411 protein-coding genes, 8 tRNA genes, 3 rRNA genes, 1 other RNA gene and 6 pseudogenes (2 of these 429 cut by a window edge) are annotated in these 461373 nt (G+C 71.1%); 136 read left to right on the top strand and 293 right to left on the bottom strand.

Annotated features, from left to right (window positions below; all coding sequences use genetic code 11):
• The 5 genes from KSED_RS05135 to KSED_RS05115 form a co-directional block, all read right to left on the bottom strand.
• Positions 1-905, bottom strand: the 5' portion of a protein-coding gene (locus KSED_RS05135) for a bifunctional 3'-5' exonuclease/DNA polymerase (RefSeq protein WP_015779042.1). 859 nt of this gene lie to the left of the window's left edge; the window shows 905 of its 1764 coding nt (coding positions 1-905); it begins with the start codon at positions 903-905; the stop codon falls past the left edge of the window.
• An 11-nt stretch (positions 906-916) separates the two neighbouring features.
• Positions 917-2686 (bottom strand): DEAD/DEAH box helicase, encoded by a 1770-nt coding sequence (locus tag KSED_RS05130; RefSeq protein ID WP_015779041.1) that lies wholly within the window; start codon positions 2684-2686, stop codon positions 917-919.
• A 12-nt stretch (positions 2687-2698) separates the two neighbouring features.
• Positions 2699-3091: a DUF3039 domain-containing protein gene (locus tag KSED_RS05125; RefSeq protein ID WP_015779040.1), complete on the bottom strand. Its 393-nt coding sequence runs from the start codon at positions 3089-3091 to the stop codon at positions 2699-2701.
• A 163-nt stretch (positions 3092-3254) separates the two neighbouring features.
• The gene (locus KSED_RS05120; protein WP_015779038.1) at positions 3255-5480 is read right to left on the bottom strand and encodes a DEAD/DEAH box helicase; all 2226 of its coding nucleotides are present in this window, start codon (positions 5478-5480) and stop codon (positions 3255-3257) included.
• On the bottom strand, positions 5480-6970 hold the full coding sequence (locus tag KSED_RS05115; protein ID WP_041290868.1) for an NAD-dependent malic enzyme: 1491 nt from the start codon (positions 6968-6970) through the stop codon (positions 5480-5482). Before KSED_RS05115 ends, KSED_RS05120 begins: the two co-directional genes overlap by 1 nt.
• 121 nt (positions 6971-7091) lie before the next feature.
• Here KSED_RS05115 and KSED_RS14870 point away from each other — a divergent pair, with 121 nt between their 5' ends.
• The gene (locus tag KSED_RS14870; RefSeq protein ID WP_015779036.1) at positions 7092-7478 is read left to right on the top strand and encodes a thioredoxin family protein; all 387 of its coding nucleotides are present in this window, start codon (positions 7092-7094) and stop codon (positions 7476-7478) included.
• Between the two features lie 125 nt (positions 7479-7603).
• Here KSED_RS14870 and ssrA read toward each other — a convergent pair.
• The 15 genes from ssrA to KSED_RS05040 form a co-directional block, all read right to left on the bottom strand.
• Positions 7604-7969: a transfer-messenger RNA gene (ssrA, locus tag KSED_RS14085) on the bottom strand.
• A 241-nt stretch (positions 7970-8210) separates the two neighbouring features.
• Complete coding sequence (gene smpB / locus KSED_RS05105; protein WP_015779035.1) at positions 8211-8714, bottom strand: SsrA-binding protein SmpB; 504 nt, start codon at positions 8712-8714, stop codon at positions 8211-8213.
• Positions 8715-8879: 165 nt separating this feature from the next.
• Positions 8880-11165, bottom strand: a complete 2286-nt coding sequence (locus KSED_RS05100; protein WP_143827350.1) for a hypothetical protein — start codon at positions 11163-11165, stop codon at positions 8880-8882.
• An 8-nt stretch (positions 11166-11173) separates the two neighbouring features.
• A complete protein-coding gene (locus KSED_RS05095) occupies positions 11174-11833 on the bottom strand; it encodes an ABC transporter ATP-binding protein (RefSeq protein ID WP_015779033.1) in 660 nt (219 codons plus the stop codon).
• A 69-nt stretch (positions 11834-11902) separates the two neighbouring features.
• Positions 11903-12232, bottom strand: a complete 330-nt coding sequence (locus KSED_RS05090; RefSeq protein WP_015779032.1) for a hypothetical protein — start codon at positions 12230-12232, stop codon at positions 11903-11905.
• Between the two features lie 145 nt (positions 12233-12377).
• The gene (gene prfB, locus KSED_RS05085) at positions 12378-13490 is read right to left on the bottom strand and encodes a peptide chain release factor 2 (protein WP_015779031.1); all 1113 of its coding nucleotides are present in this window, start codon (positions 13488-13490) and stop codon (positions 12378-12380) included.
• 97 nt (positions 13491-13587) lie between these two features.
• Positions 13588-14853, bottom strand: coding sequence for a serine hydrolase domain-containing protein (locus KSED_RS05080; protein WP_015779030.1), 1266 nt, complete (start codon positions 14851-14853; stop codon positions 13588-13590).
• A 155-nt stretch (positions 14854-15008) separates the two neighbouring features.
• Positions 15009-16289 carry a serine hydrolase domain-containing protein gene (locus tag KSED_RS05075; RefSeq protein WP_015779029.1) on the bottom strand — a complete coding sequence of 427 codons (1281 nt, stop codon included), beginning with the start codon at positions 16287-16289 and terminating at the stop codon, positions 15009-15011.
• A 140-nt stretch (positions 16290-16429) separates the two neighbouring features.
• Positions 16430-16939, bottom strand: a complete 510-nt coding sequence (locus KSED_RS13530; protein ID WP_049758346.1) for a pilus assembly protein TadG-related protein — start codon at positions 16937-16939, stop codon at positions 16430-16432.
• Positions 16936-17397, bottom strand: a complete 462-nt coding sequence (locus KSED_RS13525; RefSeq protein WP_015779027.1) for a hypothetical protein — start codon at positions 17395-17397, stop codon at positions 16936-16938. The genes KSED_RS13530 and KSED_RS13525 overlap by 4 nt, the downstream gene beginning before the upstream one ends.
• Positions 17394-17846: a TadE/TadG family type IV pilus assembly protein gene (locus tag KSED_RS05060; protein ID WP_331250597.1), complete on the bottom strand. Its 453-nt coding sequence runs from the start codon at positions 17844-17846 to the stop codon at positions 17394-17396. The genes KSED_RS13525 and KSED_RS05060 overlap by 4 nt, the downstream gene beginning before the upstream one ends.
• Complete coding sequence (locus KSED_RS05055; RefSeq protein ID WP_015779025.1) at positions 17777-17977, bottom strand: hypothetical protein; 201 nt, start codon at positions 17975-17977, stop codon at positions 17777-17779. Before KSED_RS05055 ends, KSED_RS05060 begins: the two co-directional genes overlap by 70 nt.
• Positions 17978-18202: 225 nt before the next feature.
• Entirely contained in the window at positions 18203-19132 is a 930-nt protein-coding gene (locus KSED_RS05050; protein ID WP_015779024.1) for a type II secretion system F family protein, read from the bottom strand.
• Positions 19129-19989 (bottom strand): type II secretion system F family protein, encoded by an 861-nt coding sequence (locus KSED_RS05045; protein WP_015779023.1) that lies wholly within the window; start codon positions 19987-19989, stop codon positions 19129-19131. Before KSED_RS05045 ends, KSED_RS05050 begins: the two co-directional genes overlap by 4 nt.
• A complete protein-coding gene (locus tag KSED_RS05040) occupies positions 19989-21281 on the bottom strand; it encodes a TadA family conjugal transfer-associated ATPase (RefSeq protein WP_015779022.1) in 1293 nt (430 codons plus the stop codon). Before KSED_RS05040 ends, KSED_RS05045 begins: the two co-directional genes overlap by 1 nt.
• 291 nt (positions 21282-21572) lie before the next feature.
• On the opposite strand from KSED_RS05040, the gene KSED_RS05035 reads away from it, so the two are divergent.
• Positions 21573-22364: a 3-hydroxybutyrate dehydrogenase gene (locus KSED_RS05035; protein ID WP_015779021.1), complete on the top strand. Its 792-nt coding sequence runs from the start codon at positions 21573-21575 to the stop codon at positions 22362-22364.
• Between the two features lie 36 nt (positions 22365-22400).
• Here KSED_RS05035 and KSED_RS05030 read toward each other — a convergent pair whose 3' ends face one another.
• Complete coding sequence (locus KSED_RS05030; RefSeq protein WP_143827348.1) at positions 22401-22931, bottom strand: hypothetical protein; 531 nt, start codon at positions 22929-22931, stop codon at positions 22401-22403.
• 230 nt (positions 22932-23161) lie between these two features.
• On the opposite strand from KSED_RS05030, the gene KSED_RS14865 reads away from it, so the two are divergent.
• The gene (locus KSED_RS14865; RefSeq protein ID WP_169307777.1) at positions 23162-23329 is read left to right on the top strand and encodes a hypothetical protein; all 168 of its coding nucleotides are present in this window, start codon (positions 23162-23164) and stop codon (positions 23327-23329) included.
• Between the two features lie 54 nt (positions 23330-23383).
• Here KSED_RS14865 and KSED_RS05020 read toward each other — a convergent pair whose 3' ends face one another.
• A complete protein-coding gene (locus KSED_RS05020) occupies positions 23384-23692 on the bottom strand; it encodes an SdpI family protein (RefSeq protein WP_169307776.1) in 309 nt (102 codons plus the stop codon).
• A 461-nt stretch (positions 23693-24153) separates the two neighbouring features.
• Between KSED_RS05020 and KSED_RS05015 the strand changes: the two genes are divergently transcribed.
• The 3 genes from KSED_RS05015 to KSED_RS05005 all read left to right on the top strand — a co-directional run bounded on the left by KSED_RS05015 (position 24154) and on the right by KSED_RS05005 (position 25507).
• Positions 24154-24420 carry a hypothetical protein gene (locus KSED_RS05015; RefSeq protein ID WP_237699567.1) on the top strand — a complete coding sequence of 89 codons (267 nt, stop codon included), beginning with the start codon at positions 24154-24156 and terminating at the stop codon, positions 24418-24420.
• A gap of 53 nt (positions 24421-24473) precedes the next feature.
• Entirely contained in the window at positions 24474-24701 is a 228-nt protein-coding gene (locus KSED_RS05010) for a hypothetical protein (RefSeq protein ID WP_015779015.1), read from the top strand.
• Between the two features lie 227 nt (positions 24702-24928).
• Positions 24929-25507, top strand: coding sequence for a TMEM165/GDT1 family protein (locus KSED_RS05005; protein ID WP_015779014.1), 579 nt, complete (start codon positions 24929-24931; stop codon positions 25505-25507).
• On the opposite strand, the gene KSED_RS05000 is transcribed toward KSED_RS05005, so the two are convergent.
• The 6 genes from KSED_RS05000 to KSED_RS04975 form a co-directional block, all read right to left on the bottom strand.
• Positions 25479-25868: a type II toxin-antitoxin system VapC family toxin gene (locus KSED_RS05000; RefSeq protein ID WP_015779013.1), complete on the bottom strand. Its 390-nt coding sequence runs from the start codon at positions 25866-25868 to the stop codon at positions 25479-25481. The two genes, KSED_RS05005 and KSED_RS05000, sit on opposite strands and share 29 nt — an antisense overlap.
• Entirely contained in the window at positions 25865-26131 is a 267-nt protein-coding gene (locus KSED_RS04995) for a hypothetical protein (protein ID WP_015779012.1), read from the bottom strand. The genes KSED_RS05000 and KSED_RS04995 overlap by 4 nt, the downstream gene beginning before the upstream one ends.
• Positions 26132-26538: 407 nt before the next feature.
• A complete protein-coding gene (locus KSED_RS14080; RefSeq protein WP_081439766.1) occupies positions 26539-26901 on the bottom strand; it encodes an SdpI family protein in 363 nt (120 codons plus the stop codon).
• 324 nt (positions 26902-27225) lie between these two features.
• The gene (locus tag KSED_RS04985; protein ID WP_015779011.1) at positions 27226-27471 is read right to left on the bottom strand and encodes an SdpI family protein; all 246 of its coding nucleotides are present in this window, start codon (positions 27469-27471) and stop codon (positions 27226-27228) included.
• 57 nt (positions 27472-27528) lie between these two features.
• The gene (locus KSED_RS04980; protein WP_015779010.1) at positions 27529-29010 is read right to left on the bottom strand and encodes an aldehyde dehydrogenase family protein; all 1482 of its coding nucleotides are present in this window, start codon (positions 29008-29010) and stop codon (positions 27529-27531) included.
• A 75-nt stretch (positions 29011-29085) separates the two neighbouring features.
• On the bottom strand, positions 29086-30495 hold the full coding sequence (locus tag KSED_RS04975; protein WP_015779009.1) for a GntP family permease: 1410 nt from the start codon (positions 30493-30495) through the stop codon (positions 29086-29088).
• A gap of 91 nt (positions 30496-30586) precedes the next feature.
• Here KSED_RS04975 and KSED_RS04970 point away from each other — a divergent pair, with 91 nt between their 5' ends.
• From KSED_RS04970 to KSED_RS04960, 3 genes are all read left to right on the top strand, one after another.
• Positions 30587-31762: a CaiB/BaiF CoA transferase family protein gene (locus KSED_RS04970; protein WP_015779008.1), complete on the top strand. Its 1176-nt coding sequence runs from the start codon at positions 30587-30589 to the stop codon at positions 31760-31762.
• 173 nt (positions 31763-31935) lie between these two features.
• A complete protein-coding gene (gene tdh / locus KSED_RS04965) occupies positions 31936-32982 on the top strand; it encodes an L-threonine 3-dehydrogenase (protein ID WP_015779007.1) in 1047 nt (348 codons plus the stop codon).
• Between the two features lie 94 nt (positions 32983-33076).
• Positions 33077-34000, top strand: a complete 924-nt coding sequence (locus KSED_RS04960; protein WP_015779006.1) for an exodeoxyribonuclease III — start codon at positions 33077-33079, stop codon at positions 33998-34000.
• Between the two features lie 116 nt (positions 34001-34116).
• On the opposite strand, the gene KSED_RS04955 is transcribed toward KSED_RS04960, so the two are convergent.
• Positions 34117-35553 carry a glyceraldehyde-3-phosphate dehydrogenase gene (locus tag KSED_RS04955; RefSeq protein ID WP_015779005.1) on the bottom strand — a complete coding sequence of 479 codons (1437 nt, stop codon included), beginning with the start codon at positions 35551-35553 and terminating at the stop codon, positions 34117-34119.
• A gap of 274 nt (positions 35554-35827) precedes the next feature.
• On the opposite strand from KSED_RS04955, the gene KSED_RS04950 reads away from it, so the two are divergent.
• The 10 genes from KSED_RS04950 to KSED_RS04905 all read left to right on the top strand — a co-directional run bounded on the left by KSED_RS04950 (position 35828) and on the right by KSED_RS04905 (position 44130).
• The gene (locus KSED_RS04950) at positions 35828-36148 is read left to right on the top strand and encodes a putative quinol monooxygenase (RefSeq protein ID WP_015779004.1); all 321 of its coding nucleotides are present in this window, start codon (positions 35828-35830) and stop codon (positions 36146-36148) included.
• 186 nt (positions 36149-36334) lie between these two features.
• Complete coding sequence (gene argF / locus KSED_RS04945) at positions 36335-37261, top strand: ornithine carbamoyltransferase (RefSeq protein ID WP_015779003.1); 927 nt, start codon at positions 36335-36337, stop codon at positions 37259-37261.
• The gene (locus KSED_RS04940; protein WP_015779002.1) at positions 37258-37824 is read left to right on the top strand and encodes an arginine repressor; all 567 of its coding nucleotides are present in this window, start codon (positions 37258-37260) and stop codon (positions 37822-37824) included. The genes argF and KSED_RS04940 overlap by 4 nt, the downstream gene beginning before the upstream one ends.
• Positions 37821-39254: an argininosuccinate synthase gene (gene argG, locus KSED_RS04935; RefSeq protein ID WP_015779001.1), complete on the top strand. Its 1434-nt coding sequence runs from the start codon at positions 37821-37823 to the stop codon at positions 39252-39254. Before KSED_RS04940 ends, argG begins: the two co-directional genes overlap by 4 nt.
• Positions 39254-40690, top strand: coding sequence for an argininosuccinate lyase (gene argH, locus KSED_RS04930; protein ID WP_015779000.1), 1437 nt, complete (start codon positions 39254-39256; stop codon positions 40688-40690). Before argG ends, argH begins: the two co-directional genes overlap by 1 nt.
• A gap of 13 nt (positions 40691-40703) precedes the next feature.
• Positions 40704-41024 carry a nucleotidyltransferase family protein gene (locus tag KSED_RS04925; RefSeq protein WP_015778999.1) on the top strand — a complete coding sequence of 107 codons (321 nt, stop codon included), beginning with the start codon at positions 40704-40706 and terminating at the stop codon, positions 41022-41024.
• Positions 41021-41350 (top strand): HepT-like ribonuclease domain-containing protein, encoded by a 330-nt coding sequence (locus KSED_RS14075; protein WP_081439765.1) that lies wholly within the window; start codon positions 41021-41023, stop codon positions 41348-41350. Before KSED_RS04925 ends, KSED_RS14075 begins: the two co-directional genes overlap by 4 nt.
• Positions 41337-41975, top strand: a complete 639-nt coding sequence (locus KSED_RS04915; RefSeq protein WP_015778997.1) for a nucleotidyltransferase domain-containing protein — start codon at positions 41337-41339, stop codon at positions 41973-41975. Before KSED_RS14075 ends, KSED_RS04915 begins: the two co-directional genes overlap by 14 nt.
• 127 nt (positions 41976-42102) lie before the next feature.
• Positions 42103-43302, top strand: coding sequence for a glycine C-acetyltransferase (locus KSED_RS04910; protein ID WP_015778996.1), 1200 nt, complete (start codon positions 42103-42105; stop codon positions 43300-43302).
• A 6-nt stretch (positions 43303-43308) separates the two neighbouring features.
• Positions 43309-44130: a protein phosphatase 2C domain-containing protein gene (locus KSED_RS04905; RefSeq protein WP_015778995.1), complete on the top strand. Its 822-nt coding sequence runs from the start codon at positions 43309-43311 to the stop codon at positions 44128-44130.
• A 167-nt stretch (positions 44131-44297) separates the two neighbouring features.
• Here the strand turns inward: KSED_RS04905 and KSED_RS04900 are convergent, their stop codons facing one another.
• Positions 44298-44579, bottom strand: coding sequence for a DUF3618 domain-containing protein (locus KSED_RS04900; protein WP_015778994.1), 282 nt, complete (start codon positions 44577-44579; stop codon positions 44298-44300).
• A 66-nt stretch (positions 44580-44645) separates the two neighbouring features.
• Here KSED_RS04900 and KSED_RS04895 point away from each other — a divergent pair, with 66 nt between their 5' ends.
• The 3 genes from KSED_RS04895 to KSED_RS04885 all read left to right on the top strand — a co-directional run bounded on the left by KSED_RS04895 (position 44646) and on the right by KSED_RS04885 (position 45697).
• A complete protein-coding gene (locus tag KSED_RS04895; protein WP_015778993.1) occupies positions 44646-45134 on the top strand; it encodes a peroxiredoxin in 489 nt (162 codons plus the stop codon).
• A gap of 7 nt (positions 45135-45141) precedes the next feature.
• Entirely contained in the window at positions 45142-45588 is a 447-nt protein-coding gene (locus KSED_RS04890; RefSeq protein ID WP_015778992.1) for an LSm family protein, read from the top strand.
• Positions 45589-45614: 26 nt separating this feature from the next.
• Positions 45615-45697 (top strand) — tRNA-Leu (locus KSED_RS04885).
• Between the two features lie 10 nt (positions 45698-45707).
• Here KSED_RS04885 and KSED_RS04880 read toward each other — a convergent pair.
• Positions 45708-46805: an endonuclease/exonuclease/phosphatase family protein gene (locus KSED_RS04880; protein WP_015778991.1), complete on the bottom strand. Its 1098-nt coding sequence runs from the start codon at positions 46803-46805 to the stop codon at positions 45708-45710.
• 207 nt (positions 46806-47012) lie between these two features.
• On the opposite strand from KSED_RS04880, the gene KSED_RS04875 reads away from it, so the two are divergent.
• Positions 47013-47456, top strand: a complete 444-nt coding sequence (locus KSED_RS04875; RefSeq protein ID WP_015778990.1) for a hypothetical protein — start codon at positions 47013-47015, stop codon at positions 47454-47456.
• Between the two features lie 17 nt (positions 47457-47473).
• On the opposite strand, the gene KSED_RS04870 is transcribed toward KSED_RS04875, so the two are convergent.
• Positions 47474-48637 carry an aminotransferase class I/II-fold pyridoxal phosphate-dependent enzyme gene (locus KSED_RS04870; protein ID WP_015778989.1) on the bottom strand — a complete coding sequence of 388 codons (1164 nt, stop codon included), beginning with the start codon at positions 48635-48637 and terminating at the stop codon, positions 47474-47476.
• 96 nt (positions 48638-48733) lie between these two features.
• On the opposite strand from KSED_RS04870, the gene KSED_RS04865 reads away from it, so the two are divergent.
• Positions 48734-49537, top strand: a complete 804-nt coding sequence (locus tag KSED_RS04865; RefSeq protein ID WP_015778988.1) for a TspO/MBR family protein — start codon at positions 48734-48736, stop codon at positions 49535-49537.
• 24 nt (positions 49538-49561) lie between these two features.
• Here KSED_RS04865 and KSED_RS15750 read toward each other — a convergent pair whose 3' ends face one another.
• The 6 genes from KSED_RS15750 to KSED_RS04835 form a co-directional block, all read right to left on the bottom strand.
• Positions 49562-50380, bottom strand: coding sequence for a non-canonical purine NTP pyrophosphatase (locus KSED_RS15750; RefSeq protein ID WP_015778987.1), 819 nt, complete (start codon positions 50378-50380; stop codon positions 49562-49564).
• Positions 50380-51246, bottom strand: coding sequence for a ribonuclease PH (gene rph, locus KSED_RS04855; RefSeq protein WP_015778986.1), 867 nt, complete (start codon positions 51244-51246; stop codon positions 50380-50382). The genes KSED_RS15750 and rph overlap by 1 nt, the downstream gene beginning before the upstream one ends.
• A gap of 10 nt (positions 51247-51256) precedes the next feature.
• Positions 51257-52582 (bottom strand): YeiH family protein, encoded by a 1326-nt coding sequence (locus KSED_RS04850; RefSeq protein WP_015778985.1) that lies wholly within the window; start codon positions 52580-52582, stop codon positions 51257-51259.
• A gap of 28 nt (positions 52583-52610) precedes the next feature.
• On the bottom strand, positions 52611-53408 hold the full coding sequence (locus KSED_RS04845; protein WP_041290862.1) for an MBL fold metallo-hydrolase: 798 nt from the start codon (positions 53406-53408) through the stop codon (positions 52611-52613).
• Positions 53405-54262: a glutamate racemase gene (gene murI / locus KSED_RS04840; RefSeq protein ID WP_015778983.1), complete on the bottom strand. Its 858-nt coding sequence runs from the start codon at positions 54260-54262 to the stop codon at positions 53405-53407. The genes KSED_RS04845 and murI overlap by 4 nt, the downstream gene beginning before the upstream one ends.
• A gap of 138 nt (positions 54263-54400) precedes the next feature.
• Positions 54401-55180: a fumarylacetoacetate hydrolase family protein gene (locus KSED_RS04835; RefSeq protein ID WP_015778982.1), complete on the bottom strand. Its 780-nt coding sequence runs from the start codon at positions 55178-55180 to the stop codon at positions 54401-54403.
• A gap of 62 nt (positions 55181-55242) precedes the next feature.
• On the opposite strand from KSED_RS04835, the gene KSED_RS04830 reads away from it, so the two are divergent.
• The gene (locus KSED_RS04830; protein ID WP_015778981.1) at positions 55243-56208 is read left to right on the top strand and encodes a hypothetical protein; all 966 of its coding nucleotides are present in this window, start codon (positions 55243-55245) and stop codon (positions 56206-56208) included.
• Positions 56209-56214: 6 nt separating this feature from the next.
• Here the strand turns inward: KSED_RS04830 and KSED_RS04825 are convergent, their stop codons facing one another.
• Genes KSED_RS04825 through KSED_RS14540 form a run of 5 tightly spaced genes read right to left on the bottom strand, consistent with a single transcriptional unit; the run spans position 56215 to position 60406 of the window.
• Complete coding sequence (locus KSED_RS04825; RefSeq protein ID WP_015778980.1) at positions 56215-57336, bottom strand: branched-chain amino acid aminotransferase; 1122 nt, start codon at positions 57334-57336, stop codon at positions 56215-56217.
• 40 nt (positions 57337-57376) lie between these two features.
• A complete protein-coding gene (locus tag KSED_RS04820; protein WP_015778979.1) occupies positions 57377-58333 on the bottom strand; it encodes a ketol-acid reductoisomerase in 957 nt (318 codons plus the stop codon).
• Positions 58330-59415 (bottom strand): 2-hydroxyacid dehydrogenase, encoded by a 1086-nt coding sequence (locus KSED_RS04815; protein ID WP_015778978.1) that lies wholly within the window; start codon positions 59413-59415, stop codon positions 58330-58332. The genes KSED_RS04820 and KSED_RS04815 overlap by 4 nt, the downstream gene beginning before the upstream one ends.
• A 47-nt stretch (positions 59416-59462) precedes the next feature.
• Positions 59463-59972 carry a SixA phosphatase family protein gene (locus KSED_RS04810; RefSeq protein WP_015778977.1) on the bottom strand — a complete coding sequence of 170 codons (510 nt, stop codon included), beginning with the start codon at positions 59970-59972 and terminating at the stop codon, positions 59463-59465.
• Positions 59972-60406: a class F sortase gene (locus KSED_RS14540; protein WP_015778976.1), complete on the bottom strand. Its 435-nt coding sequence runs from the start codon at positions 60404-60406 to the stop codon at positions 59972-59974. Before KSED_RS14540 ends, KSED_RS04810 begins: the two co-directional genes overlap by 1 nt.
• On the opposite strand from KSED_RS14540, the gene KSED_RS14535 reads away from it, so the two are divergent.
• Positions 60381-61106, top strand: coding sequence for a hypothetical protein (locus KSED_RS14535; RefSeq protein WP_143827347.1), 726 nt, complete (start codon positions 60381-60383; stop codon positions 61104-61106). The two genes, KSED_RS14540 and KSED_RS14535, sit on opposite strands and share 26 nt — an antisense overlap.
• A gap of 103 nt (positions 61107-61209) precedes the next feature.
• Here the strand turns inward: KSED_RS14535 and gatB are convergent, their stop codons facing one another.
• The 19 genes from gatB to KSED_RS04710 form a co-directional block, all read right to left on the bottom strand.
• The gene (gene gatB, locus KSED_RS04800) at positions 61210-62775 is read right to left on the bottom strand and encodes an Asp-tRNA(Asn)/Glu-tRNA(Gln) amidotransferase subunit GatB (RefSeq protein ID WP_015778974.1); all 1566 of its coding nucleotides are present in this window, start codon (positions 62773-62775) and stop codon (positions 61210-61212) included.
• A gap of 2 nt (positions 62776-62777) precedes the next feature.
• Positions 62778-64385, bottom strand: a complete 1608-nt coding sequence (gene gatA, locus KSED_RS04795; protein WP_015778973.1) for an Asp-tRNA(Asn)/Glu-tRNA(Gln) amidotransferase subunit GatA — start codon at positions 64383-64385, stop codon at positions 62778-62780.
• A gap of 8 nt (positions 64386-64393) precedes the next feature.
• Positions 64394-64690, bottom strand: coding sequence for an Asp-tRNA(Asn)/Glu-tRNA(Gln) amidotransferase subunit GatC (gatC, locus tag KSED_RS04790; protein ID WP_015778972.1), 297 nt, complete (start codon positions 64688-64690; stop codon positions 64394-64396).
• A gap of 9 nt (positions 64691-64699) precedes the next feature.
• The gene (locus KSED_RS04785) at positions 64700-65275 is read right to left on the bottom strand and encodes an AAA family ATPase (protein WP_015778971.1); all 576 of its coding nucleotides are present in this window, start codon (positions 65273-65275) and stop codon (positions 64700-64702) included.
• 229 nt (positions 65276-65504) lie between these two features.
• On the bottom strand, positions 65505-65933 hold the full coding sequence (locus KSED_RS15635) for a glutaredoxin domain-containing protein (RefSeq protein ID WP_015778970.1): 429 nt from the start codon (positions 65931-65933) through the stop codon (positions 65505-65507).
• 3 nt (positions 65934-65936) lie between these two features.
• A complete protein-coding gene (gene ligA / locus KSED_RS04775; RefSeq protein WP_015778969.1) occupies positions 65937-68249 on the bottom strand; it encodes an NAD-dependent DNA ligase LigA in 2313 nt (770 codons plus the stop codon).
• Positions 68250-68403: 154 nt separating this feature from the next.
• Positions 68404-69789, bottom strand: a complete 1386-nt coding sequence (locus tag KSED_RS04770; protein ID WP_015778968.1) for an NAD-dependent succinate-semialdehyde dehydrogenase — start codon at positions 69787-69789, stop codon at positions 68404-68406.
• 204 nt (positions 69790-69993) lie between these two features.
• Positions 69994-71202, bottom strand: coding sequence for a tRNA 2-thiouridine(34) synthase MnmA (mnmA, locus tag KSED_RS04765; protein ID WP_041291264.1), 1209 nt, complete (start codon positions 71200-71202; stop codon positions 69994-69996).
• Positions 71203-71240: 38 nt separating this feature from the next.
• On the bottom strand, positions 71241-72725 hold the full coding sequence (locus KSED_RS13510) for an HNH endonuclease signature motif containing protein (RefSeq protein ID WP_015778966.1): 1485 nt from the start codon (positions 72723-72725) through the stop codon (positions 71241-71243).
• A 234-nt stretch (positions 72726-72959) separates the two neighbouring features.
• A complete protein-coding gene (locus tag KSED_RS15545; RefSeq protein ID WP_015778965.1) occupies positions 72960-74216 on the bottom strand; it encodes a cysteine desulfurase family protein in 1257 nt (418 codons plus the stop codon).
• A gap of 42 nt (positions 74217-74258) precedes the next feature.
• A complete protein-coding gene (hisIE, locus tag KSED_RS04750; protein WP_015778964.1) occupies positions 74259-74993 on the bottom strand; it encodes a bifunctional phosphoribosyl-AMP cyclohydrolase/phosphoribosyl-ATP diphosphatase HisIE in 735 nt (244 codons plus the stop codon).
• The gene (gene hisF / locus KSED_RS04745; protein ID WP_237699566.1) at positions 74990-75820 is read right to left on the bottom strand and encodes an imidazole glycerol phosphate synthase subunit HisF; all 831 of its coding nucleotides are present in this window, start codon (positions 75818-75820) and stop codon (positions 74990-74992) included. Before hisF ends, hisIE begins: the two co-directional genes overlap by 4 nt.
• The gene (hisA, locus tag KSED_RS04740) at positions 75817-76599 is read right to left on the bottom strand and encodes a 1-(5-phosphoribosyl)-5-[(5-phosphoribosylamino)methylideneamino]imidazole-4-carboxamide isomerase (RefSeq protein ID WP_015778962.1); all 783 of its coding nucleotides are present in this window, start codon (positions 76597-76599) and stop codon (positions 75817-75819) included. Before hisA ends, hisF begins: the two co-directional genes overlap by 4 nt.
• Complete coding sequence (locus KSED_RS04735; RefSeq protein ID WP_015778961.1) at positions 76596-77351, bottom strand: imidazole glycerol phosphate synthase subunit HisH; 756 nt, start codon at positions 77349-77351, stop codon at positions 76596-76598. The genes hisA and KSED_RS04735 overlap by 4 nt, the downstream gene beginning before the upstream one ends.
• On the bottom strand, positions 77348-78430 hold the full coding sequence (gene hisB, locus KSED_RS04730; RefSeq protein WP_015778960.1) for a bifunctional histidinol-phosphatase/imidazoleglycerol-phosphate dehydratase HisB: 1083 nt from the start codon (positions 78428-78430) through the stop codon (positions 77348-77350). Before hisB ends, KSED_RS04735 begins: the two co-directional genes overlap by 4 nt.
• Complete coding sequence (locus KSED_RS04725; RefSeq protein ID WP_015778959.1) at positions 78427-79635, bottom strand: aminotransferase class I/II-fold pyridoxal phosphate-dependent enzyme; 1209 nt, start codon at positions 79633-79635, stop codon at positions 78427-78429. The genes hisB and KSED_RS04725 overlap by 4 nt, the downstream gene beginning before the upstream one ends.
• A complete protein-coding gene (gene hisD / locus KSED_RS04720; protein ID WP_015778958.1) occupies positions 79632-80951 on the bottom strand; it encodes a histidinol dehydrogenase in 1320 nt (439 codons plus the stop codon). Before hisD ends, KSED_RS04725 begins: the two co-directional genes overlap by 4 nt.
• Positions 80951-81868, bottom strand: coding sequence for an ATP phosphoribosyltransferase (hisG, locus tag KSED_RS04715; protein WP_012802426.1), 918 nt, complete (start codon positions 81866-81868; stop codon positions 80951-80953). Before hisG ends, hisD begins: the two co-directional genes overlap by 1 nt.
• A 135-nt stretch (positions 81869-82003) precedes the next feature.
• Positions 82004-82327 carry a YerC/YecD family TrpR-related protein gene (locus KSED_RS04710; protein WP_012802425.1) on the bottom strand — a complete coding sequence of 108 codons (324 nt, stop codon included), beginning with the start codon at positions 82325-82327 and terminating at the stop codon, positions 82004-82006.
• Positions 82328-82511: 184 nt separating this feature from the next.
• Between KSED_RS04710 and KSED_RS04705 the strand changes: the two genes are divergently transcribed.
• Positions 82512-84119: a catalase gene (locus tag KSED_RS04705; protein WP_012802424.1), complete on the top strand. Its 1608-nt coding sequence runs from the start codon at positions 82512-82514 to the stop codon at positions 84117-84119.
• 125 nt (positions 84120-84244) lie between these two features.
• Here KSED_RS04705 and hisS read toward each other — a convergent pair whose 3' ends face one another.
• From hisS to KSED_RS04675, 6 genes are all read right to left on the bottom strand, one after another.
• Complete coding sequence (gene hisS / locus KSED_RS04700) at positions 84245-85816, bottom strand: histidine--tRNA ligase (RefSeq protein WP_237699565.1); 1572 nt, start codon at positions 85814-85816, stop codon at positions 84245-84247.
• 214 nt (positions 85817-86030) lie between these two features.
• Positions 86031-86612, bottom strand: a complete 582-nt coding sequence (locus KSED_RS04695) for a type 1 glutamine amidotransferase domain-containing protein (RefSeq protein WP_012802422.1) — start codon at positions 86610-86612, stop codon at positions 86031-86033.
• Positions 86613-86785: 173 nt separating this feature from the next.
• The gene (locus tag KSED_RS04690; protein ID WP_012802421.1) at positions 86786-87739 is read right to left on the bottom strand and encodes an electron transfer flavoprotein subunit alpha/FixB family protein; all 954 of its coding nucleotides are present in this window, start codon (positions 87737-87739) and stop codon (positions 86786-86788) included.
• Between the two features lie 37 nt (positions 87740-87776).
• Positions 87777-88565 (bottom strand): electron transfer flavoprotein subunit beta/FixA family protein, encoded by a 789-nt coding sequence (locus tag KSED_RS04685; RefSeq protein WP_012802420.1) that lies wholly within the window; start codon positions 88563-88565, stop codon positions 87777-87779.
• 158 nt (positions 88566-88723) lie between these two features.
• Positions 88724-89530 (bottom strand): enoyl-CoA hydratase/isomerase family protein, encoded by an 807-nt coding sequence (locus KSED_RS04680; protein ID WP_012802419.1) that lies wholly within the window; start codon positions 89528-89530, stop codon positions 88724-88726.
• Positions 89527-90171 carry a hypothetical protein gene (locus KSED_RS04675; protein ID WP_012802418.1) on the bottom strand — a complete coding sequence of 215 codons (645 nt, stop codon included), beginning with the start codon at positions 90169-90171 and terminating at the stop codon, positions 89527-89529. Before KSED_RS04675 ends, KSED_RS04680 begins: the two co-directional genes overlap by 4 nt.
• Positions 90172-90253: 82 nt before the next feature.
• On the opposite strand from KSED_RS04675, the gene glgX reads away from it, so the two are divergent.
• Complete coding sequence (glgX, locus tag KSED_RS04670) at positions 90254-92452, top strand: glycogen debranching protein GlgX (protein WP_012802417.1); 2199 nt, start codon at positions 90254-90256, stop codon at positions 92450-92452.
• On the opposite strand, the gene KSED_RS04665 is transcribed toward glgX, so the two are convergent.
• Both KSED_RS04665 and KSED_RS13505 read right to left on the bottom strand, forming a co-directional pair.
• Complete coding sequence (locus KSED_RS04665) at positions 92427-92855, bottom strand: membrane protein (RefSeq protein ID WP_012802416.1); 429 nt, start codon at positions 92853-92855, stop codon at positions 92427-92429. The genes glgX and KSED_RS04665 overlap by 26 nt on opposite strands.
• 38 nt (positions 92856-92893) lie before the next feature.
• The gene (locus KSED_RS13505; protein WP_012802415.1) at positions 92894-93274 is read right to left on the bottom strand and encodes a hypothetical protein; all 381 of its coding nucleotides are present in this window, start codon (positions 93272-93274) and stop codon (positions 92894-92896) included.
• 80 nt (positions 93275-93354) lie between these two features.
• Between KSED_RS13505 and KSED_RS04655 the strand changes: the two genes are divergently transcribed.
• From KSED_RS04655 to glgB, 3 genes are read left to right on the top strand one after another with little or no spacing between them, the layout of a single operon-like run.
• Positions 93355-95502 (top strand): maltotransferase domain-containing protein, encoded by a 2148-nt coding sequence (locus tag KSED_RS04655; protein WP_012802414.1) that lies wholly within the window; start codon positions 93355-93357, stop codon positions 95500-95502.
• 14 nt (positions 95503-95516) lie between these two features.
• Entirely contained in the window at positions 95517-97349 is a 1833-nt protein-coding gene (gene treS, locus KSED_RS04650) for a maltose alpha-D-glucosyltransferase (RefSeq protein ID WP_041291254.1), read from the top strand.
• Positions 97346-101308 (top strand): 1,4-alpha-glucan branching protein GlgB, encoded by a 3963-nt coding sequence (glgB, locus tag KSED_RS13500; protein WP_012802412.1) that lies wholly within the window; start codon positions 97346-97348, stop codon positions 101306-101308. Before treS ends, glgB begins: the two co-directional genes overlap by 4 nt.
• 123 nt (positions 101309-101431) lie before the next feature.
• On the opposite strand, the gene KSED_RS13495 is transcribed toward glgB, so the two are convergent.
• The 9 genes from KSED_RS13495 to KSED_RS04600 all read right to left on the bottom strand — a co-directional run bounded on the left by KSED_RS13495 (position 101432) and on the right by KSED_RS04600 (position 111137).
• Positions 101432-102844, bottom strand: coding sequence for an HNH endonuclease signature motif containing protein (locus KSED_RS13495; protein WP_143827346.1), 1413 nt, complete (start codon positions 102842-102844; stop codon positions 101432-101434).
• 278 nt (positions 102845-103122) lie between these two features.
• Positions 103123-104163: a co-chaperone YbbN gene (locus KSED_RS04635; RefSeq protein ID WP_012802410.1), complete on the bottom strand. Its 1041-nt coding sequence runs from the start codon at positions 104161-104163 to the stop codon at positions 103123-103125.
• 182 nt (positions 104164-104345) lie between these two features.
• The gene (locus KSED_RS04630) at positions 104346-105404 is read right to left on the bottom strand and encodes an ABC transporter permease (protein WP_237699564.1); all 1059 of its coding nucleotides are present in this window, start codon (positions 105402-105404) and stop codon (positions 104346-104348) included.
• A 32-nt stretch (positions 105405-105436) separates the two neighbouring features.
• The gene (locus KSED_RS04625; RefSeq protein WP_012802408.1) at positions 105437-106102 is read right to left on the bottom strand and encodes an ABC transporter ATP-binding protein; all 666 of its coding nucleotides are present in this window, start codon (positions 106100-106102) and stop codon (positions 105437-105439) included.
• Positions 106099-107106: a peptidoglycan-binding domain-containing protein gene (locus KSED_RS04620; protein ID WP_012802407.1), complete on the bottom strand. Its 1008-nt coding sequence runs from the start codon at positions 107104-107106 to the stop codon at positions 106099-106101. Before KSED_RS04620 ends, KSED_RS04625 begins: the two co-directional genes overlap by 4 nt.
• Before the next feature lie 80 nt (positions 107107-107186).
• The gene (locus KSED_RS14855; protein ID WP_169307775.1) at positions 107187-107882 is read right to left on the bottom strand and encodes a hypothetical protein; all 696 of its coding nucleotides are present in this window, start codon (positions 107880-107882) and stop codon (positions 107187-107189) included.
• 142 nt (positions 107883-108024) lie between these two features.
• Positions 108025-108327 carry a thiamine-binding protein gene (locus KSED_RS04610; RefSeq protein ID WP_012802405.1) on the bottom strand — a complete coding sequence of 101 codons (303 nt, stop codon included), beginning with the start codon at positions 108325-108327 and terminating at the stop codon, positions 108025-108027.
• A 7-nt stretch (positions 108328-108334) separates the two neighbouring features.
• On the bottom strand, positions 108335-109537 hold the full coding sequence (locus tag KSED_RS04605) for an acetyl-CoA C-acetyltransferase (protein WP_012802404.1): 1203 nt from the start codon (positions 109535-109537) through the stop codon (positions 108335-108337).
• 79 nt (positions 109538-109616) lie between these two features.
• Positions 109617-111137, bottom strand: coding sequence for an amidohydrolase (locus tag KSED_RS04600; RefSeq protein ID WP_012802403.1), 1521 nt, complete (start codon positions 111135-111137; stop codon positions 109617-109619).
• Between the two features lie 104 nt (positions 111138-111241).
• On the opposite strand from KSED_RS04600, the gene KSED_RS04595 reads away from it, so the two are divergent.
• The 3 genes from KSED_RS04595 to KSED_RS04585 all read left to right on the top strand — a co-directional run bounded on the left by KSED_RS04595 (position 111242) and on the right by KSED_RS04585 (position 113726).
• Complete coding sequence (locus tag KSED_RS04595; protein ID WP_012802402.1) at positions 111242-112117, top strand: RNase H family protein; 876 nt, start codon at positions 111242-111244, stop codon at positions 112115-112117.
• Positions 112118-112198: 81 nt separating this feature from the next.
• A complete protein-coding gene (gene mce / locus KSED_RS04590) occupies positions 112199-112636 on the top strand; it encodes a methylmalonyl-CoA epimerase (protein ID WP_012802401.1) in 438 nt (145 codons plus the stop codon).
• A 16-nt stretch (positions 112637-112652) separates the two neighbouring features.
• The gene (locus KSED_RS04585) at positions 112653-113726 is read left to right on the top strand and encodes an AI-2E family transporter (RefSeq protein WP_012802400.1); all 1074 of its coding nucleotides are present in this window, start codon (positions 112653-112655) and stop codon (positions 113724-113726) included.
• Positions 113727-113877: 151 nt separating this feature from the next.
• On the opposite strand, the gene KSED_RS04580 is transcribed toward KSED_RS04585, so the two are convergent.
• Positions 113878-115560, bottom strand: coding sequence for a ribonuclease J (locus tag KSED_RS04580; protein WP_012802399.1), 1683 nt, complete (start codon positions 115558-115560; stop codon positions 113878-113880).
• A gap of 298 nt (positions 115561-115858) precedes the next feature.
• Here KSED_RS04580 and KSED_RS04575 point away from each other — a divergent pair, with 298 nt between their 5' ends.
• The gene (locus tag KSED_RS04575; protein ID WP_012802398.1) at positions 115859-116653 is read left to right on the top strand and encodes a thymidylate synthase; all 795 of its coding nucleotides are present in this window, start codon (positions 115859-115861) and stop codon (positions 116651-116653) included.
• Between the two features lie 31 nt (positions 116654-116684).
• Here KSED_RS04575 and KSED_RS04570 read toward each other — a convergent pair whose 3' ends face one another.
• Positions 116685-117449, bottom strand: a complete 765-nt coding sequence (locus KSED_RS04570; RefSeq protein WP_041290861.1) for a class I SAM-dependent methyltransferase — start codon at positions 117447-117449, stop codon at positions 116685-116687.
• An 82-nt stretch (positions 117450-117531) separates the two neighbouring features.
• Here KSED_RS04570 and KSED_RS04565 point away from each other — a divergent pair, with 82 nt between their 5' ends.
• On the top strand, positions 117532-117957 hold the full coding sequence (locus KSED_RS04565) for a VOC family protein (protein ID WP_012802396.1): 426 nt from the start codon (positions 117532-117534) through the stop codon (positions 117955-117957).
• Between the two features lie 12 nt (positions 117958-117969).
• Complete coding sequence (locus tag KSED_RS13490) at positions 117970-118983, top strand: dihydrofolate reductase (protein ID WP_012802395.1); 1014 nt, start codon at positions 117970-117972, stop codon at positions 118981-118983.
• Positions 118984-119046: 63 nt separating this feature from the next.
• Here KSED_RS13490 and KSED_RS04550 read toward each other — a convergent pair whose 3' ends face one another.
• The 6 genes from KSED_RS04550 to paaA form a co-directional block, all read right to left on the bottom strand.
• Positions 119047-120531, bottom strand: coding sequence for a DHA2 family efflux MFS transporter permease subunit (locus tag KSED_RS04550; RefSeq protein WP_012802394.1), 1485 nt, complete (start codon positions 120529-120531; stop codon positions 119047-119049).
• Positions 120531-121646, bottom strand: coding sequence for a 1,2-phenylacetyl-CoA epoxidase subunit PaaE (paaE, locus tag KSED_RS04545; protein WP_012802393.1), 1116 nt, complete (start codon positions 121644-121646; stop codon positions 120531-120533). Before paaE ends, KSED_RS04550 begins: the two co-directional genes overlap by 1 nt.
• Positions 121647-121712: 66 nt before the next feature.
• Entirely contained in the window at positions 121713-122237 is a 525-nt protein-coding gene (gene paaD, locus KSED_RS04540; protein WP_012802392.1) for a 1,2-phenylacetyl-CoA epoxidase subunit PaaD, read from the bottom strand.
• Entirely contained in the window at positions 122234-123175 is a 942-nt protein-coding gene (gene paaC / locus KSED_RS04535) for a 1,2-phenylacetyl-CoA epoxidase subunit PaaC (protein WP_012802391.1), read from the bottom strand. Before paaC ends, paaD begins: the two co-directional genes overlap by 4 nt.
• The gene (paaB, locus tag KSED_RS04530; RefSeq protein WP_012802390.1) at positions 123172-123459 is read right to left on the bottom strand and encodes a 1,2-phenylacetyl-CoA epoxidase subunit PaaB; all 288 of its coding nucleotides are present in this window, start codon (positions 123457-123459) and stop codon (positions 123172-123174) included. Before paaB ends, paaC begins: the two co-directional genes overlap by 4 nt.
• Positions 123456-124514, bottom strand: a complete 1059-nt coding sequence (gene paaA / locus KSED_RS04525; protein ID WP_012802389.1) for a 1,2-phenylacetyl-CoA epoxidase subunit PaaA — start codon at positions 124512-124514, stop codon at positions 123456-123458. The genes paaB and paaA overlap by 4 nt, the downstream gene beginning before the upstream one ends.
• 67 nt (positions 124515-124581) lie before the next feature.
• On the opposite strand from paaA, the gene KSED_RS13485 reads away from it, so the two are divergent.
• On the top strand, positions 124582-125523 hold the full coding sequence (locus tag KSED_RS13485; RefSeq protein WP_012802388.1) for a heparan-alpha-glucosaminide N-acetyltransferase domain-containing protein: 942 nt from the start codon (positions 124582-124584) through the stop codon (positions 125521-125523).
• On the opposite strand, the gene KSED_RS04515 is transcribed toward KSED_RS13485, so the two are convergent.
• Positions 125513-126760: an IS256 family transposase gene (locus KSED_RS04515; RefSeq protein ID WP_012802133.1), complete on the bottom strand. Its 1248-nt coding sequence runs from the start codon at positions 126758-126760 to the stop codon at positions 125513-125515. The genes KSED_RS13485 and KSED_RS04515 overlap by 11 nt on opposite strands.
• Before the next feature lie 133 nt (positions 126761-126893).
• Here KSED_RS04515 and KSED_RS04510 point away from each other — a divergent pair, with 133 nt between their 5' ends.
• Entirely contained in the window at positions 126894-127220 is a 327-nt protein-coding gene (locus KSED_RS04510; RefSeq protein ID WP_012802387.1) for a hypothetical protein, read from the top strand.
• Positions 127221-127347: 127 nt separating this feature from the next.
• On the opposite strand, the gene KSED_RS04505 is transcribed toward KSED_RS04510, so the two are convergent.
• The 12 genes from KSED_RS04505 to KSED_RS04450 all read right to left on the bottom strand — a co-directional run bounded on the left by KSED_RS04505 (position 127348) and on the right by KSED_RS04450 (position 144139).
• A complete protein-coding gene (locus KSED_RS04505; protein ID WP_012802386.1) occupies positions 127348-129876 on the bottom strand; it encodes a polyribonucleotide nucleotidyltransferase in 2529 nt (842 codons plus the stop codon).
• Between the two features lie 236 nt (positions 129877-130112).
• Positions 130113-130424 carry a 30S ribosomal protein S15 gene (rpsO, locus tag KSED_RS04500; RefSeq protein ID WP_049758339.1) on the bottom strand — a complete coding sequence of 104 codons (312 nt, stop codon included), beginning with the start codon at positions 130422-130424 and terminating at the stop codon, positions 130113-130115.
• 54 nt (positions 130425-130478) lie between these two features.
• On the bottom strand, positions 130479-132761 hold the full coding sequence (locus tag KSED_RS04495) for a peptidoglycan D,D-transpeptidase FtsI family protein (RefSeq protein WP_012802384.1): 2283 nt from the start codon (positions 132759-132761) through the stop codon (positions 130479-130481).
• Positions 132758-133246 (bottom strand): rod shape-determining protein MreD, encoded by a 489-nt coding sequence (mreD, locus tag KSED_RS13480; protein WP_012802383.1) that lies wholly within the window; start codon positions 133244-133246, stop codon positions 132758-132760. Before mreD ends, KSED_RS04495 begins: the two co-directional genes overlap by 4 nt.
• Positions 133246-134523, bottom strand: a complete 1278-nt coding sequence (gene mreC, locus KSED_RS13475) for a rod shape-determining protein MreC (RefSeq protein WP_012802382.1) — start codon at positions 134521-134523, stop codon at positions 133246-133248. The genes mreD and mreC overlap by 1 nt, the downstream gene beginning before the upstream one ends.
• Entirely contained in the window at positions 134523-135554 is a 1032-nt protein-coding gene (locus KSED_RS04480; RefSeq protein ID WP_012802381.1) for a rod shape-determining protein, read from the bottom strand. Before KSED_RS04480 ends, mreC begins: the two co-directional genes overlap by 1 nt.
• A 102-nt stretch (positions 135555-135656) precedes the next feature.
• Positions 135657-136115, bottom strand: coding sequence for a nucleoside-diphosphate kinase (gene ndk / locus KSED_RS04475; RefSeq protein ID WP_012802380.1), 459 nt, complete (start codon positions 136113-136115; stop codon positions 135657-135659).
• 23 nt (positions 136116-136138) lie between these two features.
• Complete coding sequence (locus KSED_RS04470) at positions 136139-136984, bottom strand: undecaprenyl-diphosphate phosphatase (protein ID WP_012802379.1); 846 nt, start codon at positions 136982-136984, stop codon at positions 136139-136141.
• The gene (locus tag KSED_RS04465) at positions 136984-137424 is read right to left on the bottom strand and encodes a DUF4233 domain-containing protein (protein WP_012802378.1); all 441 of its coding nucleotides are present in this window, start codon (positions 137422-137424) and stop codon (positions 136984-136986) included. Before KSED_RS04465 ends, KSED_RS04470 begins: the two co-directional genes overlap by 1 nt.
• 22 nt (positions 137425-137446) lie before the next feature.
• Entirely contained in the window at positions 137447-138841 is a 1395-nt protein-coding gene (locus KSED_RS04460) for a bifunctional folylpolyglutamate synthase/dihydrofolate synthase (RefSeq protein ID WP_012802377.1), read from the bottom strand.
• Positions 138838-142251, bottom strand: coding sequence for an isoleucine--tRNA ligase (ileS, locus tag KSED_RS04455; protein ID WP_012802376.1), 3414 nt, complete (start codon positions 142249-142251; stop codon positions 138838-138840). The genes KSED_RS04460 and ileS overlap by 4 nt, the downstream gene beginning before the upstream one ends.
• A gap of 316 nt (positions 142252-142567) precedes the next feature.
• Positions 142568-144139 carry an alanine/glycine:cation symporter family protein gene (locus tag KSED_RS04450; RefSeq protein ID WP_012802375.1) on the bottom strand — a complete coding sequence of 524 codons (1572 nt, stop codon included), beginning with the start codon at positions 144137-144139 and terminating at the stop codon, positions 142568-142570.
• Positions 144140-144331: 192 nt separating this feature from the next.
• On the opposite strand from KSED_RS04450, the gene valS reads away from it, so the two are divergent.
• Positions 144332-146989, top strand: a complete 2658-nt coding sequence (gene valS, locus KSED_RS04445; protein ID WP_012802374.1) for a valine--tRNA ligase — start codon at positions 144332-144334, stop codon at positions 146987-146989.
• Between the two features lie 165 nt (positions 146990-147154).
• Here the strand turns inward: valS and KSED_RS04440 are convergent, their stop codons facing one another.
• From KSED_RS04440 to KSED_RS04415, 6 genes are all read right to left on the bottom strand, one after another.
• Positions 147155-147742 carry a hypothetical protein gene (locus KSED_RS04440; protein WP_012802373.1) on the bottom strand — a complete coding sequence of 196 codons (588 nt, stop codon included), beginning with the start codon at positions 147740-147742 and terminating at the stop codon, positions 147155-147157.
• Between the two features lie 43 nt (positions 147743-147785).
• Positions 147786-149054 carry an ATP-dependent Clp protease ATP-binding subunit ClpX gene (clpX, locus tag KSED_RS04435; protein WP_012802372.1) on the bottom strand — a complete coding sequence of 423 codons (1269 nt, stop codon included), beginning with the start codon at positions 149052-149054 and terminating at the stop codon, positions 147786-147788.
• Positions 149055-149211: 157 nt separating this feature from the next.
• On the bottom strand, positions 149212-149883 hold the full coding sequence (locus KSED_RS04430) for an ATP-dependent Clp protease proteolytic subunit (protein WP_373419164.1): 672 nt from the start codon (positions 149881-149883) through the stop codon (positions 149212-149214).
• A gap of 47 nt (positions 149884-149930) precedes the next feature.
• Positions 149931-150608, bottom strand: a complete 678-nt coding sequence (locus tag KSED_RS04425) for an ATP-dependent Clp protease proteolytic subunit (RefSeq protein ID WP_012802370.1) — start codon at positions 150606-150608, stop codon at positions 149931-149933.
• Between the two features lie 191 nt (positions 150609-150799).
• A complete protein-coding gene (gene tig, locus KSED_RS04420) occupies positions 150800-152158 on the bottom strand; it encodes a trigger factor (protein WP_012802369.1) in 1359 nt (452 codons plus the stop codon).
• Positions 152159-152260: 102 nt separating this feature from the next.
• Positions 152261-152334, bottom strand: a tRNA-Pro gene (locus tag KSED_RS04415).
• A 79-nt stretch (positions 152335-152413) separates the two neighbouring features.
• Between KSED_RS04415 and KSED_RS04410 the strand changes: the two genes are divergently transcribed.
• Positions 152414-152487: transfer RNA gene (locus KSED_RS04410), tRNA-Gly, on the top strand.
• Positions 152488-152726: 239 nt separating this feature from the next.
• Positions 152727-152948, top strand: coding sequence for an antitoxin (locus KSED_RS04405; protein ID WP_169307774.1), 222 nt, complete (start codon positions 152727-152729; stop codon positions 152946-152948).
• A gap of 80 nt (positions 152949-153028) precedes the next feature.
• Here KSED_RS04405 and KSED_RS04400 read toward each other — a convergent pair whose 3' ends face one another.
• Both KSED_RS04400 and KSED_RS04395 read right to left on the bottom strand, forming a co-directional pair.
• Positions 153029-153490, bottom strand: coding sequence for a ribose-5-phosphate isomerase (locus KSED_RS04400; RefSeq protein ID WP_012802367.1), 462 nt, complete (start codon positions 153488-153490; stop codon positions 153029-153031).
• Between the two features lie 52 nt (positions 153491-153542).
• Positions 153543-154193: a DsbA family protein gene (locus KSED_RS04395; RefSeq protein ID WP_012802366.1), complete on the bottom strand. Its 651-nt coding sequence runs from the start codon at positions 154191-154193 to the stop codon at positions 153543-153545.
• A gap of 168 nt (positions 154194-154361) precedes the next feature.
• Here KSED_RS04395 and pepN point away from each other — a divergent pair, with 168 nt between their 5' ends.
• From pepN to KSED_RS04375, 4 genes are read left to right on the top strand one after another with little or no spacing between them, the layout of a single operon-like run.
• A complete protein-coding gene (gene pepN, locus KSED_RS04390) occupies positions 154362-156935 on the top strand; it encodes an aminopeptidase N (RefSeq protein ID WP_041290860.1) in 2574 nt (857 codons plus the stop codon).
• Positions 156932-157828, top strand: coding sequence for a mechanosensitive ion channel family protein (locus tag KSED_RS04385; RefSeq protein WP_012802364.1), 897 nt, complete (start codon positions 156932-156934; stop codon positions 157826-157828). The genes pepN and KSED_RS04385 overlap by 4 nt, the downstream gene beginning before the upstream one ends.
• The gene (locus tag KSED_RS04380) at positions 157812-158348 is read left to right on the top strand and encodes a globin (RefSeq protein WP_012802363.1); all 537 of its coding nucleotides are present in this window, start codon (positions 157812-157814) and stop codon (positions 158346-158348) included. The genes KSED_RS04385 and KSED_RS04380 overlap by 17 nt, the downstream gene beginning before the upstream one ends.
• Positions 158349-158386: 38 nt before the next feature.
• Positions 158387-160099, top strand: coding sequence for a glycoside hydrolase family 13 protein (locus KSED_RS04375; RefSeq protein ID WP_012802362.1), 1713 nt, complete (start codon positions 158387-158389; stop codon positions 160097-160099).
• An 18-nt stretch (positions 160100-160117) separates the two neighbouring features.
• Here the strand turns inward: KSED_RS04375 and KSED_RS04370 are convergent, their stop codons facing one another.
• From KSED_RS04370 to KSED_RS04355, 5 genes are all read right to left on the bottom strand, one after another.
• Complete coding sequence (locus tag KSED_RS04370) at positions 160118-161140, bottom strand: ATP-dependent 6-phosphofructokinase (protein WP_012802361.1); 1023 nt, start codon at positions 161138-161140, stop codon at positions 160118-160120.
• A gap of 25 nt (positions 161141-161165) precedes the next feature.
• Complete coding sequence (locus tag KSED_RS15255; protein ID WP_049758335.1) at positions 161166-161603, bottom strand: nucleoside transporter C-terminal domain-containing protein; 438 nt, start codon at positions 161601-161603, stop codon at positions 161166-161168.
• Positions 161528-162160, bottom strand: coding sequence for a nucleoside recognition domain-containing protein (locus tag KSED_RS15250; RefSeq protein WP_049758333.1), 633 nt, complete (start codon positions 162158-162160; stop codon positions 161528-161530). Before KSED_RS15250 ends, KSED_RS15255 begins: the two co-directional genes overlap by 76 nt.
• Before the next feature lie 113 nt (positions 162161-162273).
• On the bottom strand, positions 162274-162936 hold the full coding sequence (locus KSED_RS14525; RefSeq protein ID WP_012802360.1) for a DUF8185 domain-containing protein: 663 nt from the start codon (positions 162934-162936) through the stop codon (positions 162274-162276).
• The gene (locus KSED_RS04355; RefSeq protein ID WP_012802359.1) at positions 162933-163484 is read right to left on the bottom strand and encodes an acyl-CoA thioesterase; all 552 of its coding nucleotides are present in this window, start codon (positions 163482-163484) and stop codon (positions 162933-162935) included. The genes KSED_RS14525 and KSED_RS04355 overlap by 4 nt, the downstream gene beginning before the upstream one ends.
• Before the next feature lie 73 nt (positions 163485-163557).
• Between KSED_RS04355 and KSED_RS04350 the strand changes: the two genes are divergently transcribed.
• Together KSED_RS04350 and KSED_RS04345 are read left to right on the top strand one after the other, a co-directional pair.
• The gene (locus KSED_RS04350; RefSeq protein WP_012802358.1) at positions 163558-164529 is read left to right on the top strand and encodes an acyl-CoA thioesterase; all 972 of its coding nucleotides are present in this window, start codon (positions 163558-163560) and stop codon (positions 164527-164529) included.
• 6 nt (positions 164530-164535) lie between these two features.
• On the top strand, positions 164536-165906 hold the full coding sequence (locus tag KSED_RS04345) for a S41 family peptidase (RefSeq protein ID WP_012802357.1): 1371 nt from the start codon (positions 164536-164538) through the stop codon (positions 165904-165906).
• Between the two features lie 66 nt (positions 165907-165972).
• On the opposite strand, the gene KSED_RS04340 is transcribed toward KSED_RS04345, so the two are convergent.
• The 8 genes from KSED_RS04340 to KSED_RS04305 form a co-directional block, all read right to left on the bottom strand.
• The gene (locus KSED_RS04340) at positions 165973-166320 is read right to left on the bottom strand and encodes a VOC family protein (RefSeq protein WP_012802356.1); all 348 of its coding nucleotides are present in this window, start codon (positions 166318-166320) and stop codon (positions 165973-165975) included.
• 5 nt (positions 166321-166325) lie between these two features.
• Positions 166326-167276 (bottom strand): pseudouridine synthase, encoded by a 951-nt coding sequence (locus KSED_RS04335; RefSeq protein ID WP_012802355.1) that lies wholly within the window; start codon positions 167274-167276, stop codon positions 166326-166328.
• A 51-nt stretch (positions 167277-167327) separates the two neighbouring features.
• Positions 167328-169010 carry an energy-dependent translational throttle protein EttA gene (gene ettA / locus KSED_RS04330; RefSeq protein ID WP_012802354.1) on the bottom strand — a complete coding sequence of 561 codons (1683 nt, stop codon included), beginning with the start codon at positions 169008-169010 and terminating at the stop codon, positions 167328-167330.
• A 73-nt stretch (positions 169011-169083) separates the two neighbouring features.
• Entirely contained in the window at positions 169084-169620 is a 537-nt protein-coding gene (locus KSED_RS04325; protein WP_012802353.1) for a single-stranded DNA-binding protein, read from the bottom strand.
• A 108-nt stretch (positions 169621-169728) separates the two neighbouring features.
• Entirely contained in the window at positions 169729-171423 is a 1695-nt protein-coding gene (locus KSED_RS04320; RefSeq protein WP_012802352.1) for a GTPase, read from the bottom strand.
• Positions 171420-173132 (bottom strand): GTPase family protein, encoded by a 1713-nt coding sequence (locus tag KSED_RS04315; RefSeq protein ID WP_143827345.1) that lies wholly within the window; start codon positions 173130-173132, stop codon positions 171420-171422. The genes KSED_RS04320 and KSED_RS04315 overlap by 4 nt, the downstream gene beginning before the upstream one ends.
• 45 nt (positions 173133-173177) lie before the next feature.
• Positions 173178-173250 (bottom strand) — tRNA-Arg (locus tag KSED_RS04310).
• Between the two features lie 48 nt (positions 173251-173298).
• Entirely contained in the window at positions 173299-174471 is a 1173-nt protein-coding gene (locus KSED_RS04305) for a PrsW family intramembrane metalloprotease (protein WP_012802350.1), read from the bottom strand.
• Between the two features lie 54 nt (positions 174472-174525).
• Here KSED_RS04305 and orn point away from each other — a divergent pair, with 54 nt between their 5' ends.
• Positions 174526-175197 carry an oligoribonuclease gene (orn, locus tag KSED_RS04300; RefSeq protein WP_012802349.1) on the top strand — a complete coding sequence of 224 codons (672 nt, stop codon included), beginning with the start codon at positions 174526-174528 and terminating at the stop codon, positions 175195-175197.
• A gap of 90 nt (positions 175198-175287) precedes the next feature.
• Positions 175288-175363: transfer RNA gene (locus KSED_RS04295), tRNA-His, on the top strand.
• Positions 175364-175428: 65 nt separating this feature from the next.
• On the opposite strand, the pseudogene KSED_RS04290 reads toward KSED_RS04295, so the two are convergent.
• Positions 175429-175945, bottom strand: a pseudogene (locus KSED_RS04290) (PALP domain-containing protein); the annotation flags it as partial.
• Positions 175946-176040: 95 nt separating this feature from the next.
• Positions 176041-177294 (bottom strand): YihY/virulence factor BrkB family protein, encoded by a 1254-nt coding sequence (locus tag KSED_RS04285; RefSeq protein WP_012802348.1) that lies wholly within the window; start codon positions 177292-177294, stop codon positions 176041-176043.
• A 136-nt stretch (positions 177295-177430) separates the two neighbouring features.
• On the opposite strand from KSED_RS04285, the gene KSED_RS04280 reads away from it, so the two are divergent.
• Positions 177431-177506: transfer RNA gene (locus KSED_RS04280), tRNA-Lys, on the top strand.
• A gap of 312 nt (positions 177507-177818) precedes the next feature.
• The gene (locus KSED_RS04275; RefSeq protein ID WP_012802347.1) at positions 177819-178067 is read left to right on the top strand and encodes a WhiB family transcriptional regulator; all 249 of its coding nucleotides are present in this window, start codon (positions 177819-177821) and stop codon (positions 178065-178067) included.
• Between the two features lie 68 nt (positions 178068-178135).
• On the opposite strand, the gene KSED_RS04270 is transcribed toward KSED_RS04275, so the two are convergent.
• Both KSED_RS04270 and KSED_RS04265 read right to left on the bottom strand, forming a co-directional pair.
• The gene (locus tag KSED_RS04270; protein WP_258172032.1) at positions 178136-179623 is read right to left on the bottom strand and encodes a sensor histidine kinase; all 1488 of its coding nucleotides are present in this window, start codon (positions 179621-179623) and stop codon (positions 178136-178138) included.
• A gap of 20 nt (positions 179624-179643) precedes the next feature.
• Positions 179644-184536 carry an NAD-glutamate dehydrogenase gene (locus tag KSED_RS04265; protein ID WP_012802345.1) on the bottom strand — a complete coding sequence of 1631 codons (4893 nt, stop codon included), beginning with the start codon at positions 184534-184536 and terminating at the stop codon, positions 179644-179646.
• A 133-nt stretch (positions 184537-184669) separates the two neighbouring features.
• Here KSED_RS04265 and KSED_RS04260 point away from each other — a divergent pair, with 133 nt between their 5' ends.
• The gene (locus KSED_RS04260) at positions 184670-185179 is read left to right on the top strand and encodes a hypothetical protein (RefSeq protein WP_012802344.1); all 510 of its coding nucleotides are present in this window, start codon (positions 184670-184672) and stop codon (positions 185177-185179) included.
• A gap of 29 nt (positions 185180-185208) precedes the next feature.
• On the top strand, positions 185209-185703 hold the full coding sequence (locus tag KSED_RS04255; RefSeq protein ID WP_012802343.1) for a DUF2505 domain-containing protein: 495 nt from the start codon (positions 185209-185211) through the stop codon (positions 185701-185703).
• 80 nt (positions 185704-185783) lie between these two features.
• Here the strand turns inward: KSED_RS04255 and pruA are convergent, their stop codons facing one another.
• The 4 genes from pruA to KSED_RS04235 all read right to left on the bottom strand — a co-directional run bounded on the left by pruA (position 185784) and on the right by KSED_RS04235 (position 189878).
• Positions 185784-187412, bottom strand: a complete 1629-nt coding sequence (pruA, locus tag KSED_RS04250) for an L-glutamate gamma-semialdehyde dehydrogenase (RefSeq protein WP_012802342.1) — start codon at positions 187410-187412, stop codon at positions 185784-185786.
• 172 nt (positions 187413-187584) lie between these two features.
• Positions 187585-187977, bottom strand: a complete 393-nt coding sequence (locus KSED_RS04245; RefSeq protein WP_012802341.1) for a hypothetical protein — start codon at positions 187975-187977, stop codon at positions 187585-187587.
• 4 nt (positions 187978-187981) lie between these two features.
• On the bottom strand, positions 187982-188902 hold the full coding sequence (locus KSED_RS13460) for a CpaE/TadZ family protein (protein WP_143827344.1): 921 nt from the start codon (positions 188900-188902) through the stop codon (positions 187982-187984).
• Positions 188903-189218: 316 nt separating this feature from the next.
• Complete coding sequence (locus KSED_RS04235; RefSeq protein WP_012802340.1) at positions 189219-189878, bottom strand: RcpC/CpaB family pilus assembly protein; 660 nt, start codon at positions 189876-189878, stop codon at positions 189219-189221.
• A 210-nt stretch (positions 189879-190088) separates the two neighbouring features.
• Between KSED_RS04235 and KSED_RS04225 the strand changes: the two genes are divergently transcribed.
• Positions 190089-190319 (top strand): helix-turn-helix domain-containing protein, encoded by a 231-nt coding sequence (locus tag KSED_RS04225; RefSeq protein WP_012802339.1) that lies wholly within the window; start codon positions 190089-190091, stop codon positions 190317-190319.
• A 2-nt stretch (positions 190320-190321) separates the two neighbouring features.
• On the opposite strand, the gene KSED_RS04220 is transcribed toward KSED_RS04225, so the two are convergent.
• Positions 190322-190864, bottom strand: a complete 543-nt coding sequence (locus tag KSED_RS04220) for a hypothetical protein (RefSeq protein WP_012802338.1) — start codon at positions 190862-190864, stop codon at positions 190322-190324.
• A 127-nt stretch (positions 190865-190991) separates the two neighbouring features.
• On the opposite strand from KSED_RS04220, the gene KSED_RS04215 reads away from it, so the two are divergent.
• Positions 190992-191744 carry a LysM peptidoglycan-binding domain-containing protein gene (locus tag KSED_RS04215; RefSeq protein WP_143827343.1) on the top strand — a complete coding sequence of 251 codons (753 nt, stop codon included), beginning with the start codon at positions 190992-190994 and terminating at the stop codon, positions 191742-191744.
• Positions 191741-192127, top strand: coding sequence for an Rv3235 family protein (locus KSED_RS04210; RefSeq protein WP_012802336.1), 387 nt, complete (start codon positions 191741-191743; stop codon positions 192125-192127). Before KSED_RS04215 ends, KSED_RS04210 begins: the two co-directional genes overlap by 4 nt.
• An 86-nt stretch (positions 192128-192213) precedes the next feature.
• On the opposite strand, the gene secA is transcribed toward KSED_RS04210, so the two are convergent.
• The gene (gene secA / locus KSED_RS04205) at positions 192214-194919 is read right to left on the bottom strand and encodes a preprotein translocase subunit SecA (RefSeq protein WP_012802335.1); all 2706 of its coding nucleotides are present in this window, start codon (positions 194917-194919) and stop codon (positions 192214-192216) included.
• 201 nt (positions 194920-195120) lie between these two features.
• Here secA and KSED_RS04200 point away from each other — a divergent pair, with 201 nt between their 5' ends.
• On the top strand, positions 195121-197610 hold the full coding sequence (locus KSED_RS04200; protein WP_012802334.1) for a GNAT family N-acetyltransferase: 2490 nt from the start codon (positions 195121-195123) through the stop codon (positions 197608-197610).
• Positions 197611-197656: 46 nt separating this feature from the next.
• Here KSED_RS04200 and KSED_RS04195 read toward each other — a convergent pair whose 3' ends face one another.
• The 10 genes from KSED_RS04195 to KSED_RS04150 form a co-directional block, all read right to left on the bottom strand.
• On the bottom strand, positions 197657-198952 hold the full coding sequence (locus KSED_RS04195; RefSeq protein WP_041291222.1) for a winged helix-turn-helix domain-containing protein: 1296 nt from the start codon (positions 198950-198952) through the stop codon (positions 197657-197659).
• 45 nt (positions 198953-198997) lie between these two features.
• The gene (gene hpf / locus KSED_RS04190; protein ID WP_012802332.1) at positions 198998-199735 is read right to left on the bottom strand and encodes a ribosome hibernation-promoting factor, HPF/YfiA family; all 738 of its coding nucleotides are present in this window, start codon (positions 199733-199735) and stop codon (positions 198998-199000) included.
• A 226-nt stretch (positions 199736-199961) separates the two neighbouring features.
• Complete coding sequence (locus tag KSED_RS04185; RefSeq protein ID WP_012802331.1) at positions 199962-200699, bottom strand: ComF family protein; 738 nt, start codon at positions 200697-200699, stop codon at positions 199962-199964.
• Positions 200700-200771: 72 nt separating this feature from the next.
• The gene (locus KSED_RS04180; protein ID WP_012802330.1) at positions 200772-202553 is read right to left on the bottom strand and encodes an LpqB family beta-propeller domain-containing protein; all 1782 of its coding nucleotides are present in this window, start codon (positions 202551-202553) and stop codon (positions 200772-200774) included.
• Positions 202554-202555: 2 nt separating this feature from the next.
• Positions 202556-204172 (bottom strand): MtrAB system histidine kinase MtrB, encoded by a 1617-nt coding sequence (mtrB, locus tag KSED_RS04175; RefSeq protein ID WP_012802329.1) that lies wholly within the window; start codon positions 204170-204172, stop codon positions 202556-202558.
• A 5-nt stretch (positions 204173-204177) separates the two neighbouring features.
• Entirely contained in the window at positions 204178-204897 is a 720-nt protein-coding gene (gene mtrA / locus KSED_RS04170) for an MtrAB system response regulator MtrA (RefSeq protein ID WP_012802328.1), read from the bottom strand.
• Between the two features lie 56 nt (positions 204898-204953).
• Positions 204954-206357 (bottom strand): mycothione reductase, encoded by a 1404-nt coding sequence (locus KSED_RS04165; protein WP_012802327.1) that lies wholly within the window; start codon positions 206355-206357, stop codon positions 204954-204956.
• Between the two features lie 68 nt (positions 206358-206425).
• Positions 206426-207586 carry an SIS domain-containing protein gene (locus tag KSED_RS04160; RefSeq protein WP_012802326.1) on the bottom strand — a complete coding sequence of 387 codons (1161 nt, stop codon included), beginning with the start codon at positions 207584-207586 and terminating at the stop codon, positions 206426-206428.
• A gap of 1 nt (position 207587) precedes the next feature.
• Entirely contained in the window at positions 207588-209051 is a 1464-nt protein-coding gene (locus KSED_RS04155) for a phosphomannomutase/phosphoglucomutase (RefSeq protein ID WP_012802325.1), read from the bottom strand.
• A gap of 22 nt (positions 209052-209073) precedes the next feature.
• Positions 209074-209439, bottom strand: a complete 366-nt coding sequence (locus KSED_RS04150; RefSeq protein ID WP_041290856.1) for a DUF3499 domain-containing protein — start codon at positions 209437-209439, stop codon at positions 209074-209076.
• A gap of 23 nt (positions 209440-209462) precedes the next feature.
• Between KSED_RS04150 and KSED_RS14520 the strand changes: the two genes are divergently transcribed.
• On the top strand, positions 209463-209879 hold the full coding sequence (locus KSED_RS14520; protein ID WP_012802323.1) for a metallopeptidase family protein: 417 nt from the start codon (positions 209463-209465) through the stop codon (positions 209877-209879).
• Positions 209880-209888: 9 nt separating this feature from the next.
• On the opposite strand, the gene KSED_RS04140 is transcribed toward KSED_RS14520, so the two are convergent.
• Positions 209889-210155: a WhiB family transcriptional regulator gene (locus tag KSED_RS04140; RefSeq protein WP_012802322.1), complete on the bottom strand. Its 267-nt coding sequence runs from the start codon at positions 210153-210155 to the stop codon at positions 209889-209891.
• A gap of 143 nt (positions 210156-210298) precedes the next feature.
• Positions 210299-211312 carry a DNA-3-methyladenine glycosylase family protein gene (locus KSED_RS14850; protein ID WP_012802321.1) on the bottom strand — a complete coding sequence of 338 codons (1014 nt, stop codon included), beginning with the start codon at positions 211310-211312 and terminating at the stop codon, positions 210299-210301.
• A gap of 112 nt (positions 211313-211424) precedes the next feature.
• On the opposite strand from KSED_RS14850, the gene KSED_RS04130 reads away from it, so the two are divergent.
• The 3 genes from KSED_RS04130 to KSED_RS04120 are packed head-to-tail and all read left to right on the top strand — an operon-like array spanning position 211425 to position 213617.
• Positions 211425-212132, top strand: coding sequence for a TIGR03089 family protein (locus KSED_RS04130; protein WP_012802320.1), 708 nt, complete (start codon positions 211425-211427; stop codon positions 212130-212132).
• A 29-nt stretch (positions 212133-212161) separates the two neighbouring features.
• Positions 212162-212941, top strand: a complete 780-nt coding sequence (locus tag KSED_RS04125; RefSeq protein WP_012802319.1) for a CoA transferase subunit A — start codon at positions 212162-212164, stop codon at positions 212939-212941.
• Position 212942: 1 nt separating this feature from the next.
• Positions 212943-213617: a CoA transferase subunit B gene (locus tag KSED_RS04120; protein WP_012802318.1), complete on the top strand. Its 675-nt coding sequence runs from the start codon at positions 212943-212945 to the stop codon at positions 213615-213617.
• A 22-nt stretch (positions 213618-213639) separates the two neighbouring features.
• Here KSED_RS04120 and KSED_RS04115 read toward each other — a convergent pair whose 3' ends face one another.
• A complete protein-coding gene (locus tag KSED_RS04115; protein ID WP_012802317.1) occupies positions 213640-214614 on the bottom strand; it encodes a glycosyltransferase family 2 protein in 975 nt (324 codons plus the stop codon).
• A gap of 104 nt (positions 214615-214718) precedes the next feature.
• Here KSED_RS04115 and KSED_RS04110 point away from each other — a divergent pair, with 104 nt between their 5' ends.
• Genes KSED_RS04110 through KSED_RS04100 form a run of 3 tightly spaced genes read left to right on the top strand, consistent with a single transcriptional unit; the run spans position 214719 to position 216963 of the window.
• Positions 214719-215987: an LCP family protein gene (locus KSED_RS04110; protein WP_237699562.1), complete on the top strand. Its 1269-nt coding sequence runs from the start codon at positions 214719-214721 to the stop codon at positions 215985-215987.
• Entirely contained in the window at positions 215984-216658 is a 675-nt protein-coding gene (locus tag KSED_RS04105; protein WP_012802315.1) for an AzlC family ABC transporter permease, read from the top strand. Before KSED_RS04110 ends, KSED_RS04105 begins: the two co-directional genes overlap by 4 nt.
• The gene (locus KSED_RS04100; RefSeq protein WP_012802314.1) at positions 216655-216963 is read left to right on the top strand and encodes an AzlD domain-containing protein; all 309 of its coding nucleotides are present in this window, start codon (positions 216655-216657) and stop codon (positions 216961-216963) included. Before KSED_RS04105 ends, KSED_RS04100 begins: the two co-directional genes overlap by 4 nt.
• A 185-nt stretch (positions 216964-217148) precedes the next feature.
• Here the strand turns inward: KSED_RS04100 and KSED_RS04095 are convergent, their stop codons facing one another.
• From KSED_RS04095 to KSED_RS04080, 4 genes are all read right to left on the bottom strand, one after another.
• Positions 217149-218318: an acyl-CoA dehydrogenase family protein gene (locus tag KSED_RS04095; RefSeq protein WP_012802313.1), complete on the bottom strand. Its 1170-nt coding sequence runs from the start codon at positions 218316-218318 to the stop codon at positions 217149-217151.
• A 68-nt stretch (positions 218319-218386) separates the two neighbouring features.
• Positions 218387-218959: an NYN domain-containing protein gene (locus KSED_RS04090; protein ID WP_012802312.1), complete on the bottom strand. Its 573-nt coding sequence runs from the start codon at positions 218957-218959 to the stop codon at positions 218387-218389.
• Positions 218959-219498 (bottom strand): 5-(carboxyamino)imidazole ribonucleotide mutase, encoded by a 540-nt coding sequence (purE, locus tag KSED_RS04085; RefSeq protein WP_049758616.1) that lies wholly within the window; start codon positions 219496-219498, stop codon positions 218959-218961. The genes KSED_RS04090 and purE overlap by 1 nt, the downstream gene beginning before the upstream one ends.
• A 41-nt stretch (positions 219499-219539) precedes the next feature.
• Positions 219540-220748, bottom strand: a complete 1209-nt coding sequence (locus tag KSED_RS04080) for a 5-(carboxyamino)imidazole ribonucleotide synthase (protein ID WP_049758614.1) — start codon at positions 220746-220748, stop codon at positions 219540-219542.
• 88 nt (positions 220749-220836) lie between these two features.
• Between KSED_RS04080 and KSED_RS04075 the strand changes: the two genes are divergently transcribed.
• A complete protein-coding gene (locus KSED_RS04075) occupies positions 220837-221499 on the top strand; it encodes a GtrA family protein (protein WP_012802309.1) in 663 nt (220 codons plus the stop codon).
• A gap of 24 nt (positions 221500-221523) precedes the next feature.
• Here the strand turns inward: KSED_RS04075 and KSED_RS04070 are convergent, their stop codons facing one another.
• Genes KSED_RS04070 through KSED_RS13450 form a run of 5 tightly spaced genes read right to left on the bottom strand, consistent with a single transcriptional unit; the run spans position 221524 to position 226390 of the window.
• On the bottom strand, positions 221524-222561 hold the full coding sequence (locus KSED_RS04070) for a sensor histidine kinase (protein WP_012802308.1): 1038 nt from the start codon (positions 222559-222561) through the stop codon (positions 221524-221526).
• Positions 222562-223245 carry a response regulator transcription factor gene (locus tag KSED_RS04065; protein ID WP_041291216.1) on the bottom strand — a complete coding sequence of 228 codons (684 nt, stop codon included), beginning with the start codon at positions 223243-223245 and terminating at the stop codon, positions 222562-222564.
• A gap of 35 nt (positions 223246-223280) precedes the next feature.
• Positions 223281-224093: an enoyl-CoA hydratase/isomerase family protein gene (locus KSED_RS04060; RefSeq protein ID WP_012802306.1), complete on the bottom strand. Its 813-nt coding sequence runs from the start codon at positions 224091-224093 to the stop codon at positions 223281-223283.
• Positions 224090-225304 carry an adenylate/guanylate cyclase domain-containing protein gene (locus tag KSED_RS04055; RefSeq protein WP_012802305.1) on the bottom strand — a complete coding sequence of 405 codons (1215 nt, stop codon included), beginning with the start codon at positions 225302-225304 and terminating at the stop codon, positions 224090-224092. Before KSED_RS04055 ends, KSED_RS04060 begins: the two co-directional genes overlap by 4 nt.
• A 42-nt stretch (positions 225305-225346) precedes the next feature.
• The gene (locus tag KSED_RS13450; RefSeq protein ID WP_012802304.1) at positions 225347-226390 is read right to left on the bottom strand and encodes a biotin--[acetyl-CoA-carboxylase] ligase; all 1044 of its coding nucleotides are present in this window, start codon (positions 226388-226390) and stop codon (positions 225347-225349) included.
• A 23-nt stretch (positions 226391-226413) separates the two neighbouring features.
• On the opposite strand from KSED_RS13450, the gene KSED_RS04040 reads away from it, so the two are divergent.
• The gene (locus tag KSED_RS04040) at positions 226414-228027 is read left to right on the top strand and encodes an acyl-CoA carboxylase subunit beta (protein WP_012802303.1); all 1614 of its coding nucleotides are present in this window, start codon (positions 226414-226416) and stop codon (positions 228025-228027) included.
• 32 nt (positions 228028-228059) lie between these two features.
• Complete coding sequence (locus KSED_RS04035; RefSeq protein WP_012802302.1) at positions 228060-228296, top strand: acyl-CoA carboxylase epsilon subunit; 237 nt, start codon at positions 228060-228062, stop codon at positions 228294-228296.
• A gap of 31 nt (positions 228297-228327) precedes the next feature.
• Here KSED_RS04035 and KSED_RS04030 read toward each other — a convergent pair whose 3' ends face one another.
• Together KSED_RS04030 and KSED_RS04025 are read right to left on the bottom strand one after the other, a co-directional pair.
• Positions 228328-229191, bottom strand: a complete 864-nt coding sequence (locus KSED_RS04030; protein ID WP_041291212.1) for a DUF3626 domain-containing protein — start codon at positions 229189-229191, stop codon at positions 228328-228330.
• A 224-nt stretch (positions 229192-229415) separates the two neighbouring features.
• Positions 229416-230072: an MOSC domain-containing protein gene (locus KSED_RS04025; RefSeq protein ID WP_041290852.1), complete on the bottom strand. Its 657-nt coding sequence runs from the start codon at positions 230070-230072 to the stop codon at positions 229416-229418.
• A 146-nt stretch (positions 230073-230218) separates the two neighbouring features.
• Between KSED_RS04025 and KSED_RS04020 the strand changes: the two genes are divergently transcribed.
• The gene (locus KSED_RS04020; protein WP_012802299.1) at positions 230219-231925 is read left to right on the top strand and encodes a DUF885 domain-containing protein; all 1707 of its coding nucleotides are present in this window, start codon (positions 230219-230221) and stop codon (positions 231923-231925) included.
• An 18-nt stretch (positions 231926-231943) separates the two neighbouring features.
• On the opposite strand, the gene KSED_RS04015 is transcribed toward KSED_RS04020, so the two are convergent.
• Positions 231944-232576 (bottom strand): hypothetical protein, encoded by a 633-nt coding sequence (locus KSED_RS04015; RefSeq protein WP_012802298.1) that lies wholly within the window; start codon positions 232574-232576, stop codon positions 231944-231946.
• Between the two features lie 53 nt (positions 232577-232629).
• Here KSED_RS04015 and KSED_RS04010 point away from each other — a divergent pair, with 53 nt between their 5' ends.
• From KSED_RS04010 to KSED_RS03990, 5 genes are read left to right on the top strand one after another with little or no spacing between them, the layout of a single operon-like run.
• Positions 232630-234453: an ATP-binding cassette domain-containing protein gene (locus KSED_RS04010; protein WP_012802297.1), complete on the top strand. Its 1824-nt coding sequence runs from the start codon at positions 232630-232632 to the stop codon at positions 234451-234453.
• Positions 234443-236233: an ABC transporter ATP-binding protein gene (locus KSED_RS15630; RefSeq protein WP_012802296.1), complete on the top strand. Its 1791-nt coding sequence runs from the start codon at positions 234443-234445 to the stop codon at positions 236231-236233. The genes KSED_RS04010 and KSED_RS15630 overlap by 11 nt, the downstream gene beginning before the upstream one ends.
• Before the next feature lie 20 nt (positions 236234-236253).
• Positions 236254-236826, top strand: coding sequence for a Maf family protein (locus KSED_RS15625; protein ID WP_012802295.1), 573 nt, complete (start codon positions 236254-236256; stop codon positions 236824-236826).
• Positions 236827-236849: 23 nt separating this feature from the next.
• The gene (locus KSED_RS03995) at positions 236850-237191 is read left to right on the top strand and encodes a cupin domain-containing protein (RefSeq protein ID WP_012802294.1); all 342 of its coding nucleotides are present in this window, start codon (positions 236850-236852) and stop codon (positions 237189-237191) included.
• Positions 237188-237868: a Maf family protein gene (locus KSED_RS03990; RefSeq protein WP_012802293.1), complete on the top strand. Its 681-nt coding sequence runs from the start codon at positions 237188-237190 to the stop codon at positions 237866-237868. The genes KSED_RS03995 and KSED_RS03990 overlap by 4 nt, the downstream gene beginning before the upstream one ends.
• A 113-nt stretch (positions 237869-237981) precedes the next feature.
• On the opposite strand, the gene KSED_RS03985 is transcribed toward KSED_RS03990, so the two are convergent.
• The 4 genes from KSED_RS03985 to KSED_RS03970 form a co-directional block, all read right to left on the bottom strand.
• Positions 237982-238830 (bottom strand): siderophore-interacting protein, encoded by an 849-nt coding sequence (locus KSED_RS03985; RefSeq protein WP_012802292.1) that lies wholly within the window; start codon positions 238828-238830, stop codon positions 237982-237984.
• 72 nt (positions 238831-238902) lie between these two features.
• Positions 238903-240516 carry an acyl-CoA carboxylase subunit beta gene (locus KSED_RS03980; RefSeq protein WP_012802291.1) on the bottom strand — a complete coding sequence of 538 codons (1614 nt, stop codon included), beginning with the start codon at positions 240514-240516 and terminating at the stop codon, positions 238903-238905.
• 7 nt (positions 240517-240523) lie between these two features.
• Entirely contained in the window at positions 240524-241708 is a 1185-nt protein-coding gene (locus KSED_RS03975) for an acyl-CoA dehydrogenase family protein (RefSeq protein ID WP_012802290.1), read from the bottom strand.
• A 145-nt stretch (positions 241709-241853) separates the two neighbouring features.
• Positions 241854-242822 carry a PfkB family carbohydrate kinase gene (locus KSED_RS03970; RefSeq protein WP_012802289.1) on the bottom strand — a complete coding sequence of 323 codons (969 nt, stop codon included), beginning with the start codon at positions 242820-242822 and terminating at the stop codon, positions 241854-241856.
• A 122-nt stretch (positions 242823-242944) separates the two neighbouring features.
• Between KSED_RS03970 and KSED_RS03965 the strand changes: the two genes are divergently transcribed.
• Positions 242945-244735, top strand: coding sequence for an acetyl/propionyl/methylcrotonyl-CoA carboxylase subunit alpha (locus tag KSED_RS03965; RefSeq protein ID WP_041290851.1), 1791 nt, complete (start codon positions 242945-242947; stop codon positions 244733-244735).
• Positions 244736-244838: 103 nt separating this feature from the next.
• On the opposite strand, the gene KSED_RS03960 is transcribed toward KSED_RS03965, so the two are convergent.
• Positions 244839-246275, bottom strand: coding sequence for an NAD(P)H-quinone dehydrogenase (locus KSED_RS03960; protein ID WP_012802287.1), 1437 nt, complete (start codon positions 246273-246275; stop codon positions 244839-244841).
• Between the two features lie 52 nt (positions 246276-246327).
• Between KSED_RS03960 and KSED_RS03955 the strand changes: the two genes are divergently transcribed.
• Together KSED_RS03955 and KSED_RS03950 are read left to right on the top strand one after the other, a co-directional pair.
• Positions 246328-247173: a purine-nucleoside phosphorylase gene (locus KSED_RS03955; RefSeq protein WP_041291206.1), complete on the top strand. Its 846-nt coding sequence runs from the start codon at positions 246328-246330 to the stop codon at positions 247171-247173.
• Between the two features lie 90 nt (positions 247174-247263).
• The gene (locus KSED_RS03950) at positions 247264-248985 is read left to right on the top strand and encodes a phospho-sugar mutase (protein ID WP_012802285.1); all 1722 of its coding nucleotides are present in this window, start codon (positions 247264-247266) and stop codon (positions 248983-248985) included.
• Between the two features lie 39 nt (positions 248986-249024).
• On the opposite strand, the gene KSED_RS03945 is transcribed toward KSED_RS03950, so the two are convergent.
• Positions 249025-249705: a PH domain-containing protein gene (locus tag KSED_RS03945; RefSeq protein ID WP_012802284.1), complete on the bottom strand. Its 681-nt coding sequence runs from the start codon at positions 249703-249705 to the stop codon at positions 249025-249027.
• Positions 249706-249783: 78 nt separating this feature from the next.
• Here KSED_RS03945 and KSED_RS03940 point away from each other — a divergent pair, with 78 nt between their 5' ends.
• Together KSED_RS03940 and deoC are read left to right on the top strand one after the other, a co-directional pair.
• Positions 249784-250455: a uridine kinase family protein gene (locus KSED_RS03940; protein ID WP_012802283.1), complete on the top strand. Its 672-nt coding sequence runs from the start codon at positions 249784-249786 to the stop codon at positions 250453-250455.
• A 19-nt stretch (positions 250456-250474) separates the two neighbouring features.
• On the top strand, positions 250475-251284 hold the full coding sequence (deoC, locus tag KSED_RS03935; RefSeq protein ID WP_012802282.1) for a deoxyribose-phosphate aldolase: 810 nt from the start codon (positions 250475-250477) through the stop codon (positions 251282-251284).
• Between the two features lie 69 nt (positions 251285-251353).
• Here deoC and KSED_RS03930 read toward each other — a convergent pair whose 3' ends face one another.
• Both KSED_RS03930 and KSED_RS03925 read right to left on the bottom strand, forming a co-directional pair.
• A complete protein-coding gene (locus KSED_RS03930) occupies positions 251354-252655 on the bottom strand; it encodes a thymidine phosphorylase (RefSeq protein ID WP_012802281.1) in 1302 nt (433 codons plus the stop codon).
• 191 nt (positions 252656-252846) lie between these two features.
• A complete protein-coding gene (locus KSED_RS03925) occupies positions 252847-253464 on the bottom strand; it encodes a TetR/AcrR family transcriptional regulator (protein ID WP_049758322.1) in 618 nt (205 codons plus the stop codon).
• A gap of 119 nt (positions 253465-253583) precedes the next feature.
• Here KSED_RS03925 and KSED_RS03915 point away from each other — a divergent pair.
• A protein-coding gene (locus tag KSED_RS03915) for an IS3 family transposase (RefSeq protein ID WP_115306721.1) occupies positions 253584-254734 on the top strand; the annotation gives its coding sequence in 2 pieces (ribosomal slippage) (positions 253584-253854 and positions 253854-254734; 1152 coding nt in all).
• An 80-nt stretch (positions 254735-254814) separates the two neighbouring features.
• Entirely contained in the window at positions 254815-256011 is a 1197-nt protein-coding gene (locus tag KSED_RS03910) for an MFS transporter (protein ID WP_012802277.1), read from the top strand.
• A 137-nt stretch (positions 256012-256148) separates the two neighbouring features.
• Here KSED_RS03910 and KSED_RS03905 read toward each other — a convergent pair whose 3' ends face one another.
• Complete coding sequence (locus KSED_RS03905; protein ID WP_237699561.1) at positions 256149-256445, bottom strand: ArsR/SmtB family transcription factor; 297 nt, start codon at positions 256443-256445, stop codon at positions 256149-256151.
• 171 nt (positions 256446-256616) lie between these two features.
• On the opposite strand from KSED_RS03905, the gene KSED_RS03900 reads away from it, so the two are divergent.
• Positions 256617-257873: an MFS transporter gene (locus tag KSED_RS03900; protein ID WP_012802275.1), complete on the top strand. Its 1257-nt coding sequence runs from the start codon at positions 256617-256619 to the stop codon at positions 257871-257873.
• Between the two features lie 118 nt (positions 257874-257991).
• Here the strand turns inward: KSED_RS03900 and mobF (KSED_RS03895) are convergent, their stop codons facing one another.
• On the bottom strand, positions 257992-261441 hold the full coding sequence (gene mobF, locus KSED_RS03895) for a MobF family relaxase (RefSeq protein WP_237699560.1): 3450 nt from the start codon (positions 261439-261441) through the stop codon (positions 257992-257994).
• Positions 261442-261739: 298 nt separating this feature from the next.
• On the opposite strand from mobF (KSED_RS03895), the gene KSED_RS03890 reads away from it, so the two are divergent.
• Both KSED_RS03890 and KSED_RS03885 read left to right on the top strand, forming a co-directional pair.
• A complete protein-coding gene (locus KSED_RS03890) occupies positions 261740-262309 on the top strand; it encodes a TetR/AcrR family transcriptional regulator (protein ID WP_237699559.1) in 570 nt (189 codons plus the stop codon).
• A gap of 63 nt (positions 262310-262372) precedes the next feature.
• Positions 262373-263539, top strand: a complete 1167-nt coding sequence (locus tag KSED_RS03885; RefSeq protein WP_012802272.1) for an MFS transporter — start codon at positions 262373-262375, stop codon at positions 263537-263539.
• Between the two features lie 43 nt (positions 263540-263582).
• Here the strand turns inward: KSED_RS03885 and KSED_RS03880 are convergent, their stop codons facing one another.
• Positions 263583-263927, bottom strand: coding sequence for an ArsR/SmtB family transcription factor (locus KSED_RS03880; protein ID WP_012802271.1), 345 nt, complete (start codon positions 263925-263927; stop codon positions 263583-263585).
• 101 nt (positions 263928-264028) lie between these two features.
• Between KSED_RS03880 and KSED_RS03875 the strand changes: the two genes are divergently transcribed.
• Both KSED_RS03875 and KSED_RS03870 read left to right on the top strand, forming a co-directional pair.
• The gene (locus KSED_RS03875) at positions 264029-265213 is read left to right on the top strand and encodes an MFS transporter (RefSeq protein ID WP_012802270.1); all 1185 of its coding nucleotides are present in this window, start codon (positions 264029-264031) and stop codon (positions 265211-265213) included.
• A gap of 95 nt (positions 265214-265308) precedes the next feature.
• Positions 265309-266199 (top strand): helix-turn-helix domain-containing protein, encoded by an 891-nt coding sequence (locus KSED_RS03870; RefSeq protein WP_012802269.1) that lies wholly within the window; start codon positions 265309-265311, stop codon positions 266197-266199.
• 916 nt (positions 266200-267115) lie between these two features.
• Here the strand turns inward: KSED_RS03870 and KSED_RS03865 are convergent.
• The 8 genes from KSED_RS03865 to KSED_RS03835 all read right to left on the bottom strand — a co-directional run bounded on the left by KSED_RS03865 (position 267116) and on the right by KSED_RS03835 (position 275752).
• On the bottom strand, positions 267116-268705 hold the full coding sequence (locus KSED_RS03865) for a recombinase family protein (RefSeq protein ID WP_012802268.1): 1590 nt from the start codon (positions 268703-268705) through the stop codon (positions 267116-267118).
• A 118-nt stretch (positions 268706-268823) separates the two neighbouring features.
• Positions 268824-268928 carry a methionine/alanine import family NSS transporter small subunit gene (locus tag KSED_RS14050; protein ID WP_012802267.1) on the bottom strand — a complete coding sequence of 35 codons (105 nt, stop codon included), beginning with the start codon at positions 268926-268928 and terminating at the stop codon, positions 268824-268826.
• Positions 268925-270586, bottom strand: a complete 1662-nt coding sequence (locus tag KSED_RS03860; RefSeq protein ID WP_012802266.1) for a sodium-dependent transporter — start codon at positions 270584-270586, stop codon at positions 268925-268927. Before KSED_RS03860 ends, KSED_RS14050 begins: the two co-directional genes overlap by 4 nt.
• Positions 270587-270708: 122 nt before the next feature.
• Positions 270709-271113, bottom strand: a complete 405-nt coding sequence (locus KSED_RS03855) for a cytidine deaminase (protein ID WP_041291203.1) — start codon at positions 271111-271113, stop codon at positions 270709-270711.
• Positions 271114-271136: 23 nt separating this feature from the next.
• Entirely contained in the window at positions 271137-272471 is a 1335-nt protein-coding gene (locus KSED_RS03850; protein ID WP_012802264.1) for an ABC transporter permease, read from the bottom strand.
• A complete protein-coding gene (locus KSED_RS03845; protein ID WP_012802263.1) occupies positions 272468-273751 on the bottom strand; it encodes an ABC transporter permease in 1284 nt (427 codons plus the stop codon). Before KSED_RS03845 ends, KSED_RS03850 begins: the two co-directional genes overlap by 4 nt.
• On the bottom strand, positions 273748-275352 hold the full coding sequence (locus tag KSED_RS03840) for an ABC transporter ATP-binding protein (protein ID WP_012802262.1): 1605 nt from the start codon (positions 275350-275352) through the stop codon (positions 273748-273750). The genes KSED_RS03845 and KSED_RS03840 overlap by 4 nt, the downstream gene beginning before the upstream one ends.
• A 40-nt stretch (positions 275353-275392) precedes the next feature.
• Positions 275393-275752: a BMP family lipoprotein gene (locus KSED_RS03835; protein ID WP_049758320.1), complete on the bottom strand. Its 360-nt coding sequence runs from the start codon at positions 275750-275752 to the stop codon at positions 275393-275395.
• 170 nt (positions 275753-275922) lie between these two features.
• Here KSED_RS03835 and KSED_RS03830 point away from each other — a divergent pair.
• Positions 275923-277245: pseudogene (locus KSED_RS03830) on the top strand (ISL3 family transposase).
• Here the strand turns inward: KSED_RS03830 and KSED_RS03825 are convergent.
• From KSED_RS03825 to KSED_RS03810, 4 genes are all read right to left on the bottom strand, one after another.
• Positions 277236-278033 carry a BMP family ABC transporter substrate-binding protein gene (locus KSED_RS03825; protein ID WP_198479782.1) on the bottom strand — a complete coding sequence of 266 codons (798 nt, stop codon included), beginning with the start codon at positions 278031-278033 and terminating at the stop codon, positions 277236-277238. The pseudogene KSED_RS03830 and the gene KSED_RS03825 overlap by 10 nt on opposite strands.
• Before the next feature lie 70 nt (positions 278034-278103).
• Positions 278104-279744 carry a Na+/H+ antiporter NhaC family protein gene (locus KSED_RS03820; protein WP_012802261.1) on the bottom strand — a complete coding sequence of 547 codons (1641 nt, stop codon included), beginning with the start codon at positions 279742-279744 and terminating at the stop codon, positions 278104-278106.
• Between the two features lie 180 nt (positions 279745-279924).
• A complete protein-coding gene (locus tag KSED_RS03815; protein ID WP_012802260.1) occupies positions 279925-281082 on the bottom strand; it encodes a quinone-dependent dihydroorotate dehydrogenase in 1158 nt (385 codons plus the stop codon).
• Positions 281079-282227 (bottom strand): mannose-1-phosphate guanylyltransferase, encoded by a 1149-nt coding sequence (locus KSED_RS03810; protein WP_012802259.1) that lies wholly within the window; start codon positions 282225-282227, stop codon positions 281079-281081. Before KSED_RS03810 ends, KSED_RS03815 begins: the two co-directional genes overlap by 4 nt.
• A 65-nt stretch (positions 282228-282292) precedes the next feature.
• Here KSED_RS03810 and KSED_RS03805 point away from each other — a divergent pair, with 65 nt between their 5' ends.
• Positions 282293-283459, top strand: a complete 1167-nt coding sequence (locus tag KSED_RS03805) for a glycosyltransferase family 4 protein (protein ID WP_041290846.1) — start codon at positions 282293-282295, stop codon at positions 283457-283459.
• Between the two features lie 61 nt (positions 283460-283520).
• Here KSED_RS03805 and KSED_RS03800 read toward each other — a convergent pair whose 3' ends face one another.
• Positions 283521-284048 (bottom strand): 2'-5' RNA ligase family protein, encoded by a 528-nt coding sequence (locus KSED_RS03800; protein WP_041291196.1) that lies wholly within the window; start codon positions 284046-284048, stop codon positions 283521-283523.
• A gap of 21 nt (positions 284049-284069) precedes the next feature.
• Positions 284070-285113, bottom strand: a complete 1044-nt coding sequence (trpS, locus tag KSED_RS03795; protein ID WP_049758317.1) for a tryptophan--tRNA ligase — start codon at positions 285111-285113, stop codon at positions 284070-284072.
• A gap of 141 nt (positions 285114-285254) precedes the next feature.
• Here trpS and KSED_RS03790 point away from each other — a divergent pair, with 141 nt between their 5' ends.
• On the top strand, positions 285255-286247 hold the full coding sequence (locus tag KSED_RS03790; RefSeq protein ID WP_115306782.1) for a malate dehydrogenase: 993 nt from the start codon (positions 285255-285257) through the stop codon (positions 286245-286247).
• A gap of 94 nt (positions 286248-286341) precedes the next feature.
• Here the strand turns inward: KSED_RS03790 and KSED_RS03785 are convergent, their stop codons facing one another.
• The 4 genes from KSED_RS03785 to purN form a co-directional block, all read right to left on the bottom strand.
• Complete coding sequence (locus KSED_RS03785; protein ID WP_012802254.1) at positions 286342-286686, bottom strand: DUF3017 domain-containing protein; 345 nt, start codon at positions 286684-286686, stop codon at positions 286342-286344.
• Positions 286673-287521, bottom strand: coding sequence for a bifunctional methylenetetrahydrofolate dehydrogenase/methenyltetrahydrofolate cyclohydrolase (locus tag KSED_RS03780; RefSeq protein ID WP_012802253.1), 849 nt, complete (start codon positions 287519-287521; stop codon positions 286673-286675). Before KSED_RS03780 ends, KSED_RS03785 begins: the two co-directional genes overlap by 14 nt.
• Before the next feature lie 94 nt (positions 287522-287615).
• Positions 287616-289247: a bifunctional phosphoribosylaminoimidazolecarboxamide formyltransferase/IMP cyclohydrolase gene (purH, locus tag KSED_RS03775; RefSeq protein ID WP_012802252.1), complete on the bottom strand. Its 1632-nt coding sequence runs from the start codon at positions 289245-289247 to the stop codon at positions 287616-287618.
• Positions 289244-289873, bottom strand: a complete 630-nt coding sequence (gene purN / locus KSED_RS03770; protein WP_012802251.1) for a phosphoribosylglycinamide formyltransferase — start codon at positions 289871-289873, stop codon at positions 289244-289246. The genes purH and purN overlap by 4 nt, the downstream gene beginning before the upstream one ends.
• Positions 289874-289945: 72 nt before the next feature.
• Here purN and KSED_RS03765 point away from each other — a divergent pair, with 72 nt between their 5' ends.
• Positions 289946-290659 carry a prepilin peptidase gene (locus tag KSED_RS03765; RefSeq protein ID WP_143827341.1) on the top strand — a complete coding sequence of 238 codons (714 nt, stop codon included), beginning with the start codon at positions 289946-289948 and terminating at the stop codon, positions 290657-290659.
• A gap of 115 nt (positions 290660-290774) precedes the next feature.
• On the opposite strand, the gene KSED_RS03760 is transcribed toward KSED_RS03765, so the two are convergent.
• Entirely contained in the window at positions 290775-291626 is an 852-nt protein-coding gene (locus tag KSED_RS03760) for a DUF2382 domain-containing protein (protein ID WP_012802249.1), read from the bottom strand.
• Between the two features lie 302 nt (positions 291627-291928).
• Between KSED_RS03760 and KSED_RS03755 the strand changes: the two genes are divergently transcribed.
• Complete coding sequence (locus KSED_RS03755; protein WP_143827340.1) at positions 291929-292345, top strand: hypothetical protein; 417 nt, start codon at positions 291929-291931, stop codon at positions 292343-292345.
• On the opposite strand, the gene KSED_RS14845 is transcribed toward KSED_RS03755, so the two are convergent.
• From KSED_RS14845 to pcrA, 5 genes are all read right to left on the bottom strand, one after another.
• Positions 292329-293603 carry a cell division protein PerM gene (locus KSED_RS14845; protein WP_012802247.1) on the bottom strand — a complete coding sequence of 425 codons (1275 nt, stop codon included), beginning with the start codon at positions 293601-293603 and terminating at the stop codon, positions 292329-292331. The genes KSED_RS03755 and KSED_RS14845 overlap by 17 nt on opposite strands.
• 27 nt (positions 293604-293630) lie before the next feature.
• On the bottom strand, positions 293631-294782 hold the full coding sequence (locus KSED_RS03745; RefSeq protein ID WP_012802246.1) for an alcohol dehydrogenase catalytic domain-containing protein: 1152 nt from the start codon (positions 294780-294782) through the stop codon (positions 293631-293633).
• A 130-nt stretch (positions 294783-294912) separates the two neighbouring features.
• Positions 294913-295806 carry a succinate--CoA ligase subunit alpha gene (gene sucD, locus KSED_RS03740; RefSeq protein ID WP_012802245.1) on the bottom strand — a complete coding sequence of 298 codons (894 nt, stop codon included), beginning with the start codon at positions 295804-295806 and terminating at the stop codon, positions 294913-294915.
• A gap of 2 nt (positions 295807-295808) precedes the next feature.
• Positions 295809-296993: an ADP-forming succinate--CoA ligase subunit beta gene (gene sucC, locus KSED_RS03735; RefSeq protein ID WP_012802244.1), complete on the bottom strand. Its 1185-nt coding sequence runs from the start codon at positions 296991-296993 to the stop codon at positions 295809-295811.
• Between the two features lie 158 nt (positions 296994-297151).
• Positions 297152-299638 (bottom strand): DNA helicase PcrA, encoded by a 2487-nt coding sequence (gene pcrA / locus KSED_RS03730; protein ID WP_041291190.1) that lies wholly within the window; start codon positions 299636-299638, stop codon positions 297152-297154.
• A 59-nt stretch (positions 299639-299697) separates the two neighbouring features.
• Between pcrA and KSED_RS03725 the strand changes: the two genes are divergently transcribed.
• Positions 299698-300051: a hypothetical protein gene (locus KSED_RS03725; RefSeq protein ID WP_012802242.1), complete on the top strand. Its 354-nt coding sequence runs from the start codon at positions 299698-299700 to the stop codon at positions 300049-300051.
• A gap of 119 nt (positions 300052-300170) precedes the next feature.
• Here KSED_RS03725 and KSED_RS03720 read toward each other — a convergent pair whose 3' ends face one another.
• A complete protein-coding gene (locus tag KSED_RS03720; RefSeq protein ID WP_012802241.1) occupies positions 300171-300896 on the bottom strand; it encodes an NUDIX hydrolase in 726 nt (241 codons plus the stop codon).
• Positions 300897-300955: 59 nt separating this feature from the next.
• On the opposite strand from KSED_RS03720, the gene KSED_RS03715 reads away from it, so the two are divergent.
• Positions 300956-302062 carry a lysylphosphatidylglycerol synthase transmembrane domain-containing protein gene (locus KSED_RS03715; RefSeq protein WP_012802240.1) on the top strand — a complete coding sequence of 369 codons (1107 nt, stop codon included), beginning with the start codon at positions 300956-300958 and terminating at the stop codon, positions 302060-302062.
• 47 nt (positions 302063-302109) lie between these two features.
• On the opposite strand, the gene guaA is transcribed toward KSED_RS03715, so the two are convergent.
• The 4 genes from guaA to KSED_RS03695 are packed head-to-tail and all read right to left on the bottom strand — an operon-like array spanning position 302110 to position 306383.
• A complete protein-coding gene (gene guaA, locus KSED_RS03710) occupies positions 302110-303693 on the bottom strand; it encodes a glutamine-hydrolyzing GMP synthase (protein WP_012802239.1) in 1584 nt (527 codons plus the stop codon).
• A 28-nt stretch (positions 303694-303721) separates the two neighbouring features.
• Positions 303722-304105 (bottom strand): DUF3817 domain-containing protein, encoded by a 384-nt coding sequence (locus tag KSED_RS03705; RefSeq protein ID WP_012802238.1) that lies wholly within the window; start codon positions 304103-304105, stop codon positions 303722-303724.
• Between the two features lie 38 nt (positions 304106-304143).
• The gene (locus KSED_RS03700) at positions 304144-304998 is read right to left on the bottom strand and encodes an SURF1 family protein (RefSeq protein WP_012802237.1); all 855 of its coding nucleotides are present in this window, start codon (positions 304996-304998) and stop codon (positions 304144-304146) included.
• A complete protein-coding gene (locus KSED_RS03695) occupies positions 304998-306383 on the bottom strand; it encodes a cytochrome D1 domain-containing protein (protein WP_012802236.1) in 1386 nt (461 codons plus the stop codon). The genes KSED_RS03700 and KSED_RS03695 overlap by 1 nt, the downstream gene beginning before the upstream one ends.
• A gap of 210 nt (positions 306384-306593) precedes the next feature.
• On the opposite strand from KSED_RS03695, the gene KSED_RS03690 reads away from it, so the two are divergent.
• The 3 genes from KSED_RS03690 to KSED_RS03680 are packed head-to-tail and all read left to right on the top strand — an operon-like array spanning position 306594 to position 310548.
• Entirely contained in the window at positions 306594-308360 is a 1767-nt protein-coding gene (locus KSED_RS03690; RefSeq protein ID WP_012802235.1) for an ABC transporter transmembrane domain-containing protein, read from the top strand.
• Positions 308357-310162 (top strand): ABC transporter ATP-binding protein, encoded by a 1806-nt coding sequence (locus KSED_RS03685; protein WP_012802234.1) that lies wholly within the window; start codon positions 308357-308359, stop codon positions 310160-310162. Before KSED_RS03690 ends, KSED_RS03685 begins: the two co-directional genes overlap by 4 nt.
• On the top strand, positions 310159-310548 hold the full coding sequence (locus KSED_RS03680; protein WP_012802233.1) for a DoxX family protein: 390 nt from the start codon (positions 310159-310161) through the stop codon (positions 310546-310548). Before KSED_RS03685 ends, KSED_RS03680 begins: the two co-directional genes overlap by 4 nt.
• A 4-nt stretch (positions 310549-310552) precedes the next feature.
• Here KSED_RS03680 and KSED_RS03675 read toward each other — a convergent pair whose 3' ends face one another.
• Both KSED_RS03675 and guaB read right to left on the bottom strand, forming a co-directional pair.
• Positions 310553-311674: a GuaB3 family IMP dehydrogenase-related protein gene (locus tag KSED_RS03675; RefSeq protein ID WP_012802232.1), complete on the bottom strand. Its 1122-nt coding sequence runs from the start codon at positions 311672-311674 to the stop codon at positions 310553-310555.
• Positions 311675-311751: 77 nt separating this feature from the next.
• Positions 311752-313248: an IMP dehydrogenase gene (guaB, locus tag KSED_RS03670; RefSeq protein ID WP_012802231.1), complete on the bottom strand. Its 1497-nt coding sequence runs from the start codon at positions 313246-313248 to the stop codon at positions 311752-311754.
• Between the two features lie 142 nt (positions 313249-313390).
• Between guaB and KSED_RS03665 the strand changes: the two genes are divergently transcribed.
• Positions 313391-313690 carry a WhiB family transcriptional regulator gene (locus tag KSED_RS03665; protein WP_012802230.1) on the top strand — a complete coding sequence of 100 codons (300 nt, stop codon included), beginning with the start codon at positions 313391-313393 and terminating at the stop codon, positions 313688-313690.
• A gap of 7 nt (positions 313691-313697) precedes the next feature.
• On the opposite strand, the gene KSED_RS03660 is transcribed toward KSED_RS03665, so the two are convergent.
• The 4 genes from KSED_RS03660 to KSED_RS03645 form a co-directional block, all read right to left on the bottom strand.
• On the bottom strand, positions 313698-313928 hold the full coding sequence (locus KSED_RS03660) for an RNA-binding S4 domain-containing protein (protein WP_012802229.1): 231 nt from the start codon (positions 313926-313928) through the stop codon (positions 313698-313700).
• A 124-nt stretch (positions 313929-314052) separates the two neighbouring features.
• On the bottom strand, positions 314053-315669 hold the full coding sequence (gene groL, locus KSED_RS03655) for a chaperonin GroEL (RefSeq protein ID WP_012802228.1): 1617 nt from the start codon (positions 315667-315669) through the stop codon (positions 314053-314055).
• A gap of 175 nt (positions 315670-315844) precedes the next feature.
• A complete protein-coding gene (gene groES, locus KSED_RS03650; protein WP_012802227.1) occupies positions 315845-316141 on the bottom strand; it encodes a co-chaperone GroES in 297 nt (98 codons plus the stop codon).
• 187 nt (positions 316142-316328) lie between these two features.
• On the bottom strand, positions 316329-317561 hold the full coding sequence (locus KSED_RS03645; protein WP_012802226.1) for a phospholipase D-like domain-containing protein: 1233 nt from the start codon (positions 317559-317561) through the stop codon (positions 316329-316331).
• A 155-nt stretch (positions 317562-317716) separates the two neighbouring features.
• Between KSED_RS03645 and KSED_RS03640 the strand changes: the two genes are divergently transcribed.
• Both KSED_RS03640 and KSED_RS03635 read left to right on the top strand, forming a co-directional pair.
• The gene (locus tag KSED_RS03640) at positions 317717-319141 is read left to right on the top strand and encodes a THUMP-like domain-containing protein (protein WP_012802225.1); all 1425 of its coding nucleotides are present in this window, start codon (positions 317717-317719) and stop codon (positions 319139-319141) included.
• Between the two features lie 78 nt (positions 319142-319219).
• Positions 319220-322408 (top strand): efflux RND transporter permease subunit, encoded by a 3189-nt coding sequence (locus tag KSED_RS03635; RefSeq protein WP_012802224.1) that lies wholly within the window; start codon positions 319220-319222, stop codon positions 322406-322408.
• A 2-nt stretch (positions 322409-322410) separates the two neighbouring features.
• On the opposite strand, the gene KSED_RS03630 is transcribed toward KSED_RS03635, so the two are convergent.
• Complete coding sequence (locus tag KSED_RS03630; RefSeq protein WP_012802223.1) at positions 322411-323910, bottom strand: glycoside hydrolase family 3 protein; 1500 nt, start codon at positions 323908-323910, stop codon at positions 322411-322413.
• A 40-nt stretch (positions 323911-323950) separates the two neighbouring features.
• Here KSED_RS03630 and KSED_RS14840 point away from each other — a divergent pair, with 40 nt between their 5' ends.
• Positions 323951-324277, top strand: a complete 327-nt coding sequence (locus KSED_RS14840; RefSeq protein ID WP_012802222.1) for a hypothetical protein — start codon at positions 323951-323953, stop codon at positions 324275-324277.
• On the opposite strand, the gene tsaD is transcribed toward KSED_RS14840, so the two are convergent.
• From tsaD to alr, 6 genes are read right to left on the bottom strand one after another with little or no spacing between them, the layout of a single operon-like run.
• Positions 324258-325310, bottom strand: coding sequence for a tRNA (adenosine(37)-N6)-threonylcarbamoyltransferase complex transferase subunit TsaD (gene tsaD / locus KSED_RS03625; protein WP_012802221.1), 1053 nt, complete (start codon positions 325308-325310; stop codon positions 324258-324260). The two genes, KSED_RS14840 and tsaD, sit on opposite strands and share 20 nt — an antisense overlap.
• Positions 325307-325828, bottom strand: a complete 522-nt coding sequence (gene rimI / locus KSED_RS03620) for a ribosomal protein S18-alanine N-acetyltransferase (RefSeq protein ID WP_237699558.1) — start codon at positions 325826-325828, stop codon at positions 325307-325309. Before rimI ends, tsaD begins: the two co-directional genes overlap by 4 nt.
• A gap of 2 nt (positions 325829-325830) precedes the next feature.
• A complete protein-coding gene (gene tsaB / locus KSED_RS03615; protein WP_012802219.1) occupies positions 325831-326508 on the bottom strand; it encodes a tRNA (adenosine(37)-N6)-threonylcarbamoyltransferase complex dimerization subunit type 1 TsaB in 678 nt (225 codons plus the stop codon).
• A gap of 5 nt (positions 326509-326513) precedes the next feature.
• Positions 326514-327026: a tRNA (adenosine(37)-N6)-threonylcarbamoyltransferase complex ATPase subunit type 1 TsaE gene (gene tsaE / locus KSED_RS03610; protein ID WP_012802218.1), complete on the bottom strand. Its 513-nt coding sequence runs from the start codon at positions 327024-327026 to the stop codon at positions 326514-326516.
• Positions 327023-327925, bottom strand: coding sequence for an alpha/beta fold hydrolase (locus KSED_RS03605; RefSeq protein WP_012802217.1), 903 nt, complete (start codon positions 327923-327925; stop codon positions 327023-327025). Before KSED_RS03605 ends, tsaE begins: the two co-directional genes overlap by 4 nt.
• A complete protein-coding gene (alr, locus tag KSED_RS03600; RefSeq protein ID WP_012802216.1) occupies positions 327925-329100 on the bottom strand; it encodes an alanine racemase in 1176 nt (391 codons plus the stop codon). Before alr ends, KSED_RS03605 begins: the two co-directional genes overlap by 1 nt.
• 94 nt (positions 329101-329194) lie before the next feature.
• On the opposite strand from alr, the gene mptB reads away from it, so the two are divergent.
• The gene (gene mptB, locus KSED_RS03595) at positions 329195-330751 is read left to right on the top strand and encodes a polyprenol phosphomannose-dependent alpha 1,6 mannosyltransferase MptB (RefSeq protein ID WP_198479779.1); all 1557 of its coding nucleotides are present in this window, start codon (positions 329195-329197) and stop codon (positions 330749-330751) included.
• Between the two features lie 80 nt (positions 330752-330831).
• Here the strand turns inward: mptB and KSED_RS03590 are convergent, their stop codons facing one another.
• The 9 genes from KSED_RS03590 to glmS all read right to left on the bottom strand — a co-directional run bounded on the left by KSED_RS03590 (position 330832) and on the right by glmS (position 342696).
• Positions 330832-331656 carry an HAD-IIA family hydrolase gene (locus KSED_RS03590; protein ID WP_012802214.1) on the bottom strand — a complete coding sequence of 275 codons (825 nt, stop codon included), beginning with the start codon at positions 331654-331656 and terminating at the stop codon, positions 330832-330834.
• On the bottom strand, positions 331653-332477 hold the full coding sequence (locus tag KSED_RS03585) for a hypothetical protein (RefSeq protein ID WP_012802213.1): 825 nt from the start codon (positions 332475-332477) through the stop codon (positions 331653-331655). Before KSED_RS03585 ends, KSED_RS03590 begins: the two co-directional genes overlap by 4 nt.
• Positions 332474-332812: a hypothetical protein gene (locus tag KSED_RS14045; RefSeq protein WP_115306674.1), complete on the bottom strand. Its 339-nt coding sequence runs from the start codon at positions 332810-332812 to the stop codon at positions 332474-332476. Before KSED_RS14045 ends, KSED_RS03585 begins: the two co-directional genes overlap by 4 nt.
• A gap of 318 nt (positions 332813-333130) precedes the next feature.
• Positions 333131-333247, bottom strand: a 5S ribosomal RNA gene (gene rrf / locus KSED_RS03575).
• A gap of 156 nt (positions 333248-333403) precedes the next feature.
• A 23S ribosomal RNA gene (locus KSED_RS03570) occupies positions 333404-336488 on the bottom strand.
• Between the two features lie 387 nt (positions 336489-336875).
• A 16S ribosomal RNA gene (locus KSED_RS03565) occupies positions 336876-338399 on the bottom strand.
• The 16S, 23S and 5S rRNA genes sit together here, the layout of an rRNA operon.
• Positions 338400-338918: 519 nt before the next feature.
• Complete coding sequence (locus KSED_RS03560) at positions 338919-340421, bottom strand: bifunctional ADP-dependent NAD(P)H-hydrate dehydratase/NAD(P)H-hydrate epimerase (RefSeq protein WP_012802211.1); 1503 nt, start codon at positions 340419-340421, stop codon at positions 338919-338921.
• Position 340422: 1 nt separating this feature from the next.
• Positions 340423-340776 (bottom strand): holo-ACP synthase, encoded by a 354-nt coding sequence (locus KSED_RS03555; RefSeq protein ID WP_012802210.1) that lies wholly within the window; start codon positions 340774-340776, stop codon positions 340423-340425.
• A gap of 66 nt (positions 340777-340842) precedes the next feature.
• Positions 340843-342696 (bottom strand): glutamine--fructose-6-phosphate transaminase (isomerizing), encoded by a 1854-nt coding sequence (glmS, locus tag KSED_RS03550; RefSeq protein WP_041290845.1) that lies wholly within the window; start codon positions 342694-342696, stop codon positions 340843-340845.
• 91 nt (positions 342697-342787) lie between these two features.
• On the opposite strand from glmS, the gene coaA reads away from it, so the two are divergent.
• Together coaA and KSED_RS03540 are read left to right on the top strand one after the other, a co-directional pair.
• Complete coding sequence (gene coaA, locus KSED_RS03545) at positions 342788-343738, top strand: type I pantothenate kinase (protein WP_012802208.1); 951 nt, start codon at positions 342788-342790, stop codon at positions 343736-343738.
• A 48-nt stretch (positions 343739-343786) separates the two neighbouring features.
• Positions 343787-345178 (top strand): class II fumarate hydratase, encoded by a 1392-nt coding sequence (locus KSED_RS03540; RefSeq protein ID WP_012802207.1) that lies wholly within the window; start codon positions 343787-343789, stop codon positions 345176-345178.
• A 124-nt stretch (positions 345179-345302) separates the two neighbouring features.
• Here KSED_RS03540 and KSED_RS15015 read toward each other — a convergent pair whose 3' ends face one another.
• From KSED_RS15015 to mca, 5 genes are all read right to left on the bottom strand, one after another.
• A complete protein-coding gene (locus KSED_RS15015) occupies positions 345303-346700 on the bottom strand; it encodes an aggregation-promoting factor C-terminal-like domain-containing protein (protein WP_174260696.1) in 1398 nt (465 codons plus the stop codon).
• Between the two features lie 212 nt (positions 346701-346912).
• Positions 346913-348136: an RNA 5'-3' helicase PhoH2 gene (phoH2, locus tag KSED_RS03530; RefSeq protein ID WP_237699583.1), complete on the bottom strand. Its 1224-nt coding sequence runs from the start codon at positions 348134-348136 to the stop codon at positions 346913-346915.
• A 316-nt stretch (positions 348137-348452) separates the two neighbouring features.
• Complete coding sequence (locus tag KSED_RS03525; protein WP_012802204.1) at positions 348453-349241, bottom strand: isoprenyl transferase; 789 nt, start codon at positions 349239-349241, stop codon at positions 348453-348455.
• Positions 349234-349515, bottom strand: coding sequence for a hypothetical protein (locus KSED_RS14490; RefSeq protein WP_012802203.1), 282 nt, complete (start codon positions 349513-349515; stop codon positions 349234-349236). The genes KSED_RS03525 and KSED_RS14490 overlap by 8 nt, the downstream gene beginning before the upstream one ends.
• Positions 349515-350465 (bottom strand): mycothiol conjugate amidase Mca, encoded by a 951-nt coding sequence (gene mca / locus KSED_RS03515; protein WP_012802202.1) that lies wholly within the window; start codon positions 350463-350465, stop codon positions 349515-349517. Before mca ends, KSED_RS14490 begins: the two co-directional genes overlap by 1 nt.
• 144 nt (positions 350466-350609) lie before the next feature.
• On the opposite strand from mca, the gene KSED_RS03510 reads away from it, so the two are divergent.
• Together KSED_RS03510 and greA are read left to right on the top strand one after the other, a co-directional pair.
• On the top strand, positions 350610-350999 hold the full coding sequence (locus tag KSED_RS03510) for a DUF4307 domain-containing protein (protein WP_012802201.1): 390 nt from the start codon (positions 350610-350612) through the stop codon (positions 350997-350999).
• A 216-nt stretch (positions 351000-351215) separates the two neighbouring features.
• Positions 351216-351710 carry a transcription elongation factor GreA gene (greA, locus tag KSED_RS03505; RefSeq protein ID WP_012802200.1) on the top strand — a complete coding sequence of 165 codons (495 nt, stop codon included), beginning with the start codon at positions 351216-351218 and terminating at the stop codon, positions 351708-351710.
• A gap of 79 nt (positions 351711-351789) precedes the next feature.
• Here greA and KSED_RS03500 read toward each other — a convergent pair whose 3' ends face one another.
• The gene (locus KSED_RS03500; RefSeq protein WP_012802199.1) at positions 351790-352587 is read right to left on the bottom strand and encodes an ABC transporter permease; all 798 of its coding nucleotides are present in this window, start codon (positions 352585-352587) and stop codon (positions 351790-351792) included.
• The gene (locus KSED_RS03495; protein WP_012802198.1) at positions 352584-353582 is read right to left on the bottom strand and encodes a daunorubicin resistance protein DrrA family ABC transporter ATP-binding protein; all 999 of its coding nucleotides are present in this window, start codon (positions 353580-353582) and stop codon (positions 352584-352586) included. Before KSED_RS03495 ends, KSED_RS03500 begins: the two co-directional genes overlap by 4 nt.
• 116 nt (positions 353583-353698) lie before the next feature.
• On the opposite strand from KSED_RS03495, the gene msrA reads away from it, so the two are divergent.
• Positions 353699-354331 carry a peptide-methionine (S)-S-oxide reductase MsrA gene (gene msrA, locus KSED_RS03490; protein ID WP_012802197.1) on the top strand — a complete coding sequence of 211 codons (633 nt, stop codon included), beginning with the start codon at positions 353699-353701 and terminating at the stop codon, positions 354329-354331.
• An 18-nt stretch (positions 354332-354349) separates the two neighbouring features.
• On the opposite strand, the gene KSED_RS03485 is transcribed toward msrA, so the two are convergent.
• Both KSED_RS03485 and KSED_RS03480 read right to left on the bottom strand, forming a co-directional pair.
• Positions 354350-355030, bottom strand: coding sequence for a response regulator transcription factor (locus tag KSED_RS03485; RefSeq protein WP_012802196.1), 681 nt, complete (start codon positions 355028-355030; stop codon positions 354350-354352).
• Entirely contained in the window at positions 355027-355740 is a 714-nt protein-coding gene (locus tag KSED_RS03480) for a sensor histidine kinase (RefSeq protein ID WP_012802195.1), read from the bottom strand. The genes KSED_RS03485 and KSED_RS03480 overlap by 4 nt, the downstream gene beginning before the upstream one ends.
• A gap of 119 nt (positions 355741-355859) precedes the next feature.
• On the opposite strand from KSED_RS03480, the gene KSED_RS03475 reads away from it, so the two are divergent.
• The gene (locus KSED_RS03475; RefSeq protein ID WP_012802194.1) at positions 355860-356588 is read left to right on the top strand and encodes an ABC transporter ATP-binding protein; all 729 of its coding nucleotides are present in this window, start codon (positions 355860-355862) and stop codon (positions 356586-356588) included.
• A complete protein-coding gene (locus tag KSED_RS03470) occupies positions 356585-358006 on the top strand; it encodes an FtsX-like permease family protein (protein WP_012802193.1) in 1422 nt (473 codons plus the stop codon). The genes KSED_RS03475 and KSED_RS03470 overlap by 4 nt, the downstream gene beginning before the upstream one ends.
• 120 nt (positions 358007-358126) lie before the next feature.
• Here the strand turns inward: KSED_RS03470 and KSED_RS03465 are convergent, their stop codons facing one another.
• Together KSED_RS03465 and KSED_RS03460 are read right to left on the bottom strand one after the other, a co-directional pair.
• Positions 358127-359716 carry a hypothetical protein gene (locus KSED_RS03465; RefSeq protein WP_012802192.1) on the bottom strand — a complete coding sequence of 530 codons (1590 nt, stop codon included), beginning with the start codon at positions 359714-359716 and terminating at the stop codon, positions 358127-358129.
• Entirely contained in the window at positions 359698-360468 is a 771-nt protein-coding gene (locus KSED_RS03460; protein ID WP_012802191.1) for an ABC transporter ATP-binding protein, read from the bottom strand. The genes KSED_RS03465 and KSED_RS03460 overlap by 19 nt, the downstream gene beginning before the upstream one ends.
• 114 nt (positions 360469-360582) lie before the next feature.
• On the opposite strand from KSED_RS03460, the gene KSED_RS03455 reads away from it, so the two are divergent.
• The 5 genes from KSED_RS03455 to KSED_RS03435 are packed head-to-tail and all read left to right on the top strand — an operon-like array spanning position 360583 to position 367772.
• On the top strand, positions 360583-361605 hold the full coding sequence (locus tag KSED_RS03455) for a 3-oxoacyl-ACP synthase III (RefSeq protein ID WP_012802190.1): 1023 nt from the start codon (positions 360583-360585) through the stop codon (positions 361603-361605).
• A 31-nt stretch (positions 361606-361636) separates the two neighbouring features.
• A complete protein-coding gene (locus KSED_RS03450; protein ID WP_012802189.1) occupies positions 361637-364405 on the top strand; it encodes an alpha/beta fold hydrolase in 2769 nt (922 codons plus the stop codon).
• The gene (locus KSED_RS03445; protein ID WP_012802188.1) at positions 364402-365391 is read left to right on the top strand and encodes an NAD-dependent epimerase/dehydratase family protein; all 990 of its coding nucleotides are present in this window, start codon (positions 364402-364404) and stop codon (positions 365389-365391) included. Before KSED_RS03450 ends, KSED_RS03445 begins: the two co-directional genes overlap by 4 nt.
• Positions 365388-366494 (top strand): SGNH/GDSL hydrolase family protein, encoded by a 1107-nt coding sequence (locus KSED_RS03440; protein WP_012802187.1) that lies wholly within the window; start codon positions 365388-365390, stop codon positions 366492-366494. The genes KSED_RS03445 and KSED_RS03440 overlap by 4 nt, the downstream gene beginning before the upstream one ends.
• A gap of 54 nt (positions 366495-366548) precedes the next feature.
• On the top strand, positions 366549-367772 hold the full coding sequence (locus KSED_RS03435) for an acetyl-CoA C-acetyltransferase (RefSeq protein WP_012802186.1): 1224 nt from the start codon (positions 366549-366551) through the stop codon (positions 367770-367772).
• 12 nt (positions 367773-367784) lie between these two features.
• On the opposite strand, the gene KSED_RS03430 is transcribed toward KSED_RS03435, so the two are convergent.
• On the bottom strand, positions 367785-368153 hold the full coding sequence (locus KSED_RS03430) for a hypothetical protein (RefSeq protein ID WP_147287739.1): 369 nt from the start codon (positions 368151-368153) through the stop codon (positions 367785-367787).
• Between the two features lie 81 nt (positions 368154-368234).
• On the opposite strand from KSED_RS03430, the gene KSED_RS03425 reads away from it, so the two are divergent.
• Positions 368235-370028, top strand: coding sequence for a bifunctional metallophosphatase/5'-nucleotidase (locus KSED_RS03425; RefSeq protein WP_012802184.1), 1794 nt, complete (start codon positions 368235-368237; stop codon positions 370026-370028).
• 95 nt (positions 370029-370123) lie between these two features.
• On the opposite strand, the gene KSED_RS03420 is transcribed toward KSED_RS03425, so the two are convergent.
• The 8 genes from KSED_RS03420 to mfd all read right to left on the bottom strand — a co-directional run bounded on the left by KSED_RS03420 (position 370124) and on the right by mfd (position 378816).
• Complete coding sequence (locus KSED_RS03420) at positions 370124-370957, bottom strand: Bax inhibitor-1/YccA family protein (RefSeq protein ID WP_012802183.1); 834 nt, start codon at positions 370955-370957, stop codon at positions 370124-370126.
• A gap of 133 nt (positions 370958-371090) precedes the next feature.
• Positions 371091-371165, bottom strand: a tRNA-Leu gene (locus tag KSED_RS03415).
• Between the two features lie 4 nt (positions 371166-371169).
• A complete protein-coding gene (locus KSED_RS03410) occupies positions 371170-372156 on the bottom strand; it encodes a Ppx/GppA phosphatase family protein (RefSeq protein ID WP_012802182.1) in 987 nt (328 codons plus the stop codon).
• Positions 372153-372692, bottom strand: coding sequence for a DUF501 domain-containing protein (locus KSED_RS03405; protein ID WP_012802181.1), 540 nt, complete (start codon positions 372690-372692; stop codon positions 372153-372155). The genes KSED_RS03410 and KSED_RS03405 overlap by 4 nt, the downstream gene beginning before the upstream one ends.
• On the bottom strand, positions 372689-373342 hold the full coding sequence (locus KSED_RS03400) for an FtsB family cell division protein (RefSeq protein ID WP_169307772.1): 654 nt from the start codon (positions 373340-373342) through the stop codon (positions 372689-372691). The genes KSED_RS03405 and KSED_RS03400 overlap by 4 nt, the downstream gene beginning before the upstream one ends.
• A gap of 137 nt (positions 373343-373479) precedes the next feature.
• Positions 373480-374766 carry a phosphopyruvate hydratase gene (gene eno, locus KSED_RS03395; protein ID WP_012802179.1) on the bottom strand — a complete coding sequence of 429 codons (1287 nt, stop codon included), beginning with the start codon at positions 374764-374766 and terminating at the stop codon, positions 373480-373482.
• Between the two features lie 73 nt (positions 374767-374839).
• Positions 374840-375274 carry a MazG nucleotide pyrophosphohydrolase domain-containing protein gene (locus tag KSED_RS03390; protein ID WP_012802178.1) on the bottom strand — a complete coding sequence of 145 codons (435 nt, stop codon included), beginning with the start codon at positions 375272-375274 and terminating at the stop codon, positions 374840-374842.
• The gene (gene mfd / locus KSED_RS03385; RefSeq protein ID WP_115306786.1) at positions 375271-378816 is read right to left on the bottom strand and encodes a transcription-repair coupling factor; all 3546 of its coding nucleotides are present in this window, start codon (positions 378814-378816) and stop codon (positions 375271-375273) included. The genes KSED_RS03390 and mfd overlap by 4 nt, the downstream gene beginning before the upstream one ends.
• 204 nt (positions 378817-379020) lie before the next feature.
• Between mfd and KSED_RS15620 the strand changes: the two genes are divergently transcribed.
• The gene (locus tag KSED_RS15620) at positions 379021-381186 is read left to right on the top strand and encodes a TPM domain-containing protein (protein ID WP_143827337.1); all 2166 of its coding nucleotides are present in this window, start codon (positions 379021-379023) and stop codon (positions 381184-381186) included.
• A gap of 150 nt (positions 381187-381336) precedes the next feature.
• Positions 381337-382053 carry a PspA/IM30 family protein gene (locus KSED_RS03380; protein ID WP_012802175.1) on the top strand — a complete coding sequence of 239 codons (717 nt, stop codon included), beginning with the start codon at positions 381337-381339 and terminating at the stop codon, positions 382051-382053.
• Positions 382054-382135: 82 nt separating this feature from the next.
• Here KSED_RS03380 and KSED_RS03375 read toward each other — a convergent pair whose 3' ends face one another.
• The 15 genes from KSED_RS03375 to KSED_RS03305 all read right to left on the bottom strand — a co-directional run bounded on the left by KSED_RS03375 (position 382136) and on the right by KSED_RS03305 (position 401036).
• Positions 382136-382831: a hypothetical protein gene (locus tag KSED_RS03375; RefSeq protein ID WP_143827336.1), complete on the bottom strand. Its 696-nt coding sequence runs from the start codon at positions 382829-382831 to the stop codon at positions 382136-382138.
• Positions 382832-383168: 337 nt separating this feature from the next.
• The gene (locus KSED_RS03370) at positions 383169-384524 is read right to left on the bottom strand and encodes an ISL3 family transposase (RefSeq protein WP_373419163.1); all 1356 of its coding nucleotides are present in this window, start codon (positions 384522-384524) and stop codon (positions 383169-383171) included.
• 545 nt (positions 384525-385069) lie between these two features.
• Complete coding sequence (gene pstB / locus KSED_RS03365) at positions 385070-385849, bottom strand: phosphate ABC transporter ATP-binding protein PstB (protein WP_012802172.1); 780 nt, start codon at positions 385847-385849, stop codon at positions 385070-385072.
• 18 nt (positions 385850-385867) lie between these two features.
• Entirely contained in the window at positions 385868-387019 is a 1152-nt protein-coding gene (pstA, locus tag KSED_RS03360) for a phosphate ABC transporter permease PstA (protein WP_012802171.1), read from the bottom strand.
• Position 387020: 1 nt separating this feature from the next.
• Positions 387021-388001 (bottom strand): phosphate ABC transporter permease subunit PstC, encoded by a 981-nt coding sequence (gene pstC / locus KSED_RS03355; RefSeq protein ID WP_012802170.1) that lies wholly within the window; start codon positions 387999-388001, stop codon positions 387021-387023.
• Positions 388002-388082: 81 nt separating this feature from the next.
• A complete protein-coding gene (gene pstS, locus KSED_RS03350; RefSeq protein WP_012802169.1) occupies positions 388083-389393 on the bottom strand; it encodes a phosphate ABC transporter substrate-binding protein PstS in 1311 nt (436 codons plus the stop codon).
• Between the two features lie 369 nt (positions 389394-389762).
• Positions 389763-390398, bottom strand: a complete 636-nt coding sequence (locus tag KSED_RS03345) for a hypothetical protein (protein WP_012802168.1) — start codon at positions 390396-390398, stop codon at positions 389763-389765.
• Entirely contained in the window at positions 390395-393070 is a 2676-nt protein-coding gene (locus tag KSED_RS03340; RefSeq protein WP_012802167.1) for a DEAD/DEAH box helicase, read from the bottom strand. Before KSED_RS03340 ends, KSED_RS03345 begins: the two co-directional genes overlap by 4 nt.
• A gap of 76 nt (positions 393071-393146) precedes the next feature.
• On the bottom strand, positions 393147-393794 hold the full coding sequence (locus KSED_RS03335) for a cysteine hydrolase family protein (protein WP_012802166.1): 648 nt from the start codon (positions 393792-393794) through the stop codon (positions 393147-393149).
• Positions 393791-395242 (bottom strand): purine-cytosine permease family protein, encoded by a 1452-nt coding sequence (locus KSED_RS03330; protein ID WP_012802165.1) that lies wholly within the window; start codon positions 395240-395242, stop codon positions 393791-393793. The genes KSED_RS03335 and KSED_RS03330 overlap by 4 nt, the downstream gene beginning before the upstream one ends.
• 13 nt (positions 395243-395255) lie before the next feature.
• Positions 395256-395966: an ABC transporter permease gene (locus KSED_RS03325; protein WP_143827335.1), complete on the bottom strand. Its 711-nt coding sequence runs from the start codon at positions 395964-395966 to the stop codon at positions 395256-395258.
• A 5-nt stretch (positions 395967-395971) separates the two neighbouring features.
• Positions 395972-396895, bottom strand: coding sequence for an ABC transporter ATP-binding protein (locus KSED_RS03320; RefSeq protein ID WP_012802163.1), 924 nt, complete (start codon positions 396893-396895; stop codon positions 395972-395974).
• Entirely contained in the window at positions 396895-397824 is a 930-nt protein-coding gene (locus KSED_RS03315) for an ABC transporter permease (RefSeq protein ID WP_012802162.1), read from the bottom strand. Before KSED_RS03315 ends, KSED_RS03320 begins: the two co-directional genes overlap by 1 nt.
• Positions 397821-398792, bottom strand: coding sequence for an ABC transporter ATP-binding protein (locus tag KSED_RS03310; RefSeq protein WP_012802161.1), 972 nt, complete (start codon positions 398790-398792; stop codon positions 397821-397823). Before KSED_RS03310 ends, KSED_RS03315 begins: the two co-directional genes overlap by 4 nt.
• Before the next feature lie 102 nt (positions 398793-398894).
• Complete coding sequence (locus KSED_RS03305; RefSeq protein WP_012802160.1) at positions 398895-401036, bottom strand: RecQ family ATP-dependent DNA helicase; 2142 nt, start codon at positions 401034-401036, stop codon at positions 398895-398897.
• A gap of 110 nt (positions 401037-401146) precedes the next feature.
• On the opposite strand from KSED_RS03305, the gene KSED_RS03300 reads away from it, so the two are divergent.
• Positions 401147-401219: transfer RNA gene (locus KSED_RS03300), tRNA-Lys, on the top strand.
• Positions 401220-401832: 613 nt separating this feature from the next.
• Here the strand turns inward: KSED_RS03300 and KSED_RS14040 are convergent.
• The 14 genes and pseudogenes from KSED_RS14040 to KSED_RS03220 all read right to left on the bottom strand — a co-directional run.
• Positions 401833-402876, bottom strand: a pseudogene (locus KSED_RS14040) (recombinase family protein); the annotation flags it as partial.
• 183 nt (positions 402877-403059) lie between these two features.
• Positions 403060-403302, bottom strand: coding sequence for a hypothetical protein (locus tag KSED_RS03285; RefSeq protein ID WP_012802159.1), 243 nt, complete (start codon positions 403300-403302; stop codon positions 403060-403062).
• A complete protein-coding gene (locus KSED_RS03280; RefSeq protein WP_012802158.1) occupies positions 403302-403925 on the bottom strand; it encodes a hypothetical protein in 624 nt (207 codons plus the stop codon). The genes KSED_RS03285 and KSED_RS03280 overlap by 1 nt, the downstream gene beginning before the upstream one ends.
• Positions 403926-403944: 19 nt before the next feature.
• A complete protein-coding gene (locus tag KSED_RS03275) occupies positions 403945-404388 on the bottom strand; it encodes a single-stranded DNA-binding protein (protein ID WP_012802157.1) in 444 nt (147 codons plus the stop codon).
• Positions 404389-404477: 89 nt separating this feature from the next.
• Positions 404478-406262 (bottom strand): type IV secretory system conjugative DNA transfer family protein, encoded by a 1785-nt coding sequence (locus KSED_RS03270; protein WP_012802156.1) that lies wholly within the window; start codon positions 406260-406262, stop codon positions 404478-404480.
• Positions 406259-406837, bottom strand: coding sequence for a hypothetical protein (locus tag KSED_RS03265; RefSeq protein ID WP_041290842.1), 579 nt, complete (start codon positions 406835-406837; stop codon positions 406259-406261). Before KSED_RS03265 ends, KSED_RS03270 begins: the two co-directional genes overlap by 4 nt.
• Positions 406837-408324: a putative type IV secretion/conjugal transfer ATPase gene (locus KSED_RS03260; RefSeq protein WP_012802154.1), complete on the bottom strand. Its 1488-nt coding sequence runs from the start codon at positions 408322-408324 to the stop codon at positions 406837-406839. The genes KSED_RS03265 and KSED_RS03260 overlap by 1 nt, the downstream gene beginning before the upstream one ends.
• Positions 408321-409187 carry a hypothetical protein gene (locus tag KSED_RS03255; RefSeq protein ID WP_012802153.1) on the bottom strand — a complete coding sequence of 289 codons (867 nt, stop codon included), beginning with the start codon at positions 409185-409187 and terminating at the stop codon, positions 408321-408323. The genes KSED_RS03260 and KSED_RS03255 overlap by 4 nt, the downstream gene beginning before the upstream one ends.
• A gap of 100 nt (positions 409188-409287) precedes the next feature.
• Entirely contained in the window at positions 409288-410751 is a 1464-nt protein-coding gene (locus KSED_RS03250; protein WP_012802152.1) for an SCO6880 family protein, read from the bottom strand.
• Positions 410752-410758: 7 nt separating this feature from the next.
• Positions 410759-412246: a hypothetical protein gene (locus KSED_RS03245; protein ID WP_012802151.1), complete on the bottom strand. Its 1488-nt coding sequence runs from the start codon at positions 412244-412246 to the stop codon at positions 410759-410761.
• Positions 412247-412285: 39 nt separating this feature from the next.
• Positions 412286-412597 carry a DUF6112 family protein gene (locus KSED_RS03240; protein WP_012802150.1) on the bottom strand — a complete coding sequence of 104 codons (312 nt, stop codon included), beginning with the start codon at positions 412595-412597 and terminating at the stop codon, positions 412286-412288.
• Between the two features lie 122 nt (positions 412598-412719).
• A complete protein-coding gene (locus KSED_RS03235; protein ID WP_012802149.1) occupies positions 412720-412986 on the bottom strand; it encodes a DUF6112 family protein in 267 nt (88 codons plus the stop codon).
• A gap of 1006 nt (positions 412987-413992) precedes the next feature.
• Positions 413993-415642, bottom strand: a complete 1650-nt coding sequence (locus tag KSED_RS03225; RefSeq protein ID WP_041290841.1) for an ABC transporter permease — start codon at positions 415640-415642, stop codon at positions 413993-413995.
• The gene (locus KSED_RS03220; protein ID WP_049758307.1) at positions 415639-416613 is read right to left on the bottom strand and encodes an ABC transporter ATP-binding protein; all 975 of its coding nucleotides are present in this window, start codon (positions 416611-416613) and stop codon (positions 415639-415641) included. Before KSED_RS03220 ends, KSED_RS03225 begins: the two co-directional genes overlap by 4 nt.
• A 106-nt stretch (positions 416614-416719) precedes the next feature.
• Here KSED_RS03220 and KSED_RS03215 point away from each other — a divergent pair, with 106 nt between their 5' ends.
• Both KSED_RS03215 and KSED_RS03210 read left to right on the top strand, forming a co-directional pair.
• Positions 416720-417274, top strand: a complete 555-nt coding sequence (locus KSED_RS03215; protein ID WP_169307771.1) for a TetR/AcrR family transcriptional regulator — start codon at positions 416720-416722, stop codon at positions 417272-417274.
• 138 nt (positions 417275-417412) lie between these two features.
• The gene (locus tag KSED_RS03210; protein ID WP_012802144.1) at positions 417413-417907 is read left to right on the top strand and encodes a hypothetical protein; all 495 of its coding nucleotides are present in this window, start codon (positions 417413-417415) and stop codon (positions 417905-417907) included.
• Positions 417908-417977: 70 nt separating this feature from the next.
• Here the strand turns inward: KSED_RS03210 and KSED_RS03205 are convergent, their stop codons facing one another.
• The 23 genes and pseudogenes from KSED_RS03205 to KSED_RS03100 form a co-directional block, all read right to left on the bottom strand.
• Positions 417978-419642 (bottom strand): hypothetical protein, encoded by a 1665-nt coding sequence (locus KSED_RS03205; protein WP_012802143.1) that lies wholly within the window; start codon positions 419640-419642, stop codon positions 417978-417980.
• A gap of 9 nt (positions 419643-419651) precedes the next feature.
• Positions 419652-419990, bottom strand: a complete 339-nt coding sequence (locus KSED_RS03200; protein WP_012802142.1) for a helix-turn-helix domain-containing protein — start codon at positions 419988-419990, stop codon at positions 419652-419654.
• Between the two features lie 5 nt (positions 419991-419995).
• The gene (locus KSED_RS03195; RefSeq protein ID WP_012802141.1) at positions 419996-421117 is read right to left on the bottom strand and encodes a tyrosine-type recombinase/integrase; all 1122 of its coding nucleotides are present in this window, start codon (positions 421115-421117) and stop codon (positions 419996-419998) included.
• 172 nt (positions 421118-421289) lie between these two features.
• Positions 421290-422933: a M23 family metallopeptidase gene (locus KSED_RS03190; RefSeq protein ID WP_012802140.1), complete on the bottom strand. Its 1644-nt coding sequence runs from the start codon at positions 422931-422933 to the stop codon at positions 421290-421292.
• 14 nt (positions 422934-422947) lie between these two features.
• A complete protein-coding gene (locus KSED_RS03185; RefSeq protein WP_041290839.1) occupies positions 422948-423640 on the bottom strand; it encodes a hypothetical protein in 693 nt (230 codons plus the stop codon).
• 40 nt (positions 423641-423680) lie between these two features.
• Entirely contained in the window at positions 423681-424691 is a 1011-nt protein-coding gene (locus KSED_RS03180) for a ParB N-terminal domain-containing protein (RefSeq protein WP_012802138.1), read from the bottom strand.
• Positions 424688-425599 (bottom strand): hypothetical protein, encoded by a 912-nt coding sequence (locus tag KSED_RS03175; RefSeq protein WP_012802137.1) that lies wholly within the window; start codon positions 425597-425599, stop codon positions 424688-424690. Before KSED_RS03175 ends, KSED_RS03180 begins: the two co-directional genes overlap by 4 nt.
• Before the next feature lie 86 nt (positions 425600-425685).
• A complete protein-coding gene (locus KSED_RS03170; protein ID WP_041290838.1) occupies positions 425686-426102 on the bottom strand; it encodes a hypothetical protein in 417 nt (138 codons plus the stop codon).
• Positions 426099-426666, bottom strand: a pseudogene (locus KSED_RS03165) (DUF2637 domain-containing protein). Before KSED_RS03165 ends, KSED_RS03170 begins: the two are co-directional and overlap by 4 nt.
• A complete protein-coding gene (locus KSED_RS03160; RefSeq protein WP_012802135.1) occupies positions 426663-427616 on the bottom strand; it encodes a bifunctional DNA primase/polymerase in 954 nt (317 codons plus the stop codon). Before KSED_RS03160 ends, KSED_RS03165 begins: the two are co-directional and overlap by 4 nt.
• Positions 427613-428443 (bottom strand): annotated as a pseudogene (locus tag KSED_RS03155) (ImmA/IrrE family metallo-endopeptidase); the annotation flags it as partial. The gene KSED_RS03160 and the pseudogene KSED_RS03155, both read right to left, overlap by 4 nt.
• 57 nt (positions 428444-428500) lie before the next feature.
• On the bottom strand, positions 428501-429748 hold the full coding sequence (locus KSED_RS03150) for an IS256 family transposase (RefSeq protein WP_012802133.1): 1248 nt from the start codon (positions 429746-429748) through the stop codon (positions 428501-428503).
• 119 nt (positions 429749-429867) lie between these two features.
• Positions 429868-430002, bottom strand: a pseudogene (locus KSED_RS15225) (serine/arginine repetitive matrix protein 2); the annotation flags it as partial.
• Positions 430003-430252: 250 nt separating this feature from the next.
• Positions 430253-431089: an AraC family transcriptional regulator gene (locus KSED_RS03145; RefSeq protein WP_012802131.1), complete on the bottom strand. Its 837-nt coding sequence runs from the start codon at positions 431087-431089 to the stop codon at positions 430253-430255.
• 245 nt (positions 431090-431334) lie between these two features.
• Positions 431335-432195 (bottom strand): DNA-3-methyladenine glycosylase family protein, encoded by an 861-nt coding sequence (locus KSED_RS03140; protein WP_012802130.1) that lies wholly within the window; start codon positions 432193-432195, stop codon positions 431335-431337.
• Positions 432192-432827, bottom strand: a complete 636-nt coding sequence (locus KSED_RS03135; RefSeq protein WP_012802129.1) for a DNA-3-methyladenine glycosylase I — start codon at positions 432825-432827, stop codon at positions 432192-432194. Before KSED_RS03135 ends, KSED_RS03140 begins: the two co-directional genes overlap by 4 nt.
• A 48-nt stretch (positions 432828-432875) precedes the next feature.
• Positions 432876-433547, bottom strand: a complete 672-nt coding sequence (locus KSED_RS03130; protein WP_012802128.1) for an alpha-ketoglutarate-dependent dioxygenase AlkB family protein — start codon at positions 433545-433547, stop codon at positions 432876-432878.
• Positions 433544-434077, bottom strand: coding sequence for a type 1 periplasmic-binding domain-containing protein (locus tag KSED_RS03125; protein WP_012802127.1), 534 nt, complete (start codon positions 434075-434077; stop codon positions 433544-433546). Before KSED_RS03125 ends, KSED_RS03130 begins: the two co-directional genes overlap by 4 nt.
• Positions 434074-434346, bottom strand: a complete 273-nt coding sequence (locus KSED_RS03120) for an Ada metal-binding domain-containing protein (RefSeq protein ID WP_012802126.1) — start codon at positions 434344-434346, stop codon at positions 434074-434076. Before KSED_RS03120 ends, KSED_RS03125 begins: the two co-directional genes overlap by 4 nt.
• A gap of 7 nt (positions 434347-434353) precedes the next feature.
• Positions 434354-435082: a 2OG-Fe(II) oxygenase gene (locus KSED_RS03115; RefSeq protein ID WP_012802125.1), complete on the bottom strand. Its 729-nt coding sequence runs from the start codon at positions 435080-435082 to the stop codon at positions 434354-434356.
• Positions 435079-435723: a methylated-DNA--[protein]-cysteine S-methyltransferase gene (locus KSED_RS03110; RefSeq protein ID WP_012802124.1), complete on the bottom strand. Its 645-nt coding sequence runs from the start codon at positions 435721-435723 to the stop codon at positions 435079-435081. The genes KSED_RS03115 and KSED_RS03110 overlap by 4 nt, the downstream gene beginning before the upstream one ends.
• Complete coding sequence (locus KSED_RS03105) at positions 435720-436217, bottom strand: RNA polymerase sigma factor (RefSeq protein ID WP_012802123.1); 498 nt, start codon at positions 436215-436217, stop codon at positions 435720-435722. Before KSED_RS03105 ends, KSED_RS03110 begins: the two co-directional genes overlap by 4 nt.
• 162 nt (positions 436218-436379) lie before the next feature.
• Complete coding sequence (locus tag KSED_RS03100) at positions 436380-437102, bottom strand: SDR family NAD(P)-dependent oxidoreductase (RefSeq protein WP_012802122.1); 723 nt, start codon at positions 437100-437102, stop codon at positions 436380-436382.
• Positions 437103-437467: 365 nt separating this feature from the next.
• On the opposite strand from KSED_RS03100, the gene mobF (KSED_RS03095) reads away from it, so the two are divergent.
• The 3 genes from mobF (KSED_RS03095) (at position 437468) to KSED_RS14480 (ending at position 442190) form a co-directional block, all read left to right on the top strand.
• Positions 437468-441007 carry a MobF family relaxase gene (mobF, locus tag KSED_RS03095; protein ID WP_041291157.1) on the top strand — a complete coding sequence of 1180 codons (3540 nt, stop codon included), beginning with the start codon at positions 437468-437470 and terminating at the stop codon, positions 441005-441007.
• Between the two features lie 177 nt (positions 441008-441184).
• Positions 441185-441763 carry a sigma-70 family RNA polymerase sigma factor gene (locus KSED_RS15745; RefSeq protein WP_081439753.1) on the top strand — a complete coding sequence of 193 codons (579 nt, stop codon included), beginning with the start codon at positions 441185-441187 and terminating at the stop codon, positions 441761-441763.
• Positions 441756-442190, top strand: coding sequence for a hypothetical protein (locus tag KSED_RS14480; RefSeq protein ID WP_143827334.1), 435 nt, complete (start codon positions 441756-441758; stop codon positions 442188-442190). The genes KSED_RS15745 and KSED_RS14480 overlap by 8 nt, the downstream gene beginning before the upstream one ends.
• Here the strand turns inward: KSED_RS14480 and KSED_RS03090 are convergent.
• Positions 442162-443469: an ISL3 family transposase gene (locus tag KSED_RS03090; protein ID WP_012801976.1), complete on the bottom strand. Its 1308-nt coding sequence runs from the start codon at positions 443467-443469 to the stop codon at positions 442162-442164. The two genes, KSED_RS14480 and KSED_RS03090, sit on opposite strands and share 29 nt — an antisense overlap.
• Before the next feature lie 391 nt (positions 443470-443860).
• On the opposite strand from KSED_RS03090, the gene KSED_RS03085 reads away from it, so the two are divergent.
• From KSED_RS03085 to KSED_RS03030, 13 genes are all read left to right on the top strand, one after another.
• The gene (locus KSED_RS03085) at positions 443861-444211 is read left to right on the top strand and encodes an ImmA/IrrE family metallo-endopeptidase (protein ID WP_012802118.1); all 351 of its coding nucleotides are present in this window, start codon (positions 443861-443863) and stop codon (positions 444209-444211) included.
• A gap of 96 nt (positions 444212-444307) precedes the next feature.
• The gene (locus tag KSED_RS03080; RefSeq protein ID WP_012801582.1) at positions 444308-445588 is read left to right on the top strand and encodes an IS256 family transposase; all 1281 of its coding nucleotides are present in this window, start codon (positions 444308-444310) and stop codon (positions 445586-445588) included.
• Positions 445585-445989: a VOC family protein gene (locus KSED_RS03075; RefSeq protein WP_012801583.1), complete on the top strand. Its 405-nt coding sequence runs from the start codon at positions 445585-445587 to the stop codon at positions 445987-445989. Before KSED_RS03080 ends, KSED_RS03075 begins: the two co-directional genes overlap by 4 nt.
• Before the next feature lie 19 nt (positions 445990-446008).
• A complete protein-coding gene (locus tag KSED_RS03070) occupies positions 446009-446737 on the top strand; it encodes an FYVE zinc finger domain-containing protein (protein WP_143827333.1) in 729 nt (242 codons plus the stop codon).
• An 86-nt stretch (positions 446738-446823) separates the two neighbouring features.
• Positions 446824-446979, top strand: a complete 156-nt coding sequence (locus KSED_RS14835; protein WP_169307770.1) for a hypothetical protein — start codon at positions 446824-446826, stop codon at positions 446977-446979.
• 61 nt (positions 446980-447040) lie between these two features.
• Entirely contained in the window at positions 447041-447310 is a 270-nt protein-coding gene (locus tag KSED_RS03065; RefSeq protein ID WP_012802115.1) for a hypothetical protein, read from the top strand.
• Positions 447311-447475: 165 nt separating this feature from the next.
• On the top strand, positions 447476-448540 hold the full coding sequence (locus tag KSED_RS03060) for a CBASS cGAMP-activated phospholipase (protein ID WP_237699556.1): 1065 nt from the start codon (positions 447476-447478) through the stop codon (positions 448538-448540).
• Positions 448537-449529, top strand: coding sequence for an SMODS domain-containing nucleotidyltransferase (locus KSED_RS03055; RefSeq protein WP_012802113.1), 993 nt, complete (start codon positions 448537-448539; stop codon positions 449527-449529). The genes KSED_RS03060 and KSED_RS03055 overlap by 4 nt, the downstream gene beginning before the upstream one ends.
• Positions 449526-451280 carry a ThiF family adenylyltransferase gene (locus tag KSED_RS03050; protein WP_041290836.1) on the top strand — a complete coding sequence of 585 codons (1755 nt, stop codon included), beginning with the start codon at positions 449526-449528 and terminating at the stop codon, positions 451278-451280. Before KSED_RS03055 ends, KSED_RS03050 begins: the two co-directional genes overlap by 4 nt.
• Before the next feature lie 152 nt (positions 451281-451432).
• Positions 451433-451843: a sulfate permease gene (locus tag KSED_RS03045; RefSeq protein WP_237699555.1), complete on the top strand. Its 411-nt coding sequence runs from the start codon at positions 451433-451435 to the stop codon at positions 451841-451843.
• A 163-nt stretch (positions 451844-452006) separates the two neighbouring features.
• A complete protein-coding gene (locus KSED_RS03040) occupies positions 452007-454571 on the top strand; it encodes an AAA family ATPase (RefSeq protein ID WP_012802110.1) in 2565 nt (854 codons plus the stop codon).
• A 136-nt stretch (positions 454572-454707) separates the two neighbouring features.
• A complete protein-coding gene (locus tag KSED_RS03035; protein ID WP_012802109.1) occupies positions 454708-457842 on the top strand; it encodes a hypothetical protein in 3135 nt (1044 codons plus the stop codon).
• A gap of 139 nt (positions 457843-457981) precedes the next feature.
• Complete coding sequence (locus KSED_RS03030) at positions 457982-458980, top strand: hypothetical protein (protein WP_012802108.1); 999 nt, start codon at positions 457982-457984, stop codon at positions 458978-458980.
• Positions 458981-459025: 45 nt separating this feature from the next.
• Here the strand turns inward: KSED_RS03030 and KSED_RS03025 are convergent, their stop codons facing one another.
• A complete protein-coding gene (locus KSED_RS03025) occupies positions 459026-459391 on the bottom strand; it encodes a helix-turn-helix domain-containing protein (protein WP_012802107.1) in 366 nt (121 codons plus the stop codon).
• A 522-nt stretch (positions 459392-459913) separates the two neighbouring features.
• Here KSED_RS03025 and KSED_RS03020 point away from each other — a divergent pair.
• Positions 459914-460711 (top strand): formate/nitrite transporter family protein, encoded by a 798-nt coding sequence (locus KSED_RS03020; RefSeq protein WP_012802106.1) that lies wholly within the window; start codon positions 459914-459916, stop codon positions 460709-460711.
• Positions 460712-460730: 19 nt separating this feature from the next.
• Here the strand turns inward: KSED_RS03020 and KSED_RS03015 are convergent, their stop codons facing one another.
• Positions 460731-461373, bottom strand: partial view of a response regulator gene (locus KSED_RS03015; RefSeq protein WP_012802105.1) — the 3' portion only. Its footprint extends 44 nt past the window's final position; the window shows 643 of its 687 coding nt (coding positions 45-687); the start codon falls outside the window, past its right edge; it ends in the stop codon at positions 460731-460733.

The raw sequence follows: 461373 nt of genomic DNA, 5'->3' as shown, positions 1-461373 counted from the left end.
GGGCGGAACCGTCCGTCGCGCACCCAGTGCCGCATCCACGACCAGCCGTTGGCCGTGTACAGCCGCGCCAGGGCCTTGTACTCCAGCAACGGCTCGATGACCGGGTGGTCCAGGCCGCGCAGCTCCCACTTGCGGGTACTGGTGACCTCCAGACCCGCGCGGCGCAGGGCGGCGACGAGGGTGGGCGCCGAGTCCGGGTTGAGCCCGGGGGCGTCCAGGGTCTCGCGGATGCGGGCGACCAGCGCAGCCATCCGCGCCGGGCGGCCACCGTGACGGTCGGCCTCCCCCAGCGCGGTGGTGAGCTGGGCGTGGTGGACGGACGCGTCGAAGGGGACCCCGGCGTGGTTGAGCTCCTGCGCGATGAGGCCTCCGACGGACTCCGCGTGGCACAGCAGGGCCAACCGGCCCCCGTCGCGGGCCTCTGCCAGACAGGCCTGCTGGGCGCGGTGCTCGGCGAGGCAGGCCTCGAGGTCCGGGCCCGGGGCCGCGACGTCGAACAGGGCCACCTCGGTGTCCGCCGGCGGGGCGGGGGTCAGGGACGCCGCAGCCCGCACCTCGTCCCACACGGAGTCCGGCGCCCGGGCGTAGTCGGTGTGCGCCACCGCGGCCGCCGACCGCAGGATCGCGCGTTGCAGGCCGAGGTCCACCGCGCGCGGCACCCGCACGCCGGCCCGCAGCAGCGGGAGGTGGACCGATGCGGAGTCCGCCCACACCCAACGCACGCTCACCCCATTGGCCCCGGCACCGGCCACGGCATCGGCCCCGGTGCCGGCGCCTGTGGGCAGGCGCTCGGCGACCCACCCGGGGAACTCGTCCCACGGCACATCCCACCGCTGGCCCACCACGCCGTCCACGACCGCGGCGACCTCAGCGACCTCGCCCCTGCGCGCCACGACGAGGTCCATGCGCGTGACCGTCAGCGTCGCCCGACGAACCAGCGGCGGATGGTCTCGATCCGCTGGGTCACCTGCTCCTGCGTGGCCGTCTCCAGGGAGGGTCCCCCGCACTGGCGCCGCAGGTCCATGTGCACGGTCGCGTGCGGGGTGCCCTTCTTCTGCGCGTAGGCGCTCACCAGCTTGTTGAGCTCCTTGCGCGAGGCCTGCAGGGCGCGGTGGGCGGCGATCGGCTGCTCCCCACCCTGCGCGGCGGTCTTCTTGCCCCGTGAGACCTGCTTGGCCTGCCGCTCCCGGAGCAGCTCGGTCATCTGGTCGGGCTCCAGCAGTCCGGGCAGCCCCAAGTACTCGGCCTCGTCCTCGCTGGCGGGTTCGGTGCCCAGGCCCCACTGCTGGGCATCGAAGAGCACGTGGTCGAACTCGGCGGAGGACTCCAGCGCCTCGTACCCGGGGCCGAGCTCGTCGCTGAGCCGCTCACTGGCGTTGGCCCGCGCGAGCTCGTCCTCCTCCGGCGCCCAGATCGCGTCCTCACCGGTGGGCCCCGGACGGTCCAGCGCGTGGTCCCGCTCGGCCTCCAGCTCCGAGGCCAGCGCCAGCACCGGCGTCACCGAGGGCAGGAAGATCGATGCGGTCTCGCCCCGCCGGCGGGTGCGCACGAAGCGCCCCACGGCCTGGGCGAAGAACAGCGGCGTCTGGGTGGAGGTGGCGTAGACGCCCACGCACAGCCGGGGCACGTCGACCCCCTCGGACACCATCCGCACCGCCACCATCCACCGCGAGTCCCCCTCGGCGAAGGTCTCGATGCGGGCGGACGCCCCCGCATCGTCGGAGAGGACCACGGTCGGCTTCTCCCCCGTCACGGCCTCCAGGTGACGGGCGTAGGCGCGCGCGTTCTTCTGGTTCGACGCGATGACCAGGCCCCCCGCATCGGGCACGTGGCGACGCACCTCGGTGAGGCGCTTGTCGGCGGCGGTGAGCACGGCGGGCACCCACTCCCCCTCCGGGTCCAGCGCGGTGCGCCAGGCCTGGGCGGTGAGGTCCTTGGTGAGCGGCTCCCCGAGCCGGGCGGCCATCTCGTCGCCCGCCTTGGTGCGCCACTTCATCGCGCCGCCGTAGGCCATGAAGAGCACCGGGCGCACGACCCCGTCGGACAGGGCGTTGGCGTAGCCGTAGGCGTAGTCGCTGGCGGAGCGGCGGATGCCGTCCGCACCCTCCTCGTAGCGGACGAACGGGATGGGGTTGGAGTCCGAGCGGAAGGGTGTGCCGGTCAGCGACAGGCGCCGCGTGGCCGGCGTGAAGGCCTGGCGGATGGCGTCGCCCCAGCTGCGGGCGTCACCGCCGTGGTGGATCTCGTCGAGGATCACCAGGGTGCTGGCCTCACGGGTGCGCTGCTCGTGGAGGGTGGGGTCGGCGGCGATGCCCGCGTAGGTCATCGCGATGCCGTGGAAGTCCCGGCTGTGGGCCCGCTGGCTGTTCGTGAAGCGCGGGTCCAGGTGGATGCCCACCTTGGCGGCCGCATCGGCCCACTGGGTCTTGAGGTGCTCGGTGGGCGCCACCACGGTGATCTGGGTGACCACGCCCTCGGCCAGCAGGTCGGCGGCCACCTTCAGGGCGAAGGTCGTCTTGCCGGCGCCGGGCGTGGCGACGGCGAGGAAGTCCCGCCCGCCCGATGCGGCGAGGGACTGGTAGCGCTCCAGGGCCTCGGACTGCCAGGCGCGGAGCTTCGGCGCGGTGCCCCAGGCAGCGCGGTCGGGGTAGGCGGGTGAGAGGTGGTCGGCGGCGGAGGTGCTCATCTGCCGCCGGGCTCAGTTGCCGTCGCCCGAGCCGGAGTCCCCGCCGCCGTCCTGCGGGTCGCGGAGCCCTTCGTGGATCTCCTTGCACACCGGGCACACCGGGAAGCGGTCGGGATTGCGACCGGGCACCCAGATCTTGCCGCACAGTGCGGTGACGGGCTCGCCCGACATCGCGCTCTCGAGGATCTTCTCCTTGCGCACGTAGTGGCTGAAGCGCTCGTGGTCCCCGGGCTCGACCGGCTGGGTCTCGCGCTCGGTCCGCTCCAGCAGACCGGTGGAGGTCCCGGGGTCGGACAGGCCGCCCGGGTCACCGGGGCCACCCGGGTCCATCGGCTGGCTCATGACCGTGACCGCGCCGGCGTGGACAGGTGCGGTGCGGGTGGGGGTCCGGGTCGTGGAACGCATACCGAGCATTCTAGTGCCGACCACCGACAGCCACGCCCTGGCGGAGCCCACCGGCATCGAACACCGCACCGGTGCTGGTCTCGACTGGCGAGATCAGCACCGGTGCGGTGTTCACGGATGCGGGCAGCTCAGGCGTGCAGCTGCCTCACGGTGGTGACGCGGGTCAGTCGCCCTGCCGGCGCGGGCCACGCTTCGGGCCGCCCTGACCGCGGTAGCCGCCGCTCTGGCCACGGCGCTCGAAACCACCGGAGCGACCCTGGCCGCCGTAGCCACCCCTGCGGTCACCACCGCCCCCGCCGTCACGGCGCGGGCCACGGCTGTGGCCGCCCTCGCCCTCGCGGCGCGGGCCTCGGTCGGATCGCTGGCCACCGTGCCCGCCGTAGCCACCACGGCCACCCTGGCCGCCGGGGCGGCCACGTCCACCGGGCCCACCACGGCCGCCTCGGTAGGGCGGCTTGGGCGGCGCCAGCATCCGCCGGACGCGGGACTCGTCCACCGCCTCCCGCGGCTGCACGTCGGCGCCGGTGATGGCCACCAGCTCGTCGCTGTCGGGCTCCATCGTCTGCGGCTTCGCGTCCACACCCGCCTGGTCCAGCAGGCGCTGCATGGTGCGCTTCTGGTGCGGCAGCGCAAGCGTCACCACCACACCCTTGCCACCGGCCCGCGCCGTGCGGCCCGCGCGGTGCAGGTAGTCCTTGTGGTCCGCCGGCGGGTCCACCTGGAGCACCATCGAGACGTCGTCGACGTGGATGCCGCGGGCGGCCACGTCGGTCGCGACCAGCACCGGCAGGCCCCCGTCCTTGAAGGCGGCCAGCACGCGATTGCGCTGGGCCTGGTTGAGCCCGCCGTGGAGGGCCGCCGCGAACACGCCGGACTCCCGCAGCTGCTCGGCCACGCGGTCGGCGCCCAGCTTGGTCCGGACGAAGACCACCGTGCGGCCATCACGCGCGGCGATCTGGTTGGTGAGCGTCTTCTTGTGGTGCGGGTGCACCAGGAAGGCGCGGTGCTCCATTGTCGTCACCGATGCGGTGGCGTCGTCGGTGGAGTGCGTCACCGGGTCCACCAGGTAGTTCTCCACCAGCTGGTCGATCCCGTTGTCCAGGGTGGCGCTGAACAGCATCCGCTGCCCACCCGAGGGCATCAGGTCCATGATTTGCGTGACCTCGGGCAGGAAGCCCATCTCGGCCATGTGGTCGGCCTCGTCCAGCACGGCGATCTCCACGGCCGAGAGGTCGGCAGCGCCCTTCTCGATGAGGTCGATGAGGCGCCCCGGCGTCGCGATGAGGATGTCCAGACCCCGCTCCAGGGCGGAGATCTGGGGCGGGTAGGGCAGGCCGCCGGCCACGAGCTTGTGCTTCAGGCCGGCCACGTGGGCGAACGGCTGCAACGCGTCGGAGACCTGCATCGCGAGCTCGCGGGTGGGGGTCAGGATGACGGCGCGCGGCTTGTTGCGCTGTGCCCTGCCGCCCTCCAACCGGGCGATGGTGGGCAGCCCGAACGCGAGCGTCTTGCCCGAGCCCGTCCGGCCGCGGCCCAGCAGGTCACGGCCCGCCAGCGAGTCCGGCAGCGTCGCCGCCTGGATCGGGAAGGCGGTGCTGATGCCGTCGCGCGCCAGACGCTCGACGAGCACCTGGGGGACGCCCAGCTCGGCGAAGGTGGGCCCCTGGTGCTCGACCTTCTCCGACGGGGCGGCGGCGAGGGTCTGCTCGGGTGCCGTCTTCTCCACCTGGTCGGCGGGCGGCGCCACCGGTGCGGACGTCTCGGGCGCCGGGGGCTGGGTGCGTGCCTCGGGCGCCACCGGCTCCTGCCTGCGGTCGTCGCGGCGCTGCTCGACGCGGTCCTCCCACGGTCGGGCAGGGTTGTGGCGCGACGTGCGCTCGGCGTGCTGGTCGCGCAGCGGGCGGGCCCCGCGCTGCTGGTCGCGGCCCTTGAAGCCGCCACGGTCATCACGGCCCTTGAACCCGCCCCGGTCGTCACGGCGGTCGTCACGGCCCTTGAACCCGCCCCGGTCGTCGCGACGGTCGTCACGGCCCTTGAACCCGCCCCGGTCATCCCGGCGGTCGTCACGGCCCTTGAACCCGCCCCGGTCGTCACGGCGGTCGTCACGGCCCTTGAACCCGCCCCGGTCGTCACGGCGGTCGTCACGGCCCTTGAACCCGCCCCGGTCGTCACGGCGGTCACTGCCGGAACCCACGGCCGCCCGGCGCCCCTCACGCCACTCGGCCGCCTCGGCGTCACGCTTCGCGCGGTTGCGCTCGATCCTCTTCTTGGTGGCCTTCTTCGCCGCCTTCGCATCCTCCTTGACGATGCGGGCGCTCTTGGCCGACGCCTTCTGGGTGCTGCTCCAGCGCTGCTTCTTACCGATTCGGCGGGGTCCGTTGCTCGGCATCAGGCGTCGGCTCGCTGGGAGCCGGTGCGCTTCGTGGGAATGTTCATCAGGGCAATCGCTTCCGTCTTGGGTCCGGGTGCCTGGGCCTGCTCGTCACGCTCGACGGCGCGGCTGACGGCCCGGGCCACCACCGTGGAGACGTCCTTGTGGAAGACGCTCGGGATGATGTAGGTCGGGTTGAGCTCGTCGGGCGTCACCACGTCAGCGAGGGCGTGGGCCGCGGCGAGCATGAGGTCGTCGGTGACCGTCTCGCTGCGGGCATCCAGCAGCCCCCGGAAGACTCCGGGGAAGACGAGCACGTTGTTGATCTGGTTGGCGAAGTCACTGCGCCCGGTCGCCACGACGGTCGCGTGCTTCGCGGCCTCCTGCGGGTCGACCTCGGGCGTGGGGTTCGCCATCGCGAAGACGACGGCGTCAGTGTTCATGGTGGCAATGTCGTCACCGGTCAGGATATTCCCGGCAGAGACACCGATGAAGACGTCGGCCCCCCGCAGCGCGTCCTGGAGGGTGCCGCGGTGACGCTCGGGGTTGGTGTGGTCGGCGATCCACTTGAGCTGCTCGTCGTCACCGTTCTTGATGTCGTCGCGCTCCGGGTTCACGATGCCGTTGACGTCGGCCACCGTCACGTGGCGGGCGCCCGCCTTCATCAGCAGGCGCATGATCGCCGTGCCGGCCGCACCCGCCCCGGACTGCACGATCTGCACGTCCTCGAGCTTCTTGCCCACCACGCGCAGGGCGTTGGTCAGCGCGGCGACGGCGACGATGGCGGTGCCGTGCTGGTCGTCGTGGAAGACCGGGATGTCGAGCTCCTCACGCAGGCGACGCTCGATCTCGAAGCAGCGCGGCGCGGAGATGTCCTCGAGGTTGATGCCGGCGAAGGCCGGGGCGATCGCCTTCACGTGGGCCACGATGTCCTCGACGCCGTTGGCGTCCAGGCAGATCGGGAAGGCGTCCACGTCCGCGAAGCGCTTGAACAGGGCGGCCTTGCCCTCCATCACCGGCATGGCGGCCAGCGGGCCGATGTTGCCGAGCCCCAGCACCGCGGTGCCGTCGGTGACCACCGCGACGGTGTTGCGCTTGATGGTCAGGCGCCGGGCGTCCTCGGGGTTCTTCGCGATGGCCGCGCAGACCCGCGCGACACCCGGGGTGTAGATCAGCGAGAGGTCGTCACGGTTGCGGATGGGCATCTTCGGCTCGACCGTGATCTTGCCGCCGAGGTGCGCCAGGAAGGTGCGGTCCGAGATCCGCTCGATCTGCACGCCCTCGATGTCGTTCAGCGCCGCGACGATCTCCTCGTTGTGGTCGGCGCTCGTGCCGGCCACCGTGAGGTCGATCGTCATGGCCTGCGGCGTGGAGTCGCTGATGTCCAGGGCGGTCGTCATGCCGCCCGCGGCGGCGACGGCGCTGGTCAGCTCCCCGATGGTGGTCGCCCGGGCGGGCGCGGTCAGGCGGATGGTCAGGGCATTGGACGCCGAAGGCACAGCACTCATGTCCCCATTGTGGCGCATCGACGGCCCGGGACTCCGCGACCGGGCCGCTGCAGCCCAGAACGTCGCCGGGATCACTCCCCGCCCGCGGAATGACGCCGGATCCGTCCGCTACTGTTGCCGCATGCCGGTCACCACCCTCACGGATGACACCTTCGAGTCCGCTGTGACGTCCGCCGAGGCCGCGGTCGTCGTCCTCACCGATGCCCACTGCTCCACCTGCGGCCACTACACGACCGTGGTCGAGCGGGTCGCCGAGCAGATGGCCGACGAGGCCGAGTTCTACTTCGTGAGCCACGACTCCGCCCCCGAGGTCTACGCCTCCAGCGGCGTGCGTTCCGTGCCGACCACGGTCATCTTCCGACAGGGCATGCTCCTGCACCTGGACTCCGGTGCCCACACGGAGGAGAACCTGGCGCAGCTGGTCCACGTGTTCGCCGAGGCGGACGTCGAGGAGATGCGCCAGGCGGTCCAGGAGCAGGGGACGACCGTCATCGGCCAAGAGGACTGACCCCATCGGCCACGGGCGCCCCGAGCGGGCACCTGCGGCCCCACGCACACGACGAAGGCCGCCTCCGGATCTCTCCGGGGGCGGCCTTCGCGCTTCGCAACTGCGGGGCGATGACGTGACACTGGTGGTGGAGATGGCGGGAATCGAACCCGCGTCCGTCGTCACACGACCAGGGCTTCTCCGGGCGCAGTGCGCTGTGGATTTTCTCGGCCCCAGGACTCGCACGCACACGTCTCCTGACAGGCCCAGTCGAGTAAGAGTCCCACCCAGCACCTCGACGATGCTGGGCAGCAAGTTTCCTAGATGATGCCAGGCACTGAGTCGGAAACTAGCTCAGGCTGACAGACTTCGGGCTCGCTCAGGCGGCGAGGGCGAAGTCGGTGCGCTTGGAATTGGCACCTATTGGTTTGCAAGGAACGTTTACGAGATGACCTTGCCTTCTCGGCCCGCTTCCCCTGGGACAGTGATCGACGTCGAAACCGATCATCCCCATGGGGTCACGTCATCGCTGTGCAGTTGTGAAGGATCATGCCCGCCGCAGCGGGTGTCGTGCATCGTACTGGTCAACACCGGCGCTGGCCAGTGCATTCCCGCTGCCCTCAGTGCCCCTGCCCCCCGGGACGGGCCCGGTTCTGTCTTCTCCCCGTCCAAGCGACCCCGTTCACGCGGGGCAGTCTGGCCGGGGAGAAGGCAGTTTGCGCGGGGTGGGTGGTACGGGGGCGGGCAGCTCGCTCAGCGGCCCTGCTGCATCTGGTAGCGCAGGCTCATCTGCGCCTGCTTCTCCCGCTCGTCCTGCTTCTCGCGCAGGGCGTGGCGCTTGTCGTACTGCTTCTTGCCCTTGGCCAGCGCGATCTCGACCTTGACCCGCCCGTCCTTGAAGTACAGCCGCAGCGGCACGATGGTGTGGCCGGCCTCGTTCGACTTGCCGATGAGCTTGTCGAGCTCGTGACGGTGCAAGAGCATCTTCCGCTTGCGGCGCGCGGAGTGGTTGGTCCACGACCCGTTGAGGTACTCCGGGATGTGCACGTTCTCCAGGAAGAGCTCACCGTTGCGATCCGTGGCATACCCGTCCACCAACGAGGCCCGCCCCATCCGCAGTGACTTCACCTCGGTACCCGTGAGCGCGAGCCCGGCCTCGTAGGTGTCCTCGATGATGTAGTCGTGCCGCGCCTTGCGGTTGGTGGCGACGACCTTGTTGCGCGGGTCGTCCTTCGCCTGCTTCTTCTTCGTGGCCATCGCTCCTCCTTCCGTGGGCACAGACCTCCGTCAACCGGCCCGATCGTTCCTCCGATGCGGGGTGCACCCATCGAGGGGGGCGACGGTGAACCGTACCGGAGCAACGCCGCGGGGCGCACCCGGATTCCCGAGCGCGCCCCGGGGCGCTTGCTGGGTCGCGAGCGCTCAGGCGCGCCGCTCCCCCGCCCGCACCCGCCAGCTGGCCGCAGCGCCACCGAGCAGTGACCCGAGCAGGCCACCGACCGCCACCAGCGCGAGGGCGACCCAGGGCAGGCTTCCCACGACGATCGTGTTGTTCACCAACGGGTTGATCGTGAACAACGACAGGAGGATGCCCGCCAGACCACCCAGCGTCGCCATGGAACCCACCAACAAACTCACCTGCAGCACGGCCGATCGAAGCCACCGGGCGCCCAGGCCGCTGGCCTTGAGACCCGCCAGGAGCGGCACCAGGCTGCGCACCAATCCGCGCATGCCGACTGCGCACACCAACAGAGCCAGAAGAGTGAAGGCTGTCGCCGAGAGTTGAACACCCATGGAGATGGGGATGGGGTCGGTGACGCTCGTGGGCCACACCATGACGGGGTTGACGGAGTTCTCCTCGGCCCAACGAGCCGCCTGCCGGTCCTGCGCGGGGGTCAGACCGGAGTGCACCCACAGGGTGTCCACCCGTGCAGGTCTTCCCGGCTCCCCACGGCGAAGGGACTGGAGGTACTTCAGGTCCTCATGCACAACGAGTGCTGTCTCGGTTCCGCCTGGCTCAGTGGTCAACGGCAGCCCGCGGGGTGACGCCAACGCATGTTCCTGCTCGCCGGTGAGCTCGCCGAAGATGGCCTCGGCATCTGCCACGTCGCGAACAGCCCACCACGACTCGTAGTCGCCATCTTCCGTCGGCTGGTCGGCGTACCAGACCACCACTGGGTCCCCCAACCCCATGTCCTGCTGAAACTGGGCGTGGAGTTCACCGTCCGGCGGTTGTCCCGGGGCCGTCCCTTTGAACGCGACAAGCCCCGGCGGCATACCGGTGGAGGAGCTGGCGTTGAGGTGCGCGGTCAGACCGGCTGCCACCGCGAAGGTGGATCCGACAATGCTGCTGAGAAGGGCCACCACAACCACCAGGCCGGTCAGACCGCCGGCTTGGCGATTCACCAGGCGGCGAGCCAGCAGGCCGGGCCCCACCGCACCGTGGCTCGGCAACAGACTCATGGCTGCTCCAGCGATGAGAGCAGTGCCCAAGCAACTCGCGAGCATCGTCAGCAGGATGGCGGTGTACCCCCTGCCCTGAAATGCTCCCACGATGGCCAGCACACATAGCACGGCACCTGCGACCGCCATCACGCGCGGAGGAAGAGCGCGCCGTGACGCTGGACGCGGACGGGCCCCTGTGGGGAGCGCCGTCAGCAGCCCGACCACTGCGAGGCCCGTCAGAACACCGACCCCGATGGGAGACCCCCACCACTGGAAGGGCGGCAGCGGCCTATCGCCCGCGAGAAGGAATCGCCTCATGGCCGCCGTGGCTGCGAGTGACCCCAGCCACGCCCCGGCCAGTACCGCGGTTGCCGCACAGAGCGCTGCGAGGACTGCGGCACGATGCAGGTCACGCGTCGGCAGACCCACTCGTCGCAGGGGGACGGTGGTGCGCCGCAGGGCACGCAGCATCAGGGCTCCGGTCATGAGCGCCCCAAGCCACACCGCCAGCACGGCCGGGAGCCTCCGCTCCATCCACGCCTTCGCGCTGAAAGACGAAGCCTTCGCGCGAATCTCCTCGGCGGTGTAGGACGGGTCCAGCCCACCTGTCTCCACCTCCCGGTCCAGACGTGATGCCGCCGCAGCCGGATCTGGGCTGCTCCAGTAGACCTCGCGGTAGCTCGTGATGCCCGCTCGCTCAACGGCTGCGGGGGAGATCTGCCAAGTCCGCCAGGTCCCCGGCGCACCATGCACCACCTCCTGCGATGAGGCCCACACCGAGCTCACCACACCCACCACAGTGAGCTTCAACTCACCATGGACGGGCCGCAACTCGCTTCCGACACGCAGCCCGGTGGCCTCACTCACCGCCACCTCGCCGGGACGAGTGGGCCACCGCCCCGAAGCGAGTTCGAGGTCGCCCGCCACAGAGGGGTTCGGTAGGGGCTGTTCGTAGTACGACAAGCCCTTCGAGCCTGCAGTTGTCTGCACCTCCAGCGACGCGAGCAAGCGAACGGCATCGACCTCAACGCCGTCGAACAATCCGCCCGTGTCCGCGGGTGATCGGCCAGGTGGCACCGGCGCCGCCATGGTGGTCCCGCCGTCACTCCCACCCAGCACCGAGACGACCTGTTGCTCGGGACTCAAGTGCCGAGACTCGAGGCTGAGGTAGGACGTCCAGCCCAATGCCGCTGCCACGAGGAGCGGGAGCATTGCCAGTCGGAACGAACGCGTCCGGAGAAAGAGGGGCACCAGGGTCGACACGGACCCCTTCATCGCAGTTTCCCGTCCACAAGGTGGTACTCGCGGGACACGTGATCGCGCACCGAGAGGTCATGCGTGCACACGACGACAGCAGCGCCGTCCTGAGCCAGACTGGCCAGCAGCTCAAAGACTGCCTGCGTGGTCCTGCTGTCCAGGGACCCGGTCGGTTCATCGGCCAAGATGACCTGCTTGCCCCCAGAGATGGCTCGGGCAATGCCCACCCGCTGCGCCTGACCCCCTGAGATGCGCGCGGGGCGGCGCTCCGCAAGCTCTGCCACGTGTACGCGTTCCAGGGCGTCCATGGCTTGCTGGCGCGCTCTTCGCCCATCGGTCCCACGCGCTCGCAGCACCACCTCGATGTTCTCCAGCACCGTGAAGTCCGGGACCAGGTTGTGGTCCTGGAACACGAGTCCCACTTTCTCCAGCCGCATCTTGGCAAGTGCGGCGTCGGACGCCGCGGTCACGTTGACACCTGAGACGAGTGCGCTACCCGCATCCGCAGGCTCCAATCCCCCCAGGATGTTCAACAGGGTGCTCTTGCCCGAACCACTGGCCCCGGTCAGGGCCACGCATTCCCCGGCAGCCACCGCCATGCTCACGCCGTCCAACACCCGCACCGTCTCCCCCGGGGAGACGAACGACTTCTCGAGCCGCTCCACATCAATCATGATCGATCTCCTGGACATGCTGGTGGCGCCGCCGCGCGGGCGACGCCACCAGCGTGGGTGAAGGAACGGTCAGCAGCCGCGACCGAGGGAGTATGAGCTCACCTCGTCGTTGTCCCTCCACGAGAAGCTGGGGTCGTACGTCCGCGGGCCCGACGTCCAGCACTTGCCCCTCTCGTTGGCGTCATGGTGGAACGCCACGATCCAAGGCGTCTCGTTCTTCATCGAGCTGAGCTCGTCGTTGGCCACACCGGACATGTTCCACCATCCGGTGGTGTTGCGGCTGCCGAGGAACGTCTTGTAGTTCGCGTCCTTGTACAGCTTCAGGTCGGCCGAGGCAGCGACCGGGCCTGTGACGACGGCGGCGGCCACCACGGTGGCCGAGATGAGCTTCTTGAGCATGGGAGTACACGCCCCTTCTGTGTGTGCATGCCGGGGCGATCGCCCCGATCGCCCCGATCATGGCATGAATCACACCTCAGGGTGAGCCACTGCAGGTAAAGACTTGGTCAAGAATCTCGCCCGACCAGGCGGTTCTGCCCGGGCCTCAGTCGGCCTGCTTCTCCTGGCCGCGCTTCCAGCGGATGCCGGCCTCGATGAAGCCGTCGATGTCACCGTCGAAGACCGACTGGGTGTTGCCCACCTCGTGCTCGGTGCGCAGGTCCTTGACCATCTGGTACGGGTGCAGCACGTACGAGCGCATCTGGTCGCCCCAGCTGGCCTTGATGTCGCCGGCCAGCTCCTTGCGCTCGGCGGCCTCCTCGGCCTTGCGCTGCAGCAGCAGGCGCGACTGGAGCACGCGCAGCGCCGCGGCCCGGTTCTGGATCTGCGACTTCTCGTTCTGCATCGAGACCACGATGCCGGTGGGGATGTGCGTCATGCGCACGGCGGAGTCGGTGGTGTTCACCGACTGGCCACCGGGGCCCGAGGAGCGGAACACGTCCACCTTGATCTCGTTCTCCGGGATCTCGATGGAGTCGGTCTGCTCGATGACCGGCACCACCTCCACCGCCGCGAAGGAGGTCTGGCGCCGCCCCTGGTTGTCGTACGGCGAGATGCGCACCAGGCGGTGCGTTCCGCCCTCGACCACCAGGTTGCCGTAGGCGTAGGGCACGTTCACCTCGAAGGTGACCGACTTCAGCCCCGCCTCCTCCGCGTAGGAGGTGTCCAGCACCTTGGTCGGGTACTCGTGACGCTCAGCCCAGCGCAGGTACATGCGCATGAGCATTTCGGCGAAGTCCGCGGCATCGACACCACCGGCGCCGGCGCGGATGGTGATCACGGCCTCGCGCTCGTCGTACTCCCCCGAAAGCAGCGTGCGCACCTCGAGCTTCTCCACCGCGGCCTGGATGGCGGCCAGCTCCTTGGTGGCCTCCGCAAGGGTCTCCGCGTCGCCCTCCTCGGTGCCCATCTCGACCAACACCTCGAGGTCGTCGATGCGGGAATCCATGGACTCGATCCGCTCCACCTCACCACGGACACGGGACATGGCCGCGGAGACCTTCTGTCCGTTCTCCGGGTCGTCCCACAGGTCGGGTGCGCTGGACTGCTGCTCCAGGTCCGCCAGCTGCTCCTTCAGGCGGGGCAGGTCGATGACCTCCCTCACCGACTCCATGGTCGTGCGGAGCTCACGGATCTCTTGCACATAGTCGACAGCCACAGCCGTGCAGTCTACGCGGCGGCCGCGGCGGGGCCGCCCGGACACCACGAGGGCCCCGACGCCGCAGCGCCGAGGCCCTCGCAGTGGTGCTGTTCGATCAGCCGACGCGGAACTGCTTCTGGGCCAGGAACGGGATGGACTCGCGACGGGCAGCCGTACGGCTGTAGCCGGCCGGGCGACCGGAGCGGTTGGTGCTCACCGCGAAGCAGGAGTCCATGACCTTGAACTGGCCCTCCTGCAGCTGCTCGAAGCCCTCCTGGTGCCACGGGCGACCGGTCATCATGTAGGCCATGCGGCGCCAGCCGTCGCGGTTGGACAGCGACATGGCGGTGGAGCCGAAGCCGCCTCCGTCGTGGCCGTAGAGCTTGCCACCGGAACCGGTGAACACGTCGTCGATGACCATGACGCCGTAGCCGTAGTCCGCCTGCTTGGCTGCCCCGACCGGGGTGATCATCTGGTCCACGGAGCGCTTGGAGATCATCTGGTGGCGCAGCAGCACCGCCCAGAAGTCGGTGATGTCGGCCGAGGTCGCCTGGGCGCCGCCGGAACCGGAGAAGATGCTCATGTTGACGTTCTCGAGGCGCTCCTTGCGGCGGCCGTCGAGCGCGACGTCCTCGAGCTCCAGCTCCGGACGCTCCACCTTGGCGCTGTTGTACAAGCGCGTCTGGTTCATGCCCATCTTCGAGAAGACACGGTTGCGCAGCAGGGTGCCGATCTTCTGGCCGGTGGCCTTCTCCAGCATCATCGAGAGCACGACGTAGCCGGTGTTGGAGTAGGACCACCCGGTGCCCGGCGCGAACTTCCACGGCAGCTTCTTGGCCTCACGGATGATCTTCGCGTGCGACCACTGGTCGTTCGTGAAGTCCTCGATGACGTCGATGCCGAAGTTGGGGATGTTCGGCAGCACGTCGTTGATGTGGTCCGGCATGCCGGAGGTGTGGTTCATCAACTGCGCCACGGTGATCTTGCCGCGGCCGGTCCACAGACCCGGCAGCACGTCGTCGATGGTGGTCTTCAGCGTCCAGCGGCCGGCCTCGATCTGCTGGAAGACCGCGACGGCCACCATCGGCTTGGTGATGGAGGAGACGCGCGCACGGGCGTTGGCGCGAGCGGCCTCCTTGCGGGACAGGGAGAACTGGCCAGCAGCAATGTCCATGCGGCCGTAGCGACCGGAGACGGAGCACACGGCGCCGACGAGCGGCCTGTTGATCATGCCCTTGAGGGCAGCCTTCAGCGCCTCGGCGTTGGGCCCGGTGGCGATGGCGGCGTGGGACGCCGTCACACCGGTGGTGGTCAGCGCAGCGCCGGTGGCCGTGGCGGTGGCCAGGCCGGCGAACTGACGGCGGGACAGAGCTGTGGTCATCTCTTACTCCTCACGTTGAGTCCTGGGTCAACCCGGTTGGGGCATGTTCATCCTCTGTGGCCTCCCGGGGAACCGCCACCCACCCACAGGATGACGTGCGGCCGTCCACCGGGGCCCTCTGGGTCGTCCTCGGCGGGAGGCGAACCCTCCTGAGGTCACCCGAAGAGCGGTCCCACCTCGGCGTCGTACCGACGGGCGCCCTGGACCACCTGCGGGTCCAACGAGCTGATCGGCACGGTCCGGGGCAGCGCCGAGCGCGAGGTCGTGGCCCGCAGGGCGGCCTTGCGCAGGGCGTTGCGGTGGCGGTCGTTGCGGGCCTTGCCGTCCCACCAGTACGGACGCCCGGTGGAGATGTACGCCATCCGCTTGCGCCCGTCCCGGGTGGACAGTGCGTGGGCGACCGACCCCCATCCGGACCCGGTGTGGCCGTACAACGTGCCGGAGCCGTTCACGTCATCGGGGACGATGCGCATGCCCAGCCCGTAGGAGTGGTCCCTGGAGGCGTCCACGGGGGTGCACATGCGGTCCACCAAGTGCTGGCTCAGGAGCTTGCCGCGAAACAGGTTGTACAGGAAGTCGGTGACGTCGGCCGTCGTCGCCATCACCGCGCCCGCCGCAGAGAAGCTGCTGAGGTTGACCCGCTCCAGCCGGTAGCGCCCCACGGCCTCCACCAGGTAGTCGTACAGCTGCGGGGTGGGTGCGGTGTACCCACGCACCAGTGAGGTCTGCCCCATCCCGCCAGGGGTGAAGACGCGGTCACGCAGCAACTTCTCCAGACCCGTGCGGTGGGCCCTCTCCAGCATCATGCCCACCACCACGAACCCGGTGTTCGAGTAGTAGTAGCCCTCCCCCGGCCGGAAGCGCCAGGGCATGCCCCGGGCGATCCTGACGATCTGGTCGTCGGTGAACTGCTGGCTGCAGGTCCGCTCGAGCACCGCCGGCGAGAGCTCGTACATGTTGTTGCCCGGGGTGATCTCGTTGAGCGCGTCCGGCATGCCGGAGGTGTGGCTGAGCAGCTGCTGCAGCGTGACCCTCCCCCGCCCCGGCCACAGCCCGGGCAGGACGTCGTCGATGGTGGTGCGCAGCGTCCATCGCTTGGCCTGCACCTCCTGCAGAGCGGCGGTGGCCACCATCATCTTGCTGATGCTGGCGACGCGCCCCCGGCAGTTGACCCGCGCGCGCCCCGTGGAGAGCGAGGTGCGGCCCGCCGCGAGGTCGAGCCCACCATGGACCCCCCGGATGCTGACTACGGCACCCACGGCCGTGTTGCCGATGAGGGCGTCGAGCCACTGCCGGACCGCGCGGGCTGCGGGCGTGGTGAGCGCGGTCATGGTGGCCGACGTGCTCGCGGTGGCCGGGGCGTTCCCGACGGCGAGGCCTGACAGGGCTCCCGCTGAGACCCCCGCGAACTGACGGCGTGTGAGCTCGGTGTGCATGGTGTTCCCCCTCGTGGTCGTGTTCCGTCCGTCCATGGCACCACGCGGAGCGCGTGAGGTCCACCCCCCCTGGGTCGCGCGTGAGGTTCACTCCCCCGGTCGGGAGGGCCGCAGCAGGAGCACCCGCCGGCCCGCGGACCTCAGGGCGCCTGGCCACTCCCACCGCGCGCTGTCGACTCCACGGTGATCGTGGCACCGCCCGGCACGTAGCCACGCACGAGCCCGGTCACCGCGAAGCGCGGGCGACTCGTGACCCGGACCGTCGCCTGCTGCCCGCCCCCCGTGGGTGTGGCCCGGGTGACCTCCCAGGCCTCGATCCGGGACGAGGGCACCTGCCGCGCCAGGGACTGCCGGGCGGCGCGGTCGACCGCGCCGGGGTCGAGCAGAGTCTCCTGGTCGCCGTAGTAGCCGTCCTCGGAGAACTCGTCGGCCGCCCCCCGGGCGGCCGCGTCGGCGGCGTTCAGCGTCTCGATGCGGGCCAGGTACAGGCTGGTGGTGTCGATCCCGACCAGCAGCAGGCTGGTGAGGATGGCGACGAAGCCCATGAGCAGCAGGCCGATGCCGCCGCGCTCCCCGGTGCTTCTCCGCACCCCCTCGTCGTGGGGCGCACACCCGGGTGCCGGCTGGTCGCTGCTGGGGCTGTGCCTCATCGGGTCTCCCGGTAGGTGTCGAGGGGCTCGGTGTGGGTGGCGGTGAAGGTGAGGACCGACGGGCCGTCGACCCCGATGCGGTCGAGACCGGGGAGCTCCACCGTCACCTCCGTGGTGGCCGTGACTGCCCCCTCCGGGGTGGGCTCGTCGCAGCCGGCGCAGCGCAGCTCGGCCACGCTGGCGTCGTGGCCGAAGTCCTCGCCCGTCATCGCGGCCGCCGCCCGGGCCGAGGACTCGGGACCGGGCCGGCCCGCCGTCACCTCCGCCACGGCCACCCGGGCGGCCTCCCGCGCCGAGGCGGTGCTGGCGAAGGCGGCGGACTGGAGGCTGGCCAGCAGCACGATGAGGTAGATCATCGGCACCAGGACGAAGGCCACGATGACGGTGTACTCGACCATGGCGCCACCGTCCTCGGGGCCGACCGGGGTGGCGGGCGACTGCCCGGGTGATCGGTTCACTCGCCCTCCTGGAGCGCGCGGCCGCGGACGGTCAGGTCCTCCCCGATGCCCCACGGACCCAGCACCGGGAGGTCGGCCGTGACCTCCACGACGACCACCGACCGGCCGCCGACGGTGTCGCGCGACTGCCGGACGTCACTGACGGCGCGGCCCGCCGAGGCCCGCTCAGCGAGGTAGCGGGCGCGCTGCACGCCGTCGCCCGGCCCCGCATCGGACCGGGCGCCGTGGCGTGCGCCCTCGACGGCGAAGGCGGTCAGGGAGTTCTTGACGTGCAGGGCAAAGGCGAGCTGGAGGACGGCCATCACCGTGAAGATCGCCACCACGCTGGTGAGGACGAACTCCGCGGTGATGGCCCCCCGCTCGCGCGGGCCGGTGCGCCTCAGGGGCCGTGCACCCCGGAGACCGCCGAGGTGAACAGGTTGTTCAGCATCGGACCGGCCAGCGCCCACAGGGCGGTGACGATGCCCGCGGTCATCATGGTGATCAGGACCCAGCCGGGGACGTCGCCGCGCTCGGTGTCCTCGGCCATGCGCGCGTAGGCCGTCACCAGACGGGCGTAGATCGACTGCAGGGTGGTCATGCTCAGACTCCTTCTCTGGGGTGTGTGACAGGTGTGCGCCGGAGGGGGTCCCCCCGACGTGCCCCTCTCCGGGGGCGGGCGGGGAGCAGGTGCCCCCCTCGGCCACCGCAGAGGCGACCGGGTCTGTGGGGTGGTGGTGCGCGGCGCCGGCCTGCACCGGACGGCGCGCAGCACCGGGTGTGCCCACGGGCGGCGGGCAGGGCGGGGGCTGGGGCTGGTGGGTCGTCACAGGTTCACCTGCAGCGCGCCGAGACCGGGGTACATGGCGAAGACGACCGTGACGGGCAGCACGAAGAAGACGACCGGGATCATCATCAGGATCTCCCGCCGGCCGCCCTCGGCGATGACGTGCTGGCGCGCGGCCTCCCGGGCGTCGGTGGCCTGCGCACGCAGCACGTCCGCCAACGGGGTGCCGCGCTCGACGGCGATGATCACCCCATCGACGAAGCGGGCGACGCTGGGCACCTCGGTGCGCTCGGCGATGCCCTCCAGTGCGGTCGGGAGGCTGGCCCCGGTGCGGGCCTCCCCGAGGGCCTGGGTCAGCTCCCGCGAGAGCTCGCCGCGGCTGAGGCGCGCGACCCGCTCCAGGGCGGCCGTGGCCGACTCACCGGCAGCGACCGCGAGCGCCAGCAGCTCAGCGACGGCGGGGAATTCCTCGACGACGCGGCGTTCGCGCTGGGCCACCCGGCGGGCGAGCAGCTGGTCGCGCAGCATCACCCCTGCAATCCCACCCACTAGCGCCAGCGCAGGGGCCACCAGCGGCGCGGCCCTGCCACTGCCCCAGAGCAGCACCCCCAGCGCGGCTCCCGCGGCGGCGAGCACACACCCGAGAACGGCCTGCTGCGCCCGGTAGCCCTGGACGTCGGGCACCTGCCCGGCCCGGGCCAGGCGCCTCCCGAGGGTCTCCTCGCCGCCCAGCAGCTCCCCCAGCCGGGCCCCCAGCCGCCGGGTGACCGGGTCCACGAGGTGGTGGACGGTGAGCTGCTCGTGCGGCGCGAGGTTGAACAGGCGGGCGGGTGCCGGTTCGTCGCGCACGTAGGGGTCCACCCGCATCGCGAGGCTGGGGGTGCGCCAACGAGGCACCCCGTGGACGACGAGCAGCAGACCCAGGCCCACGAGCAGGCCGAGGGCAGCGCCGGGCCAGGACCAGGTCATCGCAGCACCCGCTCTGCCTGGGGGATGCGGCCCAGCCGCATCATGAGGAGGTAGGCGCCCACGGAGACCAGGCCCCCCAAGACCAGCACCAGGGCCCCGGTGGTCGAGTTGTAGGCGGCCAGTGAGTCACCGCGGGTGGCCAGCATCGCCAGCACGATCCACGGCGCGGCCAGGCCCAGCCGGGCCGCGTTGACGGTCCAGCTCTGGCGGGCCTCCATCTCCGAGCGGGTGTGGGCCTCCTCGCGCAGGAACGAGCTGAGGGTCCGCAGCACGACACCCAGGTCGCTGCCGCCGACCTCGCGGGCGATGCGGAGGGACTCCACCAGCCGGTCCGCGACCGGGTCGGAGAGGCGTTCCTTGAGGGCGTCCAGGGAGACGTGGAAGCGCCCGGTGGCCCGGTAGTCGTGGGCGAAGCCGGCGAAGGCCGGCCGCAGCTCCTCGGGGCCGCGGACCGCGAGCTGGGCGAGCGCCTCCGGCAGGGCCATACCCGCCCGCACGCCGGAGGCGACGTGGTCCACGCAGTCCGGCCACGCGTCGCGCAGCCGGCTGCGGCGGCGCCGCGAGGTGCCGGAGAGCACCGCCCACGGCAGGCCGGAGGCGATCAGGCCGAAGGCGGCCGCCACGGGCAGCACGCCGGTGAGGCCAGCGGTCAGCACGAAGGTCACGACTCCCAGTGCCGCCGTCGCCAGCACCAGGCCACCCGGGGTGACACCGGACCAGCGCGCCACCGCGAGGTCGTCGGACACCCGGTCCTGCCAGGTCGTCCGCGTGACGCGTGCGCGTGGGCGCCGGGGCCAGAACGAGTCCCAGACCAGCGCCAGGCCGAGCCCGAGGGTGGCGCCCAGCAGCATGCCCATCAGGACACCCCCAGCAGGTCGCGCACGTCGAAGCCGGCGCGGGCGAACCGCTCGACGTGGGGCGGGAACCCGTCGCCGCGGACCAGCTCCCCGTCCACGCGCGTGAACAGGTCGGCGATCTCGATGACGTCCCCCTCGGCACGACCCGGCAGGGCGGAGATCTGCTGCACCCGCCGCGTGCCGTCGCGCTCGAGCGCGCAGTGGACGACCACGTCGATGGCGTTGGCCACCGTCGGCACCACGAACGAGCTCGAGACGTTCGGTCCGGCCAACAGGGGCAGCGTGCACATCTTCAGCACGGCCTCGCGGGCACCGTTGGCGTGGATCGTCGCCATCCCGGGCAGGCCGGAGTTCAGGCCGATGAGGAGGTCCAGCGCCTCCTCCTGCCGCACCTCGCCGACGATGACCCGCGAGGGACGCATGCGCAGCGCCTCCTTCACCAGGCGGCGCAGCGTGATCTCACCTGTCCCCTCCAGGCTCGGCTGGCGGCACTGCATCGCCACGGTGTCGCGCAGCGGCACATGGAGCTCGAACACCTCCTCGGCCGTCACCACCCGCTCCTGCGGCGGGACGGCGGCGGCGAGGCAGTTCAGCAGTGTGGTCTTGCCGGCCTGGGTGCCCCCGGAGACCAGGATGTTGAGCCCGCTGGCCACCGCGGCCCGCAGGAAGGCGGCCGCGGGTGCGGTGAGGCTGCCCAGTCCCACGAGGTCCTCGAGATGCTGGGCACGGGCCACGAACTTGCGGATGTTGACCGCCCAGTGCCGCCGCGTGATGTCCGGGATGGCCACGTGGAGACGCTCGCCGCCCGGCAGGGAGGCATCCACGAAGGGAGAGCTGAGGTCGAGCCGTCGCCCGCTGCTGCGGAGCATCCGCTCCACCAGGTCCTGCACCTCCTGTTCGGTCAGGAGCACCGGCGTGAGCTCGGACCGGCCGCCGCGGGCGACGAAGACGTGGGAGGGTGAGTTCACCCAGATCTCCTCGACCTCCGGGTCGTCGAGGTACTGCTGCAGCTCCCCCAGGCCACTCACCGCATCGACCAGGCGCCGGCGCACCCCCTCCTCGTCGGCCAGGAGGCTCGAGCGCCCCGCACCCGCCGACTGCTGGTGGGCCTCCACCACCTCGGCGACCACCTCCCGCACGGCAGCGGGGTCCGCATCCGGGTCGAGCTCGCGGCGCCGGACCACCTCGCGCACGCGCTCCTCCAACAGCTGTTCGGTGACGCGGTCGTCGCGGGGCACGCTGCGGGACGCGCCCGCCGTGGGGGCATCCACCTCGACGCTCGTGGGGGGCATGGCATCTCCGGGTCGACCAACAGGTACATCCGGCACGGTAGGCATCTGGCGGACGCTCGTGGCGAGCGTTGTCCACAGGCCCCCGACAGCCGTTGGTGATCCCCTGACCGAATCGTTATCTCCCGTTCACCCACTGGCGCGGTCGATGTGCTCCCGCGACCGCTCCAGAGGCCGAGCCGCTCGACGCCAGTGCGCGGTGGTCAAGATTCGGTCAAGGAAACCTGGTCGGATCCTTGCCAAACCGTCACCGTGTCGCGACGTGCGGGCCGCACCCTTCGTAGACTCGCCCCCATGGACACCTCCCCCGCCTCCAGCCCGTCGCCGCACCTGCTAGCCGGCAAGCGCGCCCTGGTCACCGGCGGCGCCGGTGGGTTGGGCTCGGGCATCGCCACCGCCCTGGCCGGCGCCGGGGCGCACGTGGTGCTCGCCGACATCAACGGCGAGAAGCTCGCCGAGGTGGTCGCCCGCATCGAGGCCGATGGCGGCACCGCCGAGGCGTGGGAGCTGGACCTCTCCGACAGCGGTGCCCTGGCCGAGCTGTCCTTGGAGGTCGACGTGCTGGTGAACAACGCAGGCATCCAGCACGTCCAGCCGCTCCACGAGTTCGATGTGGCCAGGTGGGAGCTCATCCAGAAGCTCATGCTCACCGCGCCCTTCCTGCTCACCCGCGCGGCACTGCCCCACATGTACGACGCCGGGTGGGGCCGCATCATCAACATCTCCAGCGCCCACGGCCTCCGGGCGAGTGAGTACAAGAGCGCCTACGTCTCGGCCAAGCACGGCCTGGAGGGCCTGAGCAAGGTGACCGCCCTGGAGGGCGCGCCGCACGGCGTGACGAGCAACTGCATCAACCCCGGCTACGTGTGGACCCCGCTGGTGGAGCAGCAGATCAAGGACCAAGCCGCCAGCCACGACATGACCGAGGACGAGGTGGCCGAGAAGGTGCTGCTCAAGAAGCAGGCCCTCAAGGAGTTCGCCTCCGTGGAGGCCATCGCCAACGCCGCCCTGTTCCTCTGCGGCCCCCACTCCTCCTCGATGACCGGCGCGAACCTCGTCATCGACGGCGGCTGGTCCGCCCAGTGAGCGCGACGTCCGGCTGAGCACGCGCCTCCGGACGGGTCAATCCTCGCCCGCCTCGACCCCGGGGCACCCCTCGACAAGCAGCTCGAGCCCCGCGGTGTCCGCGAACACACGCGCGCGCCCCCCGGAGGAGAGGATGACCGTGGGTGTCACTCTCTCCGGACACTCCACCTCCCCCGTGAGCCGGGCCGCGACCGTCAGGTCCGACTCCCTGCCAGCGGGCACGATGCGGTCGGCGTCCGGCGGCGGCGGAGTCTCCTCGAGGGAGCCGGCGCCGATGCGCCAACCCGGGTCCTCCGTAGCCCAGAAGTCGACCACCTCCACACCCGAACCGGCTGGGTAGGTGAGGTCCACGACCTCGACGGGTGCCGTGGACCGGTTGTGCAGCGTGCCCACCCCGTCCAGGACAGTGCGGTCCCGGTCCCGGTCCCGGTCCATGAAGAAGCCGGTCGTCGACCCGGGGTGGGACGCCAGGTGGACCTGCGGGTCCGGCAGCGCCGCCGACCCCCATGCCAGCGCGAGGGCGAGACCCGCCCCGACCCCGAGCCCCATCACCTGCTGTGCGGACACGGCCACCCCTCTCACGGCATCGCGGTGACGATCGCCACCCATTGGGAGCGTACTGCCACGAAGCCACACCACACCATGGCCCGGCCGCACGGTGGGGACTACTCCCTCTCGGTGAACCGGAGCCTGACATGCACGGTGGGGCTGCACGAGGTGGGTCGCTTCTCGATGATGGCGACCGTCCTGGACACCGAAGAGGTCGCCGCCCTCACCGAGGCGCAGGAAGCTCGGCTGTGGGAGATGCGCGCCCGTGGTGGTGGAACCTGGGCATGCTCGTGGTGTGGCTGATCCTGTTCATGGGACCGCTCTCCCACCTGGGGTTCCTCTGGTTCTGCGTCTCGTTCGTGGTGGTCTCCCTCATCGGTTTGGTCGTCATCGTGCGCATCCGCGGGTGGGACTGACGCCCACCGGCTTCAGCCGCACCTTGCAGACACGATGCCAGTGCCGCAACACCACTACGCCTGAGAGTCGGGCGGCGATGCGACATCTCCGCCGGCGAGGTTCGCCTGCCGTGCAGCCCGGTGCGCCATCACCCCTGCCAGGACCGTCAACACGCCGACGAGCCCACCTGTGGCGAGCACCGCCGCCTCGGTGAAGCCGTCGAGACCCCGCACCAGGGCGAGCGCGAGGGCAGCCACCGCGAGCAGGGGCACTGCCCACGCTGCCCCGCGCGTCACGGGCAGCGCCGCACGGTGGCCCACCTCCCAGGCGTGGTCGCTCGCCATCGTGGCCCGAGTCCTCAGGCCCACGGCCGAGTTCCGCATCACTTTCCCCTCCGCCGCCGAACGGCACATGACATGGACGAACGGCCCCGCCGCACCCAGAGCGACCGTGCACACCGCCATCACAATCGCGTCAGTAGAAACTTCAACCACGAGCCACAACTCCTCCACAATTTATGTTGCGAGATACAACACCGCCATCAGTCGTGACCACCAGCAGCCACAACAAAAAGGCATCCGATCATGATAATTGAGAAAATTGCGATCTCCACAAAGATTGCAATGAAAACATGGAATGCCCCCCAACACGAGTGCCACCCTGCGGGCAGACCTTCCCCATAGAATAGGGAAAGGCAAGGTCAACTCCAGCAGGATGGGCCCCCACGTCATGAGGATTCCGGCAGCGCCGCCGACCCCCATGCCAGCGCGAGGGCGAGACCCGCCCCGACCCCGAGCCCCATCACCTGCTGTGCGGACACGGCCACCCCTCTCACGGCATTGCGGTGACGATCGCCACCCATTGGGAGCGTACTGCCACGAAGCCACACCACACCATGGCCCGGCCGCACGGTGGGGACTACTCCCTCTCGGTGAAGTGGAGCCTGACATGCACGGTGGGGCTGCACGAGGTGAGTCGTTTCTCGATGATGGCGACCGTCCTGGACACCGAAGAGGTCGCCGCCCTCACCGAGGCGCAGGAAGCGCGGCTGTGGGAGATGGGCACCGAAGGCCTGTGGGAACAGCGGACCGGTCTCAACCGTGAGACCTAGCAGGGGCCGGGATACTGTCCTGATACTCGGCAGCCTGATCAACGAGGAGAAGCGTGTACGGCACCGGATGGCACGACCACAACACCGCGCTGACGGGCAGCAGCCCGGGCGGGCCGCCGCCGGGGCCCCCGTGGTGGTGGAACCTGGGCATGCTCGTGGTGTGGCTGATCCTGTTCATGGGACCGCTCTCCCACCTGGGGTTCCTCTGGTTCTGCGTCTCGTTCGTGGTGGTCTACCTCATCGGCTTGGTCGTCATCGTGCGCATCCGCGGGTGGGACTGAGCTCGCCACCATGGGCCCGGCCGCACTGTTAGGCTCTACCCCACCGAGAGGGAGTAGTCCCCAACACCCGTGTCGACATACTGGCCAGCACCACCGGCCCGGCGCAGGAGGCCACGTTTCGTGGCGGACGAGACTTTCGACCACCGCACGGACCCTTCGTACCCGTGCCTGGTCGAGGCGTCCGGGATGAGAGTCCTTCCGCTGCGACCAGGCGGAAAGAGACCCCCATGGAAGCCTTCTGGCTGAGCACAGCCGTCATCTTCATCGCCGAGCTCGGTGACAAGAGCCAGCTCATGGCCATGACCTTTGCCGCCCGGTACCGGGCCCGCGACGTGCTCATCGGCATCACCCTCGCCACCGCGATCGTCCACCTGGCCAGCGTCGGCATCGGCTGGTGGATCGGCGACGCGTTCGCCAACTACCAGGGCGCCATCGCCATCGTGGCCGGCATCGCGTTCCTAGGGTTCGCCCTGTGGACGCTGCGCGGCGACGAGCTCACCGATGAGGAGGCCGCCAAGGCCCGGAACTCCACCGGGCGGGCCATCGTCGCCGTCGGCGTGGCCTTCTTCCTCGCCGAGCTGGGCGACAAGACCATGCTGGCCACCATCACCCTGGCCACCCGCGAGGGTTGGCTGGGCACCTGGATCGGCAGCACGCTGGGCATGGTCGCCGCCGACGCCCTGGCCATTGTGGTCGGCGCCGTCCTGGGGCGGAAGCTGCCCGAAAAGGTCATCACCTATGGCGCTGCCGCGCTGTTCGCGCTCTTCGGCCTCATCCTTATCCTCGAGGGCGCGGGAGTGCTCTGAGACCGCGCTCCAGGCCCGCCCGCGCGAGGCGCTCGTCCATCGTGGCGAGCGCCTCGCCGCGTGTCAGGGCGTGGTGCAGGACGATGCAGTCCGGCATCCGCAACCCCGACTCCGCACGGACTCTCGCCAGTTCGAGTGGGTCCTCCTGCGACTCGATGACGCTGAGGCCCAGATCTTCGAGCACCTCCAGCGCTCGCTCACCGGTGCCGGCGCGCACGTGCCACACGAGCGCCTCGCCAAGGGTCACGGCGGGGATGTGCAGGTCCTCCTCAGGGACCTCCACCAACAGCCCCGCCGCCCGGCTGTGGTGTGCATCCTCGGGGTTGAGCAGGGCGATGACCACGTTCGCGTCGAGGATCACGCCGGCCACTCCTCGTCACGGGCGGCCCTGACGGCCTCGACGGAGCCGATGCCGGCGAATTCGTCCCTGGCGGACTCTAGGATGCGCCGCCGCCGGGCCGACTCCTCCGCTGCATGCTCGCGGTGGAGCCGCTCCCCCTCCAGAGCCAAGCGCACCACCAGCCGGGACCGGCTCAGCCCCGGCCAACGGCGGTGGGCACTGTCCAGCGCGGCGGCCAGTTCATCGGACTCGGTGACGAGGTGGCGGGGACGTGTGGTGGGCATAGCTCAAGTGTATCTCCGGAGGGAGCCGGTGTAACACCCCCTTGACTGCATCAGCCGTTCCCTACTGAGCACCACCTCGCCAGCGCGCGCCGCTGACGCCCCTGCCCTACTGTCAGGACCAGGAGCTCCTGAACCATGAAGGACCTCGCCGCGCAGCTCAGGGAGCTGGACTACGGCATGCTGACCACCACCACGAGCCGCGGGCACCTGGCCAGCCACCCCATGAGCAACAACCGCGAGGGGGACTACGACGGCTCGTCCACGTCCTTCCAGGTGATGACGCTCAGCAGCGGCCCGAAGGCCTCCTCCCGCGCCACCCGCCACGACTGCCCCGTACGATCCTCATCGTGCGAATGTGTCGTCAGGTTCCACCCTGTCGGTCTGCTCCACCGACAGCAACACGCACCTCAATCTCTCCCAGCCACCAACCCCGCTACTGAACCTATAACGACAGATAGAATCAGCACCGCGATTGACGAATTTGCGTACGCCTGGGCACTCATAAGGGACGGCGCTCCACTGGTCGTGGTATCGACCAGCAGCATCACGGTAATCAAGAGAATTAGCGCGGCGCCGGCAGCGATGGGGAAGAGGGCGGCCCGATGAACTCGACGCCAATCTTCCTCACTGTTTAGAGCGTTGCCAATGCGCAAACCTATCAAGTTATTCGGGCCGATCGAGCCCCGGGCGCAACTCGCCACGATCAGGGCCCCGACGATAGACAATGCTGTCAGCACCACCGCTAGCAGGGTGACTTCAGATGTTGACATTTCATTCTCCAATCTGTTCCGTCAGACTTAAGTTCTTGCGACAATCCTTCGAGAGCCAATCAATGCATCCACTGCGATGAGGATGACGAGGGGAATCATTGCTAAAGCGGAGATCCAGATACCAACAATGAAGCCAATCAGCATATGGCAAACTACTGGGACTACTGCCGCGGCAAACCGCCAGCGCCCAGATGCGAGCATAGCAGCGGCCACGAAAAGTTCTAGTCGCATACTTCCCCAAGTCGCTAGAAGGGAAACGAATGAAAACTCGGTCGCCCAGTTGATCACCTCGCCAAGCACGCCGGTTGCACCAGGGGGCGGAGGTCAGGACCCCGACGAGCATGTCGGCCCGGCGAGCCAGGTCACCACTACTGCCCCGATCGCCACCGGCAGGAAGGCCCGGTGCACGTCCACCCACGCCTGGTCCGACGCGCCGCTCGCGGGCGTACGGATGCCCACCCAGGCGCTGCGCCCCAGGCGTTCAGCGTTCCGCGGCAGGCGCAGCCACACGGTGAACGCCATGACCCCCATCACCAACAGGGTCGTGCCGACCTCCACTGCCGTCTCCATCACCCTCTCCTCACGGCTCGTCTGTCAGGGGAACCGTCGCCGGAGTGAGGAGCTGCGTCAGCCGAGCTTGACGTTGATCTGCTTGATCTGGGTGAATCCCTCGAGCATGCCCTCGAGCGAGGATTCACGGCCCACGCCGGAGTCCTTCATGCCGCCATAGGACTGCCCCGGGATCTGCCCGCCACCCTGGTTGACCTGCACCCACCCAGAGTCGATGCGGTGCGCGGTCCGCAGCGCGTCGTCCAGGTTCTTGGAGAACACGAACGCCGCCAGCCCGTAGTGCGAGTCGTTGGCCATCTCCACGACCTCGTCCACGTCCTTCCAGGTGATGACGCTCAGCAGCGGCCCGAAGACCTCCTCCCGCGCCACCCGCCAGCTCGGGTCGACCTGCGACAGGATGATCGGCGCGTGGTAGAAGCCGGGCTCCCCCACCTGCAGGTCCTCCCGGCCATCGTACTCCACCTTCACACCGTCCTGGGCCAGGGCCTCGTCGATGAAGCCCTGCACGCGGTCGTACTGCTTGGCGTTGATGATGCAGCCGATGTCGGACGCCTCGTCGCGGGGGTCGCCGACGGTCATCCCCCTCGTGCGCTCCACCATCTTGGCGAGGAACTCCTCGGCGATGTCCTCGTGCAGGAACACCCGCGAACCCGTGGTGCAGGACTGGCTCTGGCGCGCGAAGCGGGTGGCCAGCATCACCTGGTCCACCACCTCGTCGGTGCAGGAGTCCGGGAACACGATGCAGGGGCTCTTGCCCCCGAGCTCCAGCGACACGTGCGCCATGCGCTCGGTGGCCTTGCCGCCCACCATCTTGCCGATCTGCGACGACCCCGTGAACGACAGCTTGTCCACCCCCGGGTGGTTCACGAGCGCGTCACCGATCTCCGCGCCGTAGCCGGTGACCACGTTGAGCACGCCGGCCGGCAGGTGCTCGGCGCAGATCTCCGCCATCTTCAGGATGGTCAGCGGGGCGTCCTCCGCGGCCTTCAGGACGATGGTGTTGCCCGCCGCCAGCGCCGCCGGAGTCTTGAACGCGGCGATGAGCAAAGGCGAGTTCCACGGCAGGATGCCGGCCACCACACCCAGCGGCTCACGGCGCGTGTACTGCAAGGTGCCGTCGTCCGAGGGGAGCGTGACGCCCTTGACCTCGCCGGCCACGCCCGCGAAGTAGCGGAACAGCGCCACCAGCGTGCCGGCCTCCGGGCGGGCCTGCGTGCGGATCGCGTTGCCCGTGTCCAGCGCGGTCAGCTGCGCCAGCTCCTCGCTGGCCGCCTCCAGGGCGTCGGCGCACTTCAGCAGCGCCTTGGACCGCTCGGCGAAGGGCAGGGCCGCCCACGCCGGGAAGGCCGCGCGCGCCGCCTCGACGGCGCGATCCGCGTCGGCCTGCTGCGCCCGCGGCGTGGTGGCGATGGTGACGTTCCGGTCGATGGGGGTGATCACCTCGAGGGTGGCACCGTCGACCGCATCGACCCACTCCCCGCCGATGAACATCTTGTACGGGGTGACCTCGAGGGTGGAGAGGTCCTTGAGCTCGGCCATGGTCGGCTCCTTCCGCGGGGTCACCCCGCACCAGATGTGAACTGCGTCTTGCCCCAGTTTCGCAGAGCGGGTGGATCAGAACGAACCGACGGCCGACCCGAGGGCCAGCACCACCGCGAGCGCGACGATGGGGATCAGCACGCAGACCACGCCGATGTCCTTGTAGGACTGGCGGTGCGTCAGCCCCGTCACGGCCAGCACCGTGATGACGGCACCGTTGTGGGGCAAGGCGTCGAAGCCACCGGCGGCCAGGGAGGCCACGCGGTGCATGAACTCGGGATCGATGCCGGCCTCGGCCGCCTTGGCGGCGTATTCCGCACCGAAGGCGTTCATGGCGATCGACAGACCACCGGAGGCCGAGCCGGTGATGCCCGCGACGATGTTGGTGGAGACGGCCAGCGAGACCGCCGGGTTGGAGGACACCCCGAAGGCCCCGTCACGGATGATGGCGAAGGCCGGCAGGGCCGCGATCACGGCGCCGTAGCCGACTTCAGAGGCCGTGTTCATGATGGGCAGGAACGAGCTGGAGGCGCCCTGGTTGAGCAGCTTCTTGCGCTCACGCAGACGGTTCCAGTTCAGTGCCAGCACCAGCAGGCAGGCCACCAGCAGCGAGATGATGATGGCCCAGATGCCGCCGACCTTGTCGATGGACGTGGCCTTGAACTTCTCCTCGGCCAGGTAGGAGAAGTCGAACAGGTCGAAGATGTAGCGCACCAGCAGGAAGTTCAGCGTGATGACCAGGACGATGGGGAGCATGGCCACCCAGAACGGGGTGGTGGTGGGCACCGTGACCTCGTCCTCCTGACCGATCCCGGTGGTCTGCTCACCCTGCATGAGAGCGCCGTTGTCGTAACCCTCGCCCTTGGCCTGTGCTGCCGCCACGCGGCGGTTCAGGTAGAGCACGCCGCCCACGTACATGATGGCGCCGGCGATGAGGCCCAGACCGGGTGCGGCGAACGCGTCGGTCTGGAAGTAGGGCGCCGGGATGGCGTTCTGGATCTGCGGGGTGCCGGGGATGGCGGTCATGGCGAAGGAGAACGAACCCAGGCCGATGGCGGCCGGCGCGAAGCGCTTGGGGATGCCCGCCTCCTGGAACAGCTCGCGCGCGATGGGCCAGATGGCGAACACGACGACGAAGACCGTCACGCCGCCGTAGGCGAGGATGCCGCAGGCCGTCACCACGGCCAGCACGGCGTGCTTGGCACCGACCCGCTCCACGATGAAGCGCGCGATGGAGTAGGCCGAGCCCGAGTCGTTCATGAGCTTGCCGAACAAGGCACCGAGCAGGAACAGCGGGAAGTAGGTGATGAGGAAGCCACCCATGGCCGGCATGAACACCTGGGTGTACATGGCCATGAGCGGTGCACCGGCGAAGATGCCGGCCACCAGGGCCGTGACCGGGGCCAGCAGGATGATGCTGTAGCCCTTGTAGGCGAAGTAGATGAGCAGTGCCAGCGAGAGCACCACTCCGATCAGTCCGAGCACGGGGGCCTTCTTTCTGTAAGGGATCCGGGCCACGTAGTGTCGTACATCACGCACAGTGAGACCCACCCAGCCCTGCAGGTAGGAGCAGATCGTGCCCGGAGCGTTACAGAACATCACCGTCATCGACCTGACCCGGGCCCTCGCCGGCCCCCACGCGGCCCAGATGCTGGGCGACCAGGGCGCGCGGGTCATCAAGGTGGAGACCCCCGGCACCGGGGACGACACCCGCTCCTGGGGGCCGCCCTTCGTCGGGGACGACGAGCACATCAGCACCTACTACCTCTCCTGCAACCGCAACAAGGAGTCCATCGCGCTGAACCTCAAGGACGATGCCGACAAGGCCGTCCTGGAGGGAATGGTCCGCAAGGCCGACGTGCTGATGGAGAACTTCCGCACCGGCGTGATGGACCGCCTCGGGTTCTCGATGGAGCGGCTGGCCGAGCTGAACCCGCGCCTGGTGGTGCTGAGCATCAGCGGCTTCGGCCACGACGGCCCCGAGGGCGGGCGCCCCGGGTACGACCAGATCGCCCAAGGTGAGGCCGGGCTGATGAGCCTCACCGGCTCCGGGCCGGACGACCCGCAGCGGGTGGGCACCCCCATCGGCGACCTGTTGGCCGGCATCCACGGCGCCTACGGCGTGATGACCGCGCTGTACGAGCGGGAGACGACCGGCCGCGGGCAGGTCGTGCGGACCTCGTTGCTCGCCAGCATCGTGGGCGTGCACGCCTTCCAGGGCACCCGGTGGACCGTGGCGCAGGAGATTCCCGCCGCCCAGGGCAACCACCACCCGAGCATCACGCCCTACGGCCTGTTCCACTGCGCGGACGGGTCGGTGCAGATCTCGTGCGGCAACGAGACTCTCTGGCAGAAGCTGTGTGCAGAGTTCGGGCTGGACCCGGCCGCTGAGGGCATGGCGACCAACGCCGAACGCAACGCGAACCGGCAAGCCGTCATCGCCGCCGTGGAGGGTGCGTTCGCGGACGTGACCGCCGAGGACCTGCTGGCACGGCTCGGCGCCGCGGGCATCCCCAGCGGCAAGGTGCGGACCCTGGACGAGGTCTACGCGTGGGAGCAGACCCGTTCGCAGGGACTGCTGGCCCAGGTGGAGCACCCGGTGCTGGGTAACATCCATCTGCCCGGGCCGCCGCTGCGCTTCTTCGACGTGGCCGACGGTGCCCAGACCGAGACCACCCGTACCGAGCACACCGCTCCCCCGGCCCTGGATGCCGATGGGGATGTCGTGCGCGCCTGGGCACTCGGCGGGTGACGGCGGGGCGCGGCGCGTTCGGGAGGTCTGCCACGCGCCGCCACGCTGTCGGGCACATCCCCCTCAGCGGGAGGCTTCCTGCTCCTGCCTGACGAGTGGCTGCCCCGCCGTCGCCCGGCGTGATGGGATGGACTCCGTTCACGCCACCGACGCCGAAGGACACCACGACCACCATGCGCGCGCTCGCCAAGACCTCCCCCGGCCCCGGCCTCCAGCTCATCGACGCCCCGGAGCCCTCCGCCGGCCCCGGCCAGGTGAAGATCCGCGTGGAGCGCGCCGGTCTGTGCGGCACGGACCTCCACCTGGAGGGCTGGGACGAGTGGGCCGAAGGCGCCATGAACCTGCCGCAGATCATCGGTCACGAGTTCTTCGGCGAGATCGTCGAGCTCGGGGACGGCGTTGAGGACCGCGGTGACATGGCCGTGGGCGACAAGGTCTCCGGCGAGGGCCACATCGTGTGCGGCGTGTGCCGCAACTGCCGCGCCGGTGCCCGCCACCTGTGCCGCAACACCCTCGGCGTCGGGGTGAACCGCGACGGCGCGTTCGCCGACTACGTGGTGATCCCCGCCGAGAACGCTTGGAAGCAGCCGGACTGGGTGGACGCCGACCTGGGCGCCCTGTTCGACCCGCTGGGCAACGCCGTCCACACCGCACTGAAGTTCCCGCTGGCCGCCGAGGACGTGCTGGTGACCGGGTCCGGCCCCATCGGCGTGATGGCGGTGGCTGTCGCCCAGGCCGTGGGCGCCCGCTACGTGGTGGCCACCGATGTGAGCGACGAGCGCCTGGAGCTGGCCAGGGCCGCCGGTGCCGACCTGACCGTGAACGTCTCTCAGACCCGCATCGCCGACGCCATGGCCGAGCTGGGCATGAAGGAGGGCTTCGACGTGTGCCTGGAGATGTCCGGCCACGGGTCCGCGGTGCGCGAGGCCATTGACACCATGAACCACGGCGGCGCCATCGCGATGCTGGGCCTGCCCGGCCAGGGCTACGAGGTGGACTGGGGCAAGGTCATCACCCACATGCTCACGCTGCAGGGCATCTACGGGCGCGAGATGTTCGAGACCTGGTACAAGATGACCCAGCTGCTGCAGGACAACGAGACCCTCGTGGAGCACGTGCGCAGCGTGGTGACCCACCGGTTCGCTGCCGAGGACTGGCAGGAGGCCTTCGACACCGCCCGCTCCGGCAAGTGCGGCAAGGTGCTGCTGGACTGGAGCTGAGCCGGGGCCGTCACCCCACCCCATCGCCCAGCACCCCGGGTCCTCACTCCGGGTCCTGACCCCGAGGCAGCGAGACGGCTGAGAGAATTCCCCGATGCGGATCGCGAGCTTCAACGTCAACGGCATCCGGGCCTGTCAGACCCGGGGATTCGAGCACTGGCTGGCCCGTCGCCAGCCCGATGTGGTGTCCCTGCAGGAGGTGCGCTGCCCAGTCAGCCTGCTGCCGTCCGGGGTCTTCGGTGAGTACCACCTGTCCTACGACCCCGGCGACCGGGCCGGCCGCAACGGCGTGGCCGTGCTCACCCGCGAGGCACCCGCGGCCGTGCGGACCTTCGGGGCCCCGGTACTGCGCCGGGCGCCGGGCGAGGAGCACACGGAGCTCACCGAGCCCGATGCGGGGCCGACCCTGCCGCGGGAGCTCAAGGAGTTCGCCGGCGAGGGCCGCTACATCGAGGTGGACCTGGCCGATGCCCCGGTGACCGTGGCCTCGCTCTACCTGCCCAAGGGCGGGCTGCCGGCGGACCTGCAGGAGAAGATGGCCAAGCGCATGCGGGAGGCCCCCGACGGCGGCGCGAAGTACGACCGCAAGATGCGCTTCCTGGCCGGGTTCGCCAAGCAGCTGGACCGCTCCCGCAAGGCGGCCGCCGCGGCCGGGCGGGAGTTCGTGGTGATGGGCGACTTCAACGTGGCCCACACCGAGCGGGACGTGAAGAACTGGCGCGGCAACAAGAACTCCGAGGGCTTCCTGCCGTCCGAGCGCGAGTGGTTCGGCTCGATCCTCTCCCCCCGCACGCTGGTCGACGTGGTGCGCTCCCAGTACCCCGACACCGACGGGCCCTACGCCTGGTGGTCCTGGATGGGCCAGGCCTTCGAGCGGGACACCGGGTGGCGGATCGACTACCACCTGGCCACGCCCACGCTGGCACGCAGCGTGGAGTCCGCCGGGGTGGACAAGGAGCCCAGCCGGGCCGAGCGCCTCTCTGACCACGCGCCGGTGGTGGTGGACTACCGGCTCTGATGCGGGTGGCTGGCGGCGTGCTCGGGCGGGGCTCACCCCGTCGAGCCGCCGGCACACCACGAGGGGCGCCCCGGGCCAGCTGGCCCGGGGCGCCCCTTCTCACGCGTGGATCGGCGTCAGGCCTTGGGGAAGGCCGGCGGGTGGGCCGCGGCCATCTCCTCGACGACGCGCACGACCTGGCAGGAGTAGCCGTACTCGTTGTCGTACCAGACGTACAGCACCACGCGGTCGTCACCGGTGGCGATGGTGGCGCGGCCGTCGACGATGCCGGCGTGGCGGTTGCCCACCAGGTCGGTGGAGACGATCTCCGGGGAGTCCACGTAGTCGATCTGTGAGTGCAGCGGGCCGTAGAGCGAGGCGCTGCGCAGGAACTCGTTGAGCTCCTCACGGGTGACCTGCTTGCCCAGGGTCAGGTTGAGCACGGCCATGGACACGTCCGGGGTGGGGACGCGGATGGCGTTGCCCGTGAGCTTGCCCTCGAGCTGCGGCAGGGCCTTCGAGACGGCCTTCGCGGCACCGGTCTCGGTGAGCACCATGTTCAGCACCGCGGAACGGCCACGACGCTCGCCCTTGTGGTAGTTGTCGATGAGGTTCTGGTCGTTGGTGAACGCGTGCACCGTCTCGACGTGGCCGCCCACGACGCCGTACTCCGCATCGAGCAGCGCCAGCACCGGGGTGATGGCGTTGGTGGTGCAGGAGGCGGCGGAGACGATCTTCTCGTCACCGATCATCTCGTTGTTCACGCCGTGCACGATGTTGGGCATGTTGCCCTTGCCGGGGGCCGTGAGCAGCACGCGGGAGACACCCTTGCTCTGCAGGTGCTTGGACAGGCCCTCGACGTCGCGCCAGGCGCCGGTGTTGTCGATGACGATCGCGTCGTTGATGCCGTAGGCCGTGTAGTCGATCTCGCTGGGGTCGTTCGCGTAGATCATGGCGATCTCGGTGCCGTTGGCCGTGATCGTGCGGTTCTCCTCGTCCACCGTGATGGTGCCCTGGAAGGAACCGTGCACGGAGTCGCGGCGCAGCAGGGAGGCACGCTTCTCGAGGTCGTTCTCGGCCTTGCCCTTGCGGGTGACGATGGCGCGCAGCACCAGGCCGGAGGCCAGGCCCTCGTGGTCCACGAGGATGCGGGCCAGCAGGCGGCCGATGCGGCCGAAGCCGTAGAGCACCACGTCGCGCTGGGCCGCCTCGGCGGAGCCCCCGGCGATCTCCTTCAGCTCCTCGGCCAGGAAGGCCTGCAGGTCGCCGGAGCCGGACTCGGTGTACTTGCGGTGCAGGCGCGCCACGTCGATGGAGGCACGGCCGGGCTTCAGCTCGGCGATGGCTTCCACCATCGGCAGGGTGTCGCCGACCTCGAGCTCCACGTCGTCGATGCGGCGGGCGAAGCGGTGGGCCTTGATGATGTCGATGGCGCCCCGGCGGAACAGCGGGCGGCCGTGGACGGAGGTCACCACCCCGTTCTCGCGGTAGAGGCGGCCCACGAGCGGGACCAGGGCCTCGGCACAGGCCTCTCGGGAGTCCCAGGTGGTGCGGTGGTCGTCTGCGGTCGTCACGTCGATGTCGTCCTTCGCGTCGAGGGCGTGCGGGGCGGTCGGCCCGGGGTCAGGTCAGCGCTCCCACCGGCGCTGCGGACCCCTTCCCCACCCTGCACGGCAGGACACGGAGACGGTCGGTGCGCGGCGTTGCGCAGACGCTGTGAGTCTAGCGGGGTCGGGGGTGTGCCCCGGACGATGCGGGGTGACGCTCCCCGCATGGGGACGGGTGAGGTGAGGGCGGCGGCGGGTGACGCTCCCCGCATCGGGACGGGGTGTCTGAGAGGCTGGGCGCATGATCCTGATCAACGTGAAGTTCCCCGTGAAGCCCGAACACGCCGACGACTGGCCGGAGATCAGCCGCGCGTTCACCGAGGCAACCCGTGCCGAGCCGGGCAACAAGTGGTTCGAGTGGTTCCGCAGCGTGGAGGAGCCGACCACGTACGTGCTGATCGAGGCGTTCGAGGACGACGCCGCCGAGGCCCACGTGAACTCCGAGCACTTCGCCACCATGCAGGAGCAGTTCCCGCAGTACCTGTCCGCGACGCCGCAGATCGTCTCCGAGCAGGTCGAGTCCGACGGCTGGGGCCCGATGGGTGAGATCCAGGTCGACTGACGGCGGTCGGCATCCGCGGCCCACCGGTTCGTCGTGGGTGGGCCCCTGAGAGCCGATGTCGGCCCACCAGCGACGAACCGATGCGGGATGGGGTGCGGCGGATGCGGGCGGCTGGGTCGGGCCGGGGCATGCAGGCACACTGCATGTTTTTGCACACCGCCGTGAATCTATGTACTGTCGCACCCCATGACGCGCCACCTCCTCCGCGACGACGACCTCTCCCCGGCCGAGCAGGCCGAGGTCCTGGCCCTCGCCGCCAGGCTGAAGGCCCAGCCGTTCACCCACAAGCCCCTGCAGGGCCCGGTCACGGTGGCCACCATCTACGACCGCCCCACCCTGCGGACCCAGCTGTCCTTCGCCGCCGGCGTCGCCGAACTGGGCGGCCACGAGTTCGCCATCGATGCGGGCCTGGCCGCCGCCGGCACGCGCGAGTCCATCCCCGACGTGGCCCGCGTCATCGGGCGACAGGCCGGCCTCCTCGTGTGGCGCACCGCCGAGCAGGCCCACCTCGAGGAGATGGCGCAGCACGCCGGCATCCCGGTGGTCAACGCCCTCACCGACGACTTCCACCCCTGCCAGCTGCTCGCCGACCTGCAGACCGTCACCGAGCACAAGGGCAGCCCCACCGGCCTCACCGTGACCTTCCTGGGCGACGGCGGCTGCAACATGGGCCACTCGTGGATCCTCGCCGGCGCCACCGCGAGCATGCACGTCCGCATCGGCTCGCCGGCCGGCCACGCCCCGCTCCCGGACATCGTCCACCGTGGGCGGGAGATCGCCGCCGCCACCGGGGGGTCGGTCACCCTGGTCGACGACCCGGTCGATGCGGTGAGCGGCGCCGACGTGGTGGTCACCGACACCTGGGTCTCCATGGGGCGCGAGGACGAGGAGTCCGACCGGCTGGCCACCTTCCGGCCGTGGTCGCTCACCCCGGAGCTGCTCGCGCACGCGGCCGCGGATGCCATCGTGTTGCACTGCCTGCCGGCGCACCGCGGCCTGGAGATCTCCCCCGAGGTCATCGACGGCCCCGCCAGCGTCGTGTGGGACGAGGCCGAGAACCGCCGCCACGCCCAGAAGGCCCTGCTGGCCTGGCTGTGGGAGCGTCGGGCATGACCACCACCCCCTCGACCAAGCAGGCCCGGCAGCGCCGCATCGTGGAGGTGCTGGAGCAGCACCTGGTGCACTCGCAGGCCGAACTCGCCGAACTGTTGGGCACCTACGGGCTGCGGGTCACCCAGGCCACGCTCTCGCGGGACCTCGACGAGCTGGGCGCCTTCAAGGTGCGGGCCACCTCCGGCTCGCTGGTGTACGCCGTGCCCGCCGAGGGCGGTGACCCCACCCCCACCCTGGCCCGCGAGGGTGCAGCGGCCGTGGCCCACGTCCGCCGCCTTGCCGGTGAGCTGCTGGTCAGCGCCGAGCACAGCGGCAACCAGGTGGTGCTGCGCACTCCACCAGGCGCCGCGCAGTACCTCGCCAGCGCGTTCGACCGGGCCGGCCTCGATGACGTGCTGGGCACCATCGCCGGCGACGACACCGTGCTGCTGATCTGCCGCGACCCGCACGGCGGCGAGCGCCTGGCCCGACGTTGCCTCGAGCTCGGCGAGGGCACCGACACCGCCCAGACACCACCGACACCCCAGACATCCCAGACCCCCACGAAGGAGACCCACCCATGAGCAAGGTCCTGACCACCCTCCCGGTCGGCGAGCGCGTCGGCATCGCGTTCTCCGGCGGCCTGGACACCTCGGTAGCCGTCGCCTGGATGCGGGAGAAGGGCGCCGTCCCCTGCACCTACACCGCCGACCTCGGGCAGTACGACGAGGCCGACATCGCCGGCGTGCCGGACCGCGCCACGCAATACGGCGCCGAGATCGCCCGCTCGGTGGACTGCCGGGCCGCCCTCGTGGAGGAGGGCTTCGCCGCGCTGGCCTGCGGGGCCTTCCACATCCGCTCCGGTGGTCGCACCTACTTCAACACCACCCCCATCGGCCGCGCCGTGACCGGCACCCTGCTGGTCCGGGCCATGCAGGAGGACGGTGTCGACATCTGGGGCGACGGCTCCACCTTCAAGGGCAACGACATCGAACGCTTCTACCGGTACGGGCTCATGACCAATCCGAACCTGCGCATCTACAAGCCCTGGCTGGACGCGGAGTTCGTCGAGGAGCTGGGCGGCCGCGCCGAGATGAGCGAGTGGCTCACCGCCCGGGACCTGCCCTACCGGGACTCCCAGGAGAAGGCCTACTCCACCGACGCCAACATCTGGGGCGCCACCCACGAGGCCAAGAGCCTGGAGCACCTGGACGTCTCGCTGGAGACGGTGGAGCCGATCATGGGCGTGCGCTTCTGGGACCCGGAGGTGGAGATCGAGACCGAGGACGTCACGGTGCGCTTCGAGGCCGGCCGCCCGGTCGCGATCAACGGGCAGAGCCTGACCCCGGTGGAGCTGGTGCTGGAGGCCAACCAGATCGGCGGCCGCCACGGGCTGGGCATGAGCGACCAGATCGAGAACCGGATCATCGAGGCCAAGTCCCGCGGCATCTACGAGGCCCCCGGCATGGCCCTGCTCTTCGCCGCCTACGAGCGACTGCTCAACGCGGTGCACAACGAGGACACCATCGCCAGCTACCACGCCGACGGCCGGCGCCTGGGCCGCCTGCTGTACGAGGGGCGCTGGCTGGACCCGCAGGCGCTCATGATCCGGGAAGCGCAGCAGCGCTGGGTGGCCTCCCTGGTGACCGGTGAGGTGACACTCCGGCTGCGGCGCGGGGAGGACTACACGATCCTCGACACCCGCGGCGAGAACTTCTCGTACCACCCGGACAAGCTCTCCATGGAGCGCACGGAGAACGCCGCCTTCGGCCCGATGGACCGGATCGGCCAGCTCACGATGCGGAACCTGGACATCGCCGACTCCCGCTCCGTGCTGGAGCGGTACGCCCTGCAGCCCGACGACCAGGGCCACGTGGCGGTGCAGCAGGGCAACCTGCTGGGCACCCTGGAGCCCGGTGGCGGGGAGCAGATCTCCCGGAACACCGCCGTGGGCGATGTCGACGAGATCGACGACGCCCTGGACGCCGCCGCGATGGAGTTCGGGGCCGACTGATGAGCGAGGACACCATGACGCAGAAGCAGGCCACCAACACCGGCTCCCTGTGGGGCGGGCGCTTCGCCAGCGGGCCCAGCCCGGAGCTGCAGGCACTCTCCTGCAGCACCCACTTCGACTGGCGGCTGGTCCCCTACGACCTCGCCGGCTCGCGGGCCCACGCCCGGGCCCTGCACGCCGCCGGGCTGCTCGACGAGGCCACGCACACCGAGCTGCAGCGCGGGCTGGACGTGCTGGGAGCCCGCTTCGCCGCCGGGGAGCTGCACCCGGACCCGACCGACGAGGACGTGCACGGCGCCCTGGAGAGGCTGCTGCTGGAGGAGGTCGGCCCGGAGGTGGGTGGCCGCCTGCGGGCCGGGCGCTCCCGGAACGACCAGGTGGCCACGCTCTTCCGGATGTTCCTCCGGGAGCACGCCCGCGTCATCGCCGGGCAGGTGCTGGACCTCGTCGAGGCCCTCCTGGACCAGGCCGAGCGGCACCTGGGGGCCCCGATGCCGGGCCGCACCCACCTGCAGTCGGCCCAGCCGGTGCTGCTCTCCCACGCCCTGCTGGCCCACGCCTGGCCGCTGCTGCGGGACGTGGAACGCCTGCGGGACTGGGACGCCCGGACCGACTTCTCCCCCTACGGCGGCGGTGCGCTGGCCGGGGCCTCGCTGGGGCTGGACGCCGGGGCGATCGCCGCCGAGCTGGGCTTCACGGCCACCTGCGCCAACTCGATCGACGGCACGGCGAGCCGGGACTTCGCGGCCGAACTCGCCTTCGTCACCGCGATGATCGGGGTCGACCTCTCGCGGCTCTCGGAGGAGATCATCCTGTGGGCCACCAAGGAGTTCGGCATCGCGCGGCTGCACGACTCGTGGTCGACCGGGTCGAGCATCATGCCGCAGAAGAAGAACCCGGACATCGCCGAGCTGGCCCGCGGCAAGGCCGGGCGGCTGGTGGGCGACCTCACCGGGCTGCTCACCACGCTCAAGGGGTTGCCGCTGGCCTACAACCGGGACCTGCAGGAGGACAAGGAGCCGGTCTTCGACGCGGTGGACACCCTGGAGGTGCTGCTGCCGGCCTTCGCCGGGCAGGTGGCCACGCTGGAGTTCGACACCGGGCGGATGGCCGAGCTGGCCGGGCAGGGCTTCTCGCTGGCCACCGACGTGGCCGAGTGGCTGGTGCGCCAGCAGGTGCCCTTCCGTGAGGCCCACGAGATCGCCGGGGCCTGCGTGCGGCTCTGCGAGGAGCGCGGCATCGAGCTGGACGAGATGACCGACGCAGACCTGGCCGGCATGGACGAGCGGCTCACCCCCGCGGTGCGCGAGGTGCTCACCGTGGCCGGGTCGATCGACTCCCGCGACGGGGTCGGCGGCACCGCGACCGCACGGGTGGCCGAGCAGCTCGGCGCGGCCCACGTGGCGCTGGTCGGCCACCGGGAGTGGCTCGGCTGAGTACGCTGACCACATGTCGGTCGTCACGGTTGAGAGCGAGGCCCTGCGGGACCTCCTGCGCGCTCACCGTCTCGTGATCGACCAGCTCCTCCACCGCTATGGCGCGACGCACCCGCGACTCATCGGGTCGGTCTCGCGCGGGGATGCCACGGCCGCCAGCGACATCGACCTGATGGTCGACCTCCTGCCGGGCCACGGGAACCCCCTGCTCAGGGTCGCTGGGCTGAGCGAGGAGCTGACGGAGGCTCTGGGTCACCGGGTGGACGTCGTGACTCCCGACCTCCTGCGGGAGAACGTGTCCCTCACCGCGCTCCGCGACGCCCGACCGCTGTGAGCAGAAGCCCGGACGAGCGGTTCGCCGACATCCTCGCTGCCGTCGAGCGCTGCCGCGCCTACGCCCCACACCTCCGCGACAAGGCCCTCGGGGCGATGGCACGTGATGCGATCCTCCGGAATCTAGCCGTCATCGGCGAGGCCGTCAGGGCACTCCCGCAGGAATCCAAGGACACCGCCCCAGAGGTTCCCTGGGCTTCCATCGCCGGCCTCCGGAACGTCGTGATCCACGAGTACTTCCGCGTCGACCCCCATCTCGTGGAAGACATCGTCGAGCACCATCTGGATCGTCTTGCCGAGGCACTTTCTGCCCATGGACGAAGCTGAGCTCCTCGCCTGGTACGGCGACTGGACTCGTCGGGCACCCCGGGACATCGCCGCTCTGTTCGAGGGCTACGGCGGATCCTGGTGGGTGGCCGGCGGCTGGGCGATCCAGGCGTTCAGCGGGGTCGAGCGAGCGCACGGCGACATCGACCCCAGCGCACTGGCTGCGGAGCTCCCCGCGCTCCGCCGGCACCTGAGCGCGCAGGGCTACCACGCGTGGTGCGCCGTCGGCGGTGCGCTGCACCCGCTCCTGCCCGAGGCGTCACCCGACGGCGGACCCGAGGTGCTGCCCGCAGGGTGCGGACAGCTCTGGCTGCGCAGGGACGCCCAGAGCCCGTGGGAGTACGACCTGCTCCTCTCCCCCGGCACACCCGAGGAGTGGGTGTACAAGCGGGACGACCGGATTCGGGTGCCGGTGACGGACGCGCTGTGGGAGCGCGATGGCGTGCGCTACCTGCAGCCCCACCTACAGCTGCTGCTCAAGGCCCCGGGCGACCGGCCCAAGGACCGCGCCGACCTGGCCGCCTGCCTCCCCCGGCTGAGCGGCGCCCAGCGCAGGTGGCTCCGCGACGCGTTGGCCCTGGCCCACCCCGACCACCCGTGGCTGGAGCAGGTCACCGCCGGGTGACCACAGCCTCGCCGGCGGGCCCGCACCGATGCGGCGCAGATGGCTGTTCGCGAGCACCTCGGCGAGCCATCTGTGCCGCATCGATGCAGGCAACTCACCACCCACCACACCTGACACACTGGCCGACATGTATGCGTTCCAGGACGACCTGAACTCCGAGCTCACCGAGATCAAGGACGCCGGACTGTGGAAGGCCGAGCGCGAGCTCACCTCCCCGCAGTCGGCCCACGTGACCACCAAGAAGGCCGAGGCGCTGAACTTCTGCGCCAACAACTACCTCGGCCTGGCCGACCACCCGGAGGTGGTCGCCGCCGGCAAGGAGGCCCTCGACCAGTGGGGCTTCGGCATGGCCTCGGTCCGCTTCATCTGCGGCACCCAGACCCTTCACACCGAGCTCGAGCAGCGCATCGCCGAGTACGTCGGCTGCGAGGACGCGATCCTCTACGCCTCCTGCTTCGACGCCAACGGCGGCTTCTTCGAGGTCCTCTGCGGCAAGGAGGACGCGATCGTCTCCGACGCCCTCAACCACGCCAGCATCATCGACGGCGTGCGCCTCTCCAAGGCGATGCGCTTCCGCTACGCCAACCGCGACATGGACGACCTGCGCGCCCAGCTGCAGGCCGCCCAGGAGGCCGGTGCCCGCCGCACCGTCGTCGTCACCGACGGCGTGTTCTCCATGGACGGCTACTACGCCCCGCTGCCGGAGATCTGCGACTTGGCCGAGGAGTTCGGCGCCCTGGTCGTGGTCGACGACTCGCACGCCACCGGCTTCACCGGTGAGAAGGGCCGCGGCACCCCGGAGAAGTTCGACGTCATCGACCGCGTGGACGTCGTGACCGGCACCTTCGGCAAGGCCCTCGGCGGCGCCTCCGGTGGCTTCGTCGCCGGCCCGAAGGAGATCGTGGCCCTGCTCAAGCAGCGCTCCCGCCCGTACCTGTTCAGCAACGCCGTGGCCCCCAGCACCGCCGCCGGCTCGCTGAAGGCCCTGGAGCTCGTGCAGCAGTCCGACGACCTGCGCCGCCAGCTCCAGACCAACGCGCAGCTCTTCCGGGAGCTCATGACCGAGGCCGGCTTCGAGCTGCTCGAGGGCAGTCACCCGATCATCCCGGTGATGTTCCCCGGCGAGGACGGCGCCCGCCAGGCCGGCCTCATCGCCGAGGAGCTCCTCGAGCGCGGCGTGTACGTCACGCCCTTCTCCTACCCGGTGGTGCCCAAGGGCGAGGCGCGCATCCGCGTCCAGCTCTCGGCCGCCCACTCCGAGGAGGACGTCCGCACCTGCGTGCAGGCCTTCGCCGACGCCCGCGACGCCGTCGCCGCCCGGGGCTGACCACCCGTGGCCATCGACCCGCGCATGCTCGGCGCCCCCTCCCCCGAGGTGGGTGCCTCCTCCGGTGCCCCGCTGGAGCCCGGTGAGCTGATCCGGTGGGCGGCGCACACGCAGATCCCGTGCCAGGACGCCGTCGCCCAGCGGGGCGGCGTGCTCGCCCTGGCCGACGGGGCCGGCGTGGGGCCGGCGGCGCGCCCCGGCTGCGAGCACGAGGTGGACTGGTTCAGCCAGCGCCTCGTCGACGCCGTGGTCGACCACCTCTCCCCCGCCGACGCGCTCGGGCCGGTGGTCGGGGAGCCGGTGGGTCTGCGCGAGGCGGTGGCCCACGGCATCGAGGCGGTGCGGGCCGCCCACCCGCAGTGCGACGCGGACACCGGCCCGTGGTCCACGCTCACGATGGCCCGCGTGGTCGGTGACGAGCTGGAATTCCTCGCCCTGTGCGACTCCAGCCTGATCGTGGAGTTCGTCGACGGCCAGGTGCTGCAGGTCATCGACGACCGGCTCGACGGTGTGAACGCCCCCGGCGCCAGCATGAACGCGCCGGGCGGGTGGTGGTCGGCGCGCGGTGACGTGCGGGCGGCCGAGGAGGCCCGCACCGGGTCCTTCCCGCTGGCCGACGTGCGACGGGCCTGGCTGGCCAGCGACGGGGCCACCCGGCCGCTGGAGACCTGGCACCAGTACGACGCCGCCGAGTGGGCCCGCCGGGCCGCGGAGGACACCTTGGCCCTGGCGCACTCCATCCGGACCCACGAGACGGAGACCGCGGCCGAGATGACCGCGGCAGGTCGCAAGGCGCACGACGACCTCACCATCCTGCGCGTGGTCTGAGCGGGAGCCGGTCCGCGGGCCGCACCGGGCGCGCCGCGCACAGCAGACGCCGGAGGCCCACCCCCATCGAGGGGGTGGGCCTCCGGCGTCGGTGCTCCGGGTGGACGGTCGATTCCGAGGTGCTGGGCCGTCCGGACGGAGCGTGCCCCCATCGGGGGCCGGGGAGATCAGCCCTTGTTGAACAGGCGGCGCAGCAGGCCCAGGCCGAAGGTGGCGGCGCCGGCCCCGCCCAGACCCTTGGCGATCAGGTCGCCGCGCAGGGCGCCATCGCTGTCGTACATGGTCTGGTTGAACTTGACCTGCGCGTCCTCCTGCGCACGGCGGGCGACCTCCTTGGGGTGGACGCGGTAGACGAGCTCGTCGACGTCGCCGGCAAGGCGAAGGCGGGAGGCGTCGATGTCGCGGGTGATCTGCTCGACGGAGCGGGTGTCCTTGGACTGCTTGGCCACGAGATTGCCTTTCCTTGGGAAACTGCCTGAAACTCTAACGCAGAACCCCACCAGAGGAGACGTGTGATGACCACCCGACTGCAGACCGGCGACCAGGCCCCCGAGTTCACCCTCCCGAGCAGCGAGGGCGGGGAGCTCTCCCTGTCCGACCTGCGCGGACGCAAGGGGGTGCTCTTCGTGTACCCCGCCGCCTCCACCCCAGGCTGCACCACGGAGGCCTGTGACTTCCGTGACAACGCCGCCGCGCTGGCCGAGGCCGGGTACACCGTGCTGGGTCTGAGCAAGGACACCGTGGAGAAGAACGCGAAGTTCGCCGAGAAGCACGAGCTGGGCTACCCGCTGCTCAGCGACCCGGAGCTGGAGACCCTGAAGGCCTACGGGGCCTACGGGGAGAAGAAGAACTACGGCAAGGTCGTGCAGGGCGTCATCCGCAGCACCTTCGTCATCGACGAGGAGGGTGTCATCGAGCACGCCCGGTACAACGTGCGCGCCAAGGGCCACGTGGCCAGCCTGGGGAAGAACCAGCTGAAGCTGCCGCTGACCAGCGCCGTCTGAGGCCGGCATGACACCGACCTCCCGCCGTCTCCTGCTCCTGTCCGGCCCGGCGGCCGTGGCCATGCTGCTCACGGGATGCAGCCAGCACTCCGACGCCGAGCGCGCGGAGATCAGCGCCGTGGTGGAGCGCCGGGTCTCCGCCTTGCCCAGGCTGGAGAAGGTGCGGGTCACCTTCCTGGACGGCTTCGACGCGGGATACGCCCTGCAGGTCTCCGCCGTCCGCCCGGCCACCTCCTCCGGGCAGCTCGTGGACGCCGTGCGGGAGGTGCTGCGGGTGCTGGTGGCGGTGGCCGAGGAGCACGGGCTGGGCGACGATCTCCACCTGCTCGTCACCGTGTTCGACGCCCCGCAGTCCGACGGCGGGACGGAGCTGCCGCCGGCCGACCAGACGGACCTCCTGGGCGTTGGGGCCGGATTCCGCCTCGCGACGGTGCGCCAGCACCTAGAGTCCTAGGCCGCATCCGGCACAATGACCGGCGCGCGCGAGTGGTGGAACTGGCAGACACGCAGGATTTAGGTTCCTGTGCTCCGGCGTGCGGGTTCGAGTCCCGCCTCGCGCACCAGCCCCCGGGATCAGCCGGGGAAGCGGACCGTCGTGGCGTAGGCCAGGTGGTCGGACCCGGAGAGCCGAAGGGCCTGGCACGAGAGCACCTCGGCCCCCTCGGAGACGAGCACGTGGTCGATGGCGCTGCGCCCCCAGGCGGGCCAGTGGCTCGGCCAGGTGCCCTCGGGGCGCCCGCACGCGCGTGCCGTGTCGACCAGGCCCTCCATCCCGGCCAAGGCGCCGTGCCGCATCGTGGCGTTGAGGTCACCCACCAGCACCACCGGCCCGTCCTGGGCGGCGGCCTCCGCCTCCGCCACCGAGCGGGACAGGTCGTCACGCCACAGCGACATGAACCCCGGCAGCGGCGGCGCGTAGTGCACGCCCAGCACGAGCGGCTGCCCCGGCTCGGTCGGCTCCAGCCGCACGTTGCCCTGCAGGGACGGCTCCGCCTCGGCGGGCGTGTACTCCGGCAGCCCGTCGCGCAGCAGCACCGTCGTGGCCTCGATGGGGCTGCTCTCCGGGGCCGTGCGGGCCGCCAGCCCGTGCGTGACCGCGGTCCCGGGCCACCCCGCGGCGTCGACCGCCGCCTGCGCCCGGGCGTGCGACGTCTCCGGCAGGACGAGCAGGTCGGGCTGGAACTCGGACTCCAGCCGCTCAAGATCCGATGCGGTGAGCGAACCCAGGCTGTTGTAGGTCACCACCGAGAGCACGGACACCGGGGCGGCCTCCCCTGCGGATTGATCCGTCACGGCCCGGGGCCCGCTGCTCCAGGGCGGACCCCCGGGGAAGGCCACCAGCCCAACCCCCGCCAGCAGTCCGGGCAGCGCAGCGATGGCGAACCACCGCGCCACCTGGCTCCGGTGACGCTTCCACCGGAGCAGCGCCAGTCCCAGGACCAGCGCACTGACGACCAGCACTGCCACCCCGCCGACCGTGGGAAACGCGATCCCCTGCGCCACGAACCACTGGGTGCTTGCCCACTGGGAGAACGCCGCCCCCGGCCACCAGGCCAGCACGGCCAGGGCCAGCAGGCCCAGCCCGCACACGACGGCAACGGCAACACCGAGCACCTGCCACCAGCGCCCACCCCGCGCGCCGTTCCGTGCCTCATGCCGTGACGTCTTCATGTCCCCCCTGTGGACCACGTGTCGTGCCTGCTGCCAGAACCGTACTCCCACGGCTCACAAGCCCTGGGCAACGCACAAGGCGGCCGGTTCCAGCATCGCGGGAGCGAGGGGGACAGCCGTGCGGCTCCTTCTCCCGGCGAGGCCGCTGGGGTCGCTGTGTAGGGTCTGCGGCGCACCATCACGCGGCAGCACTGAAGGAGCGCTCTGTTGTCCCGGCAACTGCATCCCGTGATCGGCTTTGGGGTCCCGCTCCTGCTGATCCTGCTGTTCGTGTCCATGCCGAGCCTGGTGGTCCTGGCTATCGCAGAGTTTCGGGGGGTCGCGTTGACGGTGCCCCTCCCGTGGGCCGCGTTCCTGACGCTCCTCATGGTCTCGGTGCTGGGCGTCCTGAGCCCCCTGTTGGCACTCCCGGTCAAGTTCGCCTGCGCCGCGGCGGGGGCCCCACGGCTGGTGCAGACCGTGGCCACCACGGCCCTGCACCTCGCCCTCTACGGCCTCGCGTACACCCTCCTGGTGCGCGACACGACCGTGGCCTTCGCGATGGGCGCCCTCACACTAGTGATCTGGGGGCTCATCGGGATCTGGGTCGATGACCTCGAGGAGAAGCTCACGAAGGACAGCCGTCAGGCCCCCCTGCAGGACGAGCGGTAGCCTCTTCCGCCCTTGCCTCAGCCGCGGTCGGCCCAGCGCTGCAGTCGCTCGATGCCCTCGGCGATCACGTCCTCGGTCTTGCAGAACCCGAAACGCACCAGACTGCGGGCCTGGTCGGGGTCGCTGCAGAACGCCTGCACCGGCACCCCCGCCACCCCGGCCTCCTCCGGCAGGGTCCGGCACCACGCCAGCGCGTCGGTCACCCCCAGCGGCGCCGCATCGGCGATGACGAAGTACCCCGCCGGCGGCACCTCCACCCCGAACCCGACACTCCGCAGACCGCTCACCAGCAGGTCACGGCGCCGCTGGTGCAGGTCCCGCAGGTTGGTGAACATCTCCTCCGGCAGCGCCAGCCCCTTCGCGATGGCCGGCTGCAACGGCGTCCCCACACCAAAGGTGGTGAACTGCTTGACCTTCGCCACCGCCTCCACCAGCTCGGCCGGACCGTGCACCCACCCGACCTTCCACCCGGTCACCGCGAAGGTCTTGCCCGCCGAGGAGACCGTCAACGTCCGCCCCGCGCACTCGGGCACCGCGGCCGGCGGCAGGTGGCTCGCCCCATCGAACACCAGGTGCTCGTACACCTCGTCGGTGAGGATCACCGCATCGCGCTCCTCCGCCAGCCGCCCGATGAGGGCGAGCTCCTCAGCGCTGAACGTGCGCCCGGTCGGGTTGTGCGGGGTGTTCACGATGACCATCGCCGTGTTGTCGCTGAACGCGGCCTCCAACGCCGCCGGGTCGAGCTCCAGCCCCGGCAGCGACAGCGCCACCGGCCGCACCACACCCCCGGCGAGCGCGATCGCAGCCCCGTAGGAGTCGTAGGCCGGCTCGATGACGATGACCTCCTCCCCCGGCTCCACCAGCGCCAGGATCGATGCCGTGAGCGCCTCGGTCGCGCCGACGGTCACCAGCACCTCCGCCGGGTCCACCTCCAGCCCGTGGAAGCGCTGCTGGTGGGTCGCGATGGCCTCGCGCAGCTCCGGCACGCCCCAGAAGGGCGGGTACTGGTTGCGGCCCTCCACCATGGCCTCGTGCGCCCACTCCACCAGCTGCGGCGGGGTGCCGGAGTCCGGGGCACCCTGGCCCAGGTTCACCGCATCGGCCGCCATGGCCCGCTGGGTCATCTCGGCGAAGATCGAGGTGCCGAAGGGCTGCATGCGCTGCACGAGGGGGGAGTTCATGCACCCACCCTATGAGGCGGCTCCCCAGATCAGCGTGCGGGGCGAACCGAGCGAGCCGAGCCATGGAGGATCTCCCGGCACGTGGGACCATCCCGTATGACCGATGCTGCGCGCCCGCCCCACGCCGCCCGCCCGGGCACGGGACTGGCTGCCCCGATCCTGACGCTCGTGGTGGTGGCCCTCTCGATGGTGGGGGCCTTCCTCGGTTCGCGTGCCGTGGTCGGGGACCCGGTCAACGAGGTGGCCGGCGGGTGGCTGGGTGCGGACGCCACCCCCATCGCCCCGGCCAGCACCGCGTTCAGCATCTGGAGCGTGATCTACGCCGGCCTGGCGGGGTACGCGGTGTGGCAGCTGTTCCCCGGTCAGCGCGCCGACGAGCGCCACCGTCGCCTCCGGCCCTGGGCCGCGGCATCGGCCGTCCTCAACGCATTGTGGCTGGGCGTCACCCAGGCCGGATGGCTGGGGCTGAGCGTGGTGGTGATGCTGGCGCTGCTGGCCGTGCTCATCCGGATCGTGCTGGTGCTGCACGCCACCCCTCGCGGCGGGTGGGTCGAGACCGTGCTGGTGGACGGCACCTTCGGGCTGTACCTGGGCTGGGTCAGCGTGGCCACGGCAGCCAACATCACGTCCTGGCTCGCTGCCTCGGGCGCGGACGGCCTCTCCGGGTCGGTCTGGGTGACCGTGGGAGTGCTGGTGGTGCTGGCCGCTGTGTTCGGGGCACTGGCCGGCGCGACGCGGGGTCGCCTGGCGCCCGCCCTGGCCGCCGCGTGGGGCATGGCGTGGATCGCGGTGGCCCGCAGCACCGGACAGTTCGAGTCGGACGTGCTGGTATGGACCGCCGGCACGGTGGCGGCCGCCGTGCTGCTCACCGCCGTCGCGGCGCGCCTGCGACGCCGCTGACTGTGCCGCGCACGAGTTCCCGTCTCAGACCACCGGGGCCAGCTGCGCCGCCAGCTTGCGCACCGCGCGGCCGCGGTGGCTGATGGCGTTCTTCACCTCCGGGGGCAGCTCCGCCGCGCTCACCGCTCCATCGTCACCGGCGGTGAAGGGGGTGTCGTCCCCCACCTTGGCGGCTGCGTCCGCGGCGACCTCGGAGGCGTGCCCCTCGGCCGCCACCTCGGAGATGACGTCCGGCACGTCCGACCCGTTGCGCGAGGACGGACCGACCGCCTGGACCTGCGGCTGCTCGGCATCGTCGAACTCCGTGGCATCCACCCCGAAGATTGGGTCGTAACCGAACCCGTACTCGCCCTGCCGCTCGCGCAGGATGACGCCCTGCATCTCGCCGCGGGCGGTCAGCTCGAGGCCATCGGGGTCCACGTAGGACATGACGCAGGCGAAGTGTGCCCCGCGCTCCTCGTCCGGCACGTCCGCCAGCTGGGCCAGCAGCAGCGCGATGTTGTCCGCGTCGCGGTCCGCCCCGGGCCCGGCACCGGTGGAGTCCACCAGGCCGCCGGACCAGCGCGCGGAGAAGATGCCCGGCGCGCCACCCAGGACGTCCACGCACAACCCCGAGTCGTCGGCGATGGCGGGCAGACCCGTCAGCTCGCACGCAGCTCGGGCCTTCAGTAGCGAGTTCGCCTCGAAGGTGACGCCGTTCTCCACCACGTCGGGCGCGCCCGGGGCCACGTCCGCCAGGGTCACGACCTCGGTCTCACCCGGCAACACCTCGGACAGGATCCGCTGCAGCTCGGGAACCTTGCCTTTGTTGCGGGTGGCGAGCACGATGCGGCGAGCGGCCATCAGGCGTCCTGCCCGTCCTGCTGGGCCTGCCCGGGCTGCGCCGGCTGCTCGCCGGGCGACACCTCGAGGCGCTCCCCCGCATCGAGGGCCAGGGCGGCCTGCTGGGCGGCGGCGAGGGTGGCGCAGCCGTCCTGGGCGAGGTCGAGCAGGGCGTTCAGCATCGCGCGGTCGAAGGTCTGCCCCTCGGCGGTGCCCTGCACCTCCACCAGCTCGCCTGCGCCGGTCATGACGACGTTCATGTCCGCGCCGGCACCGGAGTCCTCCGGGTAGTCCAGGTCGAGCACCGGCTGCCCGTCCACGATGCCGACGCTGATGGCCTGGATGGAGTCGCGCAACACCTGGGCGTTGGCCGGGATGTCTCCCGAGGCCTTGCCGGCGGCCACCGCATCGGCCAGCGCGACCCAGGCACCGGTGATGGCGGCGGTGCGGGTTCCCCCATCGGCCTGCAGGACGTCGCAGTCGATGACGATGGTGTTCTCCCCCAGCGCCGAGGTGTCCACCGCGGCCCGCAGCGCGCGGCCGAGCAGGCGGGAGATCTCCTGCGTGCGGCCCTTGACCTTGCCCTTGACCGACTCGCGGTCGCTACGGGTGTGGGTGGCGGCGGGCAGCATGGCGTACTCGCCGGTGACCCACCCCGTGCCCTGGCCCTTGAGCCAGCGCGGGACGCCGGGCTGGAAGGAGGCCGCGCACAGCACCCGGGTGCGGCCGAACTCGATGAGGACCGAGCCGGCGGCGTGGTCGAGCCAGCCGCGGGTGATGCGGACGTCTCGCAGCTGGTCGGGCGCGCGGCCGTCGTGGCGCGCGCCAGGGGTGGTCTCAGAGGTGGACGCAGTGGTCTGGGTGGCCGATGCGGGGGCGTCAGTCATGGTGCCGAGCCTACGGGGCGCGGTGGGGGTGGCTCCCGGAGCGGTCCGGCCCCGTCACCGCATCGAGGCGTCGCACATTTCCCGTGGTGCGTCGCGCATTGCAGGAACCAGCGCCGATCCGTGCAAAGTGCGACGACTCACTTGCAAAGTGCGACGTCCCAGCGGGTGGGGCCGAGCGCCCTCCCCACGGACCGGGCGCGAGGTGGGGCCGGGCGCCCTCCGCGCGGACCGGGCGGAAGGTGGGTCCAAGCCCCCACCCCGGTGGTGCTGGCTCTCTCAGGCCAGGACCGCCCCACCGGCCGACGGCGGCCACTACGGCGGTCGTGATCCCGGCGAGGGCGAACGGCGCACCGCCCACCGCACGCAGCTTCGACCACTGCACGCCCGTGCCCAGGGCCCACATGGCCGCGGCCAGCAGCACGGTCTGGGCCACCGTCGCCACCTCCAGCAGGACCGAGGGCAACGGCACCCAGGTGCGCACGAGAACCATCGCGAGAAAGGCCACCACGAAGAAGGGCACCAGCGGCGGCAGGGTGACGGCGTCCTGCCCGGCCGTCGGGTGGGCCGCTCCCCCGTCGGCCTGCCCGGCCCGCACCTGCTCGGCCCGCAGCTGGCGACGACGCCACACGGCCAGCCCCACCATCACCGGGGCCAGCAGCACCACCCGCGCCAGCTTGGCCACCACCGCCACGGCCAGAGCACCGGAGCCCACGATGCCACCGACAGCCACCACCTGCGCCACCTCGTGCACCGACAGCCCCGCCCACAGCCCGGTCGTGTGGGGGTCCACCCCCATCGCCGAGGCGGCCAACGGCACCACCGGGATCATCAGCGTCCCGAAGAGCACGACCAGCGCCAGCGCGACGGCCACGTCCTGCTCGTCGGACTCCAACACCCCGTCGGCCGCCGCCACCGCCGCCGCACCGCAGATGGAGAATCCCGACCCGACCAGGAGCGCCAGCACCGGCCGCACACCCAGCAACCGCCCGGCCACCACGGCCGTCGCGAAACCCGCCACCACCACGACCACCACGGCCAGCACCACCCGCCAGCCCAGGCCGACGATGGTCGCCAGCGACACCTGCAGGCCCAGCAGCACGATGCCGGCGCGCAGCATCGTCTTGCTGCCCTTGGTCAACCCCGGGGCCCAGCTGGCGGGGAGCGCGACGAGGTTCCCCACCACGATGCCCAGCAGGATCGCCACCAGCAACGGACTCACCGCCGGCACGGCGGTGCCGATGAGGCGCGCCACCCCCATCGAGGCCAGGCCGGCAACCAGGCAGGCGAGGACGCCCGGCAGGCGCGAGGGGGCGGGGGCGGGTGCGGGGGAGGTCACGGCGTCGATGGTGCCACGGCGGCCCGCATCAACGGGCGGAGAGGGCGTGGTCCACCGGGGCGACCTCCAGCAGCAGCCCCGGCTCGGCCAGGCACAGCGGGCCGTCCCACACCTGCCGCGCCTCGGCGAGGGTGTACTCGGGGTCGTTCCACGGCGGGATGTGCGTGAGCACCAACTGTCCCACTCCCCCGGCACGCTGGGCGGCCAGGGCGGCCCGGCGACCCGTCAGGTGGATGCCCTGGGCGGCGTCCCGCCCCTCCACGAAGGCCGAGTCCGCCAGCACCACGTCCGCGCCGATCAGCAACCCGTCCAGCGCGGGGGTGTCGTCGGTGTCCCCGGTGAACGCCAGCACGTTGCCCCCCGCGCTCACACGCATGCCGTAGGCGTCCCCCGGGTGGTTGACCTGGAACCACGTGATGGTGAACGGCCCGATGGTGGTCTGCCACCCGTCGCGCACCGGGTGGTAGTTATAGGTGGAGGTCAGGCTCTCGCCGGGGTGGACGCCGTACACGCCGTCCATGTGCTCGCGCAGCGCCGCCGGGCCGTGCACGGCGATGCGGTCCGGGTGCGCGGCGTGCGGGTCGTAGGTGTGCAGCACGTACAGCCCGCACAGGTCCACCAGGTGGTCGGGGTGCAGGTGGCTGATGAGGTAGGCGTCCACCGCCGTCGGGTCGGTGTAGCGCTGCAGTTCGCCGAGGGCCCCGCTGCCCAGGTCGAGCACCACCCGCCACGTGCGCCCCTGCGCCTCGTGCTCCACGAGGTAGCAGGAGGTGGCAGAGCGGGGACCGGAGAAGGAGCCCGAACAGCCCACGACGCGCACCCTCATCGGACGTCCCCCGCCTCGAGCACTGGGAGGGACCCGGTGGGAGGGACGTCAGTCTCCACCGGCAGCCGGTGGGTGTTCAACGCGCTCACCTCGGGGCCGAGGAAGCGGCGGGCGAGCTCGCTGAACTGGGAGGGGTCGCCCGTGGTGAGGAACTCGTGGGTGGGCACCGTGGCGTCCGGGGCGAGCTCGCCCCGGTCGGCCAGGGTGCGCAGCAGTTCGGCGGCGGTCTCCTCCGCGGAGGAGACGAGCGAGACCTCCGGACCCATCTCGTAGGCGATGACGCCGCGCAGCAGGGGGTAGTGCGTGCACCCCAGGATGAGGGTGTCCACGCCCGCCTCCTTCAGCGGCTGCAGGTACTCGGTGGCGGCGGCGAAGACCTCCGGGCCGGAGATGGTGCCGGACTCCACGAAGTGAACGAAGCGGGGGCACGGCTGCGAACGGAGCTGCACCGAGGGGACGGCGGCGAACGCGTCCCGGTACGCCCCGGAGGTGTGGGTGGCCTGCGTGCTGATGACGCCGACGGCCCCGGTGCGGGTGATGCCGGCGGCGCGGCGGGCCGCGGGACGGATCACCTCGATGACGGGGACCGAGTAGCGCTCGCGGGCGTCGTGCAGGACGGCTGCCGAGGCGGAGTTGCAGGCGATGACCAGGGCCTTGACCCCGCGATCCATCAACGCGTCGAGGGAGTCCAGGGCCAGCCGTCGGACCTCCGCGATGGGGCGCGGGCCGTAGGGAGCGTGGTGGGTGTCGCCCAGGTACACCGTCGACTCGTGCGGCAGGTGGTCGATGACGGCCCGGGCCACGGTGAGCCCCCCGAGACCGGAGTCGAAGATGCCGATGGGAGCCGTGGACATGCGCTTGAGGGTACGTGGCAGGAGGCCCCGGGCCCCACCGTTGGGGGGCTCAAACAGGCGTCTGTTGCGTCACACCGCCCGCGGCGCCGTGCCCGATGGGGTGAGCGCACCCCATCGGGCAGGCGGTGGGTGGGCGGGTCAGTCCTCCGCGGAGACGAAGGGGTTGGCCAGGCGACCGATGCCCTGGATGGAGACCTCGACGGTCTGCCCCGGCTGCACCGGCCCCACGCCAGCCGGGGTGCCGGTGAGGATGACGTCGCCCGGCAGCAGGGTGAACGCGCGCGAGACGTGGGAGACGATCGTGGCCACGTCGAAGACCATGTCCGCGGTGGTGCCGTCCTGGACCAGCTCACCGTCGAGACGGGTGCGGACCACGAGGTCGGAGGTGTCGAGCTCGGTCTCGATCCAGGGGCCCAGGGGGCAGAAGGTGTCCATGCCCTTGGCGCGGGCCCACTGGCCGTCGGCCTTCTGCAGGTCGCGGGCGGTCACGTCGTTGGCACAGGTGTAGCCGAGCACGACACCGGGGACGTCCTCCGGGGCGACGTCCTTGCACATGCGGCCGATGATGACCGCCAGCTCGCCCTCGTAGCTGATCTCGGAGGAGATCGACGGCATGAAGACCGGGTCGCCCGGGCCGCAGACGGCGGTGTTCGGCATGAGGAACAGGCCCGGCTCCGCATCGGTCTGGTTGCCCATCTCGGCGGCGTGGTCCGCATAGTTGCGGCGCACGCCCACCACTTTGGAGCGCGGGATCACGGGGGCCAGCAGGCGGACGTCCTCGGTGGTGAAAGTCTTGCCCGTGAGCTCGATGGCGGTGTAGAGCGGGTCGCCGGAGACCTCGGCGATCTTGGTGCCCTCGCCGTCCATCAGGCCGTAGCGGGGCTCGTCGGAGTCGTCGGTGAACCGGCAGATGCGCATGGGCGGGAGTCTAGGTGTTCCAGACCGGTCTCGATGGGGTGCGCCACCTAGAATCGGCCCCGATGCACCCCCTCCCCCACACCTCCGCAACGCCGGCCGTCTCGGTCGACGCTAACTTCATCGTCCTGCCCCGTGAGGAGTGGCAGGCCCGAGCTGCCGCGCACGCCCAGCGCGTCGACGCCATCGCCGGGCCGCATCTGGAGCGCCGGGCCCGCGGGCAGAAGCACCCGGTGGAGGACTTCCTGTGGGTGTACTACCGCTGGCGGCCGGCCGAGGTGCGGCGCTGGCACCCCGGCATAGGGGTCGCTCTGCTCGATGCCGGTGGGCGCGCGGGGTGGAAGGAGCACCGGGAGTTGACGCCCGAGGAGGTCCAGGCAGACGGCCCGGCGGACGGCCGGGAGACTGCCGGGGGCGTCACTGTGGACGTGGCCGCCTTTCTAACCCGGCGCGGAGATGCGGTGCGCCGCTGGCACGGCATCCTGCAGGCCACGGCGAACCGGCCGGCGCGGTTCGGGTGCTTCGGCCTGCACGAGTGGGCGATGGTGCACGGCCTCGAGGCGGACGACCGCCGCCACGGCGGGGTCCCGCTGCGGCTGGGGCGCGAGGCGACGGACGCGGTGACCGAGAGCCACACCATCGCGTGCAGCCACTTCGACGCCTACCGGTTCTTCACCGACAGCTCACGGGACCTGAACACCCTGCGGCCCGGGCCCGAGGACCGCACCGCCTTCGAGCAGCCCGGCTGCCTGCACACGACCATGGACCTCTACAAGGTAGCCGCCACCCTCGGGCCGCTGGCGCCCGGCGAGCTGCTGGTCGACTGCCTGGAGCTGGCCCGCGACGTGCGGGAGCTGGACATGCGCGCCAGCCCGTACGACCTACGGGACTGGGGGTACGAGCCGGTCCGCATCGAGACCCCCGAGGGCAAGGCCGCGTACGTGGCCGCCCAGCGCGGCTTCAGCGAGCGCGGCCAAGCCCTGCGCGCCCGGCTCGTGCAGGTGACGAGCCGGGCGCTGCACGTGCGTTGAGGGTCCTCAGACCAAGCGGTGCAGCCAGCCCTTGGTGTCCTCGGCGCGGCCATACTGGATGTCGGTCAGCGTGGTCCGCAGCTTCATGGTCACCGGGAAGGACTCGGTGAGCTCCTCCGAGCGGTCATCGCCGCCCACGACCCAGGTCTTCTCCGGGGTCTTGAACGAGCCCACCGGGGTGATGACCGCGGCCGTGCCACAGGCGAACACCTCGGAGATGGATCCGTCCTCGATGCCGGCAGTCACCTCATCGATGCTGATGGGGCGCTCCTGCACGTCGTGCCCGGCGTCGCGGCCCAGCTCGACCAGCGACATGCGGGTCACGCCCTCGAGGATGGTGCCGGAGGTCGGCGGGGTGACGATCCGGCCGTCGGAGAACACGAAGAACAGGTTCATGCCGCCCAGCTCCTCGACCCACTTCTCCTCGCGGTCGTCGAGGAACATCACCTGGGCGCAGCCGTGCTCCGCGGCCTCCACCTGGGCGGCCATGGACGCGGCGTAGTTGCCACCGCACTTGGCGAAGCCGGTGCCTCCGAAACCCGCCCGGTGGTAGTTCTGGGAGACCCAGATGTCCACCGGCTTCACACCCGACGGGAAGTAGGGGCCGGCCGGGGAGGCGATGACGTAGAACTGGCTGGCCTTCGCCGGACGCACCCCGAGGAAGGCCTCGGTGCCGATCTCGAAGGGACGCAGGTACAGCGAGGTCTCCGAGCCCTCGGCAGACTCCGGAACCCACGCCTGGTCAATCTCGGTGACCTGGCGGATGGCCTCCAGGAAGATCTCCTCGGGCACCTCCGGCAGGGCCATGCGGCGGGCGCTGCGGCGGATGCGCTCGGCGTTCTTCTCCGGGCGGAAGGTCCAGATGCTGCCGTCGGCGTGACGGTAGGCCTTCATGCCCTCGAAGATCTCCTGGGCGTAGTGCAGCACGCAGGCCGCCGGGTCCAGCGCGATCGGCCCGTACTCCACGACGCGGCCGTTGTGCCAACCGTCAGCCTCGGTGTGGTCCACCACGGCCATGTGGTCGGTGAAGTGCACCCCGAAGCCGGGGTTCGCCAGCACCTCGAGGCGGTCGGCCTCCGAGGCCGGGGACTCACTCGGCGCGACGACGAACTCGGTGCTGGAAACCATGGGTGCTCCTTGGTGCGGGGTCTGACGGTCTGGGCTGAGGCTACCGGGAGCCACCGAAGGCTTGGCCGAGGCGTGCGTGTCGGGCGGCGGTCTGCTCGTCGTCCTGGAGCGGCGCCGTGCGCCGGGCCCGCGAGCGCGGGGCCGGGCCGGTGAGCCCCGCCAGTGCCTCTCGATGGGGGTCGGCCACCGACGGGCGCGCCCCCTCCAGGCCGATGCGGTCGAGCTCCCCCTGCAGCCGGTGCAGGACGGCGAGGTCTGCCACCACGGGATCGAAGCCCTGGGCCACCAACCCGTCGCGACCGGCGGCCAGGACCGCCTCGAGCAGGGGCGTGACCCGGGTGTCAGCGAAGTCCGCGGCTGCAGCCCAGTCCAGGGCGTCCACCCCGATGGCGGCGGCCCGCGTGGCCCCCAGCACGTCCGCGTAGGCCACCGCCAGCCGCTGCTGAAAGTCACCGCGGGCGTCCGGGGCCGATGGGGTGCGCGTCGCGGTCAGCGTGCCCGCGAGGTCGTGCCCGGCGGCACTCCCCCGCGCCACGACGGCCACCACTGCCGGGGCGCCGCGGCCGTCGACGTACGCCTGCCGGGTGGCTGCCGGCTCCCCCAGCACCTCCACCAGCAGGATCACGCCCCGGTGGCGCACCACCGAGGACCGCAGGGCCCGCCCCGCGGCCGCCGAGCTCAGGACCACCACGTGGTCGTCGGTCAGGGCGGTGGAGACCTCGGTGAGGTGCTCCGTGCCGAGCACGACGACCTCGCTGTCGGTCACCGCGTCGGCCACCGGCAGGGTGAAGAAGCCCTCGGCCTCGGCCGCGGCGAACTCGTCACTGCCCGGCGCGGCGCCCACCCGCACGTCCACCCCGGAGTCGCGCAGGTTCTGGGCGTGTAGCTCGGCGGTGGCGTCGAATCCCACCACGGCTACCTCCCGGTCGGCGATCACCGAGCGGTCGGCGTCGAACGGGCCCCACCACGCGGTGGTGTCGGGCTCGGGGGTGCTCACGGGATGTCCTCCTGCTGCGACGGCTGCTCGGGCTCGGTCGCCGGCTCCGGCTTCGGGGCGCGGACCACGTTCTCGAGCGCCTCCCCATCGGCCAGGCGCTGCAGCTGGGCCCCGATGAGGGCCAGCTGCCGGTCGTCCATCCCCGCCGTCGCGCTGGCCAGATGCGGCGTCAGGTAGATGCCCGGCGTGGAGAAGAGCGGGTGCCCCTCGGGCAGCGGTTCCGGGGCGGTCACGTCCACCGCCGCACGGATGTGCCCCGAGGCCGCGGCGGCCACCAGGGCGTCGGTGTCCACGACCGGGCCGCGGGCCACGTTCACCAGCACCGCGCCGGCCGGCATCAGGGAGAACTCGTGCTGCGACATCAGCCCCTTGGTGTCGGCCGTCAGCGGGGTGATGAGGATGACCACGTCGTGCTCGGGCAACAGCTCGTGCAGCTCGTCGATGGGGCGCACCGCCTCGACGTGCTCGTCCCCCGGACGGGCCGAGGTGGCCACCGCGGTCACGCGAGCGCCGAAGGCGGCGACCCGCCGGGCAATGGCCTGCCCGATGGCGCCGTAGCCCACCACCAGGACGCGCGACTCGTGCAGGGAACGCTGCTTCGCCCGCCACTGGGGACCGGTGCGGTTTTCCCAGCGGCCGGCCACCTGTGCGTCGCGGAGGGTCTCCAGCGAGCGCAGGGCGATGAGGGTGAGCGCCAGCGCGTGGTCGGCGGTGCTCTCCTCGTGGACGCCCTTGGCGTTGCAGATGCCCACCGGCGCCGGGAGGCGCTTGTCGAGGTGGTCGTAGCCCGCGCTCAGGGCCCACGCCCAGCGCAGGTGGGGCTGGGCGGTCAGCTCGGTCACCGCATCGGGCGTCATGGCGAACTGCGGCGGCACGGCGGCCACCAGCGGGGCGGCCGGGTCGTCCTCGCGCGGGGCGGACAGGTCCCAGTGCTCGAGGCGCACTGTGCGGCCCGACCCGGAGAGCTCACCGGTGGGGCCGGCGAGGGCCTCCACCCAGGTGGGGTCCGGCACGGTGACCGTCACGCGCTCGGCGGCGGTCGGGAGGTGGTTCACGTCGGTCTTCGCTGCGGTGTTCGGCACGGCGCCACGCTATCCGAGGCGGGGCCCACCGGTGGAGCGTGGGTGGGTCATCCGATGCGGGTGCCGCAGCCCTCGTGGAGGTCCGCCCAGCCCAGGTCCTGCGGGAGCTCCATGACCCCGAGGGTGCCGGTGGGCCACCCCTGCGGGTACTCGCCGGTGAGGTGTCCCACCAGGGCGGGGACGCCCGGGGCGTGACCGACCAGCAGCACCCGCCGCGACTCCTCGGGCACGTCCGCCAGGGCAGCCAGCAGGTCCGGCACCCCGGCCTCGTAGATGCCGGGCGCCGGCCAGACCCGCTCCGGGGCGGGGGCGGACAGCTCGGCCGCCATCGCCTGCCAGGTCTGCGTGGTCCGCACCGCCGGGGAGTGCAGCACGAGGTCGACGCCACCCCACAGCTCTCGCAGCCGGCGCCCGGCCGCGCGGGCCTCCTGCCGGCCACGCTCGGTCAGGGCGCGCTGGGCGTCGGGGCCCCCGGGTGCGATGGACTCCGCCTCGCCGTGGCGCACGACGGCCAGGGCGCGGGTGGGGAGCTCCCCCCTCGAGCTGGGCTCCCCCATCAGGCCGGGGAGGCCAGGACGAACACGTTCACGGCCGAGCGGCCGTCGGTGCGCGGGGTGTCCGGGTCACAGGTCACCAGCGCGAGCTTGGGCGTGTCCGAGGACCCCCAGATGCGCTGGTCCTGGGAGAGCTGCACCTTGTCGATGTGCTCGACGAGGTCGACCTTCCACTCGCGGGTGCGACCGTCGGCATCCGTGGTGGTGAAGGTCTCACCCACCTTCACCTCGGGCAGGTGGTAGAAGACGTCCGGCGGCCCGTAGGTGACGTGGCCGACGATGACGCTGATGCCGTTCTCCCCCGGCTTCACGGTGTCGCCGTACCACCCGGTGATGCCCGGCGGCGGGTTCAGCGTGCCCTTGCTGGTGAGGCCCACCTCGGAGACGTTCTCGTCGAAGTCGATGCCGGGGATGGACAGATGCGCCGGGGCCGCCACCGGGTCACCGGGCTGCGCGGGGTTGCCGGGTGCCGAGGAGCTGGGCGCCGGCTTGCTGGGGGCGGGGCTACTCGGGGCCGGGGCGCTCGTGCTCGAGGGCTCCGGGGCCGGCTCGGAGCTGTTCGGGGCCGGGGCGCTCGGGCTCGACTCCTTCGGTGCGGACGGCCGGGGGTCCGGCGTGGCCGTGTCCCCCGGGGCAGGCGCGGCCGTGGGGCTGGGCGCGGAGGACGGGGTCGACCGGGTGCTGGTGGGGTCCGCGGAGGACTCGCTCGTGCTCGACTCCTGCGCGGGCTCCGACGCCGAGGACCTCGACGTCGAGGACTTCGACTCCGGCTCCGAGGACGCCGACGGCGACGAGGGCGCAGCACTGGACGACGCGTCGCTGGTGGACGAGGACTCATCCGCACCGGAGCCCGGGGAGGGGCTCTCCGGGCCGGAGGTCGAGGCCGCGATCACCGGGGAGTGCTCCTCCGCCGGGAGCTCGTCGTCCCCGAACCAGCCCGCCAGGGCACCGGCCAGCACGACACCGCCGGCGCCGACGAGCCCGAGGCCCGCAAAGGTTGCCGTCTTGTTCTCCATGGTGACTCCCCCGAGGGTGTGGTCGCTGGTCGTGCTCGCAAGGGTAACGAGCCGGGAGCGTTCCAGGAACGCCCCCGGCACTCTGCGCGACCTTCGTGAGCAGTGCGTGAACAGCCCGTGAACACGGCGTGAGCGCACGGCCAGCCAGCGGGAACTGGCTCACCGTGCGCTCACGGGGGTGGCCCGACGCGGCCCGGGGGCGGGCCCGGCGGGCGCGACGCGACTCAGCCGGCGACGGAGGCGAGGATCAGCTCGCGCACGCGCGCCGCATCGGCCTGGCCCTTCATCGCCTTCATGACCTGCCCGATGAGGGCGCCGGCCGCCTGCTCCTTGCCACCACGGATCTTCTCCACGATGTCGGGGTTCGCCGCAATCACCTCGTCGACGGCGGCCTGCAGTGCCCCGTCGTCGGAGACCATCGCCAGCCCGCGGGCGTCGGCGACCTCGGTGGGGGAACCCTCGCCCGCGAGCACGCCGTCGAGCACCTGGCGCGCCATCGAGTCGTTGAGCCGCCCGGCGGCGACCATGCCGTCGAGCTCGGCCACCGCGGCCGGGGTCAGGGAGACCTCGGCGGCGTACTCCTCCACCGACTGCCCGGCGTCGTTGGCGCGGCGGGCCACCTCACCGGACCACCACTTGCGGGCGCCGGCCGGGGTCGCGCCGGCGGCGATCGTGGCCTCGATGAGGTCCACCGCCCCGGCGTTCAGGACGTCACGCATCTCGAGGTCGGTGAAGCCCCACTCCCCCTGCAGGCGGGCACGGCGCACCGACGGCATCTCCGGCAGGGTGCCGCGCAGGCGCTCCACGTCCTCGCGGGCCGGGGCCACGGGCACCAGGTCCGGCTCCGGGAAGTAGCGGTAGTCGTCCGCATCGGACTTCGGGCGACCCGAGGTGGTGATGCCGGTGTCCTCGTGCCAGTGACGGGTCTCCTGCAGGATCGACCCACCACCGCCCAGCACCGCGGCGTGGCGGGTGACCTCGTAGCGCACGGCCCGCTCGATGCTGCGGAGCGAGTTCACGTTCTTGGTCTCGGTGCGGGTGCCCAGCGGCACCTCGGACTGCTCCGGGTTGTCCTGCCCCAGCACGCGCTCGGACCCGGCGCGCGGGCGCAACGAGACGTTCGCGTCGCAGCGGACGTTGCCCTGCTCCATGCGCACGTGGGAGACGTCGAGCGCCTTGAGCAGGTCGCGCAGCGTGGAGACGTAGGCGCGGGCCACCTCGCCCACACGGTCTCCTGCGCCGAGGACCGGCCGGGTGACGATCTCGATGAGGGGGATGCCGGCGCGGTTGAAGTCCACCAGCGAGTGCGTGGCGCCCTGGATGCGGCCGGTCGCGCCACCCACGTGGGTGGACTTGCCGGTGTCCTCCTCCATGTGGGCGCGCTCGATCTCCACCCGGAAGACCTCGCCGTCGTCCAGCGTGACGTCCAGGTACCCGTCGTGGGCGATCGGCTCGTCGTACTGCGAGGTCTGGAAGTTCTTGGGCATGTCCGGGTAGAAGTAGTTCTTCCGGGCGAAGCGCGAGTACTCCGCGATCTCGCAGTTCAGGGCCAGGCCGATGCGCATCGCGGCCTCGACCGCCTTGGCGTTCACCACCGGCAGGGCACCGGGCAGCCCGAGGCACACCGGACACACCTGGGTGTTGGGCTCGGCGCCGAACTCCGTGGGGCAGGGGCAGAACATCTTGGTGTTCGTGCTGAGCTCCACGTGGACCTCGAGCCCGATCACCGGGTCGAAGGACTCCAGGGCCTTCTCGAAGGGGACGACCTTGTCGCTCGTCTTCGTCGCCATGCTCAGGCCTCCTGGGTGGTCGTGGCGGATGCGGGGAGCTCAGCGGGGACGGCGGGGACCCGCATCCGCACGGGGTCGGTGCCGGCCGCGGCGTCGGTGGCCTCGATGAGGGCCTCGATGGCGGCCCCGACGGTGTACATGCGCTCGTCGGCACCGGCCGGGGCGATGACCTGCAGGCCGGCCGGCAGGCCGTCCTCGGCCGCGAGCCCCATCGGCAACCCCAGCGCGCAGTTGCCCGCGAGGTTCACCGGGATGGTGGCGATGTCGTTCAGGTACATGGCCAGCGGGTCGTCGAGCTTGTCACCCAGCGGGAAGGCCGTGGTGGGCGCCGTCGGGGAGAGCAGGACGTCGCACTGCTCGAACGCGGCCTCGAAGTCGCGCTGGATGAGGGTGCGCACCTTCTGGGCCTTGCCATAGTAGGCGTCGTAGTAGCCGCTGGACAGGGCGTAGGTGCCCAGGATGATGCGGCGCTTGACCTCCTCGCCGAAGCCGGCGTCGCGCGAGGCGGCCATGACCTGCTCCGCGGAGGGGGCGTCCACCCCATCGGGCCCGACGCGCAGGCCGTAGCGCATGGCGTCGTATCGGGCCAGGTTGGAGGAGGCCTCGCTGGGGAGGATCAGGTAGTAGGCGGCCATGCCCAGGGCGAACGACGGGCAGGACACCTCGACGACCTCGGCACCGGCCTCGCGGAGCTGGGCGATGCGCTGGTCGAAGAGCTCCTTCACGCCGGCCTGGTAGCCGTCGACGTCCGTGAGCTCCTTCACCACGCCGACGCGCAGGCCGGCCAGGGTGCCGGCGCTGTCCTCTTGGCCGGAGCGTGCAGCGGCGGTCGCGGCGGGGGCCGGGGCGTCGATGCTGGTGGAGTCGGCCGGGTCGTGGCCACCGATGACCTCGTGGAGGGCCGCGGAGTCGGCAACGGTGCGCGAGCACGGGCCGATCTGGTCCAGCGAGGAGGCCAGGGCGATGATGCCGTGGCGCGAGACCCCGCCGTAGGTGGGCTTGGAGCCCACCGATCCGGTGACCGCGGCCGGCTGGCGGATGGAGCCGCCGGTGTCGGAGCCGATCGCCAGCGGGGCCAGGTGCGCGGCCACGGCGGCGGCGGAGCCACCGCCGGAGCCACCGGGGATGCGGGTGACGTCCCACGGGTTGCGGGTGGGGCCGAAGGCCGAGTGCTCGGTGGAGGAGCCCATCGCGAACTCGTCCATGTTGGTCTTGCCGAGGATCGGCATGCGGGCGGCCTTGAGGCGCTGCACGATCGTGGCGTCGTAGGGCGGCACCCAGCCCTCCAACATCCGGGAGCCGGCGGTGGTGGGCAGGCCCTGCGTGCAGGCGATGTCCTTCACCGCGATCGGCACGCCGGCCAGGGGGTGGAGCTCCTCGCCGGCGGCGCGGGCGGCATCGACCTCGCGGGCCGTGGCCAGGGCTCCCTCGGCGTCAACGACCAGGAAGGCGTTGAGGACGCCGTTGACCTGCTCGATGCGGTCGAGGTGCGCGCGGGTGAGCTGCTCGGAGGTGATCTCGCCGTCGCGCAGCTTCTCGGCCATCTGCAGGGCGGTGAGGGTGACCAGCGGGTCCAGCCCCTCCAGCCCGGTGGGGTTCGTCTCGCTCATGGGGGTGCTCACTCCTCGTCCAAGATGCGGGGGACGCCGAAGCGACCCTCCACGGCCAGGGGGGCACCGGAGAGGGCCTGGTCCTGCGTCAGGCCGGGGCGCACCTCATCGGGCCGCATCACGTTGGTCATCGGGATCGGGTGGGACATGGCGGGCACGTCGTCGGACGCACCGTCGCTGATCTGGGCGACCCACTCGACGATCTGGTCGAGCTGACCGGCCAGGCGGTCGAGCTCGTCGGGCTCGAGGTGGATGCGTGCGAGGTTCGCGACGTGCGCGACGTCATCACGGGAGAGAGCGGACATGGGCGCAGTCTACGAAAGGCCAGCGAGCCATTCGTCCGCCTCCCGGTGGCTGTGCAGGGTCACCACCGGCAGCTCCGGGTGGTCGGCCCTCACCTGCGCCACCTTGCGGCGGTACTTCTCGATGCCGGCCCACGACCAGCGGACGATGTGCTCGGGGTCGGTGAAGATCGTGTGCAGCGGCGGTTCGACGTTGCCGTTCCAGAGCTGCTCGCGCCGCAACCGGCGCCGCAGGGTGCGACGGACCACCTGCTGCATGACCGTGGCGCGTGGCAGGTCGAGGTGCACCAGCAGCGTGGCGCGGTCCAGCAAGTGCTGGCGCACCTGGTTGTACTGCCACTCGGTCACCCACCTGTCCTCGGCGGTGAAGGCGTGGACGTCCGCCACGAACTCCGGCCGCGGGGTCCAGTTCGGGCCGTGGTGCAGGGCGTCGATCTCCGTGTGCGGGATGTCGAGACGCTCGGCGATGCGAGCGGCCAGGGTGGTCTTGCCGGAACCGGAGGGGCCGGCCACCAGGATGCGGGGGCCAGGGGGACGTCCGCCGGAGGTGTGCTCACCGTGGGTGCCAGGAAGGGACTCGGGGCTCATGCACTCTCCTCGGCTCGCAGTGGGAGGGCCCCACCCCCATCGACGGGGACCACGGCGTGACAGCGTACGGGCATGGATTCGACGATGTTGTGGACCGGCTGGACGCCCTTGGTGCACGTCGCCCTCATGGCGACCGCCGGGTCACCAGATCGGTGACGGCAACAGCATCAGTCGATACGCCGAGGCCGACGACGGGCGGTGACCCCCGGCTCTGCCACACGCTGAGGCCTCAGACGGCCTCGAGTCGCTGCCTCACCAGTGCCGGGTCGGGGTTGGTGTGGGCCCGGCCGTCAATCACCACCGTTGGCACGGTCTCGTTGCCGTCGTTCACCGAGCGCACGAAGGCCCGGGCCTCGGCGTCCTGCCAGATGTTCACCCACCGTGCGCGGCGGCCGACCCGGCCGAGACCACGCCGCAGACGTGCGCAGTACATACAGCCCGGCCGCCAGTAGACGACCACCGGGCGCTCGTGGTCGGGCAGGGCGACCAGGGCGGCATGCCGCTCGGACCGCCCTCGCCACCACGGGGAGCTGAGGACCGTGGCCACCAGCGTCAGCAGTCCCAGGCCGAGGGCTGGCAGGACCGCACCGTCCAGGGCGTAGACAGCGGTCGCCCACCCGCCAGCGAGGAGGGCCAGGATCCAGAGGTGACGCTCCACGGGTCAGGCCTTCTCGGCGGGCTCTTCCGCGTCAGTCCCCGCGTCGTCCTCGGGCGTCACACCCTCGACGCGCCCGGTGGCCAGCAGCTCGCCGAACTGCTCCTCGCTGAGGATGGGCAGCCCGAGCTCCTCGGCCTTCGTGGCCTTCGACCCGGCGTTGGCGCCGACGACCACGTAGTCGGTCTTCTTCGACACCGACCCGCTGGCCTTGCCGCCCCGGGTCAGGATGGCCTCCTTGGACTCGTCTCGCGACCACCCCTCGAGCGACCCGGTCACGACGACCGTGAGCCCCTCGAGGGTGCGTTCGATGGACTCGTCGCGCTCGTCGGCCATGCGGACGCCCGCCGCCGCCCAGGTGTCCACGATCTGCCGGTGCCAGCCGTTGCCCTCACCGCCGAACCACTCGGTCACGGCCTCGGCGATGGTAGGGCCGACGCCCTCCACGGCCGCCAACTCCTCGGTGGAGGCGGCGCGGATGGCCTCCATGGTGGCGAAGTGCCCCGCCAGGGCCCGCGCTGCGGTGGGGCCGACGTGCCGGATCGACAGGGCAACCAGCACCCGCCACAAGGGCTGCTCCTTGACCTGCTGCAGGTTGTCGAGCAGGCGCACACCGACCGCCGACAGCACCCGGCCGTCGACCACTCCCCCGGGTGGGAGGACGCCCTCGGGGTCGCCCTCCTCGGCGGCCGCGGCCTCTGCCTTCTTGGCCGCCCGCGTGTACAGGCTGGTCCGCAACAGGTCCTCGGCGGTGAGGTCGAAGACGCCCGCCTCGTCGGTGAGCACGCCCGCATCGAGCAGCGCGCCGGCGCCCTCCCACCCGAGGGACTCGATGTCGAAGGCCCCGCGCCCGGCCAGCCCGAAGAGCCGCTCGCGCAGCTGCGAGGGGCACGACCGGCTGTTGGGGCAGCGGATGTCCTTGTCGCCCTCCTTCGCCGGGGCGAGCTCGGTCCCGCAGGAGGGGCAGTGGGTGGGCATGACGAACGCGGTCTCGCTGCCGTCGCGCAGGTCGGCCACCGGCCCGAGGATCTCGGGGATGACGTCGCCGGCCTTGCGGAGCACGACCGTGTCGCCGATCAGTACGCCCTTGCGCTGCACCTCGTGAGCGTTGTGGAGGGTGGCCATCGAGACGGTGGACCCCGCGACCGTCACCGGCTCCATGACGCCGAAGGGCGTGACACGACCGGTGCGCCCCACGTTGACCGCGATGTCCAGCAGCTTCGTGGTGACCTCCTGGGGCGGGTACTTCCAGGCGATCGCCCACCGCGGTGCGCGCGAGGTGGAGCCGAGCTGGCGCTGGACCGTCACCTCATCGATCTTGATGACGATGCCGTCCAGCTCGTGCTCGGCACCCTCCCGGTGGCCGCCCCAGTACGCCACGTACTGCTCGATCTCCTCGAGGGTGTCCAGCACCTTGGCGTGGGAGGTGACCGGCAACCCCCACCCGGCGAGCACCTCGTAGGCCTCGCTCTGGCGGGCGATGTCGAAGCCCTCGCGGGCCCCGATGCCGTGGACGATCATCCGCAGCGGACGCGATGCGGTGACCCGTGGGTCCTTCTGCCGCAACGACCCCGCGGCCGCGTTGCGCGGGTTGGCGAAGGCCGCCTTGCCGGCCTCCACCTGGCGGGCGTTCAGCTCGGCGAACTTCTCCAGGGGCAGGAAGACCTCCCCGCGCACCTCCACCAGCGGCGGGACGTCGACCGTGGCGGTGGCGTCGTCCGCCAGGTCCGCGGGACGCTCCAGCCGATGGGGGACGCCCTGGATGGTGCGCACGTTCAGCGTGATGTCCTCGCCGGTGCGGCCGTCACCGCGTGTCGCGGCCCGCACCAGCACGCCGTCCTCGTAGGTGAGGTTGACGGCCAGGCCGTCGATCTTCAGCTCACACAGGTAGTGCAGATCCGTGGTGCCGGCGGCGTCCCGGGCGCGCTGGAACCAGGCGGCCAGCTCCTCGGAGGAGAAGACGTTGTCGAGGCTGAGCATTCGCTCGGCGTGGTCCACCGCATCGAAGCCCGTCTCGAAGACCGGCGCCCCGACCTCCTGGGTGGGGCTCTCCGGGGTGCGCAGGCCGGGGTGCTCGGACTCGAGCTGCTCGAGCTCGCGGAACAGGGCGTCGAAGTCGGCGTCGCTGATCGTCGGGCGGCCCAGGTAGTAGGCGAAGCGGTGCTCCCGCACCCGGCGGGCGAGGTCGTCCCACTGGTGACGGACGCCCTCATCGGGCACGTCAGGGGTGTTCTGTGCCGCGTCCGGGCTGTCGGGGGCGGCGGGCACGTCGGGGGTGTTCTCCGGCGAGGGGCTGGGCTCGGTGCTCTGCGGACTCACGGACACATCCTGCCGCAGGGCACCGACAACCACGGGAGCGCCCCGTGACCCAGGACGGGTCACGGGGCGCTGACTGCGCAGCGGCACGCGGGTGCACGACGCTGGCTGACCGTCGCGGCGGGACACCCACATCGGGCGCCTCACCGCGTACGACTCAGCGGGAGGCGACGCGGACCAGCTTGTGGTTCGCGAACTCCTCCACACCGAAGGAGGCGAGCTCCCGGCCGAAGCCCGAGTTCTTCACACCACCGAAGGGCAGCGCCGGCATGGTGGTGCCGTGCTCGTTGACGTAGGCCATGCCGACTTCGAGGCGGTCGGCGACCTCGGCGGCCTGCTCCTCGTCGGTCGCCCACACCGAGCCGGAGAGCCCGTAGGACGAGGAGTTCGCGAACTCGACGGCCTCGTCCACGGAGTCGTAGCCGTAGACCATTGCGACCGGGCCGAAGAGCTCCTCGCTCCAGGCGCGCATCTCCGGAGTGATGCCGGTGAGCACGGTGGGCTGCACGAAGGCACCGTCGCCCTCGATCGCCTGTCCGCCGGTGTGGACGGTGGCGCCCTTCTCGACGGCGTCGTTGATCTGCTCCAGCAGGCCGGTGCGGGCCTGCTCGGAGGACATGGGGCCGATGTCGGTGCCCTCCTCCAGCGGGTCGCCGACGGTCTGCTTCTCGACGCCGGCGGTCAGGGTGGCGACGAAGTCGTCCAGGTGTGCGTTCGGCACGAGGATGCGCTTGGGCGAGTTGCAGGCCTGGCCCGCGTTGCTCATGCGGGCCTTGGCGGCGATCTTCGCGACCCGCTCCATCTCGGCGTCCTCGAGCACGATCATCGGGTCCGATCCGCCGAGCTCCAGGACGACCTTCTTGAGGTGCTTGCCGGCCTGCTCGGCGACGGCCGACCCGGCGCGCTCGCTGCCGGTGAGGGAGACGCCACGGACGCGGGGGTCGGCGATCACCTCGGCGGCCTGCTCGTTGGAGATGCGCAGGTCGGTGTAGACCCCGGCGGGGAGGCCCGCATCGGTGAAGACCTGCTCCATCAGGCGGGCGGAGCCGGCGCAGATCTGGGCGTGCTTGAGCAGGATGGTGTTGCCCAGCAGGATGTTCGGCGCGGCGAAGCGGGCCACCTGGTAGTAGGGGTAGTTCCACGGCATGATCCCGAGCAGGGTGCCCACCGGCTCGGTGCGCACCACGGAGCGCTTGGCGCCCTCGGCCTGGTCGAGCTCACGGTCAGCGATGAGGGCCGGCCCGTTCTGCGCGTACCAGGAGTAGATCGAGGCCGCGAGCTGCACCTCGCCGACGGCCTGCTTCAGCGGCTTGCCCATCTCCAAGGCGATGGCCCGTGCCAGCTCGTCCTCGCGCTCGCCGTACAGGTCGGCGACCTTCTGCAGCGCTGCGGCACGGTCCTCAACGGACTGCGCGGCCCAAGCACCAGCGGCCTCGTCGGCGCGGGTGATGGCCTGCTCGACCTCCTGCGCGGTGTGCTGGGCGAACTCCTCCATCACCTCTCCGCTGGCGGGGTTCTGAGTGCGGTAGGTGTTCTCGCTCACGGGTGCTCCTCTTCCGGTGGCAGGCAGGGCCCATGCCCTGACAAACCCCATGTCGCGTGTGCCCACGTGGTGCGGGCGTTCGATGGGGTCAACGACGCGGGCCGGGGGTCGTGTTCCCGTGGGAGCGAGTTGCGCGGGAGCGGGGGCTCGGAAGCCGTGGGCTCGGGAGGCGTGGGCTCGGGAGGCGTGGGGCGGTGCGCCGCGTCAGACGCCCGGGTGCGCGAGCTCAGGCAGCCGGCTCCGGTCGGTCGCGGTGATCGTGGCCGACCCGACCACCCGCGTCCCGTCGTAGAGCACCACGGACTGGCCCGGGGCCACCCCGCGGACCAGCTCATCAAGGAACACGGTCACCCCCTGGTGCCCCGCGGTGGCGGCGATCTCACCGTCCCCGGGCTCGCTGCGCCCGGGCCCGCTCAAGAGCGACCCAGAGGCGTCCGCGCCACTGACCACCACGCGTGCCGGGTACTCCGCGCCGTGGGCTCGGATCTGGGCACCCAGTCGGGTCTCGCCCTCCGGCGCCGGCCCGCACCAGCGGACGTGGTCGGCGCGGATCACGTCGACTCCCAGCATCTCCTTCGGGCCCACGACCACCTGGTTGGTGGCCGGGTCGGTGCGCAGCACGTAGCGCGGCGCCCCGTCACTCGCCGGCACCCGCAGGCCCAACCCCTTGCGCTGCCCCACCGTGTAGCCGTGGGCTCCCCCGTGGGTCCCGAGCACCCGGCCCGCGGGGTCGACGATGTTCCCGGGCTGCTCCCCCAGCCGCTCGGCCAGGTAGGCCCGGGTGTCGCCGTCGGCGATGAAGCAGATGTCGTGGGAGTCCGGCTTGCGTGCCACCGAGAAGCCGCGGCGGGCTGCCTCCTCGCGGATCTGCGGCTTGGTGGTGTCACCGAGCGGGAAGTGGGCCCGGGCGAGCTGATCGGCGTCCAGCACGCCGAGCACGTAGCTCTGGTCCTTCGCGGCGTCCACCGCCCGGTGCAGCTCGCGGCGCACGCCTCCCTCGGCCGCCGGGTCCGGCACCTCCACGACCTGCGCGTAGTGCCCCGTGGCCACCGCGTCGAAACCCAGGGCCACGGCCTTGTCCAACAGGGCAGCGAACTTGATGGACTCGTTGCACCGCAGGCACGGGTTCGGGGTGCGGCCGGCCTCGTACTCGGCCACGAAGTCCTCGATGACGTCGCGCCGGAAACGCTCTGCCATGTCCCACACGTAGAACGGGATGCCCAGGGCGTCGGCGACCCGGCGAGCGTCCCCCGCATCCTCCAGCGTGCAGCAGCCCCGAGCGCTCTCCCGCAGGGTCTCGGCCGACTGGCTCAGCGCCAGGTGGACGCCGGTGACCTCGTGCCCCGCATCGATCATGCGCGCCGCGGCCACGGCGGAGTCCACTCCGCCGCTCATGGCGGCCACCACCCGCAGGCGGCGACCGTCGGTGGGCAGGGCAGTCGTGGGGTAAGTCATGAGGACGTCCAGTCTAGGGGCGGGGCATCGGGCGGGTCGTCGCCCGGCAGACCCCAGGGCGGGGCCTCCCCCGGCGGTGACTCATCGGGCGGGTCGTCCTCAGGCGGCGCCCACGGCGAGGTCTCCCCCACAGGGCCGTCGCCCAGGTCCCACACCCACCGGCCACCCACCAGCCGCGCCGTCAGGCAGTCGCGGTGGACCACCCGGTGGTGCCGCACGCACAGCAGGGCCAGGTTGTCGACGTCCGTGGGGCCACCGTCGGCCCAGTGCACCACGTGGTGTGCGTGGCACCAGCTCGGGGGACGATCACAGCCGGGGAACGTGCACCCACCGTCGCGCACGGCGAGCAGCGCCCGCTGCGACGGGGTGGCGGCCCGCGACGTCCGGCCGACGTCCAGCGGGGCCGAGTCCGTGCCCAGCAGCATCGGCGCGATGTCGGCGTCACAGGCGATCTGGCGGAGCTCCGCCGCGGTGAACACGTCCCCGAAGGTGCTGGAACCGCAGGTGTCCGGCCCGCCATCGACGAGCTCACTGATCCCCCGCCCCCAGCCCCGCCGGCGCCCCGCGGGGTCCGCGCAGGACAGCCGCTGCCTCAGGGTCTCGGCCGAGAGGGTCACGATCAACGTCGAGGAGCCCGCCAGACCGCACCCGGAGGCGTTCCGGCCCTCATCGTCGGCCTGGGCGCGCTCGATGAGCTCCATCAGGGCATCTGCGCGGCGCCGGGCCGGGGACCGCGGGTCGGGGACGGTGCGGCCGTGGTCACCCTCCGGCTGCGGCGCCGACAGACCGTCGACGGCTCCCCGCAGGCGAGCGGCGTCCGGCTGGTTCAGGTCGACGACGAAGCGCACCAGCCCGGTCGGCAGGTTCCGCTCGGTCAGCCCGCTGGCCTCCTTGGCGCGGTCGTCCAGGTCGTCCAGCGTGTCCTCACCGAAACGGGCCACGATCTCCCGCTGCAGGGCGACCAGCTCCCGGGGCCTGGCTCCCGGGCCCGAGGCGTGCTGGAGGAAGTACCCCAGCACCTCGGAACGGTCGGCCCCCGGAAGCACGGGCATCGTCTTGGCCGACTCACGCAGCGCCATCGCGGCGAGGTCCAGGCAGATGCCGCCGCCCCAGATGGCCTCGCGGACGGGCTGAGTCCCCGGCTCCAGGGTGGCCTGCGCGACCGTGGCCACCCGGTGCGCCCGGCCGGGAGCCACCACCCCGCCCTGCTCACGGACCCACGCCGTCGCGCACGCCGCCCGGGACTCGTGGACGACGCCCCGTTCCACCGCCTCCGCGGTCACCCCGGTCATCGCGGCCTCCGCCGCCCGCACGAGCTCCCCGACCACGGCCAGGGCAGGCCCGAGCTCGTCCGACGAAAGGCTCCACAGGTCATCCCGCACCGCCTCGAGGTCGGCGGTCAGCTGGGCGGCCCTCCGGATGACGTCCGGCGCATCAGTGGCGGTCGCGACACCCGGCGCAGGCTGCGGCCCACGAAGCACTGCGTCATCCGCGCGCGCCGGATCCTCGGTTTGTGCCGCCATCTCCCCCACCCCCCTCGGTGCACGGTCGTCGTCCACCGGCCTTCCCCGGGCCGATACATACATACTACACAATTCACTCACCCATGGCAACACCGGTTCCATTCCTGTGGACAGCCGCGGATGCCCGGCCCATCCCCCACACCCCCGCACGCGGCCCGCGCTCACGCGCAGCCGCCCAGCCCGGCACACCCGTCACACGGCCGCAGCGGCGCGCGCCCGCTCCGCCACCTCGGGCAGCACCGCCAGCGCCCGCTCGCCGTCCGCGGCCACCGAGCTCCACCCCCAGGAGAAGCGCAGCCCCGAGGCGGCGACGGGGGCGGGCTCCCCCATCGCCTCCAGCACATGACTCGGCCGGTTCACCCCCGCACTGCAGGCCGACCCCGCCGAGACGGCGATGCCGTGACTGTCCAGCAGGAACAACAGGTCCTCGCTGCGGCAGCCCTCGAAGGTCACGTGCGAGATGTGGTCCAGCCGCGGTGATCCCGATGCGGTGACCCGCACCCCGATGCCCAGCGCCACCACCCGCTCCTCGAACGCCGTGCGCAGGGCCCGCACCCGGGCCCCCTCCGCACCCTCCGCCTCTTGCGCACGATGCGCCACAAGCTCGCTCTCCGCACCGCGAGCGGGATCCCGCGCAGCATCCCCCGCCGCCGCCCGCACGGCCGCGGCCATCCCCACCGCGAGCGCCACCGGCACCGTCCCGGACCGCACGCGCCGCTCCTGCCCCCCGCCGAAGGTCGTCGGCGAGAGCCCCGTCCCCCGCCGTGCGACCAGCACCCCCACGCCCTGCGGCCCTCCGACCTTGTGCGCCGCCAGGGACACCAGCCCCACCCCTGCCAACCGCGGGTCGGAGAGGTCCAACGGTGCGTGGCCGAGCACCTGCACCGCATCGGAGTGCAGGACGCACCCACGCTCGCCGGCGACCTCCGCCAGCGCCGGGAGGTCCTGCAGCACCCCGGTCTCGTTGTTGCCCCAGACCACCGAGGCGAGGGTCGCGCGCGCGCCCCCATCCCCCAACCCCTCGATCGCCTCCGCGAGCGCCGATGCGGTGAGCACCCCGCCCGCATCGACCTCCGCCCAGCGCACGGGGGCACCCCCCGCCGCCAGCCGCCCCACGGCCTCGGTCACGGCGGCGTGCTCGGTGTGCGTGGTGACCACCGGTGCCGTCGCCGGCCCCGCCGCCTCGTGGCCCCCCAGCACGGCGAGGTTGTCCGCCTCGGTGCCACCGGAGGTGAACAGCACCTCGCTGGGGTGGCAGCCCACCAGCTCGGCGACCTCTTCGCGCGACTCCTCCACCCGGCGCCGCGCCGCGCGCCCGATGCCGTGCAGCGCCGAGGGGTTGCCCGGCAGGCCGGCCACCTGCGCCATCGCCTCGGTCACCTCGGGACGCTGCGGCGAGCTGGCGGCGTGGTCGAGGTAGACGAACTCAGACGCATCCTGGGGTGACATGGCCCCAGCGTAGGCAGCGCGGGCTCAGCGGGCTCCGGCGGCTCAGCTGCGGCGAGAACGCAGCACGGCCTCCACGTCGGCCAGCGACAGTCCGCGGTCGGTCAGCAGCACCACCAGGTGGTAGAGCAGGTCGGCGGACTCGCCGAGCAGCTCCTCGTCCCCCTGCGCGACGCCGGCGAGCGCCGTCTCGACGCCCTCCTCACCGACCTTCTGCGCAATCCGTCGCGTGCCGCCCTCGAACAAGGAGGTGGTGTACGAACCCGCGGGGCGCTCCCGGTGCCGCTCGGCGATCGTCCGCGCCAGGTGGCCGATCTCCGATGCGGGAGCATCCGTCGCGCCGATCTCCGATGCGGGAGCATCGCCCCCGGCCCCGGACGCCGCAGCCTCACCACCGGCCCCGGCCGCCTCGGCACCTGCCCGGCTCGCGGCATCGAAGCAGCTGGCCGCGCCGGTGTGGCAGGTGGGCCCGGCCGGGCGCGCCACCACGAGCACCGCGTCGGCGTCGCAGTCGAGGTGCACCGACACCACATCGAGCGTGTTGCCCGAGGTTTCGCCCTTCACCCACTGCTCACCGCGGCTGCGAGACCAGAAGGTCACGCGCCCCGTGGCCTGGGTGGCCTCGAGCGCCGCGGCGTCCATCCACCCCACCATGAGCACCGCCAGGGTGTCGGCGTCCTGCACGACCGCGGCCACCAGACCCCGCCCCGCATCGGTGACGCGGGAGAAGTCCACCTCCGCCGGGTCCAGCACCGCCCGGTCCACCTGCTGCTGGCTCATCGCGCCTCCTGCTCTCGCACCTCGATGCCGCGCCCGGCCAGGGCGGCCTTCACGTCCCGAATCGCCACCGCGCCACTGTGGAAGACACTCGCGGCCAGGGCCGCATCCACGTCCGCCTGCTCGATGACGTCCACGAAGTCCTGCACGGATCCCGCCCCTCCGCTGGCCACCAGGGGCACGGGGCAGACCGCGCGCACCGCGGCCAGCTGCTCGACGTCGTACCCGGTGCGCACCCCATCGGAGCCCATGCAGTTCAGCACCACCTCGCCGGCGCCGCGCTCGACCACCTCGGCGACCCACTCCAGCGTCGAGCGGCCCGCCTGCCGCATGGCCTGCGGATCACCGGTGTGCGAGCGCACCCGCCAGGTGCCGTCGGTGTCACGCAGCGAGTCGATGCCCACCACCACGCACTGCACCCCGAACTCACCGGCGAGCTCACCCACCAGCTCGGGGCGCTCCAGCGCGGGGGTGTTCACCGAGACCTTGTCGGCCCCGGCGTGCAGCACCGCGCGGGCCTCCTCGACGGTGCGGATGCCGCCCGCCACGGAGAACGGGATGTCGATCAGACGCGCCACCCGGCGCACCCAGTCGATGTCGACCGCCCGCCCCTGCGGACTCGCGGAGATGTCGTAGAAGACCAGCTCGTCGGCCCCCTCCGCGGCGTACCGGGCCGCGAGCTCCTCGATACCCCCGGCGTCGACGTGGTCGGTGAAGCGCACCCCCTTGACCACGCGCCCGTCGCGGACGTCGAGGCAGGGGACGATGCGGCGCGCCAGCCGGGTGGCGGGCGCCCCCACACCGGATGTGGTGGGGCTGGCGGCCGTCACGCGCCCACCTCCAGGGCCAGCGCGTCACGCAGCTCCAGCTCCCCGTCGAGCAGTGCACGCCCGAGCACCACGCCCGCGCACCCCTGCTCGCGGACGGCCCGCACGTCCTCGACGTGGCGCACCCCGCCGCTGGCCTGCACGTCGACGTCCGCCGCCAGCCCCCGCAGGTGGTCGTACAGCCCCAGGCCCGGACCCTGCATCATGCCGTCCTTGCTGATGTCGGTGGCGAGCACGTGCCGCAGGCCCACCGCCGAGTAGTCCGCCAGCAAGTGGCCCATGTCCACCCCCGAGTCCTCGGTCCAGCCGCTCGTGGGCAGCTCCCAGCGGGGGTGCTCCGCACCGCCGTGCCGCGCGTCCAGGGCCACCGTGATGGCCTGGGGGCCGAACTGTCGCAGCCAACCGGCCACCATCTCCGGGCGGTTCACCGCCAACGAGCCCACCACGGCCCGCTCGGCGCCGGCGGACAGCATCGCGTGCACGTCCTCCACGGAGCGCACCCCGCCACCAGCCTGCACCCGCAGGCCGGTCGCGTCCACGATGCGGCGCACCAGCTCCGCGAGCGTCCACCCACCCACCAGGGCGGCATCGAGGTCCACCAGGTGCAGCCAGGTGGCCCCGGCCTCGGCGTAGCGCGTGGCCTGCTCCACCGGGTCCAGGGCGTAGGTGGTCTGCTGCCCGTAGTCGCCCTGGCGCAGCCGCACCACCTCACCGCCGCGGATGTCGAGCGCCGGGTAGCAGGTGTAGGTGGCGGTTGCGCCGGTGTCGGTGTTCTCGCTCATGCTGTGCCTCCAGGGGTGACGCCGCAGAACGCAGCGAGGAGTCGGGACCCGAGGTCGCCGGAGCGCTCGGGGTGGAACTGCATGCCCGTCACGGTGCCACGTCGCACCACCGCCGTGAAGGGCTGGCCGTGGCTCGTCACCGCGACCGTGTCGTGGGTGACCGGTGCCGCCCACGAGTGCACGAAGTAGGCACGGGGCTCCGACGGCCCGGCCCACGCCCGGCGCAGCACGTCGGCCACCGGGTCGTCGGCGAGCTCCGCAGGCCCGGGCCCGCCAGCCGTCGCCTCGTCCGCAGGCTCACCCGCACCGCCTGCTGCGGGGCCGGGCGCCAGCACGTTCCAGCCCATGTGCGGCACCCGCGCGCCCGGTGCCCCGGGCAGTTCGGTGACCACGCCGGGCACCAGGCCCAGGCACTCCACCGGCCCGGTGCCCTGCGCCACCGCCCGGCCGCCGGCGCCCTCGGTGGAGCCCTCGTAGAGCAGCTGCATGCCCAGGCACACGCCGGCCACCGGCTGCTCCAGCGAGCGCAGCACCTCCACCAGGCCCAGCTCGCGCAGGCGCCGCATCGCGGCCTCGGCGGCGCCCACCCCGGGCAGGATCACGCGGTCGGCGCAGCGGATGCGCCCCGCATCGGAGGTGAGGGGCGCGTCGATGCCCAGGCGCGCCAACGCGAACTGCACCGAGGCGATGTTCGCCCCGCCCGCGTCCACGAGCACCACGTCGGGTGATGCGGTGCGCCCACCGGGGCTCACAGCATCCCCTTCGTGCTCGGCAGCTCGCTCCCGCCGGACCGGGCGATCGCCTGCCGCAGCGCACGGGCCACCGCCTTGAACCCGACCTCGATGCGGTGGTGGTCGTTCTCCGCCTGCACGCTGAGGTTGAGCGTGAGGCCGGCCGCCTCGCACAGCGAGCGCCAGAAGTGCTCGACCATCTCGGTGGGCAGGTCCCCGACGACCTCGCGGGTGAACGTGCAGTCGAACACGAGGTAGGGGCGGCCGGAGAAGTCGATCGCGGCGGTGGCGAGCGACTCGTCCATCGGAAGCGTGAAGCCGTAGCGGCCGATGCCGCGCTTGTCACCCAGTGCCTCGCGGAGGGCCTGCCCGATGGCCAGGCCGGTGTCCTCCACCGTGTGGTGCTCGTCGATGTGCAGGTCGCCAGCGGTCTCGACCTCCAGGGCGAAGCCGCCGTGCTTGCCGAGCTGGTCGAGCATGTGGTCGAAGAAGCCCAGCCCGGTGGACACCTTCGCCGGAGCGGGGCGGTCGAGGTCCACCGACACCCGGATGCGGGTCTCGGAGGTGTTCCGCTCCACGGTGGCCCGCCGGGGCGCACTCACCAGGTCGTGGGCGATGTCCGCCCAGGTCCACGTCCCACCCAGCTCCTCCTCGGTGGCCAGCTGGTAGGCCGGCACGTCCAGGGCCGCGGCGAACTGCACGTCGGTCTCCCGGTCGCCGACCACCGCGGAGCGCGCCCAGTCCACGGTCCGGTCCTTGAGCAGGTGCACCACCAGGCCGATGCCGGGCTTGCGGGTGGGCGCGTGGTCCTCGGGCAGGGAGCGGTCGATGAGCACCTCGGAGAAGTGCACCCCCTGGCTCTCGAGGACCTGCATCACCAACCCGTGGGCGGCGTCGAAGTCGGCCTGCGGGAAGGCGTTGGTGCCCAGGCCGTCCTGGTTGGAGACCATCACCAGACGCCACCCGGCCTCCTGCAGGCGCAGCAGCGCGGGGACGACGCCCTCGACGAAGCGGACCTTGTCCAGCGCGTCCACCTGGTGGTCGGCCGGCTCGGTGATGATCGTGCCGTCGCGATCGACGAAGAGGATCGGGCTGCTCACGGTGTCTCCTGGGTGGTCTGGGTGGCTGTGGTCTGGGTGGCCTGGGTCGCGGGGGTCTGGGTCGCGGGCGCCGGCGCGCCGGTGAGGGCCGCCAGCACCCGGTCGTTCTCGTGCTCCTGCCCGACGGTGATGCGCACCCCGTCGGACAGCGCCGGGTGGCCGGCGAGGCTGCGGGCCACGACGCCCGACCCCGCCAGCGCGTCCATCACCGCGGCCGGGTCGTCGGCGCGGACGGTGACGAAGTTCGCCTCCCCCGCCATGACGCAACGGATGCTGCCCGCGCGGCCGGCGCGCACCGCATCGGACAACGTGGACGCCACGCGCTCGCGCTCGGCCACGGTGCGCCACACCCGCTCGGTGGTGGCCGCCAGCGCGTCCGGCTCGGTGGCCGCCAGTGCCAGCTCGATGGCGGGGACGGCCAGCGGGTAGGGCGCCTGCACCCGGCCGAGCGCGGCCACCAGCTCGGGTTGCGCGATGACGGCGCCGATGCGGGCACCGGCCAGACCGTGCGCCTTGCTCAGGGTGCGCAGCACCACCACGTTCTCGTGCGCAGCGAGCAACGCGGTCGCCGAGGGCTGGTCGCTGAAGTCGCCGTAGGCCTCGTCGACCACGAGCAGGGCGCGGCCCCGCAGGTCGGCGGCCAGGGCCGCGAGCTCCGCCGCCGGCACGGTGGTGCCCGTGGGGTTGCCCGGGGAGGCCACGAAGACCAGCCCGGCCCCGGTGGTGGCCACGGCCTCGCGGACCGCACCGGCGTCCAGCTCGAACCGGTCGCGGTCGGCCGCCACCAGCAGCTGCGGCGACTCGGCCACGGCCACGCCGTGCAGGCGCGCGCTCACGGCGTACATGCCGAAGGTCGGCGGAGCCACGACGATCGCCCCCTCGCCCGGGGCAGTGCAGCCCCGCACGAGCACGTCGATGCCCTCGTCGCTGCCCCTCACCACGAGCAGCTCCTCAGGACGCACACCCCAGGTCCCGGCCAGTCGAGCACGCAGGCGCCCGGGCTGCGGGTCCGGGTAGCGGCGCGAGGCACCCGTCGGGTCCCCCTGGTTGGCCGCCGCGGCCTCGTTCGCATTGAGCCAGGCCCAGTCGCCGGCGCCATCGGGCGCCGGGCCGCTGGTGCGTGCGCTGGAGTAGCCCGCGAAGTCCGCGAGGTCCTCCCGGAGGTAGGGGGCGGGCAGCACGGCGCCGGAGTCCACGGCGGTCACCGGGCACCTCCTGCGGCGGCCTCGGAGGCGTCGACCCGTCGCGTCACGGCGCGGGCGTGGGCCTCGAGCCCCTCGGCACGGGCCAGGGTGACGGCCGTGGCCCCGAGCTGCGCCAGCGCCCGGGGACTCGCCTCCTGCACGGTGATGGAGAGCTGGAAGCTGGCCAGGTTCACCCCGCCGGTGTACCGCGCGGCACCGCTGGTGGGCAGCACGTGGTTGGTGCCCGAGCAGTAGTCGCCGAGCGACTCCGGCGTGTGGTCGCCCAGGAAGATCGAGCCCGCCGCCGTGATGCCGGCCAGCAACTCCCGGGGTGCGCGCACGGCCAGGATCAGGTGCTCCGGCGCGTAGGCGTTGCTCACCGCCACCGCCTGGTCCAGGTCGTCGACCAGCACCAGCCTCGATGCGGTGAGCGCACCGGCCACGATCTGCGCCCGGGGCAGCTCCGCGGCCTGTCGCTCCACCTCGGCGGCCACCTGCTCCAGCAGATCGCGGTCGTCGCTCACGCAGACCACCTGCGAGTCCGGGCCGTGCTCGGCCTGGCTCAGCAGGTCGGCGGCGACCCACACGGGGTTCGCCCCCGCATCGGCGATGACGAGCTGCTCGCTGGGGCCGGCCGGCAGGTCGATGCCCGGCCCACCCTGCATCCCGGCCACCTGCCGCTTGGCCTCGGTGACGAACGAGTTGCCGGGGCCAAAGATCTTGTCGCAGCGCGGGATCGGCCCTGCACCGAAGGCCATCGCGCCCACCGCCTGCGCACCACCCACCACGGCGATGCGGCGGATGCCCACCTCCACACAGGCCGCCACGACGCTCGGGTCGGCGGTGCCCTGCGCGGTCGGGGGCGTGCACACCACCACCTCCGGGCAGCCCGCGAGCACGGCGGGGACGCCCAGCATCAGCGCGGTCGAGGGCAGCGGCGCGGAACCCGCCGGCACGTACAGCCCCACGGTGCGCACCGGACGGACGATGCGCTCACAGCGCATGCCGGGCGCGGTGTCCACCGCGAACGGGCTCAGCGCACCGGGCGCGTGGAAGGTGCGCAGGGTGGCGGCGGCCTGCGCGATGGCGGCGCGCACCGCATCGGGCACCTGCTCCACCGCGCGGTCGATCTCGGCCTCGCTGAGCAGCAGGTGTTCCCGGCCCACCCCGTCGAAGCGCTCGGTGTACCCGACCACGGCGTCGGCTCCCCGGGCCCGGACGGCGTCGAGGACCTCGGCCACGGCCGCGGTGACCTGCTCCCCCACCGCCTGGGCGGGGCGCTCCAGGGCGGCGGTGCGCTCGGAGTCGTCGAGGGCGTTCCAGTCCAGGACGCGCATCAGACCAGCATCCCCTCGACCGGCAGCACCATGACGCCGCGGGCGCCGGCCTGCTTGACCTCCTCCAGCAGGGACCAGGTCACCTCCCCGTGCACCAGGGCCTGCAGCGCGTAGGTGCCGGAGTCGGCGGTGGGGTCGCTCGGGTCGACGGTGGGGGTCACGGTGGGCTCCTCCGCGTCAGGCAGCAGGGCGACTACCTGGGCCAGCCGGTCCGCGGGCGCCCGCGCCACCAGCACCTTGCTGTCGGCCACCCGGCGCACCCCGTCCAGACGGCGCAGCAGGACGTCCGCGAGCGCGGCGCGCTCCCCCTCCAGGGGAGTCGACCGGGCGGCCAGCACAGCCTCGGTCTGCAGGATCGTCACCACCGGCTTCAGGGCGTTGGCCCGCAGCGTGGCGCCGGAGGAGACGAGGTCGCACACCACATCGGCCTGCCCGAGGCTCGGGGCGATCTCCACCGAGCCGCTCAGGGTGACCACGTCGGCCGCGACGCCCTGGCGCTCCATCCAGTCACGGGTGAGCTCCGGGTAGCTGGTGGCCACGCGCAGCCCCTCGAGCTGCTCGGGCCCGGTCCAGGTCCAGTCCTGCGGCACGGCCACGTCCAGCGTGCATGCCCCGAAACCGAGCTGGCGCACCTCCTCCAGCGCTGCGGCGCCCGGCGCCAGCTGGGTCTCGGCCAGCACGTTGCGCCCGAGGATGCCCAGGTCCGCCACCCCGTCGGCGAGCAGGCCGGGTATGTCGTCGTCGCGCACGAGCAGCAGGTCGACCGGCAGTCCCTCCCCGAAGCAGAACAGGCGGTCGCGGCTCTCGCGCCAGGTGAGGCCACAGGCCGCGAGCAGGTCACGGGCGGGGTCGCCGAGACGGCCGGACTTCTGGATGGCGACGCGCAGGCGGTCGCGCTGGGGATCGATGGGGGGCACGAGGACTCCTCGCCCACGCAGGTGGGCCGTCGGGTGTGGTGGAGGTCGGATGGGGGGCCGGCCGGTGGGTGGAGGGCGCTGCCGGCCGGCGTCGCCGGTACAGCGCCACCGGTGCAGCGGGCAGCGCGGCGGGGCTCAGCCGTCGGCGGGCTCGAGCGTGTCGCGATGTCGCAGGGCCGCCCGGTAACCGCCGGCGCCGTCCTCGACGCAGCGGGCCACGCGGCCCACGGTGGTCACCGAGACTCCGGTGGCCTCGTGGATCGCGCGGTAGCTCATGCCCTCGGCCAGCAGCGGGACGACGGCCCACCGGTCGGTGAGGGCCTCCCGCTCGGCCGGGGTGCACAGATCGGTCAGCAGTGCCTCGATCTCGTCGGCCTCCCCCATCGAGGCCAGCACGCGCGCCAGCTCGCGCTGCTGCGCGATCGTCGACCGCGGCTGGGCGGCATCTCGACGCTTCACGGCGACTCCTCTCTGGGGGCGATCAGCCGGGGCACGGGCATCCGGCTGTGTCAATGCGCTATTACGCTAACACGGCCGGTGGGGTGGCGCCCAGCCGCGTGGCGCGCGACACATCCTGCGGGGCCTGCCCAACCGCCCCGGGAAGCAGGAGTGACGTCCACCCCATCGAGTGGGACCATGGAGTATGAGCACCTACGAGAAGTCACCCGCCCCCGGCGACCCTGCCGACGCCCAAGACCCGCGTCCGACCGGTGCGGACACCTCCGGGTCCCTCACCGACACCGGGGCGCCGGCCCCCTCCGACCGCCAGTCCCTGCGCGCCGGTGCCGACGGCCCGATCGTCCTGCACGATGCGCACTTCGTGAACCAGATGGCGCACTTCGACCGGGAGCGCGTCCCGGAGCGAGTGGTGCACGCCAAGGGCTCCGGCGCATTCGGCACCTTCGAGGTCACGGCCGACGTCAGCCAGTGGACGAAGGCCGCCGTGTTCCAGCCCGGCACGAAGACGGACATGCTGGCCCGCTTCTCCACCGTGGCCGGTGAGATGGGCTCGCCCGACACCTGGCGCGACCCCCGCGGCTTCGCGCTGAAGTTCTACACCACGCAGGGCAACTACGACCTCGTGGGCAACAACACCCCCATCTTCTTCATCCGCGACGCCATGAAGTTCCCCCACTTCATCCGCTCCCAGAAGCGCCGCGGCGCCAACGGCCTGCGCGACAACCACATGCAGTGGGACTTCTGGACGCTCAACCCCGAGTCCGCCCACCAGGTGACCTACCTGATGGGTGACCGCGGCATCCCCCGGACCTACCGCCACATGAACGGCTACGGCTCGCACACCTACATGTGGGTGAACGCCAGCGGTGAGAGGTTCTGGGTGAAGTACCACTTCCACTCCCAGCAGGGCGTGGAGGGGCTGTCCGGCGACGAGGCCACACGGATCGCCGGTGAGGACGCGGACTTCCACCGCCGGGACCTGTTCGAGTCGATCGAGAAGGGCGACCACCCCCGGTGGACCCTCTCGGTGCAGGTGATCCCCTTCGAGGAGGGCTTCTCCTACAAGACCAACATCTTCGACGTCACCAAGACCGTCTCGCACGCGGACTACCCGCTGCACGAGGTGGGCGTGATGACCCTGGACCGCAACCCGGACAACCACTTCGCCCAGATCGAGCAGGCCGCGTTCGAGCCCTCGGCGACCGTGCCCGGCATCGGCCTCTCCCCGGACACGATGCTGCTGGGTCGGGTCTTCTCCTACGCGGACACCCACCGCCACCGCATCGGCCCCAACTACCTGCAGCTCCCGGTCAACAAGCACCGGGTAGAGGGCCACAGCTACACCTACGACGGCCCGATGGCCTACGACCACGCGGGCGACGCGGCCGTGTACGCCGCCAACACACAGGGCACGTCCTACTCCGACGGCACCGGCCCGGCCGAGGACTCCTACCCGGTCTCCGGCGACCTGGTCCGCCGTGCGCAGACGGTGCGCAGCGACGAGGACGACAACTTCTCCCAGCCCGGCACCCTGGTGCGCGAGGTGTTCGACGACGCCCAGCGCGACCGCTTCGTCGACACCGTGGCCGGCCACCTGCTCGGCGGTGTGACCGGCGAGGTGCTGGAGCGCGCCTTCGACTACTGGAAGGCCGTCGACGCCGAGACGGGCGCCCGCATCGAGCAGGCGGTGCGTGCCGGCCAGGCGGAGGACAACCCCGGCGGCCAGCCCGAGGACGCGAAGGACGACGCTGCCCGGGGCACCACGGACGCCGACGGCACGCGCCGGGGCTGACCCGCCGCCACGCAGCCGGTGACGATGAGGGGGCCCACCCGTGTGGTGGGCCCCCTCATCGTGGGCGGGGCCTCCGGGCCGGCGGCCACGCGGGGCCCGCGCCGGACTCGGCCGGCGCGGGCGGATCAGGCGCCGGGGAGCTCCGGCTGGGCCAGCTCCACCCGCAGGGCGCGGGCCAGCTCACCCCGCTCCACCGCGAACTGGTCGCTGCGCGCGAGGTCCTTCACGGTCACCACGCCCTTCTCGACCTCCTGGGCGCCCAGGACCGCGACGAAGCGGATGCCGGCCCGGTCGGCATGCTTGAACTGCTTGGCCAGCTTGGCCGGCTCCAGCACGTTCTCCACGGCCAGCCCGGCCGAGCGCAGCTCGGCCGCCAGCCCCAGCGCCTCGGGCAGCAGCGCCTCGTCCAGCAACGGGATGAGCACCTGCACGGTCGACGGCTCGTCGTCCACCAGGCCGTTCTCCATGAGCTGCCAGAACAGGCGCGAGAGGCCGATGGACATGCCCACCCCGGGCAGGGAGGACTTCGTGTACTGCCCGGCGAGGTTCTCGTACCGCCCGCCGGAGCAGATCGACCCGAGCTCGGGGTGCTCGTCCAGGAAGGTCTCGTAGACGGTGCCGGTGTAGTAGTCGAGCCCGCGGGCTATGGCGAAGTTGACGCAGTAGTCGCTCTCCGGCACGCCCAGGTGCCGCAACATCTCGAGCACCTCACGGAGCTCGGCCACGCCGGCATCGAGCTCTGCGTCCCGGCCCTCCAGCCCGGCCAGAGCCTCCATCGCGTCGGCGTGGGAGGTGGTGCGGCGTCCCACGAACTCGGCGAGGGCCTCCACGGCATCGGCGGGCAGGCCGAAGCGCTCCCCGGTGAGCTCCTCGCGCAGCCAGTCCAGACCGCGCTTGTCGATCTTGTCCACCTCCCGCAGCACCGCCGGCTGGGCGTCGTCGGCGATGCCGAGGCTCCGGAAGAAGCCGCGCAGCAACCGGCGGTTGTTGAGGTGGATCGTGAACGGGCCGAAGTCCAGCTCGCGGAAGATCGCGTGCATGGTGGCCGGCGGCTCCGCATCGTGCCGGACGTTCAGCGAGCCGGAGCCGATGATGTCCACGTCGCACTGCAGGAACTCGCGGTAGCGGCCACGCTGCGGACGCTCCCCACGGTAGACGCGCTGCATCTGGTACCGCCGGAAGGGGAAGGTCAGCTGCCCCTCGTGCTGGGCGACGAAGCGCGCCATCGGCACCGTGAGGTCAAAGCGCAGGGCGAGGTCGGGCAGCGCCTCGGCACCGTCCGGGGGTGCGGACTCGCCCCCCTGGCCGTCAGCAGCAGCGAGCACCGCATCGCGGTAGTTCGCGAGCCCACCTGTTGACTGGACGAAGTAGACCTGCTTCTCGGTCTCGCCGCCGGACTTGGTGAGCAGCACGTCGGTGCGCTCGAACGCGGGGGTCTCCAGCGGCAGGAAACCACCGGCCTCGAAATGACGGCGGATCACGTCGGTCATCCGGTTGAACGCGATCTGCTGGCGCGGCAGCAGCTCGAGCGTTCCCTGGGCAGGACGGGGCGTGGTGATCGGTGAGGCCATGGGCGGGAGTCTAGTTTCCGCCACGGTGGGCAGGGCCGCCCGGTCGGAGGAGCACCCCCGGCCCTGATCGAACTGGTCACCCACGAGAACTGGCTCGTGCACGAACAACACCTGCTGGGGACTCATACCCTCATCCTGTGCGGACGCGCCGTCCACCTCTGCGGGACCTACAATTCATGGGAACTGGCTGCCGAGGAAGCAGATCGAACGGCCTCCACCGTGCGTCAGGACGTCGTGGTGGGTGCCGCCCAGGATCGAGTCCGTCGAACGCCTCACCTGAACGCCGGACGGGGCCACCCGGCACAACGCCGGATGGCCCCGCGGGGATGTGTCACAGCGGTCAGCCCTGCGCTGCGGCCGTCCCGTGGTCGAGCGCCTCGATGACCGCGCCGTTGAAGGCCGGCAGATCATCAGGGTTGCGGCTGGTGATGAGGTTGCCGTCCACCACGACCTCCTGGTCGCCCACCCACTCCGCGCCGGCATTGCGCAGGTCGGTCTCGAGGCTGGCGAAACCGGTGAGGCGGCGGCCAGAGACGACACCCGCCTCGGCCAGCACCCACGGAGCGTGGCAGATCGCGGCGACGGGCTTGCCCGCATCATGAACGGCCTTGACGAACTGCACGGCCTCGTCGCTCTGGCGCAGCAGATCCGGGTTGGCCACGCCACCGGGGAGCACCAACAGGTCCACCTCGGCCGGGTCGATGTCGGCCACGGTGGCGTCAGCTGTGCGGGTCTCGGCCTTGTCCAAGTGGTTGAAGAGCTGGACCTCTCCGCCCTCAGGGGTGACGAGCCGCGGGGTGTGGCCAGCGTCGGTCAGCGCCTCCCACGGATCGGTGAGCTCGACGGCCTCAATGCCCTCGGCGGAGGTCAGGAAGATGACGGCCTTGCCGGTGTTCTGGGTGTCCTGCGTGGTGTCGGTCATATGAAAATCATCCCACGTGGGCACGGGGGTCCGGCAACCGGAACGGCCTGCGGGCCCGGCCAGGACAGTGCGAGTACCACGCCGTACGCCAGAGGCCGCCCGGCGTGTGCCGGACGGCCCCTGCACGATGCGGTGAGCTCGCCGCGCAGGGCGGGCTCACCGCATCGGGTGGCTCACTGGGAGCCGGTGATCTTCTCCGTGGCCTGCGGCAGCACCTCGAACAGGTCGCCGACGACGCCGAAGTCCACCATCGAGAAGATGGGAGCCTCCTCGTCCTTGTTCACGGCGACGATCGTCTTCGAGGTCTGCATGCCGGCGCGGTGCTGGATGGCACCGGAGATGCCGGCCGCCACGTACAGCTGCGGCGACACGGTCACACCGGTCTGACCGACCTGGCTGGAGTGCGGGTACCAGCCGGCATCGACGGCGGCTCGCGAGGCACCCACGGCAGCGCCCAGGGAGTCGGCGAAGCCCTCCACCGGGTCGAAGTCGCCACCGGTGCCGCGGCCACCGGAGACCACGATCGCGGCCTCGGTCAGCTCCGGACGGCCGGAGGCGGCCTTCTCCTCGCTGCTCACGATGCGGGCGCCCTTGGCCACGTCGGAGAATTCCACCTCCACGACCTCGTCGGCGGCCTCGCCGACCGCCTCCTCGGCGGTGACGGAGTTGGGCTTCAGCGTCACGATCGCCACGCCCTTGGCCACGTGGGAGGTGGTGGTCCACCCACCGGCGAAGACGGACTTGGTGACGCTCACACCGCCCTCACCGGCCTGCACGTCCACCGCATCGGTGATGACACCCGAGGCGGTCATGACGGCCAGGCGCCCGGCCACCTCCTTGCCCTCCGGGGAGGACGGGAGGATCACTGTGGCCGCACCGGTGCGCTGCACCAGCTGGGCCAGCGCTTCGGCCGTCGGGCCCACGAGGTACTCGTCGAACTCGGGGGCCTCGAGGCGGTACACCTTCGCCGCGCCGTGGGCTGCGAGGGCCTCCTTGGCGGCGTCGAACCCGGCGCCCACGAACACCGCGGAGGCATCCCCGATGCGACGGGCAGCGGTCAGCATCTCCCCGGTGGTCTTCCGGACCTCGCCCTCGGCGTGGTCGACCAGAACCAGAACTTCACTCATTGCGTGCTCCTGTGGAAAGTCGGTGCGTGACCGTGGGTCAGATGAACTTGCGCTGGGCCAGGAACTCGGCGAGCTTCGTGCCGCCTTCGCCCTCGTCGGTGACGATCTCCCCGGCCTCGCGCGGCGGGCGCTGGTCGGTGCCGTCCACCTGGGCCCAGGCGTTGCCCAACCCCACCAGCTCGGCGTCCACGCCCAGGTCGGCCAGCGACCAGCTCTCGATCGTCTTCTTCTTGGCCGCCATGATCCCCTTGAAGCTGGGGTAGCGCGGCTCGTTGATCTGGTCGGTCACCGAGACCACGGCCGGCAGCGTCGCCTCGATGGTCTGGGTGGCCTCGGCGGTGTCGCGCTTGATGGTCACGGTGCCACCGGTCTCACCGGAGCACTCCACGCTGTTGGCCAGCGTCACCATCGGCACTCCCAGCAGCTCGGCCACCATCGCCGGCACGACGCCCATGGTGCCGTCGGTCGAGCTCAGGCCGAAGAGCACGAGGTCCACCTCGTCCACCTTCTTCACGGCCTCGGCCAGCACCAGCGCGGTGGACAGGGCGTCGGACCCGGCGAGAGCCTCGTCGGTGACGTGCACCCCATCGGTCGCACCCATCTGCAGGGCCTTCTTCACGGCCTCCTCGGCCGTGGCGGGGCCCATGGTCAGCACCGTCACGCGCGCGTCGTCCTGGCCCTCGGTGATCTTCAGGGCCTCCTCCACGGCGTACTCGTCCAGCTCGGACAGCAGGCCGTCCGTGGTGCGGTCGGTCAGGTTGTCCCCGGTGAAGGACCGGTCGCCCTGGGCGTCCGGGACGTGCTTCACGCACACGACGATGTTCATCGATCGCCTCTCTCATGACTGCTTCTGGGAGGTCGCTGGGCGCGCCCCCGCGGGTGGCTTGGGAGGGTGCCCCGTCGATGCGGGCCACCCTCCCAGTGTCGCACGTCGCCCCGCGCCACACGGCGCAGGCACGTGCCCCTCGTCCCGTGCGGGACGGCTCAGCGACCGAGGAAGGTCGCCTTGCCCGGACCGTTCTCGACGAACGAGTCCATGCCGATCTGGCGGTCCTCGGTGGCGAAGAGACCGGCGAAGGCGATGCGCTCGAGCTCCAGCCCGGTCGCCAGGTCGACCTCCATGCCGCGGTCGATGGACTCCTTGGCCGCGCGCAGGGCGATGGACGGACCACCGACGTACTGCTTCACGCGGGCCACGGCGGCCTCGTAGACCTGCTCGGCCGGGACGACCTCGTCGGCCAGGCCGATGGCGAGTGCCTCGGCCGCGTCCACGTGGCGGCCGGAGAAGATCAGGTCCTTGGCCTTCGCGGTGCCGACCAGGCGCGGCAGGCGCTGGGTGCCGCCGGCGCCGGGGATGACCCCGAGCAGGATCTCCGGCTGGCCCAGCTTGGCGTCCTCGGCCACGACGCGGAAGTCGCAGGCCAGCGCCAGCTCGCACCCGCCACCGAGCGCGTACCCGGTGATGGCAGCGACGGTGGGCTTGGGGATCTGGGCGACGTGCGTGAGGCAGGACTGGAGCTTGGCGGAGCGGTCGAGCATGTCCGCGTAGCTCATCTTCTGCATCTCCTTGATGTCCGCCCCGGCGGCGAAGACGCGTTCCCCGCCGTAGACGATCACCGCGTGCACCTCGGGGTGCTCGGCGGCCTCCTGGGCCACGATGCCGATCTCGTCCTGCAGCTGCGTGCTGAGGGCGTTCATCTTCGGGCGGTCCAGGCGGATGGTGCCGATCCCGTCGGCCACCTCCAACCGCACGAACTCGCAGGTCTGCCCGGCGGGGGTCTGGTCGCTCATGCGCGTCCCCCCTGCTGGTCCTGGTCGTCGCCGAGGTTCAGCGAGAAGGAGGACGAGCCGCCGCGGCCCTGCGCCTGGTCGCCCTGCCCCTGCTGCTCGGCTGCGCCCTGCTGGCCCTGCGTGCCGGCGCGGCCGGGGCTCGCCGGGCCGGGATTGCCGATCGCGGCGGCGGTCGCGTGCTGCACGTCGTCCTTCATGACGTTCTCGTGCCACACCTGGACGGCCTGCATGATCATGTTGACCGAGAGCTGCATGCGGGGGCTGGGGCTCTCGCCCTTGAGCATGATGTGCTCGGCGGAGACCACCAGAGTGCTGCCGACAATGCCCATCTTCACCACGTTGGCGCCGAGCGTGACGTCGTTGGTGTTGTTCAGCCAGCGCACCACGTCCTGCGGCACGTCGGTGCCGATCTGCCACTGCCCGAAGACACGCATGATGTCGACGTCGCCCTCGGTGACGCGCACGAACATCGTCTGCCCCTGCACGTCGAAGCCGACATCGCCCTCCTGGTCGATCTCCGGCTTCATGCCGTCGGTCTGCAGGAGGGTCATCACCTGGTCGCGCAGGGTGGGGCCGGTGGGTCCGGTGGAACCGGAGTCGTCGCCGGACGGGAAGTTCGGGAGCTGAGTCGGATCTGTCATGCCCCCAAACTACCTGCCGTGACGCACGCCACGACACGGCCGTCGGTCAGCCCCCGGCCGGGAGTCTGCCTAGGCTGGGGACATGCCCCTGCACCACGGCTTCTCGCCGGACATCCCGCCCCACCCCGGACTGCGCAGCATCCCCGACGGCGCGGGTGACGACCCAGCGGCCCGGGACGTGGTGGAGGTCGCCGTGGTCGCCAAGGAGGCCACGGCCGTGTGGCTCTGCCTGCGCGAGGACGATGGGGCCGAGCGCCGCGTCCCGCTGCGCCACCAGGTGCACGGCATCTGGTTCGACCAGGTGGCCGACGTCCCGCCGGGAACCCCGTACTGCTTCCGGGCCGACGGCCCGTGGGAGCCCACGCGCGGTCTGCGCCACAACCCGGCCAAGCGCCTGCTCGACCCCTTCGGCGTGGTCGTCACCGGCACCGTCACCCCCGGCCCGGAGCTCTTCGCCCACCAGGTGGACAAGCACCTGCAGGCGGTCGACGGCGGGGCCCACCGCAGCGAGGTCGACAGCGGCGATGCGGTGCCCTGGAACCTGGTGCCCGACGACCGGGCGCTGGGCCACACCTTCGACTGGGGCGACGACGCGCCCCCGTTCACCCCGTGGCGCGACACCGTCATCAGCGAGGGCCACGTCCACGGCCTCACGGCCACCCACCCCGAGGTGCCCGAGGAGCTCCGGGGCACCTACGCCGGACTGGCACACCCTGCCGTCATCGAGCACCTGGTCGCACTCGGGGTCACGGCCGTCGAGCTGCTGCCGCTCCACGCCAAGGCCGACGAGCTGCACCTGATGGCCCGGGGGGCTGAGAACTACTGGGGATACAACTCCCTGTCCTGGTTCGCGCCCCACCCGGGGTACGCCGCCACCGACGACCCGATGGGGGTCGCCGACGAGGTGCGCAGCATGGTCAAGGCCCTCCACACCGCCGGGCTGGAGGTGATCCTGGACGTCGTCTACAACCACACCGCCGAGGAGTCCAGCGCCTGGGGCCCGACCTACTCGTGGCGGGGTCTGGACGCCCCGCTGTACTACCGGCTGGACGACGTGGGCCGGGACGTCGACCACACCGGCTGTCACAACACCGTGGACACCACGCGGCCCGAGACCCTCCGCCTGGTGCTGGACTCGCTGCGCCACTGGGTGACCTCCTACCACGTGGACGGCTTCCGGTTCGACCTCGCCTCGGCGCTGGGGCGCGACGTCTCCGGCACCTGGACCCGCAACCACCCGTTGCTGCTGGCGCTGCGCACCGACCCCGTCCTCTCCCGCGTGAAGCTGGTGGCCGAGCCGTGGGACGTCTCCCCCGGCGGCTGGCAGACCGGTTCCCACCCGCCGCCCATGGCCGAGTGGAACGACCGCTTCCGCGATGCCGTCCGGGGCTTCTGGCTGACCGGCGGGACGAGTGTCAGTGAGCTGGCCACCCGCCTGTCGGGCTCCTCCGACCTGTTCGACCACCACGGCCGGCTGCCCACGAGCTCGGTGAACTTCGTGACCGCCCACGACGGCTTCACGCTGCACGACCTCACCGCCTACGACCACAAGCACAACATCGACAACGGTGAGGACAACCAGGACGGCGCGGGCGCCAACCACTCGGCGAACCACGGCACCGAGGGGCCGGTGCCGGACACGCCGGCCGGCGCCCGCATCGCCGCGGCCCGGCGACGGACCATGCGCAACCTGTTGGCCACCACCCTGCTGGCCACGGGGACGCCGATGCTGACCGCCGGCGACGAGTTCGGACGCACCCAGGGCGGCAACAACAACCTGTACACGCTCACCGACGCCACCCGTCACCTGGCCGCGCTGGACTGGGAGTGGGAGCAGTGGCAGGCCGACCTGGTGGCGACCACGCGGCGGCTGGTGGAGCTACGGCGCCGCTTCCACGCCATCGGGGACCACGCCTTCTTCGCGCCCTTCACCCCCGGCGACGGCTCGACGGACCCCGGCGGCGGCCTGCGCGCGGGCTGGTTCACCGCAACGGGTGCTCCCCTGACCGGCACCGACTGGGCCGACGCCTCGACCCGCACCCTGCAGATGGTGTTGATCGGCGAGGACGGTCCCGCCTCCGAGGCGGTCGTCGTCGCCCTGCACGCCGGGGGCCCGGGCGAGCTGGTCGTCCCGGTCGTCGACGGGTGGCCCACCGCCCATCGGGAGTGGAGCTCGGCCTGGGAGCACCCCGACCACCCCGATGACGACGCCGACCCGCAGCCGGGCGAGGCCCTGGCCCTGGACGGGCCCACCGTCATCGTGTGGAGTCTGCACCCCTGAGCAGCCACCACAGGCCGAGCGCGGGCAGCACCAGCGGCACGTAGAAGTACTGCTTGCCGAAGGTGGACCACACCGTCTCGTCCGGGAACAGCTCCGGCAGGGTCACGCTCATCGCGCCCACCACGAGCACACCGGCCATCTCGATGCTGATCGCCCACAGGGCCACGCGGCGTCCACCGTGCCCGCCCCGCACCATCGCCACGGTGGCCACCAGGTAGATCAGGGCGGCGACGGTGGAGAGCAGGTAGGCCAGGGGCGCGCGCTCGAAGTAGGCCACGAGCTGCATGACCGACCGGCCCGTGGCCGCGAGCGCCAGCACCCCGTAAGCCGCGACGAGCAGGCGCCCGAAGCCGCTGCTCAGCCGGCTGCCGGTGGTGGGGGCGGACGGGGTCGGGGCGCTCATGGGTCCTCCTGGGCGGGACGGTGGGTCGGGCGGTCGGGTCAGTGGCTCAGCAGGGCGGGGATCTCGTACCAGATCGCCACCACCCGCTGGGTCATCACCAGCAGGGCCAGGCCCGCGAAGAACAGCACCGCCATGCCCCAGCGGGACTCGCGCTCGGCGACCGACCACAGGAAGGCCACCGGAAGCAGCGCGACCATGCCGAAGAGGTAGGCGCCGAACTCCCAGGCGGGGATGTCGTGCTCGGTGGTCAGGACCATCACCAGACCGACGAACAGCTGCACCAGCAGCACCAGGCCGACCAGTCCGGTGACGCCCAGGACGAGATTGTCCACGGGGCGGCCGATCAGCGCGTACACCGCCGTGACCACGCACAGCAGGGCGAGCACGGCGAACAGCGTCACGGTCAGGGCGGGGATCACGCGCCACAGTGTATGTCCGCCGGGTCACAACCCGGTCTCAGGTCTCGCCCGGGTCACGACCGATCACCTAGGGTCGTGACGTGACTGCCACCCCGCCCCCGTTCCCGCACGCAGGCCAGGTCCCGGTCGGCCGCATCCCGGTGCTGGACGTGCAGCCGACCGTCGACGGCGGACGCTTTCCGGCCAAGAGCGTGGTCGACGAGGTCTTCCCCGTCACCGCCACCGTGTTCCGCGAGGGGCACGACGCCGTGGGTGCCACCGCCGTGCTCACCGACCCGGACGGGCGCCAGACGCGGTGGGCGATGCAGTGCCTCAACCCGGGTCTGGACCACTGGGCCACCCACGTCCACGCCACCGCCCCCGGGGTCTGGTCCCTCTCCGTGGAGGGGTGGAGCGACCCCTACGGCACGTGGGAGCACGCCGCACGCGTGAAGATCGGCGCCGGGGTGGACGCCGAGCTGATGCTGGCCGAGGGTTCCCTGGTGCTGCGACGGGCCGCCCGCGGCGCCCTGGACGGCACGAGCGCCCCGGTGACCGGTGCCGCGCCGCCGGCCGCCTCCCGCGAGGAGGTGGCCGCCGTGCTCACGGACGCCGCCGTGGCTCTGGAGGACGCCACGGTCGAGCCCACGGAGCGCCTGGCGGCCGCCACCTCGCCCGAGGTGCACGCCGCCCTGGCCGTCCACCCGCTGCGCGACCTGGTCTCCCCGTCGCCGCCCACTGCCCTGTGGGTGGAACGCGAGCTGGCGCTGGCCGGCGCCTGGTACGAGTTCTTCCCCCGCTCCGAGGGAGCCCGGGTCGACCCGGCCACCGGCCTCTGGGTCTCCGGCACCTTCGCCTCGGCGGCCGAGCGCCTGCCCGCGGTGGCCGCCATGGGTTTCGACGTCGTCTACCTGACGCCCGTGCACCCCATCGGCTCCACCTTCCGCAAGGGGCCGAACAACTCCCTCGATGCGGGTGAGCACGACCCGGGCTCGCCGTACGCCATCGGGGCCGCCGAGGGGGGCCACGACGCCCTGCACCCGGACCTGGGCACCTGGGAGGACTTCGACGCCTTCCTCGCCCGCGCCCGCGAGCTGGGGTTGGAGGTGGCCCTGGACCTGGCGCTGCAGTGCGCGCCGGACCACCCGTGGGTGACCGAGCACCCGGAGTGGTTCACCCAGCGGGCCGACGGTTCGATCGCGTACGCCGAGAACCCGCCCAAGAAGTACCAGGACATCTACCCGCTGAACTTCGACAACGACCCCGCCGGCCTCTCGGCGGAGATCCGCCGCGTGGTGCAGGTGTGGCTGGACCACGGCATCCGGGCCTTCCGCGTGGACAACCCGCACACCAAGCCGGTGGAGTTCTGGCAGTGGGTGATCCAGGACGTCGCCCGCGAGCACCCGGAGACCCTCTGGCTGGCCGAGGCGTTCACCAAGCCGGCCATGATGCACACGCTGGCCAAGGTGGGCTTCCAGCAGTCGTACACCTACTACGCCTGGCGCCACACCAAGGACGAGCTCACCGAGTACTGCCAGGAGCTGGCCGGTCCCGCGGCGGCCTACATGCGCCCGAGCTTCTGGCCCACCACGCACGACATCCTCACCCCCTTCATGCAGCACGGCGGGGTCCACGCCCACCGCCTGCGCGCGGCCCTGGCCGCCACGCTCGTGCCGACCTACGGCATCTACGCCGGCTACGAGCACTGCGAGGCGGTGCCGCGCCCGGGTGCCGAGGAGCACATCGACAACGAGAAGTACCAGTACGTCGACCGCCAGTGGGAGCTCGACCCCGGGCCGGGCGGGTGGGAAGCCCTCGACCAGCAGGCCCACGAGGCACTGGTGGCCGCCCGCGCCGCCGCCGGCGTGACCGACCGCCCCGACCTCTCGGGCTTCCTGGCCCTGCTGAACCGCTTCCGGGCCGACCACCCGGCCCTGGCCTGGCTGCGCAACCTGCACTTCCACCCCACCGACCACCACGAGGTGATCGCCTTCTCCAAGCGCCGCGTCGTGACCGGACCGGACGGCGACCCCACCGACGACGTGGTGTTGGTGGTCGCCAACCTCAACCCGCACACCACCGTGGAGGCCACCGTGCACTGGGACCTGGGCGCCCTCGGCCTGGAGCCGGGCACCACCTTCGCCGCCCACGACGTGGTGACCGGCGACACCTGGGACTGGTCCGATGCGGTGTACGTGCGCCTCGGCGTGGACGCCGAGCCCGTGCACCTGGTGGAGCTGGTGCGGTGAACGCCTTCTCCGCCATGGACCTGCACCAGCCGGGCCTGCGCCATGACCCGCACTGGTACCGCACCGCGGTCTTCTACGAGGTGCTCACCCGTGCCTTCGACGACACGACCGCCTCGGGCTCGGGGGACTTCAGCGGCCTGGTCCGGCGCCTGGACTACCTGCAGTGGCTCGGCGTCGACTGCCTGTGGCTGCCGCCCTTCTACGCCTCCCCGCTGCGCGACGGCGGGTACGACATCGCCGACTACACCGCGGTGCTGCCGGAGTTCGGCACCCTGCCGGAGTTCACCGAGCTGGTGAGCCAGGCCCACGCCCGCGGCATCCGGATCGTCACCGACCTGGTCATGAACCACACCAGCGACGCCCACCCGTGGTTCCAGGCCTCCCGCTCCGACCCCACGGGCGAGTACGGCGACTTCTACGTCTGGTCCGACGACGACACGAAGTACGCCGAGGCCCGCATCATCTTCGTGGACACCGAGGAGTCGAACTGGACCTTCGACCCCGTGCGCCGGCAGTTCTACTGGCACCGCTTCTTCAGCCACCAGCCCGACCTCAACTGGGCCAACCCCGCGGTGCGCGAGGCGATGTTCGACGTGGTCCGCTTCTGGCTGGACCTCGGGATCGACGGGTTCCGCCTCGACGCGGTGCCCTACCTCATCGAGACCGACGGGACGAACGGCGAGAACGACCCCGAGACCCACGCGATCCTGGCGGACCTGCGGGCGATGGTGGACCGCGAGTACCCGGGCCGGATCCTGCTGGCCGAGGCCAACCAGATGCCGCACGAGGTCGTCGACTACTTCGGCACCCCGGAGCGGCCCGAGTGCCAGATGTGCTTCCACTTCCCGGTCATGCCGCGGCTGTACTACGCCCTGCGCGAGGAGAAGGCCGCCCCCATCATCGACGTGCTGGACGAGACCCCCGCGGTGCCGGCCGGGGGCCAGTGGGGCACCTTCCTGCGCAACCACGACGAGCTCACCCTGGAGATGGTCTCCACCACCGAGCGCGCCGCGATGTACGGCTGGTACGCCCCCGACCCGCGGATGCGGGCGAACGTCGGCATCCGCCGCCGCCTCGCCCCGCTGCTGGACAACTCGCGCGCCGAGCTGGAGCTCATCCACGCGTTGCTGCTCTCGCTGCCCGGCTCACCCTGCCTGTACTACGGCGACGAGATCGGCATGGGCGACAACATCTGGCTCGACGACCGCGATGCGGTGCGCACGCCGATGCAGTGGACCCCGGACCGCAACGCCGGGTTCTCCACCGCCGACCCGGGGAAGCTCTACCTGCCGGTGATCCAGTCCCTGGCCTACAACCACACCGCGGTGAACGTGGAGTCGCAGATGGCCCAGGGCCACTCGCTGCTCAACTGGATGCGCGGCATGCTGGCGGTCCGCAAGCAGCACAGCGTGTTCGGGCTCGGGGACTTCACGGTGGTGGACGCCGACAACCCCGCCGTGCTGGCGTTCACCCGGTGGGTGGCCCAGGACACCCTCGAGGACGCCACCCACATGGTGGGCGAGAACGAGGTGCTGTGCGTCATGAACCTCTCCGACCGCCCGCAGGGCGTGCGCCTGCACCTGGGCGAGGACCACGCCGGCTCCGCCCTGGCCGACCTCTTCGGTGGCCGCGGGTTCCCCGACGCCGACGAGGCCGGCGGCCTCCACCTGACCCTGGGCTCACGGCAGTTCTTCTGGTTCGGCCTGCGCCGTGACGAGCGCCGCGATCAACGCCGCGACGCGCTGCCCGGACAGGGGCACCACTCCCCCGCGCCGCCGGCCTCCGGAACGCCCCGCACCGACCGACCCACCACCCACCACGAGACCCCCGGGGGGCAGCACGCATGAGCACCGCGACCCTGAAGCACCTGCTGGAGGACTGGCTGCCGCGCCAGCGCTGGTTCGCCGGGAAGGGCCACACGCCCCGCCTGCAGCGCATCGGCACCGTCCGTATGGGGGACGTGGTGGACCCCGCGGGCCAGACCGTCGCCCTGTCGACCGTGTACGTGGCCGACCGCGCCACCGTGCCGGCGACCGTGTACCAGGTCCCCCTGTCGGTGCACCCGCTCCCGTCCGGTGACGCCGGCGACTCCTCCGACGGCCCCGGCAGTTCCGACGGTTCCGGCACGGACGCAGGGAAGGGGGCGGCCCAGCCGGTGGGTGGCCGCATCGGGGAGATCTCGCTGGCAACGATGGGGCTGTCCTCCGACCCGCTGGCGCGCGGCACGGTGCACGACGCCGCCCACGATCCGGCCTACGCAGCGGCCGTGATGGCGATGGCCGACCGGGAGAGCACCTACGGCCAGGGGGTGGCGACGATGCGGGGCAACCAGCTGCGTCCGCGGCGGCCCCACAAGGCTCCCTACATCGTGACCGGCTCCCGGGTGTTGCCGGGTGAGCAGTCGAACACCTCCATCATCGTGACCACCCTGGGCGGGCGGCCCAACGCACCGCAGCGGGAGACCGCGATCGTCAAGCTGTTCCGTGTGGTGCAGGTCGGTGCGAACCCCGACGTCGAGCTGCAGCTGGAGCTGGCGCGGCAGGGCTCGACCGTCATCCCCACCCCGCTGGGCGCGGTCGAGGGGTCGTGGCCCGACCCCGAGACCGGGGAGGAGCGCCGCGGGCACCTCGCCTTCGCCAGCGAGTACCTGGGGGACGTGGACGACGCGTGGCGGGTGGCGCTGCGCTCGGCGGCGCGCGGCAAGAAGTTCCTCAAGCGCGCCCGCCGTCTGGGTGAGTCCGTGGCCCAAGTGCACGCCGAGCTGGCAACGGCGCTGGGGACCGTCCAGGTGGACCACACCCACCGGCAGGAGCTCACCGACCGGTTGCGGACACGCCTGCAGGCCGCCCTGGCCCAGGCACCGGAGCTGGAGCCGCTCCGCGCGGAGGCGACCGCCCGCATCGACGCGTTGGAGGCCCTGTCCTGGCCGGCGCTGCAGCGGGTCCACGGCGACCTGCACCTGGGGCAGGTGCTCGACGTGCCGGACCGGGGCTGGGTGGTGCTGGACTTCGAGGGCGAGCCGCTGCGTCCGGTCGCGGAGCGCCGGGCACCCGACCTCCCGCTGCGGGACGTGGCCGGCATGCTGCGCTCCTTCGACTACGTCGCCGGCTCGCTGGCCCACGATGAGTCCGAGGGCGCGGACCACGAGGCGACGCTGGCCGCCTGGGTGCAGGGGGTACGCGCTGCCTTCCTGGAGGGCTACCGCTCGGTGGCCGGTGACCGAGGCACCGAACCCCGGCTGCTGCTGGAGGCCCTGGAGGTCGACAAGGCCTTCTACGAGGTGGTCTACGAGCGCCACAACCGGCCGGACTGGGTCGACATCCCGGTCTCGGCGCTGGAGCGACTGCTCGGCACCTCCGTGGGCAGCGCCGAGGCAGGCACCGAGCCGGGCGAGCCGACCACCGCCGCGCCCAGCGGGACGGCGGCCACCGAGCCGGGCGCCGAGGAGCACGGCACCACCGAAGGCGCACGCCCCCAGGGCGGGGCCACGCGCCTCGAGCTCGCCCCCGCGCCGCAGGACGGGCACCCGGGGACCCAGCCCACCAGCCCCCCGGCGGAGCCCACGGACCCGGCCGGGATCAGCCGGGAGGAGGCCCACCGCATCGTGGAGGGGCGCTCGCACGACCCGCACGCCGTGCTGGGCCTGCACCCGGTGGCCGACGGCATCGTGATCCGGGCCCTGCGGCCGCGGGCCCGCCGCGTGGTTGCCCTGCTGCCCGACGGCTCCCGCCACGAGCTGCACCACCTGGCCGATGGCATCTTCGGGGCCCACCTGCCGGGGCAGTCCCCCACCGACTACCGCCTCGAGGTCGTCTGGCCGCTGCCTGCGACCGCGGACGAGGCACGCTCCGACCACGCCGCGGAGGCCCAGCCCCGGGTGCAGGACGACGGCTACCGGTACCTGCCCGGCGTCGGGGAGATGGACCTGCACCTCATCGGGGAGGGGCGCCACGAGCGGCTCTGGACCGTCCTGGGCGCCCACGTGCGGACGCACGACGGCCCGATGGGGGCGAGCTCCGGTGTCGCGTTCACCGTGTGGGCGCCGCACGCCCACGGGGTGCGCGTGGTCGGCGACTTCAACCACTGGGACGGTACCGGCCACCCGATGCGGGCGCTGGGCAGCAGCGGCGTGTGGGAGCTGTTCGTGCCCGGCATCGGCGCCGGCGAGCGGTACAAGTTCCAGATCACCACCGCCCAAGGGACGACGGTCACGAAGGCTGACCCGATGGCGCGGCGCACCGAGCTGCCGCCCGCCACCGCGTCGATCGTGGACGACAGCCATGCCGAGGGCTACCCATGGACCGATGCGGACTGGCTGGCGCGGCGGGCGGAGGGAACTCCACAGACGGCGCCGATGAGTACCTACGAAGTGCACCTCGGCTCCTGGCGGCAGGGCCTGGGGTACACGGAGCTCGCCGAGCAGCTGGTGCAGCACGTCACCGACCTGGGCTTCACCCACGTGGAGCTGCTGCCGGTGGCCGAGCACCCCTACGCCCCCAGCTGGGGCTACCAGGTGACGGGCTACTACGCGCCCACCTCGCGCTTCGGCAGCCCCGACGAGTTCCGACACCTGGTGGACGCGCTGCACGCCGCCGGTATCGGCGTCATCCTGGACTGGGTGCCCGGCCACTTCCCGAAGGACGAGTGGGCCCTGGCGCGCTTCGACGGCCAGCCCTTGTACGAGCACCCCGACCCCCGCCGCGGCGACCAGCCGGACTGGGGCACGCACGTGTTCGACTTCGGCCGCCACGAGGTGCGCAACTTCCTGGTCGCGAACGTCCTGTACTGGATGGAGGAGTTCCACGTCGACGGCATCCGCGTGGACGCGGTGGCCTCCATGCTCTACCTGGACTACTCGCGGGCGGCGGGTGAGTGGCTGCCCAACCAGTACGGCGGGCGGGAGAACCTCGAGGCAGTGCAGCTGCTGCAGGAGACCAACGCCACCGCCCACCGGCTGTTCCCCGGCATCGTGACCATCGCCGAGGAGTCCACCGCGTGGCCGGGCGTCACCGCCCCCACCCACGAGGGGGGCCTGGGGTTCTCCATGAAGTGGAACATGGGCTGGATGCACGACACCTTGGAGTACGCCTCCAAGGACCCCGTGCACCGGCAGTTCCACCACCACGAGCTGACCTTCTCGATGGTGTACGCCTACTCCGAGAACTACGTGCTGCCGATCAGCCACGACGAGGTCGTGCACGGCAAGGGTTCGCTGGTCACGAAGATGCCGGGAGACACCTGGCAGAAGTACGCCGGGGTGCGGGTGTACCTGGCGTTCATGTGGGCCCACCCGGGCAAGAAGCTGCTGTTCATGGGCAGTGAGCTGGGGGTTCCGCGGGAGTGGTCGGAGGGGACCTCGTTGGACTTCGACATCGCCGGCGACCCCCTGCGGCACGGCGTGCAGTCCGCCGTCCGGGACCTCAACCGGCGCTACGCCGAGCTGCCCGCCCTGTGGCAGCTGGACCACCAGCCCACCGGGTTCCGGTGGATCGATGCGGAGAACGCGGCCGGCAACATGGTGAGCTTCCTGCGCTTCGGCGAGCGCCCGGGCGACCCCGGCGGCACCCTGGCCGTGCTGGCGAACTTCTCCGGTGCCCCGCACGAGGACTTCCGGGTGGGCCTGCCCCACGCAGGTCGCTGGCGCGAGGTACTGAACACCGACGCCGTGGAGTACGGCGGCTCGGGCGTGGGCAACCTCGGCGAGGTGGTGGCCGAGGACGTGCCGTGGGACGGGCTGCCGGCCTCGGCGGTGGTGCGTGTGCCGCCGCTCGGCGCGGTGTGGTTCACCCCCGTCCAGGAGGGCTGAGTCCGTCCGGCGGGTTCGTTCCGCCGCAGGGGCTACCCAGGCGGACCGGACACCCCTTGGATTCATGCCCCCGCCCAGCCCACCGGATTGATTGCGGCCCATCGGATCGATCGCGTTGCACGGTCACGGTGGGTCCCCGTCCTCATGCCAGATCCACCGCTCCCCCACCCGGGTGCCGGTCAATCCGTCCCGGTGGACGATCGTGTGGTGCCGCTGGCAGAGCAGGGCCAGGTTGCCGAGGTCTGTCGGGCCCCCATCGGCCCAGTGCTTGATGTGGTGGGCGTGGCACCACCCGGGTGGTCTGTCGCACCCGGCGAAGGTGCACCCGCCGTCCCGTCTGGCCAGTGCGCTGCGCTGGGAACCGGTGGCCAGTCGCTCAGCGCGCCCCTCGTCCAGGGGCATCGAGTCCGTGCCGAGCACCTGGGGGATGATCTGCGCGTCGCACGCGGCCTGCCGCACCTGGGCCGGCGTGAGGACCTCCCCGGACACGGTGGTGGCGAAGCCCGTGGGGCCGGCATCCTCGACCGGGCCGCTCAGTCCGCGCCCCCAGCCGGACCGGGTGGCACCGCCCGTGCGACGCGCCAGCTCCGCCGCGAGGGTCTGGTGGTCCATCGTGATGATCAGCGTGGTCGCCCCGGAGAGCCCGCACCCGCCCGCGGTGCCGTCGCGGTCCGCGGCCTGGGCCCGCGTGATGAGCTCCATGAGCGCGTCGGCCCGTCGACGGGCAGGCGTCCGCGGGTCGCGCACCGCGACGCCGTCCCCGTCCTGGGTGGGCCGTGGAGCCGCCAGCCCGTCCACCGCGGCGCGCAGGCGGGCGGCGTCCGGCTGGTTGAGCTCGGCCGTGAACCGCACCAGCCCCGACGGCAGCGCTCGCTCGGTCAGCGTGGAGCACTCCTTGGCGTGCTCGTCCCGCTCGTCGAGCGTGTGCTGCCCGTACCGGGCCTGGATCTCCCGGGTCAGCTGCCCCAGGGCCCGGCTGCTCGCGGACTGCCCCATCGAGGTCAGGTTCTCCGCGTGGGTCAGGTAGAAGCCCAGCACGTCCTCCCGCTCCGCCCCGGGGAGCAACGGCCGCACCTTCTCCGACTCGCGGAGCATCACGTGGGCAGCGGTGACCGAGACCCCACCGCCCCACACCGCGTCCGCGAGCGGCCCGGTCCCCGGTTCGCGGGTCGCCTCAGCCACCTGGGCCACCGCGTGAGCGCGTCCCGCATCGACCACCCCGGCCTGCTGGCGGACCCACGCCGTGGTGCCCGCACACCGCGACTCGTTCACGACCCCCCGGCCGAGTGCCTCGGCAGTCACACCCGTCATCGCCGCCTCGGCCGCTCGCACGAGCGACCCGAGGATGCCCACCGACCGGGCCAGGTCCCCTGATCCCACCCGCCAGAGGTGGGGCCGGGCCGTCTGCAGGGCCTCCACGATGGCGGCGGCCCGCTCCAGCAGCGCCAGCGGGTCCGCGGCCAGGTCATCGGCGGCAGACGGCGGCCCGGCGGAACCCTCGGGTGCGTGGACCGGCATCGCCGGTGAGGACGACACGGGAGCACTGGCCCACGCCGGTGGTGTCTCGGCGCTTCGGCTCGGCCAGCTGGTCTGACGGTCCACGTGCTCACCCTCTTGTCACGCCCCCGGACGGCCGCTGGGCCGTTCGGTGTCGATCCCCCGACCGACACCTTGAGAGTACACAAGTCACCCGCCAACGGCAACACGTGTTCGATACCTGTGACAGAGGCACACGGGGTCGCCACCACCGGTTCCAGGACGACGCACCGCCCGCGGGACCGTCCCCCGCTCTCAGCGCACCGCCGCCGTCGCCCTCAGAACAGCGCGCTCATGAGCTGGCTGCGCGCCGTGCGCACGCGCGGGTCGCTCGACCCCACCATCTCGAACAGCTCGAGCAACCGCTCGCGCACGGCATCGCGATCCTCGTCCGTGGTGACCTTCACGGTGTCGATGAGGCGGGCGAAGGCGTCCTCCACGTGACCCCCCATGAGGTCGAGATCGGCGGCCTGCATCTGCGCCTCGATGTCGGTGGCGTCCTTGGCGGCCGCCTCGCGGACGGCCGTGGCGTCCAGCGACCCGGCCCGTTCCAGCAGCACCACCTGCTGCCGCCCCAGACGCGCCTCCTCGTCACCCGGCTCCTCGGCCAGGCGAGCGTCGAACGCGGCCACCGCGGCGGCGAAGTCCCCCGCATCGATGGCGTCGTAGGCCGCCTGCACGTGGGGTGACAGCGGCTCCTCGACCGGCTGCTCGGGCTGCTCCTGCCCACCAGGCTGCTCGCCCTGCGTGCCGGCCTCGGACACCGATCCGGAGACGCCCGGCTGAGCACGGCCGGTGACCCCGTTCTGCGCGGCGGCCTGCAGGAGGTTCTGCATGACCGCCCGAACCTCCTCCTCCGGCTGGACCCCGGCGTACAGCGGCATCGGCTGGCCCATCATCACCGCGATGGTCATGGCCTCGGGCAGCTCGGGGATCTGGAAGGCCTGCAGCATCTCGGGCTGGGCGACCACGTTGCCCGTGGCGAGGCGGAAGCGGCCCTCGAACTCGATGGCAAGCCGCTCCATCATCTGGACGTACTCCAGCGCGCCGGGGATCTGCGGGCTCCACAGCACGAGCACGGCGGGCACCACCGCGGAGTCCTGCAGCACCTCCCCGAAGCTGTCGAGGTCCACGGCCACCACGGTGGACCGCGGGTCGCCGCCAGCGGGAGCCGGCTGGCCGGCGGTCCCACCCTGCTGTGGGGCGCCGGCGCCGGGCTGCTGCCCACCGGACATGGCGGCCTGCATCTGCTGCTGCTTCATGCCGCTGAGGTCAACGGCGCCGTGGAGGCTGGCGCGGGAGAAGGGCTGGTTGGACATGTTTCCTCCTGGGCGGCCCGGGACCAGGGCCGGCATCGATGCGGGAGCGTGCGGGAATCCCTCCGGGGATGTGTTCTGCCTCCACGATACGCAGCCGCCGGCACAGCCCCCTCGATGAGGGCCACGCCGGCGGCATCGAGCCCGCCCGACCTCGCCCGCTGGGCTGGCGGGCCGCGGGGCGCTCAGGGCACGCGCAGCTCGCGGATGGGTTCCCGTCGGCTAGCCACCACCGCCGGAAGGATCGCAGACAGTAGAGCCGTCGCCAGTGTCAGCACGCACAGCGCCAGCGTGAAGGACACCCCGGGCAGGGGATCGGCCGTGGCCAGCAGCACCGCCACGGAGACGTCCACGCCGAGCATGAGACCCACCCCGGCCAGGACGGCCGTCTGCGCCAGGATCAACCCCACGATGAGGCCCCGGCTGGCACCCAGCGCACGGCGCCGGCCGAAGTCCTTGCGGCGCATCATGACCAGGCTGAAGAGCAGGACGGCCAGCAGACCACCGGTGACAGCCAGCAAGGCGAGCACAAGACCCCGGGAGAAGGACCCGAGCTGGCCTCCGACGAGGGACCGCAGGGCCGCGAGGTTCTCGCTGGTCTGCAGGCTGAGCTTGGAGGGGTCATCTGCCGCGGCCACCGACATCACGGCATCGCCGACGGCGGGGACCAGCTCCGGCGTGCGGGCGATCACCACGATGGTGCTCAACCGTTCGTCCCCCCTGGCGTCCGGTTGGGGGACGATCACCAGGGGTTCGAGCTCCTCCAGGAAGTCGGGCACGTCGAGCTCACCGGCCACTCCGTAGGACGTGCCGGAGGTCGCCGTGACTCCTCCGCTGGCATCGGGCATGCCCAGGTCCTGCAAGGCCTGCGGGGACGCCCACGCGAGCCCGCCCGGGATGGGCGATGCCGGTGGCACACCGAGCCGCTCGAGGTCCCCTCCGTACAGCGATCGGACCGGCGTCGTCTTGCCCTCTGGGACCGCCGAGTTCGTGGCGTCGACCGCCGCGGAGAAGCCCCCGAGCCACTCGATGCCCTCGATGCCGCTCATGCGGTCGATGGCGCTGCTGGTCAGACCCGCCTCGGCCTCTGCCCGCACGACGATCGTCCGGGTCCCCTCGGAGTCGATGGTCGACAGGACCCGCTGCTCCGCGCCCACGGTCCGTCCCGTGGTCAGCATCACCGCCAGCACCATGCCCAGGACCATGACTACGGTGACCGCCGAGAGAACGGGCTGCGACCTCACGGACGCCAAGGCCTCCCGCACGACCAGCCTGATCACAACCGAATCTCCCGGTCGCAGGCCGCCGCGAGCTCCGGGGAGTGCGTGACGAGGACGACCGCCGCCCCACGCGAGGCGTGCTGACGTAGGGCGTCCACTACGACCCCGCTGCTCGCGGGATCCAGGTTTCCGGTGGGCTCGTCGGCCAGCAGCACCGACGGCTGGTTGAGCAGCGCCCGGCACAGGGCGATGCGCTGCGCCTGCCCGCCCGACACCTGCCCCGGCTTGCGCTCCGGGGGCAGGTCGACCCCGAATCGCTCCATGAGCTCGCGCGCTGCGCCGCTCACGGTGCTGCGGGCGACCCCGCGGTAGAGCGCGGTCTCGGTGACGTTGTCCAGCACCGTCCGCGTGGTGTCCAGGGCCGCGTCCTGGAAGACGAAGCCGAACCTCTCGGCCCTCAGACGGGCCAACTCGGCGTCCTTGCGCGGCACCGCATCGACGCCGTCCAGCAGGATGGCACCGGAGGAGGGCCGCAGCATCAGGCCCAGCAGGTACATGAGCGTCGACTTCCCCCGCCCGGACGGTCCGGTGAGCGCCGTCATCGACCCGGCCTCGAAGGCCGCGTCCCACTCCTGGAGGAGCGGCTCCTGCGGCGTGTAGCCGAAGGACAGTGCGCGTGCCTCCAGCCGGGGCGGGCTGTCCCACCCGGCGCGGGTGCTCATTCCTGCGCCGCCCGCTGTGCGGGTACCTGCACCTTCGTCCCGGCGTCCACGCCCGAGATGACCGACATCCCCTTGGCCGATGCGGTGACCTCCACCGGGAGACGGCTGCCGGCCTCATCGATCACCGCCGTCTGACCACCGGCCTCGGTGATGAGGGCCGAGGACGGGACCACGAGCCCGCTCACCTCCTGGACGGTGATGATCTCCGAGCGCAGGGAGGACTGTCCGGTCACCGGCACCTGGGCGCACTGGTCGGCGCAGACGGGCCCCTCATCGAGGCTGTCGAGGGTGATGTGGACCGTTCCGGAGCCCTCGTCCACGGACTGACCGCCCGCGGTGGCTGACCAGGCGTCCCCCTCGGGCGAGGTGATGTTCACCCGCGCGCCCGTGGGCACCATGGCCGCCTGCGCCGTGGTCACCGGCATCTCGAACGAGGGTGCAGCCGGGAGTCCCTGGAGAGCCTCCTCCCCACCGCTGAGGGTGGCGCCAGTGCGGACGACCTCGGTGTCGAGCGTCACGCGGGCCGGGAGGGACGGCACGTAGATGACGTCGCCTGGGCCGACGACACCGGTGGCATCGATGCCCTGGGACCTCTGCCAGGCGCGGATCGCCTGCACCGTGTCCTTGCCGGCGGTGCCATCGACGGTCCCGGCGAAGTGACCGCCCTGCATCAGAAGCTGCTGGAGCTGCTTCACGTCGGCGCCTTCCGTGCCTGCCCCGATCTTCCGGAACGCGGGCACCTTCCCCTCGGCGATGGTCACGGGGCGCAGTTCGACCTCGTACAACACGTCCCCCGCGCTGACCTCGTCCCCGGCCTCCACCACCACGCGCGTGACGACGCCGGAGGCTCGGTTGATGCCCAACGGGGTCGTGGTCCACTGGGCGGTGGTGTTCAACGAGATCGAGGAGCCGATCTCCCCCTGTTTCACCGGCACCACCGTCGCGGCCGGTGCCTCCAGCGGGTCCTCGGCGGGGCGCAGCACGGTGAGGGCCGCCCAGGCCACTGCCGCACCAGACAAGAGCAAAGCCACAGCCGCGGCGAGGCGCCATCCCCACCGAACAGGGTGTCCCCCTGGCTCAGTGGTCACCCCCGCTGCGCCTTCCACTCCTCGATGGAGACGCCGTCCCACATCACGGAGCCCGGCATCATCTGTGGGCACTGCGCTTCGAGGTCGTTCCACGCCTTGTTGAACTGCTCGGCCGAACCACCACCTGGAATCTGGACCTGCTCGAACGGAAAGAACGGCCTCTCGCTGGTCCACCTCTCCAGGAACACCGACTCGCTGGGAATGTTCGTGATCGGGTGACCCGCCTCTTCCAGGCACGGCACCACGAACTCGGTCGTCCACGCGTACTGCTGGCGCAACTGGTCATCGCCCCACTCCTGGTCGTACCGCGCCGGCGTCGGGTACATCTGGGCGCACACGTACTGCGCCTCTTTGTACTTGGATTCCTGTCCCTCCGGAACGTCAACCCCACCACCCGAGTCGACCGACCACCCCGACTCCCGCAAGCACTGTGTCAGCACCTCATCAAGTTCCTCAGTCGCGACGTAGCGGACTACCTCGACCTCTGGAGGGTCAGATAGTTCGTAGTATTCCGCCAACTGCTTCCCCGCCTCTTCCCAGTGGGCCTTCTCCGCGGCAGCCGACGCTTCGGCGTCGGAAGATGGCTCATCGACCTGGCCCCCAGAGCAGCCGGTCAGCGCCACCACACCCGTGCTGACCGCGACCATCAGGGCACGGCCAGCACGAGTGGATTTCTCAAGCGCAGCTGGCACCTGCACTCCTCATCGTGCCGTTGGTCGAAGTGCTCATCTGACTCTCTCCCTGTGACAGCCACACCCGTCCAAGGCGTGTTGTGGATCACCCTTGGCCGACCTCATGACCGTAGACCCGCCTACCCCCCCGTCAATACCCTCTTCACTCCCCGGCCAGATGCCGTTCCACGCGCTGCACCTTTGCCTCCAGCTGGCCGGTGAACCCGGGGCGGATGTCGGCCTTGAGCACCAGCGACACCCGGGGCGACTCGGCCGAGAGCACGTCCACGCACTCCTTGATGACGGCCATGCACTCGTCCCACTCCCCCTCGAGGGTCGTGAACATCGAGTCCGTGTGGTTGGGCAGTCCGGAGGCGCGCACGATGCGGACCGCCCGGGCCACGGCCTCACTCACCCCGCCGTCCGGGCCCTCGGACGACGGGGCGATGCTGAATGCGACCAGCATCGGCGCCTCAGGCCTTCGGCACGCGGACGACCAGGGCGTCACCCTGACCGCCACCACCACAGAGGGCCGCGACGCCCACGCCGCCGCCGCGACGCTTGAGCTCCATGGCCAAGCTGAGGACGAGCCGCGCACCCGACATGCCGATGGGGTGGCCCAGGGCGATCGCGCCACCGTTGACGTTGACGATGTCCTCGCTCACGCCCAGGTCCTTGGCACTGGCGATGCCGACAGCGGCGAAGGCCTCGTTGATCTCGAACAGGTCCACGTCCTCGACCGACAGGCCCTCCTTGGCCAGGGCGGCGCGGATGGCGTTGGCCGGCTGCAGCTGCAGGCTGGAGTCCGGGCCGGAGACCACGCCGTGGGCCCCGATCTCGGCGATCCACTCCAAGCCGGCGGCCTCGGCAGCGGACTTCTTCATGACCACCACGGCGGCGGCGCCATCGGAGATCTGCGAGGCCGAGCCCGCGGTGATGGTGCCCTCGGGGCTGAAGGCCGGGCGCAGCTTCGCGAGGGACTCCGGGGTCGTGTCGGGGCGGATGCCCTCGTCGGTGGTGACCTCGAGGGGGTCGCCCTTGCGCTGCGGCACGCTCACCGGGGTGATCTCCTCGGGGAAGATGCCCTTCTCGGTGGCCGCGGCTGCGCGCTGGTGGGACTGGGCGGCGAAGGCGTCCTGCTCCTCGCGGGTCAGCTCACCGCCCCGGTCCTCGCGGTTGGCGGACTCGGTGAGACCCCCCATCGCCTGGTCGGTGAAGGCGTCCCACAGGCCGTCGAGGTCCATGTGGTCCTTGAGCGTGACGTCGCCGTACTTGAACCCGCCACGGGACTTCGGCAGCAGGTGCGGGGCGTTCGTCATGGACTCCTGGCCGCCGGCCACGACGCACTCGAACTCCCCGGCGCGGATGGTCTGGTCGGCCAGCGCGATCGCGTCCAGCCCCGAGAGGCACACCTTGTTGATCGTCAGCGCCGGGACGTCCATCGAGATGCCGGCGTTCACGGCGGCCTGGCGCGCCGGGATCTGCCCGGCGCCGGCGGTGAGCACCTGGCCCATGATCACGTAGTCGACCGATGCGGGGTCGACCTTGCCCCGCTCGAGCGCCGCGGCGATGGCGTGGCCACCCAGCTCGGCGCCGGACAGGCTGCCCAGGGCGCCCTGCATGCGGCCCATCGGGGTACGGGCACCGGAGACGATGACGGTGGTGTTCTCGGACATGGTTTCCTCCACAGGGTCTGACGGGCTCGGGTGACGCTGTGCCGAAGCCTACTGGCCTGTGGTCCCGGCCACACCGGGGTCACTCGCCGTGGACCACCAGGCCGCCCAGCACCGTGGCCGAGACCCCCATGGTGCGCAGCGCCTCGGCCTGCGCCGCGGAGTCGTCGCCCGCCAGCGGGTCGGCGTCGAGCAGCACGAGGTCGCCCCGCGCACCGGCCCGCACCCGCTGACCGTCGACGGACGCGGCCAGCGCCTCGGCCGGGGTGAGCGCGAGCTCAGGGTGCCAGGACGCCCCATCGACCGGGCCCCGGTGGACGGCGGCGCCCAGCTCCAGCCACGGGTCGAGCGGGCTCACCGGCGCGTCCGACCCCATCGCCATCTCGATGCCGTGGTCGGCGAAGCGCCGCAGGGGGAAGATGCGCCCCGTGCGGTCCGGCCAGCACTGCTCGGTGACCGAGCGGTCGTCCAGCAGGTGCGCCGGCTGAACGCTCGCGCGCACCGGTAGCGAGGACCACAGCGGCAGGTCGACCTCCCCGATCAGCTGGGCGTGCTCGATGCCACCCCGCGCCCCGGTCTTCGCGAAAGCGGCCAGGGCCTGGCCCACCGCGGCGTCCCCGATGGCGTGGATCGCCATCTCCAGCCCCCCTGCGTGGCCGGCGGCCATCAGCTCGTGCATCTCCTGGCGGGTCAGGTTCGGCGCGCCGCACGGGTGCGCCAGACGGTGGGCGTCCGCGTAGGGCTCTCGGCACCACGCGGTGCGGGTGTTGAGCGACCCGTCACTGATGATCTTCAGCGGGCCCATGGTCACCAGCCCGTCGGTCCCCTCGATCGCCTCCCCGGTGCGCATCCCCGCATCGAGCACGCCCTGCAGCTCCTCGGCGTAGACACCGGTGCGCACGCGGACCATCGGCTGTCCGAGGTCGACGCGGCGGCGCCAGTCCTCCCAGGGACGGCCCATCTCGAGGTCCGTCAGGCCAACGACGCCCACGGCCAGGGCGTCACTGATGGCGCGGGCCACACCGTGCTCGGCCACCTCGGCGGCGCCGGGGATCCTCCCCAGCCGGTCGTACAGGGGGAACCACTGGGCCTCCTGCACCACGCCGATGGTCTGCGGGCCGTCGAGCAGGCGGAGCGCGGGCGTGTTCAACCAGCCGTGGTGGCCGTCACCGCTGATGAGGACGACCGGCACCTCGCCGGTCACCTCATCGAGCATCGCGACCGTGGGCTCCTCGTCCCACTGCGCCGAGCGGTGCCCCCAGCCCACCAGCACCCCGGTCTCCGGGAGGGGCTCGCCGGAGCGCAGGCGCTCGGCCACCCGGCCGACGACGTCGCGGGCAGAGGTAGCCGGCGCGAGGTCGAGCCGCTGCTGCGTGGCACCCCACTGGCCCACGTGGACGTGGTGGTCCCACAGCCCCGGCACCACCCAGCGGCCCCGGCCGGCCAGCTCCGGCACCCCGGAGGCTCGCTCGAGGCCGGGGCCGACCTCGGCCACCCGGCCGTCGCGGACGAGCAGGTCGACCGGCTCGGTCGGTGCTGAGCCGGGCCGGTCACCCCCATCAAGCGACACGATGCGGACGTCGGTCACCAAGAGGTCGGTCATCTTCGAACGGTAGCCGCCGGCGGTCCGGGCCGCAGTCGCCGGGGCGGACCCGTGAAGGGCCTTGGACCCGCGGCCGGAGGCCGGTCCGTGAGAGCATCACGCCCGTGATCACCGCAGCAGCAGACGGCTCCGCACTCGGCAACCCCGGCCCGGCGGGCTGGGCCTGGTACGTCGACGACGACTGCTGGGCGGCCGGGGGCTGGCCGCACGGCACCAACAACATGGGCGAGCTCATGGCCGTGCTCGACCTGCTGCAGCAGACCGCCCACCTCGACGACGACCTGCACGTGCTCTGCGACAGTCAGTACGCCATCAACGTCATCTCCAAGTGGACCCCGGCCTGGAAGCGCAAGGGCTGGAAGAAGGCCGACGGCAAGCCGGTCATGAACATCGACCTGGTCAAGGCCCTCGACGAGGCCATGCAGGGGCGGCGGGTCACCTTCGAGTGGGTGAAGGGTCACGCCGGGCACGCCCTGAACGAGGCGGCCGACGAGCGCGCACGCAACGCCGCCCTCGCCCACCAGCGCGGGGCCGAACCGGACCCGGGCCCGGGGTTCTCCGGGGCGTCCGCGCACCACCCCACCGCGACGGCCGGCGCCCGCTCGGACGACGCCGCACCGACCCTCTTCGAGGACCTCCCCGCATCCGATGAGGAGACCGTGCTTGCGCTGGAGCGCTCGCTGCTGGCGGACGGCACCCGCACCGACCCTGCGGAAGTCGCCGCCCTGCTGCACGCCGACTGGTACGAGGTCGGCGCCTCCGGCCGCGTGTGGACCCGGGAGGAGTTGCTGGCCGAGATCGGTCCGCTGTCCGAGCCGGTCGAGCTCGAGGTGCTCAGCACCACCCACCTGGACGCCGACACGATCCTGCTGCTGTGGCGGTGCGTCGCTGCCTCGGGGGCCACGGTGCGGTCGTCGCTCTGGGTCAGGGAGTCGAGCCGCTGGCGCCAGCGCTTCCACCAGGGCACGCGCGAGTCGTGACCCGGGCGGGGCCTCACCCCATCGGCCCGGCTCCCCGGCACCCGGGCGCCGTTGTCACCCCTGCGGTCTAGGGTGACCCCCATGCACGCTGCGGACTCCCCTGACGCCCTGTTCACCGCCATCGACCACGTGGGTCTGGCCGTGTCCGACCTCGACGCCGCCATCGCGTTCCACCGCGACGTCCTGGGCATGGAGCTGGCCCACACCGAGGAGAACCCCGAGCAGGGTGTCCGGGAGGCGATGATGCGCATCGGCGACTCCCACATCCAGCTCCTGGCGCCGCTCACGCCGGACTCGACGATCGCGAAGTTCCTGGACTCCAGGGGCCCGGGGATGCAGCAGGTCGCCTACCGCGTCGCCGACATCGATGCGGTGAGCACCACCCTCCGCGACCGCGGCCTGCGCCTGCTGTACGACGAGCCGCGGCGTGGCACCAGCAACAGCCGCGTCAACTTCATCCACCCCAAGGACGCGGGCGGGGTGCTCGTGGAGCTCGTCGAGCCCGCTGCCGGTCACTGATCCTCCGACCGACGCGATGTCCGCGCACCGCTCCGACGCCCCGGTGAACCGCCTGCTCCGGCACGGCCCGTTCACGCTGGGTTTCGTCGCGACGCTCGGTGTGCTCACGGCCGTGGGGACGGCCATGGCCGCCCAACGGCTGGACTTCGTGATCACCCTGCTGGTGGTCTCGGTCTTCCTGGCCCTCACCCTGAACCCGCTGGTGGAGCAGCTGATGCTGCGCGGACTGCGGCGCTCGGGGGCGGTCACCGTGGTGTTCCTGTGGCTGCTGGTGGCGTTCACCGGCATCGGAGCGCTGGTGCTGCCGCCCATCGTGGACGAGTCCACCGCGCTGCTGTACGACGCGCCCACCTACACGCAGGCCTTCCTGGAGCAGGACTGGGTGCAGCAAGCGGACCGGGACTTCCAGTTGACGGACCGGTTCCAGAACGAGCTGCAGAAGCGCGTCAGCTCCGGGGAGCTGGCCGGGCAGGTGACCGGTGGGGTGCTGGGGGCGGGCCGGGTGCTGGCGACCGGTGCGTTCGGTGCGTTCACGGTGCTGGTGCTGACGCTGTACCTGCTGGCGACGCTGCCGCAGACCAAGCGAGCCGGGTACGCCCTGGTGCCGGCCAGCCGGCGCGAGCGCGTGGAGGAGCTGTCCGAGAAGATCATGCGCCGGGTGGGTGGGTACGCCGCGGGGCAGTTCCTGGTGGCCACCATCAACGGACTGTGCAGCTGGGTGATGATGACCATCCTGGGCATCCCGTACGCCGCCGTGCTGGCCGTGCTGGTGGGATTCCTCGGGCTGATCCCCCTGGTGGGTGCCACCATCGGCGCCGTGGTGGTGGGGCTCATCGCGCTGAGCCAATCGGTGGAGGTGGCACTGATCGTGGGGGCCTACTACCTGATCTACCAACAGGTCGAGAACTACGTCATCGTGCCGAACATCATGAAGCGGACGGTCTCGGTGCCGGGTGCGGTGACGGTGGTCGCGGCCCTCATCGGGGGGACACTGGCCGGCATCCTGGGGGCGCTGCTGGCCATCCCCACCGCGGCGGGACTGCTGCTCATCTACGAAGAGGTGCTGGTCCCCCGCCAGGCCCGCCGCTGAGCAACCCACTCCCGCGCCAGCACCACCCCACCGCGCCACAGCACGGCCACGTAGGTCTCACGCGGGGGGCACGACGAACACCGCACCGGTGCCGAACTCGACTGCGCGAGTTCGGCACCGGTGCGGTGTCGGGGCTGCCGGGCGGGGCCGGTCAGGCGTTGATGACCACCGGGATGATCATCGGTCGGCGCTTCAGCTTGCCGCCGATGTACCCACCCATCGCGCGGCGTACGACCTGCTGCAGCTGGTGCACGTCGGTGGTGCCCTTCAGGCGGGCCTCCTCCAGGGCCTGCTCCACCTTGGGCACGGCGCGCTGCAGGATCTTCTCGCCCTCGGACACACCGCGGGCGTGGATGTCCGGGCCGGAGATGATCTTGCCGGTCTCGGGGTCGCGCACCACGACGATGGAGACGAAGCCCTCGTCGCGCAGGATGCGGCGGTCCTTCAGCAGGTCCTCGTCGGAGGTGCCCACGTTGCCACCGTCGACGTACACGTGCGCAGCAGGCACCTGGCCCACGATGCGGGCCTTGCCGTCCACCAGGTCGACGACCACGCCGTCCTCGGCCACCACCACGTTCTCGTCCGGCACACCGGTCTGGCGGGCCAGCTCGGCGTTGGCCAGCATGTGGCGCCACTCGCCGTGCACCGGCAGCACGTTCTTCGGCTTCACGATGTTGTAGGCGTAGAGCAGCTCACCGGCGCTGGCGTGGCCGGAGACGTGCACCATCGCATTGCCCTTGTGCACCACGTTGGCGCCGAGCTTCATGAGCCCGTTCATCACCTTGTACACGGACTTCTCGTTGCCGGGGATCAACGAGCTGGCCAGCAGCACCGTGTCACCCTCACCGACCTCGATCTGGTGGTCCTGGTTGGCCATGCGGCTCAGCGCGGCCATCGGCTCACCCTGCGAACCGGTGCAGATCAGCACCACCTGGTTCGGAGGCAGCTTCGCCAGCTTGCGCACGTCCACCAGCACGTTGTCCGGCACGTGGAGGTAGCCCATCTCCGAGGCGATGCCCATGTTCCGGATCATCGAGCGCCCGACGAAGGCGACCTTGCGCCCGGTCTTGCCGGCCGCATCGAGAATCTGCTGCACGCGGTGGATGTGGGAGCTGAAGCAGGCCGCGATGATGCGCTTCTCGCTGGTGGCGAACACCCGCTCGATCGCCGGGGCGATGTTGCGCTCAGGCGTGGTGAACCCGGGCACGTCGGCGTTGGTGGAGTCGGTGAGGAACAGGTCCACACCTTCCTCCCCCAGCCGGGCGAAGGCGCGCAGGTCGGTGATGCGGCCGTCCAGCGGCAGCTGGTCCATCTTGAAGTCACCGGTGATCAGCAGCGTGCCGCCGGGGGTGTGGATGAACACGGCGAGCGCGTCCGGGATCGAGTGGTTCACGGCCACGAACTCGCACTCGAACTTGCCGAAGTTCTCGATGTCGTCCTCGCGCACCGTCAGGGTGCGGGGCGTGATCTTGTGCTCCTTGAGCTTCGCCTCCACCAGCGCGAGCGTCAGCTTGGAGCCCACGATGGGAATGTCCTGGCGGTTGCGCAGCAGGTAGGGCACGGCGCCGATGTGGTCCTCGTGGCCGTGCGTCAGCACGACGGCCACGATGTCGTCCCAGCGGCCGTCGAGGTACTCGAAGTCCGGCAGGATCAGGTCGACGCCGGGCTGGGTGTCGTCCGGGAAGAGGACGCCGCAGTCGACGATCAGCAGCTTGCCGCCGTACTCGATGACGGTCATGTTGCGCCCGACCTCACCGAGACCACCGAGGGCGACGACGCGGACGCCGTTCTTCGGCAGCTTCGGGGGCTCGGGCAGGGTGGTGCGTGGAGTCACGTGGTTCCTTCGTTCGATTGGCCGGGCGGGGCCCGGTGATCAGTGCCCGCCGTCGGTCATCGGTGCCGTGGACGCGGGCGTGGAAATCCAGGGGGCACACCCGATGCGGGGTGCCGTCACCCCCACGGTACTCGCCATGGCCCTGCTGCCGCACGCGCCGCCCCCGTCACGCCGGTGTTCAGGTGCCGCTCGTGGGCCGCTCTTCACGTGCCTCTCGGGGGCCGCTCCGATGCTGGTGCACCCGTCCCACACGACCCCGCCGCGTCGGCACCGTGGCACCCTGAGTAGTTTTGGACCCATGCGGCAGTACCTGGACTGGCTCACCGACGTCCTCGAGAACGGCACCCCCACCGAGGACCGCACCGGCACGGGCACCCTGTCGGTCTTCGGCCGGCAGACCCGCTACGACCTGGCCGCGGGCTTCCCCCTGGTCACCACGAAGAAGGTCTACCGCCGCGGGGTCGTGGGCGAGCTGCTGTGGTTCCTCCGGGGCGACACCAACGTCCGCTGGCTGCAGGAGCGCAAGATCCACATCTGGGACGAGTGGGCCGACGAGAACGGCGACCTCGGCCCGGTCTACGGCGCCCAGTGGCGCTCCTGGCCCCGGCCCGACGGGGGCACGGTCGACCAGATCGCGAAGGTCGTCGAGTCCCTCCGCGCCCACCCCGCATCGCGCCGGCACATCGTCTCGGCCTGGAACCCGGCGGAGGTCGACGACATGGCCCTGCCTCCCTGCCACGCGCTCTTCCAGTTCCACGTCTCCGGCGGGCGCCTGAGCTGCCAGCTCTACCAGCGCAGCGCCGACCTGTTCCTCGGCGTGCCCTTCAACATCGCGTCCTACGCCCTGCTGACGCACATGGTCGCGCACGTGACCGACCTGGAGGTCGGCGAGTTCGTGCACACCGTGGGCGACCTGCACCTGTACTCCAACCACCTGGAGCAGGCCCGCGAGCAGCTCGCCCGTGAGCCCCGGCCACTGCCCCGCCTGGAGCTCAACCCCGCCGTGCGCGAGCTGGACGCCTTCGACCTCGATGACGTGACCTTCCACGGGTACGACCCGCACCCGGCGATCAGCGCCCCCATCGCGGTCTGAACGTCCCCCTGCCCGATGGGGTCAGCCCGCCTCAGACGTCGGTGTCGACCCTCCGCCACACGGACACGTGGGAGGTGCTCTCGGCGGTGAACGGGGCCCGGTCCCACCCGCCCCAGCGGTGCTCGAGCGCCATCCCGGCGAGCCGGGCCATGAGGTCGGTCTCCGCGGGCCACACGTAGCGGAAGGGGACGGAGCGGAACCGGTTGACCTCGCCGACCCGGACGTGGTGCGAGCGGAACTCCTGGGTCACCACGTCCAGCTGGTCGAAGCCCACGTACCCACCGCCCTCACCGTCCGGCGCCACCGTGAACGGCACGGTGTCCTGCCCCGGTGGCATCCGGCGCAGCGGCGGGATGCCGACCTCGACCACGAACCGGCCACCGGGCCGCAGGTGGGCCGCAGCGTTCGTGAACGCCCGCACCTGGTCGTCCTGGGTCGTGAGGTTGTTGAGGGTGTTGAAGACCAGGTAGGCCACAGTGAACTCCCCCGGCACCCGGGTGGTGGTCATGTCCCCGATCGTCACTGCCACCCGCTCCCCACCGGGCTTGTCGGCGAGGCGGCCGGCCATCGCCCGGCTCAGCTCGATGCCGTGTACGACCACCCCACGCTCGGCCAGGGGCGCGGCGATGCGCCCGGTGCCCACGGCCAGCTCCAGCGCAGGCCCCCCATCGGCCAGCTCCGCCAGCAGGTCAACGGTCCGCGCGATGGTGTGCGGGTCGTTGCAAGGGTCGGTGGGATCGTCGTACCCGGCAGCGATGCTCTCGCCGAACCACCCGTCGTGCAGGTCGTCGCTCATGACCACGACGCTACCCGCTGGCGCAACCGGCCACCACCGATTTTTCTGCCCCGCCCGAGGGTGGCATGTGTACGCTGTTCACATGACTGCACCCACGCCCTACCTCCTGCTACCGGGAACGGCCGACGAGGCACTGAGGGCCTACCACGACCTGTTCGGTGGCGACCTCGTCCTGGTCACCCGTCGCGAGATGAACCGCACGGACGAGCCGTTGGACGCCATCGGCCACGGTCAGCTGACCGGGCCGGTGTCCCTCTTCGCGGCCGACACCACCGACGGCGACGAACCACTGCGCACCCAGGGGCTGATGCAGACACTCCTGGGGGTGGGCACGCCGGAGGAGAGCCACACCTGGTTCACCGCCCTCGCTGAGGGCGGCACCGTGGTCGACGCACTCCAGGAACGACCGTGGGGCGACTGGGACGGTCAGGTCGTGGACCGTTTCGGCCTCCACTGGCTCATCGGCTACTCCACGGCGGCTGACCCCTCAGCGGTGACCACCACCTGACAGACTCCGCCCATGCCCTCCCCGCGCTTCCAGGTCGTCCCCTCTGCCTACGTCGCGCTGCTGCGCGACGACCCCGCCCGCCCCGGGCGAACCGAGGTCCTGCTGCAGGAACGCCGCGGCACCGGGTACATGGACCGGTGGTGGGCCTGCGGCGCCGCCGGGCACGTGGAGCTCGGTGAGTCGGTGCTGCACGCCGCGGCCCGGGAGGCCACCGAGGAGCTGGGCGTCACCATCGACCCGGTGGACCTGCACCCGGTCACCACGCTGCACCGCCACATCGCCCTGACCTCCCCGCTGGAGGAGCGCTACGACACCTTCGTGATGGCTCGCCGGTGGGCCGGGGAACCGGCCGTGCGAGAGTCCGACAAGTGCGCCGGACTGCGCTGGTGGGCGCTGGACGACCTCCCCGAGCGCACCGTCCCCCACGAGGCCCAGGTGCTGGCCGCCCTCGCCGAGGCGGAGCGCACAGGCGAACCCGTGCCCGCGGTGATGACCCGGGGCTTCTCGCAGAGCCTCACCCTGGTGGTGGCCGTGGCGCGCAACGGGGCCATCGGGCGCGACGGTGACCTGCCGTGGCACCTGCCCGGGGACCTCAAGCACTTCAAGGACACCACCATGGGCGGGACGATGGTGATGGGTCGCCGCACCTTCGAGTCCTTCCCCCGGCCCCTCCCCGGCCGCCGCCACGTGGTGATGACTTCCGACCCCACGTGGCTGCCCGGCGGGCCGGCCGTGGAGGGCGACCCCGCATCGGGCGCCCGCTTCGATGAGGTGCTCGTCGCCCGCTCGTGGGCCGAGGCCCTGCTCATGGCCGGGGACGGCGAGGTCTTCGTCGTCGGTGGCGCGGGGGTCTTCGCCGACGCGCTGCCCGTGGCCGACCGGCTGGTGCTCACGGAGGTCGACCAGTCACCGCAGGACGCGGACACCTTCTTCCCCATCACGTGGCCCGTCGACCCGACCGTCTGGCACGAGTCCTCCCGCACGCCGGGCGAGGGCTACGCCATCGTCGAGTACCGGCGAGGCTGAGGTGGGGTTCGCGGAGCTGCACGCCCCCGTCCGGCCAGCCCAGCGAGACCCTCTCAGCCCGCCTCAGCCGGCCTCGAAGGTGTCGGGGTCATCCGCGTGCCCCACCAGCAGCAGGGCGGCCACGGCACCCACCACCAGCACCGCGGCGGGCACGTACAGCGACTCCCGCAGGGCCGCGCTCATCTGCTCGGCCACCGCCGGCGACACCCGGACGGCGGTGTGCGCCATCGCCTCCCCCGCGGGGGCACCGGCCCCGGGAGCCCCGCCCAGGTGCGCCACCATCCGTGCCTCGATGAGGGCCGCGATCGCCGCCGCGCCCAGCACCGAGCCCACCTGTCGCGTGGTGTTGTACACCCCCGACCCCGCCCCGATGGCGTGCGGGGGCAGCGTGCGCGTCGCCGAGACCGACAGGGGCGACCACACGAACGAGCTGGTGATGCCGAGCATGAACCACGGCACGAGCAGCACCGGCAGCGGCGTGCCCGGCCGCACCGTGAGCGCGACGAACAGGTAGGTCAGCGCCAGGCCCACCATGCCGATGGAGGCCAACGTGCGCGGGTGCACCCGGTCCACCAGTCCCCCCGCCCAGCGCGCCAGCAGCAGGGTCATCACCGACGAGGGCGCCATCACCAGGGCGGCCTCGGTGGGGGTCATGCCCCGGACCGACTGCAGGTAGAGGATGAACGGGAAGGCCGTCGCGATGGTGGCGAATCCCACCGTGGTGATCGCGACGTTCGCCAGGCTGAAGTTGCGGTGGGTGAACAGCCGCAGCGGCACCAGCGGCTCGCGGGTGTTGCACGCCTGCCACACCACGAAGACCGTCAGGACGACCAGCCCGACCGCGATGAGCAGCGGCACCGACACCCACCCGGTGATGGTGCCCCACCGGTAGGTCTGGCCCTCCTGGATACCGAACACCAGCAGGAACATGCCCACCGCGCTGAGCGCCACGCCCCACCAGTCCATCGAGTGCGCCCGCGTCCCCAGGGCCGGCACCAGGCGTGCTGCGAGCACCATCGCGAGGATGCCCACCGGCACGTTCACGAAGAAGATCCACTCCCAGCCGGCCGAGTCGAGCAGCACCCCGCCCATCAGCGGCCCCACCAGGGTCGCCGCACCTGCGGTGGCGCCCCAGGCCGCCATCGCCCGGCCGCGCTGGTTGCCCGGGAACAGGCGGGTGATCACTGCCATCGTCTGCGGGCTCAGCATCGCGGCCCCCAGGCCCTGCAGGACGCGGGCCGCGATCAGGGCCTCGATGCTGTCGGCGAGCCCGCACCAGGCCGACGCCGCGGTGAACACCCCGAGCCCCGCGAGGTACAGCCGCTTCGGGCCGAGCCGGTCCCCCAGCCGCCCGGTCACCAGCAGCGGCACCGCGTAGGCCAGCAGGTAGGCGCTGGTCACCCAGACCACGTGGCTGACGCTCGCGTCGAACTCCCGCATCAGCGCCGGGGTGGCGATGGAGACGATGGTGGAGTCCACCAGCACCATGAAGAAGCCCAGGCACAGCGCCCACAGGGCGGGCCACGGGCGGACCGGCGGCGGCGTCATCAGACGTCGAAGTCGATCTCCGCGGTGTCGGTCACCGGGTGGCTCTGGCAGGCCAGCACGAAGCCGGCCTCCACCTCATCGGGCTCCAGCGCGTAGTTGCGGTCCATGCGCACCTCGCCGCCGAGCACCTTGGCGCGGCAGGTGCCGCACACCCCACCGGTGCAGGAGAAGGGCGCATCGGGGCGCTCCCGCAGGGTCGCGTCGAGGATGGTCTCGGCGTCCTTGCTGGGCATGTCCACCTCGCTGCGGCGGCCGTCCAGGGTCACGGTCACCACGGCCTCGGGCTCGGCGCCGGTGTCCACCGGCTCCGGCGCGGACTGCGGCGGCGCGTCGTCCACGTGGAAGACCTCGTGGTGCACCACGTGCTCGTCCACGCCCCGCTCGGCGAGCAGCTCCCGGGTGGTCTCCACCATGCCGAACGGACCGCAGAGGTACCAGTGGTCCACGTCGTCGACGTCCACGAGGGTGGCGAAGATCCGCTCGAGCCGCTCGCGGTCGATCCGCCCGTGGAAGAGCTCCACGTCCTGCGGCTCCCGCGAGAGCACGTTGATGAGCTGGAAGCGCCCCGGGTACTGGTTCTTGTAGTCGGCCAGCTCCTCGAGGAACATGATCGAGTCCGTGCGCCGGTTGCCGAACACCAGGGTCGCCCGCGACCCCGGTTCTTCCTCCAGCAACGTGCCCAGCAGCGACATGACGGGGGTGATGCCCGAGCCCGCCGCGATCGCCACGTGATGGCGCGCCGCATCGGGCACCACCGGGTTCACGAACGACCCCATCGGCGTCATCACCTGCAGCTCGTCACCCGGCTGGGTGTTCTCCACCAGCCAGGTGCTCATCACGCCGTTCGGCACCTTGGAGACGGCAACCCGCACGTGGCGGTCGCGCAGCGCCCGGGAGCGCGGCAGGCAGATGGAGTACGAGCGCCGCACGTCCACGCCGTCGATGTCGGCGCGGAGCGTGAGGTGCTGGCCGGGCTCGAAGGTGAACTCCTCGACGAGCTCGGTGGGCACCTCGAAGGTGATCGCCGCCGCAGCCTCGGTCAACCGCTCCACGTCGACCACCCGCAGCGGGTGGAAGGTCGCGCGACGCCGACTCGGGGTGCTCAGGGGGCTCATCTCTCTCCAGGTGCTCTCAGGGGTTCTCGATGGGGTGTGCGCGGCGGCGGGTGCCGCGCCCGGTGCTCACAGGGGCTTGAACTCGTCGAACGGCTCGCGGCAGTCCAGGCACCGGCGCAGGGCCTTGCAGGCGGTGGAGCCGAACCGGGCCAGCTCCTCGGTGGCGGCCGACCCGCAGTGCGGGCAGGCCACCTGGCGCACCTGCAGGTGCAGGCCCACCGGCCCGTCCCCGTGGCGGGGCGCGTCCGCCGGGCCGGGCGGGGCGATGCCGAAGCGCGTCAGCTTCTGCTTGCCGGCCTCGGTCATCCAGTCGGTCGTCCACGGCGGGTCCAGCTGCCGGCGCACCACCGGCTCCCAGCCGCGCAGGGCGATGGCGCGGGCCACCTGGCCCTCCATCACCTCCATGGCGGGGCAGCCGGAGTAGGTGGGGGTCATCGTCACCGACACCGTGCCGGCGGCCTCGTCGGGCGCGACCTCGCGCAGCACGCCCAGGTCGGCCAGCGTGATGACGGGGATCTCCGGGTCCGGGATGGCCTCCACGGCCCGCACCACGTCCTGGGCGGGCAGGCGCGAGCTGTCGGCGCCCGTCACCACGAGGCGCCGGGGTGCGCCCGGGCCACGGACTGCATCTCGGCCAGCAGGTAGCCCAGCTGCTCGGAGTGGGTGCCGGTGCGGCCCCCGCCGGCGTGCCAGCGCCCGGCCTCGGGACGCTCCAGCCGGGCGCGCCGCAGGACCCCGGTCACGAAGTCCTCGGCCCGCTCGGCCAGGGAGCTCGGCAGCACGCCGAGACCCCGTCGTGCTGCCTCGGTGGCGACCGGGTCGTCGGCGAACAGCTCGGCCTGGAAGGGCTCCACGGTGGCCAGGGCCGCCGCCATGCGCCGGGTGGACTCCTCGGTCCCGTCGCCCAGTCGGATCACCCACTGCGCCGCGTGGTCACGGTGGTAGTCCACCTCCTTGAGGGCCTTGCGGGCGACGGCCACCCCCACCTCGTCGGCGCCGTCGAGGCGCACCAGCGCCGCGTACAGATCCACCTGGTGGGCGGCGAACCACAGCATGCGGGCCATCTCGTGGGCGAAGTCCCCGCGGGGCTGCTCCACCAACCAGACGTTCCGGAAGTGCCGCTCCTCGCGGAAGTAGGCCAGATCGTCCTCGGCGAGTTTCTGCACTCCGGGCAGCAGCTCCGCATCGAGCTCCCCCACCCGCGTGTACAGCGCGCGGGCCTGGCCGACGAGGTCCAGTGCCACGTTGCCCAGCGCCATGTCCTCCTCGATCTGCGGGGCCCGGCTGATCCACTCCCCCAGCCGCTGGGCGTAGACCAGGGCGTCGTCGGCCAGCCCCAGCAGGTAGCGGGCGGAGAGCTGGTCGTCCCCCATCGATGCGGGGTCGCCGCCGGCGTCCCACGGCGCCGGGGCGCGGCCCACGGTCTCCGGCGTGGTGGGCACCGGGGCGCCCTCCTGCACCTCGAAGCGCTGCGGCTGCGCCGGCGCGGTGCCGGGCGTGGCGGTGGACAGGTGCGACTCGGCGCTCACAGGTACTCCACGTCCTCGGGCACGTCGTAGAAGGTCGGGTGGCGGTAGACCTTGTCAGCCGCCGGGTCGAAGAAGCTGTCCCGCTCGTCGGGGCTGTTCGCCGTGATGTCCTCGGCGCGGACCACCCACACCGAGACCCCCTCGCCGCGACGGGTGTAGACGTCGCGGCCGTTGCGCAGCGCCATCTCCGCGTCGGGCGCGTGGAGCGAGCCCACGTGCGTGTGGTTCAGGCCGCGCTTGGGCCGGACGAAGACCTCCCACAGGGGCCAGGTGGACTCACTCATGCTGCACGCTCCTGGGTCGCTGCCTGCTTGGCGGCGTGTGCGGTGGCGGCCTCGCGCACCCACGCCCCCTCCTCGTGCGCACGCACCCGGTGGGCGATGCGCTGGGCGTTCAGGGGCCCGTTGCCCTTGACGACCTGCCAGAACTCGTCCCAGTCGATCGGGCCGAAGTCCCAGTGGCCGCGCTCGGCGTTCCAGCGCAGGTCCGGATCCGGCAGGGTCAGGCCCAGCTTCTGGGCCTGCGGGACGGTCATGTCGATGAACTTCTGGCGCAGGTCGTCGTTGCTGAAGCGCTTGATGCCCCACGCCATGGACTGCTCGGTGTGACCACCCTGGGTCGCGGCCTCCCCGGTGTCGGGCGGGCCGAACATCATCAGCGCCGGCCACCAGGTGCGGTTCACCGCGTCCTGGGCCATCTCCTGCTGCTCGGCGGTCCCCTGCATCAGCGCCCACAGGATCTCGAAGCCCTGCCGCTGGTGGAAGGACTCCTCCTTGCACACGCGGATCATCGCCCGGCCGTAGGGGCCGTAGGAGCAGCGGCACAGCGGCACCTGGTTCATGATCGCCGCGCCGTCCACCAGCCAGCCGATGGCCCCCGCATCGGCCCAGGTCAGGGTCGGGTAGTTGAAGATCGAGGAGTACTTCTGCTTGCCGCTGTGCAGGCGGTCGAGCATCTCCGAACGGTCCATGCCCAAGGTCTCGGCGGCCGAGTAGAGGTAGAGACCGTGGCCGGCCTCGTCCTGCACCTTGGCCATGAGGATCGCCTTGCGGCGCAGGCTCGGGGCGCGGGTGATCCAGTTGCCCTCCGGCTGCATGCCGATGATCTCGCTGTGCGCGTGCTGCGCGATCTGCCGGATCAGCGTGTCGCGGTACTCCTGGGGCATGTCGTCCCGCGGCTCGATGCGCTGGTCGGCGGCGATGAGCGCGTCGAACGAGGCGCGGGACTCCGCGGAGCGATCCATCTCCCCGGCAGCGTGTTCCGCCAGAGCCGCCTCGTAGTCGGGCGTCTCTGCGGCGTTCAGGGGCTCGTCAGGGACTGCGAAGTCGTTGCCGTACATGCCTCCAGTATCCGCCACCGGATGTGACCGAGCAAACACCCTCGTCGAACCTGAGAGACTCACCTCCATGTCCGCCACAGCAGCAGCCCGGGTCGACGATGCCCGGTCCCCGTCGCCGGACACCCGACCCTCCCGGTTGCGCGGCATCGACCTCGCCCGGACGGTCGCGATCGTCGGCATGGTGGGGGCCCACCTGAACGTCCGCTACGTCGACGACCCCTGGGGGGACCTCGGCTGGGTGGTGACCGGCAGGTCCTCGGCCCTGTTCGCCGTCCTGGCCGGCCTGTCCATCGCCCTGGTCAGCGGCCGCAGCACCCCCCTGACCGGGGAACCCCTGCGCGCAGCCCGCATCAGCCTCACAGTGCGCGCGGTGCTCATCTACCTGCTGGGGCTCGCCCTGGGCACCATGGAGTCCGGCATCGCCGTGATCCTGCCGGCGTACGGCGCCATGTTCCTGCTCGCCGTCCCCTTCGTGCACCTGCGCGCCCGCACCCTCCTGGCCTGGGCCGTGGGGTGGTCCCTGCTGGCGCCGTGGGCCGGCGCCCCCCTCCGGGAGTGGGTGGACGATCCCAGCAGCAGCATCCACAGCCTGCCCGACCACGGGGGTTGGATGGCCACGACCGAGAACCTCGTGCTGACCGGGTACTACCCCATCGTCTTCTGGTTCGGGTACTTCCTGGCCGGCATGTTCATCGGCCGGCTGGACCTGACCCGCGCCGCCACCGCCCGGGCCCTGACCCTGGGGGGCATCGCCGTGGGCACCGCCGCGTGGCTGCTCAGCCGGGTCGTCACCGCCCAGCCGAGCGTGCGCCAGCGGATGCTGGACACCTGGCACGGCGACCCGGTGGCCGACTTCCACGCGCTCGACCTGCAGGCCCGCCACGGTCTGCACGGGCAGGCCCCGGCGGACTGGGTGTGGCAGTTCACCATGTACCCGCACGGCGGTCAAGTCCCGTGGAGTGGTGTAGCGGCATCCTTCGGGTCGTGGGGTTGGTGGTTTAGGCGGTGAGGGCGGGCAGGGTGGTGGTCGTGGTGGTCTCCTCGGGGGTGGTGACGAGGTGCAGGCGGCAGCGGGCCAGGAGGTCCAGGCCCATGTAGCGGCGGCCCTCGGCCCATTCGTCGGTTTGTTCGGCCAGGACGGCTCCGACGAGGCGGACAACGGCGGCCCGGTTGGGAAAGATCCCCACGCTGTCGGTGCGGCGGCGGATCTCCCGGTTGAGCCGTTCGGCGGGGTTGTTCGACCAGATCTGGGACCACACGTCCTTGGGGAAGGCGGTGAAGGCCAGGATGTCTGCCCGGGCAGCGTCCAGGTGGTCGTGCACGTCCGGGAGCTTCTCGGCGACGTAGTCCAGCAGTCGGTCGAACTGGGCCTCGACTGCGGGGGCGTCGGGCTGGTCGTACACGCTATGCAGCATGGCCTTGACCGCCGGCCACATGCTCTTGGGGCAGGTGGCCATGAGGTTGGCGGCGTAGTGGGTGCGGCATCGCTGCCAGGTAGCGCCGGGCAGGTTCGCCCGCAGCGCCTCGACCAGACCGACGTGGGCATCAGAGGTGACCAGCTGGACACCGGTCAGGCCGCGGGCGACGAGATCGGCGAAGAACTCGTTCCACGCCGAGTGGGTCTCCCCGGTGGCCACGCGAAGGCCCAGGACCTCCCGGCGACCGTCGTTGTTCACACCGGTGGCGATCAGAGCGACGGTGTTGATGACTCTGCCGCCTTCACGGACCTTCATCGTCAGCGCGTCAGCCGATATGAAGGTCCAGGGGCCGGCGGTGTCCAGGGGGCGGTGGCGGAACTCCTCGACGTGCTCGTCGAGCTCGGCGGCCATTCGGGAGACCTGCGACTTCGACAGGCTGTCGATCCCCAGTGTCTTGACCAGTTTGTCCATCCGTCGAGTGCTCACTCCGGCGAGGTAGCAGTCGGCCACGACGGTGATCAGGGCCGACTCGGCCCGCTTGCGGCGCTCCAGGAGCCACTGGGGGAAGTAGGTCCCGGTGCGGAGCTTCGGGACGGCCACGTCGATCGTGCCGACCCGGGTGTCCAGGTCCCGGTGGCGGTACCCGTTGCGTTGGGCGGTGCGGGTCTGGCTGGGGCGGCCGTACTCGGCGCCGACCACCGCGTCGGCGTCTGCCGACAGCAGGGCGTTGATCACTTCCTGCAGCAGGTGGCGCATCAAGTCCGGGGACGCCTCGGCCAGGGCTTCGCCCAGCAGGCCGGCAGGGTCCACAATGTGGGGTGCGGTCATCGTGATGACTCCGTTCGAGGATTCTGTGGAAGGTTGACTCGAAGGATCACACGGTGACCGCGTCCATGTCCGGGACGATCACGGGGCCACCGCGCTACACCACTATGCGGGACTCAACTCGCACGGCTCCACCATGCTCGACCTGTTCCACACCCTGGGCACCTCGGTGACGGTCATCGGCCTGGGCCTGCTGGTGGTGGCCTGGTGGCCACGTGCCAGCACGCTGTGGGGAGTGGTGGGCTCCATCGGCATGATCAGCCTGACCGCGTACACCATCCACATCGTGGTGCGGACCTACTACAACGCCTCCGGTGACTACGGCGTCGAGGTCTTCCTGGTGCACCTGGCGGCCATGTTCGTCGTGGCCCTCCCCCTGTGGTGGCTCGGCCGACGGGGCCCGCTGGAGGCCTTCGTCTCCCGCACCTGCAAGGGCATCACCGAGCTCGCCACGAAGCACTGACGAGCCCGCACGAAGAGGCCCCCCGCACGACGTGAGCGCCGGGGCGGGCACACGAAGAGGCCCCCCGCACGCCATCGTGGTGTGCGGGGGGCCTCGTGGGTCAGCGGGCCCTCACGGGCCCTGCCGGTCAGTCCTCGGAACCCTCGGACCCGCCACGGGCACGCCCACCACGGGCGCCCCGACGGCGGCGCGGACGACGACGCTCGCCGCCCTCGTCCTCGGAGTCGTCGGAGGAGTCGGAGCCCTCACCGTCGACCGCCGACTGGGTGGCCTCCTGGGCCTCCAGCGCGTCGTCGTCGGTGATGGAGTTCTCCACGGTCACCGGGGCCGGCCGCTCGGCGTCGTCCTCCACGGAGGTCGCGTCGGCGGCGCCGCGGTCGGCGGAACCGCCACCGATCTTGCCGGACTGCGGAGCCTGCGCAGCAGCCTCGCCGTCCTCGGCCACGACCGCGCCCAGCGACAGCTTGCCGCGCTGGTCGATCTCCTTGAGCTCCACCTGGACCTTGTCGCCCACGTTGAGCACGTCCTCGACGGCGTCGATGCGCTTGCCGCCGACGAGCTTGCGGATCTCGGAGATGTGCAGCAGACCGTCCTTGCCCGGCAGCAGCGAGATGAACGCACCGAACGTCGTGGTCTTCACCACGGTGCCCAGGAAGCGCTCGCCGATCTCCGGCATCTGCGGGTTGGCGATCGCGTTCACCGCCGAACGGGCCGCCTCGGCCGAGGGGCCGTCGGTCGCGCCGATGTACACGGTGCCGTCGTCCTCGATCGAGATGTCGGCGCCGGTGTCCTCCTGGATCTGGTTGATCATCTTGCCCTTCGGGCCGATGACCTCGCCGATCTTGTCGACCGGCACCTTCACCGCAATGACGCGCGGGGCGTTGGGGCTCATCTCGTCCGGGGCGTCGATCGCCTGGGACATGACGTCCAGGATGTGGAGGCGGGCCTCACGAGCCTGGGTCAGCGCCTTGGACAGCTCCTCGGCGGGGATGCCGTCGAGCTTGGTGTCCAGCTGGATGGCGGTCACGAAGTCCTTCGTGCCGGCCACCTTGAAGTCCATGTCACCGAAGGCGTCCTCGGCCCCGAGGATGTCCGTCAGCGCCTGGTAGCGGGTGCCACCGTCGACCTGCGCGGAGACCAGGCCCATGGCGATGCCGGCAACGGGTGCCTTCAGCGGCACACCGGCGTTCAGCAGCGACAACGTGGAGGCGCAGACCGACCCCATCGAGGTCGAGCCGTTGGAGCCCAGCGCCTCGGAGACCTGGCGGATCGCGTAGGGGAACTCCTCGCGGCTCGGCAGGACCGGCAGGATGGCGCGCTCGGCGAGCGCACCGTGGCCGATCTCGCGACGCTTCGGCGAACCGACGCGACCGGTCTCACCGGTGGAGTAGGGCGGGAAGTTGTAGTTGTGCATGTAGCGCTTGCGGGTGACCGGGTTCAGGCCGTCCAGCTGCTGCTCCATGCGCAGCATGTTCAGCGTGGTGACACCCATGATCTGGGTCTCGCCGCGCTCGAAGATGGCCGAGCCGTGCACGCGCGGCAGCGCCTGCACCTCGGCGGAGAGCGCGCGGATGTCCTTCGGACCACGGCCGTCGATGCGGACGCCGTCACGCAGGATGCGCTCGCGGATGAGCTTCTTCTGCAGCGCCTTGAAGGCCGCGGAGACCTCCTTGGCACGCCCGGCGAAGGGCTTGCCGGACTCCTCGTCCGCACCCGCCAGATCGGCCTTGAGGGAGTCCTTGATCTCGTCCAGGCGCCCCTCGCGCTCCTGCTTGCCGGCGATGGTCAGCGCCTCGGCGGTGTTCTTCTCGGCAGCGGACTCGACGGCCTGGTAGGCGTCGTCCTGGAAGTCCAGGAAGGTCGGGAACTCCTGCACCTCCTTGCCTGCGGCGGCGTGGAGCGAGGCCTGCGCCTCGCACAGCGCGCGGATGAAGACCTTGGAGGCCTCGAGCCCCTGGGACACGACCTCCTCGGTGGGGGCGGTCTTGCCCTCGTCGTTCACCAGGGCCCAGGTGGACTCGGTGGACTCGGCCTCGACCATCATGATGGCGACGTCGCCGTCATCGGTCAGGCGACCGGCCACGACCATGTCGAAGGTCGAGCGGGCGATGTCCGAGAAGTTCGGGAAGGCCACCCACTGGCCGTCGATGAGCGAGATGCGCACGCCACCGATGGGGCCGGAGAACGGCAGACCGGAGATCTGGGTGGAGGCGCTGGCGGCGTTGATGGCCAGCACGTCGTACTGGTGGTCGGGGTGGTGCGCGAGCACGGTCACCACGACCTGGACCTCGTTGCGCAGGCCCTTGGTGAAAGTGGGGCGCAGCGGCCGGTCGATCAGGCGGCAGGTCAGGATGGCGTCGGTGCCGGGACGGCCCTCGCGCCGGAAGAACGAGCCGGGGATGCGGCCCGCGGCGTACATGCGCTCCTCGACGTCCACGGTCAGCGGGAAGAAGTCGAAGTGGTCCTTCGGCTCCTTGCCGGCGGTGGTGGTCGACAGGACCATGGTGGCGTCGTCGATGTCGTCCTCGACGAGGTAGGCGGCGACAGAGCCAGCGGCCTGCTGTGCCAGGCGTCCGGTCTCGAACCGGATGGTGCGGGTGCCGTAGGCGCCATTGTCGATGACGGCTTCGGCGGTGGTGATCTCAGGACCCTCCACGGGTCCTCCCTTCTGTTGTGAGCGCACGGGCATCGTCGTTGTGCCGTGCGTCTGGTGGCCCGAACTGCTGTGGCCGGGTGGCCCCACCTGCGGTGGTGCCCACCCACCGGACATCGGTCCGATGCAGTGAGCATGCACCCCCGTGGGTGGTCACGTCGAACGGGCCGGGTCGACGTGGGTCCCCATGCGCCGAGAGCGGCCCCGGGTTCCGGGGCCGCTCTCGGCAGGGAAGTCTCTCAGCGGCGCAGGCCAAGTCGCTTGATCAGCGAACGGTAGCGCTCGATGTCGGTGGCCTCCAGGTAGCGCAGGAGGCGCTTGCGACGGCCCACCAGGAGTAGCAGACCACGACGGGTGTGGTGGTCGTGCTTGTGCTGACGGGAGTGCTCGGTGAGGTCCTTGATGCGCTGCGTCAACAGGGCAACCTGCACCTCGGGCGACCCGGTGTCACCCTCGGTGGTGGCGTACTCCTCGATGATGGACTTCTTCTTGGCAGCATCCAGCGTGGTCAAGCGTGACTCCTCAGGTCGTTGCGCGGCGCTCCCGGGCATGTCCTCCGGGGCATTCGGCGTCCGCGGCCGATCGAACGGCAAGAGAGCACCGTATCAGTCGCCCGAGGCACTGGCGTCATCGGACGGGTCACGGGCCTCGTCCGAGTCGTCCGAGGCACTCGGGTCGCTCGGGTCGTCGGAGGGCCCGTCCGCCTGCTGGAACTCGGTGTCCACCGGGCCGACCAGGGACTCCTCGGTGACGTCCTCGACGGTCACCGTCTCGGCGCCTGCCTTCTCGGCGCGCTCGGCAGCGGCCTTCAGGTCGGCCGCGGTGTCCTGGGAGGAGAGGGGCTCGTCGGCCGCCTTCGGCTCCAGCAGCCCCTCGCTCTCCATCGTGTTCCACAGCGAGCGCGCCACCGGGGCGGCGTACTCGCTGCCGGTGCCGGAGTCGCCCAGGACCACCAGCGTGACGTACTTGGAGTCCTTGCCGGCGTCGTAGCTGACGAACCAGGAGGTCGACTGGTCACCGGAGACCTCGGCCGTCCCGGTCTTGCCGGCCAGCGGGTAGCGCTCGTGGTCCCAGTCCTTGAAGGCCCACGACGCGGTGCCGCGGGTCACCACGCCCTCGAGGCCCTCGCGCAGGATGCGCAGAGACTGCTCGTCGAACCCGACGCGCTGGCGCACGGTGGTGGGGAACTTTTTCTGCACCTCACCGGAGACGTCCAGGGCCTCGTTCGCCACCCGCGGCTCGATGACGTTGCCCCCGTTGGCGATCGCGGCGTACACCACCGCCATCTGCAGCGGGGTCGTCGAGACGTCACCCTGGCCGATGGAGAAGTTGACCGCGTCACCACCGCGGTATTGGTAGCCACGCAGGCAGAACTCCTGCGCGCCCTCCTCGAGCTCCGCGCGGCGCTGGGCGTCGGGCTCCTCCTCCTCGGTGTACCCGGTCTCGGCGCGCTTGCAGTAGCCCTCCTTGAGGGACTCCCAGTAGGCGAGCTTCCACTCGCGGTCGGGGATGCGGCCCGCCGACTCGTGCGGCAGGTCCACGCCGGTGCGCGAGCCCAGCCCGAAGCCCTTGGCCAGCTCGACGTAGGGATCGGTGACGTCCTTGGCGTTGATGCCACCCAGCGCGCGCCAGGTGCGGAAGGACCAGCGGTAGAAGGCGGTGTCGCAGGAAACCTCCATGATCTCCTGCAGCGTCAGGTCGCCGTGGGCCTTGGACTCGAAGTTGCGGAAGTAGCGGTCACCGACCTTCACCCGCGCCGGGCAGCTGTACTCCTCGTCGGGGTCCAGCCCCTGCGAGAAGGCCACCGGCAGCGAGATCGCCTTGAAGGTGGAAGCCGGCGGGTACACCGACGAGATGAGCTTGTTCGTCAGCGGGACGCCCTCGTCCTTGTCGACCAGGGTCTCCAGCTGCTCGGGGTTCACACCACCGGCCCAGATCTCGGGGTTGTAGCCCGGCAGGCTCGCGGCCGCCACCAGCGCGCCGGTCTCGACGTCCATCACCAGCGCGGCACCGGTCTTGGCCCGCCCCTTGTCCTCGGGGTCGGTGGCCTCGTTCTTCGTCGCGGCGATCTGGCTGACCTGTGCGAGGGCGTCCTCGGCCACCTTCTGCACCGCCGGGTTCAGGTGCGTCTTGATGTCCAGCCCGGCCACGGCGTCGGTGTGCTCGATCTCCTCCAGAAACTTGCCGGCCGGGGAGACCGCGACCTTGGTGACGCCGGTGGTCCCGCGGAGCTCCTTGTCGTAGAAGGCCTCCAGCCCGTCGCGGCCGATCATGCCGGTGGGCTGCAGGTCGTCGCGACCCTCCATGTCCTGGGCGCTGACGCGCGTGAGATAGCCCAGCGTCTGTGAGGCCAGGGCGTCGTTCGGCTTCGGCCAGCCGCGCTCGGCGGTGGCGTCCACGCTCACCCCCGGGTAGTCCTCCGGGCGCTCCAGCAGGGGCAGGAGCTCCGCGGGGTCGACCTCCTCGGCCAGGGTGATGGGCTGGTAGGCACCCCCGCTGTTGCAGCGCGGCGGGCGCGGGGCGTCCTTGCTGCCACAGGTGCGAGTCCGGCCCCACAGCGTCTCCGGGTCGGCACCCACCTCGCGCGCCACCGCATCGACGATGCTGCGGCCCTTGTCGTCCTGCTCGCGCATGACCTGCGGGTCGATGGTCACCGTGGAGTGCGCGATGTTCCGCACGAAGGGCGTGCCGTCGGAGGCGAGGATGCGGCCTCGCGTGGCGGGGTGCACGATCTCGCGAGTGTTCGTGGTCTGCGAGGCACTCGCGTAGCGGTCGTGCTCGAGCACCTGCATCTGCGCCAGCCGCCCGCCCAGCACCAGGACGGCAACCAGGACGAGGACGGCCAGCAGCACGGTGCGCCGGCGGGCGGTCGTCAGGATCTGTTTCACGTCGCGTTCCTCGTCAGGGCTGCGTTCTCCAGGTGCATGAGGGTGGGGACGACCACCACACCCAGCAGGGCCGTGAGCAGCCAGGCCCACGGGTCGAAGGTGTCACCGGTCGGGTTCTGCATGGCCAGGGCCATCACCCAGCGCACCCCCTGCACCGCGAGCGCGGCCACGGCGACGGTCACGGACGTGAGCAGCCACGAGCGGCGGACGGTGGCCGCGAACGAGCCGGCGGCCCAACCCACCACGCCGTAGGTGAGGGCCGTCGCGCCGACGATGCCGGCCCCCGGCGGCACCAGGTCCACCAGCCAGCCGGCCACCAGGCCCCAGACCAGCCCGGAGCGGGCGCCCCGGAGCAGGGCCACGGCCAGCACCACCAGCAACAACAGGTCCGGCGCAGGGAAGGAGACGCGGGGCAGCAGACCGGTCGTGATCACCGCGAGCAGCACCATGGCCACCACGCGGATCAGTCCCATCATCAAGCGCATCAGTTGCCCCCCTCGGTGACGGTGGGATCAGGGACCAGCGAGTCGGTGGGCGCCGGGGGTGCCGCGGGGTCGTCCGACGCGCCCCCGGCATCGGGCTCCGCGGCATCGGTGGGGGCGTCGGAGGCGACCGACTCGGTGGAGTCGGGCGTCACCAGCACGGACTCGTCGTCGTCCGGGTTGCCGTCCAGGGGGCCGGACTCCTGCCCGGACCCCTGGTCCCCGCCTGACTCCTCGTCGGTGGGGTCACCCGAGGAGTCTTGGTCGTCACCGGAGGAGTCGTCCGAGGAGGCGTCCGTCCCGCCGGACCCACCCGACGGGATGGTCACGGTCTGCCGCGACTCCTCGCGCTCGGCGACACTCAGCACACCCACGACCTCGAGGGTGGAGACCTGGACTGCCGGCTCGACGACCGCCGTCTCCTGCAGCTGGCCCTGGTCGGCGTCGACCGCGGTGATCTCCCCCACCGGGACCCCGTCGACGAACGGGCTCGAGGGCCCGCCCAGGGTGGTCAGCACGTCGCCCTCGGAGAAGGTGCCGGCCTCGAAGGCCCGCAGCGTGAGGTCGGTGCCGGTGCGCTGCGGGGTACCGGGCGGCGCGCTCGAGGAGAGCACCCCCATCGCGCCGGACTCGGCCCGCACCCCGGTGGACAGCTGCGGGTCCCCGAGCACCATCACCTCGCTCGTCCAGTCCGTCACCGAGATGACCCGGCCCACCAGGCCGTCGGCGGAGACCACCGTCAGGTCCGTCTCCACGCCGTCGCGGCGGCCCACGTCGATGGTGATGCGACGGTCGGGCGAGGTGGCGGTGGCCGCGGTGAAACCGATCACCCGGGCCGGGACCAGCTCGCGCCCGTCGGTGACCTCGGAGTCGAACAGCCCGGCCGCGGCCGAGTCCAGGGACTGCTTCTCGCGCTGGGCGTGCAGGGCGTCGGCCAGCTGGTCGCGCTCGGTCTCCACCGCCTGCAGCTCCTCGGTGGGCGGGACCACCATCGCGCGCTGCAACGGGGCGAACGCCACCTCGGCGGCGTCCCGGACCGGGTTCAGCACCACCGGGGCGACCGTGTCCACACCCACCGCGCCGACGGTCACGGCCACGGCCAGCAGGGGCCCCAACCACGCCTTGCGCTCGGCGGAGCGGTCGCGCTGCTGCATGCCCAGCCGGCGGCCGGTGAGCCCCTCCCGGCGCACCACACCGACGGGCACGCGCCGCTGGGAGTCCCCGCGGCGGCGTCCTCGCACGGGCTGGCTGCCTCCGTGGGGTCGGATGCGGTCGGCCATCAGTACCGCTGCTCCCCGACCACGATGCGGCGCAGCCGGTGCAGGTCGTCGATGCACCGTCCGGCGCCGCGGATCACGGCGCGCTGCGGGTCCTTGGCGACCACCACGGGCAGCGAGAGGTTGCGCGCGAGGAGGCGGTCGATGCCGCGCAGCTGCGCCACGCCGCCGGTCAGCACGATCCCGCGCGCCACGATGTCCCCGGTCAGGTCCGGCGGGCACTGGTCCACGAGGTTGCGGGCGAAGGCGGAGATCGCGGCCAGCGGCTCGGCCATCGCCTCGCGCGCGGCCGCACTGGTGATCTCCACCGTCTCCGGCAGGCCCGTGCGCAGGTTGCGCCCGTGCACCCGGGCCGTGAGCTCCTCGGCCAGTGGCACCGCCGACCCGATGCTGGCCACCAGGTCCCCCGCGGTCCGCTCCCCCAACAGCAGGTCGTGCTCGGTGCGCAGCCAGTCGCGCACGGACTCGCCCAGGTCGTCACCGCCCACGCGCGCGGACCCGGAGCGGACGATGCCGCCGAGGGCCGTGATCGCGCCGTCGGCGGTGCCCCCACCGAGGTCGAGGACCATGGAGGCGCGCTCGTCGTTGACCGGCAGGCCGGCCCCGATGGCGGCGACCATCGCCTCCTCGACGATGAACACCTCGCGGGCGCCGGAGCGCAGCACCGTCTCCTCCAGCGCGCGCCGCTCGACCGCCGTGATCTGTGAGGGGGCCGCCACGACCACGCGGGGGCGGTTCAGCCAGCTCGAGTGCACCTGGTCGATGAAGGTCCGCAGCATCGACTCGGCCACGTCCGCGTCGACGATCACCCCGTCGCGCACCGGACGCATGATGTGGACGTGCGCCGGGGTGCGTCCGATCAGCCCGCGGGCCCGCTCCCCAGCGGCCAGGACCTTCCCCGTGCCGCCCTCCACGGCGAGCAACGACGGCTCGTCCAGCGCGACACCGCGACCCTTGCGCCAGATCAGGGTGCGGGAGGTGCCCAGGTCGATCGCCAGGTCACCGCCGCGCAGGCGCTGCCATCGTGAAGTCATGAGGGGCATCGTATGTCCCGGGGATGGGCGGGGGCCGGAGGACCACGCAGGGGGCCGGCAGCCCGCGGGCCACCGACCCCCTGTGCGGGATCCCTCGTGCGGTCAGACGCCGTCGGGGAACCAGATGGAGATCTCGCGGGCCGCGGACTCCGGCGAGTCCGACCCGTGGACGATGTTCTGCTGGACCTTCAGGCCCCAGTCACGGCCCAGGTCACCCCGGATGGAACCGGGGGCGGCGTCCGTCGGGTTGGTGGCGCCGGCAAGGGTCCGGAAACCGGGGATGCACCCGTGGCCCTCGATGACGGCGGCCACCACCGGGCCGGAGGCCATGAACTCCATCAGCGGCTCGTAGAAGGGCTTGCCCTCGTGCTCCTCGTAGTGGGCCGCGAGCTGCTCGCGGGTGGCCTCGACCACCTGCAGGGCGGCCAGGCGGTAGCCCTTCGCCTCGATGCGGGCGAGCACCTCGCCGGAGAGCCCGCGGCGGTAGCCGTCGGGCTTCACCAGCACCAGGGATCGTTCGGGCTGCGTCGTCTCGGTCTCGTGGGCTGCGTTGGTGGTCACGGGGACACCCTAGTCAGTGGCGCTCAGGCACCCGTCGCCGACAGCGCGCCGGTGCCCAGCAGGCCGAACAGCACCAGCGCCAGGACGATGCGGTACACCACGAAGAGGGTGAAGTTGTTGTGCGAGATGTAGCGCAGCAACCAAGCGATGACCGCGTAGCCCACGACGAAGCTGATGAGCGTGGCCACGAGGATCGGCCCCCAGGCCGGCTCCACCGGGTCGTCGGCGATCTTCAGAAGCTGCATGCCACCGGAGGCCAGCACAGCGGGGATCGCCAGCAGGAACGAGTAGCGGGCCGCGGCGACGCGCGAGTAGCCCATGAACAGACCACCGGCGATCGTTCCGCCGGAGCGGGAGACGCCGGGAACCAGGGCGAGTGCCTGCCAGAGCCCGTACTTCAGGCCGTCACCCCAGGTGAGGTTGTCGAGCTCCTTGACCTGCTCCGGCGGGCGCTTGCCGGCCAAGTGGTCGGCCAGGGCGATGACCAGCGCGAAGAAGAGCAGCATCGAGGCCGTGATCCACAGGTTGCGCAGCGGGCCCTCGATGAAGTCCTGGAGGAGCAGCCCGAGGACGCCGATGGGGATGGAGCCGATGATGACCAGCCACCCCATCCGCACGTCGGGGTCGTTGTGCGGCAGCTTGCCCACGATCGCCTTGCACCACTTGGTGACGATGGTGGCGATGTCCTTGCGAAAGTAGATGAGGACCGCGGCCTCGGTGCCCAGCTGGGTAATGGCCGTGAACGCCGCACCGGGGTCGCCGCCGCCGAAGAAGCGACCCACCACCGAGAGGTGCGCACTGGAGGAGATGGGCAGGAACTCCGTGAGCCCCTGCACCAGTCCCAGGACGATGGCCTCGAGCCAGCCCATCAGCGATCACTCTCCCGTCGGTCGGCGTCGAGGCGACCACCGTCGGGGCGCCCACCGTGCTGCGCCTCGAATTGTCGCGTGAGCTCGTCCATGCGCCGGCCCCAGTACAGGGCACCGATCCAGATCGCGAGGAAGATCACACCGACGGCGAACATGGCCGGCTGCACGAAGCCGGTGGCCAGGGTGAGCACCTGCAGCACCCACCCGAGAGTGACGCCCCAGCTCTGCTTGAGCACCACCATCGTCACCAGGCAGGCCACCGCCAGCGCCGAGCCGGCCACCAGGTAAGTGGTCGCTCGCTCGTCACCCTGCGCGTGGGCCAGGCCCCGGGCCGTGAGGGCGCCGAAGAACACGGCGAAGGACTGGAAGAACAGCGTCACGGCCGCGAAGCGCCGGGACATCTTGCCCAGGGGGCCGACGACGGGGATGGGTGCACTCACGCCCGGAAGTCTCCCACGGTCCTCAGGCGACGTCGGTGGTGCCCAGCACCATCCGGACGTCCGCGGCGGTGTGGATCGAGCCGGTGGCGATGACGCCGCCACTCACCCCGCCCTCGTCGGCGAGGCCCCCGGCGAGGTCCACCGCATCGGGCAGGTTCTCGACCACCGTGACCATGTCGTCGCCGAGCACCTCGCGCGCGAGCCGGCCCAGCGCCTCGGGCGCCATGGAGCGCGGACTGGAGTTGCGAGTCACCACGACGTGGTCCACCGCGGTGCCCAGGGCCGAGAGCATCGCCTCGGCGTCCTTGTCCTCGAAGATCGCCACCAGCCCGATGAGGCGGGCGAAGGTGAACGACTCCGCCAGCGCCCGGGCGAGGGTGAGCATCCCGTGCGGGTTGTGCGCCGAGTCCACGATGACGGCCGGCGAGCGACGCACCACCTCGAGGCGGCCCGGGGTGGTGGTCCCGGCCACGGCCTCGCGCAGCAGCTCGACGTCCAGCGGTTGCTCGCCCCCGCCGAGGAAGGACTCGACGGCGGCCACGGCGAGCGCCAGGTTCTGCGCCTGGTGCTCGCCGTGCAGCGGCAGGAGCAGGTCGGTGTACTCCCCCGCCAGCCCCTGGATGCTCACGAGCTGCCCGCCGACGGCGACGTCGTGGGCGGTCACGCCGAACTCGGTGCCGTAGGTGGCCAGCCGTGCATCGGCGGCCTCCACCGCATCGGCGACGACGGCGCGCACGTCCTCCTCCTGCTCGGCGCTCACGACGCGCGCGCCGGGCTTGATGATGCCGGCCTTCTCGGACGCGATGGACTCCAGGTCGCTGCCGAGGAAGCGCTCGTGGTCGATGCCGACGGGGGTGATGACAGCGACGTCGCCGTCGGCCACGTTGGTGGCGTCCCAGCGGCCCCCGAGGCCCACCTCGACCACGGCGACGTCCACCGGGGCGTCAGCGAAGGCCGCGAAGGCGAGCACCGCGATGCACTCGAAGTAGCTCAGCGGCGGGCCGCCGGCCTGCTCGCTCTCGGCGTCGACGATGGCCAGGAAAGGCGCCACGTCGTCCCACACCTCGAGGAAGTGTCGGGGGTCGATGCTCGCGCCGTCGATGGTGATGCGCTCCAGCGGGTCGTGGAGGTGCGGGGAGGTGAACCGCCCCGTGCGCAGACCGGTCTCCCGCAGGATGCGCTCCACCATTCGCGTGGTGGAGGTCTTGCCGTTCGTGCCGGTGAGGTGGATGACCGGGTAGATCCGCTGCGGGTCGCCCATCAGCTCCATGACCCGGGCCACCCGGTCCAGGGTGGGCACCACGTCGCTCTCCGGCATCCGGGCCATCAGCGCGTCGGTCACCTCCCGCACGCGGCGGCGGACCTCGAGTTCCTCGGCGGCCTCGCGGCGCTGGTCGGGACGCTGGTCAGGGCTCATCGGCGGGTCTCCTTGCGGGTGATGAGGACGGTGACGGTGCGCCCCTCGCCCAGGTCCACCTCACCTGTGTGGTCGATGCCGGAGCTCGGCACCGGCGTCTCGGGGCCACCCGCGCCGAACTGCACGGCGAGCGTCTCGTCCATGATCAGCTGCTGGTGGGCGACGGCCGCGCCCCAGACCTCGGCGTCACCGATGATCGTCAGGCCGATGCGGTCGCTCACCGCCAGGCCGGCGGCCCGGCGCTCGCCCTGCACGGCGCGGATCACGTCGCGCGCGGTGCCCTCGGCCGCCAGCTCGTCGGTGACCGTGGTGTCGAGCACGACGAACCCGCCGCCGGGCAGGACCGCGGTGGCCGTCCCCTCGGCGTCGCCGGTGGTGACCGTCTCCAGGGTGTACTCGCCCTCGGCGAGCTCCACGCCCCCGGAGGTGACGGTGCCGTCCGGGGCCACCGACCAATCACCGGTCTTCGACCCCTTGATGACGGTCTGCACCTGCTTGCCCAGCCGCGGGCCGGCCGCGCGGGCGTTGACCACCAGGCGCTGCTGCACCCCGTAGGACTGCGCCTCCTCGGAGTCCAGCGCCACCACACGCACCTCGCGGACGTTCAGCTCGTCGGCCAGCAGGGCGCCCTGGTCGGCGAGGGCGCGGGGGTCCTGCGTCACGACCGTCAGGCTCTGCAGGGGTAGGCGGGTGCGCAGCCCCTGGGTCTTGCGCAGGCCACTGCCCGCCGAGGCCACGACGCGGGCGGCGTCCATCGAGGCGACGAGCCCCGCATCGGAGGGGAAGTCCCCCGCATCGGGCCAGTCGGTCAGGTGCACCGACTCGCCGCCGGTGAGGCCGCGCCAGATCTCCTCGGTGGTGAAGGGCAGCAGCGGGGCCGCCACGCGGGTGAGGGTCTCCAGCACCGTGTACAGGGTGTCGAAGGCGCCGGTGTCGCTGCCCTCCCAGAAGCGGTCGCGCGACCGCCGGATGTACCAGTTGGTGAGGGTGTCCAGGAAGTCGCGCACCAGCTCGCAGGCGGCCGCGACGTCGTTGGCGTCCATGGCCGCGGTGACCTCGCGCACGAGCTCGCCGGTGGCGGTCAGGACGTAGCGGTCCAGCGGGGCGGTCGAGGCGGTGGACCACTGGGCGCGGTAGCCGCTCCCTGCGGACCCGCCCGCCGCGTTCGCGTACATGGCGAAGAAGGACCACGCGTTCCACAGCGGGATCATGACCTGGCGCACGCCGTCGCGGATGCCCTGCTCGGTGACCACGAGGTTGCCACCGCGCAGGATCGAGCTGCTCATGAGGAACCAGCGCATGGCGTCGGCCCCGTCGCGGTCGAAGACCTCGGAGACGTCCGGGTAGTTGCGCAGCGACTTGCTCATCTTCTGGCCGTCGCTGCCCAGCACGATGCCGTGGCAGATGACGTTGCTGAAGGCCGGGCGGTCGAAGAGCGCCGTGGCCAGCACGTGCATGGTGTAGAACCAGCCGCGGGTCTGGCCGATGTACTCCACGATGAAGTCGGCCGGGAAGTGGTGCTCGAACCAGTCGGCGTTCTCGAAGGGGACGTGGTTCTGCGCGTAGCTCATGGAGCCCGAGTCGAACCAGACGTCGAGCACGTCCTCCACGCGGCGCATGGTCGACCCGACGCCGCTGCCGTCGGCGTTGCGGGGGTCGTCGGGGTTGGGGCGGGTCAGCTGGTCGATCCAGGGGCGGTGCAGGTCCACCTCGCCGGCGTCGTTGCGCGGGAGCTCCCCGAAGTCGGCCTCAATCTGCGCCAACGACCCGTAGACGTCCACCCGGGGGTGCTCGGGGTCGTCGCTGACCCACACCGGCACCGGGCTGCCCCAGTAGCGGTTGCGGGTGATCGACCAGTCGCGGGCGCCCTCGAGCCACTTGCCGAACTGGCCGTGCTTCACGTTGCCCGGCACCCAGGTGATCTGCTCGTTGTTCGCGAGCATGCGGTCCTTGAAGTCGGTGACACGCACGAACCAGGACTCCACGCCCTTGTAGATCAGCGGGGTCCGGCAGCGCCAGCAGTGGGGGTAGGAGTGGTCGTAGGTCTCGTGGCGCAGCAGCACCGTGCCCTCGCAGACGCTCCCGGCCTCCTCGGGCTCGCCCTCGCGGGCCCCGGCGGCGCGGCCGAGGTTGCGGGTGGCGGCCTTGAGGTGGGCGACGATTGGCGCGTTCGCGTCGAACACCTGCTGCCCGGCGTACTCGACGACCGGGGCGGTGAAGGCACCGTCGGGGCCCACCGGCATCACCGGCTCGATACCCTCGCGGTCGGTCACGACCTTGTCGTCCTCACCGAAGGCGCCGGCGGTGTGCACCAGGCCCGTACCGTCGGTCGTCGTGACGAAGTCGGCCTCCACCACGCGGTGGGCGTTCTCGGCCCCGGCGTAGTAGGAGAAGGGCGGGGTGTAGCTGCGACCGACGAGCTCCGCCCCGGTGAGGCGCTCGACGATGCGCTCGGAGGGGTTCTCCCCCAGCTCCCGGGTGTGGGCCTCGAGCCGGGCCTCGGCGATGACGTAGCGCTGGGAGGCGCCGGTCGGGTCGGCGGCCGGGTCGGACTCCACCACGACGTAGTCGATGTCCGGGCCCACCATGATCGCGAGGTTGCTCGGGAGGGTCCAGGGGGTCGTCGTCCAAATCAGGGCGAGCTCTCCGGTCTCGAGGCGCAGGCCCACGGTCACCGCCGGGTCCTGGCGCATCTGGTAGACGTCGTCGTCCATGCGCAGCTCGTGGCTGCTCAGCGGGGTCTGGTCGCGCCAGCAGTAGGGCAGGACGCGGAAGTCCTGGTAGGCCAGGCCCTTGTCGTGGAGCTCCTTGAACGCCCAGATGACGCTCTCCATGTAGTCCACGTTGAGGGTCTTGTAGTCGTTCTCGAAGTCCACCCAGCGGCCCATCCGGTGGACGTAGTCCTGCCACTCGTCGGTATAGCGCAGGACCGACTCGCGACAGGCGCTGTTGAAGGCGTCGATCCCCTTGTCGAGGATCTCCTCCTTGGTGGTGATGCCCAGCTGGCGCATCGCCTCGAGCTCGGCCGGCAGCCCGTGGGTGTCCCAGCCGAAGCGGCGCTCCACCCGGTGCCCCCGCATCGTGCGGTAGCGGGGCACGACGTCCTTGACGTAGCCGGTCAGCAGGTGGCCGTAGTGCGGGAGGCCGTTGGCGAAGGGAGGGCCGTCGAAGAAGACGTACTCGTTCTCGCCGTTCTCCCCGGCGGGGCGATTCTCCACGCTCTTGCGGAAGGTGTCCCCCGCCTGCCAGTGCTGCAGCACCCCGGTCTCGATGTCGGGGAAGGACGGGCTCGCCACGCCGGTCCCTGCACCACCGGTGGTCCCGGTGCGCACGAGGGGGTAGACGCCCTGCCCGCCGGTCTGGGTCGGCTCGGCGGACTGTGCGGCGTGGTTCTCGGGTGCGGTGCTCATCGCGGCTCCTGGGAGTCAGGCAGCAGGTGCTGCACGGTCTTCCTCGAGGACGAGACCTGCTGGGGGGCAGGTTCCGCGGTACCACCTCGGTTGCCCCCGCAGGGGCCCCTTCATGACGGCTGTGACGGGCCTACCCGTCCGGGTCTAGTGGAACCGGCCCCTGATGGGTTCGCGGTCCGTTCTTCCGGAGGCTCCCCGGTGATGGCCGGATCAGTGCCTGTGGTGCAGATGCTACCGGGTACGGGCTGGCGGCCCCGACTCGTGGTGAGTCGGGGCCGCCAGGGGGTCTCTCCGGCCGGGGCCGGAGTCGGTGGGGTCAGCTGCCCACCGTCATGCGGGTCGCACCCTCGCGGTCGTCCTTGCCGAGGATGTCCAGGCGGCCCGCCTTGCGGTCGGCCAGGTACTCCTTCATCTCCTGCTTGATGACCGGCAGCAGCAGGTACACACCGAGCAGGTTCACGAAGGCGCAGAGGAACAACCAGCTGTCGGCGAAGTTCATGACCGCCGTCAGGGTCAGCACCGCACCCATGACCGTGAAGAACAGGTAGAGGGCCTTGATGGCGAACATCGAACCGCGGGAGTCACCGAACAGGTAGGCCCAGGCACGCATCGCGTAGTAGGCCCAGGTGATCTGGGTGGAGATGGCGAACAGGGCCACCGCCACGGCCAGCACGTACGGGAACCAGGGGATCACGGTCTCGAACGCGTTGGAGGTCACCAGCACGCCGTCCAGGGCCTCGGTGGCCGGGTCGTCGTCCGTCGCGTTGGCGATGGACTGGTTGTACTCCGGGGTGTCGGCGATGATGATCGTCAGGGCCGTCATGGTGCAGATGATGACGGTGTCGGCCAGGGGCTCCAGCAGGGCCACGAAGCCCTCGGAGACCGGACGACGGGTCTTCACCGCGGAGTGGGCGATCGGGGCCGAACCCAGACCGGCCTCGTTCGAGAAGGCCGCGCGCTGGAAGCCGACGATCAGCGTGCCGATGACACCACCGGCGACGCCCTCGGGGTTGAACGCGTCGGTCACGATGCGGGTCGCGGCGTCCGGCACGTGGTCGATGTTGACCACGATGACCACGAGACAGGCCACCAGGTACATCAGACCCATGGCCGGGACCAGCTTCTCGGTGACCTTGCCGATGGACTTGATGCCACCCATGATCACCAGACCGACGATCACTGCGAGGGCCAGGCCGAAGAACAGCGAGGCGCCGGCGCCGCCGAGGAAGCCGTCGTCACCACCGGTGACGCTCTTCATCTGCGCGTAGGTCTGGTTGGACTGGAACATGTTGCCGCCGGCCGCGCCGAAGAACAGGATCGAGATGGCGAACAGGCCGGTCATGAGCGTGCCCACGACGGGGTGGATCTTGCCGTAGGCCACGGGCAGGTACTTGAACGGACCACCGTCGACGGTGCCGTCCTCGCGGACCTCGCGGTACTTCACACCCAGGGTGCACTCCGCGAACTTGGTGGCCATGCCGAGCAGGCCACAGATGATCATCCAGAAGGTAGCACCCGGTCCACCGACGGCCACGGCAACACCGACACCGGCGATGTTACCGAGGCCGACGGTGCCCGAGAGGGCCGAGGACAGTGCCTGGAAGTGCGTGATCTCGCCTGGGTCGGACTCCGTGGAGTACTTGCCGCGGACCACGTCCAGGGCCGTCGGCAGGCCCCGGAACTGGATGAAGACGGTGTACAGCGTGACGATGATGCCGGCGAGCACCAGCCAGATCACGACGAAGGGGACCTCGACGTCGCCGAAGGTGATCGGGTAGAAGATGATCTCCGCGAAATCCTTCTGGATCGGATCGAAGAACTCGTTGATGTTCTCTTCAAGGGATGTCTTCCAGTCCGCTCGGACCGGTACGGGGCTGAGTGAGTTCATGTTCGCCACCGAACCAACACCCGCTCCGGGCCACAAGCAAATGCGACGCATCGTGCACAAAACGTTATCGACCTGACACCTCAGGGTGACCTCCGCCGACCAGCAGCCCCCGGGGGCACCGGCACGAACCTGCCCTCCACCGCCTCTCCGAGGGGCTGCCGATGGGGCGCCGGGAAGTGCGAAGATGGCCCCATGACTGACTCCACCGCCGGAACCCGCCCCGCCCAGCTGCCCGAGAAGCCGTCCGTCGACGGCCTCGAGGACCGGTGGACGGGCGTATGGCAGGAGCAGGACACCTATGCCTTCGACCGCGCCCGCGCCGCGTCGCTCCCCCGAGAGCAGCTGTTCACCATCGACACCCCTCCCCCGACGGCCTCCGGGTCGCTCCACGTGGGGCACGTGTTCGGCTACACGCAGGCCGACTGCATGGCGCGCTACAAGCGCATGACCGGCGCGGAGGTCTTCTACCCCATCGGCTGGGACGACAACGGTCTGCCCACCGAGCGCCGGGTGCAGAACTACTACGGCGTGCGCGGTGACATCACCCAGCCCTACGTGGAGGGCTACGAGCCGCCGCAGCGCGGGGGCGACGGCAAGTCCACCAAGGCCGCCGACCAGCAGCCGGTCAGCCGCCCCAACTTCATCGAGCTGTGCCACGAGCTGACGGTCGAGGACGAGAAGGCCTTCGAGGCGCTCTTCCGCCGGTTGGGCCTCTCGCTGGACTGGAACTACCAGTACCGCACCATCGACGACAACGCCCGGGCCACCAGCCAGCAGGCCTTCCTGCGCAACCTCCAGCGGGGCGAGGCCTACTCCGCCGAGGCGCCGGGGCTGTGGGACGTCACCTTCCAGACGGCCGTGGCCCAGGCCGAGCTCGAGGCCCGCGACTACCCGGGCGCCTACCACCGCATCGCGTTCCACGGGCCGCAGGGAGACGTGGAGGTCGAGACCACCCGTCCCGAGCTGCTCCCGGCGTGCGTCGCCCTCATCGCCCACCCCGACGACGAGCGCTACCAGGACCTGTTCGGCTCCACGGTGCGCACGCCGCTGTTCGGCGTGGAGGTGCCCGTCATCGCCCACCCGGCCGCCGAGATGGACAAGGGCGCCGGCATCGCCATGTGCTGCACCTTCGGTGACCTCACCGACGTCACCTGGTGGCGCGAGCTGCAGCTGCCGACGCGCTCGGTCATCACCCGCAACGGGCGCCTCACCGGCGAGACCCCCGCGTGGCTGGCCGACGGCCCCGGTGCACAGCTCTACGCCGAGCAGCTCGCGACCAAGACCGTGCACACCGCGCGGGAGAACACGGTCACCGCGCTGCGCGAGTCCGGCGAGCTGGTGGGCGAGCCGGAGAAGACCCAGCGCAAGGCCAACTTCTTCGAGAAGGGTGACAAGCCGCTGGAGATCGTGACCTCCCGCCAGTGGTACATCCGTAACGGTGGGCGCGATGCGGAGCTGAACCGCGCCCTCATCGAGCGCGGGGCCGAGGTGGACTTCCACCCGGCCTACATGGAGCGCCGCCACGCCAACTGGATCGAGGGCCTCAACGGCGACTGGCTGGTCAGCCGCCAGCGCTTCTTCGGGGTGCCCTTCCCCATCTGGTACCCGCTGGACGCCGACGGCGAGCCGGACCACGAGAACCCCATCACGCCCGCCGAGGCCGACCTGCCCGTGGACCCGCAGACCGACACCGCACCGGGTTTCGAGGAGTCCCAGCGCGACCAGCCGGGCGGGTTCGCCGCCGACCCGGACGTGCTCGACACCTGGGCCACCAGCTCGCTGAGCCCGCAGATCATCGGCGGGTGGCGCAACGACCCCGAGCTGTTCGAGATGGTCTTCCCGATGGACATGCGCCCGCAGGGACACGACATCATCCGCACCTGGCTGTTCTCCACCATCGTGCGCGCCCACCACGAGCACGGCACCGTGCCGTGGTGGAACGCCACCTTGAACGGCTGGATCCTGGACCCGGACCGCAAGAAGATGTCCAAGTCCAAGGGCAACGTGGTCACCCCGGTGGACCTGCTCGAGGAGCACGGGTCCGATGCGGTGCGCTACTGGGCGGCCTCGGCCCGCCAGGGCGTGGACACCGCCTTCGACGCCCAGCAGATGAAGGTCGGCCGCCGGTTGGCCATCAAGCTCCTGAACGCCTCGAAGTTCGCCCTCGGCTTCGGCGAGGTGGACGGTGCCGAGCACCCGGAACAGCTGCTCGCGCAGGTGACCGAGCCGGTGGACCAGTCGCTGCTGCTGGAGCTGGCGCGGGTGGTCGAGCAGGCCACCGCGGGCTTTGAGGCCTGGGACTACACCAAGGCCCTCGAGGTGACCGAGGCGTTCTTCTGGTCGTTCTGCGACGACTACCTGGAGCTGGTCAAGGCCCGCGCCTACGGGGGCGACGAGGTCGAGGCCTCCGCGGCGACCACGAGCGCGCGCGCCGCCCTGCGGGTGGCCCTGGACGTGCAGCTGCGCCTGCTGGCCCCCTTCATCCCGTTCGCGACCGAGGAGGTCTGGAGCTGGTGGCACAGCGGCTCCGTGCACCGCGCCGCCTGGCCCACCGCCGACGAGGTGCGCCCAGCCAACCTGGCGGACGTCAACGTGGCGGGGGTGAAGCCGGCCGCTGCCGCCGTGCTCGCCGGCATCCGCAAGGCCAAGTCCGAGGCGAAGTTGGGCATGCGCGCCCAGGTGACGGCCATGACGCTGGCCGGCCCCGCCGAGCAGCGGGCCGCCGCCCGCCGGGCCTGGGACGACGTCGTGGCCTCCGGGCACGTGGTGTGCGAGGTGGCCGAGGTCGACGCCGAGGAGCTCGAGGTGCGTGACACCGAGCTGCTGAAGGTGGAGAAGCCGAAGGCCTGAGGCGCGCCACGGGTGCGGATCTGACTGGGCCCCGTTCTTCGTGCCCACGGCGTCGCCATGCCGTGGTCGTGAGACGGCCACCCACGAGGATCAGGAGGGATTCTGGCCTGGAGCCTGCCATACCTGGCTCGCGCTGGTTCCGGCCGGGAGACCAACCCCTGAGGCTCAGTCCGCGGGGGCGATGACCACCCAGGGCTGGCGCCAACCCGCCACCCGCTGCTCCCCCGCGACCAGGGCACCGAGGTCGGCCTCGACGACGCTGCCGGCCGCCGGGTCATACAGGGCCAGCCGGCCGTCGCCGTCCTCCGCGAGCACGCAGACGTGGCGAGGCACCCAGGCGTTCCCCACGTAGAGCAGCGCGGGCTCGTGCGGCCCCACGGCCTGCAACACCTCACCCAACGCACCGGCCCCGCTCCTGCGCACCACGCCCAGCGCATACCGGGGACGGCCGCCCCGCTCCAGCCGGACGATGCCGCGGATCTCGGCCAGGGCGCCCCACGGCGGGGTGCCCAGCGCCATCGGCCACGGCAGGCGCAGCGCGCGGGCCTCCCACGGGTTGTTGGTGCGCCCGAAGCGGGCGAACTCGGCCCCCTGGAAGTCCTCGACCTCCACCGGGTCGTCCGCGGCAGGCAGCGGCATGCGCTCCAGGAGGCGTTGCGCCACCACGAGGCTCGCGGCGCCGCAGGTCACCGCGCTCGCCTGCTGGGGGAGGGTCATGCCCACCGCGAGCGTGTTCTCGGCTTGGGTGGTCATGCGTCTCCTCGTTCCCGGGGTGGCTCGGCGGCCCCGCCTCGGCTCAGGCGCTCTTGCGCTTGGGGCGCTTGGTCGACTTCGTCTCGCGGCGCACAATCGTGGGGTTCACGTTGTCGGCCACCACCTCGGCGGTGACCACGACGCGCTCGATGCGGTCGTCGCTGGGGACGTCGAACATCACCGGCTGCAGCACCTCCTCCATGATGGCGCGTAGTCCCCGCGCGCCGGTGCGGCGGAGCATCGCCTGCTCCGCGACGGCCCGCACGGCGTCCTCGGTGAACTCGAGCTCCACCCCATCGAGCCGGAACAGGTGCTGGTACTGCCTCACCAGGGCGTTGCGCGGCCCGGTGAGGATGTCCACCAGCGCGTCGGCGTCCAGCGGGCTCACGGCCGCGACGACCGGCACCCGGCCGATGAACTCCGGGATGAGGCCGAAGTTCACCAGGTCCTCCGGACGGATCTGGCGCAGGAGGTCGCCCTCCTCCCGGCGCACCGACAGGTTGGCACCGAAGCCGAGGCCACCCTTGCCCTCCCGGGCGGCCACGATGTCGTCCAGCCCGGCGAAGGCACCCCCGACGATGAAGAGGATGTTGCGGGTGTCGATCTGCACGAACTCTTGGTGGGGGTGCTTCCGCCCACCCTGGGGCGGCACCGAGGCCACCGTCCCCTCGAGGATCTTCAGCAGCGCCTGCTGCACCCCCTCGCCGGAGACGTCCCGCGTGATCGAGGGGTTCTCGCTCTTGCGGGTGATCTTGTCGATCTCGTCGATGTAGATGATGCCGGTCTCGGCGCGGGCGATGTCGCCGTCGGCGGCCTGGATGAGCTTCACCAGGATGTTCTCGACGTCCTCGCCCACGTACCCGGCCTCGGTCAGGGCGGTGGCGTCGGCGATGGCGAAGGGCACCTGCAGGAGCTTGGCCAGCGTCTGCGCGAGGTAGGTCTTGCCGGTACCGGTCGGCCCGATCATCAGGATGTTGCTCTTGGCCACCTCGGGGGCCTCAGGGTCCGTGGACCGCTCGGCGTCGACCCGCTTGTAGTGGTTGTACACCGCGACCGCCAGCGCCCGCTTCGCCTCGTCCTGACCCACCACGTAGGTCTCCAGGAAGGCGTGGATCTCCCGGGGGGTCGGCACCTTCTCCAGCTTCTCCACCGAGGCGAGGGGGAACTCCTCCTCGATGATCTCGTTGCAGAGCTCGATGCACTCGTCGCAGATGTAGACGTTGGGCCCGGCGATGAGCTTGCGCACCTGCTTCTGGCTCTTGCCACAGAAGGAACAGGTCAGGAAGTCTCCGCTCCCCGCGCTGCGCGCCATGTGCCTCTCCTGCCGTCTCGTTCGTCCACCCACCCCGTGCGGCGGGCTGCGGAGTTCACGCTACCCCCGCCCACCGACAGCCTCGCCAGGGGGGCGATGGCGGGCCGCAGGGGCCGCCCCCTTCACGGGTGACGGCCCCTGCGGTCGACCTGCGGACTCAGCCCTCCAGCGCGGCCTTGCGGCTGGGCAGCACAGCGTCGACGAGCCCGTACTCCTGTGCCTCGGCAGCCGAGAGGATCTTGTCGCGCTCGATGTCCTTGCGGACCTTCTCCGGCGTCTGGCCCGAGTGCTTGGCCCAGGTCTCCTCCAGCCAGGTGCGCATGCGCAGCACCTCGTTGGCGGTGATCTCCAGATCGGAGGCCATACCGCCCATGCCCTCCATGGCGGGTTGGTGGATGAGGATGCGCGAGTTCGGCAGGGCGAAGCGCTTGCCCGGCGCCCCGGCGGCGAGCAGCACCGCACCGGCCGAGGCGGCCTGCCCCAGCACGAAGGTCTGCACGTCGGGACGGATGAACTGCATCGTGTCGTAGATGGCCGTCATCGCCGTGAAGGAGCCACCCGGGGAGTTGATGTACATCAGCACGTCGCGGTCCGGGTCCTGGGACTCCAGGACCAGCAGCTGGGCGATGATGTCGTCCGCCGAGGCGTCGTCGATCTGCACGCCGCAGAAGATGATGCGGTCCTCGAACAGCTTGGTGTACGGGTCCTGGCGCTTGGTGCCGTAGGCGGTGCGCTCCTCGAACTGCGGGAGCACGTAGCGGGACGAGGGGCCGGGCACGTGCAGACGGCCCTGGGCGCCGGGGTGGTTCATGGTTCCTCCGTGCATCATCGGCGTGGGGGTGTGCTGGCCGCGCGAGGCGGGGTCGAGGGGGAGGTTCACTTCTGGCCCTCCTCGTCCTCACCGGCGTGCGCCTTCTCCTCGGCGGCGACCTCGCTCTTCTTCACGTCGTGCGTGTCGGTGGAGGTCTGGAACACGTGGTCCACGAAGCCGTAGTCCTTGGCCTCCTGCGCCGTGAACCAGCGGTCACGGTCGGAGTCCAGGGTGATCTGCTCCGCGGTCTGCCCGGTGTGCTGGGCGATCAGCTCGGCCATCTGGCGCTTGATGTGGAGCAGCTGCTCGGCCTGGATCTTGATGTCCGAGGCCGTACCGCCCACACCACCGGAGGGCTGGTGCATCATCACGCGGGAGTGCGGGGTGGCGTAGCGCTTGCCCGGGGTGCCGGCCGAGAGCAGGAACTGCCCCATCGAGGCTGCCAGGCCCATGGCCACGGTCGCGACGTCGTTCGGGATCCAGTTCATCGTGTCGAAGATGGCCATGCCGGCCGTCACCGACCCGCCCGGGGAGTTGATGTACAGCCAGATGTCGGCGTTCGGGTCCTCGGCCGAGAGCAGCAGCAGCTGCGCGCAGATCGCGTTGGCGTTGTCGTCACGCACGTCGGAGCCGAGGAAGACGATGCGCTCCTTCAGCAGCCGGTTGTAGATCTGGTCGTCCAGGCCCGCCAGCCGCGCGCCCTCACTGGCCACGGCGGGGGTCGATGCGGTGTGCTCGCTCACGTGCGTCTCTCCTTCATCGGACGGTTCCTTCGAGTGACGCTAACGCCGCGACCTCGTGCTTTCGTCCCGCCAGCTGGCCTGTTCGCCCTCAGCGCACCTGAGGGGGCCGCCGCGCGCCCACCCGGCGCCCCACACGACGGCGGGGCCGCTGCGCTCCTGCGCAGCGGCCCCGCCGTGGGGATCGGTCCGGGTCACTTGGACGCGGCGGCGTCCTCGGTCTGCTCGTCGGCCTCGACAGCGGACTCCTCGGAACCGGCCTCGGCCTGCCCGCCGTCCGCCTCCTCGTCGTCCTCGAGGGCGCTCAGGTCCACCGGGTTGCCCTGGGTGTCCACGATGCTCGCGGTCTCCAGCACACCGGCCAGCGCCTTGCGGCGGCGCACCTCCTCGACGACCTGGCCGATCTGGCCCTGCTGGTCGAGCATGGAGATGAACTGGTTGGGGTCCATGCCGGAGGACTGCGCGGACATCATCAGGTACTCGAGCAGCTCGTTCTGCTCGATCTCGACGGCGTCGCGCTCCACGAGGGCGTCCATGAGGAACTGGGCGCGCAGCGCGTCCTCGGTGCTCTTGGTGACCTCGGCGCGGTGCTCGTCGTCCTCGAGGCGGTTCTCGCGCTCCAGGTGGGCGTGCACCTCGGCCTCCACGATGCTCGCCGGCACCGGGATGTCCAGCTGCTCGATGAGGCTGTCCAGGATCTTGTCCCGGGCCTCGATGCCCTGGGTGAAGGCGGCGTTCCGCTCGGCCTGCGTGCGCAGGTCGGCCTTGAGCTCCTCGACGGTGTCGAAGGAGGACGCCAGCTGGGCGAACTCGTCGTCGACCTCGGGGAGCTCGCGCTCCTTGACCGACTGGAGGGTCACGGTGACCTGGGAGTCCTCCCCCTCGCGGTCGCCACCGGCCAGCGGGGCGGTGAAGGTCTTGGTCTCACCAGCGGACATGCCGACCAGCGCCTCGTCCAGGCCCTCGATCATGGTGCCCTGGCCGATCTGGTAGCTCACGCCCTCGACGGTGTCGATCTCCTCGCCGTCGATCTCGGCGGTCAGGTCGATGCTCACGTGGTCCTCGGACTTCGCGGCGCGGTCCACGCCGTTCAGCGTGCCGAAGCGCTCGCGCAGGTCGTCCAGACGGGTCTGGACGTCCTCGTCGGAGATCTCGACGGCGTCGACCTCGATCTTCATGCCCGCGGTGTCCGGCAGCTCGATGGTGGGCCGGACGTCGACCTCGACGGTGAACTTCAGCGGCTCGCCGTCCTGCGCCGGGATGTCGGTGATCTCCAGCTCGGGCTCACCGATGGGGGTGAGCTCGTTCTCCGTGATGCTGCGGGCGTAGAGGTCGGGCATCACGGTGTTGATGGCCTCCTGGACCACGGCGCCGCGGCCGAACCGCTGGTCGATGATGCGCGCCGGCACCTTGCCCTTGCGGAAGCCCGGGATCTGCACCTGGCTGCCGATGGTCTTGTAGGCCTCGTCGAGGGCAGGCTTGAGCTCCTCGTGCGGAACCTCCACGGCCAGCTTCACACGCGTGGGGTTCAGGGTCTCGACGGCACTCTTCACGTCTCTCGTCTCCGTTTGACTGATGGGGGAAGGGGCCGTGACTCGACCCCTGCTGTCCGGGGGCACGCCAGAAATGCGCGCAATGAGGAGCAATCCTAACGGTCGGGGTAGCCGGATTCGAACCGGCGGCCTTCCGCTCCCAAAGCGGACGCGCTACCAAGCTGCGCCATACCCCGTGGGGCGCCGTACGTGCACGGCGCCGACAGGGTAGGCTACCCCGGTTCGCAGGCGCTCGATCTCCAGCGGACGACGCGTGCGGGCGTAGCTCAATGGTAGAGCCCCAGTCTTCCAAACTGGTTGTGCGGGTTCGATTCCCGTCGCCCGCTCCACGGCTCCCCCGGCCCGCTCCGGGGACGACCACCCGGGACCCCGGGGCACACCACGTGCCCCGGGGTCCCCTTGTCGCACGGCCTCCCCTCGACCGCCCCGCCCCGGCCCGACCCACCCACGGGGCGGACGGCGCGTGACCCGCGTCACTCTTGTCGGGGCCAGCACCCCCGTGGCAGGGTGGTTCGGGACAGGGGCCCCCGGGCCCGCGCCGAGAGATCGGAGGACTCCCATGGGAATCATGGACAACGTGAACGCTGACAGCGCGAAGGACCTGGCTGGCAAGGGCTACGACGCCCAGTCCGAGAAGGTCGACGGCGCCATCGACGCGGCCGGCAACAAGGTGGACGACGCCACCGGCGGCAAGCACGGAGACAAGATCCAGTCCGGCGGCGACAAGGCCGGCGAGTACCTGGACGGCCTCTCCGGTGAGCAGGACGCCGAGGGCGACCAGCAGGCCTGATCGAGCACCAGCTCCTTCCTGAGAGCGCGACGGCCCCTGACCCACCCGGGTCAGGGGCCGTCGCCCGTGTGCGGAGCTGCTCAGCCGGGCAGCGAGCCGTCGCGCTCGTAGGCCTCCACCATGGCCACGCGGCGGGCGTGGCGCTCCTCCCCCTCGAACTCGGTGGTCAGGAAGGCCTCCACGATCGCCTCGGCGGTCGCGGTGTCGGTGAAGCGCGCGCCGATGCTGACGACGCGGGCGTCGTTGTGCTGGCGCGCGAGCGCCGCGAGCTCGGGCTGCCAGGCCAGGGCCGCCCGGACGCCGGCCACCTTGTTGGCCGCCATCTGCTCACCGTTGCCCGATCCGCCCAGCACGATCCCCCGCGAGTCCGGGTCCGCGGCCACCGCCTGCGCGGTGGGCAGCACGAAGACCGGGTAGTCGTCCTGTGCGTCGTACTCCAGCGGCCCGTGGTCCACGACCTCGTGGCCCCGCTCGGTGAGCCACGCCACCAGGTGGCGTTGCAACTCGTGGGCGGCGTGGTCGCCGCCGATGTGGATGATCATGGTGCTCCTGTGGGGCTCGGGCCCGGCCTGGGGGCCGGGGGGCGGGGAGGGGTCAGTCGAACTGCGGGCCGGCGTCGCGCGAGCGCTTCAGCTCGTAGAAGCCCGGCGTGGAGGCCACCAGCACGCAGCCGTCCCAGAGGCGACCGGCGTCCTCGCCCTTCGGGGCCGGCGTGACGACGGGGCCGAAGAAGGCCACCCCGTCCACGGCGATCACGGGCGTGCCCACGTCGTCGCCGACGAGGTCGACGACGCGCTGCTGGCGCTCCCGCAGGTCCGCGGTGATCTCGTCCTCGGGGTTGGAGCCCACGCCCTGGGGGAAGGCCACGTCGGCGAGCTCGGCGGGCAGGCCCACCTCGGCCAGCGCCTCGGCGATGACGGCCTGCCCCTCCTCGACGTTCTTGCGACCGCCCGGGTGGAAGCGCTTCCCCATCGCGTCGTAGAGGGCCTTGGCCTGCTTCTCGCCGTGCTCGGTGATGGCGGCGGAGATCACGCGCACCGGGCCCCACGCGGCCTGCATGGCGGCGGCGTAGTCCTCAGGGAGGTCGCGTCCCTCGTTGAGGACGGCCAGGGACATCGGGGACCAGGTGACCTGGATGTCGCGCACCTGCTCAACCTCCATGAGCCACCGGCTGGTCATCCAAGCCCAGGGGCAGGTGGGGTCGAAGAACATCTCGACGGCGGGCTGCTGTGTGTTCTCGCTCATGCCCCGAGTCTGCCACCCGCGCCCCGCGCCGGCACGGCCCACCGGGCACGCAGGCGACTCCCCCACCCCGCCGGCCGTGTGACCGGTGCCACAGGTGCGTGCAAGACTGCCCCGGACCCGGCCCCGACCGCGGCCACCGACCCCACCGTCACCCCCTGGAGGACCCTCGTGCCCGGCAAGAACCTCACCCGCGACGAGGCGATGCAGCGCTCGCGTCAGATCGCCACCCACTCCTACGAGGTGGCCACCGACGTCACGGACGGCCCGAACACCTTCGCCACGAGCAGCCGGGTGCGCTTCACCTGCCACGAGGCGGGCGACAGCTTCATCGACTTCATCGGGGAGTCGGTGCGCCGGGTGGAGCTGGACGGCCAGCCCCTGGACACCGGCGCCTTCGACGACGCCCGCATCGCGCTGCCGGGCCTGTCCGAGGGCGAGCACGAGCTGTACGTCGAGGCCGTCGGCCGCTACATGAACACCGGCGAGGGCCTCCACCGGTTCGTGGACCCCGCCGACGACGAGGTCTACCTGTACACCCAGTTCGAGGTGGCCGACTGCCGCCGCATGTTCCCCGTCTTCGAGCAGCCGGACCTCAAGGCCACCTTCCAGTTCACGATCACGGCGCCGGCGCACTGGCAGGTGGTGAGCAACGAGGCCACCCCGCAGCCGGTACCGGCCGGGACCGGGACCCTCGACGGGAAGACGTCCGTGGAGCGGGCCACCTGGACCTTTGCCCCCACCCCGGAGATGTCCTGCTACATCACCGCACTGGTGGCCGGACCGTACGTCCGCCACGCCGACACGGTCGAGACCCGGCAGGGCACGATCGACCTCGGGGTGCTGGCACGCAAGAGCCTGGACGACCACCTGGACGCCGAGAACATCTTCGCCGTCACCAAGGCCGGTTTCGGCTTCTACGAGGAGTACTTCGACCAGCCGTACCCCTTCAGCAAGTACGACCAGATCTTCACGCCCGAGTACAACATGGGCGCCATGGAGAACGCGGGCTGCGTGACCTTCGCCGAGATCTACGTCTTCCGCTCGGCGGTGCCCGACAGCCTGGTGGAGCGCCGCGCCCTGACGATCCTGCACGAGCTCGCCCACATGTGGTTCGGCAACCTCGTGACCATGAAGTGGTGGAACGACCTCTGGCTGAATGAGTCCTTCGCCGAGTGGGCCTCCACCACCTGCCAGACCGAGGCCACCCAGTGGCGCACCGCCTGGACCACCTTCGCCATCAGCGAGAAGACCTGGGCGTACCACCAGGACCAGCTCTCCTCGACCCACCCCATCGTGGCCGAGATCCGCGACCTGGCCGACGTCGAGGTGAACTTCGACGGCATCACCTACGCCAAGGGCGCGAGCGTGCTCAAGCAGCTCGTGGCCTACGTCGGTGAGGAGGCATTCCGCGACGGACTGCGCACCTACTTCGCCGAGCACAAGTGGGGCAACACGACCCTGTCCGACCTCACCCGTCACCTCGAGGCCACCTCCGGGCGCGACCTCACGAGCTGGGTGGCCGACTGGTTGGAGACCGCGGGCGTGAACACCCTGACCCCGGTGCTGGAGACCGACGCCGACGGCACGGTGACGTCCGCCCACATCGAGCAGACCGCCGTCGAGGACTGGCCCACCCTGCGCCCCCACCGCATCGCCGTGGGCGCCTACGAGCTGCAGGACGGCGCCCTGGTGCGCACGGACCGCTGGGAGCTGGACGTCGCCGGGGAGCGGACCGAGCTCGCGCAGCTCGTCGGCCGCACCCGCCCCGCCCTTCTGCTGCTCAACGACGACGACCTCGGCTACTGCAAGGTGCGTCTCGATGCGGTGAGCCTCGCCACCGCCACCGAGCACATCGCCGCGTTCACCGACTCGCTCCCCCGGGCGGTCGTGCTGGGTGCCGCGTGGGACATGACCCGCGACGCGCAGATGCCGGCGCGCGACTTCATCGAGCTCGGGCTGCGGGCCCTGCCCGGGGAGAGCGACTCGACGCTCGTGCGCATCCTGCTCTCCCAGCTCGAGGCCGCCGCCGGGCGGTACGTGGCCCCCGCGCACCAGGAGGCCACCGCCCAGCGCCTGGCCGACGAGCTCGGCCGGTTGGTCGAGGAGGCCCGGCCCGGTTCCGACCTGCAGCTGCAGCTCGCCACCGCGTGGGCCGCAGCCGCCCGCGGTGAGGCCGGGGTGGCACGCCTGCGGGCGCTCGCCGACGGGTCGCAGCGCCTGGAGGGCCTGGAGGTCGACACCGACATGCGCTGGGTGCTGATGACGGGCCTGGCCAAGAACGGTGCCCTGAGCGCGGCCGAGCTGGAGGCCGAGGGAGCCCGCGACCGCACCGCATCGGGCGCCGAGCGACTGGCCCGGGCGCGGGCGGCCCGCCCCGACGCGCAGAGCAAGCAGCAGGCTTGGGACACCGTGTGGGGAAGCAGCAGCCTGCCCAATGCGGAGGTCGTGGCGACGGCCGCAGGGTGGCAGCGCGTGCAGGACCCGGAGGACCTGCGTCGCTTCGTGGGCCCGTACTTCGACCGTGTGGCCGCGATGTGGGACGACCGCACCCACGCGATCGCCGAGGCCGTGGCCGGCGGGTTCTATCCGCACGCCTTGGTGCACGCCGACGTGGTGGACGCCGCCCAGTCCTGGCTCGACAGCAACCCCACCGCCTCGCAGGCGTTGCGGCGCGTCATCGCCGAGAACCGTGACGGCACCGTCCGGGCGCTGGCGGCGCAGGCCTTCGACGCCCGCTCGTGAACCACCCTGCGGCACCCGCGGAGATCACCCGCGAGGCCCTCTGGGAGGCGGTGGCCTCGTGGCTCGGAACGCACGGCCTGGCCATCGTCGCGATCGTGGTGGCCGCGCTGGCGCTGCGCGCGCTGGCGCGCCACCTCATCCGGCGGCTCACCACGTGGATGACCGACCACGCCCACGAGTCCACGCAGGACGGCCGCCGGGCGGACCTCCGTCGCCGGCAGCGGGTGCTGACCCTGACCAGCCTGCTGCGCAGCACCTCCTCGGTGGTGATCTGGACCGTCGCAGCACTGATGGTGTGCGACCAGCTGGGGCTTCCCCTGGCGCCGCTGCTGGCCAGCGCCGGGATCGGTGGCCTGGCCATCGGTTTCGGCGCCCAGTCGCTGGTGAAGGACGTCATCAGCGGCGTGATGCTGATGATCGAGGACCAGTTCGGTGTGGGTGACTGGGTGGACCTCGGCGAGGCCAGCGGCGAGGTGGAGGAGGTCACCCTGCGGGTCACCCGCCTGCGCTCGGCCGACGGCGTGGTCTGGTACATCCGCAACGGCGAGATCCTTCGCGTGGGCAACACCTCCCAGGGCACCCCGGTGGCCACGATCGACGTGCAGGTGGCCGCCCGCGCCGACTCGCGCACCGTGGTGGAGGTGCTCACCGGCGCGATGGAGGAGCTGGCTGCCTCCCCCGAGGGCGAACGGCAGCTGCTGGGGGTGCCCTCGGTCGCCGGCATCCAGGAGGTGCGCAACGGTGCCATGACGGTGCGGATCTTCGCCGACTGCGTCCCCAGCGAGCAGTACGCGGCGGCCCGGGTGATCCGGGCCGAGGCCAAGCGCGCCCTGGACGCCGCGGGAGTTCCCGGACCGCCGGTGCGAGACTGGGGCCATGACCAGCCCAGCTGATCCCGGCCGCCACGAGACCCCGCCCGCGGGAGCCGACCCGGCCCCGGCGCACCCCGAGACCATCTACGAGATGGTCGGCGGGCACGAGGCCTTCGTGCAGCTCACCGCGCTGTTCTACGAGGGTGTGGCCGCCGACCCGCCTCTGCGCGACCTGTACCCCGAGCAGGACCTCGGCCCGGCCGAGGACCGGCTGCGGATGTTCCTGGAGCAGTTCTTCGGCGGCCCGAAGACCTACTCGGAGACCCGGGGCCACCCCCGCCTGCGCATGCGCCACGTCGACTTCGCCGTCACCCCCGCGCAGCGCGACCGGTGGCTGCACCACATGACCGCCGCCATGGACCGGATGGGCTTCCCCGCCGAGGCCGACCAGATGATGCGTGCCTACTTCGAGCGCGCCGCCCACTTCATGGTCAACACCCTCGAGGACGACGCGCCCCCGCTGCACGAGTCGGCGCCGCCGCCCCCCGTCCACCCTGCTCCGCGCCGCCCCCGGCTGTCGGTGCGCCGCGTGCAGGAGTGAGCCACCCCCGCCCGGACCCACCGGGCCGGTGCCCCACAATGGGTCGCGTGACTGAGACCTCCCTGCGCACCGGACCGATCGTCCACTCCCCCTCCCCCGGCACCGAGTGGTGGCGTCACGCGGTGATCTACCAGATCTACCCCCGCTCCTGGGCCGACGCCGACGGGGACGGGCTGGGCGACCTGCCCGGCATCACCTCCCGCCTGGAACACCTGGCGGCGCTCGGCGTCGATGCGGTGTGGGTGAGCCCGTTCTACGTCTCGCCCATGAAGGACGCGGGCTACGACGTCACCGACTACCGCGACATCGACCCGATCTTCGGCACGCTGGACGATGCGGACGCCTTCATCGCCCGCGCGCACGAGCTGGGTCTGCGCGTGATCGTGGACCTGGTACCCAACCACTCCTCCGACCAGCACGAGTGGTTCCAGCAGGCGCTGGCGGCCGGGCCGGGCTCCCCCGAGCGCGAGCGCTACCTGTTCCGGGACGGCTCCGGGCCCGACGGCAGCGAGCCCCCGAACGACTGGGGCAGTGTGTTCGGCGGCGCCGCCTGGACCCGGGTGGACGACGGCCAGTGGTACCTGCACCTGTTCGACTCCACCCAGCCGGACTTCAACTGGCGCAACCCCGAGGTGCGCGACTACTTCGAGGACGTCCTGCGCTTCTGGCTGGACCGGGGTGTGGACGGCTTCCGGGTGGACGTCGCGCACAGCCTGGTGAAGGCCGAGGGCCTGCCGGACTTCGCCGAGGTGGCCACGATGGCCGGCGCCTCCACCGCCTCGAACCAGGGCCCGATGTGGGACCAGGACGAGGTGCACGAGGTGTACCGCCGCTGGCACCGGGTGCTCGAGGAGTACGAGGGCGACCGCGTGCTCTGTGCCGAGGCGTGGGTACCGGACCCCGAGCGCCTGGCTCGCTACGTCCGTGAGGACGAGATGCACCAGGCCTTCAACTTCGACTTCCTGGAGACCCCCTGGCGGGCGGACGACCTGCGCGCCTGCATCGAGCGCTCCTTCGCCACCCTCGACGCCGTCGGCGCGCCAACCACCTGGGTGCTGAGCAACCACGACGTGGTGCGCCACGCCTCGCGCCTGGGGCTCCCGGTCGGACAGGGGCGCCCGAACGGCATCGCGGCCGAGGACCCGCAGCCCGATGCGGAGCTCGGCCTGCGGCGGGCACGGGCCGCGACCACCATGATGCTGGCGCTCCCGGGCTCCTCGTACCTCTACTACGGCGAGGAGCTGGGCCTGCCCGAGCACACCGCGATGGACCCCGAGGTCCGACAGGACCCGGCGTGGTTCCGCACCCGCGGCACGGACCAGGAGCAGGTGGGCCGGGACGGCTGCCGCGTGCCCATGGCCTGGGAGGCCGACGCCCCGGCCGCCGGGTTCAACACCACCGGTGCCTCGTGGCTGCCGCAGCCGCCGTCCTACCCCGAGCTGGCCGTGGACCAGCAGACCGGCGTGCCGGGCTCCACGCTGGAGCTCTACCGCACGGCCCTGGCCGAGCGCTCGCGCCTCGGCACCGCGGCGGGGGCACTGTCCTTCGTGGAGGGGCTGCCCGAGGGGGTGTTCGGGCTGGAGGTGCAGGGCACCGCCGGCACGGTCACGGTGCTGTGCAACACCGGCACCACCCCCCTGCCCCTGCCCGCCGGTGCGACGGTGCTGCTGGACAGCCTCGCCGGGGGCGCCTCGACAGCGACCACCCTGGAGGGCAACCACACCCTGTGGCTCGACGGCCCCCTGGGCTGACCGGGCGGGGCGGGGCGGTCACCCGAACAGGATGGCCGCCTCGTCCCACCGCTCCCGCGGGACGCTCTTGAGCGCCGTGGTCGCCTCGGCCAGCGGAACGCGCACGATCTCGGTGCCCGCCAGGGCCACCATCTGGCCGAAGGCACGGTCGTGCACCGCATCGAGGGCCGCGGTACCGAAGCGCGTGGCCAGCACCCGGTCATAGGCGGTGGGTGAGCCCCCGCGCTGCATGTGGCCCAGCGCCATGGCGCGCGACTCGATGCCGGTGCGCTCCTCGATCTCCCGTGCCACCTGCTCCCCCACCCCGCCGAGGCGCGGGCGGCCCATGCCGTCCACCTGACCGCCGGAGACGAGCTCGCCGTCGGGCATGAAGCCCTCGGCGACCACCACCATCGGGGCCCGCCCGCGGTCGGCGGTCGCCCGCACCCACTGCGCCACCTGGTCGTAGCCGACGGCGACCTCGGGGATGAGCACCGCGTGGGCGCCACCGGCGATGCCCGCGTGCAGGGCGATCCACCCTGCGTGGCGGCCCATCACCTCCAGGACCATGCACCGGTGGTGGCTGTCGCCGGTGGTGCGGAGCCGGTCGATGGCCTCGGTGGCCACGTGCACCGCGGTATCGAAGCCGAAGGTGTAGTCGGTGGCACCGAGGTCGTTGTCGATGGTCTTGGGGACCCCCACCACGTCGATGCCCTCGTCGTGGAGCATCCGCGCCACGGTGAGCGTGCCCTCTCCCCCGATGGCGATGAGGGCGTCCATCCCGCGCCGCTGCATGGTCTCGCGGACGCGCTGGGCGCCCCCGTTGCCCTCGCCGTAGGGACCCACCCGGGAGGTGCCCAGGATGGTGCCGCCCTGCTTGCTCAGGCCGCGGATCTGGTGGCGGGGCAGGGGCGCGACGTCGTCCTCGACCAGGCCCCGCCAACCGTCCTTGATGCCGAGGAACTCGTGGCCGTGGATGCGATCGCCCTTGAGGACGGCTCCGCGGATGACGGCGTTGAGACCGGGGCAGTCCCCGCCGGAGGTCAGGATGCCGATGCGCATGGGCTCATGGTGCCACCGCCGGCCCTCAGGCGATGAGGATGTCCGCGCCCAGCCCGCCGAGCAGGATGCCCAGCGACCCGAGGTTGGCGAAACCGGTCAGCGCGAAGGTGGTGATCGCCTGCGTGCGGGCGCTGAGCGTCTCGGCCACCGGGGTGTAGTTGGCGAAGGCCACGAACTCGTTGAGCACGATCTTCTGGCCCAAGAAGGAGCCGGAGGTGCTGGCCTCGGACCACGGGACACCCACCAGCGTCATGACCGGGGCGAAGACCCAGCCCAGGATCTGCTCGAAGGAGAGGTCGCCGTAGCCGAACCAGCCGCCGACGGTGCCCAGCAGCAGGTTCATCAGCTGGACCAGCGCGATGAAGGCCAGCACCATGGCACCGATCGTCAAGGCGAGCTTGAGCCCCTCCTGCGCGCCGAGCGCGGCCGCCTCGATGACGTTGTCGCCCTCCTCCTCGGCCACGTGCTCGTCCTGCGGGTGCTCGCGGTCCGCGGCCGGTCGGTCGGCACCGGCCACGGTGGCACCGCCGGTGGCCTCGGCACCGCGCACCGCGGCGCCACCGAGCCGGCGACGGTGCTCAGCCCCCCGACCATCACGGCGAACAGCGCCGACTCGTCCAGCCGCCGGATGTACGGCTTGATGAGCAGGGGCGCCTCGGTCTGGCCGACGAAGATGTTCGCCGCGGCGTTGACCGACTCGTAGCGCCCGGTCCCCAGCGCCCACCCGAGGGCGCGACCAATCCCGTTCACCACGAACTGCAGCACCCCGAGGTGGAACAGCACGGCGGTCAACGAGGCGAAGAAGACGATCACCGGCAGCACCTGGAAGGCGAAGACCGAGCCCTCCTCGGGAAGCACCGGGCCGAAGAGGAAGTCGATGCCGGCCCCGGCGGAACCGATCACGGCGGAGACCCCGTCGGCCACGGCCGAGAGAGCGCGCTGACCGGGTTCCCAGTACAGGGTCAGGACGCCGAAGCCGATCTGCAGCCCCAGTGCCGCCAGGACCGTGCGCCAGCGCACGCCCCGCGGTCGGCGGACAGCAACCAGGCGATGAGCAACAGGGCGAGCATGCCGCCCAGCCCCCAGAGGATCGTGAGCAGGTGATCTCCTTTCGGGCCTCACGCTAACCCGGGTCACCGGGCCAGCACGTGACCCCGCTGCGTCGAGAGGCGCCACCACGGGCCGGTGCGCCAGAGGACCGCCTCGCGGTCGTCGCCGAGAAAGCCGAGTGCCTGCGCGCCGAAGGCCAGGCCCCGCGGCCAGCCCACCCCCACGGGGGCGCCCCACACCCGGCGACGCAGGTCGGCCACGGCGGCCGCGCCCGACCCCTCGGGGGCGCCGACGGTGATCTCCTCGATGCCGGCGCGCGCGACGGCGGCGAGGTCGCCCTCATCGATGCGGGCGACGGCCTCCCAGCCCCCGCGCGGCGGGCTGATGCTCGCCCACCCGGCACGGACCTCGGTGGGTGGGACGGAGAAGTCGGCCGTGTCCGCCCCCCGGGCGGCCAGCCGGTCGGTCACCGCCGCCAGCGGGACCACGACGTCCACCGGGCGCGGACACTCTGCCTGCGCCGCCCGCAGACCCAGCACGGTGCCGTCACCGAGCACGCCGGCACCCTGCACCACGCAGACCCAGGTGGCCAGGCGCCCCTCGGCGCACTGCAGGCGCATGGCCCCCTCGGGGTCGAGTCGCTTGGCGCGGCCGGTCAGCACGGCCAGGTCGTCGAGCTCCGAGGGGCCGGGCAGGGTGATGACCGGTTGCCCCTGGGTGCCGCGCGTGTCCGGGGCCGTGGTCACCGGCGGAACACCACCGGGTCGCCGACGTAGCGGCCGAGCACCTCGCGCTCCTCGGCGGTGAGCCGGCGCGGCCGGGCGGCCTCGAAGTCGTAGGTGACGATGGCGGTGCTGGCGTGCAGGGCCACCGGGAGGTCTGCCTCGGTGGGCACCGGCGTGTCCAGGGAGACCGGCGTCTCACCGTGGGCCAGCGGGTGCTCGCGCAGCTCGTACTCCACGGAGAAGCTGCCGCCCGACAGGGTGCCGATCCACATGTCGACCACCACCGGCGCGTACCGGAACTCCACCGGGCGCAAGTACTCCACCTTGTGCGAGGCCACCAGCAGGCCGGTCGACAGGGGACTGGCGCCGGTGAACCACTCGTGCATGCCCTGCACGCGGGCGTCCTCCAGCAGCTGCAGGAAGGTGACGTTGTTGACGTGGCCGTAGGCGTCCTGGTCCGACCACCGCAGCGGCACGTTCAACCGGTAGGGGCGCGGGCCGTGGGTGGTCGAGGGGTGCGTGGTCAGCGAACCGGGCGTGCTCCGGCCGCCGGGGTTGTGCGTCGTCATGGCGCACATGGTCTCAGGCGTGCGCGGCCGTCCGCCTCGGTGACCCCGGGGGCTGCGTGGTTGAGTAGGGCCTGTGACCCCAGAGAACAGTTCCCCCACCGGTTCGCACGACCCCTCCGGCCTGCAGGCCGAGACCCCGGACATGGGCTCCGGCATGCACGGCCGCGCCCCCATCGAGCTTCCGGCGGACCCCTTCGCGCAGCTGCTGGAGGTGCTCGACATCCGGGCCCTGGGCGCGAACACCTTCATCGGGCAGAGCCAGCCGCAGCCGCACGGGCGGGCCTTCGGCGGGCAGGTGCTGGCCCAGTGCGTGATGGCCGCGGGCCGCACGCTGGTGGCCCTGGACGACGACGGGGACCGGTACATCCACTCCCTGCACGGCTACTTCCTGCGCCCGGCGGACTCCTCGCGGGAGATCCGCTTCGAGGTGGAGCGCCTGCGTGACGGGCGCTCCTTCTCCGCCCGCCGGGTGCACGCCTACCAGGACGACAAGGTGCTGCTCTCGATGACCACCTCCTTCCAGGAGCCGGCCGGCGGGCTGGACCACCAGGAGCGGATGCCGGACGTGCCGGCACCGGAGGAGCTGCCCAGCATCTCCGAGCTGCTGGCCGGGGTGGACGACCCGCGGGCGATCTTCCTGACCAAGGGCCGCCCGGTGGACATGCGCTGGGTGGACGCGCCGCTGTACGGCAACAACTTCGCCCGCACCGACCGGCAGAGCGTGTGGGTGCGCTTCACCGGGCAGCTGCCCGAGGACCCGCTGCTGAACGCCGCGGCCAGCTGCTACCTCTCGGACTACACGCTGCTGGAGCCCGTGCTGCGCCGCCACGGCATCCCGTGGACCGACACCCGGCTGCGCCCCGCGAGCCTCGACCACGCGATGTGGTTCCACCGCCGCCCGCGCCTGGACGACTGGATGCTGTACACGCAGTCCTCCCCCTCCGCACAGTCCGGCCGTGGGCTCGGCGTGGGCCGGCTGTTCCACGCCGACGGCACCCTCATGGCCTCGGTCGCCCAGGAGGGCATGGTCCGCATCAAGGAGTGAGACCCGATGCCGCTGCCTGGGCTCCACGAAGGCAACATCCTGTGGCTCGACCTCGAGGACGCAGGTTTCGATTCCTCGATGCTGGCCCTCGTGGAGGCCGAATCGGACGAGTTCGAGTCAGTCCTCGGCTGCCGGGTCCACGTTGGCAGCCGCCGCTCTGACGAAGAGGCCACCTGGACGGTCACGCCACGGTCGGCAACGGACGCCCCCTGCCTGGTCTGGGAGCCTTCCACACTGACTCTGACCTCGCACGCGAACGGACCGAACGAGGTGATGAGCACGATGCAGCTGCTCCACACCGTGGCCAGGCAGCCCCATCAGCCCGCCGTATACCGAGCACCGGACTCCCCGTCGGCTGCTGCTCGCCTCATCCACGACGAGGTGCTCGGCACCTACCCCTCCTTCGCCCTGCGCTCCATCGACCGCCACCAGTGGGTTGGCCGACGCCTGCAGGAGGTTCCCGACACCTGGGCGGCCTTCACCCCCTGGGCCCAGGAATGGGTGGCAGAGCTCGGAGATGCGCACACAGCCGTCATCGCCCGCGACGAGCGGGGCCACAACCTGCCCTACGTCGGCACCTTGACCTCTGATGGTGTGACTCTGGAAGCGATTCCGCCGACAGCACCGGCGTGGAGGCTTGGGGTGCGGCCAGGGTGGGTCGTCACGGTTGACCGCCCCGAGCGTTGGCTGCGCACGACGGGCGCGACTCCCCAGCAGCACGCGCGGGTGGCTGCGCGCCGCGCCCTGGCGGTGCCTGGCGAGGCACGCACCTTCGAGGCCCACGATCCACGCACGGGACGAACCGCATCCTGGGTGGAGAGGCCCCAGGCTCCCGCTCTCTCGGACGTCCTGGAGGTGGAGCCAGGGCCCGATGGCGTGATTCGGCTGCGGCTAGCGGCCTTCCTGCCCGAGATCGGCATCGAGGAGGCCTTCGACGACCTGTGCCGGGGTGCGCGGCCGACGCAGCTGCTGGAGCTTGACCTGCGGGGGAACACCGGCGGGAACCTCCTGCTCGCGATGCGTCTGCGCGACCGATTCCTCCGGGAGCGGACCCGCATCGGATCCAGCGCGTTCAGCACCGGCCGTGGTGGGTTGGCCGCCGTTCGAGCCCGGTGGGCGAATCCCAGCGCACGACCGTGCTGGCCGGGGAGACTCCGAGTGCCGGTGGACTCCATGACCTACAGCGCCGCAGAGGACTTCCTGCTGGGGTTGCAGGGGCTGGACCACGTGACGGTGGCCGGTGAGCGGACCGGCGGTGGCAGCGGACGGCCACGCGCTCTCCCGCTCGGTCCCGGCCTCACGCTGCGCGTCAGCACCGCCATCACCTACGACCGACAGGGGCAGGCCGTGGAGTTCCACGGGGTTCAACCGGACTGACGCGGCGACCCACCCCACGCCTGCGGAGGCCCCTCTGATCCACCGCGCGGTGACACCTCCCCGGCTTCAGGGGGTGTGCATGCCGACGTTCACCACCTGTCCGTCGGGCGCTCGGTAGAAGAAGCGAGTCACGCCCCACGTCTCGTCGGTCAGCGGGTGCACGATCACGAGGCCGGCCTCGACAGCACGATCGTGGGCCTCCTGGACGTCGTCCACGAAGACCGAGAGAACCGGGTTGACCGGTGCGGTCGCGTCCTTCGTCATCAGGCTCAACTGGTGCCCCGCGCCGTCCGCCAGGGTGACGATCCACCCGTGATCCATGACCCGCTGCATCCCGAGCACCACTTCATGGTGCGCAGCTGTCGCCTCCAGGTCCGCCACTGTCAGGATCGGCACAACTCGTTCGATGCGCATACGGGTCAGCCAAGCAGAGGAGAGCGCGACTCCGCCCGCCGGGCCTTCCCCGTCCACGGGTCGGTCCACTCCAGCCGGGTCGCCAGCAGCTGCAGCGGCGTGGAGAAGTCCCCCGTCACCTGCTCGGTCTGCACGGGATAGAGCGGGTCCCCGACGATCGGCAGCCCCAGGTGCGCCAGCTGCACCCGCAGCTGGTGGGTACGCCCGGTGTGCGGGAACAACCGCAGCCGCGCCCGCCCGGTGGCCTCGTCGACTTCCACCACCTCGATGCGGGTGAGCGCGTTCGGCGGCCCGGGCACCACGACCACCTGCTGGCTCCCGCGCTTCTTCACCAGGTGGTGCTCCTGCTCGCCGATCGCCCGCTCCACGCGCTCCGCCAGCCCCAGGCCCTCCACTCCTGGTGACACCGAGAAGGCGCCGGCCGCCTCCTCGGGAGGCAGCGACACCAGCGCCTCGTAGGTCTTGGCCACCTGACGCTTCTCGAAGAGCTGCTGCAGGGGACGCCGGGCCTCCGGGGTGCGGGCGCACAGCAGCACGCCGGAGGTGAGCCGGTCGAGCCGGTGCACCGGCACGGCCTCGGGGAAGTCCTCGCGCACGCGTGCGACCACCGTCTGCTGCACGTGCACCCCGCGCGGGATGGTCGCCAGGAAGGGCGGCTTGTCGACCACCACGCAGTGCTCGTCAGCCTGGAGAACCGGCAGCCCGCCAGGCACCTCGGGCTCGGTCGGGTACGGCCGGTAGAGCCACGCCACGCGGCGGCGAGGCCCCGTGGGCAGGTACTCGGTGGTCGCGTCGACGACGAGCCCGCGGGAGCCGGGTACCCCGTCGTCCACGACCACCTCCCCGGCCTCGACGCCGGCACGGACGAGCTCTGGCTGCCCGGTCACCTCCGCGAGCGCCTCGGCCACCGTGGTCCAGTCCCCGCCCGGCGGGATGCGCACACGGGCGACGCCCACCCCCTCCCGCGATGGCAGGGGGGATGGGCGTCGACGGCGGGGCCGGCTCACTCAGTCACGCGTGAGGCGGCGGTGGGTCACGCGGTGCGGACGCGCGGCGTCCTCACCGAGGCGCTCCACCTTGTTCTCCTCGTACGCCGCGAAGTTCCCCTCGAACCAGTACCAGTTGGCCGGCTCCTCCTCGGTGCCCTCGTAGGCGAGGATGTGGGTGGCGACGCGGTCCAGGAACCAGCGGTCGTGGCTGATGACCACGGCGCACCCGGGGAAGTTCAACAACGCGTTCTCCAGGGAGCCCAGGGTCTCGACGTCGAGGTCGTTGGTGGGCTCGTCGAGCAGCAGCAGGTTGCCGCCGGCCTTCAGGGTCAACGCGAGGTTGAGGCGGTTGCGCTCACCACCGGAGAGCACTCCGGCCTTCTTCTGCTGGTCCGGCCCCTTGAAGCCGAACTGTGAGACGTAGGCACGGCTGGGGATCTCCACCTGGCCGACCTTGATGTAGTCCAGCCCGTCGGAGACGACCTCCCACAGGGTCTTCTCGGAGTCGATGTTCTCGCGGCTCTGGTCGACATAGCTGATCTTGACCGTCTCGCCGACCTTCACGGTGCCGGCGTCCGGCTCCTCCAGCCCGACGATGGTCTTGAACAAGGTCGTCTTGCCCACCCCGTTGGGCCCGATGATCCCGACGATGCCGTTGCGCGGCAGGTCGAAGGTCAGGTCCTTGATGAGGGTGCGGTCGCCGAAGCCCTTGGTGAGCTCCTCGACCTCGATAACCTGGGCGCCCAGGCGCGGGCCCGGCGGGATCTGGATCTCCTCGAAGTCCAGGGTCCGCATCTTCTCGGCCTCGGCGGCCATTTCCTCGTAGCGGGCCAGACGCGACTTGGACTTGGTCTGACGGCCCTTGGCGTTGGAGCGCACCCACTCGAGCTCCTCGGCGAGGCGCTTCTTGAGCTTGGCGTCCTTCTTGCCCTGGACGGCCAGGCGCTCCTGCTTCTTCTCCAGGTAGGTGGAGTAGTTGCCCTCGTAGGGGTACAGGCGGCCGCGGTCGACCTCGCAGATCCACTGCGCGACGTTGTCGAGGAAGTAGCGGTCGTGGGTCACGGCCAGGACGGCGCCCTCGTAGTCCGCCAGGTGCTGCTCCAGCCACAGGACGCTCTCCGCATCGAGGTGGTTGGTGGGCTCGTCGAGCAGGAGGAGGTCGGGCTTGCTCAGCAGGAGCTTGCACAGCGCGACGCGGCGGCGCTCACCACCCGAGAGGTGGGTGACGGGCTCGTCGGCCGGCGGGCAGCGCAGCGCGTCCATGGCCTGCTCGAGCTGGGAGTCGAGGTCCCAGGCGTCGGCGTTGTCGATCTTCTCCTGGAGCTTCCCCATCTCCTCCATGAGCGCATCGAAGTCGGCGTCGGGGTCGGCCATCTCGGCCGAGATCTCGTTGTAGCGGTCGAGGTCTGCCTTGATCTGGCCCATCCCCTCCTCGACGTTCTCGCGCACGGTCTTGGACTCGTCCAGCGGCGGCTCCTGCAGCAGGATGCCGACGGAGTAGCCGGGCGTCAGCCGGGCCTCTCCGTTGCTGGGCTGGTCGAGCCCGGCCATGATCTTGAGGATGGTGGACTTGCCGGCCCCGTTGGGACCGACGACGCCGATCTTGGCCCCGGGGTAGAAGGACATGGTGACGTCATCGAGGATGAGCTTGTCACCGACGGCCTTGCGGGCCTTGGACATGGTGTAGATGAACTCCGCCATGGGAGCTGAGTCTAGGCCGTGGCGCGACGCCCCGGGACCGTGGCCGGGCACCCGGGGCCCGCGCGCCCGGCACTCAGGCGGAGACCACCTCGGGCTCGGGCTCGGGAGCCACCCCCGCCTCCTGGTCCTGGGGGGCCGGCTCCACGAACACCGGCAGCGAGCTCTCCGCTGCCGTGACCGCCGCCTCGGCGGCCACCGCACGCAGGCGCTGGCGCTCCTCCTCGGCGTCGCCGACCTGCGGCATGGGCGGGCTCGCGACCTTCACGAAGCAGGACTGCCCCCGCGAGAGGTCGTGCCCCACGGCGGTGGCCTCGAGCTCCACGGTGGTGCCGCTGCGCTCGTCGGTGGACCAGTCCTGGATCCGCAGCCGGCCGTGCACGATCACCGGCTGCCCCTTGGTCAGCGAGCGGTAGAGGTTCACCGCCTGGTTGCGGAAGGCGCACACCGTCATCCAGTTGGTGGCCACGGTGTCGACCACCCCGGTGGAGCGGTCCACCCGGTTGATGTTCTGCGCCAACCGGAAGGTCAGGAAGGCCGTGCCGCTGCGCCCCTGGCGCAGGATCGGCTGGGTCGCCACGTTGCCGGTCACGGTCAGGTAGGTCTCGCTCATGGTTCTCTCCCCACTGGGCCGGCCCGGTTGGCCGGCGGTCAGCACACCGTGGCCAACCGGGCAGCCGGCCCGTCACCGACGGCAAGCCACCCTGTGGACGAGCAGAGGTCAGCGGAGGGCGGAGTGCAGCAGCTCCCGGGTGCGGCGGTGCCGGTCCAGCACCTCGTTCACCGGGTCGAGCACACGCGTCTGGGCCACCTCGCCGATCGCCCCGTGCATCTCGCGGGCGACCTGACGGCGACGCCGCCGCGCCCCGAATCCCGCGATGAACCGCGCCAGCAGCGCCAGCAGCAGCCCCAGTGACAGGCCCCCCACCAGCAGCAGGGCCGGGATCGGCAGGCCGCGCCAGGTAGGCGGCTCCCCCAGCGGCAGGTGAAGGAAGCCCTCACCGAGTGCGAGCGCGACCAGCCACAGCAGGCCCACGACCGTCGCGAGCAGGAGCAGCCACTGCAGGACGCCGACGACCGGCCACCACCAGCTCGAGCGTTGCTGCACGCCGGTGCGGCGCACGGCGGTGTCCAGCTCGTCGGACAGCCGGTCGATCGGGGGGACGGCGGCATCCATGACCGCCTCGGCCCACCGGCGCGGCAGGCCGACCGCCGCGGCGTCACCCACCTCGCGGCAGGCCAGGTCCACCGCGGAGGTCGCGGTCTGCGAGGCCTGCGGGATGGAGGACCGCCCGCGCGCCGGGGAGAAGTCACGATCGCCGGCCGACTCCCCCTCCCCCAGGCGCAGGCGCTTGAGGGGGTCCGGACGCAGGTGGCGCACCCAACGCGTCACCGGCCACCCCGTGGCGGCGGTGGCGCGGCGCAGGTGGTCGGCCTCCACGGCCCGCAGCACGGTCGGCACGCCCGCGGCACGGCTCAGTGCCGGCACCAGCCGGTCGTCCCCGGGCAGGCTGATCTCCGGCTCCCGCTCGCCCACCGAGTCCAGCAGGGCCTCGGCGGAGGTGCGCACGTCGCCCAGGAGGCGGGCCCGCACGGCCCGCTTCTCGGCCACGATCTGCGCCAGTGCGTCACGCAGTGCGTCCAGACCCAGCCCGGTGCGCGCCGAGACCGGCAGCACCACCACGTCACCCACCCCGTCGCGCGCGAGCAGGCCCCGCAGGTCGGCCAGCACCTGCTCGCGCGCATCGGGCGGCAGCAGGTCGGCCTGGTTGAGGGCTACCAACATCACCGTGTCGTGGTGGCGCCGGGCCCGGATGTAGTCGTCGTGCATGCGGGCGTCGGCGTACTTCTGCGGGTCGGTCACCCACAGGAAGAGGTCCGCCATCTCCAGCACGCGGTCGGCCTCGGCGTGGTGCGCCGTCTCCCGGGAGTCGAAGTCCGGCAGGTCGAGCAGCACCAGCCCGTCCAGCGCCCCGGGGGCCACCGCAGCGGCCTCCTCGCCCTCCGGTCCGCCCTCGGCACGGTGACGGCGGTGGACCCCGATCCAGTCCAGCACCTCGGTGGCCGGCGCCGACCCCCAGACCACGGCCGATGTGGTGGACGTCGTCGGTCGCTTGATGCCCGGCTCGGTCACCTGCGCACCCGCCAGCGCGTTGGTCAGCGAGCTCTTGCCCGACCCGGTGGCACCGGCCAGCGCCACGATGGTGTGGTCCCCCGCCAGGGCGGTCCGCTCGTCCACCTTGGCCGCGACCGTGCCGGCCCGCCCGGCGGCCACCGGCTCCAGCTCCCGTCCGCCGCTGGCCACGGCCTCGCTCAGCGCGACCGCGCGCTCCCGCAGGTGGGTCCGCTGCTCCTCCTGGTCCCGGTCCTGCCCGGTCGCCCCCCCCTCGCGCCCTCGCCCACCGAACGTGCTCATCGCTGGACCTCCACCTCGGCGGCGGCCGAGCGCAGGTGGGCGGCCACCTCCGGGCTCACGCCCACGTCCGCCAGCACCCGCTCGTAGCGCGCCCGCTCCTGGTCCAACAGGGTGCCGACGCGCTCCATGAGGTTGCGCCGGGCCGCAGCCGCGAGCGAGCGCACGGCCTGGTCGCCGAAGACGGCCTCCAGCAGGCGCTGGGCCACCACGGCCGAACCGCCGGCGATGGCCACCTCGCTGCCCAGCAGCGCCCCGCCGGTGCTGGCGAACACCAGCACCATCAGCAGCACCCCGATGCCGTTGACGCCCAGGGCCAGGTACCGGGCCGTGGTGCGCTTGCTGCCGGCCTGCTTGCGGACGAGGTCCAGCACGTCGGACTGCCAGTCGTGCACCAGCTGCTGGCTGCGTTCGCGCACCCCCGCCCCGGGACGTGCCAGGTCGGGGTGCCGCTCCAGCAGCGCCTCACCAGCCGGATCGGCCCGCCAGGCACGTGCGGTGACCGCGGCGGCGGCCTCGAGCTGGGCCTCCAACAGCTGCGCGACGCCGTCCTCCAGCGCCTCCCCGAGGTCGTCGGTGGTCGCGGTGCGCGGCTTGCCCGTCACGAAGGAGGTGATGCGGTCGCGCAGGCGACCGACGCCCGCATCGAGCTGCTTGAAGATCTCCCCGGTGCCCACGAGCTCCTGCCAGCGGGCCAGCACCTCACCGCGCAGCAGGGAGCCGTCGCTCATGGCCTCCTCCACCCGGCCCCGGGCGTCGGCATGCCCGCGGCGGGCGTCCTCGCGCAGGCTCTCGACCACCGAGACCTGGGCGTCCACCCCCTCGGCGACCTGCAGGGAACGGCGCTGCAGCGAGGCCAGCGTGCCGGCCAAGGTGCGGCGGATGACCGCCTGCCGGGCGTCGGCGTCGTCGGCCAACGAGTGCAGCCACCCGCGCAGGGCGCGCACCTCCTCGGACGGGAGGAGCCCGTCCTCGGTGAGGTGGGACTCCGGGACGGAGAACACCGGCGCGTCGCCCAGCCCCTGCTCGCGCAGCATCGCCGAGAAGTCCGTGCGCACCTCCTCCATGGCGCCCTCGGGCACGCGGTCGAGCACGAGTGCCACGGAGGTGCCGCGCTCGGCGGCCTGCAGCAGCATCTGCCACGGCACGGCGTCGGCGTAGCGGGCGGCCGTGGTGACGAACACCCACAGGTCCGCCGCGCCCAGCAGTTGGCGGGCGAGTTCGCGGTTGGCCTGCACCACCGAGTCGATGTCCGGGGCGTCCAGGAGCGCGAGGCCGGGCCGCAGGGTGCGGGACTCCACCAAGCGCACCGCACCGGCATCGGCGTCGTCGCCCTCACCCCCGGTGACCCGGGCCAGCTCCGGCAGCACGCGGTCGGTGGTGAACCAGCCCGCATCGCTGGGGTGGTGGATCAGCACCGACGCGCGGGTGGTCGGGCGCAGCACGCCACTGCGCGTCACCACGCCGCCCAGCAGGGAGTTCACCAGGGTGGACTTGCCGGCCCCGGTCGACCCTCCCACCACGCAGAGCAGCGGGGCGTCCAGGGCCTTCAGGCGGGGGAGGGCGTAGTCGTCGAGCTGGCGCAACAGCTGACCGCGCTGGTCGCGGGCCTCTGCGGCGCGGGGCGCCTCCAGCGGAAAGCGCGCGGCCGCGACGGCACCACGCAGGTCGGTCACGGCATCGAGAAGCTCGGGGTCCACGCGCTCAGTCACGGTGCACAGACTAGGCCCCCGGACCGCCGGGCGAGAGCAGGCTCGTGCCCCCGGCGCGATTCGAACGCGCAACCATCGGATTAGAAGGCCGGTGCTCTGTCCATTGAGCTACGGGGGCGGGCGGCGGCGCGTGCGCAGGCACACGCCCACGGCGCAGGAGCCAAGTCTAGGACCTGAGCCCCGGGGTCCCGGCGAAGCGCGCACGCAGCGCGGGCAGCCGCTCGAGGAGCTGCTGCTGCTCGGCCACCTCCCGCACCTCCCAGGCCGGGGCCGGACGACGGTCCACCGGTCCGTGGGCGCGGTGGTACCGGTCGAGCCGCGCCCGCAGGTGGGCCAACCGGGTGGCCAGGCGCTGGAACTCCCGCATCGCCCGGCGCCCGTCGCGCCCGGCAGCACTTTCGGCCCAGGCCACGGCCCGGCGACGCTCGGGGGCGTGCCCCACCATCCGGGCCTCGAAGCCGGTGAGCCACCCGCTGCGCACGTACGCCTCAAGGTGGCGGCTGACGTGGCGCAGCTCGTACCGGCGCACCCACACCACGAAGACCAGGAAGGCGATGAACACCGGCACCTCGAAGAGCAGGTAGAGCAGCAGCCAGCCCGCCTGCAGCACCACCGACAGATTCCAGATGCCGTGCAGCAGGACGGCCGCGCACCAGCCGAGGACCGGCAGGGCGAAGCGCCACCCCGCACTGCGGCTGAGCACCGCCCGCCCCACGGCCGCGCCGATGCACACCGTGAACAGCGGGTGCGCGAACGGGCTGGCCAGGCCGCGCATGACGAAGGTGGCCGTCAGGCCCTCGGCGCCGAGCTCCCCCAGGGCCGTGGCGAAGTAGAGGATGTTCTCCACGAACGCGAAGCCCGCCGCCACCACGCCCGCGTACACGATGCCGTCGACCACCCCGTTGAGCTGGCGGGGGCGGAACCACCACAGGCCGAGCAGGAAGGCCCCCTTGAGCGACTCCTCGGCAAGCGGCGCCACGATCACCGCGGCCACCGCATCGGCCGGGAGGGACATGACCGACGCGATCGCGTAGCCGACCTCGTTGATGATCAGGGCGAACCCGGTGGCGACGATCGCCCCCCAGGCCAGCGCGAGGGCCAGCAGCCACCCGGGTTCCCGCTCGAAGGAGTCGAGCCACAGGAAGACCGGCACCACGATGCACAGGGGGATCGCGGCGAGCAGGGCCATCAGCGGCAGCTCGACGTCGCCGAACTGCAGCCCGAAGGTCAGCCCCATCACCACCGCCCCGATGCCGAAGAGGATCACCAGCAGGCCGACCACGGCGACGATGGCCGGCCAGCCACGGGGTTGCGACGCAGGCCGCGGCGTGGAGGACATGGGCACACCCTAGGAGCACCCGCCGAAAGACACGCGGCTGGTTACCCTTCAGGGGTGAGCAGCCCTTCGCAGACCACGCCCCCCGCCCCCGACGAGCGCCCCAACCCCAGCGGCAACCCGCGGGCCCTGGACGACCGCATCGTCTGGATCGACTGCGAGATGACGGGTCTGGAACCCACCGACGTCCTGGTCGAGATCGCCGCCCTGGTGACGGACTTCGAGCTCAATGTGCTGGGTGAGGGCGTGCAGGTGGTCATCCGCCCCGACGACCTCGGGGCGCTCGAGGGGCTCAACCCGGTGGTGCAGAAGATGCACACCGCCAGCGGCCTGCTGGAGGAGATCCAGCACGGCGTCTCCGCCGCCGAGGCCGAGCGGCAGGTGCTCGAGTACGTGCGCCAGTGGGTCCCGGTCGCGGGCAAGGCCCCCCTGGCCGGGAACTCCATCGCCACCGACCGGCGCTTCCTGGCCGCGGAGATGCCCGAGCTCGACGGCTACCTGCACTACCGGCTGATCGACGTCTCCTCCGTCAAGGAGCTGTCCCGCCGGTGGTTCCCCCGCGCCTGGTACAACGCCCCGGAGAAGGCCGGCGGCCACCGCGCCCTGGCGGACATCCGCGAGTCGATCGCCGAGCTGGCCTACTACCGCGATGCGGTGTTCGTGGCCCCACCCGGCCCCTCCACGGACGAGGCCCGCGAGGTCGCGGCCCGGCACACGGCCGACGACTGACCCCGCCGTTCACGAGCACCCCCTGGCAGGGGTTAGGATGTTCCCCGCTGTCCGGCGCCGATCCCTCGGATGACGGCGGACATCAGCATGGTGGGCGTAGCTCAGCTGGTAGAGCACCGCGTTGTGGTCGCGGTGGTCGCGGGTTCAAGTCCCGTCGCTCACCCCACGGAAGGGCCCGGGATTCTGCGGAATCCCGGGCCCTTCTTCTCGTTCGTCCCCCGCGGGCCCCGCTCAGTCGGTGAACACCCCGCTGTAGGCGTTGAGCGCCGGCTGCCCGCCGAGGTGGGCGTAGAGCACGGTGGGGTCGCGCGAGATCACGCCGGCGCGCACGAGGTCGATGAGGCCCGCCATGGACTTCCCCTCGTACACCGGGTCGATGATGATCCCCTCGAGCTCGCCGGTCAGGCGGATGGCGCCCAGGGTGGACTGCACGGGGATGCCGTACTCGTCGCCGGCCCAGCCCTCCCGCACGTCGATCTCGTCGTCGGCGAACCCGGCGATCATGCCCGCGTGCGTGGAGCCGGTCACGGTGCACACCACGATGGTGTCGAAGAAGACACCCAGCTCCTCCTCCTGCTGCGCCACCTCGTGCGCCCAGTTCGCGAAGCCCAGCCGCCGAGCGGGTGCCCGGACGCTCCGGCCGGGATCGGGCAGGGCGTGCCACCGGAGTCATGGACCGACTGCATGGCCTCCTCCCAGGGCGGGGGATGCCGATGTCGAAACCGGCCGGATCCAGGCGCACGTCGGCGCATCGAGTACGCGGGTAGGACGCAGCCGACCCCGCCGTGGTGGTCCACGACGGGGTCGACGGGTGCAGGCAGGCGCCCGCGCGCAGGTCAGTGCTCAGTCACGCGAGCTGGCGCGGGGCGGGGCCTGCGCGGTGGCCTCCAGACGCACCTCGCGGGCGTCGTCCACCAGCGCTTGCTCCTTCTTCGCAGCCTTCTCGGCACCAGCCTCGCCGCGCAGGTGGAGCGTCATCTCCTCCTCCGCGCGCTGGCCGCGCTTGAGCTCACGCATGCGCTCGGCCTCGGCATCGATCTCCGCGCCCAGCAGCAGCACGGTGTTCGTGAGCCACAGCCACAGCAGGAAGACGATCACACCGGCCATGGAGCCGTAGGTCGCGTCGTAGTTGCCGAAGTTGGCGATGTAGAACCCGAAGGCGGCGCTGGCCAGGACCCAGATCAGGAAGGCCAGGATGGCACCGGGGGTCAGGATCTGACGCGGCAACTTCACGTTCGGGGTGGCCCAGTAGAGCAGACGGATGATGAAGATGACGATGAGGGCGGCCGCCGGCCACTTGGCCCAGGCCCAGATGGTGGTGGCGAGGTCACCCAGGCCCACCACCCCGAACACGGACTCGGCAACGGGACCGGTCAGGACGAAGGACAGGCCCAGCACGGCCACCAGCAGGAGCACCAGCACGGTGACCAGCACCATCACCGGGCGCAGCACCCAGAAGGGACGCCCCTCGGGCACCTCGTAGATGCGGTTCATCATGCGGCTGAAGCCGTTGACGTAGTTCGAGGCGGACCACAGGGCACCGAGCAGACCGAGGGCCAGCGCGAGCCCGGCACCGGAGGACTCCTGCTGCTTGGTGATGAAGTCCTCGATGAAGGTGTACCCGGTCGACTGCGGGTCGGCCCCGAGGTCCACCGCGATCTGCAGGAAGGCCTGAGTCGTGGACTCCCCCTGGCCGAACACGCCCAGCAGCGACACCAGACCAATGATGGCCGGAAAGATCGAGAGCACCGCGAAGTAGGTGAGGCCGGCCGCCAGGTCGGTGCACCCGTCGTCGGTGAACTCGTACAGCGCCCGCCGGGCCACCAGCTTCCAGTCGTCGCCGGTGAGTTTCTCGTCGTCGTCTCCGTCGCGGGAGGCCACGGTGCGGCGGTCCCCATCGCGGCCGGGGGCTGAGCCGGCGGACGATGCGCGACCGTCACGGGAGTCCCCAGCATCCCGCCGCGCAGCGGGATCGGCCTCCCGCTCCCACTGCGCCACCTGGGCGCGGCGACGCGCCGCCCGGTCGCGGGCCACCTGGCCCTCCACCTCCTCCGTGGAGTGGCGGGCGGTCCAGAACTCGTCTTCGGTCGGTGTCATCGGCATCCTCGCGGCGTGTGGTCATGACGGCTGATCGCCCCCATAGTGACCCACGAGGGCCTGCGGGGCGCACCGCACCGCCGCGGGACCGCCGATTTCGCATCCCTCGAGGACTCTGCTATTGTGCTCCCTCGTTGCGCCAATAGCTCAATTGGCAGAGCAGCTGACTCTTAATCAGCGGGTTCGGGGTTCGAGTCCCTGTTGGCGCACCAGAGCAGAACGGCGAGAGCCTCGGTCCACACCGGGGCTCTCGCCGTTCTCGTGGGCCCCACGGACCTCCGATGCTCTGTCGGAGTTCGTGAGAGGCGCCACATCCGGGCCCCAGTTTCACGCAATCCCTTGATTCACAGCCGTCCGCCTGTGAGGATGAATCTCGGGCGATCCGGTGTTAACGACTGCTGGCGGCTTCTCGACATGAGGTCGACGACACGATGCGCCCGGGAACTCGAGTCCCTGGCCACGGATCCAGATCAGGACGCAACAGCGACATCTCACCCTCACACGGTGTTCTCGAAAGGTAGGACATGGACTGGCGAAGCAAAGCGGCCTGTCTCGACGAGGACCCGGAACTGTTCTTCCCCATCGGGAACACGGGCCCGGCCATCGAGCAGATCGAGAAGGCCAAGAAGGTCTGCGCGCGGTGCGAGGTCACAGAGACCTGCCTGCAGTGGGCGATCGAGACCGGCCAGGACGCCGGCGTGTGGGGCGGTCTCTCCGAGGACGAGCGCCGCGCCCTGAAGCGACGCAACGCGCGCGCCCGCCGCGCCAGCTGAGACCCGCGAGCGCCAGCTGGGGTCCGCAGCACGGGGCCGCACCACCGCAGCGGTGGTGCGGCCCTCTGTCACACCCGGGCGGTGAAGGTGGCCCGGGTACCCCGGGGCGTGTTCGCCTCCCAGGTGACCGTCCCCCCGAGATCCCCGACCAGGGCCTCCACGATCTGCCGCCCCAGCCCGGTGCCGGCTGCGCCCGCATCGGGGTCGATGCCCGGCCCGTCGTCGCTGATCGACACCGTCAGCGTCGGGTCCCCCTCGCCGGGCCGCGCCATCCGACGCGCCCCCACCACCACCTCCACCGTGCCGTCCCCGGCGTGGGTGACCGCGTTCTGCACCAGCTCGCTCACGACCATGGCGACTGCTGAGGCCTGGGCCGAGCCCATCTCCCCGAAGCTGCCCTCGCGGCGGTGGGTGATGCGCTGGTCCCCCTCCCCCTCCCCCTCCCCCGCGCCGGTGAGGTCCACCACCAGCCCCACCACCCGGTCGACGACGCGGTCCACGTCCACGACCTCCTCCGCCGTCTGCGCCAGGGTCTCGTGCACCACACTGATGGCGCCCAGACGGTGCACCGCGGTCTCCAGCGCGGCCCGCGCCGCCTGGTCCTCCACCCGCCGGGCCTGGAGGCGCAGCAGGGCGCTGACGGTCTGCAGGTTGTTCTTGACGCGGTGGTGCACCTCCCGCACGGAGGCCTCACGTGAGACGAGTGCCTCCTCGCCCCGCCGCAGGCTGGTGACGTCCCGCATCAGCACCAGAGCCCCGGCCCGGCGCCCGTCGACGACCACCGGGATGGCCCGCACCGACACCTGCACCGCCCCGGTGTCGATCTCCGACCACCAGGCGGCGCGCCCCGTGAGCACCACCGGCAGCGCCTCGTCCACGGGCGTGAGGCTGCCCGATGCGGTGCGCGGCAGCTCCGAGACCATGTCCACCAGGCGCTGCCCGGGGACGGCCCCCGAGACGCCCAGCCGGTGCAGCGCGGAGACGGCGTTCGGGCTGGCGTACTGCACCACCCCGGAGGCGTCCAGGCGCAGGACCCCGTCCCCCACGCGTGGGGCGCCCCGCCGGCGCCCCGTCGCCGCGGCGAGGGTGGGGAACTCCCCCTGGGAGATCATCGTCATCAGGTCGTCGGCCATGGCGCGGTAGCGCTGCTCCAGGCTCGAGGAGCTGCGCATCACCGAGGCCAGCGTGTGGCGGCTGAGCACCGCCCCGCAGTCGTCCTTCTGGTGGGAGGCGCGCACCCCCACCACGTCCTCGTCCACGACCCGCCCGGCGCTCAGCTGACGGCCGCCCAGGTGGACACGGCCCCCGGTGCGGGCGGCCCAGGCCAGACCCTGCATGCCCTCGCTGTCCCGCCCCACCACGTCCTCCACGAAGACCATCTGCGAGGTGGTGGGGCGGGCGTGCGCCACGGCGAGCCAGGTGTCCGGCTCGCCGGCCACGGCGGCGGGCTGGCGGACCCAGAGGACCAGGTCCGCCATCGACAGGTCCGCGAGGAGCTGCCAGTCCCCCACCAGCAGCCTCAGCCAGTCGAGCTCGACGTCGCTGAGGTCTGCCAGCAGGGTCTCGGGGTGGAGGGTCAGGAGCTGGCCCCCAGCTGCACCACCGAGCGCAGCGTGCGGACGGCGACGCTCAGCGGCGCGACACCCGGCTCGTCGAGCGCGTGGATGTCGTCCAGCATCGCCTCGGTCCGGGCGATGGCGTCGGCGTTGCCCTCCGCCCAGGCCTGGACCCGCTCCTGCGGGCTGCCCTCGGCATCGCTGGCGGCGATGGCGCGCGTCAGCTCGAGGTGGACGCCGTACAGGTCGTCCCGCAGGGCACCGCGAGCCAGCGCACCCCAGCGGTCGCTCTCCGGCAGGCCCGCCACCTCGTTGAGGAGGCGGTCGAAGCCGAAGTGCTCGCTGGCCGCGAAGTACAGGCGCGTGAGCTCCTCGACGTCCTGGTCGAGCTCCCCGGCCAAAGAGACCACGTCCAGCAGCGAGTACACGTCCAGCAGCGCCGCCGTGGTGGAGGCGAGCTCCTCCGGCACGCCCTGCTCGGTGAGTCGGTCCCGGTAGGTGGTGTACCGCTCGGCCTCCTGGCCGTGGAGCATGTCCGCCACCCGCGGGCCGACCGCCGCGACCGACTCGCGGAAGCGCTCGATCTCGCTGGCGATCTCCATGCTGGCCGGGCGTGAGGTGACGAACCACCGCATCGACCGGTCCAGCAGGCGACGGAACTCCAGGTACATCGAGGTCTGGGCCTCGGTGGGCACCTGGTTGTCCAGCGCCTCGACCTGCTCGACGAAGCCCCGCAGGTCGAACACCTCGCGGGCCACCACGAACGCCCGGGCCACGTGGTCCGGCTGGGCGCCGGTCTCCTCCAGTGCGCGGAACGCGAACGTGATGCCGCCGCGGTTCACCATCGAGTTCACCACCGAGTTGACGATGATCTCGCGGCGCAGCGGGTGGGCCATGATCTGCTCGGGGAAGCGCTCCCGCATCGCCGGCGGGAGGTACTCCAGCAGGGTGCTGGTGAACCACTCGTCGTCCGGCAGGTCACTGTCCAGCAGCGCGTCCTTGAGGTGCAGCTTGGCGTAGGCCAGCAGCACGGCGAACTCCGGGGAGACCAGGCCGTGGCCGTCCTCGATGCGCCGGTTGAGCTCCCGGGTGGAGGGCAGGAACTCCAGCTCGCGGTCCAGACCGGCGTTGCGCTCCAGGAACTTCATGAGCCGCTGGTGCACCGGTGCCATCCGGGCCTCCCGGGCGCGGGCGTTGCCCAACAGCACGTTCTGCTCGTAGTTGTCGCGCAGCACACGGTCGGCGACGTCCTCGGTCATGGAGAGCAGCAGCTCGTCGCGCTCCTCCTGCCCGAGCTCGCCCTTGCGGACCAGCTCGTTGAGCGGGATCTTGATGTTGACCTCCTGGTCGGAGGTCGCCACACCGGCGGAGTTGTCGATGGCGTCGGTGTTGATGCGCACGCCCGAGCGGGCGGCCTCGATGCGGCCGAGCTGGGTAGCACCCAGGTTGCCGCCCTCGCCGACCACCTTCGCGCGCAGCTCGGAGCCGTTGATGCGAATGGGGTCGTTGGCGCGGTCCCCGACGGAGTCGTTCGACTCGTCGGTGGCCTTGATGTACGTGCCGATGCCGCCGTTCCAGACCAGGTCGACCGGCGCCTTGAGCAGGGCGTTGATGAGCTCGTTGGGGGTGAGCTTCTCGACCTCGTCGTCCAGGCCCAGCGCCTCGCGCATCTGCGGGGTGATGTCCACGCTCTTGGCCGAGCGCTCGAACACGCCGCCGCCCTCGCTGATGAGCTCGGGGTCGAAGTCCGCCCAGGTGGTGCGGGGGGTCTCGAACAGGCGCTTGCGCTCGGTGAAGGTGGCCGCGGCGTCCGGCGTCGGGTCGACGAACACGTGCAGGTGGTTGAAGGCACCCACCAGGCGGATGTGCTCGGAGCGCAGCATGCCGTTGCCGAACACGTCGCCGCCCATGTCACCGATGCCGACGACCGTGAAGTCCTCGCTCTGGGTGTCGTGGCCCATCTCGCGGAAGTGCCGCTTCACGGACTCCCAGGCGCCGCGGGCGGTGATGCCCATACCCTTGTGGTCATAGCCCGCGGAGCCACCGGAGGCGAAGGCGTCACCCAGCCAGAAGCCGTAGGCCTCGGAGATGGAGTTGGCGAGGTCCGAGAAGGACGCGGTGCCCTTGTCGGCCGCCACCACCAGGTAGGTGTCGTCGCCGTCGTGGCGCACCACGTCCCGGGCCGGCACGACCTCGCCCTCGACCAGGTTGTCGGTGACGTCGAGCATCCCGGAGATGAAGCGGGTGTAGGCGCGCTTGCCCTCCGCCATCCAGGCGTCCCGATCCTCGGCGGGGTCCGGCAGCTGCTTGGCGAAGAAGCCGCCCTTGGAACCGCTGGGTACGATGACGGCGTTCTTCACCATCTGGGCCTTCACCAGGCCGAGCACCTCGGTGCGGAAGTCCTCCCGACGGTCGGACCACCGCAGGCCACCACGGGCCACCGGGCCGAAGCGCAGGTGCACGCCCTCCACCGACGGGCCGTAGACCCAGATCTCGAACATCGGCCGGGGCTGCGGCAGCAGGTCGATGTCGCGCGGGCTCAGCTTGAGGCTCACGTACGGCTTCGGCTCGCCGTCGAGGTCCGCCACGTAGAAGTTCGTGCGCAAGGTGCCCCGGAGCACGGAGACCAGGCCGCGGATGATCCGGTCGTGGTCGAGGCTCGCCACGTCGTCCAGCAGCTCTCCGAGCTCGGTCAGGTGCTCCTCAGAGGCCTCGCGCCGCTCCTCGACAGTGCCCTCGCGGGTCGGGTCGAAGCGGGCCTCGAAGGCCGCCACGAACGCCCGGGCCACCTTCGGGTTGGTGGTCATCGCGCCCTCGATGTAGGGCAGCGAGAAGCGCGACCCGGCCTGGCGCAGGTACCGGGCGTAGGTGCGCAGGATGACGACCTGGCGCCAGGACAGCCCGGCGGTGAGGCTCAGCGAGTTCAGCGAGTCGGACTCCGCCCCGCCACCCCAGGTGGCGGTGAAGGTGTCCTCGAAGCGGCGAGCGACGTCATCGGCATCGCCGAACTCCCCGCCGTCCCACAGGTCGGCCGAGGGCGCCCGCAGGCCCACGTCGTAGATGCGGGTGGCGGCGGCGTCGTCGCGCACCAGGTAGGGGCGCTCGTCCACGACCTCCAGACCGAAGTCGGTGAAGACCGGCAGCAGGTCCGAGAGCGTGGCCGGACCGCGACGGTACACCTTGAGGCGACGGTCGGTGTCGGGCGACTCGGTCTTGTCGTCGCGGTAGAGGTGCACCGCGACGTCGTCGTCCTCGAGGTGCTCCAACCGACCCAGGTCCTCCAGTGCCACCGGCGGCTCGAAGTCCTCCTTGTAGGACTGCGGCAGGGCGGCCAGGCGCGGCAGCAGACCGGCGTCGTCGATGCCGTTGGTCTCGCTGATCTCCGTGACCCGCTCGTCCCAGGTTTGGGTGGCGTCCAGGAGGTTGTGCTCGAGCTCCTCGGTGTTGATCTCACCGAAGTCCCGCCCGGAGGGCAGGCGCACCACGAACCGCAGGCGCGCCATCGCGTCGTCGGTCACCGAGGCGGTGAACTCCACCAGGTCGGTGTCGAAGTGCTCCTCGAGCTGCGCCGTCATGGTGCGGCGCACGTGCGTGTTGTATCGGTCGCGCGGCAGGTAGACCAGCAGCGTGATGTACCGGCCGAACTCGTCGCGGCGCAGGATCACCGACGGGCGGCGCGCGGAGTGGATCCACAGCACCTCGTGGGCGATGGCCTCCAGCTCGCTGGCCGAGGCCTGGAAGAGGTCGTCGCGGGGCAGGTTCTCCAGCACCGCGACGAGGTCCTTGCCGGAGTGGCTGGTGGAGCTGAAGCCCGAGGCGTCCAGCACGGTCTGCACCTTCTCGCGCACCACCGGGATCTCCCGCACGGAGGCCGAGTAGACCGATGAGGTGAGCAGGCCCAGGATCCTGATCTCACCGGTGACCTCGCCCGCGTCGTCGAAGGTGCGCACCCCCACGTAGTCCAGGTGGGCGTCGCGGTGCACCGTGGCCCGGCTGTTCGCCTTGGTCATGGTCAGCGGACGCGGCTCGCGGGCGCCGGCCCGGGCCTCCGGACGCATCTTGGTCACGTCGTGGGACAGCGCGCGGTCTCCGCGCAGGATGCCCAGGCCGGAACCCTCCTCGGCGCGCAGGCCCAGCTCGCCCTCGACCTCGGCGAGCTCGTACTCACGGATCCCCAGCAGGGTGAAGTGGTCGTCGCCCAGCCAGGCCAGGAGCTCGGCGGCGTGGGCGGCCTCCTGCGCGTCCACGGTGCTCGGCGGGTCGGTGCGCATCCGCTCGGCCAGTGCCTGGACCTCGGCCCGCATGGGCTCCCAGTCGGCGACGGCCACCCGGACGTCCTCGAGGACGCGCTCCAGGTTCTCGCAAATTTCCTCGGGCCGCGGCGACGGGGTCGCCGGCCGGATGGTGAGGTCCATCCACGACTCGAGGACCTCCCCTTCCTCCAGCGTGCCGGTCGGCTCCCAGGCCCGGACCCCCTGCAGCACGCCCTCTGCGTCGCGACGGACCACCAGCTGCGGGTGGATCACGCCGAGCACGTCCCAGCCCAGGCGGTGCAGCTCGTGCGTGGTGGAGTCGACCAGGAAGGGGCGGTCCTCGGTGACCACGGTGACGGCGCGGTACTCACCGCGCTCGCGCACCTGCACGATGTCCTGACCAGCCTGTCGCTGCTGTGCGGTCTCCACGTGGCCGGCCGGGATCGCGACCAGCTCCTGCGCGGAGCGGCTGGCCACGTCACCGTCGTAGACGCGCTGCCAGTAGTGGTCCAGCAGATCGCCCGTCAGCAGATCATCGGTGCCGTCGGCCAGCTCCCGAGCCTCCTGGACGAGAGCGGCCCTCGCCCGCGCGGACTCCTTCGACTGCTCCTCGGCGGCGGAGGCCTCACCCTGGGGGACCAAGTCGGACTGGGTGGTCATCTACGAATCATCCTCTTCTATGACAGAGACCGGCGGGTCACATCATCGTGCCCCGTGGATGACTGTAGTCCCGCGCTGCGGCCCTGTGTACACCGCCCGTCACCCACTGACGGCTCTGCCCTACGGTCGGTCCATGGACCTCCCCCGCACCCTCCGTCGGAGCCACGGCACGGGCCTGTCCGACCAGACGATCGGCCACGCCATGGCGCTGCTCGAGCTGCCCGTGTGGGTGGGCAGCCCGTCGGCGCAGGAAGCCGTGGACGATGCGGTCGCACTCGTCGTGGAGTCCCTCACCGGGCCGCTGCGCGAGCCGGGCCCCGAGCCGCCGAGCTGGATGCTCGGGCGGAGCGGCCGCGCCGACCTGGGCTCGGTGCGGGCGACCGTCGGACGGCTCCACCGGACCGCCGAGTCGCTCGACGGTGGGCGGGACACCGACCCGGTCGCCCGGGCGGCCCGCGCGCTGGCGGTGGCCCTCTCCGACTACGCCGACGAGCTCACGCAGATCTCCCTGCGGCACCGGGCCGCGAGCCCCCGCGGCGACGGGCCGGGGGCACACCCCATCGGGGCCCTGCGTGCGGCGAAGCGCTTGACCGCCGCGTGCCGCGGGGCCACGAGCGAGCTGGCGGGCCCGCCCAGCGACTAGCGTGGGCGCAGCCGATCCAGGAGGAACCCATGAAGATCGAACACAGCTTCACGCTGCCCGCGCCGGTCGACCGCGTCATGGCCATGGTGGCCGACGCCGACTACGTGGCCGACAAGATCCGCCGCACCGGCGCGCTCGACCACACCGTCGAGGTCAACACCGACGGCCCGGGCCCGGTCATCCGCACCACGCGCCTGATGTCCACCGAGCAGCTGCCCCAGGTGGCGCGCCGCGCGGTCGGCGAGCGGGTGACGTTGACCGAGGAGCAGACCTGGCAGGCCCCCGCCGCCGACGGTTCCCGCTCCGGGCAGCTGAAGGTCGGCGCGGGTCGGGCGCCGGTGTCGCTGACGGCCACGCTCCACCTGGAGCCCCGCGGCGAGGAGACGGTCTTCTCCACGGTGGGCGACTTCACCGTGTCGATCCCCTTCCTCGGCCCGCAGCTCGAGAAGCAGGCCGAGCCGCTGGTGGGCCAGGTGGTCGGCATCGAGGAGCAGGCGTCCCGGGAGTGGTTGGCCAGCCACTGAGGCCGCGCTGCCCGGGTCCGGCCGACGGGGGACTCCCCCAGCGCCGGTGCACGCACGGCGCGCGAGAAGGGGCCCGCGGGTCAGCCCATGTGCGGGTAGGCCTCGCTGGTGGGCGCCACGAAGGTCTCCTTGATGGAGCGGGCGCTCATCCAACGCAGCAGGTTCATCTTGGAACCGGCCTTGTCGTTGGTGCCGGAGGCCCCGGCGCCGCCGAAGGGCTGCTGCCCGACGATGGCCCCGGTGGGCTTGTCGTTGATGTAGAAGTTGCCGGCCGAGAAGCGCAGCACCTCGGTCGCGCGGGCGATCGCGGTGCGGTCGCGCGCGATCACGGCACCGGTCAGGGCGTACTCCGTGACGTCCTTCATCTGGTCGAGCATGCCCTCGAAGTCGTCGTCCTCGTACACCAGGACGGCCAGGATCGGGCCGAAGTACTCGGTGGTGAGCATCTCGTGCTCCGGGTCCTGCACCACCACGACGGTCGGGCGCACGAAGTAGCCCTCGGAGTCGTCGTAGGTGCCGCCGGCGACGACCTCCACCTTCGGGTCCGCGTGCGCGGCGTCGATGGCGGCCTTGTGCTTGGCGAACGCACGGTCGTCGATGACGGCGCCCATGAAGTTGGAGAAGTCGGTGACGTCACCCATGGTGAGGGCCTCGGTCCGCTGGACCACGTCGTCCTTGATGTCCTCCCAGATGGACTTCGGCACGTAGGCGCGCGAGGCCGCGGAGCACTTCTGACCCTGGTACTCGAAGGCGCCCCGCAGCATGGCGGTGATCAGCACCTTGCGGTCGGCCGTGGGGTGGGCGACGACGAAGTCCTTGCCACCGGTCTCGCCCACGATGCGGGGGTACTGGCGGTAGCTGTCCAGGTTCTCGCCGATGGTGCGCCACAGCGACTTGAAGGTGCCGGTGGAGCCGGTGAAGTGCAGGCCGGCGAAGTTCGGGTCGGACAGCACCTCCTCGGAGATGTCCGGGCCGGTGCCGTGCACCAGGTTGATGACGCCAGCGGGCATGCCGGCCTCCTCCAGGAGCTCCATGATCAGCTGCGCGGAGCGGGCCTGGGTGGTGGACGGCTTCCACACGACCGTGTTGCCCATCAGGGCCGGGGCGGTCGGCAGGTTGCCGGCGATGGCGGTGAAGTTGAACGGGCTCACCGCGTAGACGAAGCCGTCCAGCGGGCGGTACTCCATGCGGTTCCAGACACCCTTGGGGCTGACCGGGGGCTGCTCCTCCAGGAGCTCGCGGGCGAACTGCACGTTGAAGCGCCAGAAGTCCGCCATCTCGCAGGCGGCCTCGATCTCGGCCTGCAGGGGGGTCTTGGACTGGCCCAGCATCGTCGCGGCGTTCATGCGCGCGCGCCACGGGCCGGTCAGCAGCTCGGCGGCCTTGAGCAGGATGCCGGCGCGGTCGTCGAAGGACAGGGCCTGCCACGCCGGGCGGGCCGCCTGGGCGGCGTCGATCGCCTTGCGGGCGTCCGCACGCGTGCCGTCGCGCAGGGTGCCGAGCACCTTGGCGTGGGCGTGGGGCTGCACGACCTCGATCTTCTTGCCGGAGCCGGTGACGCGCTCTCCGCCAATGATGTGCGGCAGGTCCACCGGGTTGGCCGCGATCTCCGCGAGGGCGACCTCGAGTTCAGCGCGCTCCGGGCTGCCCGGGGCGTAGTCCTTGACCGGCTCGTTCACCGGGAGCGGCGGGTGCGTCACAGCATCCATGAAGATCTCCTTCGCGGGGGGGATGGTGGAGGGCCACAGGCGTCAACGCGAGACCCCGGCGCCTTGTTTCACAGGCACACTGCTCCCATCGTGCCATGCGCTCCCCACTCCGGAGGGCGGCGGGAGGCGTCACCCGCCAGTGGCCTCGGCGTGACTGGGGTGCCGTCCCGGGTCAACCCAGGAGGCGCCGCACCTCGTCCACCTCGGCCGCGTCGTACCAGGACAGCTCCCACGGCGGGCCGGCCTCCAGTCGCCCGTTGGAGACCACGTCATCGCCCAGGTGGAAGGCCGCCACGTCACGGAGCCGCAGCTCCTGCGTCGGCTGGGGGCCGGACGACCCCTCGAGGTCCGCGGCCAGGACCAGCACCGGCCAGGAGCGTGCGACGGCCGCGTCGGCAGCGGCCTCCATCGCCTCCTCGGAGGCCTCCTCGGGCGGTTCGACCCCCGGCTCCCCCGCGAGCTGCCAGCCGGCCTCGGGCGTGACGGGGTCCCCGGACGCGAGGGTGGCGAACTCGGCGGAACTCACGGCGGCGAAGGCCCGGGTGCGATCGGCGTGACGGCTCATGGGTTCATCGTGGCACGCGCTCGGTCACCAGTTCACCGACCTGCGCCAACCGGCGTGCCACCGTCGAGCGGGGGGCGCTCCAGGTGACCGGTTCACCGATCAGCACGGCGCGGTCCACGGTCGCCCGGTCCTCCGGCACCACCACGTCCACGCCCCGCGCGAGGTGCCGCTCGGCCGTCTCCCGCAGCTCGGCCTCCCGCGCCGCCGATCGGCGGGCCCGGTTCAGCACCAGCACCTGCGGGGTGCCGGGCACCACGGACCCGAGGGTGTCCAGGCCACGCACCAACCGCTGCAGGGCGATGGCGTCGGCGCCCCCGACGACCACGACGAGGTCGGCTTCGGCCAGCACCGTCAGCGCCAGCGCGTTGCGACGTGGTGCCCGGGTGTCGTACGAGAGCACCTCGTCGTCCTCCAGGGTCGCGTGGAGGTCGACCACCGTGAGCGCCGCCAGCCGCCGGGCGTTGTCGATCACGCGCTGGGCTGCCCCGGCGCGCACCTCCGGCCACCGGTCGGCACGGCCGATGCCGGTGAGGACCCGCAGACCGGGACGCACCGTGCGGGCCGCTGCCGCGAGGGCCGGGACGTCGAGGCGACCCTCGTCGGCGGCGCGGGCCGCGGCCACCAGCCCGGAGGCGTCGTCCATGAGGGCGAGGTGCTGGGCCAGGCCCGGGGCGTGGGTGTCCCCGTCCACGAGCAGCACCTCCTGGTCCGCCGCGAGCAGCGCCGCGAGCTCCAGGGCCACGGTCGAGCGGCCGGGTGCCCCCGGCGGTCCCCACACCGCCACGACGGCACCAGACGGGAGCCCGCCGTCCGGAGCGGCCTCGTCCTGGTCCGGCGCGTGGTCCCCCGACGCGGTGGCCCCCTGCGGGGCACCCCGGCCGGTTCCGCAGTGGACGCCGCGGCGCGGGCCAGCAGCTCCTCCCACTCGCGGGCCGTGGCGGTGTACGGGGCCAGGACGGCGACTCCCCACTGGGCCAACCGACGCTGCACCGACTCGTCCCCCTCAGGGTGCACCCCCACCACGGCGATGCCCACGGAACGCAGTGCCTCCACACACTCCCGGTCCATGTCACGCAGCCCCCCGGAGACCACGGCCACCTCGCCGACACCGGCCTCGGCCACCCCCAGCAAGTCGGCGACGTCCGCACAGCGGCGCACCACGCGGGCACCGGGGACCTGGCTCAGCGTCGCCGCCAGGGCCGGGTCCCACGCGGGCTCCACGGCCAGCAGCAGGTCCGCGCTCACGACCCTGCCCCCGCGCTGCCCGGCGAGCCCGCCAACGGGACGGCCGTCACCTCGGCTTCGGAGCCGGTCTCGGCCAGGAGCTCCTCCACCTGGTCGGTGGACACCAGGAAGTCGACCGCGACCGTCTGGTCGCCCCCGGCGAGCCGGTCACCGGCCTCCTGCACGCGGGCCACCTCCGCCCCGGCCAGCACCTGGCGAGGTGTCGGGCGCTTCTTCTCCCCCGCCACGGCACGCGGCGTGGCCCACAGGTCCACCACGGAGCCCGGGCTCAACGTGGCCGCGCTCCCGGGGGACACCTCGAGCGAGACCCGGCGCAGGTCGAGCCGGTCTGCCCCGCCGAGGTCCGCGACGGGGAGGAACTCCCCCTGGCCGACCGGGCGCAGGACCACCTGACCGGCCCGGTCGGCCAGGGGGTCGTCACCGGTGAGGTAGACCCCCTCGGGCGAGCTTCCCTCCACCGGACGCAGGTCCTCGCTGCCCAGCACATGGCCGGTGGGGAGGTCCGCCGCCGCGACCCAGTGCCGGGGGCCCTCGTCCTGCCCCAGCAGAGCGGCCCCCGCGAGGGTCGCCGCCAGCACCAGGGCTCCGCCCACCAGGAGGCGGGCGTCCGTCCACCGGGGCCTGCGCAGCCGTTGTGCCACCGGGCTGTCCGGCACCGCCTGATCGGGCTCCCCTGACTGTGGGGCTGCCGGGTGCCGAGAGGACCTGACCCCTGCCATCACCTGCTCCTTCTCTCCTGTGGACCGCGATCGCCGCGGAACGACCGTGCCGACCTAGGATGAACGAGAGGTCACGAATGGGTCAGGTCTCTCCCAGAACCTGTGGACAACCACCCCGGCCCCGGCACGCGGCGAACAGGAGGAACGATGGCACGACGGTTCATGGCGCTCAGCGACGTCGCCGAGACCCTGGACATCTCCGCCAGCCAGGCCTATGCCCTGGTCCGTTCCGGCGAGCTCCCCGCCATCAAGGTCGGCGGTCGCGGGCAGTGGCGGGTGGAGCTCGACGAGCTGGAGCGGTACATCCAGCGCCAGTACGCCGCCACCCGGGCCATGGTCGAGTCCCCCGGGAGCCCGGCCGAGACCACCGAGGCCTGAGCTCACTCCTCGCGGCCGCTGATCCAGCAGACCGCGCTGAGGACCACCGACTCGACGGCCAGGGCCTCGCGCGCCTCGTGCCCGACGACGAGGTCGAGGTGGTCCGCGAGCACCCGCTCGACCCGCCCCTCGAGGACATGACCGGTCACCAGCGCCACCCGCACCGGCAGTCGGTCCCGCGAGAGACCCCGCAGCACCGTGCCCCAGGTGATGCGCCGCCGGACGTCCCCCTCGCCCGGCCGCGACCTCGGCCCCAGGCCCAGGACGCCGTGCACCGCCGCCAGGGGGAGGACCAGGTGGGCGCGCTCCGCCTCGAGCCGCGCCCAGTCACTGCCGAGCTCTCGCAGGTCACCGGTGACCGTCCCCCCGTCGGCGGTCCGCAGCGTGAGGCGGCGGTCCAGGTGCGCCGCCAGGCGGTCCGCCAGCCCGATGCGCGCACGCTCGATGCGGACCCGCTCGGCCACCTCGTCCTCGAGCTCGGCGCGCCGGTGCGCGGCCAACTGGCCCTCCAGGTCTGCGAACAGGTCGTCCCAACGCGAGGTCATGCGCCCACCGTAGCCAGCCCGGACGGCTGTTCATCCACAGACATCACCATCACTCTTCACCAAACTCCATCAAACGAGTACATTCGTGATCACCGACACACGGGGACCCTCCCCTGGACGACAGGTGATGACGATGGAATGGACGCACGCGACCGGGACCGCGAACCCCCGGAGCACTGCCCACACCGCGCGCCTCCTGGCCGCCGCCGTGGCCGTGGCCTGCTCGGCCGCCGCCTGGGTGGTCGGCCACCGCGCGCTCGCCGGGGCACGATCTGCTTGGGGCGCACCCGAACCCCTGGAACCCCTCGGGTGGCTGGTCCAGGCGGCCCTGGCCGTGGTGGTGGCCTGGCTCGCGGCCGGCTTCGCCCTGGAGGCGCTCGCCGGACTCCCCGGCCGCCTGGGGGGTGCGGTGGCTGGGGTGCGCGAGCGCCTCGGTCCCTGGGGAGGGGGCGCCGTGGTGTCCCTGGTCCTCGGCGTCCTCACCTCCCCGGCAGCGGCCCACGCCCAGGACACCCCGGACCCGCTGGACCTGTCCACCCTCGCGCCCGCGTCGTCCACGGCCCCCGTGACGCCGGGCCAGGCCACCCCGCCCGAGGAGCCCCTGCCCCCGGGTCCGGCGCCGGCATCGTCCACCGAGCCCGAGCCCGAGCCCGAGCCCGGGACCACCGCGACGGACCGGACGGTGACCGTCGCGCCCGGGGACACCCTGTGGGAGATCGCCGCCCGCTCGCTCGGTCCGCAGGCCTCGGCTCCGGCCGTCGATGCCGAGTGGCGGCTCTGGTACGCCGCCAACCGCGAGGTGATCGGCGCCGATCCCCACCTGCTGCTCCCGGGCACGCGCCTGGAGGCACCCGCCACCGGGACGGGGGCCGACCGATGAGGGCGCAGCAGGGCGCAGCCGAGATCGGCTTCTTCGACCGTCAGCCCACCTCCACCGCCGACCTCAGCCCGGCCCTCCCCTGGGCGGCGCACCTCAGCCGGTCGATCATCGAGGTCATGGAGGGCTCCCGCGACCCGCAGCAGCTCACCCGCTGGGTGGCGCCCGACATCCTCACCCGGCTGGCCCGGCGCAACGCGCTCTCCCGCCGCTTCGGGACCGCCACCGGGGCCACCGGCGTGCGCACGGTCCGCGCCTGCCACGTGCGCGACGGCATCGTGGAGGTCACCGCCGTCGTGGTGATCCGCAACCAGGTGCGTGCCCTGGCGCTCCGCCTGGAGGGGCTCGACGGGCGGTGGTTGCTCACCGTGCTGGAGGTCGGCTGAGCCCGGGCCCGGACGCACCGGAGGGCGGGGCAGGGAATGCGTTCCCTGCCCCGCCCTCGTGCGTGACTCGCCCGGCCCGGTCCGGGTCAGCCCCGCTGCGCCGCCCGGCGCTGGGCGCGGTTGCCGCTCTGGCCGGTGGCGTTGCGTCGCTCCACGCCGCCCTCGGCCGTGGGCGCGGTGTACTGCCAACTGGCCTGGTCCTCGTTCGCGTCCACGGCCCCGCCGTGCTTGCGGCGCTGCTCGCCCGCGGCGACGGCCTGCACGCCCTGGGCGCTGGGCTCCACGCTGAACAGACCCATCACGGCCTCTTCCTTGATGGAGTCGGCCATGACGCCGAACATCTGGTAGCCCTCACGCTGGTACTCCACCAGGGGGTCGCGCTGCGCCATCGAGCGCAGGCCGATGCCCTCCTTGAGGTAGTCCATCTCGTAGAGGTGCTCGCGCCACTTGCGGTCCAGCACGCCGAGCACCACGCGGCGCTCCAGCTGGCGCATGACGGTCTCCCCCATCGCCTGCTCGCGCGCGTCGTAGGCGTGCTGGGCGTCCGAGGTCAGCTCGTCGATGAGCAGGCCCGCGTCCACGCCACCGATGCCGCCGGCGGCCTCGACGATGTCGTCCACCGTGAGCGAGACCGGGTAGAGCTCCTCCAGCGCACCCCAGAGCTCGTCAAAGTCCCAGTCCTCGGCGTAGCCGTGGACGGTCGCACCCTGCACGTAGCCGATGATCACGTCGTTGATGAAGTGACGCACCTGACTCTCCAGGTCCGCCCCCTCCAGCACACGCTTGCGCTCGGCGTAGATGACCTCGCGCTGGCGGTTGAGCACGTCGTCGTACTTGAGCACATTCTTGCGCGACTCGAAGTTCTGGCTCTCCACCTGCGTCTGCGCGCGTTCGATCGCCTTGGTGAGCATGCCGAACTCCAGCGGCGTGTCCGGGTCGGCGCCCGCCATCGCACGCTGCATCAGCCCCGAGTTGAACCGGACCATCAGGTCGTCCTCGAGCGAGAGGTAGAAGCGGCTCTCGCCGGGGTCACCCTGGCGTCCCGAACGGCCCCGCAGCTGGTTGTCGATGCGGCGCGAGTCGTGGCGCTCGGTACCCAGCACGTACAGGCCGCCCAGTTCCAGCACCTCCTGGTGCTCGGTCTGCACGGCCTTCTCGGCCCGCGCCAGCGCCTCGTCCCAGGCCGCCTCGTAGGCCTCGGGCTGCTCGTCGGGGTCCAGCCCACGCTTCTTCAGCGACGCGACGGCCATGAACTCCGGGCTGCCGCCCAGCATGATGTCGGTGCCTCGACCGGCCATGTTGGTGGCCACCGTGACCGCGCCCTTGCGCCCGGCCTCGGCCACGATCGCGGCCTCCTGCTCGTGGTACTTGGCGTTCAGCACCTCGTGCTGCACACCGCGCGCCGTGAGCTGCTCGGAGAGGTACTCGGACTTGCTCACGCTGGTGGTGCCCACCAGCACCGGCTGGCCCCTGCGGTGGCGCTCGACGATGTCCTCAACCACCGCGTCGAACTTGCCCTTGGCCTTGGCGAAGACCAAATCCGCCTGGTCCTGCCGCTGCATCGGGCGGTTGGTGGGGATCGGCACCACGTCCAGCTTGTAGATCGAGTGCAGCTCGGCCGCCTCGGTCTGGGCGGTACCGGTCATGCCGGCGAGCTTGTCGTACATGCGGAAGTAGTTCTGCAGGGTGACCGTGGCCAGGGTCTGGTTCTCCTGCTTGATCTCCACCTGCTCCTTGGCCTCGATGGCCTGGTGGATGCCGTCGTTGTAACGGCGGCCCTTGAGCAGGCGCCCGGTGTGCTCGTCGACGATGTGGACCTCACCGTCCATGACGACGTAGTCCTTGTCCTTGGTGAACAGCTCCTTGGCCTTGATGGCGTTGTTCAGGTAACCGATCAGCGGGGTGTTGCGCGCCTCGTAGAGGTTGTGGACCCCGAGGTAGTCCTCCACCTTCTCGATGCCGGACTCCAGCACGCCGACGGTGCGCTTCTTGATGTCCACCTCGTAGTCGCCGGTGGCCTCGATGCCCTTGAGCTTGTCGGCCGCCGTGCCCTTCTCCAGCATGCCGGCCAGCGTGGCGAAGGTGGTGTACCAGCTCGTCGCCTGGTCGCCCGGGCCGGAGATGATCAGCGGCGTACGGGCCTCGTCGATGAGGATCGAGTCCACCTCGTCGACGATGGCGTAGTGGTGCTCGCGCTGCACCAGGTCGCTGGTGGACCAGGCCATGTTGTCGCGTAGGTAGTCGAAGCCGAACTCGTTGTTCGTGCCGTAGGTGATGTCCTTGCGGTACTCCTCGCGGCGCTGGGCCGGGGAGAGCTTGGACAGGATCACACCGGTCTCCAACCCCAGGAAGCGGTGGACACGCCCCATGAGCTCGGCCTGGTACTCGGCCAGGTAGTCGTTGACGGTCACGACGTGGACGCCCTTGCCGGTGAGCGCGTTGAGGTAGCTCGGCAGCGTGGCCACCAGCGTCTTGCCCTCACCGGTCTTCATCTCGGCCACCGACCCGTGGTGCAGCGCAGCCCCACCCATGATCTGCACGTCGAAGTGCCGCTTGCCGAGGGTGCGCACCGCGGCCTCACGGACGGTGGCGAAGGCCTCGGGCAGCAGGTCGTCCAACGTCTCGCCGTCGGCCAGGCGGGCCCGGAAACGGTCGGTCTGCTCCAGCAGCTCGGCGTCGGTGAGCCCCTGGATGCCCGCCTCCTGCGCGTTGACCGCATCAGCGATCCCCTGCAACCGCTTCAGCACGCGGCCCTCGCCGGCGCGCAGGACTCGGTCGATGATCTTGGGCACGGATGGTCTCCTCGGTGTGTTCCGGTGCCGCTGCGGGGTCCACACTCCGCCCGGCGGCTGGGACAGCCTAGTTGACCTCGTCCCCGTGCCGGGGGACGCACCGGCCGGGGCGGGCGGACCGTGGCCGGATCGTGACCCTCCCGCCGGCGCGAGGTGTGAACCGGGGTGCGTTCTCCGGGGGCGCCCGTGTTGGATGGGGCCATGTCGCAGGATCAGACCGCCCGTCCACCGCAGCCCGCCACCAGCTCCCCCGCCGCGACGGCCTGCCCGACGCTCACCGGTGAGCGGGTGCGTCTGCGCCTGCACGATGCGGGCGACGCACCCGCCATCGTGGAGACCTCCAACGACCCGGTCGCCGTGGAGTGGACCACCGTGCCGCAGCCTTACGGCGACGGCGAGGCGCAGTGGTGGGTGGGCCACATGCACGCCGGGTGGGAGAAGCGCGCCGCCGGCGACGACTCGGGGGTGATGGGCTGGGCCGTCGACGTCCGGGACGAGGCGGGCGAGTGGACCTTCGCCGGCCAGGTGGAGGTCCGCCCCATCGGTGGCGGGGTGGGCGAGATGGGCCTGGTGCTGCACCCGGACGCGCGGGGCCGCGGGGTCATGGCCGCCGCGTGCCGTCTCGCGATGGGGTGGGCGACGGCGCAGGGGGGACTGGAGGTGCTGCACTGGAAGAGCGCGGTGGGCAACTGGGCCTCGCGCCGGGCCGGGTGGCGGCTGGGCTTCCGGTTCTCCCCCGGCCTGCGGGCGCTCATGCCCCAGGAGCGCGAGACCTTCGACGGGTGGCTGGGCGTCTGGTCGGCCGGCGACGCGATGGAGCCGGCCCACCCGTGGCGCGAGGCCGTGGTGCTCGAGGCCCCGGCCGGCACCGACGGGCGCGGGCGCGAGGTGCCCGCGGTGCGGCTGCGCGCGTTCACCGAGGGCGACCGGCCCGCATCGGGGCCCGACGAGCTGGGTCAGCGGTTCATGTCGACGGCCGTGCCGCCAGCCGACGAGGCGGCCTACGGCACCTGGCTGACGGGCCTGCGCGAGCGGATGGCCAGCGGCGAGGCCGTGCACTGGGCCGTGTGCGACCCGACCACCGACGAGGCGCTCGGTGGGGTGAGCCTGTTCCGGCTCGGGCACCCCTACTACCCGGGCACCGCGCAGCTGGCCTTCTGGATGCACCCGGCCGGGCGCGGGACCGGGCTGCTGCACGCCGGGCTCCTGGCCGCGATGGACCACGCCTTCACGCCCGAGGCCGAAGGCGGGCTGGGGCTGGTCCGCATCGCGTCGGGGTGCGAGGCGGCGAACCACGGCTCGATCGGGGCGCACCTGCGGGCCGGGTTCCGGGTGGTCGGGCGCGAGACGGCGAGCGCCGGGTCGCTGGAGGAGCTCGACGACGCGTGGACCTTCGAACTGCTCAACGAGGCCGCGCTCCCGGCGGGCTCGGTGCCCGGCACTCCCCCGGCTGCGCTGCCCGCTGCGGCGCCCCGTGGGCGGGCGGAGGCGGGGCTCCCGCACCCGGTGCTCGAGGGCGAGGGCGTCGTGCTGCGGCCCTTCACCGAGGCGGACGTGCCGGCGCTCGCGGCACTGCCCGGGGCCGCCGAGCACTGGCGGTACATGGGCGCGCCGGGGAGCGAGGCAGAGGCGCGCGAGTACGTCGCGCAGCGGGCGCGGCGCCGCATCGCCGGCACGGACCTGACCTGGGCGGTCGTCGGGGCCGCGGGCACCGACGAGGCCGGCGAGCTGCTGGGCGCGGTGAACCTGCTGGGTCTGGCGGACCGGCACTTCCCCGACACCGCGGAGGTGGGCTACTGGGTGAACCCGGCCCACCGTGGAAAGGGGGTCGTCGGGCGGGCGCTGGACCTGGTGCTTCCCTTCGTGGTCAAGCCGGTGGCCCAGGGCGGGCTCGGGCGGCACCGCGTGTTGGCCACCACCCACGAGCACAACGTGGCCTCCCAGCACGTGCTGAGGCGTGCGGGCTTCACCCAGTGGGGCACCGAGCCCGCCGCGCACCCCGTCGACGCGGCCGACCCCGCCGGCGAGCGCTACGCCATCACGCACTGGCACTGGCTGGCCGGCACGGATCGCGCACGGGTCGCCCGTGCAGCCCGGGAGCAGGCACTCGCCCCGTGCACGCTGGAGTGCACCACCGCCGACGGAGAAGAGCTCACCCTCTCGGCGCTGACGACCTCCGACGAGGACCTGGCCCGCGTGGTGGAGGCCTGCCGTGACCCGCAGTCCGTGCACTGGCTGGGGGGTCCGGGCCGCATCCGTCCGGACTACTCCCGCCAGGACGCCCGCGGGTACGCCGTCGCCCTGGCAGCGGGCGCGGCCGAGGGCACCTGGGTGGGCTGGGCCATCCGGTCGGCCGACGGAACCGTCCTGGGCATGATCGACGTCCAGGGACCCGGCCAGCGGAACCTGATCGGCTACTGGGTGCACCCGGACGCCCGCCGTCGCGGCATCGTGACCGCGGCCCTGCGTCGCGTCGTGCGGCACGCACTCACCCCGCGGGAGGCGAACGGCATGGGGCTGCACCGCCTCGCCATCGCGCACGCCCGCGGCAACGAGGGCTCGCGCCGCGCCATCGAGGCCGTCGGGTTCCACCCGGTCGGGACCCTGCGGCTGGCCGAGGAGCTCGGCGACGGTTCCCTGGTCGACCTGCAGCGGTACGACCTGCTGCCGACGGACCTGCCCGCCGAGTGACTCCCGGTCCCCGGTGGGCCGCACGCTCCGCCGGGGACCCGCCGGCTCAGGCGACGGGTGACTCCACCGCGTCGGCGGCCTCCACGCGGTCCAGCCCCAGCCAGCCGGCCATCTCCGCGAGCGCCTCGTGCAGGGCCGGCACGGCCTCGGGCGGGCAGCCGGGCTCCAGGTGCACGGCCGGCGCCCGGAGCACCCCGGCGGCGCGGTCGGCCTTGAGGTCCACCCGGGCCACCAGGTCGTCGCCGAACAGGAAGGGCAGCACGTAGTACCCGTGCACCCGCTGCTCGGCCGGGGTGTAGATCTCGATGCGGTAGCGGAAGCCGAACAGCGCCTCGGCCCGCTCCCGCTGCCACACGACCGGGTCGAACGGGCTGAGCAGAGCACGGGCACCCACCGGACGCGGGCGCGGCGCGTCGCGGTGGAGGTACACCGGCGCGCCCGCACGCGACCAGCCCGGCACCTCCACCTCCTGCAGCTCCCCGGAGGCGAGCAGACGCTCGACCGCCGGAGCCGCCTGCGCCACCGAGAGCCGCGCGTGGTCCCGCAGGCACCGAAGGGTCCCGATGCCGTGGGCCACCGCCGCCCGCCGCACCAGTCGGATGAACGCCTCGTCCTCGGACAGGGGGGACTCGCCCAGCGGCCCGGCCGTCACCGCATCGGGCGGGAGCACCGCCTCGGGGGCCGCGTACAGCCGCTCGAAGGCGGACCCGCGCCCGGCCGAGGTGATGCGGCCGGCCCAGAACAGGTGCTCGCAGGCCGCCTTGACCAGCGACCAGTTCCACCCCCAGTGCTCGCGGCCCACCTCCTCGGCGTGCTCGAGCAGGTCCTCGATGCGGGCTGCGGAGATCGGCCCCCGCTGGACCACGACCCGCTGCACCTCATCGACCAGGTCGGGGTGCTCGGCGGCCACCCGGCGCATGCCTCCCCAGGCGTCCTCGTGGGCCCGCCGCATGCGGAAGCCGTACAACGGCCAGTCCTCCACCGGCACCAGGGAGGCCTCGTGGGCCCAGTACTCCACCAGCCGGTGCCGGGTCCGACGCCCGGAGGGTCCCCGGCCGTCGCGCAGGCCGTCCAGGAGCGACCGGTCGTAGGGGCCGAGGCGGGCGAACAGCGGCAGGTACTGGCTGCGCACCAGCACGTTCACCGAGTCGATCTGCACGATGCCCATGCGCCGCACCACCGCCAGGAGGTGCGACTGACCCAGCGGCTCCGGGCGCCGCCTGCCGAAGCCCTGCGAGAGCAACGCGATGCGGCGGGCCGCCCGCAGGGTCAGGCGCGGCGGGCGGGAGGAGCCGGTCTGGCCGGATGGTTCGGGCGTGTGAGCGGACAGCGGAGCGGGCACCCGGTCACCGTAGACCGGGTGCCCGCCCACGGCACCCCACCGCCGTCAGGCCGCGGTGGTCTGCTGCGCCTCGTCACCTGCCGCGGCACTCGCCCCGGGGGCGCCCTCCTCGGCCGGGTCGAGGTGGATCACGCCGTAGCTCCAGCCGTGGCGTCGGTAGACCACGCTGGGCCGGGAGGTCTCCGCGTCGACGTAGAGGTAGAAGTCGTGGCCGACCAGCTCCATGCGCGCCAGCGCCTGGTCCAGGGTCATCGGCTCGGCCTGGTGCACCTTCGTGCGCACCGAGATGGGGCAGTTGGCGTCCCCGCCGAGCCCGGCCACCACGGGGTCGCTGGGCAGCATCGAGATGTCCACGCCGGCCTCGATCAGCTCCTGCTCGCGCTGGCGGCGCTTGGCCTCCTCGACGATCGACTCGCCGTTGGCCACGGGCTCCAGGGCGGCGGTCGCCGCGGCCACGGAGGACCCCTTGGGACGTCCCTTGTGCACCTTGCGCCGGTCGTGGAGGCGACGCACCCGCTCGGTCACCTTGGCCATCACCGCATCGAGGGCCTCGTACTCACGCTCCGCGGATGCCTCGGCCCGCACGACGGTCCGCTTGTCGTGGCAGGTGATCTCGATGCGCTCGGCGTCCTCGCTCCGCCGCGGGTTCGGCTCGTGGGTCCACAGGACCTCGCAGCGGGAGATGTCCGGGGCGATGTCGGCGAGCCGCTCGAGCTTCTCGTCCACGTGGCGGCGGAAGCGGTCGGTGACCTGGGCCCGGCGTCCGGTGACGGTGATCTGCATGAGTCCTCCTGAAGGTGTGGCCGCGGTCTCGCGGCCCAAACGCGGTGGTTGCTGCACCTGCTAACGGTGGATCAGGCGACCACCCCCTTCGTCGTGGGGCTCCATGACGGAACACTACGGCTTCCCGACCCCCCGGACAAGGGGTGCACGAGGACTCACAGGGCACGCTCAGGAAGCCCGTACCGAGGGGTCTGGGATGGCCCTCCACCCCGACACGCCCGCGCCCTCAGGGCACCCGCGCACAGGCCACCACGGCCAGCAGGGCGATCCCCGTGGAGCGCAACGCGTCCCGGCAGGCCGTGACCGTGGCCCCGGTGGTCACCACGTCGTCGAAGAGGACCACCGCCGTCGGCCGGTCCCCGGCGAGCACCCCAGCGCGCACGGCCACGTGACCCGCCAGGTTCCGGCGGCGGCCGGCCCGCGTGAGCCGCGACTGGTCCTGCACCCTGCCCACCGTCCGCAGCGCACGCACCACCTCCACCTCGGGCCCCCTGCCCTCCGGACCCCCGGGCCGGGTCTGCCGCCACCGGGCCACCGTGGCCCGGGCGAGGTCGGCGACCGGGTCGTCACCGCGGGCGCGCACCGTGGACGCGCGCGAGGGGGCGGGCACCACGGCCACCCGGGCAGGGCGGTCCCGCGGCAACACCGTCCCGGCTCCCGCCCGCGGCACCGTCAGCCCGTCCAGGGCCCGAGCGAGCGCGGGCAGCGCCACCCGAGACAGCACCGGCCGCAGGTCGCGCCGCTCGCCGTCCTTGTAGGCCGCCACGGCCGCGCGCAGGGCTCCGCCGTAGTCGCCGGCTGCCCAGACCGGCAGGTCACCCAGCCGTCCCCGCACGAGCCCCCTGCCCAGCTCCTGCGCCAGACCCTCCAGGCACCCCTCACACCACCGGGCGGCGGGGGCACCACAGCCGGCGCAGGTGCGGGGCAGCGCCAGGTCGCCGACCGCTGCCCAGGAATCTCGCACCGCCGAAGTCAACCACCGTCCGCCGGGCCCCGTCGGAGGTGCACGAGGGACCTGTGGACGGGCCGGAGGGGCTCAGCGTCCGGGCACGATGACGTCGCTGGCGGCGGTGGCCACGAACCAGGTGGCACCGGCCTTGGTGAGGACGCGCCCCCCATCAGTGGTGATGAGGATGCCGTCCTCCCGCTCGTCGGGGTACCCGGCGATCGCGACGGCGTTGTCGACGTGCCCCTGGGACTCGGTCCACCCGCCGACGTCGGCCCGCCACACCTCCTGCTGGCCGTCGTCCGCGGGTTCGCCCAGGACGGCCACCGAGCTCTCGTCGATCCACGCCAGGTCCCGCACCGCGGTGGCCGCCGGGACCATCGCCCGCGGTTCGGCCAGGGAGGTCGGCTCCCCGTCGGCGCCGCGGACCACCCCTGCGATGGCGACCTGGTCCCGCCCCCCCTCGCGCAGCAGCACCAGGGCACGCGCGCCGTCCGGGGAGATCCGGACCTGCGTGATCGCCCGGTCCTCCAGCCAGGGCACCTCCAGCACCTCCGGGGAGGCCTGGGCCCGCAGGCCCGAGGACGATCCGGCGGCGTCGAGCACCAGGACCTCGGAGCCGTCATCGGTCCGCTGCGTCGTCCACAGGAATCCCAGGGGGTCGATGCTGGGCGCCGACAGCCGTCCGTCGACGGTGTGGGTGGTACCCCGGCCGTCGCGCCAGACCCCCAGCTGGCGGCCGTCGACGGCACCAACGGTACGGAAGTCGGCCGCGACCGCCATCCGCTCCCAGCTGGCGGGCAGAGGTGGGACGTCCAGGGCCGATGGTTGGGGTGCCGAGGCGAGCTCCGCAGAGCTCGGGTCGGCGGCCACGAGGCGCTGGCGCTGGTGCAGCAGCACCAGGGGGACGTCCACCGAGACCACCGAGTAGCCGGCACCCTGCGGGTAGGCCAGCCGCTCCCCCACCGCCGAGCTCGCCGCACTGAGCGGTCGTCCACCGGCCTCCAGCGACACCGCCTCCACCCCGGCGAGCTGCCGCATCGTCGCCGCGAACTGCGCCCACGCGAGGTTGCGACGGTTCCCGTCGGCCTCGTTCATCGCCTCCGAGAGGCGGATGGAGGCGATACCGTCGACCACCGGCACGGCCGCGGCCTCCAGCCGGGTGCCGGACGGCATCCCGGTGTGCATCGCCCCCTCCAGATACTCCGGCACCTGCTCCACCTGCGTCCGCCCCAGGGCGCTGGCCAAGCCCTCCCCGTCGCGGAGCCACCGGGTCTGCGGCACCAGCTCCTCGGAGACCGGGGACCCCCAGTGGACGTCGACCGGGCGGTAGAGGCGCTGGAAGTCGGCCTGGGTGAGGAAGACGCCGATGTCGTTCGGCAACCCGCTGATGCGCCACTGGTCGTCCACCCGCTCGACCTCGAAGGTGAGGTCCTCGCGCGTCTCCGGCGCGGCCTCGGTGAGGACCCCCGAGGCGTCGACCGAGCCCATGACAGTGAGGTTGACCCGCACCTTCCCCCCGGCCACCTCCGTGATGCCCGGAGAGACGCGCTCGTCGTGCACGAGCACCCGCTCGTCGGGCTGCCAGCTCGCGCTGGCCCCCTCGGTCAGGTACTCACGCCCCACCCGGAAGTTGTCCTCAGGGTCGAGCCCGGTGCGCAGGAAGCCCGCCACGAGCTCCTCGGCCGTGGCGTCGGGGGCGGGGGGCTCCACCTCCACGCTGATCTCCTGGCGGTGGGCCTCGTCCAGCGCCGGACCGCGCTCCACCGCGGACTCCTGCGGGATCGGCGAGCAGGCCGCCACGCCACAGGCCACGGCGAGGGCTGTGGCAAGGGCCCGGTACGGGCGGCCGGTGCGGCGCTGGACACTCATGGCTACTCCTCGGTCGCGCGGCGGCAGTCGTCGTTGCTCGGGTGCGGGGCCCGCAGCGGGATGGGCGAGCCGGTCACGGCCTCCCCCGCACGACGGGGCACGGTGAGGCGGAAGGTGGCTCCCTGCCCCGGGCGCGACGAGACCTGCAACCACCCCCGGTGCTCCCGCGCGTCCCCCGCACAGATGCTCAGCCCCAGGCCCGACCCTCCCGCGGTGCGCGTGCGGGCAGGGTCCGCCCGCCAGAAGCGGTCGAAAACCCGGTCCATCTGGGCGTCGTCCATGCCCACCCCGCTGTCAGAGACGGCGATGGCCACCGCGGCGTAGTTGCCGTCAAGGCGCACGACGACCGGCTCGCCCTCGGCGTGGTCGATGGCGTTGACGACCAGGTTGCGCAGCACCCGCTCGATCCGACGCTCGTCCACCTCGGCCACGACCGCCGCCGAGACCTCCGGTCGCTCCACCCGGAGGTCCACCCCGGCATTGGCCGCGAGCTGGGCGTGGTTCTGCACCACCCGCTCGGCCAACTCCCCCAGGTCCACCTCCAAGTGCTGGAGCTGCACCTGGCCGGCGTCCTGGCGGGAGATCTCCAGCAGGTCGGTCAGCAGCTGGTCGAGACGCTCCACCTCCCCGTGCAGGAGCTCGACCGAGCGCGAACCCACCGGGTCGAGCTCGTCGCGGTCGGAGTGGAGCACCTCGCTGGCCATGCGGATGGTGGTCAGCGGCGTTCGCAGCTCGTGGCTGACGTCGCTGACGAATCGCTGTTGGAGGTGCGACAGGTCCCGGAGCTCGATGATCTGCCGCTGGGCAGCGTCCGCCATCGTGTCGACCGCCTTGCCGAGCCGGGCGAGCTCGTCGTGCCCCCGCATCCGGGTGCGCCGGTCCAGCTCGCCGGTCGCGATGTGCTCGGCGGTGCGGGTGACCCGGGACAACGGCTCGAGGGCGATGTGGGTGACCACGAAGGTGATGAGTCCGGCGATGCCGATGAGGCCCAGGCCGCCCAGCGCGAACGAGGAGCGCACGATGTCCAGCGACCGTTCCTCGTTCTCCAGCGAGTGGAACAGGATGAGGTCGTGCGGCCCCGCTCCGGGGACGTCCAGCCGGGCCGCGACCAGCACCGAGGCCGACGACCCGTCCTCCCCCGCCGTGGCCCGCGTGACCATCGAGTGGACGTGGTCGGGCTCCTCCCGCAGCCGCTCCCGCAGGACGTCCGGCACGTCGGAGACCTCTGCATCGGGACGCTCCACCGGCGAGAGGCCTGCCTCGTTGCCCAGCCCCCGGACCACCGCCGCCCGCACCGACCGGTCGTCACCGGGGCTGGAGCTCAGCCGCACGACGTCGGTAGCCGTGGTGTAGAGGGTCGAGTTGTCCGTGCGGTCCAGCGCGTCGAACTGCCGCTGGGCCGCTGCGACGGTCGTGACCGACTCCGCCATCGCCGCGTCCACCCGGTTGCGCAGCAGGCGCTCCCCGATGGTCTGGTACAGCGTGGCGCCGAGCACCAGCGACAGCAGCGCGGTCAGCACCAGGCTGACGATGATGGTGCGGAAGCGCAGGGACGTCCGCCACGCGCGGACGACGGCGCCGAGGCCCGACCGGGTCACGGCGAACGGCTTGTGGGCCACCTCGGTCAGCTGCTCGTGGGGGCGCCGGCGCGGTAGCCCACGCCCCGCACGGTCTGCACGATGGTGGGGTTCTCCGGGTCGCTCTCGATCTTGGCCCGCAGGCGCTGGACGTGCACGTTCACCAGCCGGGTGTCACCGGCGTGCTGGTAGCCCCACACCTGCTCCAACAGGGTCTCGCGGCTCAACACCTGCATCGGCTTGCGTGCGAGCGCCACCAGCAGGTCGAACTCCAGCGGCGTCAGCGGGATGATCTCCCCCTGACGCTGCACGATGTGGCTCTGGACGTCGATGGTGAGGTCGCCCACCGCGAGCTGCGCCTGCTGCGGCGGGGTGTAGCGCCGCATGCGGGCCCGGGTGCGCGCCAGCAGCTCCTGCGGGCGGAAAGGCTTCTGCACGTAGTCGTCCGCGCCGGCCTCCAGCCCGGTCACCACGTCGTGCGTGTCGGTGCGGGCCGTGAGCATGATGATGGGCACCCCCGACTCGGCCCGGATCTCCCGGCAGACCGACATGCCGTCCTTGCCCGGGAGCATGACGTCGAGCAACACCAGATCCGGATTGACAGCCCGGAAGGCCGTGAGCGCGCGCCCCCCGTCACCGCAGGTGGTGACCGACCACCCCTCCTTGGTCAGGACGATGCCCAGCATCTCGGCCAGCGCCGAGTCGTCGTCGACGACCAGGACGTGGCCCAGAGGTGCGCTGTCACGCGGCGGGGGTGCGGCAACCATGTCCGCATGGTAACGAATTGGCAAAGGTTTGCCCGCGCCAGTGGCCGGTGGACGGCTCAGGTGGTGGGCTCCTGCGGCTCCTGGAGCGCCAGGGACAGCAGCGCGTTCACCACCACCTCCGACAGGGCCGGGTGGGGCCAGTAGCGGCCACGGGCCCACGCGTGGGCGTGCTCGCCGCTGAGGATCGCCTCGCCCAGCAAGTTCACCAGGGTGGCGGCCTGGTGACCCATCACCCAGCCGCCCAGCACCGCGCCGGAGTCGGCGTCGGCGACCACCCCGCACCGTCCCTGGGTGTCCTCCATGGCCCAGCCATAGGCCACGCTCGCGTACTCCTGCTCGTGGAACACCACGCGGTGCCCGGCGTCCCGCGCCTCCTGCGCCGACAGGCCGACCACCCCGATCTCCGGGTGGGAGAACACACCGGCCACCACCGGCACGGTGGGGAACTCCCGCAGGTCGTCCGGGCGCGTCAGGTTGTGGGAGACCACCCGGGCCTGGGCGTTCGCGACGTGCTTGAGCATGACCGGGTCGCGCACGTCGCCCAGCGCCCACACCCCTGGGGAACTCGTGCGTCCGTGGGCGTCGGTCACGACGAAGCCCCGACCATCGGTCTCCACCCCCGCGTCCTCGAGCCCCAGGGCCGCGGTGTTCGGGCGCCGGCCGGTGGCCACCAGCACGCCGTCGGTCCGCAGGGTGCTGCCGTCGTCGAGCTCCAGGACTGCCCCCCCGTCCTGCTCGTGGGCCGCCGCCACCTCGGTGCCGAAGCGCACGTCCCAGGTGCGGGCGGCGATCTCGCCGAAGCGCTCCGCGAGCTCCTCGGGCAGATCCTTGAGCAGCTGGTCGCCGCGCACCAGCAGGGTCACCCGGGACCCGAGGGACCCGAAGATGTGCGCGAACTCCACGGCCACCACCCCGCCCCCGATGATGGTGAGGTGCTCGGGCCGATCCTCCAGTCGCATGATGCTGCGGTTCGTGTGCGCTACCGAGTCCATCAGCGGCTTCAGGGCGGGGGGCACGAAGGGGGAGGCCCCGGTGGCGATGACCACCTGGTCGGCGGTGAGCCGCGCCGTGCTCCCATCGCGCAGGGCAACCTCGAGCTCCCGCTCGCCGGTGAACCGGGCCCACCCCTCGTACAAGTCCGTCCCCGCGGCGGTGCGGCGGTACTCGGCGCCACCGGCGCTGATCGGGTCGATGCGGGAGAACACCCGGTCGCGGACGTCCTGCCAACGCACACCCCGCAGCTCGGCGTCGATGCCGAAGCGCTCGCTGTCACGCACCGTGTCTGCGATGCCCGCGGCCCACACGAACATCTTGGTGGGGATGCACCCGTTGTTCAGGCACGTCCCCCCGAACACCCCGCCCTCCACCACGGCCACCCGCAGGTCGGCGTGGTCGGCTTGGGGCACGGAGTTGCCCGAGCCCGATCCGATGATGACGAGGTCGTAGTGCTCAGCATTCATGCACCCAGCCTAGGCAGGCCGACGCTCCCCCCCTCCAGCGCGTCGGGTGCCCCGGGTGGGACGGGCACTCAGGCGAGGTCGCGCAGGTCGGCCAGGTGCGGGGAGCGGGAGGGGTCCAGCCCCAGCCCGATCGCGAGGTAGGTCGCCGTGAAGTCGACCCGCCCGACCAGGTGCGCCAGGTCCACCAGCGCCTCCTCGCCCCGGGCGAAGCAGTCGACCACGCGCACCCCGGCATCGGACGCGAGGGTGGAGACGTGCCCGGCCATGGAGCCCAGCTCGTCACGTCCGAGCAGCCACAGGCCGAGCGGGGTCCGGGCCGGGGCGTCCAGGAAGGGGTCGGCGAAGATGTCACGCCCCCCGTCGGCCGCCGGGCCGCGGTCGGTCGTCGCGTTCCACCCGTCGCCGGTGGCGTAGGGGCCGTCGAAGCAGGCCACCACCTCGCCCGCGGAGTGGGGCAGCTCCCCGGCGGCGGCCGGGATGCGGGAGGTGCGGCTGAGCATGCTGGCCGCCCGGCGTGCCGCGACCCCGGCGACCGGCCCGTCACCGAGCGCGATGGGGATGGTCTCGGCCAGCGCGAGCGCCGCCACCTTCGCCGGGTTGACGAAGGACGCCGAGTCGGGTCGACACTCCTCGGCCACCGCGTCCAGGGTGCTGGCCATGCCCTCCCACAGGTCGTCCGGCGCCTCCAGCAGCCCGACCTCCCGCAGCCCCGTGAGCACCGGCACCAGCAGCCCCCAGAAGGCGGTGCGCGAGCTGACCGGCCCCTGGCCCACCGGGACGTGCACGCCCCGGGCGCGCTGCGCCGCATCGGACAGCGGGGTGTCGGTGGCCCCCACGGTGAGCACCGCGGCGCCCCTCCGTGCGGCCTCGTGGGCCAGGGTCACCGCGGCGGTCTCCTGCCCGGACAACGAGACCGCGACCACCAGGTCCACCGGCCCCACCCAGGCGGGCAGCGGCCCGCTGTTCAGGGTGTGCACGGCCGTGGGCGAGCCCTGCTCCACCACCAGTTTCACCACGTCCCCGACCAGCGCGGTCCCGCCGGCGGCGACCACCAGCACCGACCGGGGCCGGTGCGCCGAGGAGAGCCGGCCGATCCCGGCCTCGCTCGCCAGGGTCACGGCCTGCCGGACCTGCGCACCGGCCGTGGCCAACGCCCACAGGGTGCCGGCGGCGTCGCACCGGGCCAGGTGGTCGGTGTCGTCCAGGACCGCGTCCTCGATGAAGGGCACCTCAGGCCTCCTGCCGCACGAGACCCAGCACCGCGTCCCGCACGCGCCCCATGAGCTCCTGGGACTGCGCCTCCACGTTGAGGCGCAGCAGCGGCTCGGTGTTGGAGGCCCGCAGGTTGGCGCGCCAGTAGCCCACCGTGTCCCCCTCCAGCCGCTCACCAGTGAGGGTGAGGCCGTCCAGGCGGTCTGGCTCGGCCCCCTGCTCCCGACCCCAGGCCTCGACCCGCTCGGTGGCCGCTGCGGCGTCCTCCACCCGGGAGTTGATCTCACCGCTGGCCGGGTACTTCTCGTAGGGCGCCATCAGCTCCGACAGCGGACCGGAGTGCTCCCCGAGGGCGGCCAGCACGTGCAGGGCAGCAAGCATGCCGGTGTCGGCGAACCAGAAGTCCTTGAAGTAGTAGTGCGCGGAGTGCTCGCCCCCGAAGACCGCGTCGTGGGTGGCCATCTCGTCCTTGATGAAGGAGTGCCCCACCCGGGTGCGCACCGGGCGAGCGCCGGCGGCCTCGATGACCTCAGGAACCACGCGGGAGGCGATGGCATTGTGCACCACCGCGACCTGGTCCACCGGGGTCCCCTGTGCCACGGCGCGGTCGATCTCGCGCTGCGCAACCAGGGCGGTGATGGCGCTGGGGGTCACCGGCTCCCCCCGCTCGTCGACGACGAAGCAGCGGTCGGCGTCCCCGTCGAAGGCCAGCCCGATGTCGGCCCCGTGCTCGCGGACGGCCGCCTGCAGGTCACGCAGGTTCTCCGGCTCCAGCGGGTTCGCCTCGTGGTTCGGGAAGCTGCCGTCCAGCTCGAAGTACAGCGGCTCCACGCGCAGCGAGTCCACCACCGTGTCGTCCCCCCGGCCCAGCACCACCGGCACGGTGTGCCCGGCCATGCCGTTGCCCGCGTCGACGACCACCTCGAGGCGCCGCGCCCCGGTGAGGTCCACCAGGGAGCGCAGGTGCTCGGCGTAGGCGCCGGTCAGGTCGCGGTGCTCGACGGCGCCGGGCTCGGCGGCGGCGGGGCGCTCGTGGGCGTCACCACGGTCGAGGATCCACTGGGCGAGGTCGCGCACCTCGGCCAGCCCGCTGTCCTGCCCGACGGGGCGGGCGCCGGGACGGCACAGCTTGATGCCGTTGTACTGGGCGGGGTTGTGCGAGGCGGTGAACATCGCACCGGCGAGCTCGAGGTGGCCCGCGGCGAAGTAGAGGCCGTCGGTGGAGCACAGGCCGATGTGGGTGACGTCCACGCCGTGCAGGGCGAGCCCGGCCGCGAAGGCCTCGGACAGCTCCGGGCTGCTCGGGCGCATGTCGTGGCCGATCGCCACCCCGTCGATGCCCTCCGGGAGCACCACGGTCTGGGCGAAGGCCTCCCCCAGGGCGCGGGCGACGCGCGGGTTCAACTGGTCCGGGACCAGGCCTCGGACGTCATAGGCCTTGACGAAGTCGGCCAGCGGGGGCTGTGTCGGCTGGATGCTCATGGATGCACAGGCTAGTGCGCGTTCAGCGGTCGTCGTCCCCCGACACCAGCCGGAGCCGCGGCGGTCCGGGCCGGTCACCGGACTGCTCCGGGCCCCGGTCGCGGCCGGCCTTCTGGTCGCGCACCGCATCGGCCAGGGCTCCGATGTCTGCCACCGACCCGGTGGGGTCGTCGAGGTTGATCGCCAGGCGCATCACCTGCCAGCCACGGGGGGCGGTCAGACGGGCCGTGTGGCTCGCGCAGAGGTCGTAGACGTGGGGCTCGGACTCGGTCGACAGGGGCCCCACCACCACGGTCTGCTCGGCGTAGACGTAGGTGAGTGTCGAGGCGGCCGGCTGGGAGCACCCCACCTTGCTGCAGTGACGTGGGCTGGGTTCTTGGGTCGGCACAGGGCGCAGACTACGCTCGTGCCATGGGCCGATCGTCCTCCCGCGCCGGGAACCGCGTGCGCCGTCGCATGCTGCGGCGGGGGCGGGAGTTGCGCGGTCCCATCAGCACGGCCCCGGTGCCCGGCCGGCGCTCGCGGCAGTCCGTCTTCGAGGACATCGCGCGCGAGGCCTCGGCCCGCGTGGCCGCCCGGGCGGGCCTGACGGAGGACCAGTGGGAGCTGGTGGTCCTGGTGGCCCCGGACGCGCAGGCGGGGGTCACGGAACGACGGGGGCGGGTGCTGCAGCGGGGGGGCCGCTGGCAGGTGGTGCTCCACCGCCTGGCCCTCGACGGCGAGGCCTCCGGCCCAGCCGAGACCGACCTGCTGGTGGAGATGGTCGTCGCCGAGCTCCTGGCCCGGGCGCTGGGGCTGGATCCGGAGGCGCTGCAGGAGGGCGAGTGACCGGGAGCGTCAGGCGGTGAAGACCGCGCGCCGCTTGAGCTTGCGGCGCTCCCGCTCGGACAGGCCACCCCAGATGCCGAAGCGCTCATCGTTCTCGAGGGCGTAGTCGAGGCACTCGGAACGCACGTCGCAGCCGGTGCAGACGCGCTTGGCCTCGCGCGTGGAGCCACCCTTCTCGGGGAAGAAGGCCTCGGGGTCGGTCTGGGCGCACAGGGCGCGCTCCTGCCAACTGGGAACGGCCTGCTCGGGATGTCCGACGATCTGAAGTTCGTGCACGGTTTCCTCCTCGACCCTGGGGCCCGTCAGCACGTGGTGTGTCGTGTGGGGTGTCCACCGCCCGGTCGGTCCGGACGGGTGGCCGTCCACCCTGGGTGGGAGACGACCCGACGAACGAATTACACCGGTGCAACTCCCGCGCGTCAAGCCCGACCTTCGCCACTCGATGGTGTATGGCGCCCTCGTGCGACGGGGAGGTGCGTCCGGGGGGCCATCCGCGGCCCCCGCCGCTCGGGGCCGGCTGCGCCGTGGCGCAACAGCAGCTGCACGCGGAACCGGTGGCCGGCGTAGGGCGCCAGCACGCGCGCGAGCTCGACATCGCCCCCCGCGGCCCCGGTCAGCACCCGGGTGATGTGCCCGGCGACGTGGTAGTCGCGCCAGCTCACGGCATCGGCGTCACCCAGCGCCCGCTGGGCGACCTCCGCAGCGGTCCACACCCCCAGCCCGGGGACGGTGCGCACCGCCCGGTGGGCGCGGTCCATCGAGGGCCGGTCCATCCCTGCCGTCGAGGACGCCAACCGCTCGAGGGCAGCACCCGAGCGGGCGGCGCGGAGCACCGCATCGGACCGGGCGGCATCGATGCCCGCGGTGATCCACACCCAGGACGGGACCCGCAGCACCTCCCGCGGCCCCGGGGGCACCCGCAGGCCCCGGTCGCCCGCGGGCCCTGGCGCCGGCGAGCCCGCGGCGGCGACCAGCGCCCGGTACCCGGCGAAGGCCTCCTGCCCGGTCACCTTCTGCTCGATGACGGCCGGCAACAGCGCATCCCAGACCCGCCGCGTACGCATCACCCTCAGACGGGGCGACCAGTGGGCGTGGGCCCGCACCAGGGGTTCGTGGACGGGCCGGAAGTCCTGCGGGCGGTCCCGCGCGCCGAGGAGCTCGGGCACTCCATCCAGCAGCCAGTCGACCGCGGCTTCCCCACCCCAGGCGCGGGCGTGGACCTGTCGCGGTGACGAGCCGACTCCCAGGTGAAGGGTGCCGGGTCCGGCTGGGGTGTTGGCCGCCAGCACGAACTGCCCGGCCGCCGGCAGCAGGGTGGTCAGGTCCCCTGCCCCCCGGCGCAGGCTCCCGAGGGTGCGCGGCAGGTCGACCGGCCAGTCCGCCTGCCAGACCCGCGTGCCCTCGCGCGGGGGTGACGGGTCGGACGAGGTCATGTGCCCAGTCTGCCGCGCGGGTCGTACGATGCACGCACGGCCCACCGGCCTCCGAGCGCCCGCACGGCGCACCCCCTCACGCACGCGCCCCGAGCGCGGGAAGGCCCCTCAGATGACCACACCGGCAACGGTGCTGGAGCAGTTGACCACCGACCACCCGCAGTCCCCCCGGCTGACCTGCTTCGACGACCAGCGGACCGAGCGCATCGAGCTGTCCGGAGCAGTGCTCGCCAACTGGATCTCCAAGGCAGCCAACGTGCTGCAGGAGGAGTTCGACGTCGAGCCGGGCTCGATCGTCGCGATCGACCTGCCCACCGGCCACTGGCGGACCGTCTACTGGGCGCTCGCCGCTTGGGCGGTGGGGGCGTCGGTCGCCCTCGACGCCCACGAGGGTGCCGACGTGCTCGTGACGACCTCCCCGGCATCGGACCTGGCGGACGACTCCGACGAGGTGGTGGCGGTCACCCTGCGCGCCCTGGCCCGGCAGTGGGACGGGGAGGACCTGCCCAGCGGCGTGTTCGACGAGGCGGCCCAGCTGGCCAGCTTCGGCGACGGGTTCACTCCCTGGCACGACATCGACGAGGACGACCCGGCCCTCATCCGCGAGGGTGAGCGCTGGACGATGGCCGATGTGGTGCCGCCCTCCGCGGGGGGCCGGGTGCTGGTCGCCGCGGTCGACCCCGCATCGCACCTGCGGACGGTGGTCGGCACCTGGGCGGCCGGCGGATCCGTGGTCACGGTCGTCGGCGACGGCCCGGTCGACCCGACCGAGGCTCGCATGATCGACGAGGGCGTGACCGGGGTCGTCCCGACCGAGTGACCCCGGTCACCCGCCGGTAGGCTGCGGCCATGGACAAAGTCGTCGCTTCAGCCCGCGAGGCCATCGAGGGCCTCGAGAACGGAATGCGCATCGCCGTCGGAGGCTTCGGCCTGTGCGGCATCCCGCAGGTGCTCATCGAGGAGGTGCACGCCGCGGGCATCGAGGAGCTCGAGGTGGTCTCGAACAACTGCGGCGTGGACTCGTGGGGGCTGGGGGTCCTGCTGGACGCCGGGCGCCTGCGCCGCGTGATCGCCTCCTACGTGGGCGAGAACAAGGAGTTCGCACGGCAGTACCTGGAGGGCGAGCTCGAGGTGGAGCTCACACCCCAGGGCACCCTCGCCGAGAAGCTCCGCGCCGCCGGCACCGGCCTGGCCGGGTTCTGGACCCGCACCGGGGTGGGCACCCTCATCGCCGAGGGCGGCATGCCGTGGAAGTACGACTCCACCGGCGCCGTGACCACCAAGTCCCCCGCCAAGGAGACCCGCGAGTTCACGATGCTGGGCGAGACCCACGAGTACGTGCTCGAGGAGTCGCTCCCCTGTGACTTCGCGCTGGTGCGGGCCGCCAAGGGCGACCGGCACGGCAACCTGGTCTTCAACAAGACCGCCGCCAACTTCAACCCGGTGGCGGCCATGGCCGGACGCATCGCCGTGGCCGAGGTCGAGGAGCTCGTGGAGCCCGGCGAGATCGACCCGCACGACGTGGACCTGCCGGGCGTGTTCGTCAAGCGCGTGCTGGCGCTGACCCCGGAGCAGGCGGCCGACAAGCGCATCGAGAAGCGCACCCTCACCGAGACGCAGGAGGCCTGAGATGGCGCTCACCCGTGAGCAGATGGCCGCCCGTGCAGCCCAGGAGCTGCAGGACGGCGACTACGTGAACCTGGGCATCGGCCTGCCGACGCTGGTGCCGAACTACGTGGACGACGACGTGGAGCTGGTGCTCCAGTCGGAGAACGGCATCCTCGGCGTGGGCCGCTACCCCACCGAGGAGGAGCTGGACGCCGACCTCATCAACGCGGGCAAGGAGACAGTGACCGTCCGCCGTGGCGCGAGCTTCTTCGACTCCTCGCTGAGCTTCGGCATGATCCGGGGCGGCAAGATCGACGCCGCCATCCTGGGCGCCATGCAGGTCTCGGCCACCGGCGACATCGCCAACTGGATGATCCCCGGCAAGATGGTCAAGGGCATGGGCGGCGCCATGGACCTGGTGCACGGCGCCAAGAAGGTCATCGTGCTCATGGAGCACGTGGCCAAGGACGGCTCCCACAAGATCGTGCAGGAGTGCTCCCTGCCGCTGACGGGCAAGCAGGTGGTGCAGCGCATCATCACCGACCTGTGCGTCATGGACGTCACCGAGGACGGCCTGGTGCTCCGCGAGCTGGCCGCCGACGTGACCGAGGAGCAGGTCCGCGAGGCCACCGGGCCGGACTTCCGGGTAGAGCTGAACGACACCCCCATCGAGGACGAGGTCTCCGACCAGACGTGACCCGCCGGGTGGTCGCCGCGCCTCAGCGCCCGGCGATCTCCCGCCGCAGGGCAGCAGGACTGGTCAGAAAGCCCCACCCCCAGGCCATGTGCATCGTGGCCACCACGGCAGGCACCCGCAGCGCGACCGCGGGTGCCTGTTCGCGTGCCTCCCACAGGCCCCCGGCGGTCACGGCCGCCAGGTAGGCCCCCGGCACCGCCCACGCCGGCCGCCAGGCCAGGCCGGCCACGGCGCCCACCGCACAGGCCACCAGGGCCGTCGGCGGCGCGAGGTAGCGCAGGTTGATCGACCCCTCGTGGGTCGCGGCGACCACGCGACGCCACCGGCCGTAGTCGCGGTACTGGCGGGCCAGGGCACGCAGCGAGCGTCGCGGGCGGTAGTCCACCCGCATCGCCGGGGTGAACCAGACGTGCCCCCCGGCCTGCCGGATGCGCCAGTTCATCTCCCAGTCCTGCGCACGGTCGAAGCGCGGGTCGTAGCCACCCACACGGTCCAGCCACTCGCGGCGGAACGAGCCCAGGTACACCGTGTCGGACTCCCCCTCCTCGCCCCCGGTGTGGAAGCGGGCTCCCCCCACCCCCAGCGGCGAACCCATCGCCACTGCCACGGCCCGCTCGAAGTCGGTGCGCCCCACCGCGTGCATGACCCCGCCGACGTTGGCCGCACCGGTGCGCTCCAGGACCTCCACGGCCGTGCGCAGGTAGCCCGGCGAGAGCTCGCCGTGGGCGTCCACCCGCACCACCACCGGGTGCCGTGCGACCTCCAGCGCGGCGTTCAACCCGTCGGGGGTGCGCCCGGTCGGGTTCTCGATGACGGTGACGCGCGGGTCCCGCGCGGCGAGACCGGCGGCCACCTCCCAAGTGCGGTCGGTGGACGGTCCGCAGGCCAAGACCAGCTCCAGCTCGCCGGGGGCGTCCTGCGCGAGGACCGCCGCCACGGAGTCCGCGAGATCCGCCTCCTCGTTGAGGACGGGCATGATCACGCTGATGGCTGTCATGGGCCCCATTGTGCGGTGCCGGCGGCTCACAAACCGCGCACACACGCCGCACCGCCCTCGCGCCTCCCCGCAGCTTCCCAGCGAGGTGGCTTACGCTCGGCATCGTGACCGATCGTGACGAACAGGACCGCCGGGGCCCCGACGCCGGCGGCTCCCGGTGGGACCGTGACAGCAGGGGGCGCCGCCGGATGACCTCGCGGGGCGCCCAGCCCGGCCCCGCGCCGCGTGGACTGCGCGACGAGCGCCGGGCCGACCGCCCGCACCACGACGAGGGGTACGACCGCTACGACGACCGCATGCCGCGTGGCGACGGGTACGACCGCCCCCCCCGCGACGACCGGTACGACGAGCGCCCGCGCCGCGACGCGCGATACGCCGACACCGTCGACGACCGACCCGCCCCGGGACGGCGCCGCACGCGCCGGGGACCGGTCCGCAAGGTCCTGACCGGCATGGTGGTGCTGCTTGCGGTGTGGCTCATCGCCACCGGCGCGGCAGTCTTCGACTCCTGGCGCTCGGTGGAGCGCACCGACGCCATGCCCACCTGGGAGGGCCGCCCGGCCGACACCGCGGGGCGCAACTACTTACTAGTGGGTTCCGACGGACGCGACAGCCTCACCCCGGAGCAGCGCAAGCGCCTCGGCACGGGCGCCATGGAGGGGCAACGCACCGACACGATCATGCTCGTGCACGTGCCCACCTTCGGCACCCCGACCCTCGTGTCCATCCCGCGCGACTCCTACGTGCCCATCCGCGGCATGGGCGAGAACAAGATCAATGCGAGCTACAACGTGGGCGGCGCCCCGCTCCTCATCGACACCGTGGAGCAGAACACCGGCCTGCGCATCGACGGGTACACAGAGATCGGCTTCGGCGGGTTCGCCGACGTCGTCGACAGCCTCGGGGGCGTGGAGATCTGCGCGAAGACCGACATCGTCGACGAGAAGGCCCACCTCGACATCAAGGCTGGGTGCCAGACGATGGACGGCGTCACCGCCCTGGGTTTCGTCCGCGCCCGCTACTTCGACCCCCGCGGTGACCTGGGCCGCGTGGAGCGCCAGCGGCAGTTCCTCAACGCCATCAGCAAGCAGGTCGTCTCCCCCTCCACCCTGCTGCTGCCCTGGGAGCTGCACGACGTGGGGACCGCCGTGGCCCCCGCCCTGACGGTGGACGAGCACGACTCGGGGCTGGAGATCGCCATGGCCCTGAACGCCGTGCGCCGTGCCAGCGGCGGTGACAACCAGGTCACCGTGCCGGTCAGTGACTCCACGCTGCGCACCGAGCACGGGTGGGCGGTGCAGTGGGACTCCGAGCGGTCCGAGGCGCTGTGGAAGGCCCTCCGCGAGGGCGACGACATCCCGTCCGACCTGTGACCCCGGCCCAGCGTGCCGGCTGGTCGGTGGGCTTCGCCACCGGGCTCTACGGCATCTCGTTCGGGGCGCTGGCGGTGGCCTCGGGGCTGTCCGCCTGGCAGGCGATCGCCCTGTCGGCCCTGATGTTCACCGGCGGCTCCCAGTTCGCCTACCTGGGTGTGGTGGGCGCCGGAGGGAGCGGCGCGGCCGCCACGGGCGCCGCCACCCTCCTGGGCATCCGCAACACTGTCTACGCCATGCGCCTGAGCACCCTGGTGCGGCCGCGTTCGGTCCCCGAGCGGCTGGCGATGGCGCAGCTCACCATCGACGAGTCGACCGCCGTGGCCGTCGCCCAGGAGTCGCCCGAGGAGCAGCGGCGCGGCTTCTGGGCGGCGGGGCTGGGCGTCTACGTCTTCTGGGTCGGCTTCAGTGCGCTCGGCGCCGTGGTGGGTGACCGCATCGGCAACCTGGACCGACTCGGCCTGGACGGGGCTGCGGTGGCCGCGTTCACGGGCCTGCTGTGGCCGCACCTGCGGTCCCGCCGGCCGGTGGCGATCGCCGTCCTCGCGGCGGTGGTGACCCTGGCCCTGGTGCCCGCGGTCCCCGCCGGCCTGCCCATCCTCGGGGCTGCCCTGGTGGCGGCGGTCGCCGGGTGGGCCCTGCGCCCGACCGACCTGCGGGAGGCAGCGTGAGCTGGGGGTGGTTGCTGACGGCCTGTGCCCTGGCCCTCGCGCTGAAGCTGGGTGGCTACCTGTTGCCCCGGAGTCTCCTGGAGCGCCCCGCGGCCCTGCACGTGGCCGCCATGGTGACCGTCGGCCTGCTCGCGGCGCTGACGGTGATGAACACGTTCACCTCCGGGCGCGAGCTCACGCTGGACGCCCGCATCGTGGCCCTCGTGGTGGCCCTGATCGCGCTGCGGATGCGGGCGCCCTTCCTGCTCGTGGTCGTCCTCGGTGCCGCCAGCGTGGCGGCTGCCCGGGCCCTGGGCTGGGGCTGAGGCCGCCCGCTCGGCGTGGGCCCCGATGGCCAGGGCGGCCCTGGCCTCCGCGGACAGTTCGGATCGGGCCGGCACCGGTCCGGGGTGGCCGGTGGGGCGACCAGAGAGCCTCCCGTGGGAGGAGCGCCGTCGCCGAGTGCACGCCCCGGATCCGCCCGCCGTAGGGGTCGGATCCGGGACGGGGGTCAGCCGGGCAGGCCCTTGAGGAGCTGGCGAGCCATCACCATCCGCTGGATCTGGTTGGTGCCCTCGTAGATCTGGGTGATCTTGGCGTCGCGCATCATGCGCTCCACCGGGAAGTCCTTGGTGTAGCCGTAGCCACCGAAGAGCTGCACCGCATCGGTGGTGATCTCCATGGCCACGTCGGAGGCGAAGCACTTGGCCGCCGCGCCGAAGTAGGTGAGGGCGGGGTCGTTGCGCTCGGACTTCGCCGCGGCGTTGTAGACCAGCTGCCGCGCGGCCTCGAGCTTCATGCCCATGTCGGCGAGCATGAACTGCACCCCCTGGAAGTCGGCGATGCGCTGCCCGAACTGCTCGCGCTGCTTGACGTAGTCCAGGGCGGCGTCCAGAGCCCCCTGGGCGATGCCGATGGCCTGCGCACCGATGGTGACGCGGGTGTGGTCCAGGGTCTGCAGGGCGATGGCCAGGCCACGGCCCCGCTCCCCCACCATCCGGTCGGCCGGGATCACGCAGTTGTCGAACAGCAGCTCGCGGGTGGGCGAGCCCTTGATGCCCAGCTTGCCCTCGGGCTCGCCGAAGCTGAACCCCTCGTCGTCCTTCTCCACCACGAAGGCCGTGATGTTCTTGCCGCGCTTGCCCTCGGGGTCGGTGACGGCCATGACCGTGTAGTACTCCGACACCCCGGCGTTGGTGATCCAGGACTTCTGGCCGTTCAGCACGAACGACCCGTCGGACTGCTCGATCGCCTTGCACTGCATGCCGGCGGTGTCCGACCCCGCGCCGGCCTCGGACAGGCCGTAGCTGAACATGGCGGTCCCCTCGGCCACCGGGGGCAGGTACTTCTGCTTGACCTCCTCGCTCGCGGCGAGGATCAGCGGCATTGTGCCCAGCTTGTTGACCGCCGGGATGAGCGAGCTCGAGGCACACCCGCGGGCGACCTCCTCGATGACGATGCAGGTCGCCAGGGCGTCGGCGCCCAGGCCCTCGTACTCCTCGGGGATGTGGGGAGCGTGGAAGGCCGTCTCACGCAGCGCGTCGTAGGCGGCCTGCGGGAACTCACCGGTGGCGTCCACCTCCGCTGCCGCGGGCGCAATCTTGTCGCGCACGAGGGGACGAATCGCCTCGCGGACGGTCTCGTGGAACTCGTTGGGCGTGTACAGGTCGAAGTCGCTCACCGCCCTATCGTACGGCCCGGGGTTCCGGGGTCGTGGGCGACGTCACGCCGCGGCCGAACCCCCGTGGCTCAGAGGAACTCCAGCGGGTTGAACTCGGAGATCGGGATGATGCGCATGCGCGGCAGGCGTGCGTTGAAGGCCTTGACGTCGTACTCGAGGTCGAAGGTCTCCATGCCCTGCTCCTCGAGCTCCACGAACCCCGCGTTGCGGTACTCGCGGAAGCCCATGAGACCCAGCCGTCGGTCCTCGTCGTCCAGCAGCGCCGTCATCTGCGGCAGGAAGTCCCCGTCGTGGCTCACCAGCACCACGTCGTCGGAGCGCTCGGCCAACGCCTCCAGAGTCTTCTGGATGGCGATGTCGACGACCTTCTCGTCGGCGGCACCGGACAGCGGGATCGGCTTGTACCCGATCGCCATCAGCGCCTGCACGAAGTTCATCGGCAGGTGGTCCTCGCTCGCCGCGAGGAAGAACAACCCGGTGACCGGCTGCTCCCACGAACTCTGCACGTGCGTCAGCAGCCGCTCCCACCGGGGGCGCTCGTCGGGCTGCGGTCGACGGCCCAGGCAGTTGCCGAGGGTGGCGTCGATGTTCTCCCCGTCCACGAGGAGGTAGGTGGTCCGCTCGGCGACGGGGGTGCTCATCAACTGTCCTCGGGGGTCGGGGTGAGGGTGGTGGCCGGCGGACGCTCCTCGTCCGCCGCGTGCAGCCTACGCGCGAGTGCCTGCCCCTTGGCGTGGGCCGCGTCGCGCAGGGACTCCTGGAACGCCTCGATGCGGGAGCGCAGCGCCAGGGCCTGCTCGTCGGTGCCGGCGGCCAGGATGCGGGCGGCCAGGAGCCCCGCGTTGCGGGCTCCCCCGACGGAGACGGTGGCGACCGGCACGCCGGCGGGCATCTGCACGATCGACAGCAGCGAGTCCAGGCCGTCGAGCTGCTTCAGCGGCACCGGGACCCCGATCACCGGCAACGGCGTCACGCTGGCCAGCATGCCCGGCAGGTGGGCCGCGCCTCCCGCCCCGGCGATGACCACGCGGTAGCCCGCCGCGGCGGCGTCCACGCCGTGCTGGAGCATCTCGTGGGGCATGCGGTGGGCGGAGACCACCTGGACGGTGTGGCTGATACCGAGCTCCTCCAGGGCCTCGGCGGCGGCCGCCATCACGGGCCAGTCGCTGTCGGAGCCCATGACGATCGAGACGTCGGCGGGCGCTGTGTCGCGCAGGTGGGTCACGGGGTGTCTCCCTCAGTGGTGGGTGCGTCGTCGGTCCCCTCGAGCAGGCCGCGCGCGATCGTCGCGCGGCGCCGCAGCCCGTCCAGGTCCTCCCCGGTCACCGTGACGTGGCCGACCTTCCGCCCGGGGCGGACCTCCTTGCCGTAGAGGTGCAGGCGGGCCCCGGCGTCCTGGGCCATCACCCGGCGGGAGGCCGCGTGCAGGTCCTCGGCCGAACCCCCCAGCACGTTGGCCATGACGGTGTGTGCGGCACGGGGGGAGGTGTCGCCGAGGGGCAGGTCGAGCACGGCGCGCAGGTGCTGCTCGAACTGGTCGGTGACGGCACCGTCCTGCGTCCAGTGGCCGGAGTTGTGGGGTCGCATCGCGAGCTCGTTGACCACCCAGCCCCGGTCGCCCTCGGCCGGGGTGCCGGTCTCGAAGATCTCCACGGCCATCACCCCGGTCACCCCGAGGTCCACGGCCAGCTGCTCGGCCGCCTGCCGGACGTCCCGGGCCAGATCCGGGTCGAGCTCCGGTGCGGGGGCCTCCACCCGGGTGCAGATGCCCTGCTCCTGCACCGTGTGCACCACCGGCCAGGAGCGCACCTCACCCGAGGGGTTCCGCGCCACGAGCACGGCGAGCTCGCGACCGAAGGCCACGGCCTCCTCGGCCAGCAGCGGCTCCCCACCGGCCCGGTCGAACCACTCCTCGGCCCGGCCCAGGTCGTCGGCGCCGGTCACCACCATCACGCCCTTGCCGTCGTAGCCACCCCGGGGGGTCTTGAGCACCACCGGCCACTCGCCGCCGGCGAACTCCTCGAGCTCGGCGCGGGAGGTGACCTCACCCCATCGGGGCACGGGGAGCCCCGCCTCCCCCAGCGCGCGCCGCATGACGAGCTTGTCCTGGGCGTGGAGGAGGGCGGACGGCGCGGGGTGCAGGGCCACGCCCTCGGACTCCAGGACCGCCAGCAGCTCGCCGGGGACGTGCTCGTGGTCGAAGGTCACGACGTCGCAGACCCGGGCGAGCTCCTGCAGGCGCTCCAGGTCGTCGGCCCGCCCGACGGGGGCGTGCGCGTACACCTGGGCGGCGGCCGCGTCGGCGGACTCGGCCAGCACCACCACACCCAGCCCCAGCTCCGTGGCGGGCCCGGCGCACATGCGCGCGAGCTGCCCGCCGCCGACGATGCCGACGATGGGCGTCCCCTGCGGGACGAGGGGGCGGGACATGGCGGGGGAAGCGGCGTCGGTCACAGCGCGAGGATATCCACCGCGCGTTGGACCGCGGCCGGACCTCCCCCCGCGTACCGTGGGTCCAATGACCAGCGAGCACCACCATCCCACCGGACTTCGCCATGCCCTGGACGTCCTGTCCCGCGAGGCGAGCAAGTTCGGCGTCATCGGCCTGCTCGCCTTCATCATCGACACGGGCCTGTACAACCTGTTGATGTACGGGCCGGTCCTGTCCGCGAACGCCGCCCCCGAGGGCGTCCTGGGCGACCACCCGCTGACCAGCAAGGTGGTGGCCACCGCCGTGGCCACGGCCTTCGCGTGGTTGGGCAACCGGTACTGGACCTTCCGCAAGACGCGCCGTGCGAACGTCACGCGCGAGGCGGCGCTGTTCATCCTGTTCAACATCCTGGGCCTGCTGATCGCCCTGATCTGCCTGTGGTTCAGCCACTACATCCTGGGCTTCCGCTCGCAGCTGGCCGACAACATCTCCGGCAACGGCGTGGGCCTGGTGCTGGGCACCCTGTTCCGCTTCTGGGCCTACCGCACCTTCGTCTTCACCGAGGAGCTCGGCGACTCCCTGGAGCCCGACCACGACCAGACGGTCCGCACCGAGGACGGCCGGGTGCTCGAGGACGACGACTCCGAACTGGTGCGCCCCTACGGGGTCGAGGAGCCTGCGACGCAGCGCCACCGGCAGGACGCCGCCGAGCCGGCCGGGCCGTCGCGCCCCATCGACACCGCGGCCTGAACAAGGCCGGGTGAGCCGGCCGGCTCAGCGGGTGGGCGCCTCGACGGGCGTCGAGAGGAAGACCCCGAAGGTCGCGCGCCGCTCGTCCAGCAGCTCCAGCCGTCCCCCGACGGCCGTGATGATCTGCCGTGCGAGCGCCAGGCCGCGCCCCGTCCCCGCGCCGGAGGTCACGTGGCGCTCGAAGATGCGGTCGGCGATCTCCGGGGCGATCCCCGGCCCCTCGTCGCTGAGGACGAGCTGCACCGACGGCCCGTTGTCCTCGATGCGCAGGGTGATGATCCCCTCCCCGTAGGTCAACGAGTTCTCGATGAGGGTGGACAGCACCTGCGAGAGCACCCCCCGCGGGCAGGCGACGTGCAGCCCAAAGGTGCCCGTCACCCGCATCCCCCGCCGTTGGGCGGCGAACATGGGCTGCCACTCGTGCTGCTGCGCGGCGATGATCTCGTCCAGCAGCAGGACGTCGGTGGTGGCCAGGGCAGCGTTCGCCGCGCTCTCCAGCATCTCCTCGACGACGGAGGTCAGGCGCTCCACCTGGGTGTGCGCCCCCTCGGCCAGCTGGTGGGCCTCCTCGAGCGTCTCGGCCATCGCGACCTCGTCCATGCGGATGGTCAGTGCCGAGAGCGGCGTCCGCAGCTGGTGGGCGGCGTCGCCGGCCAGGCGCCGCTGCGAGGTGACCATCTGGGTGAGGTGCACGGCGCGACGCTGCACCGCATCGGAGAGGTCGTCGATCTCCACGATGCCGGTGAGCTCCGGACGGGCGCGGGTGCTCTCACCGGTTCCCATGCCCGGGATGCGCCGGGCCAGGGCGTCGATGGTGCCCTCGGGCCCGGCGAGCGCCTCGGCCACCCGCCCGGCGTTGAAGAGGCTCGTCAGGCGCATGCCGGCGAGCACGGCCAACGGCACCCCGAGCCAGGCCCACAGGGGTGGGCCGGTCTCGGTGAGGGTGGCCCACAGCCCCAGGGCCACGGCCACCGCTACCGGGAACAGGGCACAGAGCTGGGCCACCCGGACGGCCTTGCCGACCACCGAGGACCACAGCTGCCGCAGGGTGACCGGGGCCACTCACTCCCCCGTGACGAGGCGGAAGCCCACGCCGCGCACGGTGGCGATGAACCGGGGGTCGCTGTGGTCGTCGCCGAGCTTCTTGCGCAGCCCGGAGACGTGCATGTCCAGGGTCTTGGTGGACCCCACCCAGTCGGTCTGCCAGGCCTCGCGCATGAGCTGCTCGCGGCTGACCACCCGGCCCATGTCGCGCACCAGGATGTGCAGCAGGTCGAACTCCTTGGCGGTGAGCGTGACCTCCTCGCCGTCCACCCACGCGCGGCGGGCCGAGGAGTCGATGCGCAGCCCGTGGTCGGAGCCGTCGCCCTCGGCGCCCCCGGCCTGCGGCGCACGCCGGCGCAGCAGCGCCCGCACCCGCGCGTGGAACTCCGCGAGGCGGAACGGCTTGGTGACGTAGTCGTCGGCCCCGGCGTCCAGGCCGACGACGGTGTCGATCTCCCCGGCCCGGGCGGTGAGCATGAGCACCGGGAACGTGTGGCCCTCGGCGCGCAGCCGGCGGCACACCTCCAACCCGTCCATGCGGGGCAGCCCGATGTCCAGGATCAGCAGGGTGCAGCCCTCGCGGGCGGTGACCAGCGCGCTGGGGCCGTCGCCGACCACGGTGACGTCGAAACCCTCGCGTCGCATGGCCCGCGCCAAGGGCTGGGCGATGTCCTCGTCGTCCTCGGCGATGATCGCGACCATCGGGTCGCCCGTCTCGGTGACGGTGTCGTACTCGTTCACTGGCCCGGCCACTTCGGTGCGCGCTTCTCGGCAAAGGCGGCCACGCCCTCGGCCCGGTCACCGGAGAAGGCGGTCGCCCGCCAGCAGGCGTCCTCCACCTGCAGGCCGGTCCGCAGGTCCACGTCGGAGCCCAGGCGCATGGCGCGCTTGGCGTTGCGCAGGCCGACCGGCGAGTGGGCGCCAATGGTGGCGGCGAGCTCCAGGGCCCGCTCGCGCGCGGAGCCGGCGGCCACGAGCTCGTCGACGATGCCGATCTCGGCCGCCTCGGGCGCCGGGTACTTCGCGGCGGTGAAGATCGCGCGCGCCGCGCGGCTCCACCCGATGCGGCGGGTCAGCAGCTGCGTGCCGCCGCCGCCGGGGATGACGCCCACGGACACCTCGGGCAGCCCCAGCAGCGCCCCCTCTCCGGCCACGATGAGGTCGCACGAGAGCGCGATCTCCAGCCCGCCCCCCAGGGCGAAGCCGTCCACGGCGGCGATGGTCGGCATCGGCAGGTCCAGCACGCCGGTGTAGGCGCGCTGCGTGACCGGGCGCTGCTGCATCAGGTCGGCGTCGGTGAAGGAGTTGCGCTCCTTGAGGTCCGCACCCACGCAGAAGGCCTTCTCGTGGGCGCTGGTCACCACGACGCAGCGCGCGTCACCGGCGGCCAGCTCGTCGGTGGCGGCCGCGAGCTGCCGGGCCATCTCGGTGGAGATGGCGTTCATGGCGCCCACCCGCGCCAGCACGAGTTCGGCGACCTCGCCGGATCCCCCGTGGCGCTCGACGCGCACCCAGCTCTCCGGTGCCTCAGCAGCCCTCTGCTCACTCATTCGCTCTCTCCAAGGGTCGTGTTCTCCGGGGCGGACGCACCCGGAGGGACGGACAACAGGTGGTGCGGTGTCACCGACCCCACACCATGCAGCACCCGGGTGGGGAGCTGGGCGAACCGCCACGCAGGATCATGCCCCAGCGCCTCGGCGGTCTCACGGTCGGTCAGCACCGCGCCCGCGGCGGCCGAGGTGGTGAGGCGCGCCGCGCGGTTGACGGTGTCACCGTAGACGTCGCCGAGCCGCAGCAGCACCCGCCCCGTGGCCACGCCCACCCGCAGCGGCGGCAGCATGGGGTCGGCGTTCGCCTGTCGCACCAGGTCGTGGGCGATGAGGGTGGCCGAGCGGGGGTCCACCGCCTGATAGAGCACCTCGTCGCCGATCGTCTTGACCACGCGGCCGTGGTAGCGCGAGACCACGTCGACGACCAGCTCCTCGAAGCGGGTCACCAGGCGGGCGATCTCGCCGTCGTTGGAGCGCGCGACGCGCTCGGAGAAGGACACCATGTCCGCGAAGCCGATCGACCGGGTCACCCCTGCGGCCACCTCCTGGGAGGTCGCGTCCGCGAACAGCGTGGAGAGCGAGGCGGTGAGGTGGCGGCGCCAGGTGTAGCCGATGAGGAGCTCGAGGTCGTCGGCGAGGTCCGCCAGCACCAGACCCGTCGCGGAGGCGACCTCCGGGGTGACCCGCTCGGCCAACCCGTCGGAACCGTCCGCGCCGACCACCGCATCCGGGTGGTCCCACGAGCCCCACTCGTGGCGGTGCGTGCGGCGGTAGCGCTCGAAGTCCTGCAGGCGCTCGGCCACCACCTCGGTCTGCCAGGTGGCCAGCCGCTCGGTGGTGGTGCCGATGCCGCGGGTGAGGCTGATGAGGACGTCCTCGTCGATCTCGTAGCGCCCCAGCAGCTGACGCGCCACCGTGAGCGCCTCGATGTCGGCGTTGCTGAAGACGGCGTCCTCGGCCCGCGGGTTGTGGAAGCCCAACGAGCGCCACAGGCGGCGGGCCAGCCGCAGCGGGACCCCGGCGTGGTGCGCGACCTCGTCACGCCGCATCGTGCGCCGGCGGCCGAAGAGGCGCTCGGCGATGGCATCCATCGTGCGGGCCGGCTGGTCCGGGCCGTCGGCTGCCTGGTGGGGGGGCACGTCCGAGGGCAGGGAGTGGTTGAGCAGCGGCTGCTCACCGTGGACGGGCCGCACGTCGCGCATGCGTTCCATCGCACTCCTCTCCGGCCGACACGCAGGTACGCGTCCATCGTGTCACGGGTAACGCCCCGCGGGCCGGAGGTGGACGACGTCGGCCGCGCGGTACTCGCGCACCTCGCCCGCACCCCCGCCCTGCCCGGCAAGAGCCACCCGGACCAGCACCGCGCCGGACTCGGCCAGCCCCACCGCCTCGCCGCGCTGCACCGCGCCGTCCGGGAGGTGCAGGTCCACCTCCTGGCCGACGGTCAGGCTCACCGCCTCCAGCCGCTCGACCAGCGACGGCCCCGGGGAGCCTGCCGGGGCCACCCCCTCGGCCCGCCAGGCGCAGTGCCAGACCGCCAGGGCGTGCAACACCTCCACCGCCGTGCGCTCGCGCAGGTCGGGCGGGACGGCGGCCTCCCCACCACCCGCTGCCAGCACCTCGGCCTGCACCGACCCGTAGCGCTCCCGCGCGGAGCCGGCGGCCACGAGCGCGGAGGCGTCCCACACGTTGAGCCCGATGCCGGCCACGATGCTGTGCCCCCGGTCCCCCACCTGGCACAGGATGCCGGCCAGCTTGCGGCCCGTGGTCCGCGAGAGCACGTCGTTGGGCCACTTCACCCCGGTGGCCACGCCCAGGGCGGCCAGGGCGTCGTGGACGGCTGCACCCACGCACAGCGGCACCTGACCCCACTGGGGGGTGCGGCTGGCCGCCAGCGCCGCGCCCACCGCATCGGTCCCCTCCTCCAGCGGGAGGACGACCGACATCGCGATGCCGGAGGCCGCGGGGTTCTCCCAGCCGCGGCCCATGCGCCCCCTGCCCGCGGTCTGGTGGTCGGTGGAGACGACCTGCCACGCGCGACCCGAGGCCGCGGCCAAGGGCTGGGTGCTCGGCAGCTCGGCGTGGTGGTCGAACCCGTCGGCGAGCGCCAGCAGGGCCGCGCCCACCGCATCGAGGGGCGCCCCCGCATCGGCCCCGGCACGGTCCCCGGCCCCCCGTCGGGCATCCGCCAGGGCGCGCAACCCGCGGCGGACGGCGGCCACGTCCAAGGGGTGGCTGTGGTGGTCCTCCAAGGACACGGGCGGCCGGCTGTGGTCGGCAGACGAGAGGTGGGTCACGCCTCAACGTTAGGGTGACGCGCATGACCGACCACGGATCGCCGGGCAGCGAGCCCCAGATCGACCTGACGACCACTGCCGGACGCCTGCAGGAGCTGGAGCGCCGCCGCGCCGAGGCCGAGCACGCTGGCTCCGAGCGCGCGGTGGAGAAGCAGCACGCCAAGGGCAAGAAGACCGCCCGCGAGCGGATCGAGGAGTTCCTCGACGAGGGGTCCTTCGTGGAGCTCGACGAGTTCGCCCGCCACCGCTCCACCAACTTCGGGCAGGAGAAGAACCGCCCCTTCGGTGACGGCGTGATCACGGGCTACGGCACCGTCGAGGGCCGCACCGTGTGCGTGTTCTCGCAGGACTTCACCGTCTTCGGCGGCTCCCTGGGCGAGGTCTTCGGCGAGAAGATCGTCAAGGTCATGGAGCTCGCGATGAAGATCGGGTGCCCCGTGGTGGGCATCAACGACTCCGGCGGCGCCCGCATCCAGGAGGGTGTGGTGGCGCTGGGGCTGTACGCGGAGATCTTCCGCCGCAACGTGCACGCCTCGGGCGTGATCCCGCAGATCTCGCTGGTGATGGGCCCCTGCGCCGGTGGCGCGGTCTACTCCCCGGCGATCACCGACATCGTGGTGATGGTCGACCAGACCAGCCACATGTTCATCACCGGACCGGACGTCATCAAGACCGTCACCGGCGAGGACGTGACCTTCGAGGACCTCGGCGGTGCGCGCACCCACAACGCGACCTCCGGCGTGGCCCACTACCTCGCCAGCGACGAGGCCGACGCCCTGGACTACGTGCGCGAGCTGATGAGCTACCTGCCGCAGAACAACCTCGAGGAGGCGCCGGTCTTCGAGGCCGAGGACGCCACCGGCGAGGTCGACGAGGCGCTGGACAACCTCATCCCGGACTCGCCGAACATGCCCTACGACATGCTCACCGTCATCGAGTCGATCGTGGACGACGGCGACTTCCTGCAGGTGCAGGAGCTGTTCGCGGCCAACATCATCTGTGGCTTCGGCCGCGTGGAGGGCCGCTCGGTGGGCGTCGTGGCCAACCAGCCGATGCAGTTCGCCGGCACCCTGAACATCGACGCCAGCGAGAAGGCCGCCCGCTTCGTGCGCATGTGCGACGCGTTCAACGTGCCGGTGCTGACGCTGGTGGACGTGCCCGGCTTCCTGCCCGGCACCGACCAGGAGTGGGACGGCATCATCCGCCGCGGGGCCAAGCTGCTCTACGCGTACGCCGAGGCCACCGTCCCGCTGGTCACCGTCATCACCCGCAAGGCCTACGGCGGCGCGTACGACGTGATGGGCTCCAAGCACCTGGGCGCCGACATCAACTTCGCGTGGCCCACGGCGCAGATCGCCGTGATGGGCGCGCAGGGCGCGGCCAACATCCTGTACCGCAAGCAGCTCGCGGCCGCGCAGGCCGAGGGCGGCGACGAGGCGATGGAGGCCGAGCGCGCCAAGCGCATCGCCGAGTACGAGGAGACCCTGGCGAACCCGTGGATCGCGGCCGAGCGCGGCTACGTCGACGCGGTGATCCGTCCGGCCGACACGCGGGCCGAGGTGGCCAAGGCGCTGCGGGCCCTGCGCACCAAGCGCGAGACGCTGCCGCCCAAGAAGCACGGGAACATCCCGCTGTGAGCCCGGCGAGCAGGCAGGGGCACGCGTCGGGCGTGGAATCGGCCGGGCCCGACGCGGCACAGGAGCCCCCGGGCGAGGCGGCGTTCGCCGTCCGGGGTGCCGCGACGCCGGAGGAGCTGGCGGCGCTGACCGTGGTGCTCTCCGCGCTGGGCGGTGGCGAGGCCACGACCCCTGCCCCGGTGGGCGGATGGGGTGGTGCGGGCACCGGCGTGCGCCGCACCCCCGCATCGGGGCCCGGCGCCTGGCGCGCCTCGGCCCTCCCCCGCTGAGACGTGAACCCGCCATCGGCCGGGGTGGCGCTCACGCGCCTCGGGGGCTCCCCCACTGCGCGGTGTGGTGCCACAGGTACTTGAGCAGTTGCGGGTCGTGGTCACCGGTGCGCGCCGCCCGGCCCAGGACCGCGGCGTCGAGCACGCCGTCCCGGGCAACGACGCACGCGACGGCGAGGGGCTCCGGCCCGCGGTAGGCCGGTCGCCGCTCCAGCTCGTCCAGGGTGAGCACCCGTCCCTCGTGCCACTCGACGGGGACACCGAGCAGCGGGGCGAGGCGCTCGACCTCGGTGCCGCGGTACGCGGGGTCGAGCACCAGGGCCTCGACGTCCTGCGCCAGGGAGACCGGCCCGTGCACCTGGGCCTCCACGTAGCCGTCCAGCGGGTCACGGCCTTCGGAGCCCGGGTCCTCCCCGACGGAGCGCTCGTGAGCCAGGACAGCAGGCATGAGTCCGAAGTGCTGCGCGGTGCCGACCAGCTCGGGGTCCCAGGCCGAGTCCGGGAAGCAGAAGGTGGCCCGGTCGAGCACCGCCTCGCCAAGACGGAGGAAGGCAGAGCCGAACCTGGGCGCGCCGCCGAGTGGCCGCCGCCGGTGGTCCAGCGCGCCGTACTTGGGGCGGTGGGCGGCGGGGGCGTCGTCGTAGACGCCCCCGAACAGCTTCTGCTCCCACACCCAGCGTGCACCCCCGGGGTGGGCCGTCAGCCCGCCGTTGCTCGTGCCCGTCTCGAACTGGGAGCGATAGGTACCCCGCGCGAGCGCCGCCAGGATGTGCTCGCCCCCGGACCAGCGGTCGGGGTGGAAGTTCAGGGTGATGCGCAGGGAGCGGTCCAACGGCTCACCCGTGCACCTGTCCTCCACGTGACGCACCGCCGCCTGCGCCCACCGACTGTCCATGCCGGAACGGTAGCCGCGCACCCCGCGCTCCCCTCGCGGTTCGCGGCGAGGGAGCCGATACTGGACACATGAGGTCCCCGTACCGGCCCGGGGCGGGCGTGCTGGCCATCCTGCTCCTGAGTGGCTGCAGCCGACGTCGTGGTCGCACCCGTCGCCTCGACGGAGCACACCCACAGCTGGGCCAGGTCGTCCTGACCCGTCGCCCTCCCGGGGCCCCTGCGAGCTCAGCCCCGCCGGGCCAGGGCCTCCACGTGCCGCTGGTGGTACATCGCCGGCAGGCACTGCGCCGCGACCAGCGCCCGGGAGGCGTCCAGGTCCCCCATCGCCCCGGCGAAGGCCACCTCCATGGTCACCCCGTGTTCCGGGGCCGGTCCCAGCTCCAGCGGGTCGCCGGGCCGCACCACGCCCGGCTGGACCACCCGGAAGTAGCTACCGCAGCAGCCACGCTCGGTGAACCGCCGCAGCCAGCCGCGCTCCCCCATCCACCCGGCGAAGGTGCGGCACGGCGAGCGCGGGATCGACACCTCCAGCACCGCCGTCCCCACACGGACCTGCTGGTTGAGCACGACCGTCCGCCAGTCCACGCCGCGGGTGGTGAGGTTCTCCCCGAAGGCCCCGTCGGCGACCTCCCGCCCGAGCTCGGCCTGCCAGTGGTCGAGCTCCTCCCGCGCCACGGCGTACACCGCCTTCTGCGCGCCCCCGTGGTGGTCGACGTCCCCGATGGTGTCGCCCACCACGCCGGACCCGTCGCCGTAGGAGGGCCCGGGCGCGAACAGCTCGATGCGGTCCGCCGGCCGCTTGTCGATGCCGCTCACCCGGTCCGCGCCGCCGGGGTCCTGCCGGGGGCGGGCCACGTTGACCGAGAGCACGTCCGCATCCATGCCATGAGCGTAGAGGCAAGGACTCGGGGACCGGCCGGGCCCCGAGCACCGCACCGGTGCGGAGTTCGCCCAGGGGTGGCACCTGAACTCGGCACCGGTGCGGAACTCACGTGTCACCAGGGCACCTCGCCGCATAGGCTCCCCCCATGACCGACGTGACGCAGACCACCCGCGAGCAGACGGCGATCGACCGCATCGCCGAGGCCCACCTCGCCGCCGAGGTGGAGCTCAGCCCCGAGACCGCCACCTACCTCGGCCTTCCCGGGGACCAGTCCCGCCTCGACGACCACTCCCCCGCCGGCCTGGAGGCCGCGGCCGAGCTCAACCGTCGCACGCTGGCCGAGCTGGCCGCCGCGACCCCGGTCGACGAGGTGGACCGCGTGACCCAGGAGGCCATGACCGAACGCCTCGGCCTGGCCGTCGAGATGCACGAGGCCCTGATCCCGCACGGCGCACTCAACGTCATCGCCTCCCCGTTGCAGGGCATCCGCGACGTGTTCGACCTGATGCCCACCGACACCGCCGAGGACTGGCAGACCATCGCCACCCGCCTGGGGCACGTGCCCGAGGCGCTGGCCGGCTGGTTCAGCTCGCTGGACCACGCCCGTGAGCACGGGGTCCTCCCGGCCCAGCGGCAGGTGCGCGCCTGCATCGGGCAGTGCGAGGACATCGCCGCCGACGGCGGCTTCTTCGACGCCTTCGCCCGCGACGCCCGCACGGCCGATGGGGCGGAGCTCCCCGCCGAGCTCGCCGAGCTGCTCACCACCAACGCCCGCCTGGCCAAGTCCGCCTACGCCGATGCGGGGCACCGCCTGGGTACGGAGGTCCTGCCCACCGCCGTGGAGACCGACGCCTGCGGCGAGGAGGCCTACCGTCTGCACTCGCGCTACTTCCTGGGTGCGGAGATCGACCTCGCCGAGACCTACGCCTGGGGGCAGGCCGAGCTGGCCCGCATCAGCGGCCTCATGCAGGCCACGGCCGAGCAGATCCAGCCCGGGGCCACCATCAAGCAGGCCGTGGCGGTGCTGGACGCCGACCCGGCCTACCAGCTGCACGGCAAGCAGGCGCTGCAGGAGTGGATGCAGGGCAAGGCCGACGCAGTGATCGAGAACCTGGGCGGCACCCACTTCGACATTCCCGAGCCGGTCCGTCGCATCGAGTGCATGATCGCCCCCACCGAGACCGGCGGCATCTACTACACCGGCCCCAGCGACGACTTCTCCCGGCCGGGCCGCATGTGGTGGTCCGTGCCCAAGGGCGTCACCGAGTTCTCCGCCTGGCGCGAGCTGACCACCGTCTACCACGAGGGCGTTCCCGGCCACCACCTGCAGGTCGCGCAGACCGTGTACCGCAAGGAGCTGCTGAACTCCTGGCGCCGGCTGGCCGCGTGGACCTCCGGCCACGGTGAGGGCTGGGCCCTGTACGCCGAGTGGCTGATGGCCGACCTGGGGTACATGGACGACCCCGGCAACCGGATGGGGCTACTCGACGGCCAGATCCTGCGCGCCGCCCGGGTGGTGCTCGACATCGGCTTCCACTGCGGCTTCGAGGCTCCGGAGGAGCTCGGCGGCGGCCAGTGGACCTACGACAAGGCGTGGACCTTCCTCACCAACCACGTGAACATGGAGGAGGGCTTCCTCCGCTTCGAGCTCGACCGCTACCTCGGCTGGCCGGGGCAGGCACCGAGCTACAAGATCGGCGAGCGCCTGTGGCTCGAGCTGCGCGACACCGCCCGCGCCCAGGCCGAGGCCGCCGGCGAGGAGTTCGACCTCAAGGCCTTCCACCGCCGGGCGCTGGACCTCGGCGGCATGGGGCTGGACACCCTGCGCGAGGCGGTGCTGCGAGGCGCCTGAGCCAGGCCGTGGCGGGGCCTAGCCCCGCTCGTCCGGTGTCATGGCCACCAGGGCCAGGTAGGTCGAGCGCCCCGGCCCGGGCCTCCGGCCCCCGCACCGCTCGGACCACCTCCGGAGGACCGCGCCCAGCTCCCCGGCCAGCTCGCGGGCCTCGGCGTCGTCGAGGTGCAGGCCGACGCTGCTGTGGATGCTGCCTCCACGCGAGTGCGGCTCCGGCAGCTCCGGGGTCGGGGTGTTCGAGACGGACACCCCGACCTGACCCGCTTCCTGGTGCACCAGCAGCGACATCGGGCTCTCCGCGAGCACGGCTTGCCGCAGGGCCTCGCTCAGGTGGCGGTGGTGCCGGTCCATCATCCGGTCGAAGTGCCCCTCGGGCAGGTGCTCGGGTCGCACCACGAAGCGCTGGGCCACGGTCCGGTAGAGCCGGATCGGCCGCCCGGCGCGGGCCCGCTCCTCCACCACCTCCAGCAGTCCGAGCTCGCACCAGCGCCGGGTCCAGTAGTGCACCCGGGCGATCGGCTCCTCCAGGTACTCCGCGGCCTCGGCGATGGCCCGGGGCTCGGCGAAGTAGGGCGCCAGACAACGGACCCCACGCCCCGCGGAGAGGGCACGCACGGCCGCCGGGTCGCTGATCTCCAGCTCCTCCACCATCTACTCAGGATAATCCGTTGTGTTCGAAGTAGACCTCCCCGCAGACTCTCGCCATGCCTGAGATCCTGCGCCGGGAGGCGCTCTACTGGAAGCACGCCTGGCGCGCAGCACCCGGCCGGCTGGCGCTCGCCTGGACCCTGGCCCTGGGGATCGCCGCAGCGACCTTCGCCTCCATCCACGCCACCGCCCGCCTGGTCGGGGCCCTCGAGCGTGGCGCCCCGACCGAGGAGCTGCAGCACTGGTTGCTCGTCGCCGTCGTCGCCTTCGCCCTGACCCCGGTGCTCTCGGCCCTCCTGCAGTGGGCCGGCGCCTCCCACCAGGCCGCGATGACCGCCGACCAGCTGCACCGGCTCGGTGCCCTGGCCGATGCCCCGCACGGCATCGCCCACCTGGAGAACTCCGACCGGGCCGGCGCCCTCACCGCGCTCACCGCAGACCTGCGCAGCCAGTTCGGGCTGACGGCCACCCAGATGTCGTGGATCTCGCTGGGCATCCGCGCGCAGGGCATCGCGGCACTGGCCGTCCTCGTCCAGTGGTCGCCGTGGGCGGCCCTGGTGCTGCTGGCCGGGCAGCTCCTCCTCGGCCAGCTCTTCACCCGGTACATCCAGGTGGTGCAGGCCGACCTGATCGAGGCCGAGTCCACCGAGCGCCGCCACGCCGGGTACCTCCACGGCCTGCTGCTGGACCGCTCGGCCGGCAAGGAGGTCCGCCTCTTCGGCCTCACCGACCACCTGCTGGCCGGTCACGCCCGGATCTGGCGGGACGCCCAGCAGGGGGTGGAGAGCCGTCGCAACGCGGCGATGCGGCCAGCCCTCCTCGGCAGCCTGGTCGCCCTGGCCACCATCGGCGGCACCGTGGCCTGGGTCGCCCGCCAGGCGTGGGTCGGCGCAGCGGACGCGCAGACCGTGATGGCGGTCATCATGGCTCTGGTCGGCATCTCCGCGCTGGGCCCGCTGGGGGACCTCTCGGCCGCCAGCGCCCGGGCACGGCTCTACGCCGGCCGGCTGGAGGAGCTCGAGACCACGGCGGGTGAGGCCGCCCCGCGAGCCGCGCGGCGCCCCGCGAGCGGCGCTGCCTCGGTGCGCCTCGACCGGGTCTCCTTCACCTACCCCGGGGCCAGTGCCCCCACCCTGCGCGAGCTCTCGCTGGAGATCCCCGCCGGGCAGTCCCTGGCCCTCGTGGGCGTCAACGGGGTGGGCAAGTCGACCCTGCTCAAGCTCCTCACCGGCCTGCACCGCCCCGATGCCGGGGCCGTCCGCATCGACGAGACCGACCCGGGCACCGACGACGCGGCCCGGCAGCGCGTGGCCGTGATCTTCCAGGACTTCGCCCGCTATCACCTGAGCCTGCGGGAGAACGTCCTGCTCGGGGCACCCGCCGCCCGGGAGGCCGGGGGCGAGCAGGCCGACGCCGCGGTGGGCCGCGCCCTGGAGGCCGCCGCCTCCACGGCGCTGCTGGACCGCATCGGCTCCCCGGACACCCCGCTCGACCCGGGGTACGAGGACGGCACGGACCTCTCCGGCGGGCAGTGGCAGCGGGTCGCCCTGGCCCGGGCGCTGGCCGCCGTCGAGGAGGGGGCCGGGGTGCTGGTGCTCGACGAGCCGACCGCCGCCCTCGACGTCCGGGTGGAGGCCGAGCTCTTCGCGCAGCTGCTGCGCGCCGCCGGGCACCTCACCACGATCCTCGTCAGCCACCGGCTCTCCAGCGTGCGGCGGGCCGAGCGGATCGTCGTGCTGGGGCCCGAGGGGATCGTCGAGGACGGCAGCCACGACGAGCTCCTCGCGGCCGGCGGCGAGTACGCCCAGATGTTCACCCTGCAGGCCAGCCGGTTCGCCGGTGGGGCCCCCGCTTCCGAGGAGACCCCCGATGCGCACTGACGTCCCCCAGCCCGCCGCCCTGACCTCCGCCTGGTTCATCACCCGTGCCGCGTGGCGCAACGGACCGCTGGCCTTCTGCCTGAGCCTGCTGGAACCGCTGGCCAACGTGCTGGGGGCGATGAGCCCGCTGTTCGTCGGGATGGTCGTCGCCGGCGCCATCGAGCACGACGCCAGCCGGCTGGCGCTGGGCACCGTCGGCCTCGTCGGCTCGATGGGGATGCTCTCGACGCTGGTGCTCACCGGCCTCACCCAGCGGATGCACGTCAACGACCGGCTCGGCTTCGAGTTCGACCAGCGCAGCGGCCGCCAGTCCGGGACCACCCCGACGATGGACCACCTCGTGGACCCGGCACACCGGGACACGCTGCAGGTGCTCACCGAGCGCCGCGGCGCGATGGGGCTGGCCTTCCAGAGCCTGGTCAACCTGCTCAACAACGTCGGCTCGGTCGCCGCGAGCCTGGTCGTGGCCTTCCTCGTCGACCCCCGCCTGCTGCTGCTCGGCATCGGGCTGGTGCCGGCGCTGTGGGCGGCCCGGAAGGTCACCACCTGGGACGCCGAGGGTGAGGAGCGCTCGGCGCCGCAGGGGCGCCTCTCCGGCCACCTGCTGGAGGCCCGGAGCACCCCCGCCTCGGCCGCGGAGCTGCGGGTCATGGGGGCCCGGGACCACCTGGCACGGCTCTCGGAGGAGGCCACCCGCTCCTGGCGCCGCCCCGTCCTGCGGGCCGAGCGCCGCGGCGCGCTGCTCAACGCGACGGTCTCCACGCTGTACCTGGCCGCCGGCGGGACGGTGCTGTGGTGGATGCTGCAGGACGTCCTGGCCGGTCGCCTCGGCCCGGGGACGGTGGCGGCGGCGATCGTCGTCGTCTCCGAGCTGCCCCAGCAGGCCACCCAGCTGCTCGGGGTGAGCTTCCAGGCCGCCCGGTCGACCCGCATCGGGCGACGGGCCCTGTGGCTGGAGCGCTACGCCGAGGCCAGCACCCACCCCGGGGAGCTGCCGCCCCCGCCCGGCCTGGTCGACGGCATCCGGCTGGAGGGCGTCACGTTCACCTACCCCGGTGCGCAGCGGCCGACCTTCACCGGGCTCGACCTGCACCTGCCGGCCGGGGCCACGGTCGCCGTGGTCGGGGAGAACGGGGCGGGCAAGTCGACCCTGGTGAATCTGCTGACCGGCATGTACTCCCTCGACGCCGGACGGATCCTGGTGGACGGGGTGCCGCTGACCGAGCTGGACCTGGAGGCCTGGCGGGCCCGCTGCTCGGGGGCCTTCCAGGACCACGTGGCGCTCCACACCACGGCTCGGGAGGCCATCCGGGTGGGGGCGCTCGACGCGCCGGCGGACGACGCCGTCGTCCACGCGGCCCTGGAGCGGGCGGCGGCCACCGACGTGCTGCGGGCCCTGCCGGACGGGCTGGACACCCCGCTGGGACCGGAGCACGGCGGTGTGGGGCTCTCCGGCGGGCAGTGGCAGCGGCTGGCCATCGCCCGCGGCATGATGCGGACCACTCCCCTGCTGCAGGTCCTCGACGAGCCCACCAGCGCGCTGGACCCGGCCACCGAGCACGCGCTCTTCGACGGGTTCGCCGAGGCCGGCCGGCGCAGTCGGGCCGAGGGCGGCATCACCCTGCTCATCACGCACCGCTTCTCCACCGTCTCGGCGGCGGACCTCGTGGTGGTGCTCCACGAGGGGAAGGTGGCCGAGGTGGGTACGCACGACGAGCTCCTGGCCGCCGGCGGGCGCTATGCCGAGCTCTACGCCCTCCAGGCCTCGGGCTACCGGTGAGGCGCACTACCCTCGGGCGCATGACGCAGCCGCCACAGGGCCCCGCCACCCACGACGCCGACGAGGCGAGCACCGAGCACCCCGTCCACGACGCATCGACGGATGGGGTGCCGCCGGGGCAGCACCTCGTGCTGGCGAGCCAGTCGGCTTCCCGCCTGGCCCTGCTGCAGGCTGCCGGCATCGAGCCGCGGGTCCACGCCTCCGGGGTGGACGAGGACGCGGCCCTGGCCCGGGCGGAGGAGCTGATCGGCGCATCGCTGGCCCCCGACGAGGTGGCCCTCACGCTGGCGCGTGCCAAGTGCGAGGCCGTGGCCGGGACAGCCGGGCCGTTCACCGCGCACCTCCTGCTGGAGCTCACCGAGGAGCCTGGTGTGCCCCACGAACGTCACGAGCCCGCGGCCGGAGCCCCCTCGACGGCCGGCTCCGGCCACCCGGGCCACGCGGGCAGCGCGGCCGGCGCCGGCTGCTCGGTGGTCGCGCACTACGTGGTCGACGGGCCGCTGGGCCTCGGGCGCCTGTTGACGCAGCTGGCCGGCCCGGCCATCGCCGCCGACCTGCGCCGGGCTGCGCGACTGGCCACCGGCTGCCGGTGAGCCGGCCCAGTAGGCTCGGGGGCATGAGCCCATCCGCCCCCACGTCCGAGCAGTCCCCCGTCGTCACATCCGTCGTGTCCGATCACCCCATCGAGCCCGGGAAGGTCCGCGCCGCCACCCTGGTGGACGACGACGCGGTGCGCACCGTGTGCTTCGCGATCGACGCCGGGGAAGGACTGACCGAGCACAAGGCGCCCCACCGCATCGTCATCACCGTCGTCGCCGGGGCGATGGAGTTCACCGTCGGCGACGAGACGCACGCGATGGTGCCCGGCGACGTGGTGAACCTCGCCGCCTCGGTGCCGCACGCCGTGGCCGCCACCGAGCCCTGCCACTTCCTGCTCACGATGGTGAAGTCCGTGTGAGCGCCGCGCAGCACGAACGCCCCGGCCACCGGCTGGTGCTGGCCAGCCAGTCCCCCTCCCGCTTCGCGCTGTTGGGCGCGGCCGGCATCGAGCCCCGCGTGCACGTCTCCGGGGTGGACGAGGGGGCCGAGCTCGCCCGCGCCCAGGAGGCGGCCGGGCAGGCCTTCAGCCCCGATGAGGTGGCGCTGGTGCTCGCGCGCGCCAAGTGCGAGGCCGCGGCATCGGAGCTGGCCGAGGACGCCACCGCCGAGGTCGTCATCGGCTGCGACTCGGTGCTCGAGCTCGACGGGGACGTGCACGGCAAGCCCGGCACCCCCGAGGTGGCCGCGGAGCGCTGGCGCTCGATGCGGGGGCGCACCGGCACGCTGCACACGGGCCACTGGCTGATCGACCTGCGCGACACCGACCCCGAGGGCGAGGGCGGCTCCGGTGCGACGCTGGGCGCGGTGGCCTCCACCGACCTGACCTTCGCCGAGGTCACCGACGCCGAGATCGAGGCCTACGTCGCCACCGGGGAGCCGTTGGGTGTCGCCGGGGCGTTCACCCTCGAGGGCCACGGGGCGCCGTTCATCACCCGTGTCGAGGGCGACCCCAGTGCGGTGCAGGGGCTGTCGCTCTCGCTGCTGCGCGAGCTGTTGGCCGCGGCCGGCATCGGCATCCACGAGCTCTGGGGCTGACCGGGCGCCGCGCAGGCCGCCGCGGGGCGGCGGTCACGGCGCCGGAATATCCAGCCCCTGCGCGCCTTTCGCGCTCCTCGTGCGGCCCACCGGGAGAGCGGCCAGCCCACCGCTCACCGCGAGGAGACGGCTGCCTCCTCGGCCTCCACCTGGGCCATGAAATCGCGCTTGCCGGCCTGCCACTGGTCCTCGGTGCACCCGGTGCGCCAGTACCCGGAGATGGACACCGCCTCCTTGGCCAGGCCCTGCTCCACGAACAGGTACCGGCGCAGCTCCTTGACCATCTCGGCCACGCCGTGCACGAACACCCGCACGCCCTGGGGCAGGGCGCCCTGCTCCCGGACCGCGTGGGCGAGGGCGTGCCCGTGGCCGGCGCCGTCACGGGGCACCACCACCAGCTCGATGCCGTCGCCCTGCGGCAGGTCGGGGACCGACTCCGCACCCGAGACCTCCACGAAGACCTGGGCGGTCGCCCCCTGGGCCACCACCCGCTCCATCGCCGCCGCCACGGCCGGGATGGCGGACTCGTCCCCGGCGAGCAGGTGGTGCGCGCCGGGCGTCGGCCCCCAGGCGCCGCCCGGACCACGGAAGCTGACGCGCTCCCCCGGCTGCACCGACGCGGCCCACGGACCGGCCAGGCCCTCGTCACCGTGGACGACCAAGTCGACCGCCATCCGGCCGTCCCGGACCTCCCGGATCGTGTAGGTGCGCGTGATCGGCCAGAGCTCGCGCGGGTGCTCGGCCTGCACGGCATCGGGGTGCACCGGGTGGGCGTACGGCGCCCCGGCCGGCGGGAAGAGGAACTTCACGTAGTGGTCGGTGTGCTCGAGCTCGCCCAGCGCGCCGACGCCCTCACCGGCGAACCACACCCGCACCATCTCCGGGGTGAGCCACTCGGTGGAGACGACCTCGACGGTGCGGACGGGACGGGCCGGACGGCCGGACGGGGCGGTGACAGTCATGGGATCTCCTCGGTTGAGTGAGGTCACCCTAACTGGCACCGCCCCGTCCGGCGTCGTGGGTTCCGTCCGGGGTCAGACCGGCGGGATGTCCCGGCGGCGGGTGGAGAACACCCGCTCGCGGTTCCGTGCGAACTCCAGGCGCTTGAGCAACTCGTCGCGCAGCGCGTCGGCCTCGATGATGCCGTCGATCACCAGGTCGCTGGCCAGGCGCTCGAGGTCCACGTCCTTGACGTACTCCTCGCGCATCTCCTGCACGAACGCGTCGCGCGCCTCCGTGCCCTGCTCGGCCTCGATCTCGGCGATCTTGTTGGCGTACACCGCGTTCACGGCGGCCTCCGGCCCCATCACCGCGATGCGGCCGGTGGGCAGGGCGAGGGTGGCGTCGGGCGCGAAGCCTGGTCCCCCCATCGCGTACAGGCCCGCGCCGTAGGCCTTGCGGACGATGATGCAGAACTGCGGCACCGTCGCGCTCGAGACGGCCGAGACCATCTTGGCGCCGTGGCGGATGATCCCACCGCGCTCCACCTCGGAGCCGATCATGAAGCCCGGCACGTCCACCAGGTACAGCAGCGGGATGGAGTAGGCGTCGCACAGCCAGATGAACCGCGAGGCCTTGTCTGCGGAGTCGGTGAACAGCACGCCGCCCTTGGCCGCGGAGTTGTTCGCGACCACTCCGACCGTCCGGCCGTCCATACGGGCGAACCCGATGACCAGCTCCGGGGCGAAGAGCTCCTTGATCTCGAAGAACGAGTCATCGTCCACCAGGCCGTCGACCACCTCGTGGATGTCGAAGGGCAGGCTCTCCACCTCCGGCACCGTGGTGCGCGTCAGCGGCTCGGCCGGCTCCTCGGCGACGTACGGCTCCAGCGGCGTCTGCCAGTTCTGCGGCACGTAGGAGAAGTACATCTTGGCCGTCTCGATGGCCTCGCTGTCGTCCTGCACGAGGATGTCACCCACGCCGGAGACGGTGCAGTGCATGCGTGCGCCGCCCATCTCGTCGAGGGTGACCTTCTCGCCCACCACCATCTCCGCCATGCGGGGGCTGCCCAGGTACATCGAGGCGTTGCCCTCCACCATGATCACCACGTCGGTGAAGCTGGGGATGTACGCACCACCGGCCGCCGACGGGCCGAACAGGCAGCAGATCTGCGGCACCTTGCCCGAGAGCGCCACCTGGTTGTGGAAGATCCGCCCGGCGCCGCGACGGCCCGGGAAGAGCTCGACCTGGTCGGTGATCCGGGCACCGGCGGAGTCGACGAACCAGAAGACCGGCAGCTCCTCGCGGAGCGCCGCCTCGGTGGCCCGCACGATCTTCTCCACGGTGCGCGCACCCCAGGACCCGGCCTTCACGGTCGGGTCGTTGGCGATGACGATGGCCGGGCGGCCGTCGACCGTGCCCCGCCCGGTGACCACGCCGTCGGCCGGGAGGCCCTCGGCGGTGGCGTTGGCGTAGCGGGCGTCCTCGACGAAGGAGCCCTCGTCGAAGAGCAGCGCGATGCGGTCGCGCACGTAGAGCTTGTTCTGCTTCTCGAGCTTGGCCGCGCCCTTCTCGGTGGGGGCCGCGGAGGCGGCGTGGGCCTCGTTGAGACGGCGCCGGACGTCGGCGACCTTCTCGTCCCCGCCGGGGGTCGCGTCGGCGAAGGGCTGCACCCCGGGGGTCTCGCCTGCGGTGGTGGTGGTCGTCATCGGTGGATCAGCCCTCCAGGCCCAGGCCGCGGGCGATGAGCATGCGCTGCACCTCGGAGGTGCCCTCGCCGATCTCCAGGATCTTGGCATCGCGGTAGAAGCGGGCCACCGGGTACTCCTCCATGAACCCGTTGCCACCGAAGACCTGGGTGGCGATGCGGGTGGCCGTCACGGCGGCCTCGGTGGAGTAGAGCTTGGCGATGGAGGCGGCCTTCTTGACCTCCTGCATCGAGCGACGGCCGGCCTCCTGCTCGTCCTTCAGCCACGCGGCCTTGTAGGTGAGCACGCGGGCGGCCTCGACCATCACCTGCAGGTCGGCGATCTGGAAGGAGACGCCCTGGTAGGCGCCGATCGGCTTGCCGAAGGCGGTGCGGGTCTTGGCGTACTGCGTGGTCTGCTCCAGGCACGCCTGCGCCAGGCCGACGGCGAGCGCCGAGATGGCGATGCGGCCGTCGTCGAGGGTCTTGAGGAACTGCTTGTAGCCCTCGCCGACGCCGCCGAGCAGGTTGGACTCGGGCACGCGGCAGTTCTCGAAGGTCAGGCCGTGCGTGTCCGAGATGTGCCAGCCGAGCTTGCGGTATGCCGGCTCGACCGTGAACCCGGGGGTGCCCGAGGGCACGATGATGGCACTGATCTCCGGCTTGCCGTTCTCCCGGGTGCCGGTGCGCGCGGTGACCGTGACGCAGCTGGTGATGTCCGTGCCCGAGTTGGTGATGAACGACTTGGCGCCGTTGACGACCCACTCGCCGTTCTCGAGGCTGGCCTTGGTGCGGGTGCCGCTGGCGTCCGACCCCGCATCGGGCTCGGTGAGGCCGAAGCCGGCCAGCGCGTTGCCGGCCACCAGGTCGGGCAGCCACTTCTGCTTCTGCTCGTCGTTGCCATAGGTAAGGATCGGGTTGATGCCCAGGCCCACCCCGGCCGAGAGCGTGATACCGATGGACTGGTCCACCCGGCCCAGCTCCTCGATGGCCAGGCACAGGTACGTGAACGCACCCTCCTCGGCCATGCCGGCGCCGCCGTACTCCTCCGGGACGACGAGCCCGAACAGGCCCAGCTCGCCCATCTTGGGGATCAGCTCGGTCGGGAAGTAGGACTCCGCGTCCCACTTCTCCACGTGCGGGGCCACCTCCGTCTCGGCGAACTGGCGGACGACCTGGCGGAAGTCCTCGTGGTCCTTGGTCAGCTCGAACATGCGCAGGCCTTTCGTGACGGCAGTGGTCTGTAGGACCCGTCTGACGCTCCGGCGGGCCATCGGGCCCGGCAGCCGGCGTCGGTGGTGCGGGTCACACCACGTCAGAGCATAGGTGCTCCGGCGGGTGGTACGACGCCGCCCCGTCTCACTCCTGCGCGTCGAGGAAGGCGTCGGTCTCCGCGCGGTCGGGGGCCGTGTCCGGCCCGGGTCGCGTCACCGTGATGGCCGATGCGGCGTTGCCCCGCCGGCAGGCCGTCACCCAGTCCACCCCTCGGAGCCGCTCGGCGACCATCGCCCCGCAATGGGTGTCCCCGGCCCCGTTGGTGTCCACCGCCTCCTGCGGGAAGCCGGGGACATCCACCGGCTCGCCGGCTCGCCCGCCCTCGACGGCGACGACCGCACACCCCTTCTCCCCGTCGCGGACGACGACCGCCTCGACGGGCGCTGAGGCATCGATGAGGTGGGCGGCCACCGCGGCGGCCGCCCCCCCCATCGAGGGGTGGTGCTCACCGGTCAGGGCACGGGCCTCGGCGAGGTTGGAGGTCCACTGGGTGGTCGCCGCCACCACGGCGCGCCGGTCCCGCTCGGCCAGCCCCGCGAAGACGGCACCGGGGTCCACGCACACGTCGACCCCCTCAGGCAGGGCGGCGAGGAAGTCGAGCAGCGGCTGCCGCGTGGGGTCCAACAGGGTGTAGCCCGAGACGCAGACGACGTCCCCGGGCACCGGCGCAGCAGTAGCCAGCGAGGCTGCGGTGATGACGCGTTCCGCCCCCTGGGTGGTGATGAAGGTGCGCTCGGCCTCGTTGTCGACCAGCACCACGCAGGTGCCGGTGTCCGCGTCCTCGACAGTCGGGGCGCTGGCCACCACCCCTGCGGCCGCGAGCGCCTCGCGCACCAGGTCACCCCGCCAGCCGGTGCCGATCGAGCCGGCGTGCACCGCCTGGGCCCCCTGCCGGCGGGCGGCCACCAGGGTGGTCACGGCTCCCCCGGCGTACTGCGCCGCCGAGCACGCCATGACGTTGCCGCCGAGCTCGGGCAGGGCGGGGACGTGGAAGACCTCGTCCACCAGCGCCTGAGCGGTGTGGATGATGCGGGGCTGCTGGACGCTCTGCATGGGGTACAGCGTGCATCACCCCGGGCCCGAGCCGCGGCGGACTCATTCCACCGCGCCACAGCACGGTGGAGTGAGTCCTGCCCGGAGCGGGCCGTGGCGGGCATCACGTTAGAGTGCCCCGCATGGCTCCTGTGACCTCCGTGCTGATCGCCAACCGTGGCGAGATCGCCGTCCGTATCGCCCGCGCCTGCGCTGACGCGGGCATCCGTTCCATCGCCGTCTACGCCGACGCCGACCGCGACGCCCTCCACACCAAGGTGGCCGACGAGGCCTACTCGATCGGGGGCAACACCCCCGGCGAGTCCTACCTGGTGGTGGAGAAGCTCCTCCAGGTGGCCAAGGAGGCCGGCGCCGACGCCGTGCACCCCGGCTACGGCTTCCTCTCGGAGAACGCCGACTTCGCCCAGGCCGTCATGGACGCCGGGCTCACCTGGATCGGCCCGCCGCCGTCCGCCATCGACTCCCTCGGCGACAAGGTCAAGGCCCGCCACATTGCCGATGCGGCGAACGCGCCCCTGGTGCCGGGCACCAAGGACCCGGTCGAGTCCGCCGACGAGGTGCTCGCCTTCGCCGACGAGCACGGCCTGCCGGTCGCCATCAAGGCGGCCTACGGCGGTGGCGGCCGCGGCCTGAAGGTCGCCCGCACCCGCGAGGAGATCCCTGAGCTGTACGACTCGGCGGTCCGCGAGGCCGTCGCCGCCTTCGGGCGCGGCGAGTGCTTCGTCGAGCGCTTCCTCGACTCCCCGCGCCACGTCGAGACCCAGTGCCTGGCCGACCAGCACGGCAACGTCGTGGTGGTCTCCACCCGTGACTGCTCGCTGCAGCGCCGCAACCAGAAGCTCGTGGAGGAGGCCCCGGCCCCCTTCGTGACCCCGGAGCAGGACGCCGAGCTGCGCCGCGCCTCCAAGGACATCCTCAAGGCCGCCGGCTACGTGGGCGCCGGCACCTGCGAGTACCTCATCGGCACCGACGGCACCATCAGCTTCCTCGAGGTCAACACCCGCCTGCAGGTGGAGCACCCCGTGACCGAGGAGGTCACCGGCATCGACCTGGTGCGCGAGCAGTTCCGCATCGCCGCCGGCGAGGAGCTGGGCTACGACGACCCCGAGGTGCGCGGTCACTCCATCGAGTTCCGCATCAACTCCGAGGACGCGGGCCTGAACTTCATGCCGTCGCCCGGCACCGCCTCCACCTTCCGTCCCCCGCTGGGCCCCGGCGTCCGCGTGGACTCCGGCATGGTGGAGGGCGATGCGGTGGCCGGCGCCTTCGACTCGATGCTCGCGAAGCTGATCGTCACCGGCCGCACCCGCACCGAGGCCATCGAGCGCTCCCGCCGCGCGCTGGACGAGTTCGTCGTCGACGGCATGCCCACCGTGCTGCCCTTCCACCGTGCCGTGGTGCGCGACGAGGCCTTCGCCCCGTCCGACCCCGACCAGGCCTTCAGCGTGCACACCCGCTGGATCGAGACCGAGTTCGACAACACCATCGAGCCCTACGCCGGCCAGACCGCCGAGGCCGAGGAGAAGGCCCCGCGCCAGGAGATCCTGGTCGAGGTCAACGGCCGCCGCATGGCCGTCAGTCTGCCGGGCGACCTCGCGCTCGGGGGCGGTGGTGCCGCTGGTGGCGGTGCACGCAAGAAGGCCCCGAAGCGCTCCCGCGGTGGTGGCGGCGCGGCCGCGGCCTCCGGCGACGCGGTGACCGCCCCCATGCAGGGCACCATCGTGAAGGTGGCCGTCGAGGAGGGCGCGACCGTGGCCGAGGGCGACCAGGTCGTCGTGCTCGAGGCCATGAAGATGGAGCAGCCCATCAAGGCCCACAAGGCCGGTGTGGTCACCGGGCTGAAGGCCGCCGTGGGCGAGACCGTCAACAACGGTGGCGTGATCTGCGAGATCAAGGACGCACCCGCCGAGTGAGCTGAGCTCGCACGCAGCGTGACTGAGAGGAGCCCGGCGACTGGCCGGGCTCCTCTCAGTTCGACCAGGGCACGCTCACCCTGGAGCGCCCCGGGGGGGCTGATCAGTCCACGTCGCGCGAGTGCAGGCGACGTGCGGCCTCGGCGATGGTCCCCGACATCGAGGGGTACACCGTGGAGGTGCTGGTGAGCTGGTCCACAGTCAGGCGGTTCTGCACGGCCAGCGCCACCGGGTAGATGAGCTCCGAGGCCTGCGGGGCCACGACCACTCCCCCGACGATGACGTCCGACCCCTGGGTGGTGAACAGCTTCACAAAGCCGTGGCGCAGGTTGCGCATCTTCGCCCGCGGGTTGGCCGACAGCGGCAGCATGATCTCGTTGACGCCCACCGCACCCTCGCGCTGCTCCTTGGCGCCGAAGCCCACGGTCGCGATCTCGGGGTCGGTGAAGATGTTGGAGCTCACGCCGCCCAGGCGCAGCGGGGCCACCGCATCACCGAGGGCGTGGCTCATGGCGATGCGCCCCTGCATCGCGGCCACCGAGGCCAGCGGCAGGACGGCGGTGCAGTCACCGGCGGCGTAGATGCCACGGGCAGAGGTGCGGGAGACCTTGTCCACCAGGATGTGGCCGGACTCCGAGGTCTGTACCCCGGCCTCCGCCAGACCCAGATCTTCGGTGTTCGGCACCGAGCCGACGGCCATGATGCAGTGCGAGCCGGTGACGGTGCGCCCGTCGGTGAGCGTCACCAGCACCTCGTCCCCCTGGCGCTCCACGGTGTCGGCGCGGGCACCGTTCATCACCTGCATGCCGCGCTCGCGGAAGACGGTCTCCAACACCTCGGCGGCCTCGGCGTCCTCCCCCGGCAGGACGCGGTCGCGGGAGGAGACCAGCACGACCTCGCACCCCAGCCCGAGGTAGGCGTGCGCGAGCTCGGCACCGGTGACACCGGAACCGACCACCACGACCTTGCTGGGCAGCTCGGTGAGCTCCCACACCTGCTGCCAGGTGAGGATGCGCTCGCCGTCCGGCCGAGCCGTGGGCAGCACGCGCGGGGACGCCCCGGTGGCCAGCAGCACCGTGTCGGCCCGCAGCGGCTCGCGCGAGCCGTCGGCGCGCTCGACCTCCACGTAGTCCCGCCCCAGCAGCCGACCCCGCCCCTCGATGACGGTGACGCCCGCCTCGCTCAGGGAGCTCGCGATGTCCGAGGACTGGGCCGCCGCGAGCTCCATGACGCGCCGGTTGGCCGCTGCGAGGTCGATGTGGGCCTCCACGCCGTGCCGCACCGGGTCCTTGGTGGTGGGGTTCCCGTCGTCCTCGGAGAACTCCACCCCCATCCGGTCGGCGTACTCGAAGCGCTGCCGGAACTCCGCCGTCGCGATGAGGGCCTTCGAGGGCACGCAGTCGGTGAGCACCGAGGCGCCGCCCACGCCGGTGTCCTCCACCAGGGTGACCTGCGCGCCGGCCGCGGCGGCGGTGAGAGCGGCCTCGTAGCCACCGGGGCCGCCGCCGATGATGATGACCTCAGGAGCGTTGTCGAGCATGGCCCCATCCAACCACTGCAGGTGGCCGCCGAGTCGATAGGCTGCGCACGTGCTGACCCCCGAGACGACCAGCCCCTTCAACGACCCCGCGACCGACCCCCGCGAGGTGGCCCGACAGGCCGCAGCGGACATCGCCCGGCTCTCGGGCGTCGAGCGCCACGACATCGCCCTCACACTGGGCTCCGGATGGGGCTCCGCGGCCGACCTGCTGGGCGAGCCCGTGGCGTCCTTCGACCAGTCCGAGGTCACCGGGTTCCCGCCGCCGGCGGTCCACGGCCACTCCAGCGTCATGCGCTCCTTCGCGGTGGACGGCCACGACGGCCGCACCCGCGACGTGCTGGTGTTCGGCAGCCGGACCCACTTCTACGAGGGCCACGGCGTGCGCCCGGTGGTCCACACCGTCCGCACGGCCGCTGCCACCGGCTGCGACACGATGGTGCTCACCAACGGCTGCGGCGGCCTGAACCCCGACTGGGCCCCCGGCACCCCGGTGCTGATCTCCGACCACATCAACCTCACCGCTCACTCCCCGCTGGAGGGCGCCACCTTCGTGGACCTCACCGACCTCTACACCCCGCACCTGCGGCAGGTCGCGCGCACCGTGGACCCCTCGCTGGAGGAGGGCGTGTACGTGCAGTTCCGCGGGCCGCACTACGAGACCCCGGCCGAGGTGCGCATGGCCAAGGCGATCGGTGGCGACCTGGTGGGCATGTCCACCACGCTGGAGGCCATCGCCGCCCGCGAGGCCGGCATGTCGGTGCTGGGTCTGTCGCTGGTCACCAATGCCGCCGCCGGCATCAGCGAGAACCCCCTGAGCCACGACGAGGTCATCGAGGCCGGTCAGGCCGCCTCGGCCCGATGCGGGGAGCTGCTCGCCGGCATCGTCCCCCGCCTGTGACCCCGCCCCCCTGACGTCCTCACCCACTCACCTCACTCCCCACCAGCACCACCGGGCACCCCCACCGCCCGCCACCGAACGGAGACCATCGTGGAGCCAACCCCCGCCCCGCAGGACCTGCTGGACCGTGCCCGGACCTGGCTGGACGACGACCCCGACGAGGTGACCCGGACCGAGCTGCAGGGGGTGCTGGACGCCCTGACCGGCGAGGACGCCGACCACGCCGACCTCACCGACCGCTTCTCGGGGCTGCTCGAGTTCGGCACCGCCGGGCTGCGGGGCCAGATCGGCGCTGGGCCCAACCGCATGAACCGGTCCGTCGTCATCCGCGCCGCCGCCGGCCTGGTGCGCTGGCTGCAGCAGCGAGAGGACGACCCGGTGGCCGCCCCCACCGTGGTGATCGGCTACGACGCGCGGCACCGCAGCCACGACTTCGCGCTGGACACCGCGGCCGTCGTCGTGGGGGCCGGCGGCAACGCCATCGTGCTGCCCGAGGCGCTGCCCACCCCCGTGCTGGCCTTCGCCATCCGCCACACCGGCGCCGATGCGGGCGTCATGGTGACCGCCTCCCACAACCCGCCGCAGGACAAAGGCTACAAGGTGTACCTGGGCGACGGCAGCCAGATCGTCTCCCCGGTGGACGCGCAGATCGCCGAGCACATCCGGGCGGTGGAGTCGGTGGCCTCGGTGCCGCGGGCGGAGTCCGGCTGGCTCACGGCCACCGACGACGTGCGCGAGGCCTACCTGAAGGCCGCCGTGAGCGTGGTGGACCCGGCCGGCCCCAAGCAACTGTCGGTGGTGCACACCTCTCTGCACGGCGTGGGCAACGACCTGGTGGTGCAGGCCTTCGAGCAGGCGGGCTTCTCCAGCCCCAAGACCGTCGGCTCCCAGGCCACCCCCGACCCGAACTTCCCGACCGTCGACTTCCCGAACCCCGAGGAGGCCGGCGCCATGGACGAGGCGCTGGCGCTGGCCGCCCGCGTGCAGCCGGACATCGTCCTGGCCAACGACCCGGACGCGGACCGCTGCGCCGTGGCGGTCCCCGACCCGGACGCCATCACACCCCAGGACCCGGTGGGCTGGCGGATGCTCCGCGGTGACGAGGTGGGCGCCCTGCTGGGGGCACACGTCCTGCGCCGCGCGGCCGAGACCGGTGGGCTTCCCGAGGGCGCCGTGTTCGCGAACTCGATCGTCAGCTCGCGGCTGCTCTCCCGGATGGCCGCCGCCGCCGGGGTGCAGCACACCGAGACCCTCACCGGCTTCAAGTGGATCGGCCGGGTGGAGAACCTCGCGTTCGGCTACGAGGAGGCCCTGGGCTACTGCGTGGACCCGCAGCACGTGAAGGACAAGGACGGCGTGAGCGCGGCCCTGATGGTGGCCGACCTCGTGGCGCGACTGCGCTCCGGCTCCCGCACGCGGACCGTGCTGGAGGTGCTGGACGACCTCGCCCTCGAACACGGCGTGCACGCCACCGACTCGTTCAGCATCCGGGTGGACGAGCTCTCCCAGATCGAGACGGTCATGGGGCGCCTGCGGCAGGACCCGCCCGCCGCGCTCGGCGGTTCACAGGTGGTCGAGGCCGACGACCTGGCCGAGGGCTGGAACGGCCTGCCGCCCACCGAGGGCCTGCGTTGGGTGCTCGCGGACGACACCCGCGTGATCGTGCGCCCCTCCGGCACCGAGCCGAAGGTGAAGGTCTACCTCGAGGTCGTGGTGCCCGTGGAGGACAGTGACCTGCCCCGCGCCAAGCACTGCGCGCGCCAGCGGCTCGCCACGGTCCGTGCGGAGATGGAGCGCCTCACGGCACTGTGAGCTGACCGGGCCCGGCGCCTGACGGCGCGGTGGGCCCCGTCAGAGGGCCCAGATCACCAGCGGGAGCAGCAGGCCCACCGCCAGCCCGGCGGCCGGCAGGGGCTCGATGCGGGTGCGGGTGGGCGTCGGGTCGGCCTCGATCACCCCATCGGTCAGGGCGTCGGCGTGAGCGTCGCGGGCGCCGCGGACGGTGCCGGCCACGTGCTGCAGGTCCTCCAGCATCTTCGCCGGCGGCGGCTCCTGCTCCCGCGGGTCCTGCCCGGTGGTGACCCGGCGGAGCAGGCCCAGCCCGGTCACGTCCGCCGAGTGGTCGACCCCCGAGGGGTCGCGGTAGGAGGAACCCACCGCCCACGCCCGGTGCATCCCGCGCTCGGACTCCACCTCCAGGCTCCACCGGGAGCCCACCCGGCGCATGCGCTGCCACGGGATCGTGGTGGTGCGCACCGGGTTCACGATGGTCAGTCCGTGGTGGTCCAGGGTGATCCGGGGCCGCCAGATGAGCACCCATGCCAGAGCGGCGCCTGCCACGGCCAGCCCGACCGTGACCCACGAGGTGGGCCGGGTGACCAGTGCCAGCACGATGAAGCACACGGCCAGCACCCAGGAGATGATCGCCAGGATGCGGGCCTTCTTGGGGTGGACGACCTGGGCGGGGCCTGACGTCCGGGCGGCATCCGTGGTGTCGGTCGGGGGCGTCGCGTCGGTCGGGTGGGACGACATCGAGGGGACTCCGTGGGGTCGGGAACGAGGGTGGGGGACGGGCCGGGGACTCCTGGCGCGCACGTAAGATCATCCCTCATGGCCGACGTTCCCCCTGCCGCACCCTCGCCGGGCCACCCGACGCCCCCGCAGCCGGGGGACGGCGCCCGGGTGCTGCTGCTCACCGGCCCCAGCGGCGCCGGCAAGACCCGCCTCGCACGGCGGCTCGGGCAGACCCACGGATGGCCCGTGGTGCCGCTGGACGACTACTACCATCCGCATGACGCCGAGGGCCTCCCGCTACGCCCCGACGGCCTGGTGGATTGGGACCACGTGGACACCTGGGACGCGGACGCGGCGGTCGCCGGCCTGCACGCCCTGGCCACCCGCGGTCGGGTGGACGTGCCCACCTACGACATCTCGAGCTCGTCGGTGGTCGGCCACCGCCTCGTCGAGCGGCACGAGGCGCCCCTCATCGTGGCCGAGGGGATCTTCGCCGCGCACCTGGTGGGCCGCCTGCAGGAGAACGGGCTGCTCGCCGCCGCGTGGTGCATCACCGCCGGCCCGTGGGTGACCTTCTCGCGCCGTCTGGCCCGGGACCTGGCCGAGCGCCGCAAGCCTCCGGCGGTGCTCTGGGAGCGCGGCAACCGCCTGCGCCGCACGGAGCCGGAGTTCGTCGCCCAGCAGCGCACCCTGGGCGCGCGCGTCATGTCACCCCGGGCCGGGGAGCGCACGGCGGCCGTGCGGTGGGGCGCCGGTCGCGACGCCTGACGGCAGTAGGCTGGGGCGCATGACTGCACGCTTCGCACCCGGTACCGAGCTCACCCTGCAGCAGGTCGCCGACCTGTTCGACCACGCCCTGCTCAAGCCCGAGCTGACCACCGACGACGTGCGCTCCGGCGTCGCCGAGGTGGCGGCCCTCAACGCGTTCAGCGTGTGCGTGCGCCCCAGCGACATCACCCTGGCCGTCGAGGCGATCGCGGCCACCACCGCGCAGGGGGCCGGCGAGGGCGACGGACAGCCCAGCCGCACCACCGTGTGCACCGTCATCGGTTTCCCCCACGGCACCACCTCCACGGCGGCCAAGGTCGCCGAGGCCGAGCAGGCCGTGGCCGACGGCGCCACCGAGCTGGACATGGTGCTCAACATCGGTCGCCTGCGCAGCGGCCAGGTCGATGCGGTGCGTGAGGACATCGCGGCCGTCGTCGAGGCCGGGCACGCCCACGACGTGCCGGTGAAGGTGATCTTCGAGACCGCTCTGCTGGACGACGCGCAGAAGGAGGCTGCCTGCCGCGCCAGCGCGGAGGCCGGCGCGGACTTCGTGAAGACCTCCACCGGGTTCGCCGGTGGTGGCGCGACGCTCCCCGACGTGCGCCTGATGCGCGCGAACTCCCCTGAGACGGTCCAGGTGAAGGCCTCCGGCGGCGTGCGCGACGTGGACACCCTGCTGGCGATGCTGGCCGAGGGCGTCACCCGCATCGGCACCAGCTCGACCTCCGCCCTGCTGGCCGAGGCCCGCGAGCGCTTGGCCGCCGGCACCCTGGTCGTGCCCGAGCCCGCGGACACCCTGGACACCCCGGAGCGCGACTCGCTCTACTGAGCAGCCCCGCACGACGACGGCGCCCCGGGGAGTACCCGGGGCGCCGTCGTCATCCACCTGGCCTACCGCTCAGGCCGTGATGCGGTCGATCACCAGTGTGCGCTCGAAGGGCTCGGCGCCGGTGTCGATCGTCACCGCGCCGGCGAGGGTCTCCACCCCGCGCTGCAGGCGCTCCGACGTCTCGGTGTAGCAGGTGAACAGCACCTGCCCGGCCTCCACGCGCTCCCCGACGCCCGCGTGCCAGCGCACCCCGGCACCGGCCTGCACCGGGTCCTCCTTGCGGGCACGGCCCGCACCCAGGCGCCACGCGGCGACACCCACCTTGTAGGCGTCCATCTCCGTGATGACGCCACCGGCCTCGGCCGTGACCTCGGCGGTGTGCTCCCCCAGAGCCAGCTCGGCCTCGGGGTCCCCACCCTGGGCGGCGATCATCTGCTTCCACACCTGAAGCGCCTTGCCGGAGTCCAGCACCTCGGCGACGTCCACCGCATCGGCCCCCTCGATGCCGGAGGCCAGCACCATCTCGCGGGCCAGGGCGATCGTCAGCTCGCGCACGTCCGCCGGTCCCCCGCCGGAGAGGACCTCGACGGACTCGATGACCTCGAGGCCGTTGCCCGCCGTCCGGCCCAGCGGGGCAGACATGTCGGTGAGCAGCGCGACGGTGGTGACACCGGCGGCATCGCCCAGGGCCACCATACGCTCGGCCAGGGCCCGGGCGTCTGCCTCGGTCTTCATGAACGCGCCGGAGCCCACCTTCACGTCGAGCACCAGCGCGCCGGTGCCCTCGGCGATCTTCTTGGACATGATCGAGCTGGCGATGAGGGGCAGCGCCTCGACCGTGCCGGTCACGTCGCGCAGGGCGTAGAGCTTCTTGTCCGCGGGGGCCAGCCCGGCGCCCGCGGCACAGATGACGGCCCCGACCTCCTCGAGCTGCTGCATCATCGCCTCGTTGGTCAGGTCGGCCTGCCAGCCGGGGATGGCCTCGAGCTTGTCCAGGGTGCCGCCGGTGTGGCCCAGCCCGCGTCCGGAGAGCTGCGGGACCGCGACCCCGCAGGCCGCCACCAGGGGGGCCAGCGGGAGGGTGATCTTGTCGCCAACACCCCCGGTCGAGTGCTTGTCCGCGGTGGGGCGCGACAGGGTGGAGAAGTCCATCCGCTCCCCCGATGCGATCATGGCGGAGGTCCAGCGGGAGATCTCGTCGGGCTCCATGCCGTTGAGGTAGATGGCCATGGCCAGGGCCGACATCTGCTCGTCGGCGACGTCCCCCCGGGTGTAGGCGTCGATCACCCAGTCGATCTGCTCGTCGGAGAGGCGCTCTCCGTCGCGCTTGGTGCGGATGATGTCCACGGCGTCGTGCTGCGTTCCGGTCATGGGACCCATGGTTCCACGGGCCGCCCCGGCACCCCATGGCAGGCGGCACGCTGTGGGGGCGCAAAAGTAGTAGCGTCCTGATCTGCGGTTTTGTGCGGTTCTAGTGTACCGCAGGGCGGGGAAAGTCCGGCCAGGATGCTACATCTCGCCTGCCGTCACCATTGCCTCCTGCAAGAGTCAGTACGTCTGGCTCACTGGTTGATCCTCATCTCCCCGGACGCTGTGGGCCGCAGGACGAGATGTTCTGCGAGTTCTCGGGCGGAAGTGAGCAAGGCCGTTTCGTCGTCGATGCCACGGTGCGCGATGGCTCCTTCCAACAGCAGGAACAGATGCGCCGCCATTGTCTCGGGATCATCGACGTTCAGGCAGTCGGCGCGGACGAGTTCCGCCAGGCGGTCGCGCACGGCCTGTTTGTGCGCCCGCACCACTTGATAGGCGGGATGCTCGGCGGCCAGTTCACCGGCGGCGTTGAGGAACCCGCACCCGCGATCAGACGCCCATTCATCATCGGCGTATGCGTCGAACACGGCTAGCACTCGCGGCGAAGGAGTGTCCGTGATGCGTCGTTCGAGGAGCTCCCACCACCTCTGGTGGCGAGACTGCAAGTAGACCGCGACGAGAGCATCCTTCGAGCCAAATCGGTCGTAGAGAGTGCGTTTGGTGATACCCGACTCGCGGGCGATGGTGTCGACCCCGACGGCATGGATGCCCCGCCGGTAGAACAACTCGGAGGCGACCTCCACGATCCGCTGCGCACCAGGGGTCAGCTCCGGCACCTGCAGCCCCACCGCAGCTTCTGCTGTCGTCATCGTTGCACCTCCACAGATTGACTTCACAGATCAGTATGGGCTGACCCCGTTTCGTGGGTCCAGTCGTTATGAGAGTCGTCCTGTTGCCCGCGGTCGCGGGCAGGGAGACTGGTCAGATCATGACGAACAGCAGGAAGCGTCACACCCCGGAGCAGGTCGTCCGTAAGCTCGGGCAGGCCGACAGGATGCTCACCGATGGTCAGGACGTCGCGGCGGTGTGCCGGGAGCTGGGGGTGTCCGAGCAGACGTACTACCGGTGGCGGAACCAGTACGGCGGCCTCAAGGCCGACGACGCAAAGCGCCTGAAGGAGTTGGAGAAGCAGAACGCGACCCTGAAGCGTCTGCTCGCGGAAGCGGAGCTGGAGAAGGCCGCGCTCAAGGAGCTGGCTGAGGGAAACTTCTAAGCCCGGACAGGCGCCGCGCCGCCGTCGATCACCTCAAGCGCAAGTTGCGGGTGAGCGAACGGATGGCGTGCCGTCTGGTCGGGCTGAGCCGCTCCGCGTACCGGCGACCGCTCAAGGGCGACACGGTCACGGACCCGGATCGGGCGCTCAGGGAGTGGCTGCGCGCCTGGGCGAAGGACCATCCCCGCTACGGGTATCGGCGGGCGTATCACGACGCCCGCGCCGAGGGGTGGGTGGTGAACCACAAGAAGATCCAACGCCTGTGGCGTGACGAAGGGCTCCGGGTCCCGCAGCGGCGTCGACGCAAGCGCGTCGGGTCCTCGACCGTCGACGCGCCGACGGCGGACGCGCCGAACGTGGTGTGGGCGGTGGACTTCCAGTTCGACGCCGACGAGCACGGACGACCGATCAAGATCTGCTCGATCGTCGACGAACACACCCGGGAGTGCATCGGCGGCCTCGTGGAGCGCTCGATTACCGCCGACCGACTCACCGCCCACCTCGAGGACCTCGTCGCCGCCCGGGGCGCCCCGGCGGTGCTCAGGTCGGACAACGGGCCGGAGTTCATCAGCGAGGCGATGGCCGACTGGGCCGGCACCCGCACCGGCCTGTCCTACATCCCTCCGGGCTCGCCGTGGCGCAACGGGTACGTCGAGTCGTTCAACAGCCGGATCCGCGACGAGTGCCTCAACATCAACAGCTTCTACTCGCTGCTGCACGCACAGGTCATCATCGGCGACTGGAAGGACGAGTACAACCACCACCGCCGGCACTCCTCGCTCGGCTACCTAACCCCAGCCGAGTACGCTCGGCAGTGCACCCATCAAATGGAAACCGACGACTCACAGAACGTCCGGACCGAATGAAGGGGGCGGCTCAAGTATACCTAGGCTCAATGATAAGTTCACAGGTCTGTGAAGTGAGGGAGAGGATGAGTCACCAAGCGATGGACACCGAGGCACGCGAGTTGGGGGTGCTGAGCAGGCGTGAGGTGCTCTGGCTGACCGGGGCGGGATTGTCGCTAATCGCGGTCTGCTACGGGCTGGCCCGGTTCGCCTATGGCCTGTTCGTGCCGGTCTTCCGCGCTGAGTTCGACCTCGATGCGGCGACGGCAGGGGCGATCGCCTCGGGTTCGTACGCCGCTTACTGCGTCGCCATCATCATCTCGACTGTGCTCACCCCACGATTCGGCGGCCGGGCCGTGGCGGTCACCGCCGGTGTCGTCGCTACCGCGGGAACACTCATGATCGCGGCCGCACCCAACACGATCGTGCTGGCAGTCGGCGTGCTGTTGGCAGGGTCGAGCACCGGGGTCGCCTCGCCGCCGTTGGCTCATGCCGTCGCGCACACCGTGACGGCAACGCGGCGGAACCGGGTGCAGACGATCATCAATGCCGGTACCGGCCTCGGGGTCGCAATCGCTGGCCCTATCGCCTTGCTGACGCATGAGCACTGGCGCACCGCTTGGCTGGTGTTTTCAGCCTTGTGCGCTGTGGTCACGATCTGGGCAGCGTTATGTGTGCCGGTCGCCTCCGCGCAGGATCGACGCACGGGCGGAATACGGCAGGTGCTCCCGCGCCCCTTGCTCCCCGAGGGGAGCGTCCGGATGGCGATGGCTGCCGCGACGATGGGCATCGCCAGCGCGGCGGTATGGACGTTCGGGCGCGACATCCTCGTCAGCGAGGGGCAGATGAGCGAGCAGGCCTCAACGATCGCGTGGATCATCCTCGGCGCGTTCGGTATCGCCGGTGCAGCCACCGGAGACCTCGCGGAACGCTTCGGGGTCGCGAGGTCATGGACGACGATCATGCTCACCCTGGCCGCGGCGACCACCCTTATCGCCGTGGCACCGGGCAGTATCCCCATCGCGTGGATTGCCGCAGCCGTGTTCGGCGCGGCCTATATCGGCTTGACCGGGCTGCTCCTGATCTGGGGCACACATATCTACGCCGACACGCCCGCTGCGGGCGTAGGACTCGCGTTCCTTATCATCGCACTCGGTCAAGCAGGCGGAGCCCCTGCCATCGGTGCCATCGCAGAAGCGAGCAGCCCGCAGAGTGCGTTCCTGGGCGCGGCGTTGATCGCCGTCCTCGGATGCCTGATCCGGCCCCGAGCCGCTGAACTCGACTCAGACAACGACTGAAACAACCACCCACGTATACGACTCCGGATCGCTACTACACACATGAGGAACGCTGTGGGGCTCCAGTGCGACGTAAGGTCCGCTCTACTGCCTGCTCTCGGGCACACTCCTGTTTGATACGCAGTCGGGCTCGGTAGTCAGCCGTCACTTTCGCTGCCGATGAGGGCAAGTAGACCCGGAAAGCGTGCATCAAGGTCGTGTCTGCGCAGTGTCACCTCGCTGCGGTTGCCCCGGTCGACCTGATGCACGAGCCCGGCCTCGCGGAGCACCTTGAAGTGATGGCTGCGGGTGGACTTCGACAAGTCCAGGCCGAAACTCGTGCAGGATCGCTCGCTACCTTCCGCATCGTTCACCAGATCGCGGACGACCTGCCGCCGGTGCGGATCGGCCAGTGCTGAGAGCACGGCCCCGAGTTCGATCTCGTCCGGCTCCACGCTCTCTGTCTTACTCGTCATCGCTGCCCTCCATCTCCGCACAGCATCAAAGGTTCGACTTGCATCGTACCTCACGGGTATGCCATCCTATCCAGGTTCGTTGTGTGTCGAACCTTAGATTTGCGTCGAACCAAAGGAGTGTCCGTGCCTCGACCCAGACTATTGCTGGCAGTGATCCTGCTCGCCCAGTTCGTGATCCCACTGTCCATCTCCGGAACCGCCGTCGCGCTCCCCGCGATCGCTGGTGATCTGGGGGCAAGTCCGACACCGTTGCAGTGGGTAGTCAACGGCTTCAACGTCTCATTCGCGATCTGCACCATCGTGTGGGGCGCGTGCTCCGACCGGATCGGATACACGCGCTCGTTCCGCATCGGCATCGTCATCGCCGCCGCCGGCGGCGTCATCAGCGTGCTCGCCCCGAACATCCTCACACTGGATATCGGCCGCGTCATCGCGGGCATTGGCTCCGCCGCCGTGCTCACCGGTGCCGCCCCGATCCTCAGCCACCTGTTCAAGGGAAAAGCTAGGGCTCAGGCATTCGCACTCTTCGGCACGATCAACGGTCTCGGCCTCGCCGCTGGCCCCGCCCTGTCGGGGCTGCTCCTAGCGGCCTGGGGATGGCAGGGCATCTTCGCTGCACACACGATCGTCCTGGTCATCGCATTCATCGGTGCGGCCCGGGTTCCCCAGCTCGGGCGCGGTGCGACCTCGCTGCGGGAGATGCTGGACTTCTCCGCACTGAAAGCACCGAGATTCCTTGCCATGACGCTGGTTCCCGTGGCCGGAGCGATCGGGTTCGTCACGTTCCTGACCTACCTCCCCAGTGCACTCGGGGCCATCCACGGCCTCACCGCTGGAGTCACGGGTGCGCTGATGCTGGTGATGACCATCCCGGTGCTCATCGCCCCCGTCCTCGTCCACCGGATCATGGAGCGCACGCGCATCACGCCAACCGTGATCGTCACGGCCTCGTTCGCAAGCCTCGTCATCGGCGGCGTCGGCGTACTGCTCCTGCTGCGCCCGGACATGCCGATCGCTCTCGGTGTCGCACCGATGATCCTGCTCGGCCTGGGCTTCGGCCTACCGCTTGGATTTGTCGACGCCGAAGCCCTCGCCGCGGTGCCCGCCGAACGAGCAGGGGCAGCCTCCGGTGTCATCAACCTCTTCCGCATCGGCTCCGAGGCCATCTTCGTCGCCGCCTACGCCGCGATCCTCGCCGCCGTCATCACCACCGCTCTCCCCGGTGAGACAGGCCAACTGATCGCGTCCGGTGGCACCGGGCACCCCTGGGCCTACTACAACGGCCTCATCGCCGCAGCGGTGGCCATGATCGGCCTCGTCATCGTCCTGGGAATCGCTTTCCTCGCACTCAGCAGAGCAGCCCGCCGCACAGCAGCCTCCCCTCAGCAGGCCAGAACCGCACGATGATCTCGGCGAGTACGCCTCATGCCACGTTTGCGGGGGTGTGCTCGGTCATAGATCGGCCAAGCGGCACGAGATCAAATCTCGCCGGACGCACTTACTTTGGGTTCTTTCCGCTCGATGATTACAGTCCACGCGTCGGCCCCTCGCGCCGTAGTTCGTGGCGGTGCAAGTCATGCTCGAACGGGTCATGGAGTTGTCGTTCGCGCTGTGCCGCACGTTCTCGTGCCTGCTCTTGTGCGGCGTGCTTGGTCTCGATCAGACGGGCGGCTTCGGTGATCGGGAGGCTACGCAACTCGTCGGCCTCAGCGCGGGTCGCGGCGGCCCGGTTCTTGGCGTCGCGCGCTTGACGGTCGGGGTTGGTGGTGCGGCGCATCCCGTACCGGGCTGCCTGGGCATGCTCGGCCCCGTACTCGCTGACGAGCAACGCCGTGCGCTCCTGCCGGTGCCGCTTCCGCATTATCTCGCGGCCGGCGGTGGCCGCGTCGACGGTCTCCACGACCTCGGTCACGCGAGGGTCGGCCTCGGCGCGGGTTGCGGCGACCTGGCCTGCCCATTCCGGGAGACGATCAGGGTTCGCCGGTGTGGTGCCCCACTCGCCGCTGACATGCCCGCGCAACGACTGGGCGCGTTCGGTCGCGGCCTGGTGTTCGATGCGGGCTCTGCGCCTGCCGAACCTGCCTACGGTGGCGAGGCGGCCACGGGCGGCAGCCTCGTCTGCGACGGCATCGAGGTAGGCGGCACCATCAGTCTCGGCCTGCGTGGTCAGCGGCGTGGCGACTTCGGCACGTACCTGCTCAGAGGAGTCCTCGGCCTTGCGGAGCACAGCGGCGCTTTGGTTGTCTTCGGCCTGGTGGGTGGCGCGTTGAGCGTCGAACCTGGCTGCGGTCTGCTCCCACCGTTCCGCCGCCCGCTCCGCTTGTTCGGCTTCGTGGTCGAGGCGGGCGAGTTCTTCGGTAACCAGCCGCACCGGTCCATCTGCGACGAATCCGCGCACGGCTTCGGCGGCTTGGGCGGTGGCGTGGTCGAGGCCTCGGTCTGCCGGGTCGCGTTTCATCGCCTCAATGAACTGCGCCCGCGCATCCGCCATGTCCTCGGCCACGATGTGGAGCCGGTTGGTGTGGCGGCCTCTCGTCATGCCGACATAGACGCCTGCCGCGCTCGTTGCTTCCGACAGCGCCGTGTGCGAGCTGCTGACGGTTGCGCCTTGGACACCGTAGGCAGTCGCCGCATAGGACAGGTGCGCGTTCTCACCCACATACTCGACAGGCAAGGCAACGGTGCGGGGGTTCTTCCGTCCGCTACCGACCTCACGGGCATACACCGTGCCGTCCTCGGAGTTGACGTGCTGAACGATCCACTGCTGCCGGTTCGCCACTCCCACATCGCTGTCGTTGCGGCGCGTCTGGATGAGGTCACCTGCCCCGATGCTCAGCCCGTCGCTGCCGGTCACCGTCACGGTGTCGCTTACCTTGCCCGCCTCGACCCTCCCAGCGCGGATGCGCTCGTTCAGGGCGGTGGCCTCGTCGTTCGTCGCCACCGTAATCGCCTCACCATCACGGGCGTGGTCGGTGATGTGCTCGCGGGCCGCATCATCGTCGGCGTGGAGCGTGACGAGGTGCATGGTGGCGAGCCGGTCGAACACGTCACCGGGGCTGCTTCGGTCTCGCATCGCCAGCGTCAGCGCTGCGTACTCGGCGTCAGTGAAGCGGTGCAGTTCGCTCATGTCGTAGGTACGGCCCCTGATCTGCGCGGCCATATCGAGCACCCCGCCCCTGCCCACGGCGGGCAACTGCGCCCGGTCTCCGACCAGCGCGACCGTCGCACTGGCCTCGGCGGTGATGGTCAGGAGGGCGTGGGCGGTGTCTTGGTCGAGCATGCCCACTTCATCCACGACCACACGACCACCCCTCGACAACACGGCCTCTGGCGGTGGGCCGGTGTAGATACCACCAGTCATCGGGTCGGTATCGCCTCGGTTCAGGCGCGTCCACACTCCATCGGCGTTCCACCGCCACCCATGCGCGTACGCTAGCGCCGCAACCGAGGTTGCGGGTATCCCGAGTTCTTCCTGCGCGATCTGCGCCGCCCGCTTCGTCGGCGCAACCACCCGCGTACTTCTGCCGTGCTCGGCGGCAACCTCAATAGCGGTGCGAAGCATGGTCGTCTTCCCACTGCCTGCCGCATCCTCCACAATCACCAGCGGATCGGTTGAGGCCACGGCAGCGGCAGCAAGGGTCTGCCCCTCATCGAGCCCTGCTGCTTGTGCCGCCTCGGTCACGTCCGGCCGCTCGGGTTCCTGCTCGGGGATGCTCGCGGTGAGTTGGTCGCGGAGCGCGGTCTCGGCGGCGACCACGCCGAGGCTGGTCAAGTGGGCGACGTGCTCGGGCGTCGGTACTCCCGGCGGGAGGACGGAGAAGCAATCCTCGGTCGCAAGTCCGGTCGCAACCGCGATGAACTCCCGCAACTCCTCCGGTGCCGCCTGCACGCCTGCCTCGGTGGTGATGCGAGTGACGTGCTCCTGCACGGTGTGCCGCGTCCACGCCGATGCACCGGCGGCGCAACGATCCAGCGCACGAGACGCGACCTCCTGCACCAGCAGAGCATCCAGCGCAATCGAGAATTGCACGGCACGACGACCAAGGTTCTCGGGGTCGTATCCGGCATCGGTGAGTTCCTGCTGCCACCACTGCTCGTTCTTCAAATCAGCGGGCTTCTTGCCCGGTCGCTGGTGAGCCCAGGCGGTGCCCTGCATCCGCGCCGTCACGACCGGGCCAGGGGTCTCGCCGGGATGCTCGGTCTGCCATTCGGCTTCGAGGTGGTCAAGGTTCCGGTTGATCTGGGCTGAGCGCTTCGACATGACCGCATTGAACGGCTCCAACTCCGCCACCTCACCGCTTACGGGGTCGAGCGTGAGACCGTGGCGGCTCAACGTCTCGGCAAGTTCGGGGTGCGCGGCGATCACGGCCGTGCCCATCGCATGGATCGCGCCCTGCTGCTTGAACAACGCCGCCGTATCGAGTGCTCGCCACTTCCCGGCCGCCCAGATTCTCGTGCCGATCTGCATGTGGATGTGGCGGTGTGGATCACCCGCCCGCGAGGTCTTATGACCGATGCCGACCACCTGCATCTGCTCAATAGGAACAATCTCCCGTGCCTCACGGGGGCCGACGCGGGTCACGGAGTGCTGACCGAGCCAGCGGCGTATCTCGCCCAGCGCGTCCTGCTGCGCTTGGTCGAGGGCTTCGGAGACTTCGGGGTGGAGGGCGGCGGCGACCGACAGGCTTTTAGGGCTGTCGGTCGTCATGTCACAGAACAACGGTGATCCCTTGGTGCCCTCGGCGGGCTTGCGCGGGGTGCCCATCGGCTCGCCGGTGATCGGATCGTGCCAGTCCACCCACCCCTCGTACTCATCCGGCGACAGCGACCGGGCAGCGGTGACCTCGCCCTTGCCGTCGAACGCGACATATTCGGCGATGGCGTTGTCTGCGCGGAGGTAGTACTCGTCCGCCCCGGAGCGGTCGGCCTCGACATACCGACGTGCGGCAGCGCCGTTGCCGTGGAACGGGATCACGCCACCTTTCACGCCTGACACCGCCTCTCGCATGAGTCGTCTCATGAGAGAGGTGCGCACGCCCCACCAACGGTGGCATACGTGCATCAAATGAGACGTAGCCAGGAGCAAGGAAGCAGGGGAGCTGTGAGGCGGCGCGGCTCGATTGCTGAGGGAGAGAGTGTCGGAGGGCAGGTCGCGGCGGCCATGTCGATAAGAGCGTGCTGGTTCCGTGGACGCAAGGGCTATTTGATTCTGTAGTCAAGAGTTGTGTAAGGTGCGACGTATGGGTAGACCACGGCAGTTCAATGAGGTGGCAGTGCTCGACGCAGCGGCAGCGGAGTTCCGCGTGTATGGCTTCGCTGACACCTCGACCGAACAGCTCTGCGAGGCAACCGGCCTCCTGCGCGGGAGCCTGTACAACGCGTTCACCTCCAAGGACGAACTGTTCGTCCAGGCGTTGGAGCGCTACGCGACCACGTTCCGTGAGCGCCAGGCCGCGATCCTGACCGACGCCGACCTCAGTGGCGCTGAGCGGCTCCGTGCCGTCATGGATGCGATAATCGAGGAAGAGTACGAAGCCCGCGACCAGCCACATGGGGCCGGGTGCATGGTGGTGCACTCGATGATGACCCCGGAACTGCGCGAGCGCGACGAGCGGATTGCCCGCATCCTCGATAGAGACCTGAGCGAGCGGAAGAGCCTGCTCGAGGGTGCGATCCTGGCAGGAAGGCTCGACGGCAGCATCCCCACCGACGCAGACCCTGGAGAGGGAGCAATGCTGTTCGTCACGGTGGTCAACGGCTTGCGCGTCATGGGGCAGGTCGGAGTGGCACCGCAGGTGCTACGGCGTATCGCCCTGGCGGGCATCGCAACCCTGATCGCCTAAGCACCCCGGCTCGCGCGGGGTGCTTTCACTTGTCCACGTTTTTGATGGTGAAGTAAAGAAAGGATGCTCGTGAAGCGACATCTCTACCTGCTCATGGCGACGCTGCTGGTGGTGACGATGAGCGAGCTGCAGACCGCCGGGATGATGCCCTACATGGCCGCCGACCTCGGCGTGAACACTGGCACCATCGGCCTGCTCGTCTCGGTCTACGCGCTCGGCATGGCAATCGGCGGGCCAATGGTTGCGATCGGACTGCGCCGGATGCCTCCGCGCCGCGCACTGTGCCTCGTGGTCGGAACATATGCGGTTTTCGAGATCGCGGCCCCGCTGGTGCACGAATTCTGGTGGCTCGCCCTCATCCGCGTGCTCACCGGCTGCTTGGCCGGGGCGATGTTCGGGCTGTGCATCTCGTTCGGTGCCCGCCTCGCACCGAGCCCAGAGCGGATCGGGCAGAACGTCGCAATCGTCATGAGCGGTCTCATGGTCGGCACCGTCGTCGGCCTGCCCGTGTCACACTTCATTGCCGAGCAGTGGAACTGGCAGACCAGCTTCATCCTGCTGGGTGGTGCGGCACTCGTGGTCTGCCTAATCGACCGCATCGGGCTACCCGACGTCGAACCAGCGTCGGCGGAGTCGTCCACCCAGGACGCGCGGGCACTTCGCAATCCCGCGCTGTGGGCGCGGTATCTGGTGAGCCTGCTGACAATCGGTGCGACCTACGGCGCGTTCTCCTACTTCACCCCACTGCTAGAGCAGAACGCGGGTTTCTCCGCCGGAGCGACGACGCTGATCCTGCTCGCCTACGGCGTCTGCGCCGTGATCGGGAACCTCGTCGTCGGCAGGTTCGCTGACAAACACGCCATCGCCGTCCTCCGCCTCGGACACGGCCTCGTGCTCCTCGCACTGGTGATACTGGGCCTGTTCAACCACATCCCGGCAGTCACACTGCCGTTCGTGCTGGTGATCGGACTGGTCGGCGTGACCATGAACCCAGCGCTGATTACTCGGGTGGTCGAGGTTGGAGGCTCGGGCAACCTCGTCTCCACCGTGCACACCGCGGTCATCACCTCCGGCGTGATGGTGGGCACCGCGATCAGCGCCCTGACCATCAACGCGACCGGAGACGACGACCCTGCCGCCGCGATGTGGACTGGTGCGGGGCTTGCCATCCTCGCCGCTATTGTCCTTGCGGCGCAGTCGAGAACCCGGCAGATAGCGGGCGATGCGTGAGGCTCGGCGGCAACAGAGGATGGTTGGCGGGCAGGCAATCGGGCTACTTGAGCCCGACCGAGGTGGCCTCGTCGGGCGCGGCCTGCAAGAGGGTGGCGAGCAGTCCGGGAAACCGGGCTTCGAGGTCGTCGGCGCGGAGGTGGACGTAGCAGCGGGTTCCCTCGTCGCGGGTACGGGTCACACCCGCGCTGCGGAGGGTCTTCATGTGGTGGCTCAGCGTTGACTTCGACACCGGCGCATCGAGCTCGCCCCACTGCCGTTCCTGCCCGTCCGAGAGCAGCAGGACGATCCCGAGCCGCAGCGGGTCGGACACGGCCGACAGCACCCGAGTCAGCGAGATGTCGCTGACGTCGGGGTGCTTGTCCTCCGAGTGCTGGCCGCGCGACATGCCCCTCATCCTACCTTGTTCGATGTTCGCCGTATATCGAACAAGGTGATATGGTCGATTCATGTTCGTCGAACATCGAACATCGGTTTTGAGGGAGGATCATGTCACGCAGCCCCGTCTGGCTCGCCGCCTTGTTCATCGCTACGTTGGCGCTGGGCACCGATGAGTTCGTCATCGCCGGAGTCCTGAACACTGTCGCCGCCGACCTTGGGGTCACCCCTGGGGCGGCGGGGCAGTTGGTGACGGGTTTCGCGTTCGCGTTCGCTCTCGGTGCCCCGGTGCTGGCGGTCTGGCTCGACCGATACCCGCGCCGTCTTGTGCTCTGCGGCGGGTTGATGGTGTTCGTCCTGGCGAACCTCGGCTGCGCTATCGCGCCTGATCTGGCGGTGCTGTTCGGGTTGCGCATCGTCGCGGGCTTGTCGGCGGCCGCGGTCTCGACCACGGCGTTCGCGGCAGCGGCCGAGGGCGCCCCCGAGGGCAGGCAGGGCACCTACCTCTCTGTGGTGACGGCCGGGCTGACGGTGGCGCTGTTCACCGGGGTGCCGGTCGGCACCTGGATCGCCGGAGCTTGGGGGTGGCGCTCGACGTTCCTCCTCATCGCCGCGGTCGCCGCCGTCGCTGCGGTGATCGCCCTGACGACCATGCCCCGGCTGCCGGGTGCCGCCGCGAGCACGCTGGCGACGCGACTGGCCCCGCTGCGCCGTCCGGCGGTGCTGCGGATGGTCGCGGCGATCTTCTTGTGCGGCACGGGCGGGCTGATGTTCTACACCTACCTCGGCCCTATCACCGTCCACACCCTGGGCGACGACAACGCGCTGCCGATCCTGCTGCTGATCGTTGGGCTCGTCGGGGTCGTCTCGGCGCTGCTGGGCGGTCGCCTCACCGACGCCTACGGCCCCAGGCGGGCACGCTTGGCGATCCTCGGCGGGCACGCCCTCGCCCTCGGCCTTGCCGCGGTTCTGGTGATCGTCGGTGCACCGGTCTGGCTGTTCGCTATCGGGATCGGCCTGTGGTCGGTGTTCGCGTGGGCGCTCAACCCGCCCATGCAGGCCAGCACCATCGCCGCCGCGCCCGAGGCGGCCATGACTGCGGTCTCACTCAACATCTCAGGCCTCTACCTCGGCACCGCCGTCGCCGGAGCCATCGGCGGGCTCACCCTCGACCACCTCGGCGCATCCGCGATCCCCTTTGTTGGTGCTGTCGCTCTCGTGGCGGCATGGCTGGTCGCGGCCCCCGCGATCCCGACTCGCACAGAGCCTCAGCGCGAGAGCGCCGCACAGCCGTGAGCGACGATCCACCGCGTGCATGGTGATCCCAGGTGCCGCTGACCGCACGGACAACCAGTCATCGCCGGGCGCTGGCACCCGTGTCGTATGGCTGCGTGAAGTTCATCGTTGTCCGTGCGGGTTCTGCGATCTTGTCGGGTGACTTCGGGCAGCGCCCAATTCGCTGCGGCGATGTGCTCTTGATCGGCCGGGGCGTGCCGTGCGGGGCTGAACCCGAGGGGCAGGTGACCGTCACGACCGTCTATCTCGATCCCGACTACGCCGTGGACTTGTTCTACTGGCAGCACACCGGGTTGCTGCTCGACCGGCTCGAAGCGCAGGACGTTGCCGCAGCCGTGTTCACGGAACCAGTACAGGTGATCCGCCTCGGTGAACTGCGGCTCGCCGAACTCGTACCGTGGCTGGACGAGCTGGTCGAGCTCAGCGAGGCCGGGAACCTCTCGGAGTCGTTCGCCCGGATGCAAGCGCTGTGGTTCCTGCTCGCGGATGCCATCGGCCCGTTCTTGAAGACGATGCCCGTGGCGGAGGTGCTGGCGCAGTCGGGCAAGACGTGGCCACGGGCGCTGTGCAATCGGCATCTCGCGGCTCCGGTGCGGGTCGAGGTCTTAACCGTGCGCGATGCGCTGCATAGCAATATCGCTCGTCGCTGGGTGCTGCGTGATCTGGCGGAGATGGTGCATCTGTCTCCTAAGCAGCTCGCCCGCGTGTTCTCCATCGCCTACGGCAAGACCCCGCACGCCTATCTGACGATGTTGCGGGTGGGGGCAATGGCGCGGCTGCTGCGTGAGGAGAACCTGACCGTGGATGCCGCTGCGCATCGGATCGGCTGGTCGCGCAACCAGGCCGCGGAGATGTTCGCGCGGCACGTCGGCACCACGCCGGGCCGGTACCGCCTCTACGGGCTCCCGAGCACTGTTGTGGGAAGCGGTGCGCACCTACCTGGTGAGATCCGTCCGCCACGACCCGAGAACGGGCTCCAAGCATGACCACGCTAAGCGCACCACAACAGGCCGAGCGGCGGCGTCGCCGCGCCCTGCTCGTGGCCGGTCGCGTCGCTGACGGTCGTGCAAAATTTGCACCACCGTCAGCCTCGGGTCGGTCGCGCCTGGTTCCGTCGATTCGACGGCACCGTGCCGCCAGCGGTGGCTTCGGCCGAGGCGTAGGGCACGGTGGCGGCAATTTGCCGGAACCGTGCGACCTGGGCTTTCGGACGTGGCGGGCGATGAACGGGGTCGCTGATTCGGCGGCCCCGTTGAGACCGGGCCTGTCGGTGACGGTGGGCGAAAATTTCCCCCACCGTGCGACCAGGCGTTTCGCGCCCGCTGCCTGCGGTGACCGGGGGTGCGACGCTGGCACCCCCGTGCGACCTGGGGTTCTGCCGAACAGTGCCGCAAAATTTGCGGAGCCGTTCCGAGGCCAACGGGGGTGGAAAATTTCCGCCCCCGTCGCCACTGCTGACGGTGGTGGCAATTTGGCCCCACCGTGCGACCTGGGGTTTTACCGATCCGCGCCTCTCACGGTGCCGCCACGGTGACGGAACCGCGAGGCGTTGACCTCGGCGGTTCACGGCGGTGCCGAATCGGCACCCCCGTGGGCTGCCCCGCTGTGAGGCCCGTGCTGGCCGCGCTCCCTGTGGATAAGTCTGCATATAGTACCTCAACCCGGCAACGAATACCAGATGTTGTGGTCGGCCGGTCGTACCTGACCTCCATGACCTCCACGCAGCACACCACCACGACCACGACCGCACCACCTGCACCCGGCGACGTTCCCGAGTCGTTCGGGGCGCGTCTGGCGCGGGAGACACGCGAGGCGCAGGGCCTGTCGCCGGGCATCGTCGACCGGCGGGCGCGGGCACGGCTGCGGGCCTTGTGCGGGCTTCCGAAACCGCCGCTCACGCTCTCACGCACACCAGACGAACTCGACCCGGCGGGCGAGTAGGCTCTGCCGGTGCTCCCGCAACCGCGCCTGATAGGTCTCGTCGGGCTCATCCCGACGACGCGAGACGATCGGAGACACGCCCTTGGGGTGGCCGTGGATGAGTACGGCTTCGAGCACGATGCTGGCCGCGTCGTACTTCCACTGCGCCGTCCGCTCGGCCCATTCCGAGGCAACCGTGCCCAGGTCGATGTCCACGTCCAGGACGGGCTTGCGGGCGAGGTGCTGCTGATACTCCCGCTGCCGGGTACTGATCCGCTCGGTCAGCCGTGAGCGCTGCCGCGCCCAGGTCGCCCGGTCGATCAGACCGTCGTAGTGGTCGTCATCGAGCCGGTTCAGCACCGTCCGGTCGGAGTCGATCAGCACCGACAACTCGTCATGTGCACGCTCGGTCTCGCTGCCGTCGCGGGCAGGCAGCGTCTCCGGGGTCAGGGCAAGGCGGGAGAAGACCGACAGCACCGCATCCTCGACCAGCGCGGTGACCTCGGTCATCTTCACCGAGCGATGGCAGGTGTTGAACTGCTTGTTCCCGCAGGTGTAGAAGTCGCCCTGCCGGTACATCGCGGTGCCGCACTCGGCGCACCGGATCAGCCCGGTGAACGGGTAGACCCGCTTGATTGCTCCCGGCCCTCCCTGCGACTTCGCGGTGCGAGCGGCGAGCACGTCGTTGACCCGCTGCCAGGTGGTCACGTCGAGGATCGGCGTCCAGTTGCCGTCGGTGACCGTCTCAGGAACAGTCGAGCGCGACCCGTCCGGCAGCATCGGCAGATAGGTTCGGGCACCTTTCAGCGCCGGGTTGCGCATGATCCGGACCAACGCGCTCTCCGTCCACCGCTTCCCCAGCGCGGAGGACTCGCCGCGCCGGTGCCAGCGTTGGATGATCGCGTAGACCGACTCCCCGGCCAGCAGACGATCCGCCGCCTCCCGCACCAGCGCCGCCTGCTCCGGCACCACATACAGCGTCGAGTCGCCCATCCGGTACCCGTAGGGGGCGCGGCCACCATGCCACTTGCCGTCGATGGCCTGCTGCTTCGACGCCCTGGCGACCCGTCGAGCCGTGTCCGCCGACGACTTGTTCGCCATCTCCACCAGCACCCGCGCCATCGCGATGTCCGAGTCGTTGTCCAGGCGCAGGCTGCCGGTGGTGGAGAGCACCCGGAACCCGTACAGCACCTTGGCGTCGATCAGGTCTTCCAGATCGCGGGGGTCGCGCACGGCCCGGTCGAGGTCGTAGGCGATCATCGCCTCCGCACGCCCCTGCGTCAGGAACGACAGCATGGCCCGGAACCGTGGCCGAACCACACGCCGCACTTTCTCCCCGGTCGGGAGGGTGATCGTGCGCTGCTTGAACGCCAAGGTGTCGTCCTCCCGGAACACCTCCACCACCTCGAAGCCCAGCGACTCGGCATAATCGCGGCAGTCCGCCTCCTGCCGCTCGACACCTTTCTCGGTGCCCTCGGGGTCGTCACTGATGCGGACGTACAGCACCACCCGCAACCGCTGAACAGCGGCGCTCGGGCTGGTGGTCGTGCGGGTCGGGGTCGCGATGCTCATGGCGGGTACCTCTTTCGTCTGTCAAGACGCAGGTACGTTTGCTAGCCCACGGCACGCGCGTGCCCCCCACCCTGCGGTGCAGGACGGGGGCCACGGTGCGACCTGGTGCGGGCGGGACTCAGTCCTCGTCCGGGTGGGCCATCAGGTGGCGCAGGGCGAGCCCGAGGGCTCCCCAGACCACCGTGAGGTACGCGATCATCATGATGATGGCCTCGGTGCTCATGCCCGGCCTCCTTCCACGTACTCGGGCGAACGGTGCCCCGCGGGGTCGTTCAGGTCGTTGCCGTGCTCGTCGAGCTCGTGGGCGCGGGCCCGCTCGTGCTCCTTGATCCAGGGGATGACGGAGAGCAGCAGGGCGAGCACCACCAGCGCGGCGGTCATGCCCCAGCCGAAGATGTTGACGAACTCGGAGGGGTAGTAGACCGGGTTGCCGGCGTCGTCGGTGCCGGACGGGTACCCGTCGCTGACGAGGGTGCTCACGCTCTGCCAGGTGGCCAGGGCGAGCACGGCCGGGGTGATCACGGCGACGCACAGCATCCAGAGGCGGCCGACCTTGAAGGAGCTCACCGCGTTGAGGTGGCGGGCCAGCTCCGGCAGGGCCCGGGCGGCGAAGGCCACGGCGAGCGCCGCCAGCCCGGCAGCGGTCACCAGGACCACGTTGTTCACCCAGTTGTCCGTGACGTCCAGCACGTGCAGGGCCGTGCTCCGGGCGTAGAAGAACACCGACACGGCAGCCATGACCGCACCGGTCACCAGCGTGCCGGTGCGCGGGGCCAGGCCGAACTTCTCGCCAAAGGCCGCACCGACCACCTGCATCAGGCTGATCAGCGAGGTGATGCCCGCGACCACGAGGCAGCCGAAGAAGAGCACACCGAAGACGTTGCCGAAGGGCATCTCGTTGATCAGGGCGGGAAAGACCACGAAGGTCAGGCCCGGCCCACCGGCCGCGGCGTCCTCCACGCCGACCCCCTGCTGCACGGCGAGGAAGCCCAGGCAGGCGAACACGCCGATGCCCGCGAGCACCTCGAAGCTGGCGTTGGAGAAGCCGACCACCAGGCCGGAGCCGGTGAGGTTGGTCCTGCGCTTGAGGTACGACGCGTAGGTGAGCATGGCGCCGATGGCCACCGAGGTGCTGAAGAACACCTGGCCGTAGGCCGCCACCCAGACGTCCGGGTCCTTGATGGCGTTCCAGTCCGGGGTGAAGAAGGCGTCCAGGCCGGTGGCCGCACCCTCCAGGAACAGCGCCCGCACCACCAGCGCGCCGAACACGAGGATCAGCAGCGGCAGGAAGACGCGGTTGGCCAGGCCAATGCCCTTGTCCACACCGACCGCCACGATGCCGATGCAGAGGATCCACAGCCCGGCCAGGGCGATCAGCGTGGGAGTCACGAAGTGGCCCAGCGCGCCGATCTCGGTGACCTCCAGCAGCTCGCCCTCGAAGAAGGCGCCGGTGTCGGAGCCCCACTCAGTGGTGAACGCGTAGAAGAAGTAGCGCAGCGCCCACGCCAGGACCACGGCGTAGTAGGTGGCGATGACGAAGCACATGAGCACCTGCACCCAGCCGAAGGGCTCCAGCCAGCGGCGCAGTCGCTTGAAGGCCAGCGGGGAGGCCCCGCGGTACTTGTGCCCCAGTGCGTAGTCCAGGAAGAGCAGCGGGATGGCTGCGGTGGTCAGCGCGACCAGGTAGGGAATCAGGAAGGCGCCGCCACCGCTCTCGTAGGCGACCATGGGGTAGCGCCAGATGTTGCCCAAGCCCACCGCCGAGCCGATGGCGGCGAGGATGAAGACGCTGCGGGCTGAGAAGGCCTCGCGGCCACCGTTGCCCGCCTCGGGGGGCGCGGAGGGGCGGTACGCGGTGGCGCCGCCAGCATTCTGAGACATCGTTGACCTCGGTCTCGAAGGAACAGGACGGCCGAAGTCTCCCCCTCCTGCACCCCGCACCCCACCGCCGTCATCCGCACGGCGAGAAATCATTGCCGAACTGTGACGAAGTGCCGTGGGGCTCAGGCCAGGTCGTCGGCCCCGAAGGCCAGCGGCACCAACTCCGCCACGGTCCGGGGCGTGCCGTCCGGCGCCGTCACCAGGCACTCGGGGCCCCCGTGCTCCACGAGCAGCTGGCGGCACCGGCCGCAGGGCATGACGACCTCGCCGTCGCGCTGCACGCAGGCCACCGCGACCAGGCGTCCACCGCCGGAGTTCACCAGCTCACTGACCATCCCGCACTCCGCGCACAGGGTGACGCCGTAGCCGGCGTTCTCCACGTTGCAGCCCGAGACCACGCGCCCGTCCTCCACCAGGCCGGCCGCGCCGACCGGGTAGCCCGAGTAGGGGGCGTAGGCGCGGCGCATGGCCGCGCGCGCCGCATCGAGCAGGGCGTCCCACTCGATGCGGGGCGCCTCGCCCCGCATCGAGCCGGCGTCGTCCGGGGTGCTCACGAGCGCCCCTTCACGTAGGCCTTGCCCTCGGCGGCCGGGGCCCGCACCTTGCCGACCAGCCCGGCCACGGCCACGATCGTGACCAGGTAGGGCAGCATCAGCAGCAGGTCGGTGGGCAGCGGCGAGCCGATGGAGGACAGCACGTTGCCGAGGTTCTTGGTGAACCCGAACAACAGCGCGGCCACCACGGCACCCTTGGGGCTCCACCGGCCCAGGATCATCGCCGCCAGGGCGATGAAGCCGTTGCCCGCGGACATGTCGCGTCCGAAGGCCAGCCCCGCACCGATGGTGAAGAAGGCGCCACCGAGGCCGGCGACGGCGCCGCCGATGAGCGTGTTGACCACGCGCAGGCGGTTGACGTCCACGCCCACGGTGTCCGCGGCCTTGGGGTGCTCCCCGATGGCGCGGGTGCGCAGGCCCCAGGCGGAACGGAAGAGCATCACGTGCAGCACGACCAGCAGGACGTACATCAGGTACACCAGGATCGTCTGCTTGAAGAGCACCGGGCCGAGGACCGGGATCTCCGACAGGAACGGGATGGGCAGCTCCGGCAGCGACTGTCGGGCGTTCCACGTGGCGCGGTCCTGGCTGAGCAGGGTGGAGAAGAAGAAGCCGGTCAGGCCCAGCACCAGGGTGTTGAGCACCACGCCGACGATGATCTGGTCGACGCGGAAGACCACGGCGAAGAGCACCAGCAGGGCGCCCACCAGGGCTCCGGCGATCGGCGCCGCGATGAGGCCGAACCAGGCGTTGGCCGCCAACGAGGCCACCACCGCCGCGGCGAAGGCGCCGAACAGCAGCTGGCCCTCGATGGCGATGTTGATGACGCCCGACCGCTCGCAGAGGATGCCGCTCATGGCGCCGTAGATCAGCGGCACCGAGAGCGCCAGCGCCCCGGCCAGCAGCGAAGTCACCGGGACCACGGCCCCGGTACCCGCCGCGGCCCACACGAGGGTGGCGATGATGAAGGCCAGGCCGCCGACGACGTGCACCCACGCCGGGGGGCGACCCTTGGCCCAGACGACCCAGGCCGTGGTGGCGGCGAACAACACGCCCAGCAGGACCGCCGTCAGCCACGACGGGACCGTCACCTCGGGGATCTGGAAGAGCACGTCGGAGCCGGTGAACCGGAAGGTCGTCTCCGCGTCGGCCGGGCTGCGCAGGACGTACACGCCCCACATCAGCAGCAGGCCCAGCAGGTAGACCGCAGCGACCCCCCATCGGGGCTTGCGGGAGGTGTGGGCCATGCCCTGGGCCGCGGGCCCGGTGCGCCGCTCGGCGTCACCCGGCGTGGCGGCAGGAGTGGTGGCGGGGGCCATCGGGGTGCTCATGCTGCGGCCTCCTGCTTCGCCGAACGGGCGGGACGCGCGGCACGGGGGCGCCGCGGACGGTCGGGATCGGGCAGGCGGAACACCATCCGCACCAGCGGCGGCGCCGCGATCAGCAGGACGATGACCGACTGCAGGACGAGGATGATGTCGATGGGGGTCTGCGTCACCGACTGCATGACGAACCCGCCGGCCTTGAGCGCGCCGAACAGCAGGCCCGCCCAGAGGACGCCCCAGGCACGCGACCGGCCCAGGAGCGCCACGGTGATGGCGTCGAACCCGAGGGAGCCCGCGATGCCCGCGGTGAGGAACTGCTCGGTGCCCTGCACCTGCGCCGAGCCGGCCAGGCCGGCCAGCAGACCGGCGATCACCATCGCGGCGATGGTGACGGTACCGACGTTCATGCCAGCGGTGCGGGCCGCGTCCTGGTTGACGCCGACCGCCCGCAGGCGGAAGCCCAGGGTGGAGCGCTCCAGCAGCCACCACACGGCGACGGTCGCCAGCAGGGCGACCAGGAAGGCGGCGTTCAGGCGGAAGTCGTCACCGAGCAGGTTCGGCCACAGGGAGTTCTCACCCAGCCGGGGCGACTTCGGCTGGTTGGAGCCGTCCTCCTGGAAGGCCGGGGTGGTGAGCAGGTAGGCCACCAGGTACACGGCGGTGTAGTTGAGCATGATCGTGACGATCACCTCGTTGGCGCCGGTGCGGGCCTTGAGCAGACCGGGGATGAACCCCCACAGCGCGCCACCGAGGGCGGCACCCAGGGCGGCCACGACCAGGTGGACCACCGGGGGCAGGTCGAAGCTGAAGCCCAGGTAGCTGCCGATGATCGCACCGAGGATGATCTGCCCCTGCGCACCGATGTTGAACAGGCCGGCGCGGAAGGCCACGGCCACACCGAGACCCGCCAGGATCAGCGGCACGCTGAAGACCAGCGACTCGGTCAGCGGCCGGATCTGCCGGGCGAAGGTGTCGCCGTCGGGGTTGAAGACCGCGCCCTTGAAGAGCGAGACGTAGGCCTCGGAGACCGCGGTCCACAACGCGCCGAGCAGGTCGCCCGGACGGGCGAAGAAGTAGGTCGCGGCCTCGCGCACCTCCTCGTCGGCGATGGCGATGAGCACCGCACCCAGCACGAGCGCCAGCACCACGGCCAGGGCCGAGATGAGGAGGTTCCCGGTGACGATGCGGTGGAACAGGCTGGCCTGCTCGCGGGCGTCGGGGGAGGCTCCCCCACCGGTGAGCTCGGACGGCTCGGTGGTCGTCGGCTCCGTGCCGGGGGTCGTCATCGGTCCTCCTCGGACGGCAGGCGGGTGGCGCCGGTGTCGGTGTCGGTGTCGGATTGGTCGGCGGCGCTCAGGGCGGTCTCGTGGGTGGCGGCGCTGGCGCGGGCCTCCTCGGCCGGCACCCCGGCCATCATCAGGCCGAGCACGTCGCGGTGGGTTCCACCGGGCACGATGTCGACGATCCGGCCGCGGTACATCACCGCGATCCGGTCCGACAGGGCCAGCACCTCGTCGAGCTCGGTGGACACGATCACCACCGGGGTGCCGGCGTCCCGCTCGGCCACGATCTGCTGGTGGATGAACTCGATGGAGCCGACGTCCACACCACGCGTGGGTTGGCTGGCCACGAGCAGGGTCAGATCGCGCCCCATCTCCCGGGCCACGACCACCTTCTGCGCGTTACCACCGGACAGGGTGCTGATGGGGTCGTGCACCGAGCCGATGCGGATGTCGTACTCCTCGACGCGCCGCTCGGCGTTCTCGGTCATCTTGCGCGGCGAGAGGCTGATGCCGTTGCCGACCTCCGGGGAGGAGTACCGGTCCAGCACGAGGTTCTCGGCGATGGTGAAGGTCGCGACCACGCCGTCGGTGGAACGGTCCTCCGGGATGAAGCCCATCCCGCTGGTGAGGCGCTTGTGCACGGACTCGCGCAGCAGGTCGCGCCCCGCCAGGGTGACGCTCCCCCCATCGGCCTCCTGGGTGCCCAGGAGCACCTCGGTGAGCTCGGTCTGGCCGTTGCCCTGCACGCCGGCGACGCCCAGGATCTCCCCGGAGCGCACCTGCAGGTCGATGTCGTCGACCATGACCGTGCCGTTGTCGGCCACCACGCGCAGCTTCTGCACGTCCAGCACGACCTCCCCGGGGGTGGCCGGCTCCTTGGCCACCTGCATCGAGACCGAGCGGCCCACCATCAGGGCGGCCAGCTCGCCCTCGGTGCTCGCGGGGTCGGCCTCGCCGACCACCTCACCGCGACGGATCACGGTGATGCGGTCGGCGATGGCGCGGACCTCCCGGAGCTTGTGCGTGATGAACACGATCGACGTGCCCGAGGCCGCCAGCTCCCGCATGATGCCGATCAGCTCGTCGGTCTCCTGCGGGGTGAGCACGGCGGTGGGCTCATCGAGGATGAGGATCTTCGCGTCGCGGCTCAGGGCCTTGATGATCTCGACGCGCTGCTGCGCGCCGACGGGAAGGTCCTCGATCACCGCGTCCGGGTCGATGTCGAAGCCGAAGCGCTCCGACAGCTCCCGGACCCGGCGACGGGCGGTACCCAGGTCCAGCATCACACCGGAGCCCTCGTGGCCCAGGGCGATGGACTCGGCCACGGTGAAGACCGGCACGAGCATGAAGTGCTGGTGCACCATGCCGATGCCGGCCGCCGCCGCGTCGCCGGGTCCGGAGAAGCGGACGGTCTGCCCGTCGAGCAGGATGCTCCCCTCGTCGGGCTGGTGCAGGCCGTAGAGCACGTTCATGAGCGTGCTCTTGCCGGCACCGTTCTCACCCAGCAGGGCGTGGATCTCACCACGCTCCACCACGAGGTTGATGTCGCGGTTGGCCACCACCGGCCCGAAGGCCTTGGTGATGCCCTGGAGTTCCAGCTTCATCGAGCGACTCCCGTCGTGGGTTCCCGGGTACCGCCAGTGGTCACTTCGGGGTGTTCTCGGACTCGACCGTCAGGTCGCCGGAGGCGATCTGACCGCGCAGGTCGTCCAGCTCGGACTTGAGCTCGTCGGAGATCTCGCCCTCGAAGTCGTGGAACGGGGCCAGGCCCACGCCCTCGTTCTCGACGGTGCCCACGTAGGGGGTGTTGTCGAAGGAGCCGGAGGCGCCCTGCTGCACCGCGTTGAACACGGCCTCGTCCATCTTCTTGACGACCGAGGACACGATGATGTCGCCGTACTCGGTGGACTCGTAGCCGTCGGTGTCCACCCAGATCAGCTTCGCACCGTCCTTGCCCTCGACGGCCTGGGCGGCACCGGCACCGACCGGACCGGCGACCGGCATCACGACGTCCACGTCCTGGGCCAGGAACTGCTCGGTGAGGGTTTTGCCGGCTCTTCATAGATGAGGGTGTAGGGCATGTCGCGCGGTCGGGTGGCGCGTCGGTGTGGGGGTAGGGGTCGAGGTCTTCCGAGGATGGAGGTTCCTACACGCCCATCTCGAAAGACCTCGACATGTACGACGCTACCGTCGGTGGCCGCGCTGATTTGTTCGACCACCCTGACCTGACTGCCGTCTGGACGTGCTCGGCCTGGAAGCAGTGGGCCAACGGCTCGAACCCGACCGTGCCGTGCTGGCCTGCCGGGTCGTGGAGCCGGACCAGTGGTGCCGGCGGTGCGGTTGTCAGGGTGTCCCGCGTGACACCGTGACCCGGGAACTGGCCCATGAACCGCTGGGCTGGCGCCCCACGACTCTGTTGGTCACGATCCGCCGGTACCGGTGCGCCGGGTGCGGTCATGTGTGGCGGCAGGACACCACCGCCGCGGCTGAACCACGAGCGAAGATCTCCCGGGCCGGGCTGCGGTGGGCACTCGAAGGGATCGTGGTCGGGCACTTGACGATGTCTCGCGTCGCCGAAGGCCTCGGTGTTGCCTGGAACACCGCGAACGACGCGGTCCTGGCCGAAGGCAAGCGGGTCTTGATCGATGACCCAGCCCGGTTCGACTCGGTGCGTGTCCTCGGCGTAGACGAGCACGTGTGGCGCCACACCCGCAAGGGCGACAAGTACGCCGGCCGTGATCATCGACCTCACCCCGGTTCGCGACGGCACTGGCCCGGCCCGGCTACTGGACATGGTCGAAGGCCGCTCCAAGGCCGTGTTCAAGACCTGGCTGGCCGACCGCGACCAGCCCTGGCGCGACAGGGTCGAGGTGGTCGCGATGGACGGGTTCACCGGCTTCAAGACCGCCGCCGCCGAGGAGGTCCCCGACGCGGTCGCGGTGATGGACCCCTTCCACGTCGTTCGACTGGCCGGCGACGCCCTGGATGCGTGCCGACGCCGGGTCCAGCTCATGATCCACGGCCACCGAGGATTCAAGGACGACCCGCTCTACAAGGCCCGCCGAACCCTGCACACCGGCGCGGACCTGCTCACCGACAAGCAGAACGACCGCCTGCACGCGCTCTTCGCGGCAGAGGAACACCTCGAGGTCGAGGCGACCTGGGGGATCTACCAGCGCATGATCGCCGCCTACCGGCACCAGGACCGGCGCCAGGGCCGGGAGTTGATGGACAAACTGATCACAGACCTGGGCGCCGGCATCCCGCAGCCACTGGTCGAGCTCACCACGCTGGGCCGGACCCTGGCCAAGCGCGCCGCCGACGTGCTCGCCTACTTCGACCGGCCCGGCACATCCAACGGGCCCACCGAGGCCCTCAACGGACGCCTGGAACACCTCCGCGGCTCCGCCCTCGGCTTCCGCAACCTCACCAACTACATCGCCCGCAGCCTGCTCGAGACCGGCGGCTTCAGACCCCACCTACACCCTCATCTGTGAAGAGCCGTTTTGCCCTGACCGATGTTCTCGAAGTCACCGGAGAAGGCACCGTCCTGCGACTCCTTGTCCCAGCCGAGCACCTGGACGTCCCCGTCCTTGGCCTCGTTGTAGTGCTTGACGCCATCGGCGAAGCCGTCCATGAAGACCGCCACGGAGGGGATCTGGACGCCACCGAAGGTCGCGACCTTGCCGGTCTCGCTCGTGCCGGCCGCCAGGTATCCGCCCAGGAACGCGGCCTCCGCGGTGTTGAAGAGCAGCGGACGCACGTTCTCGGCGGTGGTCGGCTCGTCGCCGTCGGCCAGGGCGGCGTCCACCAGCGCGAAGTCGATGTCGCTGTGCTGCTCGGCGGCCGACTGGATGGCGTCCTCGAGCATGAAGCCGACGCCGATCACCAGGTTGCAGTTCTGCTGGTTGATGAGGCTGTCCACGTTGGGGTCGAAGTCCGCGGGGCTGCTGGACTCGACGGTCGCGATCTGCACGCCCAGCTCCTTCTCCGCGCGCTCGAGGCCCGCGTAGGAGGTCTGGTTGAACGACTGGTCGTCGAAGCCGCCCTGGTCGGAGACCATGCAGGCCTTGTAGTTCTTGTCGACCTCGCCGCCGGCCGCCTGGCTGGACTCACCGGAGCCCGACGCGCCGGACTCGCCCGACTCCTCGCCGGAGCCACCGGACTGGGCCGAGGTCTCGCCGCCGTTCGAACCGCCGGACTCCTCCTCGGGGGCCTCGCCACACGCTGAGAGGGCCAGGGCACCGGCCGCGAGGACGCTGGCCACCTTCATCGAAACTCGCATGATCACTCCTGTGGGGGTCTGTGCCACACGGGCGTGACACGGCGCACATCGTACGCCGCCGAGTGACCCGTCACGCGCGAGCCGCGCGGGCCACGCCAGTGGCCCTCAGCCCCAACACGATTGCGATCACGGACCCCACCGCCACGACCAGCCCGACCAGCCCGTTTCCCGTGACGGCGAGCACCGCGTACCCGAGGGCCGAGGCCACGCCGCCGGTCAGGGCATAGGGCAGCTGGGTGTTGACGTGGAGCGGCAGGGAGGTGCCGGCACCGGTGGCCGAGAGGATGGTGGTGTCCGAGATCGGCGAGCAGTGGTCCCCCAGCACCGCGCCGGCCAGCACCGCACCCAGTGCGGGGATGACCAGCTCCGGGGCGTCGACCCCCATCAGCATCTCGCCGCCGATCGGCAGCAGGATGCCGAAGCTCCCCCAGGAGGTGCCGGTCGCGAAGGCGATCGCGGCGGCCACGACGAAGAGCACCAACGGCAGCCAGACAGCCGCCAGACCAGAAGACTCGACCAGGCCCGCCAGGTACTCCCCGGTGCCCAGCGTGCTGATGAGGGCCGCGGTCACCCACGCGAGCACGAGCACCAGGACGGCCGGCAGCATCGAGCGGATGCCGTTGAGCCAGCCCAGGCCGAACTCCTTGCCCCCGAAGCGCCCGTCGGCCGCGGTCTCCGCCAGGTAGACGCCCACCGCGACCACCAGGCCCAGCAGTCCACCCCAGGCCAGCGAGTGGGTGACCTGCGTGTTCTCGAACATCTCCAGCACCGAGGGCGACTGCACCCCGGCCTCGACCGCTGCGCGGTAGCCGGTGATGAACAGGGCGGCCACGACGCCCAGGGTGAGCGCGAGGAAGGGAGCGATGAGCCCCAGGATGCGCCCGGGCCGCTTCACCGGCAGGTCCTCGGTGAGCTCCCCGGCCGGGTTCTCGGAGGGGTCGATGGCGTCGCCGGTGCGCAGCGCGCGCTCCTCCTCCTTGAGCATGGGCCCGGCGTCCACGCCGAGCACGACCACCAGCCCCACCAGGACCAGCGCCACCCACGCGTAGTAGTTCAGGGGCACGGTGGCCAGGAAGGCGCCGAGCGCGGAGTGGTCCAGACCCGCTGCCGCCACGATCGGTGCCACCAGCAGGATGATGCCGGCGCCCCAGCTGGAGAAGGGCGCGAGCACGCAGACCGGCGCGGCGGTGGAGTCGATGAGGTAGGCCAGCTTGGCGCGCGAGACCTTCCGCGCGTCGGTGACCGGTTTGGAGATCTGGCCCACCGCGAGCGCGTTGAAGTAGTCGTCGATGAAGATCGCCACGCCCAGCAGGGCGGCCATCCCCTGGGCGCCGCGCCGGGTCCGGATGTGCCCCGAGGCCCACTGGGCGAAGGCGCGGGCACCGCCGCTCATGGTGATGAACGCCGTGATGACCCCGAGCATGAACAGGAACAGGATGATCAGCGCGTTGTAGTCGTTGAAGCCGCGCTCGTCCGGGTCGCCGGTCACCACCCACACGATCTCCAGCAGCGCCGTGCCGATGGCGCGGGCCGCCTCCAGCGGGTTGCCGTCGAACAGGATCAGGCCCGCGGCGATGATGCCGGCCCCCAGCGAGGGCATCACCCGCTTGGTGGCCACGACCAGCCCCACCGCGATGAGGGGCGGCACGAGACTCAGCCAAGGGGCGGCATCGAGCCAGGCGGACGGGGCATCGGCAGTCAGGACGGTCACGGGGCGAATCCTAGGGCGCGCGCACCGCCCCCCGAGGGCTCCGTCCACGGGCTTTTCCGGCCCCCGGGCCAGGTGCCGGAAGGCGGCCCGGCACGCAGGGCCTCACCGGAGATCCTCCGCCCGAAGGGGCCGCCGTCGGCAAGACCTCCTCCCCGGGCGGCCCAGCCGCTCCCCCGGCCCTCAGGTGCGTGCGGCGATGCCCGCGACGAGGGCCGGCCCGGCGTAGATGAAGCCGGTGTACACCTGCACCAGGTCCGCGCCGGCGCGCACCAGCTCCACGCCGTCCTGCGGCGTCATGACCCCGCCCACCCCGACGACCGGCAGGTCGCAGCCGGCGCGCACCAGCCGCACCACCTCGCGGGCTCGGTCCGTGAGCGGCGCCCCCGAGACCCCACCGGGGCGCTCGGGGCCCACCCACGCGCGGTCCTCGGCGGTGAGGCCGTCGCGTCGCAGGGTCGTGTTCGTGGCGATGATGCCGGCCACGCCCTCCTCCTGGGCGATGCCGACCGCCGCGTGCAGGGCCGCGTCGTCCATGTCCGGCGCCACCTTGCACAGGACGGGCACCGGCGGGGTCCCTGCTGCGTCTGCCCGCTCCCGCTCGGCGGCCACCACGCCGGCGAGCAGGGCGCGCAGCGGCTCGGGGTCGGCGAGCCCGCGCAGGCCCGGGGTGTTGGGCGAGGAGATGTTCACCGCCAGGTAGTCCGGCAGGCCGGCGGCCACCCGCACGCACGCGGCGTAGTCCTCGAGCGCACGTGCCAGGGGCGTGTCCTTGTTCTTGCCGATCGAGAGCCCGACCGGGATGGTCAGCCCCTCGTCCCGGGCCACCCGCAGCCGGTGGACCGCTGCCTCGACGCCGGCGTTCGGGAAGCCCATCGCGTTCAGGACCGCTCGGCTGGCACGCAGCCGGTGTACCCGCGGCCGCGGGTTGCCGTGCTGCGGACGCGGGGTGACGGTGCCGAGCTCCACGTGGCCCAGCCCGAGTGCCTGCCAGGTCAGCAGGGCCGTGCCGTCCTTGTCCACGCCGGCGGCCAGCCCCACCCGGTGCCCGAAGGCGACCCCAGCGCACACCACGCGGCCGCCGGCCGGCTGACCGGGTGCCAGTCCCCCGGTCGCAGCGGCGACCAGGTGCAGCAGGCCCGGCACCCGGGCGGCCGCTGCCGCCCCCTGCAGGGTCGTGTGGTGGGCGGTCTCCGCATCGCCGCCCCCGAGACGGAAGAGCACCGGGCGGGCGAGGTGCTCGTAGCCCCCGCCCAGCACCCGCTCCCGCACCGCGCCGGCACCCGACGGGCCGGTGCGTGCCGGGCCGGTCCGTGCCGGCAGGTCGCCCCGCTGGGTCACGTCAGGTCCTCGCGTCCGATCTCGTTGAGCCGGGCCACGATGCCCTTGACGTCCTGGGCCCGCTCGCGGGTGGTGACGAGCACCGCATCGGGGGTGTCGACGACCACGACGTCGTCCAGCCCCATGGTGACCACCGTGCGGCCCTTGGAGGTCATCACGAAACCGGTGGCGTCCTCACCGATCACCTCACCGGCCCCGGTGGTCACCAGCCCGTCGACCTCCCGGCCGGCGCCCAGCCGACCGAGGACCGCTCCGAGGGACCCGAAGTCGCCCACGTCGTCCCACGGGAAGTCGCCGGGTACGCAGGCCACGTCGCCGGTGGCGGCCGCGGGCTCGGCCACGGCGTGGTCGATGGCGATCTTCGTCAGCGGCGCCCAGAGGTCGTCCAGCCGGCGCAGGTCGTCGTCGGCGGCGATGGTGGTCAACGACTCCACCATGTCCGGGTGCTCCCGGGCCAGCAGGTCCAGCAGCACCGTGGCCTTCACCACGAACATGCCGGCGTTCCAGCGGTACCCGCCCTCGGCCAGGAAGCGCTCGGCGCGAGCGGCATGCGGCTTCTCGTGGAAGGCACGCACTGCGTGGGCCGAGGGCGCGCCGGGCACCTGAAGTGCCTCGCCGAGGCGGATGTACCCGAAGCCGGTGGCCGGGCGGGTCGGTTCGATGCCCATCGTCACCAGCTTGCCGGTGCGCGCCACGGCGACGGCCTCGCGGACGCAGGCGCGGAAGGTCTCCTCGTCGCCCACGAGGTGGTCGGCGGCGAAGGAGCCGATCACGGCCTCGGGGTCGTGCCGCGCGATGATCGCCGCGGCCAGGCCGATGGCCGGCATGGATTCCCGCGGCTCGGGCTCCACGACCAGGCCGTCGGCCCCGAGCCCGGCGACCCCGCCGCCGAGGGCCTCACCGGCCACCTGCTCGCGCACGCGGTCGGCGTGCGCGGAGCCGGTGACGATGGTGAGGCGGTCGCCCGAGAGGGGCCGCAGCCGGTCGAGGGTGGCCTGGAGCATGGAACGGCCCTCGCCGGTCATGTCCTGGAGGAACTTGGGGGCCGAGGAGCGGGAGACGGGCCACAGGCGGGTCCCGGAGCCGCCTGCAGGCACGATCCCCCAGAAGCCGTCGACGGGCGCGCTGTCGGTGCCGGTGGTCATGGGGCGAAACACTATCCGGCGCGCCGGGTTGGACAACTCGCCCCGCGGGGGGCACCGTGACTCGGGTGCGCGTCGCCATCGTCACCGAGTCCTTCCTCCCCTCCCTGAACGGGGTCACCACGAGCGTCTGCAAGGTGCTCGAGTGCCTCGCCGACAAGGGGCACGAGGCCGCTGTGGTGTGCCCCCGCTCCTCCACCCTCGCCCCCGAGGACCAGGTGCCGACCACCTACGCCGGGTTCCCCGTGCACCCGGTGGCCTCGGTGCCGGTGCGCAAGTTCCGGGTGGGCATGCCGGGGTACGACACCGAGGCCGTGTTCCGGGGGTTCAAGCCCGATGTGGCGCACGTCGCCTCCCCCTTCGTGCTCGGGGTCAACGCCCTGTCGGTCGCGCGCCAGCTGCGCGTCCCCACCGTGGCGATCTACCAGACCGACATGCCCAGCTACATCCGCCAGCACTCCGGTCCGGCCGGCCACCTCGCCGCCAACGCCACCTGGCGCTGGATCCGCCGCATCCACGCCCAGGCCGACCTCACCCTGGCCCCCTCGCAGGCGGCGCTGACGGACCTGCGGGAGCACGACATCCCCCGCACCGCCCTGTGGGGGCGCGGGGTGGACGCCAAGCTGTTCCACCCCGACCGCAAGCAGACCGATGCGGTGCGCCGCCTGAAGGCGGAGCTCTCACCCCGGGGCGAGGTGCTGCTCGGGTACGTGGGCAGGCTCGCACCGGAGAAGGAGCTCCACCGCTTCCTCGAGCTCGCCGACCTGCCCGGGGCGCGCCTGGTCTTCGTCGGCGACGGGCCCAGCCGGGACCTGCTGGGCCACCAGTTCCCCACCGCCGCGTTCCTGGGCCGCATGGAGGGCGAGGAGCTCGCCGACGCCTACGCCGCGTTCGACCTGTTCGTCCACGCCGGCACCCGCGAGACCTTCGGGCAGACCCTGCAGGAGGGCGCAGCAGCGGGGCTGCCGGTGGTGGCACCGGCCCGCGGCGGCCCCATCGACCTCATCGACCACGGCGGGACGGGCTACCTGTTCGACCCCGACCGCCCGGGCGACCTGCGCGCCTGCGTGGAGAAGCTGGTGCTCGGGCCCGATGCAGCCGCGGAGCGCGAGCGGATGGGCCGCGCCGGACGGACGGCCGTCGAGGGGCGCTCCTGGAGCGCGATGGTGGACCGCCTCATCGAGTACTACGAGCAGGTCATCCCGCTGCACGCCGCCGCGCGCCGCGTGGTCTGAGGCGGACGGCGGCGCGGCGGGCCACCACGGCGCGCCGCACCGCGGCGGGAACGCCCGCAGGTCAGAGGGTGCGGCAGGCGCCGGTGCCCAGCTCCCAGGAGTCCAACGGACGCCACACGCCGTCCGGCCCGGACACGTACCGGGTGAAGTGGTCCACGGTGAAGGTGGCCCGCAGCCCCTCCAGCTCGGCCATCGCGCGGTCCAGGGCCTCGTCGGGCACGTTGTGGGCCACCGTCACGTGGGGGTGGTACGGGAACTGCAGCTCGATCGCCAGCGGTCCGGCGTGCACCCGCCGCTCGAGCTGCTCGCACTCGGCGATGCCACGCACCAAGGGGGTGAACACCACCGGGGAGACGGGGCGGAAGGTCGCCGTCCCCCGCAGCTCGACGGTGAACGGCCGGGTCGCGGCCGCGGCCGCAGCCAGGTGGTCGGCCACCTCCCCGCGGGCCGCTCGCGGCATCGTGAACGGGGGCACCAGGGTGATGTGGGTCGGGATCGCCCGCGCCTGCTCGTCGCCGAAACCCAGGCGGGCGTGGCGCAGCTCGTCCCCCCAGGGGCTCGGCACGGGGATGGCGACCCCGATGTCCATGGTCACGGTGGCACCCGGCCCTCAGGGCCTCGCGGCCGGGAGGAAGCCCATGGCCTCCCGCGCCCGGTCCAGCACCGGTGCGGCCATCGCCCGGGCGCGCTCGGCACCGCGGGCCAGGATGCGGTCGAGCTCGGCCGGGTCCTCCAGCAGCTCGTTGGCCCGCTCGCGGGCCGGCGCCAGCAGGGCCTCGACGGCCTCGGCGGTCGAGACCTTCAGTGCCCCGTAGCCCTGGCCGTCGAAGCGGGCGACGAGCTCGGCGACCGACTCGCCGGAGGCCACGGCGTGGATGTTCAGCAGGTTCGTCACGCCCGGCTTGTTCTCCACGTCGTGGGCCACCACACCGTCGTTGTCCGTGACGGCCGACTTGATCTTCTTGGTGGAGGCCTTCGCGTCCTCGAGGAACCAGATGACGCCCTTGTCGGTGCTCGCCGACTTGCTCATCTTGCTGGTGGGATCCTGCAGGTCCATCACCCGCGCCGACTCCTTGGTGACGCGGTACTCGGGCACCACGAGCGAGGGGCCGTAGCGGTGGTTGAACCGCTGGGCGAGGTCGCGCGTGAGCTCGACGTGCTGCACCTGGTCCTCCCCCACCGGCACCAGGGCCGTGTCGTAGAGCAGGATGTCGGCGGCCATCAGCATCGGGTAGGTGAACAGGCCCACCGAGGCGTTGCCGGCCTCCTGTCGGGCGGCCTTGTCCTTGAACTGCGTCATGCGGCTGGCCTCCCCGAAGCCGGTGATGCAGTTCAGCAGCCACGCCAGCTCGGCGTGCTCGGGCACGTGCGACTGCACGAACAGCGCCGAGCGCTCCGGGTCCACGCCGCCGGCCATGAACTGGGCCGCCGTGCGACGGGTGCGCTGGCGGAGCAACTCCGGGTCCATCGGCAGGGTGACGGCGTGGAGGTCCACCACGCAGAACAGCGCCTCGTGACCGTCCTGCATCGGCCCCCACTGCGACAGCGCACCGAGGTAGTTGCCCAGGTGCAACGAGTCGGAGGTGGGCTGCATGCCGGAGAACACCCGCGGGGTTCCCTCATGCTGGAAGCTGGGATTGGGGTCGGCGCTCATGGCGTCATTCTGTCACTGGAAGCGCGCACCGCCGGCGCCCGGCTGGTGGGCTCGTCCCGGGCCTCGTGGTGGTCGGTGCGGTGGCCCGCACCACAGGCAGTACCGTTGGCGCAGATCCACGTCATCACCCAGGAGGTTCTCGTGACCCAGCCCGTCAAGGTTGCCGTGACCGGCGCCGCCGGTCAGATCGGCTACTCCCTGCTCTTCCGCATCGCGTCGGGCGAGCTGCTCGGCCCCGACACCCCCGTCCAGCTCCGCCTGCTGGAGATCACCCCGGCCCTGGAGGCCCTGGAGGGCGTGGTGATGGAGCTCGACGACAGCGCCTTCCCGCTGCTCTCCGGCGTCGAGATCGGGGACGACGCCAACACCATCTTCGACGGCGCGAACGTCGCCCTGCTGGTGGGCGCGCGCCCCCGCGGCAAGGGCATGGAGCGCTCGGACCTGCTGGAGGCCAACGGCCAGATCTTCACCGGCCAGGGCAAGGCGCTCAACGACAACGCCGCCGACGACATCCGCGTCACGGTGACCGGCAACCCCGCGAACACCAACGCGCTGATCACCATGAACAACGCCCCGGACATCCCGGCCGAGCGCTTCTCGGCGCTGACCCGGCTGGACCACAACCGCGCCCTGGCCCAGCTGGCCAAGAAGGCCGGTGTGTCCATCAACGACATCCAGCGCATGACCATCTGGGGCAACCACTCGGCCACCCAGTACCCGGACATCTTCCATGCCACCATCAACGGCGAGAACGCAGCCGAGGTCGTGGACGACCAGCAGTGGTTGGAGAACGACTTCATCCCCACCGTCTCGCAGCGTGGCGCGGCCATCATCGAGGCGCGGGGCTCGTCCTCCGCGGCGTCGGCCGCCTCGGCCACGATCGACCACACGCGCACCTGGCTGTCCGGCACCGCCGAGGGCAACTGGACCTCCATGGCCGTGCGCTCCGACGGCTCCTACGGCGTCCCCGAGGGGCTCATCTCGTCCTTCCCGGTGACCACGAAGGACGGCGAGTACGAGATCGTCCAGGGCCTCGAGATCAACGAGTTCTCCCAGGGCAAGATCGACGCGACCGTCGCCGAGCTGAGCGAGGAGCGCGACACCGTGCGCGCCAAGGGCCTCATCGAGGGCTGAGACCACACAGCACACACGATGGCGGGCCGCCTCCTCGGGGGTGGCCCGCCATCGTGTGTGCGCCACGTCCTGACCGGCGCGCGGGCGCACCGCCTCAGAGCTCGATGGCCCGCGACATCACCCACAGGAGCACGGCCATCAGGGTCCACATGGCCACGTCCACCCCGCGGCTGCGCAGGGCCAGCCCACCGGCCGCACGCCGCGGGACGATCGCGCGGGCCACGGCCCCGCCTGCGGATCCCACCGCCATGACCAGGATCCCGAAGCGCACCTCGTGCAGGAGAACCATCACGAAGCCCACCGTGAAGCAGACGGCCGGGAACCACCACAGGGCCAGGTCGCCCAGACCCTCGCCGGGGTGGATCGCCGGCCCGCGCTTGTCGCGCAGCGGCGCCGCCCACCAGCCGGTCTCACCCTCGCGGGGCTCAGGCGGCCGCATCACGCTCGGCAGCCTCCACCACGTTCGACAGCAGCATGGCGCGCGTCATCGGGCCCACACCACCGGGGTTGGGGCTGGTCCAGCCGGCCACCTCGGAAACCTCCGGAGCCACGTCCCCCACGATCTGCCCGTCCACGCGGGAGACCCCCACGTCCAGCACGGCAGCACCGGGCTTCACCATGTCGGCCGTCACCATGCCCGGCACGCCGGAGGCGGCGACGATGACGTCCGCGCGGCGCAGGTGGGACGGCAGGTCGCGGGTGCCGGTGTGCACCACGGTGGTGGTGGCGTTCACCTCCCGCAGGGCGAGCATCAGGGCCAGCGGCCGCCCGACGGTCAGTCCGCGCCCGACCACGACGACCTCGGCGCCGGCCAGCGGCACGTCGTGGCGCCGCAACAGCTCGATGATGCCGGCGGGCGTGCAGGCCCGGGGGGCGTCGACCCCGTGCACCAGCGACCCGAGGTTGTGCGGGTGCAGCCCGTCGACGTCCTTGTGGGGCGCCACCCGCGAAAGCAGGGCGAACTCGTCCAGCCCCGTGGGCTGCTGCACGAGGAAGCTGGTCACGCGGGAGTCCTCGTTGAGCGCGTCGATGAGCTCCTCGACCTGCTGCTGGGTGGCGTCTGCCGGCAGGTCGTGGCGGTAGCTCGGCAGGCCGATCTGCTCGCAGTCGCGGTGTTTGGCCCCCACGTACCACTGGCTGCCGGGGTCCTCCCCCACCAGGACCGTCGCCAGCCCCGGGGTGTGTCCCGCCTCCAGGAGGGCGGCCACCCGTCCGGTGAGCTCCTCCTTGATGGCTCGCAGTTGCTCTCGACCGTCCAGGATCCGCGCCGTCATGCCTGCATCGTCCCACGGGGCGGCACAGGCGCGCAGGACCCCCGGCCGCGGCGTCGCGGAGGCTCCCGGTGGACGGGGAGGCCCCGCGTCGCCCTCAGTGCGCGAAGTGCCGGGTGCCGGTCAGGTACATGGTCACCCCGGCCTCCCGCGCGGCGGTGACGACCTCCTCGTCCCGCATCGACCCACCGGGCTGCACCACCGCCCGGACCCCGGCGTCCAGGAGCACCTGGAGGCCGTCGGCGAAGGGGAAGAAGGCGTCCGATGCGGCGACCGCGCCGCGAGCTCGCTCCCGTCCCGCCCGGGAGACCGCCAGGTGGCAGGAGTCCACCCGGTTCACCTGGCCCATGCCGATGCCGACGCTCGCGCCGTCCTTCGCCAGCAGGATCGCGTTGGACTTGGTGGCGCGCACGGCCCGCCAGGCGAACTGCAGATCGGCCAGGGTCGCCTCGTCGGCCGGCTCGCCGGACACGTGCTCCCACGCCCGCGCCACGTCACCCGGGGCGTCCAGCACGTCGCGCTGCTGGACCAGCAGGCCCCCGCTGATGGGGCGGAGCTCCAACCCTTGGCGCTGCGGGGCGACGGCGGTGAGCAGGCGGATGTTCTTCTTGGCGGTGAGCAGCTCCACGGCCGCCGGGGCGAACGAGGGGGCGATCACCACCTCGGTGAAGATGCCGGCCACGGTGGAGGCCATCTCCTCGGTGACCTCCCGGTTGGCCGCGATGATGCCCCCGAAGGCGCTCACCGGATCGCACGCGTGGGCGCGCTCGTGGGCCGTGGCGATGTCCGGCCCCACCGCGATCCCACACGGGTTGGCGTGCTTGACGACCGCCACGGTCGGCTGGTCGCCGTGGTCGTGGGCGGCCCGCCACGCGGCATCGGCGTCGACGTAGTTGTTGTAGCTCATCGCCTTGCCGTGCAGCTGCACCGCCGAGGCCACGCCCGGCGCCACCCGCTCCCCCGCCTGCGGCTCGCGGTAGAGCGCGGCCGCCTGGTGCGGGTTCTCCCCGTAGCGCAGGGTCTCGGCGAGCTCCCAGGCCGCCGAACGGTCGGCGGCGAAGGCGGGGGCCGGACGGTCGCCACCCGTCGCGTCCGACTCGACCGACGCATCCGGTGCGGCGCCGACGGTGCCCTGCTCGGCCATCCACGTCGAGACGGCCACGTCGTAGGCCGCGGTGTGGGCGAAGGCGCGGGTGGCGAGCTGCACGCGGGTCGCCAGGTCCAACCCGCCGGCGCGCACCGCATCGAGCACCTGTGGGTAGGACGTGGGGTCCACCACCACCGCCACGCTCGCGTGGTTCTTGGCGGCGCCACGCACCATCGACGGCCCGCCGATGTCGATCTTCTCGATGATGGCCGCACGGTCGGCGCCCGAGGCCACGGTCTCGGCGAAGGGGTAGAGGTTCACCACCACCAGGTCGAACCCGGCCACCCCGAGGTCCTCCAGCTGCGCGCTGTGGTCCGCGCGCGTGCGGTCGGCCAGGATGCCGGCGTGGATGGCCGGGTGCAGCGTCTTGACCCGCCCGTCGAGGCACTCGGGGAAGCCGGTGACCTCCTCGACCGCGGTGACCGGGACCCCGATCTCGCGCAGGTGGGCTGCGGACCCGCCGGAGGAGACGATCTCGACCCCCTCGTCGGCTAGGCCCCGGGCGAGCTCGTCCAGGCCCGTCTTGTCGTAGACGCTGATCAGGGCGCGGCGGATGGGCCGGACGGTGTCGGTGGGGGTCATGCCCAGGTGGCCTTTCGGTCGTGGAGGGTCACACCGCCGGTGGCGATGCGGGTCAGCGTGGTCACCAGGAGCTCGCGCTCGGCGACCTTGATGCGTTCGTGGAGGGTGGCCTCGTCGTCCCCGGGCTCCACGCGCACGGCGCGCTGGTCCAGGATCGGGCCGGTGTCGGTCCCCGCATCGACGAGGTGGAGGGTGCACCCGGTGACGGCCACGCCGTGCTCCAGCGCGTCCCGCACCCCGTGCGCACCGGGGAAGGAGGGCAGCAGGGCCGGGTGGCAGTTGAGGGTCAGCCCGCCCCAGCGCTCGAGGAAGGCCGGGCCGAGGAGGCGCATGAACCCCGCCGAGAGCACCAGGTCGGGGCGGTGGACGGCGACGACCTGGGCCAGCGCTGCGTCCCACGCGGCCCGGTCGGCGTGGTCGGCCGGGGCCACCAGGGCCGTGGGCAGGCCGCGGGTGGCCGCGTGGTCCAGCCCCTCGGCGGGCCGGTCGGCCACCACCGCGACCACCTCGAAGGGCGCTGTGCCGTCGGCCGCATCGAGGACCGCCCGGGCTGTGGAACCGGCTCCGGAGAGCAGGACGACCACGCGCAGGCGGTGGGAGGTGGGGCCGAGCTGGACCTGTGTCACGGGCCACAGGGTAACGCCGCGGCTGTGGACGCCACCCGGCAGCCACCCCGCTCGGATCGCTACGGTGCGGACATGCCGATGACCGCCCTGTTCCTCGCCTGCCTGACGGGGACCCTGGGGCTGCTGGCGACCGGGCACGTCCGGGGGCGACTGGCCGGGGGCGCCCACCGGCGCCCGGAGGACCCCCCCTCACCGGTCCCCCGTTTCGGGTGGCTGCCCTGGGTGGCCGCCGTGGGCGTGGCGGTCCCGGCCGCGCTCGGGGCCCCGCTGCTGCAGGCCGCCGCCGAGGGGCACCGCCCGGGGCTCCCGGTGGTGCTGCTGGGATGCCTGGGGGTGATGGCGGTCGTGGCGGGTGCCACCGCATCGGCCATCGACCTGGACGTCCACCGCCTGCCGGACCGCCTCACGCTGCCGGCGGCGGCCACCTGTCTGCTCGTGCTGGTGGGCGTCGCCGCGGCCGACGGAGCCTGGGACGACCTGCGGCGCGCGGTGCTCGCGGCCATGACGCTCGGGGTGGGCTACTGCACCCTGTCCTTCCTGACCGCCGGGGGCATCGGGCTGGGCGACGCGAAGCTGGCGCTCTCCATCGGCCTGTTCACCGGCTGGCTGGGGTGGGGCCCCTTCCTGCTCGCAGCCTGGGGGGCGTTCGCCGTGGGCGCGCTCGTCGCCGTGGTCCTGATGGTCGCCGGCCGGGCCACCCGGGCCACCCAGCTCCCCTTCGGACCGTCGATGGTGTGCGCGGCCTGGGCGACGTGGGTGCTCACCCTGGCCCCGGTGCCCGGCTGACGGTTCGCCGACCGCCCGGACCCGGCGCCGCGCCCCCGGCCGGGTCCGAGCACCCCTCTCGGACAGCGAGGAGCCCCCGCACCAACCGGCGCGGGGGCTCCTGCGGTGACACGGATCAGGCGCGGCGGTCGCCGTCGCGCAGGTCCTCGTCGCCCTCGACCTCGATGCGCTCGCTGCGCACGGAGTCGGACACCTGGACGTTCTCGGTGTGGGTCTCCTTCTCGAGGCCCACCTCTTCGACCGCGACGGTCTCCTTCGAGACGACCGGGCGCTCGCTCTCCAGGTCCATCTCGACCTCCTGCTCCTGGAAGGCCTTGCCGTCACTGACGACCTCGCCGTCGACGGGGCGGCGCACGACGTGGGCGGACTCGGTCTCCACCGGCACGCTGACGGTCTGCTCCTCCTCGTCCACGTACTTGCGCAGACGGGCCCGGCCAGTCTCCTGGCGCTCGGTGCCCACGTTCAGGTGCTCCTCGTGGCGCACCATCGTGGCGTCGGCGTCACGGTCGGCGACACCGCGGTCACGGTCGGCGATGTCACGGTCGGCCACGGCGCGCTCGTCACGGTCGCCGACGTGCCCGGCGGCCCCAGCGGTCCCCGCGGCAGCTGTACCGGCAGCCACGTCGGTGCGGTCGGTGGCGACACCCTCGCCCTGACCGTCCACGCCGTAGTAGCGGTAGAGCTCCTGCTCCTGCTCGACACCCAGGTGCTCACCGGCGTCGACGCGCGGAGCGTCCTTGATCTGGTCCTTGGAGTACTGCACGGTCAGCCCGTCCTCGGTGACGGTCGCGCCGGAGAGCGGCACGAAGGACTGGGAGGTGCCGAACAGGCCCGTGTTCACGGTGGCCCACTCCGGCTCGTTGGTGCGGTCGTCGAGGTAGATCTCCTCGATCGAGCCGACCTTGTCGCCGTCCACGCTGTACAGGTCACCGTCACGCAGCGTACGGAGCTGGTCCTTGCTGATCATGCCGTTCTCCTTGTCCGGCCCCGGAGGGCCAGTGGTCGTTACCCCGGTGGGGGCTTCTCGTCCAACCTAGCCGCCTGATGCGGGGGCGCAACCCGGCGACGGGTGGCACATCCCACTCCGGCGCCTGGAAGGGGCGGGGCCCGGGAGGGCGGAGGGGGAACGGGGAAGGCAAAGGAACGAGGAAGGAGGACGGTGGCAGCGGCACGGGACAGGGGTGGCGCCACCCGGGCCCCCGGGGGCGTCCACCGCCTAGACTCGGCGCACCCCGGGGCGGACACCGCCCCCCGACCCGCAGGAGACCCGTGCCGCAGTCAGCTCCCCCGCCCCAGCGCCCCGCCCAGGCCCCGGACGAGACGACGATGCAGGCGCTGAAGGACTCGCGCCGCGCAGGCATCCTGCTGATCGCCGGCGTGCTGCTGGGGATGTTCGCCATGCCGAAGAACCTGGTGGCGGTGGTGGCCCTGCTCCCGAGCCTGTTCTACTTCGTCCGCACGCTGCGGGCGCAGGTGGGACGGGCGCCTGCGGTGGCCGTGGTCTGGACGGCCCTGGGTTTCGTCCTGGCCTCCATGGTCCTGGCCGGGACGCTGCTGCCCTACCTGTTCTTCGACAACTCCATGGCGCTGCAGGAGTGCGTGGACGCCGCCAACACCCTCGAGGCGCGGTCGGAGTGCACCCAGAACTGGACGGACACCTTCTCGCGGTTCACGCAGGGCGGCTGAGCAGCCGCTCCACCCCCAGCCGCAGACCGGCCCCGAGCGCCAGCTGACCCGCCACGGCCGGCCCCGACCAGGGGCTGGGCCCCACGGCCGCCAGCGGCCCGGGCGCCACCCCCGTCGTGGCGTGGTGGCCCAGGAACCAGACGGCGGCGCCCACCAACGCGCTGGCCGCCAGGCAACGCCAGACCACGTCGGTCCAGGACGCGACCTCCACGAACTCGGCCAACCGGCCCCGCACGGCCCCCGGCAGCAGCGCACCCACCCCAACCCCGACCAGGAGCACCAGCCACCACGCCGGCGGGAGGGGTCCCGCATCGGGCACGGCGCCCAGCACGGGGACGGCCGGGAGGGTGACCTCGGGAACCTGGTGCGGGGAGGCCCCGGCATCGCCCACGGCCAGGCCCGCGCCACTGCCCCAGGCGACCGCCCACACCACGAGGGTGGGGAGCCACCCCAGCTGGGCCAGGACGAGCACCACCGAACCGAGGCTCCCCGGGGCGAGGGCCCGGTGCACCGCCACCACCTGGTCGAACCCGAGCGCGACCACCGCCACGACCCCCACCAGTCCCGCGACGGCGAGGGCCGCCGCGGCACGCAGCGCCGGGCCGACCGCATCCTGCAGCACCTCGCCGGCGTGACCGGGCCAGTCGGAGAACCACCCGTCGACCCGCCGCGGCGGGGCACCGGCAAGGGCCCCCAGCGCGCATGCCAGGGCCGCCGTGCAGGTCATCAGCACCACCCACCGGACGAAGCCACCGCCCTCCGGCAGGGCACCCACGGCCAGACCGAGGGCCAGGCTGGTCGCCACGGCGCCGGCGACGCCGCCACCTACGGCCGCTGCCGGCACGCTGCCGGGCAGGTCGGGGTCCATGAAGAGGCCGCGCACCAAACGTCGCAGCGCCCAGAAGAGGGCGGCGGACCACGCCAGGGTCACCAGGGTCGGCCCCCCCACCAGGCTCCACCGCGTGACCTCCCCGGCCACCGCCAAGGGGTCGCCCAGCTCGAGGCGGGCACCCTGGGCGAGCTGGGTCAGGCGGACGCCCTCCCGGCCGGCCTGGGCCGCCGAGAGCGTCGGTGACGGGGCGCTGACCCAGGCCGCGAAGGCCAGCCCGGCCAGCAGCGCGTGGGCCACCAAGGTGGCCAGCACACCCCAGCCGGCCCCGGCCGTGAGGGCCGAGGCACCCCACGACCGCCCCGCAGGGGCCCGGGCAGGGGTGCGGTCACGAGCGGGGGTGCGCACGGTGGTGGAGGAGGTCGGCATCGCGGTCCATCATCCCGCCTCCGGGGGTCAGGCGGGTGCAGCCTCGCCCGGGGCGTCGGTCAGGAGGATCACCTGCCGCAGCTCGTCACCGGCCTCGAGGCGGTCCATGGCGCGGTTGATCTCCTCGAGCCCGATGTGGGAGCTGATGAGGCGCTCGATCGGCAGCCTGCCCTGGCGCCACAGGTCGACGAACCGGGGGATGTCACGACGCGGGACCGCCGAGCCGAGGTAGCTGCCGGTGATGGTGCGGGCCTGCGCGACCAGGGCCAGCGGCCGCAGGGTGCTCTCGGCATCGGCCGGGGGCAGGCCGACGGTGACGGTGGTGCCACCGGGTGCGGTCAGGGCCACGGCGGTCTCGAAGCCGCGGGGGTTGCCGGTGGCGTCCACCACCAGGTGGCCGCGGACCTCCTGCTCGGTGGCCTCCTGAGGCGACCAGGCCCGGGCCGCACCGAGCTCGCGAGCCAGCTCACGCTTGCTCGCGATGCCGTCGACACCCACCACCTCGTGGCCCAGCGCACGCGCGACCAGGACGGCGGCCATGCCCACCCCACCCAGCCCGACGACCACGATGGTGCTGCTGCGACGAAGCTCCACCACGTTCATCACCGCTCCCCCACCGGTGAGGACCGCGCAGCCCAGCACGGCAGCCACATCGGCCGGCACGTCGGCCTCCACCGGCACGACCGAGCGCTCGTCGACGACGGCGTGGGTGGCGAAGCCCGAGACACCCAGGTGGTGCGCCACCGACTCCCCGTCCGCGTGCAGCCGGCGCCCACCGCCCAGCAGATCACCACGCTCGTTGGCCGCCGATCCGGGGGTGCAGGGCAGCCGGCCCTCGGTGTCGCAGGCCTCGCACGCGCCGCACCGCGGCAGGAAGGTCATGACCACCCGGTCGCCCCGCCCGACGGTCGACACCCCGGGACCGACCGCCTCGACGATGCCGGCGGACTCGTGCCCCAGCAGCATGGGCAGCGGGCGCGGACGCCTCCCCTGGACCACCGAGAGGTCGGAGTGGCACACGCTGGCGGCCTCGATTCGCACCAGGATCTCCCGCTCGCCGGGCGGGTCCAGGTCGAGGCGCCGCACCTCCAGGGGTGCCGACTGCGCGTAGGGGGCCTCGGCCTGCAGCGTGCGCAGGACCGCTCCGGTGGTGTGCAGGGGGCCCGGGTGCGTGCTCATCGGCCCAACCTATGCCCGGGCAGCCCGGTGCCACCGCCGCGGGCGGGGCGTCACCCCATCGAGGGGGCCCCACACGGCGCAGCGGCCCGCCCCCGGGAGGGGACGGGCCGCTGCGTGGGGTGCGGGCGTCTCAGCCCTGCAGGCCCTTCATGATCTCGCGCATCAGGTCGGCGGTCTGGGACGGCGTCTTGCCGACCTTCACGCCCACGGCCTCGAGGGCCTCCTTCTTCGCCTCCGCGGTGCCGGAGGAACCCGAGACGATGGCGCCGGCGTGGCCCATGGTCTTGCCCTCCGGGGCGGTGAAGCCGGCCACGTAGCCGACGACCGGCTTGGTGACGTGCTCCTTGATGTAGTCGGCGGCGCGCTCCTCGGCGTCGCCACCGATCTCGCCGATCATCACGATGGCGTCGGTCTCGTCGTCGTTCTGGAAGGCCTCCAGCGCGTCGATGTGCGTGGTGCCCACGATCGGGTCACCGCCGATGCCGATGGCCGTCGAGAAGCCGAAGTCCCGCAGCTCGTACATCATCTGGTAGGTCAGCGTGCCCGACTTGGACACCAGGCCGATGCGGCCACCCTCGGCGATGTTGGCCGGGATGATGCCGGCGTTGGACTGGCCGGGGCTGATGATGCCGGGGCAGTTCGGGCCGATGATGCGGGTCTTGCCGGCCTTCTTGGCCTCGGCCCAGAACTCGGCGGAGTCCTGCACCGGGATGCCCTCGGTGATGACGACAGCCAGCTCGATCTCGGCCTCGACGGCCTCCAGGACGGCGTCCTTGGAGAACTTCGGGGGCACGAAGAGCACGGACACGTTCGCGCCGGTGGCCTCCATGGCCTCCTTGACCGAGCCGAACACCGGCACGGAGGTGCCGCCCTCGAACTCGACCTCGGTGCCGGCCTTCTTCGGGTTCACGCCGCCTACGACGTTGGTCCCCGAGGTGAGCATGCGCTGGGTGTGCTTCATGCCCTCGGAGCCGGTCATGCCCTGGACGATGACCTTGGAGTCGTTGTTCAGGAAGATCGCCATGCTCAGTTCTCCTTCGCGGCCAGCTCGGCCGCCTTCTCGGCGCCGCCGTCCATCGTGTCGGCAATGCTCACCAGCGGGTGGTTGGCGTCGGCGAGGATCTTGCGACCCTCCTCGACGTTGTTGCCGTCCAGGCGCACGACCAGCGGCTTGGTGGCGTCGTCACCCAGCATCTCGAGCGCCTGCACGATGCCGTTGGCCACGGCGTCGCAGGCGGTGATGCCGCCGAAGACGTTCACGAAGACGCTCTTGACCTGCTCGTCGCCGAGGATCACGTCGAGGCCGTCGGCCATGACCTGCGCCGAGGCGCCGCCACCGATGTCCAGGAAGTTGGCCGGCTTGGCCTTGCCACCGGTCTTGTCCTCGCCGGCGTAGGCCACGACGTCCAGGGTGGACATCACGAGGCCGGCGCCGTTGCCGATGATGCCGACGTTGCCGTCGAGCTTCACGTAGTTGAGGCCCTTGGCCTTGGCCTTGGCCTCCAGCGGGTCCGCGGCCTCCTTGTCCTCCAGGTCCGCGTGGTGCGGCTGACGGAAGTCGGAGTTCTCGTCCAGCGTGACCTTGCCGTCCAGCGCGATGATCTCGCCGTCCTCGGTCTTCACCAGCGGGTTCACCTCGACCAGCGAGGCGTCCTCCTCGGTGTAGACCGTGTACAGGGTCTTGAAGGTCTTGGCGAGCTCGTCCTTGCTGTCGGTGAACCCGGCGGCCTCGACGATCTCGGCGGCCTTCGCGTCATCCAGACCGACCGACGGGTCGATCTCGATGCGGGCCAGCGCCTCCGGGCGCTCGACGGCGAGCTGCTCGATCTCGACGCCGCCCTCCTTCGAGCACATGGCCAGGTAGGAGCGGTTGGTGCGGTCCAGCAGGATGGAGAAGTAGTACTCCTCGGCGATCTTGGCGCCCTGGGCGATCATCACCGTGTGCACGGTGTGGCCCTTGATGTCCATGCCGAGGATGGCCTCAGCGGCCTCCTGCGCCTCCTCGGGGGACTTCACGACCTTCACACCGCCGGCCTTGCCACGCCCACCGGTCTTGACCTGGGCCTTGACGACCACGACACCACCGGACTTCTGTCCGATTCGCTCCGCGGCAGCTCGAGCCTCTTCGGGGGTGGTGGCGACCTCACCGGCCAGCACCGGAACCCCGTGCTTCTCGAACATGTCACGGGCCTGGTACTCGAAGAGATCCACGAGTTGACACCGTCCTCACGATTTCGACTGTTGTTGCCGGCCCGCGACACACGGGTCGGCCTCCACCGACTCTAGTCGGTGCCGTGGGCGCTTCCACCACCCGCACGGCCCGCCCGGGCGTGAGGAGGGCTCTCGGCGGCCCCGCGGGTGGCGGTGGCTCAGAGCTTCTCCACCGGGGCGTAGCGCAGCAACAGGCGCTTGGTGCCCAGGTCCCCGCCGAAGTCGACGTGCGCCATCGCCTTGTCCCCGACGCCCTCCACCCGGACCACGGTGCCCAGTCCGAAGGAGTCGTGCGTCACCCGGTCGCCGGCCTCCAGCTGGACCACGGTGCGCGTGCGCTCGGGGGCGATGCGGCCGGCCAGCCGCGCGACGGCGGGCTGGCTGGTCGGGGCATGGGCACCCACGGCGCCCTCGCGCTCCCAGTGCAGCAGGTGCTCGGGGAGCTCGCCCAGGAAGCGGGACGGCGGGTTGTACTGCGGGGAGCCGTAGGCCGAGCGGACGCTCGCCCGCGACAGGTGCAGCCGCTCGCGGGCGCGGGTGATGCCCACGTAGGCCAGGCGCCGCTCCTCCTCGAGCTCGTCGGGGTCGTTGAGGGAGCGCATGTGCGGGAAGGTGCCGTCCTCCAGGCCGGTCAGGAAGACCACCGGGAACTCCAGGCCCTTGGCGCTGTGCAGGGTCATCAGCGTCACGACGCCCTGCTCGGAGTCCTCGTCCGCCCCCGCATCGGTGTCCGCAACGAGGGAGACCTGTTCCAGGAAGGCCGCCAGGTGCGCTGCGCCCCCCACCTCACCGGCGGTCGGGCTGTCCGGGTCGGCGGCCGCCTCGTCGAACTCGCGGGCGACGGACACCAGCTCGGCGAGGTTCTCCAACCGGCTCTCGTCCTGCGGGTCGTCGGAGTCACGCAGCTGCTGGGCGTACCCGGTCTGCTCCAGCACGGCCTCCAGCACGTCGGCCACGCCGCCCCCGGCCTCGGCCACCGTGCGCAGCGCCTCCAACAGCGAGGCGAAGGACTGGACTGCCTTGAGCGACCGGGTGGCCAGACCAGGCGCGTCCTCGGCGCGGCCCAGCGCCGCGACGAAGGGGATGCGCTCCCGCTCGGCCAGCGCCACCAGGGCGCCCTCGGCCCGGTCCCCGATGCCGCGCTTGGGGACGTTGAGGATGCGGCGCAGGTTCACCGTGTCCGTCGGGTTGACCAGGACCCGCAGATAGGCCAACGCGTCCTTGATCTCGCGGCGCTCGTAGAAGCGGGTACCGCCCACCACACGGTAGGGCAGGCCCACCCGCACGAAGACCTCCTCCAGCGCGCGCGACTGCGCATTGGTGCGGTAGAAGACCGCGACGTCCCCGGGGACGGCCTCCCCGCGGTCGACCAGCTGGTCGATCCGCTCGGCCACGAAGCTGGCCTCGTCGTGCTCGTTGTCCGCCACGTAGCCGACGATCCGGTCGCCGTCCCCGGCCTCGGACCACAGGTTCTTGGCGCGCCGCCGCTCGTTGCGGCCGATGAGCGTGTTCGCCGCCGTGAGGATGGTCTGGGTGGAGCGGTAGTTCTGCTCCAGCAGGATGGTCCGCGCCTCGGGGTAGTCGGTCTCGAACTCCACGATGTTGCGGATGGTGGCGCCCCGGAAGGCGTAGATGGACTGGTCGGCGTCACCGACCACGCACAGCTCGGCCGGCGGCACCTGGTGCTCGGCGGGCTGCTGCCCGGGCTCCACCCCGCCGGTCGAGCCCGCACCGCCCGTGAGCTCGCGCACCAGGACGTACTGGGCGTGGTTGGTGTCCTGGTACTCGTCCACCAGGATGTGGCGGAACCGGCGCCGGTAGTGCTCGGCGACCGCGGGGAAGGCCTGCAGGATGTTGACCGTCATCATGATGAGGTCGTCGAAATCCAGCGCGTTGGCCTCGCGCAGGCGCTGCGAGTACCGGGTGTAGACCTCGGCGATGGCCCGGTCGTACGGGTTGTTCTCGTTCACCGCGTTCGCGAAGGCCTCCGCGTCCAGCAACTCGTTCTTGGCCCCGGAGATGCGGTGCGAGACCGCGCCCGGCGGAAAGCGCTTGGGGTCGAGGTCGAGCTCGCGCAGCACCAGGCTGATCAACCGCTGGCTGTCGGCCGCGTCGTAGATCGAGAAGGTGGAGCGCAGCCCGACCGTCTTGGCCTCGCGCCGCAGGATCCGCACGCAGGCCGAGTGGAAGGTCGAGACCCACATCGCCCGGGCCGGCGGGCCCACCAGCGCCTCGACGCGCTCCCGCATCTCGGCTGCGGCCTTGTTGGTGAAGGTGATGGCCAGGATCTGCCCCGGGTGCACCCCGCGGTGGCGCAGGAGGTGGGCGATGCGGTGCGTCAGCACCCGCGTCTTGCCCGACCCGGCACCGGCGATGATCAGCAGCGGGGACCCCGCGTGCAGGACGGCCTCCCGCTGCGGCGGGTTCAGGCCCTCCAGGAGCTCCTCCTCGGTGGGCGGGGTCGGCCGGGCGGGGCGCCGCTGGGGCCGGGCGGTCCCCATCGAGGGCGGCGGGCCGTCCCCCCGCGCCCAGTCGGGCACCCCGTCCGCCCCCACACCCGACCCCGGTGCGCCGTCCCCCGGAACCCCGGCCGGAGGGTTCGCGGGCTGGCCGAAGAGGTCGAGTTCTGCGAAGGGATTGCTCATGGTGGCCACATCGTAGGGGCCCTCACCGACAGCATCGGCGCCCTCCTACGATGATGCCCATGGACACCCTCTACGAACTGCTCGCCGTCATCCACCTGCTGGGCATGGCCGCCTTGGTCGGTGGCTGGCTGGTCTCCCTGCGCACGAACGTCATGAACACGGTGATGGTGTGGGGTGCCCGCATCCAGCTGCTCACCGGTGTGCTCCTGGTGGGCGTCGCCGAGATGGGCGACGGGGAGCTCGACCACGTGAAGGTGGGGGTGAAGCTCGTCATCGCCGTGATCGTCGCCGGCCTGGTCGAGGCCGCCGCCGCCAAGGAGCGTCGTGGCGAGGAGGCCCCCTCCCTGCGCAACTCCGCCGGTGGTCTGGCCGTGCTGAACGTGCTGGTCGCCAGCCTCTGGCACCTCTTCTGAGCCGAACCCCGCAGCACGCGGCCCCCGGCCACGCAAACGGCCCGTCACCCCCTGGGTGGCGGGCCGTTCGCCTCCTCGCTGCGTCCCCACCCGCAGCTCCCCGTCCCGCCGGCGGGGGGTCAGTCCCCCATCACCGCCCGGGCGCGCCGCAGGTCGTCGGCGTTGCGCTCGATGCTGGCACTCACCCGAGGATCGGACACCGGCACCCAGGCTGCCCGGGTGGTCGACCCGCCGACGTCGTGGACCACCGGCTCGTGGACCGTCGCCACACGGCCCGCCCACACGAGGCTGATGCCGTGGAAGTCCTCCTCCGCCCCGTCGGACCGCCGCCCCGTCCCGGTCCACGACCGCACGGCCAGCGGCACGGCCTCGAGCAGGTCGTGGCCGGTCTCCTCCCAGACCTCCCGGGCCAACGCCTCGGCAAAGGTCTCCCCCGGGTCGACCCCGCCGCCGGGCCAGTTCCAGAACTCGGTCTCGGTGAAGTCGTCCCACAGCGCGGTCAGCAGCACCCGCTCACCGGACGGGTCGAACACCACCGCGTGGGTGGCCACCCGCTGGCGGCGCGGCGGTGCGCCGGACTCGACCACCATCCCCGGCGCCGCGGGACGGGGGAGGTCCGCCGGGTCGTACCCGTCGCCGTAGTCGAGCACCAGCGGCCGGTCCCCCGCCTCGTCCACCGGTCCGTGGTCCACCACCGGGACGGCGCCCTCGCGGGCCGTAGCCCCCAGCTCGCGGGCCAACCAGGTCGGGTCCACCCCGTGCCCCAGCGCCAGGACGTGCTCCCCCACCCGCACGAACAGCGGGATGGGCCCGGTCGGATCAGGACGGTGGTAGCTCTGGGTCATCCCCCCATCCCACCACGGTCGCCCCCGGATCCACGGCCGATGGGGGATGATGAGCCGTGATGTCCGACCAGCCCGCCACCCCGCACGGTTCCACGTCGCTGAGCGGCGATCTCGACCCGCAGGGCGCTGGGCTCTCCCCGGCCCGCGCCGTCTCGGCCGTCGTCGGACTCTCGGCGGCAGCGGTCATCATCATCTGGGGCCTGCCGTGGATCGCCGACACCACCTGGGCCCAGATCGGCCGGCAGCTGCGCCGCCTGACCGCCACCGACATCGCTTGGCTGACCGGTCTCACGTCCGTGGCCGTGCTCTTCTACACCCTGGTCATGACCGGCTCCATCCGCGGGCTGCGCACCGGTCAGGCGGTCATCTCCAACCTGGTGGGCACGATGATCTCCACCACCTTCCCCCTCGGCGGCGCGGTCGGGGTGGGGGCCACCTACGCGATGTTCCGCAGCTGGGGCTTCGACCGCAAGGACGTCTCCTCGGCCCTGACGGTCATCGGCGTGTGGAACATCCTGGGGCGCGCGGCGCTGCCCGCCATCGCCGCGGCCTGGATGCTCTACGAGGCGGTGGGCACCCTGCCGAGGGAGGTCGTCTTCTCGCTCACCCTCGGCGGCGGCATCGGCGGGGCCCTGCTGCTCTTCTTCGTCCTGGCAGTGGCCTCCCGCACCGTGGCCGGCGGGCTCGGCTCCGCGCTCGGCTGGCTCGCCTCCCCCCTCACCCGCTGGTTCGAGGTCGACCGGTCCGACTTCCGCCAGGTGGCGCTCGACCTGCGCTCCCGCATCGCGACCACCGTGCGCACCGGGGGCCTGGCCATGACCCTCGGGATGATCGGCTTCCTCGGTTTCTACGCCCTCGTCTTCTGGCTGTGCCTGCGCTACATGGGCGTCGACATCTCCCCCGTGCAGGCCTTCGCCGCCTACGCCGTGGGCCGACTCCTGACCGCGTTCCCCATCACCCCCGGGTCGATGGGGGTGACCGAGGCCGGCGCGCTGGCGATCCTCGTGGCCGGCGGCGCCTCGCCCGCCGGGGCCTCGGCCGCGGTGCTGCTGTTCAGCCTCTTCACCAACGTGCTGCACGTACCCGCCGGCATCATCGCCGGCGTGGTGTGGGTGCTCACGGCCGGGCGCTCACCGGCCCGGCCCCACCTCGGCCGCAGCGCCTGAGCCCGGCGGGCGCCTCACTCCCATCCGATCGAGTTCGGACTCCGTCCTCACTCCCATTCAATGGTTCCCGGCGGCTTGCTCGTCACGTCCAACACCACCCGGTTCACCTCATCGACCTCGTTGGTGATGCGGGTGGAGATCCGCTCGAGCACGTCGTACGGCAGGCGCGTCCAGTCGGCGGTCATCGCGTCCTCCGAGCTGACCGGGCGCAGCACGATGGGGTGGCCGTAGGTGCGGCCGTCGCCCTGCACGCCCACGCTGCGCACGTCCGCCAGCAGCACCACCGGGCACTGCCAGATGGAGTCGTCCAGGCCCGCCGCCGTGAGCTCCTCGCGGGCGATGGCGTCCGCCGCCCGCAGCGTCTCCAGCCGGTCACCGGTGACCTCACCGATGATGCGGATGCCCAGGCCCGGACCGGGGAAGGGCTGGCGCGCCACGATCGCCTCCGGCACCCCCAGCTCACGGCCGATCGCCCGGACCTCGTCCTTGAACAGCATCCGCAGCGGCTCCACGAGCCCGAACTGCAGGTCGTCCGGCAGGCCGCCGACGTTGTGGTGGGACTTGATGGTCGCCGTCCCCGCGCCACCACCGGACTCGACCACGTCGGGGTACAGCGTGCCCTGCACGAGCCACTTCACCGGGTGCTCGTCGTCGGTCCCCTCACCGGCCCGGCCGCTGACCACGTCCCGTGCTGCCTGCTCGAACGAGCGGATGAACTCGCGGCCGATGATCTTGCGCTTTGTCTCCGGCTCGGTAACGCCGGCCAGCGCGTCGAGGAACTGGTCGGTCGCGTCGACGGTCACGAGGTCCACCCCGGTGGCCTCGACGAAGTCGTTCTCCACCTGCTCGCGCTCCCCCGAGCGGAGCAGGCCGTGGTCGACGAACACGCAGGTGAGCTGGTCGCCCACCGCGCGCTGCACCAGGGCCGCGGCCACCGAGGAGTCCACCCCGCCGGAGAGGCCGCAGATGACGCGGTCGTCCCCCACCTTCGCGCGGACCTCCTGCACGAGGGTCTCGATGACGTTCTCGTTCGTCCAGGTGCCCGCCAGCCCCGCTCCGTGGCGCAGGAAGTTCTCCAGCACCTGCTGGCCGTGCGCGGAGTGCATCACCTCCGGGTGCCACTGCACCCCGAACAGACGGCGCTGGCGGTCCTCGATCGCCGCGACCGGGGCACCGGGGGTGGAGGCGGTGGTGGCCATGCCGGCCGGCGCCTGGCTCACCGCATCACCGTGGGACATCCACACCGACTGCGCCCCCGGCTGTCCGGCGAAGAGCACCGAGTCCTGCGTGACCTCGGCCGCGGTGTGTCCGTACTCGCGCTGGCCGGTGCGGGCGACGGTGCCCCCCAGGGCCTGGGTCATGGCCTGGAAGCCGTAGCAGATGCCGAACACCGGCACCCCCGCATCGAGCAGCCCCTCGGCCAGACGCGGCGCCCCGTCGGAGTACACCGAGGATGGGCCGCCGGAGAGGATGAGGGCCGCGGGCCGCTTGGAGAGCACCTCCTCGGCCGGCATGTCGTGCGGCACGACCTCCGAGTACACGTTCGCCTCACGCACGCGGCGAGCGATGAGCTGCGCGTACTGGGCGCCGAAGTCGACGACGAGAACCGGGTTTGCCTGGAGGTCACTCACGAACGCAGAGCCTACTGCGCCGCGCGCGTCACTCCGTGTGGGGGCGGCCCCGCCCGGCCTGGAAGGGCCCGTCGATCTGCAGGCGTGCGTCGCGGCTCACCCGGCGCTCCATGATGAACGACCAGAACGGGATGCAGCCCGAGAGCATGATCCACACCATGCGCCCCAGCCCCCACGCCAGACCGAAGCAGAGCACCGCGGACGCCAGCGCGTAGGCCATGAAGATGAAGCCGTGGATGGGCGACCAGATCTCGCTCAGGCGGTCCATCCCGAACCCGTACTTCGCGATCATCACGCCGATGAGCACCAGTAGGGCGAGGGACTCGATGAAGGCCAGCACCTGCCAGACCTTCAGCTTGGTGCGGATGGTGGGGTCGTCGGCACTGTGCGGGCGCATCACGGGCTGGACCACGAAGGACACTCCTGGGGGTGGGGACTCGGCGCCTCAGGCTACCCCCGGTACGCCGGCTCACCCTCGGGGGCGGGGGCCTCGTCGGAGCCCTTCTCGGCCGCGGGTTCCAGCACGGCACGGCGGGACTCGTCGTACAGCATCCGGACGGCCACCCAGACCCCGAACAGGGCGAACAGCCACCACTGCAGGGCGTACCCGGCGTTCTGCCAGTCCCAGCCGGCGGACTCCGGTGCGGGCGGCGGCACGACCTCGAGGGCCCCGGGGGCGAAATCGACCGGCTCCCCGTCCGCGGTGACCTCCTGGGCGAACAGGTAGCCGTTGTGGATCGGGCTGGGCCAGGTGTTGGCCAGCCAGGCCAGGTCCACCGACCCATGCACCCCCTCGGCGGCGTCCCGGGAGGACGAGGGCTCCTCGCCGGCCTCCAGGGCCCCCGCGAGCTCCACCGGACCGGTGAGCTCCTCCGGCAGTGCCGGGGCCTGTGCGGGGGCCTCGCCCGGGAGGAGGCCTCGCAGGACGGCCAGCGAGGCTCCCGCATCGGTCTCGAACCGGGAGACGACCCACGCGCCGGTCTCCCCGTCCAGCTGGCGGTCGGGCACCAGGAACTGCTCCCCGGTGAAGGTGCCCGAGGTGGTGGCCGTCCGGCCCCGCTCGGGCGCCGGGAAGGTCGACCCCAGCGGCAGGAGCTCCTCCAGCTCACCCGGCGGCCGCTGCTGCGCGGCCTCGGCCACCTGCTGCTGGGCGTCGGACGTGGCGTTCTCGAACTGCCACAGCCCAAGCCGCCAGAAGGCGACCAGCAGCACCAGCACGAGCAGTCCGAGCCCCCACCACCGGGGCGTGCTGCGGAAGTGGCGCCAGGCCCGGGCGTGGGGCGAGTCGTAGGAGCTGCGGGTCATCACTGGCCGGAGTCGGCGGTCTCCGCGGTGTCGTCGAAGACCTGGATGGAGCCCACGTAGTTCGCCATCCAGACGGTGTGGGTGGCGTCGTCGTAGGTGATGCCGATGGGGTGGTGCCCGGAGGGGACCTCCTGGATCTCCTCCATCGTCTCGGTGTCGACCTTGCTCATGGTGTTGCTGTAGTAGTTCACGACATACAGCGCCGTGCCGTCCCCGGAGATGTCCATGGACCGCGGCTCGTTGCCGGTGTGCACCTGGCCCAGCACCTCGCCGGTGCTCGCGTCGAGCTTGCTGATGCGGCTGGTCTCGTACTGCTTGTAGGCACCAGAGGCCACCACGTACAGGTACTTGCCGTCCGGGGAGGTGATGACGTGGCGGATGCGGTCACCGGGCGTGGCGAAGACCTCGGCCTTCTGGGCCTCGACGTCCACCTTGTAGACGTTCGGGGTGCCCATCGCGGTGGCGTAGGCGTGGCCGTCGGGGTGGAAGGCGATGCCGCGCGCCCAGCGGCCCAGCGGGATGCGCCCGGTCTCCTCACCGGACTCCACGTCGATCACCGACAGGTCGAAGTCGCACCAGTTGGAGACCAGCATGGTCTTCTCGTCGGGGCTCAGGGCCGCGTACTTGGGCACGGCACCGGCCTCGATGGCGTCGGTGACGGTCCCGGTGGCCACGTCGAGCTCGTAGATGTAGCCGTGGTCGGTGACCTCGCCCTTCTCGCACAGGTCGCCGCCGTGGGGGCTGAAGCCCTTGCCGTACATCTGGTAGTTCGTGACGTAGGCGGTGGCGCCGTCCTGCGTGAACGCCGCCTCCACGGGCGCGCCCTGCACCTCGCCGTGGCCCGGCTTGCCGAAGGCGTCCAGGTCGACCGTGTCGCTCACCGTGTCCACGAGCTCGCGGGACTCCGCGTCGTAGAGGGTCATCGTGTGCTGGTACATCATGTTGTTCGCGATCACGCGCCCGCGGTCGTTGGAGACCACGGACTTGGGGCGGATGTCGCCCTTGATGACGTCCACCTGCTTGAGGAAGGTCTGGTTGGCGGGCTTCTCCGGGGCGCTCGGCTCCAGGTCGCCGACGCCGGGGCCCTCGCCCTCGCCCTCATCGGAGGGTGAGTCACCCGAGGGGGTCTCCTCCGGCTGTGACGACTCCCCACCCGAGGGGCTCTCGGAGTCCCCGGGCTCCCCCGCGGAGGGGGACTCCTCCGTCCCCGAGCCGGTCTCGTCGCCGCCCGACGTGGCGGGCGAGGAGGGCGCACTGCTGGAGCTGGTCGGGTCCTGCTCGCCCGGCTCCTCGCCACCACATGCGGTCAGGCCCAGCGCAGCGGCAGCCACCAGGGCGATGCCGGCAAGGGGGCGACGAGGACGGATGGAGGGTGAGGTGCGCACGTGATCTCCCGCGAGTTCAGGGTGGCGGCGGCTCTTCCCGGTGGCCCCGCCCAGGTTGCACGCCGTGGTCCGGCGTCACGGCCCGAGGATACCCGGACCCCCTGAACGCCCCCGCCCGGGATGGCCACCGGACCCCCGGCTGCCCAGGACCAGCCGAGCGCTGGGAAACACGGTGGCGACGGGGGTGCCGGGCGGCTAGGTTCACCCCCGATGAATTTCGACCAGTTCCGCGCCGGCACACCGGACCTCCGCTCCCCCACCCGCTATCTCCTCTGGCACTTCCGGCAGGTCTGGCTGGTGGTGCTCCTCGCCGTGCTCGCCGGCGTGGTGTGGATGCTCTCCTTCGCCCTGATCCCCGCCGCCATCGGCCGCGGGATCGACCAGGGCCTCGTGGCCAACGACCCGCGAGCCCTGCTCACCTGGTCGCTGACCATCGCCGCCCTAGCCGCCCTGGCCGCCGGGAGCGGTGCACTGCGCCACCGCTACGCCGTGACCAACTTCCTGCGCGCGACCCTCGTGGTGGACCGGCAGACCGCCTGGCACGCCGCCGATGCGGGGGCCGCGCTCCCGCGCCAGCTCAGCAGCGGTGAGGTGGTGACCGTGGCCTCGAGCGACGCCATGAAGGTGGGCGCCGCCTTCGACGTGCTCGGCCGACTGGCCGGCAGCATCGTCACCTACGTCGTGGTGGGCCTGATCCTCCTCAGCTCCTCGGTCACGCTCGGCCTGGTGGTGCTCCTCGGGGTGCCGGTGCTCGTCGCCGGTCTGGCCTTCGTCATCAAGCCCCTCCAGCAACGCCAGACCGAACAGCGGGAGGAGGCCGGGGCCCTGACCGGGCTGGGTGCGGACACCGTGGCCGGCCTGCGGGTGCTGCGCGGGATCGGCGGCGAGGACGAGTTCCTGCGCCGGTACGTCCGGCAGTCGCAGACGGTGCGCACCGCCGGCGCCCGGGTCGCCATCCCACAGGCCGCCCTGGCCGCGTCCAACGTGCTCCTGCCGGGAGTGTTCATGGTGACGGTGACGGCCATCGCCCTGCGCGAGGCCTCCGCCGGACGGCTGCAGCCGGGCGACCTCGTGGCCTTCTTCGGCTACTCGGCCTTCCTGATGACCCCCATCCGCACCGCCTCGGAGGCCGCGAACAAGGTGATCCAGGCGCTGGTCGGCGCGCGCAAGACCCTGCGCGTGCTCCGCATCGAGCCCGACCACGGCACCAGCAGCATCCACACCGGCCGGCTCTCCACCGCGGCCCCCGGTGGCGCCCACAACGGCGCCACCGGCTCCAGCCGCGCCGAGGGCGAGGACCTCCTGCTCGAGGACCCGACCAGCGGCACCCGCGTCCGCCGCGGCGTCCTCACCGCACTGGTCGGGGCGGACCCCGCCGCGACGGCCGCGGTGGTGGACCGGTTCGGCCGCTTCGGGCCGGCCGACGGCCCCGCGGCCGTCCTGGAGGGGGTGCCGGTCACCGAGCACGACCTGCACGAGTTGCGTCGCCGGGTGCTGGTGACCGAGAACGACGCCCAGCTGTTCACCGGGACCGTGCGCTCCGAGCTGGACCCGGCCGGCCTGGCCACCGACGACGAGCTGCTGGGGGTGTTGCGCACCGCGAGCGCCCTGGACGTCCTGGACGCCCTGCCCGCCGGACTCGACTCCGTGGTCGAGGAGCGCGGCCGGTCCTTCTCCGGGGGACAGCGCCAGCGCCTGGTGCTGGCGCGGGCGTTGCTGTCCGACCCGGAGGTGCTGGCCCTGGTGGAACCCACCAGCGCCGTCGACGCCCACACCGAGGCGCGCATCGCCGAGCGCCTGGCCGCCTCCCGCGCGGGACGCACGACCGTGGTCACGACCGTGAGCCCGCTGCTGCTCGACCGGTGCGACGAGGTCGTCCTGCTCGTCGACGGCCGGGCCGTCGCCCACGGCACCCACCACGACCTGATGGGGCGAGCGGACTACCGGTCCGTCGTCACCCGCGGGGAGGACGCATGAGCACCCACACCGCACCGACCACCAATGACCCGGCCGACGACCCCACGGGCGTCCAGCGGATGCTCCCCATCGCCGACATGGCCTCGGTCCGCCGGCACACGGCCAGCACGCTGGCCCGCCACCGGTCCCCGCTGGTGGTCATGGCGCTGCTGCACGGTCTGGCGGCCGCCCTCGGCCTGGTCACACCGTGGATCATCGGCCGGATCGTCGACGGCCTGACGAACGGGTCCCTGCTCGGGGACGCCGGATTCGACCGCGGCCTGGGCCTGGTGGCCGGGATGGCCCTGGCGATCCTGGGCCAGACCGTCGCCTCGTGGTTCGCGAACCGGGCGAGCTTCGTCCTCGGTGAGGAGATCTTCGCCGACCTGCGCGAGGAGTTCATGGCCCGGGTGGTGCGGCTGCCGCTCTCCACCGTCGAGCGCGCCGGCACCGGCGACCTGCTGAGCCGGACCACCGGCGACGTGGAGTCCCTGAGCTACGTGGTGCGCTTCGGCCTGCCCTCGATCCTGGTGGGCACGGTCACGCTGGTGGTGACCGTCATCGCCTCGGTGGTCACGAGCCCGGTCGTGGCCCTGGCGCTGGTCGTGATCCCCGTCATCCTCTTCCTCCCCACCCGCTGGTACCTGCGCCGCGCCCCGCGCGCCTACGCCCGGGAGCGGGCCCAGTGGGCGCGCCTCAACGGCGTGGTCAGCGAGAGCGTGGAGGGGGCGCGCACGGTCGAGGCCCTGCAGCTGCAGGCGCGTCGCCGCGCGGTCTCCGACGAGGTGCTCTCCGACATCCTCGATGCGGAGAAGGGCACCCTTCGCCTGCGGCTGTGGTGGTTCCCGTCCCTGGACCTCGCCTTCAACCTGCCGGCGGCGGTCGCCCTGCTGTGGGGTGGCGTGGCGGTCTCCCAGGGGTGGGCCAGCATCGGTGAGGTGACGGCGGTGGTGCTCTACGTGCAGATGCTGCACGAGCCGCTGAGTCAGCTGCTGGGCTGGTTGGACGAGCTGCAGGTGGCCGCCACCTCGTTGGCCCGTGTGATCGGCATCGCCGACGTGCCGGCGGACCGCTCCCCCGGGACGGCTCGCCCCGTCGGCGAGGAGCTCACGGCCACCGACGTGCGCTACCACTACCGCCCGGACAAGGAGGTCCTCCACGGGGTGAGCCTCGACCTGAAGCCTGGGGAGCGGCTGGCGATCGTCGGCTCCTCCGGCGCCGGCAAGTCGACCCTCGGGCGCCTGCTGGCCGGCATCGACGGGCCCACCCAGGGCTCGGTCACCGTCGGCGGGGTGCCTCTGCTGGGCCTGCCCCTGGATGACCTGCGGGGGGCGGTCGCCCTGGTCACGCAGGAGCACCACGTCTTCGTCGGCACCCTGGAGGAGAACCTGCGCCTTGCCCGGCCCGGCGCCACCGAGGACGAGCTGTGGTCCGCCCTGGATGCGGTGGACGCCGCCTGGGTGCGCGCGCTGCCCGAGGCCCTCGGGACCACCGTGGGCTCGGGCGGACTGCGTCTGACCGACTCCCGCGCGCAGCAGGTGGCGCTGGCCCGGTTGGTGCTGGCGGATCCGCACACGCTGGTGCTGGACGAGGCGACCTCCCTGCTCGACCCGCGCGCCGCCCGGCACCTCGAGCGCTCGATGGGGGCGGTGATGACCGGCCGGACCGTCGTCGCCATCGCCCACCGCCTGCACACTGCCCACGATGCGGACCGGGTCGCCGTCATGGAGGATGGACGCATCACCGAGCTGGGTTCCCACGACCAGCTCGTGGCCGAGGGGGGCGCCTATGCCCGCCTGTGGGAGAGCTGGAGGCAGGAATGACCACGCCGCTGAACCCGGGGGCCCGGGCGCTGGCCGCTGCCTTCGCCGTCTCGGGCACCATCCACCTGGTGCGCCCGGGGGTGTTCGAGCCGATCATCCCCACCCCGCTGCGCGCGTGGGACACCGAGCTGGTGGTCCTCTCCGGCGTGGCCGAGCTGCTCTGCGCCGGGGGGCTGGCGCTGCCGGCCACGCGACGCGCCGCAGCGGTGGGCTCGGTGGCCCTGCTGGTGGCGGTGCTGCCCGCCAACGCGCAGATGGCCCTGGACCGCACGCGGCGGGCCCGCCGACGGCCGACGCCCGCTCGGGTCGCCGTGGCTGCCGCGACCTGGGTGCGCCTGCCGCTGCAGTGGCCGATGGTCCGGGCCGCGGCGCGCGCCGGCGCCTGAGGGCTCAGGCGCCCTGGTAGGGGGCGAGCACGACCTCCACCCGCTGGAACTCCTTGAGGTCGGAGTACCCGGTGGTCGCCATCGCGCGCCGCAGGGCACCGATGAGGTTGGTGGTGCCGTCGGCGGTGTGGCCGGGGCCGACGAGGATCTCCTCCATGGTGCCCACGGTCTCCACCTGCACCCGCTCCCCGCGCGGCAACTTCTCGTGCCAGGCCTCGGCACCCCAGTGGTAGCCCCCACCGGGAGCGTCCTGCGAACGCGCGAGGGCCGCTCCCAGCATCACGGCGTCGGCGCCACAGGCCACGGCCTTGACGATGTCACCGGAGCGCCCCATCGACCCGTCGGCGATGACGTGGACGTAGCGCCCACCCGACTCGTCCATGTAGTCGCGGCGCGCCGCCGCCACGTCGGAGACCGCGGTGGCCATCGGGGCGTGGATGCCCAGGGTGAGGCGCGTGGTGTGCGCCGCTCCCCCACCGAAGCCGACGAGCACGCCCGCGGCACCGGTGCGCATGAGGTGCAGGGCTGCGGTGTACGAGCCGGCGCCGCCGACGATCACCGGGACGTCCAGCTCATAGATGAAACGCTTCAGGTTCAGCGGCTCGGCCTGGCTCGAGACGTGCTCGGCCGAGACCGTGGTGCCGCGGATGACGAAGAGGTCGACCCCCGCATCGACCACCGCGCGCCAGTACTGCTGCGTGTTCTGCGGCGACAGCGCGCCCGCCACGGTCACGCCGGCGTCACGAAGCTGCTGCAGGCGCGCGGCGATGAGCTCGGGACGGATCGGCGCCCGGTAGGCCTCGCGGAGGGTGGCGCGGGCGCGGTCGGGCGAGGCCTCGACGATGCCGCGCAGCAGCGACTCCGGGTCCTCGTGCCGGGTCCACAGCCCCTCGAGGTCGAGCACGGGCAACCCACCCAGGCGGCCGAACTCGATGGCGGTCTGCGGCGACATCACCGAGTCCATGGGGGCGGCCATCACCGGCAGGTCGAAGTGGTACGCGTCGATCTGCCAGGCCGTGGACACCTCCTCGGGGTCGCGGGTGCGACGGTTCGGGAGCACCGCCACGTCCTCGAAGGAGTAGGCGCGTCGCGCCCGCTTGCCACGGCCGATCTCGATCTCGTTCACCCGGCCACCCTACCGGCGGGGCCCACGACCGGTGCGCCGGTCGTGGGCCCCGCCGGAGCGTGACGGGGAGCCCGTGGTCAGCGCGCGGTGTAGTTCGGGGCCTCCATCACCATCTGCACGTCGTGCGGGTGGGACTCGATGAGGCCGGCGGACGTGATGCGCACGAAGGAGCCGTTGCGCTTGACCTCGTCGATGCTGCGCGCGCCCACGTAGAACATCGACTGCCGCAGGCCACCGACCAGCTGGTAGACCACCGCCGCCACCGGGCCGCGGTAGGCGACCTTGCCCTCGATGCCCTCGGGGATCACCTTGTCGTCGTCGGAAACGTCTCCCTGGAAGTAGCGGTCCTTGGAGTAGGACTGCCCCCGGCCGCGCGACTGCATCGCCCCGAGCGAGCCCATGCCCCGGTAGCTCTTGTACTGCTTGCCGTTGATGAAGATCATCTCGCCCGGGGACTCCTCGCAGCCGGCGAGCAGGGAGCCGATCATCACCGCGTCCGCCCCGGCCACCAGGGCCTTGGCGATGTCCCCGGAGTACTGCAGGCCGCCGTCGCCGATGATCGGCACCCCGGCGGGTCCGGCAGCGCGGGCGGCCTCGTGGATGGCGCTGATCTGGGGAACCCCGACCCCGGCCACGACACGGGTGGTGCAGATGGAACCCGGCCCGACGCCCACCTTGATGCCGTCGGCACCGGCATCCACCAAGGCCTGGGCCCCCGCCCGCGTGGCCACGTTGCCGGCGATCACGTCGACGTGCGCAGCGGACGGCTCGGCCTTGATGCGGGCCACCATGTCGCAGACGCCCCGCGAGTGCCCGTGGGCGGTGTCGACCACCAGCAGGTCCACCCCGGCCTCGACCAGGGCCATCGCGCGCTCCCAGCTGTCACCCCAGAAGCCGACCGCGGCACCTACCCGCAGGCGCCCCGCATCGTCCTTGGTGGCCAGCGGGTACTGCTCGGTCTTGGTGAAGTCCTTCACCGTGAACAGGCCCTTGAGCACGCCCTGGTCGTCCACCAGCGGCAGCTTCTCGATCTTGTGCTCGGCCAGCTTCGCCAGGGCCTCGTGCTTGTCCACGCCCACCGGGGCGGTGACCAGGGGCTGACGGGTCATGACCTCCCCGACCGGGCGGGAGTGGTCGGTCTCGAAGCGCAGGTCGCGGTTGGTGATGATGCCGACGAGCTTCCCCGCCTCGTCGACCACCGGCAGGCCGGAGACCCGGAAGCGCCCGCACAGCTCGTCCACCTCGGCGAGGGTGGCGTCCACCGTGGTGGTCACGGGGTCGGAGATCATGCCGTTCTCGGAGCGCTTGACCCGGTCCACCTGGGCGGCCTGGTCGGCGATCGACAGGTTGCGGTGGAGGATGCCGATGCCGCCCTGCCGCGCCATCGCGATGGCCATCCGCGCCTCGGTCACGGTGTCCATCGCCGCCGAGAGCAGCGGGATCGCGACCTCGATCCGTTTGCTGATCCGGGTGGTCGTCTCGACCTCGCTGGGGATCACGTCGCTCTCGCCGGGGAGCAGCAGGACGTCGTCGTAGGTGAGGCCGATCGGGGCGAAAGAGTCCGGGTTCTCCATGGATAAATGCTATCCGCCCGTGAGACGTGACCCATGTCACACGCCATCGTGCATGGATGGGGCCTCCCGTGGGTAGGTGTACACCACGTCGGGCCGCGCAGCGCGCTCCGGCGGACCTTCCCCCGCGAACGATGAGGTGACCATGGACAGCACGGCACGTCAGCCCGGCCCCGTGGCCGACCTGTGGGACTGGCAGTTCGAGGGCCTCTGCCGCACTACCAATCCCGAGGAGTTCTTCCACCCCGAGGGCGAGCGCGGGAGCGCACGCCGGCTCCGCGACGAGCGGGCCAAGCGCGTGTGCGAGCGCTGCCCCGTCATCCTCGAGTGCCGCGAGCACGCGCTGGCCGCGAAGGAGCCCTACGGGGTCTGGGGCGGGCTCTCCGAGGACGAGCGCGAGCAGGAACTCGCCCGCCGGTCGCGCCGCGGCCTGCGCGGCGCCTGAGCACCCCTCAGCCGCGCTCGACGAGGATCTCCCCGACTGGCGTCCCCACCACCTGACCCGGCCGGACCTTCCGGCCGCGCTGGGTGCACACCTCTGCGTCCAGCGTGACGTCCCCGGCCTGGATCACCTCGCGGGCGATGGCGCCGTCGTCCACCACGTTCGCCAGCTTCAGCACCTGCCCCAGGGTGATGAACTCGTCGGCGATCTGCACGGTGATGCGGTCGGCTGCTGCACTCATGGGGCCAGTCTCCCCCATCGCGCACGACGGCGCCGGTCGAGCTCCCCGAGGAGGGGATCTCGACCGGCGTTGGTGTCGCGCTCAGGCTGCGGCGCCCGGGGACGGGCGTCCGTGACCCGTCAGGTCAGTGGCTGTGGCCGTGACCGTCGCCGGACTCGTCCTCGTCCGCGGGCTTGTCGACCACCAAGGTGTCGGTGGTCAGCACCAGGGCCGCGATGGAGGCCGCGTTCCGCAGGGCGGAGCGGGTCACCTTCACCGGGTCGATGATGCCGGCAGCCACCAGGTCGACGTACTCGCCGGTGGCGGCGTCCAGGCCGTGGCCCGCCTTCTGCTCGGCCACCTTGGCGGCGGCCACGTGGCCCTCCAGCCCGGCGTTCTCGGCGATCCAGCGCAGCGGCTGGTTGAGGGCCGACTGCACGGTGCGCACACCCACGGCCTCGTCGCCGGTGGTGGAGGACAGCAGCTCCTCCAGGGCGGCGGCGGCCTGGGTCAGGGCGGTGCCGCCGCCGGCGACGATGCCCTCCTCGATGGCGGCACGCGTCGCGGACACGGCGTCCTCGATGCGGTGCTGCTTCTCGGTGAGCTCGGTCTCGGTGTGGGCGCCGACCTTGATGACGCACACGCCACCGGCCAGCTTCGCCAGGCGTTCCTGCAGCTTCTCGCGGTCCCACTCGGAGTCGGTGTTCTCGATCTCCTTGCGGATCTGCGCCACGCGCTCGTCCACGGCGGACTTCTCGCCACCGCCGTCGATGATGGTGGTGGAGTCCTTCGTGATCTGCACGCGGCGGGCGGAGCCCAGGTCCTCCAGGGTGGCGGAGCTCAGCTTCAGGCCGACCTCCTCGGAGATGACCTCGCCACCGGTGAGGATGGCCATGTCCTGCAGCATCGCCTTGCGGCGGTCACCGAAGCCCGGGGCCTTGACGGCCGCGACCTTCAGGCTGCCGCGGACCGTGTTGACCACCAGCGTGGACAGGGCCTCGCCCTCGACGTCCTCGGCGATGATCACCAGCGGCTTGGAGGTCTCGACGACCTTCTCGAGCACCGGCATCAGATCGGCGATGTTGGAGATCTTGCCACCGTGGATGAGCACCAGGGCGTCCTCGTGGACGGCCTCCATGCGCTCGGAGTCGGTGACGAAGTAGGGCGAGAGGAAGCCCTTGTCGAACTGCATGCCCTCGGTGTAGTCGAGGGTCAGCTCGGTGGTGGAGGACTCCTCCACGGTGATCACGCCGTCCTTGCCGACCTTGTCGAAGGCGTCGGAGAGCAGCTCGCCGACCTCGGGGTTCTGGGCGGAGAGAGCGGCGACCTTGGCGATCTCCTCCTTGCCCTGCACGGGGCGGGCGGCCGAGACGAGGTGGGCGTCCACGGCCTCGACGGCGCGCTCCATGCCGCGCTTCACCCCAGCGGGGCTGGCGCCGGCCGCGACGTTGCGCAGGCCCTCGCGGACCATCGCCTGGGCGAGCACGGTGGCGGTGGTGGTGCCGTCACCGGCGACGTCGTTGGTCTTGGAGGCGACCTCCTTGACCAGCTGGGCGCCGAGGTTCTCGTAGGGGTCGTCCAGCTCGATCTCACGGGCGATGGTGACGCCGTCGTTCGTGATGACCGGCTGGCCGTAGGCGCGCTGGACCACGACGTTGCGGCCCTTGGGGCCGAGGGTCACCTTGACGGTGTCGGCGAGCTGGTTGACGCCGCGCTCCAGTGCCTTGCGGGCGTTGTCGTTGAATTCGAGCATCTTGGCCATGGGTGGCTCCTCCTGGGATCAGGGAGGTCGACCGAGGTCGGGGACCTGCGGGACCTGCGGGGGCGTCCGGAGCCTGCGACGGCAGGGCCGGACAACGGCGCGAGCCACGCCCCGCCCGGGGGGCTGTGAGGGCGTGGCTCGCGGGACGGCGCCGGGTTGCCGGCGCCTCAGGTGCTCAGCGCTCGATGACGGCCAGGACGTCGCGGGCGCCCAGGATGAGCACCTCCTGGTCGTCGTACTTGATCTCGGTGCCGCCGTACTTGGAGTAGATGACGCGGTCGCCGACGGAGATGTCCATCGGCACGCGCTCGTCGCCGTCCTCGTTGAAACGACCCGGGCCGACGGCGATGACCTCGCCCTCCTGCGGCTTCTCCTGAGCAGTGTCGGGGATGACCAGGCCGGAGGCAGTGGTCTGCTGGGCCTCGACGGCCTTGACGACGATGCGGTCCTCGAGCGGCTTGATGGTGGCCATGGACCTTCCTCTCTGTGGGAACTGCCCGGGAGGTGCCCCGGGCACACGGTGCTTTCCTGTCGGCGTCAGCGGGAGTCGGCCGGGCGGGTCCGTCGCGGTGGCCCCGTGGCTGGCACCCGACGACGCTGAGTGCCAACCCCAAATCTAGGTCGGCGTCTGGCACTCGGTCAACTCGAGTGCCAGTTCCTCAGAGAAGGGGTTGCAGCGGCCGCAGCAGCCGCTCGATGCCGCGCACCCACCACCCGCGCTGCTGCCACTCCTCGAGGGTCAGCCGGCGGCAGTTCGTGAGGTCCTTGCGGAAGATCTCCTGCATGTGCGCGGCCTGCCCGCCGTCGACGATCTCCAGGTTCACCTCGTAGTTCCCGGTGAGCGAGAGGCGGTCGATGTTCGTGGTCCCCACCGTGGCCCACCGTCCGTCGACGACCGCCGTCTTCGCGTGGACCATGGCGTTCTGGTAGAGCCAGAGCTCCACCCCGCCCTCCAGCAGCTGCTTGAAGTAGTAGCGGGCCACCCAGTCGGCCACCACGTGGTTCGAGCGCTCGGGAAGGATCACCTTCACGTCCACCCCCCGGCGCCGGGCCTTGAGCAGCTCCTCCAGGATCTCGCTGTCGGGGATGAAGTAGCCCTGCGTGATCCAGACGGTCTCGGAGGCACGGTCGATGGCCTCCAGGTACATGCCCCGCACCGGGAAGAGCAACCGGGAGGGTGCGTTGCGGTGTGCCCGCACCTGGTGCCCCCACTCCCGCACCCGGTCGTCCGACAACCAGGGCTGCCCCTCCCGGCGGTGGTGGTTCCAGAAGTCCACGAAGGTGTTCTCGAGCTCGTGCGCCGCCGGTCCGGTCACCCGCACGTGGGTGTCGCGCCACTGGGTGGCGTACTCCTCGCCGATGTTGTAGCCGCCCACGAAGCCGACCTCCCCGTCGACCACCAGGATCTTGCGGTGGTCCCGCCCCCAGTGGCGGGGCCCGAGGACGACCTGCGGCCGGAAGACCGGGTACTCGAGCTTGTGGATGGGGTCAGGCCACCGCTTGAACTCCCGCGAGACGACCAGGTTGGCGAACCCGTCGAAGACCACGTGGACCGCCACCCCGCGCTCCGCCGCCTCGACCAGGGCCTGCTTGAAGGCCATGCCGACCGCGTCGTCCTTGAGGATGTAGCTCTCGAAGAGGATCTCGTGGCGCGCCTGCCCGATGGCCTCCAGCATCGCCCGGTAGACGTCCTCGCCGAACGTGTAGGTGGTGATGGTGGTGTGCTCCAGCGGGCGGTCGGCGGGGTCGACCGTGGGGAAGGAGTTCACCGCGGGGTGCCGGCGCTTGCGGCGGCGGTTGCTCGCCACGAGGCCGGTGACGACGGCGGCCTGCGCCGCGGCCTGCAGCCCGAGACCGTAGACGACCATTCGGCCCAGGGTGCGGTGCGGCACGTGACCTCCTCGGTCTGCTGCGGTCGGGGCTGCGGCGGCGCGTCGGGTCGACAGGTAGTCGGCGGGGCCCCAGTTTACGGAGCGGACACGCTGGCCACCGTCCGGCCCCGGTGGGAGACTGGCCGGCCCCGCCCCCGCGCGACAAGGAGTCGTCCGTGAGCCCCACCGCCGACGGCACCCCATCGGTCGCCGCCACCCCACCTACCGGGCCCACCGAGGCCGAGCTCCTGGCCGCCGTCGCGCCGGGCGCCGACCCCGAGCTCGACGCGCAGGTGGCACAGGTGCGCGCCCGCGGGCTGGACGCCCTCGCCGCGGCCGCCGCCCTGCGTCGGTCCGGTACCGACCCGGCTCGGGCCGCAGCCGCCCTCACGCAGGCCGAGCTCCGGGCCACGGCGTCGGCCAAGTTCGGGGCTCGCGCCGAGCAGATGCTGTTCACCCGGGCGGGCCTGGAGCAGGCCACGCGGTGGCAGGTGGCCGCGTTGCACGCCCGCACCTTCGAGGCGGCCGGCATCGAACACGTGACCGATGTGGGGTGCGGGCTGGGCGCCGACAGCCACGCCATCGCCCTCCGGGTGGACGGCGTCACCGCCGTGGAGGCCGATGCGGTCACTGCCGCCGCCGCTCGACACAACCTCGCCGAGGCCGGGGCCCGGGTGCTGCACGCCGAGGCCGGGCCGGACCTCACCCCACCCGACGGGGTCGCGCGGGACCGGTGGGGGCTGTGGTTCGACCCGGCGCGCCGCACCGGGGTGGCCGACGCCCACGGCCGCGCCCGTCGGGTGAGCGGTCCCGGCGCCCTGCAGCCGAACTTCAACCTGGTGCAGCAGCTGGCGGCCGACGCTGCCCTGACGGGGTGCAAGGTCGGTCCCGGCTGGCGCCACCGGGACGTGCCCCCGGGGGCACATGCGCAGTGGGTCAGCCACGACGGCGACCTGGTGGAGGCCGTGCTCTGGATGGGGCCGGCCCTCGCCACCACCGACCCCGGCACCGCCCCCGCCTCCGGTGCCGGCGCAGACGCAGGTGCAGACGCAGGCCCTGACCGTCCACGCACCGGGCAGGACCCGGCGACCGCCGCCTGCCATCCCCGCCCCGGTACCCGGAGCGCCACCCGGCTAGCGGCCGACGGCACCGTCCTGGCGCACGCGGACTCCGCGCAGCTGGACACCGACCCCGCCGGTGGCCCCGCGCACCGCATCCTCACCGGTGAGGACGAGCTGGCGACCCACCTCTGGGAGCCTGACCCGGCCCTGGCCCAGGCCGGCCTGGTCGGGCTGCTGGCCCGGGACGCCCCGGGGGCGGCCGAGCTGGGGCCCGGGGTGGGCTGGCTGACGGCCGACGGCCCGGGTGACCCGGCGTGGGTCCGCACCCACCGCGTGGTCGAGCTGCTGAGCCCCCGCCCCAAGGCGCTCAACGCCTGGGCCCGGCGGCGGGACGTCGGGGAGCTGGTGCTGCGCAAGCACGGCTCGTCGCTGGACCCGGCCCGGTTGAGGCGCCAGCTGCGCACCGGCGGCTCGCAGCGTGCTGTGCTCTTGCTCACACGGGTGGGCGAGCGGCAGGTGGCCGTCGAGCTGGCCCCCTAGACTGCGCCGGCAGGACGGCGTACCCGGGTTCATCGCGGGCGCAGCCGCACCACTTCGCACCAACCTCCGGGAGTACTCGTGACCGCACTGGCCCGCCTCAGCCTGAAGAACCGTGCGCTGGTGGCGCTGGCCACGGTGTTGACGATCATCGTGGGGTTGTTCTCCACCACCTCCCTCAAGCAGGAGCTGCTCCCCTCCCTGGAGTTCCCGCTCGTCGTCGCCGTCACCCCCGTCGTGGGAGCGGACTCGCAGGTGGTCGAGTCGCAGGTGACCGAGCCGATGGAGCGCGCCGCCGAGCAGCTCGACGGCGTGGAGAGGGTCCAGTCCACGAGCTCCAACGGGCTCTCGGTCGTGCAGGTGACGCTCGACTACGGCACCTCGCTGGACGACGCCAAGGCCGCCCTGCAGTCCGAGGTCACCGGCCTGGACCTGCCCGAGGGTGCCGAGCCGCAGGTGATCGTCGGCGCCTTCGACGCGTTCCCCATCATGCAGGTCTCCGCCACCGGAGGCGAGGACACCGAGGCGCTGGTGGAGCGGCTCGAGAGCACGGTCGTCCCGGCCCTGGAGAAGGTCGAGGGGGTCCGCGAGGTCCAGCTCACCGGGGTACGGGACGAGCGCGTCGAGATCTCGCTGGACCAGCGGGCCGCAGCGGCCGCCGGAGTCACCCCCCAGACCATCGCCACCGCGCTGCAGTCCAACGGCGTGGTCGTTCCCGGCGGCTCGCTCACCGACGGTGACCAGTCCCTCGCGGTCCAGGTGGGCGCCTCCTTCTCCGACATCGAGGAACTGCGGGCCATGCCGCTGGCCGCACAGCCCGCCTCCGGTGGCGAGGGCGCACAGGACCCGCCCGCCATCCCCACCCTCGGTGACGTCGCCGAGGTCGAGCTCACCGAGCCGCCCGCCACGGGCTACACCCGCACCGACGGCGAGGCAGCCGTCACCCTGGGCATCGTCAAGACCCCCGACGGCAACACCGTGGGCATCTCCCACGCCGTCTCCGACGAGCTCGAGTCCCTGGCACCGGAGCTGGGGGACGACGGCCGCCTCACGGTCGTCTTCGATCAGGCGCCGTTCGTCGAGCAGTCCATCCACGACCTCACCGTCGAGGGGCTGCTGGGGCTCACGTTCGCCATCCTCGTGGTGCTGATCTTCCTGCTGTCCATCCGCCTGACGTTGGTGACGGCCGTCTCGATCCCGCTGTCGCTGCTGGTGGCCATGATCGGCCTGCAGGTCGCCGGGTACTCGCTGAACATCCTCACCCTAGGGGCCCTGACCATCGCGGTGGGGCGCGTGGTGGACGACTCGATCGTGGTCATCGAGAACATCAAGCGGCACGTCGACGGCGGAGAGGCCAAGGCGCAGGCCATCCCCCGCGCCGTCGCCGAGGTCGCCGGCGCCGTGACCTCCTCCACCCTGGCCACGGCGGCAGTCTTCCTGCCCCTGGGCCTGGTCGGGGGCCAGGTCGGCGAGCTGTTCCGCCCGTTCGCGCTCACCGTGGTGCTCGCACTGCTCGCGTCGCTGCTGGTGGCCCTGACGATCATCCCGGTGCTGGGTTACTGGTTCCTGGGTGGCCCCGCGCGCAGCGGCCGGTCGGAGCAGGAGCGCGAGCAGGCCCTCCACACGGACGAGCCGGACTGGCTGCAGCGCGGCTACCTGCCCGTCCTGCGCACCGTCATCGCCCGCCCGCTGCTGACCTGCCTGGCGGGACTACTGGTGTTCGCCGGCACCCTCGGCATGGCCGGATTCGTGAAGACCGACTTCCTCGGGTCCGCCGGGGACACCCAGGTGACCATCACCCAGGAGCTCCCGGCCGGGACCGCCCTGAAGGTGACCGACGCGGCGGCCCAGGAGGTCGAGGAGACGCTCGCCGGCATCGACGGCATCGAGACCGTCACGGCCACCATCGGTGACACCGGCGACGGGGCTGCGGCCTTCCTCGGGGGCGGCGCGAGCTCCGCGCAGTTCTTCGTCTCCATGGACGAGGACGCCGACTCCGAGGCGGTGCGCACCCGCATCGAGGAGGCGCTGGCCGACGCCGAGGGGACCGTCCGCGTGGCCGGCGCCTCGGAGGACCCGACCATGGGCCAGACCCGCATCGTCGTCCGGTCCTCCGACCAGGCGAGCCTCGAGGAGGGCGCCCGCGCCGTCGAGCAGGCGGTCGAGGGGGTGCAGGGCGCCGAGGAGGTCACCAACAACGTGGCCGACACGCTGCCGGCGGTCCAGGTAGCCGTGGACCGGCAGAAGGCCCTGGCCGCCGGACTGCCCGAGGCCCAGGTGGGCCAGCTCGTGAGTGGTTCGCTCAACGGCGCGCCGATCGGGGAGGTGACCCTCGGCAGCGAGTCCCGCCAGGTGGTGGTGCAGCAGGGCGAGAAGCCCGCCTCGGTCGCCGAGCTGCGCCAGCTACCGGTCGGCGCCGGGCCGCAGGGCCCGGTCACGCTGGGTGACATCGCCCAGGTGGAGCAGGTCGACTCCCCGGTGAGCATCACGCGCACCGACGGCGAGCGCTCGGCGACGATCACCACGGTGAACGGCACGGACAACCTGGGCACCTTCACCCAGGAGCTCACGTCGGCCGTCGACGGGGTCGACCTGCCCGAGGGCGTCGAGGTCTCCGTCGGCGGCGAGAGCGAGGACCAGGCGGAGGCCTTCGCGCAGCTGGGCCTGGCCATGCTGGCGGCCGTTGGGATCGTCTACCTGATCATGGTGGCGGCCTTCCGGTCGATCGTGCAGCCGCTGATCCTGCTGGTCTCCATCCCCTTCGCCGCCACCGGCGCCATCGCCCTGCTGATCATCACCCAGATCCCGCTGGGTGTGGCCGGCATGATCGGTGGGTTGATGCTGGTCGGCATCGTCGTGACGAACGCGATCGTCCTGATCGACTTGGTGAACCAATACCGCGAGCGCGGCATGTCGGTCGAGCGGGCCGTCGTCGAGGGTGGTCGGCACCGTCTGCGCCCGATCCTCATGACCGCGCTGGCGACGATCTGCGCCCTGCTGCCGATGGCGTTCGCGCTCACCGGTGGCGGTGCCTTCATCAGCCAGCCGCTGGCCATCGTCGTGATCGGTGGCCTGGTGAGCAGCACCCTGCTGACGCTCCTGCTGGTGCCGGCGCTCTACGTCATCGTGGAGCGGCTGGCCGCGCGGTTCACCCGCGGCGGCCGCGACCGAGCACGGGACGAGGCGGGCGACGGTTCAGCCACCGCCCCGGCCACTGCGCGCCGCGGTGGCGCCACCTCGATGACCGGGTGGCGCCCCACCGGCGCCTGAGCTCAGCCGCAGGTGGCCCCGGCCTGCCGGTCCCCCACCGGGACCGGCAGGGTGCCGAGGGGCTCCACCTCACCCACGAGCGACTGCGCGACGGCCGCGAGGTGGGCCGGCGTGTCCCCGAAGGCCGCCAGCTCGATGGGCGCCTCGACCCCCTCGAGGCCGTAGGGCACGTCCAGCGCGACGGCCACGTCGGCGGAGTCGCCCCCCTCCCGCGGGCCCGATGCGGTGTCCTGCGGCATCTGCCCGTCCTCCACCTGGCCCGCGGCGTAGTCGCCCCCCTCGACGAGGCGCACAGTGGTCTCGCCCTGCCCGGACACCCGCAGGCCAACGGTGCGCAGGGCCCTGCCGAGGGCGGCGCGGTGCTCGTCGGTGCCACCGACCACCCGGACGGTGTCGCCAGAGGACAGCACCGCGGGGTCGCAGGTCTCCCCGAGCGAGGTGAGCGATGCGGCAGCCAGGCGCTCGGCCAGCGGCTGGCCCTCGCCCGCCGCGGGGAGGCCCCGGGCGGGCTCCGCGCCGGTCTGCAGGCTCGCGGCCACCACGTGGCTCGCGGCGTCGCGCAGGCGCTCCTCGTCCAGGGTGCCGTCGGCCACGGCCTGCACGATGGCCGCGCGCGCCGCCCGCGGGTCCGGCGGCATGAGCAGCAGGTCCGAGCCGGCGGCCAGTGCCGCGACGGAACGGTCCTGCCCCGTGGACTCCTCCGCGGCGTCCAACGCGCCCATGTTGAGCGCGTCGGTCACCACCAGGACGTCCGGCCCGGCCGTGTCGCGCAGGAGGCCCGTGGTGCGGGTGCTCAGGGTGGCCGGCAGGTCGTCCAGGGCGGTCACCTCGATGTGCCCGACCATCACCGGCACGTCCTGCTGCGCCAGGGCGGAGAACGGCACGAGGTCGTGGGCGGCGAGCTCGTCGGCGGTGGCGTCGGTGGCGGGCAGGCCCACGTGGCTGTCGGTGGTCAGTCCACCGTGGCCAGGGAAGTGCTTGGCCACCGGCACGATGCCCGCGTCGCGGTAGCCCTCCGCGAGCGCGAGTGCCACCTCGGCCACCCGTTCGGGGTCGGACCCCGGTGAACGGACCCCGATGGTGGGGTCCTGGGGGCCGACGGTCACGTCCGCGTCGGGGGCGAACACCATCGTGAAGCCCAGCGCGCGCAGCTGCTCGCCGCTGTGGCGGGCCACCTCGCGCGAGAGGTCTGCGTCGGCCGCGGCCCCGTGGGCCATGCCGGCGGGGAACTGCGTGACCGGCTCCCCCAGGCGCTGCACCGGCCCGCCCTCCTGGTCCACGCCGATGACGGCGGGCCAGTCGCGCCCGGACCTCGCCTGGGCCTCCTGGACGGCCACGTTGACCGCGGCGAGCTGCGTGACCTCCTGCGGCACGTTCGCCGCGAACGCGATCACTCCCCCGAAGCCGTCGGCCACGAACTGCGAGGCCCCGGCGGCCCCCGTGCCCTCGTAGCCGGCGACGATCACCTGCCCGGCCAGCTTCTCGACGGGGAGGTCGGCCACCAGGTCCTCGGCCTCGCGGACGGCGTCGGCCCAGGAGAGCGTGTCCCCCGCGCCGGGGGCGGTGGGCCCGGAGGGGGACGACGGGGCCGACGAGGGGGCCTGCGACGACGACGGGGTCGACGAAGGCCCGGGGGTCGCCGACGCCGACGACGAGGACGCCCCGGACGAGGGCGCTGACGACGGTGTCCCGGACTCGGTCGACGGCGGCTGCGTGCTCGAGGGGCCACTCGACGACGCCGAGGTCGACGGGTCAGGCGCCCCCGGCGGGTCCGGGGTTCCCGCGCCCCCGCTGCACCCGGCCACGAGGCCGGCGCACAGCACGATCGCCACCACACTGCTGTGCCGGCTCACACCTGCACCTCGGTGACCGGCTGGGACGAGCTCGCGGGCAGGTCCAGCCCGGAGGGCGTGCGCCCCCGCATCACCATCTGGGAGCCCAGGGCGGCCACCATCGCGCCGTTGTCGGTGCACAGCCCGGGCCGCGGCACCCGCAGCCGGATGCCGGCGGCCTCGCACCGCTCGGCGGCCAGGGCCCGCAGCCGCGAGTTCGCCGCGACCCCGCCACCCAGCATCAGGTCCTCCACGCCCTCGGCACGGCAGGCGGCCACCGCCTTGCGCGTGAGCACGTCGACCACGGCCTCCTGGAAGCTGGCGGCCACGTCCGCCACCGGCACGGCCACCCCATCGCGCTCCTGGGTCTCCACCCAGCGCGCCACCGCGGTCTTCAGGCCGCTGAAGCTGAAATCGAACTCGTGCCGTTCCAGGTCCCGCCGGGAGGTCAGACCGCGCGGGAAGTCGATGGCGATGCGGTTGCCCTCGCGCGCGGCCCGGTCGATGTGCGGCCCACCGGGGAAGGGCAGTCCCAGCACCCGGGCGACCTTGTCGAAGGCCTCACCGGCGGCATCGTCGATGGTCTGCCCCATCGGACGGACGTCGTGGGTGATGTCCGGGACCATCAGCAGCGAGGAGTGCCCGCCGGAGACCAGCAGCGACATCATCGGCTCGGGCAGGGGCCCGTGCTCCACGACGTCGACGGCCACGTGGGCCGAGAGGTGGTTGACCCCGTAGATGGGCTTGCCCAGGCCCACCGCGAGCGCCTTCGCGCTGGCCGCGCCGACCAGCAGGGCGCCGGCCAGACCGGGCCCGGCCGTGACGGCCACGGCGTCGATGTCGCGCAGCTGCACCCCCGCATCGAGACAGGCCTGCTCGATGGTGGGGACCATCGCCTCGAGGTGGGCTCGACTGGCAACCTCCGGCACGACGCCCCCGAAGGCCGCGTGCTCGTCCATGCTGCTGGCCACGGCATCGGCCAGCAACGTCGTGCCACGCACGATGCCCACGCCGGTCTCGTCGCAGCTGGTCTCGATGCCCAGCACCAGCGGTTCGTCAGGTCGGCTCATCGGGCGGACACCTCCGGGGTGGCGGGTTCGGTCGGTCGGGCAGGGTCCAGGAGCCTGCGCAGCACCACGGCGTCCACCGGTCCGGATGGGCCCCGGTAGTACCCCCGGCGGGTCGACAGGGACTCGAACCCGGTGCGCGCGTAGAGCCGCAGGGCGGGCTCGTTGTCGGCCCGCACCTCCAGCAGCAGGGCCTCGGCGCCCCGCTGGGCGGCGCTTAGCACCAGGTGGTCCATCAACCGGCGGCCCAGCCCGGTCCCGCGGGCGGCCGGGTGGACGGTGATGGTCATGACGTCGGCCACGGAGCCACCGTGGTCCAGCCCGGCGTAGCCGAGCACGTGCCGCTGGCCGGGCACCTCGCCGCTGGGGTGGGCGGAGTCCACGGCCACCACGTACTCGCGGCGTGGGGCGCCCAGCTCCCCCCACCAGGCCGCCTCGGTCCACGCGTCGTGGGGGTACGCCTCGGCCTCGAGCTGCACGAGCTGGGGCAGGTCGCGCCAGTGGGCGGGTGCGAGCAGCACCGTCACAGCAGCACCCGCTTGCGCTGGCCGGGGGTCTGCGAGTCCGGACGGCGCAGGTAGAGCGGCTCGGTGGTGGTGAGGACCTCCGGGTGGTCGGCTGCGAGCCGGGCGAGCGCGCCGGCATCGACCTCGGTCGGGTGGTCCGGCACCGGGCCGGTGAAGGCCTCGGGGTAGAGGCCGGCCCCGGCGCCCACGACCGGCAGCTCGCGCACGTCCGCGGGGAGGTCGGCGGCCGGCCCCACCTCCGGCCCCCGCGACCGCTGCACACCCCGGGGGTAGACGGCCCAGTAGACCTCCTTGCGGCGGGCGTCCGTGGCCACCAGCAGGGGCCGGCTTGCGGGCACGGCGCCACTCTCGCGGGCGGCCGCAGCCAGCGCGTCGAGGCTGCAGACCCCGTGGAGCCGCGCCCCGGAGGTCAGCGCGAGCACCCGGCCGGTCACGATGCCCACGCGCAGCCCGGTGAAGGGGCCGGGGCCCGTGCCGACGACGATGTCGGTGAGCTCGCCCGCACCGACGCCCGCCCGGGCCAGGGCGCGGTCGACGGCCGGCGCCAGGTGCTCCCCGGCACCGCGAGCATCGACGACGGTCTCCACGGCGAGCACCTCCCCGGGGGTGCCGGGTGCGCCGGAGTGCACCGCGGCGGTGACGGCGGCGGTGGAGGTGTCCAGGGCGAGGAGCATGGGGCTCAGGGTAGTTCGCGGCGCAACAGGTTCGACAGGGCGGACAGCCGCTCGGCCGCTGGCTCCCACTCCCCCACGGCCGCCACCTCGATCTCACGGGTGGCCTGGTCGGCCTCCTGCGCGTCGTGCCCGGTGGCCCGGCGCACGGTGACCTCGAGCCACCGGTCGGTCAGCTGCTCCACCAGGCCCGCGCCCCACTCGGCGACGAGCACCGCATCGGCCAGGTCGGTCTCGAGGTCGATGTCGTCGACCTCCGCCCGGCTGCCCAGGCGGTAGGCGTCGACGTGCACCAGGGCAGGCCCGCCGGTCGTGGAGGGGTGCACGCGGGAGATGACGAAGGTGGGCGAGGTCACCTCGCCACGCACCCCCAGCCCCTCCCCGAGGCCGCGGGTGAGGGTGGTCTTGCCCGCTCCGAGCTCACCGGTCAGCACCAGCACGTCCCCGGCACGCACCCACTCCCCCAGGCGCCGGCCGAGCTCGCCGGTGGCCCCGGCGGTGGCGGCGGTGACCGTGGTCACCGGAGCTCCTCGATGAGGTCGAGCACGGCCACGGCGACCTCGTGGGGCCGCTCCACCATCGCCAGGTGGCCGGCCCCCTCGATCACCTGCAGCCGGGCGCCGTGGTGCAGGTCCGCGATCTCGACGGAGTGGCTGTGGGGCGTCATGCGGTCATCATCGCCGATGAGGACCAGCCCCGGCCGGTCCAGACCGGCCAGCACCTCCCGCGCGTCGTGGGCCAGGATCGAGGTGAGCAGCTGCGAGAGCACGCGGTAGGGCACTCGGTGGTGCATCGCCGCCACCTGACGCAGGACCGCCCGGGAGGGACGGCCGGCGAAGTTGCTCCGTGCCAGGTGGGCCAGCTCCACCTCCAGCGCGGCGGCGCGGGGCCGGGGCCGCCGCTGGTCGTCGCCGCGCGCGGCACGGGACATCACCCGGGGGCCCAGGCGGCTGACCAGGGGGCCGACCAGGGCCGCGGTGCGCAGCGGCATGCCGAAGGGCGAGGAGGCCATGCCCCCCGGGGAGGTCGCCAGCCAGACCAGCCCGTCCACCCGGGCGGCCAGCCCGGGGTGGCGCTCGAGCAGCTGCATGGTGACCATGCCCCCCATCGAGTGACCGAGGAGCACCAGCCGGTGGTCGGCGGGGAGGTCGAGCTCCTCCACCACCTGGGCGAGATCGTCGGCCAGGGTGGGCAGGTCCAGCTCGCCGGCCCCGGCCCGGGACCAGCCGTGGCCGGCGAGGTCCGGCCGCACCACGTGCACGCCCGCGGCCGCGAGCTCCCGCGCGACCGGCCCGAAGATGCCCGAGGAGAGCACGTACCCGTGGGTCAGGACGACCGTGGCCCGCGCCTGCTCCGGCGGTGGCCCCTGCACCAGGGTGTGGAGCTCGCGGTCCTGGCGGGTGGTCCACCGGTGCCGCATCACTCCTGCCCCACCACCTCGCGCGGCACCCGGGGGCCCACGCGAGTCACGATCTCGTAGCTGATGGTGTCCATCGCCGTGGCCCAGTCCTGCGCGGTGGGACCCCCGTCGGCGCCGTCACCGAAGAGCACCACCTCGTCGCCGGCCTCCGCCGGGGGACGGTCACCCTCCACCGGGCCGAGGTCGACGACGAACTGGTCCATGCAGACCCGCCCGGCGAAGGGGGCGTCCACGGCGCCCCCGGAACCCGTCACGCGCACCCGGCCCCGGCCGGACAGACCGCGGGGCACGCCGTCGCCGTACCCCAGGGGCACCACCCCCAGCCAGCGCTCGGTGGGGGTGACGTGCGTGTGGGAGTAGCTGACCCCCGTGCCCGCCGGCACCCGGCGCACCGCGGACAGTCGGGCGACGAGCGTCATCGCCGGACGGACGCCCAGGTCCTGGCTGGTGCGCAGGTCGGGGATCGGGGAGAGGCCGTAGGACACCAGCCCGGGGCGCACCAGGTCGTAGGCCAGGTCGGGACGGGTGAGGGTGGCGGCCGAGTTGGCCAGGTGGCGCCACCGGGGGTCGAGGCCAGCACGCACCGCGGCGGCCAATCCGCGCTCGAAGGCATCCCGCTGGTGGTCGGTGGCCGGGTGACCGGGGTCGTCCGCGCACGCCAGGTGCGAGAACACACCCTGGACGGTCAGGGAGCCCTCCCGTTCGGCCTGCCGGGCGCGGGCGAACAGGTCCGGCCAGTCCGACGGCGCCAGGCCCCCGCGGCTCATCCCGGTGTCCAGCTCCAGGTGCACCCGGACCGGGCGCCCGGCGCGCCGGGCAGCGTCCCGGACGGCATCCAGCGCCCACGGCGCGGAGACCCCGAGGGTGATGTCGTGGGCGACCGCCTCGTCCAGGTCGGCCTGCGGGGTGAGCAGCCAGGCGAGGACCTCGGAGGCGATGCCGGCGCGCCGCAGGGCAACTGCCTCCGTCGGCTGGGCCACGCCGATGAGGGTCGCGCCCCCGGCCAGCGCGGCGCGCGCGGCGGCCAGGGCCCCGTGCCCGTAGCCCCCGGCCTTCACCACCCCCATCACGTCGGCTCCCCCGGCCCACTGCACGCACCGCCGGAGGTTGTCCCGGATCGCCGTGGCGTCCACGATCGCGCGGTACGCCGGCCCGGCGGAGTGTTCTCGACCCATCGGGCCATCCTGACACCCGTTGTCCACTTCCCGGTGCGCGCCCGGGCTCGCATACGATGGCGCCCGAACACACCATCTGGGGAGGTCCGGGCCGTTGCCGTTGTCACATCTGCGCGACTCCACGCTCACGGCGTGGAGGGACGGCCGGGTCCGCTGGGGTGTCCTGGGGGCACTGCTCATGGCCCTCGGAGCGCACACGCCGCTGTTCCTGCCGCGGATCAACCCCGTCGAGGACGTGCCCTGGCTGCGGTGGCTGCTCTCCCCGGAGGGGACGGTCCTGGCCACGGTCCTGCTGCTGGCCGGCACGATCGCGCTGACGACCGCCTGGCTGCGGATCCGGCCCCGCTCGGACCGTGAGACCCCGCCGATGCGGGCGACCATCCTGTTGTGGTCGGTGCCGCTGCTCCTGGCGCCTCCGCTGTACAGCCACGACGCGTACTCCTACGCGGCCGTGGGCTGGATGCACGAGAACAACCTGAACCCCTACGAGCTGGGGCCGGGTGCGGTCAGCGGCTACTTCCGCCAACAGGTGGACCCCTTCTGGTTGCTGACCCCCACGCCCTACGGTCCCCTCGCCCTGGAGATCCAGCGGTGGATCGTGGTGCTGGTGGGTGACCACCCGTATCTCGCGGCCGTCGCGATGCGCCTGATGGCCATGGCCGGCGTGGTGATGCTGCTGTGGGCCATCCCCCGCCTCGCCCGCTGGGTGGGGGTCCGCGGGGACCTGGCGCTCTGGTGGGGCGTGGCGAACCCGTTGACGATCATGCACTTCGTCGGGGGTGCCCACAACGACGCGCTCATGGTGGGCCTGCTCGCGGTCGCGCTGTGGGTCTGCACCCGGGGCGGGCCCTGGCAGTCGCTGGTGATCGGGTCGGTGCTGGTCGCGGCGGCCGCGGCGGTCAAGCAGCCGGCCGCCGTCGGGCTGCTGGGAACGACCGCCCTGTGCACCGCACGGCTCCACCCGGAGGTGCTGAGCGCCCACCGCGCCAGCCTGCTGCCCACCAGCGGCGAGCCGTGGCTCTCCCAGGCCTGGCCGGACATCAAGAAGCTGCTGCTGCCCAGCATCGTGGCCGCCCTCGTGTTCGCCGCCTCGTTCGCCCTGATCACCTGGGCCACGGGCCTGGGCTACGGCTGGCTCCCGGCCCTGTCCGTGCCGGGCATGGCGGCCGGGCTGTCCCCCATCAGCCTCCTGGGCGGGCTGCTCGCCTCCGCCCTGGCCGGCATCGGGCTCGGGGAGGCAGCCCCGGTCGTCAAGGGCACCCTGAAGTACGCAGGCATGGCCGTGACTGCCGGCTTGGTGCTGCTGGCCTCGCTGCGCGTGCTGCGGATCGGCGGCATCGCCTTCACCGCGTGGACGCTGCTGATCGTCGCGCTGCTGGGCCAGACGGTGCACCCGTGGTACATCCTGTGGGGCCTGCCCCTGTTGCCCCTGGCGGGCATGCGCCCCGAGGTGGAGCGGGCCGCGCTGTGGCTCACGTACGCCGTGGTGGCCTACAGCCTGTTCGACACCGGCACCCGGTCCGGACAGGTCGTCATCGGGCTGGCCTGCGTGGTCGTGCTGTTCTTCATCTTCCGCGACCGTCCCGTTCCCGAGGGCCGGCGGCCGTCGGGGCACCGGTTGCGCCTGCCGGAGGACCACGCCGACCACTGACCGCTCACCGAGCGGAGCGCTGGTCAGGAGCTGACCGCCCACCTGCCGGGGAACTAGGTCAGCACCTGACCACGCTTCTCTCAGGACAAACGGAGTGCCGCCAAGGAGGTCACCAGGTGGTCCGGCTGCTGATCCGCATCGCCGCCGGCCGCCAGCAGGTCCTCGACGTCTCGTACGCCGTGCACGCCGGTCGTCACCAGCACGCTGTGGAGACCCGCGCGGTTCGCGCCCGCCACGTCCGTCTCGAGGCGGTCCCCGATGGCCACGGCCTCGTCGGCGCTGCAGCCCAGCCGCTGCAGCGCCATCGCATAGACCGCACCCTCCGGCTTGCCGGCAACCAGCGGCTCCTGCCCCGTGGCTCGGGCGACGGCCGCGACGTAGGCACCGTTCCCCGGTGCCTGACCCCAGGCGGTCGGCAGGGTGAGGTCCCGGTTCGTGGCCACCCAGACGGCACCGGCGGTCACGGCCCGCGCGGCATCGTGCAGACGCTGGTAGGTCATGGACGACGCGTACCCCTGGACGACCGCAGCCGCCTCCAGCGGGTCGCCGGTGGGCACCAGCCCCGCATCGGCCGTGGCGCGGGCGAGCGCCTCCGAGCCGGCGACGAACACGGACGAGCCGGCGGGGACCTGCTCGGCCACCACGTGGGCGCCGGCCATGGCCCCGGTGAGCACCTGGTCCACCCCGACGTCCACGCCGTCCTCGGTGAGCCGTGCGGCCAGCTCCTCCGGGGCACGGGAGGCGTTGTTCGTCACGAACACGACGCCCAGACCTGCCGCCATCCACGCATTGAGCGCCTCCACCGCCTCGGTGAAGACACGCTCCCCCGCGTGCACGACTCCGTCGACGTCGCAGACCACACCGCGGATGCCGGTCAGCGTGGTCACCGAGCTCTCCGTGCTCATCGGTCGTTGGAGCCCGGGCCCTGGTCGCCGCCGACCCGCGGGTCGTGCGGACCCTGGGCGTCGTCCGCCGGCGCCGGCGCGGACTCCTGCGGCTCCTCCGTCGGCACCTCGGACTCCCGGCCGTCAGCGTCCTGCTCACCCTGCCCCGGGGCGACCGTGGCCTCAGCGGGGGCGAAGTCCTCCAGGTCGTAGAACACGCCGTCCTCCTCCGGCGGCACCGGGGGTGCGCCGGTCTCACCCACGGACGCAGCCCGGCCGTACCACTCCTCGGCCTCCGGGCGTCCCAGCGCGGCCAGCGCCTCGGCGTAGGCGAACCAGAGCCGCCCCGCCGCGGGGTCCGTGGGCTTGATGCGCTGGGCGGGGGTCGCCAGCATCGCGACCGACTGGTCCAGCTCTCCCAGATCCCGGTGCGCACCGGAGAGCACGATGGCCATCTCCACCAAGCTCTCCGCGCCCAGACGGGACGCCTCCCGGGACTCCCCGAGCTCCAGCGCCTTCTCCGGCCGGCCCAGACCCCGCTGGCAGTCGGCCATCAGGGGCAGGAGGTGGGAGGTGCCAGCCAAACGCGTTGCAGTGCGCAGCTCCCGGAGGGCGTCTCCCCACTCCTCGCGCGCATAGTGCACGGTGCCCAGAGCCTCTCGCGCCGACGCCACACGGCCCGCACGGCGGGATGCTGTCTCGGCATGTGCGAGGGCAGCATCCAGGTCCTCGTCCAGGAACAGGTAGGCGGCCTCGATGTGGGCGGCCACACCCTTCATGTTCTCCTTCGAGAGGGTCTTGAGCTCGTCCCAGACCACTTGGCCGAGCGCCTGGCCGGTCACGCCATCGGGGATGGCCGGCTCGGGTCGACGCCCCTCCTTCGGTGCCAGTGCGCGGGCACCCCCCGTGAAGGCCTCGGGGCGATCACCCTTTCCTCCACGCGGGCCTCCACCGCGTCCACGGCCGCCCGCGCGGTCGTCACGGCCCCGCCCTGCGGAGCGGTCGTCACGCCCACGGCCACCACTGCGGTCGTCGCGCGCACGTCCACCGCGGTCGTCACGTCCACGGCCCCCCGACCGGTCCTCCCGGCCCCGTCCGCCACCGCGGCGATCGTCGCCATCTCGAAAGGCACGGCCACCCGCGCCGCCACCACGCTCAGGTCGACGTCCCCAGCCACCGTCGGCACCGGACGACTGGCCGGACGAATCCCGCCCATGCCTGTCAGCACCACGGTCGCGGTCGTCAGCGGAGGAGGTACCGGGGATCTCAGACGTCATGGGCCTGAGTCTACGTGGCGCAGGCGGTCCCGCCCCTCCCGTGGACGCCAGCTCACCTCTGCCCCAGGGTCGTCCACGCTCACACCCTCGCACTCCCCTGTATCGGCCACTCCGCCGTCCCGTCCAGGGTTGTTTTGGGGCATGCGAAAGGCCCACCACCCCACAAAAGGGGGTGATGGGCCTTCAGCCATCGAGCACCAAAATGCTCGGAACGTTGAGTTCGGCGGTGTCCTACTCTCCCACACCGTTCCCAGTGCAGTACCATCGGCGCTGAAGGGCTTAGCTTCCGGGTTCGGAATGTAACCGGGCGTTTCCCCTTCGCTATGACCACCGAAACACTGTCGTACTCACACACAATGAGCATGGACACTGTCACGACACAGTCATGAACACAGCGTTCACATCTTCACTTGTCAACCACCCACACACAGTATGGGCGTGTCTCCCGGGGTGTGTTTTCCGGGAACTGCACAGTGGACGCGTAGCATCTTTGTAGCAAGTTGTCGGCTTATTAGTACCGGTCAGCTCCACACATTTCTGTGCTTCCACATCCGGCCTATCAACCCAGTAGTCTAGCTGGGAGCCTCTCACCCCTAAGGGGCATGGAAACCTCATCTTGAAGCGTGCTTCCCGCTTAGATGCTTTCAGCGGTTATCACTTCCGAACGTAGCTAATCAGCGGTGCTCCTGGCGGAACAACTGACACACCAGAGGTTCGTCCATCCCGGTCCTCTCGTACTAGGGACAGCCCTTCTCAAGTTTCCTGCGCGCGCAGCGGATAGGGACCGAACTGTCTCACGACGTTCTAAACCCAGCTCGCGTACCGCTTTAATGGGCGAACAGCCCAACCCTTGGGACCTACTCCAGCCCCAGGATGCGACGAGCCGACATCGAGGTGCCAAACCATGCCGTCGATATGAGCTCTTGGGCAGGATCAGCCTGTTATCCCCGGGGTACCTTTTATCCGTTGAGCGACGGCGATTCCACAATCCACCGTCGGGTCACTAGTTCCGACTTTCGTCCCTGCTCGACATGTCCGTCTCACAGTCAAGCTCCCTTGTGCACTTGCACTCAACACCTGATTACCAACCAGGCTGAGGGAACCTTTGAGCGCCTCCGTTACCCTTTGGGAGGCAACCGCCCCAGTTAAACTACCCACCAGGCACTGTCCCTGATCCGGATCACGGACCGAAGTTAGATATCCAGAGCGACCAGAGTGGTATTTCAACGATGACTCCACACACGCTGGCGCGTGTGCTTCACAGTCTCCCACCTATCCTACACAAGCCGCACCGAATACCAATACCAAGCTGTAGTAAAGGTCCCGGGGTCTTTCCGTCCTGCTGCGCGTAACGAGCATCTTTACTCGTAGTGCAATTTCGCCGAGTTCGTGGTTGAGACAGTGGAGAAGTCGTTACGCCATTCGTGCAGGTCGGAACTTACCCGACAAGGAATTTCGCTACCTCAGGATGGTTATAGTTACCACCGCCGTTTACTGGGGCTTAAGTTCAGAGCTGCACCCTTACGGGTTGACTCGTCCCCTTAACCTTCCAGCACCGGGCAGGCGTCAGTCCGTATACATCGTCTTGCGACTTCGCACGGACCTGTGTTTTTAGTAAACAGTCGCTTCTCCCTGGTCTCTGCGGCCATCACCGCTGCCACCAGCATGTGGTTTCACGGATCAGGCCCCCCTTCTCCCGAAGTTACGGGGGTATTTTGCCGAATTCCTTAACCACGATTCACTCGATCGCCTTGGTATTCTCTACCTAACCACCTGAGTCGGTTTGGGGTACGGGCGGCTAGAACCTCGCTAGAAGATTTTCTCGGCAACATAGGATCACTGACTTCCCGCATACGCGGTCACTATCAGGTCTCAGGCACATGACGTCCGGATTTGCCTAGACGTCGCCCTACACCCTTGGACGTGGACTACCATCGCCACGCTGCAGCTACCTTCTTGCGTCTCTCCATCGCTTGGCTACTACTGCTTCGGGTCCCGGGCTCACACACTCATCACGACACAAAGTGCCGATCAGAGGTGATCACACGGTTAGCATCCACAGCCTCGCCAGGGGCGGTCCTTCGCCGGTTCCGGAATATCAACCGGATGTCCATCGACTACGCCTGTCGGCCTCGCCTTAGGTCCCGACTTACCCAGGGCAGATTAGCTTGACCCTGGAACCCTTGGTTATTCGGCGGACGGGTTTCTCACCCGTCTTTCGCTACTCATGCCTGCATTCTCACTCGTGCAGCATCCACGACTGGATCACTCCGCCGCTTCACTCGCTGCACGACGCTCCCCTACCCAACACCCAAAAATGGGCATTGCCACAACTTCGGTGGTGTGCTTGAGCCCCGCTACATTGTCGGCGCGGAATCACTTGACCAGTGAGCTGTTACGCACTCTTTAAAGGGTGGCTGCTTCTAAGCCAACCTCCTGGTTGTCACAGCAACTCCACATCCTTTCCCACTTAGCACACGCTTAGGGACCTTAGTTGGTGATCTGGGCTGTTTCCCTCTCGACTACGAAGCTTATCCCCCGCAGTCTCACTGCCACGCTTCACTTACCAGCATTCGGAGTTTGGCTAACGTCAGTAACCCGGTGGGGCCCATCAGCTATCCAGTAGCTCTACCTCTGGCAAGAAACACGTGACGCTGCACCTAAATGCATTTCGGGGAGAACCAGCTATCACGGAGTTTGATTGGCCTTTCACCCCTACCCACAGCTCATCCCCTCAGTTTTCAACCTAAGTGGGTTCGGTCCTCCACGCCGTCTTACCGGCGCTTCAACCTGGCCATGGGTAGATCACTCCGCTTCGGGTCTAGACCCAGCGACTCAAACGCCCTCTTCGGACTCGCTTTCGCTACGGCTTCCCCACACGGGTTAACCTTGCCACTGAGCACTAACTCGCAGGCTCATTCTTCAAAAGGCACGCTGTCACCCTTACAGGCTCCAACGGATTGTAGGCACATGGTTTCAGGAACTATTTCACTCCCCTCCCGGGGTACTTTTCACCTTTCCCTCACGGTACTTGTCCGCTATCGGTCATCAGAGAATATTTAGGCTTACCGGGTGGTCCCGGCAGATTCACACGAGATTTCACGGGCCCCGTGCTACTCGGGAAAAGACACAGACAGTGCCAGCAGTTTCGTCTACGGGGGTCGCACCCTCTATGCCCGGCCCTTCAAGACCGTTCGACTACCACCAACATTTCTTACTGTCCCCAGGGCTGGTAGACCCCAGAAATGTCCATCCCACAACCCCGAACACGCAACCCCTACCAGGTATCACACGTGCACGGTTTAGCCTCATCCGCTTTCGCTCGCCACTACTCACGGAATCACTTTTGTTTTCTCTTCCTGTGGGTACTGAGATGTTTCACTTCCCCACGTTCCCTCCCTCTACCCTATATATTCAGGTAGCGGTGACTGGACTTGCCTCCAGCCGGGTTGCCCCATTCGGAAATCCTCGGATCAACGTCTAGTTATCGACTACCCGAGGCTTATCGCAGATTCTCACGTCCTTCATCGGTTTCTGATGCCAAGGCATCCACCATGTGCCCTTAAAAACTTGACACAAAGATGCTCGCGTCCACTGTGAAGTTCTCAAAAAACAACCCCGCAGCCCCAGCAACACCACGCACACACGCAGCACCACCAAAACCAGAGGAACCCAACAACCAACCACAACCCACCAAAAAGCAGGCCATGCTTGGTCCCTGGGGACCCAACAGTGTGTCAACACCAGCCACACACAACCCCCAGCTTTCCCAACACCCACACAGGGCGCCGTACTCACAAAGAAGTCACACATGACCAACATGATCAATCGATGTTCCACCCAGAAGCACCCCCCGTACCACATTCGGATACGAAAAGGGCCCCACCAAGACAAAACCTGGCAGGTCTGGCACCCACACGACCACCACACAGGGCAGCCACACGAGTGCAATAAGCTCCTTAGAAAGGAGGTGATCCAGCCGCACCTTCCGGTACGGCTACCTTGTTACGACTTAGTCCCAATCACCGGTCCCACCTTAGACGGCTCCTTCCACAAGGGTTAGGCCACCGTCTTCGGGTGTTACCGACTTTCGTGACTTGACGGGCGGTGTGTACAAGGCCCGGGAACGTATTCACCGCAGCGTTGCTGATCTGCGATTACTAGCGACTCCGACTTCATGGGGTCGAGTTGCAGACCCCAATCCGAACTGAGACCGGTTTTTTGGGATTCGCTCCACCTCACGGTTTCGCAACCCTCTGTACCGGCCATTGTAGCATGCTTGAAGCCCAAGACATAAGGGGCATGATGATTTGACGTCATCCCCACCTTCCTCCGAGTTGACCCCGGCAGTCTCCTATGAGTCCCCACCATTACGTGCTGGCAACATAGAACGAGGGTTGCGCTCGTTGCGGGACTTAACCCAACATCTCACGACACGAGCTGACGACAACCATGCACCACCTGTGCACCAGCCCAAAGGGAAACCCCATCTCTGAGGCGATCCAGTGCATGTCAAGCCTTGGTAAGGTTCTTCGCGTTGCATCGAATTAATCAGCATGCTCCGCCGCTTGTGCGGGCCCCCGTCAATTCCTTTGAGTTTTAGCCTTGCGGCCGTACTCCCCAGGCGGGGCGCTTAATGCGTTAGCTGCGACACGGATCTCGTGGAATGAGACCCACGCCTAGCGCCCAACGTTTACGGCATGGACTACCAGGGTATCTAATCCTGTTCGCTCCCCATGCTTTCGCTTCTCAGCGTCAGTAATGGCCCAGAGACCTGCCTTCGCCATCGGTGTTCCTCCTGATATCTGCGCATTCCACCGCTACACCAGGAATTCCAGTCTCCCCTACCATACTCTAGTCTGCCCGTACCCACTGCACGTCCAGGGTTAAGCCCTGAATTTTCACAGCAGACGCGACAAACCGCCTACAAGCTCTTTACGCCCAATAATTCCGGACAACGCTCGCACCCTACGTATTACCGCGGCTGCTGGCACGTAGTTAGCCGGTGCTTCTTCTGCAGGTACCGTCACAAAAGCTTCTTCCCTGCTGAAAGAGGTTTACAACCCGAAGGCCGTCATCCCTCACGCGGCGTCGCTGCATCAGGCTTTCGCCCATTGTGCAATATTCCCCACTGCTGCCTCCCGTAGGAGTCTGGGCCGTGTCTCAGTCCCAGTGTGGCCGGTCGCCCTCTCAGGCCGGCTACCCGTCGTCGCCTTGGTAGGCCATTACCCCACCAACAAGCTGATAGGCCGCGAGTCCATCCACCACCGATAAATCTTTCCACCAACACCCCATGCGAGGGTCGGTCGTATCCAGTATTAGACGCCGTTTCCAGCGCTTATCCCAGAGTGGAGGGCAGGTTACTCACGTGTTACTCACCCGTTCGCCACTGATCCACGAGTGCAAGCACTCGCTTCACCGTTCGACTTGCATGTGTTAAGCACGCCGCCAGCGTTCGTCCTGAGCCAGGATCAAACTCTCCGTAGAAAATATTGATACTGGCAGAGCAGAATGAGTCGCTGGACTCATCTTCTCGCCAAAGAAATCAACCAAACACACCCACAACCACACTCACACCGAAGCGCAAGCAAGCCATGGATGCGAAAGGGATACAACAAAAATAATTTGGCATCGATTCATGACACACTGTTGAGTTCTCAAGGACCAAACACTCCCCAAAACCCACCGCACACTCACAACCGTGAGCACCAGTGCGATCTCGTTCAGGGGCGATCCACCACGTTACACCATCCGGCAGTCAGCCGCAAACCCGATCACAACCAACCAGGCACGACCCACCAACACACGAAGCAACCAGTGGAGCCACCCAGACCAGACAACAACCCACACGCAGCACGCTGGCGAACCAGACTCACAACCACTCTCGCGGGCCACCCGTCCGGGCAACGAGGAGGAACAATACACACACCTGAGCCCAGGCACAACTTGGCGCGCTGCCGCGGGTTTTGAGGCCCCGGTCGTGGCCGCGGGCTCAGCCGTGGGTCCTCACGACGCTCGACTCGACCCTCGCTCAGGTGCCGGGAGCAGTTCCGCCACGGCCGTGCTGAGGTGCCGCGCCAGCTGCAGTCCCCGCAGCGGTCCCCCGCCCGAGGCCAGCACCCCCGCACGCTGGTGCAGTGCTACGCCCAGGCTCGCCGCGTCGTGGGGCGTCACGCCGAGAGCCAGCAGGGCACCGATCGCCCCGGCCAGCAGGTCCCCAGTCCCAGCGGTGGCCATCCAGGCAGTTCCCCCGTCCAGAACGCTCACCCCCTGATTCCGGTCCCCTGAAGCCGGGACCACCACGGTGCACGCACCCTTCACCACGACCGTCACTCCCCACCGGTCCGCGGCCTCGAGCCCGGCCCCCACCGGGTCGGACTCCACGTCGGTGCGCTCCCACCCGAGCAGCCCCGCCAGCTCCCCGGCGTGCGGAGTGAGAACCGTGGCCGAACCGGCCGGGCGCTCGACGACCAGGGCGAGTGCTCCCGCATCGAGGACGCACGGCTCGGGACGCCGGGCGAGCTCGCGCATCTCCTCCCTGCGCGCCCGGTCGTCACCCGAGGTGCCGGGCCCCAGCAGCCAGGCCTGGACCCGCCCCTGACCGGGGACCACCTCGGGGCACCGGGCCAGGACCTGGTCGGTGGCACGCTGCGGGCCCGCGTACCGGACCATGCCCACACCGGTGTGCAGGGCGGCCGAACAGGTCAGCACCGCAGCCCCCGGGTAGGCGTCGCTCCCGGCCACCACGCCCAGCACGCCCCGCGAGTACTTGTGGTCCGCGGGGGTGGGCCAGGGGTAGGACCCCGCGAGGTCGTGGTGGTCCATCTCGCGCACGGCCGGTGGCTCCCCCGAGACGTCCGCCCCGAGGGGCGCGATGACCACCTCGCCGCAGGCCCTCCGGGTCCCCGGCAGCAGGTGCACCGGTTTGGCGGTGATCGGCGCCACCGTCGTGTCGGCCCGGATGAACTCACCGGGATGCGTCGGCTGCCGGCCGTCCGGGTCGGCGCCGCTGGGCAGGTCGACCGCCACCACGTGCGGGGCCGTGGCCCCCTCTCGCAGCCCGTCGAGCCAGACCGCGAGCTCGGCAGCGAGGCCGGTCAGACCCGGGCGACCGGACAGGCCCACGATGCCGTCGACCACCACGTCCCCCGGTCCCCAGGAGACACCCCCGGGGCGGCGCGGGGGGTGCTCCCACTCCCCCGGGTCCAGAACCTGCGCCCCGGCCTGACGCGCCGCGGCCAGCCCGTCCTCGTGAGCGTGCTCGGCCACGAGCAACGCCGTGCAGGGGTGCCCCGACTCCCCCGCCAGCATTGCCAGGCTCCACAGCGCGTCGCCGCCGTTGTCCCCCGGCCCCACCAGCGCCAGCACCCTGCCCCCGTCGCCGAGCTGGTGGTCCACTGCCTTGGCAACCGCCCGGGCGGCACGCTGCATGAGCGTGCCGTCGCGGAACAGCTCGCCCTGCGCCTGCTCGATGCGGCGCACGTCGTCCGGGTGGTGGGCTGCTCGCACCTCAGTCCCCCTCCGCGACGACGCTGGCCACCGCCACACCGGCGTCGTGCGAGAGCGAGACGTGCCAGCGGGTGACACCCAGTTCGGCCGCTACCCGGGCCGCCTCCCCGGTCACGCGCAGGACCGGCCGGCCCTGGTCACCGCGGAGGACCTCCGCCTGCAGGAAGCCCAGCCCCGGAGGTGAACCCAACGCCTTGGCCACCGCCTCCTTGGCGGCGAAGCGGGCGGCGAGCGACTCCAGCGGGAGGTCGCGCTCCGCATCGGTGAAGAGGCGGGCAGCCAGGGCGGGCGTGCGTGCCAGGGCGCGGCCCAGCCGCTGCACCTCGACCACGTCGGTCCCGAGCCCCACGATCACCGCCCCGCCTCCGGTGCAGGAGACGGGGCGGCGGTCGTGGAACGGGTCATGCGCTGGGACGGTCGGTCACTCGACGGTGACGGACTTGGCCAGGTTGCGCGGCTGGTCGACGTCCAAGCCCTTGGCCGTGGACAGGTGCAGCGAGAACAGCTGCAGCGGGATGATGGCCAGCAGCGGCTGCAGCAGCGGCGTGGAGGCCGGGATGCGGATGACCTCGTCGGCGAAGGGCACCACCTGCTCGTCGCCCTCCTCGGCGATCACCAGCGTGCGAGCACCGCGGGCCCGGATCTCCTGGATGTTCGAGACCACCTTGCCGTGCAGCCCGTGGGGGGCGTCCGTCGGCGGCACCACGATGAACACCGGCTGCCCCGGCTCGATGAGGGCGATCGGGCCGTGCTTCAGCTCGCCGGCCGCGAAGCCCTCCGCGTGGATGTAGGCGAGTTCCTTCAGCTTGAGCGCGCCCTCCATCGCGATGGGGTAGCCCACGTTGCGCCCGAGGAAGAGCACCGAGCGGGTGTCGGCCATGAAGCGCGCGATCTCCTCGATGCGTGCCGTGTCCGCCAGGAGCTCGTCGATCTTCTCGGGGATGGCGTGCAGGTCCTTGAGCACCTTGCCCGCCTCGTCGGCGTACTCGCCGCCCTTGAGCTGGGCGAAGTAGAGCCCCAGCACGTAGCAGGCGGTGATCTGCGCGACGAAGGCCTTGGTGGAGGCCACCGCGATCTCGGGGCCGGCGTGCGTGTAGAGCACGGCGTCGGACTCGCGCGGGATGCTCGAGCCGTGGCTGTTGCAGATGGACAGTGTGCGGGCGCCCAGCTCCTTGGCGTGACGGACGGCCATCAGCGTGTCCATGGTCTCGCCCGACTGCGAGATGGAGACCACGAGGGTGTTGGGGTCCAGCACCGGGTCGCGATAGCGGAACTCGTGGGCGAGGTCGACCTCGACCGGGATGCGGGCCCAGTGCTCGATGCCGTACTTGGCCACCATGCCCGCGTAGGCGGACGTGCCGCAGGCGATGATGATGATCTTGTTGACCTGGCGCAGCGCGTCCTCGGAGACCTTGATCTCGTCCAGGGTCAACAGGCCCTCGGCGTCCGTCCGGCCCAGCAGGGTGTCGCGCACCGCGTGGGCCTGGTCGTTGATCTCCTTCTCCATGAAGGTGTCGTAGCCGCCCTTCTCGGCGGCCGCGGCGTCCCAGGTGACCTCGAAGGGCTTGCCCTCGGCGGGGGTGCCGTCGAAGTTGATGACCGTCACCGCATCAGCGGTGATGGTGGCGATCTGGTCCTGGTCCATCTCCATCGCCTGCTTGGTGTGGCTGATGAAGGCGGCGACGTCGGAGCCGAGGTAGTTCTCACCGTCCCCGAGGCCGATGACCAGCGGGGAGTTGCGACGGGCACCCACGACGGTCCCCGGCGAGTCCGCGTGGACCGCGAGCAGGGTGAACGCGCCCTCGAGGCGGTTCACCACGGTGCGCATGGCCTCGGTGAGGTCGCCGGCGTAGTGCTTGGACAGCAGGTGGGCCACGACCTCGGTGTCGGTCTCGGAGGTGAAGGTGGTCCCCTCCGCCTCGAGCTCCTCACGCAGGGAGTGGAAGTTCTCGATGATGCCGTTGTGGATGAGGGCGAGCTTGCCGTCCTGCCCGCCGCGGTGCGGGTGGGCATTCTCGTCGGTGGGACCACCGTGCGTGGCCCACCGGGTGTGCCCGATCGCCGTGTCGGTGGCCGGCATCTGGTGGTTCCGGAGCTCGTTCTCCAGGTTCACCAGCTTGCCGGCCTTCTTGGCGATCTCGACGTGGTCGTCGCCGACCAGCGCCACACCAGCGGAGTCATACCCGCGGTACTCGAGGCGGGCCAGGCCCTCCATGACGACATCCAGGGCGCGCTCGTTCTTGTCGCGTCCGACGAAACCCACGATTCCACACATGGCGTCCACACTAACCGAGTCGCGGCCCGCGGCGTGGATCGCCCGTGGTGGGGCGCGGCACATCCACCGGTCGGCGTGCAGAATGGCGCGCATGGCCAACGGCACCGTGACCCACTCCCCCTACGTCGAGCTCGACCGAGACGACTGGGCCCGGCTGCGGCAGTCGCACCCGATGAGCCTCTCCGCCAACGACGTCCAGCGCATCGAGGGCCTGGGGGACCGGATCAGCGTGGAGGAGGTCGAGCAGATCTACCTGCCCCTGTGCCGGTTGATCAACCTGTACGTCACCAACTCGCAGCGGTTGCGCGCCACCACCAACCAGTTCCTCGGCGAGTCGACCGCCCGGACGCCCTTCATCATCGGGGTGGCCGGCTCGGTCGCGGTGGGCAAGTCCACCACCGCCCGCCTGCTGCACGACCTGATGGCCCGCTGGCCCGAGACCCCCGACGTGCAGCTGGTGACCACCGACGGCTTCCTGTACCCCAACGCCGAGCTGGAGCGCCGCGGGCTCATGGACCGCAAGGGCTTCCCCGAGAGCTACGACCGCCGCAAGCTGCTGCGCTTCGTCTCCGCGGTCAAGGCGGGCTCCCCCGAGGTCAGCGCGCCGGTGTACTCGCACCTCGTGTACGACATCGTCCCCGACGAGAGCGTCGTCGTGCGCCAGCCGGACGTGCTGATCGTGGAGGGGCTCAACGTGCTCCAGCCCCCCGTGCCCCGCCGCGACGGCCTCGCCGGACTGGCCGTGAGCGACTTCTTCGACTTCTCGGTGTACGTGGACGCACGCACCGAGGACGTCAAGCGGTGGTACCTGGATCGCTTCCAGAAGCTGCGGACCACCGCATTCGCCGACCCGGACTCCTACTTCCATCGGTACGCGGACATGTCGGCCCACGACGCGGAGGAGTTCGCCCTCTCGGTCTGGGACTCCATCAATGGGCCCAACCTGCAGCAGAACATCGCACCGACCCGGGGCCGTGCCACCGCCGTGCTGAGCAAGGGCTCGGACCACTCCGTGCGGCGGGTGCTGCTGCGGAAGGTGTAGACGGCGCCAGGGGCCGGGCCCACCCCATCGTCCTGCGATGATGGGGACATGACTGAGTACCGCACTGAACACGACTCCATGGGTGAGATGCAGGTGCCGGCCGAGGCGCTCTACGGCGCCTCGACCGCACGCGCCGTGGAGAACTTCCCGATCTCCGGCCGCCCCGTGCCCGGCGCCGTCATCCACGCCTTCGGCCAGCTCAAGGCCGCCGCGGCCCGCGCCAACGCCGAGCTGGGCAACCTGGACCAGGCCAAGGCCGACGCCATCGTGGCCGCCGCCGAGGCCGTGGCCCGTGGCGAGCACGACGAGCACTTCCCGGTGGACATCTTCCAGACCGGGTCGGGCACCTCGACGAACATGAACTCCAACGAGGTCATCGCCACCCTGGCCCGCCAGGCGGGCACCGACGTGCACCCCAACGACGACGTGAACATGGGGCAGTCCTCCAACGACACCTTCCCCACCGCCATGCGGGTGGCGATGGTGCAGGGCGTGGCCGAGCGCCTGGAGCCCGCGCTGAAGACGCTGCAGAAGGCACTCGAGGCCAAGGCGACGGAGTTCGCCGAGGTGGTCAAGGCCGGCCGCACCCACCTGATGGACGCCGTCCCGGTGACCCTGGGCCAGGAGTTCGGGGGCTACGCCCGCCAGATCGAGCTCGGCCGGGAGCGCCTCGCCCAGGCCGCGCAGGCCGTCGCCGAGCTGCCGCTGGGCGGTACCGCGGCAGGCACCGGTCTGAACGCCCACCCGGAGTTCGCCGGCAAGGCGATCGCCGACCTCTCACGCCAGGTCGGAGTGGACATGCGCGAGGCAGCAGACCACTTCGAGGCCCAGTCGACGCAGGACGCCGTGGTGCACCTCTCGGCAGCCACCCGCCTGCTCGCGGTCAGCCTGACCAAGATCTGCAACGACCTGCGGTGGATGGGCTCCGGCCCCCGCGCCGGCCTGGGCGAGCTGCGCCTACCAGAGCTGCAGCCCGGCTCCTCGATCATGCCCGGCAAGGTGAACCCCGTCGTGCCCGAGGCCACGCTGATGGTGTGCGCCCGCGTGATCGGCAACGACGCCACCATCGCCTTCGGCGGCGCGTCCGGCTCGTTCGAGCTGAACGTGATGCTGCCGGTCATGGCCACCGACATGCTCGACTCGATCGACCTGCTGGCCGGGGCGAGCCGCGTGCTGGCCGACCGGTGCGTGAGCGGGCTGGAGGCCAACACCGAGCAGCTGGCCGAGTACGCCGGCGCCTCCACCGCCATCGTGACGGCACTCAACTCGGCGATCGGCTACGAGGCGGCCTCCAAGGTGGCCAAGCAGTCCTTGGCCGAGAAGAAGACCGTGCGCCAGGTGGTCATCGACCGCGGCCACGTGGAGAACGGCGACCTCACCGAGGAGCAGCTGGACCAGGCGCTCGACCTGCTGGGCATGGCCACGCCGCACGGCCGCTGATCGACGGCCCCGGTGGCTCCGGACCCCGGGAGCCCGGCCTGGGCGCGAGGAAGGCCCCCACCGCGTGGTGGGGGCCTTCCTCGTGCGGCCAGTGGCCGGCGCCCCGGAGGGGCCACCGGGTGGCTCAGTACCAGTTGTGCGCCTCGGAGTGGGCCCACGCGCCGCAGGGGGTGCCGTAGCGGCCGCTGATGTAACCCAGGCCCCACTCGATCTGCGTGGCCGGGTTGGTGCGCCAGTCGGCACCCGCCGAGGCCATCTTGTGGCCGGGCAGCGCCTGCGGGATGCCGTAGGCGCCGGAGCTCGGGTTGGTGGCGTTCCAGGTCCACCGGCTCTCACGCGTGAACAGGTTGTCGAGGCACTGGAACTCGGCAGAACTCCACCCGCGGGCGGCGACCATGGCGCGCCCGATGGACCGGGCGTCACCCTTGGGGGCCGGCGCCGGGCGCTCCTTCGCACGCTCACGCTCGCGCTCACGGGCCCGCTCGCGCTCGGCCTCGCGCTTGCGCTCCTCGGCGGCCTCGCGCTTGCGCTCCTCGGCGGCCTCGCGCTTGCGCTCCTCGGCGGCCTCGCGGGCACGGCGCTCGTGCTCGGCGTACTCGCGTTGGCGCTGGGCCTCGCGCTCGGCACGCTCCTGCGCGGCCTTCTCCGCAGCGCGGCGCTCGGCGGCAGCCTTCTCGGCAGCGGCCTTGCGCGCAGCGCGCTCCTGGGCAGCCTTCTCAGCAGCCTTGCGCTCGGCGCGCTCCTGCGCAGCCTTCTCAGCAGCCTTGCGCTCAGCGCGCTCCTGGGCAGCCTGCTCAGCGGCCTTGCGCTCGGCAGCAGCCTTCGCGGCAGCGGCCTTCTTGGCGGCAGCCTTGCGCTCAGCCCGCTCCTGCGCAGCCTTCTCAGCAGCCTTCCGCTCGGCGCGCTCCTGGGCAGCCTGCTCAGCGGCCTTGCGCTCGGCAGCAGCCTTCGCGGCAGCGGCCTTCTTGGCGGCAGCCTTGCGCTCAGCCCGCTCCTGCGCAGCCTTCTCAGCAGCCTTCCGCTCGGCGCGCTCCTGGGCAGCCTGCTCAGCGGCCTCGCGCTCGGCGGCGCGCTCCGCGGCAGCCTGCTGGGCGGCCTTCTTCTCGGCGGCCTTCTCCGCGGCCTTGCGCTGCGCTCGCAGCTCGGCGGCCTTCTTCGCCTCTGCGCGCTCCTGGGCAGCCTGCTCGGCTGCCTCCCGCTCGGCTGCGGCGCGGGCCTCGGCCTTGCGCGCGGCTTCGCGGCGCGCCTTCTCGGCGCGCTCCGCGGCGGCCTCCCGGGCGGCCTTCTTGGCGGCGCGCTCCGCGGCCTGTGCGTCGGAACGGCTGGCGCGCTCCTCACGGTCGTCGGCCTTCACCTCGTGGTTCAGGGCCGCAGCGGTGTTCTCCGGCTGCGGGTCCGACGGAAGCGTCGAGACCGTCACACCTGCCACGGAGGCCAGGGTCGTCACGGCGACGGCTGCACCGGCAACCGGGTGGCGGCGCACGACGTTCAGGCCGCGCTGGGGCGCATTCTCAGGGGTCACGTTCATCGACTTCCTTCGGAGATCACGGCCGGGAAGGGACATCCCAGACCTCTGAGCTCCACTCGATGGGGTCGGAGCTCCTGCCCATCGCCTGCGGGACAGCAGACACAGGGGCAGACCCGACACTGTTGCGCATCCTCTACCGCTGGTCAAACTCGCCGGGCGTCCACCTGGGGGTGGACACCGGCCAAGGTCGCCGTCGGCGTGGCGGCTCAGGGCTCCAGCAGCTCCGTGACCAGGGCGGCAATCGGCGAACGCTCCGAACGGGTGAGGGTCACGTGGGCGAACAGCGGCCGGCCCTTGAGGGTCTCGATGACGGCGGCCACACCGTCGTGACGCCCCACCCGCAGGTTGTCGCGCTGCGCGACGTCGTGGGTCAGCACCACCCGGCTGTTCTGCCCGATGCGGGAGAGCACGGTCAGCAGGACGTTGCGCTCGAGGGACTGGGCCTCGTCCACGATCACGAACGCATCGTGGAGCGACCGGCCCCGGATGTGCGTGAGCGGCAGGACCTCGATGAGACCGCGCTCCACGACCTCCTCGACCACCTCGCGGGAGACCACCGCCCCCAGGGTGTCGAACACCGCCTGCGCCCAGGGCCCCATCTTGTCGTTCTCGCTGCCCGGGAGGTAGCCGAGCTCCTGCCCGCCCACCGGGTACAGCGGACGGAAGACGACGACCTTGCTCTGCTGTCGACGCTCCATCACGGCCTCCAGCCCCGCGCACAGGGCGAGGGCGGACTTGCCCGTCCCCGCGTGGCCACCCAGGGAGACGATCCCCACATCGGGGTCGAGCAGCAGGTCGAGCGCCACCCGCTGCTCCGCGCTGCGGCCGTGCAGCCCGAAGGCGTCCCGGTCGCCCCGCACCAGGCGCAGCGCCCCGTCCGGGGAGACCCTGGCCAGCCCGGAAGACGACGGGGAACCCAGCACCACACCGGTGTGGCAGGGCAGGCCCAGTGCGTCGTCGACCACCACGCGCCCCTCGTCGTACAGCGCGTCCATCTCCTGCGGCGCGACGTCCAGCGAGGTCATGCCCGTCCACCCGGAGTCGACCGCCATCTCATTGCGGTACTCCTGGGCCTCGAGGCCGCACGCCGAGGCCTTCACCCGCATGGGCAGGTCCTTGGACACGACGCACACGTCCTGCCCCTCATCGGCCAGGTTGCGGGCCACGGACAGGATGCGGGTGTCGTTGTCCCCCAGTCGGAAGCCCACCGGCAGGGAGGACGAGTCGGTGTGGTTCAGCTCCACGTGCAACCAGCCGCCCCCCTCGGTGGGGACGGGCTGGTCGAGTTGCCCGTGGCGAATGCGCAGGTCGTCCAGGATGCGCAGGGCACTGCGTGCGAAGTAGCCGAGCTCGGGGTGGTGGCGCTTGGCCTCCAGCTCGGAGATCACCACGACCGGCAGGACCACGTCGTGCTCGGCGAAGCGCATCATGGCCCGCGGGTCCGAGAGGAGCACCGAGGTGTCGACCACGTAGGTGCGGGTCACGGCCGGGGAGCCCTCGCCCACCGGAGACACCCCACCGGCCACCTCACCCCCCTCCGTCTTGCGCTGCGCGGGGAGCTGCTGGTGACCGGTCATGACGCCTCCTGTCCCGCATCGGGGGACGACGCGGATCGACTCGCTGACACCCCCGAACCTAGGGGCTGGCCGGCCCCAGGACGGCCGTGCACGCGCCCCGCGCCAAGGGTTGTCCTGCTGTTCACCGGCCGTTCAGCCGCGTCCCGTCCCCCGGTGACCGCGCTCCGACTCAGCGCCCGTAGCGGCGTTCCCGTTCCGCGTAGGCCCGCAGGGCGCGCAGGAAGTCCACGCGGCGGAAATCGGGCCAGTAGGCCTCACAGAAGTAGTACTCGCTCTTCTCGCTCTGCCAGAGCAGGAATCCGCTCAGGCGCTGCTCGCCGGAGGTGCGGATCACCAGGTCCGGGTCCGGCTGCCCCTTCGTGTACAGGTGCTCGCCGATCGCCTCGGGAGTCATGCGCTCGGCGGCCTCGGCCAGGCTGACCCCGCAGGCGTCCCATTCGCGCAACAGGGCAGCCACCGCATCGCTGATCTCCTGCCGCCCCCCATAGCTGATGGCGACGTTCACCAGCAGCCCGTCGACCTCGGCGGTCTGGCGCACCGCGTCCTCGAGCACATCCCGACTCGCGTCGGGCAGCAGCCCCAAGGCACCCACGAGGTGGAGGCGCCAGCGGCCGGTGGCGGCCAGGTCGCACACGGCCTTCTCGATGATCCGCAGGAGCGGCTCCAGCTCGGCGGCCGGGCGCTGCAGGTTGTCTGTCGAGAGCATCCACAGGGTCACGACCTCGATGCCCAGCTCCTCGCACCAGTCGAGGAAGGGCTCGATGTTCTCCGCCCCCGCCCGGTGGCCCGCGGCAGGGTCCGAGCCGCGTGCCCGCGCCCACCGCCGGTTGCCGTCCAGCATCACCCCGACGTGGCAGGGCAGGCGGTCGGTGTCCAGGTCCTGCGAGATCCGCTGCTCGTAGGCGCCGTAGACCAGGCCGCGCACGCGGCCCGCGGAGCCCCGGGTCGACTCACTCACGCGGGCGGTCCACCGGGGCCGTCTCGTCGCCATCGTCCTGGCGGGGCGGGCCCTGCGGCGCCTCGTCCGTGGACGGGCGGCCCGGCTCCGCGGGGCGTCGTGCCTGCTGCTCGTGCTGCCGCTGCAGGTAGTTCACGCGTCGCAGGTGGCGGGTCATGCTCCACCCCAGCGCCCAGACCGCGAGCGCCAGCAGGAACATGGCGAGGAAGGCACCCAGACCCCCCGTGATGGAAACGTTCGTGTCAGCCCCACCGTCGGTCAGGAACTGCCTCATCACGCGTTCTCCTTCGCCTCGACACGACCGTCGTACTCCATGCGGGCCCACGATGCCGTGCGCGCCAACTCGTCGGCGGCAGCGACATCCGTCGGGATCCCCGCGAAGAGGTCCGACTCGGGGATCTCGGTGGGGACCAGGGACACGGCGAGCTCGTAGTCCTCGTACGGGTAGGCCTTGCGCTGCACCTCCAGCGGGACGCTGAAGAACCAGCCATCGGGGTCGATCTGCGTGGCGTGCGCACGGAGCGCCTCGTCACGCCCCTCGAAGAAGTCAGCCGCCTCGATCCGCGTGGTCAGCCTCCGTCGCGGGCGGTCCTTCATCCGTTCGATCCACTCCGCGTACGGGGAGTCCAGCCCCGCCTCCTCGCACCCGGCGTGCAGGGCCTCGATGCGTTCGGGGTTGAAGCCGGAGTTGTAGTACACCTTCAGCGGCCGCCAGGGCTCCCCCGCGTGCTCGAAGCGCTCGGGGTCGCCCGCGGCCTCGACCGCGGCCATCGTGACCCGGTGGGTCATGATGTGGTCGGGGTGGGGGTAACCACCGTTCTCGTCGTAGGTCGTCACCACGTGCGGGCGCACCTCGCGGATGACGCGCACCAGGGCCTCGGTGGTGACCTCCAGGGGCTCCAGGGCGAAGCACCCGTCCGGCAGCGCGGGCAGCGGGTCACCCTCCGGAAGGCCGGAGTCGACGAAGCCCAGCCAGACGTGGTCGACGCCGAGGATCTCCTGCGCCCGCGCCATCTCCCGGCGACGTACCTCGACGATGTTGCGCAGGACCTGCGCGTCGTCCTGCAGGCGGGGGTTCAGGACGTCACCCCGCTCGCCACCGGTGCAGGAGACGACCGTGACCGGGTGGCCGGCCGCGGTGTACCGCAGCGTGGTGGCGGCGCCCTTGCTGGACTCGTCGTCGGGGTGTGCGTGGACGGCGAGCAGTCGGAGCTGGTCGGTCACGGAACGCCTTTCTGGTCACGGAGGAGGGCAGGTCCACCGACCGCGGGGCCGATGGACCACAATGGTGCGTCCCCCATTGTCCCCCATGACCCACCGGGCCCCACGGGCCGGGAGGGCACCGACGTGATCGGAAGGACCGCCCTGATGCCGTCGACCACCCCCCGCGGGAGCTCATCCGAGGCAGCGCGACGCCGCCGCTGGTGGATCATCGGCATCGTCGGCGTGGGCCTGGCCACCGCCCTGGTGATCTGGTACGGCCTCGCCCTGACGACCGGCAAGCCGAACTGGTTCTACGCCGGCCAGGAGGACATCACCGACAGCTCGGTGACCGTCATCTACGACGTCCACCGCGAGCCCGGGCGCGAGGTCGTCTGCCGCCTGGTGGCCGAGAGCGAGACCCACGAGATCGTCGGCAGCCGCGAGGTCACCGTGCCCGCCCACCCGGAGGGCTCCACGCGCGAGCGCACCACCCTGCAGACCACCTCCCGACCGCTGGTCGGGAACGTCACCGGGTGCTGGTACCCGGAGGACTGACGCCACCCACCGCCCCGTACCCACCCCTGGACCGCCGGCCACCCGATCTGGCGTCCCCCGCCGGGTCGATGGCGCTCCGGACCCCTGCCGCGTAGACTGCTCGATCACACCCACGTACACCCAGGTCCGGTCGCGAAGCTGGCGGCCGGACCTTTCCGCAGTCCCGGCCCGGAACTCCTCCGGCCACGGACCGCCACTCTGCTAAGGAGAGTGATCATGGCTGACGCCACCCAGGAGACGACCTACCTGACCCGGGCTGCCTACGAGCGCCTGAACGCCGAGCTCGAGCAGCTCAAGGGCGAGGGGCGCCGCGAGATCGCACACCGCATCGAGGACGCCCGCTCCGAGGGCGACCTCAAGGAGAACGGTGGCTACCACGCCGCCAAGGAGGAGCAGGGGAAGATGGAGGGCCGCATCGCGCAGCTCACCACCCTGCTCCAGAACGCCGAGGTGGGCGAGGAGCCGCCGGCCGACGACGGCGTGGTGGAGCCCGGCATGATCGTGACCATCGAGATGTTCGGCGAGACCGAGACCTTCCTGTTCGGCAACCGCGAGATCGCCGACGGGGACGACATGGAGGTCTACTCCGAGCGCTCCCCGCTGGGCAAGGCCATCGACGGCCGCAACCAGGGCGAGACCATCGGGTACGAGGCCCCCAACGGCAAGAAGATCGACGTCAAGATTATCGAGGTGCGCCCCTACGAGGGCTGAGCCACCCCATTGACGCACGTGGGCCCCGCCGGGATGATCCGGCGGGGCCCACGTGCGTCACGGCGGGGGTCGAACGCCGTCAGCGCTGGCCGGCGCGCTGGTACTGGAGGGTCGCCAACGGCGCGAACACCCCGACCAGGATCACCAGCCAGATCAGCGTGTAGACGATGGGGTGCTGCAACGCCCAGGTGTAGCGGTCCGGCTCCAGGCCCGGCATGTTGTTGCCGAACAGGTCTCGCACGGACTGGGTGAGGGTGGAGATCGGGTTCCACCCAGCGATCGCCCGCAGCACCGAGGGGAACTGCTCCGGCGGCGCGAAGGCGTTGGAGATGAAGGTCAGGGGGAACAGGACCATGAAGGTCGCGTTGTTCAGCACCTCCGGGGTGCGCACCAGCAGGCCCAGGAAGGCCATCACCCAGGAGAAGGCGTAGGCGAAGCCCAGCATCAGGGCGAACCCGGCGACGGCCTCCCAGAAGCCGCCGGTGATCCGCCAGCCGATGACCAGACCGGTCACCGACATGATGACCAGGACCAGGACGTTGTTGATCAGGTCCGCCAGGGTGCGCCCCAGCAGGACCGCCGAAGGGGCCATGGGGAGGGTGCGGAAGCGGTCGATGATGCCCTTCTGCATGTCCTCGGCCAGCGACGAGCCGGTGATCGTGGACCCGAACAGGATGGTCTGGGCGAAGATGCCCGCGATGAGGAAGCTGCGGTAGTTCGCCCCGTCGCCCCCACCGATCGCCGCCCCGAAGACGTAGCCGAAGAGCACGATGAACATGATCGGCTGGAACAGCGTGAAGAGGATCAGGTCGGGGACGCGCTTGAGCTGGATCAGGTTGCGCCGCAGGATGGTCAGGCCGTCGGTGACGAGGTTCATGCCGTGCCTCCCGGGGTGCGTGCGTCTGCTCGTTCGTCCTGCCGTGCACCCTCGTCCGCCCCGTGGCCCGTGAGCGTGAGGAAGGCGTCGTCCAGGGTCGGACGGCGGACCCCGATGTCCTGCACGACCACACCGCGCTCGTCGAACTCTCGGACCGCCTCCAGCAGCGTCCTGGTGCCCTGGGAGATGGCGACGGTCGCCCGCCGCGTGTGTGCGTCGACCTCCACCTCGCCCCGGCCGACCCGGTCGAGGATGGCTGCGGCCTGCTGCAGGTGGGTGGAGTCCTCCACCACCACCTCCAGGCGCTCCCCACCGACCATGTCCTTGAGGTCGTCGGCGGTGCCGCTGGCGATCACGCGCCCGGAGTCGACCACCACGATGTCGTCGGCCAGCTTGTCGGCCTCCTCCAGGTACTGGGTGGTCAGCACCAGCGTCGTCCCCGCGGTCACCAGGTCACGGATGATGTTCCACATCTCGCCGCGGCTGCGTGGGTCCAGGCCGGTGGTCGGCTCGTCCAGGAAGATGACCTCCGGCTCGGCGACCAGTGCACACGCGAGGTCGAGCCGACGCCGCATGCCCCCGGAGTAGGTCTTGCTGGGACGGTTGGCCGCGTCGGTGAGGCTGAAGCGCTCCAGCAGCTCGTCGGCCCGGCCCTTCGACCGCGCCCTGCCGAGGTGGTAGAGCTCGCCGATCATCCGGAGGTTCTCCCGGCCGGTCAGGTGCTGGTCCACGGCGGCGTACTGGCCGGAGACGCCGATGCGGCGGCGCACCTCCTGCGGCTCGGCGAACACGTCGAAGCCCGCCACCCGGGCCCGCCCCTCGTCCGGCCGCAACAACGTGGTCAGCGCCCGCACGGTGGTGGTCTTGCCGGCGCCGTTCGGTCCGAGGACGCCCAGCACGGTGCCCCGCGGGACCGCCAGGCTCACCCCATCGAGCGCGCGCACCTCCTTGTACTGCTTCACCAGGCCCTCGGCCCAGACAGCGTGATCATCCATGTGCTCAGTGTGTACCCGGCCACCGACGACCACCCCCACCCAGCGGGCGGTGTACATCACACCCGGGCGCGGGGCCGGAGGTGCACCGGCCGGGGAGCCAGTGGGACGATGAGCGCATGGCACACCTCATCGACCCCGGTACCCCGCACGCCGTCCTCGGTACGCCGATGGGCACTTGGCCCGACGGCTCCGAGGTGATCCACGTCGCCGCCGGCTGCTTCTGGGGTGTCGAACGCTTCTACTGGCAGCTGCCCGGTGTGGTCACGACCTCCGTCGGCTACATGGGCGGCACGGACCGCCGGCCGACCTACCCGTCGGTGTGCACCGGGACCACCGGCCACGCCGAGACGGTGGAGGTGGTCTTCGACCCGTCCCGGGTCACGGTGGACGAGGTCCTGAAGGTGTTCTGGGAGAACCACGACCCCACCCAGGGCGACCGGCAGGGGAACGACATCGGCAGCCAGTACCGCTCGGCCATCTTCTGCACCACGGAGCACCAGGTCGCGGTGGCCGAGGCCACCCGCGCGGCCATCCAGGAGCAGCTCACCGCCGCCGGCCACGGGGCCGTCACCACCGAGATCGTGGGGCCGGATGACAGCGGCGAGTACCACCTGGCCGAGGAGCGCCACCAGCAGTACCTGCACAAGAACCCCGACGGGTACTGCAACCACGGCCCCAACGGCATGAGCTGCCCCGTGGGTCTGGTGGACCTGCCCGCCCAGACCGATGTGGAGCCGCCCCGCGCCTGAGGCGACGGGGCGGGCGCCTCACCAGGCCGGCGCGTCCCCCCGCTCGGCGAGGTACTGCAGGATGGCTCGCACCCGGCGGTTCTCCTCACCCGGCGCCAGGTGCAGCTTGGCGAAGATGTTGGACACGTGCTTGGCCACCGCCGCAACGGACAGGAACAGCTCGGAGGCGATCTCCGCGTTGGAGAGCCCGCGCGCCATGAGCTCGAGCACCTCGCGCTCCCGCGGCGTGAGCTCCCCCAGGCCCGACGCGCCCGTGCGCATCATCGCCCGCGTCACCTCGGGGCCGGTCACCACCCCGCCGGACAGGATGATCTCCAGCGAGGCCACGAAGTCCTCCACCTGCGCCACCCGGTCCTTGAGGAGGTACCCGGCACCGCCGGAGCCGTGCAACCCGAACAGCCGCTGGGCGTGCACGGGCACCACGTACTGGCTCACGACGAGCACCGAGAGCTCCGGGAACTGCTCCTTGAGGTCGGCCGCCACCCGGATGCCGTCGTCCGTCATGGTCGGGGGCATGCGGGCGTCGGTGACCACACCGTCGGGCAGGGCCCCCGCAGCAGCGAGCTCGCGCACCCGGTCGGCCAGGTCGTCCGCCCGGGAGACCTGGGCCACCACCTCGTAGCCCCGGCGCTCCAGCAGGCCCACCAGCCCCTCGCGCAGGATCGCCGAGTCGTCCGCCACCACCAGCCGTGCGCTCACACCGTCACTCCCGTCTCTCCCCGCATGAGGAGCAACGGTATCGAGGCAGCCACCTGGGTGGGGCCACCCGGTGGGGAGGTCACGCTGACCGTGCCCCCGAAGGCCGCGATGCGCTCGCGCAGCCCCGCCAGCCCTCCCCCGGGCACGAGGGTGGCCCCGCCGGGCCCGGTGTCCACGACCGAGACGCGCAGATCCGCATCGGCACCGAGCAGCACGGTGACAGGCGCCCCCGGCGCGTGCTTGGCGGCGTTCGCAAGGGCCTCGCAGGCGAAGAACCAGGCGGACACCAGCACGCCCTCGGGCACCTCGGGGAGCGGGTGCGGACAGACGATGCGGACCTGCTGGGGGCTGCGATCGGCCACTTCCTGCAGCGCGGGGGCCAGACCCTGTTCCAGCAGAGTGGCCGGATGGATCCCCCGAACCGTCGACCGGAGCGCGTCCAGTCCGCTGGAGAGCTGCTCCCCCGCCCGGGCCAGCATGTCCTGCAGCTCCGGGTCCTGCTGGGCCGCAGGGAGGAGTCGGGCCTCGCCGAGCAGCATCGCCGCCGCCACCATGTACTGCTGGGCCCCGTCGTGGAGATCGCGCTCGATGCGCTGCCTCTCCACCTCGTAGGCCTCGACGATCACCCGCCTCGATGCGGTCAGGTCGGCGATGCGCCGGTCGGCCTCCTCCTCGTAGGAGAGGTCCCGACGCCTCCAGAATGCTCCCACCGCGCCGAAACTACTCGACCGGCCGCCACCGGGCACCACCGGGAGGGTGGTGCCAGCACCACCACGAGACCATTGTCCGCACCATGGTGCGGAGGACCGCATCCGCGTGGAATGGAGCCATGAACATCACGACACCACACCAGATGCCGGGAGAAGCCCTCCTGGCCACCGACGACATCACGGTCAGCTACGGCGGGGTGAACGCCCTGGCCGGGGTGAGCCTCCACATCGCACCGCGCGAGACGGTGGCGGTGATGGGGCCCTCCGGCTCGGGCAAGTCCACCCTCCTCCACTGCCTGTCGGGGATCCTGACTCCCACCCACGGCGAGGTGCGCTTCGAGGGAAGGACCCTCTCGGGCCTCCGTGACGCCCGCCGCAGCCACACCCGGCTGCAGCACTTCGGCTTCGTCTTCCAGGACCACCAGCTGATCCCCGAGCTCCCGGCCCGGGAGAACGTCGCACTGCCGCAGATGCTCACCGGGGTCTCCCGCAGCACCGCCCTGCGCTCCGCCGACCGGGCGCTGGAGCAGATCGGCATCCCCGAGCTCCGCAAGCGCCGCCCCGGGGAGATGTCCGGCGGCCAGGCCCAGCGCGTGGCCATCGCTCGAGCGCTCGTGGGTGAGCCGCGCGTGGTCTTCGCCGACGAGCCCAGCGGGGCGCTCGACCAGACCACCGGCCACGAGGTGATGCAGCTGCTCACGGCCACCGTCGCCCACGCCGGCGCCGCCCTGGTCCTGGTCACGCACGACCGGGCCGTGGCCCAGTGGTGCAACCGCCTGGTGGAGATCCGGGACGGCCTGGTGCACACCGACCGCCTGGTCGAGGAGCCGCTGGGGGTGGGTCGATGAAGGTCACCGGACTGACCTCGTTCACGCTGCGCCTCACCCGCGCCCGCTTCGCCTCCCGGGAGGGTGAGTCGCTCCTCTACCTGGCCTCCACCCTGGCCTTCGTCATCTGCTCGGCACTGGCCTTCACCGTGGCGGGAGGCACCTGGATGTTCCACCAGCGGTGGGCCTCCCCCACGAGCCTGCACGCCGAGCTGATCGCCGCCGACCCGTCGGTGGAGGCGATGATGGGCGCCTACGTGGGGCTGGCCGGCATCGCCTGCGCCCTGGTGGTCCCCGCCATGGCCTCCCTGGCCGCCTCCGCCGCCGTCCTCGGCGCCAGGGGTCGAGAGCGCCGCATGTCGGCACTGCGCCTGCTGGGTCTGTCGTCCGGCGACGTGACTCGCATGGCGCTCATCGACACCCTCATCCAAGCCACCCTGGGCGTCCTGGTGGGGTACGTGCTGTACCTGCTGACCCTGCCGGCCTGGTCCGCCCTGGAACTGCAGGGCAAGACCATCGAGGTCTCCGAGATGCTGCTGCCCGCACCCCTGGCACTGGCCGTGGGAGCCGTCACCATCATCGTCGGTGTCCTGGCCTCCTGGTGGGGCATGCGTCAGGTGCGGGTCTCGCCGCTGGGTGTGGCCCGGCGGGCCGGGAACCCCGCGCTGCGACGCTGGCGCCCGCTGATCTTCCTGGTGCTGATCGGTGTCGGGGTGGTGACGGTGAACACCGTGAGCCCCCGCGGTGAGATCGGCCCCTGGCTGCTGCTGGGCGGCGCACTGTTGGCCGTCCTGGCAGGCATGAACGTCATCGGCCCCTGGATCCTGCAGGTGGTGTGCGGCCTGCTGGCCCGCATCCCCTCCCCCACCGTCATGTGGGCGGCCCGCCGGGTGCAGGCCGACCCCCGCGCCACCTGGGGCCGGGTCGCCGGGCTGGGCCTGATGGCGTTCATCGGCAGCTACGTGGCGATGATGCCGCTGCCCACCGAGGCGCCCGACACCGACAACGTGGCGGCCACCTTCGCCACCACCACCGGGTGGGACTTCACCAAGGGTGCGGCCATCACCCTGGGCGTCGGGCTGGTGGTCGCGGCGACGGCCACCTACATCACCCAGGCGTCCGCCGTGTTCGAGCGGGCCGAGCAGACCCGGTCCCTGTACCGGATGGGGTCCTCCACCGGCTTCTTGCGCCGGGTGGCCTGGCTGGAGGTCTTCGGGCCGCTGGTGCTGGCCCTGGGGCTGGGGTGGCTGCTGGGCATGGGCCTGGCCCTGCCGATGGCCTCGGACGCCACGAACTTCGGCTACGAGCGCTCGAGCACCGGGCCGGTCCTGATGGGCGGCATCCTGGTGGCCGGGCTCGCATTCACCGTGCTGGCCCTGACGGCCACCAGCCCGCTGCAGCGGCAGGTCCTGCGGGACCAGCGCCGCCGGGCGGACTGACCGGCCCGCCTCTGAGGACCGTGAAGGAACGGAACGAGCAGCGCCCCGGCCGACCTCCCCGTCGGCCGGGGCGCTGCTCCATCCGGTGAGGCGTCGGCGCCGACCCCTCACCACCGGCGCTCAGGCGGCGGACTCGGTGACGTTCGCCAGCACCTGGGGCCAGCGGCGGTCGAGCCACCGGCCCGAGCCCACGATGCAGACCCAGGCCACCGCCGCCCCGACCAGGAGGACGGCGGGACCCATCAGCTGGTGCACCCAGCCCAGTTGGTGGGTGGCGAACCAGAGGCCCGCTGCCCCGGCGGCCACCACCAGCATCGCCACCCACGTGACGACCATGGCCAGGAAGGTGGCCAGGGTGCCGCCGGCGGGGGTGGAGAACTGGTTGGCACCGGGCTGCGGGGCGGGGAACTGCCACAGCGCGGAGGTCACCTGGCCCACGCCGGCTCCGACGCAGAGGAGGCCCAGGGAGACCCCCAGCGCGTTCCACGCCTGGTCCCACCTCCCGCTCAGGACACAGCCGACCACCACGGCCAGCACCACCAGCGGCAGCGCCACCGGCAGCAGGGCCAGGAAGCGGCCCAGTCGGTCGTCGCGCCCCCGGATGCCGGAGACCACGTGCATCCACACCGCAGAGCCGTCGTAGCTGGTGTCCTGCATGGTCACCATCGCGAAGGACAGCGCCACGGCTGCGCCCACGTAGGGCAGGTAGGGCATGTCCCGCACAGCCGCGCCCTGCATGAGCGCCGGTGCCACGAACAGCACGGGCATGAGGACGGACACGGCGAAGTTCATGACGTAGCGCGGGTCGCGGCGCCAGTTGATGAGGGAGCGCATCATCACCGCCCCTGCCGGGGTGGCAGGGGCCAGACGGGTGAGGGCACCGGCGCGCACCTCGCGCCCCGACCCCGAGGACTCCAGCGGGGAGACCAGACGGGCCGCGATGGCGCGCTCCCACCACCACAGCAGCACCCCCAGGAGTGCCACCACGAGGACGGCCCTGATGCTCGCGCTGAGCCAGTTCCCGCCGGCCACGTCCTGGACCGCTGCCCAGGGCAGCCCGAAGGGGGTCCACCCGGCCACGGTGGCCAGGAGGTCCACGCGCTCACGCAGCTCCTCGATGGAGGAGACGCCAGCCGTCAGTCCGTTGGCGGCCAGGCCGCTGCTGGCCGCCAGGACGATGCCGATGCCGGTGGCCAGGTCACGCACCCACCGGGGTGTGCGAGGAGAGGAGATCCCTGCCGCCGCGGCGTTGCGCAGCACGACCGTGAGCACCAGCCACACCGGCGCCGCCACCAGCGCGGCCACCGTGACGGCCGGGGAGCGCACCAGTGCCGCGACGGCACCGACGGCCGCCAGCACCATCACCAGGCCGCTGACGCCCACGAAGGAGCCCAGCACCAGTCCCGGCAGGAGTGCCCGGGCGCGGACCGGCAGCAGGGCGAAACGGCTGGGGTCGAGGGTGTCGTCCACCCCGGTCGCCACCAGGGGCACGAGGAAGAGCGTGAAGCCGGTGATCGCGAGCAGGAGCGTCACCAGGCCGGCGGCGAGCTCCACGTCCAGCCCCCGGGTGGACACCAGGCCGGCCGCCAGACCGAGCGCCGCCACCATGCCGAGCACCAGTCCGATGATGAACCCGGCGAGCTGCCACCCGTTGCGCCGGAAGCCGGCCTTCAGCAGGGTCCACTTGAGCCTCAGGAGGAGCGCAACCACGACAACCCCTCCCCCGCGCCCGCGGCCTCGCGGCCCACCAGGCGGATGAACGTGTTCTGCAGGGAGTCACCCTCGCGGACCTCCTCCACCGTGCCCTCCCGCAGGATCTGCCCCTCACGCATGATCGCCACGTGCGAGCACAGGGACTCCACCAGCTCCATGACGTGGCTGGAGATGACCACCGTGCCCCCGTTGGCCGCGTACCCGGCCAGCAGCTCCCGGATGCCCTGCGCAGAGACGGGGTCCACCGCCTCCAGCGGCTCGTCCAGCACCAGCAGCCTGGGCGCGTGGATGAGGGCACAGGCCAGCCCGATCTTCTTGGTCATGCCGGCGGAGTAGTCCACCACCATCTTGTTGCCGGCCCCCTCGAGCCCCAGGGCCTGCAGCAGCTCCGCGCTGCGCTCGGCGATGACCGCCTCGTCCATGCCGCGCAGGCGCCCGGTGTAGGTGAGCAGCTCCCGCCCCGAGAGGCGGTCGAAGACGCGCATGCCGTCCGGCAGCACCCCCAGCAGCGCCTTGGCCCCCCGCGGGTCGCTCCACACGTCGTGCCCCAGCACCTCCACGGTGCCCGCGTCCGGGGCGAGCAGACCCGTCGCCATCGACAGGGCGGTGGTCTTGCCTGCGCCATTGGGCCCCACCAGCCCGAGCACCGCACCACGGGGCACGGCGAGGGTCACCCCATCGACCGCCACCTGTCCCCCGAAGGCCTTGGTGAGCCCCCGCCACTCCATCGCACACGTCATGGAATCCATGGTCGGCACGGTAGCCCCCGGTGAACCCCCGGTGACCGTACCGGCGTCGAAGGCCGCATCGGAGGCCACGTGGCAGACTGGTTCGGCCCCCAGTGAAAGGTCCTTGGAAAACGCATGCCCGGAAACGCCACCTTCCGCCACTCCAACACCTCCGTGTTGTCCGTGACCGCCCTGCCGGCCCCCGAGGTGCACACCTCGGCCGAGTTCGACGCCCGGATCATGGACACCCTGCGCCGCAACAAGCTCGTCCCCGGGGTGCTCTCCCGCCTGGTCGGCATCAAGGAGCGGCGCTGGTGGCCCGAGGACGTCCACTTCACCGAGGCCGCCGCCGAGGCGGGACGCCGCGCGCTGGTGGACGCAGGCATCAAGCCCGAGCAGGTGGGGCTGATGGTGAACACCTCCGTGAGCCGCGACCACCTGGAGCCGTCCACGGCCGTGCGCATCCACGACACCCTTGGCCTGCCGCGCAGCGCGTCCAACTTCGACGTGACCAACGCGTGCCTGGGCTTCGTCAACGGCATGCAGATCGCTGCGGCGATGATCGACTCCGGGCAGATCGAATACGCCCTGATCGTGAACGCCGAGACCACCCGGCACACCCACGAGACCACCCTGAAGCGCCTGGAGAGCGAGGACGCCACCGCCGACGACGTGCTGCAGCAGCTCGCGACCCTCACCCTGGGCTCCGGCGCGGCCGCGATGGTGCTGGGCCGCACCGACAAGCACCCCGAGGGCCACCGCTTCGTGGGGGGCGTCTCCCGCGCGGGCACAGAGCACCACGAGCTGTGCGTGGGTGACTTCGACCGCATGACCACCGACTCGGTGGGCCTCCAGGAGGCCGGCATCGCGCTGTCCGAGGAGCTGTGGGCCGAGGCCGCCGAGGAGTTCGACTGGCAGCACCTGGACCGCTACGTGATCCACCAGGTCTCCACGGTGCACACCGAGCAGATCTGCGACCGCCTGGGCCTGGACGGTGCCAAGGTGCCGCGCACCTTTCCCACCTACGGCAACATGGGGCCGGCCGCCGTGCCGTTCACCCTGGCCCTGGAGGCGCCGCACCTGGAGCGCGGGGACCGGGTGCTGCTGATGGGCATCGGCTCCGGGCTGAACGCCTGCTGTGCCGAGATCGAGTGGTGAGCAGCTGATGCCCCACACCAGCCGCCCTCGGATGACCCCCCTCGCCCAGCTGCCGCAGGTGGACCCGCGGTGGCAGCACCACCTCACCCTGCCCGCGCGCGGTGACCTCCCCGGCGCCCGCATGGCGGTGCTGGACACCCACTCCCCCGCGATGGTGGAGGCCGGCGCCCGCCCCCAGGACGTGCGCCACGTGCTGGTGTGCGTGCACGGCAACCCGACCTGGTCCTACCTGTGGCGCCGGGTGCTCGAGCAGGCCCCCGCCGACTGGCGCGTGATCGCCGTGGACCACATCGGGATGGGGCACAGCGAGCGCACCAGCACGATCCGGCGCCTCGCGGACCGCACCGACGACCTCGACGAGGCCCTCACCCAGCTGGGCGTCCTCGGCGGCGACCACGGCGAGCTGCCCGTCTCGGTGATGGTGCACGACTGGGGTGGTGTGATCGGGCTCGGCTGGGCCTCCCGCCACCCCGACCGCATCACGTCGGCGGTCATCACGAACACCGCCCTGTGGCAGCCGGACGACCGGGTGCCCCCGGGCATCCGCGCCGCCCGCGCCGCGGGTCTGCACCGCGCGGCCACGGTGGGCACGCCGACCTTCGTGCACGCGGCCGCCTGGGTGGGCCAGCCCGGCCCGGACCGCGAGGCCGCCGCAGCCCTGGCCTCGCCCTACGCCCGTCGCGACCAGCGCCAGGCGGTCGGGGAGTTCGTGGCGGACATCCCGTTGGAGTCCGACCACCCCTCCCGGCACGCCCTGGAGGCCGCGGCAGCCGGCGCCACCGCCCTGGACGTGCCCGCCCTCGTGCTGTGGGGCGCGAACGACCCGGTCTTCACCGACCGCTACCTGCGCGACGTGCTCGACCGCTTCGAGACCACTGACGTCCACCGCTTCGGCGACGCCTCGCATCTCGTCCTCGAGGACCGCCCTGAGGGCGTCGGGTACGCCTGGGACTGGCTGACCAGCCGGACGGACGACGACTCCACCGACACCACGCAGGACCCCGCCGCCGCGGGCCAGCCGGGTCAGCCGGCGCCGGAACAGCCCGCGGCCGGCTCCGGCGGAGTCATCTGGTCGCGCCTCACCGAGCGCGCCCAGCGTGAGCCGGACGCCGTCGCCATCGTGGAGCTGGCCGATGCGGGGCGCCGTACCGTCACCTTTGCCGAGCTCGAGTCCCGCGTGGCCGAGCTGGCCTCGGGGTTCCGACAGCACGGGGTGTGCCCCGGCACTCGGGTGGCCGTGCTCGTGCCGCCGGGCATCGACCTGACCGCGGTCGTCTACGCGGTCTGGCGGGCCGGTGGCTCCATCGTGGTCGCCGACGCCGGGCTCGGGGTGCGCCCCATGGCCGGCGCCCTGCGCAGCGCGGACCCGGACCTGGTCGTCGGTATTCCCGCCGGTCTCGCGGCCGCGCGGGCGCTGGGGGTTGAGGGTGACCGCATCGTCGTGCGCCCCACCGCTCCCGGGGCCGTCGCCAGCCTCGCCGAGGGGGTGGCGGACGCCGACCTGTCGCTGGAGTCCGTCCAGGCAGCCGGTGCCGCCTCGCCGGTGGCCCTCGCGGCCCCGGCCACCGAAGCCGAGGCAGCGGTGCTGTTCACCTCCGGCGCCACCGGCCCCCCGAAGGGCGTGGTCTACCGGCACCGTCAGCTGCTCGCGCAGCGGGACGTCATCGAGAGCGCACTGGAGCTGCGCGCCGGGGAGTCCTTGGTGGCCGCCTTCGCCCCGTTCGCGCTCTACGGCCCCGCACTCGGCATGACCTCGGCCGTGCCGGACATGGACGTCACCAGCCCGGACACGCTCACCGCCGCGGCCCTGGCCGATGCGGTGGACGCGGTGGGTGCCGACGTCGTGTTCGCCTCCCCGGCAGCCCTGCGCAACGTCGTCGCGACGCACGACCCCGCGGCCCCGACGCTCGAGGGCGTGCGCATGGTGATGTCCGCCGGCGCCCCGGTGCCCGTGGAGCTGCTGGAACGGGTGCGCCGGGTGACCCCGCACGCCGCCACGGTCACGCCCTACGGCATGACCGAGGCCCTGCCCCTCACCGCGATCGACCCCCGCACCGTGGACGCTGCCGACCTCGCCGTCCACGCCGGGGTCTGCGTCGGCCAGCCGGTCCGGGGCGTCGAGCTGCGCATCGCCCCGCTGGACGATGGGGGTGAGCCCGGCGACGACGCCCGCCTCACCACCGAGCCCGGCACCCGCGGCGAGGTCGTGGCCCGCGCCGCCCACGTCAAGAGCCACTACGACCGACTGTGGGGCACGCAGCGCGCGACCGCCCACCCCGTCGGGTGGCACCGCACCGGCGACATCGGCCACCTGGACGACCGGGGACGCCTGTGGATCGAGGGCCGCGGCGTGCACACCGTGACCACCGACCAGGGCCCGGTGGCCCCCGGCGGCATCGAGTCCCGCGTCGAACGTCTCGAGGGGGTGCAGCAGGCCGCCGTGGTCGGCGTGGGCCCGGCCGGCGGCCAGCGGGTGGTCGTCGTGGTGCGCCCCACCGAGGGCATCGACCTGCGCCTGCACGCCGCCTCCCCCGTGGCCTCGGTGGAGTTCTCCGCCGCGGTCCGCGAGGCCGCATCCCAGGGGCCCGGCGCCGCACCGGTCGCTGCGGTGCTGGTGCGCGACAGCCTGCCGGTGGACATCCGCCACGCCTCGAAGATCGACCGCACGGCTCTGGCCGGGTGGGCCGCGCAGACCCTCGCCGGCGACGGCGGTTCCTCCTTGGGGGACCGCGCCGGGCGCCTGTTGGGGGCGCCGCGCCGGCTGCTGGGCCGCCTGGACCGCGTGGGGTTCCGGCCGTGACCCGGGTGCTGGTCACCGGAGCCTCCGGGATGCTCGGCGGCGCCGTCGCCCGGGCGCTGGCCGCGCGGGGCGACGAGGTGACGGTCATGCAGCGCCGCCGGTCCGCATCGGGCCTGCGCGAGGTGCTCGGTTCCGTGGACGACCCCGCAGCCGTCGCGCGGGCCGTCGCCGGTCAGGACGCCGTCGTGCACCTGGCCGCCAAGGTGGACGTGGTGGGCCCGGCCGCGGAGTTCGAGCGCACCAACATCCAGGGCACCCAGCTGCTGCTCGACGCCGCCCAGCGGGCCGGGGTGGGGCGCTTCGTGCACACCTCCTCCCCCTCGGTGGCGCACGCCGGTGCCGCACTCGTGGGGGTGGGCGCCGAGCCCGCCTCCCCCGAGCACGCACGGGGCCACTACGCCCGCACGAAGGCCGTGGCCGAGCTGGACGCCCTGGCCCGTGACACCGAGGGCCTCGCGGTCACGGCGGTGCGGCCCCACCTCGTGTGGGGCCCGGGCGACACCCAGCTCGTCGGCCGCCTGGTCCAGCGCGCACATGCCGGCCGCCTGCCGTGGGTGGGCGACGGCGCCGCGCTGGTGGACTCGACCTACGTGGACAACGCCCGCGACGCGCTCGTGGCCGCCCTCGACGCGCTGGCCGGCCCCCGCAACGCGGGCTCGGCCCACGGGCGCGCCTTCGTGGTCACCAACGACGAGCCGCGGCCGGTCGGGGAGCTGATCGGCAGCATCCTGCGCGCGAGCGGCGCGCCCCTGCCACGCCTGCGCATCGGCACCGGGGCGGCCGGCGCGGCCGGGCACGCGGTGGACGGTGCGGTCCTCGCCTCCCAGCGGGTGCACCCCATCACCGAGCCGCCACTGACCCACTTCCTGGTGGAACAACTCACCACCGCCCACTGGTTCTCCCAAGCGGAGACCCACGCCGCCCTCGGCTGGCGCCCCGCGGTCTCCCTCGACGACGGACTGGAGCGCCTCCGGGAGGCAGCGTGAACGTGCTCGATGCGGTGCGCCGTGAGGCGGCCCGCCACGCCCCGACGGCCGGCCTGGCCGCGGCCGGCCTGACTGCCGTAGCCGCCGGGACCCTGGGGTACGAGCTGTGGCAGGCCAGCCGCCTCTCGGACGGCACCCCCGGCAACGCCCCGGACGAGAACGGCATCTACGCCCCGGACGGTGAGCACCACCGCCAGGAGGTGGAGGCCCCGTGGGAGTTCCTGGTGATGGGGGACTCGGTCGCCAACGGGGTGGGGGCGCAACGGCCCGCCCAGACGATCGGCGCGCGGTGCGCACGCCGCATCGCGGCCCTCTCCGGCCGTCCGGTGTACCTGGAGACGGTCGCCGTGAACAGCGTGACCTCCCTCGGTCTGGACGAGCAGGTGAAGCGCGGACTGCGCAAGTTCCCCCACCCGGACCTGGTGCTGCTGTCCATCGGGGGCAACGACATCGCCCGCGGCGCCGACCTGGGTGAGTGCCTCGTGGTGCTGGAGCGGACGATCCGCAGGCTGCGCGCGGCCGGGGCCGAGGTGGTGGTGGCCACCTGCCCGGACTTCGGGATGATCGCCTCCCTCGGCCAGCCGCTGCGGTGGCTGATGCAGCGGCGCTCCCGCCGGTACGCCGCCCGCCAGACCGTGGCCGTGGTGCAGCAGGGCGGGCGCACCGTCTCGTTGGGTTCGCTCACCACGCAGGCCTTCCTGGACGACCCCGACGCCATGTTCCACACCGACCGCTTCCACCCCTCGGCCAAGGGCTACAAGCGGGCTGCACAGGTGCTGGTGCCCTCGTTGCTGGACGCCCTGGGGCTGCCGGTGCCGGAGAGCGACGCGCAGCACGCCGCCGGGGCCGTGGTCGAGCACGGACGGGCCCACACGCTGGAGCAGGCCGCCGCGCAGGCTGCCTCGCACGAGGGCACCGAGGTACGTCCGGACCAGGACGCCGCGCCCGGACGGCTGCGTGCGCTGGTGCAGCGCCGCCGCCGGGACGCCGGGGACGATGCGGACGCGGCCGCGCCGCCGCAGCACGCCCCCTACCCGGCCCCCGCGCCCGACGCCGCACCCCGGGACGACGCGGATGTGTCCCATATCACTGCCCACCCGTAGACTGGCGGCACCGGGGCGTACCGCCCCACACCCATCCGACCAGGAGTCCGTTCCATGCCTGAAGCTGTCATCGTCTCGGCGACCCGATCCCCCATCGGGCGCGCCTTCAAGGGAAGTCTCAAGGACGTGCGGCCCGACGACCTCGCCGCGCAGATGGTCACCGCCGCCCTGGCCAAGGTGCCGGGCCTGGACCCCCGTGAGATCGACGACTTCTACCTGGGCTGTGCCGAGCCGTGGGCCGAGCACGGGTCCAACATGGCCCGCGTGGTCGCGGTGCTCGCCGGCATGGACCACCTGCCGGGGGCCACGGTCAACCGGTTCTGCTCCTCCAGCCTGCAGACCACCCGCATGGCCATGCACGCCATCCGCGCCGGCGAGGGCGACGTCTTCATCTCCGGCGGCGTCGAGTGCGTCTCGCGCTATGCCGACTTCACCGGCGCCGGGGAGTCCAAGCTCTCCTGGCAGAACCCGGCCTTCGCCGAGGCGCGCCAGCGCACCGAGCGCATGGCCGCCGAGAACACCACCTGGACCGACCCGCGCGAGCGTGGCGAGCTGCCCGACGTCTACATCGCGATGGGGCAGACCGCCGAGAACGTGGCGACCTCCCGCGGCGTGAGCCGCGAGCGCCAGGACGAGTGGGGCGTGACCAGCCAGAACCGCGCCCAGGCCGCCATCGAGGCCGGCATCTTCGAGCGCGAGATCACCCCGGTGACGCTGCCGGACGGCAGCACCCACGCCACGGACGACGGCCCCCGCTTCGACACCACGCTGGAGAAGCTGCAGGGCCTGCAGCCGGTCTTCCGCGAGGACGGCACGGTGACGGCCGGCAACTGCTGCCCGCTGAACGACGGCGCCGCCGCCCTGGTGATGATGAGCGACACCCGCGCCAAGGAACTGGGTCTCACCCCGCTGGCCCGCGTGGTCTCCACCGGGGTCTCGGCCCTCTCGCCGGAGATCATGGGCCTGGGCCCGGTCGAGGCGTGCAAGCAGGCCATGGCGCGCGCCGGCATGTCCATCGGCGACCTGGACCTCTACGAGATCAACGAGGCCTTCGCCGCCCAGGTGCTGCCGAGCGCCGACGAGCTCGGCATGGACTTCGACAAGCTGAACGTGCACGGCGGCGCCATTGCGCTGGGGCACCCCTTCGGCATGACCGGCGCCCGCATCACCACCACGCTGCTCAACGCGATGGTGGAGAAGGACGCCCAGTACGGCATGGAGTCCATGTGCGTCGGCGGCGGTCAGGGCATGGCCATGATCCTGGAGCGCCTGTCCTGAAACGGTGAGCCCTCACCCGCCGTGCGCGCGGCGGAGCTCGGCGAGGCCGGTACCCATGCGGGTGCCGGCCTCGCCGGCGTCCCGGGCCGTGGCCAGTCGCGCGCGGGCGACGGCGGCGAGCACGTCGGGCAGGGCGGCCGTCGAGGGCACTGTCACGGCCGCCGGAGGCCACCCGCACTCGGTGGCCTCGGCATCGGCCCACTCCTGCACCAACGCGGTGGCGCCCTCGACCCACTGCGGGGAGAGGTCGCTGCGGGCGACGATGCGGCGGGCCCGGGCCAGCTCCTGCTCCATCTGCTGCGTCAGCGGCTGCATCGTGGCGTCGGCGGGGCCCTGAGCACACTGAGGATGCTGGTTGTCCATGCGCCCGGACGAAATCATGTCGCTCCTCGTTCATGCACCCGACACCTCGATGGGGCACAGTGTGGTGGTCAACACACACCATCCTCCCCCAGGAGTGTCATGTTCCGCCGCACTGCCCCCGCCGGCCTCTCGGCCGCCCTGCTGCTCGCCCTCGCCCCGGCCGGTCTGCCCGCTCAGGCCGCCCCTGGCGAGATCGACCTGCAGATCCTGTCCTTCAACGACTTCCACGGCAACATCGAAGCCCCGGACGACCCCACCGAGCCGGGTGGCGCCGCCAACCTGGCGGCCCATCTCGACCGCTTGCGGGCCGGGACCGCGCACTCGGCGACCGTGGTCGGCGGAGACAGCATCGGCGCCTCGCCCTTCCTGTCTTCGGCCTTCCGGGACGAACCCACCATCGACGCCCTGAGCGCGATGGACCTGACCGCCGTGGCGGTCGGCAACCACGAGTTCGACCAGGGCACCGACGAGCTGCTGCGGATGGACCGTGGCGGCTGCCTCGACGACGGTGACGGCAGCGGCGGTCGCAACTCCTGCCCCATCCCCGGCAAGACCTTCACCGGTGCCGCCTTCCCCTTCCTGGCAGCCAACGTGCTGTGGAAGGACTCCGGGGAGCCGATGCTGCCGAGCTACGTCATCGAGGAGTACGAGGGCGTCAAGGTCGCCTACGTGGGTCTCGGGTTGGACGAGACCCCCTCCATCGTCTCGGCTGCCGGCATCCAGGACGTGGACTTCGTGGACGCCGCGACCCGGGCCAACGAGCTCGTCCCCGAGCTGAAGGCCCAGGGCGTGGAGGCGATGGTCGCCGTCATCCACGAGGGTGGCACCTCCGAGAACGGCACGGACGTCTCCGGCGACGTGATGGAGTTCCACGAGCAGCTCGATCCGGAGTACGACGTGATCGCCTCCGGCCACACGCACACCGACTACATCACCACCGTGGACGGCCGGCTGATCACGCAAGCCGGCAACTACGGCGAGCTCATCACCAAGATCGACCTGCGGCTGGACCCGCAGACCAAGGACGTGGTGCCCGGGTCGGCCGTCGCCGAGCAGGTCCCGGTCACCCAGGAGGTCACGCCGGACGAGACGGTGGCCGCGATCGTCGCGGAGTACAAGGCGTTGATCGGTACGGTCGCCGATGAGGTGTTGGGCACCGTCAGTGCGCAGGTCACCCACGACCGCTACGCCGTGGCCGTCTCCCCGCTGGGCCGCCTGATCGCCGACGCACAGCTGGCCGACCAGTCCGTGGTCACCGCCGGCGAGGAGCCGGTGCTGGCCCTGATGAACCCCGGTGGCATCCGTGTGCCGGAGCTCGATCAGGCCGGTGCGGACGGCTCCACCGACGGGAAGATCACGATGGAGGAGGCCTTCAGCGCGCAGCCGTTCAACAACTACCTGGTCTCGATGGACCTGACCGGCGCGCAGATCCACCAGGTGCTGCGGGAGCAGTTCTCCGGCGAGAACGCGGAGGCCGTCAAGGTGCTGCAGACCTCCACCGGATTCACCTACGCCATCGACGACACCGACACCCCGGAGCTGGTGCCCGGCTCGGTGCAGTTGAACGGACAGGCGGTGGCCGATGACGGCTCGACCACCTACCGCGTGGTGACGAACAACTTCCTGGCCGGCGGTGGGGACAACTTCCCGACCCTCGCGCAGGGCGACAACGTGTACTTCGGTGGCCTGGACATCGACGCCTTCCGCAACTACCTGGAAGCCGCCTCGCCGTACACCCCGGTCGACCCGCAGGTGCCCACCACCGGTGGTCCGATCATCGACACCGGTGTGACCGCCCCGGCCGAGGGTGCCGGCCAGGTGGCGCTCACCGGTGGCGTGCTGGCGATGCTGGCGGGCGCCGGCCTGCTCGGGGCGCGCCGCCGCCGCGCCTGACGCACCGGCCCGCACCGCACACGCAACAGGCCCCCACCGCGTGGTGGGGGCCTGTGGCGTGTGCGGTCACCGGTCGGTGTCGACCGGCTGCCGTGTCAGTCGCCGGAGCGCAGGATGGCGATGAGGCGCAGGAACTCGATGTACAGCCACACCAGCGAGGCGAGCAGGCCGTGGCCCATGAGCCAGGAGTACTTCTCCGGCAGCTGGGCGGCGATGCCGCGCTGGATGGACTCGAAGTCGATGGCCAGCGAGTAGGAGGCCATGGCGACACCGAACAGGCCGATCAGCCAGCCGAGGGGCGTGTCGTAGGCGTTGAAGACGCCGAACCAGGACAGCCCCAGGTTGATGAGCAGGAAGGCCAGGTAGCCCATCGCCATCATCGAGAAGATGCGCATGGAGCGGCTGGTGACCTTGACCAGGCCCATCTTCCAGCCGACGAGCATCATCACGAAGGTGCCGATGGTGGCGGTCAGGGCGGCCATGATGATGCCGGGCATGGACGTCTCGAAGGCCTTCGAGATCGCGCCGACGAAGCCACCCTGCAGCACGGCGTGCACGAGGATGAGCGGGACGTTGACCTTCTTGGAGAAGCCGATCGCGAAGCTCAGGGCCAGCGAGCCGAACATGCCGACCAGCCAGATCGGGGAGGCAGCGGCCGGAAGCTCCTCGACCACGAACCAGGTGCCGACGGCAGTCACGAGCATGAGCCCGATGAGGATGGCCGTCTTGACGAACACGTCGTCCAGGCTCAGGCGCCCGGTCCGGCCGGTGTCCATCGACGGGGCCTGGTAGGCCTGCTCCAGCTGAGCGTGCTGCTGGTACTGCGCACCGGCCTGGCCGGCGGTGTTGAAGTCCGCGTACTGGCCGTACCGGGGCTGGCCGGACGAACTCTCCTTGTCGATGCGGTCGATGGCGGGGTTGAAAGCCACGGGGGTCTCCTTCTCGGGGACGTCAGGTCGTTCGCGGTCGCGGTGTGCCGGGGCCCACGCGTGCGTCTATTGGGTGGAACACGGCGCCTGTGCCCGCGATTCCACCAGAAACTCCACCCACAGGTGGAATCCGTGCCCTCGACGGGACTCGAACCCGCACCGGGAGCCATTTTAAGTGGCCTGCCTCTGCCAGTTGGGCCACGAGGGCCCCCTCAGGATAGGTGGCGCCCGGCGAGGTCGAGCGCGGTGCCGTCCAGGATGTCGGACTCGCTGACCGTCACGGCCGTGATCCCGCTGGCCTGCTCCACCCGTTCGATGATGCGGTGCCACAGCAGCGCACCGGCCCCGATGACGTCCACGCGCCCCGGGTGCATGAACGGCAGCTCGCCGCGCTGGGCGCGGGTGCGCAGGGTCAGGTCGCGTGCGGCGACGCGAACGTCCTCGGTCGGCAGCTCGGCCCCGTCGAGACGCGCGCGGTCGTAGGCCGGCAGCCCGAGCGCGTGGGCCATGGTGGTGGTGATCGTCCCCGCCACGCCGACCAGGGTGGTGACCGACGCGAGGTCGACCACCTGTGCCGCGAGGTCGATCCCCGCATCGATGTCGGTCGAGGCCGCCAGGACCTCCTCCGGGGAGGGCGGGTCGGAGTGCAGGTGCCGCTCGGTGAGCCGGACGCTGCCGAGGTCCACCGACCGGGCCGCGGCCACCTCGCGGTCGCCCAGCACGAACTCGGTCGACCCTCCCCCGAGGTCCACCACCAGGAAGGGGCCGGGCACGCCACGCGCCCGCAGCGGACCGGTGGCGCCGAGGAAGGACAGGTGGGCCTCCTCCTCCCCCGAGATCACCTCCGGCGTCACGGTGAACCCCTGTGCCGCGAAGGCCTCGGCCACGGCTGCGGTGAACTCGGAGGCGTTCGCGGCGTCCCTCGACGCGGAGGTGGCCACGAAGCGGACCTCCTGCACCTCGTGCGCGGCGCACAGGGCTGCGTAGTCCCGGGAGGCGGCCACGGTGCGCTCCATGGCCTCGGGCGCGATCCGTCCCGTGGCGTCGACGCCCTGCCCCAGGCGCACGATGCGGTTCTCCCGGTGGAGCGCTGCCCGGCCCACGGCCCGGCCGTCCTCGAGCGCGGCGTCCAGCACGAGCAGCCGGATCGAGTTCGTGCCGCAGTCGATGGCGGCCACCCGCACCGAGGCGTCGGTCACGCCTGCTCCCGCGCCGCGATCGCGTCCGCGCAGCACCCGGCGTGCCACCAGGGCTCCAGCATCTCCAACGCCTCGTCCCCCAGCGGGTTCACACCCGGGCCCGCTGCCAAGGAGTGGGCCACGAGCACGTGCAGGCACTTCACGCGCGTGGGCATGCCGCCGGCGCTCACGTGGTCGATCTCCTCCACCACGCCCAGGGCGCGGCGCGCGGCCAGATAGTGCTCGTGCGCCGCCGTGTACGCGGCGGCCAACTCGGTGTCGGTGGCCAGACGCTCGGTCATCTCCCCCATCAGCCCCGTGGTCTCCAGGGTGGAGATGGCCCCGGTCAGGCGGGGGCAGGTGGCGTAGAAGGTGGTCGGGAAGGGCGTGCCGTCCGGCAGGCGGGGCTCGGTCTGCACCACCGTGGGGCAGCCACACGGGCACCGGTGCGCCACGGAGACCACGCCCCGCGGCAGGCGGCCCAACTGGCCCTCGACGGTGCGCAGGTCAGTCTCGGTGGGCTCGACGGGGCCGGGGAAGTCCAACTGCTCGATCACTGCTCTCCTTCGGCAGCCGGCTCGTCCTCGCCAGCACTCAGGTCCTCGGCGGGGATGTCCGCCGGGTCGAAGCCGTCCTCGGTGATGAGTTCCGGTACACCCGCAGGTACGGGCTCAGTCTTCTCCTGCACCGGCTCCTCGCCGGCAGGCGCCCCCTCGGAGGAGTCGCCCTCGTCCGCCGGGGCGTTCACGGTCTCGGAGTCGTCGGCCACACCGGCCGCGGACTGCTCCACCGACCCCCAGAGCTCCTGGTACCAGGGGGTGCCGTCCTGGTCCTGCCCACCGGGGCGCTCGGCAGCGGCGTTCTCACCCTGGATCAGCACGTGGTACCGCTTCTCCCCCGGCTCGGCGTAGTCCAGCCGCGTCCGGGCCAGGTCACGCACGTGGGCGTCGTCACGCAGCTCCTCGCGCTGCTCGACCAGCTCGCGGGTGCGCGCCTGCTCGGCGGCGGACTCCTGCCAGACCTGCTGGATCTCCGCGCGCTGCGTCCACCAGCCGGCGAACGGCGGCACCGCGATCCACGCGGCCATCGCCAGCACCCCCACCAGCAGCACGGCCCGCCAGGGGGCACCCCGCACGGGGGCCACCTGCGCCCCCCGACGCGGGGTACCGGTGGCCCGCCGCGCGGGTCGCGAGGAACGGGGAGCCATGCGCCCATTGTCCGCGACGCACCGGGAGGGTCTGCGGAGGCGCACCGCACCCGACGCCGATCGGCCGCGGCGAACGAGCGTTCGCCGCGGCCGATCCATATCTCTCGGCGTGGTCAGTGGCCCACGCCACAGGCCCCTCAGGCGCCGCCCTTGAAGCGGGGGAAGGCGGCGGCGCCGGCGTAGACGGCGGCATCATCGAGCTCCTCCTCGATGCGGAGCAGCTCGTTGTACTTGGCCACGCGCTCCGAGCGCGCCGGGGCGCCGGTCTTGATCTGGCCGCAGTTCGTGGCCACGGCCAGGTGGGCGATGGTGACGTCCTCGGTCTCACCAGAGCGGTGCGACATCATCGAGGAGAAGCCGTGGCGGGTGGCCAGGGCCACCGCATCAAGGGCCTCGGTCAGCGAACCGATCTGGTTGACCTTGACCAGCAGGGCGTTGCCCGCCTTCTCCTCGACGCCGCGCTGCAGGCGGGTGGGGTTGGTGACGAACAGGTCGTCGCCCACCAGCTGCACGCGGTCCCCGAGGGCGGCGGTCATGGCCTTCCAGCCCTCCCAGTCCTCCTCGTCCAGCGGGTCCTCGATGGAGACCAGGGGGTAGGCGTCCACGAGCTCGGTGTAGTAGGCCACCATCTGCTCGGCGGTGCGCTGCTCGCCCTCGAAGGTGTAGCTGCCGCCCTCGGCGAACTCGCTCGCGGCCACGTCCAGCGCCAGCGCGATGTCCTTGCCCAGGGTGTAGCCGGCCTTCTCGACGGCCTCGGCGATGAGGTCCAGCGCGGCGCGGTTGGACTCCAGGTTCGGCGCGAATCCGCCCTCGTCGCCCAGCCCGGTGGACAGGCCCTTCTCCTTCAGCACGGCCTTCAGCGCGTGGTAGACCTCGGTGCCCCAGCGCAGCGCCTCACGGAAGCTGGGGGCGCCCACGGGGGCGATCATGAACTCCTGGATGTCGACGTTGCTGTCGGCGTGGGAGCCACCGTTGAGGATGTTCATCATCGGCACCGGCAGCACGTGGGCGTTCGGGCCGCCCACGTAGCGGAAGAGCGGCAGGCCGGCCGACATGGCGGCGGCCTTGGCGACGGCCAGGGAGACACCCAACACGGCGTTCGCGCCCAGCTCGCTCTTGTTGTCGGTGCCGTCCAGCGCGATCATGTCAGCATCGATGAGGCGTTGCTCCGAGGCCTCCTCGCCCAGCAGGCGGGGGCCGATCTCCTCGATCACGGCCTCCACGGCCTGCTCCACGCCCTTGCCCTGATAGCGACCGGAGTCACCGTCGCGGCGCTCGGCGGCCTCGAACTGGCCGGTCGAGGCGCCCGAGGGCACGGCGGCCGACTGGAAGGTGCCGTCCTCCAGCATTACCTCGACCTCGACGGTCGGGTTGCCGCGGGAGTCGAGGATCTCGCGCGCGTGGATTCCTTCGATGAGTGCCAACGTGTGCTCCTTGTGGGGTGCTCAGGACGGAGGTCCGGGCGTGCGCGCCGTTGCGCACGCCGTCCGCCCGAGCCTACTGGGGGCGCCGGGGTTCTGGGTGCCGTGCGCGCTCAGCCTTCTCCCGGGCCTTGGCGGCCCGCCACAGCGGCACCACCTCGGCCGCCGTGGCGACGTTGGGCACGTCGGGATCGAAGACGTGCGGGTGGCGCCGCAGCAGCTTGGCTTCCAGCTCGGCCACCACGTCGTCGATGGTGAACTCCCCCGCCTCGGCGGCGAGCTGGGCGTGGACCACCACCTGCCAGAGCAGGTCCCCGAGCTCCTCGGCCAAATGGGCCGGGTCGTCCTCGCCGATCGCCTCGTGCACCTCCTCGGCCTCCTCCAGCACGAAGGGGGCGAGCGAGGCGTGGGTCTGCTCCCGCGTCCAGGCGCAGCCCTCGGCGCCGCGCAGGTGCGCCATGAGCTCCACCACACGCGCCAGGGACGCCCCGGGGCGCTCCTCGCCGGTCACGCCCCGGCCCCCACCGCGGCGCCGGCGGCCGCGATGTCGTCCAGCAGCACCGCGCGCAGCAGCTGGGCGGCCCACTCCAGGACCTCGGCGTCGCGCAGCGGCTGCCCGCCCACCTTCGCGGTCTTGGGCACCGGTACCAGGACGGCACCCAGGGCGGGCTTGACGACGGTTCCCGGGTAGAGCCGCAGCAGGCGCATCTCCTGGCTCTCGCGCAGCTCCATCGGCGCGAACCGTATCTTGGAGCCCATCGCGGAGATGTCACTGACCCCGGCCCGCCGGGCCAGGGTGCGCAGCCGCGCCACCTCGAACAGCGCCCGCACCGGTTGCGGCGGCGTGCCGTACCGGTCGGTGACCTCAGCGATGATGTCGGCCAGCTCCGCATCGTCCTTGACGGCGGCGAGCTTCTTGTAGACCTCCAGGCGCAGCCGCTCCCCGGGCACGTAGTCGTGCGGCAGGTGCGCGTCCACGGGGAGCTCCACCTTGACTTCCACCGGCTCTGCGTCGCCGTCGGTGCCGTCCTTGGCGCGGGCGACGGCCTCCCCGACCATGCGGACGTACAGGTCGAACCCGACCCCGGCGATGTGGCCGGACTGCTCGCCGCCGAGCAGGTTGCCGGCCCCGCGGATCTCGAGGTCCTTCATGGCCACCTGCATGCCGGCACCCAGGTCGGTGTGGCTGGCGATGGTGCGCAGTCGGTCGTGCGCGGTCTCGGTGAGCGGCTTCTCCGGCGGGTACAGGAAGTAGGCGTAGGCGCGTTCCCGGCCTCGCCCGACCCGGCCCCGGAGCTGGTGCAGCTGGGACAGCCCGAAGGTGTCCGCCCGGTCCAGGATCAGGGTGTTCGCGTTCGCGATGTCCAGTCCGGTCTCGACGATGGTGGTCGAGACCAGCACGTCGAACTTGCGCTCCCAGAAGTCGGTGACCACCTGCTCGAGGCGGTGCTCCCCCATCTGCCCGTGGGCGACCTCGATGCGCGCCTCGGGCACGAGCTCGCGCAGGCGCGAGGCGACCTTGTCGATGGTGGCGACCTTGTTGTGCACGTAGAACACCTGCCCCTCACGGAGCAGCTCGCGGTGGATAGCCGCGGCGATCTGCTTCTCTTCGTAGGCACCGACGTAGGTGAGCACCGGGTGGCGCTCCTCCGGCGGGGTGGCGAGGGTGGACATCTCGCGGATGCCCGTGACCGCCATCTCGAGCGTGCGCGGGATGGGGGTGGCCGACATGGCCAGCACGTCGACCGCGGTGCGCAGCGTCTTGAGCTGCTCCTTGTGCTCCACCCCGAAGCGCTGCTCCTCGTCGATGATGACCAGCCCGAGGTCCTTGAAGCGCACCGACGAGGAGAGCAGGCGGTGGGTGCCGATGACGAGGTCGACCGACCCGTCGCGCAGCCCCTCGATGGTGGCCTTCGCGTCCGCGTCCGAGCTGAACCGGGAGAGCGCCCGCACCGTCACCGGGAACTGGGCGTAGCGCTCGGTGAAGGTCTGGAGGTGCTGCTGGACCAGCAGGGTCGTGGGCACCAGGACCGCCACCTGCTTGGAGTCCTGGATCGCCTTGAAGGCCGCGCGGACGGCGATCTCCGTCTTGCCGTAGCCGACGTCACCGCAGATGAGGCGGTCCATGGGCACCGACTTCTCCATGTCCGCCTTCACCTCCTCGATGCTGGAGAGCTGGTCGGTGGTCTCGATGTAGGCGAACGTGTCCTCCAGCTCCCGCTGCCACGGGGAGTCCGGCGCGAAGGCGTGCCCCTGGGTCGCCATCCGGGCCGAGTACAGCTGGATGAGCTCGTTGGCGATCTGCTTGACGTGCTTGCGCGCCTTGGACTTTGTCTTCGACCAGTCGGCGCCCCCGAGCCGGTTGAGACTCGGGGCCTCGCCGCCCACGTAGCGGGTGATCTGGTCGAGCTGGTCGGTCGGCACGAACAACCGGTCCGCGGGCTGCCCCCGCTTGGAGGATGCGTACTCCAGCACCAGGTACTCGCGGGTGGCACCACCGACGGTGCGCTGCACCATCTCGATGAAGCGCCCCACCCCATGCTGCTCGTGGACGATGAAGTCGCCCGGGTTGAGCTGCAGCGGGTCCACCATCTTGCGGCGCCGGGAGGGCATGCGCCGCATGTCCTTGGTGGAGCCCTTGACCGCCTGCCCGGTCAGGTCCTGCTCGGAGACGATCGTGAGCCCGGCGCCCACCCCGGGCAGGCCGACTCCCGGCCCCCAGGAGGCCGTGCAGATCTCGGCCACCGGCCCGGGGGCCTCGGACTGGGGTGCCGCCACCACGCGGGCCCCCACCTCGTGCTCGCCGAGGACCTCCACGAGGCGCTTGGCCAGGCCCGGGCCGTCGGTGAGCAGGACCACGCGCCGCCCCGCGGCCAGCGCGGCGCGCACGTCGTCGATCGCCTTCTCGGGCTCTCCGCGGTACTGGGGCATCTCGACGGCGTCCAGGCGCAGGTGCGTGGCGTCGTCGTCCAGCGTGTCCAGGTCCGGGGCGAAGGGGGACAGCGCCCACCACCCGATACCCGTCTCCAGGGCGTGGCTGCGGACCTCGGAGAGCTCGCGGTAGGCGCCCTCGCCCAGGGCGCTGACGAGGTCCACCGGCACCTGGCCGCCCGCGGCTGCCGAGGACCACCCGGCGGTGAGGAACTCCTGGGAGGTGCTCACGAGGTCGGCGGCACGGCGCCGGAGGCGCTCGGGGTCGCTCACCAGCAGGCGCGACCCGTCGGGCAGCACGTCCAGCAGGGTCTCCATGCCGTCAACCAGCACCGGGGTGAGCGACTCCATGCCCTCGACCGCCACGCCCGCAGCAATCGACGCGAGCATGTCGGCCACCCCGGGCAGCTCGTCTGCGAGCCCCGCGGCCCGCTGCTGCACCTCCTCGGTGAGGAGCAACTCCCGGCAGGGCGGCGCCCACAGGCCGCCGGGGGCGATCTCCAGGGAGCGCTGGTCTGCCACCCGGAACCACCGCACCTCCTCCACCTCGTCCCCCCAGAACTCCACGCGCAGGGGGTGGTCCTCGGTGGGCGGGAAGACGTCGACGATGCCGCCCCGGACGGCGAACTCCCCACGCTTCTCGACGAGGTCGGTCCGGGCGTAGGCCGCCGCTACCAGGGCCTCGATGAACTCCTCCGGGTCCCGGGTCTCGCCGGCCTGGACGGACACCGGCACGAGGTCCCCCAGGCCCGCGGGCAGGGGCTGCAGCAGTGAGCGCACCGCGGAGACGACCACCCGCAGTGGCCCGTCGTGGTCGGCCTGGCCCGGGTGTGCGAGCCGGCGCAGGACCGCCAGCCGCTGGCCGACGGTGTCGCTGCGCGGGCTCAACCGCTCGTGCGGCAGGGTCTCCCAGCTGGGGAAGACCGCCACGCTCTGCGGCGGGAGCAGCGAACGCAGGCTGGCCGCGAGGTCCTCGGCCTCCCGCCCGGTGGCGGTCGCGAGCAGGACGACGCCCCCGGCCGGCTCGAGCTCGCGCGCGAGAACGGCGGCGGCCCAGGGCCGCACGCCCGGGACGGCCGTGAGGTCCACGTCGAGGTCCCCGCGCTGGTGGATCTGCAGCATCCGCGCCAGGGAGGGCTCCTCACGCACCTGGTCGAGCAGGCCGGAGAGCGGCGGCAGGTCCGCCGTGTCGCGGGCCGTCCCACCGGGGGACGCGGCGGGGGTGGAGTTGTTCTCGGAGCGGGGGGTCACGGCATCGGGCACTCCCCAAGGGTAGGCGGCGCCACCGACGAGGTGGCCGGAGTGTTGCATCGGCAGCCTGCCTCGGTGAGGATCAACCATGTGGCTCCCCGACTGCGTCTCCTGACCGCGTTCGCCCCCCTGCGCCCGGCCCGGACCTCCGGGGGGGCCGCGGCCGTCCTGGCCGGTGCCCTGCTCCTCCCGCCCTCCGGGGCCTTGGCCGCGGACGCCCCACGGGTCCTGTCCTCGCCCGCCGGCCCGGTCGCGGCCCACGTGGTGGCAGGGCCGACCCCGCTGGCCCTGCCCGCCACCGAGCCGATGGACCTGCCCGAGCAGATCGTGGACGAGGCCGGCGTCCTGGACGACAAGGCCTCCCTGCGGAACGAGCTGGCGACCCTCCGCGACGACCACGGCATGCAGCTCTTCGTGGTCTACGTCGACGAGTTCACCGACGGCTCCGGCGCTGCCATGAGCGGCGAGGACTGGGCCGAGCAGACCTTCTCCGACTCCGGGCTGGGGACCAAGGACGCGCTGCTGGCCGTCGCGGTCGACCAGCGCCGCTACGGGATGTGGGGCGGCCAGGAGACGGTCTCGGCCGAGGAGGGCGCCCGCATCGAGACCGACTACGTCGAGCCCGCCCTCAGCCGGGAGGACTGGTCCGGGGCCGTCAGCGCGGCGGTGCAGGGTTTCGACGACGTGGCGGAGGGCACCACGGGGGGCGGGGCGGACTCCCGGGGTGGCGACGGCTTCGGGTTCCCGGTGTGGCTGCTGGGGGTGCCCTTCCTCATCGGCGGGTTCTTCCTGCTGCGGAACCTGGGCTCGCCCAAGCGGCGCGGCCAGCGGCACGGAGCGGCCCAGTCCGGGGCACGGGCGGACTCGCCCGAGCAGCTGGAGCGCCGTGCGGCGGAGCTGCTGGTGCAGGTGGACGATGCGGTGCGCTCGTCCGACGAGGAGGTCCGCTACTCCCGCGCCCAGTTCGGCGAGCAGGCCACGCAGGAGTTCACCCACGCCGTGCAGGTCGCGCGCGGGAAGGCGTCCGAGGCCTTCGCCCTCAAGCAGCGCGTGGACGACGCCCTGCGTCAGGGCACGCCGGAGGAGTCGCTGCGCGGGGAGCTCGAGCAGATCACCGTGCTGGCCGGGGAGGCCCTGGCCACCCTGGAGGCGCAGGGCGAGAAGTTCGAGCGGTTGCGTGACCTCGAGGCCCGCGCGCCCGAGGTGCTGCGGCAGATCACCCGCCGGGCCGACGAGCTCGAGGCCCGCCTGCCCGGCGCGCGCGAGCAGCTGCGCGCCCTGCAGGTGAGCTACTCCCCCGGCAGCCTCACCACCGTCGGGGGCAACATCGAGCAGGCCGAGCGCCTCATCGCCTCCGCCCGCCAGAGCTCGGCGAACGGGCAGAAGGCGCTGGGCACCGACGACCGACGCACCGCGGTGACGGCGGCCCGTACCGGCGAGGACGCGCTGGGCCAGGCCGCCGACCTGCTCGATGCGGTGGACGGCGCCCGCCAGACGCTGGAGAACTCCCAGCACGAGCTCGCGCGGGCGATCGGGTCGATCTCCCAGGACATCGCCGATGCCGAGCGGCTCCGCCCCGACGACGGCGCCCTGGCCCCGCTGGTGCAGCGCGCGCAGCAGGCCATCGCCCACGCCGAGAGCAGCCGCTCCGGTGGGGACCCGCTGGCGGCCCTGGCCGAACTGGAGGCGGCTGAGGACGCGATCGACGCGGCGCTGGAGCCGGCCCGCACCGCCGAGGAGAACCGCCGGAAGATCTCCGGCACGGTCGGTCAGCGCCTGGCCCGTCTGCGGGCTGCCCACGCCAGCGTGGACGAGTTCATCCGGACCCGCCGCGGGTCGGTGGGCAGCCGGGCCCGCACGGAGATCTCCGAGGCCGGCCGCCTGCTGGACGCCGCGGAGCACCGCCTCCAGAGCGACCCGCGCGCGGCGATGGAGCTGCTCGACCAGGCCGAGCGCCTCATCGAGTCCGCCCGCCGCGATGCCGAGGACGACCTGCAGCAGGGCCCCTTCGGCGGTGGCGGCTACGGCGGGTACGGCCCGCGGGGCGGCAACTACGGGGGCATCGACATCGGCTCCCTGGTGCTGGGCGGCATCCTCTCCGGGGGCTTTGGTGGTGGTGGCTTCGGTGGTGGAGGGGGTGGCTTCGGTGGTGGAGGGGGCGGCTTCGGTGGAGGGGGCGGCGGCTTCGGAGGCATCGGCGGGAGCGGCGGTGGCGGGTTCGGCGGCGGCGGTCGCTTCTGACCGGCCACTCCCCCGGGCGTCGTCACCCCGCGCCGGCACACCCATCGCCGTGGCCGACGGCCTCCGCCACTGGCGCCGCGGCCCCGCAGCAGACAGACTGAGGGCCGAATGAACGAACGCCGCACACTGCGGCAGGAGAGGACACACGTCATGGTTCAGAAGCAGACGATCATCGGGCGGATCAGCACCTTGGCCCGCGCCAACATCAACGCCATCCTCGACCGTGCCGAGGACCCGGAGAAGATGCTCGACCAGATGGTGCGCGACTACACCAACGCCATCGCCGATGCTGAGGAGGCCGTGGCCCAGACCATCGCCAGCCTGCGCATGGCCGAGCAGGACCTGGAGCAGGACCAGCAGGTGGCGCAGGACTGGGGCCGCAAGGCTGCCGCCGCCTCCTCCGAGGCCGACCGCCTCCGCGCCGCCGGTGACACCGCCGAGGCCGACAAGTTCGACAACCTGGCCAAGGCTGCGCTGGAGAAGCAGATCGGCTTCGAGAACGACGCCTCCACGGCCGAGCCGATGATCACCCAGCAGCGGCAGACCGTCGAGACCCTCAAGCAGGGCCTGGTCGAGATGCGCTCCAAGCTGGACGAGCTGAAGTCGCGCCGCGACTCGCTGGTGGCACGTGCCCGTACCGCCGACGCCCAGCGCCAGGTCTCCGACGCGATGGGGTCGATCTCCATCCTCGACCCCTCCAGCGAGCTCGGCCGCTTCGAGGAGAAGGTCCGCCGCGAGGAGGCCATGGTCCAGGGTCGCCAGGAGGCACAGGCGGCCACCCTCGAGGGCCAGTTCGAGCAGCTGGAGGACTCCACCAAGAGCGCCGAGGTCGAGGCACGTCTGGCCCAGCTCAAGAACAAGGGCTGAGCACCACAACACCATGAGGAGGCCCCCACCGCATCGGATGCGGTGGGGGCCTCCTCATGGCTGGGCGCCCGGGTGCAGCAGGTCAGTCCGTCATCGTCGACGCGTGGAAGGTCACGCCCTGGTTGGCCTCGCGCAGCACCTCGTCCACGGTCCTTCCCTGGGGGCTCGCTGCAGCCAGTCGCTCCGTGGCCCGGTCGCGCAGCTGGCCCTTCCCCTCCTCCCCGTAGAAGGCCACCGGGTAGTAGACCCAGCCGAACTCCGGGTGGACCCACTCGTCCGACATCGCCGTCCCCAGAACGAGCACTCCCCGTGCACCCTCCTGCAACCGGGGTCCGGGACCGCTGTGGCTCTGGTTCGCTGTGTTCGCCACCTGGGCGACCACCAACGACCTGGGCGTGGCATCGGCCCCGGGGGCCTCGTCGACACGCACCTCCCACAGGTCGTACTCCAGCGCCGGTGAGTCCTCCTGCACAGGATCGAGACGGTCCGTGGTCCTGATCTGCCGCAGCACCGTCGCCCGGATCGCCCCAGCACTCGTGGATCGAGTACTGGCGTCCTCCAGGTCCCGGTAGCTGGGCCCGGACGCCTCGATGTGGCGCCGTGCGGTCGACGGGGACGGTGAGGGGGACGGGGACGAGGGAGCTGGCGAACTGCTCTCGACCGAGGAGGGCGCGGTGTCGGCACCCTGCGCCCGGCCGTCGCTGCTGTCCCCGCACCCGGCGGCGATCAGTCCCACCATGACCGTCACGACGCATGTCCGCCGGAGTGAAGCTCTCATGTCAAATCCCTCACCTAGTAAATATAGTTGACGGCAGAATAGTCACGCCACGTGATATTCGCCGCACAATTGGTGACATTCGGACCCATGATGGTGGGCCCGCCGCAAGGGTCATCATCGTGACGCAGGCCGTAGATGTGCCCCATCTCGCGCATGCCAATCTTCGCACGCATGGAACTAGACAAGCCAGCCATCGTTCTAGCGTGCCAATGCATGTACTTCTTGCTGACGTGAGTGCTGGAGCAGTCATGCACCACCCCAGCTCACCGGTCATTCGACTGGTACTCGGCATCATAAACATTGAAGTCGGCCGAGGTGCTCCCGGTACCATAAAGGCTCATCCGATCTGAGGGTGTAGTCGTGGTCTGAAGCCGCCGGCTTCGAGGAGGGATCGGGCGACGTAGTGGGTCAGGTTGCGGAAGCCGAGGGCGGACCCTCGGAGGTGCTCGAGGCGGCCGTTGATCGCCTCGGTCGGGCCGTTGCTCGTGCCCGGCAGGTCGAAGAATGCGAGTACGTCTTCGGCCCGCTTGGTCAGCGTCCGCCCGAGCGTGACGAGCTCGCTCAGGGCGGTGGGAACGCCACGAGTCACCGAGTCGATCACGGCGGTCATCAGTGCCCGGCCTTCGCGCCGGTCTGGGTGGCGGTAGGCGGCGATCATGCGTTGGTAGATGCCCCAGGTCGCCTCGACCTCGACGTGCTCGGCGTCGGCGAACAGGGACTCGATCCTGCGGGTCTGCTTGTCGGTGAGCAGGTTGGCGCCAGTGTGCAGGGTCCGCCGCGCGCAGTAGAGCGGATCGCCGGCCCGGCCGCGGTGGCCGTAGAGATCTTGCTGGACCCGTCGGCGACAACGGTCCAGGGCGTCACCAGCGAGCCGGACCACGTGGAAGGGATCCATCACCGCGACCGCGTCGGGGAGCTCCTCGGCCGCAGCAGTCTTGAACCCGGTGAACCCGTCCATCGCCACCACCTCCACCCTGTCGCGCCATGCCTGGGTGCGGGCAGCGAGCCAGGTCTTGAAAGTGCTCTTCGATCGCCCCTGGACCATGTCGAGCAGGCGTGCTGGACCCGTCCCGTCGCGGATCGGGGTCAGATCGATGACGACGGTGACGTACTTCTCGCCGCTTCGGGTATGGCGCCAGACGTGCTCGTCCACTCCGACCACGGTGACGCCGTCAAACCGGGTGGGGTCATCGATCAGGACCCGTCGGCCCTCGGCCAGGACCGCGTCATTGGCGGTGTCCCAGGCCACTCCCAGAGCCTCGGCCAACCTGGCGACAGTCAGGTGCTGGGTCACCAGGGCCACCAGCGCCCACCGCACCGCTGCACGCGACAGCTTCGCCCGCCGGTCCGCCGCCGCAGTGGTGTCCTGGCGCCACACCCGCCGGCACGCCTGACAGCCGAAGCGACGCACCCGGATCAGCAGCGTGGTGGGCCGCCACCCGAACGGCTCATGCGCCAGCTGCCGGGTCACCGTGCCCCGCGCGGCGCCCTCGGCCCCGCAGTGCCGGCAGAACGCGTCGTCATCGCCCGCGACCACCCGGCATTCCAGCACCGCCCGGTCAGGCTCCACGCGCTGGCCAACCGCAACGAGGCCAAGCTCGTCCAGGCGGGCGAAGGTCGTCAGATCAGGGGCATCAAAGGTAAGTTCACGCACGTCGAGGTCTTCTGGTCGGGTCGGTGTAGGAACCCCCATCATCAGGGGACCTCGACCCCTACCTCGACCCGGTCACCCCACCACTGCTACACCCTCAGATCGGAAGAGCCACCATAAACGTGTGACACCGACAGGCTGTCGTTCCACGCCTCACGCGCTTGGTAGGTTGCCGTTTGATAACGCGTTGTCACATCCCGGAAATGATATGAGATGCGAGTCTTGCTGCGACTGTAGTTGCAGCCCCAGTCGATCAGACTGGTGTAATCTTCACCACCGATCACCCCGGAATGCCCAACGGGCGGCCCGCCATCCGCCTTCGACCCAGCTTGAACTGGACTACCATCAAGACTAAGACATATCGCAACGCTCAGGATGCCCGCCACGTGCCACCTCACCTTGCGCCTCCTGCCGAAGGACTTACTTCGCGGCTACACTGGCCACGATTGGCGCAAGTCACGAAATGATACCGATTGTATGAGTGCTGACCTGTTGGGGTGCGCGCTCACTCGGCAGGACAGTGCTCAACGCACTGCTCCCCGCCTCTCACACGGAGACGCGGGGAGCAGTGCGTGCAGATGAACGGATCAGCCGAAGCGGCCGGACACGTAGTCCTCGGTCTCCTGGTGCGTCGGGTTCTCGAAGATCTGCTTGGTCTCGCCGTACTCAATGAGGTGGCCGGGCTTGCCGGTGCCCTCGATGTTGAAGAAGGCGGTCTTGTCGGACACACGCGTGGCCTGCTGCATGTTGTGCGTCACGATGACGACCGTGTACTTCTCCTTGAGCTCGTGGATGAGGTCCTCCACGGCCAGGGTCGAGATCGGGTCCAGGGCCGAGCAGGGCTCGTCCATGAGGAGCACATCGGGCTGCACCGCCACGGCGCGGGCGATGCACAGACGCTGCTGCTGACCACCCGAGAGGCTGGCCCCCGGCTTGTCCAGCCGGTCCTTGACCTCGTTCCAGAGGTTGGCACCCCGCAGGGAGGCTTCCACCAGGTCGTCGGAGTCGCGCTTGCCCAGCTTGCGGGCGTTCAGCGTGACCCCGGCGAGCACGTTCTCGCGGATGGACATCGTCGGGAAGGGGTTGGGCTTCTGAAAGACCATCCCGACCTGACGACGCACCTCGACGGGGTCGATGTTCTTGCCGTACAGCGGGTCACCGTCCATGAGCACGTTGCCCCTGACGTGGGCGCCGGGGATGACCTCGTGCATGCGGTTCAGCGTCCGCAGCACGGTGGACTTGCCACAGCCCGACGAGCCGATGAAGGCCGTCACGGTGCGGGGCTCGATGACCATGTCCACGCCCTCGACCGCCAGGAAGTCGGTGTAGTAGACGTTCAGGTCCTTGATCTCGATGCGCTTGGACATCAACACACTCCTCGGGGGTCAGCTCTTCTTCGGTGCCAGGGCGGCGGCGACGAGCCGGGCAATCAGGTTCAGGGTGAGCACGAGCATGACGAGCACGAAGACCGCGATCCAGGACCGCTCGTCACTCACCTCACGATATCCGGGGTTCAGGGGGTACTGGAACAGCTGGTAGGCGTAGAAGGCCAGCGAGTTCATCGGGCCCTCGAAGGGGTTCCAGTTGGTGGCGGCGTTGTAGCCGGCCGCCACCAACAGCGGGGCGGTCTCGCCGATGACGCGGGCGACGCCCAGGAAGACACTCGACATCAGGCCGGCGACCGCGGTGGGCAGCACGATCTTGGTGATCACCCGCCACTTGGGCACACCGAGCGCCAGCGCGGACTCGCGCAGGTCACGCGAGACGACCCGCAGCATCTCTTCGGAGTTGCGCACCACGATCGGGATCATCAGCACGCTCAGCGCGATGGCGCCGGCGAACCCGAACTTGGTGCCGGGGCCGAAGATCATCGAGAACAGGGCGTAGGCGAACAGACCGGCGACGATGGACGGGATGCCGGTCATCACGTCGACCAGGAAGCGCAGCGTGCGGCTGAACCAGCCGTTCGTGCCGTACTCCACCAGGTAGATGGCGGCCATGAGGCCGACCGGGATGGAGATGATCGAGGCGATCACGGTGATCATGAGCGTGCCGATCAGGGCGTGCTTCATGCCGCCGACGATCTCGGCGCCCTCGGTGACGCGCGCCTCGTCCACGTCACCGGAGATGCCGTACATGTCCTGGGTGAAGACCTGCAGGTTGCCCAGCAGCGGCGGGATGGCGTTGGAGAACACCGTCCACAGCAGCCAGATCAGCGGGATCACGGCCAGGGCGAAGGCGAGGTAGACCAGCGCCCGCACGACCTGGTCGAGCCCCTGGCGGTGTCCCGCCGTCACGCGGTAGCCGATGTAGACCGCCAGCATGAAGACGACGATCGTGACCACGACGAACAGGGCGATGTTCCACCCGATGAGCCAGGTGATCAGGCCACCGACCACCGCGCTGGCGGCCAGCAGGCCCATCCAGAGGGTCTTGGAGGCCGGGTGGATGGTGTTGCGCTGCAGCTCCGGCATGTCCGGGCCGCGGTCGGCCTCGTGCGTGGGTCCGTGGTCCGCCTGGACTGGGGAGAGGGTCATGTCAGCTCCTCCGCTCTACGATGGCGCGGGCCACCAGGTTCACGGCAAGGGTCAGGACGAACAGCACCAGACCGAGCGCGATGAGGGTGCTCACCTTGAGACCGGTGGCATCCGGGAAGTTCAGGGCGATGTACGCCGGGATGGGGAAGTTGCCGCTGCCGATGATGTTCCACTGGAACTCGTCCTTGGGGGCCAGGATCATGGCGACGGCCATGGTCTCTCCCAGCGCGCGGCCCAGACCGAGCATGGCGCCACCCACGACGCCGGGCCAGCCGAAGGGCAGGACCGCCTGCTTGATCATCTCCCACTTGGTGGCGCCGAGGGCGAGGGAGGCCTCCTCGTGCCCGCGGGGGACCTGCTGGAAGACGTCACGCGCCACCGAGGTGATGATCGGCAGGATCATGATGGCCAGCACGATCGATGCGGTGAGCAGGACGCGACCGGTGCGCGAGGCGTCCTCGAACAGCGGGATGAACCCGAGGTTGTCCTCGAGCCACTCGAACAACGGCACCAGGAAGGGCGCGAAGGTCAGGTAACCCCACAGGCCGAAGATCACCGAGGGGATCGCGGCCAGCAAGTCGATCACGAACGCGATCGACTTGCTCAGCCGCGGCGGCGCGTAGTGGGAGATGAACAGCGCGATGCCGACCGCGACGGGCACGGCGATGACCATGGCGATGGCGGAGGCCAGGAGCGTGCCGCCCAGCAGGTTGGCCGCCAGCATCCAGAAGCCCTCGTCACCGATCTCACTGGCCTGCTTCAGCGCCGGCCACGCCTCCATGAGCAGGAAGATCGCGACCAGGGCCAGGGTCACGGCGATCAGGGCGCCCGAGCCGATCGAGAGGCCGGAGAAGATCTTGTCGCCCAGCCGGCCGGTGCTCGCGCCCCGGGTCGGGTTCGACTCGGTCGCAGGCGCCGGGGGGCCCGGGTCCGTCGAGAGCGAGGTGGCTCCGTCCGCGGACGGGCCGTTCGTTGCTGCCATGGTCACCTCCGGTGAGAGTGCGAGGGGCCGTGTGAAGGGGCCGCGCCCTGTGGCACGGCCCCTTCACACATGGTGGGGAGCTCAGCCCTTGGCCGAGATCTTCTCCAGCGACGTGGCGATCTGCTCCGCGGTCTCGGGGCTGATCGGGGCCGAACCGGCGTCGTCGGCGGCGCGCTTCTGCGCCTCCTCGGAGATGACGTAGGACATGAAGTCCTTCACGCGGTCGGCGTCCTCCTTGTTCTCGTACTCGGTGCAGACGATCTCGTAGGTCACCAGCACGACCGGGTAGGAGCCCTCGACCTCACGGTTCAGGTCCATGGCCAGGTCACCCTCCGGGCGGCCCTCCATGACCTCGGAACCGTCGACCACCTTGGCGGCGGCCTCCGGGGAGTAGCCCACGAACTCCTCGCCCACGCCGACCTTGACCGAGTTCAGCCCACCGATGGCCGAGGCGTCGGCGTACCCGATGGTGTACTCGGTGCTGCTCACGACGTTCACGACACCGGAGGTCTTGGCAGCGCCCTCGCCGTCGCCGGGGAACTCCTTGCTGGGCTCGTGCGGCCAAGCGTCGCCCGCAGCCTCCTTCAGGTAGTCCTGGAAGTTGGCGGTGGTGCCGGACTCGTCCGAGCGGAAGACGACGGTGATCTCCTCGTCGGGGAGGTCCACGCCCTCGTTGTCGGCCGCGATGGCCTCGTCGTTCCACTTCTCGATGTCGCCGTTGAAGATCTTGGCGATGGTCTCGGGCTTGAGGTTCAGCTCGTCCACGCCCGGCAGGTTGAACGGGATGGCGATCGGGGAGATGTAGGCCGGCAGGTTCATGGCGCCATCGGGGCCACACACCTCCGTGGCCTTCTCCATCTGCTCGTCGTCCAGGGCCACGTCGGAACCGGCCCACGGGGTCGCGCCGCCCAGGAACTGCTCCTGACCCGCACCGGAACCGTCGGGCGAGTAGTTGACGGTGACACCCGGGCCCTGCTCGTTGTAGCCGGCGACCCAGGCCTTCACAGCGGCCTCCTGGGCGGAGGAACCCACACCCTTGAGGCCGCCCGAGAGGCCCTCGGTCTTGGAGTAGGCGGGGTAGGAGCCCGCAGCGGCGTCGTCGTCGCCGGACTCGGACTCGGCCGGGGAGGACTCGTCGCCGGACTCGGACTCGGCCGGGGAGGACTCCTCGCCGGACTCGGACTCGGCCGGGGAGGACTCCTCGCCGGACTCGGACTCGGCCGGGGCGGACTCGTCGCCGGACTCGGACTCGGCCGGGGCGGACTCGTCGCCGGACTCGGAGGTCGTGGTCTCGGACGACTCCTCACCCTCGGAGTCGCCGCCACAGGCAGCGAGGGTCAGGGAGGAGGCGGCCGCGAGGGCGACCACGGAACCAAAGCGGTTGAGCTTCACGAGAGGGACCTTTCACGAGGTGCTCGGGGAGGTGGTCCGCTGCGGGTGACGCTGCAGACCGCGGCCCTGATCGGGCGCATGCCCCACCGTAGGTCCCGCAAGCGGGGCCGCAGGCCACTTTGGGTGAACTCCGAGTGAACAGTTGTGGAAGGTCTCGTGCACCGCGTGACAGGGGCAACAAGCTGGCGGTATTCAGCGATTGTCGAAGACCAGCGGGGCCGGGCGCCTGCGCACGAGAAAGCGCACCGACCCGTGGAGCGCCTCTCGGCGTGCGGCCGCTCGTGGCGGCGAAGGGTGGAGCCCGGGGCTACCGACGGGTCGGTGCGCTCGAGGGTCAACGGTACGCCCTGGCAGCACATTCCCGCACGTTCAGACGAGCTGTCCCGCCCGCCACAGGACCGCTCCGGCCGAGAGGTCGGCTGCCGTGTCCAGCAGCGCCAGGCCGCGGCGGGCACCCTCGTCCCGCGCGACCCCGCCGGGGTGAACCGGCTCACTGCGCGGAGCGTCCTGCGCCCCCCGACCAGCGCTCACCACACGGCAGAACGCCGCCGCCCGCTCCAATGCGACGGCCAGGTCGCCGGCGTACACCCCGTGGAGCACCGCATCGACCAGGTCGTGCACCTCCTGCGGACCGGGAGGGTCGACCACCCCGGCCACCGCGTGCGAGACCTCCGCGGCGAGCACCCCGTCGCGGTACTCCCGCGCCGCCCCCTGGGGACGGGAGGCCACCCACTGCCGCAGGGCGTAGAGGCGCCACAGCACCCCCGGCAGCGAGCGCGCCGGGCGGTCGGCCCACAGCAGCGCCAGGGCGTCCAGCCCCAGGTCGTCCACCAGCTCCACCAGGCGTCGCGTGACCTCAGGGTCGTCCGCGGCCCGGCCACGGTGGACCAGGACCTGGGCGGTCGTGTGGCTGAGCTCCACCGCATCGGCCGGATCGCTCCCGCCCACCTGCTGGTCGAGCTGCCAGGGCGCCCGAAGGGCCGGGCGGCGCGGGCGGTCGCTCATGCCTGCCCCGCGGGCCCCATCGAGACCGCACGCACGACGGCCTCGCCCAGCTCGTCGCTGGCGTCCAGGTCGACCACGGCGGTGATGCGCCAGTCGTGATCGCCGCGGGCGTCCTCGATCACCTGCTGCACCAGCCAGGCCCGCTCACCGTGGAGCACGCCCTCGGGCAGCGCGTCCAGCGTCGCGTCATCGGGGTCGGTGTCCACCTGGAAGAGCTCTGCCGCGCGGGCCGTGGGGCCGATGCCGACGTCCTCGTACTCGTCGTAGTAGGCCGCCAGGGCCTCGTCCCAGGCGGCAGCGTCCATCACCACCCTCGCCGGCGGCTCGGACAGCTGCGCCACCGCTTGCTCCAGCTCCCCCAGCTGTCCGTAGCGGTCGTAGGCCACGAGCTCCACGCGGCGGAACATCGCGGTGCGCACCATCACCCGGAAGGCCTTCTCGTTGGCGGTCACGCCCTGCACCCCGTGCGCGGGTCGCACCTCCTGGGCCTCCCGGTCGGGCACCACGCCACCGGCCAGCAGGGTCCACTCGTCCACCAGCGAGGAGTCCGTCTGGCGGATCACCTCGCCCAGCCACTCGATGATCTCCTCCACGGCCTCGGTGCGGGCATGCTCCGGCACCGTGTGTCGCAGCGTGCGCCAGGCGTCCGAGAGATAGCGCAGCAGCGCCCCCTCGGCCCGGGCCAGGTCGTAGAAGCGCACGTACTCCCCGAAGGAGGCGCCCTTCTCGAACATGTCCCGCACCACCGACTTGGGCGAGAGCTCCTCGAAGGCCACCCACGGGTGGGACTGGCGGTAGATCTCCAGCGTGCCGTCCAGCAGCTCCTCCAACGGCTTGGGCCAGGTGATCTCCTCCAGCCGGTTCATGCGCTCGGTGTACTCGATGCCGTCGGCCTTCATCTCCGCGACGGCCTCACCCCGCGCCTTGAACTGCTGCTGCACCAGCACCGGACGTGGGTCATCCAGGACGGACTCGATGACGCTCACCACGTCCAATGCGTGGGAGGGCGCCTCGGGGTCCAGTACCTCCATCGCCGCCACCGCGAAGGGGGCCAACGGCTGGTTCAGCGCGAAGTCGTCGGCCACCCCCTCGGCCAGGCGGATGGAGGTGGCGCCGGTGTGCTCGTCACGCACCTGGCTGACCACCCCGGCATCGCGCAGGCCCCGGTAGAGCTCGATGCTGCGACGCGCCAGCTTGCGCCGTGCGGCGGGCGTCTCGTGGTTGTCGCCGACCAGGCGGCGCATGGTGCGCCAGGCCTCCCCGGGCTCCCCCGGGCGCTGGATGACGTTCAGCAGCGTGCCGTGCGTGACCCGCATCCGGCTGGCCAGCGGCTCGGGGTCGGCCCCGATGAGCTTGGTGAAGGTCTCCTCGGTCCAGCTGATGAAGCCCTCGGGCGGCTGCTTGCGCACCAGCTTGCGCCGCTTCTTGGGGTCGTCCCCCGCCTTCTCCTCCGCCTTCGCGTTCTCGATGACGTGTGGCGGGGCCTGGGCGACGACGTGCCCGGAGGTGTCGAACCCGGCCCGCCCGGCCCGGCCGGCGATCTGGTGGAATTCGCGGGCCTTCAGGACGCGCATGCGGGTGCCGTCGAACTTGGCCAGGCCCGTGAACAGCACCGTGCGAATGGGGACGTTGATGCCCACCCCGAGGGTGTCGGTGCCCGCGATGACCTGGAGCAGGCCGGCCTGGGCCAGCTGCTCCACGAGGCGTCGGTAGCGCGGCAGCATGCCGGCGTGGTGCACACCGATGCCCTGCCGCAGCAGGGTCTTGAGCGTCTTGCCGAAACCGGAGGAGAAGCGCACGTCCACCAGCCGCTCCGCCAGCCGGTCCTTCTGCTCCCGGCTGAGCTTCACCGTGCCGCTGAGCGCCAGCGCCCCCTCGACCGCCTGCTTCTGCGAGAAGTGCACGACGTAGACCGGCGCCTGGTGGGTGGTGAGCAGCTCCTCGAGCGTCTCCTCCAGCGGCGTCATCCGCCACTCGAAGCTCAGCGGCACCGGGCGCTCGGCGGTGGCCACCACGGCCGTGGGACGGCCCGTGCGGCGGGTGAGGTCCTCCTGGAAGGCCGACACGTCGCCGAGAGTGGCACTCATCAGCAGGAACTGGGCCTGCGGCAGCTCCAGCAGCGGCACCTGCCAGGCCCACCCGCGGTCCGGCTCGGAGTAGAAGTGGAACTCGTCCATGACCACCAGACCGACGTCCGCCGCCGCCCCCTCGCGCAGAGCGAGGTTTGCGAGGATCTCCGCGGTGCAGGCGATGATCGGCGCGTCGGGGTTCACTGCCGCATCGCCTGTCATCATGCCGACGTTCTCGGCGCCGAAGACGTCCACCAGGGCGAAGAACTTCTCGCTCACCAGGGCCTTCAGCGGCGCGGTGTAGAAGGACACCTTGTCCTGGGAGAGGGCCACGAAGTGCCCGGCCACCCCCACCAGCGACTTCCCCGACCCGGTCGGCGTGGCGAGGATGACGTTGCTGCCGGCCGCGAGCTCGAACGCCGCCTCGTCCTGGTGCGGGTACAGCGTGGTGCCGGAGTCCGTGGCCCACTGGACGAAGGCCTCGTGCAGGTCCGCGCCGTCGGCCGAGGTGCTCGCCGGCAGCCGGTCGATGAGGGGGCGCACCGGCGGGGGCCCGGGCAGGTCGTCGGGGGTCACGGCATCAGGGGCGGCGTCGGGGGTCATCGCCGCCCATCATCCCACCGACCGACATCCCGCCGACCGAGACGGCCACACCGGACGGCGCGGCTCCCCCCATCGGTCAGGAGGGGTCGAGGACCTGCGCGGCGGTGACCTGCGTGACCTGCGGGGCGAAGAGCGCCATCTGCTGCAGGGCGAGCGCATGGTTCTCCGGGGTCGATCCCGCGCACGCGTCGGTGACCACCTCCACGAAGGCGCCGTCGTCCGCGGCGGGCAGGGCGGTGGCGATGACGCAGCAGTCCGTCGCCACCCCGGCCAGCCGCAGGTGCGGGGTCTCCCCCACCACGGCCTGGAGCATGTCGCGCCACTTGCCGAAGGTCGGCTCGGTGACCACCAGGGCGTCCACGTCCGCGAGCTCCGGCACGACCGCGTAGAGGGGGTCGGCGTCCGGCACCTGCGCGAAGGGCCACTCGCGGTAGTAGGGCACCCACGAGCCGGTGGGCTCCTCGTCGGCGACGAACCGGGTGATCACCACGCGGCCCGGGTGGGCGTCGACGAGGCGTCGGATGGTGGCCACCACGTCGGCGAACATCGGCGAGCCCCAGGGGCTGGCCGCAGAGTCGGCGAAGAGGGTCTGCGGGTCGATGACGACCAGCCACGGCTCGGGGGCCACCCCCATCGCGGCGAGGTCCTCCTCGAGTTCCTCGGTCAGGTCCTCCGTGGACTCCGTGGCGAGGTCCTCGCCGGACCCCTCGGTGCCGGCGGTCACTGGCCCGCCTCCTGTCGACGCACCCGGGGCGTGCCCAGCAGCAGGTAGCCCAGGAAACCCAGGGCCAGCGCCACGAGCACCCCGAGGTTGGACCAGGCCCATGCCCCCTCCTTGCCGCCCAGCCCCAGCGGCTCCAGCAGGTACCCCTGCCAGGCCAGCCACTCGGCGTAGGAGTTGGTGACCAGGCCCCAGCCGATGACCGAGGCGGCCAGCATCAGCAGGACCGGACCCCAGGCGACCGCGCCGTAGCGCCCCCGCGCGTCGAAGAGCGCGGCCTCGTCGTAGTCCTTGCGCCGCACCAGGATGTCGGCGATGAGGATGCCCGCCCAGGCGGCGATCGGCACCCCGAGGGTGATGAGGAAGCCCTGGAAGGGGCCGAAGAAGTCCTGCGCCACGAACACCACGTACAGCGTGCCGGCGGTGAGGATCACACCATCGATGCCGGCGGCCACCGGACGGGGCAGCTTGACCCCCAGGCTCAGCAGCGTGAGGCCGGAGGAGTAGATGCCCAGCACCGCGCCGCTCACCAGGCTGAGCACGGCCGCGATCAGGAACGGCACCAGGAACCAGGTGGGCAGGGCCGCCGCGAGCGCCCCGATGGGGTCGGCCGCGATGGCGGTGCGCAGGTTCTCGTCCGAGCCGGCGAGCAGCAGACCGAAGACCACCAGGACCGCCGGGGCCAGGGCGCCACCGAGGGTGTTCCAGAAGACGACCTGGCCCCCCGGGGTGGACCGCGGCAGGTAGCGCGACCAGTCGCTGGCGATGTTGATCCAGCCCAGGCCGAAGCCGGTCATGGTCATGATGAACCCGCCGATCATGGCCTGCATGGAACCGTCACCGATGGCCTGGACGGCGGTGAAGTCCACCTCGTCGATCGTCAGCACGATGTAGAGCAGGGTGATGGCGCCGGTGAGCCAGGTGAAGATGGACTGCAGGCGCATGATCACGCGGTAGCCCAGCACCGCCGCGGCGATGATGAGCGCCGAGACCACCAGGGCCGCGGCGATCTTGGTGGCGGTGCCGCCGCCCCAGCCGAGGCGTTCGGCGACGGTGGCCGTCGCCAGCGTGGCGAGGATGGCCAGCACCGTCTCCCACCCGATGGAGAGCAACCACGAGACCACGCCCGGCAGCTTGTTGCCCTGCACGCCGAAGGGGGCGCGGGAGAGCGCCATCGTGGGGGCCGAGCCGCGCTTGCCGGCCAGCGCCACCACCCCGCAGAGCAAGAAGCTGACGACCACGCCCAGCACGCCGACCAGCAGGGCCTGGCGGAAGCTGATGCCGAAGTCCAGGATCCAGGTGCCGTAGGACAGCCCGAAGACCGAGATGTTCGCGGCGAACCAGGGCCAGAAGAGGTCGGACGGCTTGCCCGTGCGCTCCGACTCGGCCACCACCTCGAAGCCGGTGGTCTCCACCAGGGACGACCCGGTCGGGGGCAGGGGGGTGCTCATGGTGCGAAGAGTCTCACGAACTCTTTGCCAGGCGCATCCTCGACAGGGCCCACCAGGCCAGCAGGAATCCCGCCACCAGGGCGATGCCGAGCACCATCACGCCCCCGATGGTGCTGAGGTCGGTCAGGTCCACCATCGCGCGGGTGTCCCGGAACTTCTCCGCGACCGCCAGCGCCCCGTGGTGCAGGCTCAGGAAGCGGGCCCGCGGTGCCAGGCCGATGAGCATGCCCTCCCAGAGCACCAGGTACAGCGCGCCGATGATGACGGCGTGCTTCACCCAGGTGCTCAGCGCGGTGAAGACCGCACCGTAAGCGAGGCCCGAGACGGCGCCGGCCACCAGCCAGGAGGTCGTCTCCCGAGACCCCATGATCAGGGCCATGCCCCCGCACGTCAGGGCCCCGAGCAGGACGCTGACGCCGCAGATCACGAGCATCTTCTGCAGCAGGATGGAGGCCCGCGAGGTCGGCGTGGCCAGGATGTGCAGCACCGAGGAGTCGTCCACCTCGTTGCCGATGCCGTTGACGGCCACCAGCAGCGCCGCCAGCGGGACGATGACCCCGGTGGCCAGGTCGCGGACGATCTGGTCGGCCATCACCTCGTCGACCCCGCCAGAGGCGACGCGGAGCAGCAGCGCGAGGGCGAGTCCGCCGAGCGGCAGGGCCACCAGCAGCAGGGGCCGCCACCCGCGGGACAGGGACCTCCAGGTCATGGTCGCGATGGTCATCCCCATCACCGTCCTTCCACGAGGTAGCCGAAGACGCTCTCCAGCGACTCGTCGGTGGGTCGCACACTGTGCAGGGCGATGTCGTGCCGGCGCGCCACCTGCGGGAGCAGGGCGGAGAACGCCTCGAAGTCGGTGACCTGCACCTGCACGTGGTCCTGCAGGCCGGAGGCCAGCGTCACCGAGGCGGCGCCCTCCTCGGCGATCAGCGCCGAGGCCAGGGCACGGTCGTCGGAGGACACGATCTCGTACTGGTGCGGGCGGTTGGTCATCAGGCGCCGCAGGCTGCGGAAGTCACCCGAGGCGAGATGGCGGCCGGCGAGCATCACCTCGATCGTCCCGGCCAGCTGCTGGACCTCCTCCAGGATGTGGCTGCTGACCAGCACGGTCGCACCGCGCTCGGCGTACTCGTGGAGCGTGCCCATGAGGCGCACCCGCTGACCGGGGTCCATGCCGTTGAAGGGCTCGTCGAGCAGCAGCACCTCCGGCTCGTGCACCAGGGCCGAGGCCATCTTGATGCGCTGGCGCATGCCCTTGGAGTACTTGCCGATCCGGCGGTCCGCGGCGTCCTCGAGGTCGACCACGGACAGGGCCTTGCGGGTGGCGGACCGGGCGTCGGGCAGCTTGTGCAGCCGCGCCATGGCGGTGACGAACTCCCGCCCGGTCAGCTCGTCGTACATCGACTCGGTCTCCGGCATCATGCCGAGGCGCCGGTAGATGGCCGGGTTGCGGCGCACCGGTTGCCCGTCGAGGCTGATGGTGCCGGCCGAGGTCGTCTCGAAGCCGGCGATCATCGCCATCAGGGTGGACTTGCCCGCGCCGTTCGGCCCCAGCAGGCCGGTGACCCCGGGCCGCAGGTCGAAGCTCACGTCGTTGACGGCGACCACGTTCCCGAACCAGCGGGAGGCGCCATCGATCTGGACCGTAGCCATCAGTTGACCCTCCGGTAGCGGCGCATGAGGGCCACCAGGCCCAGCACGCACCCGATGATGAGCAGAACGAGGAAGCCCACGGCCGTGGCGTCGTCGAGGGCCGCGGTGAGCTCCTCGTTGCCGGTCGCCCACTCCACCACCCGCTCGACGGCGGTGTTCGGGCTCAGCGCCGGCGTCCACCGGGCGAGCAGCCCCGACTGGCTCCCCGTGGCGTGCACGGCCTCCATGACCGCGACGACCACCGAGCTGAACACGAGCAGGACACCCAGGATGACGGCCGTGGCCACGCCCCGCTTGGGGGTGAGGGCCGCGATGAGCCCGGAGATGACGCCGACGGCCAGGCTGACCAGCAGGGCGCCCAGCGCCCCGACCCCCGCTGCGCCCCAGATGGTCCCGAGCGGTCCACCGGCCAGCCACCACCCGAGCGTGCCGATGAGGATGCCGACGGCCTGCAGGGTGAACAGGGCCAGCACCAGGGAGGCCAGGCGCGCGAGCACGTAGTCCCGGCGACTCAGCGGCCGGGAGAGGTAGTGCACGATCGACCGCGAGCGCAGGTCGGCCGAGAACACCACCGGCGCGGCCACCGAGGCGAACAGCGCCACCAGCGTGTAGAAGGCGTAGGGCACCCGTGCCGGGTGGAACACCGGCTCGGCCCCCTCGAAGGGGATGAGGACCATGATGGCCGCCGCGATCAGCATCGGTGCCGCCATGAGGGCCACGCACACCCAGGGCATGACCTTGCCCTTCCAGGTGCGCCCGACCCCGTAGGCCGAGGCGTAGCCCTGGCGGACCAGGTAGCCCAGGACCCCGCCGCGGCCGGCGCGGGGCCCGTCGTAGCCGCGGTAGCCCAGGTCGTGGATGACGGACTGCTGGCGGCCCGTGGCCGTGGCCACGGTGGCGGCCTCGTCCGGCTGCTGTGTGGTGCTCATGCTGCTTCCTGCCCGTCTCGCGTGGCGCCGGACCCCTGCGACACCTCGGGGCTGTCGCCCTCGCCCAGGAACAGTTCGGAGAGCTGGTGGCGCGAACCCGTCATGCGGGACAGCCCCCAGCCGTTGTCGGCGCAGAGCTCGACCACGGCGGCGCGGGCCTCGTCCGAGGCCTGCGGGATGATCACCATCCCGCCGCTGCGCCCGGCCTCGATGCCGCGGCAGTGCAGCGCGGCGATCAGCTGCGGTGCGGGCGACCGCTCGTCGGTGCCGATGACCTCCACCTCCAGCGCGCCCGTGTCTGCCGTCAGGTCGGAGATGGACGAGGAGGTGACCAACCGGCCGCCGTCCAGGACGACGACGTGGTCGCAGATGCGCTCCAGCTCACCGAGCAGGTGGGAGGTGACCAGCACGGAGATGCCGAACTCGTGCCCGATGCGCTGGATCAGGCCGAGCATCTCGTCCCGGCCGGAGGGGTCGAGCCCGTTCGTGGGTTCATCGAGCATGATCAGGTCCGGGTCGTGCACCAGGGCCTGCGCGAGCTTGGCGCGCTGCTTCATGCCGGTGGAGTAGGTGCCGACCGGGCGGTGGCGTGCCTCGTCGAGGCCCACGTGCCGCAGCACGTCCGAGGCCCGCTCACGGGCGATGTCCCGGGGCAGGCCGGAGATGCGGCCGAAGTGCATGATCGACTGCGCGGCGCTGACGTCCGGCGGCATGCAGTCGTACTCCGGCATGAACCCCACCCGGGCACGGGCCTCGAGCGGGTTCTGCGTGGCGTCGATGCCGAAGATGGTGGCCGTCCCGGAGGTGGGTGGCTCCAGCCCCAGCAGCATGCGGATCAGCGTCGACTTGCCCGCCCCGTTGTGTCCGACCACGCCGGTGACACCCTCGCCGACCGAGAGCGTCAGGTCGCTCACCGCCGTGAAGGTGCCGAATCTCTTGGTGAGCCCTTGGGTGCTCCACACGTCCATGGGGCAACCGTAAGAACCTGAGCGGCTCCACGGCCTCATCCCGTGGTCCGAGGACGGCGCCGCCGACCGCTCCCCAGGGGGTGCGTCCCGCTGCTGGGGGCGTCATCCCTCCACGGCGAGCGCGAGCGGCAGCACGCCCGGGGCCCCGGCGCGGCGCAGCGCCCGGCCCGCGACGGTGAGGCTCCACCGGGAGTCCACCAGGTCGTCGACCAGCAGCACCGGGCCGGACAGGCCCTGCAGCCGGCCGCCCAGCTCCGGTCCCACGGCCAACCGGTCCCAGACCCCGGCGAGGCGGAAGGCGCTGTTGCCCCCCGGCTCCCCGACCGGCCCGCCGTCCACCAGGTCCAGGGTCCCCAGCAGGGGCAGGCGCCCGATCGTGCTCAGCCGCTCGGCCAGCGAGCCCACCAACTGCGGGCGCCTGCGGGAGGGCATGGCCACCACTCCGACCGGCCGCTCGGCCCAGTCCCAGTCCGCCAGCAGGAGCACCACCGCGCGCACGAGGTCGTCCTCGGCGGGAGGGTCGGCCGCCAGCACCTGCCGCAGGCGCTGCCCCCACCCGAGGTCGCTCAGGCGTGCCAGGGCGCGTCCCGGCCGGAGCTGCTCCTCGGCGGGGATGCGCCCGGAGGCCTCGACACCGAGCCGGTTCATGCCGCTGGGCCACTGGGCCCGCGGCTCGATGACCACCCCGGTGCCCCCGAGCTGGCTCCGCGCGCCGTCGATGGCCTCCTGCGGCACGCCGGTGGGGAACCACGTCCCGGCGCAGGTGTCGCACCGCCCGCAGACGGCGGCCGTGGGGTCGTCGAGGGTCCGCTGCAGGAACTGCATGCGGCACCCGGCCCCCGCCTGGTACTCCTCCATCAGGGCCGCCTCGCGTTCCCGGGCCTCGGCCACACGGGCGTAGCGCTCGGCGTCGTAGGTCCACTGTTGGCCGGTGGCGGTCCACCCGCCGGGCACCTTCGTGACCGCGCCGTCCACGTCCAGCACCTTGAGCAGCAGCTCGAGCCGGGTGCGCCGGACGTCCACCAACGTCTCCAGGGCGGGGGTGGACAGTGGCTTGCCCGCCCCCGCCAGGGCGGTCAGCACCGCATCGGCCTGCTCCTGTCGCGGCATGGACACCGTGGCGAAGTAGCGCCAGATGTCCCGGTCCTCGCTGCCGGGCAGCAGCACCACGTCCGCGCGCTCGGTGGCACGGCCCGCGCGCCCCACCTGCTGGTAGTAGGCCACCGGGGAGCTGGGTGCGCCCAGGTGCACCACGAACCCGAGGTCCGGCTTGTCGAAGCCCATCCCCAACGCGGACGTGGCCACCAGAGCCTTCACCTGGTTGTCGCGCAGCGCGGTCTCCAGCCGCTCCCGCTCGTCGGTGTCCGTGCGGCCGGTGTAGGCGGCCACCCGGTGTCCCGCCGCCGACAGGGCTGCTGCCACGTCCTCGGCGGCGGAGACGGTCAGGCAGTACACGATGCCGGAGCCCGGCAGCTCGGACAGGTGCGCCGTCATCCAGCCGAGGCGCTGCTCGGGAGTGAGCGGCCGCCCCTCCGGTCCCAGCAGGACGCCCAGCCGCAGGGAGTCCCGGGCCAACCCGCCGCGGATCGTGCTCACCTCGTGACGACGACCGGACGGGCCGGCCGACAGCTGCTCCACGACGTCGTGCACCACGCGCTCGTTGGCCGTGGCCGTGGTGGCGAGCACCGGGGTGTCCTGGGGCAGCTCGGACAACAAGGTGCGGATGCGCCGGTAGTCGGGCCGGAAGTCGTGCCCCCAGTCGCTGATGCAGTGGGCCTCGTCGACCACGAGCAGACCGCACCGACGGGAGAGCTCGGGCAGCTGCTCGGCGCGGAACCGGGGGTTGTTGAGGCGTTCCGGGCTCACGAGCAGGACGTCCACCTCATCGGCGTCCAGGGCGGCGCGCACCTCGTCCCACTCGGTGGCGTTGGCGGAGTTCATGGTCACCGCCCGCACCCCGGCGCGGCCCGCGGCGGCGATCTGGTCGCGCATCAGGGCCAACAGGGGCGAGACGATGATGGTGGGGCCGGCGCCCTGCTCGCGCCGCAGCGCCGTGGCCACGAAGTACACCGCCGACTTGCCCCACCCGGTGCGTTGCACGACCAGCACGCGGGCGCGGTCGGAGACCAAGGACTCGACGGCCTCGAGCTGCCCGCCGCGGAACTCGACGTCCTCACGCCCCACCAGCCGGCGCAGGGCGCCCAGGGCACGGTCGGGGAGGTTCACGGCATCGGGGGTCGTCATGGGGACCACCCTCTCAATCGGCGCCGACAACCACCGCGCTCCGTCCACAGGCGGCACGACCACCGCAGCTAGACTTGCGCCCTGCGGCCCGGCACGACCCGGGGCGCCAGGGGCCTCTAGCTCAATTGGCAGAGCTGCGGACTTTTAATCCGTAGGTTGTGGGTTCGAGTCCCACGGGGCCCACCCCACGCACAAGGCTCGAACCCTTGCCAATGGAATCGTTGGCTCGGGTTCGGGCCTTGTCGCTGTCCTGAACCCAGTTGAGGGCGTTGGCGTTGACTTCGGGGTCGAGGAGCATCTCGAAGGGGCGGTTGTTCTCGACGCGAAGCTCGCCGTCTTCGTCGATGTAGACCTTGGTGAAGAAGGCTTGATTGCACAGGCGCCGGTTGGCGTCGTCGCAGCGCTGGTAGATGTCGGCGCAGTCGGCCAGCAGGTTCAATGCGTCATCAAGGTGGGCACGAGCGTCGGCGTAGTCGCCGTGGTGGGCGTCGATGCGCCGGTTGAGGCTGTCGAGTTCGCCGAGTATGCGGTCTTGTTCTCGTTTGAGCACCGGCAGCGGCACGGCGTCGGCGTAGTGGGCTTGCATGAGCCGGTCTTGTTCGTGTTCGAGACGGTCGCGGTGCTTGGTCAGGCGTTCGAGTTCGTCGGTCTCGGCGGCCATGAGCCGGTCGAACTCGTGGTGGAGCATCCCGGACAGAGCGTCGCGCTGAGCGGGGCTGATCTGCACGCGGGCGTAGTAGTCCTCGATGAGCCTCTCGACGTCCTCGATCAAGATCGCCCCTCGCGTGCAGGCGGTGCGCTTGGAGTGCCGTCCGGAGCACACGAAGTAGCAGTAGACGTTGCCGTGGCGATTCTTGGCGTTGGACACGATCAGGCGGGATCCGCACTGGCCGCAGTAGACGGTGCCTTTGAGGTAGTGGTCATGGACCTGGGTAGCCTCGGCAGCACTCTTGTGGGCAGTGAGGACGGACTGGACCTGGTACCAGGCCTCAGGCGGGACGAGCACGGGGTGGGTGCCCTTGTAGCGGGTGCCGCGGTAGACGACATCGCCTTTGTAGTAGGGGTTGGTGAGCAGTCGATGCACGGAGGAGACCGCGAGCGGCTTCGGTGGCCGCTTCGGGGTGGGGACACTGACCAGGCCACGGGAAGTGAGTTCGTCGTGAAGCTGGCTGACGGTCCAGTTCCCCGAGGCGTAGGCCTTGAATGCCCACTCGATCAGGGGTGCGCGTTCGGGGTCGAGTTCGACGGTGCGGACCTCGCGGCCCTGGTCGTCGCGGAGGCGGACGTTGAGGTAGCCGATTGGGGCTTTGCCAAGGGTGCCACCGCCGATTGCTTTCTGTGTCATACCTTTGGTGACCTCGGTGGCGAGGTTGCGGGAGTAGAACTCCGCGATGGTCGACATGATGCCGTGCAGCAGCATGCCGGAGGGAGTCTCGTCGATGTTCTCGGTGGCCGAGACCAACATGACCCCAGCCTGTTGGAGGGCAAGGTGGATGGTCACGTCGTCGGCGCGGTTGCGGGCGAGCCGGTCGACTTTGTGGACGATACAGTAGGCGACCTTGTTGGCCTTGACGTATTGGATCATTCGCATCAGGTCGGGCCGGTCGGCGGACTTCGCTGAGGCTCCGGCGTCGACGAACTCCTCGATGATGGTTGCACCGAGCTGGTCGGCCTTGCGACGCACGGCCTCGCGTTGGGCGGGAATGGAGAAGCCTTCGTCGGTGCCGCCCTTGGACGCCTGTTCGCGGGTGGAGACCCGCAGATAGGAGATGGCAGCTGTGCTGGTTGGCGGGTCGACCAGGCTGGCGGCCGGATCAGCAGCAGGAGTTCTGGTGGTCATCGGGTCTTTGCCTCTCACGCGATTCGTCCCTCGCGCCCCAGATGCCTGGGAGGAGATGTTGGTCGTGAGAGCAGCCATAGGTGTGGCTGTAGGACGAGACCCGGCCGGGGTCACGGTGCGTGTTGCCCGCCAGTGGCGGGGTTTAGGACCACAACACCCCGCGTTCGCGAGGCTTTGCTTGTTTCATTCTACCAACGGTCCTGCGACACTCGCTGGTGCGTCGATTGATGCGGTCGGGTCACGGTAGGTCTCCGGCGGTTTGGCGGCGCTGCGGTCGGCGCGGCTGCGGCCGGTCTCCTGCAAGGTCAGACGGATCAGCACCTCGGCGAGCTTGTGCAGGTCGGCTTGGTCGCGGTGGACCGCGCGCACCGAGAACGACCGGTCCTCGTACCGGCGCCGGTAGGTCTTCTTCACATAGCCGCCCATCAGTCCCGCACCTCCCCGGTCACTGGGTCGACATCGATATCGAGATCGTCGTCGAGGCTGGCGTAAAACTCGTCCTCGGCCTCCTGACGTTTGCGGACCTGAGCTTGAACGAACTGCACGAACTCGGCGTCACGGTCGGCGATCGCCACATCCTCCACCGGCGGTGCCGGGTCTTCGCCGGGCCAGGTGGTCTGCCGGGTGGGACGGTCACGATCGAGCCGAGTGCCCGATGCGGCCACCCAGTCCCGGAGGCGGGCGCGGGCGTCGGCGAAGTCGCGGTGCCAGCCGATCGCCGCGGAGGCGTTCTGCTCGGGGTCGTAGGCGCCCAGCCAGTGCAGGTGCAGTGCGGAGAGTTCCCAGAGCAGTTCGGGGTGGTGGTGCCAGAACGGCGGCACCACGCTGGCCGGGAGTCCGTAGGTGTGACGTAGCCAGTCCACCCACCGGTTCAACGCGAGCCATTCCTGTTCCAGATCATGCGCTGACAACAGGTTCCAGTTCACCGGGTGCGGTGTCTCGGGCACATCGGCGTCGCTGACGTGTGGCGGCCCGTGGAACACATCCGGTTCATCCAGCCCCGGTCCCTCACCGCCGATCGGGCTGGGTTCAGGCGTGAGGTCGGTCATGATGATCGGCTCCTGGCGTTCACAGGCCGATGGCCGTCGACTGTGGTGCCTGGGTGGGCCGGGCCGGCGGCTCGAATCCTGGAGCTTCGCGTTCTGCGGCCCGGCGTGGGGTGCGATCGACCTCGTAGCGGGTACGGGCGGCGTCGTGACCGATCTTCTTGGCTACGAACTCTTCGCTCTCGACCGCCTGGCCGCCTCGTTCGTAGTTGACCTCGCGGGTGTAGCCCTCGGCGATGAAGTTGTCGCCCTTCACGAACCGGGCGTGCGCGTGCTCAGCGGAACGACCGAACATCACCAGATGGTGATAGGTCGTCTCGGTCTGGGTGAACGACCCATCGTCCTCGCGACGGAAGTGCTCCTTGCCGACACGGGCGTAGAACCGAGGATCACCCTTCGAGGTCTGGCTGAGCTGCGGGTCCGAGGCGATGAACCCCGAGAACGACTCCTGGGTGCGGATAGCCATCAGACTGTCCTCCTGACACTCACGCGACCCCGCTGGTCGGAGCCGCTGATGTCAGGCAGGTGCGCAGGCCACACCTACGCGCGCCCCGCTCAGGAGCCGGGTCCGCGCAGCAGTGCCTCCACCTCGGCCCGGTCGGTCTTCAACTGAGCCGCGTCGGGTCGGGAGGGCCAGGCACGCAGGTCGGTGACGATCGGCGGCGCGGCCCGCAGCAGGGTGACGCCGGTGCCGAACGGCAGCGTCCTGATCCGGTCCGGCGGAAGGATCGGGACGCGGCGGACGGAGCGTTGGTTGGAACGGGTGCCGTGGTCGCCGAGGGTCACGCTGTCGGTGTATTCGTCGCGTTCGCCGATGAGGGTAGAGAGGTCTTGGAGGTCGCGGGAGTTGGAGGCGCCGCCGAGGATGATCTTGACGATGCTGGCGTCCCAGATCGCGCCGGCGGCATTGTCGTTCCACTTGTCCCGTGCCTGGGCGAGGGACTGGAGGACGGGCAGGGTGGTGATGCCGGTGCCCCCGCCTTCGGCCATCAAGGTGGGAAGGCTGGGCAGGGGTGCGAGGTTGCCGATCTCGTCCAGGGCAAGTAATAGGGGTGGGTCGAGGCGGGCGCCGGGTGAGCGGGCAGCAATCCTGCGGGCGGTTTCGATGAGATCCTCGACGAACGCCGCTACCAGGGCGGCGGATGCGCCGGCGCCGGCGCCGGTAGCGAGGAGGTAGAGGGTGCCGCAGTCGCGGATGAAGGTCTCGGGGTCGAAGCCCTCACCGGACCCGGGTGAGACGGCGTCCAGGACGCGTGGGTCGGCCAGGGCGCCGAGGGCGAGGGCGACGCCTTGCCAGATCGAATCCCTGGTTTTGGGGTCGGCGTCGATCATCGCTCCGAGGGAGTCCGCCCACCCCGTGGCTGCATGGGTGTTGTTGGTGAGGATTGCGACGGCTTCGGCGGCGGCGGAGGGGTCGAGGGTCCACCGGAACAGCTGGGCCGGTGGGCGGTGGTCGAGGGCGGCGGCGTGCAGGAGGGATTGGAGGGCGGTGCGGGTCTTGCCTTCCCAGAAGCCGCCGGATTCGACCCCTCCGGCGGACAGGCCGGTGGCGGCGGACAGGCCGGTGGCGCGGATCATGGCCGTGAGCGGGTCCTCGCAGCCGCGGATGGGTGACCAGCGCATCCCGGCCGGGATACCGCCGGCGAGGTGTTGGGGGTCGAACACCGCGACCGGTCGGCCGCCACGTTGTCGGGCGCGGAGGGTGGCGGTGAGGTTGTCCGGCCGCGTGCTGGTGGTGACGACGGCGCCGGGCGCGTCGAGGATCGCGGGGATCACGATGTGCAGGCCCTTGCCGGAACGCGGGGGGCCGATGAGCAGGATCGAGTCCTCCACCGACGCCCACACGTCGCGTCCCTTGGACGCGCCGATCCGATACCCGACATCACCGGGTGCGGGTTTATCGAGGGACGGGCGCAGTGTCCCGGCCCGACGGAGCAGCGCCTTCGCCGAGGCGCTCTGGGTCACCTCATGGGCCGTGGCGGTGCCCGCGAGGCGCCGCGGGTCGGTCTCGACCCGGCGGGAATGGTGGCGCAGCCGCATCCACGCCCACGCCCCGGCCGTGACGAGCCCGGCAAGCATCGCCGCGGTGATGATCCAGTACACGGTCGGGTTGAGCCCGTCGGCGTCGAGCGCGCCCGCGGGGTCGCTGGGATTGAACAGCACTCCGAGCCCGGCGGCGGGACCGGCGGCGGGGTGGGGCGTGCCGGTGAGAAACGCGGCGACGGAGCCGGAGGCGCGGAGGATGAGCGCGATCCCGAACATCCCCACCAAGGCGATGAGGGCGGCGTTGGTCAGCTCGTCACCGAACGACCCGGTCTGCCGCCCGGGCGGGGTGCTCACGGCAGTCGCCGCACGTGGGTCGTGCCGGAGATGCGGCCGAACAGCATCACCTCGCCGCCGCCATCGGGCAGCAGCGATCGAAGACGCTTCCAGTCCAGGAGTGTGCGGGCGTGGCCGGTGTTGGTGGCATCGGTGTGGGAGACGATGATTGCGGCGGCGACGTCCTCACCGGGCACGAACCCCTCGCCGGTCACTTCGACCAGGTCCGGCCGGCGTTTACGGCGGCTCCTGACCGGTGTGGCCCGTTCGTCCTCAGCCTCACGCTCGGTCTCCGCCTCGGTCTCTGACGGTTCGGGCCTGGTGCGGCGACGGGCGCGGATGACGTCGGTGAACACGGTTCCGTCGCTCTCGTGCACCTCGATGCGCACCGTGATCGTCCGGTCCTGGGTCAGCACATCCAGCAGGGGCCCGAAGGTGGCCCGCGTCCACGTTTCGCCCTCTGGTGGTGGGACGTTGTTGCCGTCGATGGTGACGTCCAGGGCGCCGGTCTCGGTGACGGTAATGACTGCGTGTGGCAGCACGACCGGCGTGTCCTCTGGTTCCAGCCGAGTGCGGCGTGGGTGTTTGCGGGTCATCACTTCACCCCCGAGGTCAGCCGGGAGCTGGTGTCGAACAGTGCCAGCTCGGCGGGATGGAGCTGGTGCTGGGTGACGAACGCACGGTCCTTGATCCGCCACAGCCCCTGCCCAACGCCCAACGATGGGAGGAGCTTCTGCTCGGTGCCGGTCAACCCGAGTGCTTGGGCGGTGGGGCCGAGCTGGTCAGATTCCTGCCGGTAGACGATCCGGGTCTCGGCATTGGCCAGCAGGCTGTTCGCGAGGGAGCGCATGGCGGAGCCGGCGTCGCCGACGTTGTCCAGGTCGGAGAGTTTGTGGAAGATCAGCATGTTCGCGATCCCGTAATGCCGGGCGAGGCGCCAGTGGGCGTCCATCCGTTTCAACAAGGCGGGGTGGGACATCAGCCGCCATGCTTCGTCGTAGATCACCCACCGCTGCCCACCGTTGGGGTCCAGCAGTGCGGACTCCATCCACGCCGACGAGCACGTCATCAGCACCGAAATCAGTGTGGAGTTCTCGGTGACGCGGGACAGGTCGAGGCTGATCATCGGCAGCGAGGGGTCGAACTGCACCGTGCTGGGGCCGTCGAACAGGCCGGCGAGGTCACCGGCGACCAGGCGGCGAAGGGCATGGCCGACGAGCCGTCCGTCCTCGGCCAACCTGCCGTCGGCGGTCTCGTCTGGTGTGAGGATGCGGTCGACGACCATCGGCAGGATCGGCACGGTGTTTTCTGCGACGACTGCGGTGAGGGCGAGGTCGATCGCGGTGTGCTCCAAGGGCGTCAATCCGCGGGCCAGGACGGTCTCGGCGAGAGCGCCGATGAGGTCGCGGCGGCGGGCGGCGACCGTGATGGCCCACTCCTGATCCGACAGCCCGGTGGGCCGGTGGCCTTCATCAAGGGGGTTGAGTCTCGTGTTCAGGCCGTGGCCGAGGACGATTGCCTTCCCGCCGACTGCGTTGGCGACGGGGGTGTGTTCGCCTTTCGGGTCGCCGGGGACGTAGACGCGGCGTCCGAACGGCAGCGACCGTGTGTAGAGGGACTTCGCCAGTGAGGACTTGCCCGAGCCCACGATGCCGGCGAGGACGACGTTGGGGGCGGTGATGATCCCGCGGGCGTAGAGGACCCAGGGGTCGTAGACGAAGGAGCCGCCGGAGTAGAGGTCTTGGCCGACGAAGACGCCGTCGGCGCCGAGGCCGCCTTCGGCGACGAACGGGTAGGCACCGGCGAGGGTCGCGGACGTGTCCTGGTGGCGCGGGAGCCGGAACCTGCCGGGTGTGCGCAGCGCGGCTGCACCGGATTCACCAGCGGCAGGCAGGTACGTAGTTGCGCGTCGTTCGGCGCGCTCCGCGTCGGCCTTCGCCCTGGCCGCGGCCTGCTCGGTCCGGTGCTGCTCGGCCCGCAGTGCTGCGGCAGCCTGCCGGCGTTGTGTGCGCAGGCGGCGACGCTCCGCGGCCGGAGCGACGAGGACGGATGCGTGCAGCCGCTCGCTCTCCCGCGCGCTCACAGCGACAGCCCCCGCCCAATCGACCCGGAGGACCGGGCCGGCCCGGCGAACCAATCCCGGTCCAAGCCTGCGGATGCCTGCTGCGTCTGCGCGGAGGCTGGTGTCACCGCGGTCCGCGGCGTGCTCGCATCGAGCGGTCCGACGCCGCTGATGGCCTCACGCGCGAGCACCACGTCTGTCTCATCCAGGTCCGGGTCGGACATGGCGGCGGGGTGCGCACGCAGCAGGCTGACGTGCCCCATGAACGGGTTGTAGGTGAGGGTGTAGTCCCCGTCGGTGATCACCCGGTCGAGCTGCCCGGTGGGTGGTTCGTCGTAGACGTACCCGTTCTCCAGGGCCGCGTCGGTGGTCTCCTCCCCGCAGTCCCAGTTCCTCAAGTGCTCGATGGCCGCGTCCGGGCCGTCGCGGTCGATGAGGTCGAGCACCTCGTCGGCCTCGGCGCCTTGGAGGAAGACGACGCTGATCCACCGCCGCGGTTCGTCCGGTGACACGGCCTCCCGGTCGAGTTCCTGGGTTGGGGCGTGCCAGGCGATGCGTCCCGAGTGGGTCATCGCGGCATTGCCGCGCTCCTCGACGCCATCGAGGAGCGTTCCGGCGTGGTGCAGGTCGTCTGCCGCGGCGAGGGCTTCGGCGGCCCCGATCGCGTGGTCACCGTCATCGTCGTGAGCGCGGCCGCGATGTACCAGGTGCGCGGAGCCGAGCTGGTCGAGCACCTGCCGCAGTGACCGGACGCCCGAGAGGAGGTCACCGAGCACGCTGTAGGTGTCGGCGGGGTTGTCGAACACGCGGCTGGCGTGCGCGAGCCCGCGCAGCGCCTCGGATGCTTCGGCAGCATCCTGGAGTGAGTCGTAGTAGGTGGGCATGAGCGGCCTCCTGTGACAAGCGCGAAAGCCCCGGTTATCCGGGGTCGACTCTCAGGTGCACGCGCGCCCCCACAGCGCAACGGGCGGGGTGTGGTGGGTGTCAGATGCGGCGGCAGAGCGGCAGTGCGGCTGCGGTGAAGGCGGCGGCCTGCTGTCCCACGAGCAGTCGGGTTTCGCAGGAGGCTTGGATCGCGGCCTGCTCGATCGCGGCCACGCCGGCGTCCAGTTCCTCGACGGTGGGTGCGGAGATGCTGATGAGGCCGGTGAACCGCAGCACTCCGTGGCCGGCGGTCAGGTCGGCTTCCTGCTGGAGCACGTCGTGGTACTCGGCGGTCTGGGTGGCGTCTTCGATCTGCCCGATCTTCGCCCGCTGGGCTTGGTCGGAGATGTGCTCGACCTTCTTCTTGCGGATGTCACGGGCGGCCTGGTCCGAACGCATCGGGGTGCACAGCAGCGAGAAGCTGCGTTGGATGCCGGTGGATAGCAGCACCGGCGACAGGAAGCCGGGGTAGACCATCGAGCGCGGCCACTCGCTGATCCACAGCACCGCGTGGTGGGCGGAGTCGGTGCGCAACCGGGACCAGGACTCGTTGACGGCCACGGGACCGGCGGTGGCCAGGTGCTGGCCGAGTTCGCCGTGGCGTTCCAGGGTGGCGGCGATGGCCGGGTCGTACGCGCTGCGCAGGATTACCGCGATCTGTCCCGGGCTTAGCCAGCCGGACGGCTTCAGGTCGGCGGAGCGTAGTGCTGCGACCAGGGTGGACATCTCCTGGCGCAGGACGGCGGCGGCCCCGCGGATGCCGCCACCGGCGGTCCTGATCTGCCGCGCGGCGGTCTTCATATCCAGCGACAGGGACAAGGTGGTGGCGTGGCGTTCCCCGGCCGGCCCGGCCCGCTCGATGAGTTCTGCGTACGTGGTCGCGGCCCAGGTGTCGTCGGCGGTGCCGTGGGAGGCCCACCATTCGGCCAGGCCGGTGCCGGAGTCCGGCAGCGTCCGCTCCAGGACCTGGAGGGTGGCGATCCGCCCGGAGCGGCACACCGTGGCCAGGACGCGGCCCCAGGAGGTGATGCGGCGTTCCTGCTCGCCGGGGTCCAGGAGCACGAACGCGGGATGCGTCACTTTGCAGACCACGGTGAGCGTCGCGGCGTGGGGGTCGTGGATCATCCCGGCCCCGGTGTCGGGGTCGGTGTACTCGCGCAGGCGGGCCATGTCTCCGGGCAGCGCGAGCGTGCCGACCGGCCGCGGTGCCACGATGCGGCGCCGGTACAGGAGTTGGCCGGCGGTGCTGCGCCAGGCCCACCAGCACGCCACCGGCAGCCATTCCACGGCCGGACGCCCCGCCACGGGTATCCAGGTCAGGGCGGCGGCGAGTACCCAGACGGGGGCGGTGTAGGCCAGCAGGATGCCGCCGCCGGCATACAGGGCGCCGACGACGGCGAGGACGCCGGTGGCCAGGGTAATGAGCTGGGCCAGCGACAGTCCGAGGAGGATGCCGCGGCGGGTGAGGCGGGAGAACTTCACCGGCACCAGCTCCGTGGCGGACTCCTTCTGCTTTGAGGTCATGGCCGTTTCAGTCCTTTCCGGTCGGCTTCGGTGCCGGCGGCGGGGTCGGCTTCGGCGCCGGCGGCTCCGGTTGTGCCGGGCCGGGACCCGCAGTGGGGGTCTTCGGCTCGGTCGGAGGCGGAGCCTTCGTGGCCGGTGGGGACGACGTCGGGGACGCCGCCGGCGGGGGTGTCGCGGCGGTCTGCCCGGCGTTGTCGGCGGTGGTCTCGGCCTGGTTGCCGAGGGCCGTGCCGGCCTTCGGTCCGGCGGTCGCCGCGTCCTTGGCGACCTTCCCTGCGATCACCGCTGCCGCGGCCGGACCCGCCGCCGCAGCACCCGCACCGGCTCCCGCGCCAGCGCCCGTTCCACCGCCGGCTCCAGCACCGGCTCCGGCGGTCCCACCGGCGGTACTGGTGCCGCCAGCAGCGCCCGCACCGCTTCCGGATGCCTGCGGTGTAGAGGTCTTGGCCTGGGGCGGCGTCTTTCCACCGCCCCCAGCGCTCCCACCGCTGCCGCCGCCGCTCTCGTCACCGCCGCTGCTGTTGCCGCCGCCGAGGACCTTCTTCGGGCCGTCGCCGGCCGGCGTAGTCGGTGTGGGGACGGGCCGGTTGAGGGCCTGCTTGGCGTCTTGTTCGGAGCCGATCGCGTGGTACATGTCGAAGCCGATGAAGCTGATGAACTTGTAGGTCAGGTAGGGGGCGAACGCGGCCATCGCCATCAGCACGATCCCCGCCAACGGGTCACTGATCGAGGACAGGTCGGCATCGATCGGTGCCGAGACTTGGGTGATGGCAACGAGGAACATCACGACCAGGACGAGCTTGGAGCAGATCAGCGCGATGACGAACATCGCCCATTTGCCGATCCACCCCCTGCTGGCGTCCCAGGAAGCGCCGGAGAACGCCAGGGGCGCGAACACGATCGCCACCAGCAACAGTGCCTTGCGCACGAGCAGCGACAGCCACACGATCGTCGCCGCCGCGATCGCCAGGCCGGCGAGGAAGATCGTGATGATCGCCCCCACCCCGGGCGCGGCGATGTTGATCCCGACCAGGCCCGCGGCCAGCAGGGTGATCTTGTCGCCCATGGACTCGGTGGTCTCTCCGGCGGCCTGGATGATCCCGACACAGAGCTGGTCGACGATCTCCAGCAACAGGGCTGTCAGCGTGATCACCACGAACGAGCCGAGCACGGACTTCGCCAACCCGAGCGCGGCCCGGGACAGCGCGGTCGGGTCACGGCGGACCAGGCCGGTGAGCAGCTGGAGGCAGAAGAAGATCAGCATCACAAACACGGCGATACCGAACAGCAAGTTGTAGACCGCCACGTACTCATCCCGGGTGACGTCGACGAGGGTGGTGGTGTCGAACACGGACCACACGGCCTCGAACAGCCAGCCGGCGGCGGCGCCCATGGCTTGGGCGAGCCAGTCGAACGGTGCCGCCACCAGGGAGGCGGCGGCTTCGCCGGCGGTGTCGCACACGGCCGAGATGACGGGGATATCGCACACACCCACCGCAATCACTCCTTCAGGGGGTTGAGTCGGCGGGTGGGGTCAGACCTGCTGGCCGACGTCCCAGAAGAAGTTGATTAGCGTCACCGAGGCGCCGCAGATCACCGCGGCCCCGCAGCTGACGAGGACGCCGATCTTGCCGCGGCCGGCGAGGTGCGGGTTGGAGGAGTTGGCGCCGAATCCCCACACGATCGCGGAGATGATCAGCGCGAGGACAGACAGGATCAGGCCGATGGTCATGACCGCGCCGACGATGGTGCGCAGTTGGGCGATGCCGGGCAGGCCGTCATCGTTGGGAGTGATGTCGACATCCATCGGCAGCAGGGCCGGCAGAGCGGTGATGAGATCGAACACGGTGGGGTCTCCTGACGAGCGGAACCCGCCCTTGCGGGGCGGGGAACACGGATGGGTTCGCAGATCAGGTGCGCCACACGCCCCAGGGCCGTCGCCGCGGCAGTTCCACGCGTGCGGAGGGGTCAGAGTTGTTGGCCGAGGTCGATGAGCCAGTTCATCCACGCCACGCCGGCACCGGCCAGGATCGCGGTGCCGAGGGCGACGAGGACGCCGGTGCGTCCCCTGCCGGCTGCGCTGTAGTTGCCGTTCGCGGCAGCAATCGCCCAGATGATCGCGGAGACGATCAGCATCAGGACGGCGGTGATGAGCACGAACATCAGCAGCGCGCCGATGACCGCGCGCAGGTCGCCGATCCCGCCGATCCCGTCGAAGTCGGGGAAGACGTCCATGCCGCTCAGCTCCCAACCGGCGGAGGCAAGTATTCGAAGTGCTCGAAATCCATGTCTGTCAGGTGCACCGGACGCGCCGGAGCGCGCCGGGCGAGTCGCCGGTGGCTCGTGACGTTGAGCCGGTCCGACGGAGTATGGCGCGAAGCGGACGTCCGAACAGGTCGGTGGCGAGTAGGTCAATCAAGGGGGCTTCTGTGTGCTGGACGAACCGGCGCGAGACAGCCGAGCGGCTGGTGCTCGCTGCGTTCGCCTCGACTGCAGCGCCGACCCGTTCCAGCCCGACCGGGTAGCGACACGTGGGCAACCCGGTAGCGTGTTGTTCGTCGCTAACCGACCGCTGAGGAGGTCACCGATCGGGCCTTGATGCCGTGACGGTAGCTTGTCCGATCCGGGTCGTGCTGGCGCTTCGTCTCGCACGGTGGTCTGACGTCCTCGCGGAACATCACCCGTAGGCGAGCGCAAGCAGACCCTTGCTCAAGCTGCGGTGATCTCGTTCATCACGACCGACAGGCGTTCCGGCGGTAACTTTGGCTGCTCGGCAACATTGGTCCTCTGGTATCTCCTACTCATGATGGTTTCCTTCCTGAAGTGGTGCCTGGTCGACGCCCAACTGCTACTGCGAAGCAGGACCCGGGCGGGGGACCACCACCAAGAGTTCAACGGGTCCGAGACGACCTCCCGTGCAGCTCTGGTCGGGCGAGGGCATAGGGAGCTCGTGGCCCTGCATGGGGAGCGTGACCGGCCAGCAGTCCTTCAGGCAGACGCCGTGGGCGACCACCGTCGACTGGACGAGGTCTAGCTGAGGTCATGAGTCAGCTCAGCCGCTCGGGATTCGGCGGCCGTGATCCGTCCGATGTTCGCCAACCGGGCCGGTCCGCCCTGCGAGCGGAATAGGGCTACCCCTGGGGTGACATCGTCCATCGACGCTGAGCACAACGCCTTCCCGAATGATCGACCTGTGGTGATGATGATCGGCGGTTGGCGATCGCCGTCAACCGGTGGCATATCAGTTGTGGCGCAGGTCGCGTCTGGTCAGAGCCAGGCCCCCGGCCAGGACCAGTAGCACGGCCAGCGCGCTGAGGGCGGCGCTTGCCGCGAGTTGGGGGTCCTGGACGGGAACGCGCCCGACGTGCTCGAGTGGTGACAATTGCCGGACGGACGAGGGCAGCTGCAGCGTGTCGCCGAGCAGTGCGACGATCGCTGACCAAGCCAGCAGCACCCACCCCAGATGCGCAGCCGCGGGTTGCACCGTGAAGAGGAGTCCGCCGGCGGCACCCAGGACCAGCACGGCTGGGATGTAGGCCACACACGCAACGATGCCGGAGGTGACCGCCCCTGGGTCCCCGATGGCCATGGCCGTACCTCCGCCGAGCGCTAGTCCTCCCATCACGAGCACGGCGAGCACCTCCAGGGCGATCACGCTGGCTGCGGAGGCCCACCAGTTCAGGCGACTGGTGCGGGTGGCCAGCAGCGCGGCGAGACGGCCGGACTGCTCTTCGCCGACGAGCTGGCCCACGCCCTGCAGCGCCATGGCTGCCGCTGCCAGCGCCAGGATGGTTGCCCCGACTGCGGTCATCGCTTTCTCGGGGGCCTCCGAGGCGCCGAGGAACGTTGCCAGGGCGGGGTTGGTGTCGACCAGGGCTTGCATGTCGCGGGCGAGCAGTCCCAGTCCTACTCCCCAGGCCAGCGATGCAGCCATCCAGCCACCGAAGGACGACCGGGAGGTGCGCCACAGCAGACCCGCCGGTGACCTGAGTGCTCGGGAGGCCTCCGGGGCGCCGTTGCGCTCCTGCAGCAGTCCGGCGCCCAGGTCGCGGTGCTCCCGCAGCGACACGGCCAGTGCCATGAACACGGCGGATAGTGCGGCCAGGGCCAGGATTGGCCACACGCGCTGCTCCCCGAACGGGCGGATCTGGGCGAACCAGCCCATGGGTGTGGCCCAGGTGGTTGAGAGCTCCAACCCGTCCACGACCGCCCGCACCAGGTACATGGCCAGTTGTGCGGACAGGGCGAGCATGTAGCTCGCCCGGGCGCCGCGGCAGATCTGCGCGGCCACGAACCCCACTCCGCTGTGGACCAGCACTAATAGGGCGATGCCGATTGCGTACCGCGCGGAACTACCGGGCGGCAGCCCCACGACGACCAGTCCGACGCCGCTGAGCACGCCGCTGAGTGCCACCGACCCGGTGACGACCATCAGGGCGGCGCCGAGCGGGGCGAGCCTGCCGACGCGCGTGGCGGTGACGAGTTCGACGACGCCGGACTCCTCCGGGCGGCGTGTGCGACTGACGGCCAGGTGGATCCCGATGGCCGGCAGTACCAGGAGCCCGAAGAACCCGACCTCGTAGACGGCGATTCCACCGACGGTGTGCAGGTCGTAGGCGGGGCCGTTCAGCGCCCACGTCATCGGGGACGCGCCCAGCGTCTGGGCGTACAGCTCCCGCGCAGCGGGATCGTCGTACAGGTCGGCGACCGACGCGGTGACCGCCGTCACCAAGACAGCGATCGCCGCTGGCCATCCCAGCAGTCCCTTCCACCCCGTCCGGGCGGCCAGGCGGACCAGCAGCCAGACCCCGGCCCACCGCCGGGCCCGGGCAGGCGCAGATCGGCCAGGTGCCGCCTGGGTGCCCAGCGCGTGAGCGGCGGTCGACCTCATCCCTCGATCACCGCGGGCCCGGCCGGCAAATCCTGCTGGTAATGACCCAAGAACAGTTCGTCCAGGCTCGGGGGCGCGACCACCAGCGAGGTCGGCTGGGCTGCTACCACGAGCCCGACCGCACGCGCCAGCTCGTCCTGAGCGGCGCGGAACGTCGTGCGAACAGCCCCCGGCACCGGTCGCTCTACCAGCGCGGACACACCCTCCAGCCTGCCCAGTCCAACCACGGGCTGCGCCGTCACGGCTTCGATCGACGTCAAGGTGTCCCCCCGCAACGCGTCCAGCGTGCCAGTGCGCACCGTGCGGCCCTGGCGAATGATCGTCACCCGATCACACAGAGCCTCGACCTCACCCAGGATGTGACTGGACAGCAACACCGTGCGCCCTGCATCCCGTGCCTCCAGGATGCTGCGCTGGAACTCCGCCTCCATCACTGGGTCCAGCCCCGAGGTCGGTTCGTCCAAGACCAACAATTCGGCGTCGGTAGCCAGCGCTGCGATCAGCGCAACCTTCTGGCGGTTGCCTTTGGAGTAGGTCCGGACCCGCTTGGTCGGGTCCAGCTGAAACCGATCGAGCAGCTCGGCGCGGCGACGGCGCGAACCGCTGCCCTGCAAGGACAGCAGCAGGTCGATGCACTCCCCGCCCGTCAGTGACGGCCACAACGCCACATCCCCGGGCACGTACGCCAGCAGGCCATGGATCTCCACGGCCTGCCGCCACGGATCCAGCCCGAAGACCCGGGCTGACCCCGCGTCCAGACGCAACTGGCCGAGCAACCCGCGGATCGCTGTCGACTTTCCCGCCCCGTTCGGGCCGAGGAAGCCATGGACCTCCCCCCGAGCAACTGTGAGATCCAAACCGTCCAACGCGCGTGCCGCACCGAACCGCTTGACCAGTCCGGTGGCCTCCACCACGGCGTCGGTCGACGCGGGCGCAACGCCGGCGGCCAAAACTGACAGTGACTGTCTCATGTGTCCACGGTAGCAGTAAGGTGACAGTCACTACCAGATCCAAATGGAGGGAGGGTCAATGAGCCGGACAGCGTCGGGGCTACGCGAGCGTAAGCGCGCAGCCGCCATGCACCGCATCCAGGTGGCCGCCGTCGACCTGTTCGACACACACGGGTTCGACCACGTTACGGTCGAGCAGGTAGCCGCGGCAGCCCACGTTTCCCCAAGCTCGATCTACCGGTACTTCGGCACGAAGGAGGCCCTGGTCATCCGCGACGAGCACGACGACACGCTCATGTCTTCCCTCGCTCGACACCTCCGCGACCACGACATCTACGAAGCGACCGCCCTGGCCCTTGACGACATCAGTGAGGCGCACTTCGTCCGAGACGCCGAGCTCACCGCCCGCCGAACCCGCTACTACTTCGAGGTCCCGTCCGTCCGGGCGGCGTGGCTCATGACCATCGACCAGACCCGCCAAGCCCTCGCCGAGGCGTTGACCGCCCGGCGCACCGCACCCCAGCGCACGCCCACCGAGTGCCACGTCATCGCCGCCTCCCTGGTTTGGGCTCTCTACACCGCTGTCGAACAGTGGTACCTCGCGGGCGCCCACGAGCCACTGGGGCCCGCCCTGCGTAAGGCCCTCGGTGCGATCCACCCACAAGAAGATTCACACGGCTGAACTACCAGTTAACCGGCGTCAGCAATTATTCGTAGCGTTCGAAATGTCCATGCCATGAGGTGCGCGGCAGAACCCGCCGGGGCCGGCGACGGTAGGCTGAGGTCGTCGGGCGAGCCGGGATCGCAAGCATCTGTTGCCATGCGCGACGATGATCAGAGAGGTGGTCTGTTGGCGCAGGAGGTGCCCGTTCCCGGTAATCCGGAGGACGCTCAGCAGTTGCTGTACCTGCTGCTCGGCAGAGCGATCGCCCGTTGCCAGGTCGCCGAAGCCGCCGCAGAGACGATCCACCAGGTGCTGCTGGGCAAGCCCCCTCGTGAGCGGAGCACGCTGGGGGCGAAAGCAAAGGCCGTGGAGCCTCAGCTTCCAGACCACCTCCAAGCCGAGTACCGCAACCTTGTCGAGGCGCGGAACTATCTGGTCCACCGGTTGCTGTTCGACCACGGCGGATGGAAGGGCATCCCTGGCTGGGACAGCCCCGAGCTGTATCGGAAGCTCTACGACTCCATCGACGACGCAACGCAGACCATCGATCGAGTCAGCGACCTGCTGAACAGGTATCTCGTTGACACGAATCCCGAGGTAACGATCTTCAAGATTAGCGATGAAGGTGTCGAGGACATTCGAGACCTGTAAGCCTCCCTCCGCTTGATCGTTCGGGCTGGCGGCCCTCCCGAAGCGCGCCAAGCTGCTGGATCGGTCAGCGTCAGCGGCGCGCGCCGGCGTAGTTGTTCCAGGCCGAGCCGGTGAGTTCGGCCCAGCGGGTGGCGGTGTTGACGTGGATGCCGATGAGGGAGGCGAACACGGCGGGCGGGGTCGTGGATACCAGGTGTAGCAGCGCCGTGTTCCGGCTGGCGCGGGTGATGATCCCGAGCCGGTTCATGCGCGCCATGAGCGAGGCTGGGTGCAGGTGGGTGCCGGCGTTCTTGCCGGTGAACAGCCACCGGGTGTCGGCCAGGGTGCTCGCGGTGCCGAACGGCTTGGCGACCGGCAGCGCCGTGACCAGGGCGTCCAGGGGCGGGATGAGCAGCATCGGCTCGGAGCCGAGGGCGAGGTAGGTGTCGCCGCCACGGACTCCGACGTCATTAGTGGTGAGGGCGGCGATCTTCGCGACGGGCTGGGCGTAGAGCAGGATCAGGCAGGCTGCGGCTCGGTCCTCGACGCTGGCGCTGTCGGGGTCGTGTAGGAATTGGCGGACGCGGGCGAGCTGATCCTCGGGGTCGATGTCGTGACTGGGGTCCTTCTGCGCGACGGGATCGGGTAGCCGCGTTTGGGGAAGGTAGCCGCCTCGTTTGAGCCAGCGGATGAAGGTCAGGCGTGCGCTGCGGTTGGTGCTGAGCCAGGCGTCGACGCACGTTTGCGGGCAGTCGTCGAGGTCATGGCCAAGAGCGGTGAGGTGGTCGAGGAAGGCATGGGCGGCCTGGATGTCGCTTCGGCAGCGCGCCGCGACGTGGGCGGTGAGGTGGCCGTGGCGGTCGGTCTTGGCGCGGCCGACGACGTGCCAACGGGCGTAGCGGGTGAGCACCCCGCGCAGTTCGGGATCGGTGATGTCGGTAACGGCTTCGGCAGCGTGGCGGTGCAGCCGGGCGGCGTTCTCGTCGCGTGGCGGGAGCGCTCCGGCGGCGACGAGCATGGCCCGCAGGTAGGTCACCGAGAACACCTGCGGCCGGGCGTCGAGGGCATCGTGCGACAGGTCGAGTCGGCCTCGGGCGATGTCGGTCAGCAGGTGCAGGCTCGGTAGGTCGTGCCAGTTGTTCAGCAGCGATCGGGGTTGGCGGAACTCGGTCAAGGCGTCGCGGACGGGTTTGAGCTCGGGGCGGATCGTGCCGTCCGGACCGGTGAGTGCGGCGTCGATCTGCTGGGCGGATTGGCAGGCGAAGCAGCGTGGCCAGCCGTGGTTGGTGGTGCGTCGGCCGAGGGCTTGCTGGCCGCAGAGGGAGCAGTCGATCACCGGCGCTTGGTAGCAGGTCGGGCAGACATCCGGCGTCGTTGCGGTGGCTTTCAGCGCGACCCGTTTGAGTCGTCCGCAGATGCCGCAGGGCCGTCGCGGGTTCCGGTAGCAGCGGACGCAGAGACTCCGTGACGAGGAGCCCCTGCCGCCGGCTCGTATGGCCAGCGGGCCGATGCTGCCGCACTCGTCGCAGGCGTCGTCGGTGGTGCGGGTTCGGGCGTAGCACGTCACGCAGAGCGCGCCACCATCGCGGGTGCGGGCGTTGACCCGCCGCTGCCTGCGGCAGCCGGCGCAGGTCTCCTTGGGTGAGCGGCGGGCGCGGCAGGCCCGGCATTCGCCTCGGTCCAGGGCGTGGTTCCAGCGCAGGTTCCTCACCCGACCACAGCGGAAACAGGTGCCGCTGACGATCGTGCTCGCCATCGGGTCCGGTCAGTCCCCGGCAGGCTTGATCACAGCACGGGTCGGACGGTTCTTGCTCGGCTTCGGCGGCGTGGCGCCGGTGGTGCCGGTCTTGCGTCCGCGCCGTGAGCTGGTGGCGACGTAGGGCTCGATCAGGTCGTTTGGGGTGACATCGAAGATGTCGCAGAGCGCGGCGAGCAGCCGCATGTTCAACCGCTCGGGCTCACCTGTGACGATCCGGTAGACCTGCGTGGAGGTCATCACCACGCCCCGCTCGGCCAGCAGCGGCACCAGGTCGGTGGTGGCGTTCATGCCGTGCTCGTTCATCACCTTGCGCAGGTGCCAGTGGTAGGCGACGGTCTTCGTCATCAGGATCAGCCTTCCTCGATCGCGGTCGGTGGGGTGAACGCCGCATCCAGGGCGCGGCGTAGGGTGCGGTTGCGGTAGTCACCGGATACGCCGGTGTAGAGGGCGGTGGTCGAGCCCCAACGGTGGCCGACCTGCTGCTGGACGAACAGCGGGTCGAAGCCGTCCTCGATCAGATGGGTCACATAGGAGTGCCGCAGGCAGTGCGGGTGCAGCGCGGCGTCGAAGCCGAGGTCGTCACGGTACTCGGCGAACCGCATCCCGATGTAGCTGCCGGTGATCCGTGATTGTCGTTCGGTCGGCCAGAGCATCGCGGCATCAGCGACGTCGAACAGTGGCAGCACGTCGGTGACGTATTCCTCGATCACCGGCCGGGTCCAGTCGAACACAGCTAGCACCGCCCGCCGCCGGGGCTGGGAACCGCGGCTGGCCTTGGCCCAGCGGACGTTGCAGACCCCGAACCGGCCGAACTCGGTCGCGGTCGGGTTGCGGGTGAAGTCGTGCAGGTCGAGCATCCCGACCTCGCGACGGCGCAGCCCGAAGGCGTAGATCATCTTGAACAGCGTCGCGTCGCGGAACACCGACTTCCAGCCCTTCTTGCCCCGCGTGCGGGCTTGGTCGACGCGATCGTCGGCGTAGTCGAAGAACGTCTGCACCTCGCTCCGCGACAACGGTCGCACCGCCGGGCGGGTTTCGTGATCGCCGGTGTGGATCGCGGTGTTCCATTCGTGGCAGATCTGCACCGGGTGCGTGCCGAACAGCTCCTCGCACCGCTCGATCCACCCGTAGCGGCGGTCGGTGAGGAAGTCGCAGAACAGCGCGACTGCGTTCTGATAGCTGCGGATTGTGCCGTGGGAGCACGGCTTGTCACCGGAGACCAGCTCGGTGGTCCACTCCTCGACATCGGCCGGGGCCCACTCCCACGGCAGGTTCCCGCAGAACCCGGTGAACCGGCGCACTTGAGCCAGCCGTGCCTGGATCGTCTTCGGGTTCAGCATCCGTGAGGACTGCTGCGCGGACCACCCGGTGAGCATGTCGTCGAAGACCTGCTCCGCCGGGCGCAGCAACGACACGTTGCCCGGCCGCAGCGCCACCACCGATCCAGGCCGGTTCCCGTCCTCGAAGTCCACCCCGACAGTCTTACATCTAATGTAAGAAAAGTACATTTAATGTAAGCCGCGACGTGTTTCCCCTGGTCGCATGCCGCTTCCGGAGCCCTTGGCGCGGTCCGCTGATACTCTTGCCTGACCAGGGAATCCGCATAAACCGGGCCGTCAGCGATTACATCTAATGTAATAATTGCTAGTTGGCCCGGACGGTGATGTGGAGGTGGTCGTAGTGGCCGCCGGTGACGTCATCGGGGTCGTGCATGCCACCGCCGTTGTAGTCACGCCACCCCTCGGCGTCGCGGGCGGCGGACCAGATGCGGCCCTGCCAGATCAGGTATTCCACCCCGAGGACCTCGGCGTGGTCCTTCATCCAGTTCGTCACGGCCCACCCGGCTTCGAGCTGGGCCGGGGTGGGGTGCTGGCCGATGGCGTTGCCGAACGTGAGGTCACACGCCCTGCCGAGCGGGTGCTCGGAGCGGGTGCCGGGCCGGGGTGAGTAGCACGCCCAGCTCGTGTCGGGAAACGCCTCGATGCCCTGGGTATAGACGTGCTGCATCCGCGCCGTGATCTGCCCACCGGAGGTGGGGTCGTCCACCAGCGCGTCCGGGTCCCCATCGACCGGATCCGGCTCACCGCCGGGTGGCGCGGTGCCGGGGTCACAGCCGGCGGGGGCGCCGGTCTCGGGTTCGGGCAGGTCAGCAGCGTGGTGGCTGTTGAGCCAGGCGGCGGGGTCGGCGTGCTCACCGTCGGTGCCGCCGGTGCGGACCTCGAAGTGCAGGTGCGGGCCGGTGCTGTTGCCAGACGAGCCGATGTCACCGATGTGCTGCCCGGCGGCGACCTGGTCGCCGGCGGTGACGTGGATGCCGTGCTCCCACATGTGCGCATACGCGGTCGCCACCGTCTGCCCGGCGATCTGGTGCTCGACGACGATCAGACCCCCGTACCCGCCGGAGAACTCGGCGACGGTGACGGTGCCGTCGGCGGCGGCGAGGATCGGCGTGCCGTCCGGGGCGGCGAAGTCGGTGCCGGTATGAAACGAGTTCTCCCCGGAGATCGGGTGCACCCTCGGCCCGTAGTCGCTGGTGAGCACCCAGGCGCTCTCCGGCACCGGGAACACCACGCGGGAGGACTCCGCCGATACCGTCTGCACTGCTGGCACCGCGGTGGCGCCGGCTGCCGGGCTCGCGCCAGTGGTGGTGAGGGTGGTCAGGATGGTTTCGGCGACGGGCTCGTAGTTGCGGTAACGGTCGGGGTAGGCGGAGACTTCGACGGCTTGGGCGGCCTCGCCCTTGTCCATCTGTTCCCAGCCGGGGATGTCCAGCAACCCGCGCGGTGAGGGGTGGTTCGGTCCGTCAGGTCCGCCGAAGAACGCCCGCGCCTGGTAGACGGGGTCCATGAGGTCGGCGACGGTGCCCCACCCCGATTGCGGACGCATCTGGAACAGGCCGAGCGAGTCGTGGTCGGAGCCGTCCCCGTCGTTGGGGTAGTCCCCGGACTCCGGATACGCCGACGTGTTCGACAGCATCCGCAGGGTGGACTCGGTGAGCGCGGCCATCAGCGCGATCACCAGCCCGTCCCGGGTCACCCCGTCGATGCCGGAGCCGGTCTCGATGATCGTCGCCGCATGCGTCAGCTGAGCGCGGTTCAGCGTGAAGATCTCACCGCCCGCGGTGGTCACAGTCAACGAGTCGGGGACGTCCCCGACGGTGACGTTCGTGCCGGTGACGGTGCAGGTGGCCGACGCGGCCGGGTTCATCACCAGACCGACGCCGATCAGCCCGAGCGAGGGGCCGAGCAGCACCAGAGCGAGGGCGGCGACGGTGAGCTTCTTCAACACGACAGCGCCCCCGTTCAGCGCAGGGGGTTGTCGAGCTGAGACAGCCGCAGCAGATGGCAGGTGTCGTAGGTCGGCCCACAGACGAGGAACACGGTGAACGCCACCGGGTGCTCGGAGGTGACGGCCTGCTCGTTCCAGACCCCGTCGCGGTGGCGGGCGCCCTCGATCGTGTACGCAATCGTGCCCTCAGCGAGCTGCCCCGGCTGGGCCTGCGCCACGGCGTCATCCCAGGTGTCAGGGACGTAGATGGTGTCGACGGTGAGGTGCTGGGTGGTGGCGTACTGACGCAGCTCGACCCACGCCTCCCGAGACGGAAGGTAGGTGGCGATGTCAGCGGCCAGACCGGCCTGCTCCGCGCCCGAGGGATCACCCACCTCTAACACGACGGCGGTGTAGTCCAGGGGCATGAACCCGCTGGCGGTATCCCAGCTGAACAGCGCCGTGGCGACGTTGCCGGCGAACGTCTCGGGGTCCGCCGAGGGCCGCACCACGGGCAGACGGGGTGTCTGGGTGGGTACAGGATCGGGCACGGTGACAACTGGTCCCGGTCCGTTGCTGTCGTCGCTGCTGGGTTCGGTGCTGGTGGGTGGTCCGGTGATCAGGCCGTAGACGCCGATCCCGGCGAGCACGAGGACCGCCACGAGGGCGGCGAGCACCGCGATCATTCGGTGGCGGGAGCGGGCATCGGAAAGGTCAGGAGTCTTCATGCCCCGTAGGTGCACCACCGCACCCGAGCCAACGAGGTGGCTATAGGGCGCGCAGGTGTCCGCGGCCCGGCATCGGGTGATCGCCGCGGTGACGGTCGCGGGTGGCGCGCAGCTCCTCGGCGAATCGGCTGGTGCCGTCGACGGTGGCGAGAAAGGATTCGATCTGCTCGCCGGTCAGCTCGGCGGCGAGCTGGTCGAGGTCGTAGTGGGTCCACCAGTCGGCCAGCTCGCTCCAGGTGAGCACGAACGCCCGCACCGGATACCGCACCGGCCCACCCTCTCCCTGACCCGCTGCCGGGGTGGGCCGCGCTGGGCGTCTCTTCGGTGTCGTGGTCTTGATGCGGGCCAGGGCATCGGTGGCAAGCTGGTGCAGGTCCGCGTCGCGGTCACCGCGGGCGGTGTCGACCTGTTCCCGGATCTGCCGGTAGAGGGGCTGGACGGGGTTGCCGGCGTCGATGCGTTCCAGCGCCGCCGTGGCCTGCTGTCGGAGTTCGTCGGGTTGGGCGGGGTCGGCGGCGATGTGCTGGAGGTCGCTGATCTTGTCCATGGTCTTGTAGGACGAGGCGCCGGGGATCATCCGGGCGGCCTGTTCGCTGGCCCGCCCCTGGTCGGACGGTGTGGGAAATTTTCCCGCACCGTCCTCTCCGGGCTGCTGCTGCGCGCTGAACCGGGTCGCGGCCTGCCGGCGGGCGGCGTCCTCGGCCATGACCTGTTTCAGCTCCCGGTACAGGGCGGCGGCTTCGAGCTGGGTCAGCGGCTTGTGCAGGACGTTGTCGTCCTGCTCGGCCAGGAGGTGGCCGAGTCGGTCGGAGATGCCCGAGCGGACCCAGACGTTGACGGTCTTCCAGCCGAGCTGTGTTATCGCGGCCAGCCGGCGGGCCCCGCAGACCAGGACGCCGTCGGGGGTGATGGTGATGGGTTGGAGCAGGCCGTCGCGGTCGATGGAGGCGGCGAGTGCGTCGATGTCGCCCAGCTCGGTGCGGTGCCGGCGTCCGACGTGGATCGAGGCGACCGTCCGCTCCAGCTCGATGAACCCCGCCGGCGCGCTCATCGTGACCCGCTCCCACGGGGCTCGTCGGCATCGTCGTGATTCCGACGGCGGCGGTGCGGTGCGCCGAGCGAGACCGAGAGGACGAGGTCGTCGTCGCGCAGCAGCACCGGCAGGGTCTCGCCGATCAGCAGGCGCAGCAGCACCCCCCGGCCGAGTCCGGTGGCGGTGTAGGCCGGGTGAGGGTGGCCCAGCAGGGCCTTCAACAGCGCCGTCCAGGAGTGGCTGGGGATATCGAGCAGGGCGCGGGCATGCTTGTCGCGTCGCAGCGCCTCGTAGGCGGCTTGTCGGGTGCCGGCCCGGGTGAGCGCTCCGCACACGTGCTCGACCGCAGCCCGCGCCGTGTCAGCAGGCCAGTCCAGCAGCGTGAACAGCGCGACCGCGTCCTCGACCGCCGAGCCCGCCGTGGTGCTGGCCCGCGCCGATGCCGGCGACTCCGTGGCTGCGTCCGGTGCGTCGGCGGCGGGGATGTGGAAGGCGGGGTGGTAGTCGGTCAGTGGGGTCTCACGGTCGGAGAACCGTTCCGGGTCGTGGAACGCGGAGATGTGAGGGCGGCGGGCTTGGTGGACCGAACAGAGCAGTCCTTGGGCGCGTTCTTCGAAGATGCAGGTGATCCGCACCGCGTGCGTGACCACCGCCCACGGATCGTGCGCCTCGCGGGCTGCCCGGGTGCGCATCACGTCGAACGCCGCCGAGGCGGCCTCCCAAGGGTCCAGCCCATGCTTGCGCGCCAGCGGCGCGTACTTCTCCGCGGTGAAGGCCATCAGCTCCGCCGCGTGCGCATCGTGCTGCCAGGCGCGCCGTCCGCCGTGGTGGAGCCGGTGCAGCAGGGCGCGCAGGCCCTCACCGGTGGTGAAATCCTCGATGCCGATAGGCGATCTGTCGTGAACGGGGCGGGTGTGTGCGGTCATGGGCAGGGCACCTCCTGACAAGCAGGTGCACACCCCGCCCCCACGCCCCGTGTCCGCTCGCATCGGCATCGCCTGTCACCACCCGCTCAGCTCATGCCGACCCGCGGTGACGGGGCGGCCTGGGCGGTGCTGCTGCGACCGAATGCCGACAGGGGCGGCAGCCGGCGTGCCCGCTCACCCAGCTGCTGGGCCCCAGTGGCGATCGGGGTGCGGGTGCGGCGGGCCAGCTCGACCTCGAAGTCGATGCCGCGGCCGGCGAGGGCCGCCCCGTGGCGGGCGATGAGGTCCGTGGGCCGTACCCACTCCACACCCCGCGCGCGCCTCGTCTCCGCCGCTGGTGTCTGCCGTTCGGTTCCGCGTCGGTGCGAGGCTCGTGCTGCCCGGACCGCGTCTGATGCCTCGCTCTTCTCGACAGACTCCGCCGCCGTGCGCGCGGAGTCCTGCTCGGGTACCCGCTCGTCGGCTTTGGGCCGCCGCGGATCGTGGTCGTGTTCAGAACTCATGGGGTCGCCTCCTCGACATCGGTGCTGTCGGGAAGGCGCGCCGCGGTGAACCAACGGCCCACCGTGGAGGGATGCACGCCGAGTTCCCGGGCGATCTTCTTGTTCGACCACGGCGTCGTCGCGGGACACGGACGCATCGGTGAGCCGTTGTGGTCGGGTGAGGATGACGGTCAGGTGGGTGATCGCCAGCAGCACCACCGGTGGCACCGCGGCGACGGCCGCAGCCAGCACCCCGGGCACATCGGCATCCGCGGCCACGACGGCGTGGAGCGCGTTGGCGGTCACCGACACGGCAGCGCCGCCGATCAGTAGTGCCCACGGGTACCACGCCGACCGCTGACCGGCCATGGCCACGACGGCGACGGTAGCGACGACGATGATGCCGTCGACGATCAGCGGCCACGCCCACGCCTGCGAGCCGCCAACCCCGGAGCGAGCAGCGAGATCGGCCAGCGCGGTGAACGAGAGCCAGAACGCACCGGCGGCGATGAACACGGTCCCGGCCACCGCGGTGACCACCGCCCAGCGCCGGCTCCTCTGCCCGGTGCTGGCATGAACGGTCATGACAGCCCCCGCACCGGAGGGGATGGCCGCACAGTCGCCTCTCGACTGAACCAACCGTCCGTTGCCGGCGAGGAGCCGTCCTGTACCCGCGAGGAGGTCTGGGGGCGGGGTCGGATGATGGTGCGGTAGGCGGAGCGGACGGTCGCGGTGATCTCTCGCTCACCCAGCCCCGCCTGCGTGGCTGCGGCCGCGAGCACCTCCAGCGCTTCCGGCGCGGGGATGTTGCTCTCTGCGAGGCGGCAGGCGGCCCAGAACAGGCCTCGGTTCCGTTCTCCTTCGCCGCGGCCGGCGACCCACGCCGCCAGGCGCGACACATCCGCTGACCGTTCCACCTTCCGGCCCGATCTGCCGGCGGGCGTGGGACGGGGATCGAGGAACTCTCGCAGCTGGTCGGAGTCGAGCACCGACGACGCCCCGCTGTTGGTCCGCCGCACCCGGTAGCCGGCGCTCTTGCCGCCGGTGGACACGGTCGAGGGTGGGACGACGATGTACCCACCGTCACCACGGAAGTCGATCCCAGCGCGCGCGGCCTGCCACGACCGCTGTTCCCGATCTGGGGTTGCCGGGTAGTAGGCGTGCATCCCAGCCGAGGGCGTCGCCACGAGAAGCTGCCACCACCCCGACACCAGCCCCGCACGGTGAGCGCGCTCGAACGCCCGGTATCCGTCGACGGGCCCGTGCACGTCGACATCGACCACCACCACCCCGGACGCCGCGCCGGTGGGCACGGCGAGGTTCGCTTCCGGATGCTCACGCCACCACGCCGTGATCCGTTCGAGGTCGGTGGTGGCGTCGTGGAAACCATGCGTCGTCAGGGGACGCTTGCCGCCGGACAGACACGGGAACACCGGCACCCCGACGGCGGCCAGTTCCCGCGCCACCACCGAGACCGGCCGCGGGCCGGCGGCGCGTCCGAGCACGCTGGCGACAGCGTCAACCGCGGCCGTCACAATGCCCTCGCCTGGGTCGTCGCGGACGCGGTGACCGTTCGGGGCTCGGGCTCGGGCAGCGGAGTGACCCGGCCCGGCGCCAGGGCATCGTGGGTCGGCTGCGTGCGGGAATGCTCCTCGCGCTGTGGTGCGTCGCGGTCCAGGCCGGGCGGGGCGCCGTCGGCCACCTGCGCGGTGTCGAGCCTGTCCAGGATCGACAGTGCCGTCTTGCGGACCCGCTCCCCGGTGGCCTTGACGATCTCGCCGGGCTCTTTGCCATCCACCCGCGCGGCCCACGTGGAAACGTAGGGGATCGTGTAGCCGGAAGTGTCCATGCCATGGGCTGCGCCAAAAATCAACGCGACCGACTCCGCCTCGACCTCCCCGATGCCACGATGCTGACGCGCCTCGTCGCTGTCGGGGCCGTGGAGCAGAACGTGACCCAGTTCGTGGGCGAGCGTCTTCACCTGCGCGGCGGGGTCCATGTTCTCCCGGACCGCCACCGTCCTCGCGGTGTAATCGGTGACGCCGTTGGCGCCGTGAATCATGGCCGGACGGACGCCGACCATCTTGGAGCGCACTACTTCACCGGCCCGTGGTTTCTCGCCCTTCCCGAGACGGCGCCACGACTCCGCATCCGCAGGGTTGGCGGAGGCGAACCTGCCGGTCACGGGAGCGAGAATCTGGTAGCCGGGCTGGCCCTTCTCCACCTGCCGGCCGAGAGCCTGCCACTGCTTGTAGCCGGCCACGTACGACGGGAACGGCTTCGGAACCCGGCCCTGCTCGAACGCTTCCTCGTGGGCTACCCAGATCAACAGGGTGTTGTTGAAGCTCCTCGACCTGAACCGGGGGTCAAGTCCCGTGGAGTGGTGTAGCGGCATCCTTCGGGTCGTGGGGTTGGTGGTTTAGGCGGTGAGGGCGGGCAGGGTGGTGGTCGTGGTGGTCTCCTCGGGGGTGGTGACGAGGTGCAGGCGGCAGCGGGCCAGGAGGTCCAGGCCCATGTAGCGGCGGCCCTCGGCCCATTCGTCGGTTTGTTCGGCCAGGACGGCTCCGACGAGGCGGACAACGGCGGCCCGGTTGGGAAAGATCCCCACGCTGTCGGTGCGGCGGCGGATCTCCCGGTTGAGCCGTTCGGCGGGGTTGTTCGACCAGATCTGGGACCACACGTCCTTGGGGAAGGCGGTGAAGGCCAGGATGTCTGCCCGGGCAGCGTCCAGGTGGTCGTGCACGTCCGGGAGCTTCTCGGCGACGTAGTCCAGCAGTCGGTCGAACTGGGCCTCGACTGCGGGGGCGTCGGGCTGGTCGTACACGCTATGCAGCATGGCCTTGACCGCCGGCCACATGCTCTTGGGGCAGGTGGCCATGAGGTTGGCGGCGTAGTGGGTGCGGCATCGCTGCCAGGTAGCGCCGGGCAGGTTCGCCCGCAGCGCCTCGACCAGACCGACGTGGGCATCAGAGGTGACCAGCTGGACACCGGTCAGGCCGCGGGCGACGAGATCGGCGAAGAACTCGTTCCACGCCGAGTGGGTCTCCCCGGTGGCCACGCGAAGGCCCAGGACCTCCCGGCGACCGTCGTTGTTCACACCGGTGGCGATCAGAGCGACGGTGTTGATGACTCTGCCGCCTTCACGGACCTTCATCGTCAGCGCGTCAGCCGATATGAAGGTCCAGGGGCCGGCGGTGTCCAGGGGGCGGTGGCGGAACTCCTCGACGTGCTCGTCGAGCTCGGCGGCCATTCGGGAGACCTGCGACTTCGACAGGCTGTCGATCCCCAGTGTCTTGACCAGTTTGTCCATCCGTCGAGTGCTCACTCCGGCGAGGTAGCAGTCGGCCACGACGGTGATCAGGGCCGACTCGGCCCGCTTGCGGCGCTCCAGGAGCCACTGGGGGAAGTAGGTCCCGGTGCGGAGCTTCGGGACGGCCACGTCGATCGTGCCGACCCGGGTGTCCAGGTCCCGGTGGCGGTACCCGTTGCGTTGGGCGGTGCGGGTCTGGCTGGGGCGGCCGTACTCGGCGCCGACCACCGCGTCGGCGTCTGCCGACAGCAGGGCGTTGATCACTTCCTGCAGCAGGTGGCGCATCAAGTCCGGGGACGCCTCGGCCAGGGCTTCGCCCAGCAGGCCGGCAGGGTCCACAATGTGGGGTGCGGTCATCGTGATGACTCCGTTCGAGGATTCTGTGGAAGGTTGACTCGAAGGATCACACGGTGACCGCGTCCATGTCCGGGACGATCACGGGGCCACCGCGCTACACCACTATGCGGGACTCAACTGAACCGGGCCGCGAACGCCAGAGCACGAACCCAATCCGGTCCGGAAACGAGCTGTTCGACCGCGCCGGTCAGGCGCGCGTGCAGCTCGTTGAGCTTCGCTTCCCGCGCTTGGCGGGCCTCCTGCCTCGTTGCCATCTGCTCTGGCCTCCTCCCGGCGTAGACCGCCCAGGAGAGGGCGGCGGTGCACCAACGAGGTGCGCCAGGAGAACCAGCAGGTATGTCGAGACGGTCAGCGGACTACGAGGTCGGTAGGTTGGCCGTCAGGAGAACTCGTGGTGCGCCTGACGTAGGACATACCGGCCTACCGGCAATCTCGTGATCCGTGGGGTTCGGTGCCGGGATGCTTCCGATATCCCGCTCGTGATGCTCAGATCGGGAGCGGCGTTCAGCTCGCGCGAAGGGTCAACTGCCGGTACCGGGTGGGGGTGAGACCGACGTACTTGCGGAACTGCTGGGCGGCATGCCCGCGGCTGCGCCAGCCGACCTCCCGCATCGCGGTCTCAATCGGCAGATCGGTCTCCCGCAACGACTTGGCAAGGTGCTCGGCCCGCAGCATGGTCAGATACGCCAGCGGGGTCTTGCCGTAGGCGTCGGTGAACACCCGGCTGAGCTGCGAGGGCGACAGATGCACCCGCGCGGCCAGCGCGTCGAGGGTCCAGTGTTCTTCCGGCGCCCGGTGCAGCAGCTCAGCGGCCCGGCGAGCCTCGGCACGCAACGGCGCGAACTGGCGATGCCGTGGCAGCGTGGGCCGGATGTGGGCACGCTGCGACGCCGATATCCGCACCGGGGAGACCTTCACGAACGGGGCGATCACGTGGGCGATGCTGAACCACACCGCCTGCATCCGATAGAAGCTCCGGGCGAAGTCACCGTCGATGCTGCGGTCGACCAGCTCATCCAGCCACGGCATCAGCATCCCGGCGCGCTCCTCGCCGAGGCGGAGTATCTGTGCGGGCTCCGAGTAGACGGTCTCGGCGAGCCAATGGGCTTCGAGCCGGTCCTGCAACAACCCGGCGTGCTGCCAGAACACCTGGTCGATCACGTAGTCGGTGTCCAGGTAGATGGTGGTGACGGTGATATGCCCCTCGGGCTCCGAGCCGCACAGCACGTTTGCCCCGAGAATCACCGCGTCGCCGACGTTGACGGGCCTCTGCCCGAACTCGCTGAACAGAATCGCCGAGCCCGACCTGACGACGATCACCTTCACGCAGTCGTACGCCACCGGGCCGACCGGTGAATGGACCGTCCGCGTCCTCGCGATCAATGGCTCCCAACCCTGCAGTGGTCTCGGGCCATTCGCTTCACGGTCCGCCAAGGCTCAGCCCGCTACGCGCGCAGGGAGATCATCCCAACTCTGGACGCGTCGGTTCTGCCGAACGTTGGTGGTTAGCATCGTCGTCTACCTTCGGGCCGCGTCTCGGCCTCACCTGGTAGTCGCCCAGGCAGTGGTGAACGTGAGATTCGGATTCAGAGAGTGTGTGCCCAGAGTCGTGACGCCGCGTAACTGCGATACGGACTCCAGGAGGCGGCACGCTCGGGGCCGGTGTCTGGGCTGATGGCTGCGAGTGTGCGGCGCAGCACGGCGTCGGTCGCGGGGAACGCGTCAGCGTCGGTGCTCGCGCGGATCGCGAGGTAGTCCAGCGTCCAAGGACCAATCCCGTGGACGGCGTGCAATTCTGCTCTCGCTGGCAGCGAAGCATCCCTGGCAGTTTCGGCGAAGTGCGCTGCTACCGCGTGCACGGTGCGTGCACGGGTTCCGGTGAGCCCGATCACGGCACGCAATTCCTCCACGGGCACCGCGGTGAGGGCCACCGGCGTAGGAAACACTCGGAGGCCGGGTTCTTGACGGACCGGGGCCGCGTCGTCTCCGTAGGCGGCGATGAGCCGTGCTGCGAACAGGCGTCCGGCGGCAAGGGAGACTTGCTGGCCGAGGACAGTGAGGATGACTGCCTCGAATGGGGCATGGAAGCGTGTGATCCTTATGCCTGGCCGCGACCGGACCTGCCCGGCGAGCACCGGGTCCGCACCCAGACGGGCATTGACGGGTGTCAGGTCGGTGTCGAGGTCGAACCAGTGCTGCACCCGTGCGGCGATCTCGTCGCTCACGCCCGCATCGCGAGTTGCCGTCGACACTGTCGCCCCGCCCGGATCGAGACAGACAGTGACCAGCTGCGGGTCGCCATGCACGTCGACCCATCGCGTCAGTTCTGTCGTGTCGGGGTCGAGCCGGTGCAGGCCGTCCACGGCGTGCGCGGTGAGCGTGCCGAGGGCCGCGACTCGGTCAAAGGGGCCGTTCGCGTCGATTCTGGTCCGGGAGACAGCACTCATGCGGGCCAGACGCCGGAAGAGCTGCGCCGGTGCGAGCGGATGAGGTGGGTGTCGATGATCCCGATCGCTTCCATCAGCGCGTACATCGTCGTGGGGCCAACGAACGCGAATCCTTCTTTGCGCAGGGCCTTGGACAAGGCGAGCGATTCAGGTGATTTCGTAGGAATCTCCGCGAAGGTCCGGGGCGCCGGCGTTTCGGTGGGTTGGAACGACCACACGAACTCGGCCAGCCCACCCTTCTCGCGGAGCCGGATGGTCGCGTTCGCGTTGGTGATCGCGGCGTGGATCTTCGCCTGATTGCGTACGATGCCCGCATCAGCCATGAGTCGCTCAATCTCCACCGCCCCGTAGCGGGCGACCTGTTCGGGATCGAAGTCGTCAAAAGCGGCGCGGAACGCGGAACGTTTGCGCAGGATGGTCGCCCACGACAGCCCCGCTTGGAACGCTTCGAGGCTGATGCGCTCGTACATGCCCTGCTCGTCGCGGACGGGCATGCCCCATTCGGTGTCGTAGTAGTCGCGCAGCATCGGGTCGATGCTTGCCCACGCAGGGCGGGCCAGGCCGTCGTCGCCGACGACGATGCCGAGGTCTTCGGCAGCGCCGCTGGGTCCTGTGGGGGTGGATGCGCTCAATCGCTGTTCCTTCGCTCCATGTGAATCGGCTGGTATCTGTCTGCTTCGTCAGCCGTCGAGTCCGGTGACGCGCATGGTGATGTTGATCCGCCCATCTGCCAGCCCGCAGCCTTCCGGGGCGGTGTCGGGATAGACCTTCGGGATGCCGTGATAGGCCAGCCGCGAGGGGCCGCCGAAGACGAACAGGTCGCCGGAAGCGAGATTGACGTCTTGATAGGGCTTGTTACGGGTCTCGGTGTTGCCGAACCGGAACCGGCAAGTGTCCCCAATCGATAGCGACACCACCGGCGCAGCGGAGCGTTCGTCCCTATCCTGGTGCATCCCCATCCGCGCCGCGTCGTCGTAGTAGTTCACCAGCGCCGTATCGGGCAGGTAGCCGTCGCCCGCGTACGGGTTGCCGGTCGCAGTGACGAGCGCCTTACGCCCGAGACGTACCATCCAGTCGGGGAAGTCGAGCACTCGGTTGCCGTTGACATCGACGGCCTCACGGGTGTATGCGTGGGGGCGCCAATGCCAGCCCAGGCACACGGTACGCACGCTCATCTCATGCCCGCGGACCTTCGCCGCCCGGATCGGGACGGGGCCGTTCGTCCACTCGTGGAAGCGAGCGACGATCCAGCGCTGCTGTTCGAGCGTGAGCCAACCCGGTACGTAGTACGCGCCCTCTGGCAATGTGATCGTCAGCCGGTCGATCATGTCGTCTCCGAACAGAGTGCTCAACGCTGGCTCCTCTCGACCTCGGCAGGATGCAACGCTTCCATGCTGTCGTCTCGGATCTGCCATAGCGCCCCGTCCGAGTGAGCGCCGCGCACCCCTTCCAGCACGCCGCCTCCCGCCAGGCGCAATGCCTCGGACATGGTCCTGGTGCCGAGCACCAATGTGCGGCACGGCTCCCATGAGGTCGACCATGCGAGTCTGCGGGTCATCTGCGCTAGCCCCGTCGCGGCCCCGCCGAGAACCCACAGATCCGGCCCCGGAGTGACGAGCCTGCGCGCCTGCCGTAGCCACGAAGCCGCCTCCTCGCGCCATGGCACCTGCACCATCACGGCCTCACCACCGGCTTCCCAATCGCGAGCGAAGCGGGCGGCGTTCATGCACGAGACATCGTCACGGCCATGACCGATCACGACGTTCCGTGCCCCGAGGTGGTAGGCCAGCCAGACAAGCGCGTCGATCTCTGCATCGCTCGCAGGCTCTAACACGACGTCATGCGCCATCGAGGGCCTGGACAGGCGCGGACTGTAACTCATCCGGTCTCCTTTCGCGCCTGTTTCCATGCGGCGTACTTCTCCGGCAGGCACGCACCGCAGGGGCGGAAGCCTGCGGCGATAGCGGCGGTCTCATCGGCGAAGAACACCCGGTTCTTCACGTAACCGCCGTTCGCGATCGCCCTCAGTGCCGCCGGGCAGTCCATGCGTCCGTAGATGCGTCCGTCGCGATGCCCGCCGAGCGTGCCCGGAATCGTGCTCTCGTACGGCTTGCGGTCCGCGCCCAGCAGTGTGTAGGTCTTCTCGGTCATCGCGCCCTCACGCGGCGTCGTGGAAAACCAGCGCGAGGGTGAACCGTTCTCCCGTACGGATTGCGGAGACACCGTGCCGAACCGGAGCCGCGGACCAGCCGCGCTTGGACTCCACGGGCCGGTCGCGGGTGGTGAACACGTAGCCGTGGCCCCGGGGTAGCAGGAACGCAGAGCCTCGCGACTGTGCCCTGGGACGCTGTTCGAGCAGCAGGAACTCCCCACCAGTGTGATCCACACCGGGGTTGTTGAGGTTGATGACCACCTGCAGGGGGAACACCAGATCCCCGTAGAGATCGCGGTGAAGCGCGTTCCAGTCCTTCTCGCCGTACTTCAGCAGGATCGCAGTTGACTTGTCCTGCCCTGCCTCGTGGCACATCTGAAGCCACTCGTCCAGGGTGTCTGGCCAGATCGCTTCACGGGCGAGTTTGCCCCACCAGTCGCGAGCGATCGGCAGCAGATGCGGGTAGAGGGCTTGCTTCAGGCGCTCGATCGGCTCCGGATAGGGTGCGTGGAAATACTTGTACTGGCCCTCGCCGAAACGCACGCGCCCCATGTTGACCGTCTGCCGGAACGCGTCGTCGACGTCGTAGAGGTCGCGGATTTCCTCGGCCTCGGCCGGGGTGAGCAACTGCGGCAGCAGTGCGCCGCCGTACTCGTTGACCTCCTCCGTGATGGATTCCCAGTCGCCGGAGTCCACGCGCTGCGCGTAGACATCCGATTCGGTCTTCGTGTTCATGCTGCCTTCTCAAGTGTCAGTAGCGCCGTCTTCGCGTCCAGACCGCCGATGTATCCGCCGAGGCTGCCGTCGGCGCGCAGCACACGGTGACAGGGAACGACGACCGGGAGCGGGTTGGTTGCGCATGCCGTGCCGACGGCGCGCACAGCCTTCGGGCTGCCGACGAGTTCGGCGACCTCCTTGTATGACTGCGTGTGCCCGTAGCCGATGTGCGGCAGGTAGCGCTGCACCATCTGGCGGAACCCCGAGGACATCGCATAGTCGAGGGGCAAGTCGAAGACGTGCCGCTTGCCGTTGAAGTACTCGTCGATCTCAGCAGCCACTGCATCCAGACGGCGGGGGGCCTCAAGTACGCGGGGGCTGATCTTCTGCGCCAGCGACTCCAGCACCGTGTCGAAGTTTTCACGCTCGAAGGCGACGCGCACGAGGCCCTTCTCAGTCGCGGCCAGCAGCAGCGGGCCGATAGGAGTATCGATCGTGCGGTAGGCGACATCCAGCAGACCTTGCTCACTGGCGAGTGCAGCCAGTCGCGTGTGCAGGTCGGCCATCTTGTCGGGCTCAATCGGGAAGATGGCGGCGTGCTCAGCTCCCTTGCCGTCATCGGTCGGACGACTGATCCCAACTGGCGTGACGTCGGTCATCGGGACGCTCCTTTCGTGTGCTCGCCCGCGTGATAGGTCTGTCTCAAACTCTTGATCCCGTCGGCTGCCGCACGACGCACCGCGTCCGTACTGCCGCCGATCAGCGCGGCCGTCTCAGCGTGCGGTAGCCCGCCGAGATAGTGATAGGCGACAGCGAGGCGCTGTCGCTCCGGAAGTGCGCCCACCTCCGCCCATACCCCGTGCTCGTCACTGCCGGGGTTACCCAGCGACGAAGTCTGTTCGGGGAGGTCGCCGGTGGGGATCGCATGGCGTGCGTGGGCTCGTAGGATGTCGATCGCCTTCCGGTGAGCGACACGCACCAGCCACGCCTCAACGTTCGTGTCCTCGGGCAATTCTGGCCACGCTTGCAACGCGGCCAGGAACGTCTCCGACCAGGCGTCTTCTGCGTCCAGGTTTGGCCCGAGTACGGCGCGACACACCCGAAGCACGGTCTGTCCATGCTCCTTAACGGCCTGCTCGAACGGATACTTCATCTTCACCCCAAAGGTAGACGCAGATGCCGGGAGAAACGTGAGCCCAGCAGTCTTGGGTCGCTCACGGCGACGAGATTCCGCCGCTGACCTCCACTGGGTGGCCGTCAAGCGGATGGAGAGCGGTCGCCCGGGTCTGAGCGCGGCCTGGGCGACCGTCGATGCTCACCAGGGAACGGTGCCGTTGCTGTCGATGAAGGTGCCCGAGGGCGCGTCGTCGGGCAAGGTGGCGGCGGCGACGACGACTTCGGCGGCCTGTGTCGCCGTTAACGGTGCCTGCTCCCGGTTGACGGGAGTCAGGTCGGTCTGCACGAAGCCTGGGCAAACCGAGGTGACCTTGATCGAGGTGTCGGCCAGCGCCTTGGCGAGTGCGATCGTGATGTTGTTGAGGGCCGCCTTCGAACTCTGGTAGGCGGGCACGATCATGCCGTAGTAGGCCGAGCTCGGGTCGGTCTGGTCGGCGAGCGATCCCATCGTGGTCGACACGTTCACGATCCGCCCCTGCGAGGACTTCCGCAGTTCAGGAAGGAACGTCTCCAGCACCGCAATGGGCCCGAAGACATTGGTGGCGTACGTCTGCTGGAACAGGTCGAGGTTCACGGCCTCAGCCGACTGGCTCGTTGCTTCGGGAAGCACACCGGCGTTGTTGATCAGAACGTCCAGTCGGCCGTGGTGTTCCTGGATCCAGGCGGCTGCTTGACCGATGGATGCTGGGTCGGTCACGTCGAGCTGAACGGAGGTCGCCCCGCCTCCGATCTGGCGCGCGGCCTCGACACCGTCGCTCGCTTGACGAGCGCCTACGACGACGGTCATACCTCGCTCGACAAGTTCCTCGGCGACGGCGCGACCCAAGCCGCGGTTCCCGCCGGTGATCAAGACTGTGGTCATGGTTCCTCCTCATGCGTTGTTTGATGTGCTCGCGTCGTATGCGCCCACATCATGTAGTCGTGGGAGGACCCTGAAACGTGAGATGAGACTTGAAGGAGAGTTCACGTCCGTGGCAGGACTCTGACCCGCCGCGGTCATGTCGGCAGGAGCACTCCCTCTGTTTCATGACTCTCGCTACCTGAGCCCGTGACGTCGCCCCACTTGAGCAGACGTCAGACGACCCTCAGAGTTGCCACGATCGGAACTTCCCGAACCTGCCACGCGTCTTGCAGGTCGAGGTTTGTCAACCTAGGTTGACGGTGCATTCGCGCGGTCGTCGCCCGCTCACCTGTCCGTCGAAAGGCGGTGGCGTGGTGACGGTCTCGATGCGCGTGATGTCGGCGGGCGATGGCTACAAGTACCTGCTGCGCACCGTCGCGGCCGCGGACGGCGACCGTGAACTGTCCACACCGCTGACGAGGTACTACTTGGAGGCGGGCACGCCTCGGGGCCAGTGGCTGGGGTCCGGGGTCGCCTCGCTGGGCAAGGGTCAGCTCGCGGTGGGTAATCGGGTGTCGGAGGCTCAGCTTCAGCTCTTGATGGGGATGGGCCGTGACCCGATCACCGGCGACCCGCTCGGGCATGCGTTCCCCGCCTACCGGTCGGTGTCGGAAAAGATCGAGGCGCGGATCGTCGACCTTGACCCGGACCTGAGTCCGGGCGTGAAGGGTGAGGCGGTCGCGCGGATCGAGGCCGAGGAGAGCGAGCGCGGCAGGCGGCGTGCGGTGGCGGGGTTCGATTTCACCTTCTCGGTCCCGAAGTCGGCCTCGGCGTTGTGGGCGGTTGCCGATGCCGGGACGCAGGCGTTGATCGGGGAGGCGCATCATGCGGCGGTTGCGGAGGTGGTTGCGTTCATGGAGCGCGAGGTTGCAGCCACCCGTACTGGCGCAACCGCCGGTGACGGGGCCGTTGCGCAGGTCGATGTCACCGGTTTCGTGGCGACGGCGTTCGATCACTTCGACTCCCGCGCCGGCGACCCCCATCTGCACACCCACGTCGTCATCTCCAACAAGGTCCAGACCGCGTTCGACGGCAAGTGGCGGTCTCTGGATGGGCGGCCGATGCACGCCGCCGTGGTCGCGCTCTCGGAGCTGCACGAAGCGGTGTTCGCCGATCACATGACCCGCACCTTCGGCGTCGAGTGGGAGGCCCGTGACATGGGCCGTGACCGGAACCCGGCATGGGCGATCAGCACGGTGCCGGAGGAGCTGGTCCAGGAGTTCTCCACTCGTGCCCGGCACATCGACGCCGAGAAGAACAGACTCATCGCCGAGTACGTCGCCCGGCACGGCCGCCAACCCTCCACAGCCACGATCATCAAGCTGCGCGCCCAAGCAACCCTTGCCACACGCCCGGAGAAGGCGGTGCGGTCGCTGGCCGACCTCACCTCCGACTGGCGGACGCGCGCCACCGGCGTGCTCGGCCAGGACGCCACTGGATGGGCGCGCACGATCACCGACAACGACCAGCCGTTGCTGCTGCGCGCCGATGACGTGCCCCTGGACGCGATCGGTGAACTCGGGCAGACGGTGGTCGAGGTGGTGGGTGAGAAGCGGTCCACGTGGCGGCGGTGGAACCTGATGGCCGAGGCGTCCCGGCAGACGATGGGCTGGCGCTTCGCCACCATGCACGACCGGGAAGCCGTGGTTGCGATGGTCGCCGACGCCGCCGAGCAAGCCTCGTTGCGGCTGACGCCTCCCGACCTCGCCACTTCACCGGCGACGTTCCGGCGGGGGGACGGCACGAGCGTGTTCAGGCCCAAGCACTCGACCGTGTTCTCCTCCGAGCTGCTGCTCGCCGCCGAAGAGCGGCTGCTCGACCGGTCCCGCACCCTGACCGCACCCACCGTGCCCGTGACGACCGTAGAGAAGATCACCAACAAGCCTGACCATGAGGGGCGAATGCTCGGTGAGGATCAGACAGACGTGCTCATGAAGATCGCGGTCTCTGGCCGGATGCTCGATGTGCTGGTCGGCCCAGCTGGCGCGGGGAAGACGACGGCAATGTCGGCCCTGCGACGGGCGTGGGAGAAGGAACACGGCAGTGGCTCCGTGGTCGGGTTGGCGCCGTCCGCTGTCGCGGCACAGGTGCTCGCTGACGACCTCGGGATCAGATGCGAGAACACCGCGAAGTGGTGGCAGAACCACCTCATCGACGGCACCGACTTCGAGGCCGGTCAGCTCGTCATCATCGACGAAGCCTCCCTCGCCGGAACCCTCTCGTTGGACCGGATCACCCACCTGGCCGAACGAGCCGGGGCGAAGGTGCTGCTGGTCGGCGACTACGGCCAGCTCCAATCCGTGGATGCCGGCGGCGCCTTCGGGCTCCTCGTCGGAGATCGGAACGAGGCGCCCGAACTGGTCGACGTGCACCGCTTCACCCACGAGTGGGAGAAGACCGCCTCCCTCGCACTGCGGCACGGCCGCACCCAGGTGATCGACACCTACCTCGACCACGACCGCATCCACGAAGGCGAGGCCGAGGCGATGACCGACGCCGCCTACACCGCCTGGCGCACCGACCGAGACCGAGGTTTGGTGTCGGTGCTGGTCGCCGAGACCCGCGACGACGTGAGCGCCCTCAACCAGCGCGCCCGCGCCGATCTGATCCTCGACGGCACCCTGACACCAGGCCAGGAGGTAGAACTCACAGACGGGACCACAGCGGGGATCGGGGACACGATCATCACCCGCCGCAACGACCGCCGCCTCCGCAACGGTAAGGACTGGGTGCGCAACGGGGACACCTGGACCATCACCGGCGTCCGCGACGACGGCTCGGTAACGATCCGCAAGACCGGCCGCCGGTTCGGCGGCACCATCGTCCTCCCCACTACCTACGTGGCCGATCACGTCGATCTGGGCTACGCAATCACCGCGCATAGGGCGCAGGGCGTCACCGTCGACACCGCGCACGTGCTGGTGGAGCCGACCACCACGCGGGAGAACTTCTACGTCGCGATGACCCGCGGCAAGCACTCCAACCGTGCCTACGTGATCCTCGACCGCGCCGACGAGCACGCCTACCCGCACCCCGGCGACAACCCCGACGCCACCGCACATTCCGTGCTCTACGGGGTACTGCAACACGTCGGTGCCGAGCTGTCCGCGCACGAGACCATCACCGCCGAACAGGAGCGCTGGGGCTCTATCGCCCAGCTCGCCGCCGAGTACGAGACCATCGCCGCCGCAGCCCAACACGACCGCTGGGCCATCCTCATCCGCAACGCCGGTCTCACCGCCGAACAGGCCGACGCAACGATCGAGTCCGAGGCGTTCGGCGCGCTCACTGCGGAACTGCGCCGCGCCGAGGCCAACCACCACGATCTCGACACCTTGCTCCCGCGCCTGGTCACCGCGCGCGGGTTCGCCGACGCCGACGACATCGCCTCCGTGCTGCACTACCGAGTCGCTCGCGCCACCGCCCGCCCGGCAGGCTCGGGCCGCACCCATAAGGCGCCACGGCTGATCGCCGGACTGATCCCCTCCGCGGACGGCCCGATGACCGACGATATGCGGCAAGCGCTCGATGAGCGGCGCGAGCTGATCGAGGCCCGCGCAGACGCCGTGCTCGACACTGCCCGCGACGCCGGAGAAGCCTGGACGCGGCCACTCGGTGACCCGCCGCGCGACCCGCGCAAGACGGCGGCGTGGCGACGCCACGCCCGCACCGTCGCCGCCTACCGCGACCGGTACGGCATAACCGACGACACACCCCTCGGCCCGGCACCGGAGAACGCGGCGCAGAAGATCGACGCCGCCCGCGCCAGAAGTGCGCTCGTACGGGCACGTGACATCGCTCAGGAGCGCCCGAGAGACGCAGAGCGACGACCGGTCGAGCAAGCTGCCCCCACCCGGAGCCTGTAATGCGACCCCTACCTGGGCCGCAGGCACGCTCCGACACGTGTAGATACGCCACATACTCGACTCCAAGCGAGACAATCGTCAGTGGGCAACCCGGTCCCCATCAGAGTGGCCTAACTGCGCCAGGTGCTATCTCGACTACGAGGTGAGGAGGACGGGGCCGATGATGAGACAGCCTCGATGGTGCCGGCGCTGGGACGAGTGGCCGAGGCGGCAGCGATGAGCTACATGCCGCCAGATCTCGGTGCTCTCTACCTCCGTCATCGAGACGCTATGCACAAGGTTGCGGCCTCAGTGCTGCGTGAGGCCGGTCGTGCGTCTGAGGCGGACGACGCGGTGCACGACGCGATCGTCTCAATCATGGCATCGCCACCGGAGAATGTGCGGAACTGGGAAGCATTCCTAGTCACCGCGGCGAAGCGAAAGGCACTGGATCGAATCCGATCAGCCGAGGTACGGCACGCCGGGCCCGAGTTCGTCGAGGCCAGCCATGATCGCGCCGACGATTCCGACCTCGGGGAAGACGTAGCTGACGCCATTGACCAACAGGAAAGGGCTGGCCACGCGTGGGACTGTCTCTCGGTACTGGACGAACGCCATCGAAAGGCGGTGTGGGAGACCACGGCGTTGGGACGGCCGCGATCCGAGGTGGCTACGGAACTAAGCGTGACTCCGGCACGTGTGAGCCAGATGACGACACGATCACCAGCACTCCTTCGAGAGGAAATGCGCAGAAGGGAGGAAGGGATCAATGAATAACGATGAACGCGACAGGCTTGTCGCCGAGCTGCTCGAACGACCGCAAGAGCGCGAACTGATCCTGCGTGACGCTGAGTTGACCGATCGAGAGCGCACAGAACTCGCTGGCATCGTTGAGACCGCGGACGCACTCTGGCTTGCGGCCCAAGGTGCGCCCGCGCTCGAAGACGACCCCGTGGCAGCAATGCTCGGTCTACTCCCTGACAGCGAATGTCGTCTCGACTCCGCTGCATTGTCTCGCGTAAGAAAGCGTGTGCGACTGAGCGTGAGCGACGTTGCCGGACGCCTGCGTGAGCGAGGGTGGGAGTTCGACAAGAGCGACGTGTTCAGGTGGGAGACTCGTACAGCGACGGATGTATCTCCCGCCGTCGTTCAGGCAATCGCTGAAATCTGGCTCTTCACAAACGAGGGTGTAGTCGGGGCCTGAATCCGCCAGCTTCGAGGAGTGCTCGGGCGATGTAGTGGGTGAGGTTGCGGAACCCGAGGGCCAGCCCGCGAAGATGCTCAAGTCGTCCATTCACGGCCTCGGTAGGTCCGTTGCTGGTGCGGGGTCGCTCGAAGTAGGCCAGGACATCGCAGACGCGTCTGGCCAGGGTGCGGCCGAGCTTGCGCAGCTCGACCAGCGGTCGGGGCACCCCGTCGGCGAGGGCATCGATCACCGAGCTCATCTCGACGCGGCCGGTGACCCGGTTGGGGTCTCGGTAGGCGGAGATCATGCGCTGGTAGATGCCCCAGGTGCACTCGACCTGGACGTGCCGGTCCCCGGTGAACAGCTTGTCGAGGCGCTCGTGTTGACGGTCGGTGAGCAGGTCGGCGCCGGTGTGCAGGGTCCGGCGCGCCGAGTAGAGCGGGTCGTCCTTGCGGCCGCGGTGCCCGTGCAACTCCTGCTGAACGCGGCGGCGGCACTCATCCAGGGCGTCGCCAGCCAACCGGATGACGTGGAACGGGTCCATGACAGTGACCGCGCCCGGCAGTTCCTCGGTGGTGGCGGTCTTGAACCCGGCGAACCCGTCCATGGCGACGACCTCGATCCCGTCGCGCCAGGCCTGGTCCCGCTGCGCGAGCCAGTCCTTGAACGCCTTCTTGCTGCGGCCCTCGACCACGTCCAGCAGGCGGGAGGGCCCGGTACCGTCCCGGACCGGGGTGAGGTCGATGATGACGGTGACGTACTTGTCGCCCTTCCTGGTGTGCCGCCACACGTGCTCGTCGACCCCGACCGCGTTCACCCCGTCCAAGCGGGACGGGCGGTCGATCAGCAGCCGTTGACCTTCGGCCAGGACGGCGTCGTTGGCGGTGTTCCACGAGACCGCGAGCCCCTCGGCGACGCGGGCCATCGACAGGTGCCCGATCACGATCGCGACCAGGCCCCACCGCAGGCCGGCGCGGGAGATCTTCGCCCGCGGCTCGGCAGCGGCGGTGGTGTCCTGACGCCATACGTGGCCGCACTCGGGGCACCGGTACCGGCGCACGGTGAGCAGCAGCGTGGTCGGGCGCCATCCAAACGGCTCGTGCGCCAGTTCCCTGGTCACGGTGTCCCGCGCAACGCCCTGGCAGCCACACCGGCGGCACCAGTCGCCCGGCTCGACGACTCGGCAGGCGAGCACCGCACGATCAGGTTCGAGCCGTTGGCCGGTGACCTCCAGGCCGAGGTCGTCCAGGCCGGCGAAGGTAGTCAGGTCGGGGCGCGTGAAGGTAGCGTCGGGCACGTCGAGGTCTTCCCGGTGGGTGGCGTAGGAACCCCCATCTTCGGAAGACCTCGACGCCTACCCCGGGACCGACGCGCCAGCGCCCTCTACACCGTCATCTGTGAAGAGCCTGAAATCTTCGGAGCACCGGTAGACGACCTGATCTCGGCCCCATCGCTGTCTTCTCTGCCCGATCATGTAGGCGCTGTACGCGCGCATCCTCTGTTCGCACAACTCGTTGACCGCTGGTCGCAGGCCCGCCGAGTGTCACGCACCGTGGCTACGGCGACGCTCGAAAGCCGGATGCTTGCGACCGTGCACCGCGGGGAGCACCCCGACACAGAGCAACTGTTGCGTTCGCTCGACGCCCTTGTCGCCTCTGTCGAACAAGCCGACCGAGGGTAAGAGGCGTATGAACCTGGAAGGTTGCGTTGATCAGGCACTGTCCCTGCTGACGGATGATGTGCGAGCCCGCTTCGCAGGGAACCCGACGAGCGTCCTCCGCGCCGACCTCGACCTGACCGTCAGCGCTGTCGAACACCTAGCCAGTTCCCGTGACGACGGTGGCGCATGTGATGGCGTGTCGTTCCTCCAAGACGGGGTGATCCTCTACGCACCCACGCCGTGGAGTCGGCGCGAGAACTTCACACTCGCCCACGAACTCGGGCACTGGCTCGCCGAGAGGGCTCCAGACATCTATGACTGGATCGCCGACCAGGATGGAGGAATGATCAGAACCTGTGGATGGCCCTCGGCGGGGTGACGTGAAGCGGGCGCACCTTCCCGAGGATGATCTACACGGAATCGAAGTTCTGGATCAGGACCGGCGTTGACGCGCTGGTACGGGAAGGTACGCCCAATGCTCAAGGTAGTCCACGACGCCGAGACCTCCAACGACGACAGCACCGACGGCACCGGCACGGCCGGTGGGTCGCTGCTGGATGAGATCGTGCGCGACGGCGCACGGCAGATGCTCGCGGCGGCGTTGCAGGCCGAGGTCGGTGCCTACATCGAGGCGCACGCCCACGAGGTCGACGAGGACGGGCACCGGTTGGTGGTGCGCAACGGGTACCACCAGCCGAGGGAGGTGACGACGTCCTCGGGTGCGGTGCCGGTGACCGCGCCGCGCATCAACGACAAGCGCGTCGACGAAGCGACGGGCGAGCGGGCGCGGTTTGCCTCGGCGATCCTGCCCGCCTGGGCGCGCAAGTCCCCGCAGGTGACGGAGGTGCTGCCGCTGCTCTACCTCCACGGGCTGTCTTCCAACGACTTCGCGCCGGCGTTGGAGCAGTTCCTCGGCTCGTCGGCGGGGCTGTCGGCGGCCACGATCACCCGACTGACCAAAGACTGGCAGCACGAGGCCCGCTCGTTCAACGAACGCTCCCTGACGGATGCCGACTATGTGTACGTGTGGGTCGACGGGATCCACCTGAAGGTGCGCCTGGAGCAGGACAGGGTGTGCCTGCTGGTGATGATCGGTGTGCGCGCGGACGGCCACAAGGAGCTGATCGCCCTACAGGATGGGCACCGGGAGTCGACCGAGTCGTGGGCTGACCTGCTGCGGGATTGCAAACGCCGCGGCATGAGAGACCCAGTCCTGGCCGTCGGCGACGGCGCGCTGGGCTTCTGGGCCGCCGTGCGGCAGGTGTTCCCCGACACTCGCGAACAGCGTTGCTTGTTTCACAAAATCTCGAACGTGCTCAATGCGCTGCCGAAGTCGGCGCAGCCGGGCGCGAAGAAGGCCCTCGCCGAGATCTGGCAGGCCGAAGACAAGGAGCACGCCCGGTCAGGGGCGAGGGCGTTCGCCAGCGAGTACGGGAAGAAGTGGCCCAAGGCGGCCGCGAAGATCACCGACGACCTTGACGTGCTGCTGGAGTTCTACGACTACCCCGCCGAGCACTGGATCCACCTGCGCACCACGAACCCCATCGAATCTACGTTCGCCACGGTGCGACTTCGGCAGCGCGTGACCAAGGGACCCGGCTCCCGCGCCGCCGGGGTCGCCATGGCGTTCAAGCTCATCGAATCCGCCCAGACCCGATGGCGCGCCGTGAACGCACCGCACTTGGTCGCCCTCGTCCGCGCCGGTGCGGTGTTCGAGAAGGGCAAACTCATCGAGCGCACCCAGGGGGCAGCATGACCACCCCGCCGATCGGATCCTTGCACCACGTGGAGCTGTGGGTCCCCGACATCGTCCGGGCCACGACCCACTGGGGCTGGCTCCTCGGCGAGCTTGGCTACCAACCGTTCCAGGACTGGCCCGGCGGCCGAAGCTGGAGGCTCGCTGACACCTACATCGTCATCGAGGAATCACCGGACCTGACCGGTCGCGAACACGACCGGCAGCGTCCCGGGCTGAACCACCTCGCCTTCCATGCCGGGGACCGCGCCAAGGTCGACGAATTCGCCGACACCGCCCATGCGAACGGTTGGACCCTGCTCTTCGCCGACAAGCACCCCCACGCCGGAGGAGCCGACAGCTACGCCGCCTACCTCGCAAACTACGACGGCTACGAGGTCGAACTCATAGCACACGACTGAAATCGGTCATCCACAGGTCTTGACGATTGCTCACCAGGATGAGCCTGGCCGCCTTCTCGAAACGGTCTGCGACCAGATCGCTCAACGCTTGCTTCTACCCGAGTCTGCGGCAACAGCGGTCATTGCTAGCGGCCCGATCAGAGCACAGCACCTGATCGACCTCTATAACGCCACTCAGGCAAGCCGACCAGTGTGCGCGATCGCTCTCGCCAAGCACCTGCCCGGCCTGGGGGCGATCGCCATCATCGACCGCTACACCGGCACCGTCACGCACGCCAGCGTCAAGCCCGACCCCGAGCAAGGCTGGCCCACCGTCTTCCCTTGGCGAGACCAGAAGCTCACCGAAGGCCACCCGCTGCTCAACCTGACACCAGGAGCATCTACTGCTCGACGCCTAGCCTGGCGGACCCCTTGGGGTACCCAAGCAGACTTCTACGTCGACGCCGTCAGCGACGACAAGCGCGCCATCGTCGTGTTCTGCGACCTAGACCTCTGGAATGTTGAGCAGTTCCATGCGCCCATCCAGCGCGACTTCGACAGCCGTCCCCTGCTCACTGGCTCATGTTGTGGGACGACGTTCGAGCGGCGAGGGTACCCGTGCTCGAACTGTGGCCAGCCGTTCTGCCCTCGTTGCGGCGATTGCCGCTGCGAGCGAGACGCCAAGCGTGAAGTGGTCTGCACTGAGTGCTTTCTCCAGTTCCAGCCACATCTCGTCGTCGACGGCCTCTGCGTGGACTGTCGCTCCTGACGCTAACTCCGCACGGCCCTATCTCGACTACCCAGTGAGAGCCCCCGCTGACTCGGACCTGGGCTGTCGGAATGGAGGTGAAGGAGATGGCTAAGAACACCGGACGAGGACACCGCGTCGGTGCCGTGAAGAGTCGCAGCGAGTTCAAGCGCGGCACCACATGGTTCAAGCGCGACACCGGCACTGGCCGGATTCTCAACGGCAGCCCCAACCAGCACAAGGGCGTCCGCAACGAGAAGTAGCCGCTTGACCGGCGGCGCCTCGGTGTCGCCGGCCTAACCCATTACACGTCAGGAGATGAACATGAGCACACTGCTCATCAGTTATGACCTCAACAAACCTGGACAGAAGTACGATGATCTCTACGAGAAAATCAAGGCGCTTGGCACTTGGTGGCACTATCTCGACTCGACCTGGATCGTCGTCTCGTCACTCAGCCCGAGTCAAGCCTTCGACCGACTCAAGCCCGCACTGGACGACTCCGACAGAGTGCTCGTCGTTGACATCTCGGGCGACAGCTACTCGGGCTGGCTCCCACAGAAGGCTTGGGATTGGCTCCGTAAGCATGTCTAGGCGAGGGAAGCCAACAAGCCGGTCCTGCGGAGCCGTCTGCTCGGCGAGCAAGGGCATGAGTACGACCAGTACGGCTCCGTCTCGCGCCTCGATGGTGTCGGTGCGGCGGCGTAGAATAGTTACATGGGTGTAGTTCCTGCAAGTTCGACCGACCCCGGAGGCGAGATGCCGGCCGGACAGGCCGACGCGCTCGGACGGCAGGACCATCCATCCACGACGATTGAGCCAAGCACCCCATCCGTCGATCGTTTCCAGATTCTCGCCCTTGATGGAGGGGGTGCCAAGGCACTGTTCACCGCTCATGTGCTGGCGCGGCTGGAGCAGGACCTCGGCGTGAGCATCAAGGACTCGTTCGACTTGATCGCCGGGACGTCGGCGGGTGGGATCGTCGCGCTCGGGTTGGGGGCTGGTCTCACCCCGAGCGAGATCGTGGGGCACTACGAAGAACTGGTGGAGGCGGTCTTCCCTGCCGCACGTCGGCGACTTTGGCGGCGAGCTCGTCAGCTCACTGCACCCATCTATGACGGTGATGCGCTGCGCACCGCCTTGACGAAGGTGCTCGGCGAAGGGCTGTTGGGAGACAGCGCGAAGCGGTTGGTCATCCCGGCGTGGGACGTGCAACGAGGCTCCGTGCACATCTTCAAGACGCCGCACCACGCACGGCTCGCCCGAGACTGGCGCATCCCGATGGTGGACATCGCAATGGCGACCTCGGCGGCGCCGCTCTACTTCCCTGCCGCGCGTGTCGATGGACACCGCCTCATCGACGGGGGCGTGTGGGCGAACAACCCCTCTGTCGTCGCGATCGCCGAGGCCGTGAGCATGCTCGACGTACCGCTCGCCTCGATCAGGGTGCTCAACGTCGGCACCATCGACCAACTCACGAACCACCCCAAGCGCCTCGACCGCGGCGGGCTGTTCAACTGGGCGAAGCCGATCGCGCCACTGATCCTCACAGCCGGCAGCCGTGGCGGACAGGGCATCGCTGAGCATCTGATCGGCAAGGCCGCTTTCACCAGGTTCGACGCTCTCGTGCCGGGCGGACTGTACGCACTCGACTCGGCAGACCCGAGCGATGTCGCCGGCCTCGCCGCGTCCGTGAGCCGCGAGCTCAGCCCCATCTACACCGCGCGGTTCGCAGATCATCGCGCGGCCGACTACACACCGTTGATCGGAGACCGACACCGCGGCGACCCGACCAGCACGTCGACCACGGAGGTCACCCGATGAAGCTCACCGACTACTTCAACGTCCTACTCAAGGACACCGTCAACCTCGGCCAGGTGAAACTCGACTCGCTCGACTCGCGCGTCGAAGCGGTCTACAAGGCGTTGAAAGCCGACGAGCAGATCGGACACCTGATCCTCGGCAAGACGCCCCAGGGCTCGTGGGCGCACAAGACCATCATCAACCCGGTGGGCAGCAACGAGTTCGACGCCGACTTCATGCTCGACATGAGCGAGAACACGGACTGGTCCGACGACCCCAAGAAGTACATCGAGGAGGTCTACGCGGCTCTGCACCGCCACAGCACCTACGGCAACATGCCGCACTCACGCAAGTGCCGTTGCGTCCGAGTCGTCTACGCGAACTCCATGCACCTGGACATCGTGCCGCACCTGAACCTCGCCGATGGCCGCGAAGTCATCGTCAACCGCGACGACAACGACTGGGAGTTGACCGACCCCCAGGGCTTCACGGACTGGATGAAGAACAAGGACGCGCTCGCGAAGGGCAACCTCCGCAAGGTCATCCGACTCATGAAGTACCTGCGGGATCACAAGAACTCCTTCACAGGCACGCGGTCCATCCTCCTGACGACACTTCTCGGCGAGCAGGTCACCGAACTGCGCACGCTGCTCAACCCCGGCTACTACAGCGACGTCCCCACGACCCTCCTGCACCTCGTCAAGGACCTCGACGCCTGGCTCCAGGCACGCCCGACCAAGCCCTCCATTCCAGACCCGTCCGGGTCCGGGGTCACCTTCGACCATCGCTGGGAGCAGTCCACCTACAGCTACTTCCGGGACCGCATCCATGTCCACGCCGCCGAAATCGAGGAGGCGTACAAGGAGGAGAACAAGGAGCGCAGCATCGAGCTGTGGCAGGGCATCTTCGGTGACGGCTTCAAGGCCCCGGCCACCTCATCCAGTGCGAAGTTCCCGGCAGCAGCGCCCGCGGCAGCTTCCACCGTGGGGCGGTCTGGCCGCGCGGGATGAGCCGCCGCAATCGGGCCACGCTGTCGGCCTGGCAGAAGCATCTCGTTGACGAGCTGAGATCACTCGCCAGGGGGCACCCCCGCAACGTGCGGATAGCACAGCAGCCCCAGGTTGGCACCGACGGCGACGCCACCCTCCGACTCCGCCTCCACACTGCCGACATCCCTCACCGCCCCGGCGGGCTGGAACTTGGAGATGACGAGGAGTTCATCGTCAAGATTCGCCCCTCGCTGTTCGCGCCCCCGAGCGCCGAGGTTGACCACACACGCTTCCTCGGTTTCCCGCACGTCCTCCAAGGGCAGCGGCTCTGCATCTATCTCGACCCCTCCCGCGAGTGGCGGCCGTCCGCCGGAATGGCCGGATTTCTCAGCCGACTGTGGGGCTGGCTCACCGATGCCGCGGCCGGAGCATTCGATCCCTCGACCGCGATGTACCACGCTGTCGGAGGAGTGCTCCATCACGCCGAGGACACCCCCACCATCGTCGTCCGCGAACCTGGGCCGCCGAAGCGGCAGCAGATAGCTCGGCTCGTCGCCCGCTCACCGCACCGCTACGACCTCACCTACTCGACCGATCGCGAAGGACACCGCACACCCGTCTTTGTCCTCGCGAGCGACCTCCCCTTCGGTGCGGCATCCACCTTCGCGCTGTTCCTGACGCTCCTGGACGACCCGCACCTTCACCGCGCCGAAGGGCGACCACCAGAGGTCTCACCGCAGTCGCCTGCGTTCCTTACCTCGCTCCTCGCCAGTGCTCTACGAAACCCCGACGGCACCGAGCAGTACTTCGTGCTCGCTGTGCCGCACCCCGCAGGCGGACCGCACCATCTTCTCGGCGGACGCCTCCCCGCAACTACCGCCGACGCCCTCCGGCGCCTCGCCAAGAAGCACGGCACCGCGGTCAACCTCGACCCCGCCATCATCAACGCCGACATCCCCATCGAATGGTGCAACATGTCCGACGAACGGCAAGAGGTCACAACCCGGCGCGACGACAACCGCCCCGTCAACGGCTTCCAAGGAAAGACCGTTCACATATGGGGCTGCGGTGGCCTGGGCTCATGGCTCGCCGAGTTCATCGCACGCGCCGGAGCCAGCGCCATCACCGTCTGCGACCCCGGCACCATCACCGGCGGACTCCTCGTCCGACAGAATTACACCGAAGCCGACATCGGCCAGACCAAGGCCGACGCCCTCGCCACACGCCTCCGCGCGATCCGCGACGACCTGACCGTCACCGTCGCAGAGGGAAGCGTCCCCGACCCAGCCGTCTCCCTCTCCGCGGACCTCATCATCGACGCCACTGTCAGCCACAGCATCACCACCTACCTCGACACCCTCGCCGGCGAAGACCGCACAGCACTCATCGCCCAGGTCGCCACCGACGCCAGGACGGGAACGCTCGGTATCGCCAACATCCGCGCGTCCGGTGACAGCTGTACGCCGTCTGAGCTTGACGACCAGGCAGGCCGCTCGGTAACGGCCGATGGCGGGTTGGAGCTGTACCACCCACTCTGGGAGGAAGCAGCCGAAGGCGACGAACTGACCCCCACCAGAGGATGCTCCGTACCCACGTTCCACGGCTCGGCCGCAGACCTCGCCGCCGTCGCCGCGACACTCGTCAACATGATCGGCCTGCACCTCCAACAGGCAGAGACACCCGTTTCAGGAACCCACCTCATCGCCCTGCCACACGCACCAACCGGCCCACGGCATCACTTCCTTCCCGCGGCATCGGACACTCGCGGATGAGATAGCACGGGTTTACGTCTGTCCGGACTCGGGCGTAAAGTGGGGACCGAGGCAGGTCCTCCTCGATTGCGGGTCCTTCGGGACGGCCAGCTTGGGCGCTCATACACGTACTGCCTCCTCGACGGAGAGACACGTGTGACGAGAGGCCCGCCATGATCCGCCTGATCTGGACGCTCAGCGTCCACACCCGCTACTACCTGCGCCGCTACATGCCCACCAACCGGCTGCTCGACGCGATCCGACGTCGACGCAACCTGAGATGGGGCATCCCCGCGATGCTCCTTGCCGTTCCCTACCTGCTGATCGCGAGCATCTGCACCAACGCCCTCGACCAGGGTGCCCCAGGCTGGCTGCATCTGGTCGTGCTCTGGTCGGTGTGGAACGCGATGAAGTTCATCATCACGGGGCCGATCAGCCTCGTCCTCCTGGCGCGCGCCCGTATCCGAGAGGCTGGTGCACGTCGCCGGGATCGAACACGCGAGACCCTGAGCCGGACTCCGCCAGGAGGAACCCGACTACTACGTCGCGGCGCGGTAGCCATCGCCGGGACAGGCCTCACTTGATCCGCGTGCGGGGTCACGCTCGCGGCGGTCCAGAGGCCGGCCGCCAACCAGCACGCCCTATCGGTGCGTTGGTTGTCCCTTCGCGCGCCCGCCGGTCGCTCTAGAATTGAGCCTGAGTAGCACGGTCGCTCCCGACCTCGCACTCGCGACGAGGAGGATGACGGTGACAGACGCGACGCCACCTCAACGGGTAGACCCGCGCGACCTGCTCAGCGAGTGGGCGAACACCTCCGACGAGTGGGTCCGCTACATCGTGAGGCACGTCCTCAACGGCCGCGGGCCGCTCGGAAGCGAGGAGCAATCCGGAACTTACGTCCTGTTTCGCCAGGAGAAAGCCTTCGATACCCGCGAACTCCCCACGGAGGAGCCGCTGTTCACCCTCGAACGCGAGGATGAGGCGATCGAGCCGCTGACCCTTACCTCGCTCTCCGATGTCGTTGGTGTCAACGCCTTGGTAGAGGGCGGAGTCATCGAGCCGCATGCCGGCTTGACGATCTTGTTCGGAGAGAACGGCACGGGCAAGACGGGGTACTCCCGCATCTTCAAAGCCCTCGCGGCGAGCCGCACTGCCGATGTGATCCTCGGCGACATCGAAGCGGCATCGCCGCAGCCCCAATCAGCACTTGTCGGCTACACGCTCGGCACTGAGACGAAGACCTACACCTGGACCGGACAACAGGGCGTCGCGCCCTTCACCAGGATGTCCATCTTCGACAGCCCTTCTGTCAGCTTCCACGTCGATGACGACCTTGAGTACGTCTACGTGCCAGCAGCCCTGGCACTGTTCAATCATGTCATCGCAGGCATCAAGTCGGTACAAGCCCACATCGACCAGGCCGTCGAAGACCTACGATCTGGGTCCACAGGGCTTCTGTCTCGCTTCCCACGCACTGCCGCGGTTTACCCGCTCATCGAGACACTGGGAGCGTCCACTGATCTGGAACACCTGAGGTCGCTCGCCGACTCCGATCCCGACGTCGAGACACGTATCGGCGACCTTCGCCGCACGGTCGCCGCGCTGGAGGCGGACACCATCAGCGCTGAGATCAAGCTGCAACAGCGAGTCGAACGCGTCTTGACGCAAGCTTCCAACGCGGCCACCGTGATGGCTGACTTCAACGTGGAGGCATACGGCCGCGAACGCGACACCCTCCACGGACTTGAAGAGGACTACCGCGCCTTCCGAGCCGCCCTGTTCGAGGCAGCCGACCTGCCGGCCGAGCCCGACGACACCTGGAGCACGTTCGTCGAGGCCGGCGAGGCATACCAAGCACATCTCATCGCGGTCGGAGCACACGACGCCGATCGGTGTCTGTACTGTCGGCAGCCTCTGAACGAAGCGGCGCGATCGCTGATCGGCAAGTACTCCGAATACATGGAAGACAAGATCACCACTGACATCGCCGCTTCAAAGGCGCGGCTCCACGCACTTACAGAACCGGTCACCTCGATCCAGGTCAACGACGTCTCTACCTTCGCCGACGAGTACGCAGATACCGAGGACAAGCCCCACTTCCACGTTGAACTCGACCGGACCCTGAGCACCATCGCGGAGCTATCCGAGCAGCTTCTCGCCGCTTCCGCCGTGAACGCAGCGCTGACCGAACACGCCGGCACAGATGCGATAGCGCTCGGCTCGGCGCTGGAGACCGCCAAGCGGGCCCTCGGTGAACTGAGGACACAGGCAGCCACACGGGCTGACACCTTGGCCGAGAAGAAGAAGGAGCTTGTCGAGCTAGAAGCCGCAGCAGAACTGACGAAGTCGTGGACGCTCATCGAGTCACACGTACGCGACGCCAAGCAGGCTGACCGGCTCATGCTGCTCGCCAAGCCCATGCCTGGGCTCCTGCGCGCTGTAACCGGGCTGGCCAAGACCGCGAGTGACCAGATGATCAACGAGAGCTTCGATGCGCTTTTCAGCGAAGAGTGCGCGGCACTTCGCGCGCCCGCGCTACACGTGGAGTTCGTCGGCCGCCAGGGGCGCGCACAACGCCGCAAGATCCTCAGCGGGAAACACAAACCGTCCAAGGTGCTCTCCGAAGGAGAGCAGAAGGTCCTCGCAATAGCGGACTTCCTCGCCGAAGCGCGCCTCGCCGGAATCACCGCGCCGGTCATTTTCGATGATCCTGTCTCAAGCCTCGACCATCGCCGCATCAACGAAGTCGCGCAGCGCGTCGCGTCGCTCGCTGACACGACACAGGTCATCGTCTTCACCCACGACATCTTCTTCGCCAGCACGCTGCTTACGCTCATGGAAGCAACCAAGCGCTGCTCCTACTTCCAGATCACCGATGAAGAGGGCAAAGGAAAGGTCACCCGAGCGACAGGACCCCGCTGGGACAGCTTGAACAACATCAAGAAGAACATCAACGAGACCATCCAGGCAGCAAAGTCACAGGACGGCGATGCGCGGGCGGCACTGGTCCGCACAGGTTACGACTGGGTGCGCGCGTGGTGTGAGGTCTTCACCGAGACTGAACTACTCCAGGGCGTCACGCAGCGCTATCAACCCAACGTGCGCATGACTAATTTGCCCAAGATCAAGTCCGAGGCACTTCCCGCTGCGATCGGTACCGTCAACCGCATCTTCGAGGAAGCATGTCGGTACATCGACGGCCACTCACAACCCCTGCCTAGCCTCGGGGTCAGCCCTACGCTCGCCGGACTCGAAGCCCACTGGGCCGAGCTGACCGAAGCGCGAAACGCTTACAACTCGGCGACTCCTTAGGTCCTCTCAGCGACACACCCGCCGCAGCGGACCCGATTCCCAGCCACAGGCCCTCATGTCAGTCCTCGGGCTCGGCAGGCTGCGTGCGACAACTGTTCACCCGTTGTACGTCGGAACCGTGAGGGAGAATTGAGCTGTGACTGAGCACATCCCTGAGGCAGAGGCGTACATCCGGTTTCGCCTGGACGAGCTCTCGTCGCGGAACGAGCATCATCGGTTCGAGGAGATCGCTACGCGGGTTGCTCAGAAGCGGATCAGCTCGAACATCTTGATCGCGACCGGGCCTGTCAGTTCGGGCGGCGATCAGCAGCGAGACGCGGAGACGTTCACAACCCGCCTACCAAGCGAGCTGCCGCACTCGGCGGGCTTCGCGGCTGCCGCCGCCACGTCGCCGGTGGTGGTGGCCTGCACCGTCCAAAGCGGAAGCCTGAAGCAGAAGGTTCTCAGTGACCTCGCCGGAATTTGCGCCAACGATGCGGCTGACGTTGACCACGTCGCATTCTTCAGCGTGCACCCCATCTCCGAGGGCGTGACCCACGACGTCCAGCGGACCGCCCGCGAGTCCTACGGAGTGACCCTGGACATCTTCTGCGGCGGCGACATCGCGACGTTCCTCGCCGAGGCCGACTTGGTGTGGGTCGCACGGCACTACCTCGAACTGCCTTCGCATCTGGTCCCCACGCCGGAGGACGAGCCGGCACCGCAGTGGTACGCGGACCTGATCGATGGGTTGCGTCACAACCATGGGCCAGAAGCCCTGACGCCAGCGGTACAAGGCGAGATCACTCACGGACTTCGACACGCGACCTGGGATGAGCACGCGAACGCCGACTTGCCGGAGTGGTTGGACTTCATGGGGGCGTTCCTGGCTGACTCCGCAGACGGCTCGGACACCGAGCTGGTGTTCCGAGCGTGCTACGAGATGGCTATCGCGCGGTTCCGGGGCATGGGCGTCGCAGCCGGAATCGAGGACTTGGTTCGTCGCGCCGTCGACTACGCGTGTACGAGCACCCGGCCGAACATCGTTGACGATGCTGTGACGCTCTGCGCGTACTGGGGGACGATGTGGATGACCGGGGTCGCGAAGGCCGAGGCATCCGAGATCAGTGCTGCGATGCTGCGGCTACGGTCGCACCTCGTCAACCTACTCGACGCCACAGATTCGGTGACGCATCCGGTGCGGTCGGCGACCTTGACGGGAACACTCGCGTTCACCCACCTGGTACCGGACTGGGAGCGCATCGAGACGACTGACGGCAAGCCCCCACCTGCCGCGGTTGCCTCCAACGTCGGAGTGCAACTCGACGAGTTCGCCGTCGATACCTCGGCATTGCCGGTGTCGTACCTGTTCGACTTCGACGCGGCGATGTCCTTTCTGGAGAAGCTGGTCGACCTACTGCCAAGGGCTCGCGCCTACTCGTCCAGCGAACTCGCGCGTCTGTTCACGATGTACGCGCCCGCAGCCTCCGGGCACACCAACTACGAAAAGGTCCGTGACGGCTTCGACATCGTGCTGGCCCAAGTACAGGGCGACTCCGCCACCGCCGAGCGATGCCGCGATCGCGGGATGGCATTCGTGAGGGCCGGTCAGCCCCTGAAGGCTCTGGCCGAACTGCACAACGCGAAAGCACAATGGTTCAACGGGGACACCATCTACGGTGCCATCCTCACGATGCGCTACCTGGGCTCGCTATACGCCGGCCTCGGGCTGATGTACGCGGCCAAGATGTACGCGTGCACCGCCGCCGCCCTGGCCATGATGAGCGACGACATCGACGTGCAGGTGCACGTGCCCAAGGCCCTGCTGGAGACAGCCAAGTACGCCCAGCAGGCCGGCGCCTGGGTCGACGCGGCCCGACTCACCGAAGTCGCACTCCTGGCGCGCGCCCAGATGCTGACCGATCCATTCGACTACGACAAACACCCCGACCTCGCAGCACACGACACCAATGCCACCTTGGAGCTAGCCGGCATCCGCACATTCTGGCCCGAGCTTGAACCACTGATCGAAGCAGCCCTCAAGACGACGAACTGGTACAAACAGTTGGTCGAAGTCATCGAGCACGACGACTCACGGTTCGACATGACCGAGCACGAGTTCCAGGCTCGCGCCGCCGAGGAGCTTGCTGGCCCACTCCTCGGCGATGTCGGCCACAGACGACTCATCGACTTCCAAGCCCTCGGCGTCCGCTGGACCTTCCAGTTCGACAACAACCGAGAGACGGTGTTGACCGCCGAGGGCTTCGTCGCCGCGCTCCAGGTCCTCTTGGCTGACATCGCACCGATGAACCCGGTCCTGATCAAGAGCACAATTCGGGTCACCGTGGACGTGAGACCCGGCGCTAGCCGAGAAGACGACTCGATCGACATCGACGACTCAAGGCCCGAGGTCCTGGCCAACGTTGTCCTATCGAACTCGCTGACGGACCCCGAAGCGCACAACCGGGCGATCCTCGCGATGTGCTACCAACTGCTCCACGCCGTCCATGTCCGCCCACCAGACGAACTCCAGGACCTCCTAGAGCCCTTGTTCAGAGGCGGCCTCATTCACAAGGTGTCTATCGGTCGCCCCTACGAGGAGACCGCCGCCCTACTGGACGACGATCACTACGCCCGATGCGCTGACGCAAGCAGGCCGTCGTCCTCCGACGCCTTCCAACCCACCGAGTGTGAGCACTTGCCGGCCTCAACCGTTACAGGTCCGGGCTATGACCGCGATGAGTCACTTCAGGCCATCCGCGAACGGTACGAAGTTGCCAATGAGGCCCTGCGGTTCACGCTCCCACGGCTGTTGTCTGATCAAGCCGGGCGAGCGACCATCGTGAGGCTACGCAATGATGGTTGGCTCGACTGGCAAATCCTCGTCGCTCTAGTGAACACCTCCATGAACTGGCGGATGAAACGCGCGGGACTACGACCCGGTGTAGGCGACCCCCGGCGAGCGCTCGACCTTGCCCGCGAACCGGAGACATCAGCTTCCCCGACGATGCCCTTATCAGAGTTCACCGACGACGTCGTCGACATGCACATCTTCACTCAGACGGTGTCAGTCGCCCGCCGGTGGAACCTCCGCGGACGGCCCGAAGCTCCCGGTGAGAACGCGATGCGTGACCTCCTGACCCGCCGGTACCGATACGCCACCGATGACATCCCACACCGTGACCTACTCGACTGCATCGACAAGGACGGAAACCTGCTCACACTGCTCGACATCCCCGCCGACCACGGCGACGACGGCCACCGCGTCCGCGATGCCAACGGGCCCGCCTAGATTCTCTCGACAACGGCCGAATCCGGGAGTGCCCATGAACATGGAGCCGCGGGTAGCACACTCGACCACCCTCAAGTGGAAGGGAGCACGCCTGTGGATGTGAGTTCGAGCATGTGCTCCGTTGTGATCTGAGGGTCCCGTGCTTCACGTCTACCTCGATCAGTTCGCATGGATCGGTCTCGCCAGAGCAGCGCATGGCCGGCCGGACGGCGCGCGCTACCGCGATGCACTCGAGATGTGCCGGGCCGCAAGGGCGCACGAAGTGGCATCGTTCCCCCTCGATCTGTATCGGTACTGGGAGACAGCCAAGAACCACAACGACGGCTCCAGGAACCGCCTGGTCGACACGATGATCGAGCTGTCCGACTTCGACGCCATCACCACACCCAAGCAACTTCTTCAGTACGAGATCGACATCGCCCTACGCGCCCGTTTCGGACGGCCAAACGATGTGACTGCGCCTCGCGTCTTCGGACGAGGCATCGCGCACCTGACTGCCGGCGGCGTCCACAACTCCAAGAGGCGGACCGACCAACGGACGGCCTCCGAAGACAAGAGCAGCGACCTCCGAACTCCGATCGACCGCCCGCTCGAAGAGCTACTGCTGCGCGCAGGTCCAAGCACTCACGCACGCGCGGGCCTACCACTCGACTTAGTCAACTGGGGTGGCTTGTTCGTGCGGCACGAAGTTAGCGTCGCTGAGGAGATCGCGCGGCGGAAGGTGCCGCGCGCTGAGTTGCTTCCTGCGGTCGTCCACTCGGACTTCAACGATATCGCCCCGGCCATCCGTGAGCGGGTCACGGCCGCGGGCATCAGCGCCACGGAAGTGACCGAGACTTTGGGTGGAGTTGGCCTGCTCCAACTCGTTGAGTCCCTTCCCACCCGCCGGGTGACGAACGCTCTGCGAGTGAGCAAGCACCTCCATCCGCGTTCGCACCAGAAGTGGAAGGCGAACGACTTCATCGACGTCGTCCAACTTCCCGTCCCCGCGGTCTACTGCGACGTGGTGTTCACCGAGCAACAGTGGGTCCGAGCCTTGACGCGGGAGAAGGACGGCAGGCTCGATGAGCGGTTCGACACCAAGCTCATCTTCGAACCCGAACAGCTGGTCGAGGTGCTGGTCGCCGCGAGTCTGTGACGGCGAAGGTGATGACCCTGGTCCATCGACGGGAGCGACAGGTGACTACGGTGCCGAGCGCGCAGACTGGTTCACCGCGAGTTGACGGCGCCCGCTGGAGCGAATCTCGACACCCTTGGCGGCTAGCGCTCTTCTCACCGCCTGCTGACTGACCCCGAACCGCAGCCCCACCTCCATGAGCGTCAAGCCGCCGGAGTACAACTCAACAGCTTCTGCGAGGTGGCGCTCATCGAGACCGAGCCTGCGGATCGGGACCGAGCGGCGGACAAGATGCGCGGCAGCCGTACGGCGATGGATGCCGAACCGCTCACCCAGGTCCACCAGCGTCGCGCCCTCCTCGTAGAGGGCCACCAGCTCGTCCACCTGCGCCGGGCTCAGAAAGGTTTGAGTCATCCCAACAGCGCGCAGCATGCGCCCTCGCGAGTCCACTACGGACGGCTCTATCGGTCTCCGATCTCGTCGGTAGACCCCCCGCGACCTGCGAGAAGCCACCGTTTTCAAGGCCGGGCAGGGGTTCTCGAACTCTCTACGGAGGTCCACCGAAGGTCCTCGATCACCGCTCGGGTCGCGAGGCGTTCGCCCCAGCGTGGGTCGCCCCCCACGGACGACGGGACACACGCGACCCGCACCCTCGCCACCGGTCACCCGAATTGCAGGCCCAACGCGAATCCTGGTCCCGCCGCCACCCGCTCTCCACCAAGAGCTCATCAAGTGGGCAGCCTGTACAACCGGCCTCCTCCTCCTCGGCGCCTGCGCGTGTCCGGCGACGAGCGTGCTCCACGGAGCACACCCGCTCCCGAGGCCCGCAGACCGCACCCCGCGTGACGTCATCGCGGGGCTCGAGAGTTTTCAGCACGCCTGATGACGCGTCGCTCCCGCCGAGAGGACGGCGCGCAGTGGGGACCAGGACGGACGAGCCCCCATACTGACGCGATGACGGACGTTGCGAACCATCCCGACGAGAACCACGCCGAGGAGGAGATCCGCTCCGAGTACCACGAGGTCCGTCAGGAGGGGGCGGAACGGCTCCACCGTTCCTGGCGGGCCTTGGTGGCCACCGGCCTGCTCGGCGGCATCGAGATCGGCCTGGGCGTGCTCGCCTACATCGCCACCCTCGACGCCACGGACAGCCACCTGCTGGCCGGGCTGGCCTTCTCCATCGGACTGGTCGCCATCCTCCTGGCCCACAGCGAGCTCTTCACCGAGGGCTTCCTGTACCCCGTGATCGGGGTGCTCGCCGGGGAGGGCTCGGTCGGCCAGCTGCTGCGCCTGTGGGGGATCACGCTGGTGACGAACCTCGTCGGCGGCTGGCTGGTGATGTGGCTGGTGGTGCTGGGCTTCCCGGACCTGCACGGCACGCTCGTGGAGTCCGCCCGGCACTTCGTGGAGGTGCCGCTGTCCGCCAAGGGCGCCGCCCTCGCCCTCCTTGGCGGCCTGGTCATCACGTTGATGACCCGCATGCACGCCGGCAGCGAGAGCGACTTCGGCAAGATCACGGCCTCCGTGGCCTGCGGCTTCCTCCTGGCCGGGCTGAGCCTGTTCCACTCGGTGCTGGACTCGATCATCATCTTCGGCGCCCAGCACACCGGCGCCGAGGGCGTGGGTTGGGGCGCGTGGTGGAACTGGTTCTGGTGGACCGCCCTGCTCAACCTCGTCGGCGGGGTCGTGGGCGTCACCGCGCCCCGCGCCGTGCGCGCCAGCGAGGTGCACACCGACCCGGCCGAGGCCTGAGGCCCGCCAGCTCCCCGCCTCAGTCGTGGGCGATGAGGCCCGCGCGGTCCGCCCAGACCGCCACCTGGGTCCGGTTCTCGCAGCCCCACTTGCGCTGCACCTCGGCCAGTTGGGTCTTCACCGTCGCCTCGCTGACGAACAGGCGGGCCGCGATCTGCGGAGTCGTCAGCCCCTCGCCGACCAACGCCGCGACCTGACGCTCACGCTCCGTGAGACCGGCCGCCAGTTCGCGGGCCCTGCTGGCCAGGTCGGCCCGTGACCCGGGTCCCACGAGGCGGACCAGCGAGCGGGCGCTCGTCGGGGAGAGGGGGCTGTGCCCCGCAGCGGCCGAGCGCACGGCGTCGATGATCTGCCGCGGGTCCTCCGCCTTGAGCAGGAAGCCGTCCGCTCCGGCGCCCAGGGCCCGCACCACCGTGTCGTCCCCCTCGAACGTGGTCATCACGACGATGGCAGGGCGGCTCGCCCGGGCGGCGAGCTGGCGGGTGGCCTCGATGCCGTCCAGCACGGGCATGCGGATGTCCAGCAGCACCACGTCGGGCCGGTGGGCGTCCACCGCACCCTGCACCTGCGCCCCGTCGTGGACGGCAGCGACGACCACGAGGTCAGGGGTGGTGTGCAGGATCGAGGTCAGACCGGCACACAAGAGCCGGTCGTCATCCACC

It is taken from the genome of Kytococcus sedentarius DSM 20547, from assembly GCF_000023925.1.
In the GTDB taxonomy this organism is placed as follows: domain Bacteria; phylum Actinomycetota; class Actinomycetes; order Actinomycetales; family Dermatophilaceae; genus Kytococcus; species Kytococcus sedentarius.
Note: the sequence above shows the minus strand (reverse complement) of the source record. Positions and strands in the feature narration are given on the sequence as shown.

Excerpts from the sequence above, each read along its gene's own strand:
- KSED_RS03835 (WP_049758320.1), bottom strand. The coding sequence starts at position 275,752 with ATGCCGGTCGCCGGTCCGGTCGGTGCCGGTGCCGCCCAGGCCGTCGAG.
- KSED_RS04460 (WP_012802377.1), bottom strand. The coding sequence starts at position 138,841 with ATGAGCCCTGACCAGCGTCCCGACCAGCGCCGCGAGGCCGCCGAGGAA.
- KSED_RS03885 (WP_012802272.1), top strand. The coding sequence starts at position 262,373 with ATGCTCGTGAAGCGACATCTCTACCTGCTCATGGCGACGCTGCTGGTG.
- KSED_RS03120 (WP_012802126.1), bottom strand. The coding sequence starts at position 434,346 with ATGACCGAGAAGACCTACACACTGCTGGGCGCGGACCGCAAGCCGTAC.
- valS (WP_012802374.1), top strand. The coding sequence starts at position 144,332 with ATGACTGACTCCACCGCCGGAACCCGCCCCGCCCAGCTGCCCGAGAAG.
- KSED_RS03280 (WP_012802158.1), bottom strand. The coding sequence starts at position 403,925 with ATGACCGACCTCACGCCTGAACCCAGCCCGATCGGCGGTGAGGGACCG.
- KSED_RS04705 (WP_012802424.1), top strand. The coding sequence starts at position 82,512 with ATGAGCACCTACGAGAAGTCACCCGCCCCCGGCGACCCTGCCGACGCC.
- KSED_RS03400 (WP_169307772.1), bottom strand. The coding sequence starts at position 373,342 with ATGGCTCCCCGTTCCTCGCGACCCGCGCGGCGGGCCACCGGTACCCCG.
- KSED_RS04995 (WP_015779012.1), bottom strand. The coding sequence starts at position 26,131 with ATGCCCACCACACGTCCCCGCCACCTCGTCACCGAGTCCGATGAACTG.
- KSED_RS03700 (WP_012802237.1), bottom strand. The coding sequence starts at position 304,998 with ATGACCCGCAGCTCCTACGACTCGCCCCACGCCCGGGCCTGGCGCCAC.
- KSED_RS13485 (WP_012802388.1), top strand. The coding sequence starts at position 124,582 with ATGTCCGCCACAGCAGCAGCCCGGGTCGACGATGCCCGGTCCCCGTCG.
- KSED_RS04470 (WP_012802379.1), bottom strand. The coding sequence starts at position 136,984 with ATGGGCTGGCTCGAGGCCATCGTCCTGGGACTGGTGCAGGGGCTCACG.
- argG (WP_015779001.1), top strand. The coding sequence starts at position 37,821 with ATGAGCAAGGTCCTGACCACCCTCCCGGTCGGCGAGCGCGTCGGCATC.
- KSED_RS04125 (WP_012802319.1), top strand. The coding sequence starts at position 212,162 with ATGGACAAAGTCGTCGCTTCAGCCCGCGAGGCCATCGAGGGCCTCGAG.
- KSED_RS03305 (WP_012802160.1), bottom strand. The coding sequence starts at position 401,036 with ATGACGACCCCCGATGCCGTGAACCTCCCCGACCGTGCCCTGGGCGCC.
- KSED_RS04440 (WP_012802373.1), bottom strand. The coding sequence starts at position 147,742 with ATGACCACCCAAGCCGAGAACACGCTCGCGGTGGGCATGACCCTCCCC.
- KSED_RS04090 (WP_012802312.1), bottom strand. The coding sequence starts at position 218,959 with ATGAGCACCCCCGTCGCCGAGCGGACCACCTACCTCCTCGTGGACGGG.
- KSED_RS05090 (WP_015779032.1), bottom strand. The coding sequence starts at position 12,232 with ATGCTCAAGAAGCTCATCTCGGCCACCGTGGTGGCCGCCGCCGTCGTC.
- pcrA (WP_041291190.1), bottom strand. The coding sequence starts at position 299,638 with ATGAGCAATCCCTTCGCAGAACTCGACCTCTTCGGCCAGCCCGCGAAC.
- KSED_RS05005 (WP_015779014.1), top strand. The coding sequence starts at position 24,929 with ATGGAAGCCTTCTGGCTGAGCACAGCCGTCATCTTCATCGCCGAGCTC.
- KSED_RS04345 (WP_012802357.1), top strand. The coding sequence starts at position 164,536 with ATGCCGCTGCCTGGGCTCCACGAAGGCAACATCCTGTGGCTCGACCTC.
- KSED_RS03310 (WP_012802161.1), bottom strand. The coding sequence starts at position 398,792 with ATGGACGTGTGGAGCACCCAAGGGCTCACCAAGAGATTCGGCACCTTC.
- KSED_RS04570 (WP_041290861.1), bottom strand. The coding sequence starts at position 117,449 with ATGAGCGACGACCTGCACGACGGGTGGTTCGGCGAGAGCATCGCTGCC.
- KSED_RS03985 (WP_012802292.1), bottom strand. The coding sequence starts at position 238,830 with ATGACTGTCACCGCCCCGTCCGGCCGTCCGGCCCGTCCCGTCCGCACC.
- KSED_RS04925 (WP_015778999.1), top strand. The coding sequence starts at position 40,704 with ATGTCGGTCGTCACGGTTGAGAGCGAGGCCCTGCGGGACCTCCTGCGC.
- KSED_RS03680 (WP_012802233.1), top strand. The coding sequence starts at position 310,159 with ATGACCACGCCGCTGAACCCGGGGGCCCGGGCGCTGGCCGCTGCCTTC.
- KSED_RS03315 (WP_012802162.1), bottom strand. The coding sequence starts at position 397,824 with ATGAGCACCACACAGCAGCCGGACGAGGCCGCCACCGTGGCCACGGCC.
- KSED_RS03810 (WP_012802259.1), bottom strand. The coding sequence starts at position 282,227 with ATGACCACCGGCACCGACAGCGCGCCCGTCGACGGCTTCTGGGGGATC.
- KSED_RS04265 (WP_012802345.1), bottom strand. The coding sequence starts at position 184,536 with ATGACCACCCAGTCCGACTTGGTCCCCCAGGGTGAGGCCTCCGCCGCC.
- KSED_RS03590 (WP_012802214.1), bottom strand. The coding sequence starts at position 331,656 with ATGAGCACGGAGAGCTCGGTGACCACGCTGACCGGCATCCGCGGTGTG.
- KSED_RS03215 (WP_169307771.1), top strand. The coding sequence starts at position 416,720 with ATGCACCGCATCCAGGTGGCCGCCGTCGACCTGTTCGACACACACGGG.
- KSED_RS14520 (WP_012802323.1), top strand. The coding sequence starts at position 209,463 with ATGGGCCGATCGTCCTCCCGCGCCGGGAACCGCGTGCGCCGTCGCATG.
- KSED_RS14535 (WP_143827347.1), top strand. The coding sequence starts at position 60,381 with ATGGACAGATGCGCCGGGGCCGCCACCGGGTCACCGGGCTGCGCGGGG.
- KSED_RS03175 (WP_012802137.1), bottom strand. The coding sequence starts at position 425,599 with ATGACCGCACACACCCGCCCCGTTCACGACAGATCGCCTATCGGCATC.
- KSED_RS03255 (WP_012802153.1), bottom strand. The coding sequence starts at position 409,187 with ATGCCCACCTACTACGACTCACTCCAGGATGCTGCCGAAGCATCCGAG.
- hisIE (WP_015778964.1), bottom strand. The coding sequence starts at position 74,993 with ATGAGCCAGCAGCAGGTGGACCGGGCGGTGCTGGACCCGGCGGAGGTG.
- KSED_RS03495 (WP_012802198.1), bottom strand. The coding sequence starts at position 353,582 with ATGGATGATCACGCTGTCTGGGCCGAGGGCCTGGTGAAGCAGTACAAG.
- KSED_RS03860 (WP_012802266.1), bottom strand. The coding sequence starts at position 270,586 with ATGTCTCAGAATGCTGGCGGCGCCACCGCGTACCGCCCCTCCGCGCCC.
- KSED_RS04895 (WP_015778993.1), top strand. The coding sequence starts at position 44,646 with ATGACCACCCGACTGCAGACCGGCGACCAGGCCCCCGAGTTCACCCTC.
- KSED_RS04600 (WP_012802403.1), bottom strand. The coding sequence starts at position 111,137 with ATGACCGACCTCTTGGTGACCGACGTCCGCATCGTGTCGCTTGATGGG.
- KSED_RS03715 (WP_012802240.1), top strand. The coding sequence starts at position 300,956 with ATGTCCGACCAGCCCGCCACCCCGCACGGTTCCACGTCGCTGAGCGGC.
- KSED_RS03100 (WP_012802122.1), bottom strand. The coding sequence starts at position 437,102 with ATGACCACAGTCTTGATCACCGGCGGGAACCGCGGCTTGGGTCGCGCC.
- gatA (WP_015778973.1), bottom strand. The coding sequence starts at position 64,385 with ATGAGCGAGACGAACCCCACCGGGCTGGAGGGGCTGGACCCGCTGGTC.
- KSED_RS03330 (WP_012802165.1), bottom strand. The coding sequence starts at position 395,242 with ATGAGCACCCCCCTGCCCCCGACCGGGTCGTCCCTGGTGGAGACCACC.
- KSED_RS04245 (WP_012802341.1), bottom strand. The coding sequence starts at position 187,977 with ATGAGCCGTCACGCCGATCGCACCCGGGCCTTCGCCGCCGTGAGTTCC.
- KSED_RS03605 (WP_012802217.1), bottom strand. The coding sequence starts at position 327,925 with ATGCGGCACCGGTGGACCACCCGCCAGGACCGCGAGCTCCACACCCTG.
- KSED_RS04960 (WP_015779006.1), top strand. The coding sequence starts at position 33,077 with ATGCGGATCGCGAGCTTCAACGTCAACGGCATCCGGGCCTGTCAGACC.
- KSED_RS03970 (WP_012802289.1), bottom strand. The coding sequence starts at position 242,822 with ATGCAGAGCGTCCAGCAGCCCCGCATCATCCACACCGCTCAGGCGCTG.
- KSED_RS04690 (WP_012802421.1), bottom strand. The coding sequence starts at position 87,739 with ATGAGTGAAGTTCTGGTTCTGGTCGACCACGCCGAGGGCGAGGTCCGG.
- KSED_RS04355 (WP_012802359.1), bottom strand. The coding sequence starts at position 163,484 with ATGACGACGCACAACCCCGGCGGCCGGAGCACGCCCGGTTCGCTGACC.
- KSED_RS03965 (WP_041290851.1), top strand. The coding sequence starts at position 242,945 with ATGGCTCCTGTGACCTCCGTGCTGATCGCCAACCGTGGCGAGATCGCC.
- KSED_RS03200 (WP_012802142.1), bottom strand. The coding sequence starts at position 419,990 with ATGACGAAGACCGTCGCCTACCACTGGCACCTGCGCAAGGTGATGAAC.
- KSED_RS04215 (WP_143827343.1), top strand. The coding sequence starts at position 190,992 with ATGACGATGGAATGGACGCACGCGACCGGGACCGCGAACCCCCGGAGC.
- KSED_RS03065 (WP_012802115.1), top strand. The coding sequence starts at position 447,041 with ATGAGCACACTGCTCATCAGTTATGACCTCAACAAACCTGGACAGAAG.
- KSED_RS04665 (WP_012802416.1), bottom strand. The coding sequence starts at position 92,855 with ATGAGCGCCCCGACCCCGTCCGCCCCCACCACCGGCAGCCGGCTGAGC.
- KSED_RS03250 (WP_012802152.1), bottom strand. The coding sequence starts at position 410,751 with ATGACCTCAAAGCAGAAGGAGTCCGCCACGGAGCTGGTGCCGGTGAAG.
- groL (WP_012802228.1), bottom strand. The coding sequence starts at position 315,669 with ATGGCCAAGATGCTCGAATTCAACGACAACGCCCGCAAGGCACTGGAG.
- KSED_RS04180 (WP_012802330.1), bottom strand. The coding sequence starts at position 202,553 with ATGAGTGTCCAGCGCCGCACCGGCCGCCCGTACCGGGCCCTTGCCACA.
- KSED_RS04210 (WP_012802336.1), top strand. The coding sequence starts at position 191,741 with ATGAGGGCGCAGCAGGGCGCAGCCGAGATCGGCTTCTTCGACCGTCAG.
- KSED_RS04625 (WP_012802408.1), bottom strand. The coding sequence starts at position 106,102 with ATGAGCACCCGCGCCGGGTGGGACAGCCCGCCCCGGCTGGAGGCACGC.
- gatC (WP_015778972.1), bottom strand. The coding sequence starts at position 64,690 with ATGTCCGCTCTCTCCCGTGATGACGTCGCGCACGTCGCGAACCTCGCA.
- KSED_RS05125 (WP_015779040.1), bottom strand. The coding sequence starts at position 3,091 with ATGCGTTCCACGACCCGGACCCCCACCCGCACCGCACCTGTCCACGCC.
- KSED_RS14050 (WP_012802267.1), bottom strand. The coding sequence starts at position 268,928 with ATGAGCACCGAGGCCATCATCATGATGATCGCGTACCTCACGGTGGTC.
- KSED_RS14490 (WP_012802203.1), bottom strand. The coding sequence starts at position 349,515 with ATGAGGCAGTTCCTGACCGACGGTGGGGCTGACACGAACGTTTCCATC.
- KSED_RS04865 (WP_015778988.1), top strand. The coding sequence starts at position 48,734 with ATGACCGATGCTGCGCGCCCGCCCCACGCCGCCCGCCCGGGCACGGGA.
- ettA (WP_012802354.1), bottom strand. The coding sequence starts at position 169,010 with ATGGCGGAGTTCATCTACACCATGTCCAAGGCCCGCAAGGCCGTCGGT.
- KSED_RS05045 (WP_015779023.1), bottom strand. The coding sequence starts at position 19,989 with ATGGGCATGCTGCTGGGCGCCACCCTCGGGCTCGGCCTGGCGCTGGTC.
- KSED_RS03665 (WP_012802230.1), top strand. The coding sequence starts at position 313,391 with ATGGACAGCACGGCACGTCAGCCCGGCCCCGTGGCCGACCTGTGGGAC.
- KSED_RS03025 (WP_012802107.1), bottom strand. The coding sequence starts at position 459,391 with ATGCTGCGCGCTGTTGGGATGACTCAAACCTTTCTGAGCCCGGCGCAG.
- KSED_RS14835 (WP_169307770.1), top strand. The coding sequence starts at position 446,824 with ATGGCTAAGAACACCGGACGAGGACACCGCGTCGGTGCCGTGAAGAGT.
- KSED_RS04255 (WP_012802343.1), top strand. The coding sequence starts at position 185,209 with ATGAAGATCGAACACAGCTTCACGCTGCCCGCGCCGGTCGACCGCGTC.
- argH (WP_015779000.1), top strand. The coding sequence starts at position 39,254 with ATGAGCGAGGACACCATGACGCAGAAGCAGGCCACCAACACCGGCTCC.
- KSED_RS03910 (WP_012802277.1), top strand. The coding sequence starts at position 254,815 with ATGGACACCGAGGCACGCGAGTTGGGGGTGCTGAGCAGGCGTGAGGTG.
- KSED_RS03470 (WP_012802193.1), top strand. The coding sequence starts at position 356,585 with ATGAAGGTCACCGGACTGACCTCGTTCACGCTGCGCCTCACCCGCGCC.
- KSED_RS04395 (WP_012802366.1), bottom strand. The coding sequence starts at position 154,193 with ATGAGCGAGAACACACAGCAGCCCGCCGTCGAGATGTTCTTCGACCCC.
- KSED_RS04810 (WP_015778977.1), bottom strand. The coding sequence starts at position 59,972 with ATGGGGGAGCCCAGCTCGAGGGGGGAGCTCCCCACCCGCGCCCTGGCC.
- KSED_RS03265 (WP_041290842.1), bottom strand. The coding sequence starts at position 406,837 with ATGACCCGCAAACACCCACGCCGCACTCGGCTGGAACCAGAGGACACG.
- KSED_RS14845 (WP_012802247.1), bottom strand. The coding sequence starts at position 293,603 with ATGCCGACCTCCTCCACCACCGTGCGCACCCCCGCTCGTGACCGCACC.
- trpS (WP_049758317.1), bottom strand. The coding sequence starts at position 285,113 with ATGAGCGCCGACCCCAATCCCAGCTTCCAGCATGAGGGAACCCCGCGG.
- hpf (WP_012802332.1), bottom strand. The coding sequence starts at position 199,735 with ATGCAGATCACCGTCACCGGACGCCGGGCCCAGGTCACCGACCGCTTC.
- KSED_RS03540 (WP_012802207.1), top strand. The coding sequence starts at position 343,787 with ATGACTGAGTACCGCACTGAACACGACTCCATGGGTGAGATGCAGGTG.
- mreC (WP_012802382.1), bottom strand. The coding sequence starts at position 134,523 with ATGGCCGACCGCATCCGACCCCACGGAGGCAGCCAGCCCGTGCGAGGA.
- msrA (WP_012802197.1), top strand. The coding sequence starts at position 353,699 with ATGGCACACCTCATCGACCCCGGTACCCCGCACGCCGTCCTCGGTACG.
- KSED_RS04075 (WP_012802309.1), top strand. The coding sequence starts at position 220,837 with ATGACCAGCGAGCACCACCATCCCACCGGACTTCGCCATGCCCTGGAC.
- KSED_RS03685 (WP_012802234.1), top strand. The coding sequence starts at position 308,357 with ATGAGCACCCACACCGCACCGACCACCAATGACCCGGCCGACGACCCC.
- KSED_RS03725 (WP_012802242.1), top strand. The coding sequence starts at position 299,698 with ATGGACACCCTCTACGAACTGCTCGCCGTCATCCACCTGCTGGGCATG.
- KSED_RS03235 (WP_012802149.1), bottom strand. The coding sequence starts at position 412,986 with ATGGACGTCTTCCCCGACTTCGACGGGATCGGCGGGATCGGCGACCTG.
- KSED_RS03500 (WP_012802199.1), bottom strand. The coding sequence starts at position 352,587 with ATGAACCTCGTCACCGACGGCCTGACCATCCTGCGGCGCAACCTGATC.
- KSED_RS03180 (WP_012802138.1), bottom strand. The coding sequence starts at position 424,691 with ATGAGCGCGCCGGCGGGGTTCATCGAGCTGGAGCGGACGGTCGCCTCG.
- KSED_RS03995 (WP_012802294.1), top strand. The coding sequence starts at position 236,850 with ATGAGCCCATCCGCCCCCACGTCCGAGCAGTCCCCCGTCGTCACATCC.
- KSED_RS04260 (WP_012802344.1), top strand. The coding sequence starts at position 184,670 with ATGGACCTCCCCCGCACCCTCCGTCGGAGCCACGGCACGGGCCTGTCC.
- KSED_RS04015 (WP_012802298.1), bottom strand. The coding sequence starts at position 232,576 with ATGGTGGAGGAGCTGGAGATCAGCGACCCGGCGGCCGTGCGTGCCCTC.
- KSED_RS04115 (WP_012802317.1), bottom strand. The coding sequence starts at position 214,614 with ATGACAGCCATCAGCGTGATCATGCCCGTCCTCAACGAGGAGGCGGAT.
- pstC (WP_012802170.1), bottom strand. The coding sequence starts at position 388,001 with ATGGCAGCAACGAACGGCCCGTCCGCGGACGGAGCCACCTCGCTCTCG.
- KSED_RS03185 (WP_041290839.1), bottom strand. The coding sequence starts at position 423,640 with ATGAAGACTCCTGACCTTTCCGATGCCCGCTCCCGCCACCGAATGATC.
- KSED_RS05120 (WP_015779038.1), bottom strand. The coding sequence starts at position 5,480 with ATGCCGAGCAACGGACCCCGCCGAATCGGTAAGAAGCAGCGCTGGAGC.
- KSED_RS03170 (WP_041290838.1), bottom strand. The coding sequence starts at position 426,102 with ATGAGTTCTGAACACGACCACGATCCGCGGCGGCCCAAAGCCGACGAG.
- KSED_RS04285 (WP_012802348.1), bottom strand. The coding sequence starts at position 177,294 with ATGACACCGACCGAAGACGAGTTCTGGACCGCCCGCCACTCCACGGAG.
- KSED_RS03880 (WP_012802271.1), bottom strand. The coding sequence starts at position 263,927 with ATGTCGCGCGGCCAGCACTCGGAGGACAAGCACCCCGACGTCAGCGAC.
- KSED_RS03450 (WP_012802189.1), top strand. The coding sequence starts at position 361,637 with ATGACCCCCCTCGCCCAGCTGCCGCAGGTGGACCCGCGGTGGCAGCAC.
- KSED_RS03140 (WP_012802130.1), bottom strand. The coding sequence starts at position 432,195 with ATGAGTGCTGTCTCCCGGACCAGAATCGACGCGAACGGCCCCTTTGAC.
- KSED_RS03110 (WP_012802124.1), bottom strand. The coding sequence starts at position 435,723 with ATGACCGACGTCACGCCAGTTGGGATCAGTCGTCCGACCGATGACGGC.
- KSED_RS03220 (WP_049758307.1), bottom strand. The coding sequence starts at position 416,613 with ATGAGACAGTCACTGTCAGTTTTGGCCGCCGGCGTTGCGCCCGCGTCG.
- KSED_RS04835 (WP_015778982.1), bottom strand. The coding sequence starts at position 55,180 with ATGCGCATCTGCCGGTTCACCGACGACTCCGACGAGCCCCGCTACGGC.
- KSED_RS03340 (WP_012802167.1), bottom strand. The coding sequence starts at position 393,070 with ATGACCCCCGACGCCGCCCCTGATGCCGTGACCCCCGACGACCTGCCC.
- KSED_RS04565 (WP_012802396.1), top strand. The coding sequence starts at position 117,532 with ATGACTGCACCCACGCCCTACCTCCTGCTACCGGGAACGGCCGACGAG.
- KSED_RS03320 (WP_012802163.1), bottom strand. The coding sequence starts at position 396,895 with ATGGCTACGGTCCAGATCGATGGCGCCTCCCGCTGGTTCGGGAACGTG.
- KSED_RS04165 (WP_012802327.1), bottom strand. The coding sequence starts at position 206,357 with ATGAATGCTGAGCACTACGACCTCGTCATCATCGGATCGGGCTCGGGC.
- paaA (WP_012802389.1), bottom strand. The coding sequence starts at position 124,514 with ATGTACGGCAACGACTTCGCAGTCCCTGACGAGCCCCTGAACGCCGCA.
- KSED_RS03930 (WP_012802281.1), bottom strand. The coding sequence starts at position 252,655 with ATGACCGGAACGCAGCACGACGCCGTGGACATCATCCGCACCAAGCGC.
- KSED_RS04785 (WP_015778971.1), bottom strand. The coding sequence starts at position 65,275 with ATGAGCCCCGAGTCCCTTCCTGGCACCCACGGTGAGCACACCTCCGGC.
- KSED_RS13530 (WP_049758346.1), bottom strand. The coding sequence starts at position 16,939 with ATGAGGCACAGCCCCAGCAGCGACCAGCCGGCACCCGGGTGTGCGCCC.
- tdh (WP_015779007.1), top strand. The coding sequence starts at position 31,936 with ATGCGCGCGCTCGCCAAGACCTCCCCCGGCCCCGGCCTCCAGCTCATC.
- KSED_RS04825 (WP_015778980.1), bottom strand. The coding sequence starts at position 57,336 with ATGGTTTCCAGCACCGAGTTCGTCGTCGCGCCGAGTGAGTCCCCGGCC.
- KSED_RS15625 (WP_012802295.1), top strand. The coding sequence starts at position 236,254 with ATGACGCAGCCGCCACAGGGCCCCGCCACCCACGACGCCGACGAGGCG.
- gatB (WP_015778974.1), bottom strand. The coding sequence starts at position 62,775 with ATGGCGACGAAGACGAGCGACAAGGTCGTCCCCTTCGAGAAGGCCCTG.
- KSED_RS04845 (WP_041290862.1), bottom strand. The coding sequence starts at position 53,408 with ATGAGGGTGCGCGTCGTGGGCTGTTCGGGCTCCTTCTCCGGTCCCCGC.
- KSED_RS13490 (WP_012802395.1), top strand. The coding sequence starts at position 117,970 with ATGCCCTCCCCGCGCTTCCAGGTCGTCCCCTCTGCCTACGTCGCGCTG.
- KSED_RS03475 (WP_012802194.1), top strand. The coding sequence starts at position 355,860 with ATGAACATCACGACACCACACCAGATGCCGGGAGAAGCCCTCCTGGCC.
- KSED_RS03370 (WP_373419163.1), bottom strand. The coding sequence starts at position 384,524 with ATGGGGGTTCCTACACCGACCCGACCAGAAGACCTCGACGTGCGTGAA.
- KSED_RS04025 (WP_041290852.1), bottom strand. The coding sequence starts at position 230,072 with ATGGATGCGGACGTGCTCTCGGTCAACGTGGCCCGCCCCCGGCAGGAC.
- KSED_RS04880 (WP_015778991.1), bottom strand. The coding sequence starts at position 46,805 with ATGAAGACGTCACGGCATGAGGCACGGAACGGCGCGCGGGGTGGGCGC.
- KSED_RS04010 (WP_012802297.1), top strand. The coding sequence starts at position 232,630 with ATGCCTGAGATCCTGCGCCGGGAGGCGCTCTACTGGAAGCACGCCTGG.
- KSED_RS04380 (WP_012802363.1), top strand. The coding sequence starts at position 157,812 with ATGACCAGCCCAGCTGATCCCGGCCGCCACGAGACCCCGCCCGCGGGA.
- KSED_RS04220 (WP_012802338.1), bottom strand. The coding sequence starts at position 190,864 with ATGACCTCGCGTTGGGACGACCTGTTCGCAGACCTGGAGGGCCAGTTG.
- KSED_RS03800 (WP_041291196.1), bottom strand. The coding sequence starts at position 284,048 with ATGGACATCGGGGTCGCCATCCCCGTGCCGAGCCCCTGGGGGGACGAG.
- KSED_RS04370 (WP_012802361.1), bottom strand. The coding sequence starts at position 161,140 with ATGCGCATCGGCATCCTGACCTCCGGCGGGGACTGCCCCGGTCTCAAC.
- KSED_RS03045 (WP_237699555.1), top strand. The coding sequence starts at position 451,433 with ATGATCCGCCTGATCTGGACGCTCAGCGTCCACACCCGCTACTACCTG.
- KSED_RS04605 (WP_012802404.1), bottom strand. The coding sequence starts at position 109,537 with ATGTCCGAGAACACCACCGTCATCGTCTCCGGTGCCCGTACCCCGATG.
- KSED_RS04515 (WP_012802133.1), bottom strand. The coding sequence starts at position 126,760 with ATGACCGCACCCCACATTGTGGACCCTGCCGGCCTGCTGGGCGAAGCC.
- mreD (WP_012802383.1), bottom strand. The coding sequence starts at position 133,246 with ATGCGCTTGATGATGGGACTGATCCGCGTGGTGGCCATGGTGCTGCTC.
- KSED_RS04550 (WP_012802394.1), bottom strand. The coding sequence starts at position 120,531 with ATGACGCCGCCGCCGGTCCGCCCGTGGCCCGCCCTGTGGGCGCTGTGC.
- KSED_RS03345 (WP_012802168.1), bottom strand. The coding sequence starts at position 390,398 with ATGAGCGACCGCCCGCGCCGCCCGGCCCTTCGGGCGCCCTGGCAGCTC.
- KSED_RS14850 (WP_012802321.1), bottom strand. The coding sequence starts at position 211,312 with ATGACCTCGTCCGACCCGTCACCCCCGCGCGAGGGCACGCGGGTCTGG.
- tsaB (WP_012802219.1), bottom strand. The coding sequence starts at position 326,508 with ATGCTCCTCGCCCTGGACACCTCCACCGCCGCCGTCACCGCCGCGGTG.
- KSED_RS03690 (WP_012802235.1), top strand. The coding sequence starts at position 306,594 with ATGAATTTCGACCAGTTCCGCGCCGGCACACCGGACCTCCGCTCCCCC.
- KSED_RS04450 (WP_012802375.1), bottom strand. The coding sequence starts at position 144,139 with ATGAACTCACTCAGCCCCGTACCGGTCCGAGCGGACTGGAAGACATCC.
- KSED_RS15745 (WP_081439753.1), top strand. The coding sequence starts at position 441,185 with ATGGTGCCGGCGCTGGGACGAGTGGCCGAGGCGGCAGCGATGAGCTAC.
- KSED_RS04040 (WP_012802303.1), top strand. The coding sequence starts at position 226,414 with ATGACCGACCACGGATCGCCGGGCAGCGAGCCCCAGATCGACCTGACG.
- KSED_RS03285 (WP_012802159.1), bottom strand. The coding sequence starts at position 403,302 with ATGGGCGGCTATGTGAAGAAGACCTACCGGCGCCGGTACGAGGACCGG.
- KSED_RS04305 (WP_012802350.1), bottom strand. The coding sequence starts at position 174,471 with ATGTCCTCCACGCCGCGGCCTGCGTCGCAACCCCGTGGCTGGCCGGCC.
- guaB (WP_012802231.1), bottom strand. The coding sequence starts at position 313,248 with ATGGAGAACCCGGACTCTTTCGCCCCGATCGGCCTCACCTACGACGAC.
- KSED_RS03760 (WP_012802249.1), bottom strand. The coding sequence starts at position 291,626 with ATGATCAGCAAGGACCAGCTCCGTACGCTGCGTGACGGTGACCTGTAC.
- KSED_RS05040 (WP_015779022.1), bottom strand. The coding sequence starts at position 21,281 with ATGCCCCCCACGAGCGTCGAGGTGGATGCCCCCACGGCGGGCGCGTCC.
- KSED_RS03875 (WP_012802270.1), top strand. The coding sequence starts at position 264,029 with ATGTCACGCAGCCCCGTCTGGCTCGCCGCCTTGTTCATCGCTACGTTG.
- pstB (WP_012802172.1), bottom strand. The coding sequence starts at position 385,849 with ATGTCCAAGCGCATCGAGATCAAGGACCTGAACGTCTACTACACCGAC.
- KSED_RS03780 (WP_012802253.1), bottom strand. The coding sequence starts at position 287,521 with ATGACGGCGCGGATCCTGGACGGTCGAGAGCAACTGCGAGCCATCAAG.
- KSED_RS03720 (WP_012802241.1), bottom strand. The coding sequence starts at position 300,896 with ATGACCCAGAGCTACCACCGTCCTGATCCGACCGGGCCCATCCCGCTG.
- KSED_RS03210 (WP_012802144.1), top strand. The coding sequence starts at position 417,413 with ATGCGCGACGATGATCAGAGAGGTGGTCTGTTGGCGCAGGAGGTGCCC.
- KSED_RS03660 (WP_012802229.1), bottom strand. The coding sequence starts at position 313,928 with ATGAGTGCAGCAGCCGACCGCATCACCGTGCAGATCGCCGACGAGTTC.
- sucD (WP_012802245.1), bottom strand. The coding sequence starts at position 295,806 with ATGGCGATCTTCCTGAACAACGACTCCAAGGTCATCGTCCAGGGCATG.
- KSED_RS03855 (WP_041291203.1), bottom strand. The coding sequence starts at position 271,113 with ATGCGGGGCGAGGCGCCCCGCATCGAGTGGGACGCCCTGCTCGATGCG.
- KSED_RS04130 (WP_012802320.1), top strand. The coding sequence starts at position 211,425 with ATGACCACACCGGCAACGGTGCTGGAGCAGTTGACCACCGACCACCCG.
- KSED_RS03510 (WP_012802201.1), top strand. The coding sequence starts at position 350,610 with ATGCCGTCGACCACCCCCCGCGGGAGCTCATCCGAGGCAGCGCGACGC.
- KSED_RS05075 (WP_015779029.1), bottom strand. The coding sequence starts at position 16,289 with ATGCACACCGAGCTCACACGCCGTCAGTTCGCGGGGGTCTCAGCGGGA.
- KSED_RS03745 (WP_012802246.1), bottom strand. The coding sequence starts at position 294,782 with ATGAGCACGCACCCGGGCCCCCTGCACACCACCGGAGCGGTCCTGCGC.
- KSED_RS03075 (WP_012801583.1), top strand. The coding sequence starts at position 445,585 with ATGACCACCCCGCCGATCGGATCCTTGCACCACGTGGAGCTGTGGGTC.
- pruA (WP_012802342.1), bottom strand. The coding sequence starts at position 187,412 with ATGGATGCTGTGACGCACCCGCCGCTCCCGGTGAACGAGCCGGTCAAG.
- KSED_RS04325 (WP_012802353.1), bottom strand. The coding sequence starts at position 169,620 with ATGAGCGAGACCTACCTGACCGTGACCGGCAACGTGGCGACCCAGCCG.
- KSED_RS05130 (WP_015779041.1), bottom strand. The coding sequence starts at position 2,686 with ATGAGCACCTCCGCCGCCGACCACCTCTCACCCGCCTACCCCGACCGC.
- greA (WP_012802200.1), top strand. The coding sequence starts at position 351,216 with ATGGCTGACGCCACCCAGGAGACGACCTACCTGACCCGGGCTGCCTAC.
- KSED_RS04155 (WP_012802325.1), bottom strand. The coding sequence starts at position 209,051 with ATGAGCATCCAGCCGACACAGCCCCCGCTGGCCGACTTCGTCAAGGCC.
- KSED_RS04980 (WP_015779010.1), bottom strand. The coding sequence starts at position 29,010 with ATGGCCGAGCTCAAGGACCTCTCCACCCTCGAGGTCACCCCGTACAAG.
- KSED_RS15630 (WP_012802296.1), top strand. The coding sequence starts at position 234,443 with ATGCGCACTGACGTCCCCCAGCCCGCCGCCCTGACCTCCGCCTGGTTC.
- KSED_RS03050 (WP_041290836.1), top strand. The coding sequence starts at position 449,526 with ATGAGCCGCCGCAATCGGGCCACGCTGTCGGCCTGGCAGAAGCATCTC.
- groES (WP_012802227.1), bottom strand. The coding sequence starts at position 316,141 with ATGGCCACCATCAAGCCGCTCGAGGACCGCATCGTCGTCAAGGCCGTC.
- KSED_RS04585 (WP_012802400.1), top strand. The coding sequence starts at position 112,653 with ATGTCCGCGCACCGCTCCGACGCCCCGGTGAACCGCCTGCTCCGGCAC.
- KSED_RS14480 (WP_143827334.1), top strand. The coding sequence starts at position 441,756 with ATGAATAACGATGAACGCGACAGGCTTGTCGCCGAGCTGCTCGAACGA.
- KSED_RS03105 (WP_012802123.1), bottom strand. The coding sequence starts at position 436,217 with ATGAAGTATCCGTTCGAGCAGGCCGTTAAGGAGCATGGACAGACCGTG.
- KSED_RS03020 (WP_012802106.1), top strand. The coding sequence starts at position 459,914 with ATGACGGACGTTGCGAACCATCCCGACGAGAACCACGCCGAGGAGGAG.
- KSED_RS04055 (WP_012802305.1), bottom strand. The coding sequence starts at position 225,304 with ATGGAACGCATGCGCGACGTGCGGCCCGTCCACGGTGAGCAGCCGCTG.
- pstA (WP_012802171.1), bottom strand. The coding sequence starts at position 387,019 with ATGACCCTCTCCCCAGTCCAGGCGGACCACGGACCCACGCACGAGGCC.
- mce (WP_012802401.1), top strand. The coding sequence starts at position 112,199 with ATGCACGCTGCGGACTCCCCTGACGCCCTGTTCACCGCCATCGACCAC.
- KSED_RS04480 (WP_012802381.1), bottom strand. The coding sequence starts at position 135,554 with ATGACTTCACGATGGCAGCGCCTGCGCGGCGGTGACCTGGCGATCGAC.
- KSED_RS04510 (WP_012802387.1), top strand. The coding sequence starts at position 126,894 with ATGCTCGACCTGTTCCACACCCTGGGCACCTCGGTGACGGTCATCGGC.
- KSED_RS04340 (WP_012802356.1), bottom strand. The coding sequence starts at position 166,320 with ATGCGCATCGAACGAGTTGTGCCGATCCTGACAGTGGCGGACCTGGAG.
- KSED_RS03840 (WP_012802262.1), bottom strand. The coding sequence starts at position 275,352 with ATGAAGCTGGAACTCCAGGGCATCACCAAGGCCTTCGGGCCGGTGGTG.
- purH (WP_012802252.1), bottom strand. The coding sequence starts at position 289,247 with ATGACCCCCACCGACACCGTCCGGCCCATCCGCCGCGCCCTGATCAGC.
- KSED_RS04915 (WP_015778997.1), top strand. The coding sequence starts at position 41,337 with ATGGACGAAGCTGAGCTCCTCGCCTGGTACGGCGACTGGACTCGTCGG.
- KSED_RS03785 (WP_012802254.1), bottom strand. The coding sequence starts at position 286,686 with ATGCGGCCGCCTGAGCCCCGCGAGGGTGAGACCGGCTGGTGGGCGGCG.
- KSED_RS04120 (WP_012802318.1), top strand. The coding sequence starts at position 212,943 with ATGGCGCTCACCCGTGAGCAGATGGCCGCCCGTGCAGCCCAGGAGCTG.
- mobF (WP_041291157.1), top strand. The coding sequence starts at position 437,468 with ATGCGCGTGATGTCGGCGGGCGATGGCTACAAGTACCTGCTGCGCACC.
- KSED_RS03980 (WP_012802291.1), bottom strand. The coding sequence starts at position 240,516 with ATGACGACCACCACCACCGCAGGCGAGACCCCCGGGGTGCAGCCCTTC.
- KSED_RS03115 (WP_012802125.1), bottom strand. The coding sequence starts at position 435,082 with ATGAACACGAAGACCGAATCGGATGTCTACGCGCAGCGCGTGGACTCC.
- rpsO (WP_049758339.1), bottom strand. The coding sequence starts at position 130,424 with ATGCCCGGGAGCGCCGCGCAACGACCTGAGGAGTCACGCTTGACCACG.
- KSED_RS03960 (WP_012802287.1), bottom strand. The coding sequence starts at position 246,275 with ATGCTCGACAACGCTCCTGAGGTCATCATCATCGGCGGCGGCCCCGGT.
- glmS (WP_041290845.1), bottom strand. The coding sequence starts at position 342,696 with ATGTGTGGAATCGTGGGTTTCGTCGGACGCGACAAGAACGAGCGCGCC.
- KSED_RS04275 (WP_012802347.1), top strand. The coding sequence starts at position 177,819 with ATGGACTGGCGAAGCAAAGCGGCCTGTCTCGACGAGGACCCGGAACTG.
- KSED_RS04890 (WP_015778992.1), top strand. The coding sequence starts at position 45,142 with ATGACACCGACCTCCCGCCGTCTCCTGCTCCTGTCCGGCCCGGCGGCC.
- hisD (WP_015778958.1), bottom strand. The coding sequence starts at position 80,951 with ATGCGCGTCCTGGACTGGAACGCCCTCGACGACTCCGAGCGCACCGCC.
- KSED_RS03060 (WP_237699556.1), top strand. The coding sequence starts at position 447,476 with ATGCCGGCCGGACAGGCCGACGCGCTCGGACGGCAGGACCATCCATCC.
- murI (WP_015778983.1), bottom strand. The coding sequence starts at position 54,262 with ATGTCCACGGCTCCCATCGGCATCTTCGACTCCGGTCTCGGGGGGCTC.
- KSED_RS04020 (WP_012802299.1), top strand. The coding sequence starts at position 230,219 with ATGACCGACGTGACGCAGACCACCCGCGAGCAGACGGCGATCGACCGC.
- KSED_RS03375 (WP_143827336.1), bottom strand. The coding sequence starts at position 382,831 with ATGAGAGCTTCACTCCGGCGGACATGCGTCGTGACGGTCATGGTGGGA.
- rph (WP_015778986.1), bottom strand. The coding sequence starts at position 51,246 with ATGACTGACGCCCCCGCATCGGCCACCCAGACCACTGCGTCCACCTCT.
- KSED_RS03225 (WP_041290841.1), bottom strand. The coding sequence starts at position 415,642 with ATGAGGTCGACCGCCGCTCACGCGCTGGGCACCCAGGCGGCACCTGGC.
- KSED_RS04080 (WP_049758614.1), bottom strand. The coding sequence starts at position 220,748 with ATGTCCCGCCCCCTCGTCCCGCAGGGGACGCCCATCGTCGGCATCGTC.
- mfd (WP_115306786.1), bottom strand. The coding sequence starts at position 378,816 with ATGCTGCAGATCCACCAGCGCGGGGACCTCGACGTGGACCTCACGGCC.
- KSED_RS15750 (WP_015778987.1), bottom strand. The coding sequence starts at position 50,380 with ATGGCCGCTCGCCGCATCGTGCTCGCCACCCGCAACAAAGGCAAGGTT.
- KSED_RS14870 (WP_015779036.1), top strand. The coding sequence starts at position 7,092 with ATGCCGGTCACCACCCTCACGGATGACACCTTCGAGTCCGCTGTGACG.
- KSED_RS04830 (WP_015778981.1), top strand. The coding sequence starts at position 55,243 with ATGCACCCCCTCCCCCACACCTCCGCAACGCCGGCCGTCTCGGTCGAC.
- KSED_RS03925 (WP_049758322.1), bottom strand. The coding sequence starts at position 253,464 with ATGACGACAGCAGAAGCTGCGGTGGGGCTGCAGGTGCCGGAGCTGACC.
- KSED_RS05035 (WP_015779021.1), top strand. The coding sequence starts at position 21,573 with ATGGACACCTCCCCCGCCTCCAGCCCGTCGCCGCACCTGCTAGCCGGC.
- KSED_RS04695 (WP_012802422.1), bottom strand. The coding sequence starts at position 86,612 with ATGACCGACACCACGCAGGACACCCAGAACACCGGCAAGGCCGTCATC.
- KSED_RS03940 (WP_012802283.1), top strand. The coding sequence starts at position 249,784 with ATGGCCGACGTTCCCCCTGCCGCACCCTCGCCGGGCCACCCGACGCCC.
- glgB (WP_012802412.1), top strand. The coding sequence starts at position 97,346 with ATGAGCACCGCGACCCTGAAGCACCTGCTGGAGGACTGGCTGCCGCGC.
- coaA (WP_012802208.1), top strand. The coding sequence starts at position 342,788 with ATGGCCAACGGCACCGTGACCCACTCCCCCTACGTCGAGCTCGACCGA.
- hisS (WP_237699565.1), bottom strand. The coding sequence starts at position 85,816 with ATGAGTCCCCAGCAGGTGTTGTTCGTGCACGAGCCAGTTCTCGTGGGT.
- KSED_RS04950 (WP_015779004.1), top strand. The coding sequence starts at position 35,828 with ATGATCCTGATCAACGTGAAGTTCCCCGTGAAGCCCGAACACGCCGAC.
- glgX (WP_012802417.1), top strand. The coding sequence starts at position 90,254 with ATGCCCCTGCACCACGGCTTCTCGCCGGACATCCCGCCCCACCCCGGA.
- KSED_RS04065 (WP_041291216.1), bottom strand. The coding sequence starts at position 223,245 with ATGGTCGCGATCATCGCCGAGGACGACGAGGACATCGCCCAGCCCTTG.
- KSED_RS04610 (WP_012802405.1), bottom strand. The coding sequence starts at position 108,327 with ATGCTGGTCGCATTCAGCATCGCCCCGTCGTCCGAGGGCCCGGACGGC.
- KSED_RS04405 (WP_169307774.1), top strand. The coding sequence starts at position 152,727 with ATGGACAACGTGAACGCTGACAGCGCGAAGGACCTGGCTGGCAAGGGC.
- KSED_RS05050 (WP_015779024.1), bottom strand. The coding sequence starts at position 19,132 with ATGACCTGGTCCTGGCCCGGCGCTGCCCTCGGCCTGCTCGTGGGCCTG.
- hisA (WP_015778962.1), bottom strand. The coding sequence starts at position 76,599 with ATGAGCGAGAACACCGACACCGGCGCAACCGCCACCTACACCTGCTAC.
- KSED_RS04225 (WP_012802339.1), top strand. The coding sequence starts at position 190,089 with ATGGCACGACGGTTCATGGCGCTCAGCGACGTCGCCGAGACCCTGGAC.
- treS (WP_041291254.1), top strand. The coding sequence starts at position 95,517 with ATGGACCTGCACCAGCCGGGCCTGCGCCATGACCCGCACTGGTACCGC.
- KSED_RS03080 (WP_012801582.1), top strand. The coding sequence starts at position 444,308 with ATGCTCAAGGTAGTCCACGACGCCGAGACCTCCAACGACGACAGCACC.
- KSED_RS05080 (WP_015779030.1), bottom strand. The coding sequence starts at position 14,853 with ATGACCACAGCTCTGTCCCGCCGTCAGTTCGCCGGCCTGGCCACCGCC.
- KSED_RS03455 (WP_012802190.1), top strand. The coding sequence starts at position 360,583 with ATGCCCGGAAACGCCACCTTCCGCCACTCCAACACCTCCGTGTTGTCC.
- KSED_RS04635 (WP_012802410.1), bottom strand. The coding sequence starts at position 104,163 with ATGTCCAACCAGCCCTTCTCCCGCGCCAGCCTCCACGGCGCCGTTGAC.
- KSED_RS03325 (WP_143827335.1), bottom strand. The coding sequence starts at position 395,966 with ATGACCATCGCGACCATGACCTGGAGGTCCCTGTCCCGCGGGTGGCGG.
- KSED_RS03850 (WP_012802264.1), bottom strand. The coding sequence starts at position 272,471 with ATGAGCACCCCGATGGCCCCCGCCACCACTCCTGCCGCCACGCCGGGT.
- mtrA (WP_012802328.1), bottom strand. The coding sequence starts at position 204,897 with ATGGTTGCCGCACCCCCGCCGCGTGACAGCGCACCTCTGGGCCACGTC.
- purE (WP_049758616.1), bottom strand. The coding sequence starts at position 219,498 with ATGGGCTCCGACAGCGACTGGCCCGTGATGGCGGCCGCCGCCGAGGCC.
- ileS (WP_012802376.1), bottom strand. The coding sequence starts at position 142,251 with ATGAGCACCGCACCCGAGAACCACGCCGCACAGTCCGCCGAGCCGACC.
- KSED_RS04375 (WP_012802362.1), top strand. The coding sequence starts at position 158,387 with ATGGGTCGCGTGACTGAGACCTCCCTGCGCACCGGACCGATCGTCCAC.
- KSED_RS04060 (WP_012802306.1), bottom strand. The coding sequence starts at position 224,093 with ATGAGTGAGCAGAGGGCTGCTGAGGCACCGGAGAGCTGGGTGCGCGTC.
- KSED_RS03380 (WP_012802175.1), top strand. The coding sequence starts at position 381,337 with ATGGTTCAGAAGCAGACGATCATCGGGCGGATCAGCACCTTGGCCCGC.
- KSED_RS04430 (WP_373419164.1), bottom strand. The coding sequence starts at position 149,883 with ATGATGCACGGAGGAACCATGAACCACCCCGGCGCCCAGGGCCGTCTG.
- KSED_RS03865 (WP_012802268.1), bottom strand. The coding sequence starts at position 268,705 with ATGAGCATCGCGACCCCGACCCGCACGACCACCAGCCCGAGCGCCGCT.
- KSED_RS14080 (WP_081439766.1), bottom strand. The coding sequence starts at position 26,901 with ATGTCAACATCTGAAGTCACCCTGCTAGCGGTGGTGCTGACAGCATTG.
- KSED_RS04910 (WP_015778996.1), top strand. The coding sequence starts at position 42,103 with ATGTATGCGTTCCAGGACGACCTGAACTCCGAGCTCACCGAGATCAAG.
- KSED_RS03085 (WP_012802118.1), top strand. The coding sequence starts at position 443,861 with ATGAACCTGGAAGGTTGCGTTGATCAGGCACTGTCCCTGCTGACGGAT.
- KSED_RS03945 (WP_012802284.1), bottom strand. The coding sequence starts at position 249,705 with ATGTCGTCCCACCCGACCGACGCGACGCCCCCGACCGACACCACGGAT.
- KSED_RS04985 (WP_015779011.1), bottom strand. The coding sequence starts at position 27,471 with ATGGAGACGGCAGTGGAGGTCGGCACGACCCTGTTGGTGATGGGGGTC.
- KSED_RS04320 (WP_012802352.1), bottom strand. The coding sequence starts at position 171,423 with ATGAGCACGTTCGGTGGGCGAGGGCGCGAGGGGGGGGCGACCGGGCAG.
- KSED_RS03150 (WP_012802133.1), bottom strand. The coding sequence starts at position 429,748 with ATGACCGCACCCCACATTGTGGACCCTGCCGGCCTGCTGGGCGAAGCC.
- KSED_RS05115 (WP_041290868.1), bottom strand. The coding sequence starts at position 6,970 with ATGAGTGCTGTGCCTTCGGCGTCCAATGCCCTGACCATCCGCCTGACC.
- KSED_RS03425 (WP_012802184.1), top strand. The coding sequence starts at position 368,235 with ATGTTCCGCCGCACTGCCCCCGCCGGCCTCTCGGCCGCCCTGCTGCTC.
- KSED_RS03460 (WP_012802191.1), bottom strand. The coding sequence starts at position 360,468 with ATGGATTCCATGACGTGTGCGATGGAGTGGCGGGGGCTCACCAAGGCC.
- KSED_RS05055 (WP_015779025.1), bottom strand. The coding sequence starts at position 17,977 with ATGACCACCCTGCAGTCGATCTACGCCCGTCTGGTGACGGCCTACGCG.
- KSED_RS15545 (WP_015778965.1), bottom strand. The coding sequence starts at position 74,216 with ATGTCACCCCAGGATGCGTCTGAGTTCGTCTACCTCGACCACGCCGCC.
- KSED_RS03430 (WP_147287739.1), bottom strand. The coding sequence starts at position 368,153 with ATGATTTCGTCCGGGCGCATGGACAACCAGCATCCTCAGTGTGCTCAG.
- KSED_RS03845 (WP_012802263.1), bottom strand. The coding sequence starts at position 273,751 with ATGACGACCCCCGGCACGGAGCCGACGACCACCGAGCCGTCCGAGCTC.
- argF (WP_015779003.1), top strand. The coding sequence starts at position 36,335 with ATGACGCGCCACCTCCTCCGCGACGACGACCTCTCCCCGGCCGAGCAG.
- clpX (WP_012802372.1), bottom strand. The coding sequence starts at position 149,054 with ATGGCGCGCAGCGCGGGGAGCGGAGACTTCCTGACCTGTTCCTTCTGT.
- KSED_RS05095 (WP_015779033.1), bottom strand. The coding sequence starts at position 11,833 with ATGATTGATGTGGAGCGGCTCGAGAAGTCGTTCGTCTCCCCGGGGGAG.
- KSED_RS03975 (WP_012802290.1), bottom strand. The coding sequence starts at position 241,708 with ATGTTCGAGCTGACCAAGGACCACGAGGACTTCCGCCAGGTCGTCCGC.
- KSED_RS04940 (WP_015779002.1), top strand. The coding sequence starts at position 37,258 with ATGACCACCACCCCCTCGACCAAGCAGGCCCGGCAGCGCCGCATCGTG.
- KSED_RS03205 (WP_012802143.1), bottom strand. The coding sequence starts at position 419,642 with ATGGCGAGCACGATCGTCAGCGGCACCTGTTTCCGCTGTGGTCGGGTG.
- KSED_RS03125 (WP_012802127.1), bottom strand. The coding sequence starts at position 434,077 with ATGAGTTACAGTCCGCGCCTGTCCAGGCCCTCGATGGCGCATGACGTC.
- smpB (WP_015779035.1), bottom strand. The coding sequence starts at position 8,714 with ATGGCCACGAAGAAGAAGCAGGCGAAGGACGACCCGCGCAACAAGGTC.
- KSED_RS03275 (WP_012802157.1), bottom strand. The coding sequence starts at position 404,388 with ATGGCTATCCGCACCCAGGAGTCGTTCTCGGGGTTCATCGCCTCGGAC.
- KSED_RS04575 (WP_012802398.1), top strand. The coding sequence starts at position 115,859 with ATGCGGCAGTACCTGGACTGGCTCACCGACGTCCTCGAGAACGGCACC.
- tsaD (WP_012802221.1), bottom strand. The coding sequence starts at position 325,310 with ATGAGCCGACCTGACGAACCGCTGGTGCTGGGCATCGAGACCAGCTGC.
- KSED_RS04400 (WP_012802367.1), bottom strand. The coding sequence starts at position 153,490 with ATGATCATCCACATCGGCGGCGACCACGCCGCCCACGAGTTGCAACGC.
- phoH2 (WP_237699583.1), bottom strand. The coding sequence starts at position 348,136 with ATGATGCGCTTCGCCGAGCACGACGTGGTCCTGCCGGTCGTGGTGATC.
- KSED_RS04685 (WP_012802420.1), bottom strand. The coding sequence starts at position 88,565 with ATGAACATCGTCGTGTGCGTGAAGCACGTCCCGGACGCCCAGGGCGAC.
- paaB (WP_012802390.1), bottom strand. The coding sequence starts at position 123,459 with ATGAGTGAGTCCACCTGGCCCCTGTGGGAGGTCTTCGTCCGGCCCAAG.
- KSED_RS04675 (WP_012802418.1), bottom strand. The coding sequence starts at position 90,171 with ATGACAGATCCGACTCAGCTCCCGAACTTCCCGTCCGGCGACGACTCC.
- KSED_RS03055 (WP_012802113.1), top strand. The coding sequence starts at position 448,537 with ATGAAGCTCACCGACTACTTCAACGTCCTACTCAAGGACACCGTCAAC.
- KSED_RS03435 (WP_012802186.1), top strand. The coding sequence starts at position 366,549 with ATGCCTGAAGCTGTCATCGTCTCGGCGACCCGATCCCCCATCGGGCGC.
- KSED_RS03825 (WP_198479782.1), bottom strand. The coding sequence starts at position 278,033 with ATGCGAGTTTCGATGAAGGTGGCCAGCGTCCTCGCGGCCGGTGCCCTG.
- KSED_RS05020 (WP_169307776.1), bottom strand. The coding sequence starts at position 23,692 with ATGCGGAACTCGGCCGTGGGCCTGAGGACTCGGGCCACGATGGCGAGC.
- alr (WP_012802216.1), bottom strand. The coding sequence starts at position 329,100 with ATGGGTCGAGAACACTCCGCCGGGCCGGCGTACCGCGCGATCGTGGAC.
- KSED_RS04030 (WP_041291212.1), bottom strand. The coding sequence starts at position 229,191 with ATGGACAGTCGGTGGGCGCAGGCGGCGGTGCGTCACGTGGAGGACAGG.
- deoC (WP_012802282.1), top strand. The coding sequence starts at position 250,475 with ATGACTGCACGCTTCGCACCCGGTACCGAGCTCACCCTGCAGCAGGTC.
- paaE (WP_012802393.1), bottom strand. The coding sequence starts at position 121,646 with ATGAGCCCCCTGAGCACCCCGAGTCGGCGTCGCGCGACCTTCCACCCG.
- KSED_RS04870 (WP_015778989.1), bottom strand. The coding sequence starts at position 48,637 with ATGAACTCCCCCCTCGTGCAGCGCATGCAGCCCTTCGGCACCTCGATC.
- KSED_RS04680 (WP_012802419.1), bottom strand. The coding sequence starts at position 89,530 with ATGAGCGACCAGACCCCCGCCGGGCAGACCTGCGAGTTCGTGCGGTTG.
- KSED_RS04200 (WP_012802334.1), top strand. The coding sequence starts at position 195,121 with ATGTCGCAGGATCAGACCGCCCGTCCACCGCAGCCCGCCACCAGCTCC.
- KSED_RS03765 (WP_143827341.1), top strand. The coding sequence starts at position 289,946 with ATGCCGATGACCGCCCTGTTCCTCGCCTGCCTGACGGGGACCCTGGGG.